A 461373-nucleotide genomic window follows, 5' to 3' on the forward strand; every position below is an offset into this window, starting at 1 on the left:
TGCAATTTCGAGTTCTTCCTCAGATGAAGCAAGCAGCTCCTTAAGCGTGCTGTCCATAATCTCATTTGTTACATTTGCAGTCAGCTTTTCCTTTAGCAAAGAAAGTTTCTTATCAGGAGTAATACTGCTTGTATTAGTAGCTTTACTGTCTGTTTCTCCACTATCTGCTGCCTTTTCTGCCTCATTGTTCACCTCTGTCACAGAATCGAAAATAGAGGTAATTAAATCAACACGGTTTTGGGCAATTTCTTTATTTACAACGTATACATCTTGCACTTGGTTTTTATTATCTTCTTTTTTCTTTTCCGTGCTTTCCGTATCTTCCACCGTTAAGGGAGAGCGAATCGTCTCGTTGGCGACAGTAAACACATCTACATTTAACTTTTCCGGTTTAACATTGCTGTACATCGAGAAAAACAATACCGCTCCAATAAGCACAAATAGCAAGATCCGAATTGCTGTTTTGTTTAGAAAACGGTTCTTATTATGTATGATTTTTTGAAGAAATCCCATTGTAACCTCCTAACTAACTGACAGATACCTCATGATTATATGTAAAAACTTAAAAATACTTATTAAACCTGATATTTATGTAAAATAATATCAGTTTTTCGCCATGTTTTCATCTTTTTTCTCGATATATCGCTTTACTAGCAGGGTTTAAGCGTAAAAATCCAGTTTTTTTAGCAAAAAATGACTAATATCCCTAGTCTGACCCCTACTTAGACGAAACAAACTATAGGCGCAAAGAAAAAGGCAAACCATGCTTATCTGATTAAGATGGTTTGCCTTTTACACTTACATTAGCTCTCTTGTGCATCGTATGCTCTTATTATTTTCCCAACAAGGGGATGTCTTACTACATCTGTTTCAGACATATAACTGAAGGTTATCCCTGAAACATTATTTAATATATGCTCTGCTGCCACTAAACCGGACTTAACACCCTTCGGCAAATCAATTTGAGTACGGTCACCAGTAATAACCATTTTTGAGCCGAATCCAAGTCTCGTTAGAAACATCTTCATTTGTGCTTGTGTCGTATTTTGGGCCTCGTCCAAAATAACAAACGCATCATCCAATGTTCGTCCCCTCATATATGCGAGCGGAGCAATTTCAATTGTATTTCTCTCAATCAAACGCTGAGTATGCTCCATTCCAAGTACATCATGCAAAGCATCATATAAAGGGCGGAGATACGGGTCGACTTTTTCCTTCAAGTCACCTGGCAAAAAACCAAGACTTTCCCCCGCTTCAACAGCAGGCCTTGTCAGGATGATTCGGTTCACCTTGCCGCTTTTAAGGGCGCTGACCGCCATTACAACAGCTAAATACGTTTTACCCGTACCAGCTGGTCCGATCCCGAAAACTAAGTCATTTTTTTTAATGGAACGGATATATTCACTTTGTCCAATTGTTTTAACCCTGATAGATTTTCCCTTAATTGTTTTCGCAATTTCTTCATCATAAAGTGCTCCAAAATACTCCAAGGTTCCTTTTCTGGCCATTTCAATTGCATAACTGACATCGCGCTGGCTAACGGAAATACCTTTCCGTATTACCTGCAAAAGTTTTTCAACAATGTCTCCAACCAATTCAATGCTGTCTGGGTTTGTAGAGGAAACATGCAAAGTTTCGCCTCTTGTAACAATTTGGCAATCTAATTCCTTTTCGAGGATTTCCAGATTGCGATCCCCTGTTCCAAGCAAGGCTACTGCCTCTTCTGGGCCATTTAATTTTACATTCATTGTCTTTAAATCTTCTGTCATTCCAAGTCTCCTTGAGTTATAGGTTGTACTTCTGCAATATTTTCAATTGTTGTGAAATCTATATTCAGTATTACTTTACCATTCTTTACCGATTGTCGCAAAATTTTTTCTTTCTTAATTTTTCCGTCTTCGCCAATTTCCTTTTGCACATCCTTACGGGCTTTTTCCTTGCCTGCTTTAATGGCTTCTTTTTCCGTATAGCTTCTCGTCACTTCTTCCTTTTCCCTGTATGTCTTATTTGTAACCTTTATTGGCAGTTCCCATTTCAAGAACTTAAGATTTTTTTCGTTGTCCTCTTTTTCATATTCCTTGTACTCTACCTTCCCAAAACCCCAAACAGGAATTTCAAAACCGCCTACTTTAAGGTAATGCTTTTGCTTTTCATTGCCATTAAAAACTTGGAAGGTACTTTCTAAAGGAATTGTCACAGTGGAGCTGTACCAGGTTTCTCCCCATATCTCCCCTCTGGCTGAGACGGTTTTTGTATCTTTATCTTTCCCATATGTTCCGGTTACTAATAATTGACCTTTTTTTACCACATCATGAACGCTGAAAACTTGGTCTCCTTCTTCAATGAAGTAATCTACAATCGTTGCTTTTTTAGCTGCGATAAGATTTTGCGGTTTTTCCTCTTCTACTTTATCAGGCTCATTCTTTTCCACTACTTGAAAGTGGTAAGTTGTCCCTTTTAACTCCACGCCAATCCAGGTGATTGCGTCAATATTATTGGTCAGTTCAGCTTGTATCTCGTCCAATTCTTTTGCGAAAAATTGAAATTCCCCAATTTTAATATCCATTTTATCCAGTTGCTTGCGGATTTGATATTCAGTTGCAGGATTAGCTCCCTTAATCTCAATGCCCCATACCATATTGGAAAGGGTGAGAACTAGTCCTAAGAATAAAAAGACACCAATCGCAAAGCCGCTGTTTTTCAGTATTCTTTTATAAAGAAAGGGAGCTCCAGCGCCACGCTGAAACTCTATTTTGATGCCACTCCCTCTTACAACCTCTCGGAACTTATGGATGCTTTTTAAGCCCATTTGAAACGTGATAGAGTGAGGGCCGTGTTTTTTAACACTCCAGACAGCAATCTTCTTTCTCAGCAGATTATTTAAAAAACGCTCCAGCCCTTTCCCTGTTGCTTTAACTGTTACAATCCCAGTAAAAAATTCTATCCAATGATTTTTCATAGCTTCCTCCCATGTTATTCGTTTATGTACATCACCTGATCTATTTTTCCTTCCAGCAGTATTTCCTCTGGCAAGATCGTCTTTATGACAAAGCCTTTGCCCTTTATTAAAAGCTGTCCCTGTTTTAAGAGCAGCCTTAGCTCTTTGTCTGAAAAAGTCAGCAAACCACGGTGGTTCTCAATATAAATATGGATTTGGCCAATCATTGTGATCCTGGGTAAGTCCATCATGACATCTTGAGGAAGCTCTAGGTTTTTAATCATCCAATTCCGTACCGTATTTCCCCATTTTTTAGCCATAAAAAAAGAACCCCCTTTCATCTCATGTGTATGAGAAAAAGGAAGGTTCTAGCACCTATTTTTTAGGAAAATTCAGCATTGCTGCTAAATATTTTTACTGTTTAATCATTTGCTTCTTGCGGGTTGCAGGATGGGGCCGTTTAGCCCTTGGAGGCCCAATAATTTCCGAAAGAATGACCGCCTCAGCAAGATTTGAACCGTTAAGCAGGTCTTTTGATTCTATTGGCAGAATCTCCTGCTGTTTGTGCTCGTGCTGGCTTCGTGCGATATTTCTTTCCATCAGCTTCAGCTTCTTTTTGAGGGCATCTCTTTCTTTTTTAATGGCATCCAATTCATTCGGCACTGGCACTGTTTCTTTTCTCACAGGTGCTTCCAATGCCTGCTCCACTCTTTTCATTACTTGCTTCTTAATATCAGGCATATTAACAGGCGCGGTTTTCTTCTTCGCCTTTTTGCCATTATCCTCCTGTTTTTCTTTCTCTTTTTGGAATAAGGAGAACAGGAAGCCTACTATCACGATAATAATTGAAATATATTCCAAGAGAGACTACTCCCTTCAGCGTGCCTTACTTTTTATCTTCATCTTTATTTTCATTATTTACTTTGCCGATTGAACCTCTCATTTCCGTATCTGCGGTAATGTTCTGCAAGTTCATATAATCCATAACACCCATATTTCCAGAACGAAGAGCGTCAGACATCGCCATTGGAACTTCTGCTTCTGCCTCGACAACCTTCGCGCGCATTTCCTGAACTTTGGCTTTCATCTCTTGTTCTTGTGCAACAGCCATTGCTCGGCGTTCTTCCGCTTTCGCTTGTGCTATCTTCTTATCAGCTTCTGCCTGTTCTGTCTGTAATTCAGCTCCGATGTTTTTGCCTATATCCACATCCGCAATATCAATCGATAAGATTTCAAACGCTGTTCCAGCATCTAGACCTTTTGACAATACAGTCTGTGAGATCATGTCTGGGTTTTCGAGGACCTTCTTATGATTATTCGATGAACCGATTGTTGAGACAATTCCTTCACCGACACGAGCTACAACTGTTTCTTCTCCAGCTCCCCCTACAAGGCGCTCAATATTTGCGCGAACAGTAATTCTAGCTTTTGCTTTTACTTCAATTCCATCCATTGCTACACCGGCAATAAATGGCGTTTCAATAACTTTCGGGTTAACACTCATCTGTACCGCTTCGAGAACGTCACGGCCAGCCAAATCGATTGCAGCACAGCGTTCAAACGAAAGCTCAATATTTGCCCTGTGTGCAGCTATCAATGCATTGACAACTCTGTCGACATTACCACCAGCCAAGTAATGGCTTTCCAATTGATTGATTGTTACATTAATTCCAGCTTTATGCGCCTTGATTAACGGATTAACAACACGGCTAGGAATTACCCTTCTCAACCTCATCCCAATCAATGTAAATATGCTGATTCTTACACCTGCTGCTAATGCTGAAATCCACAGCATAACTGGGACGAATGTCAACAGGATTCCAAGCAAGATAATTCCAATCACTACTACTGCAACCCAAAAGATTGTCGTTGCGCTTAATGCTTCCATTAATTTTCCTCCTTGTGCAGATCAATATCGGTGAATTCTCTAACGACAATTCTTGATCCTTCTGCTTTTACAATTTTAACTTTTACATCTTTTCCAATAAAGTTACCTTCACTGACCACATCAATTCGTTCGTCTCCAATAACAACCGTTCCTGAAGGACGAAGCGCAGTCATTGTTATACCTGTCTTGCCAACAAGATCATTTCTTGTTTTATTGGAAACATATCCTTCTTCCGTACTCGTAGAGTCTCTCAGCACAATTTTTTTGAAGAATTTCATTTTTCTACCAAACACCTTTACTAAAAGAATAGTGGCGATAATCGATACAGCTATCGCAATACAAATGCTAATGGCAATATGATAAGCATTCCCTCCGGCAAGAAAGATACTGCCTATAATTGCAACAATGCCCAATGTTCCAGCTATTCCGCCGACTATAAAGAACTCCAGCAGAACAAGAAGTATCCCTACAGCAAACAGAATGATTGTTTCATATCCTGCAAGCCCTGAAACAAGGTGGCCATAGAAGAACAAAAGCAGGGAAGAGATTCCCACAAAGCCAGGAACACCAAAACCTGGAGAAAACAACTCAAATATCAAACCAAGACTGCCAATTGATAACAAAATCGGAATAATGAGCGGATTTGTCACAAAGCGTGCCACTTTGTCGGCAAAGCTTTCATCCATTCTTTCGACTTTTGCATTTTCCATGCCCAGCTCACCAAGCAGTTCATCCAAATTAGAGACTGTTCCATTTGAATAATCAACGTGAAGACTTTCTGCAGCTGTCAATGTAAGAAACTCATTCTCATCATCACCGAGCTCTGGTATGGCAATCGATTTATCAGCCATAGCCATCGCATAACGAGGGTCTTTGCCCCCTTTTTCAGCGGCTCCTCTCATCGCAGACAGCCAGTATGATTGCGCTTTTTCGCCGGCAGTGTTTCCTTGTCCATCTATGATACCAGCTGCCCCGAATCTTCCGCCCTCATCCATATAAATCATATCTGTATTTAAGGCAATATAAGAGCCTGCAGAGATAGCATCCTGATTGATATATGTGACTGTCTTTATCTTTGTTTCAGAAATCGTCTTTCCGATCGCAGCAGCTGCATCAACTGCTCCCCCAGGTGTATCCATGTCAAAGATAATAACGTCTGCCTTTTTTTCTTCTGCCGTTTTGATCCCCCTGTCGATAAACTCACTCAGGCCTTTTTCCACTGTATTCTTTATTGGAATGATATAGACTAATGATTGGTCGTTAGCAAAACTGACTACAGGAAAAAAGGATAATAATAAACTAAAAAGAAAAGGCAAAATCAATATTTTTTTCCTATTCAAGTTCCTCCTCCTTTCCTGAACATCGTGGCTATAGTAAATATACGATTAACTTTTAAAAAAGTTTCATACATTTATTATTATTATAGACTTCTTCATAACTTTCCAACACAATGTAAAAAGGCTGCAGTCTGAGACTGCAGCCTTTAAAACAATTTCATTTATGAAAGGTGTTGTTGTACAAGTTTATTTACTAGTGAACCATCTGCTTTACCTTTAACCTTTGGCATTAAAGCAGCCATCACTTTTCCCATATCTTTCTTTGAAGAAGCTCCAGTTTCTGCAATTACAGAAGTAACGATTTCTGTTAACTCCTCTTCTGAAAGCTGTTCAGGCATATATATTTCAACATGCTTTAACTCCGCACGTACTTTGTCAACAAGATCTTGGCGACCTGCTTTTTCAAACTCATGGAGGGAGTCCTTGCGTTGTTTCACTTCGCGAGAAAGGACAGTTAACTCATCCTCTTCAGAAAGATCTCCGCCAATCTTAATGCTTTCATTTTGAATGGCAGCTTTCAGCATTCTGATATTAGTGAGTTTATCTTTATCTTTGTTTTTCATCGCTTGCTTCATATCATTGTTTAAGCGTTCGAGAAGACTCAATTAATACACCCTCTCTTAGAACTTACGTTTTCTTGCTGCTTCTGATTTCTTCTTACGTTTAACACTAGGCTTTTCATAGAATTCGCGCTTTCTAGCTTCCTGCAAAGTACCAGTTTTTGATACTGAACGTTTGAAGCGACGAAGAGCATCTTCAAGCGATTCGTTTTTACGAACGACGGTTTTAGACATTCTCTTTCCCTCCCTCCGAAACACAACACACTAACATCAACATGGATTCCATGTACCTTGACATTATAATATATCAAGGAAGCAAGGTCAACTGTATTTAGCCTTGTACCGAAAATTGTTTTCATTTTTTTTGTGATTTCTAAACAAGTATCCCTCATTGTCCATCCTCACACTTATATATTACCACAAAATAGAACTTTAAATCTTGTATATTTCTATCATTTTGCATTTTTAGCATGTCCATTTCCTTTCTTTCATATATTTTTTTGAAGGAGTGAACATTCATGCTTTATATTGGACTATTTATCATCATGATATTGTTATTTATTTATGGAATGACGTTGCTGCGGACAGGCCTTTTCAACCTCTCTTCCCATTCACTTAAAGCCTTATTAGAGAAGCTTACCAATAAGCCTTGGAAGGGCATGGTTGCTGCAATAATCATCACTGCTGTCCTGCAAAGCAGCTCTGCTGTTATGGTGCTGACAATCGGATTAATTGCTGCACGGGTATTGACCTTTCCTCAGTCAATCGGCATCATTCTCGGAACAAATATCGGCACGACCTTTACGACGGAATTTATCACCTATGATATTAGTGACTTTTTGCTTCCATTAGCAATAATCGGAGCTGTTTTCATACTAGTCAACAAACATAAACTAAGAAGTATCGGGTTTGTATTATTCGGGATAGCGATTGTCTTTACGGCAATGAAAGGATTTAAACATTTTGCGTCCATCATTCAAGACAACCCTTTTATGCAGACCTTCCTCGCTCATTTATCTGACCGGATTATTTTGGCTTTAGCTGTCGGAATTCTCCTGACAGCATTAATTCAGTCAAGCACCGCAACAATCGGAATTATCATGGGCTTTTTGACTGCTGATATGCTGAGTATTGAAGCCGGAATTGCAATTATGCTTGGCTCTAATATCGGCACCTGTATAACCTCCTATCTTGCATCTATCGGTGCCGAAAAGCAGGCAAAGCTTTGTGCATATGCTCATATTTGGCTTAATGTCGGCGGGGTGCTTCTGTTCTACCCGTTCATTGGCCAATTAACAGATGCTGTGGAATATATGACGAGTGCTAAGGACGTTCAGCTTGCACATGCAAGCCTTTTATTCAATGTGCTGTCCTCTATCCTTGTCCTGCCGTTTGCTGAACAGTTCGGGAAATGGATTATGAAGCTGCATAAGGTTTAGACGCAATAAAAAAAGGATGGACCCTAATGGGTACCATCCTTCTTCTTAGTAGTCGCTGTTGCTTGTTAGTCCGTTAACAATCGCAACACCAGAACTTGCGCCAATGCGAGTAGCTCCAGCAGCAATCATTTTCTCCGTATCTTCACTGCTTCTTACACCACCGGAAGCCTTAACACCGATATCTGGTCCAACTGTTTTTCTCATAAGAGCAATATCTTCAACCGTTGCTCCACCTGTTGAAAATCCAGTAGATGTTTTCACAAAGTCAGTTCCTGCTTCGACTGCTAAAACACATGCTTTTTCTTTCTCTTCATCAGTCAGCAGACTAGTTTCAATAATTACCTTTGTAAGTGCTTTGCCTTTTGCTGCATCCACTACTGCTTTAATGTCTTCTTTCACAAGGTCATAGTTCTTGTCTTTAAGTGCACCAATATTAATAACCATATCAACTTCCGTTGCTCCATTTTCAATAGCATTCGTTGTTTCAAACGCTTTTGTTGCAGAAGTAGTTGCGCCTAATGGGAAACCGATAACAGTGCACACTTTTACTTCCGTGCCTGCCAATAGCTCACTAGCATATTGAACCCAAGTTGGGTTTACGCATACTGAAGCAAAGCTGTATTGTTTTGCTTCCTCACATAATGTTTTAACCTGTTCTTTTGTTGCGTCTGCTTTCAATAAAGTGTGATCGATCATTTTTGCAATTTGGCTGCTCATCATTAATGGCTCCTTTTACATGGTATGTATGATTTTTGTCATTAGAAAAGCATCGCTTCAGATGCTTTTCCACTCTTTGAAACTGTTGTACTGCTGCTAATTATACAATCGCTTTTTCTGTTTCTGTATATTCTTCCAATAATCGGACGAATTGACCTTCGTTAACTGGATAGCCTGCTTTAGTAATTTTCACTTTTACGATTTGGCCAACCATCTCTTCTGTTGCCGGAAATACTACTTTCAGATAGTTATCTGTATAGCCGACATACAAATCGCCGTTTCCAGATTCCTTATATACTTCCTCTGGAATCACTTCCACGACTTCGCCTTCGTAATTAGAAGCATATTCTTTAGCAAGCTGGTCTGAAAGGGCAATCAGTCGATGAACTCGTTCGTTTTTCACATCTTCATCAATCTGGTCTTCCATTCTAGCTGCAGGAGTACCCGTTCTTTTTGAGTAAGGGAAAACATGAAGCTCAGAAAACTTATGCTCTTTAATGAAGTTGTAAGTTTCCATAAATTCTTCTTCTGTCTCTCCTGGGAAGCCGACAATTACATCAGATGTGACAGCGAGACCAGGAAGCGCCTCTTTAAGACGAGTGATTCTTTCTGCGAAGAACTCCATTGTATACTTTCTTCTCATTCTCTTCAATACAGTATCAGAACCGGATTGAATAGGAATATGAAGATGATTTACAATTATTTTCGAATCATTAAGAACCTCAATGACCTCGTCCGTAATTTGGCTTGCTTCAATGGAAGAGATACGAAGTCTCTTTAATCCTTTTACTTGTGATTCTAAATCACGAAGCAATCTTGCAAGATTATAGTCTTTCATATCCTCGCCGTAACCGCCTGTGTGGATACCTGTAAGAACAATCTCCTTATAGCCTGCATGTACAAGCTGTTGAGCTTGTCTGATTACTTCCTGCGGATCTCTTGAGCGCATTAAACCTCTAGCCCATGGGATGATACAGAATGTGCAGAAATTATTACAGCCCTCTTGGATTTTCAAAGATGCTCTCGTTCTGTCCGTGAAAGCTGGAACGTCTAATTCCTCATACACTCTGTTTTTCATAATATTGCCGACTGCATTAATCGGCTGGCGTTCTTCTTTATATTGCGTGATGTAATCAAGCATTTTCACACGATCCTGTGTTCCAACAACGATATCTACACCAGGAATAGCCATGATTTCTGCCGGCGATGTTTGCGCATAGCAACCAGTAACACAAATGACTGCGTCGGGATTTTTGCGAACAGCCCGTCTGATTACTTGACGACTTTTTTTGTCTCCTGTGTTTGTAACCGTACATGTATTAATGACATAAACGTCAGACATGTTCTCATAATCTACTCTTTCGTATCCTTGCTCTTTAAATAATTGCCATATAGCTTCTGTTTCATAATGATTTACTTTACAACCTAATGTGTGAAAAGCAACTGTTGGCATTATATTTCACCTCATCCATTCATTAATTCAAAATGATAGGAAACAGCGGAAAGCAAATACAATGGTGCTGTTTCCGTCCTTAATATTCTTGGTCCGAGTCCACAGGCAATAAAGCCGTTGTCTGTCAGAAGCTCGACTTCCGTATCTGTAAGGCCGCCTTCTGGGCCAAATACAGCAAGAATCGACTGCCCCTTCTTCATAGAGGAAAGCGCTCTCGCTAGATTAGCTGATTCTAAAGCCTTAGCTTCTTCCTCATAGGCAATGATTAATACATCATAATCAGCGGCCATCTTTATTAACTCTTTTGGCGAAACCGGGGCTATTACATTGGGAATCGCAGCGCGGTGTGACTGTTCTGCCGCTTCTTTTGCAATCTTGTTCCAGCGGCTGATTTTTTTATCGGACTTTTTTGCGTCCCATTTAACAATCGAGCGAGATGCAATAAAAGGGATAAACTCGTGCGCACCTAATTCTGTGCCTTTTTGGATAATCCATTCTAGCTTATCCCCTTTTGGCAGGCCGCTTACTATTGTTACCTTGACAGGGAGTTCAATGTCTTCCTCTACCCATTGTATCACCTTTGCCACTACTTCGTTTTCGGTAATATTTTCAATTTTACAGCGGGCGGTTTGCTGATTTGAATTGACACAATAGATTTCTTCATCAGGCTTCATGCGCATGACCCTTGTAATATGATGGAAGTCATCTTCTTTTATTAGGAATGTGTCCTCTACATTTTCCGCAAAATAACGTTGCAATGCATAAAACCTGCCTTTACATATAATCAGGAATAATTTGACAAAGCACTACTTAAGCATTATAAGCATGCTAAAAGAAGTTTGCAGTGTATCAAACAAACTTCTTTTTTACCTTACTTTCCTTTTTTCGCTGTGATGCTGATCCAATCTTCCATTTGAACCGTTTCAACAATTTCAAGACCTGATGCTATAATCGCTGCTTTCACTTCTTCTTTTTTCTGAAGAATGATTCCTGATGCGATAAAATAGCCATCCTGTTTTAATAAACGGTAAACATCATCCGTAAAGCGGACTATCACCTCAGCAAGGATGTTCGCCACAATGACGTCTGCCTCCTCGCTGATACCGTCAAGCAAATTATTCTGCTGAACATGAGCCGTTTCATGCACTTTGTTCAGTTTAAGATTAAGTTTTGCTGACTGAACAGCCACTTCGTCTAAATCAAGGGCAAGAACAGATTTAGCTTTAAGCATAGCTGCTGCAATGCTCAGAACACCTGAACCTGTGCCGACATCAATGACAGCATCCCCTTTTTTTACTATTCTCTCCAAAGCCTGGATACATAATACAGTCGTTGGATGTGTCCCCGTACCAAATGCCATGCCTGGATCCAATTCAATGATTAGTTCATCACTGTGAACTGGTGAATAATCTTCCCAAGTTGGCACAATAGTGAATTTCTCCGAAATCTTAACAGGATGGTAATATTTCTTCCATGCTGTTGCCCATTCTTCTTCATTCACTTCCATAATGGAAACTTTATTTAAACCAATATCAATATTAAAAAGGATCAAATTATTGATTGCCTCTTTAATTTCCTCTACCGTTTCTCCCAAAAAGCTGTTGATGGGAAGATAAGCTTTTACCAATACGCCTTCTTCTGGATAATCGTCAGGATTGAGTTGGTAGATTTCGCCAAAACGGTCTTCTCTTTCTTTAATCAAATCGAAGGGATCTTCAATTACCACCCCGCTTGCACCTGCTTCATGCAATATGTTTGAAATAGGTTCAATCGCTTCATTTGTTGTATGAATTGTGATTTCAGACCATTTCATTTTCTACCAACTCCAATCAATCTTTATTCACCTTTAAAGGCTCTTTTAACTTTTGAAAAAAAGCTTTCTTCTTCTTCCCCTTGAGGAGCATTTCCTGTTACCTCTGCAAATTCCTGCAGCAATTGTTTCTGTTTATCGGATAGTTTTGTCGGCGTAATCAAGCGGACAATAACATGCTGATCCCCTGTACCGTAGCCGCGCACATTGGCAATACCTTTACCTTTTAGACGGAATTTCGTTCCTGTCTGTGTTCCTGCCGGCACTTTCAATTTCACTTTGCCGTGCAGTGTTGGTACTTCCACTTCATCACCAAGGGCTGCTTGTGCAAACGTAATAGGCATTTCGCAGTATACGTCCTCACCATCACGCTCAAAGAACTCATGTGTTCTAACATGGAACACCACATATAAGTCCCCTGCAGGTCCGCCATTAACGCCTGGTTCCCCTTGGCCGCTGACGCGAAGCTGTTGACCGTCATCAATTCCAGCAGGAATTTTCACTTTAATCTTACGGCGTTTTTTCACTTTACCTGTTCCGCCGCATGTTCCGCATTTATGTTTAATTTCTTTACCAGTACCATTACAATGCTGACAAGTTCTTCTGTTAACAATTTTTCCGAATGGCGTATTTTGCTCCACATTCAATTGCCCTGTACCACTGCAATGTTTACATGTTACAGGTTTTGTTCCAGGCTTAGCACCTGTTCCGCTGCATGTTTCACAAGTTTCCTCACGCGGAATTTCAATTTCTGTTTCTTTTCCAAAAGCTGCTTCCTCAAAGGACAGAGTCATTGTGTACTGCAGGTCTGCTCCTTGTCTTGGTGCATTCGGATCACGTCGGCGTCCGCCGCCGCCAAAGAAACTGCTGAAAATATCTTCAAAGCCAAAGCCGCCGAAGTCTCCAGCTCCACCACCAAAGCCTTGGTTAGGATCTGTGTGGCCAAATTGATCATAATGGGCACGTTTTTGATCATCGCTAAGTACTTCATACGCTTCTTTTACTTCTTTAAACTGATCATCTGCTCCCGGGTCTTTATTAATATCCGGATGATACTTTTTTGACAGCTTACGATATGCTTTTTTGATTTCATCCTTGGAAGCCGTTTTTGCAACTCCAAGGACTTCGTAGTAATCTCGCTTATCCATTTATGATTGCCACTCCCCGATTCTTTTCACATAGATGATATTGTATCATTTTGCATTTCTAATGTACAATAGTTTATTCTAAACGATTAAAAAAAGCCTTTACTTTTATAGGTTAGAAAGGAACGCTAAAAATTAGCTCTCATAAAGAAAAAGCCAAAGCCAAGGATAACCTGACTTTGACTTTTCGAAAATTAGTGCTTATTTGTTGTCGTCATTAACCTCTTCGAATTCTGCATCAACTGCATCATCGTTTTTGCCAGCAGATTGACCTTCAGCACCTTGTGCTGCTTGTGCTTGTTTAGCTGCTTCTTCATAAAGCTTTGCAGAAAGGTTTTGAACGATTTCTTGAAGCGCATCTTTTTTCGCACGAATTTCTTCTAATTCGTTTTTCTCGATTGCTTCTTTAAGCGCATCTTTCGCTTCGTTCGCTTTTGCAACTTCGCTTTCGTCCACTTTGCCTTCCAAGTCTTTTAGTGTTTTTTCTGTTGTGAACACTAATTGGTCAGCTTCATTGCGCAATTCTACTTCTTCTTTGCGCTTTTTATCAGCTTCTGCGTTTTCTTCTGCTTCTCTAACCATTTTATCGATTTCTTCATCAGATAATCCTGTTGAAGACTTGATTGTGATAGTTTGCTCTTTGTTTGTTCCAAGATCTTTCGCACGAACATTCACAATACCGTTTTTATCGATATCGAAGCTAACTTCGATTTGTGGAATTCCACGTGGTGCTGGCGGAATGTCAGTCAATTGGAATCTACCTAATGTCTTGTTATCTGCAGACATTGGGCGCTCCCCTTGAAGAACATGAATGTCAACAGCTGTTTGGCTGTCAGCAGCAGTAGAGAACACTTGTGATTTAGATGTCGGAATTGTTGTATTGCGTTCAATAAGCTTTGTGAATACGCCGCCCATTGTCTCAATTCCCAATGAAAGTGGTGTTACGTCAAGAAGAACTACGTCTTTAACATCACCAGTGATAACTCCACCTTGAATAGCTGCACCCATTGCAACTACTTCATCAGGGTTAACGCCTTTATGCGGCTCTTTACCGATTTCTTTTTTGATTGCTTCTTGTACAGCAGGAATACGAGTAGAACCACCGACAAGAATTACTTTATCGATTTCAGAAGCGCTTAAACCAGCATCTTTCAACGCTTGACGAGTAGGACCCATCGTGCGTTCAACTAGATCAGAAGAAATTTCTTCGAATTTAGCGCGGGACAATGTTACTTCCAGGTGAAGCGGTCCAGCTTCACCAGCAGTGATGAATGGAAGCGAAATTTGTGTAGATGCTACACCAGACAGATCTTTTTTCGCTTTTTCTGCTGCGTCTTTCAAACGTTGAAGCGCCATTTTATCCTTGCTTAAGTCAATTCCGTTTTCTTTTTTGAATTGATCTACTAGATAGTCAATAATTACTTGGTCAAAGTCATCTCCGCCAAGACGGTTGTCACCAGCTGTAGATTTAACTTCGAATACGCCGTCACCCAATTCAAGGATGGAAACGTCGAAAGTACCGCCACCAAGATCGTATACTAGGATTGTTTGATCTTCATCTGTTTTGTCTAGACCATATGCAAGTGCTGCTGCAGTAGGCTCGTTAATGATACGCTCTACTTCAAGTCCAGCGATTTTACCTGCATCTTTGGTTGCTTGACGCTCAGCATCGTTGAAATAAGCAGGAACTGTGATAACAGCTTTTGTTACCTTTTCACCAAGATACTCTTCTGCATAGCCTTTCAAGTATTGAAGGATAATCGCAGAAACTTCTTGAGGTGAATAGTTTTTGCCTTCAACTTCCACTTTATAGTCTGTCCCCATATGACGTTTGATGGACATGATTGTGTTAGGGTTTGTAATAGATTGGCGCTTTGCCACTTCCCCAACTTGACGCTCTCCATTTTTAAATGCAACTACGGATGGAGCAGTGCGGTTACCTTCTGGATTCGGGATAACTTTTGGTTCTCCGCCTTCCAATACAGCAACACATGAGTTTGTTGTACCTAAATCGATTCCAATAATTTTACTCATGGAAAAATTCCCTCCAATTCATTTATGTAGACCTTACTGGCTAACCTTAACCATGGCTGGTCTGATTACTCTGTCTTTTAATTTGTAGCCTTTTTGGAACTCTTCTACTACAATATTAGGTTCTGTATCTTCCACTTCTACTTGCATTACTGCTTGATGAAGATGAGGATCAAATTCAGTTCCGACAGACTTGATTGTTTCAACACCCTCTTTTTCAAGTGCATCCAACAATCCTCTGTAAACCATTTCCATGCCTGTATATAGGCTTTTCGCTTGTTCTTCTGTTGCTTCTACCTTCAAAGCTCTCTCAAAGTTATCGATAGCTGGTAGCAAATCCAAAACTAGGCTTTGTGCTCTATATGTTTGCGCCGCTTCCATATCAAGCTTCGCTCTGCGGCGGGAATTATCAAAGTCTGCTTGCAGACGCAAATATCGGTTTGTTTCACTCTCTATTTTCGCCTCTAGCTCAGCAATTTTAGCATTTGCTGCTTCGAGATCCTCAGCAAATGAGTTTGTGTTTTGAGCATCAGCAGTTGTTTCATCTTGCTGAACTTCTTCAAAGACCGCTTCCGTATTCTCTTCAGCATTGTCCTCTTGAATCTCTTCATTCATTGTTGTTTTATCTTCTGCCAACTTGTTCACCTCCCTCAAATGAATTAAATCTTTGTAAATAGTCTTCACAGTGAACTATTATACATAATCAACTTATATAAAGCTTCCAATAACTATCATTTTTTTTAAATGGTTTCCCTACTACCGTTTATCACTGATAATAGGGAGTTACTACATATTAACTATATCCTTCGCTGCTAGTTTTGATACAGCTTTGTCAACACTTTTGTGAGATCATGCGCCATCAGATTTAGCAGGCTGACTACCCGTGAATATTCCATTCTCGTTGGTCCCAATATGGCAATGGACCCTAGCTGCTTTTCCCCTAATGCATAAGAAGCGGAAATAACACTGCAATTATCCATTGCGGTAATATTGTTTTCTGTCCCAATCTTAATGTTGATGTCTGTTGTGTTATTACGGATTAAGTCATGGATGCCTTCCTCTTTTTCAATCATATTGAGCAAATCGCGAATTTTGCTGACATCATGAAATTCCGGCTGACTCAGCATATTCGTCTTGCCGCCGAAGAAAAGCTTCTCATGTGTGTCGATTTTAACAGCATCATAGATTGAATTCAAAAACAAATCATAATGGTTAATATGACGTTTTAAGAGTGTGGCAACTTCCTTATATATTTTGTTGTGCAGCTTCTCAAGAGAGACTCCTGCGAGCCTTTCATTAAGAATATTCACAAGCTTTTCAATTTCGTTTGCATCTGTCGATTCCGGCAAATGAAACATTTTATTTTCGACATGCCCAGTATCTGTGATGATAATGGCAATGGCTGTCTGGGCATTTAATGGCACAATCTGAATTCTTTTCAGTTTGTTTTCCTTTACAGCTGGCCCCAGCACTATTGTCGTATAGTTCGTTAACTCTGAGAGTATTTTTGCTGATTTTTGGACGATGTTCTCCAACTCATAAATCTTCTCAGCAAAAACAGAATTCAGTGTTAACACCTCTTCTTTACGAAGCTTTTGCGGCAATAATAAGTGATCGACATAAAATCGATAGCCCTTTTCGCTTGGAATTCGTCCAGATGAAGAATGGGTCTTTTCCAGATATCCCGATTCCTCCAAATCCGCCATTTCATTTCTAATCGTGGCAGAGCTAAAGGATATTTCCGGTTTTTTCGACAAGCTTCTAGAACCAACCGGCTGAGCAGATGCTATAAAATCATCAATAATCACTTGCAATATCAATAATTGACGATCTGTTAACACATTCATCACCTCTGTTAGCACTCATTAGCACCGAGTGCTAATTCTACTTATAAATTATCAAATAAAAGGGGAGTGTGTCAATAATTTGGTTTTTATTTCGCAAAAGAAATTCTTTCCTAATTAAACAGACAACCTCCCCCTATTTTAGGAGGAGGTATTGTTAAAGAATTCCGATGAAAGATTGAAATACTTCATTTCCTAAAAAACGGCCATTATATGTGAGTTTTAAATTCCCATCCTCAATGGAAATTAATCCTCTTTCCAATAATTTCTCCAGTTCAGCAGCAAACAGCGTCTCAATGTCTTGCTTATACTTTTCCTTAAACACAGCGAGACTGACGCCACTGTTTTTTCTCAGCCCTAAAAACAGCTCCTCTTCCATCATTTCTGCTAAAGTAACCTGATGATTGTCGAGAAGAGGCAGACTTCCTGCAGCCAAAGGCTCCATGTATTTTTTTAATGGGCCAAAGTTAGAGCGGCGGTAGCCATTAACGTAACCATGTGCACCTGCACCAAATCCGTAATATTCTTCATTATTCCAATACGTTATGTTATGGATGCTTTCATAGCCCTCTTTTGCGAAATTACTAATTTCATACTGCTTGTAACCATGCTGTGCCATCTCCTCCATAAGCAGGCGGTACATGCTTGCTTCTGCATCTTCACCAGGTGTAAGCAGTTTGCCCTTGCGGAGAAGATTATAAAATACTGTCTTTGGCTCAATGATCAGCGAATAACCAGAAAAATGCTGGATATCTAAAGTAAAGGCCTGCTTTAAGGTAGCGGCAAAATCGTCTAATGTCTGACCTGGCAGACTGTACATTAAATCGATGCTAATATTGTCAAACCCGATCTTTTTGGCAGCCTCTACCGATGTGAAGACATCTTTAGCTCTGTGCGTTCTGCCTATCCTCTGCAATAGGTCATCATTAAATGATTGCACACCGAAGCTCAAGCGGTTGACTCCACCTTCATACAAGGCTTTCAGTTTATCTGGTGACAAGTCTCCAGGGTTTGCCTCAAATGTATATTCAGCATTTTCTGCTAAGTGCAGATTTTCACTGATAATCGCACATAACCTCTCCAGCTGCTTAGCATTAAGGCTTGTTGGTGTTCCGCCTCCGACAAAAACGGTTTTAAGCGGGGCATTATTTTTACTTGCCGTCAGCTTTATTTCCTGTTCCAGTGCATCCAAATATTCGTCCACAGGCTGGCCTTTTAAAAACACTTTATTAAAATCACAATAATGACATATATGTTCACAAAATGGGATATGGATATATGCTGCTTTAATCAATATGTCACAGTCCTTTCTCTTTGCAAAAAATAAGAAAAGAGGTTAGCACTGCTCTAAAGCTGCAGCCTAACCCCGATTTTAGCTCATTAATTATTTTTCGTCGTGTTATTGTCATCCATGCGCAGTACAGCCATGAACGCCTCTTGCGGTACTTCTACGGAACCGACTTGCTTCATCCGCTTCTTACCTTCTTTTTGCTTTTCAAGCAATTTACGTTTACGGGAAATGTCACCGCCATAACATTTTGCCAATACGTTTTTACGCATAGCTTTAATCGTTGAACGGGCAACAATCTTTTGGCCGACAGCAGCTTGGATAGGCACTTCAAACTGTTGCCGCGGAATAAGTTCCTTCAGCTTTTCAACAATGATTTTTCCTCGTTCATAAGCAAAGTCCTTATGGACAATAAAGCTTAATGCATCGACTTTTTCTGCGTTAAGGAGAATATCCATTTTTACAAGCGTCGACGTTTTATAGCCGATTAGCTCATAATCAAAGGATGCATAGCCTCTTGTATTTGATTTCAGCTGATCAAAGAAATCATATACAATTTCAGACAGCGGAATTTCATAAATTATTTTAACGCGCGTCTCGTCCATATATTGCATATCAATGAACACACCGCGTTTTAGCTGGCAAAGCTCCATGATTGCACCGACATATTCGTTTGGCGCCATCATTGTTGCTTTTACATACGGTTCTTCAATATGATCAATTTTTTGCGGATCTGGCATTGCCGATGGGTTATCCACCTTCAATTCCGTTCCGTCTGTCATAATTACATCATAAATAACACTTGGAGCTGTCGTGATTAAATCGATTTTGAACTCTCTTTCAATTCTCTCTTGAATAATTTCCATGTGCAGAAGTCCTAAGAAACCACAGCGGAAACCAAACCCTAACGCCTGCGACGTCTCTGGTTCAAATTGAAGGGCAGAATCGTTCAGCTCTAATTTTTCTAATGCTTCGCGAAGGTCATTAAATTTCGCACTGTCGATTGGATACAATCCGCAATATACCATCGGATTCAGCTTGCGGTATCCAGGCAGCGCTTCTACCGCTCCGTTCTTCGCACTTGTAATTGTGTCCCCGACACGTGTATCGCCAACGTTTTTAATTGCTGCTGTAAGGTATCCAACATCACCAACAGACAGCTGATCTGTATTGACAGCCTTTGGCGTGAATACACCGACCTCAATTACTTCAAACTCTTTGCCTGTTGCCATCATTTTAATCTTATCCCCAGGTTTAACTGTACCTTCGACCACACGAATATAAGTAACAACACCTCTATAAGCATCATAAAGGCTGTCAAAAATAAGCGCTTTAAGCGGCGCTTCCGGATCTCCTTGAGGAGCAGGAACCTTTTCAACCACTTGTTCAAGGATATCTTCAATTCCAATACCAGCTTTCGCAGAAGCTAGGACTGCTTCAGAAGCGTCTAATCCAATAACATCTTCAATTTCATTGCGGACACGTTCTGGATCTGCACTTGGCAAATCAATTTTGTTAATAACAGGAACGATCTCCAAGTCATTGTCAATTGCTAAATATACATTCGCAAGTGTTTGTGCTTCAATTCCTTGAGCAGCATCGACAACTAGCACAGCTCCTTCACAAGCTGCTAAACTGCGGGATACTTCATAGGTGAAATCGACATGTCCCGGTGTGTCAATCAAGTGCAGTGTATAAATTTCACCGTCTTTTGCTTTATATTTAAGCTGGACAGAATTCAGCTTGATTGTAATTCCGCGCTCTCTTTCTAAATCCATCGAATCAAGGAGCTGGTCCTTCATTTCACGGGCTGTCAGCGCATTTGTCTTTTCTAATATTCTATCTGCTAAGGTAGATTTTCCATGATCAATATGAGCGATGATGGAAAAATTACGGATTTTTGATTGTCTTTTAAGCATTTCTTCTCTGTTCATCTAGTTCACTCCTACAATAATCGCGCATATACACTATTTCTGATTATAGCAGTGTGATGGGTAAGATTCAATGAAATTATCTGCAAGAAAAAGCATTCATAGACACTTTGTCAGCATTCAATGGATTTTTCGCACCTGCTATTATGGCTGTTCACCGCTGTCTTGGCCCTTATTCATAAAACCGCCCACCAAATCAACCCCTTTTTGCGCAAGGGAAGAAACACCGTCAGCGACGCCCTTCCCAATCCCTGAAAGAAGATTAAAGGTTTTCATCTCCTCCATCTGCTCTTTCTTCTTTTGCAGATCATGGCTTGTTACATCCGTCCCTAGTATCGACGCCTCTAACCCGCCCTGCTCATTGCTGATTGATAGTGCACTGTTAAAGTTTTTATCTTCATATCCTTTCAAGCTTAGGATCCCCCCATTTGCCTGCTGCATGCCGAATAACACACACGCAAACATTAATAGCGCAATCCCAACTGCCCGCAAAGTAAACATCTTCACGTATTAACACCTCTTTCTAAAACGCAAGTTTAGCCGCCGTTCACACTTTCTGCTTTCCAATAGTACTCACTGAAAGCATCAGCTAACGCCTTCGATGTTCGATTTAATTCTTCAAATGTATTATCAACACCGCCGATTTCGACCAACATGCTGTTCTCTGATAAATCCTGATTAAATTTTCCGTTTGTATAAGCACCTTTTTTTAGAATGACTCCTCGAGACAGAGATTTATATTTTTTCTTTAAAATAGAGTGGAGCTCTTCAGCGAGCTGCTGATTTTTTTCAAAATTATTATTGTTTCCGCCGATGACGAAGGCGATTTTCGCATAATCTTTTCCGTCTATTGTCGTCGTTGTGTTTTTTCGTCTCTGGGAATCACGGTGCACATCTATTAGGTAGCTTAAATCCTTATTGTCAGTCATCGCCGCTGTTACTACTTCTCTTGAACCTTGATAGGATTGAGTATAAGTCCAGCCTTTTTTATCTAGCAGTTTTTGAATATCCTGTTTTTCGACTGTTGTGCCAATCCCCTTCATTTCCAGTTCTTCCTTGATGACATCCCCTAATTTTGTAATGTTAATTTTAGAATGCTGAGCTAAGTTAGGATCTGTGACTCCTTTGAGGTACGGCAAAAATGATTCTCGGTTATGGGAAAAGTATAGATAGACAATTTTCTTGTCGCCAGTTGTAGGAGCGGCCGCAGGTTTTTGTTTCTCTTGCTCTTCCAGTCTTTTAATTTCATCTGTCCGCTGCAATGCCGCTTCTTTTCCAGCCTCAATAAATGGCTGAGGAGGTGCTGATTCTAGAGGCAGGTTCGTATAATTGGTTCCATCCCCAGCTACTAGTATTTCACTGTCATATAAGGAAAAGGCGGGAAGCTCTCTTCCTAATAAACTGCGGGGATCATCCAAATTTATATTTGTTGCTAGTTTTATAAACACTTGGCTGAAGCTTGTATTTTTCTGTTCTTCTGACAGTACGGACAAAAAGTGATGATTTTCTGCACCAAGCAGAGAATAAAAGAAGCTCCCATCTATTTCGCTAGGCGATTTCTCAAGTAAGGTTGAACTCATATTCATTTCCTGCTTTACAGAAGAAATAGCAATTACTGAAATGAAAATTAAAATAAAAAGGATAAATAATACTGGCAGGATGTTCAGCGCATTAGCATTCCATATATAAACTTCTGGTTTTTTTCGTAGTGGTTTCATATTCACCTCTCCTAGCAAGTCTATTAATAACTATGTAAATGCTAGGAGAGATAGAACTAGTAATTTAAATTGGAATGCTAGATTTCTCTATTAAACGAACAAGCTTTCCTTATTAATGTGTATTAAATCCGGCATTATCTTGATTGATTGCACTGTGCAGTGCTGCATTCAGTCCGCTTGCGATGAGATTGGACATGTCTTCAATAAAAACATCGACTTCTTTCGGCGTGACCATCAAATTATGGCCAATTGGCGAAAGAACTTCATGAATAAGGCGGCGCTTCTCCTCTTCCGGCAGTGTGCCGATAATCCCTAAAAATGTTTTCCGATGGTGCTCCTCTGGTAAATCTTCGTCTGTCAGCACTCTTTTCTCCCCAAAGCTCAAACCAGCAGGCGCAAGCGCTCTTGACGGCCTGTCTCCTTCTCTAAGCTCCTTGCCAAAATGCTTCAGGATATAATCTATCGTGTCACTAGTAATGGAAACTGCATCAACTACTGTCGGAACGCCGATTGCTATTACAGGCCTGCCTAATGTATCTTCACTTAGCTCTTTCCGTTTATTTCCTACACCAGATCCAGGATGGATGCCTGTATCAGAAATTTGAATAGTAGAATTCACTCTATCAATACTTCTGGATGCAAGTGCATCTATTACGAGGACAAAGTCAGGATTTGTCTTTTCCACTACTCCTCTAATAATGTCACTTGTTTCAATTCCAGTCAGTCCCATGACTCCAGGAGAAAGTGCACTGACAGGTCTGTAGCCTTCTTCTACATTTTGCGGTTGCAATTCGAATAAATGCCTTGTAACAAGAATATTTTCGCAAACTTGCGGACCGAGTGCATCAGGGGTCACATTCCAGTTCCCTAAACCAACGACAAGACAGGAGGCATCAGCGGGAATATTGCTAGTAACAAGAAATTGAGAAAACTCTTTAGCAAACACTTTTTCTACTTCTGCTTGAAGCTTGCTATCCTGCTGGCGAATACCTTGAACTTCTAAAGTTAAGTATCTGCCTTTTTTCTTTCCAATCAGCTCCTCGCCTTTTTCCGTCACTTCCACATAAGAAACTTTTATCCCTTTTTCTTCTTTTTCTTTAATAATGACACCATCTAGTTGTGATTGATTTGGTTCTGTTTCAATAAGGGATTTCTGTGCTAGCGCCATGTCTGTTGCTTCAATGGCCAAATCTGTTCGGACGGCATACTTGCTTAAATCCAGCTGTTCACTCATACAGTTTCTCCCTTCATAGAAAGTAATATATTCTTATCATGCCCGTGCAGCAGCCAAAAAATTCATGGAGAAACAGACAGAAAAGGGAGGTTTTTTAACAGTTACAACAAAAAAATAGCTGTTAACGGTTCAAATTAAGTGGAGAGTATTGCATTATTAGAAACGGTTTGATAAAATATCATTTGTTCTTTAAGTTTTTTAGGAATGTAAAAATCGAGTTTATATATGATTCTCGATGCTTCTTTTTAGGAGGTGAACGTAAATGCCAAATATTAAATCTGCTATCAAACGCGTAAAAACTAGCAATGCTCGTAACGCTCAAAACACTACAGTGAAATCAGCAATGCGTACTGCTGTTAAAAAAGCTGAGGCTGCTATTGCTTCTGAAGATAAAAATGCTGCGAACGAAAGCTTTGCAGTAGCTGCTAGCAACCTAGACAAGGCTGCTGCTAAAGGTCTTATCCATAAAAATGCTGCTGCTCGTAAAAAATCTCGTCTAGCTAAGAGAAACAACGCGATCAACGCATAATAAGCACAAGCACAAACAAAATTGGCTATCCATTCGGTAGCCTTTTTTATTGCCGCAAATTAAAAACGCTGCCATCAAGGCAGCGTTTTTTTAGGTTTATTTAGCCTGTCCCAATTTAAATAGAATCATCTCAATAATCATTGTTTTATTCGCAGCGCCCGTCTTCATCTGGTAGTCGGCTTCAGCAAACATGCTGATACACCTTGTTAGCTCTTCATCAGTAAAGCGGTTAGCTTGGCCTGCAGCGAGCTTGACACGAAATGGGTGAACTTTTAAAACAGACGCAATTTGCTGTTGTCCGTAGCCCGTTTTCGATAGTGCTTTAACTTGATAAATAAGTCGGAATTGGTTTGTGATAATTGCTAGCATTTTTAACGGCTCTTCATTTTGTTTCAATAAATCATAATAAATTCTTAATGCCTCATCAATTCGTTTGTTAATGATTTTTTCCACAAGCGCAAAAATATTTTGTTCCAATGATTTAGAAGCGAGTTCTTCCACTATTTCCTTGGTAATCAATTTAGAATCCTGTACATACAGCGCCATCTTATCTACTTCACTTGTTAAAAGGAACAAATTTGTTCCAGCAATGCTGAGCAAAGCTTCAAGGGCATCATTGTCCAGTTCGACTTTATTGTAGGATGCTCTTTGTTTCATCCAGTTTTTTAATTCCTGTTCATTTAATTTCTTAGCTTCTAAAATTTCTGCGGTTTTTTTTAGTTCTTTCGTAATTTTCTTCCGCTCATCAAGCTTTTCATAACTGCCTGTAAAGACAACAATCGTATAAGGAGAGGGCTCCTTTAAATAAGCTTCAAGTCTCTTTACATCATGTTCCACTTTCGATTTTGTCTTTTCACTTGTTAGAAAAAACGGGTTCTGCAGAATAACAACCTTTCTGTCTCCAAAAAACGGAATTGTTTCCGCATCTTCTATTGCCAGTTCAATACTGACTTCCTCTAAGTCGTATACAGACAGGTTAAAATCTTCTTCATCAGGATTTAAAGCTGTTTGAACCAATAATGTTCTTGTTTCATTTATTAGAAATGATTCCGGCCCATACATTAAATAAACAGGCGCAAATTCTTGCCTTTTAATTTTTTTCCAAATTTCTTGCATCAAAATTCTTCTCTCCGATCATGTCCTTTTACTTGCAAGGACAGCCTGATATTACATATCAAGCATGTTTTTAGCATCTATATTATATCGTAAAGAAGCATTTCTATTTTGACAAGCGTTAAACTAAAAAGCGGACAACTGTTTTTACGAAAAGCTCCAGCCTTCTTTGAAAAACTGGGAAGATGCTTTTCAAAGAAGGCATTCGCTTTTATAACAGCTGCCCGCTTTCAATCTATAATGAACGCAGCATATTAAGGCCTAGGATACTTAACATGCTCCGGTACACTAAGGTTAGTTTTTACACTCACCTATAGCTTTATATATGAAACTCAAATCCAAAACAGGAAAATTTCCGCTTTTGCATGGTAATCGAAATGTAAGTATTGCCCTAGGGATATTCACTATTTATTGCAGCTGATTTCCTCTGTTTTGTTATATGTTATGGCTGTTGCAAAAAAAAGGTGCCTTTTTTTTGAGAAAATTTAAAAGAAATGGTTCCATTCACATCTGTTCTCCACACAGTTATCTTTTTTGCTTGTAAACGTTTAAGCACCCCCTTATCCGGATGGCCGTAACGGTTGTTTTTTCCTGCTGAGATAATGGCAATATCAGGATTCACTTCTTCCAGAAATGCTTCTGTAGTGGAGGTTTTGCTGCCATGATGGGCTACTTTAAGTACATCTGTTTCTAGATTGGATTGTGCGGCAAGGAGCATTTCCTCCCCATTTTCTTCTATATCCCCTGTAAACAGCCATGACAGCCCTCCAATTTGTGCAGAAATGACAATTGATCCATCGTTCTCACCGCTGCTGTTCACAGTATTCCTACCTGGTGCAATAATTTGAAAAACGGAATTTCCATTTGTCCAGCCATCTCCCTCTCCTACAAAAAAGACAGGAATATTTTTCTGCCTTGCCAGCTCCCATATTTCCTTTTCCTTATCATTTGGTTGGTTACTAGATTTAGGCATAAGAATCTGTTTAACTGGAATGCTCTTTATTAGCGCAACACTTCCGCCAATATGATCCATATCACCATGGGTAAGAACTAGCTTGTCAATTTTGGTAATTCCTTTGCTTTTTAAGTACGGAACTAGAGTATCTTCACCGACCTCATAACTATTCTCTCTTTCCTGCCATTCTTCTTTTTGATATTCCATTGTACCGCCTGTATCAATTATATATGTCCCCCTATTGAACGGCTCATTAATAAGAATACTATCTCCTTGTCCAACATTAATAAAAGTAACTTCCCCATATTTACTCCAAAATTCTCCTGTGTATTGAAATAAGAGCAAGCAAAAGGGGATTAAAAATGCACGTTTTCTCAAATGGGGCAATGCTTCATAAAGGCAGAAAAACACTGGTATGAAACAAAAATACAGTATCAATTCAAGATTGTTCGGTTTACCGAAAATAATCGTAATATAGGGAATGTCTGCTGTTTTTGTTACAAGCCAGTCTGACAGCTGACATATTTTGTCTATGGGGTAAAGAAAAGCTATGGTGACTTTAGGTAAAAGGAACGATAGAAAAAATACAAGGATGAAGTATGGGAGCAGAATCGAAAAAAGGGGGATATATACAAGGTTTGCAAGGAGTGACAAAGCAAGAAGCTCATAAAAATAACTCAATAGAAAGGGCAGCACAGAAAGCTCGCAAAAATAAGCAGTAAGCAGATATATTTTCACCGGCTGCTTTTCGCCTTTAAGAATAGACGTACTCAGCAATAAAAACAAGCTGACGATAAAGGACAATTGGAAGCCGATATCAGTCACAATTTTCGGAAACAGAAAAAGATAACCGAGGAACGCGATACTCAGCAAATCGATCGAGGAGTAACTCGATAGCCGCCACCTCCTCTGGAGAAGCATTAGGCTGGCAGTAGAGACCGCTCGGATAACAGAAGGACTTAAACCAGTCAAAACCGTATAGGCAGGCAATATAAGCAATATTATCGTGATGCTTCTCTCTTTCGTCATACCAACTCTCAACAGGAAATAATAACCTAATCCAATCAAAAGCAGGACATGAGAACCTGAGATGGCCAGCAAATGTACAATCCCTAATTTTTGATAGGCGTTTTGAATAGCACTTGCTATATAATCCCTGTCACCAAACAATAAAGCAATGGCAACTGGTGCCGTATTTTCGAAAAAAACGGCTTCAATCCAAGCGATTCCCTGCTCTCGTAATACTTTAATGGCAGACAGCAAATCGAAGCTAAGCTCTTTACAGGAGGTGATATCCTTCACTTGTAATACCCAATGAATGGACTGCCTTTTTAAATAAAGCTGATAATCAAACATTCCTTCATTGGCAGCTGCTGCCGGCTGCGCTAATTGCCCTGATACCACACATGTATTTCCAAGGAAAGACTGTTCCGTAACATCTAGCTTCTCTTGAAAAGTGTTTAATTGGTAATGAAGCAGCAGCTTCTCATCAGACTGATTGTCTTTTGCAACGGCTGTCCACTTGTCACCATCGATTTTAGTTGTTTCCATTATTGTCAGTGAAAAGTTTGTTTGGGTACTTTTTAAGGAGGAGAAATTATTTTTGACATCTAAATGGGCCCTGTAAAAAAAGATAGCACCTATAAAAACTAGTAATAATAATAAGGGGATTGTCCATTTCTTTACAATAATCAGGAAGAATATGAACACAATTAAAGCAAGAAGGAAGATAAGAGAGGAGAAATTCGCTAAAAGAACAGCCAGAAGTGCGGCTACGGCAAAATAGAGGATATTATTATAAAGAAAATTCATGATTATTTAGGGAGAAACTTCTTCTTTAAACAGAAGAAGTTTCTGTAGGTATGATGGAGAACAGTTCTTCTGCTTGCTTTTCTAATTCCTCGATTCCCTCGCTGTCTTCCCCGCTCTCTTTCAACTGATTCAGCAATTGCTTTACAAGCAGTTTCTTTTCCTTATGCTTCTCATCAAAAATAACCTGCTGTGCTTCTACCTTTTCAACATGCACATTTGCCTGTTGAAACAACTCTAGCGCATATGGATGATTTTTATAGTCATGAGCATAATAAACAGTTTTTATGCCAGCCTGTACAATTGCCTTACAGCATTGCAGGCACGGAAAATGCGTAACATAAATATCTGCCATGGATGTCGCCACACCGAATTTAGCGCATTGTAATATCGCATTCATTTCTGCGTGAATGGTGCGAACACAATGATGATCAATGACATAACAGCCTTCATCAATACAGTGCACGCCTCCGGCAATGCTGCCATTATAGCCCCCGGCGATAATCCGCTTATCTCTTACAATCGTTGCACCAACAGCAAGCCTTGTGCATGTGCTTCTTAAGGCAAGCAATTCGCTCTGTGCCATAAAATATTCATTCCATGATAATCTATCCATTTAATACATTCACTCCTAGTAAAAGTTTAAAAAGTATCCTTATTAGTTTATATGCAAGAAACCATGGCGTCAATTTCACCTATCATACTAGTTCACTCTTATTAAATCCAATAACTTCTCCAACGTCTTTTCTCCAATGCCGCTTATTTCCTTTAATTCCTCCTTCTCCTTAAAGCCGCCATTTTGCTCTCTGTATTCAATAATGGCTGCAGCCTTTGCTTCTCCGATCCCAGGCAATGTCATTAACTCCATGGCTGACGCCTCATTGATGTTTATCAAGCCGCCTTGCTCGTTTCCCCCACCAGCTGGAGTGTGAAGCTGCTCTTCCCCTTCTGTCGGAACGTAAACGACCATTTCATCTTTCAATCGCTCTGCAAGATTTACAGCATCACTTTCTGCATTCTCCGCGAACCCGTTTGCCCTTGCAATAATATCCATCACCCGTTCCCCAAGTTGCGCTTCATACAGACCTGGGTTATTTACAGCACCCTTTACATCGACAAAAATTTCTGTCTCATCCCCCGATTTCTCCTTATCCTCCACATCTGATACAGGCAACTCCTTTGCTGCTATTCCTAAGTTTTCTGTCTTATTGGCTGAAGTGATAAAGTGAAATACTAGCAGTGTGATAATTGCTGCACTAAGCAGCAGAACAAGTTTATGTTCTGTAATCCATTTCATTTCATTAATCCTCCTTTACAGGTATATTCTATTTGCAACTGTCATATCGTTATATGAGAAACCGCTCATTATAGGGGGGAAATAAACCGTGAAAATAGGAATGATTGGAACAGGTAATATGGGGAAGATTCTTATTGAAGCATTGCTTGACAGTAAGGCTATTTCTCCTGAAGATATGCTGATTCAAAACCGGACACTCGCAAAAGCATTTCAGATCAAAGAGGCATATCCGGCTGTCACAGTTTTAAAAACTGCCAAAAAAATTGCGGAAAGTGCTGATCTTATTTTTTTATGCGTCAAACCGCATGACATCTTTAGTGTAGCAGCAGAAATTACTCCACATATTTCATCCGATAAATGTGTTGTTTCGATTACTAGTCCTATCAACACAGAGCAGCTTGAATATATGCTGCCATGCTCTGTTGCCCGGATTATTCCGAGCATCACCAACAGGGCGCAATGTGGTGTGGCGTTATTTTCATACGGAAGCAAGTGCACACAAGAATGGAAGCAAGGATTAAATACACTGTTTAGTCACTTTTCCACTCCAATTGAGATTGAGGAGAATATTACAAGAGTTGCATCCGATATCGTAAGCTGCGGACCTGCTTTCTTCAGCTACTTGACACAGCGTTTTATAGACGGAGCTGTCGAGGAAACAGATATCGATGCGGAAACTGCCACAAAGCTAGCAAGTGAAATGTTAATTGGACTCGGTCAGCTGTTAAATAAAGGCTATTACACCTTGCCGACACTGCAGGCGAAAGTAAGTGTAAAAGGCGGAGTTACGGGAGAAGGCATCAATGTGTTAGAGAGAGAACTCGGAGATACGTTTAACCAGTTGTTTCAGGCGACACAACATAAGTTCGAAGAGGATTTAAAGATGGTGAAAAATTCGTTATTGATCAATAAACACCGATAGTTTCTTAGTTTGTATTTTCGAGATATAAAAGGATTTTCCTGCTTTTTTTTGTTTTTTTCCAGCCATGGATTTATACTTCATGGCTTCTTCACACTTAGATGTACATAAGAAAACACACCTATTAACTTTTAGGTGTGTTTTCCGCTTACTTCCGGCAATAAAAGAAGATTCTTTCCGCATCTTCCCCTAATTCTCCATCATGGAAATCTGCTGTTACCTTCAAAATAGAAAAGCCGGCATTTATTAGCCAACTGCTATATTGCTCAACAGAATAAGTCCGCTGAAAATGCAGTTCATCATAACGATCATATTTTTGGGAAGCCTCGTCAAGCTGGAAAAAAGATAAATCATGTTCCACACTGTCAGGATACTCCCCTTCATAACACAACCAGATGAGACTGACATCTTCATCATTTAGTGCGTATGTTTGGTTTTTGAACAAATGGTTCATTTTATATAAAGAATGAACATCGAACAAAAATAACCCGCCTTCATCTAAATGCTCATACACCCCTTTAAAGGTGTTTACCACTTGTTCTTCTGTTTGCAAATAGTTCAATGAGTCGCAAAATATACCGATAATATCAAATAAAGGCAGGTCTTCAAGCTCAGACATATCCTGCTCCATAAAAAACACGGAAAGTCCTTGTTCTGCAGCTTTGTTTTGGGCAACACTGAGCATATCAGAAGAGAGATCTGCTCCTGTTACCGTAAAGCCCTTTTCCGCCAGCCTGACAGACAGCTCCCCTGTTCCGCACGCTAGGTCCAGAAGCTTGCTGCCTTCAATTTGGTATTCCTCTTTTGCAGCTATCAGAATCTCAACCCACTTATCGTATGGAACGTCATCCATCAACCTGTCATATAGATAAGCGAATTTCTGATAACTCATTGTCCGATCTCGCTTTGAATATTTTCAGCCGGCGCATCGCCCCATAATCTTTCCAAGTTATAATATGTTCTTTCATCACGGTGGAACACATGGACAACAATATCCCCAAGATCTACAAGAATCCATTTTGCTTCTTGGTATCCTTCTAGTCGTTTTACAGGAACACCGATTTCTTCACATTTATCTTTAATTTCGCTGGCAATTGCTTGTACCTGCTTATCGGAATTACCGTGGCAAATCACGAAATAATCCGAAACAAGAGAGATACCTTTCATATTTAATGCCACTATATTTTCTGCTCTTTTATCATCTGCTGCTTTAACTGCAGTCAGAAGCAAATTGCGTTCATCCATTTATTCAACCTCCGTTTTCATTACAATACTATTATACATCTCGAATGTCGCAGGAAAAACCGGCTGTCTGCGGCTCATTAAAAATGCTATTGTGTTGGTTACTGATTTCAAAAAAGCCTCATCCAAGCTAATCATCGCTAATTCCCTTACTTCATCCACTCCTGGAAAAACTCTTCCCGGTTCGATATAATCAGCTAAGTAAATGATTTTTTCAAGCTTGTTCATTCCAGGTCTTCCAGAAGTATGGTACTTAATCGCATTAAGCACTGCTTCATCTTTTATGCCCGCTTCCTTTTCCACTAAATAAGCTCCAACAGGTGCATGCCACAGCTCTGAATGGAAGGAAAGCAATCGATTATCCATATTCTGCTCTAAAATGATTTGTTTCATTTCTTCTTTAGGGCGAAATTTCGCATAGTCATGAAAAATAGCGGCTAATTCTGCCTTGGCCGTATCTTCATCATACCGGTTAGCCAGCTCAATCGCTGTTCCCATAACACCCATTGTGTGTACATAACGCTGTTCCGTCAATTGTTCCTTCACTATAAGAAGCGCTTGTTCACGATTCATATAATCTATTCTCCTTAATGTATCGTTCCACTTCATCCTTAACTAGAAACGATATTGTTTCTCCCTGTAAAAGGCGGCCTCTGATTAGTTTAGAGGAAATGTTGACATCCGGTACAGCAACATAAGTGACAGGATAATTTGTATCATTACTGTAATTCGGTCTGTTCACACTTATAAATCTAACCAGTTTAAGCAATTCTTCTATCATATACCATTTTGGCAAATATTCAACCATATCTGCTCCGATAATAAAATGAAAGTCAAAATCCGGATACATCTCTTTTAATATCGTCATCGTATCAAATGTATAGGACTTGCCTTCCCTGTCCATCTCGATCGTCTGGACATGGAAACCTTCCTTGTCTTGAATAGCCAGCTCAAGCATCTTAAGACGGTCTTCATTTGATACGCTCCCTGATTTCAGTTTATGCGGAGGCTCATGATTTGGCATAAACCATATCTCATCTAAACTTTCATGATGCATGACTTCATTTGCAATGATAAGATGACCAATATGGGGAGGATCAAAAGTGCCTCCCAATATTCCAATCTTTTTTTTCAAGATTATCGCCTCTTCTAACCCATTATGATGGTAAGTTAATGGTTTTGTTCTCTTTTGATTCCTTGTAAAGAACAATTGTTGAACCGATCAGCTGAACAAGCTCAGCCCCAGTTCCTTCTGCAAGCTCACTAGCCACAACATTCTTATCTTCTTCACAGTTTTGAAGGACACTCACCTTAAGAAGCTCTCTTACCTCAAGCGCCTCTGCGATTTGTTTAATCATGTTTTCATTGACTCCGCCTTTTCCAACTTGAAAAATTGGATTCAAGTGATGTGCCATTGCACGTAGATATCTTTTTTGTTTTCCTTTTAGCATTTAATTGCCTCCTAGTTGTTTCCATACATTTTTTCTCATTCTGTCTGTGTCCGGCATAAGACCGATCCACTTCTCAAAGGCTAATGCTCCTTGATATACAAACATCTCAATTCCATTTTGAACAATCGCCCCGCGCCTACTGCCTTCTGTCAGAATCTTAGGCTCTAGAGGGTTATATATTATATCACTTATAAGAGCATTTTCTTTTATATTTTCAACATTTAACGGGGTTTCATCAACATTTGGAGACATGCCGATAGAAGTTGTCTGGATAATTAAGTCGTATTCACCAAGCTGCCTTTCTGCTTCTTCCCGTTCAAGTATTGCTGTCTTAACCGGAAACGGACAAGAGCTTTTCAAGCTTTGCGCATTTCCAACAGTCCGATTTGTGATATCAATCGTTTCTACTCCATAATGGGCCAGCGTAAAATAAATGGCTCTTGCTGCACCGCCAGCTCCTATCATCAATGTTTTTTTATCCTTAATATCAGGCATGACCTTAAGAATACCAGTAAGATATCCAGATCCGTCTGTATTATAACCAATCCATCTCCCCTGCTCGTTCACAACCGTGTTAACAGCACCAATTGCTTTACAAAGTGGGTCGAGTTCATCCAAAAAAGGGAGGATATCCGTCTTATGGGGAACGGTCACGTTAAAACCTGAGACACCGTCTTTCTTAAGCAGTTCAAGCCCTTTTTCAAGCTTTCCCTTTTCTATATGAACCCTATCATATTGGGCATCGATTTGATAGTGCTGGAACAAGTCGTTATGCATAAATGGTGACATGGAATGTTTAATTGGATCACCAATAACCGCAAACCTCTTCATATCCACTCTCTCCCGTATTTTCTCTTCTCTTTATTTAAATAAGCGACTTTCTAATCATTGCATGTACACCTTGGGGAACATGCACGGAAACTTTAATGTTTGGTTCGTTGACAGTGATCCAGCCTAAGCCAGAAAATACGATATCTGTTTTTGCTTCCCTAATAGTGAAATCATGCTTCACAAGCTTAGGAAAATGGTCCATTTCGTCTCGCTTCGGCGGTGTCAGCATTTCACCGGCATGTTTTTCATAGAGAGCATCTGCATTTTCCGTCTTTGTGCGGTGTATGTCAAGCTCATTAGAGAAATAACAAACAAATGAATTCCGATCTCCGCTTGTGAAATCAAAGCGCGCCAAACCGCCAAAAAACAAAGTTTGTCCTTCATTAAGCTGAAATACTTTTGATTTTATTTCTTTTTTCGGTGTAATGACTTTTAAGTCCCGCTTATCGATAAAATGGGCCATTTGGTGATGGTTGATAATCCCAGGAGTATCAACCAGCGCCTTGCCGTCTGCTAAAGGAATCTCGATAATATCGAGAGTTGTCCCTGGAAAATGGGATGTTGTGATAACATTTTCTTCTCCTGACACCTCTTTCAGAACAGAGTTTATAAACGTAGATTTGCCGACATTCGTACAGCCCACCACGTAAACGTCTTTTCCTTCGCGATGAGATTCAATAGCTTCCAGTACCTCTTTAATACTTTGCCCTTTTTGTGCGCTTACTAAAAAGACATCCGCAGGTCTTAACCCCAGATCTTTTGCTTCTTTTTTCATCCAGTTGATCACTTTTTGCTTGTTAACAGACTTTGGAAGTAAATCAACCTTGTTCCCTATTAATAATACTTTATTCTTTCCTGTAAATCGATGAAGTCCTGGAAGCCAGCTTCCATTAAAATCAAAGATATCAACAATCTTTACAATCAGGCTGTCGCTTCTGCCAATTTCGTTTAAAATTTTCAAGAAATCATCATCTGTTAATGATACATCCTGAACTTCATTATAATGCTTTAAGCGGAAACAGCGCTGGCAAATAACCGTCTCTTTCTGCAAAGAAGAGGCAGGTGCATACCCAAGTTCTTCTTTATTTTCTGTTTGAATGGCAACTCCGCATCCAAAGCAATGTATTCTTTCAGTCACTTATTAATCCTCCCATGTCAATTTTCCTTTTCTCCGGAACCAATTCAATATTCTTCTTTCAATTTTTCTGTTTATCCTTGTCGCAAAACCATCTGTTTGGGCAACAGGCACAACGAGAATAGTATGAAAGCCGCTGCGGTTCCCGCCAAGAACATCTGTAAGAAGCTGATCTCCTATTACGACTGCTTCTTCTTTACTTAACTTCATTTCTAAAAGCGCTCTGCGAAAGGCTTTCCCCATCGGTTTTCTGGCCGCAAAGATAAAAGGAATGTTTAAAGGATCAGAAAAAGACTTTACTCTTCCTTCCTTATTATTTGATACGATTGTAACTTTTATATTGTTTTTCTTCATATCTTCGAACCACTCTATTATCTTTGGTGTCGCCAAAGGGCGGTCCCATTCAACAAGCGTGTTGTCAAGATCTGTAATAATTCCCTTTACTCCCTTTTCTTTCAGAAGTTCTGGTGTTATTTCGAATATATTTTTGACAAACTGATCAGGCAAAAAATTATTTAACAATGATTGACACCTCTTTTATCTACTAGTTGATCAGAAATTATTTGCATTTAAGGTTTTTCACGTTGTATGTATGTCACACTGATTATTTTCCATCCGAAAAACAATTTTAATGAAAGTAATATTATACCTTTTTCTACCCGTGAAAAGAAGTTTATGTCTGTTTTTTTTTATATTCTAAAAATATTTTTCGACAAAAATCGCAAAATTCCGCATTTGTGGATAACCTTATTCACATTATACCCTTTGTTATAATAAACATCTTTATACTTACAAACAACTTAACCACAGGTTATCCACCATAGATTGTGGATAAGAGAACAGTTGTTCTAAATGTTTATTTTTGTTAAAGTTAGGTTACTAGATAATATATTCACTAACCGTTTACAGAATTTACAAAATATGGATTGGAGGTGATTTCCTGACATGCGCAAACTGTCAGATGAATTGTTGATTGAGTCATATCATAAGGCTAGGGAATTGGATTTAAGCCCTGAATTTATACGTCTCATTGAAACAGAAATCCACCGACGTTCATTAAGCAATAAGATAAAAGTTTCCTCCTAACCCGCCTATCGCGGGTTTTTTTTATTCTGTGCATTTAGCTTTTTAATTCGCCGATAAGCTCTCCCATTTTAACTTGGAAAGGTGCTTTTATATCTTCCCGAAGTTGAAATGCATCTTTTTCAAACAACAGAATAACGGTTGATCCAAAAGAAAAATAAGCAATTTCCTCACCCATATCAACCATATTTTGCTGATGACTTAAAATAATAGAGTTGATGAACATTGCTCCTACCTTAACGACCGCAACATTATGGCTACTATTTGTTTTCACTTCCGAAATTGTTCGGTAGTTTTTAGAAAGAGGATTTTTTCCGTATTTTAAGCCATATTTATTAACAGGGTATGATTTTTCTCCTGCAGTCCATTGCTTAACTATTTCTCCGGCAACAGGACTGTGAATGCGATGATAATCACTTGGGCTCAAATAGAAGATCAAATATGTACCGTCCTCATAATCTCCTATTGTGTCGTCTTTGTCCAGCATCTCTTCAATGGAGTATATCTTGCCTTTCACTGTAATTGTTTTGTCTTTTTTAATTTTGCCGATGTCTTCAATAACAGCATCAACAGGACTTATTACACCATTATGCTTGTTATGTATTGCCCTGACGCCAGATTTTAACTTTCTAACAAAAAATTCATGAAGATTCGAAAACGATTCAACACTTTCTTCCGCTTCCCCAAGGTTTATTTGGTATACTTTGGAAAAGGAAGGGATCACCTTGGTGCTGATTTTTGAATGAGCAAATTTTTTTATCAGCATAGAACTCCACCTGCTGTTAGTCAGTTCTATTAATAATCGGTAAAAAAACTGTTTCAACGAAGAATCCTCCAGTAAATTGTAAATTTTTCTTTACGAACAATCATATATTACATTAAAATTAAATATTATTATATAAAAAATAAAGTTTGTATGAAATAAATTTCATACGAGGAGTGAATGGGATGTTTCTACATGAAGTGATAGAACAAACCGCAAAAAAGCTAAAGGCACAGATTGCCAATTTCCTTACCCTGACAAATCTAGGTCTTGGCGGGTTTTCCATTATTTTCAGCTTAAAGGGCCAAATTCAGCTTAGTCTTTTATTAATATTTATCGCTGCATTAGCAGACAGGTTGGACGGAATGGCTGCACGCAAGTTCCAAATCGAATCAGAATTAGGAAAGCAGCTGGATTCTATGAGCGATATCATTTCTTTTGGAGTTGCTCCAGCATTGTTGATTTACCAGGCAGTATTGTTTGAATTTAATGCAGTCGGTTCTTTCTTTGCCGTCTTGTATATTTGCTGTGGCGCATTTCGTTTGGCGCGATTCAACATTACAGAAAACAACGGCTTTTTCACTGGTTTGCCGATTACAGCAGCTGGGTGCATCATCACCTTCTTCAGCCTGGGTATAAACTATGTTCCGCCTCAAATGTATTTGTTTCTTCTTCTGATTTTATCTGTTTTAATGATCGCTAATTTCAAATGGAGAAAAATATAAAAGGATGCCTGCAGGCATCCTTTTTCCATTTACCTAGTTAACTCCATAAATTCTTCCACATCTTCTATGCATACTTTTATGGCGCTTTCCCAAAAAGCATCATCTGTTAAATCCACATTTAAATGCTTTTTCGCAAGCTCCTCAACAGACATGCTTGCCGTGTCTTTCAATAGGGCGATATATTTCCTTTCATATCCTTTTCCTTCTTGAATGGCTTTGGCGTATATGCCAAGAGAAAATAAATAGCCGAATGTATATGGGAAGTTATAAAAAGGAACTCCTGTGATATAAAAATGCAGCTTAGAGCCCCAGAAGGACGGATGATATTCTGCCAATGCATCTCCGAAAGCTTCTTTTTGCGCATCTGTCATAAGCTCATTTAGTCTTTCCTTGCTTACAAGCCCTTTGCGTCTTTCCTCATAAAATCTGGTCTCAAAGAGAAAGCGTGCATGTATATTCATTAACAAGGCAACAGACCGCTGAATTTTATCCTCTAACAGACTGATTTTCTCTTCTTTAGTCTTAGCGTTTTTCACAGCAGCATCTGCGACAATCATCTCAGCAAGCGTAGAAGCTGTTTCTGCCACATTCATCGCATAATTGCGGTTCAGTGTATGCATATCCCTCATTGCATATGTATGGAAGCCGTGCCCCAGCTCATGTGCTAATGTGGATACGTTAGACGGCGTCCCAGAGTATGTCATAAAAATTCTTGATTGCCCGCTTTCAGGAAAGTAAGTATGGAAGCCTCCTGGTCTTTTTCCGTGTCTGTCTTCTGCTTCAATCCATGCGTTCTCAAAAGCCTTCTTAGCAAAACCAGTCATTTCCTCCCCAAACTTCTCAAAGTGATTGAGAATGAATTCTGCACCCTCCTGATAACTCATCTTTGATTCAGTCTTGCCAATCGGAGCATCAACATCATACCAAGTCAGCTTATCTATGCCGAGCATCTGGGCTTTCCTATTTAGGAATTCAACGAAAGGCTTCTTATTATTGCTGATTACCCTCCACATTGCTTCAAGCGTTTTTTCTTCCATTCTGTTATATTCAAGAGGCTCTTTGAGCACATTATCCCAATTTCTCATTTCATATGTATTTAACCGGAATCCAGCAAGATGGTTTAATGTCTTCGCCAATACAGCACCTTTCTCATCCCAGGCCTTTTCCCATTCAGCAAAAACCTTCTTGCGCACTTTTCGATCTGGATTGGAGAATTTATTCGCTGCCTGCCCTACAGACAGAAACGTTACTTCACCATTTTCTTCAAATGGGATTTGTATACTGCCCACAACTGTATCATACATTTGTCCCCAGCCGTGATAGCCGTCAATACTAAGCTTATTGATTAGCATTTCTTCTTTTTCGGAGAGCTTCTGCCTGGCATTTGTTCTTCTTTCTGTAAGAACGAAAGACAGTTCTTTCAGCTCTTCATCTTTAAGAAGAATCGCCCATTGCTTTTCCTCATATTGCGATAATTTTCCGTCAAATATGGTTAAAACATTCTGAAACTTGGCACTAAGCTCCGTTACCTTCCCCCTTAGGGCATCTGCCTCTTTATCATTCATGTTTTGCGCCTGCAGACAGCTGACGAATGCGCCTGCTTGACGGATTTTTTTGACAGTTCCTTCAAACAGGAAAATAATATGCCGCACCGTCTCCCTTTCGGCTGCTCCATCCATTGGAACATATTTACCTACAGCCCTTGCAAATTCTTCTATATTACTTCCAGTTTCATCAAGATGTTGTACAAATGCTTGCGAACTGCTTCCTCCAGGAAAAAAAACATCCAAATCCCATACATCAGAAAACGTTTTGTTTGTCAAAGTTATGCGCCCCCTTTATTACTTCTTATATTATTATAGTTTTATTATTAAAAAATTTCTATCTATTATAATAGAAGAAAGCAAAAACGATACTAACCAAAATATGTTTTCAGCAAAAAAAATCATTTGCCTAAAGGATGGCAAATGATGAATAATCACGCTTAATAGAAACAGTTGCCAAATGCCCAAATTCCCCAAAACAAAATAATGATAATAAACAGAACAATCAATAATGCATACCATGCTCCGTATCCTTGCTGTGCACCATAGCCGTATCCAGCTTGAGGCGGGTAGCCACCAGCTAAAAACGGTGCCCCTGGCACGGATTGATATGGGTAGCCGAATGCTTTCATAATGAAACCTCCCCTCCCTATTAACCTATTCGGCAGATAGCCTGGTGGGTTAGGCGCCAGTCCTATTTTTATTGATTTTCTATGCTCATAAAAAACTTGAGTCTTTATAAAAGACCCAAGCACTGTAGTTTTATGATTCTGTCAAAATGATGGTTGCATAGCCTGCATCCTTGGCTCTGTCTTCCATCGCTTCCGCATTTGCACGATTTGCAAAAGCTCCGATTTGGACTTTATACAGATTGTCCCTAAACAATACTGCTGCCTCAAGCCCATCTCGTCTTGCTTGTTCTGCTAAGCTGTCTGCATTTTCTTTATTCCTGAAGGCTCCGATTTGCACCTTATATAGATCTCCAGAACCGCCGCCGCCTGTATCTTTTTTGTTTAGGTTAAAGGCATCGGCTATGCCTTCTGCATGTCCTCTTGCCAATGTGGAAAGGAAAGAAGCGCTTTTCAGTTTATTTGCATCCGTTGCATTGTCAATAAATCCGTTTTCTGTCAAGATAGCCGGCATATTAGTTTCTCTTAGCACATGGAAATTCGCCTTTTTCTTACCGCGGTCGCTCCAGTTAGATAGGTTGATTATACGATTATGAATTGCCGTCTGGTATGTCGTTGTTGGAGCACCAACTCCAGTGTAAACATAGCTTTCAAATCCTATCCCTCCGCCTGCATTTACATGAACAGAAACAAAATAGTCAGCTCCCCATGCGTTGGCAGCATTAGATCTTTCTGAAAGGCTGACCGTTTCATCAGAGGTTCTGCTCATCCTTACTGTTACATCTTCGTATTCACTGACAAGCATATCTCTAATCATTGTCGCAATTCGCAATGTGATATCCTTCTCCTGAATTCCATTTCCCACAGCTCCTGGATCAGAGCCGCCATGGCCTGGATCAATAAATATTTTCGCCATTATAATTCACCACCTTACTATTATTATAGAAAGGCGGTGCATCATTGCTTGTACGTATGACTAATTTGTAATTAAAACAAGATCCTTTTCCATCCTGTCACTAAACAGAACGGTTTCCCTAATACTTCCGTCATCCGCTTTGTAGTACATTGATTTTCTAATGATGTTACTCTCTGAGAAGCTTATAAAAATAATTCTTTCAACTGAATCTTCCGTAAGACCATTTATATCGACAGCATCCATTTCGGCTGGATAGCTGTAATGGTTGACTGTACACAAATCAAAACGCCACACTTCATTTCCATTCATAGCGTCTGTCATTGACTTGTAATCCCCTAACTGCAACGCCTCTATATCAGCTTTATTATGAAGGTTTTTCAGTGTTGCTTTCCACTCATTATCACTGTGTTCACATGTATCCTCAATGCCTGCCTTCACGTCTTTCGCCTCCTGTAAAGGCGAGATGATGGCAGTAATTAACACGGATAAAAAAAGCAGCTGTTTCAATAGCATTTAGTCTTCATCCTCCTACTGGGTAGTTCTTACATATCCGCTTATACGCTTATTTATATTTCAAAAACATTACTATTATTATATTTTATTTACAAATTGCGAATTTTTTTCAGGAGGGAAAATCAGCTGAAGTGTAGGGCATGTACTTTTTAAAGAATATGTGTTTACGAACCAATAAATGATAATATTTTCCTTTTCATCAAACTATCCTACCATTCCTGCCACATAGTAAGAATATGTAGGAAGGACATGCATAAATATGTAAGGAAGGAGGAGAGAAAATGAAGAAACGCCTTGCAGCAATCGTTGTAATTGTTCTGCTTGCCTTTATTGCATATGTGGAGACACCTACTGCAAAGATTAATGAGGATTATGTTTATTTTTATGGTGAGACAACGGAAAGTGAACCGGCAAGCACGTCTTCGGAGGTGTATGGAGCGCCAGAATTAGAATATAAATTAGAAGATACGCAGGTAGAGGATGGATTTGTTGTAGAAACATACAGAGAATACGAGATTTATAAGAATCGTGAGGGTGAAGTTGTTAAAAATGTTCCTACTTCTAATCGGGAATATTTAAGATACAAGCAATAGAAGTTTCGTTGTGACAAAAAAGAGGGCTGCACGAAAGACAGCCCTTTGTTTAGAGGCTAATCCTGCCCCTTTCTCCGTTTTTCCTTTTCCGCCCTGTAAAATTCATGGAACATCTTCATTAGCGCTCTTTTTTCAATACGGGAAACATAGCTTCTTGAAATACCAAGCTCTTTAGCAATTTCCCTTTGGGTTTTTTCCTTTTTTAAGTCTAGCCCGAATCTGCCGACAATAACTTCTTTTTCCCGTTCATCCAACACATCGATATACTCTTTCACCTTTTCCAGCTCCATATTCAATTGAATCGTATTTACTACATCTTCGGATTCCGACTTTAATACATCGATTAAGCTGATTTCATTTCCTTCCTTATCCTGACCAATCGGATCATGCAAGGATACATCTTTTTTTGTTTTTTTCAGTGCTCTTAAATGCATAAGTATTTCGTTCTCAATACATCTTGCTGCATATGTGGCAAGCTTCGTTCCTTTCCCTTCCGAAAAGCTTTCTATTCCCTTTATCAACCCAATTGTTCCGATAGAGATTAAGTCTTCCGAATCCTCGCCTGTGTTTTCAAACTTCTTCACAATATGTGCAACAAGCCGCAAATTATGTTCTATCAACATATTCCGTGCATGTGAATCTCCCTCTGCCATCAGTCTTAAGTACTTCTTTTCATCTGATGCAGACAACGGCTGGGGAAAGGCGTTATTTTTTACATAGGACACAAGAAATAACAGTTCTTTTACTAAAAGCCCGAGTGAATAAATTATCCCAGACATATTTCCACCTCCACTTTTGCCTATACTCCATTACTATGTAAAGGTCGAGGATGTCTTGCATGTCCTCGCTCGAATATTAATAGGAAAATATCCATTAATTATGTTTACGATAATCTGCCGCAGGGTATAAAGGACATCCTAAAAAAGTATAAGCAGTCATTAAAGCGGAATTATATTTTTAGAAATAAGGTAAATTAAAAGAGGATTTTTCTTTCCTTGGCTGGAAAATAGGAATAAAATGGGCTTATGCGTTTTTTTAACAATAATTGGACAACTTTTCGATAGGAGAGGTGCAGATGGATACAAAATATTTAGACCTGCTAACAGAAAAATACGATAGTGAAGAAAAAGTAGTGACAGAAATAATAAATTTGGATGCCATTTTAAACCTGCCAAAAGGGACTGAGCATTTTGTCAGTGACCTGCATGGGGAATTCCATGCGTTCCAGCACGTCTTGAGAAACGGCTCTGGAAATGTAAAGGAAAAGATTAAAGAATTGTTTCATGAAGAGCTTTCCAAAAAAGAGATGGACGAGTTTGCTACACTTGTTTACTATCCTGAGGAAAAGCTCCAGCTTGTTATCAACTCATTCGAGTCAGACCAATTATTGTACGAATGGTATGTGGAAACGATTGAAAAGATGGTTCGCCTAGTTTCCTATGCTTCTTCCAAATATACTCGTTCTAAGGTTCGCAAGGAGCTGCCGAAGCAATTCGTGTATATTATTGAAGAGCTGCTGTATAAAAAAGACGAACTCGACAATAAAAAAGAATACTACTCAAAAATCCTCCAAAGAATCATCTCCCTTGGTCAAGCAAGCAAGCTTATTACAGGGTTAGCATATACGATTCAAAGACTGGTAGTGGACCATTTGCATGTAGTTGGCGATATATACGACAGAGGCCCTCATCCTGATAAAATTATGGAAACCTTAATGGACTATCATTCTGTTGACATTCAGTGGGGAAATCATGATGTTTTATGGATTGGTGCATTTGCCGGCTCTAAAGTATGCCTTGCCAATATTATCCGCATATGTGCACGCTATGACAACCTTGATATTATTGAAGATGCTTATGGCATTAATTTAAGACCATTGTTAAATCTTGCAGAGAAATATTATGAAGATAACCAAGCCTTCCGTCCGAAGCTGAATGCTAAAAGGGAAGAAATTGGCGAAGAGAATATCCTGCAAATCACTAAAATCCACCAGGCTATCAGCATGATACAATTTAAATTAGAGCAGCCGATTATTAAAAGAAGACCAGATTTTAAGATGGAGCACCGTCTCCTTTTAGATAAAATCGATTTCAAATCAAATACGATTGTTTTGCATGGTAATACCTATCAACTTGAAAACACTTGTTTTTCAACCATTGATCCATCTGATCCGGCAAAGCTTTTGCCTGAAGAAGAACAAGTTTTAGAAAAGCTGCTTTTTTCGATTCAACATTCTGAGAAGCTTGCAAGACATATGACTTTCTTAATGAAAAAAGGCAGCCTTTATTTAAAATACAACGGCAACTTACTGATCCATGGCTGTATTCCGTTAAATCAAGATGGCAGTATGAAAACAATGGAGCTAAACGGCAAAGAGTACAGCGGCAAAAAGCTGCTTGATGTGTTTGAGAAATACTTGCGCGAAAGTTTCTCTCATCCTGAAATAACGGATGACCTGGCAACAGATATGATTTGGTATTTATGGACAGGCGAAAATTCCTCGCTGTTTGGAAAGAAAGACATGACTACCTTTGAGCGCTATTTCATCAAGGAAAAAGCGATACATAAAGAGCAGAAAAATCCTTACTATCAGTTAAGGGAAGAAGAAGCAACTTGCAGAAGAATCCTTGAGGAATTCAACATGAATCCTGATCACGGCCATATTATCAACGGGCATACGCCTGTTGAAGAAATAAACGGAGAAAATCCGATTAAGGCTAATGGAAGGATGATTGTTATTGACGGCGGCTTTTCCAAAGCATATCAATCTAAAACAGGGATAGCAGGCTACACCCTTCTTTACAACTCATATGGCATGCAGCTAGTGGCACATAAACGTTTTATTAGCAAAGAAGATGTTCTCCAGACAGGAACAGACGTCCTTTCTGTCAAAAGAGTTGTAGACCGAGAGCTGAAGCGAAAACGAGTTATGGAAACAAACATAGGAGAGAAATTGCTCGAGCAAAGAGACGACCTCCAGCATCTTCTCGAATACAGGTACAAAGTGAGATAATTAGAAGCTCATGCATCACTATGATGCATGAGCTTTTTTCATTGAGATTTCTTGCCGATTCTTTCTAACCACCACTTAAATTCTGCCGAAAGCAACAAAATAAATATATGCATATAGCCTTCTCCTTTTAAGTTTCGTTAGGTGGAGTCTTTCTCCACCCACAGGATTGATTGACGCCTTTGCAAAATGATAATCATATTGTTCACCCTTTCTTTTTTCTTTTATTAAACATTATAAATATCGATGATGTGACATATGTTTGTCTTTCTGCTCTTCCATTAACTTTTCAATTCTTGCTTGATGCAAATGTTCCTCTGTACTTACTTTCCGCTTGCGAATAATGAGGGTAAAAAACAATAGATTCAGTGTCATTTATACCACCTCCTTCTTAGTCGTACTTTTCTTACTTAAAACATATTTCTGGGAAAATCACCTAGCAGCAATTGCTTTTGGTTGTTTTCTTCTATTAATTGCTCCATTAGCAAATCATGCATATGTTGCTCATGCGATTTTTGATTTTTTTTAATCGTTATCGACATAAATAGAATATTCAGTGTCATTTGCTCACCCCCTTTACGTTGCCATTACCATTATTTAACTAAAATGTTAATTTTTAATTAAAAAGGCGCAAAAAAACCGCAGTTAATCTAGGCTCCTGCGGCACTTTTTAAAAAAAGGCATATAAAAAACCGCAGGGACAGAATTCACCTGCGGTTGGATAGGCTATTATAATGAATTAGCTATTCCAAATTATCACTGGTTGAATTCGTGCATAAACATATTGAGTTGTCATTTTGCCTGCTGCTCCGATAAATACGTTTTGCATATCATTCAACCTCCTTTTGAAATAGTTTTTACATTGGCAATTATATCCTCGATTTCCAGTTTTGTAAACCCCTTTTTCCAGATATGGGTTTTTTATATTAAAGTTTTTGAATAATAGGTTTAATGCTTGTATTTAAAGGGCATAAAAAAAAGAGCATGATTTTCTCATCCTCTTTGTAGCATATATATTTTATTACATATCGTTATCTGTCATATCACTGATCATTTTTTTGTATTTCTTTACTTTAGCGAAAAAGAAAATAGATGTACCTAATGTTAAGACTGAAGTAATTGCCATCGCTTCATCATGCCATTTCACTTCATGAACAGCCGGAACGATAACCCCTAAATAAAAAAAGACTCCAACAGCTAGCAAAACAATGGCAAATCGTTTGTAGTCTGCCAATTTCCCCGACAAGTCCTTCAACGTTTTCTCCATTTTTATCCCTGCTTTCTACTTTTCTATAACTCTACTGTACCATAAGCATGGTCGTCTTTTCTTTAGCAATTGATAGCATGTTAGGAAAATAATAACAAGAAAAAAACTGCCTTCTATAAAAGGCAGTTTTCTTCTTATTTTAAGCCTTGTTCCAAATCCTCTAACAAGTCCTCTACGTCTTCTAAACCTACTGAAATGCGGACAAGTCCATCGGTAATGCCAAGTTCTGCTCTTCTTTCTGCTGGAATAGATGCATGCGTCATTTTTGCTGGTACAGATATTAGACTTTCCACTGCCCCAAGACTTTCTGCTAAAGTAAAATACTTTACTTTGCTAAGAAGCTTATCGGCATTTTCTGCACTGCCAACATCAAAGCTGATCATTCCGCCAAAACCTGACGCTTGTTTTTTACTGATTTCATGATTTGGGTGTGTTTCCAGTCCTGGATAGTACACTTTAGATACAGCAGGATGCTTTTCAAGGAATGCGACGATTTCGCTGGCGCTTTTTTCATGTTCCTCCATTCGAATACCTAACGTTTTCATTCCGCGGATTAACAGCCATGAATCATGCGGTCCAAGCACTCCTCCAGTGGAATTCTGAATAAAATGCAAATCTTCTCCTAGTTTCTCATTCTTAACTGCAACAAGACCTGAGACAACATCGCTATGGCCGCCTAAGTACTTTGTAGCACTGTGTAAGACGATATCTGCACCGAGTGTTAATGGTGTTTGCCAATATGGTGTGGAGAAGGTATTATCAACAATCGTTACTAATCCAAGCTCCTTCGCTGCAAAGGAAGCTGCTTGAATATCAGTGATTTTCAGCAACGGATTTGTCGGTGTTTCGATATAAAGTGCCACGGTATTTTCTTTTACTGCTTCTTTTATATTGTCGATATCGCTCGTATCAATAAAGGTAGCTTCTATTCCAAATTTATTAAGCACCTTTGTTATTACCCGAAATGTGCCACCATAAACATCATCTGTTATTAAAATATGATCGCCTTGTTTAAACAGCATTATAACCGCCGTAATAGCTGCCATTCCGGAGCTAAATGCAAATCCCCTAGTTCCGTGCTCTAAATCCTTTATAAGCTCCTCCAGGGCGTGGCGGGTAGGATTGCCTGTTCGTGAATATTCAAACCCTTTATGATTGCCTACTCCTTCTTGCTTATAAGTGCTGACTTGATAAATTGGAACATTGACAGCACCTGTATGCGGATCTCCTGGTATTCCTCCGTGAATGAGCATCGTTTTGCGTTTCATTTAAATTCCTCCTTCAAAAATCTTTTTACTAATATAGCGGTCGCTGCTGTCCGGTAGGATTACAACTATATTGGTGCCTGGTGCAGCTAGTTTCGCTTCTGCCAAGGCGGCATATAGGGCTGCCCCTGAGGAGCTTCCCACAAGCAGGCCTTCCTTAAGCGCTGCCTCATTCACCTTTAAAAAGGCATCGCTATCACTGACTGTATAAATTTTATCGAAGTAAGCTGGGTCCATATAAGGTGGCAGAAACTCCATCCCAATCCCTTCTGTTTTATGAGGGCCAGACTTCCCGCCATTTAGGATCGATCCTTCTGGCTCGACAATAACCGTTTTTATTGAATGTTTTTGTTCTTTCAAATATCGGGCGGTACCCATAAATGTCCCGCCCGTACCTGCACCTGCAATAAAAACGTCAATATTGCCTTCGAGCTGTTCCCAAATCTCCGGTCCAAGTGTCTTGTAATAGGTGTCTGGGTTTGCTTCGTTTTCGAATTGGCCTGGAATAAAGGAATCGGGAATGCTTTTTTGCAGCTCTTTCGCCTTTTCAATCGCACCAGCCATTCCTTTTGCTGTTGGGGTATGGACAATTTCTGCTCCTAATGCCTTCATAACTTGCTGTTTTTCCACGCTGAATTTTTCTGGCACACAGACGATTACTTTCACATCTTGATTTAATGCTGCAAGAGCCAAGCCGATTCCTGTATTCCCTGCAGTCGGTTCAATAACCGTTCCGCCTTTCTTCAGCTTCCCTGTCTCAAAAGCATCTTGGATCAACTTGATTCCCAGTCTGTCTTTAATACTTCCTCCTGGATTATAATACTCAAGCTTTGCAAATATACGAACTTCATTGGGCAAAGGAAAATGGGTAATCTCAACCATTGGTGTATTGCCAATAAGCTGATGCACATTGTTGTAAACTCTCATGATCATTTCCCTCCTTCTATATATCATTGCCTGTTTTGCTTCTAACTCTGTTTGCAATTTATACCGATTACCGCTTATCACAGCTATTCCTATTTGAATAGTCAGAATTAAATGCTAGAATCGGGGAAGTTCCTATTATTAGGACTCCCCGCTATAATCAGTTCATTTTTTGAACGATTCCCACTACTAAGTTCGCCGAATGGACTGCTGCCTTTTCTAAGTATTGATCAAAGGAAAGATGTGATTCTTTTCCAGCTATATCCGATAGAGAACGAATGATAACAAATGGAATTTCATGCTGATAGGCAACTTGAGCTATTGCAGCTGCTTCCATTTCTACAGCCTGTAATCCAGTGAATTTCGTCTTGATGAAGGCTGCCCTTTCCGGATCATTAATAAAGGAATCACCTGTTGTAATAAGGCCTCTGACAACAGCATACTCCCCTATTTCCTTCGCGCTTGATTCAGCTATCTGGATTAGACCATTATCTGCTGCAAAACTCGCAGGCATTTGCGGTACTTGACCGTATTCATAACCAAATATAGTCGCATCCACATCATGATGTCTCACTTCGTCTGAGATGACAACATCGCCGACATTCAAGTCAGGGTTTAATCCTCCAGCAGAGCCTGTATTGATTAAATAGTCCGGTTTGAACGTTTGCAGCAGAATAGTCGTGCTCATCGCAGCATTAACTTTGCCTATGCCTGAGCGAAGCAGCACAACATCCTTCCCAGCAAGATTACCTTCAATAAATTGAAATCCGGCAATTGTCTGCTCTTTTTTATTGTCCATTTGTTCTCTGAGTATGGCAACTTCTTCTTCCATTGCACCGATTATTGCTATTTTCATGTACTTCCCTCTTTCTAAGCTACACTTTTGTTCCTTCCATGATCCAAACAAACTCATTTAAGCGGGTGAATGCGGCAGTAAAGCCTGCTTCCTCTAACATCCTCTGTAATACGGGAATAGTGGAATAGTATTCACGAGCTAAGTCTTCAGCCAGGTTATGGAAACCACTTTTTGCAGCGGCATCTTTTGCTTTTTCATAGTCTTCTTCGGAACGAAACATCGTATCCGCAAAAACTATTTTACCAGATGAAGGCAGTAAATTACTATAAAGAGTAATTGCTTCTGCTTTTTCTTCATCTGTTAAATGATGAAAAGCATAGGTGCTCACGAAAACATCTGGCGCACTCTCTGTTGAGAAGTTAAGAAAATCTCCATCCTTCACCACTGCTTTTTCATTCAGCTTCTCCTCTGCTAATTTCCGCATAGCTTTGGAAGGCTCTATACCTGTAACAAACAATCCTTTATCTGCAAGCTTTAAAGTCAAGTTCCCAGTGCCTGGGCCAAATTCGACTACTGTGCCGTAAGCCCGGTTTGCCACTTCATCTAATATCTGTTCGTAGTTTCGGAACACTTCTTTGTATTCTATATCTTTTGTTAAACTTTCATCATAAGTGTCAGCCCATTTTTCAAAGATCTCCATAAATTCTTTACCCATTTCTCATGCCCCTTTCATAGCAAACAATTCCAATATACATACTATGAATTAGACAAGAGTCATGTTCATAATTTACCACATCCCCTATGCCTTTTTCAATAATTGTGTTGAAGACAATGTCTCCTTGTTTCATGACATATGATAAAATAGGAAAAGAGACTATTTTATTTATTGAAAGGAAGTAAAGGATGAATTTCCAGCTAGATATTATAAAGGATAAAGTAGAGTTCTTTGAAGGTGATTCTTTAAGTACTATCGAAAAAAAAATTACAGAACAAATTGAAATTAACAAAGCAATCCTGCTTGAGGTCCATTCTGTCAATCACCAAACAACACTCCAAGAAAACGGCAGACCTTATCATACGGTTATGGTTCATTTTAAAATAAAAAAATAACAAAAAAGAAACTGCTTATAAGATTATAAGCAGTTTCACTCATTTAACGTATATTTAAATCATTGATTTCCTCTACTTTTGTCGGTTTCCAGCCGCTGCCGTCCACCCACTCAATATAAACGCGATATTTTTCGCTTTTATCCTTTGTAGAAACAGTGCCGATTGATTTATTCTGATCTTTATTATTGTTCCCTAAAAACCAAACAACCATATTGCCTTCATCTATTCCTGTTCCGTATGCCAAAGCTTTTAACTGTTCATCCCAATCAACACCTGCTGAGTAGGAAGCTGTATGTTCACCTGACTGCGTTGTTCCAACAGGCTCCCATGAAGGATTCTCGATGGTTTTAATGACGTTTGAATCACTTCCGCCTTCGGTGATAATAGCCTCTCCATCTTTTTGTGTTTCCTGCTCTTCATCACTTTCAGAGTCATCTGTACTTTTTGCAGCATCATTATCTGCTTGAGCGGAAGCTTGCTCGTCTTTTGTACTCTCTGTTTGGGCAGTTTTCTTATTTTCCTGGTTATCTGTCTTATTATCACCATCACTGAAAATGGAATAAGAGACAAAAACAATTAATGCTATCACAAGAATGATTAAGGCATTAAGAATAATATTCGTTTTTTTCCTCTTTGAACGCTGTTCAGATCTGCTTCGAACATTATCGTTAGTGTCTGTGCTCAACTTGTTTCTCCTCCCTATTGTTCATACATTTGTATTTACTTTTAATTAATATCTGTATTTAAGCCAACAAAGGCTGTACATATTCTATCATGACTTTTGAATAGTGAAAAGGAAAATGGGTATTTTCTATTGAGCATGACTCTCTTCATGGTCATAAACCGCCTTTACCATATCAGCAAATAGCGGATTGACTCCTCCTTCATCTGCGAATACCTCAAGGTTGACTGCAACTAAGGCATATTTGGGTTTATCATATGGAAAATAGCCTGCAAACCACTTATTATGAAGCTGTTCCTCTCCCTTATAGATGCCAGTCTCTGCCGTACCGGATTTACCGGCAACTTCATACGGCAAGTCTTGAAACCATCTTCCTGTACCTTCTTTGTTCTCAACAACTTCTCTTAAGAGCTTCTGAAGTTCTTGTGCTGTATATGGCGAAATCGTTTCACCATCTAGCTTTTTCTGATCGAATTTCACCAATGTACTGCCATTTTTATATTCTATCTCAGAGGCCACTCTGACTGCCTGCTTTTCCCCGCCTCTGGCGATTGTAGCCATCATGTTGGCAACAGCTATTGGTGTAACCCTGACTTCATTCTGACCAATGCCTGTCAATGCTACATAATTCTTATCCTTTTTTGCATCCTCTGAAAGGAACACTCTGCCTTTTTCTTCATCTTGTATTTGCTTAAAGTCGCTTGAATGAAAAATAGTCCCTTCCCAGCCTGTCGTTGTTGTTAAAGACAGCTTCTTTGCGTAATCTTCTAAGATATTTTTGTCAATATCCTTTAACTCATTGGCAATTGTTGCGAAAGTATTATTGCAGCTGACAGCAAAGCTGTTTGTGAAATTAAGCATACCATGCTGATAAACAGGGTCTGGATCTCCATTTATTTTTTGGCTGCAGTTATAAATGGCATCATCATTATTCAATTTATTATCTATCGCAGCTGCTGCCACTACGGTTTTGAAAACAGAACCGACTATCTGCTGTTTAAGCATAAAATTATTAATACCATCTGTTTCATAAGGATTTTTATCAATAATAGGACGAGATACCATAGCGGCAACTGAATTTGTCTCTATATCTAAAAGCACAAGTCCGCCTTTTTTGATATTATGCTTGTCCACCAGCTCTTCTGCCACTTCTTGTAATTCTTTATCAATGGTCGTTTTAATATTTACAGGATAAAATGGATTGCCAGGCTCCACATATTTAACGTTCGTTCCAAACAACGGACCTCCTGTGGCATCGACATGATAGACAAGCTTAGATTCTCCATCTGGGAGAAGAAACTCATCAAAGCTTTTTTCTAGTCCCGTTAACCCGATTAATGTGTCATAAGACAGTTTTTTGTCAGGGTATCTTATTTCAAGCTCTGCTTCATTTTGACCGGTAATCCCTAACAGTTGTTCAGCTAACTCATTTTGGACCCTGAATTTTTTATTAACGGCAAATACACCGGGAATTTTCAAATTATTAATATCGGTCATTTGTTTTGCGGAAAGCTCTACCGGCTTGCTGCCACCAAGGACTACAGGCTCTTTTGCCTCCGCTATCGTTTTCGTTAAAGTATATTCAGTTGTCCCAATAATATCCGCAATTTTTCTACTGTCCCATTCCATATTTTTTAAAAACGGAAATAAAATAAGAACTGTTTTCGTTTGCTGTGTCAGCGACTCCCCATTTCTGTCCAAAAATCCCCCGCGGCCGTTATCCAGTACCATCTCCTGTGATCGTTGCTTCACACTAGCTTCCACTAAGTTAATATTATGTTTAGTAAAATGTTCTGTTTCCACAAGCTGTATCTGCACAAGTCTTGCAAGCAGCACAACAAGCATACAAATAAAAAATACACCGATAAATATTGCTCTCTTTCTCCACATAAAAAAACACCTCATCAAGAGTGTTGACGAGGTGTCCTTTTTTCAAACAATTACCGTGAAATTGTTATTTAATTGTAACGATTTCTACATTCATTTCTCCACCAGGTGTTTGAACAACTACTTTATCGCCGACTTTTTTGCCGATTAGGCTTTTTGCAATCGGTGAATCATTGGAGATTTTACCTTCGAACGGATCAGCTTCTGCACTGCCCACAATTGTGTATGTTTCTTCGTCACCATCAGGAAGCTCAATGAAAGTAACAGAACTACCTAGTGAAACAGTGTCACGATCTAATTCATCTTCTGAGATGATCTTCGCATTGCGGATCATGTTTTCAATTGTAGTGATGCGTCCTTCTACAAACGCTTGCTCTTCTTTCGCAGAATCATATTCCGAATTCTCTGATAAGTCTCCGAAGCTGCGCGCTATTTTAATACGTTCAACGACTTCTTTACGTTTAACCGTTTTTAATTGTTCTAGTTCTTGTTCCAGTTTCTCTTTACCAGCCAATGTCATTGGAAATTCTTTTTCGATAGCCAAAATGTTCACTCCTTAAAGTATCCAGCACAATCTATATATTTTGATTGTTGGTTTATGGTATGTATTAAAGTTGATGATGTAAACTCAAGCTAAATTACTAATAGGATGAGTTTAATACGTATTCCGAAAAAAAGAAAGCATTTTCTTTCAAAAAAAGAATAATTATTCCCTAAAATGCATTATTTTAGGGAAATAATAATGCCTCTAATCCTTTATATAAAAGGGGTTAAAAGGTAAAATCAAAGATTTTAAAAAACCTTCTCATTTCTCTCGTGAAAAAATAAATTACAGAGCTTATAATAACGATTTTTGCTCAAGAATCGTCTGTATCTTCGTTACCATTAAGTCGATAGCAACGTGATTTTGACCGCCTTCTGGAATGATGATATCAGCATAGCGTTTTGTCGGCTCAATAAATTGATTATGCATCGGTCTTACAACACTCACATACTGATCAATAACAGAGTCCATTGTTCTACCTCTGTCTTGAATATCCCTAACAAGCCTTCTAATAATGCGCAAATCTGCATCTGTATCCACGTACAGCTTCATGTCCATTAGATTGCGAAGTCTTTCATCCTCTAAAATAAGAATGCCTTCCACAATAATAACATCACGAGGTTCGACAAGTATTGTCTCATCTGATCTCGTATGCATGGCGTAATTATATACAGGTTTATCGATTTTTTCATACTTAAGCAATGTTTGGATATGTTCAATTAATAATTCTGTATCAAATGCCAACGGATGATCATAATTTGTTTTTAGTCTTTCTTCAAATGGAAGATGTGATTGATCTTTATAATAATAATCCTGTTCAATCATCAGGATGGAATGTCCTTGAAAATGCTCAAAAATAGCTTTGGTCACGCTTGTTTTTCCTGATCCGGAGCCACCTGCGACACCAATTACAACTGGTTTGCGCTGCATGCTTTAGAGCTCCTTTCTCATCATGTTATTTGGAAATACAGGGTGATCCACTTTAAATTTAACAATTTGCAGCGGATGGCGGGCTGCATCAAGCTCATTGCCTTTTTCATCCCATATCGTATCAATAACTGTCGTAAAATTAGATATTTCTGGACCGAAGAATTCTACTTCCTGTCCTGGTTTAAAGAAGTTGCGCTGCTGCAGCGTTACAATCTTTTCCTCTTTGTCATAATCAAGAACAAGTCCAACAAAATCAAAAGTTGTCTTTTTGCTATGATTACCAAACATTTGCTCTTTATACCCTGGCTGCCCTTCAAAGAATGCTGGTGCTGTTTCTCTGTTTGCACATTTATCCAGCTCTTTCAGCCATTCTTCGTCAATAACAAAATTATCAGGATCAGCACAGTAAGCATCAATTACTTTACGGTACACGCTGACAACTGTTGCCACGTAGTGAATAGATTTCATACGACCTTCAATTTTCAGACTGTCAATGCCCAGTTCAATCATGCGGGGAATCGATTCAATGAGCTTAAGGTCTTTAGGACTCATCGCAAAAGGTGCATCCTCTTCAGAGAAAAGCGGCTTTTCTTCTGTGTTTTCCAGTCTGTACAGATCATAATCCCAACGGCATGATTGACAGCATCCGCCTCTGTTAGAATCCCTTGCTGTCATATGATTGCTTAGTGTGCATCTTCCAGAATACGCAATACACATTGCTCCATGAATGAATGTCTCGATTTCAATATCGACTTTTTCTTTCATTTCCTGGATTTCTTCTGCACTGGTTTCACGGGCAAGCACAACTCTTTCTAAGCCCTCTTCCTTCCAGTACTGAACAGCTTTCCAGTTGGAAAGAGACTGCTGTGTGCTTAAGTGTACTTCTATTTCAGGTGCTACTCTGCGGCATGTTTCAATAATGAGCGGATCAGCAACAATAATGCCGTGAATGCCTGCTTCTTTTAATCCAAGCAGATATTCTTCCAGTCCGTCGATATTTTCATTATGCGCAAAAATATTTGTTGTTACATATATTTTCGCATCATAGTTTTTTGCAAATTCCACTCCCTCTTTCATTTCCTCGAAAGTGAAATTTCCAGCGTTAGAACGGAGTCCATATTCTTGGCCTCCGATAAAAACCGCATCAGCTCCATAAGCAACGGCTATCTTCAATTTTTCAAGATTGCCTGCAGGCGCCAAAAGCTCCGGCTTTTTGACAATGATTCTTTTACCGTCTCGAATTTCAGAGATAGGTGTTTTCACTGCTGTCATCGTCTGTACTCCTCCTAATTATTAATACACTGTTTCTTTAAAGAAAAATCCTGTGTCCAACGGTCTATTTGCCGGCTGTATCTGTTCAATTTCTGCTAGTAGATTATCCTTTTCCTCATCGTACTGATCAGGATTATTTACAAACATCGTTATTGCTCGATGATAAATGCTCGTCACTTTTTGAATATAAGCAGAATCCTTTAAAATACCGTCTATCTTAAAAGAATCGATGCCTGCTTCTATCAATTCCTGCAATTCATCAACAATGCAAATATCATTAGGACTCATAATATGTGTGCCGTTTTCGTCTTCAAAGATCGGATACTTGTTCTCTCTCTCTTTATCATGGAGGAAGTAATCCCTGTCTTTCTGTTTATCGGCCATATCTTGCTCTTTGCCCTGATGTTGGAAGTAATGCCCTAAAAGGGTGCGCTTTGATTGGAACATTGTCGTCATGCCGTGAACTTGGATTTCCAATTCGACTTCTGCATTCTCTTTCATCTCAATGATTGCATCCATGCTCAGTTCCCGTGCGAGCACCGCTCGTTTAGCACCTTTTTTCCCCCAGTAATTGCAAGTATACCAGTTAGTTCCAGTGGTTTCTGTGTTCCAATGCAGTTTCATGTCTGGGGCAACTTCACGCGCCACCATAAGAACTGCCGGATCACCAAAAATAACGCTGTCCGCATTCACATCTCTTAAGAAAGCAATATAATCATAAAGGTCATCTATTTTTTCATTGTGAAAAAGACCGTTGACAGCTACATATACCTTCTTGTTTCGTCCATGGGCACGTTCAATCGCTTTTTTTACATCATCGCGCTTAAATTCTCCTGCTAAACGCAATCCAAATTTCTGTTCACCGATCACAAAGGCATCTGCTCCGCTTTCGATCAGTGGAATAATGTCTTCAACCGTAATTGGTGTAACGAGCAATTCAGGTTTTTTCATTTTTTATCTCCTCTTTTTGCTAATTGCTAATCCATCACCAACAGGCAGTATTGCTGTATGGTAATCTGGATGCTGCATTAGCCATTGATTAAAATCCTTAATTTTTCGGACAAGCTGCCTTACATTCCGGCTGTCTATATTTTCCTCCACAACAAGCCCGTGGAATAAGATATTATCCGTAAAAATCACGCCTTCAGGGGAAAGCATCTTGGAGTATATATCAAAAAACTTCCGATATTGGCTTTTTGCAGCATCTATGAATAAGGCATCAAAAGGACCGTGCTCCTGCACAAGATTCTCCACTTCTAACGCATCACCCTTAATGAAGTGAACTTGTGAGCTTTTGTTCAATGTCTCCACATTGGATAAGGCCACATTATATCGGTCCTCATCACGCTCAATGGATACAATCTTGCATTCTGGCAAAGCGTCTGCCATCCGCAGTGCAGAATATCCTATCGCTGTCCCAATTTCGAGAATTTTTTTGGGCTGCTGCATTCTTAACAGCTGAAGCAATGTTTCAATGCCTACAAGCTCCATAATTGGGACTTCATTTTCCTCAGCATACTTTTCAATACCTAAAAAGGCTTCACTTCTATCTGGAATTAAATTCTCGATATATTTCAGCACTTGTTCTTCATTCTGCAACAGAATTCACCTCTATTTACATTTGCCAGACGTTACTGAATGTCTCTTTTTAATTGGCTAAATTTTCAGGAATGGTTTCCCTCCACCTGAAAAATGTTAGCTTCTTTTATTAAGAACCTAACTTTGCGGTGTATGCCAAATTTGTTAATTACGTATAACTTGTTCCTGTTTAAAAACACTTGTACTATTTTAACATAAAACGCTGGGGAAAGCTAATTAATCATGCTCTCCCCACATCGTTTTAATTATTTGTAATATATTTTGCCTTTAATGAGTTATGCTCATCAAGTGTGCTCGAAAAATATACAGTTCCATCACTGGATGCCAGGAAGTATAAAAAGTCGGTATCAGCTGGATGAAGCGCTGCTTCCATGGACATCGTACCTGAATTGGAGATAGGCCCTGGCGTCAACCCTTTATTTTTATACGTATTATACGGAGAATCTACTTCTAAATCCTTGTATGTGACTCTTGCTTTATGTTTGCCTTGTGCATACAGTACCGTCGGATCTGTTTGCAGCGGCATTCCTTCATCTATGCGGTTATAAAACACACTCGCAATTTTATCTCTGTCTGCCTTTTCTGTTGCTTCCTCTTCAATCAAGGATGACATAGTCAAGAATTGATGAACAGTCATATCTTCTCTTTCAATATCCTGCCTGTACTTCTCCACAACGCTTTGCGTCTTATCAAGCATGGTAGAAACAATCTCATCGAGGCTAGGGTCCTTTTTGTAGAAAGCATACGTAGCAGGGAAAAGATATCCTTCTAAAGGATACTTAATATCTTTAGCCCAAACCTCTGTTGTCAAAATGGACGGATACTTTTCCATTAATGACTGAATGAACTTTTCATCATTTAAACTTTTGAAAACTTCCTTCTCAGGCTGCTTTGTCTTATCAGCTATCACAGCTGCTATCTCGTCAAGCTGTTTACCCTCCGGTATCGTCATAGTAAATACCGGCTCCTGCATGATTCTACCAGTCTTTAAGCTTTCGATGATTTCCTGGAAAGTCATCGAGGGATTCATATGATACTCCCCTGCCATGAACTCTGATTCGTTTTTAAACTTTACATAGTATTTAAATACTCGCGCGTTTTTAACAAGTCCGCTGTCCTCTAACGTCTGAGCTATATAGGAGACACTTGAACCGATTGGAATATCAACAATGATTTCTTTTTTGCTGCCAGGGTCCACTGGTTCTAAGCTTGATTTAATATAAAAATAACTGGTTAGTGACACAGCTGCAAGTACTACAGCAAGTACGAGAATGGTTAAGCCAACGAATCTCCTGATTGTTTTTGCTTCATTTCGTCTTTCCGCTATCTTCTCAAAAAACATTTCTTTTTTATTTTTTCCTTCATTATTCCCCTCTTTTATTGACAATTATCTTTCCCTCCTAAAACCGGGTATGTATTACCTATAATAAAACCATATCTCGACTAATTATACTATATTCTAACAAAGAAAGTGAAAAAAATAGCGAATGAAGTCTATTTTACTATCGGAGAATAGTGTTTGGAAATAATATCCACAAACAAAACCCTCCATATTTATGCCATTGTCCACGACCGTTTTCAAGCATAAAAAAAAAGGGACAGCACTATTGCTGTCCCCCATCTGTTTCTTATTCTTCTTCTTCGTTAGCAAGGAATGTGTTAAGCATTTCCTCTACTAAATCCCACTCTTCATCTGTTTCGATAGGAGATAGCTCACCATCGCCAGTTTCTTCGTTCGGGATAAATGAAGATGCATGAATGTCGATTTCGTCGTCTTCACCGTCATCTTCTCCGATTGGGTAATAAAGAACATATGATTTTCCAAATTCATCTGATTCAAATGTGAACAAAATTTCGCATAATTGTTCGTTTCCTTGCTCGTCCACTACTGTAATTGTATTAGTTTCTCCGTGTTCCATTACTTTCACCTCATCATTTCTGGCTATCTAAATAGCCTTGTAATATCATAGATGCTGCCATCTTATCAATTACTTTTTTCCTTTTTTTTCTGCTGACATCTGCTTCAAGAAGGACTCTTTCAGCAGCCATCGTCGTCAGTCGCTCATCCCAAAATACAACTGGTAGACCGAATCTTTCTTCAAGAAGCTTGCCGAAATGTTGGCTTGCTTCACCGCGAAAGCCGATGCTGCCATTCATGTTTTTTGGAAGGCCAACCACTATTTTACTTACATCATGCTCAACAATCAATACTCCTAAACGGTCTAATCCGAATTCTTGTTTCTCTTCGTCGATTTTTACAGTTTCAATGCCTTGGGCTGTCCACCCAAAAGCATCACTAATTGAAACCCCTACCGTTTTTGAGCCTACATCCAAGCCCATTGTTCGCATTTCTTTAATCCTCTCGCTGCTGTTTTAAGTAGAACTTAACAAGCTCTTCAATAATCTCGTCACGCTCTAGTTTGCGCATAATATTTCGTGCATCCATATGGCGCGGGATGTATGCAGGGTCTCCTGAAAGTAGATAACCGACAATTTGATTAATTGGGTTATAGCCTTTTTCTTGAAGAGCATCATATACTTGATTCAACACTTCTTTTACGTCATGTTCATATGGTTCTTCAGGAAAATTGAATCTCATTGTTTTGTCGAATGAGCTCATTTACAACACCCCTATTTTCAGACAGATTCTGTTAATTGATACCTACATTTTACACTACTTGCCCACATTATCAAATGGATTTGATATATTCCTCAACATAGTTTAGCGCTTCTTGCAATTTTTGAGGGTCTTTTCCGCCAGCTTGAGCCATGTCCGGACGTCCTCCGCCGCCACCGCCGCAGCGTGTTGCCACTTCTTTGATGATCTTACCAGCATGGTAACCTTTGTCCATCAAGTCTTTCGTAACAGCAGCAATTAAGTTTACTTTATCTTCATTTACGCTGCCAAGAACAATGATTCCAGAATCAAGCTTTTGCTTCAAGTCATCAGCCATTGTGCGCAAGTTGTTCATGTCCACACCTTTAATGCTTGCTGTAAGAACATTAACTCCATTAACGTCTTTTACTTGGTCAACTAGGTTGCCTGCTTCAATGTTGCTTAGTTTTGCTGCAAGCGACTCGTTTTCACGCTGAAGCTGTTTCAGCTCTGCTTGAATTGTCTCAATTCTAGTGCCGACATCTTTCGGGTTTGTTTTCAGCTTGCTTGCTGCATCCTTCAAGATGTTAAGCTGATCTGTCAACTGCTGGTAAGCAGCTTGTCCTGTTACAGCTTCGATCCTTCTTGTACCTGCACCAATACCAGCTTCTGAAATTATTTTGAACAAACCGATTGTGGATGTGTTATCAACATGACACCCACCGCATAGCTCAAGGCTGTAATCGCCAACTTGAACAACACGAACAACTTTTCCGTATTTTTCGCCGAATAAAGCCATTGCTCCCATCGCTTTTGCTTCCTCGATATCTTTATAATCAATTTGAACAGCAATACTTTCCCAAATTTTTTCATTAACGATTTTTTCAATTTTTTCAAGCTCTTCTGCTGTAATTTGCCCGAAATGAGAGAAGTCAAAACGCAAACGGTCTGTTTGTACTAGAGAACCTGCTTGGTTAACATGCGTTCCAAGCACATCCTTTAATGCTTGATGAAGCAAATGTGTTGCCGTATGGTTTTTAACGATTTTTGAACGGTTGCTTCTGTCAACAGCAGCTTCCACTTCGTCATTAACTGTTATAACACCTGATTGCACGATGCCTCGGTGCAGGTTTTGTCCGTTTGGTGCTTTTTGAACATCTTGGACCAAAATAGTAACAGCTTCTGATGAAATGGTTCCAGCGTCTGCAATTTGTCCGCCGCTTTCCGCATAGAATGGTGTCTTATCCAAAATGAACTGGATTTCTTGGCCTTCTTCTGCTTTCTCTACTACCTCTCCATCTACTAGCAAAGCAGATACAACAGCAGAAGCAGTTAGAGATTGATAGCCAACGAATTCACTTTCCACTTTGATTTCCCCAAGAACACTCGATTGAACTTGCATGCTTCCCACTTCTTGACGTGCCTTACGAGCTCGGTCACGCTGGCTTTCCATTTCTTTCTCAAAGCCTTCATGGTCAATTTTCATGCCTTGCTCTTCTGCATATTCCTCTGTCAATTCTACAGGGAAACCATATGTGTCATAAAGACGGAATACATCTTCACCTGAAATAACCAAGCTGTTAGACTTCTTCGCCTTTTCCATTACTTCCCCAAGAATGGAGAGACCTTCATTCAATGTCTCATGGAAGCGCTCTTCTTCGCTCTTCATTACTTTTTGAATAAAGTCGGCTTTCTCTTTCACTGTCGGATAGTAATCAAACATGATTTCACCAACAACAGGTACTAGCTCAAACATGAACGGGCGGTGGATATTGATCTTTTTCGCATAGCGGACAGCTCTGCGCAGCAATCTTCTTAAAACATATCCTCTGCCCTCATTAGAAGGCAATGCTCCGTCACCTACTGCGAATGCAACTGTACGAATATGGTCAGCAATTACCTTAAATGCTTCATCTGTTTCCTTATCTGCACCATATTTCACATCAGCAATTTGTGCTGTTGCCGCAATAATTGGTGTAAAAAGATCTGTATCAAAATTGGTTGGAACATTTTGCACAACAGAAGCCATGCGCTCAAGTCCCATCCCTGTATCAATATTTTTCTTTGGAAGTGGTGTGTATGTTCCATCTGGATTATGGTTAAATTCAGAGAAAACAAGATTCCATACTTCTAAATAACGGTCATTTTCGCCGCCTGGATATAGTTCTGGGTCATTTAAATCATTTCCGTATTCTGGACCACGATCATAGAAAATCTCTGTATTCGGCCCACTTGGACCTTCCCCGATATCCCAAAAGTTTCCTTCTAAACGAATAATGCGGCTTTCAGGAATCCCTATTTTGTCGCGCCATAACGCATATGCTTCTTCATCCTCAGGATGCACTGTGACAGATAGTTTCTCTTTGTCAAAACCAATCCACTTGTCGTCTGTTAAAAACTCCCAAGCCCAATCAATTGCTTCCTCTTTGAAATAATCTCCAATTGAGAAGTTTCCAAGCATTTCAAAGAATGTTTGGTGCCTTGCGGTTTTTCCGACATTCTCAATATCATTTGTGCGAATTGATTTTTGTGCATTTGTAATTCGCGGATTTTCCGGGATTACACGGCCATCGAAATATTTTTTCAATGTTGCAACACCGCTGTTGATCCAAAGCAAAGAAGGATCTTCATGAGGAACTAATGATGCACTAGGTTCCACACTATGCCCTTTTTCTTGGAAAAAATCAAGGAACTTTCTTCTAATTTCTGCCCCTGTTAATACTTTCATAAAAAGTTTGCCTCCTTACTATGTATGACTCCTTAAATATTGATTAGGAGTAATAATTTTAAAGCATAAAAAAAACCCCCATCCCTGGACAGGGACGAAAGTATGCTCGTGGTACCACCCTGATTTATGGCAAAACACTGCCATTTCTCAAATCTCCTTAACGCGGATGGACGGCAGGTATTAACTGCATTCAAGAATTAGCTTTCGACTATCCTTCACTTATGTTCCTTTCAGCCACGGGAACACCTCTCTATTTAGCATACGCCTAAAGTGGACTATAATCTACTTGATTCTATCATCATTTTGTCACTATGTTCTTCTCTCGAATTATACTGATTTTTCTCTGCAATTGTCAACATGTGAATCACTTAAGAATGCTAAGGATTAGTGGTTTTTCCAAAATGAACGTGCAAATGCATGATTGCTACTTTCAAAATAGAAAGGACAGGAACTGCTACTACCATTCCGACAATACCGCCTACCTCTCCACCAAGGAGCAGGGCAAACATAATAAATAGAGGATGCATATGCAAGCTTTTCCCAACAATAAAGGGCGAAAGGATGTTACCTTCCAAAAACTGCAGCACTACAATGATGATAACAACAATGATCAGCATCTTAACAGACATTGTACTTGCAATTATAACGGCTGGAATTGCCCCTATAATGGGTCCGAAGTAAGGAATAACATTGGTAATTCCAATGATTATTCCTAATACTAGCGGGTACTTTAAATCAAAAAAATAAAAGGAAATCGATGATAGACTGCCAATGATAAAACAAACTAGCAGCTGTCCTCTTATATAGCTGCCCAAAGACTGATTTACATCCTTCAAAAATAAAACACTGCTTTCACGCCATTTGTTAGGAGTTAAAAGCAAGGCCGCTCTTTTTACTGCTTCAATATCCTTTAACATGTAAAAAGAAATAAACGGTATTAACATCATAATTACGAATGAATTAACAAAACCCATGATACCTTTAATAAGCTTTGTCAGCAATCCATCCAGCTTAACTTCAAAAGATTCAATCCCTTTATCAACCTTCGTCTGCAAATTATCAGGCCATGCCCTTGTTCGCTCTTGTATATAGTCAATCCAGCTTCTGTACTGGTTTGCAAGCTCTGGCGCATTTTCTGTCAGCTCTCTCATCTGCTCAATGAAAATCGGAATGCACTTATAAAGTCCATAGCCGACTCCTCCAAAAAAGAGGATATATATAAATGCCACAGCAAGGCCGCGATGCAGTCCCATTTCGTGGATTTTTTCAACAATCGGATGAAGCAAATAGGTAATAAATGCACCAAGGACGAAAGGAAATATCACCTTCATCAACAGCTGCAAGATTGGAGTCCAAATTGGAGATAATTTAAAAAAGATAAAAACTACAATAAACAGCAATAGTGTAAATGCTAAGCGATAATACCACTTTACTCTTATTTCCATTCTACACTCCTCCCACCCATAATTTGTGTGAAAAGGAGGTAATTTATACAAATAAAGGAGGCGAATTACACGCCTCCTGATTTCTTAACTGTATCTGCGATTGTCTTCCTCGAACAAGTCATCTAATGAACTAAGGCTTCCATCCTCTTCCACTTGATGTGTATGGATAACCCCTTTTACTAATGACAGCTCAATAAAACAGTTCCAGCAATAATACTGGCTGATTCCAATTTTCCCGATATCTTTGCTTTGGCAATTTGGACAGACTAACATCTGAAAACACCTCTAACAATAAGTTTATAGACAGCCATTTCTCAAAATGGTTGTCACTGGTGTTTCCAGTGTGTCCAATTCTTACCATAAATAAACATCTCATAGCTTTTTTTATAGGAGCCGGCTTTTTAATGCTGTTTTCTTCTCAAAAAAAACAGATGCCATTCCTTTAGAATGACATCTATAGCTTGCTTCTTTATATAAAAACAATGTGATACAAACATTTCCACTAATCGTTTATTGTGTCAGCTTTCTTGAGCTGGCATAAAATCATATGGAGTAACATTCTCCATTCCGATAAGCGGATCAATTTCCATTATCCGATCACTGTAAAACAAGGAAACATCTTCTTCTGCTGCCTCGATATCTGCATCACTTTGCGAAAAGACTTCTTTCAGCTTTTCCTGCAGGGAAGTTTGGCGGTTCAGCTCATCATTTCGGCCTACCCCTATTTCCATCGCATCCACTTCGCCAAGCAATATTAAAAATTGTTTACTTCTTGTAATGCCGGTATATATTAAGTTTCTCCGCAGCATCCTATAGTAGCTTTTTACAATCGGCATAATAACAATTGGAAATTCACTACCTTGGGACTTATGAACAGAACAGCAATAAGCATGGGTAATTTGATTTAAATCCTGCCTAGTATAAGTTGCTTCAATTCCATCGAAGGAGACAATAACCATGTCTTGTTTTTCTGTATTTTCCTTTGCATAAAAGATGGATACAATTTCTCCCATATCTCCATTATAGACATTGTTTTCTGGCTGATTAACGAGTTGCAGCACCTTATCGCCAATTCGGTATTTAACATCGCCGAACTTCAATTCCTTACGTGTTCCATCTGGATTTGGGTTCAATATTTCCTGGAGAATGACATTGAGCCGGTCTATTCCTGCAGGGCCTCTGTACATCGGTGCCAGAACTTGAATATCCATTGGCGCATAGCCCTTTTTCTTCGCGTTGAGGACAACCTTCTCAATAGCCTGTGCTATTTGTCCAGAGGCACATTTAATGAAGGACCTGTCTGTTTGCTGCTGAGTTAAATTACTTGGCAATCTGCCGTCCTTTATCTCATGAGCAAGTTCAATGATAGAAGAACCTTCACTCTGCCTGTAAATATCAGAAAGCCGGACTGTCGGAATGCAGCTTGATGCCAGCAAATCCTTCAGCACCTGGCCTGGTCCAACAGACGGAAGCTGGTCTTCATCTCCGACAAGAATGACTTGAATATTGGCTGGCAATGCTTTAAACAGCTGAAAAGCTAGCCAAATATCAACCATGGAGGTTTCATCAACAATAATGATTTTTCCTTCAAGAGGATTCTCCTCGTCCTTGTCAAAACCGCCGCTTCCGTTCCAGCCTAACAGACGATGAATGGTGACAGCAGGTAAACCAGTCGATTCTGTCATCCTTTTAGCCGCTCTTCCTGTGGGAGCCGCTAAAATAAAAGGAAAAGGTTCTTCCTTTTTGTAATCCTTCGGATCAAGGCTGCAGCCATGCAGTTCACCATAAAGCTCTACAATCCCTTTTATAACCGTGGTTTTTCCTGTCCCCGGTCCGCCTGTCAGCATAAGCATCGGCGCCATCAGTGCTGTTTGGATGGCTTCCCTTTGTGATGGTGCATATTGAACTCCAAGCCTGTCTTCCAAATTTCCGAGTGCAAGCAAAAATTCCGATTCTGGAAACTGATCTTCGTATTCCTGCTGTTCCATCACTCTTTTAATATGCCGGACAAGGCCTTTTTCTGAGTAATAAAGGGAAGGCAGGAAAATCTTCTTATCTTCGACGATGATTTTCTTTTCTTCCTGAAGCAAGACAATCTGGTCTGCAATAGCTGAAAAGTCTACTTGCTCCTGTTTATTTTCCTCGAGAAGATCCTTTACTCTGTTCAGCACATATTCTGCTTCCAGGTAGACATGTCCCTCCTGGCTGCTGCCAAGCTCGAGCACATAGAGGCAGCCTGCTTTAATTCTGTCAGGATGGCTGCCAATCAGGCCAATCTGAAAGCCTAAGTCATCTGCTTTACCAAAACCGATTCCTTCTACATCCTCTACAAGCTTATAAGGGTTGGACTGGATAACCTCCAATGTGTTTTCCTTATAAGTCTGGTAAATTTTCATGGATAGCTGCGGCCCGAAACCATACTGATTCAACGATATCATCGCCTGCTCCAGCCCTTGATTCTGCATGAGCGTATCATAAAGAAGCTTCGCCTTGTCTGGAGGAAGTTTGGGAACAGTATCAAGCAAAGATGGTTCATTCAAAATTTTAGAGATGGCATTTTCCCCTAAAGTGTCCACGATGTTCTCTGCTGTTTTCTGGCCGATTCCTTTAAATAGCTCACTAGACAGATAGGTGATAACCCCTTGTTTTGTCTGCGGCATCTCTTTTCGGAAAGAGGAGACCTGGAATTGGAGTCCAAAGCGGGGATGGTCTTTAAATTCACCAAAGAATGTATATGTATCATTTTCATGCATCTTCGGCAAATATCCTGTGACAACGGCTTCCTTATCTTCATAGCTGTCATTCGTTTCATCTACCCTTATCCTGAGCACGGTATAAAGATTATCTTCGTTGTGAAATATCGTGACAAGATGGCGCCCCTTCACATACTTACCCTGCTCCTCGAAAAGATCCAGTGAATTTTGCTCTTCCAATTTTTTCTCCCCCCTCTTTTAAATTTTTTAAAATACAATCAGCCTCCGAGAATTTGTTTTCCCATTTGAGCCAGCTGATGATCAGGCTGAATTTCCAATGCTTTGTTAAACATCTCAAGCGCTTTTTCTTCCTGTTCCTTAAATCCATATGCAACACCAAGATTATAATAAGCATCTGCATGCTCTGGGTCTAACTCAATGCAGCTTGTAAATTTCTCCATTGCTTCATCAATATATTCCCCTTGCGCAAGGCATAAACCAAGCTGGAACAATGCTTCTGCATCCTCACTGTTCAGCTCAACGGCACGCTGCAGAAAGGGAATAGCAAGAATCGATTTTTCCAACCCAATATATGTCATGCCCAGCATGAAATAGTTGTCACTCGATTCGAGTCCTTTCTCAAGTGCTGTCTCGAACATCGCTTTAGCAGACTCAAGCTCCTCCTGTTCAAAATAGACTGTTCCTGCACTATAGTAAGCTGCGGCCATATCTGGATCAATTTCTATCGCTTTTTCATAGAAGGAAACAGCTCTGCTTAAATCACCCAACGCTGACAGCACATTTCCAAAGTTAACATATGATACTGCGTTAGCAGGGTTCTTTTCAATTTCTTCCATAAACACTTTTGCTGCTTCTTCAAATTTGCCTTCTTGCATATATTTAATTCCTAATTGATTTGTCTCCACTTATAAACACACTCCGTTTCTCACTAAAAGTATAGCATATTTTAGCCTAATGGAAATCTTCCAATTCACTCTGCATTTCTTTCTTAAAAAAAAGAGAAACAGCTGCTTAATTCCAAAGGAAAAGCAGCAAGTTTCTCTTTTTTTATCAGCCTACATATGTTAATTGCTCGTTGTTGCGGTACACTTTATCTATTGTTCCGCCGCCAAGGCATTCTTCTCCTTGATAGAAGACAACTGCTTGTCCTGGCGTAACTGCACGAATTGGTTCATGGAAAGTTACTTTCACTTTCGAATCATCGAGCAGTTCCACTGTCACTTTATTATCTGGTTGACGATAGCGGAATTTAGCTGTACATTCGAATGTTTTTGGAGTTGAATCATTAGAAACCCAGCTCACATTATCAGCAATAATGCTGTCAGAGTAAAGCATATCATGATGGAACCCTTGACCTACATACAGCACATTTCTTTGCAAGTCTTTGCCGATAACGAACCAAGGATCACCGCTTCCGCCGATGCCAAGACCGTGTCTTTGCCCGATTGTATAGTACATTAAACCATCGTGTTTACCAACAACCTTGCCATCGAATGTTTCCATATTTCCTTTTTGTGCAGGCAAGTAACCGCTCAAGAACTCCTTAAAGTTCCGTTCGCCGATAAAGCAGATACCTGTGCTGTCCTTTTTCGTTGCCGTCGCTAAGTTCGCTTTAGCAGCCAGCTCCCGCACCTTTGATTTTTCCATCCCGCCAATTGGGAACATAACCTTGCTTAACTGCTCTTCTGTCAATTGGTTAAGGAAATACGTTTGATCTTTATTTTCGTCCTTGCCGCGCAGCATGCGGACTTTGCCATCTTCTCTGACAACTTGCGCATAATGCCCTGTAGCCAAATAATCTGCGCCAAGACTCATTGCATGCTCTAAAAACGCCTTGAACTTGATTTCTTTGTTGCACATAACGTCAGGGTTTGGCGTTCTTCCTGCCTTATATTCATCAAGGAAGTAAGTGAATACTTTATCCCAATATTGCTTTTCAAAATTGACCGCATAATAAGGGATACCCAGTTGATTGCAGACACGGATAACATCCTCATAGTCCTCTGTTGCTGTGCAGACGCCGAATTCGTCTGTATCATCCCAGTTTTTCATAAATATGCCGATAACGTCATAGCCTTGCTCTTTTAAAAGCAGTGCAGCAACAGAGGAATCGACTCCACCTGACATGCCGACAACTACGCGTGTATCTTTTGGTGCTTTTTCCATTTCATTCCCCCCTGTATTCCATAGTCCTATCTATTTGGAAGAATACAGTTCAAGCTAGTCAGATAAGCTTATTGCCTGTTAATCTTTGCACGATTTTAGACAGCTCAGATCCGACCTTTTTGATCTGTTCTTCTGTATTGTATAACCCGAAGCTAAATCGAATAGAGTTCTTCGTCCTTTCTGAGTTCTCGCCAAACATGCTTACGAGTACATGGGAAGGATCGATAGAGCCTGCTGTACAAGCAGAACCGCTTGAAGCAGCAATGCCTGCCAAATCTAGATTTACGAGCAGTGCCTCTACATTTGTTCCAGGAAAGCTTAAGTTTAAAACATGTGGCAGCATATTTTCAACTAATCCGTTTTGCACAAACTCAATTTTATTTTCTTCCAATGTTTGAACAAGCGTTTTTTTAAAGCTTTCATACTTTTGCTTTTTTTCCTGTCTCTCAGAAATGGCGATTTCTGCGGCCAGTTGAAAGCCTGCTACTGCTGGAACATTTTCCGTACCAGCTCTGCGCTTTCTTTCCTGTTCACCGCCAAATAAGCGTGGTGAAAGCTGAATGCCATTTTCAATATAAAGGAAACCAATTCCTTTAGGGCCATTGATTTTATGAGAAGAAACGGACAGAAGATTGATATGCTGCTTCTTCACATCAATTTCCTCCATACCGTAGGCTTGGACAGCATCTGTATGGAAAAGGGCCTGATGGTCTTTTAGGACTTCTCCTATTTCAGCAATAGGCTGGATTGCGCCAACTTCATTGTTTCCATACATAATTGTCACAAGTATAGTATCGTCTCGCAATTCCTTTTTCAACACATCAAGATCAATCACACCAAATTCATTAACAGGAAGATAGGTAACATCAAAACCTTTTTTCGCCAGCTCCTCACATGCATGCAAAACTGCGTGATGTTCAATTTCTGTTGTTATGATATGTTTCCCAAGATGTTGATAGCTTTCAGCCACTCCAAATATTGCGTGGTTATCCGCTTCTGTCCCGCCGCTTGTGATAATGATTTCCGACTCTTGCGCTCCTATGCTTGATGCAAGGCTGGCTCTGGCATTATCAATAATCTTTCGGGCCTGTCTTCCAAATGTGTGAATGCTTGAAGGATTTCCATAAATCGATTGCATCACTTCATGCATTCTTTCGATAACCTTAGGATGCATCGGCGACGTTGCCGCATGATCCACATATATATGTTCCAACTTCTTCACCTACTAAAGTTTTATTCTAAATAGCAACTATCTTATAGTAATAGGATAGGCACATTCTTTCCAATTATTTGTTTCAACGATTAAATATAGAACATGTATGAATCTGTATCATTTTCCTCTTTATGGTTCGCCAAGTCCTCAATTGTTGTGGAATCAAGCACTTCTTTAACTGCATCACGGATTTTCATCCATAGAGCTTTTTTAGCAGGCTCCTCGTTTTCAATCCCCTCAACAGGACTGATTGGTCCTTCTAAAGTGCGGATGATATCACCTGCAGTGATGTTTTTCGGGTCGTCACCAAGAACATAGCCGCCGTATGCTCCTCTGATGCTTCGGACAAATCCTGCGTTGCGGAGCGGTGCTACAAGCTGCTCTAAATAATGCTCTGACAAGTCATTTGTCTGTGCAATTGACTTAAGGGAAATCGGACCGTCTCCATGTTTTTTTGCTAATTCCATCATAATTGTTAAGCCGTAGCGGCCTTTTGTTGAGATTTTCATAAACCAGCACTCCTATTATTAGCTATTTTTTTATGTCGATGATGTGATTTTTTCACATTTGCCAGCAGCAATTCCGTCCATTTCCGGCATTGCGGAATACTGAAACCAGCGATTTTACCGATGATAACCGCATATGCGACCGTTCCCCAAAATACAGGTCCGCCCATAAGCCAGCCTGAAAACAGAACAGCCGCCTCCATGATAAACCTGGTTTTAGAAATACTTAAGCCAAGCTTTTGTGATAATACAAGCATCAAACTGTCTCTTGGCCCCGCTCCCAGGTTCGCAGAGATATAAAAGCCCATTCCATAAGCCATGATAACAAGACCAAATAAAAACATTACTTCCCTGCCAAGTAATGTGGGAGGTGTCTTAATAAATGGCATCATTAAAAATAAATCAATAAAAATACCTACTAACAGCATATTGAGAAATGCACCGATCTGCGGGATTGACTTGGAAAGGATTGCACTTACAAAAAGGACAAAAAAGCCGACAATGATCGTCCAGCTCCCAATTGTCAAACCAAGTTGGTAGTACAAGCCGATATTCAGTACATCCCACGGAGCAGAACCTAAGTCTGCTTCTATCAAAAGAACAATTCCAAATGACATGATAAGCAGGCCGACAATGAATATTACCGTTCGCCATGTAAGCTGTCTCATCTTCAATGTGGCTTCCATTCTTTATATCCACCTTTACATGTTTACAAATATCCGCAGCAAATTGAACAATATGCATTATAACATATTCCCTCTTCACGCCGCTTGCTTCAACACTAATACTTTCATTATGAATATGATATATCCTATCTATTCAATAGGATATCATATTTCTGGTCTTTTTTTTGGTTTTTAAGTGGTTGCTTACGTAAAATTTCGTATTAAAGGCTGTATTTTTGTTATTTCCATGACAAACAGGCAGCTTTTTTAAAAAGCTGCCATTGCATTAATTTTCATCTGCAGTAAACTCATTCAGTCTCATGACAGACAATGCCATAATTTTAATGCCATTTAGCAAACTATCCAGTTCAAATGACATTTTTGGATGGTGCAGGCCTGGTTTTAGGTCTGTACCTAAGCCGATCATTGTCGAATGTAGGTTTTTTAATTTTTTTGCATAAAAATGGAAGTCCTCGCCTCCTGGTGTAACTGGTGGCGGAACAAGTCCTTTTTTACCAAGCACTTCTTTAATGCTGCCTGCTACTGCTTCTTCCATCGCATTATCCTTCTGTGCTGCAGGCATCTCAGACAAGAGCTCTAACTCTACTTTAGCTCCATTTGCTTCTCCAGCGTGATAGATGCTCCTCTTTAGTTTATCGATAAGGTCATTCATTGCTTCATTCGTTTGTGCTCGCGCATCAATGCCGAATTCTGCATAATCAGGAATGATATTAAAGCTTTTCCCTCCGCCTTGAATGAAGGTCATCTTTGCTGATGCAGGTATGATAGGATTAAGCGGTATAGCGCGGATTGCCGTATTAATAGCCGTAATACTGTCTATAACATTTATTCCTAAATGATGACGGGCGGCATGTGCCTGCAAGCCAAAAACCCGCCCTTTAAATGACGCTGCTGCTCCGTGATAGATAGCTGGAGATGCTTCATTATGCCTCATTTCCTGAATCGGCCGCAAATGAAGCCCAAGTAAATAGTCCACATCATCTAATAAATTTTTATTGATAAAAGAAAGGGCACCGCCGCCTGTTTCTTCTGCAGGCTGAAAAAAACTTTTAATCATTCCTCTCGGTTGTACCCCAAGCTCTTTTAGGCATTTGAGTGTAAAGAGTACAATTGTCATATGGGCATCATGGCCGCATGAATGATTTGCCTTCCATACACCGTCGACATTTTGCCATAATGCATCTATATCTGTGCGCACACCGATAGTTGGTCCGGTCCTGTTATTGCCCCAATAGCCGACTGCTCCTGTTTGGTCCGAAAAAGTTTTATAAGGTATATCTAGCAAATCAAGCTGTTTGCATATAAAAGCTGTTGTATGATGTTCCTCCCAGCTAATCTCTGCATGTTCATGCAAATAATGATACATCGCTTTTATTTCTACTTCTTTTTTGTTCACCCAATCTATTACTCTATCCTTCACTGTTCGTCCTCCGCTCCCTGTTTACCAACCAATATACCGAATGTTCTGTGTTTTCAAATCATAGGAGCACAATCTTAGCATTGCAAGAGATTGTGCTGTATGTTGATTAATTATTTGTGAATGTCTTTTTTCCTAATAAGTATTTTTCAATCACTTGCTCGTTCAGCTCATAACCGATGCCCGGCTTTGTCGGGACTGCTATTTTTCCTGGAGCAGACATAATCACCTCAGGCTGGATAATGTCTTCCTTCCAATAGCGATCAGAAGCAGAAGTGTCACCGGCAATTGTAAAGTTCGCAAGCGAGGTTATAGCAATATTATGAGCCCTGCCGACACCAGCTTCAAGCATTCCTCCGCACCAGACAGGAACATTATAATTATCACATAAATCATGAATTTTCTTTGCTTCTGTCAAACCGCCGACGCGGCCAATTTTCAAATTGATAATTCTGCAGCTGCCCAGCTCGATTGCCTTGCGGGCATCCTCAGCTGAATGGATACTTTCATCCAGACAAATCGGAGTGCTTAGCTCCTTTTGCAGAACAGCATGGTCAATCATGTCGTCAAAGGCTAAAGGCTGTTCAATCATCATCAGCTTGAATGCATCTAATTTTTTTAAATGTGTCAAATCTTGCAGGCAATATGCTGAATTCGCATCGGCCATAAGAGGAATCCCAAATCCGAACTTCTCCCTGATTTTCGCCAATGGCTCCAAATCATAGCCTGGCTTTATTTTAACTTTTATTTTTTTATAGCCATCTGCCAAATATCTTTCGATTTTCAAGAGTAGCTCGTCTAGCGACTTCTCTATTCCAATGCTTACGCCAACATCAATGCTTTTTCTCGTCCCGCCAAGTGCATGGGCAAGGGACACTCCAATTTTTTTGCTGTAAAGATCCCAAACAGCTCCTTCTAATGCTGCTTTTGCCATATTATTTCTTCTGATTGGTGCGAATATATTAGAAACGTCGTCTGGATGGTTAATGGTGCTACTAAACAAAAGAGGAATTAAAAATTCTTCTATTATATGCACAGAAGTGCCTGTAGTTTCTTCACTGTAGCCTGGATTGGGCATAGCAACGGACTCTCCGTAGCCTACATGCCCGCCGCTGAACATTTTAATAATCAGGAAGTCCTTTTCCATTAAACTCCCGATACTTGTTACAAATGGATGCAGCAACGGCATCTTTAGATGAAGAAGCTCGATTCTTTCAATCTTCAAAACTAACTACACGTCCCTTAATCGTTAAATTCGGTAAAGCTTTATTGTTTTTTCTCGTTTTCTGTCCGGAATCCTGCCAGCCGTTCGTAAATAGCCTTAAGCTTTTTCTCTTCTCCCGCCTCAGTTGGCTGATAGTATTGCGTTCCTTTAAGCTTTTCTGGCAAATATTCTTGATTGACCCAGCCGCCGAATGTGCCGATTGGATAATCATGAGGATACACATAGCCAACATGGCCGAGCGCTTTGCTTCCAGCATAATGGCCGTCGCGGAGATGCATCGGAATATCCCCAACATGGCCACTCCTAACATCAGCGATTGCTGCATCTAGGGCCTTATAGGCTGCATTTGATTTAGAAGATAAACACATTTCTACAACAGCAACAGATAAAGGAATTCTTGCTTCAGGCAATCCAAGCCGCTCACTTGCTGTAACGGCTGCAAGTACATTATTGCCTACAGATGTTTTCGCAAGACCGACATCTTCATAGGCAATTACAAGCAGTCTTCTGTTAACAGCAACAAGATCACCTGTTTCGAGCAAATGAGCAAGATAATAAAGAGCTGCGTCAACATCGCTTCCGCGAATGCTCTTTTGCAGGCTGGAAAGAAGGTTATAGAAATGAGACCCCTTCTTATCTCCATAAACTCCGACTCTTTCAATCATTTGTGCGACTGTTTCATCTGTTACAACAAATGTATCTTCTTCTTTATCAGAGGAATAGACAATAGACTCTAAAAGGGTTAAGGATTTCCGAGCATCTCCATTCGTTCCTTGGGCAATTTTTTTTATTTGTTCATCACTTATCTTTATCGACAGGGTACCTAGACCCCGTTCTTCTTTAATAGCCCTAGTAAGTAGCTCCTCAATATCAACATCTGTCAATCTTTTAAGCTGCTTAATCTGCCCGCAGCGGCTTCTGATGGCAGGATTCACATCATGATACGGGTTTTCAGTAGTTGCACCGATTAAAACGATATCCCCTCTTTCCACATGGGGAAGCAAATAATCTTGCTGTGCTTTGTTGAAGCGGTGAATTTCGTCGAGAAACAGCAGCACTTTCCCTGTTAATCTCGCTTCATCCACGACTGCCTCCACATCCTTTTTGCCTGCTGTTGTCGCATTTAAGGCAATAAACGGCAATTTCGTCGTACCGGCAATCGCAAAGGCAATGGAGGTCTTTCCTATGCCTGGCTCCCCATATAAAAGCATGGACGGAACATGACCATTTTTAATCATTTTATATAAGCCTGTTTGTTTGCCGATTATATCCTTTTGCCCGACTACTTCATCAATGGTAGTCGGCCGCATTCGATAGGCTAGTGGTTCTCCATTCACTATATGTACACCTCTTTACTCGCACTTCTTTAAAAACTATTATATCGCAACTTACCCCATAAACGAAAAAGTTTAGATGAAACACCAAAAAGCGGATGGTTATATTCCATCCGCAAAAACCTAACTTATGCCGCAACATCTCTTTTCTTGAATACGAAAAAGGCAAGCAAGTGAAAAATCAGGAAATAAACACACAGCATTACAATTGAAAATGTTAATGTCATGCCTTCCATTAATGGAGTACCTTCAAAATACTGAGTCAAATCTGTATTAGCAAATAAAATATATTTTGCCCATTCAAACTTTGTCGACAGCATGTAGGTCACTGTGCCGCCCATAAACATTAAGAATATCGAGATTCCAACAGCAAGTGAACTGTTGCGGAATACACTCGAAATCATAAACGCCATTGTCGTAATCATCAGCAGATCGATTGAATTCAGTCCATATGTTATTAACAGATGGAGAATCATACTTTGTTCTGTCACTTTTCCGTCATGATAATTTAAATAGGGTGTGCTGCTCTCTGGGAATCCGAACAATATGGCGCCCAGCAATAAAGCAAAACCAAATAGAACCAAAATTAAACATACCCCAAACAATATTACGGACAAATACTTAGAAAACAGTATTTTGGCTCTTCCAATCGGGCGTATTAGCAACAGCTTTACCGTACCCCATGTAAACTCGTTTGCAACTATGCCAGCTGCAATGATAATGGTAAACAAGCCGGCAAAGGAGATGAGTTCTGAACTATCTGATATAAAATCCCACACAGAGTAATCCACATTTGTAGTAATATCATGCTCTAATCGATATTCATTAATGGCAATCTGTGACCTTGTATATTCAATTAAATCAGGGGAGACTGTTCCTTCATCGAGCTGTTTTTGATATTCCTTGTTTTCCATCTCTAAACCTTGGCGCCAATTTTCATTGTCAGGAACAGATAATCCATTTTCCTGATATTTCGTAATGGCTCCAATAGCGATTACACTTAGAAGCAAAAGGACAACCATTACGTGTGTGGCTGCACGCTTCCATATCTTCATCCATTCATTTTGCAACAGCTGCAGCATTACAATTCCCCCTTCTCATTTGTTACTTCTAAGAATCTGTCTTCGAGTGTCTTAGAAACTTCTTTAATTCCATAAATGGAGAAATCCTGACCCGAAAGAAGTTTTACCAATGCTGGAATCTGCTCTTTCGTTACTGGGATTTCTATGCCTGCAGCACTTTTGGACACCTCTATGCCAGGCATATACTCACGTACAACACTTAAAGCTTCGTCGCTACGGTCTATTTCCACTTCATAGAGCTTTTCTGTGTTGTTGACAAAGTCCTTCACCAATTGGACATCCACCAGTTTGCCTTGCTGGATAATACCAATCCGGTCACACATCATTTCCATTTCCGACAACAGATGGCTGGAAACTATTACGGCCATCCCTCTGTCTCTGGCGAGCATTCTTAAATGGTCGCGAATTTCTCTTATTCCTGCTGGATCTAAGCCGTTTGTCGGCTCATCCAATATTAGAACTTTTGGATCATGCAATAAGCTTTGAGCAAGTCCAAGTCTCTGTCTCATCCCAAGAGAATAGGTTTTAACCTTGTCACGTATTCTATCTGTCAGGCCGACAAGCTCAACCACCTCATTAATCTTCTCCTTGCTTACTCCTCTTGTCATCCGAGCATAATGGACTAGATTATCGTAACCTGACAGGAATTTATACATTTCTGGGTTTTCTACGATTGCACCGACATGCTGCACAGCCTTTTCAAATTCCTTGGTAATGCTTTTTCCGCTTATTAAAATATCACCGGCTGAAATGTTTATTAGGCCAACAATCATTCGAATGGTCGTTGTTTTTCCGGCACCATTTGGGCCAAGAAATCCAAACACTTCACCTGCTTCTACATTAAAGCTTAAATTATCAATGATTTTCCTGCCTTTAATCACCTTTGAAACATTTTTCAGTTCAACAATGCTTCCCATTTTATCTCCCCTTTTTTATGAATGTTTGATATTGTTCTTCATCCACTCCACAATAGACAACCCTTGCTCTTCTTTCAGCTGGTCAACATGAAAATGCGCCGCTAAATGTCCCTTATTGATAACAACAACATCATCCAAAATTGGCTCTATTTCAGCAATCTCATGTGTAGCAATAATAACTGTCTGCTTTTCAAAATCAATATAATGGAGCAACCCCTTAACGATCGAATCTCTTACCATCGGGTCTAGTCCGGAAAACGGCTCATCCAGCAACAGAACTGGAACCTGCCTGCTTAAAGAAAGAACCAGCTTCAATCTTCCTCTGTTGCCCTTTGACAACTCTTTAATTTTCTTGGCCTTATCAAGCTCCATGAAATGAAGTAGCTCCGTTGCCGTCTCAAGGTTTAAATCCTGAAACTGCGAGGCAGAAAAGCTGATCATGTCAGCAACAGTAAAACCATCGTAGAACATATCTAATTCCGTCAAATACGATACATCTGCTGCTATTTTTCGATTAACCTGTTTGCCATTTACAGTGACAGTTCCAGAGGAAGGCTGAACGAGTCCTGCAATAAGTTTTAAGGTTGTTGATTTTCCGCTGCCATTAGCACCGACTAAGCCGTAGATTTTCCCTGGCAGAAAAGAGAAATCAACATCTTCTAAAGCTGTTTCTTTGCCATACTTTTTTGTAACTTTCTCTAATTTAATCAATCTTTTCAGCCTCCTCCCCCTGCTTAAATGCAGCTTTTAGTTCTGCAATCATTTCCTCTTCTGATATTCCGAGTTCCTTCATACTCTCGACAAACCTGCCAACAAGTTCAAGCTGCAATTTTTTCTTCACTTCCTCTAGCACTTCCTTCTTTTCGGTAATGAATGTCCCTTGCCCTCTTCTCGTTTCCACGATATTCATCCTCTCCAATTCACTATAGGTTCTTTGAATTGTGTTTGGGTTCACTCCTGAATCAATGGCCATTTCCCGTACAGAAGGCAGCTTTTGGCCAACCTTTAATTCCTGTCTTGCAATCTGCCGCATAATCCGATCAACAATTTGCATATAAATCGGCCGTGATTGCTTGTAGTCATCTGCCATGCAGCTTACACCTCTACTTTCTTATCTAACAGCCAAGACGAAACCCAAAAAATAACAAGAGCTGTCAGACAATAGCCTGCTAGGACAAACACGGAAATGTCTGTTGCTTCAAAGGTAGCTTGAAAGGAATTCATACCTGTTTCCATCTGAAAAGCTCTACCTAAATTAAACATCCCTATTTCTTTTAAATCTTTAATAAAGCTGATTTTCCCAAACTGTTCTTTTAACAGTTCCCATCCATAGAAAAAGGCAATGAGGATAATCCAGCGAAATTTCTTCAACCATAGGATGGCTCCTAAACTGTGGTAGACAGTCCAATAAAAGATGACCCAGATGCTCAAGTAAAAAGAGATTAACCATATTGCCGCAGCCATAAATACAATATCAAATGCAGTAAACATTTCTTGAAATTCTGCTATCGGCAAAAGACTTAAAATGGTAATAATGGTTATAAGGACAGCGGAGCATAACGATAATATAGAACAGGCCGTAAGCTTTGACAGCAATAATTGCACACTGCTTGCTGGATTATGGAGCCACAATTGCGTTTTGCCTTCCAAATTAAGTGATGTCAGCAAAGACCCTGGTAAATAAATAACATGGGCAATAATTAAAGCAATCGAAATGGTTCCTGCCAGCATGCTAGTGCTGTAATAACCAGAAAGGAACCAGCCAGCCGCATAGGCGATTGCCATAAAAATTAATATCGTATAAAAATAGCCGATGGTTATTTTTAAGTCCTTCCTCAACAAGCCTTTAAATGCTTTCATATTCTTCCTCCAAAACTTTGTATTAGTGTACTATCTAGATAGTACACTAATACACCAATGCCTGCAATAGGTTATTTGTAAATTTAAACCAGTATTTTTACTCTAAAAAAAGATCCTAGGCCGATAGCCTAGGATCTTTCGTTTATATTAGTCATTTACACGCTTAATTTTAATGTCCCCCAGTAATTCCTTCACCACATGGCTTGCCATAATTAAACCGGCAACAGATGGAACAAAGGCATTGGAAGAAGGCGGCATTTTTGCCTTGCGAATCGGTGCATCTTCTTTCCCAACCACTTTGCGGACATCTTCTCTGATTACGATCGGGCTTTCATCTGAAAAGACTACTTTAATTCCTTTACGGATTCCCTCTTTTCGCAGACGAAGACGAATAACTTTAGCAATTGGATCTGTATGTGTTTTGCTGATATCAGCAATTTGGAAACGAGTCGGATCCATCTTATTCGCTGCACCCATACTTGAAATAATAGGAATATTTCTTTGTAAACATTCCTTCATTAAGTGAATTTTATAGGAAATAGTATCAGATGCATCCACAACATAGTCCAAGCCGTATGCAAAGATTTCCTCATAAGTTTCTTCTGTATAAAACATTTTCAGTGCGATTACTTCACAATCTGGATTGATATCTGCAATGCGCTCTTTCATGATATCAACTTTCGGACGACCGACAGTTGACAATAATGCAATCACTTGGCGATTGACGTTGGTAATATCAACATCATCCTTGTCAATCAATATTAATTTTCCGACTCCTGAACGAGCCAGAGCTTCAGCAGAAAAGGAGCCGACCCCGCCAATTCCTAGCACTGCCACCGTGCTGTTTTTTAACTTTTCTAATCCATCTGTACCGATCGCTAATTCATTTCTTGAAAACTGGTGCAACATCTATTTCTTCAACTCCATTATTAGATTTACGTTAATAGGAATTATACATATGTTTTCTAGTATTATACTCTTAAACCCTTTTGTACTATAACATAAATTATTGACAGGTTCTAGCCCTTGTCCTCAGGACTGTTGACAGGAAAAAAAGGCTGTCACTTTTAGACAGCCCTCTTTTATCAGTCATTTTTTTTCGGTGATTTAAGTGCTAGATGCAAATCATCAAGCTGGCTTTGAGAAACCTCGCCTGGTGCATCTGTCAACAGACAGCTTGCACTTGCTGTTTTCGGGAATGCGATTGTATCACGCAGGTTTGTTCTGCCAGACAGAAGCATAATCAGTCTGTCTAAGCCGATTGCAATTCCGCCATGCGGAGGTGTTCCATATTCGAATGCTTCCAGCAGGAAACCAAATTGCTCATAAGCTTCTTCTTTAGAGAAACCAAGCAGTCCGAACATTTTTTCCTGAATATCTTTTTCGAAAATACGAAGTGATCCTCCGCCAAGCTCATAACCATTCAATACAATATCATACGCTTGTGCTTTAACTGCCTTAGGATTGGAATCAAGCAGTTCGATATCTTCTCGTTTTGGCATTGTGAACGGATGGTGAGCTGCATAGAAACGGTTCTCTTCTTCATCAAATTCAAACAACGGCCAGTCTGTCACCCATAGGAAGTTGAATTTCTCTGGGTCTATTAAGTTCAACTCTTTTGCTAATTTAAGGCGAAGTGCACCTAATGAGTCTGCAACAACGCTTGCTTTATCTGCAACAAACAGCAGCAGATCACCTGGTTCAATAGCAAGTGCTGCTTCAAACGCTTTTTGCTCTTCCTCTGAGATGAATTTTGCTATCGGACCTTTTAATCCATCCTCTTCTGCCTTCAACCATGCTAAGCCTTTCGCGCCATAAACTTTCACGAATTCTGTCAAAGCATCAATATCTTTACGAGAATATTTGTCATTTGCTTGCTTCACATTAATTGCTTTTACTTGGCCGCCTGATTCAACAGCAGCTGCAAACACTTTAAAGCTGGAGTCTTTAACGATTTCAGACAGATCTGTAAGCTCCATTTCAAATCTTGTGTCTGGCTTATCCGATCCGTAGCGTGCCATTGCTTCATCATAAGGCATTCTTGGGAATGGTGAAGGAACATCGATTCCTTTCACTTCACGCATAATTGTCACCATCATGTTTTCCATCATTTTCATGATGTCTTCCTGACTTAAGAAGCTTGTTTCAATATCAAGCTGTGTAAATTCAGGCTGACGGTCTGCACGCAAGTCTTCATCACGGAAGCAGCGGGCAATTTGGTAATAGCGCTCAATTCCGCCTACCATCAGCAGCTGTTTGAAAAGCTGCGGAGACTGCGGCAATGCATAAAATTCATTTGGATGAACACGGCTTGGCACAAGATAATCCCTTGCTCCTTCAGGCGTGCTTTTTGTAAGGATTGGTGTTTCGATATCCAAGAAGCCTTCGCTGTCTAAATAATCTCTCATAATCTTTGTTACTTGATGACGCATTTTTAATGTTTCAAACATAACTGGTCTTCTGAAATCTAAATAGCGATATTTTAAGCGAACATCTTCTGCTACGTCTGTTTTATCAGAGATAGCAAACGGCGGTGTTTTTGCTTCGTTCAGAATGATAATTTCGTCTACAACAATCTCAATTTTACCTGTTTGCAGGTTTTCATTGATTGTTCCTTCCTGCCTTGCCACAACCGTTCCTTTAATATCTAGAACAAATTCATTTCTTACTTTTTCTGCAATTTCAATTGCTTCTTTATTTATTTCTGGATTAAACACGACTTGAACAATGCCAGTACGGTCACGCAAATCGATGAAAATAAGTCCTCCCAAATCACGGCGTTTTTGAACCCAGCCCTTTAAGCTGACTTTTTCGCCAATAGCCTTTTCTGTTACTTCACCACAAAAATACGTTCTTCCAAACATATTTCATCCTCCTTTTAGTTCCCTACTATTTATTTTTAATAGCTTTGAAAATCTTGCAGCGCTGCCGCTAATTCTTCCAGCTTCACTTGTTTTTGTTCACCAGTTTCCTGACTCTTCACATTAATCTTGTTTTCCTTCAGCTCATCCTCGCCTAAAATAGCGACAAATTTAGCTTGAAGGCGATCGGCAGCTTTAAATTGAGCTTTTACTTTTCTGTCCATATAATCTCTTTCAGCAGATAAGCCTGCTCTGCGCAAATCATTTAAAAGTCCGACCGTATAATCCTTTGCTTCTTCTCCCAATGCAACAAGATAACAATCGATTTTCTTCTCAACAGGCAATTCGATTCCTTCTGCTGTTAAGGCTGCAAGCAATCTTTCCAAGCTCATCGCAAACCCGATACCAGGTGCTTCCGGTCCGCCAAGCTCTTCTGTAAGCCCATTATAACGACCGCCTCCGCAAAGTGTCGTAATGGCTCCAAATCCTTCTGCCTCACTCATGATTTCAAATGCAGTGTGATTATAGTAATCCAAGCCTCTTACTAGATTTGAATCGACTACGAAAGGAATATTTAAGGCAGTTAAATATGCTTTCACTTTCTCAAAGTATTGTTTAGACTCTTCATTCAAGTAGTCTAGGATCGACGGTGCCGACTTCATTAACGGGTGATCATGATCTTTCTTACAATCCAAAATTCTCATTGGATTTTTTTCGAGACGGCTTTGGCAGTCACTGCAGAATTCGCCGATGCTTGGCTTAAAGTGGCCGATTAGTGCATCTCTGTGTGCAAGTCTGCTTTCTTTATCACCAAGACTGTTTACAACGAGCTTCAGCTTTGAAAGCCCAAGTGATTCATATACACTATAGGCAAGTGCCATTACTTCCGCATCAATCGCAGGATCCTTGCTGCCGATTGCCTCTACACCAAACTGGACGAATTGGCGAAAACGGCCTGCTTGTGGACGCTCATAACGGAACATTTGTCCTAAATAGAAAAGCTTAACTGGCTGTGATGGCAACCCGAACATTTTATTTTCTACAAAAGAACGAACGACAGAAGCAGTACCCTCTGGTCTGAGTGTCAGGCTTCTTTCTCCTCTGTCTTCAAATGTGTACATTTCCTTTGTGACAATATCTGTTGTATCTCCAACACTGCGCAAAAACAGCTCTGTATGCTCAAAGATAGGTGTTCTTATTTCGTTATATTGGAATCTGTCGCAAAGCTCTTTAATACGCGTTTCAATATATTGCCATTTTTCCACTGTGCCTGGCAGAATATCTTGCGTTCCTCTTGGAATATTTATTTGCATATTATTATCCTCCTGTATTGGCTTATGTATCGGAATTAGGGATGGGCAATTTTAAAAAATCAAACAAAAAAATCCCGCCCCTTGTATATCAAGAAATATACAAGGGACGAGATTTTGGAATCCCGTGGTGCCACCCTAATTGAAGAAATGCATCTTCCACTTTGCAGTTAACGCCTGCTAACGTTTCATACCTAGTAATGTTAAAAAACATGTTCAGAAGAAAACCTACGGAGTGTTCGTTCATTAAGTCATCATGCAGAAATGCTTCCAGCCTTTGGCATTTCCTCTCTTTTCATGTGTATCCTAACTACTTTTCTCCCTCATTGGCTTTTTTAATTTATCCCTTATTATTTTATTAATAATAATAAGAGATGAATTGATTGTCAATAGCCCTTTAATATCTCCCAACCTGCTTTTTCAGTTTTCTTGCTTCGCCTACAGATAACCCAAACTCTGAAGCAAGCTCAACAGCTGTCGAGTTAGCTTCCTTTTCGATAAAATCATGAAAGTCCACACCGAGTAATTTCGAGCTTACATCATGGGTTTTTATGCTTTTTTCACCAAATCTCATTGTTTTCACCCTTTTTTCTTGTTAATTTCTATTATTATCCCCATGAGTTAAAAAATTTTTCATCATATGTTATATTTATTGTCTAAAATTGAAAAGAAAAAGAGAAAAGTTATCAAAGGAGATTGTATCTTGAAAGAGAAATGTATTAAAATGCAACTAACTATGCTCTTTCAAGGAAGGGAGGAGAAGCTATCAAATGATAAAGAAACAGCATATATGGATAATTCCCATTATGATGCTAATGCTGATTCCTGCAATCCAAGCTAAAGCGGAAAGCAGTCTATCTGTGCAATCGACGACAGTCCTTAATATAAGAGAAGGTCCTAGCCTTGATGATTCAATTATTGGGAAAATGGAAATAGGCACAAGCTATAAAGTGCTGACTGACAATGGGGACTGGCTGGAAATCGATTTAGGAAATGGTCAAGCCGGCTGGGTGGCAGCCTACTTAGTAACAAAGTCTGAAGGTTCGAGTAATGATGCTCCCAATACGCAAACAGACAGCGTCACAGCTTCAGAAGGAACCATTTCTGAAAATGGATTAAGACTGCGCAAAGGACCTGGAACCGAGTATCAGGTTATCACAACACTCAGCAAAGATACTCCTGTCACCATTCTTTCAAATGAAGGAGACTGGGCTGAAATCCAAACAGCGCTCGGAACAGGCTGGGTTAACAGCCAATATATTATCGGCGGCGCGCAAAACACTTCAGACACAACGGACGTCTCACAAACAGACGGCCAAACTGCGATTGTAGCTGACGATGATATAAACGTTCGTGACACAGCTTCTTTGAATGGAGTAGTCATTGGCAAGCTGGCAAAAGGAACGGTAATACATATAGTAGCAGAGGATGGAGATTGGGCTAAAATCCAATTTTCAGGCAATACTGGCTGGGTGTCTAAAACCTTGCTGACTGAGGACAGCGAGGTAGAAAACATTTCTGCAAAACCAATTGATGCATCTGTTACTATTCTTCATGATGGGACAAACATTCGGAGTGAAGCATCCGTACAAGCCTCAGTCTTAAGTATTGCAAGTGAAGGGGATTCCTTTAAAGCAACAGAAGAGATTGGCGACTGGTATAAAATTGAGCTGGCAGACGGTCAAGCCGGCTATGTAGCCAGCTGGATAGTGTCAGAATCTGCTGAAAAGCAAACAGCACCTTCCTCACAAGACAGTAACAAAACAGGCGACTTAAAAGGAAAAACAATTGTCATCGATCCTGGTCATGGCGGTAAAGACAGCGGAACGATCGGAGCTGTCGGCACATTGGAAAAAACGCTGACAATCCGAACAGCCAACCTTCTTGCTGAAAAACTGCAGGCTGCTGGCAGCAATGTGGTGATGACAAGACAGAATGACTTTTTTATCTCGTTGCAGGACCGTGTCAATATGAGCAGCTTCTATAAAGCTGACGCCTTTATCAGCATCCATTATGACAGCATAAAGGACAGCAGCGTCCGAGGGATGACAAGCTATTATTACAGCTCTTCCCAAAAGGAGCTTGCCAACAGTCTGCATGAAAACATTATTGAAGCAACCCAATTAAAGGACAGAGGTGTAAGGAAGAACGATTATTTTGTTCTTAGAGAAAACACACAACCAGCAACGCTTTTAGAGCTTGGTTATTTAAGCAACCAGCAAGAAGAGGCGCTTGTTTCGTCCCAAAAATACCAGGAGACAGTTTCCGCAGCCATTTATGAAGGGCTCGAAAGCTATTTCCAATAATAAAAAGAACCGTTCCAATCGGAACGGTTCTTTTATTTGCTTTCGAGTATAAGAGTAACAGGGCCATCATTCACCAATGAGACATACATCATGGCACCGAAAACACCTGTCTCCACATGCAAGCCCTTTTCCCTCAGCATAAGATTAAATTGATCGTATAGATTTACTGCATAATCCGGTTTGGCGGCATTCATAAAGTTCGGCCGTCTCCCTTTTCGCGTATCTCCATACAGAGTAAACTGGGAAACAGACAAAATAGCGCCTTCAACCTCCATTATGCTGTGATTCATTTTCCCATCCTCATCATCAAAAATTCGCAGATGAGCAATTTTATCTACAAGCTTGGCTGCATCCTCTGCTGTGTCATCATGTGTGACGCCAACGAGGAGCATATAGCCCTTATCAATTTGTCCAACGGTTTTCCCGTCGACTTCCACTTTTGCTTCTTTCACTCTTTGCAACACAATACGCATACCGTTTCTCCTTAGTTCATGATTCTACGTACAGAATAGACATCAGGTATCTGCTTAATCCGCTCCACCACTTTATGGAGGTGATTGACATTCAGAATGAGAATAGACATCGTGATGGTTGCCATTTTATTGCGGTCAGATTTGCCTGAAACAGCAGAAATATTCGTTTGCGATTCGTTAACTGCCTGAAGAACCTCATTTAAAAGGCCTCTTCTGTCATATCCGCTTATCTCAATTTCCACATTATATTCTTTCCGATCATTCAGCGCTGTTTCCCATTCAACAGGAATCAGTCTTGCTTTTGCATCCTCGGTATCGATATTAGTACAATCTGAGCGGTGAACAGAAACGCCTCGTCCTTTTGTAATGAAGCCGACAATCTCATCGCCTGGCACTGGGTTACAGCAGCGTGACAGCCTGATTAGCAGGTTGTCAATCCCGGTTACCCGCACTCCAGAAGCACGTTTTTTCGCACTAGGAAATGACTTTAATTCAGCAACAGCATTAGATATTGTTGCAGACTGCTCCGCATCACGCTTCTTGCGCCATTTCTCTGTAAGGCGGTTGGCGACTTGAAGGGCTGTTATGCCATTGTAACCGACAGCAGCATACATATCCTCTTCACCAACAAAATTGAACTTCTCAAGCACTGTCTTAATATTATCAGGGGTAAGAATTTCCTTCAGATCAAACTCCATATTGCGGATTTCTTTCTCGACAAGCTCCTTGCCCTTTTCCACGTTCTCCTCTTTGCGCTGCTTTTTGAAGAACTGCCTGATTTTATTTTTTGCTTGTGAGGTTTGTGCAATCTTGATCCAGTCTTGGCTAGGACCATATGAATGCTTGCTTGTATGAATTTCGACGATATCGCCAGTCTTTAACTTATAATCAAGTGTAACCATCTTGCCGTTAACCTTGGCACCAATTGTTTTATTACCGATTTCCGAGTGAATTCGATAAGCAAAGTCAATCGGAACGGAGCCTGAAGGCAACTCAAATACATCGCCTTTTGGGGTAAACACAAATACCATATCGGAAAACAAATCGATTTTCAGACTTTCCATAAACTCCTCGGCATTAATACTGTCTTCCTGGAAGTCGAGAATTTCTCTAAACCATGACAGCTTCTCTTCAAAGGAGGAGCCTTCATCAACTGTTTTTCCTTCTTTATATGCCCAGTGTGCGGCAATCCCGAACTCTGCAATTCGATGCATTTCTGTTGTGCGTATTTGCACTTCCAGCGGGTCACCCTTCGGCCCAATCACTGTTGTATGCAAGGATTGGTACATATTAGCTTTAGGCATCGCGATATAGTCTTTGAAGCGTCCTGGCATCGGCTTCCAGCGTGTATGAATAATTCCAAGCACGGCATAGCAGTCTTTGATGCTGTTTACCACAATGCGCACTGCCAAAAGATCATAAATCTCGTTGAACTGCTTGTTTTGCAGCACCATCTTGCGGTAAATGCTGTATATATGCTTTGGACGTCCCGAAATGTCAGATTGAATTTTTACTTCATCCGTGCCTTCCCGTATTTCGGAAACAACTTCTTCTAAATATTGTTCACGCTCAGCGCGCTTTTTCTTCATTAAGTTAACAATTCGATAATATTGCTGTGGATTCATATAACGTAGAGCTGTATCTTCAAGCTCCCATTTAATTGTAGATATCCCTAGTCTGTGGGCTAATGGAGCGAAAATCTCAAGCGTTTCATTTGAAATGCGGCGCTGCTTCTCTGCAGGAAGATGCTTTAGCGTTCGCATGTTATGAAGTCTGTCGGCAAGCTTAATCAGTATGACTCGTATATCCTGCGCCATTGCGACAAACATTTTGCGATGGTTCTCTGCTTGTTGTTCTTCATGGGATTTGTATTTGATTTTCCCTAGTTTCGTAACGCCGTCAACGAGCATGGCCACTTCATTGCTAAAGCTGTCACTAATATCCTCTAATGTGATATCGGTATCTTCAACAACATCATGGAGAAAACCTGCAGCAACAGTAGCCGGATCCATCTGCAAATCAGCAAGAATCCCTGCCACTTGAATAGGGTGGATTATATATGGCTCCCCAGATTTTCTATATTGTTCACGATGAGCATTTTGGGCAAAATCATAGGCTTTTTGTATGAATTTTGTATGCTCTTCGTTTAAATATCCTTTAGTCTTATCGATGACTTGTTCGGCGGTTAACACTTGATCATTCGCCATGTAATCACCTTTCATATTCCGAGTGTATTATTAGAATTTATCATAAGTTCGACTATTTATCTATCCCGCTATATGTTTTTCCTTATATTGCATCATGCAATTTTTAATAGAATTAAAACAATTTTAGAATGATTATTTCTATTATTAAAAAAAAGAGAGAGAATGTAAAGAGAATCCATGTAATTTTTTTGCAAAACATTAGAATTTTTGTCGAAAACAGTCGAAAGTTCCCGATGCTTTTTTATTGCAAAAAAAAGAGCGCTATCACAGCGCTCTTCTTCGTTATTAATATTCCATCAATGTCAAAATATCATAGCCATCAAGGTTTTTGCGTCCTTCTAGGTAAGACAATTCAATCAAGAAGGCAATCCCAGCTACTACACCGCCCAATTCTTCTACAAGCTTTATTGTAGCCTCAATTGTGCCGCCTGTTGCAAGCAAGTCATCAGTAATTAGGACTCTTTGGCCAGGCTTAATTGCATCCTTATGGATTGTCAGCACATCCTTGCCGTACTCCAAGCCGTAAGAAACCTTGATTGTTTCTCTTGGCAGCTTTCCTTCTTTACGAACTGGCGCAAAGCCTACTCCTAATGAATAAGCAACAGGACAGCCGATGATAAAGCCGCGAGCTTCTGGTCCGACAACAATATCGATTTCCTTTTCTTTAGCGTACTCAACAATTTTATCTGTTGCGTATTTATATGCATCACCATTATCCATAAGTGTGGTAATATCTTTGAAACGAATGCCCGGTTTTGGCCAATCTTCCACAATTGTTACATACTGTTTTAAATCCATTCTTGCACTTCCTCCTCATTCTTAACGGATTTCTGAAGAATAAGATCAAACCAATTCTTTAACTGCTCATAAGACGAGTATATTAATTCATTTTCGAGCGAAAATTGTGCTTGTTTCTGTTGGAAAGAAGGAGACTCTGTTAAATCTCTTCTATTGCTATTCTTATTCAGCGTAATAAACCCATCCTTCATTGTAACAAAATTCAGCTCAAAAAACACCTTTGACATAAAAACAATTGTTTCTTTGCTCCAGCCTTGGCGTTTCGCAAGCTCTCCGCCATACTTTTTAAGGTCAAAGCCATTTTGCTTTGCAAGAAAAGCGTAGTACCATTTAAAGTGATCCCTTGTCGGCATCGTGCTGAAAAAGTCGCTGTCCTGCTTAAAAAAGCTTGCATATATTCGTTCAGGGGCAGTACTAGCTAACAATTGTTGAACGATATCTTTGCTATGCGGAAAGTCTGCCAGTACTAGTATGCGATTTTCGGTTTGGAAGGATGCTGCATCATCAAGATTTTCAATAATTTTATAATCAGAAATAGAATTAAGAGCCTCAGGTGTTGCCGAATCCTTGTGAAAGAAAATCCATGTTGCACTGTTCCCTGGTATGGCAGATGCGAGCTTCTCCAAATTTCTAATACCTCGGTAATCGAAAAGCTGCCAATGCTTTACAGCAATATCCTGAATAAATATTTGCGGCTTTTTTATATTATTCCATTCATTGATAGAAAGCTGTCCTAGTACAGACACCTTTGCACTTGGCGATATATGGTCATAAAGCTCGCCAATCCCAAACCCAATTCCATCAAGGCTTGTGTCTTCCTGCTGAAATTGCACCTTCAAATGATTCTGGTTAGCTCCAATCTTCCTTATAGTGCTTATCTCAACAGAATCCATCACAATCCGCGGCTTAGCATTATCGACACCAAATGGCGCAAGCAGCTGCATTTCCTCAATGGCTTGTAAATGCGCATCTTTAAGGTCAATCTCCATATCAACGGCTGTTAATGGAACTAAATCTTCAGGAACAAGCTTGTCAAAAGCGAGTTGGTTCAAGCGCTGACGAAGCTGATCCACATCCTCCAATGCAAGTGTCATCCCTGCTGCCATCGGATGTCCGCCGAAATGGGGAAGTATCTCTCTGCATGTAGACAGATTCTGGTATAAATCAAATCCGGCAATACTGCGTGCCGACCCCTTTGCAATACCTTTTTCCTGATCAAAGCCGAGAACAATGGTAGGTCTGTAAAATTTCTCGACTAGCCTTGAAGCCACAATACCGACTACTCCCGGATTCCATCCCTCTTTACCGACGATAATCACCCGGTTTTCGGCCAACGGATACAGCGTCTCAACTTGTTCAATCGCTTCCTCCGTAATTTGGTTAACGATTGCCTGCCGTTCTTTATTTATCGCTTCCATCTCTTCTGCAAGAGATGCAGCAAGGTCTGGGTCATCTGTTAAGAGCAGTTCAACGGCAGGGTCAGCACTGTCGAGCCGGCCAACAGCATTTATCCTAGGGGCAATCATAAATCCGATTGTTTCCTCATCTATCCCGCTTGCTTCTGTCTTCATCTGCTTCAGTAATGCCTGCAAGCCGATGTTAGCAGTCTGCTTCAACTTCTTGATTCCAAGTTTGGCGATAATCCGGTTTTCCCCTGTCAGTGATACAAGGTCGGCAATTGTCCCAATTGCAGCAAATTGCAGAAGATGCTCTGGGAGTTCGCCGTATAGCGCATGCGCAACTTTTAAAGCAACACCGACTCCGGCAAGCTCATGGAAAGGATACTCGCTCCCATCCAATCTTGGATGAATGATTGCTAGCGCATCTGGAAGAACTAATCCAGGCTCATGGTGGTCTGTCACGATATAGTCTATCCCTAGCTCTTTCGCCACATCTGCTTCCTTGACAGCAGCTATTCCCGTATCCACTGTAACAATCAGCTTAATGCCGATGCTTGCTGCATATCGAAATGCCCCTTCATTCGGTCCATAGCCTTCTGTAAAACGATTGGGTATATAAAATTGAACATCGGCGCCTAGATCCTCCAATGTTTTCATCATAACAGTGGTGCTTGTTACACCATCTGCGTCATAGTCGCCAAATATAAGGATTGGCTCTTGTTTATCGATGGCATGCTTTATGCGGTTTACTGCTATATCCATGCCCTTCATTAAAAATGGGTCATGAAACTCATCTATGCTGTATAAAAATGCTTTTGCCTTTTCAAGGCTATCATACCCTCTGTTTACGAGTAAACTTGCTACAAGAGGTGTGATTTTTAACTGGTCTGCAAGTATTGCAGCATTATCATTATTTTTCTTTTCTGTAATCCATCTAGATTTAGGATGAAGCATCTTATCACCTCAATCTATCATTATACAAGTATGAGTTAATCCTTTCAATGTTTGATAGTGGAAGAAACAGACTTTGATTACACACAAAAAAGCTTATGCCATTGCTGAGCATAAGCTTTTTTGTGTGTGAAATTATTTTGTTGGAGCAGCTATTGTCTCTACTGGTTCTGCCTCACCAGCTTGTACTGGTTCAAGCTCTTGCAGCCGCAATTGAAGTGACTCGTTTTCCTTAACTGCAGCCTTCCATTTTCTCTGCAACGAATAAATTTTTATCAAGCCAGCAGAGCCTATCATAAGTCCTCCCAGCAATACGGAGATTAGAATTACGAGAATGAGCGGCCATTCTCCTGTTCCAAATAAATAGTTCACTGTAACAGAATCAACATTTATCACAGCAAAAACAGCTACTATAAGTGCAAAAACAATGCCAAATAATAAGTTCCATTGGATTTTCATAAGCTACCTCCAATACTAAGTCCTTCCCTATAACTTTCCCATAATATGCAGGTATTAAACTAAAAAGACAGGTCCTTCAATCAAGGACCTGTCTTAAATCAAACTTATACTTGCGGCTCATCTGAACTTACACGTTTTTCTTTAACCGTAATCAGAACGCCTTTTTTCTTAAGCTCTTTTTTCTTCCATACAAACCATAACTGGGATGCGATAAAGATAGAAGAGTATGCACCGCCAATTAAACCAATCAATAAAGCTAATGAGAAGTTTCGGATTGACTCGCTTCCAAAAATCAACAAAGCAATTACACAGATAACAACTGTGAGAACTGTATTGAGGGAGCGTGTAAATGTTTGGCGGATACTTGTATTGATAATATCTTTGATTTCCTTCGCAGTCGTAATTCTTTTCTTTTTCACAAGGTTTTCGCGGATACGGTCGAACGTAACAATCGTGTCGTTAATAGAATACCCGACAATCGTAAGTACTGCCGCGATAAATGTAATATCAACTTCAAGCCTTGTAAAGCTGAAGATGACAATGATAAAGAATGCATCATGAAGCAGGGCGATAATAGCTGCTAATGCCATATATATTTCAAAACGGATTGTTACATAAAGTATTATCCCTAGTGATGCTAAAATGATGGCATAGAACGCATTTTTGGCCAGCTCTTTTCCGACTGTAGGTGATACGGTGCTGACATTCGGATCGGAGCCGTATTTATCATGCAGAGTCGTTTTAAGTTCTGCGACTTTGCTTTGACTCATATCCCCTTTTATGCGGATTGCAGCTCTGTCATTATTTTCACCAGAAATAGTGATATCATCTGCTGTAATGCCAAGAGCATCCATATCTGCTTGAACCGCTTCTGTTGTCAATGGTTTCTCAGAGCTTATTTCCACCCGTGAACCCGCTGCAAAGTCGATGCCAAGGTTAAGTCTAAACACAGCAATAACAATGATACCTACAACAACAAGCACGCTTGATATTCCAAAGAATACGTTTTTGTATTTTACAAAGTCAATACGGTCAAATTTCGTCGGCAATGTAAGTGTATCGTAGTTTTCGCCAATATGCTTAATATCCTTCTTATTGACACCAAACCATGACGGTCTCTTGTTGAATGCTTTGCTGTTAACAATAAGCCCAAGCAACAATCTTGTCCCATATACTGCCGTGATAAAGCTCACTAGAATACTGACAATCAGCAATGTCGCAAATCCTCTAACAGAGCTTGTACCATATGCAAATAAGATAACGGACGCAAGAATCGTTGTAAGGTTAGCATCAATAATGGTGGATATTGAGTTTTTGTTACCAGCTTGGTAAGCCGATTTCAGTGTTTTCCCTACTTTAAGTTCATCCTTAATCCGTTCATATGTGATGATATTGGCGTCAACCGCCATACCGACACCAAGTATTAGGGCGGCAATTCCCGGCAGTGTCAGTACCCCGTTAATTAAATCAATAACAAGCAGATTTAAGTATACGAATATAGACAGGGTGATGACTGCAATTAAGCCTGGCAAACGGTAGTAGAACAGCATAAACAAGAACACAAGTCCAACACCAACAATGCCGGCAAATACTGTTTCTTTAAGAGCCTGGTCACCAAACTGGGCTCCAACGCTTGTTGAATAAACCTCAGTCAGCTTAACAGGAAGAGCTCCCGCATCCAGAAGCTCAGCCAATGTCTTCGCTTCTTCAATCGTAAAGTTCCCTGTAATCGAAACGGTATCTGTGTTCAATACACTGCTTACCATTGGGTTAGACAGGAATTTAGGATCAGCTTTTGTTGCTTCTTCCGCATAGGAATCGCCTTCTTCATAATCGAGCCAGATGACAAGCGGATTTCCAAGCACTTCTGTCGTTACGTCCTTAAATTTCTCAGCACTCTTCAGCTTTAAGGAAACACTAGGTTTACCATATTCATCAAATACCTGTTCAGCTCCGCCTTGTACTAAGTCAGAACCATCCATCAGCTTTTTATCGTTAACATCACGGAACGACAGGTTCGCTTCTGTCGACAGCAATTCCCGTGCCTTATTCTGATCAGTTATGCCTGCTAGCTGTACACGGATGCGGTCCTTTCCTTCGATTTGAATGCTTGGTTCGCTGACACCGAGCACGTTGATTCGCTTATCTAAGGCTTGAGCCGTACTGTTAAGAATATCCGTATTAATCTTTTTCCCATCTATTGGTTCTACTTTATAAAGAACCTCAAAACCACCTTGGAGATCAAGACCAAGTTTAATATCCTTTAAAATATTATTTGTTGTTCCTCCCATCAATCCTGCAAAGACAACTACAATTAATAGGAAGGCAACTATTCTGCTCCGCTTTACCATTATGTATTTTTCCTCCTCGTTCTAAAAAGGCGTACATATGATTACACCTATTGACAAGCTTAAGCCATCCTGACAGCTTGACAGGACGGCAAGCACTATTCATTACAGAATTTGTTCATGAATTCTTCGTTAATTAAACATTTTCTTTCTATAATAAAACATTATGAAACAGTTTATGAGTGCTGTCAATTTGTACTAAAAATTATCGAACTTCTTCACAAAAAATTCACAAATGCTCTGTATGTAAAGGTTATTTTAGCAGCTCCTTTTTTTCCTCCTCTGAAAGCACAGAGAAATAGTCGTCTGCCTTGTAGGCTTCCACTGTGGCAAAATTCATGAAGTCTAATACTTTAACATTCATTACATCTTGAACAATTTCTGCAATCCTGTAGTCCGTTGAGGTTTTCTTCCACTTTTTCTTCGTTAAGAAGAACCATAGTTCGTTCTCATCTATAGTGTCATAGCCCAGTAGATGAAATTCCTCCAGCTTGCTCTTCAGCGCTGGCTTCACTTGATGGCGAAAATGATCATACAAATGCTCAGATGGCATCTTTCAAACAGCTCCTTTAACATGATGGTCCTTTTCCTCTTATCATAAACCTCTTACGTTTTTCATGATGAAAGGCAATAGTTCCTTTTCGATCCAATCTCTGCTTCTTTTCAAATTCCTTTATATACTTGTCATGCTTTGTCCACATGAATGCATATAGTTAATTGTATAGCATTATTCGTTATTTGAGAAGGCAGGGAAATAGAATGTCTAAGTTTTTGAAAGGCACCATTATACTGCTAGCAGCAGGACTGATCACTAGAGTTTTAGGTTTTATCAATCGCATCGTTATTGCCCGATTTATAGGGGAAGATGGAGTCGGGCTGTACATGATGGTATATCCCACACTCATTTTAGTCGTGACCATCACTCAACTTGGACTGCCTGTCGCCATTTCAAAAAACGTGGCAGAAGCATATGCGGAAGGGAATCAGCGCAAAGTCAAATCCATACTTGTCGTTTCTTTATCAACGACACTTGGACTTGCATTGGTTTTTACACCGCTTTTATATTTGCTTGCTCCATATTTGGCTGAAACATTATTTAATGACAGAAGAACACTAGTGCCAATGATGGCCATCGCACCGATTATTCCTGTCATCGCTGTCTCTTCTGTTCTAAGAGGATATTTCCAAGGGAAACAAACGATGAAGCCGGCAGCTGTTTCACAGGTAATTGAACAAGTTATCCGCATCACGTTAATAGCTGTTCTTACGAAAGCATTCTTGCCTATGGGAATTGAATATGCTGCTACAGGAGCGATGCTCGCTGGGGTTATTGGAGAATTGGCTTCTCTTCTTTACTTGCTCGCCTCTTTCAAATGGAAAAAGAGCTTTTCCCTTCGAAACAAATTCTTGCAGTATATAGTGAAAGGGAAAACCACCTTTAACGAGCTTATGCAAATTGCCCTTCCTACTACAGGAAGCAGAATGATTGGGAGTATTGCATGGTTTTTAGAGCCTATTGTGGTGGCGCAAAGCTTGGCTATCGCTGGGCTTACTGCCGTCAATGCTACGAAGCAATACGGAGTGTTAACAGGATTTGCACTGCCTCTTTTGATGCTTCCTTCGTTTTTCACACAATCACTGTCCACATCGCTTGTTCCTGCCATAAGTGAAGCCAATGCTAGCAATCAAAAGCAAACGATAGATTATTTGCTGCAGCAAGCGTTAAGGTTCACGTTCATGACAGGCGGACTTGCTGTGATTGTGCTGTATGCATTGGCAGAGCCTTTAATGACCGTCATGTATGGCAGCACAAAGGGGACAACCTTTATTTTGCTGATGGCACCATTTTTTATCTTGAACTACTATCAAGGACCGCTTCAAGCAGCACTGCAGGCGCTTAACTTGGCAAGGGCTGCGATGATAAACAGTTTTATCGGAGCAGCTGTGAAAACAGCCGTTATTCTCCTTCTTGCCAGCAGGCCGGAGTTCGGTATTTACGGGGTAGCCATTGCTTTAATAGTCGGCTTTGTTCTCACAACATTGCTTCATTTCGCTACTATAACTAAATCTATAGGATTTTCTATTTATGTAAAAGATTACGCCAAAATGCTTGCTGTCATCTTTATTTCCGGCTATGCTGGAGCATTTCTGGCTAACTTAAGCTGGATAGACAGCCTTGTGTTAATGGTGGCAGCAGATACAATTATCATTAGCTTGTTGTACCTGATTTTGCTTTTTGTTTTTAAGCTCATTAAAAAAGAAGATATTAGACGGATTCCGTGGATCGGTCCCATATTGACAGGAAAATGAGGATAGAGTCTTGACTCTGCCTCATTTTTCGTCAAAATAATCAATATAAAATTTATCATCCTGGAAACTGCAGAAGGATATCTTATCTATCTTTAGATGCCCCTGTTTCTTCAGCTCCTGCTGTAACCAGCCATGACTTTTTCCAATTTCTTTAAGACTTGCCTCTTGAATGACCCCATCGATTATTAAAGGAATGGTAACGCCTGATTTGTTCGGCTCCTTTTCGAAAACAGACAGCTTTCCAGACGTTTCTAATATCGCAAATTCAACATCAGCAACATTACGAACATCCTTCTCGCGAAGCTGCAGGAGTAAATCGTCCATATTGTAGCGCTGGGAACGCATTGCTTTTTCATCAATTTTCCCTTTATTGATAATGATGGTTGGTTTCCCGTCAATCAAATCTCTAATTTTTTTACTTTTAAGGGAAAGAGCTGCCAGACCAATCTGAATCAGAAGCAGAATAAATATTGGCAAAATAGTAGGAACAAGCTCTGTTTTAATATCTTCAATCGCTGCAACAGCAATTTCTGCAATCATAATATATACAACTAAGTCAAGAATGCTTAACTCCCCTATTTCCCGTTTACCCATCATGCGGAAAACGAGAACGATGATGGCATAAAGCAATAGAGTCCTCAGCAGAATGACAATATACTCCTCCATTATATTCCCTCCCAAAAGTATTTCTTTTCGAATAAACAACCTTTTTAGTTTCTTCTCGCCGATGATTTTTATGCGAAGTAATCAAATTCATGATTCTATTTAGGACAGTTGGCGAATATGCTTGTACTAGTATGAAACTCCAAGATTGTCTCATTAAAAAAGAAAATGGTTGAAAGGAGAGGTTCAAGATCGAAGAAAGCAAAAATGTCGGCAGTGCTGTATTATATGGCCTGATAGCGATCTTTACCCTATTTATTACAAGCAGCATTGTCTTTTCCTTGCTGCTGAGATTCACTTCCCTTCAGGAAGCATCCTTGCAATACATAATCACTGCTGTGTCGTTTATTACTTTGTTTGCAGGAGGGTTTATATCTGGTGGGAAAGGTAAGCAAAAGGGCTGGTTTCTCGGGGGGATAACAGGCTTGATTTATTTCCTGATAGTGTTCTTGTTCAGCTTTTTAGGCTTGGATCAGCTCTTTACTTTCGAGCAGTTCATTTACCATGTTTGCTATACGCTGATCGCGATGATGGGCGGCATATTAGGAGTTAATCTTTCGAAATCTTAATGGAGAATAACTTTACATTAAAAAAAGCTGGCAGCAAAACTTGCTTCCAGCTATTTGTATTATGCTTTGTCCAGGACAGTGCTGGAAGATTCCAGAACTTCACGAACTGCATTGCGGTCAAAAGTCAGACGGCTTCCGTCTGGAGACTTAAGAACAACAGTGCCTTCATCGATTGCATCGACTGTGCCATGAAGTCCGCCAATCGTGACAATCTTGTCCCCTTTTTTCAAATCACTCTGCATTTGCCTTACCGCTTTTTGACGCTTTTGCTGCGGACGGATAAGCAAAAAGTAGAATAGAACAAACATTAAAATAAATGGTAGTAGCCCCATAATGTTTTGCATTCATTTCCCCTCCTTTCAAATTCTCTATTTAAAAGTTTCTAGCATTTGGCTTATTGAAGCCGTAGCGCTCGAAAAACTCTTCTTTGAAGTCCCCCAATCGATCTTCACGAATCGCTTGTCTGACATTCTCCATTAAGTTTAACAGAAAATAGAGATTATGGTAAGATGTAAGTCTTATTCCGAAAGTTTCATCACATCTGATTAAATGACGGATGTAAGCTCGGCTGTAGTTTTTGCATGTATAGCAGTCGCATTCCGGGTCAAGCGGCCCGAAATCTCTAGCATATTTTGCGTTTTTCACTACAAGTCTGCCCTCGCTTGTCATGCATGTGCCGTTGCGGGCAATGCGTGTCGGAAGAACACAGTCAAACATATCAATCCCTCTGATTGCCCCATCTATTAAGGAATCAGGTGAACCAACACCCATTAAGTAACGCGGCTTATTATCCGGCATTAATGGTGTTGTGAACTCAAGCACTCGGTTCATAACATCCTTCGGCTCGCCGACAGAAAGGCCGCCGACTGCATAGCCTGGGAAGTCTAAAGATACAAGATCTCTTGCACTCTGTTTGCGCAGCTCTTCATATTCTCCACCTTGGATGATTCCGAACAAGCCTTGGTCCTCTGGTCTGCCATGTGCTTTCAAACAACGCTCAGCCCATCTTGATGTACGCTCTACCGATGCTTTCATATAGTCATACTCTGCAGGATATGGCGGACATTCATCAAATGCCATCATAATGTCTGAACCTAACGCATTTTGGATTTCCATCGCTTTTTCAGGTGAAAGGAACAGCTTATCTCCATTTAGGTGATTTCTAAAATGAACTCCCTCTTCCTCAATTTTGCGGAAATCACTTAATGAGAACACTTGGAAACCGCCTGAATCAGTCAAAATCGCTTTGTCCCAATTCATGAATTTGTGCAGGCCTCCCGCCTCTTTCACAATTTCATGACCAGGGCGGAGCCATAAATGATACGTATTGCTCAAGATAATATTTGCACCCATAGTCTTCAAGTCTTCTGGCGCCATCGTTTTTACTGTCGCCAATGTACCGACAGGCATAAATGTAGGAGTTTCAAAGGAACCGTGCGGAGTGTGCACGATACCAAGCCTTGCTCCTGTTTGTTTACACGTCTTAATTAATTCATAACGTATTGCAGTCAATGTAAAATCTCCTTTATTTAAAAATCCACCAATAAGAATTTGCAGCTGCTGCTTTTTAGCGGATGAACATAGCATCTCCAAAGCTGAAGAAGCGGTAGTGTTCTTTAACAGCAGTCTCATATGCATGAAGAATATGTTCCCTGCCGGCAAGTGCGCTTACTAGCATGATAAGCGTCGATTTTGGCAAATGGAAATTAGTGATCATGCCGTCAATCCCTTTGAACTCATATCCTGGGTATATAAAAATGCTTGTCCAGCCGCTGCTTTCCACAAATTGACCGTCATTTGCTGTGGCAATTGTCTCTAATGTGCGTGTGGAAGTTGTGCCGACAGACAAAATACGCCCGCCACTTTCCCGCACCTTATTTAGCAGCTTAGCGGTGCCTGCAGTAATCTGATAGAACTCTGCATGCATTTCATGTTTATCAATATCTTCCACATTCACTGGACGGAATGTGCCAAGACCAACATGCAATGTGATAAATGCAATATGAACTCCTTTTTGCTTAAGCTCCTCTAGCAGCTCCTCTGTGAAATGAAGGCCGGCAGTTGGTGCAGCAGCCGATCCTCTTTCCTTAGCATATACCGTTTGATATCTGTCTTGATCGTCCAGCGTTTCTTTTATGTATGGAGGCAGCGGCATTTCGCCAAGCTCATCGAGAATTTCGTAAAAGATTCCATCATAAACAAACTCAAGAATTCTGCCACCATGTTCAAGCTCTTCTTTACAAACAGCCCTCAGCTTACCGTCGCCAAAGGAGATAACTGTCCCCTTCTTAACACGCTTTGCAGGCTTCACTAATGTTTCCCATTGCTCTCCTTCTTGCTGTTTAAGAAGAAGGACCTCAATATGCGCACCTGTATCTTCCTTTTCTCCGTGCAGTCTTGCAGGCAATACTCTCGTGTCATTAAGAACAAGGCAATCTCCTGGGTTTATGTATTCAATAATATCCTTGAATGTACGGTGTTCTAAGCTTCCTGTTTCCTTATCTACCACCATTAGCCTGCTGCTAGTCCTATCCTTTAAAGGCACTTGTGCAATCAATTCTTCTGGCAGATGAAAATCAAATAAATCTACTTTCACTATACTTCACCTTTTCTCTTTTAAAAACTATTGTATTCAAACTGGAATCATGGCTATAATGAGCGTGCCATGATTCGTTATACTTCTTTGGTAATATTTAAATGCTCATAGGCTAAATCGGTAACGACACGGCCTCGAGGTGTCCGCTGCAGAAAACCAATCTGCAGTAAATACGGTTCATACACATCCTCAATCGTGTGCGCCTCTTCCCCGATCGTCGCTGCAATTGTCTCTAAACCGACAGGACCGCCTCTAAATTTATGAATCATACCTATTAATAATTTATGGTCAATATGGTCTAAACCTAAACGGTCGACTTGCAAAAGTTCTAAAGAATCATGGGCAAGTTTTTCCGTAATACTTCCATCACCTTTTACTTGAGCAAAGTCTCTGACCCTTCTCAGCAATCGGTTTGCAATCCTCGGTGTTCCTCTCGACCTTCGCGCGATTTCCCATGCAGCCCCGTCATGTATATCTACTTGGAGCACTTGTGCCGTACGAACGACAATACTTTTCAGCTGTTCCTCTTGATAATACTCAAGCCTGCTCAAGACGCCGAAACGGTCTCGCAGCGGCGCAGATACGGAGCCAGCTCTTGTCGTTGCACCAACTAGTGTAAACGGCGGCAGATCAAGGCGCACAGATCTTGCACTAGGCCCTTTTCCAATCACAATATCGAGGCAGTAATCTTCCATGGCTGGATAAAGTACCTCTTCGATAGCTCGGGGAAGCCGATGTATTTCATCAATAAAAAGAACATCTCCAGGCTCAAGGGCGGTGAGGATGGCGGCCAAATCACCCGGCCTTTCAATTGCCGGTCCGGCAGTCGTCCTGATATTAACGCCCATTTCATTAGCGATAATTGTTGCCAATGTTGTTTTTCCTAAGCCTGGCGGTCCATATAAAAGGACATGGTCAAGGGCTTCTTCCCTAAATTTAGCAGCTTTAATAAACACTTCCAAATTATCTTTGACTTTATCCTGACCGATATACTCTTTTAATTGAAGGGGACGCAAACTTTGTTCAAAGGAAACTTCTAATGAATCGGCTTCTCCAGATACGATGCGATCATCCAACATATTCCACTCCTCTCCTTAAAAGATATCTCCGATTACTTAAGCAGCAGCTTTAACGCCAGTTTGATATATTCGTCTGTTGTAAGCTGTTCTTTTTTCAATTGTGGTATAACTCTTTTAACCTCTCTGTCCGTGTATCCGAGCGCAGACAATGCAAGCAGTGCTTCATCAAGAAGAGACTCGCCAGCTTTTTTCTGTTCCACTTCTTCCACATTGAACAAGTCTGGAAAGAAATCCGGCATGATATCTGACAGCTTCCCTTTTAAGTCAAGAATCATTTGTCTTGCTGTCTTTTTGCCGACACCAGGAAACTTCACAAGAAATGCCTCATCCTCATTTTCAATAGCAGAAATTACTTGATCCGGCTGTCCTGAAGCCAGAATAGCAAGAGCGCCCTTTGGTCCGATACCAGAAACATTAAGCAGCTTTATAAATAATGTCTTTTCATCCTTTGACCGGAAACCATATAAGCTTATAATATCTTCTCTTACATAATGATACGTATAAACAGTGATTTTCTGGTTTGATAAGGAAGAAAAAGAGAATGGGTTCGGAGTCTTAATTTGATAACCGATTTCATTATTTTCAACCACTATGTATTCAGGTCCAATATACTCTATTTTCCCTTTAATATATTCGTACAAATCCTTTTCGCTCCCTTATTAAAGCTATAAAGACTATTTTAGCATACAATAAAGAAAAACTACCATATAAGATATTTTCGTAAAATTCCAAAAAAATAGCTTTTATAAAACACAAAAAAACCACTTTTAAAAATAATGGTTTTAAAGGCTCCTAATAAGACTTTTTAGGCAATCGAAAGTTTCCCCATTCTTTCGATTAGCCTGTTTGACTATCCATTGTTAATTTGCTTGATTGTTTGTATCAAGATTTTTAAATGTCTCAAGCACTTCCACATAGCGGTTTTTATTCTTAATCGGAATCCCATTTTGCAGATTTTTTTGCTGCTTTGATTCCAGCTTCTCCAAATCTATTTGGAAGAAGGATTGAATAATATTCGACTTATTCGGCTTACCATTATAAACGCCTAAAACGCCTTCTGCTGATACTCCGAAATAGCCATTCGCTTTAAGCAATGGAGAAATATCGTCCATTTCCTGTCTAAAGACAAATTGGTGACTATCCATATTCACCAGCTGCCAATTCTCATATTTAGACCAGAAATCTTCCATCGACCATATTGTTTCCTCTACACACTCTTCACTAACTTCCCCGTCCAAATATACTCTCTGCAACATAACAGAAAACTTCTTCGGAGACTGTGCATGAGCTCCATTTCCCCACCCGGGAGATGCAGATAATAGAATGATAAGAAGAATAGAGAACAATAAAAGGAATCTGGTTTTCATTATGAACCACCTCTTTAACTTACTAGAACAAACTTAAATTCCCTATTAGTCTCACCATATTATCTAAAAACATGCGAATAAATTTTTTACAAAATAACAAACTTTAAAAATGCTTTCTTACCTCGGTTTTCTCTAAGGTTTTTTGCAGCCCCTCCCACAGCGGGATTTTTGCTTCCCAGCCTAATAGTTCTTTTGCTTTATGAGTCGATACAGGGCAAGTGGAAACTAATGTCTCCTCTTCTCTATCATAAACCGGCTCTAACTTTCCAACCGTCTCACTTACACAAACCGCCGCTTCTTCCAAACTGTGCATAGAGTCTGCTGCAATATTTATGACCTGATTATCTCCATTAGTTAAAGCAGCTAAAATAGCATCGACAGCATCATCGATATAAAGAAAGTTTCGCAGTTCTTGTCCTGTTCCATTGATAAGGGGTGCATGTCCATCTATTGCTCTCTCGATATTTTCTGCTATATATCCGCCATTATCTATTCCATATATATCAGCGAACCTTAAAATAGAAAAGTCCAAGCCGTAAAGCTTGTGATAATGCATGACATATTTCTCTTCCACTTTTTTCGAAAGGCCTTCAAAAAGAATAGGGTCTAAAAATGAATCTTCCACAGCCACATCTGATTGATTGCCATAAACAGAGATCGTACTAGGAAAAATCACCTTTTTCACTTTAGCTTCCGCACAAGCTTCGAGTACATGCATCGTTGTGTGAATATTCTCTTCCGACTGGTCGAAGGAGTCTTTTATTTTATTTGATGTGATAGGTTCACTTTTGAAATGTAGTGCAACTTCTACCTTTTCCTTTTGTAAAATAGGTGTTAAAAGCTCCTTATCAAGCGCTGTATGATAATAAGTAATATTACTGTGGAACGGAGATGTGAACTTCCATTCACAGTTATCGGCAATTACTACATCTATCCCCTTTTTTATAAGCTTCATGATCACTTCAAATGCCATGCTATTGCTGGCTCCCCCAGTCACAAGTACCTTCACGATTTGTCCCTCCACCTTACGTTCTTCAATTGTTCTCTATAACGAATGTTTCTTTCATTATAAAGCAAACATTTCATTATGGAAAGGAAAATCTTTGTATTTTTTCATTATATCGAACAATTATAAGATTCAATTGCCTCTTTTGCCTGTAAAATGTTATTAATTAAGAACATTTATTAATAAATCTCACTTTCACAAAAAAAGCTGACTTTAAAAGAAACTTCTTTTAAAATCAGCTTTTTATTTATAAATTGCTTGTTGGATCTGCTTTTTTAATAATATTACGTTTATTCCTGTCTATCGTTTTTTCAGGAAGACGTTTGCGAATTCCTTTATTAATACTATCTATATTAAGAAAAATCCCTTTATCTGTTACAATGGATGTTTCTTTTCCCTTTATATAACTGCCTATATTTTTTCTGACATCTGCTTTAGTAGTAGTGATTGTTTTTCTGTTATTTACTTCTAATGCCACTAACACATTATCATTATAAACAACAGTTCGAACATCTTTTACATTTTTTACTTTTAAGGCAGCATTGTTAATCTTGTCTGCAAGTTCTGTATTGTAGCTTTCCTCGTTATTGCCAAGCGATGTTTGATCATTTATATTGCTCGCATTAGCACGGTTTTGCTGCCCTTCTAATCCAAAGGTGTGGTCCATTGCCTCTGTCAAAGGTCCGTCATTATCTTGATTGCCTAACACCCTTGCATTCCCTGTACTCTCCTGTTCATGTCTTTCGTTTGAGTAATAGCCTAGGGGTATATCATTTTCACTATTATTTAAATCCTGGTCCGTATTGGCGCACCCTGTCAACAGCATGAGAGACAGCGTAAATGGAGCTGCCGCTTTCATCCACTTCATCCTTCGCATACTCCCTTTCACAATTCATTTTGAGCAAATAAAGCTCAAAATTATTTTCTGCGAATCAGGAACCTTTCATGCTGTTAAGTATAGGCATTTTCGTTTAATCAAGATAGGGAAAGCTATTGAAAGCGGTCTGCTAACTTCATCATTTTTTGCACAAATTTTCTTCTTTTGGAGAATTGCTGCTCTGTAAGCTCTACTACATGGTTTCTGGCCAGCTCATTATTAAGCTTGTTTTGTCTAATAATCCTGTTCCATTCCCGCAGTACATCTGTAGGAAAAGCAAGCCCAATTAAAAAGGATCTTTCATTTAAAAATGGCTGAAGCAAGCTTATTTTTTGAAGCTGATGATGTGACCACCCAATTAGCGGCAAAATCCGATTGGCATATTGTAAATAATCCATGCTTTTAGGTCCAATACTAATAAGGTCAAAGTCAATTAAATACAGCTCTCCATTAAGGCCGCGGTGAAAGTTATGATGTGCAACATCTCCATGCAAAATCACTTTTTTTTGGTTTTTAATATTGTCTCTTTCTCTTTCCAAATGATATAGAGACCAATCTATCCAACCATTTAATTCTTGGAGAATGTCTCCTTTTAAAAATTGGGCGGCAACAGGCAAGTTTAGCTTAAACTGGTTACCTCTTTCTGACCACTTTTCAAAAATATCAAAGTCAGGCAAAATATATCGATAAGTATCGACTAGCCTTTCTGTGCAATTATAATAATGGCCCATTAACGATAAAGCCTCGTTTCTGCTGTCTTTATCCATATAGGAGAAAGGCTTAAGGCTTCCAGGTATGTATTCAATGCAGCCATATATTCGGTTATCAATAATAATAGGATCTTGTTCAAAAGAGAAGAAGCGATAGGTTGCATGAAATCCTTCATAGTGAAGCGAGTTTGTGAATGCCTCTTGGATTTTTAGTTTTTTATAGCTTGGGAACTCTTTAAGGATTAGCCAAGCATAATCTGTCACTACCAAATATACTTGTTTGCGGATGCGTTTCAAATCCTTTACTGGATAAGGCAGCTTATTTTGTAATAAAGCGAGGAGACGATAGACTGAATCATCGTCTCCTCTACTATTAATTTTCATAATCGCTGCTTTCGTCTAAATAACGAGGCATGCCAAATGGAGTTACCTCATTAATTCCATACGGATGAACTAATGGGGGCTGACCATTTCCTTGAAATGGAGGTGCAAAGATTGGCGCATTGCCGCCTGGTCCAAATATAGGAGATCCCATTACATCACGAGCTCCTGCAGTTCCGCTTGGCATTCCTTGCATCCCAGGCATTCCAGTGCCCATCTCACCCATAGTGTTTTGCATTGGCACGTTTCCTAGCGCACCTTGGGGGTATGGTGGTTCTTGCATAAAGCCACCAGGCATTGTACCTCCAAATGGATAACCTGGACCTCCTGTCATTGGTAAGCCGCCCATTTCTGGGTTGAAGCCTTGCTGCATTCCTGGCATTCCTCCGAATTGGTCTCCACCCGGCATTCCCGAAAATGGTGGCTGGCCTCCCATCATTCCTGGGTTAAAGCCTTGCTGCCCTCCTGGCATTCCTCCGAATTGGTCTCCGCCAGGCATTCCCGAAAATGGCGGCTGGCCTCCCATCATTCCTGGGTTGAAGCCTTGCTGCCCTCCTGGCATTCCTCCGAATTGGTCTCCGCCCGGCATTCCCGAAAATGGCGGCTGGCCTCCCATCATTCCTGGGTTAAAGCCTTGCTGCCCTCCTGGCATTCCTCCGAATTGGTCTCCGCCCGGCATTCCTCCAAATGGCGGCTGGCCTCCCATCATTCCTGGGTTAAAGCCTTGCTGCATTCCTGGCATTTCAGCGAATTGATCTCCGCCCGGCATTCCTCCAAATGGCGGCTGGCCTCCCATCATTCCTGGATCGAAGCCTTGTTGCATTCCTGGCATTCCTCCGAATGCCATTTCGCCACCCATTCCCATTCCTGGATTAAAGCCTTGCTGCATTCCTGCTGTACCAGGAGCGAATTGGTCACTGCCATAAACTTGACCTGGGTATGGCACAGCAGGCCCGCCACAGCCGCAATCCTCCTGATATGGAAGCTGAACCGGTGCTTGGTATGATGCTGGAGCAACATTTGCATAATCAGAAGACGATTCATGCATATCATAAGAAGAGTGCATGTGATTATGGTGCATTGGCTGAAGTCCATGTTGAAACGGCTGCTGGACTGGCATCTCTTTATGACCAGCTACTGGATTTGTGCCAATATTTGCATGTTGAAACGGTTGTGCTGCTGGTGTGAATGGCGACGCATAAGAAGATGAAGATTCTTCCCATTTATGTTTGATTCCCTGCATCGGCATCGCCCCTGGCATGCTAGCATGTTGGACAGGATAATAATCCATCGGAACTCCTTCTGGAATGCATACACCTGGCGGGAAGCCTGAACCTGGCATCATTGGCGATATTTCATAACAATATGGCTGATATGGAATAATCGGCGGACAGACCTCTGCCTTTGGTTCTTCCTTTACAGGTACAATATTTACAGGCTTTGGCGGGACAGGTTTTTCTTCAATATCCACTTCTACATCAATATTTGTCATATTCATGGAATAATAATTGTGAATATCAATTTCTGGAATAATTGGTGTAGGCATTTTTGGAGTATACGGCTTTTCCTTCGGTTTTTCTTTTTTCGGCATTTCTTTTTTAGGCTGTTCTTTTATGATTGGCTGTTCTTTTATGATTGGCTGCTCTTTCACTATCGGTTGTTCCTTTATGATTGGCTGTTCCTTTATGATTGGCTGCTCCTTCTTCATACCTGCTATTGGCGCTTCTTTTTTTATACTGCCGCCAGCAGTCGGAACTTTAACTTTCATACCGGGCATAATCATATCTGGATTACTTAGCTGGGAATTTAACATTTTCAACTCTTCAAAGTTAACGCCATACTTCTTGGCGATTTCCCAAAGAGTATCCCCCTTTTGTACGATATGGATCTTCACTATAGATTCCCTCCTATGCATATGTCCATATAGTCTATGTTGTCGCGGAAAAAGTGTTATTGTTCTTCAGAAAAATTTATGCGCTTTTCTCAGTAATTATGTGCTGTCTTTAGAAATGTTCTTTGACAGTATATTGCCGCATTATCAGTGTTTATAAGGAAAAATTGATATTGATGGCGGTCACAGCAAATAGTTTGGTAAAATAGGACAAGATACCTGAAAATATCATTTAAAATGCCTTAAAACGATATATAGCAAGCTTATATCCATTTAAGAAAGATTATGAAGGAGGAATTACATGGAAAAAATGCTTGGAGAGGAAAGAAGAAGCTTTATACTATCCTTGCTTAAAGAAAATAACCGTCCTTTTACAGGCAGCGAGCTGTCACGGCTGACAAGTGTCAGCAGACAGATTATTGTCGGAGATATTACCTTGCTGAAGGCAAAAAATGAACCGATTATCGCCACTAGTCAAGGATATTTGTATTTGCAGCAATCTAAACCAGAGCTGCATGAAAAAATCATTGCCTGCAACCACCCTCCCGAAAAAACAGAGGAAGAGTTAAATATCATAGTGGATTTTGGAGTAACAGTAAAAGATGTTAAAATCGAACATCCTGTTTACGGTGATTTAACTGCCTCCATCCTTGTGTCAAACCGGAAGGAAGTACAGCAATTTATGAAAAAGATTAAAAGCACAAATGCTGTCTATCTATCACAGCTGACGTCCGGCATTCATTTACACACATTAACAGCTCCTTCTAAAGAGGCGCTTATTGATGCCGAAACTGCATTGCGAAATGCCGGCTTCTTAATTGGACTAGAAGACTAATTTATTTAAAAAGGGAGCCCAACAATTTTGGGCTCCTTAACTTTTTGCTCCTGCATAAAACGGGTATGATCCGAGCAGCTTTACATCACAGCCAATCGCTTCTAGTTCGGACATTGCACCAGGGATGAGGACATCATCAAGCTCCCGATCAATGTCAATAATAAAGAAGTAATTGCCAAGACCAGTCTTAGTAGGTCTTGATTCAATCTTAACTAAGTTCAGCTTGCGCCATGCGAATGCAGACAAGACTTGATGCAGAGCACCAGACTCATCGGCAGGAAGGGAGACCATTAAGCTAGTTTTATAGCCAAGATGAATGCAGTCAACCGGTTGAAAGGCAGTATCCTTTTTGGAAATAATGATAAAGCGTGTATGGTTATTATCAAAATCATGGATATTCCGTTTGACTATTTCAAGTCCATATTCAACTGCAGTCAATTCATTGCCGATTGATGCAGCAGCGAGGTTGGGATTTTCCTTTATGTATTGAGCTGCGGCTGCTGTTGATGTTGTATTTTCACATCTGATTCCATTCCATTCAGCATGCAAAAACCGGTGACATTGGGCAATCGCATGGGAGTGACTGAATACAACCTCTGCATCTTTCCAACGGTCTTTAAAGTTTGGATGCACCATTAAATGCTGTTTAATTGGAACAGTAATTTCTCCTTTAATCGGAATGTCCACCTCATGAATTAAATAATCCAGCGTGATATTAACAGAGCCTTCTAATGTGTTCTCAACAGGCACAAGAGCAGCCTCTACTTCGCCTTTCATTACAGCATCCATACAATTCGGGATTGTCATATACGGAAGCTTCTCTGCATTTGGAAACATTTTATTTACTGCTATATTCGTAAATGTTGCTTTCGGTCCTAGATACCCTACTTTCAATTTCCTTCTCCTCCAACTTAAAAGCACTATTTATGTATAATTCTGAATTCTCATTGTATAAATGCATCTTTTTTCAAAAAAGAAAAAGGGAGCAGATTATGCTCCTGAGCTTAAAACTTCCACTTTCTCGACAAACTCAAGCATTCGCAGTCTTTCGAGTAATGCATCAATGGATATTTCCATTTCAGCTGTATTTAAGGAAAGGGTCACATTTGCCCGTCCCTGCAGCGGTATAGTCTGATGGATTGTCAATACATTGCATCCTCCTGATGCAACAACATTCAACAGTTTAGAAAGCGTACCTGAACGATCCTCAATATAAAAGAATAACGTAATCAGACGTTCCTTCACGACTGTATGAAAGGGGAAAATTGTATCTCTGTACTTATAAAAGGCACTTCTGCTTAAATCGACTTTTTGAACTGCATCAAAAACAGATTCTGCCTTGCCCCGTTCCAGCAATTCCTTTGCTTCCAATGTTTTCTTCATCGCCTCTGAAAGAACATCCTCACGGACAAGAAAAAAACGCTGGTCCAACTTATTCTGTTTCATTCGCTCAACCTCTCTTAAGCTAAAGGGAAACCTCCATGGGAAGATTCCCATGGAGTCAGCAAATTTAGTTTATTACATAATCTTAAAGGAAAAATTAATCAATGAACTCGAATTCATAATCCATTAATTTAACGATGTCTCCATCCTTAGCACCGCGCTGTCTTAGCTCTTCATCCACACCCATACCTCTCAACTGGCGAGCAAATCTGTTCACAGATTCATCTCTAGAGAAGTCAGTCATCTTGAACAGCTTTTCAATTCCTTCCCCAGTAAGGACAAAGCTTCCGTCAGAGTCTCTAGAAATAAAGAACTGACGCTCATCTGCTTCATGCTTATACAATACGCGGTGAACTCCAGCCTCTTCCTCGACTTCCTCAAGCGGAAATTCTGGTGTGTGCTCTAACTTATCAGCTACTGCAAACAGCAAATCACGTAAACCTGTTCTCGTTAAGGCAGATACTGGGAAGATTGGATAATCCTCTTCGAGTTTTTCCTTGAAGACCTTCAAGTTCTCTTCTGCATCCGGCATGTCCATTTTATTAGCTACAATAATTTGCGGTCTTTCTAAAAGACGCATATTGTATTCCTGGAGCTCCTTATTGATCGTAATATAATCTTCGAAAGGATCTCTGCCTTCAATTGCCGCCATGTCGACAACATGGACAATAACTCTTGTGCGCTCAATATGGCGCAAGAACTGGTGACCTAGGCCGACACCAGAGTGTGCACCTTCAATCAGTCCTGGCAAATCAGCCATAACAAAGCTTCTGCTATCTTCTGTTTCTACCATCCCTAAATTTGGGACGATTGTCGTGAAATGATAATCAGCGATTTTCGGCTTTGCTGCAGACACAACAGAAAGCAATGTTGATTTTCCGACACTTGGAAAGCCAACAAGCCCTACGTCTGCCAATACTTTAAGCTCTAATGTAACTTCACGCTCTTGTCCCGGCTCGCCGTTTTCAGAAAGCTCAGGAGCTGGATTTGACGGGCTTGCAAAGCGTGAGTTACCTCGTCCGCCGCGTCCGCCGCGGGCAATTACAGCCTGCTGGCCGTGCTTCGTCAAATCAGCAATTGTTTCTCCTGTTTCCGCATCAGCAACGACTGTGCCCGGTGGAACCTTAACAATCATATCCTTAGAGTTTTTGCCGTGCTGGTTTTTGCTCATTCCATGCTCTCCGCGGGGTGCCTTAAAGTGGCGCTTATAACGGAAATCCATCAATGTACGCAAGCCTTCTTCCACTTCAAAAATTACATCTGCGCCGTTACCGCCGTCTCCGCCAGCTGGTCCGCCTTTAGGAACATATTTCTCTCTGCGAAAGGCAACCATTCCATTTCCGCCGTCTCCGCCTTTCACGTATATCTTGACCTGATCAACAAACATTTTACAACTTCCTCCTAGTTAGGCAGTATGCCTATGAATCGAAATACAAGTAATGTAGGGAATTTTATGGATGCTGCTTTATTAGCAGCTCTATCGTTAATTCCTCATCTGAAATTTCACTGTTTTGCACGTAAAAACCATCTTGCAGCTCTTCCTGTAAAAAATGGATAAGCTGCTGTTTCTCTTCTATTATTCCGCTAAAATCAAAAAACAATCGGGTTTCCGCCAATTGGGGCTCAATTGACACAGAAAGGTGATTATCGTGATATTTTTTAATGCTGCCATCCAAAATGGAAAAAAATCGGCTTGTCCAGCCAGTCAATGCCAAGTCTTCTATGTATCGACACTTTTCATCATTCAGCACTTCGTATTCCAGACGGAATGAATAGTTTTCCCAATTGGAAGTCAGTATTTTTGTCGCAAAAGCAGGGATATCCAAATTGGACAATTTTGCTTCCTGCTGCGCTTCCAAAATAATATCATCAATAATCTCTTCCACGCGGTCTTTTTTGTTTAATGCCATATTTCCTTTAATCAATTGGATTTTATTCAGCCAATCATGGCGTACATGTCTCAAAAATTCGATTCTTTCCCAGTCTTTGTTCATTATCGTACTCCTACACGGTTATTTAGTGTCAGAAGACTTTCTCGTATGTAAGTATAACAAAAAATGAAACGACACGTAAAAATATAGCAAAAAAATGCAAATCTTTTCTTTCAGCACTTAGACAGAGAGCATAAATGCTGTCTGTCTAAGTGCTGAAATAGAATGAAAAAATAAAAGACTGACTCCAAAAGAGCCAGCCTTTTCATAAGAAACTTATGCTTCTTGTGCTACTGGGTATACGCTAACTTGTTTGCGATCACGACCAAGACGCTCAAATTTAACGATTCCGTCAACTTTTGCGAATAGTGTATCATCGCCACCACGACCAACGTTTACTCCTGGATAGATTTTTGTACCGCGTTGACGGTAAAGAATGCTTCCACCAGTTACTAATTGACCGTCTGCACGTTTAGCACCTAAACGTTTAGAAATGGAGTCACGACCGTTCTTTGTAGAACCTACCCCTTTTTTCGATGCAAAAAACTGAAGATCTAATCTTAACATTCGTTCCACCTCCTATTTAATTATATTTGATAGCAACATGCTTGCCATAATCACGTTCAATCGTTTCTAAGGAAACAACCATACCCTCTAAAAGAAGCTGAATTCTTTCTCGGGTATCTTCCGCGATATGTGCAGGTATGCTGCAGCTCAAAAATCCGCCATCTTTGCCTTGCTCAATATCAGGTGTAATGCCTGTAATGGAGATTACAGCATTAATCGCTCCAATGGAGACAGCTGAGACTCCAGCGCAGACAATATCATTCCCGTGATTAGCAAACAAGGCATGACCGCTTATCGTAAATGATTCAATCAAGCCTGAATCTGTTTTGTTAATCGTAATATCGATCATACAAACACCTTACGCGTTGATTTTTTCGATAACAACTTTAGTGTACGGTTGACGATGACCTTGCTTTTTATGATAGTTTTTCTTCGCTTTGTATTTGAAAACGATGATTTTCTTTTGACGGCCTTGTTTTTCAACTTTAGCTGTAACAGTAGCTCCTTCAACAACTGGGCTTCCTACTTTTACATTTTCTCCGCCAACGAAAAGAACACGGTCGAAAGTAACTGTCTCACCAGCTTCACTGTTTAATTTCTCAATGTAGATAGCTTGACCTTCTTCAACTTTGATTTGCTTTCCGCCTGTTTCAATAATTGCGTACATTAAACTGCACCTCCTTGTTAGACTAAGACTCGCCAATCACAGGCGCTTTGTATGAACAAAGTCTTATGTATACCTGTTCCGAGCGGTTGTAGCGTAGCGGGTGCTACAAACAACATTAAAATACTATCATGATTTTTGGATACTGTCAATCAATCGTTTTTGTTTCTAGCTCTCTATTTTTTGGGACCGATATACTTAATATGATAATGAGGAAGAGCGAAGGCTTCTTCGACCAAGTGTATATGAAGGCCGATTGCTTCTTCCAAACGCTTTAAATGGACATTGTTCTCTCCTGCAAACACGTTGATAACCTCGGCTCCTGCTTGAATCTCAACCATTTCATGGTCACTTCTTTGATATTCCCATAATTCACGCTCAAGCTTAAATGCCACACTTTCTGCACTCATGACAGAGCCTGTACCATCACAGACTGGACATTTAGTCTTAACTGCTTCCGCTAATGGAATGATTGTTTTTTTGCGGGTGATTTGTAGTATGCCAAGCTCTGTAAAGCCGACCACACGCGTTTGTCTGCTATCCTTCTGCAGCTCATTTTTGATGATTTCTTCAATTTTCTTTTGGTTTTCCTTTGGCATATCAATAAAATCTATTAAGATAATCCCTGAAAGATCCCTGATTTTCAGCTGTCTTGCCGCTTCTATTGCAGCAAAACGGTTTGCCTCAAAAGCCGTCTGCTCTAAATCATGCTTACCTTCAAATTTACCTGTATTGACATCTATAACTGTCGCTGCCTCTGTTTCATCAATAATAAGATAGGCACCTTTATCAAGCCATACAACTCTCTTCAGGGCATCTTGAATATCTTTGTCCACGTGAAAGGCAGAAAATAAACTTTCTTTATCAGCATGATAGTGGAACTTTAAGTGGGGAAATGCAGTGCTCCATGCTTTTGCTTCTTCTGGAACATCTACAAACACCTCTCCAGATTCCATCTGCTCAAAAATCCGAAACAGCTCTTTTGTAAAATCATCCTTTTCTAACAGCAATGCCGGCCTTTTTGTGCTGGCAGCTTTCTGCATTAAGCGGAGATGCTCCTGTCGTAGACTATCAACTTCTGCTGCAAGCTGGTCTTCTAGCATATCAGCAGCACTTGTTCGGAAAATGAGACCTTCTGGTGCTGATGTCAGTTTTTTGCCAATTGCCCGCATTTGCTTTTGCTTTTTGGGGTCAGCGATTTTTTTTGAAACAGCTATGTAACGTCCTTGCGGCATATAAACAAGGTTTTCCTTCTGCAGTTCAATGATGCCTGTCAGCTTCGGCCCCTTCGTACCAGTCGCATCTTTGACAACTTGAACGAGCAGCTTTTCACCCTGTTTCACATATGCGGAGATGCTCCTGCCTTTTTTATCTTCTAATGCCCTATCGTCCGCAGAATAGGAGCTGAGCTTATCCTTTTGCAAATAGCAATTTTTTTCTTCTCCAATATCGACAAATGCAGCATTCATGCCAGGTATAACCTTTGTTACGAAGCCCGCATAAATATTGCCAACAGCTGACTTTTGCTGGGGCTGCTGAATATACAATCTTTCTAGTCTAGTATCAAGGAGATAAGCAAATCGCTTTTCCCTCGTTTTCATATTCACTAACACCTTTTTCAATACATTCATCCTTTTTTCCCATGATTCTTCTATTGTACCTGAAATAGCTAGATGAAAGGAAGCAGCATAAAGAGATGTCTGGATTGTACCAGACATCTCTTTATTTACCGGTAGAGCAAATCCCCGATTTTTGCCGTAACTAGCTTTTCTGCAAAATAAGCATGAAGCACTTCATTCTCATCTAAGGAGTGACTCACCTTGCCTTTTTTCAGAATAATCGGATGCTTGCAGCCGCGATGGAACCGTTCTAGCACATGAAATACTAGCTCCTCTTCCTTCACCTCTATCGGCATTAGCTTTCTAAGTTCATTTGTCTTGCCATAATATCTCTCCAGCAGAAACCGCAAGAATATATAGCGTCTTTGCTTCCATTCATAAAAAATAGAAAACCACAGAAACAAAAGGATGATCCAGGCATTAAGATTGACGGGCATAAATAAAAGGACGCAAACTAAAAACAGCATAGTGCCTGTAAGAGATAAAAGCAGCGTCCATTTATGAGCAGCAGGAAATGACTTCTTTAAAGATAAGAACAAAAACAGGATTTTCCCTCCGTCCAAAGGCCAGATCGGCAGCAAATTAAAACAGAAAATCATCAAGTTAAATTCTAGAAAGCTGTCAAAAAGATATTCAGACATTAAGCCTTGTTCATGAAGCAAATAACCTAAACCTACCATCCATATATGCTGGATTGGACCTGCTGCTGTAACGATTGCTTCCTCCTTCAACGGTCTGTTTCCATGCTCATCCATTTCTGCCACACCGCCAAAGGGGAGCAGGGCAATCCGTTTAATTCTCCAAGAGAAGGATGCAGCCGCCATTGCGTGTCCTAGTTCATGAACTAAAATGATGAACAGCAGCAAACATAATTCATAAAAATGGGCAGTTATGACGCCTATGCCAATAACAGCCCATAAGAATGGATGTATATAAATGGATTGAAATACTCGGAGGTACTTATTCAAACTCAATCACCTGAATAGGATCGATAAAATCATTGTCTTTTTTAATCGCAAAGTAGAACAAGCCTAATGTCTCATTTGTTCCATACCCGGAAGCTAACCCAACCTTGCTCCCCTTTTTGACAGATTGATAAATATTCACATCAACTTCTTCTAAGTTTCCATACCATGACTCACTTTTGTCACTATGCTGTATAACCACGGTGTTTCCGAACCCCTCTTTCTCGCCGATAAAAGTAACTGTTCCTTCATTCAAAGCCTGAACGCTTGTGTCAATGCCTGTTTCAATTGCCACTCTCTGCCCTGTGTCAGCAAAGTCCTCTAGGATTTTCCCAGACGCCGACAAGGCATACTGCTGTAATTGTTCTTCTCCAGTTGAGTCATCCTCTGCAGTTGACGGTAAAAAAGCAAGCGGCTTTCCAAACTGATCCTCATACCAATTAGAAACAAACGCAAAATTAAACTCCTGATTCATTGCTTGTCTTATTGATGTTTCAGCTTTTTGAAAGGCAGGAGATTGATTCCTCACGACAATTGCCACTATTAAAAACAGGACAGCAGCACCGAGGATTTTTAATAAAAATAAGTCCTTCCGAAACAGCGGATGAAAATCATCCTCTTTTTTATCGTTTTCAAAATAGAAAGTATTGTGGTCGCCAGATTCCTCCTCATCATTCCAAAGAACCCTTCTCTCCACATTTTTCTGCATTCTCTCTCGTTCTTTCTTTCTCTTTTCGATTCTTCTTCGGATTTCATCTGCCCGTGAACTCACAAATCTTTCCTCCCTAACACTTGTCCTAATACTCCCATTCTATGAAAAGGCTGAACAGAGTATGACAGGACAATCATAATTTTCTTTAGCTAAAATCATGAAGTTATCTGTTAATGTTGGCATTATCACAAGCAATTTTGTTATTATTAATGTAACTGTTTATGGAATTCAATGGCTAAGGCAAGCGATTCGTAAGTGTCTTACGTCAATTTACATAATCGTTAATTAGAAGGAGGTCTTTCATGGACAATTGGATTACACACACAATGGAGGAATTTGGTTACATCGGGATACTATTACTAATAACTTTGGAAAATATCTTTCCTCCAATTCCGTCCGAAATTATTCTGACATTCGGTGGTTTCATGACAACCTATACAGATATGACAGTATTAGGAGTTGTTGCAGTCTCCACAATCGGTTCCGTGCTTGGTGCTGTTATTCTTTATTGGGTTGGAACACTATTAAACATGGAAAAGATAGAGAGTATAGTAGATAAATGGGGACATATTATAAGACTGACAAAAGAAGACGTACATAAAGCAAACGGCTGGTTTGAAAAATACGGGTATTGGACTGTCTTTTTCTGCCGTTTTATCCCGCTGATTAGAAGCTTGATTTCTTTGCCGGCAGGAATGGCAAAAATGAACTTCGCCATCTTCCTTGTGTTGACTTCCCTCGGTACACTGATATGGAACTTTGTGCTGATTCGAATCGGAGCTGCTGTAGGTGATTCATGGGAAACAATTGTCGGCTATATGGACATTTACTCGAACATCATTTATGCCATTATTGCGATTGCCATCATTGCTTTCCTATTCTTGTATATTCGCAAACGCCTTGTAAAATCATAAGAAAGCAACAGCCCCCTAAGTAATAATAGGGGGCAAGATTCATCCATTTAATTACATACTTTAGAGGAGGAATAGCATGGAGGTTTTCGCCGAATATTTAGCAAATATTGATAACCCGCAGCATCGGGAGCGCACAGAAGAAGTATTAAATTGGGTAGGAGAAAAATATCCAAATTTAGTGCCCAAAGTAGCATGGAAGCAGCCGATGTTTACGGATCATGAAACATTTATAATCGGCTTCAGCATTGCAAAGCATCATATGGCGGTAGCTCCTGAAAAGGTTGTTATCGAGCGGTTTACAAACGACATTAAAGAGTCTGGCTATGATCACACAAACCAATTAATACGCATGAAGTGGGATAGTCCAGTTGATTACTCATTGCTTGAAAAACTAATTGAATTTAATATTGCTGATAAAGCGGACTGCACAACTTTTTGGCGGAAATAATGAAACAGCTTTGAGTAAAGCTGTTTTTATTTTGCTCTTATTCGGATTCATAAAACGATAGCTTGAAGGTCATAATAATAGAATGTTTTGGAGGTGGGTTAATGGATAAAAAAGACTTTCAACAAATTTATAAAGAATATAAACACCAAGGAGAAGAACAAGCCCAATTAGAAGTTGTTGAAGAGATTAATGCGGGAGTAGAACAAATAGTAGCTGTTCGGAAGAATGACGATGATGATATTATCGCTTTTAAAACAAGCAGCGGAAGAGAATTAGATTACCTTACTGCTCTGGGTGAAGCAAAAGCAGGAAAGTTAGCTCACGTCGACGTGTTTCATAAGTATGGCAGGGATATTATACGCAGTGAACCTGATGGTATTAAGGAAAATAATTTAGATCAATTACCTTCCTTTTAACAGCTGATGATTGTAAGTTGCTATTGTCTAAATAAAAAAACTGCCGACAAACTAAGTTTGTCGGCAAGCTTATTATTTTGCGCCAAAGAACATTTTAATGCGGGCAAATACACCTTTTGATTCTTCTTCTAAGTGCTGAAGCGGTACAGTTTCCCCTAAAATTCTTCTTGCGATACTGCGGTATGCAAGGGATGATTTGCTGTTCGGATTAAGTGCGATTGGCTCGCCGCTGTTTGAAGCTTTAATGACTTCATCATCATCTGCTACTATTCCAAGCAAATCAATGGAAAGATGTGAAGTTACTTCATCGATGTCAAGCATGTCACCGCTTTTCATCATATGATTTCTAATACGGTTAATAACAAGCATCGGTCTTTCAATATGATCTTCTTTTTCTAAAAGGCCAATAACCCTGTCAGCGTCACGGACAGACGATACTTCCGGTGTTGTAACAACGATCGCTTTATCCGCACCTGCAACGGCATTTTTATAGCCTTGTTCAATCCCTGCCGGACAATCGATGATTATATAATCATAATCCTGCTTTAATTTAAGGACAAGCTCCTTCATTTGCTTTGGCTGAACTGCTGTTTTATCACTTGTTTGCGCAGCAGGAAGCAAATAAAGCAAATCATCAAATCTTTTATCTTTAACCAGCGCTTGATGAATTTTGCATCTTTCCTCCACAACATCCACCAAGTCATAAATAATTCTATTTTCCAATCCCATTACAACATCAAGATTGCGAAGACCTATATCTGTATCGATTAAACACACTCTTTTTCCTTGCAATGCAAGAGCAGTTCCTATATTAGCTGATGTGGTGGTTTTTCCGACTCCACCCTTTCCAGACGTTACAACGATAGCTTCACCCATTATTTTGTCCCCCTTCCAATTTTGTCAAATTCGGCCTTAGGTGTGTCAACACTTGTAATCTATCAATCATTATTTCACTGTTATCGACATAAGCGCATTCCATATCCCGCTTTTCACCAGCAGGATACTCATCAGGAGCACGGGTAATTAAGTTATGAATTCGCAGCTGTGTGGGCCTCATGACAGATGCTGCGACAATCGCTTTCTCATTACCATTGACACCTGCATGTGCCACACCTTTCAAGCTTCCCATAATATAAATATTGCCTCCTGCTACTACTTTCCCGCCAGGATTGACATCACCTATCAGCAGTAAATCACCTGGAACCTCCAAAACTTGCCCCGACCGGACAATGCTGGCAACGGATACAATGTCCGACTCTTCAACCATTTTTTCCGCTTCCGATTTTGTGATAATATTGCTGTTTATATCTTGGACAGAGAGATTTTTCTTCGATTGAATCGCCTCAATCAGCTCTTCTTTCTGATCCTCTGTTATGTATCTATTGCCAAGCTCTACATTAACCGTAATGTTCTGCTTTTCCCCGTGCATGTTTGAGCTTTCACGAAGCTTGCCATCAAGCTCCCTCATCATGTCTTCATAGGAACAGTTATCATGGAGATGAAGGCTTAAGCCATTTTTTGTCCCCTTAATGGTTACTAACTGCTTTCTTTTCATTTCAAGATGTTCACCTCTGCTAGAAAAAGGAATGATCCTTATTAAGTCTATCTAAAAAAATTAGTCTTGTTCCTGCTATATATTCGACAAAACATTATAAAAATCCTCTTTTATGGTGAGGAAGAATTGAAAAATAGGCATTAAATGATGGCAATACTAGAAAAATCCCTTCCCATAAAGCAAAAAAACGCTTTATGAAAAAGGGTTATTTCCGTACCATTAACATGCAATATTAATCATTGCTTTCCCCAGCATACTTTTCAAAAATACGCTTATATGGGTATGCTGCAATCACAAGAAAAATCGCGTTTAATAATAACGTTGGGACAAGGCGTAATTTAAGAAAGTCAGCAAATTCCATGCTTGTCAAATGAATAAGAAAGTTCATTTCATATACAATCAGTTCTAATATGCTGATACCCAATAAAGATATCACGGAAACCACTAGCAAATTGGCATGCAGCACCTTCATTATTTTGCTGAGCAAATAGATGGTGAATGGAAATACAAAAAAATAGATTCCAAGTACTTCCGTATACACAACATCTACTAGCAACCCAAAAACAAATGCATAGATGATGGCCAAGTTGCGGTTTGCATAAATGGAGAAAAAGAAAATAGTAATAATTAAAAAGTGCGGCACTAAAATTTTATTTGATAAAATTTCCCCAGGCAGCAGCTCGACAAAGATGCTCTCGAGGATGAACATTAACGCAATTAGACATCCGATCCGAAACTTCCTCATTTGTCTTCCTCGCCGCTCTCCCGTTTTACGACAAGAACATGTTCAATATCATAAAAATCTGCTGACGGCTCAATATAAGCCTTTTTCGCTAACCCGTATTCGTCCGATTCAACCTTGACTACTTTCCCGATTGCTAAATCAGGTGGGAATACTCCGCCAAGACCTGATGTGGAGACGATTTGTCCCTTTTTCACTTTCAGACCGTCGGGAACTTCCTCCCATGTCATAATAAGGTTTTTCGATTCTTTATCATAATCTTCAATTAATCCAAATACAGATGTTTTTTTATTTTTATCTTTTGTGTTCTCATCCTTTTGTATATAGGCAGAGATTCTGTTTGAAGGGTCTTCCGAACTTAACAGCTGGACAGTGGCTGTATTAGCACTGACAGATTTCACCTTTCCGATTAAACCTGCAGATGTGATGACAGCCATATCGGCTTCCACGCCATCGTTTTTACCTCTGTTAATCGTAATCAGTTCATTCCATTGGTAAGGGTCTCTGCTGACGATTGTTGCCTTTAGGTAACCACTGTCATTTAAAGAAGGATATTCGTCGACAATCTTCTGCAATTCTTCATTATCCTTTTGCAAACCCTGCACCTGTGCTTTTAAAACTCCATACTCTTCTATCTTTGCTTTTAATTCTTTGTTTTCTTGATATGTATCTTGCAAGTCTTTTACATTATCAATGACACCTGCCACATAGTGGACAGGCCTTGAAACTAGGGTTTGCACCCAGCCGGTCGTGTCTTTAATAAACTGTTCCGGCCAGGTAAGCTTTGAACGGCTCAAAGAAAACCCTATCAATGCCACGAGAATAATAATGCTAACAAGCAAAATAATCAATCGTTTATTCATAAAAAACTGTGGCATGACAAAACACCTCTAAAGGAATTATCGTGAATCTTTTGCTTTGTTTTTGAACAGATGGATGTGATCAAGGGCTTTTCCAGTTCCGGTTGCCACACAATCTAGTGGATCCTCTGCAATAACGACAGGCATTTTTGTCTCTTCACTGATAATCTTATCCAAGTTGCGAAGAAGCGCACCGCCTCCAGTAAGGACGATACCTCTGTCCATAATATCAGCTGCAAGTTCTGGAGGAGTTTTCTCCAATGTTACCTTCACTGCGTCCACAATTGCTGCAACTGTGTCTTTTAAGGCAATCGCAATTTCTTCTGCCGTGATTTTGATTGTTTTTGGAAGACCTGTCAGCAAGTCTCGGCCGCGGATATCCATGTTTTCCATTTCTCCCGGGCTGCCTGCACTGCCGATTTCCACTTTGATGCTTTCTGATGTTCTTTCACCGATCATCAAGTTATATGTTTTGCGGATATAATTTACAATAGCATCGTCCATTTCATCACCGGCGATACGGATTGATTGGCTTGTTACGATACCACCCAATGAAATGATTGCCACTTCGGTTGTACCTCCACCAATGTCAACAACCATGCTACCTGTCGGCTCCCATACAGGAAGGTTAGCTCCAATCGCTGCTGCAAACGGCTCTTCGATTGTATATGCATCTCGGGCTCCCGCTTGGCGTGTCGCGTCGATAACAGCCCTTTCTTCTACTGCTGTGATGCCTGAAGGCACACAAACCATCACATAAGGTTTTCCAGAGAAATACCCTTTGTTTTTTGTAGCTTGTTTAATATAGTACTTCATCATTGTAGCTGTTGTTTCGTAATCAGCAATAACTCCATCTTTCATTGGTCGAAGTGCAACCACATTTCCAGGTGTTCTTCCGATCATGTTCTTTGCATCATTTCCGACTGCAACGATGCTTTTCGTATCTGTTTGCAGTGCGACAACAGATGGCTCTCTTACAACAATCCCCTTCCCTTTTACATAAACTAATGTGTTCGCTGTTCCTAAATCAATTCCAAGGTCTCTTGTTCCAATTCCAAACATATTGTATCTCCCTTTCTGAAACTAAATGCTATTTTTTAAGCAGGTAGATTTTCTCCTTGTTATCATAATCATATATTTTTTGTCATATTCAGACATATTTAGGCAAAAAAATCATAAACAATATTATATCTTAAATATGGATAAAAGAACAGTCTCATATATATCCTTTTTCCTTTAGACTAACAAATTTATTTTCCCCAATAATGATATGATCGAGCAAATCTATCCCGATGATTTTTCCGCTTTCCGCCAGTCTCCTTGTTACCTCCACATCCTCCCTGCTTGGAGAAGGATCACCGGATGGGTGGTTATGCAGGCAAATGACCGAAGCTGCTGAACGCTTAATTGCCTCCTTATATACCTCTCTAGGATGAACGATGCTCGCATTCAAGCTGCCAATAAAAATTGTCTGCTTATGCATGACAATGTTTTTCGTATTGAGGTACAAGCAGATAAAATGCTCCTGTGACAGGAATCTCATTTCATCCATCATGTATTTGGCGGCATCCTCAGGAGAGCGTATTGTATATCTCCCATTAAAGGCAAGCTTTGAAACACGCCCGCCCAGCTCCAAAGCCGCCAAAAGCTGCAACCCTTTGGCCGTTCCGATGCCCTTAATCGCCTTTAGCTCGTCCAATGTCGCATCCTTCAAGGTTCTTAAACCATTGAAGTGATGGAGCAGTCTGTTGGCAACATCCAAAGCTGATTCTTCCTTTGAACCAGTCTGAATAAGGATGGCAATCAGTTCATTATTGGACAGGCTTTCAGCCCCTTTAAGCATAAAACGTTCCCTGGGCCGCTCCTCTTCCGGATAGTCTTTCATTAATATAGAGTCCATGCTTATATTATCCTCCTATCACCTATTCTATGAAGAGAACAGAGATGGGGGTGTTAACCTTTTTAATGAGGCATGTCAAATCCAAGGGCCCGCAGCTCGCGGATGGTCCTGGATATCGGCAGTCCAACTACCGTAAAATAATCTCCTTTGATTTCTTTCACTAAAAGTCTGCCTACTCCTTGAATGCCATAGGCACCAGCCTTATCAAACGGTTCCCCGGTGTCGAGATATGCGTTTATTTCTGCATCTGTCAATTCCCAAAACAGAACATTTGTTTTTTCAAAAAAAGCAGTATGCTTTCCATTCACCGCGATGGATACACCTGTATATACGGCGTGCTCCGCCCCGGACAATGCCTTTAAGGTCTGATACGCATCTTGTCTGGAAGCAGGTTTACCGAGAACATTCCCATTATGGTATACAATCGTATCCGCACCTAAACAATAGCTGTCTGGATTCGCCTTTGAGATAGCGTCCGCCTTTCTTCTGGCCAATTCCATCACTATTTCTCCAGGTGCAAGGGAGTTGTCAAAGCTTTCATCTGCGTCACTGCTGGAAACTTCAAAAGATATATGAAGATCTTCAAGGAGCGCTTTTCGTCGAGGAGAAGATGAGGCTAATATGAGGGTTTTCTTAATCATGATTCCACCAACCTAACATTTCATAATGGGAGATACAAACCTATCCTATCAAAGAATACATACAGATACAATTTTCAACGAGAATTTTTTAACAAATAGTAAATGAAATGTAACATGACGTAATATGTAGAAATATATCGAAAATTCCCTTTAGCTTCTCTTCCTAAATATGACGTAAACATCATGCAATTAGTTTCAGGAGAGTTGCAAATTTCGCCAAGAAAAATAAAGGAAGCATTTTGCTCCCTTTATTATTTCCCAGGTAATATAAAGTTTATGAACCAATTTCGACATAGTTTGCCAAAAAAGCTAAAAGTGACTTTTGAACAGCTTCTTGATTGGCTGCGCTGCTGTCCTGTCCGAGGGCAGCTGCACCTTTTACTCCTGATGCAAGACCTTCGGCTGCTTTCTTGATGGAAGCTTCCTTAAATTCACTTATTTTCATCTCATCAAGAATCTTTTGCTGATCACTTAGTTTTTTCGCTGTATCTTCCTGGATTGTGCCGCCAGCATATGCAGCTGTTAAAGCGTCGCTTGCAGCACCGTATATTTCTGGTGCAGCATCAAGGAACTGCTTTTCTGTTGAAGTCACCTTACCTGCTTCGCCTCCCGGAAACACCATTTCCTTGGCAAATGCAGATGCTCCGTCTGCTTCTTTTTCTGTTTTCATGCTTTTCGCATTGTCTATATCAGCAGCTATGCCTAGGTAAATCGCAAACTTCCCATCTATCGGCACCTTTTGGGCAACAATGCCTTTCTCTGTAAGTCGGTCCACCTCTTTATCTGCTCCACCCTCTGCTGTGTAAATGTTATTCTGTACAACAAAGGTGCTGATTTCTGCTTTTGTTGCCGCAACTGTGCCTGCTGCAGCTTCACCGGTATTATCCGTGCCTGCTGATTGTGCAGGTGCACTTGCATTATTGCCTGCGATTGCTGCCTTATCTGTATCGACCATTTTCAGCAGCACGAAACCAAACCCCGTCCCTAGCACAATCGCAAAGAACACAGCAAAAAAAATCGATGCAACCATTCCTTTTGATAGATTTCTTTTGCTGCCTTTTTGCTTCATCTTTGCAAGCATATTGCCCTTGCTTTTCTGGTCAGTCTGCAATTGAAATTCCTTTATGTCGTCGGATTCCTCTTCATCAGCAGCATTAGGAAGAATCCAGTCAAAGCTCTCATCTTCCAGTGCCTCGCTGCCTGCCGCCACTTCCTCTGCAGAATTTTTCGGCAGAATAGAATCCTTGTTATTTACAAAAGCATCCTGCTGTTCATCTGATTTCATTTCATTTTCTTTGTTTTGGAACGGACGGTCTTTTCCGTTGATTTTGATAGTGATCGTTTTGCGGTTCTCCGGCTTTTCTGTCACTCGTCCTACCTCCATTTACTAGTTTTGTTCATCCTATCATACTAGCAAAAAAAAATAACAAGACTTTTGTCGTCTTGTTATAGAATGATTTCGTCAAATTCAGTTTTTATTAGACATAATCAGACTCACTTTTAAGTCCTTATATTGAATCGGCTGTTCCTCGCCTTCACTTGTGCAAAGATTTCGTTTTTCCCCTTTAATGCACACCGCAATCGTTTCATTATTATTTATCGTCACATAGCTGTCGGCAGAGAGCGGGAGGGGATCATCCGTATCTGGATCATTAAATGCACTCATATAACCGTTCTCAACAAGCTCTTCGTACGTAATCCGATCATTTGCACCATGACCGCTTGTGGTAGCTTCCTTGATATAGAAGTCTGCTGCTTCCTTCATATTCCATGCATTAGCAACAAATGACTTGTCTCTCATATCATGGATTACCTTTATGACAGATGGGACTGCAATTGCCGCAAGGATACCTATAATGACAATTACTGCAAGAAGCTCTACAAGGGTCAATCCTCGTTCATTGAGTCTAGTATATAGCAATCTATTCGTTTTACTCATCTTCCTCTGTAGACACCCCAGCAAATGGGTTCTTCCTGTCTGCTGAAGCAGGGCTTTCCATTGACGGCAAGTCATTGATCAAGTCTTCCAGCTCTGGATAGTAGTAAATGGATACAGTCATTTCAAATTCGATTTTCTGGTCATTGTCTTCCACTTCCATTACTTCCTTCGTTCCAGTAATTTTTAAGGAATCAATATCCATAATCCGTTTTGAGGACTGCAGCTCTTCCAGCAATTTCTCCAGGTCGAAATAGGTGTTAGCCTCTCCTAATATATTAATGGCTGTTTTCTTAATGCCATTTGGCAACGTTGTTTCAGAGGCTGCAGCATCATTTTCTGATTCGTCACCTGCCTGTTTATTGGCATCATCAATAGCTTTATCAGCTGTTGTTAAATCTTCCTCTGTCACCGTTTCGTCTGAATCTGTACCATTCAGCTTTATTTCAATAAGATTCGTGTCGGAAATAATTTCTGCTTTTTCTATTTCCAGGAGTGCCTGTTCAAGCAGTCTTTTAACAGGAACCTGCTGCTGTAGCTGAACAGTGCTTGTTTTAGTGCTTTCTTTAGCTGCTTTAATTTTCGAATCAAGAATCGTGACCTGCTGCTCCACAAGCTGAAGCTCTGTCTCTTTTGTGTCCACCTGGTTAGATAGCGGCTGTAAGTATGCAAAATAAACATAAGCACCAGCACCTAAAATAAGCAAAGCAGAAAGCAGGAACAAAAACAGCGATCTGTTTTCACCTAATCTCATGGGGACTCCTCCCCTTCTTCATTCTTTGCTGCTGCCGTTAAACCAGCAGTTGTAAACAATATTTCATAGGAAGCATAATATCTTGGTTCAATATCGCCTTCCTTCAGTGTTTCAATAGCCTCGTCTATCTCTTCACTCACTTTGCCTTCTAATATATCCGTAGATTTGCTGTCTACCAATATCGCTTCATCGACCCAGCTGTATTGCAGAATCGAATTCAAATAATACGCAGCATCACTTTTTGTATCGAACTGTACTTTAAGCGTAACTTTTTGCTTTTCACTCACTTCCAGTTCTTGAATAAATCCTCTATTAGGCAGAATAGCTGTGAGCTGTTTCAAAAGGAAAACATTGTCCACTTTTTGTTCATTCGCCCAAGTGATGGCATTCTTCAAGTCCTTTGCAGAATCTGATTCTTGATAGTTTTTCAAGCTGGCCTCTGAAGACTTTACAATATTATTGGAAAGTACAAGGCTATCCTCAACCGAATTCAGCTTTTTCTTGTCATTGGTGTACTGCCAAAAGAACAAGCCTGCAAGCAGGGCAGCAAGAGCTGCTGCTGCAAGAACCCAAACAAGCATGGCTGTTTTCTTAGGCTCTTTTTTAGGAAGGAGGTTAATTTCTACAAGCATGACCTACACCTCTTTTAATCCTAAACCAATGTTGACATGTACGCTCGTTGGTATAGGCTCATCATTCAAACTCGGGCCAAAACCCTTCATCTGTTCTGCATTATCAAATCTTTCCTTAATTTGCTCAACAATTGCAGGCAGCCAAGGATGGTCTCCGGTAATCACTATTTTTTTTACTTGTCTATCTCCCTTGTTGAGAGTATAACGGTAAAAGCTCATTACTTTTTCTATTTCTTTATAGATATCGTCAAGGCCGTTCCAAACTTCCGCTTTATCTCCCGTAAATGTAAGTCCTTCTGATGCATTTTTCTGCACCCACTGCTCATTGTCTACTTCAATAATCAAATGGCGCATAAAAAGCGGATGATGATTTTCAAAAATGCTCACATTTACTGTCTTTAAATCCACTTCAATAATCATCACCCCGTCATTGGACGGCGAGTTGCTTGTATGGTGATAATAACGATAAAGGGCAAGTGCGGAAATATCAGCAGCTGCTGGTTTCAGCTTCACTTCATCAAGAATCTCGGACAGCTCTGCAATATTGTCTTCTGGTGCTGCAAACAGAATGATTTGTTGCTTATTTTTATCTTTTTCTGCTAACAGATGATAATCAAAAACAGGGTTTTCAAACGGCAAATGGATAGACGTCCCCAATTCCATGTATAAGTATCCTTTAATTTCATCAGGGGTTACATCTTCCGGAATGGAAATTTTTCGGATAACCACAGATGAATCAGGAACAAGGAAGCGGACTTGTTTTTTGGCAATTTTCCATTCTTGAATACACTCTTCCAATATCATGGAGAAGGTTTGCAAATCCTGGATTGCACCATCTTGAATCAAGCCTGCCGGCAAGAAACGCTCACCCCAGCTTTGGACAGATGTATCATGGCCGTGCTTTATTTCCACATAGCGGATACAATGGTCTTTCACTGTTAAGTTGACATATTTGCTTTTTCCTAAATTAAATCGTATAGCCATACCTCTGCTCCTTAAAGAAATACATTTAAATACCAATTGATTAAGTCATTGCCATAAAAATAACTCACAAGCGCACCAATCACGATAAACGGACCGAACGGAATCGGCTTGTTTTTTTTCACTTTACCTGCAGCCATGCCAATAAGGCCGCCTGCAGTTCCAAATATGGTGGAAAGGAAGAAGGTCAAAAGGACGAGCTTCATACCAAGCACCAATCCAATAACGGCAAACAGCTTTATATCTCCGCCTCCCATGCCGCCTTTTGAGACCACTGCAATCACATACAAAAGCACAAAACCGACAACTGCCCCAAGCAAGCTGTCCCACCAGGGATCCAACTGAATAAAAATTCGTTCTCCTAACAGCAAGATGCCAAAAAACAGCAGCACCTTATCTGGAATAATCATATATTCTATATCAGAAACAGTGATGATCATCAATAATGAGATGAACGTCCACGCTACAAACAGCTCTGCTTCCCAGCCAAGAATAACAGGGCATAAAACAAAAAGAACACCTGTCAAAAGCTCAAATATAGGATATAAGGGGGAAATCGATGCTTTGCAGCACCTGCATTTCCCCCTTACGAACATATAGCTTAAAACAGGTATTAATTCTAGCGGTGTTAAAGTATGCCCGCAATTCGTACAATGTGATCTTGGCCTAACAATCGATTTCTGCAATGGAACCCTGAGCCCGACAACGTTATAAAAGGAGCCTAGTGTTATTCCGTATAGGAAGATTAGTAGGTAGATCATATTCTATATCCTTAACTAGCTGGAATAGCTGTGCTATTACCGCTAGTCGCTTTTTTAGCATCATTAATTTGTTTTAGAGTAGCATTCGTTATTGTAACAGTTACATTCCCTTTATTTCCTGTACCAGTGAACGTTAATGCACCATTTGCGCCAACAGTTACACTATATGCACCTGTTCCAGTTGTTTTAAATGTATCAACATTTTGAACATATGTTCCTAATTGCTCATTTGTTAAAGTTCCTGTTTGATAATCATTTGCAGAGATATAAGTCTGTGCACTATTCAAAATCTGTACAGCATCTGCTTTAACAGCATCAAAACGAGATTTCTCAATAATATTCGCAATGCTAGGAATAGCAATCGCAGCAATAATACCTAAAATAACGATAACAGCCAAAAGCTCAATTAGCGTAAGACCCTTTTCGTTTTTAATATGTTTTTTTAATAATTGACCCATTTTTAGTTGCTCCTCTTTTAAAAAAGTTATTTATTTTGGTTGTGTACAACCTATTACTATTATACTAGATAAATAGACTCATTCATACAGTTATTTTAAGGAAAATGTCCTATATTTTTTATTGAACGTGGTTGAATATTTCAAACATCGGCACCATGATGGATGTGACGATTGTGCCGACAATTCCGGCAAGGAGCACGATCATAATCGGTTCGATTAAGGACTTCAGTCTGTCTGTGGCACTTTCGACTTCTCTTTCGTAAAAGTCAGCAACTTTTGAAAGCATCGCATCGAGTGAGCCTGTCTCTTCACCGATGGCAATCATTTGGGTCACAAGGGGCGGGAACACCCAGTGTGCTTTCATCGGTGTTGTTAATGATTGACCTTGTTCTAGTGCGCTTCTTGATTTTATAAGCACCTTTGACATCACTTCATTTTCAATGACGGTTTCGACAATCGCGATCGCCTGCAGAATCGGCACGGAACTGGAAAACAGCGAGCTTAATGTTCTTGTCATTCTTGCTAATGCTGCTTTTTGCAAAATTTTACCGAAAACAGGCAGCCGAAGCAGAAAATAATCTAAATAGTATTTTGAAGCTTTATTATTTCGTATCACAAGAATGCTGACAACAAATGCAATCATCAACAGTACAATCAGCCACCAGTATACTTGCATGAATTCACTAGCATTCAGTACAAATTGGGTGATTGCAGGCAATTCACCGCCGAAATCCTTGAACATATCAACAAATGTCGGGACGATGCTTACGAGCAAAAAGATAACGACTATAATGGCAATAATAGCAATCGCGATTGGATAAGTAAGTGCCGAAATAATCTTTTGTTTCGTGAAATGCTGCTTCTCATAATGCACTGCCAGTCTTTCCAATGTCTCGTCCATGCTGCCGCTTGCTTCACCAGCACGTATCATGTTGACAAACATGCTGGAGAACACTTTGCGATGCTTGCTGGCTGCTTGCGAGAGCGGATTTCCGTCACGCAAATCTTGTTCGACAGACAGCAATGCTTTACGAAGGCCTTTGCTTTCTGTCTGCTGTGCAAGAATAGCTGTTGCTTCCACAACAGAAATACCTGCTTTCAGCAATGTGGCAAATTGACGTAAATAAATAACAAAATCCTGCAGCTTAACCGGACTGCCTAGTGTGATTTCCTTTGTAAGCAGTGTTTCGGGAATCTCATTGATTTCCATGACTCTGATTCCTTTTTCCTTCAGCTGCAGCATGGCATCTCTTTTTGACTGTGCTGTAACAATGCCTGTTTTTTTACCTCTGCGGTCTCTTCCTTCATATTTATAACGAGCCATTGCTTTGCTCCTTCTCTTGTAAATATGGAAGTGCAGCTTCTCTTAATACAGCTCCAGCCTGGACGAGCTCCTTCACATTGCTTTCTAATGTATGCATCCCAGCTGCTCTTGATGTCTGCATGATATTTTGAATTTGATGGATCTTTTCGTTGCGGATTAAATTCGCAACAGCTGCATTATTAATTAAGATTTCTGTTGCAGACACCCTGCCCGTCTTGTCTGGTGTTGGAAACAGCCTTTGGGACACGATGCTCACAAGCACAGATGCCAGCTGAATGCGGATTTGATCCTGCTGGGACGGCGGAAACACATCAATAATCCGGTTGATTGTCGCCGGCGCACTAGACGTATGAAGCGTTCCGAGCACAAGATGGCCTGTTTCTGCTGCTGTAATTGCGGTTTGAATTGTTTCTAAATCACGCATCTCGCCGACTAGAATAACATCCGGGTCCTGTCTTAACGAAGCCCGCAGCCCATTGGCGAAATTCTTCGTATCAAAGCCGACCTCTCGCTGATCAATAATGCATTTACCATGCTTATGCAAGTATTCAATCGGATCTTCCAATGTGATAATATGCTTTCTCATCGTCTCGTTCATATAGGAAATCATCGCAGCAAGTGTTGTTGATTTACCGCTTCCTGTCGGTCCTGTAACGAGTATTAATCCTTGCGGCTTTTCACTGATTTTTTTTAAGATTGGCGGCAGCTTCAAATCATCCAAATTGGGTATAGATGTTGGCACCACCCTGATTGCAAGAGCAACACACGCTCTTTGCTTATATGTGTTAACACGAAATCTGGAAACACCTTTTAGACTGTAGGAAAAGTCCAGCTCTCCTTTTTCCGTGAACACATCCCATAACTCCTTAGGAATCATCGCTTTTGCCATCGTTTCTGTATCTGCAGGGGTTAAGCTTTCCTTGCCGTATCGTCTCAGCTCTCCGTTTATACGCATGACAGGAGGCACTCCGACTGTCAAATGGATGTCAGAAGCTTTAAGCTCAAAGCCGACCCGCAGCAAATGGTCGATATTGTTGTACATATTAGCCCCTCCTAGTCAGGGATAGCTACACGAAGCACTTCTTCTGTTGTAGTAATTCCTTGTTTAACTTTCAAAAGACCGTCATCAATTAAGAAGATTGTTTTAGCTTTAATAGCAAGCTCCCGCAGCTTCGTGAAGGACTCGCCATTCATGATGACACTTTTCATCTCATCATTGATAACTAACACCTCATGGATAGCAACACGGCCTTTATAGCCTGTCATGTTGCAGGAAGCACAGCCCTTCCCTCTTGCCACCTTCTCGATGGACAACCCTCTTTTTGCGAAAATTTCTTTCTCTCGCGCCGAAGCAGGATGAACCTCTCCACAGTCTCTGCACACTTTTCTCACAAGCCGTTGTGCGACAATTCCGCTTAAGGAGGAAGCAACTAAAAATGGCTCCACTCCCATATCAAGCAATCGTGTAATAGAGCCCAAAGAATCATTCGTATGAAGAGTGCTAAGAACAAGATGTCCTGTCAACGACGCTCTGACAGCAACCTCGGCTGTTTTCTTATCTCGTATCTCCCCGACCATGATGACATTCGGGTCTTGTCTCAGGATAGCGCGCAATCCTGCTGCAAATGTCATGCCGACATTTCCGTTTACTTGAATTTGGTTAATGCCCTCTAATTGATACTCAACAGGGTCCTCGACCGTAATGATATTAACCTCTTCACTGTTTAAGCGATTAAGTGCAGCATATAAAGTGGAAGATTTACCTGAACCAGTCGGGCCTGTTATTAAAATAATCCCTGTCGGTTTTTCAATCATGTCAACGAAGCGGCCAAGATTAACTTTATTAAAGCCAAGCTTATTAAGGTCATTTAAGGTACTCCCTAAATCAAGAAGACGCATTACAACCTTTTCACCATATACTGTCGGCAATGTTGATACACGCAAATCAATCGGATGGAAATCCAGATTAATCTTAATTCTCCCATCCTGGGGAATGCGATGCTCTGTTATATCTAAATTGGCCATGATTTTCAGCCTGGCAATCAATACACTTTGCATATGCTTTGGCAGGACCCGTTCGACACGAAGTACGCCATCAATACGGTAGCGGATAACCACCTTCGTTTCCTGCGGGTCAATATGAATATCACTTGCTTTTAATGTTGCTGCATTCGTCAATATTTGGTTAACAAGTCTTACGATTGGAGAATCTTGCTCAATCATCCCATCGCTCTGGCTTTCACCAATCTCATTCGGATCTGACAGCAATTCTTCAAAGCCTTCGTCCATATCATAATATTTATTGATTGCCCGCAGGATATCATCTTTAGAAGCAATAGCTGTTTCTATTTGAAAGCCAGTAGCCAAGCGCAAATCATCAATTGTATAGAAGTCCATTGGATCAGCCATTGCGACATACAGTTTTTCTCCATCTTTCTTGAGCGGAATAATCAACTGTCTTTTCGCTGTTTCCTTGGAAACAATCGTAAATAATTTAGGGTCAAAAGGATAGCGGTACAAGCTTACATGGGGAATGCCTAACTGCAATTCCAATACTTCAATAAGCTGCTGCTCTGTAATAAATCCCTTTTGAAGCAAACTGTCGCCAAGCCTTTGATCCGGATGCTTATCTTGCAGCGCCTGCTGCAGCTGTTCTTCTGTCAGCAAACCAGCTTCCACCAACAAATCACCAAGTCGTTTTCGAATTTGTTTCATCCTTGATCCCTCCCTTAAAATTATTTAGTGCTTTCCGCTGTTTCTTCCGTACTTGCAGCAGTCTTGTCCGCTTCTGTGCTGTCATTTGTTTTGCTATCCGTTTCCGTTGTTTCCGTATCTTTTGTATTGCTTGAGTCGTCTTCAGAAGCTTCTGTATCTGTCTTTGCTTCACTATTATCGCTATCTGTGTCTTCTGCAGCACTGTTATCAGCGTCGATTGTAACATCCTCTTCAACAAGCAGGCTGTGTGCAATGACTTTATTCACTGGTGGATAAAAGTCTTCACTGATTAGTTCTTTTTTTACAACTTCCCCGTTCTCATCCTTCGACTCTCTGTATACCTTGATCAACTGTCCGGCGGAGCCTTCTTCTACAATTCTCGTTTCATTTAAGCTCAGACTTGGATCAAACTGAAGAACTGTTTTTGGTGAAAATGTTTCTTTATCAGACAAAATCACTTTATAGTCATATAGCAAACTAGCTCCATTTAAACTTACATACAGTTTGTTATTAACCATTTGGAAGGACATAGTAAAGGTTTGTTCATTAGGATTATTGAACCGGTAATCCATTTTTTGATTCTTATTTATTCTTGCTTCATAGCCGATATCAGCAAAGTCTGGCAACGTATTGCTTGTATACCTTTCTGAAACAGTGAAGTTCGTTGGCAGGATTGCTGAATGAACAGCAGTAGCCACAATGCTTAGCACCTTATCTGAGTAAGCTTCCCCATTATTTTCGTTCATCCATTCAAGCAAAGAAATGGTTGCTTGCGGTTTAATCGTTAAAGTCGGGAATTGCTTTACCCATTTTTTCACACTGTTTTTCTGGTCGTCCGTATCCACTGTCGCCTCTGCTAATTTAGCGTTCTCTTCTTTTTTGCTTATTTTGTATTCATTCAAGTCGATTAATTGATTGCCAGATTGTAAGCTTGCTGCCATTCCTACTAAACTATCATTCAACTTAGACAAATAAAAAGCATTATCTGTCGTCAGCTCGGCTGATACAGATGTCAGGAAGCTTTCCATTTCCTGCAAGTCAAGGGACACAAGAACATTATTGTTCTCCCCTTGTTTAATGGAAGCAACAGAGTCCTTCAATTGAAATGCAAACTGGCTTAGATCAAAACTCACTGTCTTTTCTTTGAATTTCAATTGAATATTTGTGTTCTTCTCCCATTCTGTATGCTTTTCGCTTACTGCGCTTAAGGCCTCCTGTTGATTCATCCCAGAAACATCGATGCCGGCAATTGTTGTATGCTCCTCATATCCGTCATTACTCTGAAAAAAATTACTGTATGCCTTCGCCCCAAATTGAGAAAAGCTAAAAATAAAGGAAGTCGCGAACAAAATTGCGGCAAATAGCTTTGCAGCTTGGATGTTTTTCATGCAGTGTTTGCTCCTTTGTTATTAAGCTTCCACATTCATTGAAAGGTCAATTACTACACTTGGTCCTGCTAGCTGGGCATTTTCAATATCCGCTAATGTCAGAACAGTTCCTTTTGTTAGCAGTAGTTGACCTTCATTTGTGTATATATCATTAACTACTTTTTTATTCAGCAATAATTCTACTTGCTTTTCTTTTAATGCTTGCAGGCGTTCTGCTTCCTCTGCGTGATTAATGGCAGGAGCAGACAGCTCTTCTAATAATTCTTCCGTCTCCTCAGCTGTATCTAGTGCTGAAGCTTCTTCTTTTGCACCAAGCTCTCTAAGGCTGGCAGCTGTTTCTTCTTTAACAACAATGATGTCTTTTCCGTAAGTCAACACAAATTCGGCATCAATCAGCACTTCTTTGTTTTTCACATTAGCTTGAAGTGCCGTGATTGCACCGCCATTTTCGTCATCAACGACAAATTCGGAAACTTTGCCGATAAGTTCCCCTTTTCTAGTAATAACATTTGCATCGATAAGACCGATTTTTTTATTTACTAATTCACTGGCAATCGGAATTTCGTTCAAATCCATGATGGCATGGGCATTTTCAATCGTTACTGCATACTCGCCGACACCGACCACTTTTTTAAACGGAATAGCAAAATTGTTGTCCTGCCATTCTTCTTGTTCGATCGTCAAGAAATCTACCGTACCCTTTTCTGGGTTAATAATAAGTGATTGAACCTTTCCTTCCTGCTGTCCGTTTGAAATGCTAATGATTGGCAATCCTTTAATTTGTGTACTGTTTTTCATAAAATATCCTCACCTTATTCACATATTTAATTATTTAAGTAATTCTTCTCCATGAAGCTAAGCTGTTCTAAGATGATTGGTTCAAGTTGGTATTTAGTTTGCAATTGAACAAACAATGACCGCAGCTTGGAACTTTCGTTATGCTGAACATAATGCTCGATCAGTAAATTAGACAGAGCAAAGTATTCATGTAATGGCAATGTCTCTGTTAGGCATTTCAGCAGGATTGCTTCATATTCCTCTCTGCTGAGGCTGTTCTTCATCAGGTCAAGCTGCATTAACGTATTATTGATAACCTGATGCGCCACTCTGTTGTCTTTAACTGTCACTTCGTCTTCTATGACGTCGACTTCTTCCATACTTTCTTCTTTAATATTTTCTTCTTCGCTGATTTTTTCTGTGCTTAGTTCTAATAACGGTTCTTTATGGGCTAGAATGTCTGGCAGCAAATCTTCTGCTGCAGTGTCGATTTCTTCTCGTTCCAACAAGTCAGGGTTTATAACAAAATCATCCACTTCTTGTTCTTTTAAGCTCTCATCATTAGCAGCCGGTGTTACGGCATCTTGGTCATCCTCTACACTTGCCGCTGCTTGATCTGCATCTTCTAGTAAAGACATATCAAAATCAGCAAACTCGGCTGCTGTTTTGCTCTGCTTATTTTCTTGCTGTGTTTCATTTTCATCAGAGTTCATCAGCATTTCCAGCTCCTCCATATAAGAAAAGCTTTCTGCTGAATGTTCTGCTACCGCATTTTCAGTTGGCGATGTGAGAACTTCCATTGCTGGAATTTCCTCTGCATCCTCTAATTCCCCTATGATTATTTCGTCCGCAACAGCTGAATTGTTAACATCTTCTTTCGCAGAAAAATCACTTTTCATAAATTCTTCCTCGACAGAAACTGCCGGAATAATAATATCTTCCTCATCATTTGCTTTTTCAGCTGTTAAAACTGGCTCGACTTCTTTAACTTCAGCTGCTGCAGGCAGCTTTTCGCTTTTGATATCCCATGTGCTATTTCGCTGTGTCACCTGCTGAGCTGTAGCCATTTCCCAGTCATAATCTTCTTCATCCATTTCTTCCTCTGCTTCAAACATCATTTCTGGGGATTTTTTAATGAAGATATAAGTAAATATAATTAAAAATAAAAGCATTAAAAGCACTGTTTGCCACCATGCAAACAATCGCTGTGTCAATAACCCGCATACAGATGTGAGCAGTGCAGCACCAATAATCCACCATTTGCCCTTTTTCGTAAACCCTAATGGGAGAAAATACACAATTGGCACAATCAAAATTAGGGAGAAAAGAGCTAGAACATACGATATCATGGCACACCTCCTTATAACGATATCTAATTCCCTAAAAAAACGACATTTTTTTCTATTTTTCCAATACTTTAGCACTCTTTTTCGACTTTTTTAGTCAATTTACGACTAATAAATATTGTATAATAAGATTAGTAATTTTGAAAGCAGGGGAATATATGAAATTTTTTAAAGTTCTATCTAGTAATAAAGGCTTAACTTTGATTGAGGTTCTCGTTTCCCTTACTATACTCAGTCTAATTTTATTAGGTATAATGAACTTTTTTAATCAAGCTTATTCTTTTACAAACTCGAACCAAAAAAAGACTGCTGCCATTAATGTTGCTAGAAACGCTTTAACGTATATGGAACAGTCTTCAGGCAATAACTCGTTTATTGCGCTAAGAGACAGGCTGAAAAAAAATCCGGCCACAGAAGGTACATTAAGAATTTGTGATAATTCCTATCAAGTATTTTGGAATGATGAGATACAGGGCTGTGAGCCAATCACCATAAATAATGTAGCCTACAATGTTACTATTGTTCCTTCGCTGGATGAAAACAATACAGCTTATTTCATTCCCTTAACTGTTGAAGTGGCTTGGACGGTGAAGCAGCATGACTACACAACTTCAATGGAAGGGGCAATTAAAAGTGAAGATCTTAGATGAAAAAGGACTGACCTTGGTTGAGGTTCTTGCAGTGCTTGCGATAACAGCTATCGTGCTGCCTGTTATATATGGTGTCTTTCATACAGGTATTAATCTGTACAATAAGATACAAGTAGAAGGGCAGCTCCGTGATGATGCTGATTATGCGGTGTCTGTGATGATGAATTCCTTTAACAGCATTCCGTTTGATTATGTCACACAAGATGGCGACAAAATCGTCCTTGTTAATTCAGAGCAGACAGCTATTAACGAAAATGAAAAAGAGAATTCAACCTTTTACTCCTACAGTAAAGAAGAAATTGATGAAGAGAACACAGAAACACGATCGATTGAATTTGTAGAAAAAACAGTAGGTGGCAAAGAAATTCAGTCTGTTTCCATTGATGGAAATACACTGGAAGGAAACGGCGATTACAGTGCATCCACTATTAATTTAATGTGCAGTGATACCGATAGAAATGATAACAACAAATGTTTACACGGCATTATTGCAGTGGATTTCACCATTCAAAATGCCAGAATAGAACGGCCACTAACATTAGAAAGTCGATTTGGCTTTTAAGGAGTATTATATGAAGAAACTGAATGAACAAGGAAATGCCCTCCTTACAGTCCTTTTAGTGTCGATTGTATTCACGACGATTGGTCTTGCCATTGTGGCATCTTCCATCAGTGGAGCAAAACGAGTGGAAACAAGGGAATCGGACATCACCGTAACGTTTGAGAGCAAAAAGGTGCTCGAGGAAATTACATCTGAAATTGCGGCAAGGCTGAATACATTAAATTTAGATATGGTGAAAAGAACAGATGGCACTTACCGAGTAAATGCATCATTTGAAGGAAATCTGCAAAATAGAGTGCTCGTTCCCAGTCTTGACCATATCCTTGAAAATACCAATTACGATGACTCTATTAAATGTTTAAGCATACAAGACTTAAGCAATACCAACGACATTCTACCTATCCAGCCTACTTCGGCACAAAACCAATGTGAGGCTGCAACGTTGGAAAATACAAGCTCTTATTCCATTAACAGAGATGATGATTACACAAGAGTGCTGGAGATTGTGCTTGTAACGAACAACCCGAATGAAAATGAGGGAGATGTCACGCGTACGTTGAAGAAAAAGATCATTCTGTCCCCACTTCCAAGCTTCCTTAAGTATGCTGCAGGGTCAGCTTCAGAAGATGATAAAGGCGGACTTTTCTTGAATGGTTCTTCTAATATTAACGGAAATGCCTTTGCTAATTATCTGACGATATCAGATGATGCAAAATATCAAGACCGGCAAGGAGGCGCAAGAACAATACATTCTCTCCCGCCATCAGTTAATGGTGACTTCTACAGCACAGGAGCGCATATACTTCCGCTACTGAAGGAAAGCAATTTCTATCAGGAAGATGTACCTGATCTTAAGCATGATAGTCAATTTATCAATATTGAGTTTGATAAAACACTCAGAGACCGAATTAACACAATCCTTGGAAATAACAACTTAACAGCAACTGTTTCAACAACAGAGGATATAAAGTATCTTCCAAGTGTATTAAAGCAGGAAATAAGCTCTAAGGTGACTACAAATGTTACCGAAAGTGAGATTGCAAAGACAGAAACACAGCAAGTCCCTCAATCTGTGCTAGGAGACTCCCTTGAGGAGCTGGAGGGCGGTTTCACGATTGACAGTAAAACTGGTCCAATTCAATTTAATAATACAGTACAAGTTAATGGAGATGTTGTTATAAACAGCAGCAACTATCCAATTACATTTAACAAAGATCTTATCGTTAATGGTGATTTATATGTTGTCAGCAATAAGGATATATCCCTTCAAGCTGTCAAGACAGCGGGCAATCTTCATCTTATTAACTTTGACGGCAATGTCACAGTTGCGCAAGACATGGTGGCTGCCGGAAAAATCGTAATAGAGTCCAGCGCTGACAAAACGGTTAACACAGCAAACGGAGTGAAGCTGAATGGCGATATCTTCTCAGGAACAACACTCAGCATTCGCCCCCTTAATACAGAAATGGATTTAAACAGTAATATTATCAGTCTTGGTTCTTTTACAGTCAAGGGCGATGAAACAGGGGAATCTGAACAAGAAAATGACATTGTGCGCTTTAATTCTGTTGTTTATTCGAATGCAGACAGCTTTATCTCCAACGTTAATATTATTGGCCTGCCATACACAAATAATTTAGGTAACGCAACGGAAGGGCAGCTGATACTGCTTTCAAAAGACAGGCTTACGATTACAAGGATGAATGAATTTAACAATTATGCTGACATGAATGAGCCGAGCTATCCGTACTTGCCAATCGAGGAAATGAATATCAAGCCATTACAAGCATTTTTCTATACAGAAAGGGATGCAGAATTATATGGAGTAGGTTCGTTGTTTTATATTAAAGGAGGCATATTTGCCAGAGGTTCTCTTGAAATCAATGCGATCAGAGCGAACCGCTCATTTAAAGCAATCGAAAATGTTCCTGGGTCAACAGAAGGTTACATGTCCAGATTCATTGTTGATTATGACCAAGACGTATTATTGCAAGGAATAGATGCATTGCCGATAGTTGACCGCTTGCAGATTATTCCTGATGATTTTGTTATTCAATAACCATTCAAGGGTGCCCTATCTGGCACCCTTTTTAATTCTACAAAAAAAGGGATGCTTACATTTAGCATCCCTTCCTTATTACCATTTACCGTCCGTGCTGTTTCCAGAACCGCCGTTATCACCATCGTCTGTACTAGTATCCTCCACAACTTCAATCAAGGTGGATGCACTTGGACTTGTGCTATCTCTTTGTTCTTCTGCAGTTGCTGTCACATTTGAATAACCGACTTCTTTCCCTTTCAAGTAGTATTCGCCATCTTTATGAATGACTTCTACTTTATCTGGCTGATCTGCTACAACACTAATAATATCTTTGTCTGTTGCGTTGCTTGGGTTGAAGATTAAGTTATCTGTTACTGGCAGCTCTTCCCCAACCTCCACTTGGTAGGCTGGTTTCGTGAATTTAATTTCATCAAGGGCAATATACGGGTCCGTAACTGTCACCGGAATTCTTACCTCAAGATTAGAACCGTCTTTTGTCTTCACAATCAGCTCTGTTTCCCCTGCCTTATTTCCATAAATGCTGTACTTTCCATCAAGGATACTAGCTATTGATGTGTCAGCAAGTTTAATATCCAAGTCTTTGTTTGTGGCATTTTCCGGGTTAAAGGTAACAGTGAAGTCAGTCGTGCTTCCTACGATAATATTTATAGGGTTAGGCGTAACCGAAATAGATTGTACTTTATCTTGTATTGTAATTGTCTTTGTGATTTCCTGGCTGTTAGCAAAACCACCTTCAGCCTTAACGTGAATCGTATTCTTGCCTGTCTTGTCTATTATGATTGCTTCAGTTGGATTAAATTTAATCCAACCTGTTGTCTCCTTGCCATTGTCCACTTTATAGGAGTAGACAACATCATCTCCTGCAACTTTCTGGACAAGCCTTGCCTCTACCGTTTCTGATGCTGTTTCGCCACTTCCATATTTATCGCCTGTAGACTTTCCGGTCAAATCATAATCTGGCGTGAAATACAGATAGGCTTTACTGTCATCATTATACGTGATTTCTATTGCCTGATTGTTCGTCCCTTCTTTAAAAACCATATCTTTCACAGGCTTATTTTCAAGTCCATAATCTTCCTTGAAATCAGCAGTGCTTGCTATTTTCGTATTTGTTGCCTGATCTCTCTTTTCAATCGTTCCTGCAGCATCACCTGTGTATACATTCGCTGTGTTTTCTTTTAACTGTACCTTCATATTAATCATTTGCGATGATGCTGGAATCGTTGTTTGACTGCTGTATGAAAAACGAGAATCAGTAAAATATAAATTGGCGATTGGCATCGTCATATTAGTGACCGCCCAATCTACTTTCAGCGGCAAGGAAGCCGTAATTTCTGAGGGCGTAAAGCTGCCTTTTGCGTAGTTTGCCACATCACTTAATGACATCACTGCATAGTTTTTACCATTCCTTGACTCTACCTTCACATTATCCTTAGGAATAACCGTAATCCCAGCTGGCAATGGCTGTTCAATAACTAAATTCTGTAATTTGCCGCTGACAGTGCTGTTCACTAAATTAATAGGCTTTAAAGAATAATTGACATTAAAATAATTTGTTCTGTCATTAGAATTGCTAGTTTTGACTAAATTATTTAAGTCATTCACTACTTTTGACAGTGTCATAGAGGACTGGAAGCCGGCAGGTGCATCATCTTTAACAACAATCGTTGCAGAGGTTGATTTCTCCTGAAGCTTTCCATCTAGATCGGTATATTCAAGCTTAATATTATCAAAATTATATGTCCCTTTTTGACTGAATGTCAAAGGCAGTGACACATCAATCGGAGTCATAACATTTTGATTGATTGGGAACAATATGTCCTTTTTAATGATTATATTTCCTGAAGAATCCAATGTAGCATTGGCATTGTCTGCAAGTTTAACAGTATCCCCAAACTTAGCAATATTAATTTTAACAGTAGCCGTGATAGTTGGTGTGGATACCTTCTGTGATATATCTTCAAATATTTTCGCAATAGTATCTGTTGAAGCCTGCTGTGCTGTCACACCAGTCTTCTCTGATAACTTACTTAAATAGCTCATATCTACTTCACTATTTGTCCCAAAGCCGACGGAATACAGCTTAATGTTATTGGCAGCAAGTTCGTCGACCTCTTCATCAACATATGATTTAATGGCTGTTTGCACTGTTTTTAAGCTGTTGGAAACAACTGTCCCATTAGAACGGACAGCAGTCGCTGTATTATTTGTATAAACAGTGTATGTTACTGTATCCTGCACTTTTTTGTCATAGCAGAAGTACTTAGATTGACAAACTCTATCAGTAAATGTCTCTACGTTTTTAGAAGATGTCGGCTCTCCATCTGTCATAAAGATGATATACTTCTTCGCTTGGCTTGTTCCAGTTGTTAACATGCTCCTTGCTTTTTGGAAGGATTGTGTATAGTTTGTTCCGCCAACGGCAGAAAGCTCCTTCACTCGGTTGTTAATAGTCTGCAGGTTTGTTCTCACATTATCTGTCGTTGGCGTGGACACAACCGGAAAACTTACAACCTTATCTGTTTCCACATCTGTAGAAAAAGGAATAAGAGAAAACCTGTCATTTTTATTAGGATCTTGGCTAAAGAAAGCCGCCGCTTCAGCCATGGCATTTTTTGCACTCAAAAACTTATACGGGCTTTTGCCTAGCTCATCCATGGAGCCTGATTTATCAAAAACAAATGCAACATCTATTGGAGAACGATTTGCATTTGTTGCCTTCCCCTCAGGAGTTAAACGAATATCTAAACTTCCCTGTGCCGAACTGTTTGCCGGTTTAACGATAACACTTTGAGATGGTGTCACTGTAAAATTAACTGTCGGCGCTGATGCAGCCGCATTTGCTTGGAAGGGTATCAACAGCAATGACAGTATTGACAATATAATAAACTTACTGAAACGTAACGCTCTCCTCATTTCCCCACTCCGTTCTTACTACTGTTAAACTAGTATAATATCTTCATTATATCAAGGACTTTTGAACTAGGATAGTCTTTTCTGCTGGGAATATATTACGCTCTAGCCTCTTGTGTTATCGTCCTTTCCCCCTATTTTTTCAGCATGTTTCTCGTGTTACTAAATCTTTGCAAAAAAAAAAGAAACTGCTAAATCAATAGAAGTTCCTTTGCACTTTATGAGCTATTTCATATAACAAGCGACGCGATTCCTGCCTGCCCGCTTCGCCCCAACATACAGGGCTCTGTCAGCATGCCTTATCAGCGCCATTGCTTCATCAGCTTGTTCAGGAGCACATGCAAGTCCCAGTGATGCTGTGATGCTTACCTGCAATTCTTTTTGTTTTTCATCTATATTTTGTTTGATGAAAAACGGCCGGGTTTCAATCATTTTTCTTAAAAATTCTGCAAGCTCCTGTGCTTCCTCGATTTCCGTATTTTCAAGGAGAATCACAAACTCTTCTCCCCCGTATCTCGCTACCACTCCGTGTTTATCAATAAGCTTTGAGACTCTGTCTGCAAACTCTGTTAATATTTCATTTCCTGCTTGATGACCATACGTATCATTAATTGACTTAAAATGGTCAATATCAAGCATAATGACAGTTAAATTGTTAATAACATTATTGTTCATCTCTGTAAATTTTGCTGTTAAGTGCTTTTCGAAATAACGGTAATTGTATAGCTTTGTCAGCGCACAGCGCTCACTCTTTTCTTTCGTTTTTTCAAAGTATCGCGCATTATCAAGAGCAACTGCAAACTGGGTGCATAACAGATCCAATATCATCAGCTTTGTATGCGCGAATGCCTTTTTTTGCACGCTTCCTAGCAGCAAGATACCAATCACACCATTGTTTTTGATGATTGGCATGCACAGCACACTTTCAATATAATCGGGCATAAAGCCTTTGTTAAGCTCTTCCCAATCTTTGCGCCTATGATAGACAGCTGGTTTTTTTGCGGCAAGTACTCGGCCAATAATTCCCTCATTTTCCTTCAGTACATCGGAAAAAATCGGGAGCTTCTTCTGCTTCTCTACCCTGGCAATCGACTCTAGCTCATTTTTGCTGTTTACTTGATCCACATACACAACATCAACCTTCATCAATTCAAATATGCTGTCGATAAACAAATTGATTGTTTCCTTTACAAATAAGGCTTGTGACAGCTGATGTCCAATTTCGGCAATTTTTTTCAAATAGTCATTGATTGATTGGCTTGAATGATACAGTCTCAATACAACAGACAGACAGATGAAAGGAATTCCTATCAAAACGAGAGCCATTAACCCAATATCCAAGTACATAATATACAGCGCGAAGCCGACAGGATATGTAATAAGCGTAGTGAAAAACTCCCACAAAACATCCTTCGTGAGAAAATTTACTTTTCTTTTATATACTAGACGGTCAATGCAAAAAATGAAAAGCGCATTCAGAACAAAATAAATAAAAGGATAAAAAAGAATGAGCATAAAAGAGTCAAAGTGGAACAGAAGGTCCGCTCCATGGCTTCCGCCAAGACTGTAGTATATAATTCCGCTCAATACAGAAACGAGAAAGAACATTGCTGAATTCATCGGCAGCCGGAATAATGATTTTTTATCGAGACGCATCTGCAGCATTAAGGTGAACAATGCTATTTGCACAAGCACTGTCTCGATAAATAAACCAAATATCAAGAAAACGGAGATCGTTGCCCACTGCAGGAAGAAAACAGGAGTTCCATTAATCATCATTGGCATGCTTGCAACGATTGCCATAAATATTAAAAACGCAAGGACATCACCATATTCCCCCGTAATGTCTGGTGGATAGAAGTGATATGTCAGCAATAAGCCAATAGGGATAAGCACTATCCAAATTGCCCATATTATTTTTTTAGTAGATGATTTAACCAAATGCTCCACCTAATTTCTTTTCTAAAAAGATGCATTGCCTATTTGGCCTTTAACAGGCTATTATTTCATATTACGAAATTTCAAACTTTTTACCTATTAGTATTATACTATATTTTTTTATTGCAAAAATATATAAAAATTTGTAAAAAATTCTGTTACTTTCCTCCTAAATTTCGTTCTTTCCAAAAGGCAAGCACATTTGACAAGAAATACAAGGAGCCAGTGATGACCAGCAGCTCATCTTCATGAAGTCTTTCGAGTTTTTCTGTAATTAATTTTTTCCAATCATCAGTAAAGCGTTTATTTGAATGACTGCTTTCTCTAAACAGCGCTTCAGCTGCTGCTGCGCGGGGAAAGTCAAAGCTTGTGAAAGTGATGTCAGAAGCTGCTTGTCCTAACTTTTCAATCATTTTATCTGTTTTCTTATCAGATAATGCAGCAAACAAAACACTCTTCTTCTTATCTTTGTATCTTGTTTCTAAGACATCAACTAACGCCTCAACACCTTCCTGATTATGTGCACCGTCTACAAGCACATACGGGTGTTTAGAGAGAATCTCCAATCTGCCTGCCCACCGTGCTTGAAGCAATCCTGTTCTGATATCTGCTTCACTCAAGTGTAAGCTGTCTTTAAGAAGCAATGCAGCCATAACGGCAAGAGCAGCATTTTCTGCTTGATGCTCTCCTAGCATGCCAATCTGCAAATGTAGAAATTTTGTTGCTGCTGTTTTAAAGGTGAAAACCTCTCCATCTTCATTCGATTGATAATCTTCCACCACAAAATGTTTGCCTAATAAATAGTAAGAAGCGTTTTCCTCTTTAGCTCTGCGTACAATTACTTCCTCTGATTCCTGTTGCTTGACTGCAGCAATTACCGGTGTGTTCTCTTTAATAATCCCAGCTTTTTCAAACGCAATTTCGCTGTATGTTTCTCCTAAAATAGCAGTATGGTCAAGACCGATACTTGTGATGACAGATAAGAGAGGTGTAATGATATTAGTAGAATCAAAACGACCACCTAAGCCGACTTCATACAGAACAACATCTGGTTGATGGACAAATGCAAAATAATAAAGAGACATTGCTGTAATAATCTCAAATTCTGTCGGTCCGCCTAATTCGTCTTTATCCATTTCCATAACTATCGGATAAAGAATATTAGCAAGCTCCTTAATTTCTTCGTCGGCAATCGGCACGCCATTGATGCTGATTCTTTCATTAAATTGTTCAATATATGGGGAAGTAAAGGTTCCAACTGTTAACCCGGCACTTTCCATTATATTGCGCAAATAGGCAACCGTTGAGCCTTTGCCATTTGTGCCGCCCACATGAACAGCTTTAATCTTTTTCTCTGGAAAACCAAGCTTCTCCATCATGATGTTCATTCTAGTGAGCCCAGGCTTAATTCCGAGCCTAAGCCGTCCATGTATCCACTTTAATGCCTCTTCATATGTCTGGAACATAATTTCCACCTCTTCTTGGTTTATCTTTAAATAGGGAAGACGAACCCTATGTAGGATAGGGTTCGTCTTAGTTTAAAAGGGAGGTTTTAAGCATCGCCCTTAAGTTCTTTAATTCGAGCTTCTACTGTTGCTCTTTTTTGCAGATAGTCTTGCTCTTTTGCTTTTTCTTCATTGATGACTTTCTCTGGTGCTTTGCTTACAAACCCTTGATTGCTTAGCTTCTTCTGAACTCGGTCTACTTCTTTCGTCCATTTCTCAAGCTCTTTAGTAAGACGGGCAATTTCTTCCTCCATATTGATGAGGCCTTCAAGTGGCAGAATAATTTCCACACCTGTAATAACAGAAGTCATCGCTTTATCAGGAATAGCAATATCTGTTGCGATTTCCAACTCTTCTGGATTACAGAAACGCTCAATATATGCTTTGTTGTCTTCCAATGTAGCTTTGATTGTATCATCTTGTGCTTTCAAGAGGATCTTAATCTTCTTGCTCATTGGTGTATTTACTTCCGCACGGCTGTTTCTTACTGAACGGATAATTTCTACAAGCAGCTTCATATCGTTAGCAGCTTTATTATCTGTAAATGCTGGATTTACCTCCGGCCATGCTGCAGTTGTAATAGACTCACCTGCATGCGGCAAGTTCTGCCAGATTTCTTCTGTAATAAATGGCATGAAAGGATGCAACAATCTCATTGTATTATCCAATACATATGCAAGAATAGAACGTGTTGTCAGCTTAGCAGCTTCGTCTTCGCCATAAAGCGGCAGCTTCGCCATCTCGATATACCAGTCACAGAAATCATCCCAGATGAAGTTGTAAAGGATGCGTCCTACTTCACCGAATTCATAGCGGTCAGACAGACGTGTCACTGTTTCGATTGTTTCGTTAAGACGTGTTAAAATCCATTTGTCTGCAACAGATTTTTCTCCAGACAAGTCAATTTCTTCATATGTTAAGCCGTTCATGTTCATTAAAGCAAAACGGGATGCATTCCAAATCTTGTTGGCGAAATTCCAAGTCGATTCTACCTTTTCCATGCTGAAGCGTAAGTCTTGGCCTGGCGAGCTGCCTGTTGACAAGAAGTAACGCAGGGAATCAGCACCATATTGTGCGATAACATCCATCGGATCAACACCGTTACCCAATGATTTACTCATTTTTCTGCCTTGCTCGTCACGAACAAGTCCATGGATTAATACATCATTAAACGGTCTTTCGCCAGTGAACTCAAGCCCTTGGAAAATCATGCGGGAAACCCAGAAGAAAATGATGTCATAGCCAGTAACAAGTGCAGCTGTCGGATAATAACGCTTAAAGTCAGGAGCATCTGTGTCAGGCCAATCCAATGTAGAGAACGGCCATAAGGCAGAGCTGAACCAAGTGTCTAAAACATCTGTATCTTGCTCCCAGTTTTCAATGTCACTTGGAGCCTCGTGGTTTACATACACTTCGCCTGTTTCTTTATGATACCAAGCTGGAATGCGATGACCCCACCACAGCTGACGAGAAATACACCAGTCGCGGATGTTTTCCATCCAGTGTAAATAAGTGTTTTCGAAGCGGTTCGGCACAAATTGTACTTTCTCTTCTTCGTTGTTTTGCAAAGCAACAGCTGCATCTGCTAATGGCTGCATCTTAACGAACCATTGTGTGGACAAGTATGGCTCAACAACTGCGCCGCTGCGCTCAGAATGCCCAACTGAATGCATATGCTCTTCAATTTTAAACAGAACACCTTGCTCCTCAAGATCTTTAACGATTTGCTTGCGGCATTCAAAACGATCCATGCCTTCATATTTACCGGCACGTTCATTCATCGTTCCATCCTCATTCATTACAAGGATGCGTTCTAGATTATGACGGTTACCTACTTCAAAGTCATTCGGGTCATGTGCTGGTGTCATTTTAACAGCGCCAGAACCGAAGTCCATTTCTACATAATCATCTGCCACAATCGGAATTTCTCTTCCAACGATCGGCAGAATTACTGTTTTTCCGATTAAATGCTGGTATCTTTCATCCTTTGGATGTACAGCAACACCAGAATCACCAAGCATCGTTTCCGGACGAGTAGTAGCAACTTCAATATAGCCGGAGCCGTCAGCAAGCGGATATCTCATATGATAGAATGCACCTTGTACATCCTTGTAGATTACCTCAATATCTGACAGAGCCGTTTTTGTTGCCGGGTCCCAGTTAATGATATATTCACCACGGTAGATTAAACCTTTGTTATAAAGAGAAACGAATACTTCACGCACCGCTTTTGACAGCCCTTCATCAAGAGTGAAGCGTTCCCTTGAATAGTCTAATCCAAGTCCAAGCTTTGACCACTGTTCACGAATATGACTTGCATATTCTTCTTTCCACTTCCATGTCTCTTCAACAAACTTTTCTCTTCCTAGATCATATCTGCTGACATTGTTTGCACGCAGTTTTTCTTCCACCTTTGCTTGTGTGGCAATCCCTGCATGGTCCATTCCAGGCAGCCATAGAACATCATAGCCTTGCATTCTTTTCATTCTTGTTAAGATGTCTTGTAAAGTTGTATCCCAAGCATGACCTAAATGCAGCTTCCCTGTTACGTTTGGAGGCGGAATCACGATTGTATATGGCTGTTTTCCCTCATCTGACTTTGCCTCAAAAAATTTACCTTTCAGCCACCAGTCATAGCGTCCCTTTTCGATGGATTGGGGATCGTATTTAGTCGGCATTGATAACTCGTTTGTTTCCATACCCATTATCCTCCTTGTGAGAATTTTTTCAATACTTACATTTTGGCAAATAAAAAACTCCCTTCGTCATAAAAGGACGAAGGGAGTTTTTCGCGGTACCACCTTTTTTCCAATATAAAAATATTGGCTCTTTCAAAGATGATATCGGATGCTGTCCGTCTTTCACTAATAAGCTTTCCCGTTCGCAAAAGAAGCTCGAGGGCTACCTTCCAATGTGTTGAATGGAAATCTTTCAGCATGTGATTTCCTCTCTAAAAAACAACTGGCATTGTACTACTCCCTGTCATTGCCTTTTTTATTTATTTATATAGATAATACCGAATAAAAGTTATTTTCGTCAATAAGGATAACCTTATTTTTTAAAATTTATACAAACTGGCCTTAAAAGCACAGCATAGTTAATTTGCAGTACTTAACAGGTTAACCGCGCCATATATTGATAGTAAGGTTAAAAAAGGAGGTTTGTGTTCCTTGAAAAAGAAGTTTAATCCCTACACATATCCACCATGGCTTAAAGGCGTCCGCAATGCATGTGCCCGTTTTATTATACCTTTTTGCATCTTTCAGGCTGTCAGAACAATGCTTTTACCGACAACCTTTGATGTGCTGTTTTTATCTCTTTTAATCGTGCTGGCTTTGTCTATTTATCTGGAAATTATTTAAGACCCAAGATGTTAAGAATCTTGGGTCTCTTTTTGTGCTTCCTGCTGCGCTTTTTTTTCCCGCTCCATTTCGTCAATACGCATGACAATATATTCGGTATTTTTCAGCAGCCAGTATTGCTTCAATAAGCTTTGTGCATATTTGCGCTCATTCTTTTTCTTATCGCTTTTATGGTATTTTTCACATATGCGGATTACAGGTCCAGGATGTGCTAAATAGCTCAAAAAAAGCAGCATCTCATCCGACTTGAGCGGATAATAATTGAAATAAGTATAAATCCATTCTAAGCAATCATTATTCTGCTTCGGAGTGGTTTTCAGAGACCTAGCAATAAACGGAAGCAGGTCATGGCTTGGAGAGCCAAACTTGGCATTTTCAAAGTTAGTGAAATACCCATACCCTTTCTCGTCATATAAAAAATGTTCTGGCGAGATTTTCCCATGAATGATCGATACTCTTGCCTTCTCATCATCCTTTGTCTCTTCATACCATTCCTTCAGCTTCGTTTCCGAATATTTCAGCGCTTGCCTCACATCATGGTAATACATGCAGAACATCCATTGGAACGGTGACATATATTCTGTGTTTTCACACTCTTCAATATAGCCATCCAAAAATTCTTGTTCCTTTTCCAGCTCCAATAGCGTATTTTCATAATGCTCTTCCCGATCTTCCTTTTCAATTTTCACTTCCTTAGAGGATAGGACATGCAGTCTTGCGAGCTCCCTGAACATTTGCTGATGCTTCTTGAAATAATTCTCCCGCTCTTCGTTCGGAAGCCACGGCATTAAATAATAGAGCTTATGCTCATACAAGACTGCATACCTGCCATCGACTGTCGGATAAATCGGCACAATTCTGTTATATCCTTTTTGGTACAATGTCCGAACGTGCCGGATAAAATCAGAGCCTTTATGGGGATCAATCGTTTTTAGTGCAAATGTGCCTTTGCTGGAATAAATTTTCACGATTCTGCCGAACTCCTCCACAAAATGCGGCTCCACTCCGTATGGCTCTAAAATGGGTGTATATTTTTTAATCGTGTTTTTTTCACTCATATGCGCCCACACTTTCTTATTAGGAAAAAGAGATTGACTAACATCTCCTTACATGTTGATTCGGGGCCCGCTTTACCCTTTTATGTGCACCTACAAAACTTACTTTTCAGCAATTTTACCTGGGATATATAAAACTTGCCCTTCTACAACATCCTGATTGACCTCAAGGTGGTTTTCCTTCAGCAGGTTATGAACATTAACATTATAACGTTCACTTAGCTTCTCAATCGTATCTCCCTGCTGAACAATAACTACCTTTACCTTTGTATGTGTTTCTTCTTCCTTACGGGCGAAGAACTCTGTAAAGGTCAATGATTTCTTTTTCGAGAAAATTCCTTTTTTCTTCTTCGGTCCATTATCATTCTCAGAAGAGGACTCTTCAGATTCATCCTTATCGTGTTCTGAGAATTCTGCTGTTGATTCATCAAGCTTTTGCTCAGAAGATTCTGGAACAGGCTTATCGAAAACATCCTCTGCAGGGAATGTCTCTTCTGATCTAAACAAGGAAACCTTTACTTCAGGTTTATGGTCTGCAACAGGTTCAACAACAGCTGCTGGAGGCTCTTCTAATACTTCAGCCTCAGTGAATAAAGGTACATCTGTCGTCGTGTCCTCTTCCCAATCATCGTCCTTTTGCGAAGGTGCTTTGCGGACTTCCAATTCAAACGGCTCATATTCCTCCAGACCAGACTCAGCGGAAATCCGTTCTTCCTCTTCCATCAATGGACTGATTCTTTGAAACGGCTGTACTTCAATTTTAACAGGTTCTAATTCCTCTTCACTGTCCCTAAACACAGGCTCATTCTCAATCTCTTCAGCCCCAAAGTTTACATCTTCTCTGCTAGAGCCTGCAGAAAGCTCGATTTCTTCAGGCTGCTGCCTTTGTTCGTAGCCCCTTGTTAATGCTTCTAGTTCATCCTCTTGATTATTTTCCTGTTGAACAAATATCTGCTCTGCCTCTGTGCTCTCTTCTCTTGCCGGATAATGGGAAGTCCATTCATCCTCCTCAGTTTCCTCTTCTGAGGCTTGCTCTTCATTCGTTAAGCCTGCAATAGATAATTCTGCTGTAAGATTCAGACAGCTTCTTTCTGGGAAGACATAATCAAATGTTTCAATTTCAACTTCAATATCTTCGATGCTGCGAACGCGTGAGAATGGAATCGTAATGTCGACAGGGAAATGATGAAGAAACTCATTAACTCCTTCTTCCCTCTCCAAAACGGAATGAACTAACTTAGGAGCCTTAAATACCTCCTCTTCTTCTGGCTGATTTGTCTGTGTTCGATTGTATTCACCTGTCAATTCTAATGATCCTTGAATGGTAATATACTGATCGTTTTCTTGGATGGTTATATTCGGGTCTAGTGAAATAGACAGCAGATCCTCTACTTCCTGTCCTTTTTGAAACCAGACTGACTCTTCCAACGAAAACCGTAAGATAGACGAATTTTCTTGAGACAAAGCGACTCCTCCCTTCATTCCTTTCACGTATAATCACTATGTCAATTACAATTTATGAACAGAAATGCCCTTTTATGAATATTTCTTTGTATAGAAAGTCTATGAATTTAAAAACAAAAAAATCCAAAGCGCCTGCAATAGCACTTTGGATTTTTATGGATAAATTATTTCAACTTAGAAAAAGCAATTTCTGCTGCTTTTATTGTGTGGTCAATATCTTCCTCGCTTAAAGCAGTTGATAGGAACAAACCTTCAAACTGAGATGGCGGCAGGAATACACCTTGCTCGAGCATTTCATTATAAAATGCAGCAAAGTAATCTAGATTGGAAGTTTTCGCACTTTCATAATCAACTACCTCTTCGTTTGTGAAGAAGAAGCCAATCATAGAACCGGCACGATTAATTGTAAATGGAATCTCGTATTTTTCAGCCGCAGCCTTTAGGCCTGCTTCAAGCTTATCTGCTTTAAGAATGAAATCTTTATAGCTTTCAGGCGTCAATTGGGACAATGTCTCGTAGCCTGCTGTCATTGCCAGCGGATTACCTGATAATGTACCTGCTTGATAAATCGGTCCGCTTGGAGCAACTTGATTCATGATTTCTGCTTTTCCGCCGTACGCGCCAACTGGGAGTCCTCCGCCAATAACCTTGCCAAGGCAAGTAAGATCAGGCGTAATACCGAAATAGCCTTGGGCACAGCCATAGTCTACACGGAAGCCTGTCATAACCTCATCAAAAATCAGCAATGCGCCGTATTGTTCTGTTATTTCACGCAGCCCTTGCAGGAAGCCATCCTTTGGAGGCACTACGCCCATATTACCAGCTACTGGCTCTACGATGATGCCGGCGATGTCATCTCCAAAGGTTTCGAAGGCATACTTAATGCTTTCTAGGTCATTGTAGGCTACTGTAATAGTGTTTGCTGCAACTCCTTCTGGAACGCCTGGGCTGTCTGGCAAGCCTAGTGTTGCAACTCCTGAACCTGCTTTAATTAAAAGAGAGTCGCCATGGCCGTGGTAGCAGCCCTCAAACTTGATGATTTTATTTCGGCCAGTATAGCCTCTAGCCAGCCTGATTGCACTCATTGTCGCCTCAGTTCCTGAGGATACCATGCGGATGATTTCAATGCTTGGCACTCTTTCCTTAACTAGCTTAGCAAGCTCAGTCTCGATTAAAGTTGGTGCTCCAAAGCTTGTCCCCTGCTCTGCAACTTTTTTTATTCCTTCGACTACCTGATCATTGGCATGCCCTAAGATAAGGGGACCCCATGACAGAACATAGTCAATGTATTCATTGCCATCAATATCGTAAATTTTTGAGCCTTTTCCTGAGTTCATAAACACAGGATTCCGCTTCACAGATTTAAAGGCACGAACAGGGCTGTTTACCCCGCCTGGCATTAATTCGACTGCTTCTTTGTATGCTTTCTCTGACTTTTCATATGAACGCATGCTATCCCTCTTTTCTTATTGTTCTTTCAACCAGCGAGCAACATCTTTCGCAAAATAAGTCATAATTAAATCTGCACCTGCACGCTTCATGCTTACCATCATTTCCATCACGATTCTTTCTTCATCTATCCAGCCATTTTGTGCTGCAGCTTTAACCATGCTGTATTCTCCACTTACATTATAAATCACGATTGGCATTTTCAACGTGTTTTTCATATCACGGACAATATCCAAATATGGCATACCAGGCTTAACAATCATGAAATCCGCGCCTTCTTCCACATCTGATTCAGCTTCTCTCAAAGCTTCCATACGGTTAGCAGGATCCATTTGATATGCTTTGCGGTCACCAAATTGCGGAGTGCTGTCAGCTGCTTCTCTGAATGGTCCGTAGAATGCAGATGAATATTTCACTCCGTATGACATGATTGGTGTATCTAAATAACCTGCTTCATCAAGACCTTTGCGAATCGCAGCGACAAAGCCGTCCATCATATTGGAAGGAGCGATAATGTCTGCACCTGCTTCAGCCTGGCTTACAGCTGTTTTCACAAGCAACTCTAATGATTCATCATTCAAGACACGGCCGCTCTCGACAATGCCGCAATGTCCATGACTTGTATATTCACAAAGACAAGTATCCGCGATGATAACAATCTCCGGATAGTTACTCTTAATAAACCGAATTCCTTCTTGCACGATACCGTGATCATGAAATGCCTGTGTTCCGCATTCATCCTTTTCTAACGGTATTCCAAACAAAAGCACTGATTTAATACCAAGGCTTTGCACCTCGTCCATTTCCTCTTTCAAGCGGTCAATCGACAGGTTATAGATACCTGGCATTGATGAGATTTCCCGCTTAATGTTTTCACCCTCAGCAATGAAAATTGGATAAATCAAATCATCTACATGAACATGCGTTTCCCTTACTAATGCTCTCATACTTGCAGATTGACGAAGTCTGCGGTGACGTTTAAATTGTAATGACATGTTTGTTCTCCCCTATTCTGTTAAATATTGAACTAATTGCTCCAGCATGCTGTCTACTGTAAAATTGTCGGGAAAAATGTGAACATTTATTCCATTATCAGCTAGTTTTTTCTTTGTTATCGGACCTATGCATCCGATGATGCAGTCCTTTATATAATCGTAAAGGTTGTATGTATGGACTATATCCATAAAATATTCCACTGTGGATGAACTTGTAAACAAAAGCACATCCAAACTTCGCTTCTTTAAAGCCTCTACTAATAGAGTCTCGCTCTCCTTTGGAAAGTAAGTTTCATAAATGATTGCTTCCTCTGCCGCAATCCCTGCCGCACAGAGGCTTTTGTAAAGAACGTTTCTTGCTAAGCTGCCCTTTATAATAAGAACCTGTTCATTTTTTGCTACTTCCTTTGCGAATTCCTGAGCAAATGTTTCAGCAACAAACGAGGACGGAATAAAAGCAGCCTTATGGCCATATTTGGCTAATGTTTCGGCTGTTTTATCCCCAATTACCGCAATCTTATATAAAGAGTCTTTAAGCTCCATTGTTGAAAAAAAAGCGTTCACTCCATTGCTGCTTGTAAATACTAGCCAATCATAAACGCCTTCTTTAAGCTTTGCTTGCATATTACTAGCTAATGGGAGGCTGCGAAAGGCAAGTAACGGTATCTCGACAGGCGCGCCTCCCAATTGCTTAATTGTTGCAGAAAGTTCAGTAGCTTGTTTTTTCGCGCGGGGAACCAGAATGCTTTTGCCGTGCAGCGGCTTAAGCATCAATAATATTCTCTTCTTTCAGACGATCAATTAATTTCTTTGCTCCGCGCTCTGTAAGAATTTCTGCAGCCTGTTCACCGAGTTCTACAGGGTTTGTACCTGTCAGTACCTCTTTAAACACCGTTTTGCCATCTGGAGAGGTAACAAGGGCTGTCAATGTCAGCTCCTCGTTATTAACCATTGTGGCAAATCCGGCAATCGGAACTTGGCAGCCGCCATCCATTTTGTTTAAGAAGGCTCTTTCAGCATAAACTGTTTTCGTCGTTTCCTCAGATGATAGCTTGCTTAATAATTCGAGCACTTCCTTATCATCTTCTCTGCATTCAATAGATAATGCACCTTGACCTACTGCCGGCAAGCATGTTTCTGGATCAAGAAACTCTGTAACAACATCGCTTGTCCAGCCCATTCTCGCTAACCCTGCAGCTGCAAGAATAATTGCATCATATTCCTCTGTTTCCAGCTTCTTTAATCGTGTATCAATATTTCCACGAATCCATTTGATTTCCAAATCCGGTCTTACAGCTAACAGCTGGGCACCGCGTCTTAAGCTGCTTGTCCCAATAATAGCGCCTTCCTTCAAGTCCTTTAATGGAATATGGCCTTTTGAGATAAGCGCGTCGCGATGGTCCTCTCTTTCTGGAATACAGCCGATTGTAAGTCCCGGTGGCAGTACTGCAGGCATATCTTTCATGCTGTGCACTGCGATGTCAATTTCCTTATCAAGCATCGCTTGCTCAATTTCTTTGACAAACAGTCCTTTTCCGCCAACCTTTGATAACGTAACATCAAGGACGACATCACCTTTTGTAACCATTTCCTTAATTTCAAATTCATATGACGGGTCTAATCTTTTCAGTTGATTAATAACCCATTTCGTTTGTGTTATCGCTAATTTGCTTCGTCTTGAACCGACAATAATTTTTCGCATAAGTATGCCTCCAGCTTCAACTTTTAGCCGCTTTTCGTCGGCTTATGTAGCTTTATCACTTATAGTGAAACGTTGAAAAATTCCCTATTAAAAAGAAGTTAATCAACAATACTAAAAAACATGCAATATTAAAGAAAGCAATTCCTTTTCCTACTAGTTTGTGCGTTACCCTTATATATAAACAGCATCCGTAAATAAATAGGACTAAAAAGGAACCAAGAATTTTCGGATCATACCAGATAAACCCTGGCGCTTGAACACTTGCCCATTGAATTCCCAGTATCAAGGAAATCAGCAATGTAGGCACACTGAACACATTAAACAAATAGGAGAGGTTTTCTAACCTCGATAAGTCGGGAATGCGCCGCAGCCTTTTTCCCCATGCTTTCTTTTTTAAAAGATTATATTGAACACAATACAGTAAAGAAAAAATAAAAGATAATGAAAAGCCCCCGTACGCAAGCAACGCTGCCGTAATATGAATAAAAAGCAGCTCTGAAACAACTTGCTTGGCCATTTCTGTTCCCTCGCTCATCGGCGCAAACGTATGGATGGCCATAATAATAAACCCAAGTACATTTGTAAAAAAGACAATAAAGTCTATTTTCAGCAGCTTGTTAATTAAAAGCGAAAAGGAAACTAAGACCCATGTGTAGAAATACAGTCCTTCCATAATAGTCAGCACCGGAAACCGTTTTGTCTGCATCATGTAAATAAACAGAAACGAAGTCTGCAGGAGCCAAACAACGGAAAGTAACCAGAAAGCTGCTCTATTGGCTTTCTGGTTATTATGCATAAAATCAAAAAAGTATAAGAGCACAGATATTGCATAAAGAATAATCGTTAATTCATGAAGTCTTGTCAAATAAGCATCTGTCATATATGTGTTTCCCCTTTAACAATTAAGGCCTTGTGTAAAGATTGCTTCCATATACTATAATGCCAAAACTCTTATAAACAATCTAGCTTTCAGGTTGATTTTTTAACCTTGAAAGTTTGGCTGTAAAGTAGAAACTGTTTTCTTGTCTTCCTTCACAACTGTTGCTTGAGAATGGACATCCTGCTCTAAATTAAAAATTTTAACGAACAGCTCCATCGCCTTTTCCCGATCATCGGAAGAGGCAAGTTCTTTCGCATGAAGGATTGGATCCTTCAGCATTTGATTAATGATGCTTTTCGTATGTTTATTTAAGACTTTCTTATCACGGTCACTTAAATGAGGCAGCTTTCTTTCAATGCTCTTCATCGTTTCTCCCTGGATTGCCAAAGCTTTATCGCGAAGGGCAGAAATCACTGGAACGATTCCTAATAAATGAAGCCATTCATTAAACTCTACAATTTCTGTTTCAATCATAAGCATGATTTTTGCTGCTTCTTTTTGACGCTCTTGAAGGTTTGCTTCCACAATCCCTTCCAAGTCATCTATATCATATAAAAACACACTATCCAACTCTGCTAGTGCAGGGTCTAAATCACGAGGAACAGCAATATCAACCATAAATAACGGTTTACCTTTGCGAATCTTTTCCACTGTATTCATCATACTTTTCGTAATGACAAACGAGCTTGCACCAGTAGAGCTGATAAGAATGTCAGCATCAATCAATGCACATTGAAGCTCACTCAATGACTTCGCCTGACCTTCAAACCGGTCTGCAAGGCTTTGTGCCTTTTCAAAAGTGCGGTTAATGACCGTCACGTTTTTAGCTCCATTGCTGTACAGGTTCTGAATTGCCAGCTCGCCCATCTTCCCCGCACCTAATATGAGTACATTTTTGTTCTCTAAAGTTCCGAAAATCTTTTTCGCCAATTCTACAGCCGCATAGCTGACAGAAACTGCATTAGCACCGATATCTGTTTCTGTATGAGCCTTTTTCGCAAGCGTAATAGCTTGCTTGAACAACTGGTTAAAGACTGTGCCAGAAGACTGAATGGATTGGGCTTCTAGAAAACTTGCACGCACTTGCCCAAGAATTTGAGTTTCCCCTACCACCATAGAATTTAATCCGCACGCAACTTGAAAAAGATGGTTCATAGCTCCATCCTGTTCGTATACAAATATATATGGACTGAATTCTGACTGGTCAATCTCAAACCATTCAGACAAAAATTCTTTTATATAATAACGACCAGTATGCAATTGGTCGACAACAGCATAAATTTCTGTACGATTGCAAGTAGAAATGATGATATTCTCTAATATGCTTTTTTTCTTTTGCAACTGACTCATTGCTTCCCCTATTTTCGAAGAGTCAAATGTTAACCGTTCTCTAATTTCTACTGGGGCCGTTTTATAATTTAGTCCAACCACAACTATATGCATAAGTAAATGACACCCCCAAAGGATTTCAACCAAAAATCGATTCTTTATTTATAATAATTCTAAACATGTACTTATTATAACAAAAAAACACTAATTATGGGCAAGAAATATGCTTTTAATTGTGAACAAATTGTGAATTGATATGTTAACATATAGTATTATTGGCAAAGTCAGTTTTATACTATGTGTATTTACTAGTAATAGTGTATGCCAAAATCATCTATTAAAACAGCTTTTTTTATTTTTTGCTGTTCAAAAAACAGCCTATCTAATACTATCTACTCAATGTACAGTAACAAAGATATCGGTTGTATTCAAGCTTGTATTACTGGAAACGGAGGAAATATGAAATCTTATAAATTATTTACTGGTGTTGTGCTAGTTGGATTCGGATTATACTTTTTACTAAATGAATTAAATATGTCTCCATTCCCTGACTTTTATTCTTGGCCTACATTGCTAATCATCGTTGGCCTTGCCTTTTTATGTCAAGGCTTTATAGGCAAGGATCATGGCTCTATCTTGCCTGGGGTGATTTTAACAGGGTTTGGCCTTCACTTTCACCTTGTTAATAAACTGGCGATTTGGCCGGATGATACGGGAACATTTTTATTGATTATCGCGTTAGGGTTTATTCTCTTCAATCAAAGAGCAGGTTCGGGCCTGGTAAATGGTGTGCTGTTTCTACTGTTGGCAGGCTTGCTGCTTTTTTACGAAGAAATAGTGGCTTCCATTACGTTCATCCATATCGGTGAAAGTACACTGAAATTCTTTACACCGCTTTTATTCCTGCTTATTGGCGGATATTTTCTGCTTTCGAAACGGAAATAAAGCAAAACAGATAGCTAAAGCTATCTGTTTTTTTATACTTCAATAATGATCGGCAGGATCATCGGTTTTCTTTTCGTTTGATGGAAGATATACTGGCCTGCAGCTTTGCGCACTTCCTGCTTAATGGCACCCCATTGATTTTTACCTCTTGCGTCAATGCTCATGACTGCTTCTTTAATAAGGCGGTTTACCTCCCGAAGGAGATCTTCGGCATCTCGTACGTATACAAAGCCTCTTGAAATAGTATCTGGCTCTGCAATCAGCTTTTTCTCATGCTTGCTCATTGTCAGCACGATTACAAGCATTCCATCCTCAGCAAGCTGCTTGCGGTCCCGAAGTACTACCTCGCCGACATCCCCTACACCAACACCATCAACATAGGTGTTGCCAGCATGGACATTTCTTGTAAATCTTGCTTTTTTATCTTGAATGTCGACAACGTCACCATTGCCGATAATAAAAGTGTTGCCTTCCTCTACACCGACTGATTCAGCAAGGCTACGGTGCTGGTTAAGCATTCTGTATTCACCGTGTATCGGGATGAAATAGTGCGGCCTCATCAATGTCAGCATAAGCTTTAAATCTTCTTGATACCCATGTCCCGAAACATGCATGCCAGACATGCTGCCAGAACCGTAAATTACATTTGCTCCGATTGCAAAGAAGTTGTCCACAATTCGCGAAACATATCTTTCATTTCCTGGAATTGGACCGGCAGCAAAAATAACGGTATCACCGCGAAGCACTTCAACTCCCCGAAAATTTCCAGTCGATAATCTGGCAAGTGCAGCTAATGGTTCTCCCTGACTGCCTGTACAAAGTATCGCGACCTTTTCTGGAGGGAATAGTTCAATCTGGTCCTGGTCGATTAACAGACCTTCTGGAACTTGTAAGTAGCCACGAGTCATCGCAACCTCCACGACATTAAGCATGCTTCTGCCAAGAAGAGCAAGCTTGCGATTTGTATCGATTGCTGCATCCACAACTTGCTGTACCCTGTTAATATTGGAAGCAAATGTTGACAAAATCACTTTTCTTTCTGCTTTTCGGAAGGCTTCAAGAATATGGCTGCCTACTAATTGTTCAGATGGAGACAGGCCAGGCCGTTCAGCATTCGTGCTTTCAGATATAAGCAATAAAACTCCTTCTGAACCGATTTGAGCCATTTTATGTATATCTGAGTGTTCCTTATTCGCAGGGGTTAGATCGAACTTAAAGTCTCCCGTGTGCACAATATTTCCAAGTGGGGTACGAAATACGATGCCTACACAATCAGGAATACTGTGATTCACCTTGAAAAATTCGGCTTTAATTTCGTCAAATGTTAATTGTGAGCTATTAGTAATCTCAATCAATTCTGTATCCCCTGCAAGACCATGTTCCTTAAGCTTTAGTTCAATAAGGCCAAGAGTAAATTTTGTTCCATAAACAGGTACATTTAATTGTTTCAAAAAATAAGGGATGCCGCCAATATGATCCTCATGACCATGTGTGACAATAAGTGCCTTCACTTTCTCCTTATTTTCTACTAAATAACTGATATCAGGGATTATTAAATCGATTCCAAGCAGACTTTCATCAGGAAATTTGTTTCCGCAGTCAATTGCTAAGATTGTGTCCCCATATTCCAATACGTACATGTTTTTTCCAATTTCATTTAAACCGCCTAAAGCAAATATGGATATTGGTTTCTCACTTGTCACAAGTTACTCCTCCTACTAAGCCATGATTTGCTAATAGCTTTTCCTGTTTCCGCCCTTTTTATTATCCTTCTGGTGATTTTCCCTTAAATAAAAAAGCCAAATCGTTGTCCGATTTGGCTTTTTTGCATTTTAGTTTTTGGAAAGGTACTGCAGCAATGACCAGACTTTATCTTTCCCTTCTCCTGTTTCACTTGAGAAGAGGATAAGATGATCGTCTTTGCTAAGATCTAAAGTTTCCCGTGTGACTTTTAAATGCTTTTGCCATTGGGATTTAGAAATTTTGTCTGCTTTTGTTGCAATGATTACTGCCGGTATACCATAATGTTTGAGAAACTCATACATCGTGACATCATCTGCAGTTGGGGCATGTCTAATGTCTGTAATCAAGACAACTGCTTTAAGCTGCTCTCTTGTCGTAAAATATGTTTCGAGCATCTTGCCCCATGCTTCCCGCTCCTTCTTGGATACTTTTGCGTATCCGTAGCCAGGAACGTCTACAAAGTGAAGCATTTCGTTAATTAAGTAAAAATTTAATGTCTGCGTTTTCCCTGGCTTGGAGGAAATACGAGCAAGCGCCTTTCTGCCAAGCATTTTATTAATAAAGGAAGACTTTCCTACATTTGATCTGCCAGCTAACGCGAATTCAGGTAAATCTGTTTCCGGGTATTGATGTGGCTTTACTGCACTAATTACTATTTCTGCACTATTTACTTTCAAGAATTTACACTTCCGTTCAGAGCATGTTTTAACACTTCGTCCACATGAGAAACAAGAATAAAATTCAGTTCCTCTCGGACACTTTCTGGTATATCATCTAAGTCTTTCTCATTATCCTTCGGAGCAATGATGGTCGTCAAGCCTGCACGATGGGCGCTGAGTGACTTTTCCTTCAAACCGCCAATTGGCAGAACTCTGCCGCGCAACGTTACTTCCCCTGTCATGCCTACTTCTCTTTTAATCGGTCTACCAGACAGTGCGGAAACAAGAGCTGTCACCATCGTAATACCTGCGGACGGTCCATCTTTTGGCACCGCTCCTTCTGGGACGTGGATATGAATGTCATACTTCTCATGGAATTTCGAGTCAATGCCCAGCTCTTCCGCTTTAGAGCGAATATAGCTGAATGCTGCCTGTGCTGATTCCTTCATAACATCACCCAGTTTCCCTGTAAGGACAAGCTTACCTTTACCAGGAGCTAATGATACTTCTATTTGCAGCGTATCTCCGCCGACTGTCGTGTATGCAAGTCCTGTCGCAACACCAACTTGATCCTCAAGTTCTGCCTGACCATATCTAAAGATAGGCTTACCTAGAAATTCTACCACATTTTTGCTTGTTAAAATTACTTTTTTCTTTTCTTCTGATACAATCATTCTCGCTGTTTTGCGGCAAATCGTCGCGATTTGACGCTCCAAGCTTCTTACGCCTGCTTCTCGGGTATAATGGCGGACAATATTTTGAATGGCATCTTCCCTGATTTGCAGCTGTCCTTTTGTAAGTCCATGGTCTTTAATCTGTTTAAGCAGCAAATGATCTTTGGCAATATGGATTTTTTCCAGCTCTGTGTATCCGGAAATATTTATTATTTCCATACGGTCACGAAGCGGTCCTGGGATAGTTGCCAAATTATTAGCTGTTGCAATGAACATTACATTGGAAAGATCATAAGTTTCTTCAATATAATGATCGCTGAAGTTATGGTTTTGTTCTGGGTCTAGCACTTCCAGCATCGCAGAAGAAGGGTCTCCTCTAAAGTCGTTCGACATTTTATCGATTTCATCCAATAGGAATACTGGATTAATGGTTCCTGCCTTTTTCATCCCTTGAATGATGCGGCCAGGCATCGCCCCGACATATGTCCTTCTATGACCTCTAATCTCAGACTCGTCTCTGACTCCTCCGAGGGAGATGCGTACAAAGTTTCGGTTAAGAGATTTAGCAATGGAGCGTGCTAAGCTCGTTTTTCCGACTCCCGGAGGTCCTGCCAAGCAAAGGATTGGTCCTTTAAGGGAATTGGTTAAGCTTTGAACGGCCAAATATTCCAAAACCCGTTCCTTCACCTTTTCAAGACCGTAGTGATCTTGATCAAGGATTTTTTCAGCTTTTATTATATTTAAATCATCTTCTGTCGCATTGCTCCACGGTAATGCTAAGAGCCAGTCAATATAATTTCGGATAACAGAGCTTTCTGCTGATGTAGACGGAATCTTTTCATAACGGTCTAATTCTTTCAGCGCTGCAGCCTTAACATGCTCAGGCATTCCGGCCTGCTCTATCTTTTCGCTTAGTGTGCTGACTTCTCCGCTTTTTCCATCTTTATCGCCAAGCTCTTTTTGGATCGCTTTCATTTGCTCACGCAAATAGTATTCCTTTTGCGTTCTTTCCATGGATTTCTTCACACGCTGTCCTATTTTCTTTTCTAAGTTAAGGACTTCTTTTTCATTATGAATGATATCAATCACATGATTCATGCGCTCTTTATTATCTAATGTTTCCAGAATCTGCTGTTTTTCCTTCAATTTAATCGGCAAGTGGGAGGCGATAATATCAGCCATTCTTCCCGGTTCCTCCATGTCAGAAACAGTTGCATACGTTTCACTGGAAATCTTTTTGGAGATTTTTATGTATTGCTCAAAGTACTGAAGCATTGTCCGCATTAATGCCTCGTCCTCTACATCCTTAGAAGTGTTCTCTTCCATCACTTTAAGAGATGCGGCATAATAGCCGTCCTCTTCCGACAACTCCACTAATTCAGCACGCTTCAGACCTTCCACTAAGACACGAATTGTACCGTTAGGAAGCTTCAGCATTTGCTTGACCTTAGTCAGTGTTCCAACCTTGTATAAATCCTCCTCAGCAGGATCATCAATATCAATATCCTTTTGCATTGTTAGAAAAATCAGGTGGTCTTCCACCATTGCTTTTTCAAGTGCCTGCACCGACTTTTCTCTACCAACATCCAAGTGTAATACCATTGTTGGATAAACAAGTAATCCTCGAAGCGGCAGGAGGGGTACTAATGTATTCTTTTTTTCCTCCATGACGTTGCACCTCCAGCATCGCATTTCATACTTTGTACAATTCTATCCTATTTAGGAAAAAGTGTCTATTAACTAGGGTTATTATAGGAAAAAAGGAAATAGAACTCACTTGCCCTCATTATTTTTACTTAAGAATTGTAAGCATGCTTGCCGATGTTCTTGTATTCGTATTGAAATATTGCATGATTGTATAAGTTGTAAGTTACCACTCTTACTTATGTCATAATGTTATTATTTTAACAAATGGGCTGTATTATGTCTCTTTTCTGTAAAAGAATTAGCAAACCTTCTGTCGCTTACATTATAAAGCATCTTTGCCTGCTGTTAAATTAATTGGCATTTACTCATATAAAAAAAGCTCTGCACTTTTATTTGTTAGAATCAACAATTTTTAGTGCAGGGCTATTTATCAGTTATACACTTTCCTTTTTAGATATATTAATCGAAGCAGGTATTGCTTCCTCGTTATCTGGAGCTTCTTTCAGCAAAGCAAGCTCCAGCACTTGATTAAACGATGCAACCGGGATAATCGTAATACCCGAAATCTCCTTGAGAACAGATTGCATATTCTCTTCAGGGATAATGACAGTGCTGACACCGGCTTTCTGTGCTGCTTTCACTTTTGCAAACACACCGCCGACAGGCTTCACATTTCCATGGATGCTTATTTCGCCCGTCATTGCTACCTTTCTGTCAATCGGTTGTTTATAGATGGCTGAATAAATGCCTGCAGCCATTGAAATCCCTGCCGATGGACCATCTATTGGGACACCACCTGGAAAGTTGACGTGGATGTCATATTGGTCTGCTGGAACACCCATTGACCTTAGTACGGTTATGACATTTTCAATCGATCCTTTAGCCATGCTTTTCCGTCTTATTGATTTGCCTTGGCCGCCAATGCTTTCTTCTTCTACAATTCCCGTAATATTGATAGAGCCTTTATCCTTTTCTGCAGGTATAGCAGTCACTTCTATTTCAAGGAGTGCCCCCATATTTGGACCATGTACTGCCAGGCCGTTGACTATACCGACGTGGGATACATCGTTTATCTTACGCTCCATTCTTGGAGAAAGCTGGCTAGAATGGATAACCCATTCTAATTCATCGTCTTTAATGTATGTACGATCACCGCTTATCGCAAGGCCTGCTGATATTTGAATAATATTGACTGCTTCGCGCCCATTGCGTGCATATTCAGCCAATGTTTCTAAGCTTTTCTCGCTAATATCCAATCGCACTTTATCAGCGGCTTTTTTGCCGATTTTTACGACCTCGTCTGCTGTTAATTCACGGAAAAATACTTCCATACATCTGGAACGAATAGCAGGAGGAATTTCATTCGGTGTTCTTGTTGTCGCTCCAATCAGTCTAAAGTCTGCTGGAAGACCATTTTGGAAAATATCATGTATATGTGTTGGGATTTGGGTGTTTTCTTCATTGTAATACGCACTTTCAAGAAACACCTTTCTATCCTCCAGGACTTTGAGGAGCTTGTTCATTTGCGTTGGATGAAGTTCACCTATCTCATCAATAAATAGTACTCCTCCATGGGCATTCGTTACTGCACCTTGCTTAGGTTGAGGAATCCCAGCTTGTCCCATCGCTCCAGCCCCTTGGTATATTGGGTCATGAACTGATCCAATCAGCGGATCGGCAATACCTCTTTCATCAAATCTGGCAGTAGTTGCATCAAGCTCTACAAAAACAGAACTCTTTTTAAAAGGAGATTTTGAATTTCTTTTCGATTCTTCGAGCACAAGCCTCGCTGCAGCTGTCTTCCCGACTCCAGGCGGTCCATATATGATGACATGCTGCGGATTAGGACCACAAAGAGCAGCCTTCAATGCCTTGATGCCATCCTCTTGACCAACAATGTCTTCAAAGCTTGTCGGTCTAACCTTTTCCGATAACGGAGCTGTCAATGAGATAGAACGCATTTTTCTCAGTTGATCCATTTCCTTTTTTGATTCCCGATCAATTGATACTTTTTGTGTTCTTTGACTTTTTAAAAGGTTCCAAAAATACAGACCGATTATGATGCCAAAGAATAGTTGTACAAATAAAGCAATCTCTGTCCAACTCATATTATTACCTCCTGAATTATATCTTGCTGATAGGAAGTAGTATCTCCTTCCCAGAGTTGGAATAAACAAATTTTAATGGAAAAAATCACAGAATTGGTTAGATTATCTTAAAACAAACAAATAAAGGGCTGGCATCCACGGAGGATTCCAGCCCTTAAGTTACAGCTAACTGTTGTTATGCAGATGTTTTCGTTTCTTTATCAACAACTGTTCCGTCTTCTAATACAAGTTTCGGAGCAGCGTTATCCGCTACTGTTTCTTTTGTGATAATGCATTTGACGATATCTTCACGTGAAGGAAGGTCAAACATCACATCAAGCATAATGCCTTCAATGATGGAACGAAGTCCGCGGGCACCTGTTTTTCTTTCAATTGCTTTTTTCGCAATTTCCCTTAGGGCATCCTCTTCGAAGTCCAATTCAACATTATCTAGTTCAAGCATCTTTTTGTACTGTTTCACTAAAGCGTTTTTCGGCTTTGTCAGTATTTCTACAAGCGCCTCTTCATCAAGCTGTCCTAAGCTTGAGATAACAGGAAGACGCCCGATGAATTCCGGAATAAGACCAAAACGAAGCAAGTCTTCTGGAAGTACTTTTGAAAGCAAGTCTTTGTCTTCCACTTCTTCCACTTTCGTTTCTCCGCCAAACCCAATTACCTTTTGACCAAGACGTCTTTTAATGATAGGCTCGATGCCATCAAATGCACCGCCGCAGATGAAAAGGATGTTTGTTGTATCAATTTGGATAAACTCCTGATGCGGATGTTTTCTCCCACCTTGAGGCGGAACACTTGCAACAGTTCCTTCAAGGATTTTCAACAATGCCTGCTGCACACCTTCACCAGAAACATCTCTTGTAATAGACGGGTTTTCTGATTTGCGGGCCACTTTATCAATCTCATCGATATAGATGATTCCTTTTTCTGCTTTTTCCACATCATAATCAGCAGACTGGATTAGCTTTAAAAGAATGTTCTCGACATCTTCCCCAACATAACCAGCTTCTGTTAATGATGTTGCGTCAGCAATTGCGAATGGAACATTCAGAATTCTTGCCAGTGTTTGCGCCAAAAGCGTTTTACCGCTTCCTGTTGGCCCGATCATAGCAATATTACTCTTAGACAGTTCAACATCATCAATTTTGCTGTTGGAATTGATACGTTTATAGTGGTTATATACGGCTACAGATAAGGATTTCTTTGCTTGCTCCTGTCCAATAACATACTCATCAAGTATATCGCGGATTTCTGCAGGCTTCGGAACATCCTTGAACTCCACTTCTTCTTCTGTTCCAAGCTCCTCTTCCACTATCTCTGTACATAATTCAATACATTCATCACATATGTACACACCTGGTCCTGCAACAAGCTTGCGGACTTGGTCCTGTGTCTTTCCACAGAAGGAGCATTTTAATTGACCTTTTTCATCATTAAATTTAAACATGTGTTCACCCCTTAAAACTCTTATATATATGTTTTACCGCACGGATTATAAAGTTAATCATCTATTTATCTTTTTTACAACAGTTATGTATTGCATTGTACCACATTAGCGATTGTACAGGAAATGATACAGCTTGGATAAATCTATCCATGTAATCCATTGCGGTAAAACGTATGTACTTCTTTTAAGCATAACCAGAATTGCCTGCTTTAAGTCTGGAAATATGCCACTCTTTTTATATGTATAAATTCCTGTACAAGAAAAGTGAGGGAATTAAAGTCTTGTGACTTTATTATATGTTGGTTATTACTAATATAAAACTAAGGCACGATACTTCGCGCCTTAGTTATTTTTATCTACTTCTATTATGCAACAGTTTTGCTGTTTTCTACAAGGAAATCGATTGCTTTTCTGATTTTTAGATCCATTTGCAGATTCTCAACGCCGCCTAGTGCTTGTTTAATAGCATCTGTGCTCATGTTGTACATTTCTGCCATTTTATCTAGTTCAGCTGTAACTTCTTCTTCAGAAACGGAAATGTTTTCTGCATTTACGATAGCTTCTAGAGTCAAGTTAACGCGAACACGTTGTCCTGCATCTTCTTTCATTTGTTCTTTAAGTGCAGCTTCGTCTTGACCTGAGAATTGGAAGTAAAGGTCAAGGTTCATTCCTTGCATTTGCAAACGTTGTTCGAATTCGTTCATCATGCGGTCGATTTCTGTATCAACCATTGCAGATGGGATATCGATTGTAGCATTTGCAGCAGCTTTTTCCACTACAGTGTCACGAACTGCATGTTCAGCTTGATGCTTTCTGTCAGCTTCAAGGCGAGTTTTGATTTTTTCTTTAAGCTCTGCTAATGTTTCTGCTTCAGCATCTACATCTTTAGCGAACTCATCATCTAATTCTGGAAGCTCTTTTCCTTTAATTTCATGAAGAGTTACTTTGAAAGTAGCAGGTTTTCCAGCTAGCTCAGCAGCATGATACTCTTCTGGGAATGATACTTCTACTTCTTTCTTTTCTCCAGCTGCAAGACCAACTAATTGCTCTTCGAAGCCTGGGATGAATTGGCCTGAACCAAGTTCTAATGAGAAGTTTTCAGCAGTGCCGCCTTCGAAAGCAACTCCGTCTTGGAAACCTTCAAAATCGATAACAACTGTATCGCCTAATTCAGCTTTCCCATCTTCTTTAACAACTAATTCAGCTTGTTTTTCTTGCAATGCTTTGATTTCAGCATCTACATCTTCATCTGTAACATTCGTGTCAACAGCTTCTACTTCTAGGCCTTTGTAATCACCTAAAGTAACTTCTGGTTTAACAGTTACAGTTGCTTTGAAGATAAGTGTTTTTCCTTTTTCGATTTGCTCTACATCGATTTCTGGACGATCAACTGGCTCAATGCCTGTTTCATCGATTGCGTTAGCATAAGCTTCAGGCAATAGAATATCGATTGCATCTTGGTATAATGATTCAATACCGAAACGTTGTTCGAACATTCCACGAGGAATTTTCCCTTTACGGAATCCAGGAATATTAACTGTTTTTACTACTTTTTTGAATGCAAGGTCTAAACCTTCGTTTAGCTTTTCAGCATCCAATTCAATTGTTAGAACACCACGGTTCCCTTCTAATGCTTCCCATTTTGCTGACATAACTATATTTCCCTCCAACAATCTATTCTACTTTTCAATACTTCTAACAGTTGTTTAGATAGTACTTTTATTTTAATAGAGAATTTTGATACGAACATCTCCGAATAACTCGGCAGATGTCAGCTCTATATAACTAAAAGCAGGTATCTACTAATGTTATACACGCTCGCATTTTAAGAATGCAACCATTACATTATATCATACGTTCATGTTGTTTCAACATCCAAGCTACATATTAGGATAAGAAATTTCCTCTAATCTATTAATTAGCGCTTTTGCATCTTCCACTTCATCAAAAGAAACATGATAAAGAGTAGGTAAATCCTCTCCCATTTCAGCACCCATTCCATAGTACTCTTGAACGATAGAATGGTAGGCAGCTGCCCATACAGCACTCGTTTTCCCTTCAAGTGTGAACGGAAAAAGCAGGAAGAAGTGACGTTCAAGCAATGCGTTAATATTCTCGAGCATTACTGGATTCTCATGCTCAAGTTGGTCTTTTAGAACACTCTTGATGTCAACAGCTTGCTTATGGAAACGGATATCGTCCAAACTTTCAGGGACAACAGTCATCTCTCTGCCCAATTTCCTTATACATATCGGTTTGTCATACTCCTGCTCTTTCAGGATATTTAAAAGCATAGACTGGAAAAATGGGTTTGCTTCAAGATTTTCCAAGTATTCATTTATTTCATCTATGTATGGCCGTATATTTGCCTTCTCTAATTTGGCTGCAAGCAGCATCATCTCATTCTGATCATGAATGGCAGACAGTTCAAGCTTGTCTGTGCCTATGTCCTCAAATACATACTCCTCTTCAGCTGTGTCGCTTAATGCTGCCATCCTTCTGCTGAAATCGAGAAGTTTGGAGAAATGCTCCATTTTTCCGGCTGGGATATGTCCGTCCTCAAGCAGTATTTCAATAGTCGACACAATCTCATCATATTCATGGAGCTGAACAAGAATCATCATATATAGATCCAATACTTGCAGGTAATCGCCCTGCCCTTCCTCTAGCATGCTTTTCGCCATTAGTTTGGATTCCCGCAGCATGCCCAGCTCATAATAGCTTAAAACAAGCCCTGTTTTTATCTCACTGTTATCAGGATTGATTTCCATTGCCTTCTCTAAGAAGGAAACAGCCTCCTGGAAATCTCTGTCTTGAACAGCTTCCAAACCTTTTTCTAAATAACGTTGGTCCAAATCAGGGAAAAGGATGATATTGCCTTTTTTGGTCAAATCCCGTTTCTTCATGTCATAACACCCTAATTATTCTATTTTTTGCTAGTTTAGCATGGTTGCCGTTTTTATTGCAACATTGCCTAAAGATTCCAAAAAAGAAAAAGGAGCTTCCTGCGGTGTAAATACCTTGATTCTGCATGCAGCTCCATCTCTGCAATATCAAGCATCCACCGTTCGAAAACTCTTTTTCTGTTATTTCGCTAATTCAAATGTATTAATGTTGTTTTCATATGCTGTAATACTATCCTCATACTGCAAAGTAATTTGGATTTCATCCCAGCCATTAATCAGCATTTTCTTCCAGTATGGATGAATGGAAAATTTAGCGGTAAAGCCGCTTTCATCCTCTACCTGTTCTGCTTCTAAATTTATATGAAGGGTATATGGCTGATGCGCTGCCGCCTTTAACAAGTATTCTACTTCACCTGCTTCGAGCACTATAGGCAGCATGCCGTTCTTCAAGCAATTCTGATAAAAAATATCGGCAAATGACGGTGCAATTACAGCTTGGAAGCCGTAGTCATTCAACGCCCATGGAGCATGCTCCCTAGAAGATCCGCAGCCGAAGTTCTTGTTTGCAACCAAAATAGTCGCCCCTTGATTTTCAGGGAAATTCAACTCAAATTCAGGATTCGGTTCACCATTTTCCTTATAACGCCAGTCAAAGAAAGCAAAGCGTCCAAATCCAGTTTTTTCAATTCTTTTTAAGAATTGTTTAGGGATGATTTGATCTGTGTCCACATTTACACGATCCATCGCCACGGCCTTTCCGGCCAATTTCTTAAAACCGCCCATGGGACGTCCCTCCTTTTTCCTTATACAAGTTCTGCTACATTGCCTTTTCTTATATCGACAAAACGTCCATTCAACGCTGCTGCCGCTGCCATTGCCGGACTGACCAGATGTGTTCTTGCTCCTGCTCCTTGTCGTCCTTCAAAATTACGGTTAGAGGTAGATGCGCAATGCTCTCCACTTGGGACAACATCATTATTCATACTTAAGCACATACTGCAGCCTGCATCTCGCCATTCGAAGCCTGCTTCTGTAAAGATTTTATCCAGACCCTCTTCTTCTGCTTTCTTCTTTACTTGCTGTGAACCTGGTACGACTAATGCACGGACACCTGGATGCACCTTTTGACCGCTAATTACACTTGCTGCCTGACGTAGGTCTTCAATTCTAGAATTTGTGCAGGAGCCGATGAAAACATGCTGGATTGCAATATCTTTAATGTTTTGTCCTTCTTTAAGTCCCATATAGTGAAGGGCACTCTTTAAAGCACGGCGGTCTGTTTCATCTGCAAAATCATTCTCTGTCGGGATTCTGTCATCAACTTTCGCTGTCATAGACGGGTTTGTTCCCCAGCTTACCATTGGTGCGATATCACTGCCGTCTATTTCAATGACATGATCATAAACAGCATCTTCATCTGACACAATTTCCTCCCACGCTTTTACTGCCTCTTCAAAGTTTTCAGGAGCATATTTTCTGCCTCGCAAATAGCTGAATGTTGTTTCGTCCGGACAAACCAACCCAGCTCTTGCTCCGCCTTCAATGGACATATTGCAAATAGTCATTCTTTCTTCCATGCTTAAATTTCTGATAACCTCACCAGTGTATTCAATAACATGACCTGTTCCAAAGTTCACTCCATGCTTGGAAAGAACATACAAAATGACATCCTTAGCGTTAACACCTTCAGCCAATTTACCGTTCACTTCTACTTTTAGAGTTTTCGGCTTTGTTTGCCATAAAGTTTGTGTCGCCAATACATGCTCTACCTCACTTGTGCCAATTCCGAATGCTAATGCACCGAATGCACCATGTGTTGATGTATGGCTGTCACCGCAAACAATCGTTTTTCCTGGCTGTGTAAGTCCTAACTCTGGACCAATGACATGGACAATACCTTGTTCGGGACTCTCCAAGTTTGCCAAGGGAACATTAAATTCAAGGCAGTTCTTTTCCAATGTTGTCATTTGATTCAATGCTACTTCATCATCCACTTTAAAGCGATTGATTGTTGGAACATTATGGTCCATTGTAGCAAAGGTGCGATCTGGTCTGCGGACTTTGCGGTTTTTCATCCTAAGCCCTGAAAATGCCTGTGGTGATGTCACTTCATGCACTAAATGAAGATCGATGTACAGCAGATCCGGTTTTCCCTCTTCCCGATGAACAATATGCTTTTCCCAGATTTTTTCAATAATGGACTTGCCCATTATGGTCCTCCCCTTTCTTTCGACTTTTTTCTTCTATATAATATTATCCTTTGTATCTCTCCAATTTTCTTACCATTCTCTCTATTTATCTTACTTCAACTGTTTGTAGGGTTTTGATAATTTCCGCTTTTACTTGCTCCACCATTTGTGAAGTAGTAAGCAATGTAGTATCTGCAGATAGAATATCCTTCGTCCGGTAGCCTTGTGTCAGCACTTGGTCTACTGCATCTTCGATAGCCTGCGCTTCCTGCTCCATATGAAAAGACAGACGGAGCATCATTGCTGCAGACAAGATGGTTGCCAAGGGATTAGCAATATTCTGTCCAGCGATATCCGGAGCCGAACCGTGAATTGGTTCATAAAGGGATGGACCAGCTTGTGAAATACTCGCAGATGCAAGCATTCCCAATGATCCTGTCAACACACTTGCCTCATCACTTAATATATCTCCAAACATATTTTCCGTGACTACTACATCGAACTGTCTTGGATTGCTGATAAGCTGCATCGCTGCATTATCTACGAGCATATGCTCAAGCTTAATTTCAGGATATTTCGCTGCCATCTCATTCGCACACTCTCTCCAAAGTCTGCTTGACTCTAGCACGTTTGCCTTATCAACAGAGGTAACCTTTTTAGATCTAGTTTTCGCTATTTCAAATGCCTTTTCTAAAACGCGGTCAATTTCTTCTTTTGTATAAAGGAGTGTATCAACAGCTCCTGGTTCTCCGTTAATTGATCTTCTTTCACTAGGAGTACCAAAATAAATACCGCCAGTCAGTTCTCTAACCATAATTAAGTCAACATTTTCAATGACATCCTGGCGCAGCGGAGAAGCAGCTGCTAAACTCTCAAAATATTTAGTTGGTCTTAAATTAGCAAAAAGGTTCAGCGCTTTCCTGATGCGAAGCAGACCTTGTTCTGGTCTTTGGGAAACAGGGAGATTATCCCACTTCGGACCACCAACTGCTCCAAGCATAATGGCATCACTAGATTTGCAGAGGGAAATCGTTGCGTCTGACAACGGAGTTCCTTCTTGTTCAAAGGCACAGCCGCCAATATTAGCATATTCATACTCAAATGAGTGACCAAATTTTTCTTCTATTACTTGCAAGACGTCAATTGCACCTTGGATGATCTCTGGTCCGATACCATCTCCCGGCAATACAGCAATTTTCTTCTTCATTTATTGCGACCTCCTAGCCCATGGATGAACAGCCAGTGTTTGTTTTTTTGTAGAGAACGGTCCAGGGAATGAACCCTGCACCGTCTTTGTTTATGCTCAACTTAAAGCAAAACCAGTATAAATTTAGGTTTTACTTTTGGCCGCTGCCAACCACTTCTTTTTTACGTGAACTTTTTACAAACGGCATCATTGAACGAAGTTCTTTGCCGACTTTCTCAATCAAATGCTCGCTTTCTCTAGCATTAATTGCATTAAACTCTGGTCTGTTCGCTTGGTTTTCTAAGATCCAGCCTTTTGCAAACTTCCCTTCTTGGATGTCTGTCAATACAGCTTTCATTTCTTTCTTCACATCTTCTGTCACGATTCTTGGTCCTGTAACAAAATCGCCCCATTGTGCAGTATCTGAGATAGAGTATCTCATCCCAGCCATTCCATCTTCATACATAAGGTCAACAATCAATTTCAGCTCGTGTAAACACTCAAAGTATGCTAATTCAGGCTGGTAACCAGCTTCTACCAATGTTTCGAAACCAGCTTTTACTAGTGCAGTCAAACCACCGCATAATACTGCTTGCTCACCAAACAAATCTGTTTCTGTTTCTTCTTTAAATGTTGTTTCCAAAGCTCCAGCGCGCAATGATCCGATTGCTTTTGCGTAAGCTAATGCAAGCTCTCTAGCTTCACCAGTTACATCTTGGTAGATGGCAAATAATGCAGGTACTCCAGCTTCTTGTTCAAACGTTCTTCTTACTAAGTGACCTGGGCCTTTTGGCGCTACCAACAATACATCGCTGGAAGATGGCGGTACGATTTGGCTGAAATGAATATTGAAGCCGTGTGCAAACATCAATGCTTGATTTGTTAAGTTCGGTTTAATTTCTTCATTATAAACCTTTGTTTGCTGCTCATCTGGAAGCAAAATCATAACAACATCCGCTTTTGCTGTCGCTTCGCCTACTGAATATACATCAAAGCCGTCCTCTGCTGCTTTATCCCATGATTTTCCTTGTCGTAAGCCGATGATAACATTTATTCCGCTGTCCTTCATATTTAAAGCATGTGCATGGCCTTGGGATCCATATCCAATTACAGCAACTGTTTTTCCTTCAAAATATCCTAAGCTTGCATCTCCGTTATAGTACATTTTCGCCATTTTAAATTTCTCCCTTATTAGTAGATTTGTTTTTATATAAATTTAATTAAACAATAGAGTAATGGTTTCTTTGACTAGTGTTTTTCTGAGAACCACGAGGGAATGCTGTTGTTCCTGTTCTGGCAATTTCTTTAATTCCATATGGTCTTATCAACTCAATGAATGCTTCAACCTTTGATGATTCGCCGGTTATCTGGATGACAAGGCTCTCTTTGCTCACATCAATTACAGATGCCCGGAAAGGTTCAATCAAGGAGTAAAGCTCATTTCGTGTTGAAGGCGTCGCAAGCACCTTAATTAGCGCAAGCTCCCTTTCAACGATAGCCTGGTCTGTAATATCAACGACCTTTAAAATATCGACTTGTTTGTTGAGCTGTTTCGTCACCTGTTCAATGACTCCTTCACTATCAACATGCACAACACATGTGATTCTTGAGACGCCTTCCTGCTCTGTATGACCCACAGAAATACTTTCAATATTATAGTTTCTCTTCGAAAATAGATTAGTAATCCGGTTTAAAACACCTGATTTATTCAGCACTGTTAAACTGATTATTCTTTTCATGGCTTCATCCCTACCATTTCGTGTAAACCTTTGCCTGGAGCAATCATTGGATAAACATTTTCATTTGGATCAATGCGGAAGTCTAAAACAACCGGCTCCCTGTCATGAAGCACTTCATCCAATATCTTGTCAGCATCCTCCACATTCGAAATTTGATACCCTTTAATTCCATATGCTTCAGCAAGCTTAACAAAGGATGGCTGAACTGATTCTTTACTGTGAGAGAATCGTGATTCATAAAAGAACTCCTGCCATTGTCTTACCATTCCTAATGCCTGGTTATTGAAAATGATAATTTTGATTGGCAAATTCAACTCCCTAATAAGAGCCAATTCCTGACTGCACATTTGAAAGCCGCCGTCACCGCTGATTGAAAGGACTGTTGCATCCTTATCGGCAATTTGCGCGCCGATACTTGACGGCAATCCGAAGCCCATTGTTCCTAGTCCGCCTGAAGTTACCCATTTGTTAGGGTCTTTAAAGCGGTAGTACTGAGCTGCCCACATTTGATGCTGGCCAACATCTGTTGTTACAATTGCCTCGCCGTTTGTTTTCTCATGAAGAAGTTCAAGCACCTGCTGTGGTTTCAACTTGTCGGAATTTTCGTAATAATAAGGATAGTCTTTTTTCCAATTTTCAATCTTTTCTAACCAGTCTTTATGCTCGGATTGCTTACCATTTTGGCTGATCAGCTCTGTTAAAGCCTCTTTTGCATCTGCAACAACAGGTATTTTTGTCGGGATGATTTTGCCAATTTCAGCTGGATCAATATCAATATGGGCCTTGATTGCATTTGGTGCAAAATGCTGCAAGTTACCCGTTAAACGGTCATCAAATCTCGCACCGACATTTATGAGCAAGTCACACTCATATAAAGCCATGTTTGCTGCATAACAGCCATGCATTCCACCCATTCCAACAAACAAGGAATTATCAGCAGGCAGCCCTCCTAAGCCAAGCAATGTGTGAACAACCGGTATTTGCTGCTGCTCAGCATAGCTTTTTAGCTCTTCTGACGCCTTAGAAAAGATAACACCTGCGCCAGCTAGGATAACTGGTTTTTTTGCTGAACTGACAGCCTCAGTCAGCTTTCGGATTTGCAGATAATTCGGCTTTGTTGTAGGCTGATAACCCGGCAAGTCCACTTCCTGCTCCCTCGGTTCCTCGGCCACAGTTGCAGCAATGTCTTTCGGCACATCGATAAGCACTGGACCTGGTCTTCCGCTTGTTGCGATATAAAAAGCTTCCTTTACAATTTTCGGAATGTCTTCCAAGTTTCTGATTTGGCAATTATATTTTGTAATCGGTGTTGTTATCCCAAGAATATCTGCTTCTTGGAAAGCATCTGTCCCGATTACTCCTGTAGCTACCTGTCCTGTAAAAACAACGAGTGGCAACGAATCCATCATTGCATCAGCAAGGCCTGTTACTATATTTGTAGCACCAGGTCCTGATGTAGCAATCACAACACCTGGTTTTCCAGAGATACGTGCATAGCCTTCCGCTGCGTGTATTCCGCCTTGTTCATGTCTAGGAAGAACATGAAATATTTTCGAGTCATATATTTTGTCATAAATAGGAAGTACTGCTCCTCCTGGATAGCCAAAAATACATTCCACATTTTCTTTTTCCAAAGCTTGCAGCAAAAGATCTGCCCCAGTTAATGGCTTCGTTTTAGCCTTCGTCTCTTCAAAGGCGGTTTTCTGTATCATCAATATAACCTCCTTATTAAAGTGGTTCCTTTTCTCCAATGATCAAACAGCACGATTACGATGTTACAACAGCTAAAATAGACCTATATCATAAAAAAAGCCTTCACACCCCCAATGTATACTTTATAAGTAGACAAAGGGGTGAAAAGGCCATTTCAGCTTTCCACGGTACCACCCTCATTCATACATGAAACACATGTATGCACTCAATGAACAGTTCGTTCGTTTTTGGTAACGAGTGGCGTGTCACTCGGTCAGCTCTACTTCACTTTGTGTTTCAAGCTAACACTCAGAGGTGAGTTCATTTCTAATCGGCTTCACCGGTTCTCAGCAACCACCGGCTCTCTGTGGAATCCCAAAATTAGAAACTACTTATCCTCATCATCGTATTTTTCATTATCTTTTATTTAGGCTATTAGGATTTTTCTTAAACAGCATTTCAAATGGTTTCAACAAAGTTCAAAGCTGTATTTATCAGCTCCGTTTTGCTTTTGTTGAGGTTATCTTACGCCGATTTGAAACAAGAGTCAACACCCTTTTTAAGAATTGTTCGATAATTCAAACAAAAAATAATACTCAGTAAACGCTTACAATATTGATAAATAAATGATGCCTGTACTTTGGAAAATTACAAAAAATTTTTTTATTCCGAATACTTTGTTCTATTCTTACTTATTCTTACTCTTCTTAGCCTGCCATTTTTGATTATGGAGAATTCATTATAATACGATAATGAGAGTGCTGTATATTATCTTGTCAGATTTCCTAACAGGTTTTTTACAAAAGAACCGCCCCCTCGGAGGAAAGCGGTTGCAAAAATATGTGTATTCAACCTGCTGTCGGTGTAATGTCATGTATCCATGATAGCTTTATCTGCAGGATATTTTCCTTTTCATCTTTTAAGCCAATTGTCTGCTCATGCAGATTCAGCATTTCTACATTGCCTTTGCATGTCTGCAAAAGACCATTTTTATAGTAGTTAATGACTAGTTGACGATTTCTTGCCAGCTCCTTTAAGATCATTGCTTCTCCTCCTTTGCCTTATACTCCTATCTGTTTCATCTATTTTCACAAATAATTATCATAGTTAGAATTTACTATATGTATAGTATACACTAAAATTAGTAAGCGTTTGCAACTTTTTTATGAACAATTTGTGAACTTTTTTACAAAAACGATAGGGTTATATCTTCAATATATCCAATTCACCATTTCTTAACCGTTTACACTAGTTTATTTTTCCATTTTAACAATTATAGACGAAGCTCCTTTTTTAGGAAAACTAACAAATGATGTAACAAAAGCACTGCGTCATACAATATCTATCACCTCCACAGAAATTAGCAGTTTAAAGAGGAAAAGAATGCAAAGTTATATTGGAATAAGGATTTTAGAATTTCTTAAAGGATAGCTAATCAAGGAGTACTTTGCCTTGCTAATTAGTGCTTTCACTATAAAATGACAACAGTAAAAACGATGAAATAATTAAATGAGGCCATAACTCCTATTACAGCTTTCACAAGTTTTCTGGTACGTTGGCCTTATACGATCAGCAAATTAAACATGCGAATATTTTGTTGATTGCTTGAAGTGGAAAAAATAGTGTAGGAGTAGCACATGCGGTGACAGATTTCAGCTATTGCTGCAATCTTACTGATTTAAAAAGGTTGGAATCGGCGAAACTTCTATTAAAACTTCTGCAATGTTATTTTGGAGAGGAAGTCGCTGTTATTCTCCTTGCATCACCTAGCGTAAATATCCTTTTATCTTCACGTCGGCGTTGAGAAGATTAACCGGCATCCCGGATAGCAAGAAAACGTTAAATCCCTATTACAGGGTTTTTTATGCATTTTTCCTTCCTCTCATTCCTGGATAAGAAGCTGCGAGAATTGAATCCAGTTTAAAAATTCTAGGCTGTTTTCTGTGCAGACAAAAGGCTTTAATATAGTTACCCTTCACTTCCCGAACAAGAATGGTCCTTTTAGAGAAGATTTCATTGCCGCTCATATAAATAATTTCAATTTCTTTGTTTTCCTTTAACGCTCTTTCCAATTGACGATTCATCTAATAATTCACTCCCTTCTTGCATATATTATATACGAACAAACGTTCCAAATCAACCTTGATAAAGAACATTTGTTCTGGTATATTTTACTTAGAGCAAAAGGAGATGGATAACTTGATTAAAGACAAAGGAAGAATGAAATGGACTGCAATGATTACTCGGCAACTGCCGGAAAAGGAGGATACTGAGAATAGCGCAGAAACAGACGGAGGTTTCCCAGCAGACATCGACATGCTCATACATGAAGCAATGGAGTATAACTGGACGCTTGAATACAAGCTAACATTCGCTGACTCCATTCATTCGCTATATGGAACGACTGTTTTTATTGATTATCTAAAAAAAGAGCTGCGGATTAAGGATAAAGAGCATCATATTCATTTTGTGCCATTTGCTAGTCTCCTCTCAAGCAAGAGAGCGGAATAGGAGATTAGGGACATGACAGCAATACTTGATTCAGATCGAAGATTAATCAGCCAATCCGTACATCTTGCCCTTGTATTATCTGTATTGGAATATGATCGCAAAAAAATAGAGGGTACTTCTTTTAAAATCAAAAATGTTTATTTGAATCTGATTGAACATACGATGCTGAAGGTGCAAGCCGACTTGAAAGTAATCAAGGAGGATATGAAAAGGAATCAATTGAGAGTACAACGGGGCAAAAATGACGGATTTGCTACAGAATATGATTTTTACTGCAGGGGATATCATGAACTACACCGCTTTTATAATACAAACCTTAAGAATAATACACAGAAGCTGCTTATTTATTATTTGATGCGCAACAAAGAGTAAAACTTGGCTGCGCATAGTTCAGGGGTTAATATGCCGATTATACGTTTGCTTATGCAACCCCTTTGAACATACAGGTTAATCTGATTCATTTCCATTCTTCGCTTAATATCGCATAATAGTATTCATCCCACCAGTTTTCCCCTGCCGGAATGCATTTTTTAAAATATCCTTCTCTGCGCATGCCAATCTTCTCCATCACTTTAAAGGAAGCAATATTTTCTGGCTGACATGTGGCGATAATCCGATGAAGCTGCATATGTTCAAATCCGTATCCAATCATAGCCTTGGCCGCTTCTGAAGCATAGCCCTTGTTACAGTAATCAGGATGGAACACCCAGCCGATTTCATAGGTATGATCACCGAAGTACTTAAAAAAACCGAGATGACCAATCAGCTTATTTTCCACAGCTAATATGACAGGAAAATATTCAGCAGACTGACCTTGATTTTTCCGCACAAATTGTTTTGTTTTCTCTTCCGTCATCACATCTTCAGGGATATAATGCATTACATTACTGTTGGAAGTATAACGAATTACATCCTGCCAGTCATTATCGTTAAACTCGCGGATTAGCAGCCTAGATGTCTTTATTTTCATGATTCCCCCCACCATTCTCTATAACTTTTAAAAAAGCTCTTGTCTATATATTCCATCTATATCTCTTATCCCCTGTTATAAATTCACAAAAAATAATCAACAATAGATTAAAAAAATGAGTTCTAAGATAAATTTCCGCCCAATAAATAGGTTGAATCAAAAGTCACTCATGATGAAGTGATTTTTTATTTTGAATAAGCCAAGCAGTACAGCACATAATCTAAACGGGAAGGAGTGACGCAATTGGCTAAAAAAAAGGAACAGGTATTTCTTGTTGTTGTAATAGAAGGGTCTGTGATTAAAAGAATTATGATTCTCGATATAATAGTCGGTTCTGGCATTTATTATGCCTTGCAATGGATGTGTTCGAGTATAATCATCAGCATGATTGGCAGTATGGTTGGTACAGAAGGAATTAAAAAGGTGCAGAAGCAGCGAAAGAATCCTGATGTAAAGCTAGTACGAGTTTTAAAAACAGCGAAATAGACTTCGATCGCCCCCCTGAACAATATTCCTCGTTATTTATGAGGTTCCCCTTTTAAGAATCGGACATGTTTCCTTAATCCCCAGACGGCATATAGTAACCTATAACGACTGCAAGGAGATGATTAATTGTGCATTTATACTATGACTATGCATCATTTCAACAGCGTAGCAAAGAGCTCGCCGCAAAAATTGCAAAGGCAATAGATGAGGAGTATGCCGCTATTCACTGTTACAAACAATTAGAATCATTAGCACCAACTAAACGAGAAAGAAAGATAATTAACGAGATACGCAGAGACGAAATCAACCATTATAATATGTTCTCCTATATTTACACCGAGCTCACTGGTCAAAAGCACTCAGCTGCCATTACAGAAGCCTGCCCGCAAAATTATCATGCAGGAGTTAATTCTGCCTTTGTAGACGAACAAGAAGCTGTCGATTTTTATTTAGAAATCTCTGACAGCACAAATAATAATTTTATTAAAGAATCATTTAAAAGGGCAGCGATGGATGAACAAAACCATGCTGTTTGGTTTTTGTATTTCTTGACAGCCTTATCCAAAAGATAAAAAAAGCACCCGATGGATGCTTTTTTTTATGAAACTATTTTTTCACAGTTATTGGGGAAAAACTGCCGGAAACCTTCATCTTTTTATGCTTCTTATCATTTTCTAAAGTGTAAATTGACATAATTGTAATAACCAGTACAACAACACTTAAAATATAATATGTATTTTGGTAGCCGATAGTGGAGTACATACCTCCTGCCACACTGGAAAAAACCATAATGGAAATTTGCTTCGCAAAATTAAATGCTAGTAAATATACGGTAGCTGATAGTCTAATATCAAATACACCTGTTATATATTTAAAAATGGAAATTAACAATAATGGCATTTCAACAGCTGCAATTAAGCGCACAATCGATAGGGAAATAGGACCGATTGCAACAGCACTGCCAAAAATACGAATGAATGTTAATGCACCGAACAAGAGCAAACCATTTTTCGCACCAATCTTATTGATAAGAATCGGCATAAAAACCATGATGATTGCTTCAAGACCAATCTGCAGTGAAACAAGCTTGCTGAATACATTTGTTCCTTCAGCAGGTGTAGTAAAAAATTGCTTATAATAATTCGGAAACTGCTGGTCAAATACATCATACATGCATGCAGTACCGATGATGAAAAGCCCCAGCATCCAAAAGTTCCTTAGCTTAAATACAGAGAAAATGACTTCCTTCGTCAACGGCTCTGCCGCAGATTCCTTTGCTGCAAAAGATGCTGTTTTGTCGATCTTCGCCGTATACAAAAGAATACTAAGAACAATTCCTGATAAGGATGCCACCCAAAAGATGCTGAAAGGATGTGCAATGAAAAGAAGCCCTGAGACGAAGGTAGCCGTTGCTCCAGCAACAGAACCAAACAGACGAGCACGTCCATATTCAAACTTATTAGCCCTGCTAGCCCTTTCTATGTATGATTCTATTACACCAACTCCGCCATATAATACAGAACTTAAATAAACGCTGCCAAGAAGTGCACCGGCAATTATATTTAAGTCTAATAAAGAAATAAATACATAACTGAAAAACGGACCCATAAAAATGGCTGCACCTGCCACTGTAGCAAACAAATGCTTTTTGAACACAAGCTTGTCCGACAAGATTCCAAAGAACGGCTGATACAGGAGTGCAACTAATGACATGGCAGAAAACACATAGCCAGATTCTGTAGCAGATAAACCTGCCTGCTCCTCAAGCCATATTGGTAAAAATGTAAAAACAGTCGCCCAAATAAAAAAGTAAAAGAAAAAGAGTCCACCGAAGTTCCAAAAGCTCTTTTGAGTTTGTATCATTTTTTTAACACTCCCATTTTTGTAAAACTATTAAATTATATACCTTTTCATAATAAGATAGACTTACACTGTGATTGCTAACATCTAAAAGTGTTCAAGCAATGTATTATTGAGCTTTTAATTATGAAAGGGCTTACTTTCTGAAGATTATAGTACTAGTACGTACAATTGTCAAATTAAAATACATCTAGTACGTACTAATTTATTTAATTTTTATATGAATATTTTCATACATTTACCTACAAATTGCCTATGTTTAAATTTACCATTTTGTCTAGTTTTGTCGAAAGTATAGTCAAATAGAATCTATTTTAATAAAATGGTTTTTGTATTAGAGATATGAGGGGGAAAAAGTTTTGAAAAAGTTTTTTAAATTTGGTTGTTTAGGAATTATTGCACTTATTGTCCTAATTATTATCTTGGTAGTTGCATTTAGTGGTAATGACGATAATGTATCTACTAAATCAAAGTCTGGTAGTTCAGAACAGGCATCTAGCGAAGAAAATACTAAGGAGTCTAAAGTAGGAACACGCTCCAATCCAGTAAAACTAAACGAAGTTGCTACTATTGAAACTTCAACATATGATGATGAATCAAATAGCTATAATACTACAATTGATTTATCTGTCGAAAAGGTTATTCGTGGTGAAGAAGCACAGAGTCAACTAAAGAAAATGAATGAGTTTAACGAAGATGCTCCAGAAGGTTATGAATGGGTGCTTGTTGATGCTAAAGTGAAAGTAGCTGATTCTGAGACAGAGGACTATCCTTTTTCAATTGACGGCATAATGTACTTTGATTTTGTAAGTGAAAGCGGAGATATTTATAGCGGTGATATAGTAGGTACTACAGAACCTGATTTTTCTTTTGAAATGTATAAAGGAAATGAAAAACAAGGTTACATCGCTGGTCTTGTTAAAACTGGAGAAAAAGCAACTCTCCAATACGACCCAATGGTAAGCAGTTCTGTATTCTTCAATTTACAATAAATAACCAAGCAGCCCCTCTCAAACGAGAGGGGCTTTTAATCTATACTTTACTACCTCTTTAGATAGTCGTTAATCACAGAAAGGAGAAAAGAGATAACAAAATCCTAAAGCATAGTTATTATAGAAAGATTTTATAGCCTACTTTAGGATATAAATCATTAAAATTGCATAGATGCTTCATAAGAAACTTTATCTTTTTTTAAAACTAAAATCACCATAAAAAAGAAATTAGAGTTTATAACAAAAAACCACTTACGAAAGAATTCATAAGTGGTTTTTGTTAGGACGTCCCAGGAGAGATTCGAACTCCCGACCGTACGCTTAGAAGGCGTATGCTCTATCCGGCTGAGCTACTGGGACATGGCTTTGAATATTTATTTAACGTCCTCATCAGGACAATATTTATTATATGTTCTAGGCGAAATAAAGTCAACATGTTTTTGAAAGTTTTTTTCCTGAAGAGGAAAATTATCTTTTTTCCTCTTCAGGAAGTTTTTACAGTGGGAACTCTGCTGTTAATTCAGAGAGCAGCCCTGAATTAAAATCGTATACTTCTGTTTTTAATGATTTATCTTCGACTGTGAGAATGACATATGTCTTTTCCATTCTTCCTCTTGGAAGACGAAGACTGCCTGGATTGATGAAGAGGACATCTTCAATCATTTCCATGCCAAGGTAGTGGCTGTGGCCGAAGCAGGCAATTTGCGCGCCAACCTCTTTTGCTCTGTACAGCAATCTGCTGACAGATGATTTCACGCCATAGAGGTGGCCGTGAACCATTAAAAGTTTTTTTCCGTTCACTTCTTGTATTGTTTCTTCTGGATATTTTGCGTAATAATCGCAGTTTCCTTGAACTACGACATAGCCAGCGATGGCTTGGTCATCAGCTGGGAGCTCTGAGTCTCCGCAATGGAGAAACAGATCTGCTTCATCCTTATGCCTTTCCTTTAATTGCTGAAGCTCGTCCACAAGTCCATGGCTGTCACTGACGATTAGAACCTTCATTGTCCATTCCTCTCCTTAAAGAACATCTGACAGCTGTTCTTTTAGTTTTTTCAGTGCATTCGCTCTGTGGCTGATGCTGTTTTTCTTTTCTGGCGGCAATTCAGCCATTGCTTTCCCTTCTTCTTTTACAAAGAAAATTGGATCATAGCCAAAGCCGTATTCTCCTCTTTTTTCCTCTAAAATAACGCCTTCGCAAGTTCCTGTGAAGGTTTGTGTTCTGTTTTCCGGATTAGCAATAGCTAAGGTACAGCAAAAGCGTGCTGTTCGCTTTTCATGCGGAACTCCTTCTAATTCTCTTAGAACTTTATCCATATTTGCCTGGTCATTTTTCTGCTCCCCTGCATAGCGAGCAGAATAGACACCTGGTCTGCCTTCTAATGCATCAACCATCAATCCGGAATCATCGGAAATAACGACCTTTCCTAACAGCTTAGACACTGTCTCTGCCTTTAATACCGCATTTTCCTCGAATGTAGTGCCTGTTTCTTCTACATCGTCTATTTCTGGGTAATCAAGCAATGTTTTGACAGAGTAGCCTAGTGGTTCAAACATTTCCACAAATTCTTTCGCTTTGCCTCGGTTTTTTGTTGCGATAATAACTTCTTTCATTTTGCTCCCACTTCCTGCTGCGTTTTTTAATTATGTAACTCTTGATTTTTCTTCTTACATTTTACTATCAAAAAATAGGACAGTCCAATCATATATGAAAAGTTCCTACAAACTAAAAAAGGCTGCATAAGCGCAGCCTTCTTATTAGAAACTTCCAGTATTAACTTTTTCAGGACGAGACACTGGTTCTGTGAGGCTTTTTCCTTCCTCATTAACAAGGTCTTGTTCACCGTTCACCGTAATAGCGACACTTTCAATTCCTTCCTGTTCTGTCAGTGACAGCACTAAGGAATTTAACAGATCATCAGAAACAGTTTTTTCTTCTCCATCTGCGCTGTTATAAATAGACTCATTGAAGTTTAATGTAACTTTTCCATCTGTGACAACAGGGTCATCCAACAGCGCTACATCTTGCTCCATAAATGTTGCCAAAGCAGATCCTGTTCCAGGGCCTTCCGCAAGCTCCCCTACTGCAGCAGCAATATTATTTTCTTCTGAATTGCTAACACGCTTTGTTACTGGAACATAGTAGTATTCGCCAGTCTCTCCGCCAACATAGTAAACCGTAAGCGGTTTTGTGTTTGTGATGTCGGCAACATCTTTCGTATCAATATTGATTCCGTCTGCTCTTGTCAAGGTACTTTGAAGCGGGGTTTTAGCTACAGGCATTTCTTTCAATTCTTTGCCATTAACTTGCAGTTTAACGGAATCAATTGTATCAAACTGAGTTAATGTCCATGTAACGGACTGCATAATTTTTGACTCATCACTTGCTTCGTAGTCATTAAACTCTTTTGAGAAATCAACTGTAGCAACTTTATCCTTAATATTAACACTAACACTTGTGCCAGCAGGAAGCACGCCTTGGAAGCCGTTTGGCAGCATTTCTGTGACAGGACCATCCTTCACTAAATACTCAAGGCTTTCCTTCGCAACACTGTTAGTTTTAGGGATATTTAAGGTTTGCGGAACAACAAATCCATCTTTATCGACTAAATAAAGCTCGATTGGCATGGAATCAGCTGCAGTTGCTTCTTCTCCAGCCTTGGCTGCCGTTTCCTCTGCCGCATTATCCGTATATGTAGTTTCTTGCGGCGGATCGACACTCTCTTTTCCACTATCTCCACCAAAAAGGCCACAGCCAGATAGCATAACTGTTGATACGAATGCAGCAGACAAAATCGTTAGCTTTTTATTCTTAGACATCATTAATCACTCCTAAGACAGTTTGTACTAATATGTATACGAGCTATTTCTAAATTTAGACCGAGCTCTCCAAATTTTTTTTAATCCATATAAAAAAGACTAAGCATAAGCTGCCTAGTCTTTAGGAGAGTTTAATCGTCTCTACTGCTTCAATTTTCTGGTCGAGCCAATCTGATGCAATTCTTGCAAAGATATCGCTGGAACCTGTTGTATAAAACTCATGCTCGTTCTTTTCCTGGGGTGATGCCAGCTGTTCACTGTGAGCAAGAATTGTACTTACTTCCCGCGCTGTCTCAGCACCGGAGCTGATCACCTTAACCTTGTCCCCCATTTCCTCTCTTATCACTTTTTCTAAAAGAGGATAGTGTGTACAACCAAGAATCAGTGTGTCAATGTCACTGCCTTTAAAAGGAGCAAGCGTTTGTCTGACGATGCGTTTCGCTACCGGTCCATCGTACTCTCCGCTTTCCACAAGGGGAACGAATTTAGGGCATGCAAGACTTTCCGTGCGGACTTTTTTGTTTATTTGCTTAAGAGCCTTTTCATATGCTTTACTTTTCACCGTACCGATAGTTCCAATCATGCCTATATAATTGTTCCTCGTCACTTTAATCGCAGTTCTAGCTCCGGGAACAATCACACCGATGACAGGAATGGACAGCTGCTCCTTTATTTCGTCAAGGGCAACAGCTGTTGCTGTATTACAGGCAATGACAAGCATCTTTATGTTTTTTTGCAACAGAAATCTTGTCAATTCCCATGTGAATGCTTTTACTTCTTCTCCAGATCTTGGTCCATATGGACATCTTGCTGTATCACCTAAATAAATAATCTTTTCATTTGGCAGCTGCCGCATGATTTCTTTTGCAACAGTCAAACCGCCAACTCCAGAATCTATAACACCTATTGGTCTATCCAAACTTACCGCCTCATTTTTCCCGCATTTCTTGATGTAGTCTAATAAAGTTGTCTTTCAAATGTCCAACTTCTTCTAATGAGTAATTACCCAACACTTCTTGTAAATACATTTGTCTTTTTTTGATTACTTCGTCAATCAGCCTTTTTCCTTCATCTAATAAATGGATGCGCACGACACGGCGGTCATTCGGGTCTTTGACACGCTGCACCAATTCGTTCTTTTCCATCCGATCTACTAAATCAGTCGTTGTGCTGAAGGCAAGATACATTTTATTAGATAATTCGCCGATTGTCATGTCCCCATCTTCAAAAAGCCATTGCAATGCAACAAATTGAGGCGGAGTAATCGTATAATTACTTAGGATTTCCCGACCCTTCTGCTTAATGATTCCAGAAATGTATCTCATATCTTTTTCAATGATTGCTATCATATCTAAATACTCTTTTGAGTTTTTTTCTTCTACATTCATTGCTACATCTCCTATTATCTGTCCAATTTATCTATCATCCTCATTACTTAATAATAATTATAGTCTAGATTGGGCAAATCGTAAACGTATAGACTAAAATGCCTTTATATTGCTGTGACAACTAAAAAGAGGATTGAACAATACAAAATATATCTTTAAAAATGAATAATAAATAATTTTCTCTTATAGCCGAGATATCGAGTACCCTCCGCTCCACTCCGTTAAGGCCTTCAATCATTTTATCCAACAGAAAAAAACCAAACTATTATGAGCAAGTTTCATTAGAATATCGCATAATAATTCCGGATTTGTTATTTTAAGTACTTTTGACACAGCTTCTTTTTGCAACTCATTATGTATTCTTTCAGGTAAAACTTTGAAAGGTGACATAAAAAGCCGTAAGTAATCCTTCCCATTGGTAGGATTCTTTTAGTCAGCTTTTTATAAAGTCACCTTTCGTTAGCTTATAGCTCTAGTTCTCCCATTCTTAGGAGTTCTACAACAGCCTGTGAACGCCCCTTAACGCCCAGCTTCTGCATCGCATTAGAAATATGGTTGCGAACTGTTTTTTCGCTGATGAACAAATCACTCGCGATTTCCTTGGTCGTTTTGTCTTGGACCAACAGTTCAAATACTTCTCTTTCCCTTTTTGTTAATAATGGCTTGTGAGTAAATTCATTCTCCTTCAAGTAGTGTAACCCTCCTTGCCTTTGCCAGCTATGAACTATGGGATGGGTATATTTTATAGTCTGAATATATTATGTGGGGAAAAGCATTGGAGTGACTGTATATCCTTAAAATGGACGGCATTTTTTATCGTTTATACGCTTGATATACGCTTTCCCTTTAGTTCTGATTTTCCCTACAATTCGCAGGACAAGGCATTACTTTTCCAATCTATCGTGTCCTTTAATAACGGCCATTAGAATAATATGGCTGCTGCGTGCTGTAGGGATAATATCCGTGATTATAATAAGAAGTTTCATTATTTCGACTGTGCTGTGTTTGGACACATTCGTCTGTTGGTCCAATTACTATCGTTTCATTCTTTAATGGTGCAAGTATCTTTTTTAATTGGACTGGGTCGAGACAATACGTGTGAGCGAGCACTTCGACTGGTGTTTTTGTAAGGATATCAGAACCAAATATATATTCAGGGTACGGAGCGTCAAAGATGGCAAGCAGATGAGTTCTATCTTCAGAGGCTATTTCCCAATGCCACCAGCCTTGGGGTATGTTGGCTACTTGACCTGGTTTAATGGGAATATTGGATACTTTATTGGTAAATGGATTGATAAGTGAGACAACTGCAGATCCAGATATACAGTAGACAAGTTCTGCAGCGTTCTGATGGTAATGAGGTTCGACAACTTTTTTGCTGCTCAAGTAAATATCTAATAAAGAAACCTCACCGAGAGTGTTTAACACATCCCTGCCTAGTCGGTTAATATAATTATCAGCATTTCGAGTGTTTAGACGATTCCTATTAACGTCAGAAAAATAGCTGATATTAGGCTTTGTATAGTCCATATAGGAGGTTGGCATCGCATACAGTCCCCATTTCTTGTTAAAGTGCTACAACGTATTGTATGAAAAATGGCAAAAAGCGTGACACTCACCCTAATTTATAAAAAAAGAAGGATACCGTAAAAGGCACCCTCCTTCTCTATGATATGTTATCTAACGTCAGCAGGAATCGTTCAAAATATGGCTTTACGATGAAATCCTTCGCACCATGCTTTAAAGCAGCTGTAACATTCCTGCTTTGTCCCATCGCGGAACAAATAATGATTCTTGCATCACAATCAAATTCCATAATCCTTTGCAATGCTGTCATCCCATCCATACAATCCATCGTTAAATCGAGGATAAGGATGTCCGGCTTCAGCTCTTTGTATACCGATACAGCCTCACAGCCGTCAGATGCTTCCCCGATGACTTTGTATTTGCTGTTATTTAATAGATTTTTTATGTAAGTTCTCATAAATAAAGAGTCGTCTGCAATAACAACCCTGACTTCCAATGTTACCACTCCTAATTCTAACTTTGGCAAACTTAAGAAAGGAGTAATTTGTATGTATGCAGGACTTAAGATTCCTGGCAGCCCGGCTGCCATTGCTGTTGCTTTAGGCCCGTGGCTTTGCGTCTTTTACTTTCGTAAAATTTGCCAATGATTTTATCATAGCACAGTATTTTTCAACTATATAGTTGTTTTTATAAGGAAATGAAAGAACATAAACAGCTTGTTAAATGAGCAACAAAAATCCTTTCACCTAAAAAAAAACTTGGAATACAATTAGACTATATCCCAGATTTTAATATGTATACTTGATTGCCTACTACCAATACGTACAAAGTAAGGTCTATTTTTTATGAGATCCTTTCTTTTCATTACAGAATCCAACAATTCTATCTCCCAACCTTCCATTTTCTTTATTTCAAATATACCCCACAAATTAATCATTTTCTTTTTTGGTTAATTGTATGATTTATTATAATTTTTGTTCGGAATTTTACTGATATCTATAAAAATATACGTTTGCCCTATATCTCGGCATTGCAATTATAAATATAATGCCTAATTAATACATGCACAAAAAAGAGTCATTTACATAAATAGGCAGGTAACATAGTACATTGTCTTGCCCTGACACATATCATACATGGAAAACATAACTAGGAGGTTATTTGGAGATGAATAAAGAAGTATTACAGACATTAGTAGGTAAAACAATTAAAGTGGATAGGGGAGGCCCTGAGTCTCGTATCGGGAAATTATTAGGAGTTAGCGAAGACCATTTCACTCTTCTTACTGAAGCAGATGGTGTCGTTTATTATTTAACACATCACATCAAAAGCCTGACAGAGAACACAAAAAAGGGTCTTCCATTTGAACTTGAAATACCAGAATTATTCACATTTGTAACTGCTCCAACTCTTTTTGAAGTAATGGAAAGCTTAAAATACAATTGGGTAAAAATCAATCGCGGTGGCAAAGAGTCAGTTGAAGGCGTATTGGATGACATTAACCTAGAGTATATCACAATCGTTCATAATGAAGAGATTATCAGAATTGCTACATTCCACATCCACAATATCAGCTATGGACTCAAAATTGAAAAACCAAAGAAAGATGAGTCTGAGAAACAAGAAGAAAATAAGAATGATAAGAAGGAAGAAAAAACAGAAGAAAAGGGCAGTGAAAAATAATCATTATGATTAGTCGCTTCTTTTATAGAAGCGACTCTCATTTAGGAGGTGGTTCTTATGGGAGAATTCACTTTTTCCAATGCACTTGATAGACTGAAAAGATTCAAGATACGACTTTTCCTAAATAAAGATCAATATGTGGAAGGCACATTACTCGATGTAAAAGAGGATCATTTAATTCTAGAAACGAATGGAAACATCTACTATTTCGCATTAGACCAGATTCATGCTATTACAAAAAATGCAAAAGACAATAATCCATTACCTTTAGAATTTCCACTTGAGACTAAAAAAGACTTAAATGAATTATTAGAGGAATTACGTTACAGTTGGGTGACCATTACTTGCAACTCCAATCAGGTTTTTAAAGGGATGCTTAGTAAAGTGACCGACGACTTCTTAATTTTAATTAATAAGGAAGAACAAATGTATATTCTTAAAACCTCTATCATTAATATCTTTAATGGCCTGCAAGAGGATAATAGTCCTTCTTCTAATCAGGAGCAGTCGTCTAATAAAGAAGATGATTCTTCACAAATCCGTATGGAAGAAGTAGCAGAAAACAGCGAATCATCTAAGGAAACTGCTGCTGATTATGATACAGGAACAAGAAATGATGCTGACTCCGAACACAGCACAGAACCAGTTAAAAGTGAGGTCTACGATTTCAGCACAAACTCAGTTGAAGATACAGTTTCTGATTTCAACACAGATCCAGCTGAAGATGCGGTCTCTGCTTTCAACACGGAACCAGTTGCAGATACGGTCTCTGCTTTCAACACGGAACCAGCTGAAGATGCGGTCTCTGCTTTCAACACGGAACCAGCTGAAGATACGGTCTCTGCTTTCAACACGGAACCAGTTGCAGATGCGGTCTCTGCTTTCAACACGGAACCAGTTGCAGATGCGGTCTCTGCTTTCAACACGGAATCAGTTGCAGATGCGGTCTCAGTCGAATCAGACCCTATCATAAGTGGTGTTCGTGAAACAAACAACGGCTATGCTGATTTGCCACCAAGAAAGAACAAGAAACAAGATAATACACTGCATGACTTTTTGACAAATGTTCTATCACAAAAATACAAAGGAAGTGCTGACACTTTGGAAAAATCTCCTAAAGCTGAAAGTGATCAAGTTTCTCCAAAGAAAGAAGTGAAACCGACGGAGAACAATACAGCAGCAGATAGTATCTTTAAGCATCCTCTTAATCCCTTAGGCTCTTCTTTAAGAAGCAAAAAAAGCCACACTGAACAAGAAAAGAAAAAGGAAGCGGAAGTTCAGGAAGTTCCTTTAAATACTACAAATAATACAAAAACAGATGTAAAAACACAGATAATCAATGCAAAAGATCAAAAACTCGCACTGGAGAAGCAGTATTTTGCCTTAATGAAACATGCCGAATATATGTACAAGAAAATCAGAGAAGAACGACTAAAAAAATCAAAGAAATGATGGGAGTATTTTAATTACTTGCTTTTTTTAAGGAAGTGAATAGATGGATAGCATAAAAAAATTGCAAAATGAGTATGTAAAGGTTGAAATATCAGGAAAAACTGTGTTTTCCGGAGTTCTCTTGGACAACGGCCTAGATATTATCGTGATAAATGATGGCGAAAAGTACCTTTATATTCCGCTTAACCATGTCCATAATATAAAAAAATCGCTTAAAGGAGAATCGGAATTCACCATTGATACAACTGGCGGAGATTTGCCATTTCAAGATGCTAGTGAAAACATTTCATATCGCAAAATCCTAAATAATGCGAAGGGGCAGTTTATAGAATTATTTGTCACAGGAAATAAGTCCATTCATGGCTATATTACTAATATTTTGAATGATTATATTGTATTTTACTCACCAGTTTTTAAGACTATTTTCATTTCCATGCATCACATAAAATGGCTTATTCCCTATACTTCTAATTTAACACCCTATACTTTGAATAACGCAGATCTCCCCATTGTCCCCTCCACTATACCTTTAGCCCGCACTTTTGAAGAACAATTAAAAAAACATGCTGACCAATTACTTGTATTTGATTTAGGAGATGCTCCTGACAAGATTGGTTTAGTAAAAAATATTTCCAACAATATTATAGAGATAATTACAGCCGAGGGTATACCTGTTTATTGGAAGCTAGCCCATTTAAAATCGGTTCACTTACCATAATAAAGACAACTAAAAAACATCTCAGGGAAGATGTTTTTCTTTTGCCTTTCCTTTTATATTTTCTGTCTTTGATGAAAATAAAAAGGAGATGGCTTTTTTTCTCAGCCATCTCTTTTTTATTAAACACTATCACTGCCAAAAAAGCTCTTGAATGCTTCAAAGGTGGTATCTCTGTTCAATGCTGCAATGGAAGTGGTCAATGGAATTCCTTTTGGACAAGATTGAACACAGTTTTGGGAATTGCCGCAATTTGCAAGCCCTCCATCTCCCATAATTTGTTCAAGGCGCTCTGACTTATTCATCGCTCCTGTCGGATGGGCATTAAAGAGACGCACTTGGGATAATGGAGCTGGTCCAATAAAATCCGATTTGCTGTTCACATTCGGGCAAGCTTCTAAGCAAACACCGCATGTCATGCATTTAGACAGTTCATATGCCCATTGTCTTTTCTTTTCAGGCATTCTCGGTCCTGGTCCAAGATCATAAGTACCATCGATTGGAATCCATGCCTTCACCTTTTTCAAGCTGTCAAACATGCGGGTTCTGTCGACCTGCAAGTCTCTGACAACTGGGAATGTGCGCATCGGTTCCAAGCGGATCGGCTGTTCAAGCTGGTCGACTAATGCTGTGCATGACTGTCTTGGTCTTCCGTTGATGACCATCGAACAAGCTCCGCATACTTCCTCCAGGCAGTTCATATCCCAGGAAATTGGAGTTGTTTTTTCCCCTTTGCTGTTGACTGGATTTCTTCGTATTTCCATTAGGGCAGAGATAACATTCATGTTCGGTCTGTATGGCAATTTAAATTCTTCTGAATAGGGTGCTGAATCAGGATCATCTTGTCTTGTTATCAGAAATGTAACCGTACTTGCTTCCCCCATCTTATTTCACTCCTTCTTTTTGTTTCGAATAATCCCGTTTTCTAGGCGTAATTAGTGATGTATCAACATCCTCATAATGGAATTGAGGTGCTTCACTTTCTGATACGAACTTTGCCATTGTTGTCTTCAAGAAGTCTTCATCATTTCTGTCTGGATAATCAGGTTTATAGTGAGCGCCGCGGCTTTCATTACGGTTATATGCTCCAATTGTGATTACCCTTGCCAGCTGAAGCATATTTTGAAGCTGGCGTGTAAACACTGCTCCTTGATTGCTCCATTTCGCTGTATCATTAATATTGATGTTTTTATAGCGCTCCAGCAATTCCTGGATTTTGTTATCTGTATCTTGAAGTTTGTCATTATAACGAACTACTGTTACGTTATCTGTCATCCATTCCCCTAATTCCTTATGAAGCACATAGGCATTTTCCGTTCCGTCCAGCTTCATAATACTATCCCATTTTCCTTGTTCTTCTTTGACTGCTTGATCGTATAGGGTAGAGGATAGGTCTTCTGCACTTTTGCTCAAACCGTTAATGTATTTGACTGCATTCGGACCAACAACCATACCGCCGTAAATGGCAGACAGCAAGCTGTTCGCTCCTAACCGGTTTGCACCATGCTGAGAATAATCGCATTCCCCTGCAGCAAATAAGCCAGGGATGTTTGTCATTTGATCATAATCGACCCATAATCCGCCCATTGAATAATGAACTGCCGGGAATATTTTCATTGGCACTTTTCGAGGATCATCGCCCATGAATTTTTCATATATTTCAATGATACCGCCGAGTTTTATGTCAAGCTCCTTCGGATTCTTGTGGGACAAGTCCAAATACACCATATTTTCTCCGTTGATGCCAAGCTTTTGGTCTACACAAACATGGAAGATTTCCCTTGTCGCAATATCCCTTGGCACAAGATTGCCGTATGCAGGATATTTTTCTTCAAGGAAGTACCATGGTTTTCCATCTTTATAGGTCCAGACCCTTCCGCCTTCACCCCTTGCTGATTCACTCATCAGGCGGAGTTTATCATCGCCAGGAATAGCAGTTGGATGAATTTGGATGAACTCCCCGTTTGCATAGTAAGCGCCCTGTTGATAAGTGATGGCAGCGGCAGATCCTGTATTGATAACAGAGTTTGTCGATTTACCAAAGATGATACCAGGTCCGCCTGTTGCCATAATAACAGCATCACCAGGGAAAGCTTTAATCTCCATTGTTTTTAAGTCTTGCGCTCTTATACCGCGGCAGACACCTTCGTCATCAAGGACTGCTCCAAGGAATTCCCAGCCCTCATATTTAACAACTAGTCCATCTACCTCGTATCGGCGTACTTGCTCATCCAATGCATACAAAAGCTGCTGTCCAGTCGTTGCTCCAGCGAATGCTGTCCGGTGATACTGTGTTCCTCCAAAACGGCGGAAATCAAGAAGTCCTTCTGGTGTCCTGTTGAACATTACGCCCATGCGGTCCAACAAATGAATAATCCCTGGTGCAGCTTCTGCCATCGCTTTAACTGGCGGCTGGTTTGCTAAGAAATCCCCGCCGTATACAGTATCATCAAAATGCTCCCAAGGAGAATCCCCTTCCCCTTTCGTGTTTACCGCACCGTTTATGCCGCCTTGTGCACAAACAGAATGGGAACGCTTGACTGGCACAAGGGAAAACAATTCGACAGGTGTCCCAGTTTCCGCTACTTTGATTGTGGCCATTAATCCTGCTAAACCACCGCCTACAATAATGACTTTCCCTTTACTCATTTTATTCCACTCCCTTAATCTAGTGCTCTATCATTCTAGTTTCTATACAAAAGCTAACAGCGCTCGTACGCCGATTGTTGATAAGATAATGAAAATTCCAATCGTAACATATGTACTAATTCTTTGTGATTTAGGAGTAACTGTAATTCCCCAGCTGACACAGAATGACCATAACCCGTTAGAGAAATGGAATATAGTGGAGATTACACCAACTAAATAAAAGGCAAACATCCAAGGATTTCCTAAGATCTCCTCCATCATATTATAATTGACTTCTTTCCCCATTTGAGCAGCTACCCGTGTTTCCCAAACATGCCATACAATGAATATCAATGTTACAATTCCAGTAACCCTCTGGATATAAAACATCCAATTTCGGAAATATCCATATTTCTTCGTATTGTTCTTGGCTGTAAAAGCAATATAAATACCGTATACAGCGTGATAAATAATTGGTAAAAAAATCACGAAAATTTCTAAAAAGTATCGGAACGGCAAATGCTCCATAAAGGCAGCTGCCTTATTAAATGATTCCGGTCCCTTTGTAGCAAAATGATTGACAACCAAATGCTGGATCAAAAATACACCGACTGGGATAACCCCCAGTAAAGAATGTAATCTTCTGAATAGAAACTCTCGATTTTTTGCCATACTTTTCCCCCCCTAATGATGAAATAGTTCTTTTTCCTCATAAAAGCGATTACAAGATAGAAAACTTACAATTCTGTGACAATTTCATTGTACTCCCAATAAAAATCTCGGTCAAGAAAACGGATACAATTATTCCAGATTTCTTTATCCTTTTTTATTATATGATTTTGCTCTTGGAAAAATTTCTACTTTATTTTACCGCATAGAAACTTTGGCCCTAAGGGAAAAATAATAGAAGCTGATAGAGCAGATGGCAGTAAGATTAAGCCTGCTTTTTCTCCTAGCTTTTTCCTGCTTGGCTTAAAGCTTTATATGATGTGTTATTTTGCCATACAGAACTAATAAAATAGACCTGATTTTCCTGTTATTATTCCCTTATCGCTATGTTTTTTTCTAGATTTTAAAGTATACTATTAAAGCGATATATTTTTTGTCGAAATTTACGATGCATTTAATGAATTTAATAACATATATTTAATAGAATTGTAGAAAGAGGAGAGAGGCAATTGAGCGAGATTACAACAGAAGAAAGAATAACGAAAGTAGAGGAAGACTCTCTTACAGTACCTGCCTATGGATACGAATTGCTGCGTGAAATTTTAATACCTGACTTGCTTGGAAGAGATACTCCGGATATCCTTTATTGGGCTGGCAAAAGAATTGCCCGAACTTTCCCCCTTGACCACTTGGAAGGAGCAGCTGCTTTTTTTGAAAAAGCAGGCTGGGGTCAGCTTGAAATCGTGAAAGCAAATAAAAATGAGATGGAATATAGCATTACAAGTCCATTAATTGAACAAAGGCTGAAGGAAAAGGGCAAATGCACATTCCAGTTGGAAGCAGGCTACCTTGCACAGCAGCACGAACAATTAAAAGAAGTAGTTGCAGAAGCGTTTGAAGATCCAAAACGACGCGGCAAAAAAATTACTATCACTGTCCGCTGGGACAGCAAAGATCCTGTATAAAAAAAGGTCCTCTTTCTTGAGGACCTTTTTATTGTTGTTATGCATTAATAACCGGTAAATTGCTCAAATCGAACGCATCATGAAGTGTTTCGACTGCTTTCACCATATTGCTTTTCTCAATAACAGTAGACACCTTAATTTCTGATGTGCTTACCATTTTTATCACAATATCTTGTTCTGCCAGCACTTTGAACATGTCTGCAGCAACACCTGGATTGGAAATCATGCCAGAGCCGACAATAGAGACTTTCGCAAGTCCTTGCTCTGACGCAACTCTATCATAACCAAGCACTGCTTTGTTTTCTTCAAGGACCTTAACTGTTTCTCCCAAATCACTGTCCTTAATGGAGAAGGAAAGGTTCGTTCCTTTGCTTTCAGTCAAGCTTTGTATGATAATATCCACATTGATGTGATGTGAAGCCAATGTAGAAAAGATAGTGGAAAGGCTAGTTAGCGGATCTTTCAGCCCAAACACCGTTACACTCGTAATATTATCTTCAAAAGCGACTCCGCGTACTACTAAATTTTGTTCCATTGATACTTCCTCCTCGATGATAGTTCCTTCTTCTTGTTCCATGCTTGAACGGACCACAAGCGGCATTTGATAGTTTTTCGCATATTCAACTGCTCGTGGATGCAATACCCCTGCGCCAAGGTTTGCCAATTCTAGCATTTCATCATATGAAATGGACAGCAGTTTTCTTGCTTCTTTTACAAAGCGCGGATCTGTCGTATATACACCTGTAACATCCGTATAAATATCGCATTTATCTGCCTTTAACGCAGCTGCTAGAGCTACCGCAGTCGTATCAGAACCGCCGCGGCCAAGTGTTGTAATGTCTCCGCCTTCTGTGATTCCTTGGAAGCCTGCGACAATGACAACCTTGCCATCCATCAGATGTTCTTCGATTCTCTCTGTTTTTATATTTAATATGCGGGCATTGCCATGGACTGCTTCTGTCTCCATGCCTGCCTGCCAGCCTGTAAACGAAATGGCATCTATATTCTTTTCATTCAGAGCCATAGCAAGTAAACTGATTGTGATTTGTTCTCCTGTTGACAGGAGTACATCCATTTCTCGTTTGCTCGGCTTTTCTGTAATTTCACCAGCTAGTTTTACTAATGAATCCGTTGTTTTTCCCATTGCTGAAACGACGACAACGACGTCATTCCCACGATTTTTTTCTTCCATTACTCTTTCGGCAACATGTTTAATTCTTTCTGCACTACCGACAGATGTTCCGCCAAATTTTTGAACTACTAATCCCACAGCTATTCCCTACCTTCTTTTCTCTTCTTAGAAGCTCTGTTCTATCACCTTTTTTTGCAAACAAAAAAGGCAATGAGAACATCTCATTGCCGTGCAGGTAAATACATATAAATGTGCACAAACAGCGAGATAGCTCTCCAAAACAGTTCCTTGTTTTGACAGTCTTACATTTATTCAATGCAAAACCAGCAAAGGAACGATGAGTTATCCCTTCACTTCGGCGATCTTCCCTTTCATAATTCTTCAATGAAGCTCATCCTTCTCCGAATTATTACTATTGAAGCTCGCACCTCTACCTTCACTTATTAAGTTATAAGTTGCCATCATTATAGCATATGGTTTTCAGCTTAACAACGCTATTTTTTATTTTTTTGCATAAAAATACAATCAATCTTTTAATTTTTCAAGAAGCTCCTCTGCAACAGCAGCTGGAATTCCGATATTTGTGAAGTCAGTAATCGATGCCTCTTTCATCTTTTTAACAGATCCAAATGTTTTTAACAGGAGCTTACGACGTTTTTCTCCAATCCCTGCAATGTCATCAAGCATAGACTGGAAGGCATTTTTCGAGCGCACTTGACGATGAAAGGTAATCGCAAACCGATGGACTTCGTCTTGAATACGCTGCAGGAGATAGAACTCCTGGCTGTTTCGTGCCAGCGGTATAATTTCAAGCGGATTTCCGTAAAGCAGCTGGGAAGTTCTGTGCTTATCGTCTTTCGCCAAGCCTGCAACCGGAATATCGAGTGCCAGTTCATCGAGGAGAATTTCTTTGACAGCCTCAATATGACCTTTCCCTCCATCAACAAGAATCAAATCTGGCATTGGCAGTCCATCTTTTAATACGCGCTGATATCTTCTGCGCACAACCTCCCGCATCGATTCATAATCATCCGGTCCTTGAACTGACTTTATCTTATACTTCCTGTATTCCTTTTTCGCCGGTTTTCCGTCAACAAACACAATCATGGCCGAAACTGGGTTTGTTCCTTGAATATTACTGTTATCAAAGGCTTCAATTCTGTGCGGCGTGTAAATCCCCATCTGGCTTCCTAAATTCTCTACTGCTTTGATTGTGCGCTCTTCGTCTCTGTCAATTAAAGCAAATTTTTCATGAAGAGCATTTTTGGCATTTTTATTTGCCAACAATACTAGGTCCTTTTTCTGACCTCTTTGCGGTTTAATCACTTTCACACCAAGAAGCTCTTCGACCATTTCCCCTTGAATGGAATCTGGTATTAAGATTTCTCTCGGTTTGAAATGATTAGCCTTTGAATAAAATTGTCCGAAATAGGTGAGCATCTCTTCTTCCGGCTCTTGATAAATTGGGAACATGCTAACATCTCGCTCAATCAGCTTTCCTTGTCTGATGAAAAACACTTGGACACACATCCAGCCTTTGTCAACTGAATATCCAAAAACATCTCTGTCGACAAGGTCTGTCATCATCATTTTTTGCTTTTCCATCGTAGCTTCAATATTAGCAATCTGGTCTCTGTATTCTTTTGCCCGCTCAAAATCAAGCTCCTCAGCAGCAGCTGACATTTTTGCTGTGAGCTCCTTTTTTATCTCCTTATAGCCGCCATTCAGAAACTTTGTAATCTCATCAACCATCTTGCGGTATTCTTCCTGAGGCACCTCATTTACACATGGAGCAAGGCATTGTCCAAGATGATAATAAAGACATACTCTGTCTGGCAATGTAGTGCATTTACGAAGAGGATAAAGCCTGTCAAGGAGCTTTTTCGTTTCATTAGCGGCCTGTACGTTAGGGTATGGACCGAAGTATTTGCCTTTATCCTTTTTCACATTACGTGTCGTAATTAACCGGGGATGTCTTTCTGCTGTCAGCTTAATAAATGGATAACTTTTGTCGTCCTTAAGCATAATATTGTATTTCGGATCATGCTTTTTAATTAGATTAATCTCTAAGATAAGTGCTTCTATATTAGATGAAGTGATAATATATTCAAAGTCCTCTATTTCATTCACAAGCCGCAAGGTTTTCCCGTCATGCGAACCAGTGAAATAAGAGCGGACGCGGTTTTTAAGTACCTTTGCTTTCCCTACATAGATGATCGTTCCTTGTCTGTCTTTCATCAGGTAGCATCCTGGCTGGTCAGGCAAAAGCATCAGTTTGTTTTTTATTGTATCGTTCATTGCAGTCCCTCCCTGAACGCACTTGTTTATACAGAACATAAGTACTATTATATATGATAGGGCAGAAGCTCGTTTTCAGCAACTATGAGTGTGTGTAAGTTGGAGGAAGGGAATGAGGATTTTTCCAAAAGTCCAACTAAAAGCTGATTAAAGGCCAAAAAAAGAACCCTAGGAAGTCCCAGGGTTTTGTTTTTGAGTCTTAAACGTGTTTAGCCAATAGCTCAGAAAGAGCTTCTTTTGGTTGGAAACCAACAACTTTATCGACTACTTCGCCGTCTTTGAATACCAACAATGTTGGGATGCTCATTACGCCGAATTTAGAAGCTGATTCTTGGTTTTCGTCAACATCGATTTTCACGATTTTAACTTTATCACCAATTTCTGAATCCAATTCTTCCAATACTGGTGCAATCATTTTACATGGTCCGCACCAAGGTGCCCAAAAATCTGCAAGGACTACGCCTGAACCTGTTTCTTCTGAAAAGTTTTGATCTGTTGCATGTGAAATTGCCATTTATATATGCCTCCTCTTAGTGTTAAACCTGATAATATCCCAAAGTATACCACCGTTTTACTATTGATGCTAATAATTTGTTTCGTCCATCATTTTTCCCATCTGTTCCTGCATCTATTCAGTCGTTTTGCCCACTTGACTTTCGTTATTGGCTGTCTTGAGATCTCAAGCCTTTCTCTAGTAATGGCAACACATCAAAAACATTCCCGACAATTCCATAATCTGATGCTTGAAAAATCGGTGCTTCTTCATCCTTGTTAATCGCAATAATTATATCTGCTGACGTAATGCCGACTAGATGCTGGATAGCTCCTGAAATTCCACATGCGATATATATTTTTGGGGCGACTGTTTCTCCTGTCTGGCCAATTTGATTGGATGCATCACACACGCCAAGTTCAACAGCCCCTCGTGACACGCCAACTTTACCTCCTAATGTCTCGGCAAGCTGTTTGACAAGAAGATAGCCACTTTCATTTCCAACACCTCTGCCTGCTGCAGCAATTATGTTGGCATTTGCCAGTTCTTCCTTGCCGCTGCTCTTTTTCTCAAGCCGGACAAGGGAAAAGTCAGGATTGTTTACAATTGGAGATTGTATCTCTTTAATACCCTTTTTCTCCTCAAGCCTGTTATCAGCTTTCCAAGCTTTTTGCTTTATGCTTAAAATACAATGATTGTTTATCTGCACCTTGTTGATAATATTTCCAGATAAAATTTGTCTTGTTACAAACAAGCTATCTGGCCCCGTTTTTATTTCTACAATATTAGAAACTAGGGGGAGTTTAAGGGATTCGGAAAGACATGCTGCTAGTGTTTTGCCAAAGTCCGTCTGTCCTAATAACACGGCATAAGGCTGCTCTGCTTCTATGAATTGCTTTATGAGAGGAAGCAATGTATGAACATTAGGTCTGGAGAGCTTACTGTTTTTCATGAACACAACTCTGTCACAGTGATAATACATAAGATCATCAGCAATTGATTCATCATCGTCGTCGCCGACAAGCAAGACAACTATTTCGCTATCGCTGGATATTTTAGTAGCTGCCTCCATGCACTCTAATGTGACTGAATGTAATTTATCCTGTCTTTTTTCCGCAATAATCACTATTCGCTTTTTCAATTTCTCTCACTCCCGTCACTCTTGTATATGGCTTTGTATTATTTGCGCCAATTGTTTCACTTTGTCTTCCAGTTCCCCTTCCAACAGAATCTTTTTCCGATCATTTACGAAATAGCTGAAATCAACTGTTTGAATATCCTTTTGATTTTGATAGGCTACTGTCTTTTTTTCAAGAGGCTTTTGTTTAGCCTTCATGATGCTTGAGAGCTTCGGCAAACGAGGTGTATGCAGGCCTTGCGGGATTGTGAGGAGAACTGGAAATTTCCCTTTATATGTCTCTAAATCTCCATTGCTCTCCTTCGTTATGAAAACAGCCTCTTTTTCTACTTCCAGCTTTGCCGCCTTTGAAAGGAAGGGAAGTCCTAATATTGTTGCCACTCTAGGTCCAACTTGTCCTGAGCCCCCATTTGTCGAAAAGTCTCCAGCTAAGATAAGATCATACGGCAGGCTGCTTAATTGCTCAGCAATAAGCTTAGCAATTACAGCCGGCTCTAAGTCTTCGTCTGTTTTTACGAATAGGGCATTGTCTGCTCCCATCGCAAGTGCTCTTCTAAGATGTTTTTCAGCTTCCCGATGGTGAACAGTCAAGACTGTAACGCTGCCTCCGTAAGCTTCCTTTAAAAGCAGAGCTTCCTCTAATGCTGCTTCATCTGGCGGATTAACACTTTCTTTTAAATTGGTATGCTGTATCTTCCCGTTCTCAATCATAAGCTGCTGGTTTGCTTCCAGGACGATTGAAAGCAAGACGATGATATTCATCCCCATTATCTCCCTTCTTCCGTTTCCTTCTCCTTTAACTCTCTTCTCAATACTTTGCCGATCGCTGACTTTGGCAGCTCATCACGGAATTCATAAATTCTTGGCACCTTAAAGGTTGCCATCCTTGTTCGCATAAATGTATTCAGCTCATCGTCTGAAACCTGCTCTCCTTCTTTCAACACAATAAATGCCTTCACTGTTTCACCTCGGTAAGAGTCTTTCACACCGACAACTGCTGCTTCCTGAACGGCAGGATGCTCATACAGAACCTCTTCGACTTCTCGTGGATATATATTAAAGCCGCCGGCGATTATCGTATCCTTTTTCCTGTCAACAATATAGAAAAAGCCCTTTTCATCCATATAACAGAGGTCGCCTGTATACAGCCATCCGTCCTTTAGAACAAGCTCTGTCTCCTCTTGATTATTCCAATATCCCTTCATTACTTGAGGTCCTTTAACTGCCAGCTCACCAATTTCTCCAGGAGGGAGCATTTCACCCGTTTCCGGCGAGAAAACAGCAGCATCTGTACCAGGCCATGGTACACCTATGCTTCCTTTAACAATATCGTGATCCCATAAGAAGTTAACATGCGTCACTGGAGAGGCTTCTGTCAGTCCATAGCCCTCAACCAGCTTTCCGCCAGTCTTCTCTTCAAAGCGGTCGATAATCTCTTTAGGAAGCGGAGCAGAACCGCTTATAGCGGCAATGATTGAGGATAGGTCATATTTTTTAATATCTGGATGGTTCAACAAGCCGATATAAATAGTCGGCGCCCCAGGGAATACGGTAGGCTTTTGTTTATGAATCGTTTTAAGTGCAGTAATCGCATCAAATTTTGGGAGCAAGATCATTTTGTATATCTCCATGACAGACAGGACAAGCACAGTCATCATCCCATACACATGGAAAAGGGGCATAATTGCAAGGAGCCTTTCTTTGCCTTTCTCCAGCTTATACAGCCACTGGCGGCACATAGCAGTGTTGGCAACAAGGTTTTGATGTGTTAGCATAACGCCTTTCGGGAATCCTGTTGTTCCTCCTGTGTACTGGATAATCGCCAAGTCTTCCTCAAAGTTAAGGCTGTGTTCTGTAAACTCTTCTACAGGCTTTTTCCAAATTTTTTTTAACAGATGGGTAGATCCCTCATGTTTGACGGAAGGAATAATGCCATGCTCTTTTTTCTGGATATATGGATAAACGAGATTTTTGGGGAATGGGAGGAATTCACTGATAGAGGTTACAAGTATTTGCTCTATACTTGTCATTTCTTGTACATTTTTTACGCGGTTGTAAAGGATATCGAGTGTAATAATGACTTTTGCGCCAGCGTCATTGAGGATAAATTCAATTTCTCTTTCTTTATAAAGAGGGTTTACTGGAACTACAATCGCTCCGGCAAGCATAATGGCATAAAAACTGATTACAGTTTGCGGGATATTTGGCAGCATTACTGCAACCCTGTCTCCCTTATTCACTCCGATGCTTTGCAAATAAGCTGCTAGTTTAGATGATTTTTGATACGTTTGCTTAAACGTTAATTCCTTTCCCATAAAGTGAACTGCCTTATGTTTCGGATATTCTTTTGCTGCATTGCGCAGCAGCTGGGGAAGGGTTTCTGCCTTATAATAAACATTTTTCGCTGTTTCCTTTGGATAAAGTTCAAGCCAAGGTTTCTCTGTTTCCAAACCTGCTCCTCCTAACATAGTTGAGATTGTACTAGCTTATTATATGGCGGGAAGGAGCTTTAGGACATTTAAAATAAGCCTAAATTATAAAAAGGGCATTTTTAAATAACAAAAGAGACCAGTTTCCTTGAAACTGGTCTCTGAATGTAGCCAAACTTCTATAAGGTTGTAGATCTGCAGCCAGTATACTTAAAAAACTGGTCTACCCCATTAGGAGATGCCTGCACCTATTATATAGGAAAGGCCGATTGAAATAATCATAGAGATAAGACCGACCGCTCTGTTATCATTTTTTATCTCTTCATCAATCTTAAATTTCGGTGTTAAAAACTCAAAAATAAAGTATCCTATCAGCAATAGGAAGAAACCGAATATTCCCCAGGCAATCATCGTCAGCAATGAGTCATTCTGCATGATGGAATGCCTGAATACATTCGCAATCCCGAATATTTTACCGCCTGTTGCCATCGCAACAGCAACATTCCCTTTTTTTATCTCTTCCCAGTTATTATATTTTGTAACTAATTCAAATATAGATAAAAAAACAACGATGCTCAGGATAACAACACTGTAATCGCCAGCGGTGTTCACATATTCATTGCTCCAAAATGCATTCATCTGGCATCTCCTCTCTCTTGTCTTGTTTCTATTATTTCAGTTCTACAACGGTAACGCCGCTGCCGCCTTCCCCAGCCTCACCGAAGCGAATACTTTTGACGGAACGATGGTTTTTTAAGTATTCTTGCACACCTGTTCGTAGTGCTCCAGTTCCTTTGCCATGAATGATGGATACTCTTGGATAGCCTGCTAACAGACTGTCATCAATATATTTCTCAACACGCGCCAAGGCATTTTCATACCTTTCCCCTCGAAGATCTAGTTCAAGACTTACATGGAAATCTTTGCCCCTGATTGTTGCAAGTGGTTTTGTTTCCACCACTTTAGGCGCTTTAATGAACTCCATATCACGCTCTTTCACTTTCATCTTCATAATGCCGATTTGAACTTGCCACTCTTTATTAGAGACCCTTTCAATCAGCTGGCCCTTCTGGTCAAATGTCAGTACTTTTACTTCATCCCCCGGCTGGAACTCATGATTTGTTTTCACTGCTTCTTTTCGCTTAATCGCTGATTTTGGAGCAGCATCCTCAAGGCGTTTTCTTGCATCAATTAATTCATGCTCTTTAATTTCCGCCCGTTTCTCCAGCTGCATTTTCCGTAAATCTGAAATGACTGTTTCCGCTTCTTGTTTCGCATTTTCAACGATATCTGCGGCTTTCTTTTTAGCCTTTTCTTCAAGCGCCTCTTTTTTCTCGTAATATTCCATTACTTGCTTTTGCAGGTCACGATGCAGCATTTCCGCCTGCTTCAGCAAATCAGCAGCTTCCTTATGCTCGGATTCTGCAGCTCTGCGGCTTTCTTCCAGGGAAGCAATCATATTTTCAATTTTGTTCGTTTCTGCACTCACATGAGATCTCGCTGTTTCAATAACATCCTCATTTAATCCGAGTCGTTTGGAAATCTCGAACGCATTGCTCCGTCCAGGAACACCAATCAGCAGTTTATAGGTAGGACTTAATGTCTCAACATCAAACTCTACACTGGCATTAACAACACCTTCTCGATTATACCCGTATGCTTTCAACTCAGGATAATGGGTTGTGGCAATTACTCTTGCTCCTCTTTTGTTTACTTCATCCAAAATAGAAATGGCAAGTGCTGCCCCTTCTTGAGGATCTGTTCCGGCACCAAGCTCATCAAACAGGACAAGGCTGCTGCTGTTAACTTCCTTCAATATGCTTACAATATTGACCATATGAGAAGAGAATGTACTTAATGATTGTTCAATAGACTGCTCATCGCCAATATCTGCATATACAGCCTCAAACACACCCATTTCTGATTCATCAAGAGCAGGAATTTGCAAACCGGATTGAGCCATTAATGTGCATAAGCCTACTGTTTTTAATGTTACTGTTTTACCGCCTGTATTCGGTCCTGTTATAACAATAGAAGAATAAGCATCTCCTAATGCGACATCATTAGCTACAACCTCGTCAATTGGAATCAAGGGATGTCTTGCCTTGAACAAGTTTATTTTTCTTTCATTATTTATGATTGGTTTTGTTCCTTTAATGCGATGACCATATTTCGCCTTAGCAAACATAAAGTCAATTTCCTTTAATATCTCCACAATTTCCAGCAGCTCTTCTCTATGCTCTGCCACAAGAACAGTCAGCTGTGCTAGAATTCGGTCTATTTCCTGCTGCTCTTTTACGCGTATGCCTTGCAGCTCATTATTTAATGTTACAACCGATTGAGGCTCAATAAATAATGTTTGACCTGAAGCACTTTGGTCATGGATGATTCCACCATAATGTCCTCTGTATTCTTGTTTAACAGGGATAACATAACGGTCATTCCGGATTGTGATGATTGTATCTGACAGCATCTTTGCTGCATTAGCGGAACGAATCATGCTTTCTAGTTTTTCCCGCACCTTCGATTCATTTCTTCTTAATTGGTTGCGAAGAGCGCGCAATGCTTCACTCGCACTATCCATAACTGTCCCTTGTTCATCAATGGCCATTTTAATTTCTTCTTCCACTTCAGCGAGCACAACAATGCCGTCAACCAGTTCCTGTAAAATAGGGATTGGATCTTCTTGATGGAATTCCTCTGTGAATCTTTTTATTTGTCTGCTCACATGGACTGTACTTGCTACTTGGTTCAATTCAACGGGACTTAACATCCCGCCGATGGATGAACGCTTCACATGCGGGCGGATATCATGTATTCCGCTTAACGGAATGTTTCCCCTCATTCGGAAAACTTTTGCCGCTTCATCTGTTTCCTCCTGCCATTGAACCACTTCTTCATAGCTTGTGGAAGGCATCAGCTCAGAAGCCTTTATCATTCCTAATGGAGAAGAAACATGCTCTAGCAGCTGGCTTTTAATCTTGTCGAATTCTAATGTCTTCAATACTCTTTCTTGCATGGAGTTATCTCCTTTATCTTTTTAATGCAAACGTAAATTTTTCTTTCCTAGTATTATAGAAAAAATTTTTTAGCTTTTATTACTTATGACGATTCTTTAGAAAATCCAACAGTTTTTCCGTATCCCACGTATTAATTACTGTATTTTTATTTATCCAGCCTTTTTTCGCTGTAGACACACCGATGCCCATATAAGCAAGCTCCTTCGTGTGATGAGCATCTGTATTGATGACAAGATGAACACCAGCATCCTGCGCTTTCTTAATATTTTCTGCATTCAAATCTAGACGGTTTGGATTGCTGTTCAGCTCAAGTACTGTATTTGTTTCTTTGGCAAGCCTGATTAAATCGTCCATATCCACTTCATAGCCCTCTCTGATTCCGATTTTTCTTCCTGTCGGATGGGCAATGATATCGACATGCTTATTGCGCAGTGCATTCTCGAGTCTTTCCATAATCTTATGCTTAGGCTGAGAGAAGGAAGAGTGGATGGATGCGATAACGATGTCCATTTGCTCAAGAAGCTCGTCATCATAATCAAGTGTTCCGTCCGGTAAAATATCCATTTCAACACCAGCTAAAATGGTAATATCATCGTACTTTTCATTAAGCGCTTTAATAATCTGAAGCTGTTCTTGCAAACGTTCCGGTGTTAAGCCGTTCGCCACCTTTAAATAGCGGGAGTGATCTGTAATTGCCATATATTTGTAGCCGCGCTGTCTGTTTGCTTCGATCATTTCTTCGATAGAAAACGCACCATCACTCCAGGTTGTATGCATATGCAAATCACCTTTAATATCTTCAAGAGAGATGATATCCAATTCTTCTTTGAAATCTTCGACTTCCTTGCCATCTTCTCTCATTTCAGGAGGAATGAACGGCAAGCCGAAATAATGGTAGAATTCCTCTTCAGTCGAAAATGTTTCTACTTCCCCTGTTTCAGTGTCTTCCACACCATATTCGCTTATTTTTTTGCCTCGTTCCTTTGCAAGCTGCCTCATTCTGACATTGTGATCCTTGCTACCTGTGAAATGATGTAAGGTTGTTGCAAATTCCTCCGGCTTAACGAGGCGGAAATCAATGGAAACATCAAATTCCAATTCAAGCACAACACTTACCTTCGTATTGCCAGCACCAATGACTTCCTTTATGCCTGGTAGGGTCAGCAATTTGTCTTTTACGTCTGCTGGTGAATTGGTGGCAATAATAAAGTCCAAATCTTTAATCGTCTCCCGCATTCTTCTAATGCTACCTGCACGGGAAAACCTTTCAATCGCTTCTATTTTTTCTAACTCACCTTCAATGGAAAAAGCCACTCGAAGCATATAAGCAAGCGGAAGTCTATCTGGCCTTGAACCAAAGCTGTCAAGCGCCTCCAGTATTTTATCTTCTGTTTTTTTGCCAAAGCCGCTCAAGGATTGGACTTTCTTTTCCTGACACGCAAGCTTCAAGTCCTCTGCATTTTCAATGCCGAGTTCTTTGTAGAGTTTAGCAATCTTTTTGCCTCCAAGACCTGGCAGCTGAAGCAATGGTATTAACCCTTTAGGCACTTCTTCCTTTAGTTCCTTCAATACAGAGGATTCTCCTGTATGGATAAAGTCCTCTATGACAGCAGCAGTGCCCTTTCCGATGCCAGGAAACGCTGTGAAATCTTCTATTTCGTCTAATGTTTGTTCTGTTGTTTCCAACGCTTGTGCTGCTTTGCGAAATGCGGATATTTTAAAGGAGTTTTCCCCTTTTAATTCCATATATATTGCAATTTGTTCTAATTGGCGTACTACTTCTTTTTTTGTTGTCATTGTTATCACCTACATAATCCTGTCATTGATTAGTATGTTTCCCTTAATTCTGTCAAACAATAATATCATAACATGTTCTGCTATTTTTCTATAACAAGTTGCTACTATTTAAGCAAAAAGAAACCCCTCCAGCCTCATAGCCGGAAGAGTTCCTATTGCCTTTAGGAGGCTACGTATTCAAACCAAATTTCCTTGATTTTTTCCGAAAAGTATGGAGTGTTTTCGATAATACCTGCTGCTACAACCGAATTATTCAAATGTGTCTGAATGAACTCAGCAGGAAGCAATGCTGCAATATAAAGCAGGATAAACAGCACCAAATAGGTTTCAACAAAGCCTAAAATTGCTCCGGCCCAAGTGTTAAGCTGCTTCAAGACAGGAAGGCTTGCGACAAAATCGACCATGCTGCCGATGATTTGCCAGATTATTTTCACAGCAAAGAAAATCACTGCAAAAGCGACTGCACGGTAAAATACCTCTTCCAAGTTTGTGCTGCCAAAAAGTCCTTGAACGAAACTGTTCTCACTTGTATTTGTATAAGGTATCCATAAGTTTAATTTAGTTGAGAGCGGTATATAATATTTATTTGCAACAATAAATGCCACGATAAATCCTGTCAAATGAATGATCTGCAGGATAAAGCCCCGTTTCAGCCCTCTCAAGAGACCAAAAACGAGCAGAATGATGACGATTAAATCCAACATGAACTTTTTTTCAGTCCTTTTCTCTATTTAATTCATTTTCCAATTCTTCCACGCGATCTATTAGCTTAATATAGTCATTTACAATATTAACAGCTGTCAGCACTGCTAATTTATTTGTATCAAGGGATGGATTCTTCCCGTAAATCTCGCGCATTTTCTTGTCCACGATAGAGGCAACCAATCGAACATGACTGGAAGATTCTTGGCCGAGTATTACATATTCCGTTCCATATATTTTCACATTCGTACGGTTTTTTTGTGCATCTGACACTATCTTGCCTCCAATCCTTTAAGAATCCTAATCTATATCATACCATGAAGTGACTTTAAGTGGGAAGTCATTGCATGGTAAATACAGCAAGTTTTACAGCTTCTCCCGCTCTCCTCGCAAAAAAAGCTGGCCATACCGGCCAGCTTCCATCTATATTATCCTCTTAACACAGCTCCTGCTTTCTCTTTAACAGCTTCTAAAACTTTGTCATGCGACTTTGTAATCATGTCATCTGTCAATGTTTGTTCTGGATCGAAATATTTTAGAGAGTAAGCAATGGATTTTTTGCCTTCTTCCATTTTGTCTCCTTCATACAGGTCAAACACCTGTACTTCTTTCAGTAAGGAACCGCCTGCTTCAACGATAATTTTTTGGATTTCGCCAGCTGAAATTGTGGTATCAACAACAAGAGCAATATCTCTTGTTACGCTAGGGAATCTTGGAATTGTCGTGTATTGCAAGTCTGTAACTTCAGCAGCAAGCAGCTTGCTTAAATCTAATTCAAAGACATATGTTTCTTTCAAATCAAGCTCATTTTGAACTTGTGGATGCACCTGGCCAGCAAACCCGATTGATTCACCTTTGAACAAAATATCTGCTGTTCTTCCAGGATGCATGCCATCCATTGTTCCGCGCGTAAACTCGATTTCTTCAGAAACGCCAAGCTTCTGGAACAGCCCTTCAAGCACTCCCTTTAATACGAAGAAATCAACCGGTTTTTTCTCACCTTGCCAGATATGAGAAACCCATGATCCTGTAATAGCACCTGCAACATGCTCTTTTTCTTCCGGAAGCTCATTTTGTGCTGTCTCCAAGAATACAACGCCTGTTTCATAAACAGACAGGCTGTCATTTTGGCGGGCAGCATTATATTTTACTACCTCTAACAGCTGTGGAACGATGCTTTGTCTCAGCAATGCTCTTTCTTCACTCATTGGCATTGCCAGGCGGACTGGATTTCTTTTCTCTAGTGCAAATTGCTGAACTTTCTTTTCACTTGTTAATGCATAAGTGATGGCTTGATATAATCCTGCACCTTCTAAATATTTGCGGACAGCGCGACGCTTTTTCTGATATTCTGACAACGCGCCTGGGATAGCTGCACCGATAGGCAAGGTTGTTGGAATATGATCATAACCGAAAAGTCTTGCTACTTCTTCTGTTAAATCTTCTGGAATAGAAATATCATTTCTTCTAGTCGGCACTGTTACTGTGAAGCTGCCGTTTTCAACAGAAGTTTCAAATTGAAGCCTTTTGAAAATATCTGTCACTTCGCCTTCTGTTAAAGAAGTCCCTAATACATTGTTCAATTTCTCTAAAGTAATCGAAACAATTTTCGGCTCAGCTTTTAGGTTTTCTGCTGCCACTTCACCTTCCAAAACGTCTCCGCCTGCATAAATTTGAAGCAATTGCGCCGCTCTTTCAGCAGCTTGACGAACACGATTAGGATCGATTCCTTTTTCATATCTTGCGCTCGCTTCACTTCTTAAGCCTAGTGTTTTAGAGGATTTACGGATAACTCCAGCTTCGAAATAAGCAGATTCCAAAAGGACTGTTGTTGTATCGCTTTGAACCTCTGAATTTGCACCGCCCATTACACCAGCTACAGCAACTCCAGCTTCACCGTTTGTAATTAGCAAATTGTCTTCTGTCAGCGTTCTTTTTGCATCATCCAAAGTTACGATTGTTTCTCCAGCTTTTGCTCTTCTTACAAGAATTTCTTTTGAACCAAAACGATCATAGTCAAATGCATGCAGAGGCTGACCGTATTCTAACAGAATATAGTTTGTGATATCGACAACATTGTTATGTGGACGGATACCAGCAGCCATTAGTCTTCCTTGCATCCATAATGGTGATGGAGCGACTTTAACGTTTTTAATAATTTTTGCTGTGTATAGTGGTACATCCTCACTGTTTTCCACTTTTACGCTTACATAATCCGCAGCGCTTTCTGCTGTTTTTGGATAGTCAACAGCAGGAAGCTTTACGTCCTTGCCTAAAACAGCTGCAACTTCATAAGCAACTCCTAACATGCTTAAGCAATCTGATCTGTTTGGAGTCAGGCCAAGCTCAAGGACTGCATCATCTCTTTGTAAATACTCAAGTGCATCTCTGCCTACTTCCACATCACCTGGGAACACGAAAATGCCTTCTGAATAATCTTTTGCAACAACTTTTGCTTCAATGCCAAGCTCCTGCAGGGAACAAATCATTCCATTTGATTCCTCACCGCGCAGCTTCGCTTTTTTAATTTTGAAGTTCCCTGGAAGAACTGCTCCAACCTTAGCAACAGCTACTTTTTGGCCAGCATCAACATTTGGTGCTCCACAAATGATTTGAACTGGTTCGCCGTCGCCTACATCTACTAGACATTTGTTCAGTTTATCTGCATTTGGGTGCTGTTCACGCTCTAATACATGACCGATAACGACATTTTTCATGCCTTCATTTAGCACTTCCACACCTTCTACCTCAATACCGCTTCTCGTGATGCGATCAGCTAACTCCTCAGGTGTTATATCATTTAAATCTACATATTCTTGCAACCATTTATAAGAAACTAACATTTGCTATTCTCCTCCAACTCAATATTCTGGCACTGTAAACTGTTTTAAGAAACGGATATCATTTGTATAGAAATGGCGGATATCGTCAATTCCGTACTTCAGCATCGCAATACGTTCTGCACCAATTCCAAAGGCAAAACCAGAATATTTCTTCGAATCAAATCCTGCCATTTCCAGCACATTTGGATGAACCATACCTGCTCCAAGCACTTCAATCCAGCCTGTGCCTTTACATACACTGCAGCCTTTTCCTTTACAGATACTGCAAGAAATATCAACTTCTACAGAAGGCTCTGTGAATGGGAAGAAACTTGGACGAAGACGGATTTCTCTGTCATTGCCAAACATTTTCTTCGCGAACACTTCAAGTGTACCTTTAAGATCGCTCATGCGGATATTTTCATCAATGACAAGCCCTTCAATTTGCATGAATTGGTGGGAATGCGTAGCATCATCATTGTCACGGCGATACACTTTACCAGGACAGATAATTTTAACAGGACCTACGCCCTTATGCTTCTCCATCGTACGAGCTTGCACTGGTGAAGTATGTGTTCTAAGAAGCAGTTCCTCTGTAATGTAGAAAGAATCCTGCATGTCTCTTGCTGGGTGGTTTTTCGGCAAGTTCAAAGCCTCGAAATTATAATAGTCGACTTCCACTTCTGGACCTTCCTCGACTGTATAGCCCATTCCGATAAACAGATCCTCCACTTCCTCAATCACTCTCGTCAAGGAATGATGATTTCCAACCGCAACTGGGCGGCCTGGCAAAGTAACGTCAATTGTTTCTGCTGCAATTTTCTTTTGCACTTCTGCTTCTTCCAGCGTCTTTTGTTTTTCTTCAATATGGCTTGTAATTTCATCGCGGATGACATTAACTAAAGCTCCCATTTTCGGGCGTTCCTCTGCCGATAATTTGCCCATTCCCTTCAACACTTCTGTAATTGGGCCTTTTTTGCCTAAGTATGCAACTCTTATGTCATTTAACTCTTTTACGTTTTCACTGGCTGCTATTGCTGTTAAAGCTTCTGCTTGCAGTTCCTTCAATTTCGCTTCCAATCTCGTTTCCTCCTTTTAATTTTGCATGAATCGTACAAGCTTTCGTAAAACTACTGCTGCTTGAAACATAAAAAAACCCCATCCCAACAAAGGGACGAGGTTTATATATTCGCGGTACCACCCTAATTAACCTGAATTAAGCATTCAAGTTCACTTCATTTGGATAACGGCATAAATGCCGGAACATCTTTACAATTTCATTAATGAAACTGGTCCCGATGCCAACTCAGGAGGTGAACTTCATTTAAGCTGCCAGATAAAAATGCTTTCAGTCAAGGCATTTTCTCCCTAAATCAGCAGGGCTGTAAATTACTTTTCTCCATCAACGTTTATTCATCATGCAATTTGCCATTATTATAGTATATTTTCATGTTCATTTCAAATCCATTTTGCTGTAAGCTTGCAGATTAGGCGAAATGATAGATTAAAATGCCTGCAGCAACTGCTACATTTAAGGATTCACTTTTCCCGTGTATCGGAATATACAGATTTTTATCCGTTGCAGCAAGCACTTCTTTGCTTACTCCGTTTCCTTCATTGCCGACAATTAAACAATAGGAGGATTCAGGTGTTACTTCTCGATAATTGACGCCGTTTTCCAAGCTTGTACCATAAACAGGTATTTCTTTTTCCTTTAATTCTGCAATAAATTGCGGCAAGTTCTGCTTAATAATAGGCAGATGAAAATGACTGCCTTGCGCTGAGCGAACAACTTTCGGATTATATATGTCAACAGTGCCGTCGCCGACTATTACGGCATCAATTCCGGCAGCATCGGCTGTGCGGATGATTGTTCCAAGGTTACCTGGATCCTGAATCTCATCAAGAGCAATAAAGGATTTTCCTGTGGAAAGCACTTGTTCATCAGCATACTGGGTGCATAAAGCCACAATTCCTTGCGGGGTCTCAGTATCTGTTAATTGCAGAATAATTTCCTTCGTTACAATGGTTACAGGAACATCACCGTAATCCCATTTTGGCATTTCTATTTCCTCAGAAATAATCAAGTGCTTAATTGCATTTGCTTTTAGCGCTTCCTCTACTAAATGAAAGCCTTCTACAAGAAAGGTGCCTGTTTTGTCCCTTTCTTTTTTTGTCAGGCATTTTTTCCACTCTTTTATTTGAGGGTTTTTGGCAGATAATATATGTTTCAAATTGTACGTCTCCTCACTTAAGCTAACCATTCTTTCATTTTTTATTATTATAGCGTAAAGAATATACATAATAAACGTTAAATGAGTAATGATATAGTATGGGTTTGTCATATTAGGAAAAAGGAGTGTTATACATGAATTTAAATTTACGTAATGCGATTATCCATAATGTCTCTGGCAATACACAAGACGAGCTGAAGGCGACGATTGTAGATGCTATCCAAAATGGCGAAGAGAAAATGCTTCCTGGTCTCGGGGTCTTATTCGAAGTAATCTGGAAAAATTCTTCTGAGGATGAAAAGACAGAGATGCTGCAATCTTTAGAATCAGGATTGAAATAAAGAAAAATGGGGGGATGCTAATTCCTCCTTTTTTTTGCCCAAAAATTTTTATTAATAGTGAAACTTCTTTTATCGTCAATCGTATATCCATAAAGCATAACTGCAATGTTATAAACTTTGTATAGCAGGGTATAATTCAGATAGATTTATATGCTATACTACGTGTACTATACGTTTCTATTGGTTTTTTGTGCACATATACATAAAGTAATGTAACTAATAAAGAAAAAAGGTGAAGTTATCTTGACGAAGAAGAAGTTTCATTATTGGCTTTTGCAAGTATTATTAATTGTCGCAATCATTTATGTTTGCACAAAAATATCTTTTTTATTTCAGCCTGTAGCTGTACTGTTTTCTACTTTGTTTTTTCCTATTATTATCACAGGATTTTTGTACTTCCTGTTGAATCCGATTGTCAACTTCTTGCAAAAATATAAGGTACCGAAAACATTAGCTATTATTATTATTTATGTAGTAGTAATAGGTTTAATTATTTTAGCAATCGGCAGCGTTATTCCGATGATCAGCAAGCAGATTACAGAACTATTTAGCAATATACCGAACTATGCAGATCAAGCCATTAGGTTCTTCAATGACTTGAATGATACGAAACAGTATAAATGGCTGCTTAACCAGGAATATGTGACAATGAGCGACATCACAGCCAAGCTCAATGATTTTGCTCAGACAATTCCAAGCAGCATTACAAACAGCATAAGCACCATCATCAGCACAATGACAAATATTACAGTAACGATTGTCACCGTCCCATTTTTGCTGTTTTACAGCTTCAAGGACGGGAACAAATTCCCAGCAGCATTATCAAGGTTTTTCCCTGCTTCTTACCGCAAGGAAGCTACAAAAATACTAAAGGATACTGGTGAAACTTTAGCTGCTTATATTCAAGGACAAGTTATGGTTGCCCTTTTCGTTGGTACACTTGCCTTAATCGGTTACTGGATTATCGGTCTGGATTATGCTTTAGTCATGGCCTTGATTGTTGCTGTAACTAACATTATTCCATATGTCGGACCACTTATCGGCGGAGCGCCTGCTGTTATTATCGCATTGTTCACTTCACCGACTCAGGCTCTGCTCGTTATTATTGTCATCACCATTGCTCAGCAAATTGAAGGAAATATCTTGTCACCGCTTATTTTAGGCAAAAGGCTCGATACGCATCCTGCCACTATTATTGTCCTGCTTCTCGTCGCAGGAAACTTAGCAGGTATACTTGGAATGATTCTAGCGGTCCCAACATATGCTGTTGCAAAAACAATTGTTTTAAATATCAACCGATTCTTGAAAGCGCGAAAAGCGGCAATCTTAAACAATACCCCGCCGCCTCCGCCTATTGATTTACAATAGCAAAAAAAGTTTGCCCAAAATAGGGCAAACTTTTTTTATGTTTATCATTTGCATAATGTCTCGATATGGAGACGAACAGTTTGTTTCACTTCTTCACTCGTAATCACACCGAGTAAGCAATGGAAAGCAAGACCATCAATTAAGGCAAATAGACGCCTTCCTTCCGCTTCTGCAGAAAGCTCCTGCTTCGTGCTGCCGCTTACGATAAGACCTTCTACACATCTTCTTATTCCATGCTGCATTTCTTTTAACACTTCATTACGCTGCTCCACAAGCAATGGATCAGAAATCGACTTTTTCGTAAACTCAAAATAAACCTCCATTTCTTCTTGTTTCTCTTGATTTAACGGAAGCAGCTCGTACAAAATGGTGCAAACATCCTCGACTGGTTCCCCTGTCAGCGAAACGGCTGAGATTCTCTCCTTCACCCTTTCAGATGCTAAATTCATCGAGAATTGAAGCAATTCTGTTTGCGTTTTAAAGTAATAGCGGAGTGCGCCGACTGACAGGCCTGCTTCTTCTGCAATATTTCTGACAGAAGCTTTGTCCATGCCAACCTTTCTGATAACACTCCATGTTGCTTTTGCGATTTTTTCTTTTTGTAAAGTATGATTAACAATTTTAGGCATACCAATAGTATAACTCTATTGCTTTTTTAATACAACTGTGCTAATTTGTATTTAATACAGTTGTATTAAAAAAGGAGTGTTTCCATGATTGGCATCCTGATTATCATTTGCGAAATTTCTTTTTGGTTATTTGTATTGCTAGGATTGTTTAGCCGTTATGTTCTTGGAAAAAACAAGGTAGGTGCAGCATTGCTGCTTGCAACACCAATTATTGATTTACTGTTAGTTATCTTTACTATTGCAGATATAAACAAAGGCAGCGAAATAACGGTTTTCCATGGGCTGGCAGCCGTTTATCTTGGCGTCACCATCGCCTTCGGACACAGTATGATCAAGTGGATGGATGCCCATTTCAGCTACCGGTTTGCTGCAGGAGAAAAGCCTGTAAAAAAATATGGACGGGCGCATGCTAAACAAGAAATTACTGGCTGGCTCCGCCACCTTGTGGCTTTTGCAATTGGTGCTGCATTGCTTTATATGATGACAATATTTATTCCAAAAGAAGATGCAAATACCTTGCTTCGTCTTATCCAAATCTGGTCTGTCGTCCTTGGGATTGATTTCCTCATTAGTTTCAGCTATTGCCTTTGGCCAAAGAAGCAGCGTACGGATGTGTCGAAATAAAAAGAGACCATTTCTGGTCTCTTAAAAACGGTTATTTAAATGTCAATTCCTTCACAGTATCACTGTCCAGCTTTTTAATTACCTCGATTATCAGCTTAACGGCATTTTCATAATCATCACGATGAAGCATTGCTGCATGTGAATGAATATAGCGTGTCGCAATTGTAATAGACAATGCCGGTACTCCATTATGTGTAAGATGGATAGCACCAGAATCTGTTCCGCCGCCAGGCACACTGTCGAATTGATATGGAATATTATTAGCATCTGCTGTATCTGTTACTAAATCTCTTAAGCCTTTATGAGAAACCATGCTTGCATCATAAAGAATAATTTGCGGACCTTTGCCCATTTTGCTCAGCGCTTCTTTTTCTGTTACTCCCGGTGTATCTCCCGCAATACCCACATCTACACCAAAGGCAATATCAGGCTGGATTTTTTGCGCTGCTGTTCTCGCACCGCGCAGACCAACTTCCTCCTGCACTGTTCCAACACCATATACAGTATTAGGATGTTCCGTATTTTTTAAGCCTTTTAAGACATCGATGGCAATCGCACAGCCAATGCGGTTATCCCAAGCTTTAGCAAGCAGCATCTTTTCATTGTTCATTACCGTGAATTCAAAATACGGTACGACCATATCGCCAGGTTTTACTCCCCATTCAAGCACTTCTTCTTTAGAAGCAGCACCGATATCAATAAACATATCTTTAATTTCAACAGGCTTTTTCCGTGCTTCTGGAGAGAGGATATGTGGCGGCTTTGAACCGATTACGCCAGTGATATCACCTTTGCTTGTCACGATTGTTACTCGCTGTGCAAGCATTACTTGTGACCACCAGCCTCCTACTGTCTGAAAGTATAAAAAGCCTTTATCATCAATTCTTGTAATCATGAAGCCAACTTCATCCAAGTGGCCAGCTACCATGATTTTCGGTCCGCCTTCTTTGCCTGTTTTTTTAGCAATAAGACTTCCTAAATTATCAGTAGTCACTTCATCTGCATATTCTGTTATGTATTTTTTCATTACTTCCCGTGGTTCTCTTTCATTTCCCGGTATACCTTTAGCGTCTGTCAGCTCTTTAAGCATCGTCAATGTTTCATCTAGCTTCACGTTACTTCGACTCCCTTATATTAATCATTCAAATCATTCTTATTATACTAATAAATTAAAATTCTTCCTAGCAATTTGTTGGCCTTCCTATAGGGTTCTCTAATAGTATGTTGGAAATCCACTATTTTAAAAGCATAATCTGCACTTTTTTATATTTTTTTTCTTAAAATTGAAACCTTATATGTTTTCACACGTATAGAATTAGCTAAAGTTTTATCAAAAGATTTGGAGGCTTTTTATATGATGTGGCTATTGCGCTTGCTGTTATTGGCACTTATCATCTTTATCGTTTATCGCATCCTTTCATATGCTGCAAGTCCTGTACGCAGGCTTGAATTTGCCAAGAGAAGAAACAAGTTTTATATGATTGATGACAAAAAAAATATTAGAATGAACTTGGTTTTCACCTACAACGGCTTTTTATTCGAAGGGGAAAAATATGTAAATCCAAATGATCAGAAAACGGTGAGCAGTATTCTATTATGGCCTGCTGAACCATATGACACTAAACTGCTTGACGGAGATGTACACTTTCTCGAAGAAACACTGAAAGCTGTTTACCCAAATGCAAAGATAAGTTGGAAAAAGTCCTAAAATAAAAAACAAAAAGCTAAAACGAGTGTTTAGCTTTTTTTTCTTGTTTCTTATCTTTAAAAAATTCATGCCATTTTATAATAGTCATTTTCTCTCTCAATACATACACTAATACAGCTAAAGCAAACAGAATGACAATAATCATCGTCGGTGAAAACTGACTGATGAACTGGCCGAAAATCGTATAGAAAAATGCCAGCGGTATATTAGTCATTAACGAAAATTTCATATAATCCTTGAAATTCTTCGTACGTTCAAGCAAACAAAAATTCAATAAATGATAATGGATAAAAGGAATCAGCCTTAATACGGCCACCTGCCCAGTCGTTAGATTGCGATATTCTCCAAACCACTTTTTCTTCAAACCGCTAAGTCGTTGACGTGTTTTAGGCATTCTGTTGATAACAAGAAAGAAAAACAGGCAATTCACTGTCAGTCCTATGACCGAATAAATCGTACCGAATGTTACGCCAAAAAGCACTCCTCCAGCAATACATACAAGCATTGGCGGAATAAATAACACTTGCCTTAACGTATGGAAGAGAATAAACGCAATAGGTGCAAGCACCCCGCCTAATTCTACCATGACAAATAGCATTGATAATTGGTCTTCCATTCTATCACCTTCAATTGTAAGAGAATCATGCTGTTAGTAAAGTGTATAGCCAAACCTTCAAATTTATGCTAATTCCTTTAATATAAAAATAAAAGCTATTGTTTCGACAACAGCTAGCAGCGGCAATCCTACTTTAAAAGCAGCATGCTTTGTTTTATGGCGAAATTGCTTCATTCCCGCAGTCATTCCTAATGCACCGAAAAAAACGGCTATTGTCCACAAGTTTTGTTCACTTATACGATAAGCATGTCTTCTTGCTCTGTCTTTATCTATTTTCATCACAAGATACCCAGAAAGATTAATAAGAAGCCAATACAGACAAACGATTTTAATAGTCATTGCCCCTCTCCCTTTCCTTAAATCTATATAAATAAAAAGAAGGCATGAACCATGCCTTCTTTGTTAAGCTTAAAAAGCTTATTTAATGTTTTGTTTAGCAACAGTTGCTAATTCAGCAAATGCTTTTTCATCGCTTACAGCAAGCTCAGCAAGCATTTTGCGGTTTACTTCGATACCAGCAACTTTCAATCCGTGCATTAAACGGCTGTAAGAAAGACCGTTGATGCGTGCTGCTGCGTTGATACGAGTAATCCAAAGTTTGCGGAAGTCGCGTTTTTTCTGACGACGATCGCGGTATGCATACATTAGGGATTTCATAACCTGTTGGTTAGCAACTTTGTATAATGTATGTTTTGAACCGAAATAACCTTTAGCTAATTTAAGAACTTTTTTACGACGTTTGCGTGTAACTGTACCGCCTTTAACACGTGGCATATTATTTCCCTCCTATTTAGAAAAAATTACTTAATGTTGTCTAATAAATGACGAATGCGTTTGTAATCTCCTGAAGATACTAAAGAACCTTTACGAAGCTTACGTTTTTGTTTTGTAGATTTGTTAGCGAATAAATGGCTAGTGTAAGCATGTGAACGTTTTAATTTACCAGAGCCGGTTTTTTTGAAACGTTTTGCTGCTCCACGGTGAGTTTTCATTTTTGGCATTTCGTATTCCTCCTCGTTTACTTGTCGTTTTTAGGCGCTAAAGTCATGAACATGCTTCGGCCGTCCATTTTAGGATGTGATTCCACAGTGGCAACTTCTGTACAAGCTTCCGCAAAGCGAACTAGTACACGTTGACCGATTTCCTTATGTGTAATGGCACGTCCTTTAAAACGGATGGATGCCTTTACTTTATCGCCCTTTTCCAGGAACTTTATTGCATTGCGAAGCTTTGTATTAAAGTCATGCTCATCAATAGTCGGACTAAGGCGAACCTCTTTGATATTAATGATTTTTTGATTTTTACGTGCTTCTTTTTCCTTCTTTTGCTGTTCAAACTTATATTTCCCGTAGTCCATGATACGAGCTACTGGTGGTTTGGCATTTGGAGCAACAAGAACTACATCAAGATTCACACGTGTTGCAATTTCAAGAGCTTCAAATTTCGTTTTAATGCCAAGCTGTTCACCGTTTTGGTCAATAAGACGAACTTCTCGAGCACGAATACCTTCATTTAAAATCATATCTTTGCTAATAGTTAAACACCTCCAAGGTTAATTGACGAATACAACGTTCGGGTCAAGACCTTATCAAGAAAAGCTTCGCGTCCTTTTCTGTGCTAAGTACCAATTGACACTTGACTCCCCAGTTGAAATCGCAAATTTGGATTTGCATCCAAAATAAAAAGTGTGGGCGACTCAAATCACCCACACTTACGATAACCATAGTAAGACCTAAATTGTTTACGTAATACCTGTTAACTACTTGGAATCCGTGTCAATCAGGTGAGAAGCGGGTGCTTCTTCTTTTCCTCAGAACTTTATATTCAATTTACCTTAGTAACTATATCACAGTCGAAATGGATAAGTCAACGAAAGAATTATCACAACGAAAAAAATTTTATCAAAGTTCTTGCGTTATTGCAATACTTTTTGCATAATTTCCTGTTTTTTCGGTACATCACCGTTTTTTGGAAAGTACTTTTTATCTTTTTACTTCGTCCAAAAGAGCTTGCAGGAAGGAATCGAAAGGAATAGTTTCAGACTTCTGCTCTCCGTATTTACGAACATTGACTGCATTTTCTTCCACTTCCTTGTCACCTACAACAAGCATATAAGGGATTTTTTGCATTTGTGCTTCCCTGATTTTGTAACCAATTTTTTCATCACGCTCATCAAGCTCCACACGGAACCCTTGATTTTGAAGCTGCTCTTGCACTTGCTTCGCATAATCAAAATGAACAGAAGGAGATACTGGAATCACTTGAACTTGTACAGGAGCAAGCCATGTTGGGAATGCACCTTTGTATTCTTCAATCAAGAATGCGATGAATCTCTCCATTGTCGATACAACACCTCTGTGGATAACAACAGGACGGTGTTGTTTGCCGTCTTCGCCGACATATGTTAAATCAAAACGCTCTGGCAATAAGAAGTCAAGCTGAACAGTAGACAAAGTCTCGTCTTTGCCAAGAGCAGTCTTAACCTGAACGTCAAGCTTCGGTCCATAGAATGCTGCTTCTCCTTCAGCTTCGTAGTAATCCAAGCCAAGATCATCCATCGCTTCTTTCAACATGCTTTGTGCTTTGTTCCACATTTCATCATCGTCGAAATATTTCTCTGTATCCTGCGGATCACGATAAGACAAACGGAAAGAATAATCTGTCAGATTGAAGTCTTTGTAAACATCCAGCACAAGGTTTACAACGCGTTTGAATTCATCCTTAATTTGATCAGGACGGACAAAGATATGAGCATCATTCAAAGTCATCCCGCGGACACGCTGAAGTCCAGATAGGGCTCCAGACATTTCGTAGCGGTGCATTGTTCCAAGCTCGGCAATACGAATAGGAAGCTCTCTGTAGCTGTGAATATCATTTTTGTACACAACCATATGATGCGGGCAGTTCATCGGACGAAGAACTAGCTGCTCATTATCCATATCCATTACAGGGAACATATCCTCTTGGTAATGATCCCAGTGGCCGGAAGTCTTATAAAGATCAACACTACCCATGATTGGTGTATAGACATGCTGATAGCCTAATCTTTCTTCTTTATCGACAATGTATCTTTCCAAAATTCGTCTGATTGTTGCACCTTTAGGAAGCCATAACGGCAGGCCTTGTCCAACTTTTTGAGAAGTCATGAACAGATCAAGCTCTTTTCCGATTTTACGGTGATCTCTTTCCTTCGCTTCTTCCAATAGACGAAGATGCTCATTAAGATCTGCTTTCTTGAAGAAGGCAGTTCCATAAATACGCTGAAGCATTTTATTGTCACTATTGCCTCTCCAGTAAGCTCCTGCAATGTTCAATAGTTTGAATTCTTTCAGTTTACCTGTAGAAGGCACATGCACACCGCGGCAAAGGTCAATAAATTCACCTTGCTCATACAATGTAACTGTCTCATTTGCCGGAATTGCTTCAATCAGCTCCAGCTTGTACTCATCATCCATTTCTGTAAAGAGCTTAACTGCATCATCGCGGCTTACTTCTTTACGAACGATCTCCAAGTTCTCATTAATGATTTTAGACATTTCCTTTTCAATTAAAGGCAAATCTTCTGGTGTAAGTGATTTGTCCAAGTCGATATCATAATAAAAACCACCTTCAATAACAGGACCTACTCCAAGCTTTACATTACCATGCAGCCTTTTAATAGCTTGTGCCATCAAGTGGGCAGTACTGTGGCGAAGAATCTCCAATGCCTCTTCTCTCTCAGGTGTAATGATTTCAAAAGAAGCATCCTCAAGGATTGGTCTTCTTAAGTCATATAATCCACCGTTAACTTTACCGGCAAGAGCTTTTTTCTTTAGTCCAGGGCTGATGGATGCTGCGATATCTTCAGTAGTTGTGCCTGCAGCAAACTCCTTTACTGCTCCATCTGGAAATGTAATTTTTATCATTTCTGACATGATATTTCCTCCTTCGTTATACTTGTTTATCTTTTCATGTTAAAGGACCAGAACGCAAAAAAACCCGTCCCTATAGAAAGGGACGAGTTATGTTTATATAATTCGTGGTTCCACCCTAATTCCCGCTCATCCCACTATGGGCATAAACGGCTTTAGTTAAGCAGATAACGGCTGCGGTCCGCCAAACCAATAATAAGGGGGTTTCCCTGTTCCTGGCTGAAGTTTAAAGGTGGTAAGCAATTCTCATCGTGTTAGGAAGCTCCCAGCTAATGCTTCCCTCTCTTAAAACCGTACAAGAAAACTATTGTCCTTATCATAACATGTATTCGATATAGTTATTTTATGTACGTTATTATATGCTTTATGTTTTATAATTGCAAGTAGCCGCGATTCATTTTTTTCTCAATAGTTATTAGAATGTGTGCGGTGTTCCTTGAAAAAATTCCTCCTTGTCCAGAACGCTGACTCTCTCTTCAAAGATGTTCATGATAGTGCGAACGATTGGCTGCTCGCGGTCTTCTGTGTACAGGTGAATCGTTTTTGGCGCAAGGGATAGAAGCGGACCGATTGAAAATGGATCAATATAGACAGATTGATAGGCAAACATCTTGCTGTCGAGTATTTTCATTAAATCCTGCTGAGAGAGTTCCCGATATTCTGAATCATAAAATTGAATTTCTAAGTCGACAAGCACATGAATCGTCTGGACCTTAGGTTTACGTTCTGCAAGAAAGTCCCTTAACGTCTGAATGAACACTTGATACTCCTGTTCCATCTTATATTCATCAATGGCGATTTCCACATAGCCATGCAGCTTTTGGGTATAGTCCTGCAGCCGGAATGTCACAAAGCTATCGAAAGAAAAAGAAAGATTTTCTTTCAGCAGGTCACCAATGGCATGATCGAGACACTCGTGTAAATGAAGCTTGCCAAGCAGGCTTGCTAAATCCTTTCTTTCTTTTTCAAGCAGACTGTGGAGAATCTCAAGAATATGGCGCTGCTCCGCTTCATCTGTATAATAGTATTGCTCTGTCAATACTTGCCTTGCCCACTCCTCTGATTTGTAGTGAAGAATAAACTCCCCTAAAACCATTTTAAGTGTTTCGATAAACAAATTATTTTGCTCAGCACTCCAGCTGAACTTCAAGCGAAATTCCTGTTCTTCTTGAATGGAACTGATGCCCCAATTCGGATATTTATGTTTAAGATTGATCAGCCTAAGCAATTTTTCTCCATCGCCTTTTTTTTGAAAAATGACTTCAATCAATCGTAACCCCCCTTTGTGAAAAAAATCCTTGTTAGAATGTATATGGGGAAACACAAAAAAATAGAAGTGGTGACGATAATCTTCACAAGAAAAAGGCAGGCTCAAATGTTTTAAGCCTGCCTTCATAAAGGTTATTTACGCTTATTTTCGCCTCTCAGATGAACTGGTTCTGCCAAGTATCTGATTCTTTCCATTACCCGCATCGCCTTCATTTTCTCCTCTTCACCGCGCTGTGAATAAGTGAGATGGTATTCTAAACCTGCAAAATCAAAGTTCGAGCTGAATAATGTCGGCAGATTTTCTAGCATTCTAAACTGCAAAATTGGTCCTAAAACTTCATCCCGTATCCAGCTTGACATCGTCTCTGCCCCAATATCATCAAGCATCAGGACTGGTTCTCTTTTAATGCTCTCAATTTTGTCATTTAATGAGTTATCAGCAATAGAACTCTTCATTTCCCTGAATAGTTCCGGCACATACACAATCATGGAAGAAACCTGCATTTGCGAAAGCTCATTAGCAATTGCGCCAAGCATATAGGATTTTCCTACACCAAACTCACCAAAGAAATACAGACCTTTCTGCCGAATTCCAGGTTCGTATTGTTTTACGAAATTAATTGCTGCCCTAACCGCCTGGGCACGCTCTTGGCCTATGTCCAGATTGTTGAATGATGCCTTGAGAATATCCTTAGGCACATGCAAGCTCCGAATAAGCTTTTCCTTTTTCTTTTGGCTGTCTTCCATTATCTTGCGCGGGCAGACATCATATTGAATGTCAATAGCTCCTCTGTTAATTACCAGCTTCGGATGATATCCCTGCATCATGTTAATGCACTCACCTAAACTAGGACAGCTTCGGCACTCTTTGCTTTGGTTTGCATACTCATACAGCTTCATCATGCCTGTTTCCAGCATACGCGGGGTGATAGAATCCTCCTGCTCTTCTAGGAATGATTTAACATCAGGGTGATTCAGCACCTGCTCCTTCATAGCCTTATACCTCTCTTGAAAGCCGCCGTTTGCTCCAAGCTTACGAAGAGTATCATTAATGCTTTCCATATTCGTTCACCACCTATTTCCTTAAGTTTTTTATTTCCTCTTCTAATTCTTTTAGTACGTCGTTATCTACATTCTCCGTATTTGCTTTTTCCGGGGCATCCACTTTTGCATCAGCGGTTTTGTCCACTCCAAACCATTCCGGAATTTTCTCTTTCCGAATGACTTTCCTCGCTGCTTTATTATTGCTGGTTGTATTTTTTCCATTTGCCCAATCTGAATACTGCTGATGCTCTCGTTTAGCGAGCTCCATCGCAGCCTTAACAGTTTGGATTTTCTTTCTCACCCATTGGCCAGCGATTTTTTCTACGTAGCCCTTCGTCAGCTTCATATCTGTTTTCAGCATGACATAATGTATCAAAACGTTAATGACACCAGGAGGGAGCTTTTGGGAAAACATAATTTCTTCAATAATTTGAAGGTCTGCTTTTGAGGGTTCCGCTCCGCCTCCAATATCTTTCAAGAACTGCCTTGGTGAAGTATTATCGAGATAATAAAGGAATTCTTCTTCTTTTGATTTTGGGGCTTCTGTCTGTGTCTGCCACTGAACTGGCTGCGTTCTGTCCACTAACAGCGGATATTTTCCGCCATGCTGAAATTGATACCAGTCTCTTGCGGCTATTCTCAGCTCTTCTATATCAATTTCATCGTTTGGATTAATGGCACTCATCACGATATTCTTCATTTCAATCGGATTAATTCCATACAAAAAGGATAATGTTTGAATGGCTTCCTTTACCTTAGTTGTTATCGCCTTTTTGGAAAGGAAGGATTCATTCAATCCTGCAAGAAGAAGATCAAAATCAAAATCGTTGTTCTCGATTTTAATGCTTTTCTGCTCTCTTTTGCCGATAAGGATGGTTTCCTCATCTAACATCTCGCCGCCTTCCCATTCATATGTCGATCGAACGACACTGGAATGATCAGACATGAATACATCCTGAAACGCCTTCGTGACCGGCTTGTACTCTTTCTCATCAAGCTTGCGTTCTTCTGCAAAGAAGTTCTTCAGCCTGTTATATTGGGCTTTCCCTATTTTTCGAAAAAGATAAACATTTAGTATGCCATCAAGAAAAAACTGTTCAGGTGTTAATGGCGGCTGTAACTCATAAATGAAGGAGCGATTTTCTCCTTCCTTTTTCATATATGTCTTAAGAAGTCCGATTCCTTCCAGCTTTGATCTTGCAGCATATATTTCCTTCAAGCCGCAATCCATAAAGTTCATGAGGCTGTGATGGGAATGATCAGTTGACCATAGACGGTTTTCCTCTACCTCTCCCCATAAGGTCATATACAGGCCAAGACAGGATGTCCCGATAAGCGGCTGATACAAAAAGGTGATTACCTTCCGGTCATACTCACTTAATAGTCCGTTTGTCGATACTTGATATCTGTCGATTGGAAGCAAGTCCTGCCAATGCTGTGACATAACCGTCACTCCTTTGCTATTATTGCTTAAAAAGGCTGTAAAGACTTAGCAGGTTAGAGCCTAAAACAAAGTCAAAAAAGAGCCAAAGAATCCTTCAGCTCCTTTTTCATTTTCAAGTGACCGCTCGAAGTGTCACCTGTGCAGCACCGGTTTGCCTTAATTCTTTTTTATCAGCTCTTTCAGTTCCTCTATAAAAACATTTATATCTTTAAATTGACGGTAAACAGATGCAAAGCGGACATATGCCACTTCATCGACTTCCGCCAAACGATCCATGACCATTTCACCGATGTCTTCACTATTAATCTCCGAAACGGCGTTGCTTCTAAGTTCCTTTTCAATTTCTGCCGTAATGTCTTCTAGCTGCTTTAAAGCAACAGGCCTTTTTTCGCATGCCCTAATGAGACCACGCAGAATCTTGTCACGGCTGAACTCTTCTCGAGTTCCTTCTTTTTTCACAACGATCAACGGTATTTCTTCTACTTTTTCGAAAGTAGTAAAGCGGTAACCGCACTCTTCGCATTCTCTTCTTCTGCGGATTGAGCGGCTGTCATCAACAGGTCGTGAATCAAGAACACGGTTATTATTATGTTGACATGAAGGACATCTCATCTATATCAGCTCCGAATTCATTGTTCGCAATGTATTGATTCCCATTAATATTATCTTATAAAAAAGTGCCAGTTTGTACAAGTGATAGAATGAATTAATTATTTCCTGCTTAAAACTTTATGTCCATTTTTTATGGAAACAATGGAAAATGCAGCATATTTCTTCATGAAAAACTGCCCCATTAAAGCTATGGGGCATCGTAACACATTTTTTAAAGGACCTTCCAGTCATGCAAAATCTGAAGAGCTTGAGCTTGGGAATCTTCAACAGTTCCATTATTGTCGATTATTCTATCTGCCAGCACTCGCTTCTCTTCTAAAGGCATTTGCGCTGCAACTCTTAATTGTGCCTGTTCAAGGCTTAGAGCGTTTCTGTCCATCAGCCGCTGTATTTGAGTATCTTTTTCCACATAGACAAGGACTGTTTTCTCAACTGTGGCATCCAGCTTATTTTCAAACAGTAAAGGTATATCAAGAATTACTGCCGGGCTGCCTGCTTTAACGGCCTCCTCTTGCTTGGCGTTCATTCGGTTTCTTACCTCTGGATGTACAATTCCATTAAGCACAGCCCGCTGTTTTTCATCGCTGAAGACGATTTCGCCGAGCCTAGCCCGATTTAGACTGCCGTCTTCGAGCAAAATTCCAGAGCCAAAATGGGCAACGATTTCACGGTATGCCGGCTCCCCCTTTTCTACAGCTAAACGGGCTTCAACATCAGCATCAATAACGACTAAGCCCAGAGAGCTGAAATAGTTGGATATGGTGCTTTTACCGCTGGCGATGCCGCCTGTCAAGCCTATAATTAAAGTCATTTGTTCTCCTGCCTTTTATTCAATGGTTTCTTTTTTACAGCTTAAAAATACCAATAATAATTAAAATAATTCCTGGGATAAAGGAGAATTTCTCCATATAGCTTTTTTTAGACAGCATTCGTCCGCCAAACATTCCTAACGAAACAAAGGATGTACTCATAATGATGACAGCAAGTGTCAAAAAGAATGGAGAGAATCCTAGCATGGATGCTCCTATTCCTGCCCCAAATGCATCTAATGACAGCGCAAACCCAAGGACTATTGCCTCAACTCCTGTTATAGTTCCAGAGTTGTCAAAATCAGCTGACATCGGTTTTCTTAAAATGTTAATCACAATTCCCAATGACTTAATTTCAAAATTCACCAAGTTTTTTTCTGTGGTAATAATTTCTCTTTCTTTATCCGGCCGAAAAAACTGATATAAGATCCAGATTCCTAAAATAATAAGAATTCCGCCGCCGATTTGTTCGGCAAAATCAGAAGAGAACACTTGTGCAATAACATGGCCTAACAGCATCGAAAGCAGCAGTGTGAATCCAGAACAGCAGGCAATGATGAAAATGGATTTAAAAGGAATCTTCATCTTTCGTAAACCATAAGTGAACCCGACACTGAAATTATCAATACTGACAGCAAGCGCTAATAGGATAAGAGAAAGTACTTGTGACATTTTAAAAAAGCTCCTTCCTAACGGATAGTAATATACTATATGGAAGGAGCCCATCCAATGTTAATGCTAATACTGGCTGCTATTTTTGACAATGCGGACAAAAAACAGTCCCTCTGCCTCCAACAATGATTCTTTCTAATTCGGAGCCGCATTTTTTGCACGCTTCCCCTTTTCTGCCGTAAACAAAAAGTTCGAGCTGGAACATTCCGATTTGCCCTTGTGTATTAACATAAGAGCGTATCGTGCTTCCGCCTTTTTCCACCGCTTCTGACAATGTCGCTATAATTTCTCTGTACAGAGTCTCTGCTTCTAGATCATTGATCGTGCTCGCAATTCGTTCTGGATGAATGCCGCTGCGGAACAATGCCTCATCTACATAAATATTTCCGAGTCCAACGACAATCTTTTGATCAAGCAAGGCTGTTTTGATGCTTCTTGTCGTGCGTCCAAGCCTTTCCTTGAAGTTCCCGATTGTAAATTCAGAGTCAAAAGGCTCCGGACCAAGCTGGGAAAGGGGAAGGGTATGGTGCTCCTCCCCTTTTTTAAATAGATGCATCGTTCCGAATTTGCGGACATCCTTATATCGCAACTGTGAGTCGTCTTCAAAATAAAAAATTACATGTGTATGCTTGTCAACAGGATCGTCCTTTTGGAACAACCCGTACCGTCCTTCCATCCGCAAATGAGAGACAATTGTAAAATCAGTTGTTTCAATGAGAAGGAACTTGCCTCTCCGTTTAATATCTTCAATCCTTTGTCCAACAAGAGCATCGGAAAACTCCTCGACATTTTCCGGTCTTTTTATCATCTTCGCCCACGATACAGCAACCTCTTTGATTACCTTATGCTGTGTGAGCTCCTTTAACGTCCGTCTGACTGTTTCTACTTCTGGTAATTCAGGCAACTTCATTTACCTCTTTTCTATTACTTAGCATCAAACCATGTGTCACCATACGAATAGTCCACCTTCAACGGAACACTAAGTTCCACTGCGTTTTCCATCACGTCTGGCACAATTTCTTTCAGCTTTTCGATTTCATTCTTTGGTGCTTCAAAGATCAATTCATCATGCACCTGCAGCAGCAGTTTTGCTTGCAAGCCTTCTGATTCCAAACGCTTCGCCATTTCAATCATCGCTTTTTTAATAATATCTGCCGCACTGCCCTGTATTGGCGTATTCATCGCAGTTCTTTCTGCAAAGCTGCGCAAATTGAAGTTTCGGCTTGTAATATCAGGCAAGTATCTTCTTCTATGAAGCAATGTGGACACATAGCCTTGCTGCTTTGCGTCTGCCACAATCTCCTCCATATAGTTCTTAACGCCAGGATAGCTCTCCAAATATCTTTCAATAAACTTCCCAGCTTCCTTTCTCGTGATACTCAAGCTCTGTGATAAGCCGTAATCACTGATACCATAAACAATGCCAAAGTTAACTGCTTTAGCGTGTCTTCTCATATTAGAGGTTACTTCATCTGCTTCCACATGGAAAACAGACATTGCTGTTTCTGTATGGATATCATGATCCTCCCTAAAGGCCTCAATCAGCTTCTCATCATTGGCAATATGAGCAAGCACCCGAAGCTCAATTTGGCTATAGTCAGCAGCAAATATAATCCAATCCTTCTCAGAAGGAACGAATGCTTGCCTAATTTTTCTGCCTTCCTCAAGTCTGATTGGAATGTTTTGCAGATTTGGATCAATGGAGCTCAATCGGCCTGTTTGTGTCAACACCTGATTAAAGCGAGTGTGAATTTTGCCGTTGTGAACCACTTTTTGCAATCCTTCAATATATGTGGACTGAAGCTTTCCAAGCTGTCTGTATTCAAGAATTTCCTTAATCACATCATGGGAGCTCGCCAGCTGTTCTAAGACATCTGCTGAAGTGGAATAACCTGTCTTTGTCTTTTTAACGACAGGAAGACCAAGCTTTTCAAACAGGATAACCCCCAGCTGCTTAGGAGAATTGATGTTGAACGTTTCGCCAGCCAATTCATAAATACGCTCTTCAATACTTTTAAGCCTGTCATTGATTTCTGCACCCATCTTTTGAAGTCTTTCTACATCAACCTCTACTCCTGTTGATTCCATATCTGCTAGTACAAGACTAAGTGGCATTTCCAGCTCATAGAATAGTTCCTCTTGACCATTCTTCTTAAGCTCTTCTTCCATTTTGTCCTGAATGGCAGAAAGGGCAAATGTTTTGCGGACAAGATGGTCTGAAAGCATGTCTTCCTCTGGCACCTTTCGTTTAGCTCCTTTACCATAAAACGCTTCATCCGATTGAATATTCGTGAAGCCGTACTTTTTAGAAACAGACGCAACATCCTCGATGGATGCAGATGGATCTGCAAGATACGCCGCAATTAAACAGTCGAATGTGATGCCTTTCAAATGAATGCCCTTATGTCGGAGAGCTACCTCTGATCTTTTCGCGTCATACACTGTCTTCTGCTTTGACTCATCCTCTGCCCATTCCTTAAAGGCTGCTGATTCTAGGGCTGATTCAATCGGCAAATAAAATGCCCCTTTTTCATTCACTAACGAGATTCCGATAATTGGCGCATAATGATAGTTATCTTCTAACACTTCCACATACAGGACGTTCTCGTCGGCAAAAATATCTGCCGTAATCTCCTTCACATGTTCAAATTCAATTTGTTCCAGCTCTGCAGCTTCTTCCACAGGTGCATCTCCAAGCTTGTCCAAAAGAGAATTAAAGCCGAGCTCCTTGAAAAATGGGCGGAGCTTCTCTTCGTTCATGCCCGGAAATTCCAGTTCCCCTAATCCTACAGTTAACGGAGCCTCTCTTGTAATCGTGGCCAGCTCCTTGCTCATTAACGCTTGGTCTTTGAATTCCTCGAGTTTTTCTTTCAGCTTTTTACCACTGACTTGATCGATGGACTGCAGAAGATTTTCAAGTGTTTCAAATTCCTTCAACAGCTTAATCGCCGTCTTTTCTCCGACTCCTGGCACCCCAGGAATATTATCAGAACTATCACCCATTAATCCCTTCATGTCAATAATCCGGTCTGGAGTCAAGCCGTATTTTTCTTGAATATGATCAGGCGTATATGATTCAATATCTGTAATCCCTTTTCTCGTAATGTAAACAGTCGTTTTATCTGAGCTCAGTTGAGTCAAGTCTTTGTCACCTGATATAACAACAACCTCATATCCATCCTGTTCGCCTTGCAAGGAAAGTGTACCGATAATATCATCTGCTTCATAATTCTCCAGCTCATAGTGGCGGATGCCATATGACTGTAAGAGCTCCCTTATATATGGAAACTGCTCCGATAATTCAGGCGGAGTCTTTTGACGACCTCCCTTATATTCACTGAAGGTTTTATGCCGGAATGTTGTTTTGCCAGCATCAAAAGCAACGAGCATATGTGTCGGCTTTTCATCCTCCAATATTTTCATCAGCATCATTGTAAAACCGTAAACTGCATTTGTATGTACACCTTTGTCGTTGTTCAGCAGAGGCAAGGCAAAAAACGCCCTGTATGCAATGCTGTTCCCGTCAATCAGAATCAGTTTTTTCTTCAAATTCAGTTCCTCCATTCCTTATGTTCCTCTATATCAGCCGCCTTTGCTTTAACAGCAAAATAAGTAATATTATTATGGTCTAATCTCTTTTATTTTACCATGAGTAGATAAAGATTGTAAGGAATAGCCCTTGTTCATAGCCTGCTCATGCCAATCCCTTTTATAAGACAGAAAAGCATTTACTACCGTTAAAAAATAGAAAAAGTGCAGAAAACAATTCTGCACTAAAAAGATTATGTATAGATGCACCTAATTAATTGATTTTCAACGATAGGATCTCTTTTAAGTAGATTAACTCTTGTAAATGTAAGAAGCCGAAAGCGGGGTGGCTTTCGGCTTCAGCTCTTAACCTAATGGATAAGGGGGGTCTTCACTAGTATTTTAGCAAACCCTTGTAAATACTTTGCAAACCATATGTAAAAGTAATGTAAACTTGTACAATTAATATGGGAACTTTTTATGCAGCAATATGGTGAAAGTTGTTCCTTCGCCAACTTCACTATCCACCTTTATTAATCCTTTATGGAGTTCAACAAGATGCTTTACAATTGCCAATCCAAGGCCAGTTCCGCCAGAGTTCCTGCTTCTTGCTTTATCGACTCTGTAAAAGCGTTCAAAAATCCTTGGAATTTCACTTCTTTCAATACCTATTCCCGTATCTGCTACAAAAACTAATACATCCCTTTCCTTGTTTTCGACAGAAACGGAAACCTTGCCGCCGCTTGGTGTATAAGAAATCGCATTAGATATCAGATTCATAAACACTTGAATAAGACGGGCCCTGTCACCTTCAATCCAAACTTCCTCACTAGGACGCTGAAAATCAAGAATTAAATTCTTGGCATCCGCTTTATTCGCAAGAAGTTTGCTGACCTCTTCCAAAATATCCAGGATATTAATTGGCTCCTTAACTAATGAGAAGTTATGCTGCTCCAGCTTTGTTAAGTCAAGTAAGTCCTGAATAAGCGATTGCAGCCTGTCACTCTCTTTTAATATGATTTGCAAAAACTCTACTAATGCCTCTCTATTATCCATCGCCCCGTCCAATAGAGTTTCCGAAAATCCTTTAATAGAGGTGATTGGTGTCTTCAGTTCATGAGATACATTTGCGACAAAATCTTTTCTGATTTGTTCGAGTTTTTTCAACTCTGTAATGTCATGGAAGACGAGCAATATGCCCATCCACATATCATTTGTCCCGATTATAGGCACACCATAAACTTGGAAGCTTTTTTTCTCAAAATTAATAGTAAGCTGTAATTGCTTAACAACCTTATGCTCCGTCATAAAAATTTCTTCAACTAAATCAGATATTTCTCTATGTTCTATAACGTGATAGTAAAGCTTGTATAAATAATCAGATGAATTAACAGTAAATAAATCCTTGTAAGCTCTGTTTACTAGATTTATATACCCTCTGCTGTCAATCAGCAACAGCCCGCTCCCAATATTTTCAATAAGAGTTCCAAGCCGGTCCTGCTGAATCTCCTGAGCCTTAACCATCTCTTGCAGGTTTTTTGCCAGCTTATTTAAAGAGGAGCTGAGCATACCTGTCTCATCCATATTATCCTCATATGTACGTGCATGATAATTGCCTTTTGCCAAATCAACTGCTACCTTTGCAGCAGATTCGATTGGTCTCATATAGCGGAACACAAGTGTTAAACCAATAACAAAGATTAAAACAAAAGCAATGAGCAATGCAGCAAGGACATATGTATTCATCTGCTGATAGGCATCCTTCTGTGATGACAAATCAAGACCTAAAAAAAGATAGCCTTGCTTGTCCCCATTAAACTTCAGCTCTTGCCAATAATAATGGAAACTCGTATCTCCGCCAGTAAAGTCATCTTGCGGCTGGCTCGATGCTTTGCTGACGACTGAACTCAGTGATTGTAAAAATTCATCATGCGCCTTTTCTCCCTCATCAATGAGGATATTTCCTTTTGTGTCTGTTACTGTTATTTGGATATCCAAAAGCCTGCTGTATTCTGCCATCTCACTTGCATCTATATCCTCAATAGAATCAGCATTGGCCATTTGAGCTACAAGCAAACTGCTTTCCCTTTCCAGCCTCGTATCAGACGAATTTATGTAAGAAGATTTATTTAACTGGTAAATAAACAAACCCAGCACCAAAAAGACAATGGCGACGACCAGAAGTAAACTGGCCAGCAGCCTGGATTTAAATGTTTTCATTTTATTTTGGTTCCTCTAGTTTATATCCTAATCCACGAATCGTTTTAATGTAGATTGGCTTCTTCGTGTTATGCTCCATTTTTTCACGCAAATGGCTTATATGAACATCAACGATTCTTGTGTCTCCAACAAAATCGTAGTTCCAAACCGCACTTAACAGCTGATCTCTAGTTAGAACACGTCCTTTGTTTCTCGCCAAATACAGAAGCAGTTCAAATTCCTTTGGAGTAAGCTCTAAAAGTTCTTCCTTGAAATATGCTTCATAGTGGTTTGGCATGACTTTAAGCTCCCCAATTTTAAGCGTATCTCTTTCTTCCTTTTCCTGCTCTGATGATTCTGATATTAGCTGAGAGCGTCTTAATACTGCTTTAATACGGGCAATAACTTCCCTTGGGCTGAATGGTTTTGTCATATAATCATCTGCACCAAGCTCCAAGCCAAGAACCTTATCGAACTCATCATCCTTTGCAGTCAGCATAAGAATGGGTGTAAATATTCTTTGCTGCCTCAAGTTTTTGCAGACATCCATCCCGTCCATCTTCGGAAGCATCAAATCAAGGAGGATGACATCAGGATTTGACGTAACCGCAAGATTCAGCCCTTCCTCACCATCCATTGCTGTTATAACATCATAGCCCGCCTGTTGCAGGTTATATTTTAGTAGTGTTACGATAGACTGCTCATCATCAACCACAAGAACTTTCTTCTTCATAAATGCCTCCAAGTTTAAAAAATTCCCCTAAGTCCCCCAAAATTTACATGTCTATTATAGTATAAATCAGCAGCAGACGAACAACAAGCTAAGCTTGCTCTATCCTTCCTACTTCCTGCATATTTTTGGTCCGTATTGGAGAGTAGGTAAAAAAGACCCATCTAGTACTAGATGGGTCTTTTTATAATACATTTTATGTAAGCACATTAAGAACATTTTTCACGGAAATTACTGACTTGTCCAATGCTGCTTTCTCTTCTTTTGTCAGTTCAAGTTCAATTACCTGCTCGATACCGTTTCCGCCAAGTATGGTCGGAACTCCCAAGTATATATTAGAATAGCCGTATTCTCCATCAAGATAAGCAACTGCAGGCAAGACTCTTCTTTGGTTTTTGATTATCGCTTCGCACATTTCGGCAAGTGATGCTGCCGGAGCGTAATAAGCGCTTCCATTTCCGAGCAGATTAACGATTTCAGCACCGCCGTTTCTTGTTCGGTCAATAATCTCATCCAAGCGATGCTTTGGTATCAATGTTTCCAGCGGAATACCACCAGCATAGGAATAACGGATTAAAGGAACCATATCATCTCCGTGGCCGCCAAGAACAAAGCCAGTAATATCCTTAACAGATAAATTCAATTCCATTGCTACAAAGCTTCTGAATCTTGCTGAATCCAGGACACCAGATTGTCCAATGACTCTATTTTTCGCAAAGCCTGACTCCTTGTACACCGTGTATGTCATTGCATCTACCGGGTTGGAAAGGACAATGATAATGCAATCCGGCGAGTACTTGACCACTTCATTTGTGACCGACTTCATAATACTTTGATTTGTTTGCACTAAATCATCTCTGCTCATCCCAGGCTTTCTTGCGATACCCGCCGTGATAACAACTATATCCGAACCTTCTGTATCCTTATAATCTGATGTTCCTTTAATATTTGCATCAAAGCCTTGTACTGGACTCGCCTCAAACATATCAAGCGCTTTTCCCTTTGTTGGATTTTCCATCTTCGGAATATCAAGCAGCACAATATCGCCAAGCTCCTTTTGAGCCAGCAGAAATGCAGTCGTAGCACCAGTAAATCCGCCGCCAATAATGGAAATCTTTTTGCGCAAACTCATGCTAATTCCTCCTTTAAATCTTTTTTATGCAATAAAAGAGGGAAGAGGCCCCTCAACACTCTTCCCTCGAATAGACTAAGCCTTAACAGTCAAGGGCTTGATTTTAGCAGGTATTCTTTTGGAATACTTGGCAAATTCAAACGATGAGCTATTTTAGTCCATATTTTTAATTAATTCATCACCGAATTCAGAACATTTCACTTCAGTCGCTCCGTCCATTAAACGAGCGAAATCGTAAGTTACCACTTTAGAAGCGATAGTCTTTTCAACTGATGAAACAACTAACTGAGCTGCCTCATTCCAGCCTAAATGTTCAAGCAACAGTACACCTGAAAGTAGAACAGATGAAGGATTCACTTTATCTAATCCAGCATATTTTGGCGCAGTTCCATGTGTCGCTTCAAAGATAGCATGACCTGTTTCGTAGTTGATATTCGCTCCTGGAGCAATTCCAATTCCGCCTACTTGTGCTGCAAGCGCGTCAGAAATGTAGTCTCCATTCAAGTTCATTGTAGCAACTACATCGAACTCAGTTGGACGAGTCAGGATTTGCTGCAAGAAGATATCAGCAATGGAATCTTTTACGATGATCTTTCCAGCTGCTTCAGCTTCTGCCTGAGCTTTATTTGCTGCATCTGAGCCTTGCTCTTCTTTAATGCGGTCATATTGCGCCCAAGTGAACACTTTATCTCCGAATTCTTTCTCAGCTAGTTCATAGCCCCAGTTCTTAAAGGCACCTTCTGTAAATTTCATGATATTGCCTTTGTGTACAAGTGTTACAGACTTTCTGCCTTCTTTGATGGCATAGTTAATTGCAGCACGCACTAAACGGCTTGTGCCTTCTTCAGAAACTGGCTTGATTCCTAAACCGGAAGTTTCCGGGAATCTGATTTTGTTAACACCCATTTCATCTTGAAGGAATTTTAGTAGTTTAGCAGCACCTTCAGACCCTTTTTCATACTCGATTCCTGCATAGATATCTTCTGTATTTTCACGGAAGATAACCATGTCTGTATCTTGCGGTCTTTTAACAGGAGAAGGCACGCCTTCAAACCATCTAACAGGTCGCAAGCATACATAAAGGTCAAGCTCTTGACGAAGTGCTACGTTCAACGAACGAATTCCACCGCCGACAGGAGTTGTTAATGGACCTTTTATAGCAATCAAGTATTCTTGTATTTGTTCCAATGTTTCAGAAGGCAGCCATTCACCTGTTTCATTAAATGCCTTCTCTCCAGCCAACACTTCTTTCCAAACAATCTTACGATCACCGCTATATGCTTTTTCTACGGCAGCATCCAGCACTCTTGAAGCTGCAGCCCAGATGTCAGGACCGATTCCGTCACCTTCGATAAATGGTACGATTGGATTTGCTGGTACATTTAATACACCATCAACTACTGAAATTTTTTCACCTTTCATATGTATCCCTCCGTTAAAAAAGTATTTCCTGCAAAAGAAGCGTTACTCCTTTTGCAAGAATGGCTAAAGTAAGTTGCGCATATTGGCTTCGTCTAAGAAGGGCGCTCGGCACGTATGCCGCTTAATCGCACATTCCCCGCTTTAGGAGACTCCTGACTTTGCTTGTTCTATGCTGCAATAAGTATATCATAGACGCGTAAATTTAGCGTTCATGAACTGGAATGTAAACAGCTCTTTCAGGTCCTGTATAATCAGCTCTTGGCCTGATCAAGCGGTTATTTTCGTATTGCTCTAAAATATGGGCAAGCCATCCGGAAACCCTGCTCACAGCAAAAATCGGCGTGAACAAATCATGATCTATTTCCAGGCTGTGATAGACAGACGCAGAAAAGAAATCTACATTCGGAACAAGGCCTTTCTTTTCCTTCAGCAGTTCTTCAATCCTTAAGCTCATTTCAAACAGCTCTGATTGACCCGTCAATTCTGTCAGCTTCCTTGCCATTTCCTTCAAGTGCTTAGCACGCGGATCACCTTTACGGTAAACGCGGTGACCGAAGCCCATGATTTTTTCCTTCTTATCCATTTTGTCAAAAATATAAGCATCAACATTATCAACACTGCCGATTTCTGTCAGCATCTTCATGACTGCTTCGTTAGCACCGCCGTGGAGCGGTCCCTTCAATGCACCAATTGCAGATGTGATGCCTGAATATACATCAGACAATGTTGCCACACAAACCCGTGCTGTAAACGTAGAAGCATTCAGCTCATGGTCTGCATGCAGCACTAATGCTTTATTAAATGCCTCTACCGCAATGCTCTCAGGCTCTTCTCCTGTCAGCATATATAAAAAATTTGCTGCAAAGTTCAAATCTTTTCTCGGTGCAATCGGATCAAGCCCTTTTCTTAATCTTGAGAAGGCTGTAACGATAGTAGGGATTTTGGCTTGTAATCTCAATGCTTTTTGATAGTTTGTGCTTTCATCCATAAAGTCAGCATCCTTATCGTAAACACCCAGAAGGGATACTGCTGAACGGAGTACAGCCATTGGGTGCACATTTGCAAGCGGCAACAGCCTAAGCTGTTCAAGCAGCGGCGCAGGCAGCTCTGCATTATCAGCTAACTCTTGCTTTAAATCATCCAATTCTGCTTCTGTCGGCAATCTTCTGTTCCACAGTAAAAAAACTACTTCTTCAAAACTGGAGTTTTCTGCCAAAACATCAATGTCATAACCAACATACGATAATGAATCATCAATGATAGAGCTGATAGAAGAAGTGGTTGCAATTATTCCTTCTAGACCTCTTGTTACTGCCATAAACTATCTCTCCTTTTCTCCTTACTTCTCTCCAATACATCGCAAAATATAAGTCCCCATATTATTCATGAATGTAGTTACGTATATAATTACAGATTTCTTTAATGAATCTTGCCTCTACATTGAATTTTTAGATTATTCAGACTAAAATTTGATTAAGACTTGTTTGGAGCCATTTAATAAAAAATTAGGTAGCAGCTGAAAAACAGCCTCTAAAAAAAGTTCACTATTTTGTTAGATTAACTGATTATGTACCTAAAAATCAATAAAAATTGTTTTGCGGATTGATAAAACCAGATTTTGAGGGGCCTTTTTCTAACATTTCCACCATAGTATCATTTCTCTTTTCTGTTAAAATAAGACATTGTAAATGCTTACATTTTTCGTCAAAAAAATAAGGAATACCATCTTTATAATACGGGTGTTCCGTAACTACATTTTTATTATACCTAAAAATTCTCCAAATGTCTCATATTTTACACCTATAAACTATCAATATAGTAAAAAATATTACATACTTACCATGCCTTTAGTAAAATATATTCTTTTCACACCGCTAATATTCCGGATTTTTTAGCACGGCATTGGAGACAAGTTGTGACATATAAATTATTTTTCTGCTAAAACAGTAAGTAAAAAAAAGGAAGCACAGCTGCTTTCATCTGTGCCCCCTCACCACTATCTTCCGACAGCTGCTCCATCACTTCTCGGGTCAACACCGCCATAGAAAAACCCTTGCTCATCAATGAGAATTGCGTTCGCATGACCCATAATTCCAGCATAGTCATCAACTCTATTCACTGAATGGCCTAGCTTTTGCAGCTTTTCCAAAACGTCATTTGCCACCCGACCTTCGATTTTCAATTCTTGGGTTTTTTCTCCCCAAGTTCTGCCCCATACAAATCTTGGACCGCTGATTGCAGCTTGTGGGTCCATCCCGTAGTCAAGCATTCTAGTGATCATCACCGTTTGTGTTTGCGGCTGTCCTTCACCGCCTTGTGTGCCGTATAGTACATATGGCTTATCTTCTTTAAAAGCCATCGCCGGCATCAACGTATGAAAAGTCCTTTTATTTGGTTCTAATGCATTAATATGGTCTGCATCAAGGGAAAAGAAGGAGCCTCTGTTTTGCATCGTAATTCCTGTATCTCCGGCAATAATTCCTGATCCAAACTCGAAATATAAGCTTTGAATAAAGGAAACTGCATTGCCGTCTTCGTCCACAACTGCAGCATGCGCAGTATCACTGCCGACAGGCTGTGTCGGCAAATCACATGTATGGTCAAATGATATGGAGGCAGCCAATTCCTTTGCATATTCTTTGCTTAATAATTTTTCTAACGGTATATTATGCCACACAGGATCTGTTAAGTGATTGTTCCGATCCTGGAAGCTTTTTTTCACAGCCTCCACTAATAGATGGTAATATTCGTATGATTCATGTGGGATTGCTGATAAATCGAAATTTTCCAAAATATTAAGTATCATCAGACCAACAAATCCTTGCGAGTTAGGTGGTACTTGGAATATGGTATAGTCCCGATATGTGGACGAAAGAGGTTCAGTCCATTCACCTTGATGTGCAGCAAAATCCTGTTCTGTCAGCAAACCGCCCTTTTTTTGGATACTGGAAATAATTCTCTTTGCTAAATCTCCTTTATAAAAATCATCTCTTCCTTTATCCGCCAAGCTTTGAAGTGTACACCCAAGATTTTTCTGCACAAACTTGCTGAATGTATTGGGCACTTTTCCCTCAGGCAAAAATACTTTTGCCATGTCTTTATCTGACTGTAACAGTTCGATACTCTTTACCGTATTTTCATATTGGTCATTGGAAACAGGGAATCCATTTTCTGCATATTCAATAGCAGGTGCAAGCACTTCCTTGAGTGACATCCTTCCATATTCCCTTAGGACTGCATCCCAGCTGTCTACCATCCCTGGCACTGTAATAACACTTTCTATTCCGCGAAAAGGAATCGCCTCTTTGCCTTTATATTTGTCTCTCGTCACTTTTGAACCGGAACGGCCACTGCCGTTGTAGGAGCGGACCTTCTTTTTTTCTGCATGATAAGCAAGCCAAAAGGAATCACCGCCAAGACCTGTCATATGAGGATAAACAACTGCAAGGCAAGCACTCACTGCAACAGCAGCATCAAATGCGTTCCCTCCTTGTTGTAATATCCTTTCACCAGCCTGTGAAGCTAAATAATGGGGGCTGACCACCATCGATTTTGTGCCGACAATTACTTTCTTCAAATCAGCTTCTCCTCCCTTTTCAAAGTGGCGATTGATTCAATCGAATTAACATCCGCTTGTTTTTTATCTGTCGTGAACAAAAATAATACTGCACCGATAATTAGCAGCCCCCCTGATAAATAGAAGCCAAATTCAAGACTTCCTGTCTTATCTGCAAAATAGCCTGTTATATATGGTGCAAAAATAGAGGAAAGCATACCGCTGAAGTTGAAAAACCCATAAACTCTTGAATACATGGACTGTGGCGTAATATCTGCCATATAAGAAATCAATACTGGGTCTAGCGCTAATTTCCCAAGCAAACCGTACAGGCATAAACCAACGATTAAGAAGGAGTAATTTTCTGTGTAAGGAATGACAAACTGACAGATTGCCCCTGCCAGGGAAAGCCCGATAATAAGCGGTTTTCTGCTTTTAATTCGATCAGATAAATAACCGAAAAGAATTGCTCCAGGAATGGAGGCCCACGGTACTAAGGAGGAAATAATGCCTGTTTGCGAAGCCTCTATATCTCTTGCTGTCTGCAAATAGTAAGGAAGCCATGTCAGCATTCCGAAAAAGCCATATAAGGAACAGAAAATCAACACATAAACGAATATATGGTTTTTTGTAAAAATGCTTTTTAATTCTACTTTTTCTGCTCCTTGAACAGCCTGTTTTTTCTCTTTATGTGAGTTATCGCGGACAAAAATACCAATTAAGATACCGACGATTATCGTTGGGATGGCAAAGACATAAAAGGGAAACTGCCACCCTTTATTTAAAGTATAGGTAAAGTAGCTTGATGACATAAATCCAAGTGAGATACCAAAGGCCATGCCGCTGTTTATAATCGCAGAAACGAGGCCGCGGTACTTCTTCGGAGTAATGGTGGAGGAGATGCCGTATTGCGAGCCATAATAGGTGCCCTCACCTAATCCAGTAAGTGCGCGCATCAGTAGAAATATCCCAAATGTTGTAGATGCACCACTCAAATATGTTCCGATACCGAAAACGATAAAGCCGATCACTAACACTTTGACACGGCCGAACTTATCTGCCAAAAACCCTGTAGGAATTTGCATGAAGGCATATGCAGCAAAAAAGACGGTCGCCATTAATCCTAACTGCGTTTGATTTAAACTCCATTCCTCGCCGATACTGCCCATGACAGGTGATAAGATATTTCTGTCAGCATACATAAATACCCAGCCTAAAAAGAATAAAAAGATAGTGAGTACAGGACGTGTTTTTTTCATGTAATTGTCTCCTTTTACTAAAATGTTGACACAATCGTACCATGATAAAAACAAAAGGAAATGAATTCTGTCAGATAATCTGACAGTGTTTTTTTCGTTTTGAAAATAATTATCTTTAAATAATTTCATTATGTATATTTTAAAAACTCAAAATTTACTATTCGAAAGTTGGCAGCATTTACATGAAAGGATTTCTTACAATATGTAGAGGAGATACAAAAGTGAGAGGAGATAAAACAAAAGAACAATAAAGGGAACCTCAGAACGTGTTCCCTCGCCTATTTCGCTATTTAAACCACTCCATAGCCCTCATCGCCATGTATGCAATCCCTGCTCCTATTAACGGACCAACAGCAACCCCTTTAAACAAGGAAACAGCTAAAATGGTTCCTAATACAAGTGCAGTAGTGATTTGGGGATCTGATGACAGCAAGTTAACCCCGCCTTTGGCAAGCAGTGCGACTGCAATTCCAGATAAGAGGGCAATCCATGCAAAAGGAGATTTAAAAGCGGCAGAAAGATCTCGGAAACCGATTTCACCAGTTGCGATGGGTGCCAGTACAGCTATTGTAATAATGGTAACCCCCCAATTAATCCCCTTTGACTGGATGAAAGAGAAGGATTTTGCATCAAGGCCGATCACCTTTAAAATCAATAATGCTCCGACTGCGAACAGCAGAGATGTGTTTTTGGCAATAAGGGCGATAATGACAAGCAAATATAAAAATAGGTATGATTGACTAAACATATTATGTACTCCTTTCTAAAGCTAAATTACCATTTATTGACCCATCCTTTTCCTTTCCTCTATAATCAATGATATAAGCATAGATGAGCCGTTAACTGATTATACTTTATGGCTGCATTGTTTAAGTTTACATATGAAATGATAACATTTCGGAAAGACTGCTATGTATTTTCCAAAGAATGGAGGACGTCTATTGAACCTGACTTTGATTCACCGTTCACTTCGTCTGCTGTTTGTAATTGCAGTGACGGTACTAGTATTTGTTGGTTTTTTTTATTTATCAAAAATAACCTATCCCTTTATTATCGGTTTTTTGATTGCGTTCCTGATGAATCCACTTGTAAACTTCCTGCAATTTAAGTGTAGATTACCTAGGTCCTTTGCCGTAGTTTTAAGTATTATTATCATTTTATCTGTGTTTGCAGGCCTTATTACACTGTTAATCGCAGAAATTGTCACAGGTGCTGCCTATCTTGCTAATGTCGTACCACAGCATATTAATACACTGATTGAATACATAGAGAACTTTTTTACCGCCCAAATTATCCCGCTTTACAATCAGCTTGCAAGCACATTTAACAGCTTAGGTACTAACCAGCAGGATACCATTATTTCCAATATCAAAAATGTTGGAGAGCAAATCGGGACAAGTGTGGGAGCGTTTATCCAATCGTTTTTCCAAAACATCCCGATTATCTTGTCTTGGTTTCCCAATGCTGCTACTGTGATTATTTTCTCTTTATTGGCCACCTTCTTTATCAGCAAAGACTGGAATCGCCTCATACGAAAACTTTCAAAATTGCTTCCTCCGCGTTTGAGCAGAAGCGGAAAATCCGTGTTTGTCGATTTAAAGAGAGCATTGCTTGGTTTTTTGAAGGCTCAGCTTACATTAGTATCTATCACAACAGTCATCATTTTAATCGGCTTAATCATTCTTAGAGTCGATTACGCAATCACTATTGCCTTAGTAACTGGGATTGTTGATATTATCCCTTATTTAGGCACTGGGCTAGTCTTTGTTCCATGGATTATATACGAAATGATTGCCGGACAAATGCCTTTAGCTGTCGGACTGACAGTATTGTATATAGTAGTTCTTGTGCAAAGACAAATCATGGAACCAAAAATCCTTTCTTCTAGCATCGGTGTTGATCCTCTTGCAACATTAATTGCCTTATTTGTCGGCTTTAAGCTGATCGGTTTTTTAGGATTAATCATCGGTCCAGTCACACTTGTCATTATTAGCACATTGAATAAAGCTGGAGTTTTCGCTGATTTATGGAGCTTCATAAAAGGAGACGAAAAAAAGATATAACAAGCAAACAAGCGGCCTGGAATAAATCCTGGCCGCTTGTTTTTTCCTACATTCATTGTTGAATGATAATCCTATTCTTTTGCAGCAGTTTTTTCTGCATGTAGTTAAGCAGCAGCTTCTTGCAAAGCTTCCTCGTCGGTGGAAGCAACAGTAAAGCACCTGCAATATCAGACAGAAAGCCTGGCAGCAGCATAAGTATTCCTCCGAGAAGTACACAAAAACCGTTCAATATGGCATCGCCTGGAAGTCTTCCTGAATTTAATTGCTCTTGAACATTTTTTATGGCTTTTACGCCTTCCTTTTTAAGAATAAAAGCTCCCAGCGCACTGGTTACCACCACTAACAGCAAAGTCTCCGGTATGCCGATAAACCGTCCTGACAGCAGAAATGCAGCCAGTTCGACAAGCGGAAGAAACAATAATGCGATAAAAAGATTGCGCAAAATGATGCTCCTCCTTCAAAACCACTTTTCTCTATTATAGCTTTTTCTGCTTGATTAGAAAAATATTTAGTGAATGCATATTCTTCCAAACAAAACAAAACGCCAAGGGTAAAGAACCATTGGCGTTTTTATTATTAACTATTACAGCACACTTGCATGTCCGCTGTAGATTGTTCCAATACGGGAATCAACTGTAATTTCTTGTCCATCTTCGAAGATGCTAGTTGCATTTTCAACACCTACGATTACTGGGATACCAAGATTTAGTCCAACTACAGCAGCATGGCTTGTTAATCCGCCCTCTTCTGTAATCAAAGCACTGCATTTTTCCAAAGCTGGAACCATGTCACGATCTGTTCCTGTAGTTACTAAAACAGAACCTTGCTTCACTTTATCAAGTGCATCCTTCGCATTGTTAGCAACGATAACTTTACCGTAAGCTGTTTTGCGGCCGATACCTTGACCTTTTGCTAAAACGTCTCCAACAACATGAATTTTCATGATGTTTGTAGTTCCTGTTTCACCAACTGGCAGACCAGCTGTAATAACAACCGTTTCACCGTGTGTCACGATAGAGCTGTTAACACTCTCTTGTACTGCTACATCAAGCATTTCATCAGTAGACTCTGATCTCGTGCTTAGACGTGGATAAACACCCCAAACTAGAGCAAGCTGTCTTAAAATATGCGCATCATATGTCACAGCAACAATTGGAGCTTCCGGACGGAATTTAGAAATCATTCTTGCCGTTTGTCCACTTGCAGTTGGTGTGATTACTGCTTTAACATCAAGATTCAAAGCAGTGTGAGCAACAGATTGTCCAATTGAATCAGTGATGTTGTGCTCAATCTCTCTGCTGCGTTTTGAAAGGATCTCTTTATGGTTAAGAGCTGTTTCTGCTCTTGACGCGATATTATGCATTGTTTGAACAGCTTCAACAGGGTATGTTCCAGCAGCTGTTTCTCCAGAAAGCATGATAGCATCTGTACCGTCAAAAATCGCATTTGCTACATCACTTGCTTCCGCTCTTGTTGGACGCGGATTGCGCTGCATGCTGTCAAGCATTTGCGTAGCAGTAATAACCGGCTTACCTAAGATATTACATTTTTTAATCAATAATTTTTGAACCAATGGAACTTCCTCTGCAGGTATTTCCACACCTAAGTCACCGCGTGCTACCATTAAGCCGTCGGAAACTTCCAAGATTTCATCGATGTTATCGACACCTTCTTGGTTTTCGATTTTAGGAATGATATGAACATGAGAAGCGTTATTGTCTTTTAACAACTGCTTGATTTCAAGTACGTCAGATGCACGGCGAACAAATGAAGCTGCGATGAAGTCAATGCCTTGCTCCACTCCGAATAGAATGTCGTTAGCATCTTTTTCTGTGATTCCTGGAAGCTTAACAGAAACGCCAGGCACGTTAACACCTTTTTTGTTTTTCAATGTGCCTGTATTGAGGATTTTTGTATGTATTTCTCCTGCTGCTTTATCGATGCTTGTTACTTCAAGTCCAATTAAGCCATCATCCAAAAGGATTTTGCTTCCTGCTTCGACATCATCGATAAGTCCTTCGTATGTAATGGAGAATTTTTCTGTAGTACCTTCTACTTCTTTCATAGAAACAATGATGTTGTTTCCAGCTACAAGCTCAATAGCACCGTCTTTCATATTATTCGTACGAATTTCCGGGCCTTTTGTATCAAGAAGAATCGCGATGTTTTTACCAGTAACTTCAGATGCTTCACGGATGTTTTTAATACGAGCTCCATGCTCATCAAAATCACCATGAGAGAAGTTTAAACGTGCAACGTTCATACCTGCTTCCATAAGTTGTGTCAGCTTTTCAACACTTTCACTAGCAGGACCGATTGTACATACTATTTTTGTCTTACGCATTATTATTGCCTCCAATTTAAATATTTTTTATTCATGGCAGAGACTCCAAGTAGAAATAATTCTAATTCGAGTCTCCTGTTCTATCATTAGATGGACAATTCTTTTGATAGGCGATATAAGTTCTTGTCGATTGTATGTTTGCGTGATAATGCTTCAATTATATCATAATCTACCAATTGGTTCTTTTCGATACCAACTGCTCGTCCGCCTTTTCCTTCTACAAGAAGCTCGACTGCGTATGCGCCAAGTCTGCTTGCAAGCACACGGTCTGCTGCAGTTGGAGAACCTCCGCGCTGCATATGACCCAATACAGAGACGCGAGTGTCAAACCCGGTGTGCTCTTCAATTTGTCTGCCGATTTCGACACCTGAGCTTACACCTTCAGCAACAATGATAATGCTGTGTTTTTTGCCGCGTTCACTACCTTTTTTCAGACGGTCAACCACTTCTTCAATATGGAAGCCTTCTTCTGGAATAAGGATTGTTTCAGCTCCGCCAGCAAGACCTGCCCAAAGTGCAATGTCTCCAGCGTTTCTTCCCATAACTTCGACAATAAATGTACGCTCATGGGATGTTGCTGTATCGCGGATTTTGTCAATCGCATCAATAACAGTGTTCAAAGCTGTATCAAATCCGATAGTCAGCTCTGTTCCTGGAATATCGTTGTCGATTGTTCCTGGCACGCCGACACATGGATATCCTTGTTCTGTAAGCGCCTTCGCACCCATGTAGGACCCGTCTCCACCGATAACTACAAGACCATCAATACCGTGCTTTTTAAGCTGCTCAATACCTTTTTGTTGACCTTCTTTTGTTTTAAACTCTTCACAACGAGCAGAGAATAAGAATGTTCCGCCGCGGTGAATGATGTCTCCAACAGAACCAACTTCTAGTTTCTTGAAGTTTCCATTGATTAGACCTGCATATCCGCCAATTACTCCGTATACTTCCACGTTATGGAAAATAGCTTTACGCACAACTGCTCTTACTGCTGCATTCATTCCTGGCGCATCTCCGCCGCTAGTTAGTACCCCAATTCTTTTAACCATTACAATCACCTCATACAATTTAATCTACTGCTATGTAGATAAAAACATACATATACTAAATTATATAACATCTTTCTGCAATATCTGTCACAAATATTACACATAAAAAGATAATATTCCCTAAAAAATAGTAATTCCCAAGGCTTTCTTTTCCTTATTATGATAATTTAGCGTTCATTTAATTACATTTGACTATAACAATTCTAACATATCATGAAGGCTCATCTATCTCAACTTTATCTAAAAAAAAAATTAAAGACGGAATTGTCAGCAAAATCTTATTTGCTCCCTCTTTTATCTTTTCCCGAATAAGAAAGCTTAAACCCTCTAGCATGCTATTTAAGAATCTTTGATGATTCCTTTTTTGCCGACATCTGCATTTTCTCATTTTCCGATGATAATTGCTATATTTTCATTCAATATTTTTATATAAAGATTTGCACAAAAAAAAATAAAGCTTAAACAAGAAGCTTATGCTTCCCATTTAAGCTCTTTACGTTAGAATCACTCAGAGATATGTTCTCCGATGCTTTTGAATTTATTGTAACGGTGTTCAACAAGCTCACCTTCTGTCATTGCCCTCAATTCCTTAAGGGATGCAAACAACACCTGTTCAATCTCACCAGCTTGTGCTTCGACATCGTGATGTGCTCCGCCTCTTACCTCTGGAATGATCGTATCAACAATACCCAGCTCCTTCAAATCAGGTGCTGTGATTTTCATCTTTTCTGCAGCTTGCTTTGCCAGATTAGAGTCTTTCCATAGGATGCTTGCTGCACCTTCTGGAGAAATAACGGAATACGTGGAGTTCTCAAGCATATGCATATGGTTACCAACACCTAATGCCAGCGCTCCGCCACTTCCTCCTTCTCCAATTACGATGCAGATAACAGGCACTTTTAAAGAAGCCATCTCAAATAAATTTTTCGCAATAGCTTCACTTTGCCCGCGTTCTTCTGCCGCTTTTCCAGGATAAGCCCCTTTTGTATCAATAAAGCAAACAATCGGCCGTCTAAACTTATCTGCCTGTTTCATTAATCTCAATGCTTTTCTGTATCCCTCAGGATGAGGCATACCAAAGTTTCTGCGGATATTTTCCTTTGTATCCTTCCCTCTTTGGTGGCCTATAACTGTTATCGGAAGACCTTTAAATTTAGCAATACCGGCAACTATTGCTGCATCATCACCAAATGTTCTGTCACCATGCAGCTCGATAAAATCGGTGAAAAGATATGGAATATAGTCAAGAGTTGTCGGTCTGCTTGGGTGTCTTGCAATCTGCACCCTGTCCCAAGGCTTCATGTTCTCATATATATCCTTTTCCAATTTCTCCAATCGTTTTTCCAGTTTTTCAATTTCAGTAGAAAGATCAACATTTGCTTTTTTCGAGAAATCTTCAAGTTCTTTAATCTTGTTTTTCAGTTCAACGACTGGCTTGTCAAATTCTAGTTCTACCATTCTGAATCACCGCCCGCTTGATGCATTTCTAATACTAAATGGAGTTTTTCTTTCATTTCCAGTCTCGGTATAACGGCATCGAGCTGACCATGCTTTAATAAAAACTCAGATGTTTGGAAGTCTTCCGGCAGCTTTTCGCCTATCGTCTGTTCGATAATTCTTCTACCTGCGAATCCGATCAGGGCGCCTGGCTCAGCAAAGTTATAGTCTCCTAACGAAGCAAAACTTGCAGACACTCCACCTGTTGTTGGATGTGTCATCACCGTAATGTACAACCCGCCATTGTCGCTGAATTTCTTCAATGCTGTACTTGTTTTAGCCATTTGCATTAAACTGAGGACACCTTCCTGCATCCTTGCACCGCCTGATGCTGTGAAAATGATGAATGGCACAGAAAGTTCATCTGCTTTTTCTATTGCCAAAGTGATTTTCTCTCCGACAACCGATCCCATGCTTCCCATTCTAAAGGAAGAATCCATGACAGCGACTACTACTTGAAGACCATTTATTTCACCAGTGCCCGTTACAACCGCTTCATTCATATGCGTTTTTTTCTGATCGCCTGCGATTTTTTCCTCGTAGCCTGGGAAATTTAATGGATTGCCTGTTTTCATTTCCTTGTTCATCTCTGTGAACGTGCCTTCATCAAGCAAGCTGTCGAGCCTCTCATAGCCTGTCATTGGCAAGTGGAAGCCACAGTTCAGGCAAACCTTGAGGTTCTTTTGCAATTCCTTTGTATACATGATTTTTTTGCAATTGCTGCATTTTGTCATGACACCTTCTGGAACATCATGTTTAGATGATTCTGAAGGGATGGTTGCATATTTCTTTTTTTTCGATTTCGAAAATATTTCCTTTATCATCAATGTGGAAGCCTCCCCATTTTTTTGCATTTTGCGCTTTATCTAAGACCATATTTTTAATCTTAGCAGCACATTATAGTAAAAAAAAGCATACTGATACTTGCCTGACTGGCATTTTTAAAAAGTATCTAAAAATCAGGATAATAAATAAAATAATAGCTAATTTTCTTTAAAGTTGCTTTTTTTCCCTATAGTTCATGATCAGTTCTAGTTCATTTTTGCTTTTTATATTATTTAATAGCAGCAAATAGTCTTCTTTTGTCCAGTAGACATTGGAAAACCCTAAAGAATAATAATAATCCTTTAGAATAGTCCATAAACGAAACAGCAAATAGTTGTCGGCTATATGGACAATCTTGAAAAAGAAATCACTCTCACTGACCTTTTCAGACTCAACCCATTCTGTGATTTCGGCCAGCTCTTTCTCTGTCATTTTTTCCATTGCAATTTGCAAACAATTCAATTGTATAAAGTTCTTTGTTTCTAATACATCCAATTTAGCCTTTTCATCACGCAGTATAAATGTGCTGATTAACTGTACAAGACGATGTCCTTGAAAATCCCGAAGAAAAGTGCCTTCGCCTTTTTTCGTCTCAATAAGCCCTAAAAGCTCTAAAGCCCTCAGCGCCTCTCTTACAGACGACCTTCCTGCATTTAGCCTTTCGGAAAGGGTACGTTCAGAGGGAAGCCTGTCTCCAGGTTTTAAGCCATCCTGCTCAATCATTTCCCTTAATTGATTGACTATGTCCAAATAAAGCTTGGAGCTGTTAGAAGAAGACTCGTTCACCGTTCATCATCACCTGCTTCTTGTTAGCATGTCCTTAAAACTTCTGGTCATCTTTCCTTTTCCCGCCATAAAAACTTCCTGTTTCTGTAAGAAAACTCGCGAACTTAGTGGTCAGACCAGTTGACTTATTAAACAATATAACAAGATTGCAGAGTTGTAAAGTTAATCAGACAAGATTACGTGATTTGTACCAAGCAATTCTTCAAGCCTTTGAAGGCATTCCTTTACAGGATCGATGAAGAAATCTTCATTCAGCTGAATTGTCTTTCCAGATTGCACATAGTGGATAATAACAGGGGTAGCCCCTTTATAATTGTTAATGATGTCCAATAGTCTTCCTTTTATTTCATCTGTTTCATTTTCCTGGACAATCTTAATAAATAATTTATGTTTGTTTGCTTTCTGTGATTGGACGATTTCCAAAACATTTGCAGCATCTTGGATAACAAATTGTTTGTTTCCGTTCCGTTCATCAACTTTCCCTTCCATAAATACAATTTTTTCCGTTTGAATCAAGTTTTGCAGTTTTTTATAAGCTGCCGGAAAAGCGACTGCCTCCATTTCCCCGCTCTGGTCACTTATGGAAAGGAACGCCATCGGTTCCCCTTTTTTTGTTCGGATTGCTTTCCAGTCCGTTATATATACTATAGTCCTGTATTTTCCGCCTGGAGCCATCTCACCTAAATGATTAGAGCGAAGCAATTGCTTGTATTGCTCATATATGGAAACTGGGTGATTAGATAGATAGAGTCCGAGAACCTTTTTCTCTAATGAAAGCTTATCCTCTGCGTTCATCGGATCTACTTGGACATATTTCGGCTTAAAGAAGAAGCCTTCTTCACCGAACAGATCATCTTGTTCCATGCCATCTGGATGAACAAGTTGAGCATGCTGAATTGCTACATCAATGGTCGCAAGCAATGTTGCCCTGTCCTCTCCAAATTCGTCAAAGCAGCCTGCGTATATAAAGGCTTCTATGATTTTTCTGTTTACTATCTTTGGAGAGGTTCGCAAACAGAAATCAAAAAGATCCTCAAATCTTTTTTGCCTTCTCGCACGGAACACTTCTTTCAAAACAGCTGCTCCGACCCCTTTAACAGCCGCTAAGCTGTATAAAATCTCACTGCCTTCGACCATAAAGGCGAAATGACTCTTATTAATAGAAGGAGGCAAAACCTTAATACCCATTTGCTTTGATTCCTGGATATACTGCATAATTTTCCCTTCATTTCCGACTGCTGACGTCAGAAGAGATGACATGAAAAACAGCGGATAGTTCGCCTTTAAGTAGGCAAGCTGGTAGGCAATCATACTGTATGCTACTGCGTGACTCCTATTAAACCCGTAATCTGCAAATCGGACAATCAGTTCATAAATTTCATCTGCGGCCTTTTGTGTATATCCCTTTGCCAACGCACCATTTACAAAATGAACCCGTTCTGACGCTAGCACATCCCGCTGCTTTTTGCTCACTGCTCTGCGAAGCAAATCTGCTTCGCCTAGAGTAAAACCTGCCATTTTAGAAGCAATTTGCATAATCTGCTCTTGGTAAACAATTACCCCGTATGTTTTCTCTAAGATTACCTGTAAATCAGGGTGGTAATAATCAATTTCTTCTTTGCCGTGCTTCCTGTTAATATATAACGGGATGTTCTCCATTGGACCGGGACGGTAAAGGGCATTAACAGCTACTATGTCTTCAAACTCTGTTGGTTTTAGCTTTTTCAAGACATTTCTCATTCCGTCAGATTCCAACTGAAATATTCCTGTTGTTTCTCCTTGGCTCAAGAGTTCAAACACTGCTGAATCATCTAAAGGAATTTCTTTAATTGCGATTCTTCTATGTGTTTGGCGCTGAATGGTTTCCATGATAGATTGCAGCAAGGATAAATTCCTTAACCCGAGAAAATCCATCTTTAATAATCCCAGTTCCTCCAAATGCTCCATGCTGTACTGTGTTAAATAAACCTCTTCATTGCCTCCTTGAATCGGGACAATCTGTACAAGGGGCTCTTCGCTTAACACTACCCCAGCAGCATGTGTAGACGCATGTCGCGGCAGCCCTTCTATTTTGCAAGCTGTTTCAAAGATTTGTTTATTTTTCGGAGATTCCGCAATAAATGCTTGAAGCTGCTTTGATTCCCGCAGGGACTGCTCCAATGTGATTCCAAGCTTCGAGGGCACTGATTTTGAAAGCTGCTCCAACTCTTTCATCGATAACCCAAAAACCCTGCCAACATCTCTTAAGGCAGCTTTTGCTGCAAGTGTCCCAAATGTAATAATTTGTGCTACATGCAGCTCCCCATATTTGTTTTTAACATATTCAATAACCTGTTCCCGCTTGTCATCCGGGAAATCAATATCGATATCTGGCATCGTAATCCGTTCAGGATTCAAGAAGCGCTCAAACAGCAAGTCATATTTTATCGGATCAACGTCTGTAATGAACAACACATATGCAACCATCGAGCCTGCAGCAGAACCCCTTCCAGGCCCTGTTAGGATTTCGTTGTCTCTTGCATATTTCATAAAGTCCCAGACAATCAGAAAGTAATCGCTGTAGCCCATCCGGTTGATTACATCCAGTTCATAACGAAGGCGTTCCATATGTATTTTCGAAGGATTTGTATATCTAGCTTTCAGCCCTTGCTCGCATAAGTCCAGTAAATACCCGTCGGCTGTTTGTCCGGCTAAAAGAGGGTATTTTGGCAATGCAGCGACCTTCTCTCCAAGCTGGAATTCACATGCTGAAGCAACCGCCCAAGTATTCTCCAACGCCTCCGGCTCCTCGCTGAACAGCTCTACCATCTCCTGCTTGCTTTTCAAATAACGCTCTTCAGATTCCCATTCATCCTGTACTACCTCAGCTAAGGTGATGCCATGTTTAATTGCATTCAAACAGCTTTGCGCAAAACGGTCTCCCTTGCTTGTATACTTGACATCATTTACAGCAATCAGTTTTGTTGCTGAAGACTCTGCTAATTCTTTTAGCTTTTTATTCAAGGCTGTCTCTGCTTCTATCCCGTGCTTTTGTAGCGATAAATAAAAATGACCGGGAGCGAGTATGCTCTTAAATAAAGCCACTGTTTCTTTAGCGTGCTCTAGGTCTTCTGCCAGCAGAGACTGCTCTATTTCACCACTATGTCCTGGAGTAAACGCAAACAGCCCGTCAGCATAATGCTTTAGCCATCTGATTGGAATGCCTTGTTTGTTTTTAGTCTGGATGGCACTTGATAATTTTAACAGGTTTTGGAAGCCTTCCCCGTTTTTTGCCAGCAGCACTAGAGGGAAGGCCGTATCTGTGTGCTTTTCACTGATAATATCGACAGTTAAACCGATAATAGGTTTAATATTCTGCTTGATACATTCCTTATAAAAAGCTGCCGTCCCATACATAACATTGCGATCGGTCAAGGCAAGCGCACTGAATCCCCTTTCCTTCGCAGCGGAAACAAGCTGTTTAACGGACGCTGTACTCGACAGCAAGCTGTACGCGCTTGATACTTGCAGATGAACAAAAGACATATAATCACCACTCTTTTACAAAAACTTTCTACTATTATTCTTTATCGCCACAATCATTTAATTGTTCGACTATGGCAACTAATTATCCTTTTATTATAGTTCTATTGCATAAAAAAAGAAAATATGTTCTTACTTTTTCATTGTCTATACGAATTCCTTATAGCAAAGCCTAATTCATTTTAATATGGAAGTTTTTTCGTGTTTCCAAACTCCAGCAATCATAATTCCCCCAGTTTGTCCATATGTATGATTAAGAGAATAATAGGGACTGTGAGGTTGACAAGATGAACCAAGAACCATTTTTCCCGGCATTTATAGAAAGCTATTTTATTGCCCTTGGTGTTGTGCTCGGAGGTGCCCTGTTAGGCGGTTTAGCCGCATTTATGACAGGCAAGCCTCTCTTGACAGAAATAACGAAATTGTCGGATATGATTAGGATTTGGGCGATTGTTACAGCTATAGGCGGCACTTTCGATGCAATCAATACAATTGAAAAGGGTATTTATGACGCCGGAACGAAAGATCTTTTCAAACAGATACTATTGATTGTTTCTGCATTCGGCGGGGCCCATACTGGTGCAACGATCTTACGATGGATAACACAGGAGTATATTTAACATGAGGATACCACCGTTTTATAAAAATGTTTCCCTTCAGCGTTTTTTTGCTGGAATGGTGATAGGAGGCTTTATAAGCTGGTGTGTCTTTCTGTTTATGTTTGGTGTTTGGCAAGAAAGGTACAGCACTGAAATAAAAAATCAAAAAAGCACGATTGCAGACTTAGAAAAAGATAAGGAAATATGGCAGCAGGAGTTTTCCGAGCTGAATAAAAAAGCGGAGGAAAAACTGACAATACAAGGAATAGTCGTGAAAATAAACAGCAAAGACAAGGAAAAATACGATATCAAACCATTTAATGCTTTAGAAATGGAAGATGCTATTAAGGAAGATCTGCGGACAATTGTGGCTAAAGATATGGAGCTTGTATATAAAAGCCGGGCCCTGCTCAAGAAATCTATCGAAAATAAAGTGGTCGAATCAGATCAAAAGCGCTACAGATTTAAAGTCTCTGAGCTTATCATTTATACGACTGTATATGTAGAGCTGAGTGTAACCTTTGCCGATTAGCAGTATGATAAAAAACCCAAGAAATAATTCTTGGGTTTTTATTTTTTATTTACAAAGCTCATCTAAATCACGGATAACGTCTTGTGCAACATCCCAGCTAAATATACTCGCTCCAGATGCGAGGGGATGACCGCCCCCATTGTACTTTTTCGCAAGGACATTAATAATAGGACCTTTAGAGCGGAATCTGACCCTGATTTGATCGTCTTCTTCAATAAAGAACACCCATGCTGTAATACCCTTTACGCTTCCCAGTTCGCCGACAAGTAACGAAGCTTGCGAAGGAACAGCCTCAAAACGGCTTAATACCTCCTTATCAAGCTTCATATATGCTGCTCCGCTTGGAAGCATCGTAAAATTCTGCAGCACATATCCATTTAATTTAACGATATTTGGTTCAAGCTCATACATTTGATTGTACATGTCAGGCCGTGTGAAGTTGTAATTTATTAATTCTCCTGCATAGCTGAAGGTTTTTTCTGTTGTGCTTGGATATAAAAACCTGCCTGTATCTCCGACAATGCCGGCATAAAGCAGTCTTGCTCCTTCATCGTTCAGCTTCAAGCCTTGATCTTTGCCAAATAAATAAAATTCATAAATCATTTCGCTTACAGAGCTTGCCGAAGTATCGACCCAAACAATATCCCCGTATGGATCGTCATTAGGATGATGGTCAATTTTTATCAGCATACGCCCTTTTGTATATCTACTATCACATACTCTTTCTTGATTGGCAGTATCGCAAACAATAACTAAAGCATTCTCATACATGCTGTCCTCAATTACATCAAGTCTTCGTAAAAAATGAAGCGATTCTTCTTCCTTCCCTACTGTATAAACTTTTTTGGCAGGGAAAGATGTTTTGATGATTTCAGCCAAGCCTCCTTGAGATCCATATGCATCTGGATCTGGACGGACATGCCTGTGGATTATAATGGTTTCAAATTGTTTAATTGCATCTAATATGCTTTGTTTCATCTTCTATTTCTCTCCTTTCTAGTGTCTGTCAATTAACTGGCACATCATCATAGCCTTGCCGACAAGCACGCCTTGATTGAACACTTCTACATCGACTTTCCCAAATTTCCGGCCAACTTCCAGGATTTTCGGGACTATTTCAATGGTGCTGTCAATCTGAACTGGTTTTATAAAATAGATTGTTAAGTTTTCCACCACTAAATCGCCTTTTTTATGCCCTCTCAGCACTCGGTTTGCAGCTTCTGCAACAATGGTGGTGAACACTCCATAAGAAATGGTTCCTAAGTGATTTGTCATCTGCGGGGTAACTTCGCAAGTAAAGGAATTTTCTGACTTCGGTTTGCCTTTAGAAACATTGATTTGTTTTGTAATGATATCATCAATTGTTTCGCCAATCTGCGGCTGTCTCTGATTCATCTGCAGCGCTTTTAAGACATCCTGTCTGCTTATGATTCCCTGGAGCCTATTTGCTTCATCAACTACTGGAAGCAGCTCAATCCCTTCCCAAACCATAATGTGGGAGCAAGAGGCTACACTTGTTTTGCCGCCGACTGTAACAGGGCTTTTCGTCATAATCTTTTCAACTGATATTTCCTTTTGTTTACCGATAATATCTTTCGAAGTAACCATGCCTTGTACTTTCATGTTGGCATCAACAACTGGAAACCTGCCATGCATTGTCTCTTCATTATATTTCTGCCACATGGAAACAGGATCATCTGTCTTTAAATAAATCGTCTCTTCCAAAGGAGTCAGAACATCCTCTACAAGCACTATTTCCTTTTTAATCAACTGATCATAGATTGCCCTGTTGATCATGGTAGCAACAGTAAAGGAATCATAGCTTGTTAAAATAATCGGAAGCTGCAGCTCATCAGCAAGCCGCTTCACATGTTCCTCTGTATCAAATCCACCGGTAATTAAAACAGCCGCACCTGCTCTTAATACATGCTCCTGAGCCTTTATTCTGTTCCCAATGATCATTAAATTGCCTGCACCTGTATAGCGCATCATTGCATCTAGTTTCATCGCTCCAATGACAAATCGGTTTAGGGTTTTATGAAGTCCATCCCTTCCGCCAAGAACTTGTCCATCTACAATATTTACTACCTCAGCAAATGTCAGCTTTTCAATATTTTCTTTCTTTTTTCTTTCAATCCTTATCGTTCCAACCCGTTCAATCGTGCTGACATACCCTTTATTCTCAGCCTCCTTAATAGCACGATAGGCTGTTCCTTCGCTTACGCTCAGCGCCTTTGCGATTTGCCTGACGGAAATTTTTTCTCCAACGGGCAGTTCGTCGATATAATTCAGAATCTGTTCATGTTTTGTTGCCACTGTTCACCCTCCTTTTGGGTTTCATTCTCTATGTAGTCAACTCATAAACCTAATGAAAACGGGTAAGTTTAGTGAGTTTAGCTCTTTCGGTTGTCTTCTCTTTTATTATAGAATGTCCACTCGTTCGATTCAATCCAATATGTATATAACAGTGAAATTTTTATCGTCTTAATTATTAGTACAGTTTTGACCATTTAGTTATTTAATACTTGTATGACAAAGAAAAAAGAAAGTAACGAAAGAATTGTTACAAATAATTCATATATCTGTTATAGAATTAGAAGCAAAAAAAGAAGCTTGCCAAATCCCTTCTTCATTATCCACCAATGTTGCCCAATTATGCGAATGGACTCACCTGTGATTGAGAAGCTTTGACAAGCTTAAGTATTTTATTGATAGTAACGGATTTTTCTTTTCTTTTGCAGCTGCTGAAGTGTTTTTTTACTGTTCTGTTGTTTTGCTTTTGGCGTATACAGCAATGCAGTTAAGTTTCCTGCAAGCACAAAGATGGCAAATGCGAGCCAAGTAACAGAAAAGATTCCTGCCAAGCCAGCATCATACGGAGCAAGCCTTGGTACACCATAATATAAAAGAACACCACATAACAGAATGCATAATAAATACCGATTCTTCTTCATATTTTTCCTCCTTTTTTCACTTATAACCATTCTATGCGGACAAGTTTAAAAAAAGTCATTCTTCTTGAATATTTCGCATTACTAAAGGTTTACAAGCAATGGAGTTGTTGATAATCTTAAGAAGCGATAACATATATTAAGATAATGTTTAACTTTATTAAAGGAGGAATTATTCCTTGGAGAAGCAATTAAAGGAACTATCAACATGGATGGAACAAGAGGCAATCGATTTCACCTTCTTGACATCAACAGATAATATTTTTTACTTGAGCGGATTTTACAGTGATCCACATGAAAGACTACTGGCACTGATACTTTTCCCAAAAGAAGAACCGATTCTTGTATGTCCTGCAATGGAGCAAAATGATGCAAGAAATGCAGGCTGGAAGTATGACATAATCGGTTATAGTGACACGGATAATCCATGGGAAACAATTCAGGAAAAAGTCAGCAAAAAATCAGCAGCAAAACGAATTGCTGTTGAAAAAGAACATATGAATATTTCTAGATATGAAGCATTACAGCAATATTTCCCTGCCATTGAGAAATACTTGCCTGCAGAGGAAAAGCTGAATGAAGTGAGAATGGTCAAATCAGAGCATGAGCTTTCCAAAATCCGCGAAGCTTGCAAGTGGGCAGATTATGCGATTGAGGTTGGCTGCAGCGAGATTACAGAAGGCAAAACAGAAATGGAAATTTTGGCTGCCATTGAGTATGAATTGAAGAAAAAAGGCATCGGCAAAATGTCCTTCTCCACAATGGTGCTAACAGGCAAAAACGGTGCGTCACCACACGGCACTCCAGGGAATACAAAAATCAAAAAGGGAGATTTAGTTCTGTTTGATTTAGGCGTTGTTGTGGATGGCTATTGTTCCGATATTACAAGAACGGTAGCTTTCGGGGATATAAATGATGAACAGCAAAAGATATATGACACAGTATTGAAAGCCCAGCTCGCTGCTCTTGATGCATCTGTTCCTGGAGCTAAATGTATGGATGTGGACATGGCAGCACGAAATGTGATTAAGGACGCTGGTTATGGAGAGTATTTTCCACATCGCCTTGGACATGGTCTTGGTATAAGTGTTCATGAGTTCCCATCCCTCACATCAACAAATCCACTTACATTAAAAGAGGGTATGGTTTATACAATTGAGCCAGGTATATATGTGCCAAATGTAGCTGGTGTGCGAATCGAAGATGATGTGTATGTAACGAAAGATGGCGTGGAAATCCTGACGAAGTTTCCGAAAGAGCTTCAAGTAATTTCATAATGAATGAAGAAGGGGCTGACTCAAATGACCGTTTAACGGAGTTTTGAGTCAGTTTTTTTGCTTATTTCTCTTCTTGGCTGCGGATAATCAAGCTGTCAATGGCGCCGTCATTATAGGCGTCCATCACTTGTGCCGTAACTTCCAAATGACCATTTTCATCATAATCAAAGTTCGGGTTTCCCTTTATTTCCCTCATGATGGCTGTCCCCTCCTGTTTTGAAATGCTTTTTTATTTTTGCTTATTAAAGTTAATGTTATGCAATAGGAGGGTATATAATTAAATAGAAGAAATAGGAGGGTGTTAATATGGGGTTAACGTATAAGAAAATCATTGTTGCTGTCGACGGTTCGGAGCAAGGAGAAAAAGCCTTTGAAAAGGCTGTATCTATTGCAGCAGAAAATAATGCAAAGCTTATTTTAGCACATGTTATTGACACACGTTCTTTCGCTACAGTTGCAGCATTTGATCAATCTGTTGCTTCGAAAGCAGACGAATTTGCCAAAGAAATAATGGAAAAGTATACAAGGAAGGCAGCCCAAGGCGGTGTAGAAAATGTGGAGAAAGCAATTGAATTCGGATCACCAAGAGCTGTTATTCCAAGGGATATTGCCGAGAAATATGATGCCGATTTGATTATTTGCGGCGCTACTGGTTTGAATACAGTGGAACGTTTTATTATCGGCAGTGTTTCTGAGGGAATTGCCCGCAATGCGCCATGTGATGTGCTTATTGTAAGAAATGGAATATAAGAAAGAGAGAGGCATCCCAACGGATGCCTCTCTTAAATTATGCCTTCGCAAAAGAATCAAGGCATGTTTTTGCTTTTTTAATAGCTTGTTCGACTTGCTGGAATCCAGTTCCGCCTGCACTGTTTCTTCTTTGTACAGCCGTTCTTGGATTGAGCACCTCGTAAATATCTCCTTCAAACAGCGGGCTTGCAGCTTGAAGTTCATCCAGCGGCAAATCTGCCAAAAAGCATTGTTTCTGCACACAGTGCAGCACTAATTTGCCTACAACCTCATGTGCTTCTCTAAACGGCATGCCTTTGTCTGATAAATAGTCGGCCAGTTCTGTTGCATTAGAAAAGTCATTTTTTGTTGCTTGCTCCATTGCATTTGTCTGAACCTTCATCGTCTGAACCATGCCAGCAAAAATCTTCAAAGAACCTGCTACTGTTTTGACAGTATCAAACATTCCTTCTTTGTCTTCTTGCATGTCTTTATTATAAGCAAGAGGAAGTCCCTTTAAGACAGTCAGCAATCCCATTAAATTACCGTAGACTCTGCCTGTTTTTCCTCTGATTAGTTCTGCCATATCCGGATTTTTCTTCTGCGGCATGATGCTGCTTCCTGTTGAGAAGCTGTCATCCAGTTCAATAAATTTAAACTCCTGGCTTGACCAAAGAATGATTTCCTCACTGAATCTAGATAGATGCATCATTAAGATACTGCTCGAAGATAAAAACTCCAAGATAAAATCACGGTCGCTGACAGCATCCATGCTATTCTCATAAATACCTTCAAAATCCAAAAGTTCAGCAGTTCTGTAACGATCGATAGGGAAAGTTGTCCCTGCTAATGCTCCTGCACCAAGCGGCGAGACATTAATGCGGTTCAAGTTTTCCTTGTATCTCGCTTTATCTCGTTCAAACATCCAAAAATAAGCCATCAGATGATGAGCAAAGGATATAGGCTGTGCTCTTTGCAAATGTGTATACCCAGGCATAATCGTTTCGATGTTGGCTTCCGCCTTTTCGAGCAACGCACCTTGAAGCTCCTCTAAAAGAGCAATGATATTCTTTACTTGCTTGCGCAAATACAAATGCATATCTGTTGCAACCTGATCATTACGGCTTCTTCCAGTATGAAGCTTGCCGCCAACAGGACCAACCAGTTCTGTCAGTTGGCTTTCAAGATTAAGATGGATATCTTCCAATTTAACAGAGAACTCAAGCTCTTCCTTGTTTGCTTTTTCTTTTAATAGAAGCAATCCAGCTTTGATTTTTTCCGCTTCCTCTACACTTAGAATTCCTGTTTCAGAAAGCATTGCCACATGGGCAATGCTTCCGTCAATGTCTTCTAAGACTAGCTCTTGATCAAAGGAGATGGATGCGCCGAATTCGTCTACCCATTCTTCTGCAGATTTTGTAAATCTGCCTCCCCATAATTTCTTCACACTGTCACCTTCTTGCTGTTTTCCACAATGCTTTGCACTTTTGTTGGCAGCCCCCATAGTTTAATGAAGCCAACAGCAGCTGCATGATCGAATTCATCATCTGAAGTGTATGTTGCCAGCTTTTCATCATACAAGGAGTTAGGAGATTTTCTTCCTTCAACGATTGCATGACCTTTAAATAGCTTAACACGTACAGTTCCTGTCACATTCTTTTGCGTTTCTTTCAGGAATGCCTGAAGAGCATTTGTTATTGGAGAGAACCATAAGCCTTCATAAATAACTTCCGTGATTTTCTTTTCGATAACTGGCTTGAAGTGAGCAACTTCTTTTACAAGCGTAATGTCTTCGAGCTCTTTATGTGCTTGGATAAGTGTAATAGCACCAGGGCACTCATAAACCTCACGTGATTTAATCCCAACAAGGCGGTTTTCTACATGATCAATACGTCCTACTCCATGCTTACCTGCCAATTTATTCAGCTCAAGGATTAAATCAGACAATTTGTATGAAATGCCGTCAATGCTGACTGGAATACCTTCTTTAAAGTCTATTTCGATAATGTCCGGCGTATCAGGCGCATTTTCTAGACTTACTGTTAAATCATATGCATCTTCCGGCGGTGCCGCCCATGGATCTTCTAAAATTCCGCACTCATTGCTGCGTCCCCATAAGTTTTGGTCAATAGAGAATGGGCTGTCTAAGTTAATTGGAATCGGAATATTTTTCTCTTTCGCATATTCGATTTCTTCTTCACGAGACCAACCCCATTCGCGCACTGGCGCCAACACCTTTAAGTTCGGGTTAAGAGCTTGGATAGAAACCTCAAAACGCACTTGGTCATTTCCTTTTCCTGTGCATCCGTGTGCAACAGCTACTGCATTTTCTTTTTCTGCCACTTCAACAAGTTTTTTTGCAATTAACGGTCTTGAAAGTGCAGAAACTAGCGGATATTTTCCTTCATATAATGTATGTGCCTGCATCGCTATCAAAGCAAAATCCTGTGCAAATTCTTCTTTTGCATCAATTACATATGATTGAACAGCTCCAACTGTTAGAGCCTTTTCTTGAATAAATTTCAAGTCCTTACCTTCTCCAACATCAAGACAGCAAGCAACTACATCAAAACCTTGATCTTGTAGCCATTTGATTGCTACGGATGTATCTAAACCACCTGAATATGCTAATACAACTTTTGGATTCGCCATGAGCGTTTTCCTCCTATATATACGAATAATTATTCATTTATTTATATTTTTATTCAAAAACTATACTAAACACTTTAGCAACTTTTTAAGAGAATTTCAAGCTTTTATTCTATAAAAATACAAAAATATTTATATTTATAACAATGCCTCTATACATACACTCAGGACGTCTAAAAGTATTTGTTGTCACATCAGTATTTTCATTGCCGGTTATAAAAAAAAACCGTAAAAAAAAGGAGGCTCTCCTCCCTTTTATGCAAAATCTTATTCAAATGTTCCTTATTTTTTATGTAGTTCACTGATGACATGGCTGAGCTCTGGAAGTATAAGTTTCTTCATTCCAAGCATTACAGCTCCTGTTGAACCTGGCATTGCAAAGACTGCACGCTCGCCAACCGTCCCGGCAATTGCTCTTGACAGCATAGCTGCTGCTCCAATATCCTCTGTATAGCTAAGCATCCTAAAAAGCTCACCAAACCCGCTTATTTCCTTTGTTAACAATGGTGCGACTGCTTCAATTGTGACATCTCTTGGAGAAATCCCCGTTCCCCCGTTCAAAATAATTGCTTGTGCTTCTGTATTTTTCAATAGTTCTGTTTGAATTTCCTTTATTTCATCTTTGACAATCACATAATTAGCTGTATAATGGCCTGCCGCTTCCAACAATTCCATTATTGTCTTTCCGCTTTTATCATCAGCCTCTGTTCTTGTATCACTCACTGTAATTACTTTGCACTTAATATGAGTATAATTCTTATTATTATGAGTATTTATGCTCAAACCTGCTTCCTCTCCTTTATTTTCTGCTTAACTTTGCAGCTTTTCATACAGATACCGGCGCTGGTAAAACTTATAAATAAATTCTGTTATCTTTTTCGTATACTGATAATTGGCCCCCGCACCGATAAACATGCTGACAAAAGGCATTTTCTTATATGTCTTTTTACCAAATAGAAAAATAAAAAACATTTTCATTGTCTGCTGCAACATGACCTCTGCCACTTCCGAACTTGCAACGTTTTCTGTTCCTTCATAAAAATAATTGTTCGGTCGTCCCAGCTCTTCCATTAATTCTGCCCAAGCCTTGCCTTGAAGTCTTTTTGGCAGGCATGCACCATGAAGAACCTTTAATGCAGTCATTATTTCAGTAGGAGTGTTGCCTGGTGAACCAAACAAGGAAGATATTTGCTGACAAAATCTTATATTGATTGCCATCAGTCCCAAAAAGTCAGAAGCTGCCGCTGCAACACCGCCAGTTCCTGTAATACTGCCTTGAAAACAGGCATACAAACGGTGTTTCGCCATTTGCTGCTGCCCAATAAAGTGGAGTTGATCAATTGTTAAAGACTTCATATCCGTTATTTCCGTAATATTCTCATTAAATATTCTAGCGGTTGACAGCATTCGCTCATTTGCATTTTCGTGAAGGCTGGAACTTAAAAGCATCGTATATGCATGAAATAAAGAATTATCAATAACTGCATAAATATCCTGCCACTTGCTTTCTTCTATATATGACATGCTTTTTTTCACATACTTTTCATATAAACTCACCATATCATTCTTTTCATATGAAAGCAGTTCTCTCTCCCACTCAGATAGCTCCTTAAGTACTTCTTCTTCTCTAAATGTCAGCATAATACAGCTCCTTTCAAGTTACCAAAGCCTTTAGTATTTACAGTATATCATTTGGCCAGGCACTAGCATTGTATCCATACATAAAAAAAGACAATCTTTTGCAATTACAAAAGATTGTCTTTCCCTTTTAATACAGCTTACACACTTGCAATTCTTGCAACGTCGCGTGCAATCATAACTTCTTCATTTGTTGGGATTACCATAACTTTTACTGGTGAGTGAGGATAGTTAATAAATGATTCCTCACCAGAAATTTTATTTAGTGATTGATCCCAATAAACTCCCATAAATTCAAGGCCTTTCAACACTCGTGCACGAACAACTTCACTGTTTTCACCGATACCAGCTGTGAAGATGATTGCATCTACACCGTTCATGCCAGAAGCGTAAGAACCAATATATTTATGAATATGCTCAGCAAATACTGTCAATGCCAATTCAGCACGGTCATTTCCAGATTGAGCTTGTTCTGTAATATCACGAAGGTCACTTGAGAATCCGGAAATTCCTAGCAATCCGCTTTTTTTGTTCAATACTTGCAGTACTTCATCTGCAGATTGGTCTGTTTTTTCCATGATATATGGAATCAAGGCAGGGTCGATGTTACCTGAACGAGTCCCCATTGTTACACCAGCAAGCGGTGTGAAGCCCATAGAAGTATCAATTGATTTACCGCCTTCGATTGCAGCGATACTTGCTCCGTTACCTAAGTGACAAGAAATCAAACGAAGCTGGTCAATTGGACGGCCTAGCATTTCTGCAGCGCGTTGTGAAACATATTTATGGCTTGTTCCATGGAAACCGTACTTACGAATACCGTATTTTTCATAGTATTCATAAGGAAGACTGTATAGATAAGAGCTTTCAGGCATTGTTTGGTGGAAAGCAGTATCAAATACAGCAACAGCCGGCACATCTGGAAGAACGTTTTGGAATGCACGGATTCCAGTCAAGTTAGCTGGATTGTGCAGTGGAGCCAATTCAGACAGCTTGTCGATCTTCTCCATAACTTCATCTGTAATTAAAGCAGAATCAGCAAACTCTTCTCCACCATGTACAACGCGGTGTCCGATACCTTCAATTTCATCTAATGACTTAATGATTCCAAGTTCTGTCAACTTATTCAAAAGAATAGTAACTGCTACCTCGTGATCAGGAATGTCTGTCACTTCTTTGATTTTTTCACCATTAACGGAAATATTGAATACTGCCTCATTTAAACCGATTCGTTCAATAAGACCTTTTGTGATTACGTCCTCACTTGGCATTTCAAACAGCTGGAACTTAAGTGAAGAACTTCCTGCGTTGATCGCAATAATTTTTGCCATAAAGTATTTTACTCCCCTTTTATATAACAACATTTTATTGTGCTAATCTGACATTGAACAGCTTCATATAATAACCTTACTGGACAAATATCTCTCAATTTCTCATTTAAACATTGTGTCACAAACATTTCAAGTTATATTGATACAGTTCTTTGTTTTTTTCTTGTTTTTTTGTTATTTTCGTGAATTTGTCCAAAAAACAAGGAAAAACTTTTATATAATAGTGTCAGACTGTATTAGTACAAATGCTGTTTTTTTATAGAACAGGTATACGTGTACTTTTGGCGTTACGGTCTGTTTTTTACTGCTTGTTTTCTGTCAGCCATTGTTCAACCTGGCCGAGTATTTTTTCCATTGCCTGCATATTAGAGAAGCTTGGAATGCTTGCAAGGAGCACTTGTTTCGGTGCCTTTATAGTATCTCCTTTTTTCTGCAATATCAAAATGCTTTTTCCTGCCTGTTTATTTTTAAATAATGTCAATGGAAGCTGCATGATGGCTTGAATATGAACGGCATCCTTTAAATAAGCATGAAGTTTAGGTGCCTGTTCACTTTCAAATAATCCATTTGGAACCATAAAAAATCCAAATCCACCAGGTTTTAAATGATTGATGGACTGCTCGATAAAAAGATGATGGGCATAAGAATGACCGCTGTCTGCCTTAAGCTCATACTCACTTGCACCAACATCATTTGGATAGTATCCTACTGGCAGATCACTTATAACAATGTCCACTGGATCGATGAACAATTTCTCAAGACTGTCCTGATTAAAGAACTCTATTGGCTGTTCCTGAAGATTCGCATTGACATACGCAAGCTGAAGAAGTAAATCATCGATGTCTACCCCAATCGCCTCTGCTTGCTTGTCACCTTGTTGGTTAATGACAGATGTTAACAAATTGCCTGTGCCTACAGCCAAGTCTAGTAGACGCAGTTCTTTTTCTGTATAGAACTTTTGCACAAGATAACCAATAAACATTCCGATTGAATCTGGTGTCATCTGGTGATTAGGCTGTGTGTTTTCTTTCATGCCTTTTAAGATTGCCAACTGAAAGCTTTTACGGATATCCTCTTTGCTGAATGCTGAAAGCGAAATGGTCTCATAGCTTTTAGCAAGTCTTTTCTTTGCAATCTCGCTAATTTCTTCCTGCAAGATTGCTTCCTGGAAGATATTTTCTCCCGTTTCAGCTAACGCTTCTAAATAGGTACAGTGCAGTTCTTCTTGAAGCACTGTAGCTGTTTCATTAAAAATAGTAAATAATTGTTCGACAGGACTTATTTTCATGCCTCTCACCTATCTTTCCTATATGTTAAGTTAATTTTTACTAATCCCGCACAGAAAAAGCCTCGAAACTCTTTCGAGACTTTCTGCGTTATTCCCGATTACTCACAAATCACTTATTATTTTGCAGCCTTTACTGCTTCTATAGCTGCATCATAATTCGGATGATTACTCGCCTCTTCCACATATTCGGCATATGTAACAACGTCGTTTGAATCCACAACAAAAGAAGCTCGTGCAAGCAAACGCAGCTCTTCCATTACTACACCGTACGCTTTGCCGAAGGAAAGATCTTTATGGTCTGATACAGTAATGACATTTTCCAATCCGGCAGCAGCACACCATCTTCTTTGAGCGAAGGGAAGGTCTGCACTTACTGTAATTATTTCTACATTATCAAGTTTTGCAGCCTCTTCATTAAAGCGTCTCGTTTGAGCATCGCATACACCCGTGTCAATGGATGGGATGACACTGAATAAGCGTACCTTTCCTTTAGAGCTATCCAGCGTAATTTCCGTCATGTCGTTTGCCAACACTTTAAAGTCAGGAGCCTTGTCTCCAACCTTTACCTCATTGCCAATTAATGTGACGGGGTTGTTTTTGAATGTTACTGCAGGCATTAAAGTCACCCTTCCCGTAATTTTAAATATGTATATGTGTTTATCATAGCGATACACGGGTCTATTTGCAAAGAAAATGTCTGCTAAAAAAATAATAGTCTGATTCCACAGGCTAAAAAAGACTGCCTTAAAATGTGGTTTCAGACCTATTATCTATTATTAAAATTCAATATCTTCCTTCTTGCTGGCAGTTTGGCTGGAAGATTGCTGCTGCTGTCCGGAACCTGACTGGCTGTCTCCGTTTTTAGAGAACATTTGCTGAATTTTATCAACAGCTTGCGGAGCAAAATCCAATAGTTTTTCATATAGGTGTGTGCTTTCGTCAAGGTGAACCATTTTTACTCCTTGGCCATTAACAATTAAGAATGCTATTGGCGTAATAGAAACTCCGCCGCCGCTTCCGCCGCCAAATGGGTGTTTGCTTACACCATTGTCATGCAAAGAATGATCTTCAAGAGTAAATTCACTTCCACCTGCTGCAAACCCGAAACCAACCTTTGAAACAGTAAGGATTACACTGCCGTCCGGAGTTTCAACAGGGTCTCCGATAATCGTATTGACATCGATCATTTCCTTTAAGTTTTCCATTGCAGTTGTCATTAAGCCTTGTATTGGATGATCAGACATGTTTATTCCTCCATTTTCGTTATTCATTATTATTTTTGGATGGCCGGCGCTTCATTATTTGCTTTTAAATGAGGCATACCGCCCTTCCAATATTTCACTAGTTTAATTCCTGCAATCATAGCATGCCCTAAGCGAAATCGAATCATACACTTAAATAAAGTTTCTGAAGCATTGCGCTGGAATTGCGGATATATATGTATATGAGGCATATTTTGCATTTTCATATAATTGCTGATGATACCAATAATCGCACCTTTAACCGCCCAAACAGCTCCTGCTATCGCCCCTGTATGGGCAGCATCTCCCAGTCCGATAATGGAGCTCCATTCGATATCCTTTATGCGGACTTTTGACAGTAAATAGCGGAAAATGCGGTGAAAGCCTACAACATGCTGAAGCAGTTCCTTTGTGTTGGAAAAGGTATTAAGTAAATCGTCGCCTGTAAATTGGTTTGTCTTCTTATCACCTTTCTGTTCAGGTCCATCCTCTCCAACCTTCACTTTTGTTTCTTCTTTAACAACAAGAGAAGGAGAGTTATCATCTACTTTAATCAGCGGGAATTTCTTCTTGATTCTTATCAGACCAAAAAACACTCTAATTTCAATAGAGAGATCATCATTGTCTTTTGCATGGTAATATCGTATCCTTACAGTAATTTTCATCAATAAAAGCAGTAAAAACAAAAGAAGAAGGCATAGAATAATGATGCCGATGATGAATATAACTCTCACACTGTGCACATCCTTTCAGCCTTACTATTATTTGCTAATGAATAAAAAAATAAACCTGCCATAAAGGCAGGTTTCTCTTGAACTTATATGCTAACGTCTTTCGTGTACAACAGCAGTATCTGCAAATAAATCATGCAAGCCTTGTTTCTTTGGCAGAAATGCGACTAGAAGATAGAGAATAAAAATACTTGCAGATATAAATCTGCCTATCCACTCCCGGAAAATAACGGTGTCCCACGTTAATTGATCTTTCTTCAAGGGAATTACCTTCAAACCGAAAATCATTTTTCCTAACGTCTGCTTAAAATACTTTGTCATCAATACAAAATACAGGTAGAAAACGAATGCTGTCAGAATATTTACGGCAGAAAACAGGCCCGTGTTTTCCGTAGACAAGTCCATTAAGCGAAATATAGGATAAATTATAATCCGGTGTATGCTAGTAATGATAATGATATCAGCAATATACGCCCAAAACCGCATCCAAAAACCAGCATAATGATGTAAATCATTTTTCGTACTTGCCTGTTCTTCAGCATGTCCAGTGAGTTGATCGGTTCCTGTGTTTGTTATATCCATATCCATTTATCCGACCCCCTATTCTGCATACAAGTACATAAGCCGCGGTGAATTTGCATTAGTTGCGATTGTAAGAATATTGGCCAACTCACGCTCTTCTCCGCTAAGCAAACTTTTTGCTGACATGCCAAACATGGAAGCCAAGCTTCCTGAATCGCTATAGCTCACAACCATTGCATCATTCCACTTATAGTCAGCTTTCATCGCAGCAATGACATCATCCAAGTAACCAAAATCATCTATTAAATTCAAATCCTTCGCCTGTCTGCCGTCATAAATTCGGCCATCGGCAATCTCTCTGACTTTATCCTCTTTTATGCCTCTGCCTTCTGAAATAACCTTTACAAATCCATCATAGGAATTGTTAATCATCGTCTGAAGAATATCTCTTTCTTCATCTGTCATTTCTCTTGTAGAACTCATGATATCTTTATATGGACCGCTTTTGATTGTCACAAATTCAACCCCGTACTTCTCAGCAAGTCCTTCGAAATTATAACCTGACATAATAACACCTAATGATCCTGTCATCGTTTCCTGGCTGGCGTAGATTTTGTCAGCAGGTGCCGAGATATAATACCCTCCCGAAGCCGCCATTGATCCCATTGAAACATATACAGGCTTTTTAGTTTCTTCTTGTATTTCGACGATTTTGTCATGGATTTCTGCACTTTCGACAACTCCTCCGCCTGGGGAGTTCACCCTAAGAATTATCCCTTTAACATCGGAATCATCCTTCACTTTATCAAGCTTTTTCATAAAGGCTTTGTGATTGTATCCCGCAGATGAAAGGATTGATTGAGTATCTCCAGTATCCTGAATCGTCCCATCCACTTCAAGCACAGCTATTTTATTAAACTCATCTCCACTCTCCAACGTAGTTTCTGCAAATTCCTCTTCACTGCTTGCCATCAAATCGGAAAAAACACTGCTGAAATCAGTAGTTAACGCTGTCGACACAAAGCTTGTGATTATTGAAAACACAAAAATGAATCCAGCGATTCCAAGTGCCGCCCATCTTTTTTTATTCATTGCTTATGTATCCCTCCTTCTCCTTACTTTCTACGAATGACTATAATAAATGTTTCAAGATTCTTCTGTTTTATAGTCTGCTTATAAGAATAAGTTCATTCTTAACTAGCAAGAGACTCTATATGCCTTCTTAAATTTCTGCGCTTTTTTTGCCTTTTGCACTGCTTGCATGAGAAAACAGCTTTGTCTTTGATAAAGAATAAATCGATAATGCAGCCCAAATAAACAGGAAGGATAATAAATGGGTTGTTGTAAATGGTTCATCATAAACAAATACACCTAAAATAAGAGTCAAAGTTGGTGTCATATATTGGATGAATCCCAGCATGGATAGTGGTATTCGTTGAGCACCTTTAGCAAAAAATAGGAGCGGAACTGCTGTTAACACACCAGAAAGAATGACTAACAAATCCAATTGTGGTGAAACTGCCAGAAAAGCATGGTCTCCCTTAACAAATAAATAAGCAATATACATTAATGCAATTGGTGTTATAAACAATGTTTCTAATGTGAGCCCTATACTTGAATCAATTGAAATAAGCTTCTTGGCCAAACCATATAATCCAAACGTGAATGCAAGGGACAAAGCTATCCATGGAAAGCTTCCATGGGAAAAGGTTAAAATTATTACTCCAATGGCTGCTAAACCGACAGAAACATACTGAGTTTTTGTCAATTTTTCCTTCAGCACAATCATGCCAAGCAATACGCTGACTAAAGGATTAATATAATAGCCAAGACTAGTTTCAATAATTTGGTCTGCATTAACTGCCCAAATATAGATAAACCAATTGCAGCTAACTAACAAAGAAGCAACAAATAGCATCAAGCCTTGTTTTTTATTAGTTTTGAAACTGGAAAGCACTCCAATCAGTTTTTTCCATTTCTTTGTTACTGTTATTAGCAATACCATAAATACAAAAGACCATAACACTCGATTTGCGAGAATTTCGTCTGCTCCTACCCCTTGAAGATTCTTCCAATAAATCGGAAATAACCCCCAGATTAAGTAAGCGATGGCAGCATACAGCACTCCCGTTTTCATTTGGTTATCCTTCATCTTTATCTCTTCTTTCTATTTTCGAAATATTTCATATTATAATTCTATTCCAGATAATGCACAACCCGAAATTTTCCAAAAAAGAAAAAGAGATTAAGTATTCCTTAATCTCTCTCTTCTTTTTGATATACAGTTTCACTTGCAATAATAGTTTGTACAACTTGTACTTTCTGGATATCTTTAGGCTCTATTGTAAATAAATCTTGATCAAGCACCGTGAAATCTGCAAGGTATCCTTTTTCAATTACGCCTCTGTCTTTTTCATGGCAAATAGCATAGGCGCTGCCCTTTGTATACAAGCTTACTGCTTCATATACAGATAATGCTTGTTCCGGCATATAGCCTGCTCCGCTTAAATCTTCTGTATTCGTTCTCGTCACGGCAGCATAAATACCTGCAAGAGGGTCAGCGGATTCAATTGGTGCATCAGAACCGCCTGCACAATGAAGTCCGCTTTTGAGCAATGTTTTCCATGCATAACAATATTTCATATTATCCTTGCCAAGTCGGTCATACACCCATGGAAAATCTGATGTAACAAAGCTAGGCTGAATATCTAGTATAAGGGGAAGGCCTTTCATACGGTTGATTAAGTCTTCACGCAGCATGGTTGCATGAATGAGTCTGTCTCTGCCGTATCCCTTTAACGGATGCTTCTCAATCAATTGTAAAACCATATCAAAAGCGGCATCCCCAATAGCATGCACTGCTACAGGCATATTATTTTCTCTTGCCTTCTTGATTAGCTCCTCTAACTGCTCCATTGTAAAGATGCTGACACCTTGTGTGGACGGATCATCAGCATAAGGTCTGCTTAAAAATGCTGTCCTCCCGCCAAATGCGCCATCTGCAAATATTTTCATGGCGCCAAATTCTACCCAATCTCCCCCAGATTGATAAGTATTTCCGGACTTCACCATCTCATCAAAAACACGATGATGTACAAGCAAATGTGCCCTAAACAGATGCCCCTCTTCTTCTATCACTTCCTTGAAGGCTGTTTGAGTTCCCTCAAAACCGTGATAATAAAATAAATCTTCTGTATGAGCACCTGTCAAACCAAGTCTGTAAGCATCCTTGATGCCTTCACGTAATGCATTTTTAACATATTCATGACTTTTCTCAGGTATGACCTTAGTAATAAGCTCCTGCGCTTTATCCTTCAATACCCCAGTAATGGCACCTGTTTCATCTCTTTCTATTACTCCGCCAAAGGGCTCTTCTGTCTTATTTGTCACGTTTGCTAATTGTAATGCCTTTGAATTCACTGCAATGGCGTGTTTGCAGATTCTGTCCAAAACAACTGGATTATTCGGGATTGCTTTATCAAGTTCTTCTTTAGTGAGTGGAGATTTGTCATCCCAAATATTCTCATTCCAGCCTCCCCCTAAAATCCATTCACCTGCTGTTGCCTTCTTTCCTGCTTTCGTTATAAGCTGCAATGCAGCTTCTTTTGAAATACATGCGGACAGGTCGAGACGAAGCAGTCTTTCCCCATGTCCAATAAGATGCATATGACTGTCCACAAAGCCCGGCAGCATGGCAGCACCTTTTAAATGGACCTGATCCGTTATGTTGCTTCTATATTTTTTTTCAAGCGTCTGTTTATCGCCATAATCGACTATAAGCTGTCCTTCTGTATATACAGCCTCTATCATTTCGCCCTCTTGCTTCATTGTGTATATTGTTCCACCATAAAATAAAGTACCCATTCTTTTCCTCCTAAACAAATAAGCAGCTATGTATATATTTTGCATACATGCTGCTTATTCCTTCTTTGCTTATAGGGTATTTCATAAACCGAAATTTCGGTTATCCATTGTTTTTCTGTTCATTATCCCTTAGTTCCACTCTTCTTGTTTTACCAGAAGCTGTTTTAGGAAGCTCATTGATAAATTCAATCTTACGCGGATATTTATAAGGCGCAGTCATAGTCTTAACATGTGTCTGCAATTCCTTCACTAACTCATCTGTCCCTTCGATACCATCACGAAGCACAATAAATGCTTTTACGACATTTCCTCTGATAGGGTCTGGACTTGCGACAACAGCACACTCTTTTACTGCAGTATGTTTAACTAGTGCATCTTCGACTTCAAATGGCCCGATTGTATAGCCAGAGCTTATGATGATATCATCACTTCTGCCTTCAAACCAGAAATAACCGTCTGCATCCTTTTTCGCTCTGTCGCCAGTAATATAGTATTCGCCTCTGAACTGCTGTCTAGTCCGCTCCGGCTCTTTAAAGTACTCTTTAAATAAAGCAGGTGTGTCTTTATGGACAGCAATATCGCCAACTTCTCCCACTGCACATGGTTTACCATTTTCGTCGACAACTTCAACAATATTTCCAGGTGTTGGTTTGCCCATCGAACCTGGACGAAGTGGAACTCCTTTTGTAATGCCTAACAGCAGCGTATTTTCTGTTTGGCCATATCCATCTCGTACATCAAGATTGAAATGAGCTTTGAATACATCGATTACTTCTCTGTTCAGCGGCTCTCCTGCTGAAACTGCACTTCGTAAGCTAGGAAGCTTGAATGAACCGATATCTTCTACTTTAGCCATCAGGCGATACTCTGTAGGAGTACAGCATAATACATTGATTTCATAGTCTTCGAGCAGCTGTAAATATTTGCGAGGATCGAACTTGCCGTGGTAAACAAATCCGACTGCACCTGATCCTAATACGGAAAGAAGCGGACTCCAAACCCATTTCTGCCAGCCAGGTCCAGCTGTAGCCCAAACTAAGTCGCCACTTTCAATACACAGCCAGTTTGGCGCAGCTGTACGAAGGTGAGCATATGCCCAGCCATGTGTATGTACAACACCTTTTGGATTACCTGTAGTTCCAGACGTATACGAAATAAATGCTGTATCTGATTTTTTTGTTATCGTTAACTCCAACTCATCAGAAGCGTCTGCTGCTGCTTCATCTAAATATCTCCATCCATCTGCTTCTTTGCCGATAGCAAATCGTTTCAGGCTGTTGAGCTCTTCTACTTTGTTAAGCTCGTCCAAAAATGGATAATAGCTGATGACAGCTTTCACTTCACCGTGTGTAATCCTGTATTGCAGATCCTTCGCCCGAAGCATTTCTGAGCTTGGAAGGATTGTAAGCCCTAATTTCAGTGCAGCTATGTATACTTGGTACGCTTCAATCAGTCTTGGTACAATGACCAATACAACATCACCTTTTACAAGGCCCGCTTCCTTAAAAACATTGCCCATCTTATTTGCCTGCTGCATAAGTTGGCTGTATGTAATTTCTTGCTTATCTCCGCTTTCATTTTGCCAGCGCAATGCAAGCCTTTCTTTGTTTTGCGCAAACTTTTCAATCTCGGAAACGAAGTTATACATTTCCGGAGCCAATAATTCTTCCCGACCCATTTCATTTCCCCCTAGTGATTAGGTTTAAAAATACTTATGTCATTATACTACTAACTCTTTCATTTTTAAAATATTTCATTTTCGCTAAGGAGATAATTAGTGATTTATAAGCAAAAAGAGATGAGGCAAAGGCCTCATCTCTATCGCCATATTATTTTATTATTGTTGGTATCCGCCACCAAGTTGTTGTTCAGCCATTTGAACTAGACGTTTAGTGATTTCACCACCAACAGAACCGTTAGCGCGAGCAGTTGTTTCTGCACCTAAGTTAACGCCAAATTCTGAAGCGATTTCATATTTCATTTGTTGTAGAGCTTGGTCTGCACCAGGTACTACTAAGTTATTGCTGCTGTTGTTGTTTGCCATGTGTATCACCTCCTTGTTGATAATAGAATGTGTAATACACATGGACTTCATTCATTTTTTCTAATTGGTAATTGTTCACATTATTACCACTACTAGCAAATAGGTTACTTTCTGTTAAAACAAGCTGTCTAACAGACTGTTTTCTTCCTGTTTGCCAGTTAGTATAATTGTTTCTACTTTGTCGACAGCTTCCTTAATCATTGGCTCAAAGTCCACAAAACTCTCATAAAACTCCACCTTCTCTTTTTTCGGTTTTGTTTTTGGAGAAGCAGGAACAAATACTGTACAACAATCCTCATAAGGTCTGATGGAGATGTCATATGTTCCAATAGACTTAGCAATGTCGACAATATCTCCTTTATCAGATGCGACCAATGGTCTGATAATCGGTGTATTTGTAACTGCATTTATCGCATACATGCTTTCAAGGGTCTGGCTGGCAACTTGACCGAGACTTTCCCCTGTAATGATTGCTAATGCTTCTTGCCTTCTTCTGATTTCATCTGTGATTCGCAGCATTAGCCTTCTTGTCGCAGTCATTGTATAGTTTTCTGGTATTTGTTTATGAATTAACTGCTGTATCTCTGTAAAAGGTACAATGTGAAGGACAAACCGCCCATTCATGGAAGCAAGCACATTGCCAATATCGACAACCTTTTGCTTAGCTCTTTCACTAGTGAATGGAGGACTAAAGAAGTGAACCCCTTCAAGTTCAAGCCCTCTCTTCATAGACAAGTAGCCTGCAACAGGACTGTCTAACCCGCCTGATAGCATAAGAACTGCTTTTCCGCTCGCACCAGAAGGCAGTCCACCAGCACCAGCAAAGTTTTCACTCGACAAATACACTGCCTCACTTCTCACTTCGACCTGCAGTGTAATATCGGGATTTTTGACATCTACTTTTATACCAGGAATATTTTTCAAAATATGAGAACCAAAAAAATGGTTCAGTTCATTTGTGTCTAGGGAAAAGGTCTTATCAGATCTTCGCGCACTCACTTTAAACGTATTTCCATCCTTATAGATTGAAGATACAAGCTCTAATGCTGTGTCTTTCAGCAAGTCTAAATCTCGGTCGACCTTAATAGCAGGGCTGAATGACTGAATTCCAAAGATGTTCCTTAATGAATGAACGACAGCTTCTGCTTCCGTCCCATTTAAAATGACATACATACGGTCACGCTGTCCGTCAATTTTGATGTTAGGAAAACTGCTTAAAGCATCTGCAATGGAATGTCTTAATTTATCAACGAATTTTTTTCTGTTTTTTCCTTTAGTAGAAAGCTCTCCATACCGAATTAATATACGATCATACTTCATCTGTTCATTACTCCTCTTAGCCAGTTGATAGTTTCCTTTAATACAGACATTGCTTCCCGAATATCTTTTAACTCATTATCATAAGCCAAGCTGATTCGAAAAGAACTTTCTGCGATATTTTCCGGTACTCCCATAGCCAATAATGTTTTGCTGACTGTGTTTGTCTTTGATGAACACGCACTAGTAGTCGACAGAAAAATACCTTTTTCCTCGAGGGCGTGAATCAATACCTCTGCTTTGATACCACTTGCTGAGAAATTAATAATATGCGGAACACTGTTAACCGGGGAGTGGACAACAACATTATCCATGCTTTCTAACTGATCACGGATGAACTTGTTCTGTTCAAGCATTTTCCCAAACTGATTTTTGTAGTTATCAAGCTGCATTCTTAAAGCTTTCGCTGTTGCTACTGCACCTGCCACATTTTCCGTTCCGCTTCTTACATTGCGCTCCTGTCCTCCGCCGGCAAGCAATGGAGAAATATTAATTCCGTCCTTTGCAAACAGGATACCATTGCCTTTTAGTCCATGAAATTTATGTGCGGACATTGTATATAAATCTATATGATAATCTTCTAATGAAAGAGGCGTTTTTCCTATTGCCTGAACACCATCTACATGAAAATATATCTTAGGATATTCGTTCAATAACTTTCCGATTGCTTCAATCGGTTGGATTGCGCCTGTTTCATTATTAACATGCATGATAGAAACAAGTATTGTATCACTCTGTATATGTTTTTTAATATCCTCAACAGATACAATCCCATCCTCGTTAACAGGAAGGTATGTTACGGAGAAACCGTCTTGCTCCAGCTGTTCCATTACCTTCATTATCGAATCATGCTCTATGCTTGTTGTGATAATATGTTGACCTCTTGACTTAAACCTTCGAGAAATCCCTTTTAGTGCCATATTGTTTCCTTCTGTACCGCCAGAAGTAAAATAAATCTCGCTTTCCTTAACATCTAGCAACGCGGCAATTTGAGCCCTTGCTTGTATCAAAAGCTTCTCTGCTTCCATCCCTATTCGATGCAAAGAAGAAGGATTTCCAAAATAGTTTGCTGCAACTGCTGTATAGGATTCAATCACTTCCGGAAACGGCTTTGTTGTCGCACTATTATCCAAATATATCATAAGCCCCTCCTAACTAAGAACTCCAGCACTTTATGGTATCATAGTAAACATTATTTGAAAATATAATAGAGCTATGCGTTAAAAACAAAAAGATAGTTTGAATTGCACTGCAAAAAAAAGATAGCCTTGCTCGGGCTATCTTCTTTTTTCTATTTCATTTGCTTTTCCCTTAAATCGCCAATCAAAGCTTCCATTCGCTTCATACTGCCAGGTTCAATTTCCTCAACCGCCGCAGCTGCTTGCTCTAACGCTTCCTTATAACGATACTTACGGAAAAGCATTTCCGCTTCTGCAAGCGACTTTTCAGCCTTTGGATATTTACGGCGGTATCTATTACCATATTGGATGACCTTCTCAGCCAACAGAACCGTCTCAACCAGTTCTTCCGTAGCATTCACCAGCGCATGTGTAACATGCTCTGCATTTTCAACCATGCTTTGAACCGTCGGCAAATCAAGTGGCGCCTCCTGCAATACGGTTTTAAGCTTAGCCATAGCTTCCTTTGTCTCTTCTGCAAGCTCATTGTATTCTGCTGTAACACCAGGCAAATTACTGTTCGCAACCATCCGAAGAGCATTTGTCATTTGCTTTGTGAGCTCTGTCATTTTTTCATGTGCAGCTACTTCATCTTTTCTTAAGGCATGAAGCTTGTCAAAGAGGTCCTCCTGTTCTTTTGAAGCACTCTCAAGCTGCTCTTTAAGAACCTTTAGTTCCTCACTTAAAATCGTATGTGCCGCAGACTCTGTCAACAGCTTATGCTCAAGCACCTCATATTGCTTGTATAATAGCTTCAGACGTTTCTCGAGTTTGAACTGCAGCTCTAAATCTTCATCATTCAAATTATAGCTTCTCTGCAGCAAGGATACCTCTACTTGAAGGCGAGAGTTCCCTTCCCTGATTTCTTCAAGGATTGCCTTAGCAGGATCTAAGTTTTTGTTCCAGTAGTTTCTTGCAATTACTTCTTTTTCAAGCAAGTCATACAGAAGATCCAGTTTTTCCTGTACTTCTGCAATAACATTTTGCACCTGCTCTATCTTTCCTTCTACAAGCAGCTTGTTGCTTTCTTCCAGTTCCACTTCAATTTCCTTCACTTCTGTTTCAAGCTGGATATGTTCAAGAATGAAGCCTTGTTCCAGCATATCTGCATATCCATCTTTTAAATCATTCAGCTGTTCAGGAAGCTTCGTTTGGCACTCAATAAGCAACGGAGGCACATTATCAATCAAGTAGCGAATATCGCCAGTGAGCTTTTCGATTGCATGAATAATTTCCCTTGCTTCCAAATAATCGCCATTATTCGTTTTTTCTTCATACTCTTTTAGCTTTACAGTAGTTTCCTGCAGCATTTCTTCTATTTTGCTTTCTGTTTCTCCGAAAGAGTGTCTATGTGCTAGCAATGTCTTTTTGCTTTCTCGATAGGATTCCTTTAAAGCATCAATTTCAGTTCTGTTCTTTTCTTCGCTTCCAATTAAATTATTAAGCTCCTCAAGCATTGTTTCGATGCTGCTCTCCATGCTCTCCAATTTAACGCGGATTTTTTTCTGAAGCTCTTTTGCTTTTCTGAACTTATATTTATCAATCGACTCTTCTGTATCAAACAAAAGCTCTTCGAGTTCCGGCAACTGATCTGTCACGATACCATCCCAATCAGCTCTCCATTTTTCAAAGAGTTCCTCCGTTTGCCCAATCATATTAAGCTTTTTCACTTTCGAAAGCTCATTCAACACAGGCCGATTCATTATATCGATTTTCCAGCTTTCCAGCTCATCCACTGTTCCATAATATTTTCTTCTAATAAAATATCCTGCTGCAAATAGGCAGATTAAAATGCCTACTCCTCCGATTATGTAGTTCATTTGAAGCCCCCTGTTCATACACCGACCAAATTTATTTCAACATACTTTTATATGTAAAGGTTATATATTTGTATTTATGATACCATGTAAACGACAATTTTTGACTAATATTTTATTTTTTTTTAAAGAAAATTGTTATTTTCCAAGACAGTTTTTCTTTGTGTGAATTTACGTAAGGCAAACAATAGTTCTCCCCGCATCTTGCCGGCACTTACTCCCTAGTGAAATTCAGTCCGATTTCCGTCTGTTTTTAAGCATTTATAGAATATTTTAAAAAAAGCATTCCTGTATATCGGAACAATAAAGGTATAATAAATATAGCCATACTGGGAAAGGGTGAGAGTCATGTACAAAAGAGATGGTCATATTCATACACCATATTGTCCGCATGGGACAAAGGACGGATTAAAAGAATACATAAAAAGAGCTATAGACCTAGGATTTAAAGAGATAACGTTCACGGAACATGCCCCGTTACCGAAGGGGTTTGAGGATGCAGCCCCGACAAAAGACAGCAGCATGACAATGGAGCAGCTGCCTTCTTATGTCGAAGATGTCTTAGAAGTAAAGGCGGAATTCAGCAGGGAACTGATCATTAATCTTGGTCTAGAGATTGATTATATTGAAGGCTATGAGAATGGAACGATGGAGTTCTTGCTAGAGTGGGGGAAATTTTTAGATGACAGTGTATTGAGTGTGCATTTTTTAAAAAATCCACACGGAAAATATGATTGCCTTGATTACAGCCCCGAAATATTTGCTAGTATGATTGAGAAATATGGACATGTTGATTGTATCTATGAATGCTATTTCCAAACACTCTCTAAATCGATATTAGCTGATTTAGGTCCATTTAAACCGAAAAGAATCGGACATATGACGCTTGTCCATAAGTTTCAAAAGCAATTCCCTCCGGTTCAGGATTTTTCACTTGCTATAAAGGAAATACTTCATCTTGTGAAACAAAAGGAGCTTGAGCTGGATTATAATGCAGCAGGATTATTTAAGCCATTATGCGAGGAGACATACCCTCCCATTTGGGCGATAGAGGAAGCAGTGCGTCTGCAAATCCCGCTTATATATGGATCAGATGCCCACCAAGCCAAGGATTTAGGACAAGGGCAACATCTATTAATTGGGAACGGCTAAGCGCTGCGGAAAGCAAATTACTTCATCAATCCATTTATCGATTTCCTCTAGGTATTTTTTGATGAAATATGGTTCATTTAAATAAATATGAAGAACCTCTTGAATATACGATGCATTTAGAAAAGGCATAGAAAGGAAGCTTTTTAACTGAATGATGCTGTATGGAACAGATTGTTTTTTAAATTCCTTTTTTTCTATGCCACTTTCCAAAATGCTTGATAAATAATAGCGTTCCTTTACATAATAAGTAGACAATATTTCCCTGACAACTTGGGAATCAATAGATACTTCTCGGAGTACGAACCTTGTTAACTGTAAATTCTTCCATTGAAATTCAATGATTTCTTTTACGACTGTTTTCAGCTTTTCCGACATGCTGCTATAATTATGGCGGCAAACCTCCTCCAGGACAGCCATATAATTCTCAAAATAATTAGTGAAGCAATACTCAAGCAAACCATTCTTACCATTAAAGTAGTAGGAAATATTTGCAATATTTACATTGGCATGGCCTGCGATGTCTCTGATAGATGTACCATTGTAGCCTTTTCTGTTGAATAATGTAATCGCAGATTCGACTATTGCTTCCTTTGAATTTCTTTTCACCCATATCGCCTCTTTTCTCTTGCTATTCAAAGTAATATATGTTTGAATAATAATTATTTTTGTGCAGCATAAATGATAGAAGAAAAGCCTCTATATAAATTTCTTGATTATATTGGCCAATCCTTTAAAAGAAAGTCGACAAAACTTTTTCATATTCGCTCTAATCTGCTAAAATAATGAGAATAATAGAAGGAAAGTTAGGTGATTTGCTTGTTTAACGTCGAAACATACAAAGGCAATCGAGAACAGCAATACGAATTGGTAATTAAACAGCTGAAAGCTCTTCTTGAAGGCGAATCAAATACAATTGCAAACTTATCAAATGCAGCTGCTCTTTTGAATCAATTTTTGGATCGTGTCAATTGGGTAGGCTTTTATTTAACAGAGGATAATAAGGAGCTTGTACTCGGCCCGTTCCAAGGTTTGCCTGCATGTGTCCGTATTCCTTTCGGAAGAGGTGTTTGCGGAACTTCTGCCGAGAAGAAGGAGACAGTATTAGTGGAAGATGTCCATCAATTCCCGGGACATATTGCTTGTGATGCTGCTTCCCAATCAGAAATTGTCGTGCCATTGGTGAAAGAAGACGGCACATTATTAGGTGTTCTCGATATTGATTCACCTGAAAAATCCCGCTTTGATGAAACAGACAAGAAGTATTTAGAATTATTTGTTTCTGCCCTAATGGATTTTGTGAATTAATTTGTTCTAGTTCATACGAAAAACACCCCGAAACGTTTGAAGTGACCCCTAAAAGTTAGACACGGTTATTTCGTCAGGCAGCTTGTATAAAATGAGTTCGGTATTGTATCGGACTCATTTTTAATTTTGCCTTCATGCGTTTTGTGTTGTAATACGTTATGTAATTTTCAAGTTCCAATTTAAAATGTTCCATACTTTCAAATTCCTTTAAGTAGAGGAATTCCGATTTAAGAATTCCAAAGAAATTCTCCATAACTGAGTCGTCGTAACAGTTTCCTTTACGAGACATACTTTGCACAATGCCTCTTGATGCAAGTGCGTGACGATATTGTTTCATTTGATAATGCCACCCTTTATCGGAATGCATCAGTAATTGGTGTTCCTCTGGTAACTTTTCTAATGCTTTCTCCAACATTTCTGAAACAAGGGAATACGTGGGTCTATGACCAATTGTGTATGTAATTATTTCCCCATTAAATAAGTCTAAAACAGGTGATAAATAGAGCTTTTCACCAAATAATTTAAGCTCTGAAATATCGGTTACCCACTTCGTATTAGGGACTTCAACTGTAAACTTACGGTCTAAAATATTAGATGCGATTTTACCGACTGTCCCTTTATATGATTTATACTTTTTCATTCTGACTATGCACTTTAAACCAAGGGTTTTCATGATGCGTTGAACTTTTTTATGATTCACTTTTCGCCCACGATTTGCGAGTTCATCACGAATTCGTCGGTACCCATAACGACCCTCATGTTCGTTGTAAATCGCTTGAATCTCGGTTTTTAACTCGGCATCTAGATCGGGTCGATCTAATTTCTTCACTAAGTCATAGTACGTACTACGTGGAATCTGTGCAAATTTGGCAAGTGCCTTCACCGAGTATTTATGCCTTAATTCATAGATGACCTTTACTTTGTCTTTTTTGGTGATGTTTCCTTGGCTTGAACTAAGGCATTCAACTTTTTTAAATACTCGTTTTCCATTTCAAGTTGCTTAATACGTGCTTGAAGTGCTTCTGTTGACCCTTCTACTGGTGTTTGTTTTGGTTGTTTATTCGTTTCTTTTTTCATGGATGGACGCCCCTTTTTCTTTGATTGAAGGGCATCGAATCCTTTTGTTTCAAGTTGTTTGTTCCAACTTCGAAGTGTAGATGGAGTAGCTATATTAAATATAGCCGCAGTTTCGATAAAGGACGTACCATGTTCAATCATGTAATTTAGTACGTCTAGTTTAAACTGTGCTGAATAATTTGTATACCGTTTAATAAAAGCTTCTACACCGTTATACTCATATTGTTTCGCCCATTTAAGAATTGCTTTATGGTCTGTTCCAATAGTTTTAGCAATTTCATGTGAGCTTTCTTTGCCTTCTAAGTACCGTAGTGCTGCTTGTAATTTTTCCTCTGATGTATATTTTGCCATAAAAAACTGCGCCTCCCATTGTTAGATGTGTCTAACAATTGGGGCGCAGTTCACGTTTCGGGGTGTTTTCTTTTTGAAGCAAGCATTATTTTTGCAAGAATGCGTCCTGGACGATGACTCGGTCCTTCCCTGTTTCCTTAGCAATATACAGCGCTTTGTCTGCACGCTTAAAGAGTGCATGGTAATTCTCCTTCTTATGTCTCATCCAATAGGAGACCCCGCAGGAAATAGTCACAGGCGGGGCAGAGCTTTTCCTGACTTTTTCCACAAGTCTTTCTGCAATAGCAACCCCTACTTGGAGCGGAACTCTTGGCAAGTAGATTGCGAGCTCCTCACCGCCCCATCTTGCTCCAATATCTGTCGCTCGAATGTTTTCTAAGATGATATTAGCAACCTGAATAATAATTTCGTCACCGACTTGATGTCCATACGTATCATTAACTGCTTTAAAGTTATCAATATCAATGAGAATGAATGTACCTTCTGCATCCTCTACAAGGGACCTTTCTAACTTTTCATCTAAGAAGCTTCTGGAATAGAGTTTTGTTAGATGATCTGTGACGACCATCTTTTCTAGCTCTTCTCTAAGCATAGAATTAGTCAGTGCTAATGTAGAATGATGGATAAGTGATTGCAGCAGCTTAAAAGTATCAAATGAAAAATGATACGGCTTTTGATGCATCACGATAGAAAAACCTTTTAAAATGCCTGTTTGCATCATCGGCACTGCCATAATCGATTTGAAAACAGCATCCTCTTCGGCAGGCATACTGAAATCTCCTAAAAACAAAGAGTCTTTTTCTTGTTTAATCTTTTCTTTAAAATACTGGATATAACTTTCAGCAGCTTTTGAGCAGAAAAAGTCCGTGCTTCCGTTTAAGACAGTCACTGTATTTGATTCAGCAGAAAATAAAATAAATCCTACCTCTTCAGCCTCAAAGCTTGTTGATATTCGATTCGACATATATGTCATCATTTCATTAAGCCTTAGATTAGCGTTTAACCGATGGGACGCTTCATTAATAAGCTGAAGATCAGACACCAGTTTTTTCGACTGCTGATACAGCTGTGCGTTTTCAAGTGCACCACCCGCAGTATTAGCAAGCAGAGAAATGAACTCTACTTCTTTTTTAGGGAACTTAACCGAGTTTTCAGCAATTACTTGCAAAACACCGTATACCCCTTGCTTTCCTTTCAAAGGAGCATATAGTATCGAATTTCTGCCCTCTTGAAGATACTCAAACTGAATCTCACCAGTTACGTAGGCTTCCATCGCAGCAAGGTTTGAGCTGTCATATTCCAAATCCTTAATGAGCAGATCTCCATGTGTGTTATTATCATGAGACAATAACAGATAATAGCCGAGCGATGGATAGATATCCTTTAAAGTATTGATAATCGCCCGCAAAACCCCTTCTGTATTCATGGAGGAGTGGAATTTTTCGGTTACCTTGAAGAGTTTTTTATATCTTTTCTCCTCTGCAACCACTTCCAGTAAATTTTGAACCTTTATTATATAGTAACTAAATTCTTCACTTATCAGCTTATACAGACAGTCATCACCAAGTGATTTGCTTTGTTCGGATTCATTTAATCTCACAACAAAAAAATTATAAAAGCCATCTTTATTTTTTAAAGGAATTAACAAATCATATTCTTCTAATTCATCAATACCAATTGGCTTTTTGCTGACTGCTCTTGTCAGCAGCCTGTTTTTTATATCTACTGTATACGGAAGGATGGATGCTGCAACTGTTGGGTTTGTTGACGCCTCCACAGCCCATTCATCGTTCCACTCATTAGCACTATAGTAAGTCACTTCTGCAGCATGCAAAAAATTTTTAATAATATAAAGCATTTCTCGCAGAATTATTTCGTAATTAAAGCTTTTACTTTCTATATCAAAGAGATCAAAGAAACGACTTTTTAGCTTTACTATTGATTGGTGGTCAAGCATATCCATCTAATTATCACCTATTCATCTAACTATTCATTGTATTTTTCCCAATTTATCCAAAGATATTGCCGCTGTCTTCTATTTAATTTTATAATGACAAGACTTAGTGCTAGACTAAAGTTAGCAACATCCAGTCCTATATAAACAACAGATACTTTTCGCCTAATCCAAAAGTAGGAATTTTATATACTTAAATTATCGGACAATTCTTATAGTAAAGTAAAACAATTATATCACAAGGCGCTGTAATGAGAATACAAGAGCATAAAATTTTCCTGCTCCTATAAAGGTAAATTTCTACTAGCATAAAATTAATAAATCTTAGCTTGACTTTTAGGCAGTTGAAATCATATAATATTCTTTGTGTAAAATATTGCAGCATATGCAAATCACTTTGTTGCTTTATTTTGTTCCTCAAAAGCTTTTTTGATGGTGTATTGTGTAACCCTTAGCTGCTAGGGCGAAGGTACATGAAGACAAAATAAACATAAAGGCTAGTTGCATCTGTTTTTATTTTACAAAATAAAAACATGAAGGAGGAGTCATCAATGGCTCGTTATACAGGTCCAAGTTGGAAACTTTCTCGTCGTCTTGGAATTTCTTTAAGCGGTACTGGCAAAGAGTTAGATAAACGCCCTTACGCTCCAGGACAACATGGTCCAAACCAACGCAAAAAATTATCAGAATACGGTTTACAATTACAGGAAAAGCAAAAATTACGTCATATGTATGGTGTAAATGAGCGTCAATTCCGTAATTTATTCGATATTGCTGGCAAAATGAAAGGTAAACACGGTGAAAACTTCATGGCGCTTCTAGAATCTCGCCTTGATAACGTTGTTTATCGTTTAGGTCTTGCTCGTACACGTCGTCAAGCACGTCAGCTTGTTAACCACGGTCACGTTATCGTTGATGGTGGACGTGTTGATATCCCATCATACCGTCTAAAAGCAGGTCAAACAATCACATTGCGTGAAAAATCACGTAATCTTGATATTGTTAAAGAAGCAGTTGAAGTGAACAACTTCGTACCTGATTTCTTGACTTTCGATGCTGATAAATTAGAAGGTACATTCACTCGTTTACCAGAACGTTCTGAATTGCCAGCTGAAATTAACGAAGCTCTTATCGTTGAGTTCTACTCTCGTTAATAGATTTGCTAATACAGCATTATCAAACCCTAGAAACCGCGTTGTATCAACGCTTTCTGGGGTTTTTTTATTACGCTTCGTAGAATGATGTATTATCCATTATTGATTTGGGGCTTATATTGGGACTGAATTATTAGTGTGGACAGACACATCCTCTATATTTCAGTAAATAGTTTAACTTGAAAGCTAAAACCCTTCCTTTACACCATTTCTCTAATTTATTTTTCCTATCTTTAGTTGTTGTGAAAAATATCAATACTGGAACTGCATTTTTTATCAATGCATTAATTCTTTATATCGTTGTATCTTCTTTTTGTTATCGATCATATCCCTCGTTTTATCCACTTTGACTAAATGACTTGTATAATTAATAGGTACATTATTGTAACAGAAAGCTAATTTTGCCTAATAATTTTTTAGAAGTCACATTCTCCTTATTAGGTAACTTCTTGCTGTTTGTTCATTTCAAGAAATTATTAGCTTTTAAAAAAGAACATAAAAAGACCTTCACAACTTTTGTGAAGGCTTAAATCATGAATCCTTTATAAGAAAGTACAAATAATTCTGTTTAATAAAACATCTAAAAGACCCAGAAATTACTGCAATTTCTGAGGCTTTTTTGTCATCTTCTTTGATACTGCCCAATGTTTAATTCCGAAAAATACGGCTATAAGTCTAATAAGGAGCAAAGGCGTTTTAGCGATCCCCAATTTTCTCACCACTGCCTTTGCTCCTTCCCCATAAAAAAAAGACCCCCCCAGGTCTTCTGCATTCCAATTATTTTATCAAGCCTATCGCTATAGTCTCGATTAATGTCCTCACAGAAGCATTTCGTTTTCTGATGGCTTTCATCATTGTCACAAGCTTCCTTATTTCATCCTTGGACTGTTCTTCTATCAGCCACTCAACTAGCTCTGTACTTTTAATTCGAAGCGGACCACCTTTAGCAGGAACCTTAAAATCTCTTTCCCGTTTCAATACATTTCTTACATGTGCTTTGTCATAATCATATAATGTCATTAAGTTTTCTTGCAACGTTCATCTTCCTTCGATTTATTTTGTATATGTAAGCCTCAATTCAAGAAGCTGCTTCTCCTTTATGTATCATCATTTGTAAATTCATTAAATTATCTAATCTCTTACTAAGTAAAATTGTTTCTTTAGAAGTGAACCCCTTTGCCATTCCTGTTGAAATCATATTCTCTCTCAGCATTTCAATTTGTTCATTTAAATGAATACTCATATGTAAACTACCCCTTTAATAATTTCCATAGAAATTTATTCTAACAAGGGTAAACGGATACAAAAAAGGATAATCTTTCTTCAAATGTCGACAATATATAACAAATTTTGACTGAATCTACCTGTAAATTCAAGCTGTTTAGATAACATCAGTTATAAAGAACTATAAATTTCCTCCTTCAATAGTTCTTAATTCCTACTATTCTTTTTGTAAGAATATTCTTTTATTTAATTCAAGGTCTTCTGCTATATAAAATATTAAAAAAGTTACATCCTTCTTCCATCCTTAAAAATAAAGGAAGGCAGGATGCTTCTCCTACCTTCCTTTATTTGCTTATTTTTTATGACCGGTATTTTGAAGGGGAATATCTTCTCCAGCGACATTTTCCATCACGCCGTCAATAGTGCCCTCTGTATAGGTATCTGATGATTGCTCATGGGTCTCAGCAAGCCCTTTTGAGACAACATCGTTCTTTTGATAGTCTTCTGTTTCGTAGGTTTTTCCCGCTACAGGAGCATTCTGTGATTTTTTCATCGTAATTCCTCCATTTCTTCTATTTATTATTGTTGATACATGTTGTTAGAAGGATAGGAAGATGCCTTTGAATTAAGTGTTGAACAATCTGTCTGCATTGGTTTATTTGCTGCATTCCATTGATTGAGTTTTGCATCATTATCCTCCTAGAACTTCCGGCTTTGTGTTTTCTGTGATACAAAACATATTTTGCATGGATTTGAACAATCCATGCAGTCAATCGTCTGTTTACAAAAATTTACCTACTCAGAATAAAGCCTTATATGCTTGGTAAGCAAAATAAAGTCCGAAACCAATCATTGATAAAGATGACAAAACAGAAATTACATACAGCATATTAGAATGAAGCAGCCTTCTTGCAATGCCTGAAATGAGGGCCATTATGAGATCCCATAATAAAATTCCTGAGATAATAGCCAAGCTGCATAATATGAAGGACTTATTAGAAAAGCTCTCTGCTGATTTTGCCAATACAGAGCCATATATTCCAAGCCAGAAGAGAATGGTTAAAGGATTGGAAATAGACATTAAAAACCCAGAAAAAAACGACTTAAACAAAGAATTGTCCTGTTTATTCCTTTCTGTCACATTAATTTTGGCTGTATTAATCAAGCTTTCTATTCCGGTATACGTCAGTACGAAGAAACCAAACAAATACAAAAAGGTTTTCATAAATGGTGTGTTTATAAACTGACTTACTCCAAAATAAACCATCATCATATAAATGACATCAGCCGCCAATGCACCAAGCCCGAACACCCAGGCATGAAAAAAACCATTTCTGATTCCCTTGTCCAATTGTGCAGCGTTAACAGGACCAACAGGTGCCGCCAATGAAACGCCTAATAATATATAAGGAAAAAAAGTACCCATAAATCCCTCCGCATATGTATATTTACTTCTAATGTATTCAGCGGCAGGGACTTGTACCACAGAAAATTATTTTCTATTTAGAGAATAAGTCGGCACTATAAAAAAGCTTCTTGGACAAACAGTCCAAGAAGCTTTAATTTATTAATATTGAATTAAGTAGTATTTCTTTTTCCCTCTTCTAATAACGGTGAACTGTCCTTCAATACGATCCTCTTCACCTAAAACATAGTCCAAATCCTGCTTTCGCTCACCATTGACGTACACAGCACCATTTGTTATGTCCTCACGAGCTTGCCTTTTCGATGATACAATGCCAGCAGCTACTAACAGGTCAACTAGAACTGCATCACCTTCTTCATGCTTGTATGTTGGAACATCCTTAAAGCCTTGCTTAATCTCAGATGCTGTCAGGTTTTTAATGTCTCCGCTGAAAAGTGCTTCCGTAATTTTCATGGCCTGCTCTAACGCTGCTTCGCCGTGAATCATTTTTGTCATTTCTTCAGCTAGAGCTTTTTGCGCCTTTCTTAAATGAGCTTCAGCCTGTAATGATTGCTCCAATTCTTCAATTGTTTCTTTTGAAAGGAATGTAAAGAATTTCAAGTATTTAATCACATCAGCATCTGCTGTATTAATCCAGAATTGGTAGAACTCATACGGTGTAGTCTTTTCCGGATCAAGCCAAATAGCACCACTTTCTGTTTTACCAAATTTAGTTCCATCAGCTTTCGTTACAAGCGGAATCGTTAATCCGTAAGCTTTTGCACCTTCTGCACTATTTTTACGGATAAGCTCTAATCCTGTCGTAATATTTCCCCATTGGTCACTGCCGCCAATTTGCAGCTTACAGTTATGGTTTTCGTAAAGATGCAAGAAATCAAGGGCCTGTAAGATTGTGTAGGTGAATTCTGTAAAGGAAATACCTGTTTCCAATCTTGAGGAGATTGTGTCTTTTGCCAGCATGTAATTGATGCCGATATGCTTGCCGTAATCTCTTAGGAATGTAACGATATCCATCTTGCCAGCCCAGTCATAGTTATTAACCATCACCGCACCATTATCGCCACCGAAATCAAATATTTTCTCGAGCTGTTTTTGCAGACATTTAACGTTATGTCCGATTGCATCTAGTGTTTGCAGATTTCTTTCTTCGCTCTTTCCGCTCGGATCACCAATAAGACCTGTTGCTCCGCCGACAAGCACGATTGGTGTATGTCCTGCATTTTGGAAGCGTCTCAATGTCAAAAACGGCAGCAAGTGTCCGATATGCATGCTGTCTGCAGTCGGGTCCACCCCGCAGTATAAGCTGATTTTTTCGTCAGCTAAAACATCTTTTAAGCCCTCTTCATCTGTTTGCTGGTAAACGATGCCTCTCCAATGTAAATCCTCAAGTAAATTCACTATAATTCCTCCATTCGTTATTCCTTTTGATTGTTATTAACAGCGCGTGCTTTTTGTGCGGCTCTTTTTTTCTGGAACAAAAAAAAGCGTCCCTGCATGAATATGCAGGGACGCTTTTTTAGCGCGGTACCACCCTAATTGAGAAAAGAAAACTTCTCTCCACTTAAAAAAGATAACGGCTCACAACCGTCTGCTGCTACTAACCCATATGAGGATTTCCCAACAGAAGCTACGGGAGGTAATTCATCCTTTTATATATGCCATTTCACACCAACCAATGGCTCTCTTAGTATAGTGATAAAAGAACTACTTATTCCCATCAACGCAATAACGAATCAATATTAGTTTGAGTTATTTTTACCATAAAAGAACGTAGCATGTCAAATGCTTTTGCGAAAAAGGTTGGAAATTATCGAACATTGTCCATATTGCCCATTGCTTTATGCTATAATGTATGTGATTTTAGGGGGAATGATACCATATGAATGAAAGCCCGAAGTGGAAAAACTATCTCCATGGTTTCCTAAGCTTCTTCACCAATAAAAAAACCGCCAAAAGAGCTCGTATCACTTATGAAGTCTCTTGGAATATTATATTGATATTCATTATTCTACTGATAGTCGGCGGTGCTTTTGCTGGAGGAATCGGTGCAGGCTATTTTGCTTCTCTTGTTAAGGAGGAACCTATCCGCTCCTACAAGACGATGCAAAAGGACATTTATAATTATGAAGAAACGTCCGAACTGTATTTTGCCGATAACGTTTATTTAGGAAAACTGCCGACAGATTTAGAACGAGAAGAAGTGCAAATAGAGGATGTATCACCATATTTAGTGGATGCGATCGTTGCCACAGAGGACGAGAACTTCTATAAGCATGATGGTGTAGTTCCTAAAGCGATAATGAGAGCATTGGTTCAGGAAGTTTCTAACAGCTCCACACAGTCTGGAGGAAGCACCTTAACACAACAGCTTATCAAAAACCAGATTTTAACGAATGAAGTTTCCTTTGAACGAAAAGCAAAGGAAATATTACTCGCATTAAGGCTGGAGAAATTTTTCTCTAAAGAGGAGATTCTTCAAGCATACTTAAATGTGTCTACTTTCGGCAGAAATGCCTCTGGCAGAAATATTGCCGGTGTACAGTCTGCTGCAAAAGGAATCTTTGGGGTGGAAGCAAAAGATCTTACATTGCCGCAGGCAGCATTTATCGCTGGACTGCCGCAAAGTCCGTTCGGCTATACTCCGTTCACCCAAGATGGAACAGTCAAAAAGAATTTAGAACCTGGTTTGGAAAGACTGCAGACGGTTCTGACAAGAATGTACAACCAGCATAAAATTACAAAAGAAGAGTACGAAAAAGCATCTGCCTATGATATAACGAAGGATTTCGCGAGCCCTGAGGCAAGTCCGACTGAAAAATACCCTTGGGTTACTTACGAAATTGAAAATAGAGCGACCCAAATCATCGCTGAAATGCTTGCAAAAGAAGACGGCTATAATGCGAAGGATTTAGAGGAAGATGAAGTTCTGGAAGAGCAGTATTATGAGCTGGCTGATCGCCAAATCCATCAGAACGGCTATGAAATTCACAGTACAATCAATAAAAAAATGTATGATAAATTTCAGGATGTAGTAGCTAAATACCCATATTACGGTCCTGATAAACCACAAACTGTTACAAACAGCGAAACAGGAGAAAAGAAAACTATCATGGAGCCTGTAGAAACAGGTGCGGTGCTGATTGATAATAAGACTGGTGCTATTATCAGCTTTGTCGGAGGAAGAGATTATGACAGAGAAGCTACAAACCATAGCACAGCCCCAAGACCGAACGGTTCCACAATGAAGCCGCTGCTCGTATACGGTCCTGCCATTGAATTAGGAACACTTTCACCTGGAACAGTCCTTCCAGATGTGCCTTTGGCTCTGGACCCAGCAAGACCTGGGACAGTCTGGCCGAACAACTATGACTTCCAGTTTCATGGTCTTGTAACAGCAAGGGTTGCACTCGCTAAATCTTATAACGTCCCTGCGGTAAAGGCTTATGCTCAAATTCTGCCGCAAAAGCCTGCTACCTACTTAGAAAAAATGGGCTTTTCAACATTAACAGATGCCGATTATTCTAACAGAGCAACCTCTATTGGGGGAATAACAAACGGCGTCTCTGTTGAGGAAAATACGAATGCCTTTGCAACATTTGCAAATGGCGGAGAGTTCGTTGATGCTTATATGATTGATAAAATTGTTGATAAAGACGGAAAAGTTATCTATAAGCATAAAGCAGACAAAGTGAAAGTATTCAGCCCGCAAACATCTTATTTAACTATCGATATGATGCGGGATGTTATTAATCAAGGAACCGCTACGGCAGTTAAAAGCCGCTTGAAGTTCAGCTCTGACTGGGCTGGAAAAACAGGAACAACACAGGAATTTAAGGATTCCTGGTTTGTGGCTACTAACCCGAATGTTTCCTTCGGGGTATGGACAGGTTATGACACACCTAAATCACTCCAGAGTTCCGGGACGATGAGCTACAGCATGCGTAATAACTATTTATGGGCAGATTTAATGAATGCTGCTTACGATGTCGATTCGAAGCTTGTAGACCCGTCTGAAAGCTTTACAATGCCAGGCGGAATTGTCAGACGATCTGTCTGCTCCCTTTCTGGTTTGCTTGCATCAGAGGGATGTTCAAAAGCGGGACTTGTTACAACAGATTTATTTAAAGCAAATGCTGTTCCGAACAAGACAGATGACAGTATCGTTGCAGGGAAATATGTGCAGATTGGCGATACGAAATATATGGCTTTAGACTCCACACCAAGTGAATTTGCTGAAAATGGAGTTATATTAAATCCTGACTATATTGAAAAACTGTTTGGAATTACTGTAACGGATCCTAGTACCTTGATTCAAAATAACACAGCGCTGAAAAATGTCGTTGTTCCATCAAATAAAATAACGGACAACGGAAAAGCTCCAGGAGCTCCCAAAATCAGCAGCAGCGGTAACACGATCACCTGGTCAAGATCCGGGGAAAAAGATGTTATCGGCTATCGTGTGTATCAAAACGGCAAAAAGGTCGCAAGCATTAAAGCGAGTGACAGTCTCTCCTATAGAGCTGGCAGCGGGGCTTATATTGTGAAAGCAGTTGATATTGCTGGTAAAGAATCTTCTAACTCTAATAAGATAGAAGTCGGCAATAAGACAAGCGATAAAAAAGAGGAAAACTCTAAAGCGAAAGCAGATACGGCGAAAAACACAGAGAAAAAGGAAGAGAATAAAACAGAAGCTTCGAACGAGGATAAAAACAAGCAAGAACAGACAAATGATGAATCAACTGATTCAGATAAAGAAGACTCTAACGCTGCAAGTGAGGAAGAAAAAAGCGATAATACTTGATCTTGCTGCAAAAAAGACGTTCCGTTTAACGGAACGTCTTTTTTTATTTTAATACTGTTATATATTTAGCAGAAACATAGCCGGTCTTTGAGCCTGATTTCACCTTATACCATGTCCCTTGCTGTGAAAGAATGATAACTGTTTGCTTTTTCTTTAGTTTTGTCATCACTTTTGAAGAGGTGCTTGGCTTTTGTCTTACATTTAGCACTGATGCCTTAACACTGCCTTTTTTCTCTTTAGCAGGCTTTGAAATCGTTACTTTTTGTTTAATGGTTTTCTTATATCCGTCCAAGTTTGCTGCCGTGATTTCAGCAGTATAATTGCCGTTTGCTATTTTGCTGATATTCCAATCAGCAGAAATAGAGCCAGATTTCACTGCTTTATTATTGGCTAATGTGGAGATCGTCTTTCCTTTTGAGTCTTTCATTATAATGGTCGTTTTGCCAGCTTTATTAATCTTCATGGACAGCTTAACTGTATTCTTCTTGTAATCGGTATTAGCTTTAAAGCTTGAAATAACAGGTGCAACAGTATCTTTCTTTACTGTTTTGTTAGTTGATGTGTTCGAGTTACTGCTTGCATTACTATATTCCTTAACAAGAGTGGTACGGGGATAATAGAACTGTAGTATTTGTTTATAATTGTGTCCAGCCTCTGCTCTGTTTTTGGCGCCATACTGACTAAGGCCTACACCGTGACCATTTCCGCGGCCTTTAATAAAAATTATTCCGTTCTTTAATTCAGAAACATCAATTAAATAGCTTGGCATTTTGTCGATGCCAACCATCGCCCGAATCTTTGATGCTGGAACACCATTTAATTCTAGTGTTTTCTTTTCAGCAGTCTTGCCATCAGCTTTTATCAGCAGATATTCAACCTTTACAGATCCTTTAGAAACTCTCCCACCAGCTGACAATGCTTTTAAATCGAGTTCCAGCTTTGAAATTGTGGAGATTTTTATCTTGTTAACATCACTTGTATAGCCTTCTGTTTTCAACCAGGTTTTCATATTTTTCAGCACTTGCTGGTCTGCATCTGCTTCCTTCACAGATGTCCACCATGTGTCAGCCGCATCCAAATCCAGCTTGTCTGTCACCTGCTGCTGTTTTAGTTGGATTACCCAAGGGAACTTTTCCTTTGTAGATGGGTGAAAATCATACGCATCCTCTTCTACTGCAAAATAAGGAACTGCATTTCCTCCCCAAACACTGCTGTTTAGTTCTGTTTTGCCCCCATTGCTTGCAGAAAATACTGCATCTATTAACGTATTATTGTATTTCAGGACAAGCCCTTCTGTTTCCTTGACAGCTGTATCGCTGCGAGAATGACTTCCTGTAATCCCCCCATACACTTGCTTTGCAATAGTATCCACCATATTTGCATCATTTATATGTTTTAAGGCGTATGTTCTTGCTGCTACTGTTTGCGCCTTTAATGCTTCCATAGTCCACAGTGCTGGCATTTCTTGCGGAACGACACCCCTTAAATATGTTTCTATATCAATTTTATTGATTGGACGAATATACAATTTATTATTCTTCGTGTCTTTTTCTAATACAAATTGGAAGGACCCATAATAGCTGCGGCCATTTAATGCTAGAGAGCTATCTGTTTTCAATGGAGTTGCTGTGATTGTTCCATTCTCTAGAAGAACCTGTCCTTTGCTTGTAGACAGTTTTAACGCATTGTTAACAATACTCATGACAGTCTCTGTTCCTGCACTGACTTTTTTACCGTTGGAAAGGGTATATTCTCCATTAAAAACAACCGTAATGGAAGAATTATTGCCGAGATAATTGACAAGCTTCACTTCTAACATTGGGACTGTTTCCGCCTTTATTTGTGGTGAAAGGACAGAAATTACAACAGCACAAATAAGCAACATACACATTATCTTTTTCATCTATTTCCCCCTATTACCCATGACTATCTATCTATTAGTTATAAAAATAGTAAAATAACAATATAATACTTCTTCATTTTATAAATCTAAAGACATGATTACTAGGTGTAATTAATGGGAAATAAGACATGCAAAACAAAAAAAGATGGCATCTACCAAAGCCATCTTTTTTTGAAAAATTATTATTTTGTTGATCCTCTAGACTCAATACGGTGAGGCAATACAACGATGCCATCTTCCACTGTTTCTTTGTTCATATACTTAGTCAACAACCTCATTGCCACTGCGCCAATATCATAAAGCGGCTGAACAACAGTTGTTAATTGCGGTCTTACCATTAGTGTAAGCTTTGTATTGTCAGAACTGATAATTTCAAAATCGTCTGGAACCTTAAAGCCTTTATCTTCTGCACAGTGGATAACGCCGATTGCCATTTCATCTGATCCAACGAAGATAGCAGTAGGCTTTTCAGCCAATTCCATTAGTTTGTCAAATGATTCCATACCAGATTCGTATGTGTAATCTCCTTCTACAACAAGATCTTCATTAAAGGCAATGCCTGCATCCGCCAATGCTCGCTTATATCCTTCAAGCTTATGCAACTTGTTAATAGGCTCTTCTAATGAACCCAGCACTAGTGCAATAACCTTATGTCCTTTTTCTACAAAAGAAGTAACAGCATCATAAGTTGCTTGCGCATAATCAATATTTACAGAAGCAATCTTTTTGCTTGATTCAACGCTTGCTGCAAGTACAATCGGCACTGGAGACTTTTCAAATTCCTGAACATGCTCCTCTGTAATGTTACCGCCCATGAATACAATCCCGTCAACTTGTTTTCCAAGCATTGTATTCAGAAGGTGAAGCTCTTTATCTTTATTTTGATCTGAGTTGCTCAAAATAATATTATATTTGTACATTGTTGCAATATCTTCAATCCCTCTAGCAAGCTCTGCATAGAAAGTGCTTGAAATATCAGGTATAACGACACCTACAGTCGTTGTCTTTTTACTTGCTAAACCGCGCGCTACAGCATTAGGTCTGTATCCTAAACGGTCAATTACCTCAAGGACCTTCTTCCTTGTTGCAGGTTTCACATTCGGGTTTCCGTTTACAACACGGGAAACAGTAGCCATTGATACACTCGCTTCCCTAGCGACATCATATATTGTAATATTCATGTTCTACACTCCTTTTAAACGTACATTCACTATATTTATTTTACGGCAAGTAGCTAGAACCTAAACATTGTTTGTTTCAATTTAGCTAATCTTGTCTGATTATGTATTTAATCATACGATAACGTTGCAAATGCCGCAATGACAAGCTTTCATTTTTTTTCAAAAAAGCTGTTTTTTTTAATTAATTAAGGTTAGCCCTGTTGTCAGAGCGTTTTCATTTCTAAATATTCTAACATATATGAATCTAAAATGCCCGTGATACCTATTATCACTACTCATTTTATAGACATTTTCCAACAAACTTATACCTAATGAAAGAGCAAACAAAAAAGCAGATGGTATCATCCATCTGCTTTTTTCAAAAAATTATGCTCTTACGTATGGTGACTCAAGAATTGATTTGTAGAACTCATCGAATTGCGGAATATCCATTTGCTGTGCAGAATCTGACAGAGCAACTGCAGGATCCGGGTGAACCTCAGCCATAACGCCGTCTGCTCCGATTGCAAGTGCTGCTTTAGCACAAGGCAACAGCAAATCTTTTCTTCCAGTTGAGTGTGTTACATCAACAAATACAGGAAGATGTGTTTCTTGTTTTAAGATTGGTACTGCAGAGATATCAAGGGTATTTCTTGTAGCACGTTCGTATGTGCGGATACCGCGTTCACAAAGCATGATTTGGTCATTACCTTGAGAAATAATATATTCAGCTGCGTTAATGAACTCCTCAATTGTGGCAGCAAGTCCTCTTTTTAACAAAACAGGCTTCTTCACACTACCAGCTGCTTTTAATAACTCGAAGTTTTGCATGTTACGAGCACCGATTTGAATAACATCAATGTAATCCAATGCTTCTTCAATATGCTGTGGGCTTACGATTTCACTGATTACACGAAGATCGTATTCATCAGCAACACGCTTTAGGATTTTTAGACCTTCTACACCAAGACCTTGGAAATCATAAGGAGATGTTCTTGGTTTAAACGCTCCTCCACGAAGCAATGTTAAACCTTTTGCTTTTACACTTTCAGCAACTTTTGCAACTTGCTCATATGACTCAACTGAACATGGACCAAAGACGAATTTAGGTACTCCATCGCCAATTTTTGTTCCTCTAATATCAACAATTGTATCTTCCGGTTTCTTTTTACGGGAAACAAGAAGTGCTTTGCTGTCATCTTCTTGCTGCAGCTGCAGACCAGCTTTGAAGATTTGTTTGAACAAGTGGGCAATCGTTGCATTATCGAACGGCCCGTCGTTTTTAGCTAAAATATCGTCAAGCATTTTGCGTTCCCTTACAGGGTCATAACGATGTGCTCCATGTGTCACTTTTGTTTGTGCGATTTTTTGGACTAAGTTAGCTCTCTCGTTAATCTTCTCTAAAATTTCTAAGTTTAACTCATCAATTCTGTCACGAAGCATTTCCAATTCTTTATTGCTCACTATCTCCATCATCCCTTCTATCAATAATCCAAATCAGTGTTTTCTATAACCTGTTTGGACAACTGCCGATTATTCTTTATACCAACTAAAAAATATGTTACATTTCTTTTAATTGGGTTTATTATAAAACAACTTTATTCGGTTGTCACTACTTTTCTTTATTAATTAAACGCTTTTAAGCACTAAAGCGTTTTTATTCATATTTTTTCTGTAAATATAAGTTAAACAATAACATTTATTATGTACACAATAAACCCATTTTTTATCATTTTCATTAAAAGAAGGTGTATTTTTTGCAAAATAAAGAAAAATTATTTGCATTAGATATTGGTACACGATCCGTAGTTGGCATTATCATTGAAGCTGATAGTGATAATTATCATGTTTCAGATATTCTTTCCATTGAGCATAAAGAAAGAGCAATGCTAGACGGACAAATACATGATGTCCTTGCAGTAGCTAAAATCATTCAGGAAATTAAAACTAAAATGGAAGAAAAACATGGTCCTCTCCGCAAAGTCAGTGTAGCTGCAGCAGGGAGAGCACTAAAAACAGAAAAAGCTGCTTATACGGTAGAAATCGCAAGAAAACCAATGATGACTAAGCAGGATATTCTACATATGGAGCTTGCGGCCGTCCAGCAGGCACAAAGTGCGGTTGCTGAAAAAAACAGTCGCGAAAACAGTCAATTTTATTATTGTGTTGGTTATTCTGTGCTTCGTTACACACTTGATGAACAAGAAATGGGGAGCTTGATTGACCAGCAGGGAAATGTTGCAAAGGTAGAGATCATTGCTACTTTTCTGCCAAAGGTTGTCGTAGAATCATTGATTGCCGCATTGCACAGGGCAGATTTGGAAATGGAGGCTTTGACACTTGAACCGATTGCCGCCATTAATGTATTGATTCCTCCATCTATGAGAAGATTAAATGTCGCTCTTGTAGATATTGGAGCAGGAACATCCGATATTGCTATTACTGATGAAGGCACTGTTATCGCTTATGGCATGGTTCCTGTCGCTGGGGATGAAATAACAGAAGCAATCAGCGATCAATATTTATTGGATTTTCCATTAGCAGAAGCAGCAAAAAAACAGCTCTCTGAACTGGAGCAAATAACGATTACTGATATTCTTGGCTTTTCTACAGACATAAGCAGAGCAGAAGTTATCAAGCAAATATCTCCTGCATTAGATAAGCTTGCAGACGCCATTTGCCGGGAAATACTGCTCCTGAATAACCATCAGTCACCAAAGGCTGTCATGCTTGTCGGCGGAGGTAGCCAAACACCTGCACTTCAAGAAAAAATAGCAGAGCTGTTAAATTTGCCTGCGAACCGAGTTGCAATTAGAGGCATTGATGCTATTAATAACTTAACCTTTGAGGATTCGGCTATTAAAGGACCTGAGCTTGTTACACCAGCAGGCATTGCGATAGCGGCAGGTCAATCTCCTGTGCAATATAAAACTGTTTATGTGAACGAACAGCCTATCAGGCTGTTTGAAGTAAATAAGCTGACAATTGGAGACTGTCTGCTTGCCTCTGGCCTCTCCGTATCTAAACTGTACGGCAAGCCGGGAATAGCAAAAATCATTTCTTTAAATGGGCAAAAAATTACTATCCCAGGAAGCCATGGGGAAGGACCTGTCATTACAAGAGATGGGGAAATTTGTTCATTAGATGATTTAGTCGAAAACGGGCAAAGTCTGAAAGTGGTAAAAGGCAAGGATGGAGAGCAGACACAAGTACAGATTAAGAGCTTGCTAGATTCAGATACTGGCAGAAGTGTGCGCATTAATGGCAAGGATTACACAATTTGTGACAGAGTTTTCTGCAACGGGCAAGCAGCCTCTCTCGATAAATGGATAGAAGATCGTGATGTAATTGATGTAGTAACAGTCTATACCATTCAAGAGCTCTTGGAAGGTCTTGAATTATACGATATGTTGGAGGAATTGCGTCCTTTCCAAATAAAAATCAATGAAAAGGATACTGTCATTCCAGCTTTTTCCGGAAAGCTTTATCGAAACGGACTACCCTCCAAGCTAAATCACAGCTTTGATACTAACGATGAAATTATGATTGAAAAAAGGCAGATTCCAACAGTCTCAGAATTGGCGGAAAGAAGACAGGTGCTGTTTGTTCAAGTGCTCCCTGTCACCTTTAATGGAAAGAAATTGACCCTCTCCAAACAGCTAGCTCAAGTTTCAAGAAATGGGCAAGCATTAAACCTAGAGGATAAAATTTATCCTAACGAAAAAATTCAAATTGAACAGAAACCTTTTGAAGGCTTCTTATTCCAAGATTTATTTGCATATGTGCAAATAGATATGCCAAAAAGTAACCAAGGAAGCTTTGAACTGATGAAAAATGGGGAAAAAGCAACCTTTTTAACACCTATCGACAAAGGTGACGACCTTTCCATTGTCTGGAAGGTTGCTGCAACATAAAAAAAAGATGGCATGGGGAGTATCCCGTTGCCATCTTTTTTTATGCTTGTGCACTTGCTTCTTGAAGAGAGTCGACTGTAATTCCACCGTGTGATGCATTCCATACAACAGAACGGTCAGAGAACAACAAAGCTTGCGGCGATTCATGTCTAACCCCGAATGTTTCAGCAATATAGTTAGATAGCGGTCTAGCCTCCTGTACAGCCAAATAATAGGTATCGATATCTTTATTTGTATCTGCATATTGGTTATATTCGTCAAATGCTGCCGCACTAATCGGACATGTTAAACTATGCTTCACAACGAATGCTTTCTTGCTGCTGTTCAAAACCTCTTCCAATTGTTCTACTGTCTCAATTTTTTTCATGGATTTCCCTCCAGTTTTTGTCTTTACATAAAAAGGCAGCCCCATTAGCTGGGGCACCTTATTATTGGTTATATCTGCTTTCTGTTTCATCAAACGCTTTTTTTGTTTCTTCCAGTTTCTTTTGGATTTCATCATACTCGCGCTTGAAAGGGTCGTCAGTTTCCGTACCTGCAGCAGCTTCTACATTATCTGTCTGCTGTTCGTCTTTCCCTCGATTTTTTACTTTCTCCATTAAACCATTGGAATGCTTCGTTACCGTATTGCCTAAGCTGCCTGTCTTATCTTTAGCAATGCTGATATACTCAGTTCCTTTATCCTTAACTGTGCCAGAGAGCTCAATTCCTTTTTCTTTCAGAAGTCCTGCCTGCTGATTCAAATCCTGAATCAGTTCCTTACCAGGCTTTGGAGCAAGGAATAGAGCTGTCGCTGCTCCAACAATTCCGCCTACAATGGCACCTAGCAGAAAGTCTTTTCCGTTTGAGCTTTCATTTTCTACAACTGTTGTTTCGTATTCCCTTGTCATCATTACCCCTCCTAAAAAATTAATGAGCTTTTACTTTTATGTTACTCTCAGCAGCTTTGCGAGCTTTCCACTGATCTCTGATGTTAAAGAACATCTTGCTGTATTGAAGTACTTGGGCAATCTTGTCCTGATTGTGGACAAGCTTTTGCTCCACATTTTGATTGATGTTTTGAATAGAATCATTAAATCCTTTAACTGAAGTGCCAATACCTTTAACAGCATCGACAACACTGTTGAGGCTTTCTGATTTTTGCTGAATATCCTCTGCCAAAACATTTGTCTTATGCAGTAAAATGGTCGTTTCCTTCGTGACACCATCAAGCTGTCTTTCAAGGCCAACTAATGTTTTGGAGACACTATCAAGTGTGATATGTAACGATTTCAATGTTCTGGCAACATAAATTACCAAAATAGTGAAAGCAATGGCAATCAATGCAACACTGCAATATAAAATAATAATCATTTACTATACACCTCCGCTTTTTCAATGTTTTTCCCAATTTGGCGAATGCCTAAACCTTTCTTCTATTATAGTTGGAAAAACAGCCAGAAACAAATAAAACAGGTAAATTCATCCTATAACTTTTGTGTCAAAAGACTCCCCTAGTTTAGGTTATTTCAGACAATATTATTTAAGAAAAATATTTTTTAGGGTACAATAATATAGTTGACCACATAATCGGGGGTTCGACGTATCTACATACAAAGAAGAGTCGAAATTTTTTAATAATATAGGAGGCATTTTATGAAAGATCCACGTATTGAGCTGTTAGCTAAAAACTTAATTAATTACTCTATTCGATTGCAAAAAGGAGAAAAAGTACTTATTGAAAACTTCGGTTTGCAAAAGCAGCTAGTCAAAGCTCTTGTGAAGGAAGCATATGCTGCAGGCGGATACCCATTTGTTTCATTAAAGGATAATGATGTGAACAGATCATTGCTATTAGGTGCCCAAGAAGAACAATATGAAATGATGGCTGCCTTTGAAGCGAATGTAATGAGCCAAATGGATGCTTATATTGGACTTCGTGCAGGTGACAATATTAATGAACATGCAGATGTTCCTGCTGAAAAAATGAAAATCGAAGGCTCTACAATCGGAAAGAAAGTCCACAGGGAAATTCGTGTTCCGAAGACAAAATGGGTTGTGCTTCGTTACCCAAGTCCATCTATGGCCCAGCTTGCAAAAATGAGCACAGATGGATTTGAAGATTTCTACTTTAATGTCTGCAATCTAGACTATGGCAAAATGGATAAAGCAATGGATAGTCTTGTTGATCTAATGAACAAAACGGATGAAGTAAAAATTACTGGCCCTGGAACTGATTTGACTTTCTCTATTAAAGATATTCCTGCCATCAAGTGCTCTGGCCAAATGAATATACCTGACGGGGAAGTTTATACTGCTCCTGTGCGCAATTCTGTAAACGGAACGCTTACCTATAATACACCATCTCCATACCAAGGATTCACGTTTGAGCAGGTTAAGCTTACATTCAAGGATGGCAAAATCATTGAAGCAACTTCTAATGATACAGAACGCTTGAACGCAATCCTTGATACAGATGAGGGCGCAAGATTTATTGGGGAGTTTGCGATTGGGGTAAATCCATATATTCTTCATCCAATGCAGGATATTCTGTTTGACGAAAAAATTGATGGAAGCTTCCACTTCACACCAGGACAATGCTATGATGATGCATTCAATGACAATCATTCTAATATTCATTGGGATATGGTCAATATTCAAAGACCTGATTATGGCGGAGGAGAAATTTATTTCGACGGTGTGCTTATTCGTAAGGATGGAAGATTTGTTATACCTGAACTGGAGTCATTGAATCCAGAAAACCTTAAATAAAATGACAAAAAAAAGATGCTGCTTTTAGCAGCATCTTTTTTATACTATTTACACAAGCGATTTTTCATACGCCTCTTGGAATTTCTGAACATCTCCAGCACCCATAAATAGGATAACACTCTTTTCGTGTGCTTTCAGTGCTTCAATTTTTTCTTCTGAAATGACTTTGCTGCCTGGAATTTTCTCTGCCAAGTCTTCAATGCTAAGCTTGCCATGGTTTTCTCTTGCAGATCCGAATATTTCACACAAATAAGTGGAATCAGCCAAGCTTAAGCTTTCAGCAAATTCATTTAAGAAAGTTTGCGTACGTGAGAATGTGTGCGGCTGGAATACTGCCACAATCTCTCTGTCCGGATACTTCTGTCTTGCAGCTTCAACCGTCGCTTTGATTTCCGTTGGGTGATGTGCATAATCATCAATGATTACTTGATCTCCGATTTGTTTTTCAGAGAATCTGCGTTTTACACCTTCAAATGACATTAAGCGTTCCTGCACAATGCTTGCATCCAAATCTTCGTAATGACTTAAAGCAATAACAGAAAGTGCATTTAAAATATTATGGTTGCCAAATGTCGGAATTGAGAATGTATTATAGTAAGTATTTCTTACATATACTTCAAACGTCGTACCTTCTGTTGACTTTACAACATTTCTTGCTTGGAAATCATTTTCATCGTCAAATCCGTAGAACACAACAGGCACTTTTGCTTGAATTTTTTGAAGCTGTTCATCATCACCACAAGCAAAGATTCCTTTGTTCACTTGCCAAGCCATTTCCTGGAAGGCAGAAAATACATCATCAACATTCGCAAAATAATCAGGATGATCAAAATCAATATTCGTCATGATGGCATAATCTGGGAAGTAAGATAAGAAGTGTCTTCTGTACTCACATGCTTCAAATGCAAAGTACTCCGCATTCTCCGTACCTCTTCCTGTTCCATCCCCAATTAAATATGCTGTCGGCTTCGCGCCTTTTATCACATGAGCAAGCAGCCCTGTTGTGGATGTTTTACCATGGGCGCCTGTCACAGCCACACTCGTGAACTGCTTCATAAAGTCGCCTAAAAAACGATGGTAGCGGACAACTGGTAGACCCAGTGCGTTTGCTTCCACAACTTCTTCATGCGTATCAGGGAAAGCATTGCCCACAATGACATTCATTCCCGGCTGAATATTTTCCTTTGAGAAAGGAAGAATTTTAATTCCTGACTGTTCTAAAGCCACCTGTGTAAAAAATCTTTTTTCTACATCTGAACCTTGAACTTTTAATCCCATATCATGCAGGATTTGTGCAAGTGCACTCATCCCTGACCCTTTAATACCTACGAAGTGGTAAATAGTCATATAAAGAACCTCCAACTATCGTATATCTTTTACACAGTATATGAAATGAACCTATAATTTGCTCATAGCATAAATTTCGCCACTATGGGCCTCGTAAGGGATATTACCTTTTTAAAGAAAATGCTAAAACAAGGTAATATCCAATCAGGCCAGATTTAACTTTTTTTTCCTTTTTTCACTCACATTTATTCATTATACCATCTTTTATGGAGAAAAACTATGTATCAATCATATTCCCTACTGAAAGGATTTATATTAGTGATACAGACAGTTTATGAAAAATTAATGTTGTTCCGTGTCATGAAGCTGCAAAAATTCCATTTCCGTAATGAGTACATCTCTTGGTTTTGTGCCTTTTGCCTCTGAAATATACCCGTGTTTCTCCATCATGTCAATAAGTCTTGCTGCACGATTATAGCCGATTTTAAAGTTTCTTTGCAGGCTTGAAGTTGAAGCACCGCCTTGCTCAATCACAAATTCGCATGCCTCATAAAACAGCTCATCTTCCTCTTCAGACATCTGGACTTTTTTAAGAAGCTCTTCTTGCTCAAACAAGTATTCCGGTTTTCTTTCTCTTCTAGCATGTGCAACAACCTGATCAATTTCCTCATCTGAAACAAATGTCCCTTGTAAGCGGACTGGCTTTGATGTCCCGTTTTCTAAGAAAAGCATATCCCCTTTACCGAGGAGCTTTTCTGCACCGCTTATATCAATGACTGTTCTTGAGTCGATTTGAGACGATACAGAGAATGCGATTCTTGTCGGTACATTTGCCTTAATCAGTCCTGTAATAACATCAACAGACGGCCTTTGTGTCGCGATTAACAAATGGATACCGCATGCTCTTGCTTTTTGGGCAATCCTGCTGATGGCTTCCTCTACATCTGCAGGGGCCATCATCATTAAATCTGCAAGCTCATCAATAATGATAACAATGTACGGCAGCTTATCCGCATATTGTTTATGCTCCTCTGCAAGCTGGTTAAATTTAGTTATATCCCTTACACCTGCATGTGCAAGCAGCTCGTATCTCCGCTCCATCTCCTCAACGGCCCATTTTAAGGCAGCTGTTGCTGTTTTAACATCTGTTATAACAGGGCTTGCCAGATGAGGAATGTAATTATATGGAGCAAGCTCCACCATCTTAGGATCAATCAGCAATAGTTTAAGCTCTTCTGGCTTCGCCTTATACAGCAGACTTACTAACATTGTGTTAATACAAACACTTTTACCAGAACCAGTTGCTCCTGCAATTAATCCATGCGGCATTTTGCGCAAATCAGTAACAATCGGCTTACCTGAAATATCGAGACCTAACGCAACTGTCAGTGGAGACGCAGACTCTTTAAATTCATTGCTATTAAGAATCTCACTTAACAATACAGGTCTGCTTGTCCGGTTTGGAACTTCAATCCCAATCGTATGCTTGCCAGGAATCGGCGCTTCAATTCGAATATCCTTTGCAGCAAGGCTGAGCTTTAAGTCATCTGAAAGATTGGTGATCTTGCTGACTTTCACACCAGGCTCTGGCTGTACCTCATATCTTGTAACAGACGGCCCTTGTGTGACATTAACAACTCTCGCATGAACATTAAAGTTCTTAAATGTATGATTCAAGAGCTCAGTCTGTTCTTCGATCCAGCCGTCATGCTCCACATCGAAAATCGGCGGGTTTAATAAATTCTCTTCAGGAAAGACATAGTACGGCAGCTCTTCCTGCACCGCAACAGACTCAAGTGAAGCTGCTGTTTCTTCTGTCACAGGTTCTTCTTCCACATCGTTAACAGGCTCAGGCTGAGGCACTGGTTTGCTTATTGGCTGTTGTTTTCTTTTATTTTCAAGAGATTTCCGATCAGTATTTAGCATTAACACATTAAAAGGAAGAGCTTTTTTCTTGGCAGGCGGAGCTTGGTCAGCCTCGTTAGCCTGCTTATCTCCCACTTCCTGTTCCTGCTGTCCATGTTTGGCTGTCTCTTGCTCACTTGAAGAGTTTTCATCTAACCCAACAGCTTCTGAATGATTAGAAGCCTTATTTTCAGCAGCATTTAGAACAACAGGTTCCACCTCTTCTGGAACGCTTGCCACTTTTTCCATTTCAAGTAATATTGTCTGCTCTGCTGGCTGAATTGCATTTTCCTCTCGCAATTGTTCGCTTACTGGGTTGGAAATACTCAGCTCTTCTGCCTCCATGACAGGTTCTTCGGCCCTTTCGGTAACTACTGCTTCTGCCTCCATTACTTCCTCTGCCTCTAGTGCAGACTGAACTTCCGACTCAATTGTGTACGGCTCCACCTGGACAACTGATTCTTTCGCCATTTTGACAACAGCGGCTTCTTCCTCTGGTGCAGTCTGAACTTCTGTCGCTACTGTATCCGACTCCTCTGCCTGCATGAATGGTTCTTCCACCATTTCGACAACTGCTGTTATTTCTGCTTCAACCACTTCTTCCTCTAGCGCAGATTGGATTTCCGACTCAGCTGTGTACGGCTCTTCCGCCTGCATGACTGGTTTTTCCGCCATTTCGACAACTGCTGTTATTTCTGCTTCAACTTCATCTTCCTCTAGCGCAGATTGGATTTCCGACTCAGCTGTGTACGGCTCTTCCGCCTGCATGACTGGTTTTTCCGCCATTTCGACAACTGCTGTTATTTCTGCTTCAACCACTTCTTCCTCTGGCACAGGCTGAACTTCTGTCTCAACTGCATACGGCTCCTCTGCCTGCATGACAGGGTCTTCTCCATTTTCAATAACTGCTGTTATTTCTGCTTCAATCACTTCTTCCTCTAGCACCTGCTGGATTCGAGCGTCTAAAGTATCCGGCGCTTCTACCTGAAGGTTTGTTTCCTCTATCAGCTCCACAACGAAAGGCATTTCTGCTTCTGCCTCTATTGACTCCTGCATTGCTATGCTTACTTCCTGTTGTTCTTCATGAGGAATTGGTTGCTCCGCAAGCTCTAAGGTTGCAGCGGATTCGATTTGCTGTTTTTCTTCTGGGAGAAGTGCTGTCTCTGCAGCATATATTACTTCTTGTTCTTTTGCTTTGTTTCTTTCTGTTACTTCTGTAAGAAGATGTTCGGCTTTTTTCTCTATTGCTTCAGGGGTGAGTTCAGCTTTCGTTTCCTCACCACTGTTTGGGCGCACTAATGATTCTTTATCCAGCAATGAGCTCTCGATTGGCTCTTCTTTCTGCTGTGCTCGTAAGGCTGCTTGTTCCGCCTCTTTTCTTCGCATAATAGATGTCAGAAAATCGCTGCTGTCCATAACGGGACGGACCGATTTTGGTTCCATCTTTGGTTTAGCTTGAACTGCCGGCCGATTATATCCATAAATAGGAGACGGTATTTCTGTCGGTTTAAACGGCATTTTTGACTGATAGCTCTTCGGACTGCTTTCTGGTATTTCCCGTGGCTTTGTTCTGTTATGTAAGGCATCGGAGCTTGGTTTTGTTTCAGCAGGCTCCTGCCTATTTGAAACAGCAGACTTCCTTCTGCCTTGTTGAAATTCAGATCTTTCCTTACCTGCTGAACCATACTGTCTTCTTTCTAGCGGGCGCTCTTGTTTGCCTGCATTGGCTGCCCCTTGCAGGGTTCTTTCACCTGGCTTCTCAAACCTGCCTGCAGTAAATGCATTTTCTTCGGGCGGTGTTTGCCTGCCTGTAAAAGCTGGTGTGCTTTGCTTTTCCTCTTCCGGCGGTGATTGCCTTTTAGCATAGGCTGAACCACTCTGCCTTCGTTCAGCTGCGTTCTCCTGTCTGGCTGGTCTGCCGGAAATGCCTATTTCATCATCTGATATAACAGGAAAACGAAACTTCCCCTTTGGATATTGATAAATAATCTTTGAATCTACTTCTTTTTTCCACTCATTATTCCAATCGTTTTGTACATGCGGTGCTTCGCTTTTTTCTTCTGCAGCTTCAAATTGGTCCGTTTCTTCGTGGTCCTCTTTAATAAACTGCTTTATTACTTTCTTGAACCAACTCACTGTAAATCACTCTTTCCATCTTTCTCTCTACTATTTTAACAGTTTATTAATAAAATCGAGATAAAAATCGCTATTATCCCTGCTTTTTCTATTATATTTTACAAAATTTTAATTGCAAGAAGGCAAAACATTTATTCGCATCTATTATTTACCAAATATCCTATTGAAAAAAGGGCAGTTGCTTGTTAATAAGACCCTCTTAGTCTTAATCAACACGCACACTACCCTTATTGTAGATAACGAATATTACATCCTGTTTTCATTCAGGCAATATTATTAAATCAAATTGATTAAGTTTTGCATACAAAGCACTTAATATTATTGCTCTTTTTTCTTATTTTTACCTAATATAAAAACAGGCTCAAGGCTGCCGTCTTCATACAAGAAGGACAACGCAGTGATTGGCACTCTGCCGCTGGCAAAGAAACTCATCGTCATCTGTGCCAAAATATCATAACCAGTCTCATTTTCAATATCCGCTATAATTAATACGTCTTGATGAGGTACTGCAACTGCCATCGTCCCCTTCACTGTCTCGCTCATTTCCTTCAGGAAAGAGTCATTAAGGATGCGGCTAGCATCATATCCGTCATTTGTATTTAGGAAATAAAAAGTGTTGCCTGCTACAACATCTTTTTTAAGGGCCGTGCTTAAAGAGCGAGCATTAAACAAGGCTACTTCCTTAATTCTGCTATGTTTCCAGTTTTCCTTCGCCATGATTTTCTCATCAATGAGTCGATACGTATTTCCCATATCCAAGGCATAATATATTCTTGTTTCTGCTGTATGTTCATCTACTACAAAGGGTATTTCTTCATTCGTTTGAACTGGAAACGAAGTGGAACGAATAACAGGGTAAATATTTTTTTCTTTCCCCTCAAGTGTAGGGTCATCCACTAATGCTGTTAAACCATTTTCAATATAGTATACAACCTCGTCAACAGCCTTTTCCTTTTCCAGCTCCCATTTTGCAATAATTCCTGGCAGAGAAACGGTTACACCCTTTCCTGTATCCTTGCTTTCTATTCGAAGTTGATCCTTTTTAGAATCAAACGTAAATACTCTTCCTTCGGCTTTAAGCCTGTCCTGTAAGAGATTTTTCATTTTTTTGCTATCCATCTTCATTAATGCTTTTTCCCCCTTTAAGAGTGGGTAATGATCTATGCTGTTCCTATTATAATAGCAGTTGACCGTCTTTTCAAAGAATGTAGAATTTTGTTGTGCAGAAAAAAACAGCGTTTTTACAGAGACACGCTGTTTTTCATTTTTCTCTTATATGATTATAACGACTCAATAAACTGCTCAATTTCCTCTTGCGTTTTACGATCTTTGCTGACAAAACGGCCTAGCTCTTTCCCGTTTTCAAATGCGATAAAGCTTGGAATTCCAAATACATCTAACTCAATGCAAGTATCGATGAACTTATCGCGGTCAATGTGAATAAATGTATACTCACTGTATTTTTGCTCTACTTCTGGCATGAATGGTTCAATGAAGCGACAGTCTCCGCACCAGTTAGCAGAAAATAGGAAAACATGTTTATTACTGCTGTTTTTCAACTCATTAAATTCTTCTTGTGACTGTAGATCTCTCATCGTCTTAATCCCCCTGATTAAAGCTTTTTATTAATTGATACTAACAAAATCTCTGCTGTTTCACTACTATTATGCTTACTCTTTATTATGAACGTGACTTAGCATCATATTCGTATTGTCCAACCAATGATTCGATAACATGTGCAAACATTTTTTGTCTCGTAATTCTGCCGTTCGTAAATACGCCAATAGCACCTTCATGATGACGGACATTCTTTTTGTTTGCATAACGATCCATTACAGGACCAAGCTCTTCCCCTTCCAACAGAGCATCTGCCACTTCCGTGGGCAAAGGAATGCTCGCACCTCCGCCAATATAGGTTCTGCCGTCGCGAAGTACAAGGGCTCCCCAGTTGCAGACGAACAGGCCGTGTTCAGTTTGCTTTACACCGCCTTCAAGACCAATGCCAATGTCGCCTTTTCCAGCAGCTAAAGCATTTTTTGCACGATTAATTGCCCCAGTCATTGTTTCTTCATCAGAGAATGGCTGGGCACTTACCTCTGAAGAGACATCTATTTCTATGAACTCTACGTCTGTCATTGTGCTGAATCCTTCTTTAACAGCACTTGTTTTTGCTGGGTTTCTTGTTCCGATGCAAACAATCATTTCCATCCGCCTCTCTTTAAAAACCTTTTTCTTCATGGAAAAAGAGACAGTCTAATTGTCTGCCTCTTGTTACTCTCCTCATACATTTGCTTTAATTGAATCCACCATTGCTTTATCTGTCGCTTTTACAAGCTTCACAACCAGTTCCTTTGCAGCTGCATAGTCATCAATATGAATGATGGATGCACTTGTATGGATATATCGTGAGCAGATGCCGATTACAGCACTAGGCACTCCATCATTTGCTGTATGCACTCTTCCTGCATCTGTACCGCCAGGGGAGATGAAGTATTGATACGCAATATTATTGCTTTCAGCTGTATCGAGGATAAATTCTCTCATGCCTCTATGCGTTACCATTGTCCGATCGTAGATGCGAAGCAAAGCACCTTTACCTAATTGGCCAAACTGGTTTTTATCACCAGAAGTATCATTTGCAGGACTCGCGTCTAATGCATAAAAAATATCTGGCTGAATCATATTGGCAGCTGTTTGCGCGCCGCGCAAGCCAACCTCTTCTTGAACAGTTGCACCAGAATACAAAGTATTTGGCAGCACTTCTCCTTGCAGCTCCTTCAGCAGCTCAATTGCAAGACCGCAGCCATAGCGGTTATCCCAAGCCTTGGCCATAATTTTCTTTTTATTAGCCATTGGAGTAAAAGGACAAATTGGAACAATAGGCTGCCCTGGCTTGATGCCGATTGAAACAGCATCTGCTTTGTCGTCAGCACCGATATCAATAAGCATGTTTTTAATATCCATCGGTTTATTACGCTGTGCGTCATCAAGTAAATGTGGAGGAATTGAAGCTATTACACCGATAACTGGACCGTTGTCTGTCATTACCTGAACTCTCTGGGCAAGCAAGACTTGGCTCCACCAACCTCCCAGCGGCTGAAAACGCAGCATTCCGTTTTCTGTGATAGAAGTAACCATAAAGCCAACTTCATCCATATGTCCTGCAACCATTACTTTAGGACCATCAGTACTTCCTTTTTTCACACCAAAAATGCTGCCAAGATTGTCTTGAATGATTTCATCGCTGTAAAGGGCAAGCTCCTTACGCATAAAATCACGTACTTCATGCTCATTTCCTGCAACACCGCGTAGCTCAGTCAGTGTACGGAATAATTCCAATGTTTGCTCATTCATCGTATTGCTCCTCTTTTTTTAAAAATTATGTATATATTTATTTTATCGAAATATTAATTTCCTTGCCACCATTAAACATATTGCTCGCTAAATAGATTATTATTAATATAACCAAAATAGGTTTATTACTGGTTTTTTTGGTTTTATTTCACTTATCTCTAATATTTTGGCTATAATAAGAACGAAAGAAAGGAGCTAAAATCATGAACTGGAAAACGATAGTTGCAGGAGCAGCTGTAGGATTTGCAGCAAGCTATGCAGTAAAGGAAGCTGTTTCCAGAAATTATTCCCTGTCAAGTGACCGCGTTCTAAAAATAGTTAAGGCTGTTTTTAAAGAGCAAGGACCTATTACAGGCAGCTGGATCAACATGCAAAAAGAACCCTATGAAACAGCCGGTACAACACAGCTCATTTATCGCGGTGGAATCACGAGAGATAATGATGGCAAAAATGAGTCTTTCGAATTTCTAGCAGACAGCAAAACAGGAAATTTGCTTGATATATATGAGCTTTAAAGATACATAAGTCCATTGCGATACTTGCAATGGACATTTTTACTAATCCCGCTTTATTGCTTCTGTTATTTCTCCTGCTTCATTCCATTTAACACTTCGGTATAATGCATCATGATAAAATGTAAACCAGGCATTTTTGTCTGCTCCCCATTTAAACCATTTTTGTTTTTCTGATATGGATGTCATCGGGTAATCATCATATGCTGTCACCCACAGAACATTTTGATGTGCATGTGTTGGCAATAAATCTGCCATATGGATGGCTGTCTCGCCTCCGTCTTCGATAAGAAGAATAGAATGACCATCACTATGGCCTCCCGTATGAATAAGCTTTAACGGACCCATGCTCCATTCTGTTTCAAAGGTTTTGACTTGTGCTTCAATCGGCTGCCAATTTTGTTCCCAATATGTATTTCTAGAGCGGATATTCGGGTTTTTCATTTCCTGCCACTCCGTTTCTGAAGTAATGATTTCTGCATTCGGAAAAATAGACACCAATTTGTCATTTTCTAACTTAGATAGTCCGCAAGCATGATCAAAATGCATATGTGTCATCAGCACATAATCAATTTCTGTTGGAGAAACCCCTAGTGCTTGTAAATCTCTTTCAAGAAAAGATTCTTCATCAACACCATAATTGCGCATTTGCTTTTTCGTAAGCTTCCCATTTCCAATTCCTGCATCAATCAGTATTCGTTTTCCATCCCACTCAAGAAACATCGGGTCTGAAGGAAGTGTTACTTGATTTACCTCATTGCACTCATACTTTTTGGACCATAATGGCTTTGGTACAACACCAAAAATAGCACCACCATCCATTTTTGTAACACCACCATTTAGCCATGTCACCGTAATTTCACCAATCTTTAAACTGTTCATTCAAGCTAGCCTCCTAATCATTATTCTTACCAAAATTATAGTTGATTTTTCTTTAGACAACAAAAAAAGAGACTAGCTTTAGCATTAGTCTCTTTGTCTTATCATCTGAATTGGGTTTCACTGCGGTAAATTCTGCTGCCACGCTCAGAGAATTTCTCTTCATATTCAGTCATTATATTACCTTCATAATCGCTGTTATGAAGATCAAGGCTGACATACTTCAGCAGCATGCCATACTCAGAGAAGCTGCGAAGAGAATATTCAAATAACCCTTGGTTATCTGTCTTAAAGTGAATTTCACCGTTCGGGATAAGGACTTCCTCATATGACTTTAGGAAATTCTTATAAGTTAGCCTTCTCTTCTCATGTCTAGTTTTTGGCCATGGATCAGAGAAATTCAAATAAACGCGCTCTACTTCCCCTTTAAGGAAATAGTCAGTCAGCTTAGATGCATCGAGATTCATCAGCTTTAGATTCGGAATTTCCGCCTCAATCACTCTGTCTAAAGCGGAAACGATGACACTTTCTTGCAGTTCAATCCCGATATAGTTAATATCTGGATTAGCTTTTGCCATCTCTGTAATAAATCTGCCTTTTCCTGTACCTACCTCTATATGAATGGGTCCTTTAACGCTGAAAGCTTGATCCCATTTTCCTTTCCATTCCTCCGGATGCTGCACTGCATATTGGGGATATGCCAGCAGCTTGTCCTTTGCCCACGGTTTATGTCTTAATCGCATTGTGACACTCCTTCTTTACGTATATATCCATCAACAAACAATACCATTCTTGCGGCTATCATGCAATACTCTTTTCTTTTCCATAACACGCTACAATTATGTCAAAAAATACAGGGTAATTTTACAAATGCAAATATCGTATAAAGAAAAAAAAGAATTCACAACCTATTAGTGAATTCCTTTACTGGTATTTGACCATTTTTTATAAAAGAGACCTGAAGAAAGGGTGCAACTAGATGCCAATTACACATGAACATCAATTAGGTATACTAAAGGATATTTTAAACAACCATCAAGAGGACTGCTGTGGTTCTGTTTCTGAATGTGAACAACTTGAACGTCTTGTTACTTCCTTAAAGGTCAATGGCAATATCGACCAAAACATTCTTCCGATTTTAGAAGAAATAAGCCAGTACAGCCAAAGAGGAATTCAGGCAAACAATTTAAACAATCATATCCAATCCTCTCAAGAGCAGCTGTCCCAATGGGTCGATGGAATAAATGACTTTTCAGGCTAAATCCTGGTCATTTAGGAATTGTATCCACTTTTCCATCTCATGATAGCGGGATTTCTTTTTATACCATTGGATAGAATTTAGGGTTTGGGCTACCACATACCACTTCATGCGCAGCATCAGGTTGTCAGTCAGCTCAAATCCATATTTTTCAAGCCATTCTTTCCAATCTGATTTTGGGATATACCAGTGAAGAAGCATTCCTAAATCGATTGCCGGATCTGCAATCATTGCGCCATCCCAATCGATTAAATACAACTGGTTGTCTTCTGATAGCAGCCAGTTGTTATGATTTACATCACAATGGCAGACAACTTCTTCCTCCGTTTTTATCGATGGAAGATTCTGTTCTAAAAAGGCAATTGAATTCGTGATGGTTGTATTCCCCGTCAGTTCTTCATCCAGTTCTGCTTTAATAACAGCAAGGATCATATTTGGCATCAAGGTTGTTTTTCCAAGCCTTTTCAGCATTTCCAATAACGGTTTAGATGTATGGATTTTTTTCAGCAGCATCACAACCCTGTCATCTGTCATATCAGATTGGCTGAATTCCCTGCCGATAAGCCACTGCTGCGCAGTAAATACATCTCCGTTTTCAAATCTTTTTGTCCAAACAAGTTTTGGGACAATTCCTTCTGCAGACAAAACAGCTAAAAAAGGCGAAGAGTTTCTTTTCAGAAACAGCTTCTGGCCATTATTCTGGGCGAAAAAGGCCTCGCCTGTTTCCCCGCCTGCAGGGGTTATTTCCCAATCTTGTCCTAATAAATGTTCCAACATTGTTCACCTACTATATATATTGCTCCATGATTTTAGGATGAGTCATTCTTGTTTGAACCTTTTTTATCCCTTGTAGGAAGAACAAACAGATTGATTCGTTCTAACTAATAAAAAACTCTTTATTCTTAGCGTTCTACGCATTTAAGTGCAATATTAATCATCATAAATAGAAAAGGACATAGTACCCCAAAAAACATACTATGCTAATGAAAAAAATCAATGTATCAAGAATAATTTATTGTTATAAAAAAAGAGAGCTATTACAATCAGTAACTGACAACAATAGCTATCACATTAAATATTATCTCTTATTTGGTTTTTTAGTCAAGTCTATCTGCAATATAATATTATTTTTCAAAAATTAAATTTCTGCCTATTCAGTTTGTCTCTTTTCGCTTTCCAATAATTGTTATGCCAATCGGGTTTATATCGATGGTTTTTTCCACATCAGGAAGTTCATGGAGATACACTTCTTCTCCCTTTAACAGCAGCTTCCAATTTCCTTCTTCGACAGCTGCCCTTTGTGAATCGTCATCAGCGTTGATATAGATAATAAGTGTTTCCCAATCACCATAGTCTTCAATATTGTTCAGTTTGTATTCTACGAATAAAGGGGAATGTGATTGAATAGTGACATGCTTTCTAATAGCTTCAGCGCTTGTCAGCCGCAGTGCAGCGGTTGATTTGCGCAAAGATATAAGGTCTTTTATAAATTGGACATTATCAAGAAATGTATCTCTTCTATCCCAGTCAAGTCTGTTAATTTCATCAGGCGATTTATAGCTGTTTTCTACACCGTATTTCGTTCGGAAAAACTCCTGACCGCTGTGAAGAAATGGTATGCCTTGGCTGAGTAAGACGATGGATGTGGCAAGTCGATGTTTTTTACGTTTCAAGCTCATCTCCAAGTCAGGAAAGCACGCCTCAATTTTATCCCAAAGCGTATGGTTATCATGCGATTCTACATAATTGATTGTCTGATTCGGCTCTGTAAATATTCCTGCGTTTTGTTCTGCTAATCCAATGCTGCCAGAGAGAAGCTCATGCACTGCTGGCTGACTCCCATTCCCTAATGCAAAGCCTGTATGTTCCAAATCAAATGTACTTCCCTTTATTTGATCGCGGAATTGATCATTGAACTGGCCGATTCGAGGCATTTTATGTTGATTGCTAATTATCGCCTTGAGATCATCTGGTAGAGGTGTCTGCAGATTCCACCCCTCTCCAAAGGTTAAAATAGACGGATCTTTACTGTCACAAATCTCCCGAACCCCCTGCATTGTCTCTACATCCAATATGCCCATCAAATCAAAACGGAAGCCGTCAATCTGGTATTCCTCCAGCCAGAAGCGAACGGAGTCCAGAATATATCTTCTTACCATCAGACGCTCAGAGGCAATATCATTGCCTACACCTGTACCGTTAGAAGGCATTCCGTGAATGTCATAGCGGAAGAAGTAGCCTGGGAGAATCTTCTCAAACGGCGAGTCTTCTTTTTTGTACACATGGTTATAAACAACATCCATAATGACCCTTATTCCTTGCTCATGAATTGCTTGGATAAGCTGTTTTAATTCTTTAATCCTTGCGTATGGGTCAGTCGGATTTGTTGAATAACTGCCTTCAGGGACATTGAAATGTGATGGATTATAACCCCAGTTATATCGTTTAAAAACATTTAATTCATCCACTTCTTCGAAATCATGGACAGGCAGAAGTTCAAGATGAGTCACGCCGAGTTCTTTCACATACGAAAGTCCGGTCCATTCTCCAGTTGGGGTTTTCGTGTTCAGCTGGGCAGCACCTAAGTACGTCCCTTTCTTATCTGCTCCACTGTTCGGATGGATAGTAAAGTCACGGATATGGGTTTCATAAATAATGCTGTCAACAGGGGAGGCAAGTGCTGGCAGTTTAGGTTTCACCGTTTTTGTTTTTCCTAAATCAACGATGACACCCTTTTCACCATTGACGCTAACAGCAACTGCATACGGATCAACCGCTTCTCTCCACTCAAGATTAATAAGAACTAAATAAGTATAGTGAAAGCCGTCTACATCCTGCTCTACCTCAGCTGTCCACACACCCTTTTCTTGTCTTGCCATCGGGATTTCCATACGCCGCTCAGAATGTATAGGATCTTGAAGAACGAGCTTTACTTGTTGAGCTGTTGGAGCCCATAAGAAAAAATGGCTTTTCTCAGCGCTGTATTGCACACCTAACGGACCTTCATAAAAATAACGCATATCAAACTCTTTCGTTCTTATGACTGCACCAATCTGCAAATCAGTGCTGCCATTGTGGTTATCAATAATGGTATAGCTTTTGCCTGCATCCAGCAATTCAGAAGAGATGCAAGTATATTTAACATATTGCTGCATCGTTTCCTTTTTCTTAATGGTTAATGGTACAGAGTATTCTCCCTGTACTGTAAAGGCATCCGCTTCACCGCCATGATACATATAAGGCAGCAGTATAGTAATAACAGACAGCTCATCTAAATAAGCATAATAGTCCCTTTTAATAGATAGCATCATTCCCCACTCCTTCTCTTGTTACCTAAACACTATTCGTTTATGATTCCTCCTCCTCTGGAGCATCCCAATCATATCTTCGAACAGAAGTTGTTAAACAATATTGCAGCAGACTTTCTGCCGCTTTCAGCTGGATAGCCTTGATAGGTGATTGCTGGGTTCTCATCATACGGAACCACTCATCATAATTTCTTTTTTCAATAATCTTTAAATCATATGGTATCGTTGGATAATCAATATAGCCATTCCTTGTCAGGATAGCCTTTTGAATAGGCAGTGCAACATCATGCCTGTCGAGAATTCCGCGGACAATTTTTTCTGTCCTGTTTAAAGCAATCAACGGGCTTAACGTCTTTTTTTCTTTGTCATTATATTTCTTTACCCAAAATTTTTCATTTGAACCTAGGTAAACAGCGGAATCTTCCTCTTCTAGGATAGTGATGCACCACACAGCAGTTGGTGTCACCATCATGACTTCCAGATCAATAGGAGCATTTTTTAATAAGAAAACTGGTTTGTATAGCACTAAATATGTATCAGGAAATCGTTGCAAAAAATATTTCAAGTGCTCATCATAATAAAACGCCTTCTTAACAGTTGATTTTTCTGTAAGAGTAGAACTAGCCCATTTCAGCTGAAAACGAAAAAGCTGATTTAAAAATTGCAGCTTCAATTGTTCTTCTGATTGAGGCTCATTAAGAGCATTGGCTTTATAATCAAAGGAAAATATTTGCTCTTCTTTGTCTTCTTCTTTAACAGCTGCCGGAAATAAAAGGAGCTCTTCTTCCTTCGGCTTTTTATTCATCATTCCTCTGATTTTTAGAAAAAGAGATTCCTTTTCCTCTGTTATATCGTCTAAACTTTCATTATCCTCGTAGAATATTTTCATGTCTTGTGTATCAAATGCCTTTTTAACACCTTCCCATTTCTGCTTTTTTAAGCGGACATAACGGGACGGATACAGCAGTATATTTTGTTGGTAACGTGATATATAGTCTTTTAGCTTAATTAATTGTGCCAAAGCTTTTCCCCCTAAAAAAACCTGTACTTTTCTATTAAATAAATTTTTTTGTATATATTGCTTCATATTTTGGTTCTTTATTTAAATGTGTCTGAAATAAAGAAAATTGCTCTACTTGAAAGGAAGGTTTCGCATCACTGAATGGGTTTTGGGAATTCAGCATGTTCTGGCGAAATCTCTCTGTTCCTGCCCATTTCCTTGCAATCGTAATATGCGGATGATAGGGCCTAGTCTCTAAAGTAAAGCCTGCCTTTTTGCACTTAATATATATATTCTCTCTTAACTGGTGCAGCGATGGATGATTCTCCAATCCTAACCAGAAAATCCGTGGACTGTCCTGACTGCCGAATACTCCTAATTTGTCGATATTCAACGTAAAATGGTCTATATCGTAACTATCTTCATTTAGAATAGTGATAAGTTCGCTCTTTTGTTCTTCCGTTGCTGCTCCCAAAAAAGCTAAAGTAATATGGTAGTCTTGCGGATGCACCCATTTTTTAAAAGGAAATGCTTCTTTAAGCTTACCCCTTACAGCCTCTACTTCTAGCCGGACAGCTTCCGGCAAACCTATCGCAATAAAATAATGTGTATTCGTGTTCATAAAAGCATCCTTTTCTTGTTTATCCTATTAAAGGTAAATTATTTTTCTTTTATGGGCAATTATAGCTATAATACTATTAAACATTCGCAAAAAGTCCTTTTATGTAAAGAATATATTGTTATTATATATCCTTTTCCCTTGTTTTTAATCTTAATCTTCATGAATCTCACTTTAATTGAAAGAAATAGAAGACAAGGACATTCTTGTACCTTATCAGCAATCACCATCTATGTGAGATTTTATTCATATTTAGTAAAAAGAAAGTAGGAAATAACAATGAAATTGTATGGATCCGTATCTGAGCTTATTGGTGACACTCCATTAGTTCGTTTGAACTCTATTGGTGATAAAAATGGTGCTGTCATTTACGCAAAACTGGAATATTTTAATCCTAGCAGAAGTGTAAAAGACAGGGCGGCATTCAATATGATTGAAGCCGCAGAAAAGGCAGGAAAGCTTGTTCCTGGTTCCACTATAATTGAACCAACAAGCGGCAACACAGGCATCGGCTTGGCAATGAATGCAGCTGCTAAAGGCTATCGCGCCATGCTTGTTATGCCAGACACGATGACAAAGGAAAGAATCAATATTTTAAAAGCATATGGAGCTGAGGTTGTGCTGACACCAGGTGACGAAAAAATGCCTGGAAGTATAAAAAAAGCATTGGAGCTGAAGGACGAAATTCCAAACTCTTTTGTACCCATGCAATTCAGCAACAGCCATAATCCTGAAGCGCACCGGAAAACAACTGCTCCAGAAATTATTAAAGCAATGGCTGAACTGAATAAGTCTTTGGCTGCATTCGTAGCAACAGCAGGGACTGGTGGAACAATAACTGGAACTGGCGAGGTACTAAAAGAGGTATTTCCAAATATACGCGTCCATGTCGCAGAACCAGCTGGATCTCCAGTTCTGTCTGGCGGTGCTCCTGGAAAGCATAAACTTGTCGGCACAAGCCCTGGCTTTATTCCAGATATATTAAACCAGAATGTTTATGATCAAATCCACTTAGTAACAGATGAAGCTGCATATGAGTATACAAGAAGACTTGCACTTGAAGAAGGAATACTGGCAGGACCATCCTCTGGTGCAGCCTGCTATGCTGCCGTCCAAGCAGCAAAACAATTGTCCGCTGATGATGTCGTCGTCTTTATTGTATGCGATACTGGTGAGAGATACTTATCAACAGATGTATTTGCACTAGATTAAGAAGAGTCCCTCTTATAGATAGAGGGACTCTTCTCATTTTCACAGAACATATTAAACTAATTGTCCACATTCACTTTCAATTGCATCCTTAAACAGTTTCTGCAAGTTTCTCGTAACAGGACCTATTTCACCGTTGCCAACAGGCACATTGTTTATGGATATAATCGGCATCACTTCAGCTGTTGTACTCGATAGAAATACCTCATCAGCATCTATCAGGTCCTCGATTGTAAAGGCTTCTTCTACTACCTCTATTTCGTTTTCCTTACATAACTGAATGATCTTCTGTCTTGTAATTCCATTTAAAATAAATTGGTTGGCTTCATGTGTTTTCACACTGTTATCCTTCATAATCCATATATTAGAGGAGCTTCCTTCTGTAACTGTCAGTTCCCGATATTGAATGCTTTCATAGCAGCCAGCTTCCGTCGCTTTCTGCTTGGCAATCACATTGCCAAGCAAATTCAAACTCTTAATATCACATCTCGACCAGCGGATATCTTCTACCGTAATGGCTTCCACACCGTTATCAAGCTGCTCATAAGGAATACTAACCTCTTTCGTATAAGCTATATAAGTCGGAGGAGTATCTTCTGCAGGGAATGCATGGTTCCTCGAACTGGTGCCTCTTGTGACCTGCATATAGATGATTCCTGTTTCCAGTTTGTTCTTTTCTACAAGCTGTTCCATTAACAGCTTGAGTTCTTCGACAGTATACTCTATCTTGATACTCAGCTTGTCACCGCTGCCAAGCAAGCGTTCGAGATGCTCATTTGCAGTAAACAGCTTTCCATTATAAACTCTTATCACTTCATATATACCGTCACCAAACTGATAACCTCTGTCCTCAATATCAACCTTTGCTTCAGATCTATCAATAAAAGCTCCATTCATCCATACAATACTCATTTTCTCTCCCCCTTAACCATGTTAGTAATATTTATTTTGCTAGCTCATATATAGCTTGGGCATAAATTGCTGTTGCTTTAAGCAAATCCTCGATAAACATGTATTCATCCTTCTGATGAGCAATATCATCTCTGCCTGGAAACAGAGGGCCAAAGGCAACGCCATTTTCCAGAGATCTTGCGTATGTTCCGCCGCCGATTGAAATCAGTTTCGGCTCTTCACCTGTCTGTTCTAAATAAACCTTGCTTAATGTTTGAATCAGCTCAGAATCCTTGTTGACATGATGAGGCTTGGAGTCTGTAAAATTCTCAATCACAAATCCATGGCCAGCAAGCAATTTATCTAACACAGCCTTTGTCTTTTCCATTTCATTTGTGACCGGATAACGGCATGTTAATCCTATTTTGCCGCCGACTTGTTGATTATATTGCAGGATGCCTACATTCAATGTTAAGTCTCCCGTGATATCATCGTTATAAGCTACTCCTAATTTTTGACCTCTTGAGTCATCTTTGAAGTAACCGTTAACAAACTGAAAGTAATTCGCTGCCTTTTCATCAAGTGGCAAATCAGCTAGAAAGGACGCAAGCTTAAGACCGGCATTTACCCCATTATTCGGCTCCATTCCATGTGCGGAAACACCTTCAAGCTCTAATACTAGTTCACCTGCATCTACTGTATATTGACCTGTTAAATTGTCCCTGCTTAAATATTCCTGGAAGCGCTGAATGATTTCCGTCTGATCTGATAGAACATGCAGCCTCGCTTCCGCAAAATCTGGGACCATATTGTATCTTCTTCCAGAAGAAAAAGAAACTATGCCCACTTTTCCAGACTCATACTGGGCCATCTCGTCCAAAGACTGAACCATATCAAAATCAGATATTCCTTTTTCCGCATAAATGATCGGAAAATCCGCATCAGGTGCAAATCCCATCGTTGGCATTGGTTCTTCTTGGAAGTACGTTGTAACGCATCTCCAATCACTCTCTTCATCTGTTCCAATAATCATTTTAACTTCCTTTGTTAAAGGCAAATCCAATTCTTTAATTATTTTCATGGCATAATAAGCTGCCATCGTAGGACCTTTATCATCCAAGGCACCTCTTGCGAATATTTTCCCATCGCGAATTTCTGCGCTGTAAGGATCACTTGACCAGCCGTCTCCTTCTGGAACAACATCAACATGACAAAGGATTCCAATGCTTTCATCACCAGCTCCAAACTTCACATGTCCTGCTACGTTCTTAACATTCTTTTCTTCAAACCCGTCTCTTTTGCCAAGCTCCAGCATAAAGGTCAAGGCTTCTTTAACACCTTGTCCAAACGGAGCATCTTCTGTTGCATTTTCTTCATCCAGCACACTTTTTATTTGAAGTAAGCCTTGTAAATCTTGGATGAAATCATCTTTACGAATATGTACTTCTTTTAACCAATCCAGTGCTTTCACTAAACCAGCCTCCTTAACCTAATATTCCAATATGTTTTTCCTTTGCAGAATATCTTGCTTTAGCTTTATTCTTATGTTTTTTAGAATATATAAAAGTATTTTACCATAATCCCACCAATTCTTATCAATAAAAGACAAGCCCTGTATTGATTTTGTCTGTTTTTGGTTGCTTTTCTTATCATTCCCACACATAAAGGAATCATAAGACATTCAAAAATTTTCGGTTTTACGCTTCTTCCTGTAAAATATTAAAAAAAGGTTCTGAAAGGGTTGGCGTTATGGAATATATTAAGGAGCTGCGGCAAAAGGTTGGCAAGATGCCGTTAATACTCGTTGGTGCTGTTGTTATTATGGAGGATGCGGACAAAAGAGTGCTCTTGCAGGAAAGAACACATCCTCATAAAGTATGGGGGCTGCCTGGCGGTTTAATGGAATTGGCAGAGAGTACAGAAGAAACAGCTAAACGAGAGGTTTGGGAAGAAACTGGCTTGCAGGTAGAGGAGCTAAAGCTATTAAACATCTATTCTGGAAAAGAGTATTATACAGTTGCAGCAAACGGAGATCCCTTCTACTCCGTTACAGCAGCTTATTATACGAGGAAGTACAGCGGCCAAATGAAAGTTAACAAGGAAGAGGCCTTTCAACTGCAATTTTTTGATTTAGAGAAGTTGCCTGCAAATATGGTTGGCAGTCATCGGCGATTTTTGCAGGACTATTGCACCTTATAAAAAATAACAACAAGCGGCTGATGTATCAGCCGCTTGTCTCTTATTGATATATATAACTATCAAACAAATCTAAAATGTCTTGATAATTACTTTCTGTCGCATAATCATAGGCTGTATAGCCGTACGCATCTACTATGTTTATATCTGATCCATTATCAATTAAAAGCTGAATAAGCTCCATATCTGCACCTTGATAAACTGCATACATAAGCGGTGTCATTCCGTCTTCATCTTGAGAATTTGGATCTGCCCCACTATCAAGCAGCGTTTTCACTGTATCTATATCATTTTGATATGCTGCTTCATGAAGCTCCGTATAATAACCGTCATAATATAAATCTTCATCTTCTGGGTATGAAAACTCTGTTCCACCAGATTTTATGAATTCAGCAAAATCAGAATGTTGAATGAAGGATGTTATTCCAGCAACTGCAGCGCTAACTAACCCGATGAAAATAATAACACCAGCTACAAATACGGAAATACCTACCCACATGCCTCTCTTCGATTCCTTTAATGGCTTTAGGTCAATTTCATTATAAAAGGACTCAATTGCATAAACTCTTTTAGGCAAATGAGGATGTGTAGACAGCTTTTCATTGAACCATACGAAAAAGCCGCTCTCTTTTTCCAATTGCTCCATATATGCCTGTTTATTCACTTTATTGTATAAGGTTGTACCAATCCCAAGCATGGTCAAGGCATTCTTTGCTGCAGTAAATGATTGAACATAATAGGCTGCTGTTCTGTCACAGGTATATTCGCATGCACGTAAATAAGCATTTCCCAGGAAAGGAATATACAATGCCGGCAACAGGAAAAAACCGTAATGAACATGTTTACGTTTCAAATGGGTAAATTCATGAGCCATGATGAACATGACTTCTTTTTCCGCACCTCTGTCAACCATTTCAAAAATACTTGAATACAACACTACCATATTCCTGCGCACAAACTTGGTCGCAAATGCGTTAAGGATACCCTCTGATTCCAGTATATATATATCTGGGAGCTTGCTCAGCTCAAGATCTTTGGCGATACCAACCGCCTTTGCATAAAGCTCAGGAAATTGATCTTCTCCCAGTTTAACTCCATTTCTCCTAATGCCAGCCATCGAAAGTGCATGTAAAAACAGCATGACAGCAATTATTGCTGCATAGATAATAATACCAATAACCGAAAAAAGCAATAAAATAAGTGTGCCGATACTTACAAGCAGCACGAGTACAAAATAAATGTTCTCTCTAGGATGAACTAGCTGATCTTTTCTTATGTTTTCCAATCACATATCCTCCAAAAATGTTTATCGTTTTTGATTATAATGGAAAAAAAGGTGTTAATAAACATTTTTATTGTACTTCATGCAATTTGTTATCATAAAGTTAATAGTTTGTACCATATGATATGGTAAGGAAAAAACCAGGGGGTGGTATATTTATACATTAATAATCAAATATTTTGTAAATTTGAGCAAATAATGTAGAATTAAAAAGTAAATAGGGATACAATATTTATAGAAGTTCATTTTTGTTCACTATAGCCATTTGAAAAGGAGTTGTCTGTAAAGAAGAAAATTACATACGCTTGAAGAATAAATCTTCAAATAAGCTGTCGGTCGCAGGAATTTGCCAAAGGTTTGAAAAAAGGATAGGGAGTGGTTTATTGAAACCTTCAACTAACCGGATGTTAAACCGTATCAAATCCGTCTACATGTTTATTAGTAAGCGTGGAACAGTAACAACACAAGAGCTAGTGGAGGAATTTGGTATTACTCCTCGAACGATTCAAAGAGATTTGAATGTTTTAGCTTATAACGATTTGGTGAAAAGTCCAAGTCGTGGAAAATGGACAACAACTAGAAAAAAAGTGAAAATGACGTCTTAAACCGTAGATTGATTATTGATAATATACTGCATATTTACATGCAATATAAAAAAACGCCAAAATTGGTTTGGCGTTTTTTTATGCTGCATGTTTTAATTTACTTCATAATCTTGAAGAAGTTGTATCTCCTCATCAGTGAGCTCTCTGTATTCCCCAAGCTCCAATGTTTCGTCAAGCGCAAGCGGTCCCATCGAAATTCGCTTCAGATAAATGACCTTCTTTCCTACACTCTCAAACATTCTTTTAACTTGATGAAATTTGCCTTCTGAAATCGTAAGCTCAATATCAGAGGTTTCGCCAGCCTTCAAGATAACAAGGTGCCCAGGTTTGGTTACATAACCGTCATCAAGGGTAACACCTTTTTTAAAGGATTCTATATCTTCGTCTGTAACGATTCCTTTTATGACCGCAAAATATGTTTTAGGAACATGCTTTTTCGGTGAAAGCAACCGGTGCGAAAGTTTGCCGTCATTTGTAAGCAGCAATAATCCCTCTGTATCCTTATCAAGGCGGCCGACAGGAAACGGATTGTAGACAGCATCCTCAATTTCCAGCAAATCAACAACTGTCTCCTCTCGGGCATCCTCAGTCGCTGAAATAACTCCTGGCGGCTTGTTCATCATCAGATAAATAAATTCCTTATATTCCACTATCTCCCCGTTTAATGTTATGACATCTTGCTCGGGGTCGACCTGCTGTTTAGCATCTTTAATTACTTCATCATTGACCTTAACTGCCTTGCTTTTCAGCAGCGACTTTACATCTTTTCTGCTGCCATATCCTAAATTGGCAAGCAGTTTATCAATTCTCATTTTTTTCATTTATCTTGCCATCCGTTTCATCTTTATTTATGTGTCTTCTATTTAAAATGGAAGTCTTAGCTTTCTTTTAATTGATTCAGCTCTCTCTCCCAGCAACATGTAAACAAGCTTAGAGCGGTATGCAAGGTAAGCGTATATCAGCCCTCCAGCCAGCGCGACAATCCCAACCATAAGAAGAGAGGAAATTAATGATTTCGGCTCCAAGAATAACCTGAGTAGTGTGTAGATAATTTCCGTACCAACAAACATTAGGAAAGTAAAACCAACGATTAACACACTTCTACGCAGGACTAGCCTGAATGGATACTTCGCAAAAACTTTTATCACAAAGATATTAATTACTATTGCAGCAGTATATCCTAATGCTGTTGCCAAAATGGCACCTTTCGCTTCCCATCTTTCAATAAGCGGCATGTTTAAACTCAGTTTAACCAATAAACCTACTAAAAGACTTAAGACTGTAAAGCGCTGTTCGTTTATACCTTGCAAGATTGCGGCAGTAACAGCATACAGAGAAAATAGAATGGCAACTGGTGCATATAAACGCAGCACCTCTGTTCCTAAAGCTAAATCCACTGTCCCGTAAAACAGACGATATACCGGCTCAGCCAGCACGGATAATCCTATTGTTGCCGGTAATGTAATAAATAATAATATTTGAAATGCTTGATTTAAATTATGGTTTACAGACTTTTGATCTCCACTAACAAACGCTCTTGTTATCATCGGCACGAGTGTCATGGAAAAGGCAGTTGCCAAGGAAACTGGAATAATGACAATCTTATGTGTCTGATAGTTGAATGCATTCAGCTGCGTCTCTGAAATGGCACTTAAACCTGCAACAGCCATCGCACGGTTAAAGGTAATCGTATCGATAAACTGAAAGAGCGGGTTTGCTATTCCAACGAAAACAAATGGTGCTGCTGAGATAAGTATTTCCTTATACATGGAGCCTAAGGAAATGTCCGAAATTTGCTGCCTGTCTTCTAGGAGCATGGAGTTAAAATGATGTTTTCTTTTAAGCCAATAATAGATAAGTACTGCAAGTCCGCCAATCGCACCGACAAATGCTGCAAATGTCGAAATGCTGACTGCAGTTACAATATCGCCTTTGAGTACATACAACACAGCGGCAGCTCCGCCAAGCATGAAAACGATTCGTACAATCTGCTCTACTACTTGAGAAACAGCAGAAGGTCCCATTGACTCATGTCCCTGGAAGAAACCGCGAATCAAGCTCATGACAGGGACGACGATAACAGCAAAGCTTACTGCCCTAATTACAGTCGTAACATCCTTTACGCTGGAGTTAAGATCATCCTCAGGAATATTAATCTCTGCAAGAAATGGTGCGAGGAAATACATGGCAAGGAAACAGACGAATCCGGTACAGGTCATCACAACAAGCCCTGACTTAAAAAGCCGCCTGCTGACACCGTACTCTCCCATCGCATTATATTTAGAAATGAATTTGCTGACAGCAAGAGGAATACCTGCTGTTGCAATACTGATGACAATCGTATAAGCTACATATGAATATTGATAAAGGATAGTTCCTTCTTTTCCGACAATCATATTAAACGGGATTACATAGAACAATCCCAGTGCTTTTGATATCATAGTTCCGAGTGTTAGAATAAACGTACCTCTCAACAATTTTGACGACATATAATCCCTTCCTTAAATGAAGCTTAGCTGCAAACTAACATAACAAATTATTTTAACATGAAATGAATATGATACTAAGTGTAATAATGAGCATTTTTTATACACACTATTAGTAGTTTACCTTTTCTTGACTAGAAACGCTACTTTAGCTTTCAAATGAAGAAAATAGTCTATAATAATAGATCTCAATATAGGAAAAAGAAAGTAGGTTCATCTATGCAATATGAAGTAATTGTAATTGGCGGCGGTCCTTCTGGATTAATGGCAGCGATTGGTGCTGCTGAATCTGGTTCAAAGGTCCTGTTAATTGATAAAGGGGAAAAGCTTGGCCGCAAGCTTGCTATTTCAGGAGGCGGCAGATGCAATGTCACAAACAGGCTTCCTGTTGATGAAATTATTAAGCATATTCCAGGTAACGGACGTTTTCTTTACAGCGGGTTTTCGATTTTTAATAATGAAGATATTATTAATTTTTTCGAGAATTTAGGAATTGCTCTAAAGGAAGAGGATCATGGCAGAATGTTTCCTGTCTCTAACAAAGCTCAATCTGTTGTTGATGCCTTATTGCAGGAGCTCGACAGACTGAAGGTTGAAATCCGGACAAATACTCCTGTTAAAAAGGTATCCTATAATGAAGACGGCACTAAGACAATCTTTATGCAAAACGGAAAAGAGGCAGTCACGAAGTCTCTCATCATTGCTGTCGGCGGCAAATCTGTGCCCCATACAGGCTCAACTGGCGATGGATATGCTTGGGCAGAGAGTGCAGGACATACTATTACCGAGCTGTTTCCAACAGAAGTACCTGTCACTTCAAGCGAATCATTTATCAAGGAAAAAACATTACAAGGTTTGTCTTTAAGAGATGTTGCGCTGAGTGTATTAAACCAAAAAGGAAAACCTATTATCACACATAAGATGGATATGATTTTCACCCATTTTGGGATCAGCGGTCCAGCTGTATTGCGCTGCAGCCAGTTCGTCGTCAAAGAGCTGAAGAAAACCGGTTTAGCAGAAATTCCTGTTTCGATTGATTCATTTCCTGATAAAAAGGAAGAACCACTGTTCCAAGAAATAAGTAAACTCGTTAAGGACGAGCCTAAAAAAGCGGTGAAAAACATTTTAAAAGGTTTCTTAACAGAACGCTATTTACTGTTTTTACTTGAGCTTGCAGAAATTGATCCTGCAGCACAAGGAGCTACTGTCTCCCAAGATAAGCTAAAAAAATTCACCTCTCTTTGCAAAGGATTCTCTTTTAAAGTCAACGGTACAATGCCGCTTGAGAAAGCATTTGTTACAGGCGGAGGTGTCTCTATTAAAGAGATTTCTCCAAAAACAATGGAATCAAAGCTAATGCCAGGACTCTTCTTTTGTGGAGAGATATTGGACATCCATGGATATACAGGGGGATATAACATCACAAGTGCGTTTGTGACAGGAAGACTTGCTGGTGTAAATGCCGCTCTTGAAGCTAAAAATATGTTTATGTAAAAAGTTAGCTGAACGGTTTAATAGACTGTTCAGCTTTTATATATAATCATCGAGGAGAAACAATAAATCTGTTCTTCTTCCCCCTCTTGTAATGCTGCAACATTATACTTTATATCTAAAAGCTTCTTTTCATCAAGCTTCTCCAGGAACTTATTCATTTCCATTTCCAGATCTTTTTCATGCTCCTGGTCAAATAATTTAACCTTTATCATCATCCACACTCCTAAGTGATCAGAATATTCTATTAAAATAATAGCCAATTTATCGTCATTTTAGACAATATGAAAATAAAAAACCCTTCACAGCAAGCTGCGAAGGGTTTTTTAGATTAAACAGTTTCACCGTTCCAGTTAAGCATTCCACCAACCATGTTAACAACCTTGTAGCCTCGGTCTTCAAGGAAATAGCAGACGTTTTCGCTTCTTTTACCACTGCGGCATATAAAAATATATTCTTTCTCTTTTGAGAAGTAGTCTAGCTTTTCAGGAATATCATTCATGCGAATATGCTTAGCCCCTGGAATCATGCCTTCTGCTACTTCATCATCTTCCCTAACATCAACAAGCTCCAGCTTTTCCCCTTTTTTCAGCTTGTCTTCTAATTCTTCTGTTGTAATTATCTTAATATCTTCCATTTATTGTTTCCTCCATTCTACCAGTACGAATCATGTTAACTTCCACTCATTGTAATATAGAACAATTAAAAAAAAGATGCAAATCACATGCCCACTGTTTTTATATAAAAAAAGTCCAGCCACACAGTATGGCTGGACTTCTGTATTAATTAGCTACAATATTAACCAATTTTCCTGGAACAGCAATAATCTTTCTAACTGTTTTCCCGTCAATTTGCTCTTTCACTTGACTGTCTTCCATAGCGATTTGCTCTAGAGCATCTTTATTCGCATCAGCTGGAACCATCAATTTTGTTTTTACTTTACCGTTGATTTGGATAACGATTTCGATTTCATCGTCTACCAATTTTGCTTCATCATATGCTGGCCATGCTTCATATGCAATCGTACCTGATGAGCTTCCAAGTTTTTCCCACAGCTCTTCTGTAATATGAGGGCAAATTGGGGAAAGAAGCTTCACAAAGCCTTCAATATAAGCTTTTGGAATCGCATCTGCCTTATAGCACTCATTAATGAAGACCATCATTTGGGAAATAGCTGTGTTAAAGCGTAATCCTTCAAAGTCCTCTGTAACCTTCTTCACCGTTTGGTGGTAGATTTTGTCTAGACCCTTCGCTTCATCGATTTCTTGAACTTTGCTTGAAATCTCGCCATTATCATCCACAAGCAATCTCCAAATACGGTCAAGGAATCTTCTTGAACCATCAAGTCCGTTCGTTGACCAAGCTATTGCTGCATCAAGTGGTCCCATGAACATTTCATACAAGCGAAGTGTATCAGCACCATGGCTTGAGACTATTTCATCCGGATTAACTACATTACCTTTAGACTTACTCATTTTTTCATTGTTTTCACCAAGAATCATCCCTTGGTTATACAGCTTTTGGAATGGCTCTTTCGTAGGTACAACGCCTAAATCATACAATACCTTGTGCCAGAAGCGTGCGTACAATAAATGCAGAACCGCATGCTCTACACCACCGATATAAATATCAACTGGAAGCCATTCTTTCAGCTTTTCAGGGTCTGCAATAGCTTCACTGTTTTTCGGATCGATATAGCGGATATAATACCAGCTGCTGCCCGCCCATTGCGGCATTGTGTTTGTTTCACGTCTGCCTTTTTTACCTGTAATCGGATCTACTACATTAACCCACTCAGAGATGTTTGCCAAAGGCGATTCACCAGTTCCAGATGGTTTAATCTCTGCTGTATCAGGCAATGTTAGCGGCAATTCTTCCACAGGGACACCTGTCATTGTGCCATCTTCCCAGTGAATAATTGGAATTGGTTCACCCCAGTATCTTTGACGGCTGAATAACCAGTCACGAAGTCTGTAGGTTACTTTCTTCGTACCGATGCCTTTCTCTTCAAGCCATGCAATCATCTTAGTGATTGCTTCTTCTTTTTGCAGCCCATCAAGGAAGTCAGAGTTAACATGCGCTCCATCACCAGTATAGGCTTCTTCCTGTACATTTCCGCCAGCTACCACTTCTTTAATTGGCAAATCAAAAGTTTTTGCAAACTCGAAGTCTCTTTCATCATGTGCAGGAACTGCCATAATGCTTCCAGTTCCATAGCTGACAAGCACGTAGTCTGCAATCCAAATCGGCATTTTTTCGCCATTCACTGGATTAACAGCATAAGCTCCTGTGAACACACCTGTTTTTTCTTTAGCAAGGTCCGTTCTTTCCAAATCACTCTTGCTCTTAATTTTCTCTAAATATGCTTCAACTGCTTCCTTTTGCTCTGCTGTTGTGATTTTATCAACTAACGCATGCTCAGGAGCAAGTACAGCATAAGTAGCACCAAACAGTGTGTCTGGTCTTGTCGTGAACACAGTGAATGTTTCATCATGGTTATCAATTTGGAAAGTCACTTCCGCTCCTTCAGAACGTCCGATCCAGTTTCTTTGCATTTCTTTAATGCTTTCCGGCCAATCCACTTCATCCAAATCTTCAAGCAAACGGTCAGCATAAGCTGTAATCTTTAAAATCCATTGTCTCATCGGGCGTCTTTCAACAGGATGTCCGCCCCTTTCGCTCTTTCCGTCAATGACCTCTTCATTGGCAAGCACTGTTCCTAAAGCAGGGCACCAGTTAACTGCCACTTCATCAACATATGCTAAGCCTTTTTCAAATAGCTGTAAGAAAATCCATTGTGTCCATTTATAATAATCTGGATCTGTAGTGTTAATCTCTCTGTCCCAGTCATAGGAGAAGCCTAAAGAGTTGATTTGACGTCTGAATGTTTCAATATTTTTTTCTGTGAATAGTGCTGGATGGTTGCCTGTATCAAGTGCATATTGTTCTGCAGGTAATCCAAATGCATCCCAACCCATTGGATGAAGAACATTAAAATCCTGCATTCTTTTCATTCTTGAAAGAATATCAGTAGCTGTATATCCTTCTGGATGTCCTACGTGAAGGCCCGCTCCGGATGGATATGGGAACATGTCAAGTGCATAGAATTTCTTTTTCCCTTTATCTTCACTTGTTTTAAACGTTTTATTTTGTTGCCAATAGCTTTGCCATTTCTTTTCTATGTTCTGATGATTAAAGCTCATCTTATTTCCTCCTATTAGTTTTCTATTCGCAGGGTTTGTTTTCCTTAGAAAACAAAAAATCCCCTCATCCCAAATAGGGACGAGAGGAATATATGTATATCTCCCGCGGTACCACCCACAATTAGTGAATAAATCACTCGCTTCATTTATCCCTTAACGCGGTGTACGGCAAGCATTACTGTTAGTTCACACTTGCAACTCAAAGGCGAGTTCAAGATTTTTTTTGACTGGCTTGCACCATCCGCCAGCTCTCTTCAACAAAAAAGCATCTTTACTATTCCTTTTCCTAGCTGTTGCCCTATATGATGTTTATTGTATGTTATTTTCTTCACGGATGCAAGAAGTTATTAAGCAAGAACTATCTCCGCCAGCTCCTTGTTAAGCATATGCACCGTTAAGGATTTCGGTCACCGTTTGTTTGCTTCAAGTGACGCAATAAATTGCAGGAGCTTTTTATCCTGACCTTTGCCAGCAATCACAGATACACCAACAGGAACGCCGTCTACTTCTGCAAGAGGGATATTCACCTGCGGGAAGCCGGTTAACCCAGCAATGCAGCAGAGCTGGAATGTCCTGCTTCTGCGCAGTTCCAGTTCTTCCACCGACAGATTGAGCAGAGGTGCTTTTCCAGGTGATGTTGGAATGATTAAAAGGCCATCATCCTTTAGCAGTTTTTCCATATTTTCTTGAATCATACGTCTTTTCTTTATAAATGGGGACATATCAGCTTCAGCTAGTGTGCTTGCCCATTGAAATCGTTCTGCAATGCCAGGACCGAAGGATGGTTTATACTTTTCAATCCATTTTCCATGCTCCTCCCAAATCTCTCTGCCTTGCAGCATCCTGAACGTCTCTGCCCAGTCAGCAAGCCCCTCATTTGCCAATACCGTTTGCGAATGTGTTAAAGAAGCTGTCTGCCATTTTTTCAACTCCGTTAATAATGCCTCTTTTGCATTAGGTTCAATCAATTCCCATGCATCATCTGCCATCAAAATACGAGTGAAAGGCTCTCTGGAACCTTCCTCTTTAATCAATACGTTGCCAACCTTTCGTAATGTCTCTGCGTCTCTTGCCATCCAACCGACAGTATCAAAGCTTTTAGCTAACGGAATGACTCCTTCCATATCAACAATATTATGAGTTGGACGGATGCCATAGATTCCACAATAAGAAGAAGGAATTCGGACAGACCCGCCCGTATCTGTTCCGATTGCAAAATCAGTTAATTCCGCTGCTACTGCGACTGCTGATCCGCATGATGAGCCGCCAGGAATGCGCTTTGGATCTTTCGGGTTGATTGGAGTTCCATAATAAAAGTTTTCTCCATTAAGACTATACATCAGTTCATCTGTTATCGTCGTTCCTTCAAGCCTTGCGCCATTATTAAGTAACAGGCTGAGAGAGAAAGCTGTACTTGCTGCAGCAGGGTGAGTCTTGAGCCAATCTGGATTTCCTGCCGTTGACTGATGTCCTTTTATAGCAAACACATCCTTAACTGCAAAGCTTAAGCCTGATAATTCCCCTGTATTTAATGGTTCTAATACAACCTCTTTTTTTGCAAATGCCCCAAAATCCTTAACCATCTTCTCCTCATCCTTCCCGTAATTAAACTTGCAAATGTGTGACGATGTTGTAGTCCTTTATCGCCCATTTACTGTCTTTATAATGAATATTGCTTATACAAGCATTTGTTAAGTATGTATTGTCTAATGTAATTTCCTCGTTTGACAGAATTCTTAAAATGGTATGAATGACAGCACCATGAGCAACAAGGAGAACTTTTTGCTGTGGGTAGCTTTGCAGAATATCTGCCAAGCCCTGTTTCAGTCTTTCTGCCAATTCCCAGTAAGGCTCTGCATTAGGATAAAGCATATCAGGATAAAGGACCTGTCTTTCCTCCTTTGTTTTTCCTTCTGCATCCCCAAAGCTTCTTTCAATGAATTCGGCCATTTCTACTATAGGCAGGTTTAGAGACTCGTTTATAATAGCCGCAGTTTCCTTTGCCCGAATAAGAGGGCTTGTGATGATAAGATCCCAGCTAGTTTCCTTCAAATAGTCCCGGCATTGTTCTGCTTGTCTAATTCCGTTCGAGTTTAATGGAATATCGGTTCTGCCTTGAATCTTCCCTAAGGAATTCCAATCTGTCTCTCCGTGCCTTATTAAACAAATATTTGTCATGAATCTTAATTCCTTTCTATACAAGAGCATGATATTTCTACTGTAGATTAAATAGTCTAACTTTTCAATAAATTATCTGTTTTATTCGCACAGTTGTTAAAAGTAACCGTTTTAATTAACAGAAAATAACTAATTTTCCGCCTTCATGCAGATGGAGTTATTTCTATTGCAGGAGTTCTAAAATCGCATTACACTTATTGCTGGTAGCAAATTAAATGGTAAAGGAGCACCACATATGCCTAGAGCACTATGGCTTTTAGTAATTGGAATGGCTGTCAATGTCACCGGCTCTTCTTTGCTTTGGCCATTAAACAGTATATATATCCACGACCACCTCGGAAAATCTCTTACAGTTGCCGGTTTTATCTTAATGCTTAATTCTGGTGCAAGTGTAATCGGGAATTTGGTTGGCGGCGCGCTTTATGATAAATTAGGAGGCTATCTCTCCATTCTTCTGGGAATTTCGTTAACAGCTTTGTCCTTGTTAGGGCTGTCCGTCTGGAATGCTTGGGAAGCTTATTGCTTCTTCTTCACATTGTCAGGCTTTGGATCTGGGATTATTTATCCAAGCATGTATGCAATGGCGGGAAATGTCTGGCCAGAGGGAGGCAGAAAAGCGTTTAACAGCATTTATGTTGCCCAAAACGCTGGAGTTGCATTAGGTTCAGCAATTGGCGGGCTAATTGCTTCCTATTCGTTCACTTGGATTTTTATCTCTAATACATTTATGTATGTTGTATTTTTCTTTATTGCATTATTGAGCTATAAAAACATCCAAGTTCAACCAATTGTGCAAACGGCAGGAGACAATGGTATAAAAAGAAAGAAAGCACATCGAAATCCAGCTCTTTATGCCCTTACTATTCTCGGCTTCGGTTATTTGCTGTGCTGGATTTGTTATGTACAATGGCAAGCGACCATTTCTACACATACACAAGAGTTAAATATTCCGCTTGCACAATACAGTTTACTATGGGCCGTTAACGGCGGCTTAATCGTTTTTGGTCAGCCTCTCATCAGTCTGTTTACGAAGAAAATATGTTCTTCTGTAAAAATGCAGATGTTAATTGGTATTGTTATTTTTATTATTTCTTTCCTTATCGTCGGTCAAGCAGACATGTTTGCAGGGTTCTTAGCTGCCATGATCATTCTCACCGTAGGGGAAATGTTAATATGGCCAGCTGTTCCAACCATTGCAGATAAACTGGCACCAAAGGGGCGGGAAGGCTTCTTCCAAGGTATTATCAACAGTACAGCAACCGGCGGCAGAATGATAGGTCCTTTATTAGGAGGCTATCTAGTCGATGTTAATGGAATTGGCCTGCTAGTACCTGTATTAATTTTCTTACTTGTTATTGGTATGGCAGCTGCTTACTTCTATGATGCACCATTAAAAACCAGCAAGCTTAGAGTACCTAAAACAGAATAATATTAAAAGGGCGATTCATCATTAGAATCGCCCTTTTTGATGCATTACTAAGACTCTTTATGGTAAATGTAGGGCCATTTGATTTTGCTTATCCTGTATAAGCAGCCTCATTCTGTATAATTGATCCCTTTGCTGCGCGTTGGCACTATGATCCATCGTTTGCAAGTCATTAAATACATTTTCCAGCTGAAATTGTGCATCTGTATATTCTTCTATATTATAATGCTCCTGCATTTGAGCAATTTTATACTGTTCTTCTGCATAGCCTATCGCTGTATTACATCTTTCCAAAAGCTCATCCATAGAATCACGAGTTGCCAATATATAGCCCTCCCAACAAGTGTTGCTGTCTTTGAAGCAATAGTGCTTCGCTACATATTATCTGTAGTCTGCAACCTTCTTATGACTTCCTTTTCTTTACTGAATTAGCGGTTTATATAAAACTGTTTGGAGAAGCAGCAGTTACATGTTAAAATTTTTGTTATGCATTTAGATTGCATTATAAGGAGGTCATTCTTTTGAGTCAGCAAAATCCTTTTGCTTATGCAGCTGATAATAAAAGATATCATACATGGAATTATCATTTGCGAGGCGAGTTTGGACATAAAGTATTTAAAATCGCACTAGACGGAGGCTTCGATTGCCCTAACCGGGACGGCACGGTGGCACACGGCGGCTGTACTTTCTGCAGTGCTGCTGGTAGCGGTGACTTTGCAGGGAATCGTGTCGATTCATTGGAAAAGCAATTTCACGATATAAAAAACAAAATGCATGAAAAGTGGAAAGACGGCAAATATATGGCTTATTTCCAAGCATATACAAATACACATGCTCCTGTTGAAGTGCTGAGAGAAAAGTATGAAACTGTTTTGAAGCAGGAAAATGTTGTCGGCATTTCCATTGCGACAAGACCAGATTGTCTTCCTGATGATGTTGTTGAATATTTGGCAGAACTGAATGAGCGCACCTATTTATGGGTGGAGCTTGGCTTGCAGACTGTCCATGAAAAAACAGCACAGCTTATTAATAGAGCCCATGATTATCAAACATATGTGGATGGTGTTAATAAACTGAGAAAACATAATATCCGCATTTGCTCACATATCATTAACGGGCTTCCACTTGAGACGAATGAAATGATGATGGAAACAGCGAAAGAAGTGAGCAAGCTTGATGTGCAAGGAATTAAAATTCACTTGCTTCATTTGCTGAAGGGCACACCTATGGTTAAACAATATGAAAAAGGATTGCTTAAGTTTCTAACCTTTGACGAATATATTCAGCTTGTTTGCGACCAGCTGGAAATATTGCCGCCAAGTATGATCATTCATCGAATTACAGGCGATGGACCGATTGATTTAATGGTTGGACCAATGTGGAGTGTCAACAAATGGGATGTACTGAACAGCATTGATGCAGAATTGAAAAGACGTGACAGCTGGCAAGGAAAATTTTATAATGCGGAAAAGGTGACGATATGAAGCTGGAACGCATACTTCCCTTTGCAAGAACATTGTTAGAAAATGCAATCGATGAAGACGATATTGCCATTGATGCGACAATGGGAAATGGTCATGACACCTGTTTTCTGGCAAACCTTGTAGGAGAAGGCGGCAAGGTATACAGCTTCGATATTCAGGATCAGGCCCTTGAAGCAACGAAAAGCAGACTTGCAGCCCAGTCCCTTACTAATCGGGTAATTCTTACTAAAACAGGGCATGAAAATGTGGAAAAAATTATTCCTGAAAAACTGCATGGACTTGTGAAGGGTGCTATTTTCAATTTAGGCTATTTGCCTGGTGGAGATAAATCAATCGTTACAAATTCGAACACGACTATAATGGCAGTCGAACAAATATTTAACATGCTTGCACCAGAAGGAATCATTATTCTTGTCATTTATCATGGACATACTGAAGGTGCACAAGAAAGAGACGAGCTGCTTACATTCGCTGAAAACTTCAGTCAGGAAAAAGCGCATGTTTTAAAATATCAGTTCATTAACCAAAAAAACAACCCGCCTTTTATTATTGCCATTGAGAAAAGATAAATAAGAAAAAATGCCGGATAATCAGTAAGACTGATTCCCGGCATTTTTTTATTTCTTTTCGTTTAAGGAAGGGTGAAGCAGACAATACATGAGGCAATCATAAATATGTTCATTTTGAACCATATATTTTGCCAAAGTACCTTCTTTATGAAAACCTGCTCTTTCCAGCATTTTTTGAGATGAATTATTTTCAGGATACACAATCGCTGAGATTCGGTTCAATTGCAAAGCAGAAAATCCGTATGATATAACTTCAGAAATAGCCTCCATCCCATAGCCCTTTTTCCAAAAATCCGGGTGAAGCTCATAACCGATTTCAGCCCGCTTATGCTTTTGATGCCATGCATGATAGCCAATTGTCCCAATAAAAGCGCCGCTGTCCTTTTCTACCATTCCCCAGCGAATTCCTTTTTGCATGCTGTAATTCATATTGAAAATTGCCAGCAAGGAACGTGCTTCCTCAATTGTGGTAAAAGGCTCTTGCCCGTAGTGCACCGTAACGTCAGGACGACTTAATATACTATAAATCGCTTTAACATCTTTTTCTTCTATCTCTCTTAAAAGCAACCGATCTGTTTCTAGTTCAGGAAACATCTGCAACTCCCCTTGTCGGCCTACATTTATTTAGATATCGTCTTCATCATTCCTGCTGGAATCATCTTTTGAAACTTGCGGTATGCTCGTCCATTAATATAAAAGAAGTAGCCAACCGGACCGGAAGTTTTAATAATTTCCCTTGCCAGCTTTCTAATATTTTGCTGCTTATATACTTTCTCGTCAGATAAGTAGACACCGAGCAGTCCTCTGTTAATAAGTTTGTGGAACCGTTGATGAGGGAGATTTTTTGTATGTCTGTCTGCTTCTTCTACAAAATGCTTTAACCGGCTGAAAAGCTCTTCTTCATCTTTATAATAGAAGCAGAAATTTAAATCGCCGCCCTGTCTGTCTTCTTCCTGATCGATAAAGTAATCTAATAATATGTGAAGACCTTGTATATATGGAAAATAGCCGTCTCGAATATTGGAGGAATAAGCTGGCTGAAAATCCTTTCTTAATGCATAAGAAACTAAACAAAATATCCCTAATGTTGAACCGGAGCATGCAGAGAATTCATACCAATCCATTTCAGGTATTGCGTGCTTGTTCTCATCAAACCATGATTTCAATCTTGGAATTCTTTCCTCTACCATAACATGCTTATGTATTTGCAAATCGCAATAATAACGGCAAAGTTCAAGTAACTGGTCTTTAATATATTCGTAATTCTCTAGCTCTGCGAGTGTGTCCCGGCATGTCTTGGCTAAATCATACAAGTAGCCGCCGTCGTCTTGATCCTCTCGGAACCGGTAATAGTTAGTGGGTTGTGCCCCGACTGTGAGCGCATGCTCCATTGATTCATGCAGTGCAGAGAAATCCCGCGGATCTAATGAAGTGCTCCGGTCACATAGATTATCAAGATAATCGCTGATTGTTTGGTATGCCACAATAAATTTAATGGCAGTCTTATATTCATGCCTTGAAATAAGGGCCATGATTGATCCGCCTTCACAGTGGAATGTTTTGTCCTTTATGCTCGCCAAAGCCTGTCTTTGCAGCTCAGGATTTGGGATTTGCTTTGCTCTGTTCGTCCAATAGTTCAGTTCCTTGTGAACAACAGGAAAAACCTTTAAATACACTTTAGACATTAATGTTAGTGGCATGTTTGGTACAGACATTTTTAAAACCTCACTTATACAATATAACCTATCGATTTTAGCTGACTATTGATAAAATCAAGCGCATAGTCAAACACATCATCTCGTTCCGGCTCGTTAAAGATTTCATGGTAGCATTGTGGCCATTCTTTAAATCTCTTTTCTGATAATGGTACCATATTGAACCAGTTTTTTACCATTTTTTTATCTACTACTGAATCGTCTCCCCCTTGCATAAGAAGAAGAGGCAAATCCTGCATTTTGTTTACATTCGCAAAGGCTGCAGCCATTGCACTAATCAGTTCTCTATACCATCTTACAGACACTTTTGTAATATATAAGGTATCGTTGCTATCTATTTCCCTAATTTCTGCATTTCTAGTCGCCATTTCGATTGTTAAGCCTGTATTCATGCGCAGTCTAGGCGCAGCTTTGTTCAAAAGGATTGAAATGGCGCTCAACAGCTTCGGCGGATATTTTTTTAACCCAAGACATGGCGATGAGAGAATAAGACCAGCAAGCTTAAGATTCTCCTGTTGCAGCAGACGAATAGATGCCAAGCCTCCTAAGCTGTGTGCAATCAAAAAAACCGGCAATTCAAATTGGTAGGCTGCTTGAATCCAGTCTTTAACTTCAATTGTATACTCACTGAAAGAGTCGATATGCCCCCTGCTTGACCGTGTTGTCATGCCTTGGCCTGGAAGATCCCCCATCACGACATGAAAACCAGATAAGCGAAACATTTCAATTAGCCAACCGTAACGGCGATGATGCTCCATAGCACCATGAACAATCACGACGACTGCTTTAGCCTCTCCTTCCGCTTCCCATTTCCACATAAAAAATCTCCCCCATTCGACTTATCACAGTATTGCTTCTTCTATTATGTAACACGTAAATGCACTTTGACAAATTTTTAAATTAAATTACGGCGATTGTTCCTGATTATTTAAGGAAAATTAAAGGTTGCCGCAGTACTCTATATTTGATAAAACACATATTTAATACAAAAAATCGGTTTTTATATTATGCACTAACGGGAAAAAAATATTAAAAAATAACCAAATGCAGCCTCTTTAGGCGTGAAAGGTATCTTCAAGTCAAGAAAGTTCATTTCTTACTATTTATTTTCTCAAAATTTATCCGATAAATACTTATATAAGAAATAGGTGATGAAAATGAATACAAACGAAATAATACTATACTCTGTCCTTGCTCTATTCTTCGTATTATTCCTTGTAGTTCAAAAAAGGCTTACTAAAATTGTAAAAGGACTGCTCTTTTCCTTAATAGCCATATTAGTTGGCATCAGCTTTTATGTATTAAATTTAGACGGTTCTAAGAATTTTGCGCTTGCAAAAGAGCGGGTAGAGGAAATAGCTGTTACAGCTAAAGAAAATGTAGAAAAATTAAGTTCAAAAGTAACTATAAAAGAATCTGTGTTATTGGAAGCAACTGCAATGAATCAACTGCCAGAGCTTCCGAGAGGCTGTGAAGTGACGGCTCTTGCGATGCTTTTGCAATATGCAGGTGTAGATGTAGATAAGATGACACTTGCAGAAGAAATTACTAAAAATACTACAGCATATGAAGTCGTTAACGGTACTATTTATTATGGCAATCCTAATGATGGGTTTGTCGGAGATATGTATTCCCTTGAAGGTCCGGGGCTTGGTGTTTATCATAAGCCGATTGCTGAGCTAGCGGAAAAATATCTTCCAGGAGCAATCGTTGATTTTACTGGCTCTGATTTCGATTCGGTAAAAGAACAGCTTTCAGATGGCCGTCCAGTTTGGGTTATTACTAATTCAAAATTCCAAGAGCTTTCTGATGATAATTTCCGCACATGGGTAACTCCAAGCGGTACAATCGATATCACATATTCCGAGCATTCCGTCCTGATAACTGGCTATGACGAAGATTATGTTTACTTTAATGATCCATTGACAGGTGAACAAAATAAAAAAGCACCCATCGATGATTTTATTGCATCGTGGGTGCAGATGGGAAGCCAAGCAATAACTTACAGCAACTAACTTCCCTACTCCATTAATTAAACAAGTGTTTTTTCTTTTAAATATTCCTTTTCGAAGGAATATTTTTTTTCGATATAAACACTATGCCAAACCATAAACATCAATACAGTCCAAATTTTGCGGCTGTTGTCAGCTTTACCTTGGCAATGGTCTTCCAATAGCTGCAATACAACAGATTTGTTCAGCAAATGGTCTGTATCGCTTTCTTTAATGATTGTTTTTGCCCATTCGTTCATCTCATCTTTTAACCAGTGACGAATTGGCACAGGGAAGCCTAGTTTTTTGCGTGTTAATACATGCTCAGGCACAAAGCTTTCCGCTGCTTTTCTTAAAATATACTTTGTAGTTCCATTTGCAGTCTTTAAGCTAGACGGTATTTTAGAAGCTACTTCAAACACAGCTTTATCTAAGAAAGGTACACGCAATTCTAGAGAGTGAGCCATTGTCATTTTGTCTGCTTTCAGCAAAATATCTCCTCTCATCCATGTGTGGATGTCAATAAACTGCATGCGGTCAACTGGATCATAACCTTTGCTTTCTTCATAAAGAGGTTTTGTAATATCTGTATGATCAATATTTTTGTTGTAGATGGACAGCAACTGTGCTTTTTCACTTTCACTGAACATCTTAGCATTTCCGATATATCTTTGTTCCATCGGTGTCACACCGCGTTCAATAAAGCTCTTTCCTTTAACACCTTCAGGAAGAATCGCTGCAATAGCACGCAACAGGGACTTACCAATTTTAGGAATTTTATTAAATACTTCCAATGACTGCGGCTCACGGTAAATATTGTATCCGCCAAACAGTTCATCTGCACCTTCGCCTGAAAGAACAACTGTAACATGTTTTCTAGCTTCTTGTGCAACAAAGTATAAAGGCACACATGCTGGATCAGCAAGCGGATCATCCATATGCCACATAATTTTCGGAATTTCATTCATATATTCCTGTGGTGTAATGATGCGGCTGATGTTTTCTAAACCAAGCTTATCCGCTGTTTCCTTCGCTACGTCAATTTCACTGAAACCATTATGCTCAAACCCGACAGAGAATGTTTTAATTCCAGGATGGAATTCTTTCGCAATACTAGCAATAATCGATGAATCAATTCCGCCGGAAAGGAAAGAACCAACAGGAACATCGCTTCGCATATGCATTTTTACACTGTCAAACAGCACATCTTTAATTTCTTTAACGAACTCTGATTCCGTTTTGTTCACAGGCTGGAAAGATGCTCTCCAATAGCGTTTAATATCCATTGGCTCACCAAGTTTTTTCGTGAAGTAATGACCTGGCTCAAGCTTGTTGATGCCTTCTGACATTGTATTAGTCTCAGGAACAAACTGGTAAGTCATATAATGCTGAAGAGACTCATAGTTTAATACATCGCTTTCTAATGCCATTGCAATACTCTTTTTCTCTGATGCAAAGTAAGTCTTTTCACCATCATCAAAATAGAAGAAAGGCTTGATTCCAAATGGATCACGAGCACCATACAATGTTTTTTCCTGCTTGTCCCAAATAACAAATGCAAACATGCCGCGAAGTTTTTCAACAGCCTTTTCTTTTTCATGGCTGTAAAGGGCAATGATTACTTCTGTATCTGAGTTAGTTTGGAACGTTAAGCCTGCCTTCACTAGCTCTTCTCTGATTTCCAAATAGTTATAAACTTCTCCGTTGAAGATGATCCAATAACGTTCATTTTCATATGTTAACGGCTGATGCCCAGACTCGATATCAATAATACTCAATCTTCTGAAGCCGAATTGGATATGTTCATCATAGAAGTATCCTTCATCATCCGGTCCACGGTGTGTAATAATTCTATTCATATTCGCAAATTGTTCTTTTTGCGCCTCTTGGAAGTTTTGCTCTTTTTCATGTATACAGCCTACAAAACCACACATACTGCTCACCTACTCCATTCTTCTCCTGTTACTAAGGAGACCTAAATTACTGTTAGTATAAACTTTTACTGTTAATCTTTAAATGTAATCCGAGCTATTTTAAAACATTATTATGTCCTATTAGCAAATATTGACTACCATTTATATTTTACATTAATCCATTATAGACGAAAGTCTTGATAATTTTAAGAGCTAAAAACAAGTAAAATTTTCTACTGACTTATTAGACGGAAAAAGAAAGAAGGAGTTACACTTTATTACCGTGCAACTCCTTCTTTTATTTTCCAGCGACAGCTGTTTTTAATACATCTGATTTATCTGTACGTTCCCAAGGCAAATCTAGGTCATTACGTCCAAAATGTCCGTATGCTGCTGTTTGCTTATAAATTGGGCGACGCAAGTCCAGCATTTTAATAATTCCTGCTGGGCGAAGGTCGAAGTTTTCGCGGACAGCGTCTACCAGAACTTCTTCTGATACAGTGCCTGTATTAAATGTGTCAATAGAAATGGAAACTGGCTGAGCAACACCGATTGCATATGCAAGCTGCACTTCAACCTTGTCTGCTAATCCTGCTGCCACGATGTTTTTCGCTACATAGCGTGCTGCATATGCTGCAGAGCGGTCTACTTTAGTTGGATCCTTCCCAGAGAAAGCTCCGCCGCCATGTCTTGCATAACCGCCATATGTATCTACGATAATCTTTCTTCCTGTCAATCCTGCATCACCTTGTGGTCCGCCAATAACGAAACGGCCAGTTGGATTAATGAAATACTTCGTATTTTCATCAATTAATTCTGCTGGAACAACTGGATTAATTACATATTCCTTAATATTGCGTTGAATTTGCTCTAATGTCACTTCAGGGTGATGCTGTGTGCTGATAACAATTGTATCAATTCTTACAGGTTTATCATTTTCATCATATTCAACAGTAACTTGCGTTTTGCCGTCCGGACGCAAATATGGCAAGATTTCCTCTTTACGCACTTCAGCCAGTCTTCTAGAAAGCTTATGAGCTAAAGAGATTGGCAAAGGCATAAGCTCTTTTGTCTCATTGCATGCAAAGCCGAACATTAATCCTTGGTCCCCTGCACCGATCGCTTCTATTTCTTCATCTGACATTGTTCCTTCACGTGCTTCAAGGGCTTGGTCCACACCAAGAGCGATATCAGCAGACTGCTCATCAATAGAAGTAAGCACTGCGCTCGTTTCTGCATCGAAACCATATTTTGCACGAGTGTAGCCAATTTCCTTAACTGTTTCTCTTACAATTTTCGGTATATCCACATATGTAGATGTAGTTATTTCCCCTGCAACTAAAACTAATCCTGTTGTTACAGATGTTTCTGCTGCAACACGGGCATTTGCATCTTTTGCTAGAATAGCGTCTAAAATCGCATCTGAAATTTGGTCACAGATTTTATCCGGATGACCTTCCGTTACCGATTCAGAAGTAAACAAGCGACGTTTTGATGACATCTGATTTCCTCCTTATTATAAGGCAAGCACTCTTGCCCTCTAAATTGATACGGTACTCATTCCCTAGATAGTATGAAGTAAACAAGGCGTTTTTATCCGAGAAGTGTTATCCTTTGGCAAAAAACACTTGCTCAAAAACACACATGAAAAATATACATTTTTTTAAAAGATAATGGACCAGATTGCATACAAAAAACCTTTTCAATAGTGAAAAGGCTCCAAGCAAAATTGATTCGCACCTTTCACTCTTATCGTTCAAGGATATTTCCTTGCTACAGGTTAGCACCTTTCCTAAGAGAATGTCTGCTCCATCCATCAATTAAATGGATGTTTCAGCCTATTTTCTTCACATAGTAGGTTGCTGGGTTTCATCGGGCCAGTCCCTCCACCAGCTCAGGATAAGAGAGTATCCGTTCAAGATTTCATAATAGCTCAAACTTTTAATTACTGTCAATATATTTATCTTTAATTAGTCGAATTTAATGCAATCAATTTGTATGTTATTTTCGTTTTTCCATCAGACCACTCCAGTTTTTCAATGGAAGCAGTTCCGATAAGTTCTCCTTTAATGGTCTTTCTGACTTCTAAAGGAATATGCAGGGGATATAAACGATATGCTTCTTTTTCGAGTTGAAACCAATTTTCCTCAAGGCGCAATTCATTTCCTTTGGTGACAATCATTGTATTTAATTCTAAGGGCATTCCCATTTTTCGTTCTCCCTCCTTCTTATCCTTACTTATATTCTACCAGCTTTTCACTGTGTTTTTTCATCCAACTGCATAAATTTTCTACAACCTTCCGATTGACTTTAGGAGGGAAATAGTGAGTGAATTCTGGAAAGTACCATGTTTCAACGGTTTTCCCTTGCTTTAGAAGCCCCTCTTCCAGCTTTTTGCTGTGTTCAATTGACACATTTGTATCCTGCATTCCATGAATAATTAAAGTAGGTGCGCAAATCTTGTCCAAATAATGAAGAGGCGTTCGCTCTTGAAACCGTTCCGGATATTTTGCCGGTGTGCCGCCAATGACTCTTTTCATCATTCTCCGCAAATCCTTCCTTTCTTCATATGTCAGCACCATATCAGAAACACCGCCCCATGTGACAATAGAAGCAACAGGACAATAAATGCCAACAAACAAAGCCATAACACCGCCTCTTGAAAAACCAAAAACATGGACTCTTTTAACGCTCGGGTAATTTTTCAGCAGATGAAAAGCAGCAATTCCATCTTCCCGATCTTCTCCAGCGAAATCTTCATTTCCTTCTCCACCTTGATTGCCCCGGTAAAATGGTGCAAACACAATAAAGCCCTCTGCAGCGAATTGAACAATTCTGCCTGGTCTAACCTTGCCAACATTTTTTATTCCGCCTCGTAAATACAAAAATCCGTCTGAAATGTCTTTCTGTTTAGGTACAGCAAGTAATCCTTTTACTTTCAAACCATTTACAGCATATGTAACGATATACAAGTCAATTGAAGGATTTGGGGAGGGGAATCTGATTTGCTCCAATATCTCTCCATTCATGCGAATCCCACCTTTTTATTTTTTTGTATAATACCCCAAATTTTCTCCTGATAATTGTTCCATCATTCTTTTTATACAATAATCAATCGTCCTATCTTTCATAATATAGCTGAAAGATTTATGAAAACGGACATCTAATATATCTCCGTTATAGATTCTTGGCCCTTCTGTTTCTAAATAATTATCTCTATGCTGCAGGGAAGAGATATGTGCAAAATAGACTGCTTTAACAAACTTAGAATCTTTTTCATGGACCTCATACTCTGCAATCCAAGTAAGCTTGCCGACAATTCCGCCTGTTTCTTCCATCACTTCCCGTCTGCATGCTTCCATTAGTGTTTCCTTGTCTTCGACTTTGCCTCCTGGAAATTCAATGCCTCTCGTTTTGTGCTTTGTCATCAGCCATTTTCCATCCCATAAACAAATGACTAAAACATGTTTTGCAGGAAGAGAAAATGCATTTTTCTCAAATGATAAATTCACTTTTAGTCCATTATTGTCATAGAATGTTTTCATCATTGCCTCACATTCATTAGTAATCATTTTTCTAGTCCTACTGGAATATCTTTCAATTGATAGGGTATGTAACCATTATAAAGAATAGGGGTATAATAATGAAACTGAAAGCTTTAATTAAGTTGTGGCGAAAATAGACATTCTCCGATATTATAGTAAGTATAATTAATAAAGCGGTTACATTAATACACACCGATATACCATTTGGAGGGAATGGATCATGAAATTAGTCGATGAATTATATAATTTATATAAGAATAAACTAACTGGTGATGAGGAAGATATTGATATGCTAGCATTCGCCTTTTTAGAGGAAATGTCTAGAGAAGATCTTCTTCATATCATCCAAGAGCTAAATGAGCAAGAGCTGTATGACTTGATGGGCTTATATTTAATTGAAAGCCTTAAAGGCAAATTTGCCAAAGATGATTATCGTCAGCAAGGTCATACATTGTTTTCGCCAAGAAACCTGCACTAATTCACTCTGCAAAAAAAGACAAGTTCCAAGCGGACTTGTCTTTTCCTTTTTAACCTTCATTCTCTACCTGCAGGAAATCTATTTAGAGCTTTAGCTCATTGGTCATGGATTTGTCCTTTATCAAGTTTTAAATAACCTCTATTAAGTACTTTTACCATCTGGATGTTTCGTTTAATATTGTTTGTTGGAGGGAAGATTATATGGGAACAAAATAGTTTTCAACATCAATCATTTTCACCTATAATGATACAGAAATCTTCAGTACTACCATTTTTTGAACCTTTTGTTGCTCTCGACCTTTGGCGTGAAGTGGTTGCAGATGATACACAAAAGAAATATTTAAAAGACAAAGGTTGAAAGGGATTGTTCTATGCACGTATACACTATTTTATTAAGTACAATCATTTTACTTAACATTATCTTCGCTTTCCTAGTCATTTTCTTTGAAAGAAAAGATCCCATCGCCACTTGGGCATGGCTCATGGTTTTGACCTTTATCCCAATACTAGGATTTATTTTATACCTTCTTATTGGTCAAAATTTGCGAAATAGGAAAATGTTCCAATGGGATGAGCGAAAAAAGCTTGGAATCGAACAAGTCTTGGCGTCTCAATTATTGCAAATCAGTTCAAATCAGCTGCGCACTACAAATGAAGTTATTAGAAATAATCAAGATCTTATTTATATGAATTTATTCAATAATGATGCTGTTTTGACAGAAAATAACGCAGTCGATATTTATACAGACGGCAAGGAAAAGTTCGACCAATTATTAAAAGATATTATGGCAGCTAAAAAATCAATCCATCTGCAATATTATATCTTTAAAAATGATGGGATAGGTTCCAAACTGATTGCAGCCTTAACTGAGAAGGCAAAGGAAGGGCTGGAAGTAAGGCTCTTGTATGATGAGCTTGGCTCGAGAACTTTACAAAAGCGCGCTTTTAAGGAATTAAAAGCTGCCGGTGGGCAAGTTGCCGTCTTTTTCCCAAGCAAGTTTCATTTAATTAATTTACGGATGAATTACCGTAATCATCGAAAGCTTGCCATTATCGACGGGCATATCGGCTATATTGGAGGCTTTAATGTTGGGGATGAATATTTAGGATTGAATCCTAAATTCGGCTACTGGCGTGACACGCATCTTCGTATTGTCGGCACAGCCATTTATGCTATTCAGACAAGGTTTATTCTTGACTGGAACCAAGCGGCCGCACACCATGAAATTCATTACTCTCCAGATTATTTTCCTGGTAAGCTTGACGAAATTATCGGGAATATCGGGATGCAGATTGTCTCAAGCGGTCCAAACTCTGAGTGGGAGCAAATCAAAAATGGCTATATTAAAATGATTACAGCTGCTAAGGATTCGGTTTTTATTCAAACACCTTACTTTATTCCTGACGCGAGCTTGCTTGATACTTTAAGAATTGCAGCCCTATCAGGGATAGATGTTAAAATTATGATACCAAACAAGCCTGACCATATGTTTGTTTATTGGGCGACATATTCCTATATTGGTGAAATGCTAAAAGCAGGAGCAAAGGTATATATATATGAAAATGGTTTTATTCACGCCAAGACATTGCTTGTTGACCGGAAAATCAGCTCTGTAGGTACTGCTAATATTGATATGAGAAGCTTCCGTCTGAACTTTGAGGTAAATGCATTTATATATAGTGAGGAAATAGCGAATTCACTGACTGACGGCTTTATGGAGGATATGAAGCTATGCACTCCCCTTTCATTAGACAGCTATTCAAAAAGATCATTATGGATTAAATTTAAGGAATCATTCTCTCGATTATTAAGTCCACTGTTATAAAAAAGAGGTGCTAGATAGCACCTCTTTTGCTTTGCTTATGCGAAAACTTGCTTCAAGTCTTCTTTGCTTTGCTTTAACCAGAACTGCATAAGCTTTTTTGCTCCCTCAAGATCATGAAGCTTCGCTTGGCCGCATTGTGTTTCATTTGCAGCAGGAATTTCTGTGATTTCAACTGCTGTTTTCATTGTATCTTCAAGCAAATCGATAACTTCTTCCACAGTCGGCTCACCGCTGACAACTAAGTAATAGCCAGTTTGGCAGCCCATTGGGGAAATATCAATAATATCAAAATGATTATATTTTTCTACATGTGCACGAAGATTAAATGCTAATAAATGCTCTAATGTATGAATCACATCAGGCTTCATTGCCTGTTTGTTCGGCTGGCAGAAACGGATATCATATTTATTAACAACCCCGTCACTTCCTACTTTGTGGACACCACAGTGTCTAACATACGGAGCTTTTACGGCATTATGATCTAGTTCAAAGCTTTCAACTGAAGGCATTCATGTCATCCCCTTTTTTTTCGTTACCTCATTATAACGTAAAACCCGAGTATTTTCATCAACTTAATTATATTATATTTTTCCAGTTTAAGAATGTTCGTAAAATGGAGTGCTGTCATTTTCTTCTCTTTAACAGTCATGCTATACTGACTTCAAGTAAGCATTAGAAATTAGGAGTGCAAAATATAAATGATAAGCAAACTGTTCATCTTACTAATCCGGTTTTATCAAAAGGCCATTTCACCACTTACTCCGCCCTCCTGCCGCTTCTATCCTACCTGTTCCTCTTATGGTTTAGAGGCTATCAGAAAGCATGGTGCATGGAAGGGCGGATATTTAACAATAAGGCGCATTCTCAAGTGCCATCCATTTCATCCAGGCGGCATTGATCCGGTCCCGGAAGAATGGCCGCACAAAAAGGATCATTCCCCTAATTAAGCTTTATAGCCATCGACTACAAGGTCAAGCTTTCCTGTTTTAGGATCAATTACTAAGCCGTGAACAGGAACATTTGGTGGAAGAAGGGGATGATTCTTCACCATCTTAACACTATGTGACACACTTTCTTCAACAGAACTAAAGCCTGTTAGCCATTTATCCAAATCCATGCCGGAGTTTTCTAATGTGCTGATAGTATCCTCAGAAATTCCTCTATCCTTCATTTTATCAAGCATAGAGTCATAATTTAAGGCACTCATTCCACAATCATGATGTCCGATAATCATTACTTCATCTGCCTTTAATTCATAGACAGCTACAAGAATGCTTCGCATGATACTTCCGAAAGGATGTACTACTACTGCCCCAGCATTTTTTACAAGCTTTACATCACCGTTAGAAATATTCAAAGCATGTGGCAGAAGCTCAAGCAGTCTTGTATCCATACAAGTAAGAATAACCATTTTTTTATTTGGGAATTTCGTTGTTATGTAACGCTCGTATTTGTTTTCTGCTACAAATTGTTCGTTGAAAGTTAAAATTTCATTTAATAATGTCATTATCCTTATCTCCTATCTTATCTACTCTTTTTTTTACTATATCCATCTATTATATAGTAAGTAAAAAATCTTTTGAAGACAACTCCTAATAACTAAAAGCCTGTATCTATCCATTCTTACATAATTGCGCCAATTCCTGAAAATACTAACAGCAGTATTCGGAATACAAAAGGAAAGGATAGATATTAATGGATCATCTAGTTACTGCTCGAAGCATGTTCGGGATGACGATGGGGTTTCACATCATCTTCGCAACAATCGGGGTCGGACTGCCTTTAATGATGTTAGTGGCAGAAATTCTTTATCAAAGAAAGAAGGACCTTGATTATGTCATCATGGCGAAAAGATGGACAAAGACATTTGGGATTTTGCTTGGTGTCGGTATTCCCACAGGGACGATTGCCGGCCTTCAGCTTTCCTTGTTATGGCCAGGCTTCATGAAAGTGATTGGAGAGGTAATGGCACTCCCTTTTCAGATAGAAATCTATGCTTTCTTCATAGAGGCATTATTTATGTCCATCTATGTGTATGCAGCCGAAAGGATTCCACCATGGGCCAGAATCAGCAGTCTTATTCTTGTTGCAATTGGTGCCCTTGCATCTGCCATCCTTATTACAAATGTACATGCCTTTGAAGGAACACCGCAAGGATTTCGCATGGAAGACGGACAAATTACAGACGTAGATCCATGGAAGGCTTTCTTCAATCCTACCTTTTTTGTATCCGCAGGACATGTAGCGATGAGTGCTTATACAACAGGAGCCTTTGTTGTCGCAGCTGTTTCTGCATTTAAGATGTTAAAACAGCCATTCGGCTCGCGCATCTTTCAGTTCCATCAGAAAGCATTGATTTTAAGTATTTCAGTCGGTGCTGTCTTTTCCTTATTGACTGCCTTAAATGGACATGAGTCTGCTCAAAAACTGTATGAATATCAGCCGGAAAAGCTCGCTGCTGCTGAAGGGCTCTTTGAAACACAGTCTCATGCACCTCTCGCCATTGGCGGTTTCACAGACAAGGAGAATAGAGAAATAACCGGTGCGATTGAAATACCATGGGCACTTAGCTTTTTAGCAGGAAACAGCTTTGATACGGTTGTCACAGGCTTAAATGACTTTCCTGAGGAATATTGGCCGCCGCTTTATGTTCATACACTATTCAATGCCATGGTGGGGATAGGCTCCTTTCTAATTCTCCTTTCCTTCGCTTCATTGGCATGGAAATTCCTTTTGAAAAAGGAGCGTTTTCCTAAATTTATTATGTGGATCTTTGTAGCTTCTGGTCCTCTCGCTATTGCTAGCATAGAATTCGGCTGGATTTTTGCTTGTACAGGCCGTCAGCCTTGGACTATTTACAGGCAGTTATCAACGGCAGATTCGGTAACTACAAGCGGCAACCTTCCATTGCTGTTTTTCTCTTTTATGATTGTTTATATCATTTTAGGGGTTACGGTGGCTTTAGTACTTATCTATTACTTCCGCAAAAACACAGTACTGAAGGACTTAAATGCTGCAAAGGAAAAAGAGATCCCGCTGTTTGGATCTAACAGTTAAGGAGTGTTAGCAACATGACAGATTCATTACTGGCGATTACTGTACTGTGGGGATTTGTATTCATATACGCCATTATGGCAACGATGGACTTTGGTGCAGGCTTCTGGTCGATGGTTTACATCAACAGGGAAAAAACGCGAGCAACAAATATTGCAAACCGTTATCTTTCTCCAACATGGGAAGTAACGAATACTTTTGTTGTTGCCATCGTTGTTGCAGTTTACAGCTTATTTCCAAAAGCTGCTTATACTTTAGGAACGGTTCTGCTTATACCAGGAAGCATCATTCTTCTGCTTTTGGCAATCAGAAGTGCCTTCCTTGTTTTTTCAAATATTGTGGAAGAATACCGCAAGCCGCTAACGTATATTTCAGGCATTACTGGAATGCTGATTCCAGGTATTTTACTCAGTGTCCTTCCAATCACCCATGGAGGATTTGTTGTATTTCAAGATGGCAAGCAAAGCCTTGATCTCGTCGGATTGTTCTCTAGTCCTAACGAATATGCCTTTTTCGGCTTTGCATTAAGCAGCACACTTTTTCTATCTTCGTTGCTTCTGGCAGATTATTCAAATGTTTCGAATGAACCTGAGGCCTATCGGCTATACAGGAGGGATGCAATTATTCTCGGTCCTATTTCTTTATTGATGGCAGTATTTATCATGCTCACATTAAAGCAGGATGCCAATTGGATTTATGTAAAAATGATGGATGATTTATATTTGCTTCTCCTTTCTCTTTTCTTCTTTATACTTGGGGGAGCAGGTCTTTTCCTTCCCTCACGAAAAAATAAAGACATAAAGGGAATGCCCAGGCTCGCTATAGTATCCATTACTATTCAATATTTAATGGCTAGCTATGTTTACGGTAAAGCGCATCTTCCATATATCGTTTATCCTGAAGTAACAATCACATCGTCCTTTACTAGTCCTAGCTCATTTCATGCGATATTCGCAACTTATATTGCAGCTTTCATTATTCTGTTTCCTGGTTTTTATTTCTTTTGGAAATTGTTTATGCATGATAAAAAATACTTACAGCAAAAGGCGACTAAAAAATAGGACATCACTGCTACAAGTATAAAATTTTCGTTTCTGCTTCATACTAAGTATAGGAAGAGGGCTACCCAATTCCTGTAAATCATAAGCCAACTAAGGAGAGTGTTTCTATTGGCAAAAGATGTACTTTGTGAAGTAAGAAATTGTACTTTTTGGGAAAGCGGAAATTTATGTGGAGCCGATCAAATTTATGTAGTAAGCCATGTAGGTGAACATGCTGATAACAGCAGAGAAACAGATTGTAAAACATTTCAGCCTACAGAATAACGCAAAAAAAGAGAGGACTTTGCCTCTCTTTTTTGTTTACTTGGAATATAACTTCTTCTCTGGTCTGTCTGGAGCAACCAATTCTTCATCAAGATGCTTGCCATAAAGAATAATATCCCTGATTATTTTGGCACCAAGCATGCTGTACACTGTGCCATTTCCCCCATATCCTAAACAATAGAAGATACCATCCTTGCTTGGGTGCTTGCCGATAAATGGTCTGCCGTCTGCAGATTCGCCAAAGGTAGCTCCATAAACATAGTCAACATCCATTACATATTCAGGGAAATGCTCCTTTATTTTCTCCAGCAGTCTTTCTCCATATTTCTTTAATACTTTAGCATCTTGCGGAGCTTCCATTGGATCTTCATCAAGACCGCCTGCTACAATCCTGCCATCATATGTAGTCCGCATATAAAAATACGGTCGTTTCGTCTCCCATATCATGCACTGTCCTTCCCAGCCAGCAAAGTTTTCAAGTCTGCTTGTTGCGATTGCGAAGGAACGATTTAATTCAGCTCCAAGCCGGTCCGTATGAAGTGCGGCTTCATACCCTGTTGAATAAATAATTTTTTTCGCGTGAATGATTGCTCCGCTGTCAGCTTTAATTTGCCAATATCCATCTATAAAGCCTTGCTCCTGTACATTAGTTTGTTCATATACACGGACATTTTGCTTTAAAGCTGCCTCTTTAATAAGCTGAATAACAAGCCTCTGAGGATTAACCTCTGCATCTCCTTCTGTAAGAATAGCAGCAGGCTTTGAGAAGCCGAAGCGCCCCTTCATTTGATTATCATCTAAATATTCAACAGGAAAACCGTGTTTTTTCAACATCGCATACTCTGTTTTCAACTTATCTGCATCTGTTTGACTGCTTGCATAATATAAACTTTTTCTTTCTTTGAATTGAACATCTTCTGTTAGAGAACTGGCAATGTCTTTTAAATCTTTCATTGCCTCAAAACACAGTTCGTAAAATCTTACTGCTTTTTCCTCTCCGATTGTTTGAGCAAATTCATGGAGCATCATATCGTTGGAGTATTGTAGAAGTCCTGTATTTGCTGCAGAACTTCCATGCCCTATTTTCCTTTTATCTGCAAGTACAATCTCTAAATCTTCATTTGCTAAGATATTCGCTGCTATAGCTCCAGACATTCCACCGCCAATGATAAGTACATCACAAAAAACATCCTCCTCCAAACGAGGATAGGAAGGAATATCTTTTAATGTATGTGGCCAATACAGCTCTCCATGATATAAATCAAGCCCCATGACAAAGCCCCCTAAAATATATTAGTCTTGGCTATTACAGCCACTCTCTTAATGTTTTTCTGACAATTTTTTTTGAGGCATTCCTCGGAAGCGCTTCTATGAAACGAATTTCTTTCGGTAGCTTATAGGAAGCTAATTTCCTTCTGCATTCTTCCAACACATAACTTTCAGTCAAGTCCGTTCCTTCCTCACATACAATAAAGGCTGCGGGAACTTGTCCCCATTTTTGGTTATCCATTCCGACAACCCCAGCTTCTTTAATTCCTTCTATAGAGGAAATTACCGATTCTAATTCTGCTGGATAAATATTCTCTCCGCCAGAAATAATCAGGTCTGAACGGCGATCAAGTACATACAGGAAGCCTTCTGTATCTTTATACCCTATATCGCCAGTGTGAAACCAGCCATCAGCTGAATGAGCTCCTTTATTCAAATATCCTTTAGACACATTAGGACCATATACAACAATTTCGCCAGCTTCTCCAGCTCCTAATTCATTTCCATCATCATCGACGATTTTCAACTGAGCAGGAAACAAAGGCTTGCCTGCAGAGCCAATCTTCCTTGCAGCATCTTGAGGCGGTAATGTTACAATTTGGGAAGAGGTTTCAGTCATGCCATAAGAGTAATACACTGGAATTCCCTTTTTCATACAGCTTGAAATTAACTCAATAGATGCCGGCCCACCTCCAAGAAGCATGTAACGGAAATACTCTGGAAACGGGCTCGTTGCTGCCTTTTCTATTTTTTGGAGCATTGCTGTCACAACAGACATAATTGTTATTTTTTCCTTCTGCAAATCAGTCAGAACTTGCTGTTCATCAAAAGACTCGTGCAGGACAATTTTCATTCCATATAGCAGACTTCTTATTAATATAGAGTATCCGCTAATATGGAAGATAGGCACAGTACAAAGCCAAACATCCTTTTCGGTCATCCCCGCATTTAACACATTGCCGACAGCGCTCCACCAATGATTTCCGTATGTTTGGATAACACCTTTAGGAAAGCCTGTCGTCCCAGAGGTATACATGATGGTACATGTATCTGCTAAATTTACTGTTTCCTGAACAACAGGCTGCTGAAATGGACCATTTTCCAGCTCTTGATTAAATATCACATTTAAAGAAGGTAATGCACAGACCAATTCCTCTGTCTTTGTATGAAAATCATTGTCTGCAATAAGAGAATGAGATTTGGAGTCTTTGATTTGATACAGCAGTTCATTTGCTGTAAGGCGATTGTTTAAGAGCACGGCTCTTGCTCCCAGCAAATGAAGAGAAAGAAGAGCGATTACAGTGCGAAGATCGTTTTTCACTAAAAAAGCGACATAGTCCCCTTTCGTAATCCCTTTTGCAGTTAATACTCCTGCTGTGTAATATGCTTTTTCATACAGCTCCTGAAAGGTCAATGAAGTATTTTTGTAGACAATTGCCTCTTTGTCAGGTGTTAAAGAAGCTCGGTTCTTCAGGAAATTAGGAAGCAATTCTTCCATATGATTCTCTCCTTTTTAGTTAACAGCATTTGTTTTTTGTAATCAAAACAGGGTGACCCCCATCTTCTCCACTAATAGAGTGGAAAAGATGCTAGAAGTCACCCTTTTTTGGTTTATCCCGTTATTTGAAAATCAAGGAAAACGTGGGAATTGGCCAAAGTCAGGCTTGCGTTTTTCCTTAAAGGAATCGCGTCCTTCTTTTGCTTCATCCGTTGTGTAGTATAGAAGCGTTGCATCTCCAGCAAATTGCTGAATCCCTGCAAGTCCGTCTGTGTCTGCGTTAAACGCCGCTTTCAAGAAACGTAAAGCAGTCGGGCTCTTTTCTAGGATTTCCTCACACCATTTGATTGTCTCTTCTTCCACTTGCTCCAATGGAACAACAGTGTTTACAAGCCCCATATCCAATGCTTCCTGAGCATTGTATTGTCTGCATAAGAACCAGATTTCTTTTGCTTTTTTGTGTCCGACAATGCGAGCTAAATAGCCAGAACCATAACCTGCGTCAAAGCTTCCTACGTTTGGTCCAGTTTGTCCAAATACAGCATTGTCTGCTGCGATTGTTAAATCACAGACTACATGCAGTACATGGCCGCCACCGATTGCATAGCCTTTAACCATTGCGATAACCGGTTTAGGAATTACACGAATTAATCTTTGCAGGTCCAGAACATTCAAACGAGGAATCTGGTCTTCTCCCACATAGCCGCCATGTCCTCTTACTTTTTGGTCTCCGCCTGAGCAGAAAGCTTTTTCTCCTGCACCTGTCAAGATAATAACACCAACACTGCTGTCATCTCTTGCTCTTGCAAAAGCATCAATTAATTCATTTACCGTTTTTGGTGTAAAGGCATTATGTACATGCGGGCGATTAATCGTAATTTTCGCAATGCCATTGTATGTTTCATAGATAATTTCATCGTAATTGCGCACAGCAACCCATTCTACTGCCATTTATATTTCCTCCTTTTATTTTGCCGAACTTTTATGAAGTCCTCAACTGCTGTTCGACAAAAACTCACTTACTATTGTACCAAAAATTTCAGGTTTCTCCACATGAATTGCATGCCCTGCATCATCCACGTTAATCCACTCGAAGTTTTCGTTTTGTTTTTGCATCTCACTAGCGATCCTGCAAAACTTTTCATCCAGCTTTCCTGTTAACAGCAACGTTGGACACTTCAGCTTTCCTAACCTTTCCCACCAGGAAGGCTGAGAGCCGGTCCCCATTTGTTCAAGGCTGTTGGCAAGACCTACTGGATTATTCATAAGCCTTTGGCTTCTAATTTTTTCTTTTACGTCCTTGCTTAAACGAGTCTGTGTGGCAAATAGGGGAATATTTTCCCATTTGTTCACAAACTTGTTAACTCCTTCTTTTAAAATATAGTTTCCTAATTGCTCATCCATTATCCGTCTTTCTCTTCTTTCCTCTTCTGTTTTCAGACCAGGTGTCGCACTTTCCAGCACTAAATTTCTGACCATGTCAGGATAGATGAATGCAAATGTTAGGGCAAGCCGCCCACCCATGGAATATCCTAAAAGATTTGTTGAATCAACTTCTAACGTTTCAAGTAGCTTTTTGATTGCTTTAGCAGCATATTCTATCTTGTAAGGCTGCTGTTCATCAGGTGATGCAGTTTGGCCATGTCCAATAATGTCCATCATGATAATCTGGTGGTTCTTTTCAAAAACAGGGATAAACTGCTGCCAAGTACTAGAATCCCCTGTAAAGCCATGCAGCAGCAATAATGGCTCACCTGAACCGTAAACTTCTACATGGTAGGAGATATTATCGACAACTATATTCATTTGCCTTCATCTCTCAAAAAATGTTGTATTTCCTGGGAAACTTTCGCCATAATCTGACGATGCTCCTTCAAGTTTTCGTCTCTATTTGTCTTTATTTCAAATAATCGGATGCTAAAATTCGACTCTGCATCCGTACATAAAGCTCGTAAGTGATCCCAATTCTCCACAACACTGTATTGTCCACCGTACAAGTTAATAAGATGTTCAAAATTTAAATCTAACGGTGTTCCAAATAATAGTTCAAAATGCTTTGGATGCTGAGCTTGGGGCAAGAAGGAGAATATTCCTCCACCGTTATTGTTAATGAGTATTATCGTAATCGGCACGTCAAATTGCTTTGCTGCAATAAGACCATTCATGTCATGGAAGAAAGTTAAATCCCCCAGCACTAAATACAACGGCTTTCTTTTGGCTGCTCCCACACCAAGAGCTGTAGACACAGTACCATCAATTCCATTAGCCCCTCTGTTCGCATAAATAGAAATATTCTTTGCTTGTTTATGAAAGAATGTATCCAAATCTCTGATAGGCATACTGTTGCCTACAAACAATACAGAATTGTCAGGGATAAGATCTGCTAACAAATGAAATAGCTTCGCTTCACTTAGTTCAGTTATATCTGCTACCTGACTTATTTCTTGTTTTGTTTTCTCATTGAGACTGGTCCAAAGCTGTCTGTGGTTTCCCTTACTGTGCTCGACATGTTCAATCAGTTTCCTGCAGAATGTTGTTTCATCACAATAAACCATTTCAGCTGTCAGCTGATTAGGATCTCTGAAACCAGCACCGCCGTCGACTACTATTTGCAGAGCTTCTAATTCCCTCATATATATAGTAAGGGGCTTGCTGACAGGCATGCTTCCAAAACGAATGATAACCTCAGGAACTAATGCTTGCTTTACATCCTCGTTCCGTAAAAAAACATCATATGTGTCGACAATCAGATTATCGGGATCCTCCATGGATCGAAGCTGTGATAATGGATCAGCGAGGATAGGGAAATCGAGTGCTTTTGCTAACTCCAATATTGCCTCCGAAAAATTCCCATCGTTCATTTCTCCGCAAACAATAATTCCTTTAGAAAAGCCTGTAAGCCTTGCTGCAAGTCCTTTTACATATTCATCTGAAACAGTTAGTTCCCCATTAATGATTTGTAAATATGGATCATCCGCTTCATACTTCTCTAACTGATTAAAATCTGGGATGAGCGGTTCGCGAAATGGAAGGTTCAAATGGACTGGACCTTTAGGTTCCTTTGTTGCTGCGGCAACAGCCCTTGCACTGACGGTTTTAACATAACGCAGCATTTCTGGAGCTGCATCAGGCGGAGACATTTCTATAAACCATTTTACTTGGTTTCCATACAAGTTTATTTGATCTATTGCCTGAGGTGCACCGACATCCCTCAGCTCATGAGGTCTGTCCGCCGTTAAGACAATCAGCGGTATTCTTGAGATTTTTGCCTCCACAATAGCAGGAAAATAGTTTGCAGCCGCCGTACCGGAAGTGCAAACTAAAACAGTGGGCTCCTTTAAGGCTTTTGCCATCCCTAAAGCATAAAAAGCAGCAGACCGTTCATCCACATGAACATGGACATTTACATGAGTATGCTCAGCCATTAACAAAGCAATCGGCGTTGAACGAGAACCGGGACTAATAACAGCATTTTTAATCCCGTTTCGGACCAGCTCATTTACGAATGACTGTAAATAAGCAGTTAAGTTTTCTTGATGGTTCATCCTAACTTACCTCCTAGTGCAGAAAGCATCGGTTTGAATTTTATTGCCGTTTCCTTGAACTCTGATTCCGCATCAGAATCTTTTACTACACCGCAACCCGCAAACAATGAAGCTTCCTTGTTTTGAATAAGAGCAGAGCGGATACTCACGGCAAACTCGCCATTACCTTGATAATCCATCCAGCCTATTGGAGCTCCGTAAAGCCCTCTATCCAAAAATTCCGCCTCGCGGATTTTTTCAATAGCCTGCTTTTGCGGATAACCGCCTAATGCAGGTGTCGGATGTAATAATTCTATAAGTGAAAATATAGAAGCTGAATTTTTTAAACTTCCTGTAACTGGAGTAAATAAATGTTGAATATCTCTCATCTTTATGAGGCTAGGCTCTGCTGGGATATCAAAAGTGCTGCACACCTTTTCCATCGCCCCTTTTATCATTTGCACAACATAATCATGCTCCATCCTGTTTTTCGGGTCATTCAGCAGTTCTAAGCCGAGTGCTTCATCTTCTTCTGCACTGCTTCCTCTTGCAATAGATCCTGCTAAGCATACGGAAAAGACTTGTTTACCTGATTTTTTGACAAGTCTTTCTGGTGAAGCACCGATAAAACAATCTTCCCCTGATTCTAATGCAAACACATAGCTGTTTTTTTGTCTGTTCAATAAATTTTGGAGGACAGATTCAACGGAAATTACCTTTTCAAAACTTAAGCGGCTTTCCCTTGCCAGTACAACCTTTTTTAACGATTGTCCCAGTTCCTGAACTACCTCTTCTACCATCTTCTTCCATTCAATACCATTAATTTCTGTACAGTCGAGCAGCTTATTTGTCAGTGTTTCGCTTGAGAAAGATTCATTGCTTTTTGGCATTTTCTGTAAACATGCTTTCAGTCTCTCATTTACTTGATCAGAATCTCCGAACTGGTTAACTGTAAGGTATTGCTCGCCATCTATTTCACTAAACATGATGGATGGCAAGTAAAAATGCGCGTTTTGAAAGTTTTCCCACAAATCTGTCCGTTCCTTCAAAGGATCAAACGCAAAACCGCCGAACAGAACCGGGCCAACCCCTGCAGTGTTAAATGGATTATTTATTTCACTGTTCTCAAGTAGCTCATGCCATTTTTTTTCAATCACTTCATAAGTATGCTCTTGCTTGCTGGATTGAATTGTTTTGCAAATGCCAATTCCAGCGTATATGGAAGTACCATCAGGGCTTTTCCAAAAAAATCGTTTTCCTTTATATTTATTATTCTGAGCATAAAAAGATAAAAAATCCCTTCTCTGCTCTAACTTAATCACCTTGCTTCTTAAAATAGAAGTGGACGCTTTTACTGCACTGCCTTCTAACAGAAGTCCTTTACTTTCTTTCATTACCTTGTAAATCCCCCTATAAGATCAGCCATTCCATATTGGTTTATAGCTCTGACCTTGAACTGAACTGCGATAATATCTATTCATATGCTCACAAATGTTCAATTTGACTTATTTTAAGATACACCTCCATTTCCTATTATGTCAATGATGTTATCCTATATTTCCGAATCCTGGTTTGTTATATTTGGATAGCTAAATAACTACTTCTTTTATGTTTATTATTCTTTACACAATGGAGCACTTTTACTTACATGTTTTAAGTGGGCTTAAGGCGGGAACGGTACAGTATGGACATTGGGACATGCATAAATTAATTACTTAAGGATGTGAGATCATGCTTACAAAAGAACAATTAGCATCGTTACAAAAGCAATTGGAAGATAGAAAAGAACAATTAACAAATAGATTAGATGGTAAAGAGGAAGAAACAATGCAAGACTCTGTCGGAGAGTTATCGACATATGACAATCATCCGGCCGATATGGGAACAGAATTATTTGAACGAGGCCGTGACCTAGCGTTAGAAGAGCATGACCAAGCTGAGCTAGATAATATTAATTCTGCTTTAAAAGCGATCCAAGATGGAACATATGGTATTTGTGAAGTTTCCGGAAAAGAGATTCCATATGAACGGTTGGAAGCAATGCCTACTGCCACAACATTAATTGAATACAGTGACCGGGAGTTAAATATGGACCGGCCTGTGGAGGAAGACATATTAGAGCCTGCACACGGCAATGTTTTCCGACACAGTGATACTGCTGAAATCCGTGACTATCAAGATAGCTTTCAAGAAGTTGCCCGTTACGGAACATCCGAAACCCCTGCAGACTTAAAAGGTGATTATGAAGATTATGACAGCCTTTATTCTGACAATGAACAAAACGGCGGCTTTCCAGAAGACTATGAATCCTTTACGGCAAGTAATATAACTGCCCAAAAGCGCGAAGTTTACCGTTCAGATGAAGAGAAGGAGTATGAAGATACCCTCAATGATGCTGGAACAGACGCTCCATTTGGTGATGTTCCCTACAAAAATAGAGACAGTTATACAGATGATAAGAACTAAAAAAAAAGCGATTGTCAGCTAGCTAAGTGACAATCGCCCTTCCCCTTATTTTAAGGCTTTAATATTCCAAATTTCAGCCGCATATTCTTTAATTGTGCGGTCACTCGAAAAATGTCCCGCTTTTGCAATGTTGACTGTACATTTCTCCAGCCATTGCTGTTTATTCTTATAAGCTTTGTCTACCTCATCTTGAATACAGGCATAGGAATGAAAATCTTTTAGCAGGAAGTACTGGTCATTCTCCGTTAATAAGGAGTCGACAATTGGTTCAAATTCATTGAGATTTGTTGATAAATGGCCATTCTTCAGCTGGTCAACAACTTGATGAATTCGCTTATCATGATGATAATATTCAGCCGACTTGTATCCTCCATTTTTATATAATTCTAGCACTTGGTCTGCATTCATGCCGAATATAAAAATATTGTCATCGCCAACTAAATCCCTCATCTCAATATTAGCACCATCAAGTGTTCCAACAGTCAAAGCTCCGTTTATCATAAATTTCATATTTCCGGTACCAGATGCCTCTTTGCTTGCAGTAGAAATCTGTTCACTTACATCTGCAGCAGGAAAAATATGCTCTGCAAGGGAAACACGGTAATTCTCTAAAAACACAACCTTTATCTTGTCTTCAATTGCTTTATCTTGATTGATTTTATCGGCGACTGAATTGATGAGCTTGATGATTTTCTTCGCATAATAATAGCCTGGTGAAGCCTTCGCGCCAAATACAAATGTCCTAGGAGTAATAGGTAAGGATGGATTCTCTTTAATGCGGTTATATAGATGCATGATATGCAGGACATTCAATAACTGCCGCTTGTATGCATGCAGTCTTTTTACTTGAATATCAAAAATAGATTGCGGGTCAACTATAATTCCATTATTCTCCTTGATGATACGTGCTAATTTCCGTTTATTTTCCTGTTTTACTGCGTCAAGCTGCTCTAAAAAAACAGAGTCGTGCTTGTATTCTAACAGCTTCTCAAGGCTCGAAGGGGTTTGAACCCACTCTGTACCGATTGTATCACTGATAAGATCTGCAAGCTTAGGATTGGATTTAATCAGCCAGCGTCTATGGGTTATTCCATTTGTTTTATTGTTGAATTTTTCAGGGAAGATTTGATAGAAAGCAGCCATTTCCCTCTTTTTCAAAATCTCTGTATGAATTTCTGCCACGCCATTAACACTATGGCTTCCTACTAAAGCTAAGTGCGCCATCTTAACCATACCATGGGCGATGATAGCCATATTCTCAATCCGGCCGAAATCTCCTGGATATAGCTCCCATAGCTGTTTGCAAAAACGTTCATTTATCTCATCAATAATCATATAGATTCTAGGCAACAAAGGCTGAAAAATAGAAATCGGCCATTTTTCCAATGCCTCAGAAAGGGTTGTATGATTTGTATAGGAAATAGCTCCTGTTGTTATGGTCCAAGCCTCTTCCCAGCTAAGCCCTTCTTTATCAAGCAATATCCTCATTAATTCCGGGATTGCCAATACAGGATGTGTATCATTTATATGGATGCTTACATGCTCATGAAACTCTTTTATGTCTTTATATTGCTGTTTGTAATCCTTGATGATAGACTGCAGGCTCGAAGAAACTAAAAAATATTGCTGTTTCAAGCGCAATATTTTACCTTCATCATATGCATCATCAGGATAAAGAAACTCTGAAATCGCTTCTGTTTCTCTTTTGTATTTCATGATGTCCCCAACATCCTTAGCGAGCAGTGACGCAGGCTCTGCATTCCATAGCCTCAGCGTATTAACGGTACTGCTGCTATAACCGATAACAGGGATATCGTGAGGGACAGCCGTTACAGTTTCAGCATTTAAATGCCGAAACTGCAGTCTTCCATCCTTTTCAAACGAATCAATATTGCCCCAAAAGGAAATATCTACAGCTAGATCCTCTTTCCGGACTTCCCAAACCTGCCCTTGCTTTAACCATTGCTCTGGCAGTTCTAATTGATATCCATCGACAATTCTCTGCTCAAATAATCCATGCTTGTAACGGATTCCAAAGCCGTGGCCGGGAAGATTCAAGGTTGCCAATGAATCTAGGAAGCATGCAGCAAGCCTTCCCAGCCCTCCATTGCCAAGACCTGCATCACATTCAATTTCTTCTACGTCTAGCAGGTCGATTCCTAATTCAGAAAGCCCCTCTTCCACTACTTTATCAATTCCTAAGTTAATTAAATTATGGTGCAGTAATCTGCCCAATAAGAATTCTATTGATAAGTAATACACTTGTTTTCCTTTATTTCTGCGGTAAAGCTCATTTGTATTAATCCAATCTCCGCTAACATACTCCCTGATCATATGTCCTAATGTCTGGAAGTGATCGCTGCTGGTACAATCTTCAAACGGTTTGCCGTAAGTCATCTCAAGCTTTTGCAAAAAATAAGTCTTAAAATTTTCTTTGTTAGAAAACATGTGTTTCACTCCTTGAGATAAGCTCAGCATATAGTTGGTTATATTTAAATGCTGACTGTGCCCAGCTATTGTCCATTGTCATTGCATTTTTGACAATAGTGCTCCATACGTCTTTGTCATGATAGAATTGTAGGGCTCTTCGGATAGTATAGAGCATGTCGTGAGCATTGAAGTTAGTGAAACTAAAACCATTTCCGCTATTAGTAAGTTCATTGTATGAAAACACTGTGTCATTTAATCCCCCTGTCTCCCTGACAATTGGGATATTCCCGTACTGCAATGCAATCAGCTGGCCTAGCCCACATGGTTCAAACTTGGATGGCATAAGGAACAGGTCTGCACCGGCATATATCTTATGTGCCAAGCTTTCATCAAAACCAATATATGCTTTGCATTTATCGGGATATTTGAACTCCATTTCTCTAAAGAAATTCTCAAATTCAGCATCTCCTGTGCCCAGCACAAGAAATTGCACATCCTCCTCCATGATTTCATGGAAGACATGCCGTACTAACTCAAGCCCTTTTTGGCTGGTCAGCCTCGTTATCATTGATATCATTGGAATGGACGCATCCTCTTTTAATCCAAACAGCTTTTGGACTTCAAGTTTATTTTGGACCTTTCCACTAATATTTGTATTCGAGTATTTTTGAATAATGACATCATCTGTTGCAGGATTGTATACTTCTTCGTCTATTCCATTGATGATACCATTTAAGTCACTCTGCCTTAAATGTAAAAGCTGGTTGAGCTTTTCTCCGTAATAGTCTGTTTGTATTTCATTCATATAGGTTGGGCTGACAGTTGTTATTTTGTCAGAAGCAATTAAGGCGGCCTTCATAAAGTTGACATTTCCATAAAACTCTAGCTGATCTGTTGTAAAGTAATCATCATTTAAGTTCAGCATATCTCCAAGGGCCCCTCTTGGCATAATCCCTTGGAACTGAAGATTATGTATAGTAAATACTGTCTTAATCTGACTGTATTCTCGTCTCCATTTATAATCCACATTCAGCAGGAACGGAATCATTGCCGTATGCCAATCATGACAATGGATAATATCTGGATAATAAGATAGATAGGAGAGGCTTTCTAAGACAGCCCTGTTAAAGAATGAGAACCTTTCTCCATCATCGAAATAGCCGTATAGCCCCGGCCTTTTAAAGTAGTATTCATTGTCTATAAAATAAAAAGTGATGCCGTCTTGCTCGAGCTTTTCGATGCCGCAGTATTGATTTCTCCACCCTACCTGCACACGGAAGTCCATTACCTTCTCCAAGTCTTTTAGTAACTTCTCGGGAATGTCCCGATACTTTGGCATAATGATCGTTACCTCTGTTCCTTGTTTCACAAGCTCTTTCGGAAGAGAACCGGCAACATCAGCCAGTCCTCCAGATTTGATAAATGGTACACATTCTGATACTGCAAACATTACTTTCACGAATTCATCAACGCTCCTTGCACTGTCCCTTTTCTAACGACAAATGGTGTATTTTTGCTGCCTGTCATAACCGTTTCATTTCCTACCATAACATCTTTATCTAAAATTACATTTTCTAATACACAATCATCCCCAATAGAGCATTTTTGCATGATGATGCAGTTTTTAAGGCGTGAACCTTTGCCAATTTTCACAGCCCTAGAAATAATGCTGTTTTCTACATCTCCTTCAATAATGCAGCCATTAGCGATCATTGAGTTTTTCACTTCTCCTGTACTCGTATAGCGGGTAGGTGGTTCATCCTTCACCTTTGTAAAGATTGGCCTTTCCTTAATGAAAAGCTGATTCCACGTTTCTGCACGCAATATTTCTTTACTTACTTCAAAATAAGCAGAAATAGAGTCGATTTTTTCCGCATAACCGTTGAATTCATAGTGGCAGATTTTATATTCATGATTGAGGTCAAGCATGACATCCTTCATGCATGTATAGCCTGTAATATCTCTTGTTAAGATTAAGTCTATTAATAGAGATTTCTTGATTAAATATATTTCTAATGAATCTCCATTGTTGGTGATTTCAGTGATATCACAGCCAGAGGTAAGATGGCGTATTAGGACGGGGTTAAAGTCCATGTTAAAAACAGTAAAGCAATTTGCTACTAAAGCATATTCCTGTTTGCTTCGATAAAAATAATCCATATTTGCGGCAAACTGATTAAAAGATCCTATTCCTTCACTATCTCCATCCGTAATGGATGCTGGAAAGAAAAATAATCCGTCTCTTTTTCTGTCTAAGTCCCAATTTTTCCCGGACCCAAGATGATCCATTAATGATCGGTATTGGTACTTTGGAAAGATAGCGACACTGCCTATTCCTGAATTAACCATATTAGAAAGGACGAAATCAATAAGCCTATATCTCCCTCCAATTGGTAAGGCAGCAAGTGTCCTATGTGAAATTAATTCCTCCAAATCATGTTGATATGTTGTAGCATCAATTACCCCTAGCATTGTTCTTAACACTAAAAACCCCTCCCTAGTCTCTGTTGTTAATCAGGATATAAACGCACTAACCATTTCTTCTGTTACGAGCACAACGTCGTTATTACCTTCTTTTGGCTTAATAACCATTCCATCCGGTATCTCGATATCTGACGGAACGATTGCCTTTTCGATATAAGTATTTTCGCCAATCCGAGCATCGGGCATAATAACAGAGCTTCGGACGATTGAACCTGTTCCTACATTTACACCTTGAAAAACAATGGATTTTTCAATATTGCCACTAATCGTGCAGCCTTCATTTATTAATGACTCTTTAACTATTGCATCACTAGAAATATATTGGGGCGGATGGTTAGGATTAACTGTGTAAATTCTCCAATTATAATCTGATATATTCAGTTCACTAGAATTATCTAACAAGTCCATATTGGCTTCCCACAAGCTTTGGACTGTACCAACATCCTTCCAATAGCCTTTGAATGGGTAAGCGACTACCTTCCGTTTCTTCTCAATCAGCATCGGTATAATATCTTTTCCGAAGTCATGGGTTGAATGGCTGTTTTTATCATCCTCTTCCAGCAATTCCTTCAGCACTTTCCACTTAAAGATGTAAATGCCCATGGAAGCGAGATTGTTCTTCGGCTTTTTTGGTTTTTCTTCAAACTCAATGATATCCATCTCTTCATTCGTGTTCATGATACCGAACCTGCTTGCCTCACTCCATGGCACCTCTATAACAGAAATAGAAGCATCTGCCTGCTTCTGAATATGATAGTCTAACATCCATTCATAATTCATCTTGTATATGTGGTCACCTGAAAGAATCAGCACATATTCTGGATCATATTGAGAGAGATAATTTTGATTTTGGTAAATGGCACTGGCTGTGCCTGTATACCATTTCACCTCTGATGATTCGCTGTATGGAGGCAGCACAGTGACACCTCCATTTACCCTATCCAAATCCCAGGCACTGCCAATTCCGATATAGGAATTTAACACAAGAGGTTGATATTGTGTCAGCACACCTACTGTTTCAATTCCTGAATTGGAGCAATTACTCAAAGTAAAATCAATAATACGATACTTACCTCCGAATGGAATGGCTGGCTTTGCCAGCTTTTTTGTCAAAGAGTAAAGTCTACTTCCCTTTCCTCCCGCTAATAGCATTGCGACGCACCGTTTCTTTCCCATTCTCTTTTCTCCCCTTCCGATGTTGAACAGGCCGTAATATGATGATGCTAAAAGCTGGAATCGTCACTGGAACGGAATATGGCTTTCCGTGGAACGAAGTCTCATTGGCCTTTATCATTTTTTTATTTATATAGTTGGCTCCTCCAAACCTCTCATCATCGCTGTTCAATATCTCTCTATAGCTGCCAGCCTTTGGTACGCCAATTAAATAATTCTCATAAGTTTGATAAGTAAAGTTGCAGATAACTACTAGGAAATCGTCCTCCTTTTCTCCTTGTCTAATAAAGGAGAAAACAGATTGTTCATGGTTGTTAGCATCAATCCAATCAAATCCTTCGTGGAGATGATCCAATTCATACAGGGGTTTAGAGCGTTTATACAGCTTCAGCACTTCTTTGAAAAATACATTTGCCTTTTCATGCATTTCATAATCCATCAGCATCCAATCAAGCTGTTCTTTATCCTTCCACTCTGAAAACTGTGCAAGCTCCGCTCCCATAAATAATAGTTTCTTTCCTGGGTGTGTCATCATATATCCGATTAATAAACGGAACTGAGCAAATTTTTGCCAATAATCACCAGGCATTTTATTTAGGAGCGATTTTTTTCCATGAACAACTTCATCATGGGAAAGAGGTAAAGCAAAATTCTCCGAAAAAGCATAGAGCAAAGAAAAAGTAATTTTATTGTGCTCATGTTTTCTATTGGATGAGTCTGTTTCCATATATGACAGTAAATCATTCATCCAACCCATATTCCATTTATAATGAAATCCTAGACCTCCATAATGTACTGGAGCAGTAACTTGGGGTAGATCGCTTGAATCCTCTGCAAACATCAGAACGGTAGAATCATATTGACAGACGGTTGTGTTTAGCTTTCTTAAGAATTCAACTCCAAATGGGTTAAGCGAATTCTCGCCAGAGTTTGGCCAGTAAATAATATTAGAAACTGCATCAACCCTAAAACCATCAACATGAAAATAATCCATCCAAAAGATCGCGTTGGAAATTAAAAAGCTATGTACTTCCATTCTTCCTAAATCAAAGTTTGCTGTTCCCCATACAAGATTTTCCCTGTCATTAGCATTCGGGTAGTCAAATTGGCTGGAGCCGTCAAATTGATATAAGCCATGAGCATCCTTGCAAAAATGTCCTGGAGCCCAATCTAACAGAACTCCCAGCCCATTCTGATGACATTGATCCACAAAATACATAAAATCCTTCGGCTCGCCAAATCTGCTCGTCGCAGAGTAATACCCAGTGCCTTGATATCCCCAGGAAATATCTAAAGGATGTTCTACTATTGGCAGTATTTCTATATGGGTAAATCCAAGCTCGATTACATAAGGGATAAGCTCATCTGCTAATTCTCGGTATGTATAAAGAGATCCGTCTTCTTTCAGTTTCCAAGATCCTAGATGTACTTCATAAATAGAAACCGGCTCTTTCAAAAAATTTTTTTTCTTCTTTCTTTGAATCCATCTTGCATCATTCCATTTGTAACCTTCCAATGAATAGACGATGGATGCGGTGTTCGGCCTCACTTCCGAATAAAAGGCAAAAGGATCAGCCTTCAAGTGCTTCCTCCCATCCTGACCAGTGATTTCATACTTATATAAAGCTCCGGTCAAATCTTTGGAAATACTGATATGCCATATTCCTTCTTTATTTATTCTTTGAAGGTCATACTGTTCACCTTGCCAATTATTGAAATCTCCTACTAAACGAACAGTCTTAGCATTCGGTGCCCACACACAAAATACCGTACAAATTTCTCCGTTCTCTTCCTTTACATGAGATCCAAACAATTGATAGCTTTCAAATAGATTGCCTTCATGAAATAAATGCTGCTGAAATTCAGTTGGGAATACTGTCTCCACATTCATCCTACTTTCTATGACTATTGATTTGATTCGACTGCAAAAAAAATATAATTTGTACAAACCGTTTTCCCTTTTTTGCTAGTTTTAAAACTATATGATTAAAAAGGGGAAGCAATTCGAAAAAGGATAAAATTATTCATTTAAATGTAATATTCTATTAACATTAATCTAAATCCTTTTTAAGTTTTTTTAAAATTTTATGACAATAAATAACTTTTTATGTTTGCTCTCCGAAAAATAGCAGTGGATTTTTATAACATAGTTTACATTCATTTAAGAAAGGATATTAAAGTAAGAAATAAAGGAGGGATTTGCTGATGAGTAAAAGCGAAGAAGAATATCTTTTAGAACAAAATCAAAAAGATCCTAGTCCCTATTTTGATGCACCAGACAAGAAGATTCTAGCCGCAGATATTTTCCGAGGTCCTCATACAGGAATGTTCTCTGATTTTGACCTGAATAATCCTGGTCAAAAGCTGATGACAGACAGGGACAAGCTTGAGGAAGATATAAAGAAGGGTAACTTTTAGCACTAAATAGCTTATGTCTATCTATGCTGATATAAGCCTAGACTTTTATAAAATATAGTCTATCTTTTTGAGTTATCCACAGGCATAAGCTAAAAAAAACAATAGAAAGAGCTGTTGGCAATATACCAACAGCTCTTTCTATTGTAAGTATGACCCATACGGGAATCGAACCCGTGTTACCGCCGTGAAAGGGCGGTGTCTTAACCGCTTGACCAATGGGCCGTCTGGCGGAGAAGGAGGGATTTGAACCCTCGCGCCGCTTACGCGACCTACACCCTTAGCAGGGGCGCCTCTTCAGCCTCTTGAGTACTTCCCCAAAAAAATGGCTCCGCAGGTAGGATTCGAACCTACGACCGCTCGGTTAACAGCCGAGTGCTCTACCACTGAGCTACTGCGGAACAATAATATGGTGGGCCTAAATGGACTCGAACCATCGACCTCACGCTTATCAGGCGTGCGCTCTAACCAGCTGAGCTATAGGCCCATATATTGGAGCGGGTGATGAGAATCGAACTCACGACATCAGCTTGGAAGGCTGAGGTTTTACCATTAAACTACACCCGCGTTATTAAATTTAAAATATGGGGCGACTGATGGGAATCGAACCCACGAATGTCGGAGCCACAATCCGATGCGTTAACCACTTCGCCACAACCGCCATCATGTTAATCTATTATAATCATGATATTAATGGTGGCTCAGGACGGAATCGAACCGCCGACACAAGGATTTTCAGTCCTTTGCTCTACCGACTGAGCTACTGAGCCTTTATACTTTTTTTGAAAAATGGCGGTCCGGACGGGACTCGAACCCGCGACCTCCTGCGTGACAGGCAGGCATTCTAACCAACTGAACTACCGGACCAGATTGCGGGGACAGGATTTGAACCTGCGACCTTCGGGTTATGAGCCCGACGAGCTACCAGACTGCTCCACCCCGCGATAATAATATTCAAATACTTCAAAAATGGAGGAGGAAAGGGGATTCGAACCCCTGCGCGGTTTGACCCGCCTGTCGGTTTTCAAGACCGATCCCTTCAGCCGGACTTGGGTATTCCTCCTCGATATGATGGTGGACCTTGTAGGACTCGAACCTACGACCGGACGGTTATGAGCCGTCTGCTCTAACCAACTGAGCTAAAGGTCCAAACAAGTTCCTAAATAATATGGTAGCGGCAGAGGGGATCGAACCCCCGACCTCACGGGTATGAACCGTACGCTCTAGCCAGCTGAGCTACGCCGCCATTATTCAGTATTAATTAAAATTGGTGGAGCCTAGCGGGATCGAACCGCTGACCTCCTGCGTGCAAGGCAGGCGCTCTCCCAGCTGAGCTAAGGCCCCAATTTTTATGGAGTAACATACATGGTCGGGAAGACAGGATTCGAACCTGCGACCCCTTGGTCCCAAACCAAGTGCTCTACCAAGCTGAGCTACTTCCCGTATATGGCGCGCCCGAAAGGAGTCGAACCCATAACCTTCTGATCCGTAGTCAGACGCTCTATCCAATTGAGCTACGGGCGCTAATTTTTAAAGTAACAATGGTGCCGAGGACCGGAATCGAACCGGTACGGTAGTCACCTACCGCAGGATTTTAAGTCCTGTGCGTCTGCCAGTTCCGCCACCCCGGCATTGTTTTTTAAAAATGGAGCGGAAGACGAGGTTCGAACTCGCGACCCCCACCTTGGCAAGGTGGTGTTCTACCACTGAACTACTTCCGCTTGTGTATTAAATTAAATGGTGCGGGTGAAGGGAGTCGAACCCCCACGCCTTGCGGCGCTAGATCCTAAGTCTAGTGCGTCTGCCAATTCCGCCACACCCGCGTAAATGGTGAGTCATGCAGGATTCGAACCTGCGACCCTCTGATTAAAAGTCAGATGCTCTACCAACTGAGCTAATGACTCATCTCGTTTTACAAAGAATGGTGCCGACGAGAGGACTTGAACCCCCAACCTACTGATTACAAGTCAGTTGCTCTACCAATTGAGCTACATCGGCGTGTTATGGTGGAGGATGACGGGATCGAACCGCCGACCCTCTGCTTGTAAGGCAGATGCTCTCCCAGCTGAGCTAATCCTCCATTGTATGCCTGGCGACGTCCTACTCTCACAGGAGGAGAACCTCCAACTACCATCGGCGCTGAGAAGCTTAACTTCCGTGTTCGGTATGGGAACGGGTGTGACCTTCTCGCTATCGTCACCAGACTTTTTTTAAAGACAAGTATTATTATAACCTATCTAATTAGTTTTTGCAACACTTTTTTCAAAGTTTTTTTCAGAGAATTTATTCCCTGAAAACTAGATTATGTTGTAAGAAGAAAGAATGAGTAATCATTCATGTCCAGCTACAGAAGCCAAATCGTACGGCTGTTTCACTCACTCGTGCACAGTCTTGCGACTGCTTCTCGCGCGCTCCAACATCCTATCGATATAAGCTGTTCTTTTAGCTTTTCGTTTTAGTTAAGTCCTCGATCTATTAGTATTTGTCAGCTCCACGTGTCACCACGCTTCCACCTCAAACCTATCAACCTGATCATCTTTCAGGGATCTTACTAGCTTACGCTATGGGAAATCTCATCTTGAGGGGGGCTTCATGCTTAGATGCTTTCAGCACTTATCCCTTCCGCACATAGCTACCCAGCTATGCCTTTGGCAAGACAACTGGTACACCAGCGGTGCGTCCATCCCGGTCCTCTCGTACTAAGGACAGCTCCTCTCAAATTTCCTACGCCCACGACGGATAGGGACCGAACTGTCTCACGACGTTCTGAACCCAGCTCGCGTACCGCTTTAATGGGCGAACAGCCCAACCCTTGGGACCGACTACAGCCCCAGGATGCGATGAGCCGACATCGAGGTGCCAAACCTCCCCGTCGATGTGGACTCTTGGGGGAGATAAGCCTGTTATCCCCGGGGTAGCTTTTATCCGTTGAGCGATGGCCCTTCCATGCGGAACCACCGGATCACTAAGCCCGACTTTCGTCCCTGCTCGACTTGTAGGTCTCGCAGTCAAGCTCCCTTGTGCCTTTACACTCTACGAATGATTTCCAACCATTCTGAGGGAACCTTTGGGCGCCTCCGTTACTTTTTAGGAGGCGACCGCCCCAGTCAAACTGCCCACCTGACACTGTCTCCCACCCCGATAAGGGGTGCGGGTTAGAATGTCAATACAGCCAGGGTAGTATCCCACCAATGCCTCCACCGAAGCTGGCGCTCCGGCTTCCAAGGCTCCTACCTATCCTGTACAAGCTGTACCAAAATTCAATATCAGGCTACAGTAAAGCTCCACGGGGTCTTTCCGTCCTGTCGCGGGTAACCTGCATCTTCACAGGTACTATAATTTCACCGAGTCTCTCGTTGAGACAGTGCCCAGATCGTTACACCTTTCGTGCGGGTCGGAACTTACCCGACAAGGAATTTCGCTACCTTAGGACCGTTATAGTTACGGCCGCCGTTTACTGGGGCTTCAATTCAGAGCTTCGCGCGAACGCTAACCCCTCCTCTTAACCTTCCAGCACCGGGCAGGTGTCAGCCCCTATACTTCGCCTTACGGCTTCGCAGAGACCTGTGTTTTTGCTAAACAGTCGCCTGGGCCTATTCACTGCGGCTCTCTCGGGCTTGCACCCAAAAGAGCACCCCTTCTCCCGAAGTTACGGGGTCATTTTGCCGAGTTCCTTAACGAGAGTTCTCTCGCTCACCTTAGGATTCTCTCCTCGCCTACCTGTGTCGGTTTGCGGTACGGGCACCTTGAATCTCGCTAGAGGCTTTTCTTGGCAGTGTGGAATCAGGAACTTCGGTACTATATTTCCCTCGCCGTCACAGCTCCGCCTTCACGGTAATGGGATTTGCCTCATTACCAGCCTAACTGCTTGGACGTGCTAATCCAACAGCACGCTTACCCTATCCTCCTGCGTCCCCCCATCGCTCAAACGATTCATAAGGTGGTACAGGAATATCAACCTGTTGTCCATCGCCTACGCTCTTCAGCCTCGGCTTAGGTCCCGACTAACCCTGAGTGGACGAGCCTTCCTCAGGAAACCTTAGGCATTCGGTGGATGAGATTCTCACTCATCTTTCGCTACTCATACCGGCATTCTCACTTCTAAGCGCTCCACCAGTCCTTACGGTCTAGCTTCAACGCCCTTAGAACGCTCTCCTACCACTGACATCGTAGATGTCAATCCACAGCTTCGGTGATACGTTTAGCCCCGGTACATTTTCGGCGCAGAGTCACTCGACCAGTGAGCTATTACGCACTCTTTAAATGGTGGCTGCTTCTAAGCCAACATCCTGGTTGTCTAAGCAACTCCACATCCTTTTCCACTTAACGTATACTTTGGGACCTTAGCTGGTGGTCTGGGCTGTTTCCCTCTTGACTACGGATCTTATCACTCGCAGTCTGACTCCCAAGGATAAGTATTTGGCATTCGGAGTTTGTCTGAATTCGGTAACCCGATGGGGGCCCCTAGTCCAAACAGTGCTCTACCTCCAATACTCTTACCTTGAGGCTAGCCCTAAAGCTATTTCGGAGAGAACCAGCTATCTCCAAGTTCGATTGGAATTTCTCCGCTACCCACACCTCATCCCCGCACTTTTCAACGTGCGTGGGTTCGGGCCTCCATCCAGTGTTACCTGGACTTCACCCTGGACATGGGTAGATCACCTGGTTTCGGGTCTACGACCACATACTATTACGCCCTATTCAGACTCGCTTTCGCTGCGGCTCCGTCTCTTCAACTTAACCTCGCATGTAATCGTAACTCGCCGGTTCATTCTACAAAAGGCACGCTATCACCCATTAATGGGCTCTAACTACTTGTAGGCACACGGTTTCAGGATCTATTTCACTCCCCTTCCGGGGTGCTTTTCACCTTTCCCTCACGGTACTGGTTCACTATCGGTCACTAGGGAGTATTTAGCCTTGGGAGATGGTCCTCCCTGCTTCCGACGGGATTTCACGTGTCCCGCCGTACTCAGGATCCACTCAGGAGGGAACGAAGTTTCGACTACAGGGTTTTTACCTTCTATGACTGGCCTTTCCAGACCTATTCATCTACCCCGTTCCTTTGTAACTCCATGTAGAGTGTCCTACAACCCCAAGAGGCAAGCCTCTTGGTTTGGGCTAATCCCGTTTCGCTCGCCGCTACTCAGGGAATCGCGTTTGCTTTCTCTTCCTCCGGGTACTTAGATGTTTCAGTTCCCCGGGTCTGCCTTCTGTTACTCTATGTATTCAAGTAACGATACTATCCCATTACGGATAGTGGGTTCCCCCATTCGGAAATCTCCGGATCAAAGCTTACTTACAGCTCCCCGAAGCATATCGGTGTTAGTACCGTCCTTCATCGGCTCCTAGTGCCAAGGCATCCACCGTGCGCCCTTTCTAACTTAACTTATTCGGCTAAAGATAAACTTCGCATCTCTTCGTCAGCTCCCTCACTCCGCTCCTCACGTACTGTCGTACGCTCCGGTGCTCGTTTAGTCGCTTCCTCGACCTGCTCGTTTCTCTTTACCCTAAAATTCTACTAATAATAGAGAATCTAAGATGGCGATTACTCGGTTTCTTTCTTGGTTCTTACTATTCATAATCTAGTTTTCAAGGAACAAATTCGGCTAATGATGTTAATCATTACCCTGATGTTTTGAGGAATTGCTCCCTCAAAACTGAACAACAAAATCATCAACAATCTGTGAATGGAACGAATTCCATTTTTCCTTAGAAAGGAGGTGATCCAGCCGCACCTTCCGATACGGCTACCTTGTTACGACTTCACCCCAATCATCTATCCCACCTTAGGCGGCTGGCTCCTAAAAGGTTACCCCACCGACTTCGGGTGTTACAAACTCTCGTGGTGTGACGGGCGGTGTGTACAAGGCCCGGGAACGTATTCACCGCGGCATGCTGATCCGCGATTACTAGCGATTCCAGCTTCATGTAGGCGAGTTGCAGCCTACAATCCGAACTGAGAATGGTTTTATGGGATTGGCTCGACCTCGCGGTTTTGCTGCCCTTTGTACCATCCATTGTAGCACGTGTGTAGCCCAGGTCATAAGGGGCATGATGATTTGACGTCATCCCCACCTTCCTCCGGTTTGTCACCGGCAGTCACCTTAGAGTGCCCAACTAAATGCTGGCAACTAAGATCAAGGGTTGCGCTCGTTGCGGGACTTAACCCAACATCTCACGACACGAGCTGACGACAACCATGCACCACCTGTCATCCTGTCCCCCGAAGGGGAACGTCCTATCTCTAGGATTGTCAGGAGATGTCAAGACCTGGTAAGGTTCTTCGCGTTGCTTCGAATTAAACCACATGCTCCACCGCTTGTGCGGGCCCCCGTCAATTCCTTTGAGTTTCAGCCTTGCGGCCGTACTCCCCAGGCGGAGTGCTTAATGCGTTTGCTGCAGCACTAAAGGGCGGAAACCCTCTAACACTTAGCACTCATCGTTTACGGCGTGGACTACCAGGGTATCTAATCCTGTTTGCTCCCCACGCTTTCGCGCCTCAGCGTCAGTTACAGACCAAAGAGTCGCCTTCGCCACTGGTGTTCCTCCACATCTCTACGCATTTCACCGCTACACGTGGAATTCCACTCTTCTCTTCTGCACTCAAGTCCCCCAGTTTCCAATGACCCTCCACGGTTGAGCCGTGGGCTTTCACATCAGACTTAAAGGACCGCCTGCGCGCGCTTTACGCCCAATAATTCCGGACAACGCTTGCCACCTACGTATTACCGCGGCTGCTGGCACGTAGTTAGCCGTGGCTTTCTGGTTAGGTACCGTCAAGGTACGAGCAGTTACTCTCGTACTTGTTCTTCCCTAACAACAGAGTTTTACGATCCGAAAACCTTCATCACTCACGCGGCGTTGCTCCGTCAGACTTTCGTCCATTGCGGAAGATTCCCTACTGCTGCCTCCCGTAGGAGTCTGGGCCGTGTCTCAGTCCCAGTGTGGCCGATCACCCTCTCAGGTCGGCTACGCATCGTCGCCTTGGTGAGCCGTTACCTCACCAACTAGCTAATGCGCCGCGGGCCCATCTGTAAGTGACAGCGTAAACCGTCTTTCAGCTTTTCTACATGAGTAGAAAAGGATTATCCGGTATTAGCTCCGGTTTCCCGAAGTTATCCCAGTCTTACAGGCAGGTTGCCCACGTGTTACTCACCCGTCCGCCGCTAACTTAAAAAGCAAGCTTTTTAAGTCCGCTCGACTTGCATGTATTAGGCACGCCGCCAGCGTTCGTCCTGAGCCAGGATCAAACTCTCCGATAAAGAGTAAGATTAGCTCATTTGCTAAACTCTAGCTTTTTGTTGCTTTGTTTTCATCTTTATAACGCAAGTTATAAAAACGATTATTGTTGACGTTTTGTTTGTTCAGTTTTCAAAGAGCAATCTGTTTCATTTAATCGCTTGCTTCAGAAGCGACTTTATCAATTTACCATGAAAGCAATCTTAATGTCAACAACTTTTTAGAACTTTTTTATTTCATCTAAAATCCCTTGTTGAGGACGAGAAATAATATACCATGTATATTTTTAATTAGCAATACATTTTTTAAGTTTTTATTCGTAAGAAAACCAAATTTTATCCCAGGCTCTAGTTCCTTCCTATATCTTAAAATAAACACACCATTTGTTCAGTTATTTTTAATAATAAGAAATACTAATTAAAAAATGCCGATATAATGATTGCAAAAACAGGTTACATATATGAAGATAAAGAAAATTATCCTCCGTCTCCATTACATATGATAATCGGAAACCTCATGTTTTCAACCTCTTAATAATGGTTATATACGCTACAAAATAGAGAGAAAGGAAAATCCACTAAAAAACTTAAGTATCAATTGTGTTTTATTGATAAAAAATACAAGCGGACTAAAAACATAAATAAAAGAGCTTTAAGCCACATAATTATATAACAACCAGATTACAGGAGGTATTATGCTTATCGACATCGACTTCTTAGTTAAATTAGGGATTTCAACAGGACTTGGCTTGATTATCGGTTTAGAAAGAGAAATAAAAAGGAAGCCTGTTGGCTTAAAGACAAGTCTTGTTATCAGTATTGTGAGCTGCCTGCTCACTATTGTTTCTATAGAGGCAGCATATAAGTTTCCCGGGAGCGAGTTTGTAAATATTACAATGGACCCCCTTCGCCTTCCTGCACAAATTGTTTCCGGCATCGGCTTTTTAGGAGCTGGGGTAATATTGAGAAGAGGGAATGACAGTATCTCCGGGCTGACGACAGCAGCACTAATTTGGGGTGCCGGTGGAATTGGAATTGCAGTTGGGGCCGGTTATTACATAGAAGCTATCGCAGGTGTAACCCTTTTATTAGTGAGCGTAAAGTTTGTTCCTTTCCTTATGAGCCTTATCGGTCCTAGACAGCTAAGAGAAAAAGAAATAAAAGTTAAGCTCAAAGCAACGGAAAAGGAAGATGTTGCAACTATTATTGCAGCCATAAGAGAATTGAAAGCAGGCATTAAAAACCTGCGCATAAAAGACTTAGAAACCGGTGAACATTCTATCAACTTAATTTTAATAGTTGATCAAAAAAGAGAGTTAACAGAATTCTATAAAGAAATTTCCGGTATTAATGGCGTCAGGGAAATTGAAATAGAAAGCTTAAATTGATTATATTGACCAAATGGGTGGAGAGGTATCTCCATCCATTTATTGTTTTTTAGTTTAGTTATTGCAATATTTCTGAAAATATGTATAATATAATTTATCATCAACCAAACGGGGGCTTAGCTCAGCTGGGAGAGCGCTTGCATGGCATGCAAGAGGTCGTCGGTTCGATCCCGATAGTCTCCACCAACATACATAAATTCAGAAGACATTTGTCATCAATGGCAAATGTCTTTTTTACGTTCTTTTCCCTCTCATTTTAAATCGATATATTTTTCTTCCAAACCTTTCCTTGTATAATATTTTTATATCGAAAAATTCTAAAAAATACAGTGTAAAAAAAAATTATATTTTGTCGGATTTTATGGATTATTTGTCGCACATTCTGTATAATCATGCTTATTGAATTTTTTCAATAAGTTAAAGGAGGTTTTTCATTTTGGGTAAAGCATTAATTATTGGTGCTGGCGGTGTAGCAAGTGTTGTTGCACATAAATGCTGTCAAGTACCTGATGTATTCGAAGAGATTTGTATTGCAAGCAGAACACTTTCAAAATGTGAAGCGCTTAAAAATAAATTAGACGGCGGCAAAACGAAGGTTTCTATTGCCCAAGTCGATGCAGATAAAACAGAAGAAGTAATTGAGTTGATCAACAGCTTCAAGCCAGATGTAGTTATTAACGTGGCATTGCCATACCAAGACTTAACAATCATGGATGCATGTCTTGCAACTGGTGTTCACTACCTTGATACAGCTAACTATGAGCCGCCAGAAACAGCTAAGTTTGAGTATAAATGGCAGTGGGATTATAAGCAAAAATTCGAAGAAGCTGGACTAACAGCACTATTAGGCAGCGGTTTTGATCCAGGTGTTACTGGTGTATTTACTGCTTATGCACAAAAACATCATTTCGATGAAATCCACTATATCGATATCGTGGATGCTAATGGTGGAGATCATGGTTATCCGTTCGCGACTAACTTCAACCCTGAAATTAATATTCGCGAAATCACTGCAAACGGCCGCTATTTCGAAAATGGCGAGTGGGTAGAAACTGCACCTCTTTCTGAAAAGAGAGAGTATGACTTGGCAGAAATCGGACCTAAAAACATCTATCTTCTATACCATGAAGAATTAGAGTCTTTAGCTGTAAACATTAAAGGTGTGAAAAGAATCAGATTCTGGATGACATTCTCTGACAATTACTTGAACCACCTAAAAGTTCTTGAAAATGTTGGTATGACATCTATCGAGCCTATTAATTATGAAGGCAAAGAGATCATTCCGTTGCAGTTCTTGAAAGAATTGCTTCCAGATCCTGCTTCACTTGGACCTAGAACTAAAGGTAAAACAAATATTGGCTGCATTATCCAAGGTATTAAAGACGGCAAGCCAAAAACATATTATGTATACAATGTATGTGACCACCAAGAATGTTACAGAGAGGTTGGCTCACAAGCAATTTCATATACAACAGGTGTTCCGGCGATGATCGGTGCTATGCTTATCATTAAAGGACAATGGAAAAAGCCAGGCGTATACAATGTGGAAGAATTCGATCCAGATCCATTCATGGATGCATTGAACAAACACGGATTGCCATGGCAGGAGAACTTCACTCCAACTCTTATAGATTGAGAGGAAAGCAATGAAAAACATTGAATTTGATAAAGTACCATCTCCTAGTTATGTAGTGGACGAGCGTCTGCTTAAGAAAAACTTGGAGACATTGAACTATGTTCAGGAAAGAACTGGTGCTAAGATTCTTCTTGCATTAAAAGGATTTTCTATGCATTCTGTATTTCCACTTGTTTCAAAGTACCTTACAGGAGTAACTTCAAGCTCTTTGTTTGAAGCTAGATTAGGTTTTGAAAAGATGGGAAAAGAAGTTCATTCATATGCACCAGCATATGTGGACAGCGAGTTCGATGAACTGATGTTATACACGGACCATATTGTCTTCAATTCTTTTGCACAATGGGACCGTTTTAAAGATAAAGTAAGAAATGCTGACAAAAAAATTGATGTCGGAATTCGTATTAATCCAGAGTACTCTGAGATTGAAACAGAACTTTATAATCCTTGTGCACCGTACTCTAGATTCGGTGTTACATTGGATAACTTCGATGCTGATCGGCTTGATGAAATCGATGGCCTTCACTTCCATACAATGTGTGAGCAAAACTCTGACACTTTAAAGAGAACCCTTAAAGTAGTTGATGAGAAGTTTGGCGAACATATTAAAAAGGTTAAGTGGCTGAACCTAGGCGGCGGTCATCATATTACAAGACCAGATTATGATATCGAAACATTGATTGAATGCATTCTGTATTTGAAAGAGAAATATGATGTTGAGGTCTATCTAGAGCCTGGTGAAGCAATTGCTCTAAATACAGGTTATCTGGTAAGTACAGTTCTTGATGTTATGAAAAACGGAATGGACTTGGCTATTCTTGATACATCAGCTACTTGCCATATGCCTGATGTTCTGGAAATGCCATACAGACCTAATATCATCGGTGCTGGTATGCCTGGTGAATATGAATACACATACAGACTAGGTGGAATGACTTGCCTATCTGGAGATGTCATCGGTGACTACTCCTTTAAAGAGCCATTAAAGCCTGGCGATAAAATTGTTTTCTGTGATATGGCTCATTATACAATGGTAAAAAATCATATGTTTAATGGTGTAAATCTCCCTTCTATCGTATCTTACAATGACGAAGAAGGCATTAAAGTCGTAAGACAATTTAAGTTTGAGGATTACAGCAACCGCCTTTCATAAGAAATGAATCCCTTCTCTAAATTAGAGAAGGGGTTTTTTCATGCATATTCCTTCCTGAAAAGGGTAAGTGGAAAAGGATAATAGTTAAAACTAGTAGGAAATAGGGGTGACAGGAAATGAAGCGTATGGAAAACAAAGTAGCTGTCATAACAGGGGGGGCTTCTGGTATTGGTAAGGCCTCTGCCATTCGTTTAGCAAGAGAAGGAGCAAAAATCAGCATACTCGATATGAATCAAGAAAGAGGCATCACGGCCACAAACGAGATTGCAGAGCTAGGCGGCGAGGCAATCTTCTTTCAAGTCGATATAACTGATGAAGAGCAAGTGGCAAACGCAATGGAAGAAACCTTTAATAAATGGGGAGAAATTACTACCCTTCTTGCAAATGCTGGGATTGTCGGAACATTGTCTCCAATCGAGGATTTTTCCACAAAAGATTGGGCTAATACAATTAATAACAATGTCGTCGGAACATTCGAGACTGTTAAGCAGGCAATTCCTTATATGAAAAATAACGGAGGAACCATTACTGTTATTAGCTCTGTTAGTGGTAACCGCCGATTTGCTCAAAAAGGTTTTTCCGCTTACAGTACATCCAAGGCAGCAATTGCAGCATTTGCTAAAATGGCTGCAATTGAGTTGGCACCATATAAAATTCGGGTAAATGCCATTTGTCCAGGTACTATTGATACGAATATTTTTGAATCCATTAAAGAATCCAATCATCCTGATGAGATACAGTTTCCATTTGGCATTCCGGAAGAGGCAATCCCGCTAAAGTCAGATGCAGGCAAACCAGAAGAAGTAGCAAATCTATTCCTGTTCTTAGCATCTGATGAAGCCTCTCATCTGACAGGAACTGAAATTTATGTCGATGGTGCAGAAACATTAATAAAAGGATAGCAGGAGGAGAATAACATGCCTTACAACGATGTGAAAGATCTGCCAGAATCAGTACGCAATAACCTGCCTTTTCATGCTCAGGAAATTTTTAAAGAAGCGTTCAATGCTTCCTTAGATGAATATAAAAAAGAAGAAACAGCGTTTAAAGTTGCTTGGAGTGCTGTTAAGAACAAGTACCATAAAGATAAAGCTGGAAATTGGACAGCCAAGGATTAAAAAAAGACATCAGCCTGTCTGCTGATGTCTTTTAAGCAATGCTTAACCGTTTGTAAGTTTCCCTTCTGTTGATACTTGCCATTCGAATCCATATTTATCCTCGAGTTGTCCATACAAAGGGCTCCAAAATGTTTCTTGCAGGGGCATTTTTACTTTGCCGCCTTCTTGTAAGGCAGCAAATACTTTCTTTGTGTCCTCAATATTTTCCAAAATGATTGCGGTAGTAACATTCGTGCCTATTGTGTATGGCATTCCTGGAAATGTGTCAGAAAGCATTAAGTCCGTATCGCCTACCTTCAGCTGTGCATTTAACACACGGTCTTTAGCTTCTTCTGGAATTGGCATTTCAGGATTTGGAGGCATGTCACCAAAAAGCTGCATACTTATTACCTCAGCATTTAGTGCATTTTTATAAAATTCCACTGCTTCATTACCATTCCCATTAAAAACGAAATAAGGGTACATTGATTTAATCATGATCCCACTCCTTCTTCCCTGAATATTCACTAATATTCTCTTTCATTTAGCAAATTCCTTCTGATTATACAAAAAACAAATTTGACCTCTAAAAGATTAGAGGTCAAAAGGAATGCTTATTGATAGCCGTTTTCACGATTTGCAGCTTCGTCTTTTACTTCTTCTCTGAATGCATCGATTGATTCTTCTCTTCTTTTGTTTTTAGCTTCTATGTTAGCTCTTTCTTCTGAGGAAGCAAATGCCATTGTCTCTTCAGACTTATCAATATTATCTAATGTATTTTCAATCATATCTTGTAGTTTCTCTACATTATCTGCTCTGTTATCTGGATTTGGACGATTATTTGTCATGTCATTTCCTCCTGTAATTTAAAATACTATAGTATTTTGTTTATTTCTTGGTTTTTTATACACAGGAGAAATATGTTATTCCAATACTTTAACATAGATAAAAAGAGGAAAAACATAAATGTCTTTCCTATTTTTATCAGCTTATAATAGGAAGGGTAATCATCACACATGTTCCCCAGCCTTCCTTGCTTTTCACGGACATTTGCCCGTTATTTTCCTGCAAGAGTCGATTACACACCGTTAAACCGATACCGTTGCCTTTTTCTTTACTTGTATAATACGGTTCCCATATTTGACTGAGAAGCTCTTTGTTGATGCCTTCTCCATTATCTATTATTCGGATGCGAACCATATCAGATTTACTATCAATGATCATCTTGACTTTCCCGCTTCCACCATGGATAGCTTCCAGACTATTTTTTAATACATTGATGATTACCTGCTTGAAATGCGATTTCTCCATAGATATAAACGCATTTTTTTCTTGTCTGTTTACTACAATAATTTCCTTATTCTGTTCAATAGCCAATGCCTGGAACAAAAGCTTAATATTTTGCAATTCGACACTCGGAAGAATGGTTAATAATTCAGCTCTTACAGCTGCTTTAGCTTCAGGCTTGCCAAGAATAAGTAATTCCTTTAATACCTGATTAATTCGGTCTATTTCTTCCAGAAGAATATCTTCAAAGCCAGTTTTATCACTTTTTTCTTTTAAAAGCTGGATAAAGCCTCTTATTGTCGTTAATGGGTTTCTGATTTCATGAGCAACACTTGCAGCCATTTCTCCAACAACCTTCAGCTTTTCAGAAGAGATGATCAACTGTTCGCTTCTCTTTTGCTCTGTTATATCCATTCCAAAATAAATAGTGCGTTTATTTTCGTTATTATAATAAAGTTCTTTCCTGTCCCACAGTATATAATGAACCTTCCCATTAACATCAATGTAATTTTGTGGCTTTACTGTTTCCATACTGATTTCTTGCAAAATAGTCGAAATTGATTCGCCTAGCAAATCAATTTCGGTCTTTTTCAATAACTTGCATAATGAATCATTTATTTTAATGATTGTATTTCCATCTATTACTAGAAGATAATTCGGGTTTATATTCATAATTGTTTCAAGCTGTTCACTCTGCTTCCGCAATTCTCCGTTCATTGCATTTATCTTGAATGATTGCATTTGAAAAAAGCCAATAAATAATATAATTGCAGCAAAAATAGAATTGAAACTAGAGTAATATAACGGAATAAAAGCAAAACCGCTTAAGTTGCCGTTAATGAATATAAGAAGGGCAGCCGCTACCAACTTTATATAGAATCTTTTATCACCAATGTCACGAACCTTTGTCGTAATAAACAGCAACAGAAATGTATTAAGATAGCCGATAACTATGTTTAGCATGAATAGCAGATTACCTACGCCATACACCGGCAGCAAGTGTGATGGTGCTAACAGCTTAGCATCTTTCCATGTATATGACACAATCCCAAAGTCAGTAAAGTTAACAATATAGACAACTAACGTATAGAGAATAAAAAAAGTCAGAATTCCTTTATTTAAAAGCCATCTGTATTTTTTCAACTCCCTATTTTTCCACACTAAGTAATAGGAGAAATAGTACATTATTGGCATAATAAAAATAGAGCCGCCCCTAAAAAAGCGAAACAGACTATCTATCCATTTGAGGGGAAGTACATTTTCTGCATACAGTGTTGCAACATCCATTTGCCAAAAAGATAACATCCCCAAAAATAGGGATAGGGTTACAGCAAGTCTCGTTTTTGAAAAAAACAGGACAGTCAGGGAAATGATGAGTGGTATCATCGCTACCATCATCAATAAAATAAATTCCATCTTAAATCCCTCCTGTCCGATACCGCCTGATGTATATTCATATGATTACATTTAAATAGCAATACTGCTGTAATCAAGGATGTAGTATTTGTTATCATGATGAGTGGTGTTTCCCCAATATAAGTTTTCTTCTTATTTTACTATGAAATGTCTCTTTTGAGTAAAAAGTCTCGTTTTTTTTCTGAAAGAAAAAAAGCAATATGGCTTTAAGATTACCTTTAGCCATGTTGCTTTTTAATCAGTTCCAGCTGTTAGTTAATGCAACTTTACCTATTGCCTTTCCTGCTTCCAAATATTCATGTGCCTTGTCTGCTTCTGTAAAGGAGAATTCCTCTTCATCCACAAGCGGATTAAGCTCCCCGTTCGCCACAATCTCGGCAATTTTTTGAAGGATAGCTCCATGCTCCTTCCTTGATGATTCATCTATTATTTTCAACAGCATAAACGTAACATGCAAGGATAGACCTTTGGCGTGCATCGGTGAAAGGTCATGTGTTGATCTTGCAGCAATGGCAAGAACTGTACCATGTATGGCTGCTGCTTGGAATGATTTATCTAAATTCGTTCCGCCAACCGTGTCAAAAACAGTTTGAAATCCGTTGCCTTGTGTATATTTTTCAACATACTCACTAATAGATTCTTCCTTGTAGTTAATTACTGTATCTGCTCCTAATGATTTTGCTATTTTTGCTTTTTCATTTGAGGAAACAGTTGTATAAACCTCTGCTCCCTTCCATTTTGCTAGCTGAATGGCAACATGACCAACACCGCCTGTTCCACCATGAATCAACACTTTTTGTCCCGCAGATATATTCCCTTTTTCAAAAAGGGCATCCCAAGCGGTAATGCTTACTAATGGCAAAACAGCAGCTTGCTTCATGGTGATGTTTTTTGGTTTATGTGCTAATAACCGGGCGTCTGCGAGCATATATTCAGCTAACGCACCACCTGTTCCTTTAAAGCCGCCAGCACAGCCAAATACTTCATCTCCTGCTTTAAAGTTGTCAACACCCTCTCCTACTTCCTCTATAACACCTGCTACATCGCCATGAAGAACTGCTGGTAGCTCCGCGGAAGCGGCAGGAACTGCTCCTGCTCTAATTTTTACATCAATAGGATTTACACTTGATGCCATTACTTTAATAAGTACATAACCTTTTTTAATAGTGGGTCTATCCATTTCTGATTCACGGAATACAGACGCATCACCATATGAATGAACTAGCATTGCTTTCAACATCATCTCTCCTCTCCATTATCTATTATTTTACAGAAAACAGGCATAATCTGCATTGGTTTTAATTTCACCAAAAAAGGTTATTAGAAAAATAACTTGCTAGCTGCATTATTTCTTATGTATTAAAACAGAACAACCATACAGGAGGAGTTATTATGAGTGACATGTCAAATAAGGTAGCAATAATTACAGGTGCGGCATCAGGGATTGGCCATGCAGCCGCTATCTCTCTAGTTAAAAGTGGAGTTAAAGTAGCATTGCTCGATTTAATTCCTGAAAACTTAGAATCTGTTGATAAGGAAATAAAAGAACTTGGCGGAGAAGCAATCATTTTAGAAGCAAATATTTCTGATGCCTGTTCCATGAGTACAGCATTTGATTATGTCATTAAAAAATGGGGTAAGCTTGATATTGTTTTTGCTAATGCAGGAATTAACGGGAAGGTCTCCCCAATTGAACATCTCTCTCCAGAGGATTGGGACATGACTATGGAAACCAATCTTAAAGGAACCTTCCTTACATTAAAATATGCTGTTCCTCATATGAAACAAAATGGCGGAAGTATTATTATTACTAGCAGCATTAACGGCAACCGAACTTATTCAAGCTTTGGTATGTCAGCATATAGTACTTCTAAAGCTGGTCAGGTTGCCTTTGGCAAAATGGCAGCATTGGAGCTGGCTAAATATAAAATAAGAGTAAATATCATTTGCCCTGGTGCAATTGATACAAATATTGAAGAAAACACGTTCCGAGAGGAAGAAAAATTAAAGGAAATTGCCATACCGGTAGAATATCCTGAAGGAAGTCAGCCGCTTGCACAAAAGTCAGGTGAGCCAAAACAGGTAGCTGATTTAGTTCAGTTCCTGAGCTCAGATGCCTCCAGCCATATCACTGGAACAGAAATTTATATTGATGGCGCTGAATCACTGCTTTAATAAACAAAGGCTAAAGGGGTTACTCCTTTAGCCTTTGTTATTTTCTAGCAAGCAAGTGAGTAAGTATTTAAAACGAATTGTGCTACAATACACCTTATAAACTTACGGGAGGTAATAGATAATGAATCAGGTAATAGAGACTTTAAAACAGCATCGTTCTTATCGAAAATACGAAAACAAACCAGTTCCTAAAGAAATGGTTGAGGCTATTTTGGATTCAGCGCAAGCTGCCCCTTCATGGGCGAATGGACAGCAGGTTACTGTTATACTGGTAGAGGATACAGCAAGGAAGGAAAGATTAGCAGAGCTTTGCGGAAATCAGCAGCATATTAAGGAAGCACCAATATTTTTAGTATTCTGCATGGATTTCTACCGGACAGAGCTTGCAGCCAACCTGGAAAACACTGCTTTTGGTGCTGCTGATCAATCAGACTTGCTTCTTGTTGGAGCAACAGATGCTGGAATTGCCTTGGCAAATGCGATAACAGCTGCTGAATCCTTAGGGTTAGGGACTGTTCCTATTGGCGGAATAAGAAGAAATGCACCAGAAGTTGTTGAGTATTTACAGCTTCCTAAATATGTATTGCCTATCTCTGGTTTAAGTATTGGCTTCCCAGCTGAAGATCCTGGTGTTAAACCACGACTTCCTAAAGAAAGCTATGTTCATAAGGAAACTTATAACAGTGATCAAATCGGTTCATTAAAAGAATATAACGATATTTTTAAGCAATACTTGCAAGAACGGGGCAGTGAACAAGCTAACTGGACAAACAGGGTGGCAAACTTTTATAAGCAGCCCTATTACCCAAGTCTAGGACCATTACTGAAAAAACAAGGCTTTACTGCGAAAGATCTGAGCGAATGAAAAAAAACATCCTCCCTTAAATTTCGGAGGATGTTTTTTTGGCTACTGGCCAAGCTTTGGGAAGGTAATTTCAAATTTTGTCCCTTTTTCCAGCTCACTGTCAACCTTAATAGTGCCTGAATGCTTTTCTATAATCCACTTAGCAATAGACAAGCCTAATCCAGTGCCTTCCATATCTGTCCTTGATTGCTCCACTTGATAAAACCGGTTGAAGACTTTTGGTATATCTTGTTTTGGGATGCCAATTCCGTTATCTTTCACCTCTAATTCAACAGTGTGAGTTTTAGCTGTGGCATTTATTGCAATCGTGCCTCCCTCACCTGTGAATTTCATGCTGTTATCCACTAGGATGACAAGCAGTTGGTGAATACGTTCCTTGTCACCGATCAGCTTGATAGGTGACCTTGTATCAGTATAAATTCTTTTTCCTTGAAACTCTGCGATATCGGCATACTGGTCAATCACTTCCTGGATGAGGAGATTCAAGGCAAATTCTTGCTTCGATATTTCCATTTGATTTGAGTCGCTTCTGGCAAGTGTCAGCAAATTTGTGACGAGCTTGTTCAATCGTCGTGTTTCCTTTGAAATGACTGAAATATCTATAGCCTTTTCTTGAATGGTGGCATCAGGCTCTTGGAAGAGCAGGTCTGTTCTTGTTTGGATGACTGCTAAAGGTGTTCTCAGCTCATGGGAGGCATCTGATACGAATTGCTGCTGAGATTCCCATGATTTTTGAATCGGTACAAGAGCTCTTCCAGCAAGGAAATAACCAGCCATTATGGCGAAGATGCTTCCTGCCAGCACACCTACTGTCATAATAATAATCAATCGGTTCAGCATTGATTTTTCTGGATCAATGCTGCGGATAAATTGAATTATTTCCTTTGATCCATCCTCCATTGTTACTTTAACAGCAATCGTGTTATAACTGTAGCCGCTGACTGTCTGCTTCTCTACAATCTTATCGTATTGCTCTGGATAGAAATTCTCGAATTCACTCGCATAATTCATGATGTCTTGGGAAATAACATCAATTTCCTTATCGTCTGTCCACTTAATAACAGAGATTTGCCGGGGCGGCTCTTGCATTGGTCCCCTTCCATCTCTTTGTTCAAAATGGCTGATCGTTTCCGCCGTTTCTTCCAAGGACTGATTAATATCCTTATATATTTGCTTTTCGGTATAATGATAAATCATCACACCGAGGACTACCATTAATAAGATAAATACAAGCGAGTTAAGGAAGGTTAGTTTAATTCTTGTTTTCTGGAACATTATTTATCCCCTTATACTCTTTTTAAAATATAGCCAACACCTCGGACTGTTTGAATATCTTTATGATAGGCGAATTCTTCTAATTTTTTACGCAGTTGGTGGATGAACACTTCCACAATTGCAATCGTCGTATCAGAATCGAATCCCCATATCCGATCAAATATTTGTTCCTTCGTGAGGATTTTCCCAGTATTTTGAATTAAATACTCAAGCAGCTCATATTGTTTGACTGTTAACTTGATTGGCATTCCTTTAACAAGCACATCATTTTCCTTGCCTGTCAGCACGATTTCTTCATACTTAAGCCCTTCATCAATATCTAATGCCCCGCTCCTTCTCAAGAGAGCCTTGATTCTTGCTTCAAGCTCAGGAGCCTGGAAAGGCTTTACTAAATAATCGTCGCCGCCAAATTCCAGCCCTTTTACCCGATCCTCAAGTGAATCCTTTGCTGTTAAGAATAAAACAGGTGTATTGACTTTTTCTTTACGCAAGGTTTGAACAATGTCAAAACCGTTAATATAAGGAAGCATGACATCGAGCACGATCAAATCATAGATATTTTGCTGTGCATAAAACAAGCCGTCTTCTCCATTATCTGCTGTATCAACAGAATACTCCTTCTCCAATATCCCCTTTATGGATTCTAATAAAGGTTTATTATCCTCCACAACTAGTATCTTCATTGTTTCAATCTCCTTTGGCTTTTAAATCTGACAATTGCTTGATTCATTAGCATTATTAAAACATAAGCCTCTATATAAATAAATACTCTCACGAATGTTTTTGTGCCAGCTTGAAAGAGAAGCGATTCGCATCTGCGGACCGCTTCTTTTCTACCATACTATTTTTGTTGATACTCGTACAAGGTTTGCCCCATGCCTCTCATATTAGATAAATCAGTAGCAGAGCTGTCAGTAGTGCTAGTATCAGATGAATACTCGCTGCTAGGTACCTCAACACAGTTTTCTTGAATCCACTCTGTCACTTCACTATTGCCGCCCATTCCTTGACCAGATACTAAGAAATACTTGATTTCTCCTGCTTCAGCCATCTCCTCCAGCTCATCTACTGTCGGTGCCGGATCTGATCCGCCAAAGCCGCCCATTGCCATTACTGCATAGTCTGTGTTCAGCATAATAGAATATGCCGATTGGGCTCTTTGTACTGCCAAGAAGAATTTTTCGCCATTGTAATTGTCTTCAAGATACGACATTAAGCCAGAATCGATACTGTCCATATCGCCCCCGCCGCCTGGTCCGCCTGTAAAACCACTGCTGGCATTATTCTCAGAAGCTCCCGGGAAACCAGTTGGAGCCTCATTAGAATCACTTGGCATTTCATTTGGAATGGAACCTTGCTCCATATTACCACCATCGAAGGCACGCATGCCTCCACCTCCGCCGCCTGGTCCGCCCATTCCACTTGTCGGACCTGCAGTTGGTGTAGATTCATTGCCAGTCTTTGTAATCGTTATAGCAGTCCAATAAATCGGCAGTACTAATAATGCCAATATGCTGATAACTGCTATTGTCTCCTTTATGGATGCACTTGATTTGCCTGCTATTAACAGCATAAACAGTACAACCCCTAAAATAATAGCAACCCACATCCATACAATGGATACAGAAGAGCTGTTCTGATAGACAATCAGCGCTTCAAAGAAGAAAGTAATTAATATTCCAACAGGCAGCAGCCAGCTCTCCCAGCCATTCTCTTCTTTATAAAAGTTCCATAATGTCGTAAAACCGATACCGACAAGTGCGGCAATTGCAGGCCCCATCATACTTAAATAATAATGATGGTAAAATAGCGCGATGCTGAAGAAAACAAACATAGGTGCTAGCCAGAAAAACCAAAATGCTGCAAAATGGTGCTGTATTGTATACTTTCTCGTCTTTAAGAAAGACAAGACTAAACCAATAATGGCAAAGACCACGAATGGCAGCAGCCAGCTAATTTGTCCAGACAGCTCGCTTTGGAATAATCGCAGCGGGCCTGCTTCACCAGTGTTAAACATGCCAGATTGGCTGGAGCTGCCTCCATCTCCTTGCTGTCCACCATTAGGCATAGTAGTAGGAGCTTCCTCACTAGTATTGCTGGAATCTGAAGCACTAGTACTAGTTTCATCAGTCGAAGTCTGAGTCTGCGGTGCTTGAGCATTCCCTCCGCCTCCCATGCCAGAATCTTGACCAGTTAATCTTGATAAGCCATTATAGCCAAAAGCAAGCTCTAGTACAGAGTTCGTTTCACTTCCGCCCATATACGGCCTTTCACTTTTTGGGGTCAAATCAACTGCAAGTGCCCATGACAAGGAGATAACAACTAGCAAAACAGTGGATGCTGCTAAGTGCATCAGCTTTTTCCAGATTTTCAATTCTCTCGTTGCAAAGAAATAATAGAAAGCAAATGCCGGCAACACCATATATGCCTGCAGCATTTTCACATTAAAGCCGACGCCCACAAGAGCAAAGCTTAATAATAGCCAGCCAAGCTTCTGCTTTTCGACTGCTTTCATCAATGCCCATGCTGCTATCATCAGTGTAACAATCAAGATACTGTCTACATTATTAGTTCTGACAACTGCTACAAAAATTGGCGAGCAAGCTAAAACCAAACTGGCAATCAGTGCTGCCGGTCTGCCGAATTTCGGCTTAATCATGATATATAACAACCAGACAGAAACGACACCAGCAAGTGCCTCTGGCAAAAGAAGCACAAAATCATTGAAGCCGAAGATCTTAGCAAAAATCGCTTGAATCCATAAAGCTACTGGAGGTTTATCAACGGTTATAAATCCAGCAGGATCAAAGGAAACAAAGAAAAAGTTATGGAAGCTAGTCAACATGCTTTTCACAGCTACAGAATAATACGAATTCGTGCCAGCATTCTGCAAATTATAGAAATTTAAACCGGCCGAAAACAGCAATATAGCTATTAAAAGGATGTCGACTCTTCCTTTAGTACAATTTTTCATATCTTACTCCATTCTTATAATAATTTTTTTATAAATTAATTTGTGTTTGCCTTCGTAAAAACGAGCATCTTCGTTCCAATAAAGTTGAAGATTGTTCCTATCGCTGTTACTAAAAATTTGCTCAACAGCAAATTTAAGCCCTGCTTTGTATATAAAAAATCGAGCAATATCAATGTTAACGATAATGTGGCAGCATTGACCGCAAGGAAACGAATAAACTCCTTCATGCTTGCCTTATCTTTTTGTTTAAATGTCCATGTTCTGTTTACAAAGTAACTGTTTAATAGTCCACATGAATAGGAAAGTATTTGCGATAGAAGATAATTTGCTCCAACGCTAGTCAAAAGCGCATAAACAACAAAGTCAATGATTGTATTTAACGAACCAACAATTCCAAACTTAAAAAAAACAAGCCACTTCCTAGTCATTTCATCACATATGATTTCGCCGCTGATTCATGCTGGTAAATGTCTTTCACAATATAAAGCGGTCTGTCTTTTGCTTCGTCATAAATACGGCCGATATATTCACCGATTACACCAAGCATCATAAGCGTAATTCCACTAAAGAATAGCTGAATGACAATAATAGAAGACCAGCCAGTAACAGTAGTTGTTGTAAACAGTTTTTGATAAAGCACAATCAGCATGTAAACAAATCCAATCACCGACAAGGAAGCACCTAAATAATTGGCCAGCTTTAATGGTTTATAAGAGAAAGACGTTATTCCGTCCAAAGATAATTTAAGCATTCTTTTTAAAGGATATTTTGTTTCACCAGCAAATCTCTCATCTCTTTCATATTCAACAGCACTCTGTTTAAAGCCAACCCAACTGACAAGCCCTCTGACAAAGCGGTTTTTTTCATGAATATTCTTCATTTGATTACACACCTTGCGGTCAATTAATCGGAAATCTCCTGTATCAATCGGTATTTCAATTTCTGTCATTGCCCTTAATGTCCTGTAAAAGGCCGAGGCTGTCTGTTTCTTAAAAAAGGTCTCTCCTTTTCTGGCAGTACGCTTCGCATAGACGACATCATAGCCTTCTTTCCATTTTTGAATCATTTCTAGAATAAGCTCAGGAGGATCCTGAAGATCTGCATCAATTATGACAATAGCATCTCCTAACGCATAATCCATTCCAGCAGTTATGGCGATTTGGTGGCCGAAGTTTCTGGAGAAATCAACGATTTTAATCCTGTTGTCCTGCTCACTTAAATTCAATAATATTTCGACAGACCGGTCTCTGCTTCCGTCATTGATAAACAATAGCTCATAATTTCCATCTGCATTCTTCATCACTGTCTTAATCCGCTCATACGTATGTTCAATGACTTCCTCCTCATTAAACACGGGAATTACAATCGAATATTTTACTTTCTCGTTCGTCATGAAAATCACTCATCCTTTCTAGTAGCTCGTGACGTTTCGTTCGTCACTTCCGAATGGAATAGCCTGATTTTAGCGAACAATTCTTAATTAATCCTTAACTTATTAACAATATTTAGAAATACAAAAAAGGCTCTATGCATGCTGTTTTGCATGCATAGAGCCTTACTTTTCTAAATAACCTCAGGTAAGATAAAATAATTTCTTAATTTACTGTCGACATGTGCTTGCCAATGGTCTAAAGAAACACCAAGCTCATTAAGGAGCTTATAAGCATTCACCCATGCGCTCATTTCTGCGTTTACTCTGTACGACCAATCATTTAACCATTTATCATAATCTAAATCGCCATTCACATAATCCATTACATGGCCAATCTCGTGTGCAAGTGCATATGTATTCTCCAATGTAATTAAGAATGGAACTGTAATATACATATTAGCATTAAAGCTGATTTTCTTGTCCGCGTCATAAACGACCTTACAGCCGAGCTGTTCTGCCTTCGAAACTACTTCCATGAATTTATCTATTGTAATCATGTATTTAATCATATCCCCTTTTTTGTAAGCTATCTAAAAACGTATATGTCTATATTATCGGTTTTATAAGTGCTGATTAGTATTACCAAACTTTTCCTCGGCAAAAAATCCGACAAAAATGTTTATATGAAGTGAAATCGGCTATATAACCAATGTACAATTTAATAACTAAAATTTCTAAGGAGTGATAATCATGGCAAACAACAACAAAATGAGTCGAGAAGAAGCAGGTAAAAAAGGTGGACAAGCAACTTCTAAAAATCACGATAAGGAATTTTACCAAGAAATTGGACAAAAAGGCGGAGAAGCCACTTCCAAGAATCATGATAAGGAATTCTATCAAGAAATCGGGAAAAAGGGCGGAGAAGCTACTTCTGATAATCATGATAAAGAATTCTATCAAGAAATCGGGAAAAAAGGCGGAGAAGCTACTTCCGATAATCATGATAAAGAATTCTATCAAGAAATCGGCAAAAAAGGCGGAGAAGCCACTTCCGAAAATCATGATAAAGAATTTTACCAAGAAATTGGCCGTAAAGGCGGCAACTCCACTAACAATAACAACAACTAATATTAAAAGTATATCAAATTTAAAAAGAAGAAGAAACCCAAATGCCCAATCGCATTTGGGTTTCTTCTTTATACGGGATAAACCGTTTTATGATCTGCAGTTACTTGCACTTTGTCGGAATCTACTATTTTGATGCTGGCATCTGAAGAATAATACCAAGTTTTTTCGTTTTTTCCAACGATAAATAAATTTAATTCCTCTTTGAAGGCAATCAAGTTCTCAAGCTCTTCTTTATTTGCAGCTGCCGTAATGACCCAGTTATCCCCTTGGGGCAGAACCGAGTAATCCTCTGTCTGCAGAAACAGCCTGCTGCCAATAGCATGTCTGATCATCAGCATCTTATTCCCCTCCCGGCAAATCAATCAGCATAAAGAAACAGTCTTTTGAAGCTGCTAACTGTAACTCAGAAACATCCGTGATACGGGCTGATTCTTGTTTTCCAAGCAGATGTTCATTGTTAAGAAGAACTCTGCCTTCTATCACATACACTAGAATTCTCCTGCCATCTTCCTGGCTGAACTCAAGACTTTTCCCCTGCTCAAGCTTTGATAAATAAATCGTCGCATCTTGATGAATCATCGCCACACCTTCACTTGCTGTTGGAGCAACTACTGGCAATAAGTTATTAGATAATTTACTCACATCATATATTACATCTTCATAGGAAGGAGGCAGCTGTTTCGTCTCAGGAAAGAACCAAAGCTGCAGAAATCTGCCTGGTTCTGTTGTGGATGGATTCACTTCAGAATGAAGAATTCCTGTTCCAGCCGTCATGCGCTGCACCTGTCCAAATTCGATAACTCCACTGTTTCCTAAGCTGTCCTCATGTTTCAATTGTCCATCAATGGCGATAGAAACAACCTCAGCCTCTCTGTGCGGATGGATACCGAACCCTTTATCCGGCTGAATGGTATCATCATTTAATACACGCATAGGGCCAAAATTAACATTCTCCGGGTCGTAATAATTACCAAAGGAAAAGCTGAAATGACTTTCTACCCAGTCATTGCTTGCAGAATGACCATCTGCTTTCGTAAATATTTTAATCATCCTTAACACCTCTTTATTTTATTGTGTTAAACCAAGCAGCTGCAGCATCAACTTCTGTTCGCGTCAATTGATGGCCATAATTCTCCCAATGAACCGTAACATTTGCTCCTGCTCCTTCTAAAAGAGTTGTCAGTTCCTCTGATTCACTTCGAGGGCAGATTGGGTCATTTGTGCCCGCTGAAATAAAGACAGGCACATCAGTAAGTTCAGGCAATGCGATACCTCTTAACGGCACCATCGGGTGATGCAAAATCGCTCCCTTCAAGCCTTTGGCGTAATGAAACAAAATGCTTGCTGCGATATTTGCACCATTTGAATAACCTATTGCAATAATATTGCGACGATCAAAGCCGTACTGTTCTGCGCTGCTGTCTAAAAAGTCATGCAGCTCCTTTGTACGCTCCTTTAGGTCTTCAATATCAAAAACGCCTTCAGCTAGTCGGCGGAAGAACCGAGGCATTCCGTTCTCCAACACATTCCCTCGTACACTGAGCACAGATGATTGTGGACTAATCAGCTCTGCCAGTGGCAATAAATCATTCTCCGTTCCTCCAGTTCCATGCAATAGTAATAAGGTTGGCAACTGTTCATTTGTTCCTTTTTTAAAAATATGCTTCATCTTCGTCTCCTAGTCATGAGGCTTAATAAGCCCTGCTTTATTTTGGTCTGTTGATTGTAAACATTTCACCCAGCTTGCTATAATCATTTCCCGCAAGCCTGCTGACAGGCTTTAAAAGCTTCGGATCGATTCTTCCATTTTCATATAATTGATCTTCAATATGGAAGCAAACAGCACGGCCCAGTATTAAATCGCAAGTAGGTATCCCATTATCATCCTTAATCTCTACAATTCCCTCTAATTTACACTCAATCCGGACTTTCGCTTCCTTAATTCCAGGCACTGAAATAACAGAACTTTCAGCAACCGACAGTCCAGCAAGTTCTATCTCACTTTCGTCCGGCGGAAGATTTGCAGCAGTTTCATTAATTGCTGCAATATTATCCTCGTCACAAACATGGATGACAAATTCGCTGTACTCCTTAATATTTTTAGCTGTATCTTTTTCATTACCGCCATTTCTTTGAACTGCAACAGATAAGATTGGAGGATTGGAAGATACGATATTAAAGAAGCTGAACGGTGCACCATTAATAACACCGCCGCTTCCTTTAGAAGTAACAAACGCGATTGGTCTCGGAATAATGCTGCCGATAAAGAACTTATACACCTCTTTCGCAGAAAGCGTGCTTGGATCAATTGTTAACATGCTATTCCTCCATTCATGGCAAACTTCGCCGGTAAAATTTTTATACAAGCTATTTTATCTTGAATTCGAGATAATCATACTATTATTAATTACTGTCTGTCAAGAATGAGTCCTTGCTTCTAGTAAAAATAAAGAAAATTACTCTATTTTTTCCTATTATAGTTTGCTATCATTAATTTGTATAATTTTTACTCTGTTTCCATTAGAAAAACTACTCATTTAGACCTAATTTAATAACTTTTACCTATTACAATTAAACTATATTTTAGATAAAATAAGGTATAATCTTAGAGTCTAGCAAATTAGCTTCTATTGTAAAAAGAGAGAGGGAAATAGTGTGGGTATATTAAATGAAGGAGAGTTTATTGAAACAGTATATTTTAAAGGCTTGCAGCTTTCATTAATTGCAGCAGGTGACGGAACGGAAGTTATTCACCATAAACTGCAGCCAGGTTCTAGCTGGGCGATGGGTCCAGAAGAGGGCTGGGAAGGACTGGAGTATTTTTTTATTGTTTCTGGCAAACTAGTATATCAAAGAGATGAAGTATCTATCGAGCTTATACCCGGACAGTCCTTTTTTGAGAGCCCAATCAAGGAATATACTATTTTCCATGCTAAAGAAGAAACAGAGTTTATTTATGTGACAAGTCAGCCAGTGTTTCACCACTATAGCCAACTTTCTAAAGACTTATTAGAGCTGACTATTTCTATAGAAGAAAAAGACGGGTACACAAGAGATCATTGTGAGAGAATTAAGGACTATTCGATGCTCGTTGGTGAAGTGCTTGATCTTAACACAAAACAAATTGCCCGCCTAAACCTTGCTTCCTTTTTTCATGATCTTGGCAAAGTTAAAGTACCTTTAAATATATTGCAAAAACCTAGTAAACTCACAGATGATGAATGGGAAATCATGAAACTACATACAACTTTTGGTCGTGAGCTGTTAGAAGAAACGAGAATTCCATTACTAGGCGAAATAGGTTTAATAGTTGAACAGCATCATGAAAGGTATGACGGTAAAGGATATCCTAAGGGTTTAAAGGGTGACGAAATTACAGTTGAAGCAGCTATAATTGCTGTCGTTGACTCCTTTGATGCAATGACAACAGATAGGGTCTATAAAAAAGGCAAATCAAAAAAGGCAGCCTTTGAGGAAATTCTAAAAAACAGAGGTACAATGTATCATCCACAAGTAGTTGATGCTTTTATAGCATTACAAGATAAAATAGAAAACTATTAACATGAGGGAGAGACTATTATGAAAAAACTAGTTTGGAGCTTATTGGCTGTCATTTTAATCGTTTCCTTGCAAGTAAAGCCTGCAGAAGCAGCTTATTTGCCAGAATACGATAAATATGTAGAAGTAACCTATGATCAAGCAAGACAAATTGCTGACTTATTAGGGATGAAGAATATTCCTCTTGGTGAACAAACTGCTAAGATTACTTTTGATGTTCAGGAAAAGGTTATTGCTAAAATCGAAAAAATTATCGGTAAAGAAATTGACCATTATTATATCTGGCTAACTGTAGATGGACAACCTGTACTTGGAATTGATCCGCCTATAATACTGGCTTAATCAGAAACAAAAAGGACTTCGGAAACCCCGAAGCCCTTTTTTATTTATTTCTAAACAAAATGATAAATTAGCTTAACCCATCCAAAAAAGGAAATCCACAGTGGTACGCTCAATAAGATGCCCCATTTCAATCCATTAAAAAAATTCGCTTGTTCTTCCATGCCATCCACCCCTTATCAGTAAGTGAGACCAGAGTTAATGATTAGCTTATATCCATTATATACGAAAACGCTTTCATTATGTCTGTATTTATTATTAATATGACCCATTTTTTTATTAAATAAACATCTTTACCTACTTGAAACTTGTAATGGTGCTTCTTACCAAATATATCGTCCTAGCGATTTCTGTTATTTATAGGACTATATACTTATTATTTAAAAACTTTTATTTTTTCTATTCTTTTAAATGAGGGGTCTGAATTAATAACTAATATTTTTTATTTTTTAATGGTTTGTTCATTATTTATTCATAATTACCAAGTAGAATAAATTTATGTTAAGAGTTTCCCCTCTTAAAATATATTTTTTTGGTCCGGCTATTTAAGCCGGATCTTTTTTTGTTTGCAGACAAGAAAAAAACGAACATCGTTAACATGTTCGTTTCTCTATAGAGTCATTTCGTTGCTTCAATTGTTGTATATGAAAAACTGCTGAAGTCGAATAAGCCTTTATCTGTTAATTTCAATGTAGGAATGACAGATAATGATAGGAAGGATAATGTCAGGAATGGATTAAAGTTGCTTGATCCTCCTAATTGCTTCACTTGTTCATTAAGTGTGTTCATTTGGTCATACAGTGTTTCATAGCTTTGGTCTGAGATAAGGCCAGCTATCGGCAATGGCAAGGCTGCGATTAATTGTCCTTCTGCTACTGCTGTTATGCCTCCATTAATATTTTTCAACTCTTCTATCGCAAGCTGGATATCTTCATCATTTGTTCCAACTGCGACAATATTGTGAGAATCATGGGATATGGTTGTTGCAATCGCTCCTTTTTTGAAACCAAATCCCTTTACAATGCCCCGCCCAATATTGCCAGTCCGATGATGTCTCTCCACAACAACCAGTTTTAGCAAATCCTGCTCGACAGATGGCTGAAAAATACCATTTTCCACACTAACCTTTTCTATCAAATGCTCTGTTACAATGCTGTTAGGAATAATGCCAATAACATTGCAAATATCTGATTGGAGCGGCAATTGTAGCTCACTAGTATTAAATGGAGCATAATTCAAGCCAGGCAGGCTGGTATCTTCATAGCCTTGTTTCTTAAACTGCTCTGTTTTCAGCTTGCCGTTTTCCACAATACACTTGCCTTCTTTATATACATGCTCTATCGTAAGCTCCTCCAGGCTGTCTACAATCAGGAAGTCTGCCTTATAGCCTGGTGACACTGCACCGATTCTATCTTGCTTATAACATTCAGCCGTATTAATCGTAGCCATTTGAATGGCTGTGATTGGGTCCAGTCCTTCTTTTATTGCTAAACGAATACAATGGTCAACACTGCCCTCATGCAAAAGATCGTCAATCAGCTTATCATCTGTTACAAAAAGACATCTGCGTGCATTTCTTTCTGTCACAACAGGCAGCAATGCTTTTAAGTCTTTAGCAACTGTTCCTTCCCTAATCATTAAATAAAGACCTAAATCCAGTCTGTCTTTCCCTTCCTGCTCTGTTGTAGCTTCATGATCATTGCGAATTCCTGCAGCACTGTAAACATTTAGGCTCTCACGCTCAATGCCGGCAGCATGGCCATCTATTACCCCGTTATTCTCTTTTGTCAGAATAAGCTTTTTGACCATATCTGCACTGGTGTTTTGGACAGACGGAAAGTCCATTACCTCTGCTAGGCCTAAAACACGCTCATGTTTAAAAAAAGGAGCCAGATCATCAGCGTACAGTGCTGCACCATTACTGTCATTCGGCACGGCTGGCACACAGGAGGGCAGCATGACACGAATATCAAGTGGCAATCCTTCCGACTGGTCAAGCATGTATTGAATTCCCTTTGTCCCGGCAACATTCGCTATTTCATGTGGGTCAGTTATCGCTGTTGTAACACCATGGAGCATGAGGACCTTTGCAAATTCCTGCGGTGCGAGCATGCTGCTTTCAATATGAACATGACCGTCTATCAGTCCAGGAATGATGAATTTTCCTTTTGCATCTATTGTTTGCTTTCCTTCATACTGGCCTATCCCGGCAATAGTATCATCAGATACAGCTAGATCGCCCTTCATCAGTTCTCCAGTAAACACATTGACTATAGATGCATGCTTAATAACTAAGTCTGCCTTTTCTCGTTTTGCTGCTATTCTCAATCTTTTTTCAAATTTGCTGCTCATGTGCATTTTCCCCCTTATTTCTTTTTGGTAGTTTCACTTTGCTAAATTTTTGCAAATGCTTTTGTACGTTAAGTTCCATAATTAAAATGATTTACGGGAAATATATAGAAATCGTATGGAAGAGTAAATGCACGAAGATTTAGTTCCAATCAAGCAAATGGAGAATTGGCATTTCATGCCTTTTTGAAATTATTTTTACTATTGTATTATAGTTCGCAACAAGATTCAATTTCTTTTTGAAGTGCCCCTGCACAAAAATATAATTTCATATTGTTATATTTTTTAACATTTTACGATTCATATAAAATAAATTATGGTATTATATTTACGAAAAGATAATAATAAAGGTTTTTCCAATTACATAGTGTCTAATTACGAAAGGAGAAATAAAGATGATCTATAAAGAACTCATCATCGCGATGGGCCGGTCTGGATTATTAGGATTTGGAGGTGGTCCTTCTGTTATACCGCTTATTCGCTATGAAGCAGTAAATAAATTCAAGTGGCTTGATAATGAAGAGTTTGGGGAAATATTGGCGATTGCTAATACTTTGCCTGGACCAATCGCTACAAAAATGGCCGCCTATTTAGGCTACCGCCAAAAAGGTATTTCAGGAGCTATCGTTTCTGTGCTCGCCCATATTCTGCCGACATGCCTGGCAATGGTTGTGCTAATTTCCTTTATTAACGTTGTCAGCCATTCTGCTGTCATCACAAGCATGGTGTCTGCTGTTATTCCTGTTATTGCAGTAATGCTTGGCATGATGGCCTATGAGTTTGCAGAAAAAGCAGTCAAAGGCTTAGGTATCTATGTTGGTGCAGCACTAACACTGTTATGTCTGTTCCTGCTTCAATACATTTCCCTTCACCCAGCTATTGTTGTATTAATCTTCTTGATTTACGGAGCATTTCATTTCAATCTTAAAGATCGTATTCTACATAAAAAAGAAAGAGGCATGTAAACATGGTATTAATCAGCATCTTTTTAAGCTTTTTGTTATCAAATATATTTGGATATGGCGGCGGTCCTGCCTCTATTCCACTCATGTATGAAGAGATTGTTAACCGGTACAATTGGCTGTCAAATGCGGAGTTTTCCAATATGCTCGCACTTGGAAACGCCCTGCCTGGTCCAATCGCAACAAAAATTGCTGCTTATGTCGGGTTTGGCATCGGTGGCTGGTGGGGCTTTATTGCTGCACTGGCAGCGACGGTCATTCCATCTGCTGCAGCGCTCATTTTCCTTGCCAATGTGATGAGCAAGCACCGCGATTCGAAAATAGTGAAAGGGATGACACTGTTGGTTCAGCCTGTTATTGCCGCATTGATGATAATCCTTACTTTTGAAATGCTGCAAGACTCCTATATTTCATTAGGCTGGATTCAAACAGCAGCAATCGCTGTAATCGCATTTGCCTTACTGCAAAAATTCAAAGTTCACCCAGCTTTTGTAATCATTCTTGCCTTCCTTTATGGTGGTCTTGTTGTTCCACATCTAAACAGTTAAAAGGAGAAAGGAACATATTTTATGACAAATGGACATGATCTTGCACCTAGCAAACTAGATCAGATTGATCATTTAATCTTGTCTTTATTGCATGATAACGGCAGGATTTCCTACACCGATATCGGCAAAGAAGTCGGGATCTCAAGGGTAGCTGTACAGATGCGGATTAATGCAATGATCGAAAATGGCATTATTGAAAAGTTCACGGCTGTAATAAATCCAGAAAAAATCGGCAAAACAGTTTCTGCTTTCTTCAATATTGATGTAGAACCGAAGCATCTCGAAGAAGTAGCCAAACTATTAGCAGACAATGCTGCTGTAGGCAGTCTCTATCATATGACTGGCCCCAGTAAACTGCATATGCACGGATTATTTGCTGATAATCAGGAAATGGAGCTATTCCTTACAGACAAGCTATATGCTATCGAAGGTGTCGTCAGCGTAGATTGCCAAATATTAATTAAAAGATACAAGAGCAGAATGGGAATGAAGCTGTAGCTTGCAGATTATCTCCATACAAAAAAGCAGGGATACATTCTCCCTGCTTTTATTTTTTTTCCTCATTTAAATTAAGAAAATCCCAAACCTCAGCCCAGCTATGAACCCTGTCATAAGAAAGATCTTTATTGTATGATTGATCTTTTACTAACAAGTGAACTCCTGTTTGTGCCAGTGTGTTTAGCACCGCTGGCTTATCATCCATATAGAAATCAAGGTCCAGGCTTGAAATAACATCGATTTTTTCATGATCAGCCATACCGCAGAAGAACTGCTCATCCTTAACTGGAAAGCCTTTAGTCTTCATCCATTCCTTCGTCCGTTCTGCAAATTCCTTATTACGTGCGGTAATATAATACACTTCATGTCCGCTATTTGTCAGCCTTTGCAGAAATTCAACTGCATTCGGATATGGCGGGCAATCTGTGAAATAAATTTCTTCGCTTAAAGTGGTCCACATGTTCTTCCCTTCATCAGCATTAAGGCCAAAGGGCTCATGTATTTCCACGGTCTTCAGTGCATGAAAATAATCGAGATGCACTTCCTTTTGCAGTTTCTTATTATATAAATGAAAGGCATGCTCTCTTAAATTTATTAATGTATCATCAATGTCAAAACCGAACTTCATCTATTGCATCCTTCCAATTAATTACTAACGCCAATTGCCGTTGCTTTTGGAAAATGATCCTTAAAAGTAGATTCTCTGTAAAGCTGTTCTGCTTGGACTTTTTCTACCTCTGTTTTCCGAATTGCTTCGTAGGTCTCTAATAGCGCTGGTGATTTGTGATAGAGTAAAATTTGTTTCAGCACTTCTGCAAGTTTTTCTGCATCCTTTAAGGAACTGTTGAGTCCAAATGCGCCGGTTGGGCTCATTGTGTGGGCTGCATCGCCTAAGAGCACTGCATTATTATTGATCCACGTGCTGCTTTTAGAGCTTTCCACCTTCAACAGGACAAAATCCTTCCATGCCTTAATATGAGTGCGGACAGTTTCCTCCAACTCAGGAAAAGCAGACAGAAGATTGTCGATAAAGTGCTCAAATGATCCTTTCCGGATTTTTGAGAAGCTTCCCTCCTCAATATTCCAGCCGATCTGAATATAACCTCCATATTGGGTAAACAGAGCAACCTGACTGCCGTTAACAAGAGCCATTTTAATCGCTGGCTCCCAGCCAGATGGAGCCGGAATTTTTGCCCACAGCAAATCATAACCATGCTTGATCGCTTCAACAGGAAAGCGCCCCTGCTTTCTTATCGTTGAAAACCTGCCGTCAGCACCGACAATTATCTTGCTGTTCACTTTTGTTTCTATGCCATTAATCCAGGCGACGACGCCTGAATACTCTCCTGTTTCAGTCTGAATGAGCTCTTTCACAACACTGTCCATTTCCAGCCTGAAGGCAGCCTCTTTCGATGATTCCTCCAACAGCAGCTTCAATAAATGCTTTTGCGGAACATGAATGCCAGTATGGCCTGTTTCTGAATGGGGAAGTATTCTTTTAACCACTTTGCCGTCTGCAATATAATCAACATGAGTCATGCAGAGTATGCCTTTTTCCTTCAGCTTAGCAAAAAGACCTGCGTCTATGAGGACTTGTTCTCCTTCCTCATTTAAATGCTCTCCACGAAATTCTTTATCTACATCATGATGCCGCTCCAGCAGGATTGTGGAAACCCCGGCCTTGCTAAGCAAATAAGCAAGCATTGCACCGCCGGGACCTGCACCAACAATACAAACTTCTGCATTCAGAACTGTCATTTCCCCATCCTCTTCCCTTAAACTTTAGCAGGATATGCGTAGACTTTTAAGTCTTCGCCTACCTTCTCCACTGTTTCAAACCTTAGCTGAACAGCTTCATCTATCGTATCTACATCCTCGCCTCTAAATGGTGTAAAAGAAGATTTTCCACCTAAGATTTTCGGCGCAATATAAACAATGTATTTTTGAATAAGTCTCTCTCTCATAAAGCTGGCATTTACTTCACTGCCGCCTTCGAGCAGAATATCTGTTACTCCTGCTTCATACAGCCTTTTCAATGCAGCTTGAAGGTCCATTTTCCCGTTTGTATATGGAACTTGAATAATTTGAACGCCCTTCTGTTTTAAACCTTCAGCCTTCTTGTCATCCTCGGCAAGACCAGTCAAAATAATCGTTTGTGCCTCAGAGCAATCTGCCACATTTGCATCGAGCGGTGTTCGCAGCTTGCTATCCAAAATAATCCTGATTGGATTTTTAGATGGTTGGTCTAATCGAGTCGTTAATTTCGGATTATCTGCTAATACTGTACCTACTCCAACTAGGATAGCATCTACCTCATTGCGAAGGTAATGCACTTCCTTCCGAGCCTCTTCCCCTGTAATCCATTGGCTGTGCCCTGTATAGGCAGCGATTTTTCCGTCTAAAGTCATCGCAACCTTTGATACAACAAATGGAGTTTGAGTAATCATATTATGCATAAAACGCTCATTGAGTTTTTTTGCTTCTTCCTCAAGCACACCAACTTCTACTTCGATCCCCGCTTCTTTTATGATGCCAATCCCCTTACCAGCAACATGAGGATTCGGATCTTGAGCTGCCACTACAACTCTTTTCACTCCAGAATCTTTGACTAAATTCGCACATGGCGGTGTTTTTCCATAGTGGGAGCAAGGCTCCAGCGTAACATATAGTGTAGCCCCTTTAGCATGTTCTCCTGCCATATTAAATGCATGTACCTCTGCATGCGGTTCTCCAGCCTTTCTGTGCAAACCGGAGCCTACTATGACGCCATCCTTCACTAATACCGCACCAACTACTGGGTTTGGATTTGTTTTTCCCTTCGCTGTTTCTGCAAGGTCCAATGCCATTTTCATAAAATCATGATCATTTCTCATCATCGTTTACTCCTCAAATTGTCACAATCTCTTCTTGCAATGGTATATGTCCAGATTTCTGCACTTTCGTGTCCAAATACTTCTCGTTAAACGCTGATCTGTCTCCCCATAACGGAACATTCTCACTTGCAGTTAATCCAATCTTCTTCAATGCTTCCAGCTTTTTAGGATTGTTCGTAATTAGTTTAACAGGCTTTGTGCGCAATGCTTGCAGGACACTGATCGGCTCTTCATAGCTTCTTGTGTCATCAGCAAAATCAAGAGCATGGTTTGCCTCTACTGTATCCAATCCTTCCTGCTGCAGCAAATAAGCTAATGACTTTGTGAACAGACCAATTCCTCTGCCTTCATGGTTGGCAAGGTAAAAGAGGGCACCACTGCCGTGTTCAACAATCATCTTCATTGACTGATGCAGCTGGAATCCGCAGTCACAGCGCTTGCTACCGAAAATATCACCTGTATGACAAATGCTGTGCATGCGGATAAGCGTATCTTCTGTCTGCTCAAAATCGCCATATACTAAGACTGATGATTGCTGCAAGTCTGCAAGATGCATCGAAGGCAAGCTGTTTAACAGCTCCTCTTTTGACTGCTGCTCTTCTATTGGCAGCCATGTGTACCATTGGAAAGTTACAACTTGATCTTCAAGCTGAACAGGCAGCTTGACTGGCCCGACAAGGCATATTTTTTTATCTTCCTTAAACGGAATCATTTTCATTTTATCTTGAAGAAGATCAATCACTTCTTTTTTCATATTTAAGTCTCCTTTAAATTTCATCTATCTTAATTTGTTCCAATCAAATATTTTTATCAAACCACTTACTATATGTAAGTAAGTATATATATATAAGAAAATAGCGTCAAGTAATTAATTTACCCATTTTTCTTTAGCATTTCCTTACATGAGCAATAAGTGATAATTATTATCATATCGGAAGATAGGTATTTGTACAAATAACTAATTTTACTGGTTCCCAAGACAAATTATTAGCTTTTTTTTTACATATTTTAAGTTGTGTGGTTTAATAGTAAAATCTCTATAAGAGTTTATTTCGCTAAAAAATAACTATTTTCAACTCTTCCTTATAAAAAAATAGGAGGCGCTTCCATTGAAAGAGAAAGAAAAAAAGATCATAGACTCTGCGCTGAAACTTTTCGCGCAAAAAGGATATTCCTCCACTTCCATTCAAGAAATAGCAAATGATTGCGGCATATCTAAAGGTGCTTTCTATATATATTTCAAGTCAAAGGATTCTTTATTATTTGCCATTCTTGATTATTATTACAAGGAATTAGTACAGCTTTTTGACAGCATTAGGCTAGAAGACATCACTGCAAAAGAAAAGCTGGTCGAACAGACAGCAGCTTTTTTTGAACATGCTTTGAAGCATAAGGATTTCATTATTATGCAAACCCGTGAGCAGGCGATTCCCCTTAATGATTCCATCAAGCATTTAATTATGCAGATGCAAACAGATATCAGAGAGTTTTCTCTAGCATATCTGCTCGAATTATATGGAGAAAAAACGAGCCGCTTTCATTTAGATTTGCAAATCATGTACGAAGGGTTACTGCAGTCCTTCTTAAGACTTCTTCTTCATGATCAGATTGACAGGAATGCTAAAGATGTTTCCGAATATTTATGGAGAAGAATGGACTCCATTGCAGCAGGTATTATGGAAGAGAAGCCAATATTCACTGAAGCGAATCTTTACAAATTAATGCATAAGCCAAAAATCGATTTTATGGCAGATGCTACAGAAAAATCCCTGGATATCCTTAATCAAATTCGCAAGCTTACAGAAAGCTATCCTAACAAGGAAACGATTGAAGTTACCCTTGATGTTCTAGAGTCAGAAATCAAAACAGATGCCCCAAGAAGTCCAATTATTCAAGGAATGCTTTCCAATCTTGAAGGACATGAAGAATTGCAGGACTGGATTGAAAAAATTAAAAGGCATTATCAAATAACCTCACATAAGTGAACATATAAAAATCTTTCATTTCATTATGAAAGGTTTTTTATATGTCCATAATGGTTTTATACACATGATGATGAGGTGAAATATATTGCCGAATACCGTACTAACCGCTTTTCTGCGCCTGCCTATCAGTGTGAGGATTTTGTCAATCGCAGCAAGTATTATCCTATTTTTTGGATTAATCATCACCATAGTGGAGCCAAAAACCTTTCCGACTTTTTTTGAGGGGGTTTGGTGGGCTATTATCACAGCCTCCACTGTTGGTTATGGTGATTACGCTCCAAGCACCATTGTAGGAAGAATTGCCGGCATGCTGCTCATATTGACTGGTGCAGGGTTTTTATCGACTTATTTAGTAACTTTGGCAACAGCAGCAGTCGCCAGACAAAATGCCTTTATAGAAGGGAAATCAACTTTTAGAGGACAGAGTCATATCGTGATTATCGGCTGGAATGAGCGTTCGAAGGCATTGATTAATACGATCATCAAGGATGGGAAGAGATCACTCCTCACTCTTATTGATGAATCGCTCCCAAAAAACCCGCTGCCAGAATCGCTTCATTTTATCCAAGGCAATCCAAATATTGATGAAACACTCCTGCGGGCAAATATCTCACAGGCTAACAAGGTAATCATCACCTCTGACCAAAGCAAAGATGAAATGAACGCCGATATGAATTCGATTTTGACACTGCTTGCAATAAAAGGACTGAATCCAGAGGTTCCTTGCATCATTGAGATATTGACTGCTGAGCAAGTGACTAATGCACACAGAGCAGGTGCAGATGAGATTATTCAAACCAATCGCCTGTCGAGCTTTGTCATGCACAGCAGTCTCAATTCGCAAGAAACAATGATTGCCTTTCTCGATTTACTGGGGAACTTCAAGGACAAGAGATTGCAAATTGTTTCTTTGGGCGAATGGACAAACGACGAGCAGCTGAATTTTGCTGCCCTCAGTTCGTATCTTCTTTTAGAGGACAAACTCTTGTTAGGAGTTAAAAGAGGCAGCCAATCCTACATTAAACCTGGTGCCTCCTTTATAGTAGAAGAAAAGGATGAGCTGATCTTGATTGCCGGCTCATAAATGCATGAAAAAACAGCGCTTGCCATATTTAGCGCTGTTTTTTTGTTTATTAATATTAGTTGTTTAAATAGGTTTTACATGCTTCCATACATTGCAAGCAAACTTCAGCACAATACTGACAATGCTTATGGTCATGTTTTTGGCATTCCTGTGCACAATCCTCACAAACTTGCATACAGATTTTAGCAAGTTCTTTAGCATATGGAGATTGACGGATAATAGCCTGTTCTAGATATCCACAGAATTCCAAGCATTCTCGGTCTGTTCGTATGCAGTCTATCATCATGCTTGATTTATCTTCAGCGAGACATTCATTCAGGCAATGATTGCAGACTATCATACATTCTTGCAATGCCCTTACTAATGTTTGTTCTTGTTCTACTAGCATAGTATCCCTCCTTAACACTTATGTAACCTAGTAGTTATTTATCCTTAAATCTCCTCCTAAAAACATGAAATGATAGATTTATAAAATGAGAAAGGGCAATCCATTTCGGATTGCCCTTTTTTACTCTTATTTCAAACGGCTTTCAAGTTCCGCTTTTTTCTCTTCAAAACCTGGTTTACCAAGCAATGCAAACATGTTAACTTTATAAGCTTCTACTCCCGGCTGATCGAATGGATTTACACCAAGAAGGTATCCGCTGATAGCGCAAGCTTTTTCGAAGAAATACACTAAGTAACCGAAAGTATATTCATCCATTTCAGGAATTGTCACAATCAGATTCGGCACACCGCCGTCTGTATGTGCAAGAAGCGTACCTTCAAATGCTTTGTTGTTTACGAAGTCAACTGTTTTGCCAGCAAGATAGTTCAAGCCGTCAAGGTCGTTTTCTTCTGCTTCAATTGTTAATTCATGACGAGGCTTGTCCACTTTAACAACTGTTTCGAAAATATCGCGACGTCCTTCTTGAACATATTGCCCTAATGAGTGCAAGTCAGTTGAGAAGTTAGCGGAAGATGGATAAATACCTTTTTGGTCTTTTCCTTCGCTCTCGCCGAAAAGCTGCTTCCACCATTCAGAGAAGTATTGAAGTCCTGGCTCATAGTTGATAAGCATTTCGATTGTTTTGCCTTTATTGTAAAGCACGTTGCGAACTGCAGCATATTGGTATGCAGCATTTTCACTAAGTTCAGATGAGCTGAAGTCTTCACGAGCAGCTGCTGCACCTTTCATCATTGCTTCAATGTCTGCACCGCTTACAGCGATTGGAAGCAAGCCTACTGCTGTAAGAACAGAGTAACGACCGCCGACATCATCAGGAATAACAAAAGTTTCAAAGCCTTCTTCAGTAGCAAGTGTTTTTAGTGCACCGCGCGCTTTATCAGTTGTTGCATAAATTCTTGATTTAGCTTCTTCTGCTCCGTATTTTTGTTCCAAAAGCTTGCGGAAAATACGGAATGCGATAGCAGGCTCTGTTGTTGTGCCTGATTTAGAGATAACATTGATTGAGAAATCTTTGTCACCTAAGAAATCGATAACATCGCTCATATATGTTGAGCTGATGTCTTTACCGATAAAGATGATTTGCGGAGTTTTTCTTTTATCCTTAGACAAAGCATTGTGGAAGCTGTGGTTCAGCATCTCGATTGCTGCACGTGCTCCAAGATAAGATCCGCCGATTCCGATAACAAGCAATACTTCAGAATCGTTTTGGATTTTTTGTGATGCTTTTAAGATACGGGAAAATTCTTCTTTATCGTAATCAACAGGAAGATCAATCCAGCCTAAAAAGTCGCTTCCAGCTCCTGTTTTTTCATGTAGGGAATGATGAGCCACTTTAACTGCATCAGATAGGTATGTAATTTCATGTTCTCCAAAAAAGCTTAATGCCTTTGAGTAATCAAAACGAACGTGTGTCATGAATGATCCTCCATTATATTTATTTTTGTATCCTCTTTCACTTTATCGAAAGTGTCCAAACTAATCAAGAATGAGATTGTTTTGAAAGCGGATACAACTTGAGTTTTTTTCGGTTATTCTTCTTTTAGTCACTATTACCTACTAAGTCCCAGCTATTAACATAGCTGGGACTTAGTAATTTTTTTATAATAAGCTCTGCTTACAAGGAAGCTTTGTAAATGGAGCGAACATCATCCGCCTTCAATAAATTGAAGCGTCCGAATTCTCCTCTTGCCATTGCTCTGTCCACCATCAGCTCAAGCTTGCTGTCATCAATATCATAGTCTGCCAGCCTTGAAGGTGCTCCGATGCTGTTCCAGAATTCTCTAAGCTTCTCAATGCCTTCCAATCCAGCTTCTTCATCTGTTTTACCTTCTGGATCAACCCCAAATACCCGAACAGCAAGCTGCTTGAATCTTGAAGGTTTTACACTTAAGTTATGCTTCATCCAGTTAGGGAATAGAATAGCAAGTCCCCCTCCGTGCGGAATGTCATAAACTGCTGATACAGCATGCTCAATATTGTGAGTTGCCCAGTCTCCCTGGTAGCCCATGTTAAGCATTCCGTTTAATGCCATTGTACCGGAGTACAGGATTGTGGAACGATATTCATAATTCTCTAAGTCGTTAACAAGTTTTGGACCTGTTTCCATTACTGTCTTAAGCAAGGACTCACACATATAGTCTTGGAATTGTGTATTTTCTTCCAAATGGAAATAATGCTCAAGTACATGAGACATCATGTCTACAATTCCATAAATTGTCTGATTTTTAGGTACTGTGTATGTATTCTCTGGATCGAGGATAGAGAAAACAGGGAATGTAAGCGGGCTTCCCCAGCCGTATTTTTCTTGCGTTTCCCAATTAGTAATAACAGAGCCTGAATTCATTTCAGAGCCTGTAGCTGCTAATGTTAATACAGTTCCAAATGGTACAGCATCACTTGGTATTGCTTTTCTTGTTACGATATCCCAAGGATCACCGTCATATTTTGCTCCGACAGAAATTGCTTTCGTGCAATCGATGACACTTCCTCCACCTACTGCTAAAAGGAAATCAATTCCCTCTGTCTTACAGATATCCACACCTCTTTGAACTGTAGTTAAGCGAGGGTTTGGTTCAACTCCTGAAAGTTCAAACACTTCTTTATTATTTTCTTTTAAAAGCTCAATAACTTGATCGTATAAACCGCTGCGTTTAATACTACCTCCACCATATACAAGAAGGACTTTATTTCCGTATGGAGCCAGTTGATCTGCAAGCTGGGATAGTTGGCCTTTCCCAAAGATCAGTTTTGTCGGGTTATAGAATGTAAAATTATTCATGTTCCCTTTTCCTCCTATTATAAATATTAATGCTCCTTTTGCTTCCCAATACTAGAAACCAGCAGGAGGACACTATTTATTATTTACTAAAGTAATTCGAAAATCAAAAGATAAGAACTGGATTTTTTTATAGTTGCTTACCAAACTTTATAATGCCCCAAAAAAGGAAAAAATGCAGACAAAGAAATGCATAAATATATTCTCTTTGCATCATGATAATAGGGAATCCAATACAAGGAGGAAACAATCATGAGTGGTATTCAAAGAACAGCTTTAGTGTTAACGATTATTGGAGCAATAAATTGGGGACTAATTGGATTTTTTCAATTTGATTTAGTAGCAGCAATCTTTGGCGGTCAAGAATCAGCATTATCCAGAATCATTTACGGATTAGTTGGGATTGCCGGTTTGATTAACTTAGGATTGTTGTTTAAACCAAGTGCCGAAGTTTCTCGTGAACCTGAACCAAGATCTGCTAAATAAGATTTTTCAATAAAAAAAGCAGGATGCTTATGGCATCCTGCTTCTTTTATTATTTCTTAATTAGGTCATTGCGGTTAGACTGGTCAATCCACTCTTGCAATTTGTCTTTAAGCGTATTGAAACCTTGGCTGCTGTCTGCATCTACTTTAACTGGTGCAGCTTGGCGTTTAGCACGAGGCTTTTTAGCTTTTTCAGCATCAGCAGGTGCTGCTGGCGCTTCTTCTGTAGCGCGGATAGACAAGCCGATTTTTCCAGCATTATCATCAACAGAAAGAACCTTAACTTTTACTTCGTCGCCTACTTTAAGAAATTCATTAATATCTTTAACATAGCCGTGTGTTACTTCTGAAATATGAACAAGGCCTTGCAAGTTTTCGTCTAAAGAAACGAAAGCGCCGTATGGCTGAATGCCTGTTACCTTTCCTGTAATTATGCTTCCAACTTCGATTTTATCTGACATGAGAACACTCCTAGTTTTTATATTCATTTTTCCTTTAATATGCATTATAAAATTATATCACAAAACAGACCTTAATACAAAAGTATTTATTATTATCTCTGAATTGTGCTTTGTCAGTTAAAGTTTTTGCAAATTTTTTAAATAAATGCTGACTGATTTTTTCCAAACGAAAGGACCGTTTTAAAAACGGTCCTTGTTACTTACTGTATCTTTCTGTAAAAGCCTTCATTCTCTTTAAAGCTTCTTGCAGCTGTTCTAAGGAAGATGCATAAGAACAGCGGATATGGCCTTCCCCGCTCTCGCCAAACACATTTCCCGGCACAACCGCTACCTTTTCTTCCATCAGCAGCTTTTCAGCGAATTGTTCTGATGTCAGCCCAGTTGATGTAATATCAGGGAATGCATAAAAAGCTCCACCTGGAATATGACAAGTCAGCCCCATTTCGTTTAATGACTGTACAACGAAATTACGTCTTCTTCGATAGCTCTTCTTCATTTCCTCGACATCGTTGCTGCCTGATCTCAACGCTTCAAGTCCGGCAAATTGCGCCATTGTCGGAGCACACATTAAGCTGTATTGATGGATTTTAAGCATAGCCTGCGTCAATTCTTCCGGTGCGCAAACAAAACCAAGTCTCCAGCCCGTCATCGCGAACCCTTTTGAGAATCCGGATATGAGCAATGTTCTCTCCCACATGCCGTTTAGGGCGCTCATACTTGTATATTCCTCGTCATAGCACAGCTCTGCATATATCTCATCAGAAATTATAAGCAGGTCATGCTTCTTAGCAACGTCTGCGATTGCTGCTAATTCTGCTGCAGACAATAGGGAGCCTGTCGGATTGCTCGGGGAGCATATCATGATTGCTTTTGTCTTATCTGTAATCACTTCCTCCAGCTGCTCTGGCAGAACCTTGAACTCATGTTCTTTTAACGTCTGAACAGGTACCGGCACACCGCCTGCAAGTGTAACTAGCGGTGCATACGCAACAAAACAAGGTTCAAGCACGATCACTTCCTCATCTGGATTTAGAATCGCCCGCAACGCAATATCAATCGCCTGGCTCGCACCAACTGTTACAATAATCTCTGAATTCGGATTATAAGCGACCTGGAATCTTCTGTTCATGTAAGACGATATTTCCTCGCGCAGCTCAAGCATTCCTGGATTTGCCGTATAGGAAGTATAGCCTTGCTCTAAGGAAAGAATAGCAGCTTCCCTTGCTGACCATGATGTAACAAAGTCAGGTTCACCGACTCCAAGTGAGATGACCCCTTCCATATTGGAAGCCAAATCAAAAAATCGTCTTATCCCGGAAGGCTTCATTTCTGCTACTTTGTCGGCGATATAGCTTTTCGTTTGATTCATCACGGTGACACCACTATCCTTTTATCATCATTATTCGGTTCAAAAATTGTTCCATCATGTTTATACTGCTTTAGAATAAAATGGGTTGTTGTGGAAAGAACAGAATCCAAAGTGGACAGCTTTTCCGAAACAAATCTTGCCACATCATTCATCGATTTCCCTTCAATAATCACAGACAGATCATATGTCCCTGACATTAAATACAGCGATTTCACTTCTTGGAAACGATAAATTCTTTGGGCTACTTCATCAAATCCAACTCCCCGTTTTGGAGTTACTTTAACATCAATCATTGCTGTAACGCCTTCATGTCCTTCAACCTTTGACCAGTCAACAATACTTGTATAGCGGACAACTACTTTCAAATCTTCAAGCTTTGCGACAATTTCTTTCGTTGTCTGAAGGTCCTCTTCAATCATTTTAGCTATGTCTTCATCTGTAATACGGGCGTTTTTTTCTAAAATTTCTGCCACTTCAATTTCTTTTTCCGTCAACTTCATCTTTATCCCTCCAGATTATACAGTACTTTTTTATTGCAAATTACAGGGAGCAAGAGCCGTTATCTTTTGTTAACAGCAGCTTTGTCGATATAGAAAGACACTCATCCATTGGTATGAATTCCTCAAAAGAAAACTCATAAATTTTTTGGATTTCTGCTGCAAGCTCTTCCCTATTGTCCAGCTCATGGACGGCATAGACGCAATCGGCTATTTCCGTATCATAATTCCCTTCCCCAAGCTTGAAGGGATCCCATTCATTCAGCAGTTTTACAAGCTCTAGATTAACTTCTTGATTGTTCATACTTTCACCTTTTTACTCCTATTTTGCTGTCCATATTCTATCACAAAATATACGCAGTTAACACGATAACAGCTAAAAAGGGCTATTTTTTTGCGGTCCTAATTTTTACGATACAGAGAACCAATAGGTCAATTTATTTACTCTATACATTTTATTGCAGATTCATTGACAAAATAGAAATCGAGGAATATCCTAAAGGAAAGTTGCGCAAAGGAAACATTTTATCACTTAGGAAAAATCAACAGAAATCAGGTGAACATATGGATAAAAGTAAAGAGGCTTCTCACGCAGGTTCTGTATTACATGGTCCTGGAGGGCTAAGAAAGTTCCTGCCGTTTCTTGGTCCTGCCTTTATTGCTGCAATTGCTTATATCGATCCAGGAAATTTCGCAACAAACATAGCTGCAGGTTCTCAATATGGTTATTTATTATTATGGGTTATCTTGTTTTCAAATATTATGGCCTTAATTATTCAGTCACTGTCTGCAAAATTAGGGATTGCTACAGGAAAAAATCTAGCTGAGGTCGCCCGGGAGGAATTTCCTAAGCCTGTCAGCATCGGTTTATGGATTCAAGGTGAAATAGTTATCATTGCTACCGATTTAGCTGAATTTATTGGTGCTGCACTCGGCATTTACTTACTGTTTGGCATTCCGATGCTTGAATCAAGCATTATCGCTGCAATCGGCAGCTTTGCCATACTGGAGCTGCAAAGACGAGGCTACAGATCGCTTGAGGCTGGGATAACAGCAATGCTGTTTATAGTTGTCTTATCCTTTATTGTGCAAATGTTCTTCGCAAAACCAGAGCTCCATTCTGTGCTGCACGGTTTGTTTACACCACAATTCCAAGGAACAGACAGTGTACTGCTTGCAGCTGGAATACTCGGAGCAACGGTTATGCCCCACGCGATTTATCTGCACTCTGCCTTAACGCAAAAACGGATTGTCGGTACAACAGAAAAAGAGAAGAAAATGATTTTCCGCTTTGAGTTTTTTGATATCCTTATTGCCATGCTGATTGCAGGATTTATTAATGCGGCTATGCTTATTGTCGCAAGTGCCTTATTCCATGCAAATGGCTTTATCGTAAATGACTTGGATGTTGCCTTTCAGCATTTCGAGCAGCTTGTAAGTCCAGCTTCAGCTATTCTGTTCGGTCTCGGCCTTTTGATTGCCGGCCTGTCCAGCTCGTCTGTTGGTACTATGTCCGGAGATGTCATTATGCAAGGCTTCATTCAATTTCGAATTCCCATCTATGTCAGAAGGCTGATTACGATTATTCCGCCCATTATTATTATTGCATCAGGAGTAAATCCTACATCAGCATTAGTATTAAGCCAGGTTATTCTTTCATTTGGAATTGGCTTCGCATTAATCCCGTTAATTATGTTTACAAGCAGCAAACGGATTATGGGCAGCCTGCAAAACTCGAAAGCAATTACGATTATCTCTTGGCTGATCGCAGCAGTTATTGTCCTTTTAAATCTTTTTTTACTGTACGATACTTTCTTCTAATAAAAGAAAAGAAGCATGCAAACCAACTGGTTTCATGCTTCTTTTTGCTATCTTTTGACTTCGCCGCAATAAACTCGTTCCCCCGAATTACCTGCCGGCTGTGTCATTCCATCATCTGCCTGGTCAGTGATGACAATGGATGTTCCTTTCGGTTTAAATAATGAATTCTTGCCGTCCCTTAATGTGACTTGCGGTGCCAACAGCTCAGCTTTGACAGTTCCGTCATCCTCAACAATTAGATTGGGAAGGTCTCCTGCATGAGCTCCTTTTGGATGGAGCAGACCATGCTCCTTATCCTCAGGATTAAAGTGATTTCCTGCACTTTGAAATGTAGGAGCCTCACATTTTCCTACCTCATGTATGTGTAGGCCATGTACTCCAGGTGTCAACCCCTTTAAGTTGACTGTAAGCATCACTCCTGCAGACTGCTCCTCCAAATTAATACTGCCTAAAGAATCGCCGACATCATTGAACATTTCCACATCTACCTTTGTTGCTTCTCCTTCCGCACAGCCTGCCATTAAAAGAAGCAATGCTAACATAGGCATGATTTTTTTCATTTACGAACTCCTCCAATACCGATAATAGGAGTATTATTTGTAGAATTGTTTAAATTATGCTGTTTCCCTGTTTCTAACATAGTGATTTATTATGGTACTATTTAAGAAAGAATGTTTTTGGAGGCGAATGATGTGGAAGAGCTAACAATTGGCACAAAGGTTACTGCCATATACAAAACAGGCAAATATATCGGCGAAATTACAGATATACGCAGCAACAGCTACTTAGTGAGGGTATTAGCTGTTCTTAAGCACCCTATGCAAGGTGATTTACATAATCCGAAGCAGGCAGAAAATGTCTTTTTTCATGAGCGAAAAGCCCTCTCATACAGAGAACAGATGAATACTCCCAAACCGATGGTAAAGCCATATGAGGAGGAGACTCCAGAATACGGGACATCCCTTTTGCAGGCTGTCTCGAAAATGAAGGATGAACTGAGTAAAGACAATTCCCCATTTGCAGCAAGGAGCTTAAGCAATCTTGACATACTGGAGCAGGAGTACCGCCGGGCAATTACAAAAGCTTAATTTTTTTCGGGATTTCTTCCTTATATGGGAGGAATCCTTTTTAGGCAAAAAAATAAAAGGGTGGCAACTAGTAGAACAAGCTTAGCTGTCAATCCTTTTTTCATGCAAATTTATTATAAAACTTAGATAGATCAATTAAATCGCCAATCGTTGTCGTTTCCGTCTTTCCTAAATACCTTTTGTCCTTTTCAACAAACTTAAATATGTCATAGGTTGTCAGCGCATCATCTAAGGCGCGGTGATGTCTTCCTGTCCCTTCGCTCCCGTATTCCCGCACTGCTTTCCATAATCCTGTCTGATTTTGGTCTCCGAAAAACCGCTTATATTCCATCGACAAATCTATTTCACTGCAAGCAAGAGGAAATGACGCACCTGCCATAGTGCAATTATTCCTGAGCACCTTCATGTCCATATTACCCCATGTTACAACTGTATTTGAGAAACCGCTGCCCATCTCCTTGATTTTATCGAGCAAACCGTGAAATGGAATTCCGTTATCGACTTGTTCCTGATGTATGTGCAGGAAGGATTTGCATCGCTCTGAAAGAATGGGAAACTTGCTTGGAGCCACATAGGCAGAAAAGGTTTCTCTTATCTTGTCATTAACGACGGCGACGATGCCCACTTCAATTATTTCAGGTTGAAAACCTTTATACTTAGCATTTTTTTCTGGCATGGTAAACTCAAAATCTATAAATAAATATTGTTGCTGCTTCTCCATTTTTTCACCTTCTTTCTCTAAGTAAATCTCCGATCCATCTATCCTAAAAACCTTTTCTTATATTATAACAGAATATTCGCGAAGCTTTAAAATTTTCTATTTATTTTTTTGTTTACTATTATGGTAATATTTTGCCCTTTTTTTCAGCAAAATACTTCATGCATATTTATAAAAAATCCTTTATGCTTTTATTAACGGATTTTAAGTAATGAGGGAAAATTAATGCGAAAAAAACTTGGGGTTTCCTTTATAGTAATAATGCTAATTGCTTTAGTAGCTGTTCTTTATTTTACAGCAGCAGAAAAAAAGAAATATGTCAGCTTCCATCAATTTTTGGACGACAATATACCAGTCTCTTCCATGACACTCGCTCAATCTAGCTACATTTTGGATAATAGTGGAAGAAGTATATCAGAAATCAGCCCGCAAGCAGGGATACGAAAAAACTTGATAAATGAAGAAATCCCCCAATATGTGAAAGATTTGTTCATCTTATCAGAGGATCAGCATTTTTATGAACATGCTGGCTTTGATCTGCCGGCAATCGGGAGGGCTCTCTTGACCAATGCTGAATCAGATACTATTGAACAAGGCGGGAGTACTATTACCCAGCAGTTAGCCCGGAATATGTTTCAATCTTACGATAAAACCTACAATCGAAAACTAAAAGAGCTTCTATACGCTTATGAGCTTGAAAGAAAGTGGTCAAAAGCAGAAATTCTTACTCAATATATTAATGCCGTTTATTTTGCCAATAATATGTATGGCATTGAAGCAGCAGCGAATTATTACTTCAGCAGCAAATTGAGTGACTTGTCCAAAGCAGAACTGTCTTTTTTGGCAAGCATCCCTAATAATCCAACTATATATGATCCGCTTAAACATTTTGAGCAAACAAAAAAGAGACAAGAACGGTTAATATCCTTAATGGAAAAAGAGGGTAAAATATCCAGCAGTGAAGCTAAAAAGATGACAAATGAAAAAATAACACTTCACGTGCAAAAGAAAACAGATTTTTATCCAGACTATGTCTCATATGTGGAGGATGAATTACGAGCACTCGTTTCTGAAGAAAAAGGTTATGCTAAAAAAATAACAAAAGCAAATGACAAGGAAAAGGAAATTCTCAGCAAAGAGCTGGATGCTGAAGTTCAGAAGCTCCTTGAAAGTGGCGTTATTATTCATACAGGAATGGACCGCAGCTTGCAGGAGAAAGCGGTAAAAGCAGTGAAAAGCTCCCTGATAACAACAGATGTAGAAGCAGCAGCAGTTGTCATCGATCACAAGAGCCATACAATAGGCGCACTTGTTGGCGGGAAGAACTATAAAAAATATGAGTTTAACCGGAGCTATCAAGCATATCGCCAGCCTGGTTCTGCTATCAAGCCGCTTCTTGTGTATGGACCTTATCTGCAGGAAACAGGTAAAGGAGTTAAATCCACCGTTAATGCGGATGCTTTTTGCAAAGACGGTTATTGCCCGCAAAATTACAGTGGTCAAGACTATGGAAATGTCACATTAGATCAAGCTTTTATTCATTCCTATAATACACCTGCTGTCAGGCTTGCAGATAGTATTGGACTAAAAACTGCTTTCAGCTATTTAGCTCATTTTCCTTTTAAAAAGGTGACAGAAGAGGATGTTCATCTGTCCTCCGCTATCGGTGGATTCACAGTTGGTATGTCTCCGCTTGAGATGACGAATGCTTATACTGTCTTTGGAAATAACGGCAGCTTTAAAAGCTCACATGCCATCACGTCCGTAACAGATGCTGACGGCAATCTGCTTTATGAATGGAAGGAAGCAGAGGAAACGGTCTGGAATAAAGCGACGAATGACAAGATGAGAACCTTGCTAAAACACACAGTGACATCCGGAACAGCAAAGAAGGCAAATTTTCAAGCTCCTTATCTGGGAGGAAAAACTGGTACTACAAATGATTATAAAGATTATTGGATGGTCGGTTTATCTAATGATTTAACTGTTGGTGTTTGGGTCGGAAAGGATGCCCCAACCAATTTGAAAAGCATTGAAAGCAATGCTCCCCATCTTTCTATTTGGAAAAAGATATTGATACCATAAAAAAGCACCTGTTCAAAAAATGGACAGGTGCTTTTTTAGATTGGCAAGCTGCCAATAATAGCGTTATATAGCTTGATACATAATAACAGAAATCCTGTAATCATGACAGCCCATGTTAATACTTGAAAGAAAATATAAAAAATGATTCCGCTAAAATTCAGACTGCCGCTTGCAGAGTTAACGAAATAAACAAAGTAAACAAGTGTCGTCACGACAAAGATAGCAAGAAGAATAATATAGCTGTATACACCGAACAAGGAGAGAATACTGCCGCAAAAATAAATGAAGCTTCCTTTCCTTGTTTTGATTAAGCTGTCCCCTTTTGAATCAATGGAAAAAAACAATAACGATAACCCATTTAAAGTGTCTGCAATCAGTTTAAGTGCAGATAACGCCATAAAAATAAACACGCAAAAAAACAGCAGCAATGCAAGCCTAATCCCTGTCTCTGAGAAAAATTCCAACAAACCCTCATACATCCCCAGCCTTTTAAAAAGGTCAATCACTGTTGACTGGATGCGGATTGCAAAAGATAAGCTAAAAAAACTGATAGAAAAAAGCGGAAAGTAACTAGTCAGATATGTATTCATCTAATTCCTTTAATAACTCCTTATGCTAAACATTGGTAATAAAGATATAGCTCTTATTGTATTAGGAAATGCCTTATTAAGCAAAAATCCATCTTTCTAAAAGCTTACTCCTCTCTATTTTTTCCTTACATATTGGTTAATACACAAAGTATGAACAATTTTAATGAAGCTTTAAAAACAATATGTACCAATCCAATACAGGGCTTAATAAAGGGGGTTTAAGCACATACTATTATTGTCCTACAAGAAGGGGCAAATTATAACTGGGGTGAAGCTAAATGGAAAATATTCGTGAAGGTTTAATTCCGACTGTTTTAGGTACTGCAGTAACTACAGCTGGCCTTGTAATGAAGCAGAACCGCAAAATCGACTCTATGGTTTCCAATACGGTGTTTGGCTTTGGCTTAGCACATATTGTATTAGGAGCGATTGATTTAGTGGAGCACCGCAACAAGTAATGAATTTATGCATTAGCGCGAAGCGGCTTTTCGTTTCGCCTAGTGCTTTTTTTATTACGCCAAAGGACATAAAAGTGCCTAAAGTGTACATATGAAAAACTGGATAGGAATACGATAAAGTAGCCACTAACAGAAACCGATTGGAGTGAATAATATGTTAAGACCTTCTCATCGTGTTTATCCTTATCAGCCAATTCCCATTCACCCATATTTGCATTATCCTTATCCCATTCGTCAGCTTCCGGAAGTAAAGCCAGATCAGTTTGTTAAAAGTGCGCAAAGCAGCATGGCCCTGTTAACAGATGCAAATACACTTATAACAAGATTCCAATCAAGAGATTATGCAAGAAGAGTTATGCAAGCAGCTCAAGCCTCCAATTCCAGCGCTGTAAATGAATTACTTCGCACAAGCGGAATAAAAAACCTCCCAAAAATTAAATATAATCCGGATGGAATCACACTTGATTTTGACAATAAGAATGCTCCTCCATGCTGTTATTTAACATTGAAGCTGCGCTGGAGTGAATAATAAAAAAAAACTCCCGCATACAAATAATGCGGGAAAATACTTTTAATAATAAGGGTATGGGCCGTACGGAGCTGGACCATATGGAACCGGTCCATAAGGGACTGGCGGTCCATAAAAATAAGGTCTTGGTCTAACTAGCGCACCTCCGACTGCTCCTCCTACTAATCCACCTATTAATCCACCAACTAATGGTGCTCCAAAGAAAATTCTTGAATCTTGAGGACGATATCTATATCCATACATATGCACGCATTGCCTCCTCTTCTTTATTTGTAGCAGTATACTCTATTACATATGCATCTGTCCCTCTTTTGGACTGGGCAGCCGCCTTCCCTGTAAAAATTCTCCCTTAATAGGCTTGGGGATTATCATTATTTTTCGCACCTTTCACCCACTGCTTGTTTATACTATAGGGAAAAAACTTGAACTACAGGAGGCAAGGGCATAGAGATGAATGAGTTGTTTGATCTAACAGGCAAAACAGCTATTGTAACAGGCGGGGGACGAGGGTTAGGCAAAGAGATGGCCGCTGCATTAGGCGAAGCAGGTGCCAACATTGTTATTTGCTCAAGAAAGCTAAGCAACAGCAGTGAAACAGTCGAGTTTCTTAAAGAAAAAGGTATACAGGCATTGGCACTTTCTTGTGATGTTTCCAATCAAAAGGATATCGATCAGGTTATCGCAAAAACTGAAGAACAGTTTGGCTCCATAGACATTCTTGTTAACAACAGCGGCACTTCCTGGATAGCACCTACATTAGATTATCCGGAAGATAAATGGGACAAAGTGATGGATGTAAATGTTAAAGGAACCTTTATGTTTTCCCAAGCTGCTGCCAAAAAAATGCTGCAGCAAAAAAGCGGAAAAATTATCAACATCTCCTCTGTTACAGCTAACTTCGGCACACACCCTCTTTTCTTAGATGCAATTGCCTATAATACGAGCAAAGGTGCGATTATAACTCTAACTAAAGAACTAGCAGTAAAACTAGCTCCGTATAATATCCAAGTCAATGCAATTGCTCCGGGCTTTTTCCCAACAAAAATCACTTCTGTATTAGAGAAACATGAAAAACAGCTATTGATGAAGATTCCAGCACATAGAGTCGGCGACTCCAGTGACTTAAAAGGGTTGACACTATTATTGGCAGGCATAGGTTCGGACTATATAACAGGACAGACTATTGCCATAGATGGCGGTTTGTCATCCATGCTCTAAGCTTTGCAAGGGTGTGACAAATCTGATATTTGAAAAAGAAAGGATGTTAACAAATGGGTCAGGTTACATTAGATGTATATGATTTACTCAAAAAGGGAGGAACCTTCCTTCAGTTTAAAATTAACAATATGATTCAAAATCAGCTCAACCATTATTCATTAATCAATGTTGCAAAAACACAAACAAATGCCCTTACAAAAAAGATAAAAAAACTTCAACAATATACAGAACAAACAGCTGCTGTTTTAAATTTTCCTACTAAGACAGACCTGTCTAATGCCACACAGCTTATCCTGCAATCAGAAGAAAAAATCGACAATATTGACGACCAGCTTTATCAAATTACAAAAATGCTTCATGAAATGAAAGAGCTTGTCGCAAAGATTGCATTAAGCAATCATGAATCAATGGATGCTCCACTTTCTGCAAGCTTAAGTGAAGAAATTGCCAAACAAGAAGAGGAGATTGCCACACTTCAACAAGAGATGCTGCAAGTTAAACAAAAAATGGCCGAACAAAAAGAGCAGCTGATTATAACGGAAACACCTTCTGTTGATCCTTACAAGGTGAACTGATATGGTTTTAAAACGATTCTCTCATTTTTTGGATGCACTTTCGGAGGATGAAATACCTGTCGGCCTCTCTGAGAAATATCCAATCTGGAAGAAAAACAAAGCAACCCTCTGGTATTATCCTTCTAAACATAGAAAGTTTAAAGAACCGATTTTCTTGATATATTCTGTCGTTAACAAAGCATATATTTTAGATTTAGCTCCATCACTCAGTCTGATTGAGGCATTTACAAATGCCGGATATGACACCTATTTAATTGACTTTGGCACTCCAGGTTTCGAAGATCGCAATACTACAATTGATGACTATATTACGAAGTATATTGAAAAAGCATACACAAGAGCACTGCGCCATGCTTGCACAAACGAGATGACAGTTATTGGCTTTTGCCTTGGAGGGACATTGGCAACCGTTTTTGCAGCTATTACCGATCAAAAAATAAAAAACCTTATTTTAGCTGTATCTCCGATTGACTTCTGCCAATTTCCTATCTTTGACAAATGGCAGAAAGCCTTGCGCGACGAGGAAGTGAAAGTAGATGATTTTATTGATACCATTGGAATGGTACCGCCTGATTTCATTAAATACGGAACAAGGCTTATCGTTGCTCCTGTATCATACAGTCACTATCTGGCATTATTAAACCGCAGTGATGATCCAAAATACCGGGAAAAATGGCTGCGGATGAACAAATGGACGCTTGATCATATCCCGCTCCCTGGCAAAGCCTTTAACCAGCTCATGAACGACTATGTCCGCGATAACAAGATTGTTGAAGGCGGTTTAGAAGTTAACGGAATTCCTGTTGATTTTCGGAATATTACTTGCAACCTGCTTGTTTTTTCAACCAAATATGATCCCCTTGTTCCGAGTGAATTGTGCGAGCCGATCATGGATCTTGTGGGAAGTGAAGACAAGACATTCATCCTGTTTGAAGGCGGGCATGCATCGTTAGTTGCCAATAAATCTATGCCTTTCCCAATGGAGGATTGGCTACTCAACCATTGCACTCCAGTTGATGATGATTGTTAAAATGCTAAAAAGCTGCATCCCTTTGGATGCAGCTCTTTTAATATTTTTTATCCCTCTTGATTAAATCTTTCAATCAATAGCGCTAATGTTCTTGTCATAACACCTGTTGCTCCTGCTTTCTGCAGTTCTGAGCTGTTATTTGTATAAGAAGTACCGGCAATATCAAGATGTACCCATGGTGTTCCTTCTGCAAACTCACCAATAAAAGCACCTGCCACAATGGCATGTCCTTCTCGTCCAGGAGAATTGTTCAAATCAGCAACCGGGCTGTTTCTGACTCTTTTCTTATGGCTTTCAAATATAGGCAGTCTCCAAATAGGCTCTCCTGCTTCATAAGATGCTTCTAGCACTTGTTCAAACAGAGCTTCATCATTTGTCATTGCACCAGTTGTTTCCATACCTAGTGCAACAATCACACCGCCAGTTAATGTTGCTACATCCACTAAATAACCTGCACCGTGTTGCTTCGCATATGTGACAGCATCAGCAAGCACGAGACGGCCCTCTGCGTCTGTATTTAATACTTCAATAGTTTTGCCGCTCATCGAAGTGATAACGTCATCTGGCTTAAAAGCAGAACCGCTGATCATATTATCTGTTGAAGCAATGACAGCAACTACATTTTGTTCTGGCTTAAGCTCTCCAATGATTTCCATTGCGCCAAGAACAGCAGCCGCACCGCCCATATCTGTTTTCATGCCGACAATCCCGTCCTTCGGCTTGATAGAATAACCGCCCGTATCAAAGGTGACTCCTTTTCCTACAAGACCGATTACATCTGTCCATTCTTCTTTGCCCTGATACTTAAGGACAATCATTTTTGGCGGTTCGGTCGAGCCTTGATTCACTGCAAGAATAGCTCCCATTCCAAGCTTGAGCATATCCTCCTTCTCCAGAATCTCAACCTCAAAGCTGTATTTTTCTCCAAGCTGCTTTGCATACTCAGCCATATCAGTAGCTGTCAGCATGTTACCAGGCAGGTTGACAAGTGTTCTCGCAGAGTTAGTTCCCTTTCCGTATGTATAGCCTACAATTGCAGCAGCACGTACTTCTTCTTCGTCTGTTGCGCTGTAGAGAATTACTTCCTCAATCTTTTTCTCTGGCTCATTGGATTTTTGCTTATAGCCTTCAAACTCGTATGTAGACAATGCTAATGCTTCTGCTAATGCATGGGAATTGTCAAGAGCATCTAGAGTTTCCGTCACAAAGGATTCTACAAAAACGGCTGCTTGCTGATACTTAGCTTTAGAAAGCTCTTGAAATACAGCTCCATAAATTTCCTGCACTTCATGGAAGGTAAGCTCCTTTTGTTTTCCTAACCCAGCAAAAACAATTCTTTTTGCGCCAATTTTACCGAATGTATGCACAATATGTATGTGTTTTTTCTTTGCAGACAGATCGTTTTCCTTCAGCAGATTAGTTAATTCTCCTCCAAAGACTTCATCAAGCTCTGCTAATTTACCTTCCAGTTTAATAGACTTTTCAAACAATCCAATTACTATACATTCTAATTTATCTGTAAAGTTCCATTCTTGTTTAAAGTTAAACATATATTTTTCTTCCTCCATTCTGTTGCTGCTTCTTTTCTATTATAGCGGACTGCGAGATATTTCGTATAGCTAATTAATTTTCTTCCCAAGATAATATTGCTTTTTAAGTAGAACTCCAGTAATTTGGTTATGTTATAATAAGAGAAAGCAATATCTTTCAATTAACACTATTTCCATAATTATTGACTTTTATTATTGGATTGGAAGGACTTGCTTTTCAAAAAGATTTAATTTGCTGCAATACGGGTAGTGTTTTATTTTAGAGAGAATACATAACCTTGAGGTGATTTTTTTGGATCTGCTTATCAATTTTCCTTTTTTAGCAAGTCTTGCAGCAATTTTCTTCGCTCAGTTTGTTAAGGTCCCAATTACTTTTTTTGTTACAAAAAAAATTGACTGGTCCTTGCTTACAAGCACAGGAGGCATGCCAAGTTCTCATTCAGCTGCAGTAACAGCACTCTCAACAGGCGTTGCCTTAGAAACTGGCGCTGATTCCCCGATTTTCGCCGTGTCAGCTATCTTTGCGATCATTACTATGTTCGATGCAACTGGTGTTAGACGGCAGGCTGGGGAACAAGCAATAGTGCTGAATCAGCTGGTGGATGATTTCAATAAATTTGTAGATGATGCTAAGGGCTGGCAGCAAAAGCCTGAACAGCAAAAGAGAAAGCAGTTGAAAGAGCTCCTCGGACATAAGCCGATTGAGGTTTTCTTTGGAGGACTTACCGGGATAGCTTTAACACTCATTCTCGATTTAATTTTTCACTAAAAAAAGTTCCACGGAGAAATCTCCTGTGGAACTTTTTTTTATTTGCTTTCTGCACTTGTGTATTGCTGGCGGAAAACCTGCATAGATTTCGCTTCATTAAACGCTGTTAATGTTTTCTCTGTCAGTTTCCCTTTGCCCATTTCCACTATGTATACGTCTACTGTTTTCTTGCCCCATTGGCTATATACGTCGTCTACTGTTTCATAGTATAAATCAAGCTTATTCCCTTTGATGGCAGAGCCAGTGTCTGCAACAACTCCAAATCCATAGCCTGGGATAAATAGCACGGTCCCGATTGGGAATACACTTATATCTGCAGCAATCGTGCTGTATAAATCACGCTTCACCTTTACACCAGAATAGGTGATGCCAAATGACGGATGACTAGGGTTTTTTCCTGTTGATTCAAAGCCAGCCGTATAACCAGTAGCCACAACTTGTTTCTTTGGATATTGGGACCAATCTCTTTCTTCAAGCAAAGGCGGATTGCCTGTTACCTCTGTACTAGAAGATATTTGTGTGCTTGCTGCAAAAGCTTCCTTCAAATTCTTAATTCCAAATCCAATCTTTTTAAATGTATGATCTAAATAAGAATCATCCTCTGTTTCATTACTGTCTGAAAGATGGAATGAGCTCGCTTGTACTCCTGAAATGGATTGAAATGTTGTTAGTAGTGCTGCAATGAAAAGTAAGGTCATTCCGACCCTTCTAAAAATTTTTTTACTTGTCATATTTTTCAACTCCTCCAAAACTATTCATTTCCCAAAATGGAAACAATTATTCACAAATAGTTTAAAAGAGAAGCCATTTACCTAGTAAATTAACAAAAATTGCTATAAAATCCCGGTTTTTCACTAGTATAATTTGGTTAACAGCCGCCTATTTATCTTTTTCTGCACTCTTTTTTAGGTATTTTACATATTTTAAGAGGAGATTTAAAAGAGAAAAAAACTGCCTCTTCCATTCGGAAAAGGCAGTTTTTGTTTAGCACTCTTCAGGCGTACCTGCGTTAACTGCTGTGCGGAAAGAGGAACCGCATCCGCAAGATGCGATGGCGTTCGGGTTGTCGATTGTGAAACCGCCGCCCATTAAAGATTGTTTATAATCAATTTTTGTGCCTTTTAAGATGGCTGTGTCATTCTTATCAACAAGCACTTGAATACCGTGCTGCTCTGTTACATAATCATTTTCTTCTTTTTCAGGTGCAAAGCCCATCCCGTAAGAAAGTCCGCTGCAGCCTCCTCCTCTGATTGCAACCCTAAGATAAGAGCCTTCCTCTTCGTTGTCTTTCATCATTTCTTTAATTTGTAATGCTGCCGCATCTGTAATATGAAGTACTTCTTCTGTCATAATAAATCCTCCCTTTCTGATGTTTCTTCTTCCTTATATTATATACCTCGCGACAAAACTACTCAACTTGTGCAACTCACCAAATATATACCAATTAATTGCAGAAGCATGACAACTGTTATTTGATAATATTATTAATTTTTTAAATAATCGTTACTTTAATAGGTAATTATCCTTAATGTTATGTATAATAGTAGTATAAATTAACTAAATTATTTTTGGAGAGGTATGAGAAAATGACCACCATTGAACCTCTTTATGATAAAAATTGTCTATGTCCATTATGTACCACCTCTTTTACAACAAAGAAGCTGCGTTCCCGATTTATTAAAGCAAAAGGGTTTGATTCTGACTTTTTTCCATACTATGAAGAACATAATCCGCTTCTTTATTATGTCAATGTCTGTCCTGCATGCGGTTTTGCGTTCGCAGATCAAGCAGAGGTCCGTTTAAATGAAGCAGAAAAAGCAATCTTAACAGAAAAGATTTCAAGCCAATGGAATCCGCAAAACTTTGGAGAAAGCAGAACGATAAGAGACAGTGTAAAAACATATAAACTTGCTGCATATGCTGGGATTCTAAGACATGAGAAGCATATTTTGATAGCTGGTTTATACATAAGACTGGCATGGCTTTATCGAATGCTGGAGGACGTAAACGAGGAAACTCGCTTCATGAAGCTGGCGTTATCTGAATACGAGCTGTCTTATTCAACCGGAGACTTCAGAGGAACTCAAGTTTCTGAAATAAAGACACTATATTTAGCAGGTGAGCTTTGCAGAAGAACAACAAAAACAGAACAAGCTGTTAAGTATTTCTCAAAAGTAATCGAACAGCAAAGCAAAACGATTGAAAAAAATATTATCAGTCTCGCAAAAGATGGCTGGCTAAAAATCAGAGAGCTGCAAAAAGCTTAAAAGCAGGCGAGTTTCGCCTGCTTTGTCTGTGTTCCTTCTATTTAAAACATCGGATTTTCTTCTATATGCTTGTACACATTCTGAACAAGCTCTTCAGGTGTTTCACCTGTCACCATTTCTCCGTCTACAAGGGCAAATAAAGATTCCCCGCACTGTCCGCACATGCCTAAACAGCCATAATCTATTACATCCAGTTTATCATCCTGCTCTAATTGGAGCTTTGCCGGTTCTGCCCCGGATGCTAGATTGCTTAAACAAAATTCAATAATCGGTTTAAACAATATAATCACCTCTTCAATAACACATATACTAACTTTTTTTATTTTATTTATCAAGCTTAACAGTATGTTTGTTATTTCTTCTTCAATTAAGAATAAACCGCCTAATCCTCATAATATACTTAAAAATAGTTAAGGATAAAATGCTTCGAAAAAGTTGTATATATTAACAACCTTTGTTCAAATACAATATGAATGTCCTTTTTAGGGAGGTTTTATGAAAAAACTAATTATACTTGGAGGCGGCTATGGCGGCATGATGCTGTTGTCCCGCCTGATTTCTAATCTGCCATATAACATAATGGTTATCCTTATTGATAGAGCCCCTTACCATTTTTTAAAGACAGAATACTATGCTCTAGCCGCAGGCACCGTCACAGATGAGCATATTAGGATTCCCTTTCCTAAACATCCCCAAGTTTCCATTCTAAATGCAGAAGTAGCAAGTATTGATTTACCATCACATAAAGTGAATCTCGTAAATGGAGAAAGCATCGTTTACGATGATTTAGTTATTGGCTTAGGCTGCGAGGATAACTATCATGGCATAACAGGAGCCGATAAGTTTACACACAGCATTCAAACGAGAAGCCGCTCACAGATGACTTACTCAGAGCTTAATCTATTGGCGGAGGAATCAAGGGTTGCTATCATCGGCGGAGGCTTAAGCGGGGTGGAGCTCGCCTCTGAAATTGCGGAGAGCCGCCAAGATTTGCATGTTACCTTGTTTGACCGGGGAGATACAATCCTTTCATCATATCCTTCGAAGGTAAGCGATTATGTGGAGAAGTGGTTTGGAGAACGAAATGTGGAAATAATCAAAAATTCCACTATTACCTTAATTGAAGAGAATACGGTATACAATAATGGAGAGCCTTATCCCTTTGACTGCATTGTTTGGACTGCTGGCGTCAAGCCGAACAAAATAGTTCTCGATCTTGCGGCAGACAAAGATAAAAAAGGGCGAATACTTCTCACCGATCATCATCACTTGCCTGATGATGACAAAGTATTTGTAGTTGGAGACTGCGCGAGTCTTGGCCTGCCACCGAGCGCCCAGCTCGCAGAAAAACAGGCTGTGCAAATAGCTGCCGTTTTGATTGCCCGTTGGAAAGGAGAGAGACTTCCTTCCTTTCCAACGCTGAAACTGAAAGGGGTGCTGGGCTCACTTGGAAAAAAGCATGGATTTGGGCTTATTGCCAACACTGCATTGACTGGCCGTATTCCGAGAATTTTAAAGCACGGGGTATTATGGAAAGATAAAAATAAAAAAAAAAGTTACTTCATTCAGCCCAAAAATCGCGGCTGAAGTGATGAGGCTTTGAGCCTTTTGAGGCTGACGAGACAACATCTCTTCAGCCTGTTTTCTTTGGATTATTGTGCGCTATTGTATCCGTACCTTTCAAACTCCTCATAAATCCGTTTCAGCTTCGGATTGCCTTCACCAATTATTTCATCGTCAATTACGACAACTGGATAGAATAAATCTTCTTCAATGACCCTTTTACAAAAGGCGTTTTTATCCTCATCATAATTAGCTTCAAAGATATCATAATAATGAATCTTGAAATCTTGATCAGGGAATTTCCTTTTAAGAGCAGCCTGCAGCCACTCATATGTATCCTTTGAAGAAGGGAGATTCACACAGCTCGCACAAATTTGTTCTGCACCGTAAATGCTTATTTCTAATTCTCTTTTCATTTTTCTTCCTCTCTTTCCTGTTTAATTCACTCATTGAAGTGTTGACATTATTGTCTCAGGAAGAGACAATGCAATATGAAATAATGTTTAGGTGTTTTCATGTTTCTAGAATAGATTTTTCTCTTTAATGTGATTATAATAAATTATAGGAAAGGAGTCGATATGAATGGCAGAATTAGAAATGAGAGAACAAGTACAGGAAGTACTAGATAAATTACGCCCATTCCTTCTTAGAGATGGTGGGGATTGTGAATTGGTAGATGTGGAAGACGGCATCGTAAAATTGCGTTTGCTTGGAGCTTGCGGAAGCTGCCCAAGTTCGACAATCACGCTAAAAGCTGGTATTGAGCGCGCTCTTTTGGAAGAAGTTCCAGGGGTATATGAAGTAGAGCAAGTATTCTAATACAAACTTTAATAGCTAAAAAGGGCAGCCAATGGCTGCCCTTTTTATATATTGCTGTATGCTTTCCCTTTTACTTCCACACCATTCTTATCAATTTGCACGGGAAGATAATTCATATCAGGCAAAAGCTCCTTCAGTCCAGCGGCAACCGCTTCTGTCTTCCCTGTTTCAATGAAACATAAGACTGTTGGACCTGCACCGCTTAAGGCGACACCGTATGCCCCTAATTTCTGAGCATGCTGTTCTATTATCTCCAGATGCGGGACAAGCTCCTTTCGATACGGCTGATGATATTTGTCCAGCGCCATCATCTTGCCGGCAAGCTTGTTGTTGCCTGTCAGCAATGCGGCCACAAGAAGATTGGAAACAGCACCTGCTGCAACTGCTTCTGCAAATGGCATCGATTTAGGGAGCACATCTCTTGCTGATTTCGTAAGAAGCTCTTCATTCGGTATAACCGCCAGCAATTCCAATTCTACTGAATGGATTACTTCCACATCTGCCTCGCTTCCAAGCTGACATCCAACCACAAGGCCGCCAAATATGCTTGCACCGACATTATCCGGATGCCCTTCCATATTGGTTGCGATGGTAAATTTCTCTTCCTCTGTCAATTGAAGCTCACCTAAGGAATCGGCAAGCTCTATTGCAGCAACAATTGCCGACGCACTAGAACCGAGACCTCTAGCCAGCGGAATTTCGCTTGAAACGCTTACCCTGCAAGGCGGCAATTCTTTATTGTAGCTTTTGGCTACTTGTATAGCTGTTGCGATGATAAAGTTGCTTTCATCTGACGGAAAAGTCTTCAATTTTTCTGAGAGCGGTATTACCTCCCATTTTTCTGCTGGAGAAGCTTCCACAATCAAATATAGGCTCAGAGCCATGCCAAGGCTGTCAAATCCCGGTCCAAGATTTGCCGTACTTGCTGGAACCTTGATTTGAAGCATCTCACTTTCCATCATATATGAACGACTCCCTTAATATGAGCCGCCACTGCCTTCTCATCGTTCGGCAGAACAACAGGCTTAATTGGACTTACATCTATAGCTGTGTTCGGATCTTTTAAGCCATTTCCTGTCAGTACAGCAACGATCTTGCTGCCTTTAGCAATCTTACCGCTTTGCAAATGCTTGTAAACTCCAGCGATAGAAGCACAAGAACCAGGTTCTGCAAATACGCCTTCTTTAGCTGCAATCGTACGGTAAGCAGCGATGATTTCTTCATCTGTTACTTCATCAATAATACCTTCTGATTCCTGCTGGGCTTGTACAGCCAGCTTCCAGCTCGCCGGATTTCCAATGCGAATTGCTGTTGCGATTGTTTCCGGATTTTCAAACACACGATTATGGACGATTGCTGCTGCTCCTGCTGCTTCAAATCCATGAATCTTTGGCAGTCCTGTTTGTTTTGCTTCGTTATATTCCTTAAAGCCTTTCCAGTAGGCGCTAATATTGCCTGCATTTCCGACTGGAATTGCCAAGATATCAGGTGCTGTGCCAAGCTGGTCACAAACTTCAAATGCAGCTGTTTTCTGGCCTTCTAATCTGTATGGATTGACAGAATTCACTAGCGCAACTGGTTCTGTTTCGCTGATTTTCCGAACCATTTGCAATGCTTGGTCAAAGTTTCCTTCAATCGATATAATCTCAGCACCGTACATAACAGCTTGAGCTAGTTTACCCATCGCAATTTTACCTTCTGGAATTACAACGATACAGCGCATGCCTGCACGAGCTGCATATGCTGCAGCTGCAGCCGATGTATTTCCAGTAGAGGCGCAAATAACAGTGGAATTGCCTTCCTCCTTAGCTTTAGCGACAGCCATCACCATGCCTCTGTCTTTAAATGAACCAGTCGGGTTTGTACCTTCTGTTTTTACATACAGCTCTACTCCCCATTCCTCTGAAAGCTGTTCAAGCTTTATTAAAGGAGTGTTACCCTCATTTAAAGTCAGACTTGGTGTGTTATCGTTAATTGGCAAATAATTTTTATATTCTTCAAGCAGGCCTTTCCATCTCATTACTTAGTTCCTCCTTCTACACGGTAAGAGCTTTTTACTGTACGGACAGATGATAAGTCTCTTAATTGAATTAGTATATTTTCATAGTTTAACAAGGATGCATGATGCGTAATTAAGACTATTTCTGCCATGCCTTTTTCTTTTACAGGCAATTGCAGAATCTTTTCAAAGCTCACACCATTTTTGGAGAAGATTGATGTAATTTCAGCAAATACACCTACTGCATCTTCTACTTGCAGACGAAGGAAGTATTTGGAGTACATTTCGTCCGGTTTCTTCAAGTTCTTTTTAAATTGTGGTGTAATAGCGGTTTTTCCGTTTACACCCAATCTCATGTTTTTTAGGACATTCACTAAATCAGAAACGACTGCAGTTGCTGTCGGCATGCTGCCGGCACCAGGCCCGTAAAACATCGTTTCTCCTACTGCTTCACCGTATACATAAACAGCATTAAATTCATTGTTGACTGCCGCTAGCGGGTGACTGTCAATTAAGAAGGCTGGCTGAACGCTCACTTCTACTTTTCCGTCCTGTCTATGGGCAAAACCAATCAATTTCATCGTATAGCCAAGCTGCTTGCCATACTGAATGTCTTCTTCCGTGACCTGAGTAATCCCCTCAACCTTCACATCTTCAAGGCTGATGTTCATAGAAAAGCCTAATGTAGCCAATATCGTCATTTTCCGAGCTGCATCAAGACCTTCCACGTCAGATGTCGGATCGCTTTCGGCGAATCCGAGTCGTTGTGCTTCTTCCAAGACTTCGTCGTACGCTTTTCCTTGCTTAGTCATTTTTGTCAAAATAAAGTTTGTCGTTCCATTCACGATTCCCATCAGTTTCGTAATGTGGTCTGATGCTAGGCCATCGACAAGTCCTCGAATGATAGGAATCCCGCCAGCAACGCTTGCTTCGTAGAATAAATCACAATTATTTTCTGAGGCAACTTGTAAGAGGCGCGCCCCGTAAACAGCCATTAAATCCTTGTTAGCTGTTACAACGTGCTTGCGATTTTTAAGGGCTTGGAGCAGCCTTTCTTTTGTCTCCTCTACGCCGCCCATCACTTCAATAATCACATCTATTTCTGGATCATTCAGAATCTCATCTGGATTTGTTGTTAACATGTCAGTTGCAATGGATACATCCCGGTCTTTATCTATATTTTTTACAAGTATCTTTTTTACTTTGACGGGACAGCCGATTTGGTGCATGATTTTATCTTGGTGATTTTCTATGATTTTTACAACACCTGTGCCGACAGTGCCCAATCCAAGCAGTCCAATTGATATTGTCTCCAATTTGCTATTCCCCCTAAGATGTTCTCTTTAAAAAAACAACTGTCTTTGTATAGTAGACATTATAGTGTTAGATCTGATTTTTTACAAGAGGTGAATTATATATTCTTTGAAAATTTATTCAACTCTTATTTTTGTCATTTTACTGTTTTTTCTATTATAAAGTAATTTGTAAGAAAAAGGGGAACTATTTTGGACAAGAATACCCGGCTAGAAAGCGAGCCGGGGAAAGGGTAATTGTATAAAAAGGAAGGTTAATAAAGCCAGCTTAATGTGGGGATTTTTGATTTTTTGACAGGTGCTTCAACCATCTCAAAAAAAACGCGCAGGAACTCCTCTGAATCCTTTGACTGATTTAAATATTTCTTTAATTGATCCTCTAAATAATGCCGTTGTGCCTCACTTGAGCTTGAATAATAATTTTCGACACACTCCACAAAATGAAGAGGAAACAGCAATCTCGCATAGATCAGCCTCCAGGAAAACGGGCTTAATGGTGCAATGCTTTGATAGTCATTGTAAAAATTTCGAACATCCCGATAATAGGTTTTAATATTAAGAAAATATCTTTCTCTTGTCCATTCTGCTAAATCTCTGCCGCAATGATCGAATACCCAATCAAATGGATTCTTTACATAATACTCTCCCATCCATGTTGATTTCATGAAACGGTTATGGCAAATCGTCCCGCTGTCAATCGGTGAAGGTTCATCATCAAGCTCTGTATCGACCAAATACTGAATCGCATTTTCAGAAACTCCCATATAATATGGAAATGCCTCGAGAAACAGTTTATCAAATTCGCTTTCAGGTTCCTGGTACATCTTTGTATTCCAAAAGGCCTCCATCTGGTCAATCCTCTTTTCCCACAAACCTTTCCATTGTCCCATTCGCGAAATTTTCTCGACACCAAATTGGACCGATCTGCCCCGATAATGAAACTTTCCTAATTTCCTTCCTAATTGCTTTGATTGAAAAGGCTGAACATGCTCATTCAGCATAATACAGTACGCCTGTCCTTCCACCTCTTCTCTAATATTGCCATCCTTTGATTCCAGAAATGTCCCAACTCTGTAATCACCCAAATTTGTCATATGATTTACAAGCTCATGAAGCTCTAATATCTCTTCATCCTCTTTGTTGTCTACTGGTATAAGCGTATACAGCTTGCCATCCTTTCTGCAGGCTTCATAGTGACCAAACCTCATTTCATCTGTGACCTCTACGCCATAATGACTGTGTAAGATTTTCCGAATCATCATACTCCTCCTTTTCAAAGAACGAATCTGCAAAACACCTTATAAGAAAATATATGTCGTTAAGTGATAATCTTGAGTTTTTTCTTTTATAACCTGTTGCTAAAGAAATTTTCAGTAAAGAATGACACATACCTTTATAGAAGTCCTACATATACTAACAAGTATACAGCTATTATCACAGCCTGCCTTTTACGCAATGCTCGGTAAAGCGTACAGCCAATATTGGCATAGTAAGCAATGATGACCACTGTGTTTAGATAGTGAATACAATTAGAAAAGGTGATAATATGTCAGATATTACAGAAAAAACAGCGAGAAAATGGCTTCACGAGCGCGGAGTTACCATAGAAGATATTGGAGAACTAGTTTATTTATTACAGGAAAAATATCACGAGAATTTAGAAATGGCTGAATGTATCCATAATGTAGAGCGTGTATTGTCCAAAAGGGAAGTACAAAATGCCTTGTTAACTGGCATACAATTAGATGTGCTTGCAGAAAAGAAAATGCTCGAGGCACCGCTTCAAGCCATTATCGAAAGTGATGAAAGTCTTTACGGCGTTGACGAAGTACTGAGCTTTTCCATCGTAAATGTATATGGCTCAATCGGCTTTACTAATTACGGATATGTAGATAAATTAAAACCTGGCATCCTTAAGAAGCTTAATGATAAATCGACAGGGAAATGTCATACTTTTTTAGATGATATAGTTGGTGCTATTGCTGCGGCAGCATCAAGCAGGCTGGCACATAGTGTCAGGGGTGAAAAATAGATGAAAATAAAAAAGGAAGAACACACTAAGTGCTTCTTCCTTTTTTGTTATTCCCACTCAGAAAGACTGTTAACGGAATATGTAGGTTTTTGCTCATAAGTGGCTAAATGCTCTGCTGTTGTGACACCAGAATGAACTAACAATGTATCAATTCCTGCATTTACCCCAGCTAATATATCGGTATGATAATTATCGCCTACCATAATAGCCTCATTCTTATTTACGCCAAGCAGTTTCAATGCTTGTTCCACGATGATTGCCTCTGGCTTGCCCATATTAAGTGGGGCTGTGTTTGTTGAAACTGTTATGACTGATGTAAGGGCACCGTTTCCAGGAAGAAGTCCCCTCTCCGTCGGCAAAGCTGTATCACCGTTTGTGATAATGTATTTAGCTCCGCTGCGGACAGCAAGACATGCCTGCGCCAGCTTTTCATACGTGATTTGCTGGTCCATGCCTGCTACTACATAATCAGCCTCTTCATGGTTAGCCAGTATTTGAATGTCTTTTTCTGTAAGTGCATGGCGCAAGCCTTCTTCACCTATCATATAAACACTTGCTGATTTGTTCTGTTCGTATATATATCCAGCTGCAGCCATAGCGGAAGTAAACACTTCCTCTTTTTTTGCAGGTATGTGGAAATCTCTTAACTTTTGGGCTACTTGCTCTGGTGTTTTTGTCGAGTTGTTCGTCACATATAAATATGGGATACCAAGGGCAATTAAGCGTTTGACAAATTCAGCCGCTTCTTGAATTACTTCTGTCCCTTTATACATAGTCCCATCTAGATCGATTAAGTATCCTTTATAGTTTTTCATGAATATAAAAGCCCTTTCTATTCCATTTATCATGCTAGTTTTTGAAGGCAGTAACTGGACCGAGTTCATTAATCAAGTAGTTTTTAACAGATAACGAGAAGGATTCAACAGAAGGTATTCCCTTCTCCAATGCTTCCCTGACAATCTCATGAGAGATATTCGTATAATCATGCACCAGTGTTTTTCTCAAACCTAGCAGCTCTTTAATTTCACCTGCAACGCTAACTGAAAGTACTTTTTCGTCAGTAAGAATTTCCATAATATCCTCATAGCTGCCTGGATCTCGCATGATAAAACCGTCAATCATACTGTTGCCGACATCAAGCATTGCCTCAATCATCATATGTGCAAGTCTTTCTAATGCCAATTTCTCAAGTTTGGATTCAAACGAATCCTGTTCTTTAAACATCTGAACCAATTGCTGTAAATATTGTAATTGCTGCCCGATTTTTTCCCGATCCACAAAATACATTTGAATGCCTCCTTCAATTTTTTTTAGTATAGACAAAACCTCACACAATCGTTTGCAGATTATTGCTTAAGCTTGTCGGCCTCGCATAAAAATAGCCTTGTGCCAAATCAACCTTATTTCTTGAGAGAACAAGCGCTTCTTCCGCACTTTCAATCCCTTCTGCTACAACTATTGAACCTACTTCCTTAGCTATTAGCAGCAAGCCTTTAAGCATCGATTCTTTGACAGAATTTTTGTCAATATTCTGGATGACAGAACGGTCTATTTTAATGATATCAGGCATGATTTCACTTATCGAGTTCAAGCTTGCATAGCCTGCTCCTGTATCATCTATAGCCACTCTGAATCCAATTAGGCGCAAAAGCTTCAAGTTAGAAATGAAGTATTCTAATCCCTCAATTGAATCCCGTTCTGTCACCTCAATGGTAATCCTGTTTGGAGATATCTCTTTATATTTGTTCATCAGCTTTTTCAAGTCTTTCACAAAATGCTGATTACCTAATGTTAACGGTGTAAAATTAATAAAAATATCGAACTTCCAGGTAGTTAATTTTATTTGTTCAAGCGCTTTTTCCAATACGACCATTTCAAGGTCATAAAGATGGTTGGTTTGCCGTGCAACAGAAAACAGTTGGAGGGGATTTTCAAGCGATGTGCCGACAGGTCCTCTTGTCAGCATTTCACATGCTTTAACCTTATTTGTTTCCACATCCAATATCGGCTGTGCTAACAAGCTAATATCTTTATTTGCTACAATTTTCCCTAACGCAAATGACATTTCATTAAATTCGGACGTTAAGCCTTTTTGGGCCATTGATAAAGCCTGCTGATAAGCAAGATAAATAGCATCCCTTAATTGGTCGATTTGCCTGTCAATAAATATATAGCCTGTGCAAAAAATCGGCTGTACCGACTGCTGCAGAGATCTCCAAACTTTTGTTTGCAGCTTTTCCAATATTAACTGAATCGTAAAATCTATGTTAGGAACAGTGTCCATCTTGTGATCAATCTTCAAGAATAAGGCAATTCCATCCTGATAATAGGCACGGACTGCTGCAATTTGGTCAGAAGGTATTTCTTCTCTAATAACGGTATGGAATGCTTCTCTCACTTGCTCCCATAATCTTTGGGATGCTGCGCTGTCCATTTCCCGTTTTAAGATGGCCAAGTTATGGATGGAAAAGACAATTACAGCCACTTCATTTCCTTTATGAAGGGCCGCACTTACGTTTTGCTCCACAGGATCCCTCAAAATAAATTGAGGAGGATAATATTTTAATTTACTGGCAGGAAAAATAATCTTCCCCCAGTTCGTTAAGCTTTTTATTTTGTTGACATACACATGGACCATCTCTTCATTTCCTCTCATACAGCAAACCTGATAAGTAATAGCAAAACAGCTCTAAAAAAAACATTTATTTTTATTAGTAAACGTTTTCCTTATTTATGAAGAAGTGCTGCAAAAAGAGTCAGCACTGTACTTACATTATTGTTTTTTTATTTTCTTAACGACAAAATAAGGACATCCGAAATTGCAATATTCATACAAATATTCTGTTAACGTACTGATTTTTGTATCAAAGCTGGATTTCTGATTTTGGTCATCAAAAAATCCTCTGAGTCTAAGCTGACCATAGCCCCAATCACCGACAATATAATCATACTTTGTTAAAATATCACTGTATCTTCCTTTAAATGCCTCCTCATTGAAGCCCTCTTTTCGTTCTTCAATAAGTTCATAACAATGATTATTTATGCAAACCAAAACCTTCACCCCACTTTTTTGAAGCTTCCTTTTTCATATGTATATATGTATGACTTTATATGTAATCCTAAATAAGTCCTATTTAAGATAAACGTGCATATAACCTAATAGGTACTATATCTCACCATTTCATTATAACCCGACAATAGACAATTTACATAGTGCTGGCAAGGAAAAATTATAATAATTATGACAAGAAATAGGAAAGGCCCTCCATTTATAACTGATTATTCAGGAAAAACAAAAACAGAGTAAACTATGCTTCCTAAATAGCAGCAAGATTTACTCTGTTCCTTTACATTATGCTTCTTTCTTTTGTCCTGAAAGCATTTGGTTTTTCTTTGCCTCACTGACTTGTTCATCCGCATGATACGAAGAACGGACAAGCGGACCTGCTTCACAGTGACTGAAGCCTTTGCTTAAAGCAATTTTCTTTAGTTCCTTAAATTCATCTGGATGATAATACTTTTGTACTTTAAGATGCTTTGCTGTTGGCTGCAAGTATTGTCCTATTGTCATGATATCAACGTTGTTTGCTCGCAAATCATCCATCGTTTGAATGATTTCTTCCTTCGTTTCCCCTAATCCAATCATCAAGCTTGATTTTGTAGGAATCTCAGGATACATTTCTTTTGCTCTTCTCAAAAACTCAAGCGATCTTTGATATTTAGCACGTGCACGTACTCTTGGCGTCAGGCGCTCTACTGTCTCAATATTATGGTTCATAATATCAGGCTTCGCATCCATTAATTGGCGCAGATTCTCCTCTATTCCTCCCATATCAGACGGAAGGACCTCTATGCTAGTAAATGGATTTTTCCTGCGGATTGCCCGTACCGTTTCAGCAAAAACAGCTGCACCGCCATCCTTCAAATCGTCTCTTGCGACAGCTGTGATAACAACGTGCTTTAAGTTCATACTAAAAACAGAATCAGCAACTCTTTCCGGCTCTTGCCAGTCAAGCTCTGTCGGCAAGCCTGTTTTAACTGCACAGAATCGGCATGCTCTTGTACAAATATCTCCTAAAATCATGAAGGTAGCTGTTCGTCTCACAGCCCAGCATTCATGAATATTCGGACATCTTGCTTCTTCACATACTGTATGCAGCTTTTTTTCTCGCATCATTTTTTTTAAACCAGTGTAGTTTTCATTCGTGTTAAGTTTGATTTTCAGCCATTCAGGTTTTCGTTGGTATTCGTCTTTTCTTTCTGCCATTTCGATTCATCTCCTAGTGATCTTTTTAGAACTCGTATCTTCTAGTCCTCTCTTTTCTTTGTATTTCGAAAAAAGAGACAACTGTTTGTAAACAAGTGTCGCCAGAAGCTTAAAAATGCTGCAAAGCTCAGCTATACTACAACACATGTCACAATGATTTAGATGTATCTTATACACAAATACTAGGCTTGTTATTGTTCCAATGTCACTTTAACATAACCAAATCTCACCTACAAGCTGGTTATTACCATTTATTGATATTCATTTATTTTGCTGGTTGCACACAAAATAAAACGACTAGTTTTAGGAAGGAGGGATTTGATGCGAAAAATATGTTTCTTAGCTGTCTTGCTTGCATTTTTGGCGCCTAATATTGTATCTCATGCAGCGGAAAATAAATCCTCTGCTGATGATACATATTATAAAAGGATGGAGCTGTATGAAAAGATTGAAGCGGTAACACAGCTGCCATGGTATTATATAGCTGCAGTTGACCAATATGAACGAAATATACGAGCTTCACGTAGGGATCTTCCTAAAGCGACCGGCTTGACCGGCATCTATTTCCCAAAAGAAACATGGGCTGGCATCATAAATCCAGACAGTGATGATACAAATCCTAAAAGCATTGCTTTTTTCGGAGGACTTGGTGTCGATGGCAATGGGGATGGAAAAGCAGACTCTTTAAATGACGAGGATGTGCTATTTACATTTGCCAATCATATTCTTAAATTTGGCGTTGATGAAGATAACTTCCGAATTGGACTTTGGGATTATTACAAACGAGATAAAACAGTAAGCATTATTATGGGTAAAGCTGCCATTTACCGGCATTTCGGCCGCTTAAACCTCGACGATCATGCATTTCCAGTTCCGTTAAGAAGTAATTACAGTTATCGGAGTACTTGGGGAGATGCACGAGGATGGGGCGGAAAACGAATACATGAGGGAACAGATATTTTTGCCGACTACAGTGTTCCTGTTAGGGCAACATCTTATGGCATCATAGAAATGAAGGGCTGGAACAGATATGGCGGCTGGAGAATTGGAATCCGCGATATCAATAACAATTATCATTATTTTGCCCATCTAAGCGGTTTTGCGAAGGATGTGCATAATGGCATGATTGTCGAACCGGGAATGCTTATCGGCGGTGTCGGCAGTTCAGGCTATGGACCTCCAGGAACTTCTGGAAAGTTCCCGCCTCATTTGCACTATGGCATGTATAAGGATAACGGCAAGACAGAATGGTCTTACGACCCGTTCTCCCATTTAAAAGTGTGGGAAAGGCAAGAAAGAATTAAATTAAAAGCAAAAAAATAGAATATTGGCTCATGTGTCCCGCTGCTTTTAAAAGGACCTTGAGCCAATATTCATTCTTTATTATCTGCCGGTAATTCTACAGCAGGAATACTGCTCCCGCTTCCATTATAAAACTCAGGCACATCTCCTTCAAATCCTGCCATCGCAATTAATATATCTTGTTTGACAGTCGTCAGCTCTGTTGCAAACGGGATAATAATTTGAATGTCTACCTTTAACTCCACGAATGCTTTTACTACAACATAATTAATGCCGACATTCTCTGTCTCTGTCTTTAAATCTGATTTAACACTGCCGACAACATTAAATTTAATTGGTACATCAGGACCAAGATTTGCGAGCAGTGCATTATTTGTTGCTTGGCCGATCGGGACATTATAAACTATTCCTTCATCTCTTGCAGTTAAATCTTTATCTAATTTAATATCCGTTAACTCTGCTGCTGCAGGAATATCGCCCTTTTCCATCCTGTTTATGTTGTCCTGTACTAAGCTCGTAATTTCTTGTTGTTTTTTTACAACTTGTGCCGTATTGAATACAAAATTATTGCCATCTATCATTAAATTATTCTCTTCTTCTCCTGTCTCGCTTTTAAGTGCATCATTAATCACCAAAGTTGCCAGCTTCTTTGTCTGTGACTGTGCATAATAGGCCAGCGTAGGCTTTAAGCCATTATTGATAATCCAGAGGCTCAATATGGTGGAGAAGATAAAAAACACTGCTGTAATTACAAGAGTCTGCTGAAAGGTCAACGGTTTTTTCCGAGTCATCCTTTGACGAAAATAAAATTTCCGCAAAAAAATATCCCTCCTTCCCATGCTAATGTATATGCAGAAAGAGGGACATGTAGAAGGCTAAACCACATGTGAATATTCGATATTTTGCTTACCCTAAAGCCTCACAATCAATAATTGTAATTGCAAGGTTTTCCTTTAAATCAAGATCATATGGTTGTATTGCTGTTCCATTCTTTTCAATAACGCGGATGACAGGACGTTCATTAAATCCTTTGTTCTGCCTTGAAACAATGCCTTTTTCACCGCTGCTTAACATAACACTTACTCCATTTGGGTAAAGAATGATGGCATTGCGGAATGCTTCGACAATTTTCGCGTCAAAGAGTGTATCGATCCCTGTATACAGCACTTCCAACGCCTCATGCGGAAGCATTGCCTGTCTGTAAACACGATTGGAAGTTATCGCATCAAAAACATCTGCAACAGCAATGACCTTGCCGAACAGATGAATTTCTTCCCCTGTAATTCCTCTCGGATAGCCTGATCCATTCAGTCTTTCATGATGTTGATAAGCACAGTGCGCTACAATTAAAGGCATATTATGGACTTTCCTAAGCATATCAAATCCAGCATTTGCATGCTTTTTAATTTCCGTAAATTCATCTAACGTCAGCTTTCCAGGTTTGAGCAAAATCTCCAATGGAATATCCATCTTGCCGACATCATGCAGAATCGCACCAAGACCGAGAGTCTCGAGCTGCTTCCTTGGCAGCTTTAACTCCATTCCTAACGCTAAAGAATAAAGAGTGACATTCAAGCTATGTGAAAAAATATAATTGTCATACAAAAACACATCGCTCATAATAGAAAACAGTTCTTGATGTCCTTTTAGTTCCTCAAGGACTTTGTCAATAAGCTGCTTAAAAGCAGGAGCTGATTTTTCCATGATGAAGGATTTTTCCTTACTGCTGGAACCCTTCAGTTCCTTAAAGCTTGTTTCAATTGTCTGCATTGCCTCTCTCTTTAACCGATCAGAGATCGGAGCAACCGGATAGATATCATCGGTTAATTTATCATCTATATATAAATAAGCAACGCCTAACTGCACTAATCGATCTATTAATTGTTTATCAAGCCTCACGCCGTTGTTGACGAGAATATTTCCCTGTTCATTATGTATTGGTTTCGCTAATATTGCTCCTTCTGAAAGGTATTTTGTTCTTACTAATCTCATTCCATACTAGCTCCTATTGTCAACTTGATATAAGAAAATATGTGCCATGATTACATAAAAGACATAAAAAGGAGGGAATGGTTTTCCCATCCTTTTAGATTTAATAAAAAGCTTGCACAATCTGCTACACCATCTTTAGTAATGCTTCCTTACCTATCATACCCTTATGAATACCAAGGTTTTCTGCTTCATAAGTTATCGATTCCAGCGGGGCATCAAGCAGCTGCTCGATTGTCTTTACACCGACAGCCCTCCCGGCAATTACTTTTCGATCCTTTAATTTTTCATTTAATAAACCAACATCCAATGCTCCGCACATGATATACCCTTTATCATTTTTTACTACAAGCAGGTTTGTCTTGGGCAGCTGGACGCTTACTGCTATGAATGTCTGCTCCTCTATCACAATAGGATAAACTTCCACCATGACATGTCACCCCTCTCTTTTTCCTTATATACTATTCAGCGAAAGAAAGAGGCGTGTATTACAAGAAGTCCATTTTTAACAGCTAAACGGCCATTCTCTGCAAAGCTTCTGCCAAAATATTTCTCATAAACTCAGGCAAAAAATACTGTTTTTCTGGTGCGCGATATATAGATGGAAAGAAATCGCCGAATGTGAACATATCCGGTATTGCTACAATATATTCTGCTTTCGGGTCAAGTTCTTTGCCGCCTATCCAATAGGTAATAACTTCACCATTGGTTTTTGTCTGTACACCCCTTGAAATCATTTTGCCCATTAATGTTCCTCTAAACCCTAGTCCTTTTACATGAAGGGTTTCCCATGAAGGCTGCTTCATATCTGTGAGTACTTCTTTCAATTCTGCTCCTGACAAAGTAACATTACAAGGATTGATAGGATGTGGACAGATGCTTAAAAGGTCAAAATAGCTGACCGGGCCCTTGTTTAGATCGTCAAGAATCAAACCTTCATTAAGGATAGCTATATCTGCATTACACCATGCAAGCACTGCCTCACATAAAAGGCCCGCTGTTTCCTGTTTCGTAAGCTGCTTAGACAGTGAGATCACTTCCTCAGAAAGTGCTTTTTTGCCTTCTAAATAAAGATTCTCAATATATTCCGCTTCGTTTTCTGCTGGAGGCAGCTTGCTTGTTTCATATACCTCTGCCTGTTTTGCCAGCACTTTTTTTGCATGAGGATCATATTTTATTTCAATATGTCCAGCAAATTGTCCATATTTACCAGCAGCTCCTAACAGGCTGTTATTAATGAGTTTTCCTTGATGAAAGATATGGTGTGTATGTGCTCCTAAAATTATATCAATTTCCGGATAGTTTTCAGCCATCTGCTCGTCATCATTAATTCCTAAATGCGACAAGACGATAATGATGTCTGTTTTATCTTTTAACAAACCCAGCTGTTCCTCTAAAGCCTGAAAAGGAAGTGTCAGCTTCCAGTCAAGCAATTCATATAAAGTGTGAAAATAGGCAGTCAAACCAATAACACCGATGCGTGTCCCTTTATTCGTTTCATATATCTTATGTGGGATGCACCAATCTGGCCTACTCCCATTTTTATGAAAGAGATTGGCTACAATCACATCGTAGGAAGCATCTTGATAAAGTTGATCTAGTGCATGATAGGGCAGTGTGATTCCTTCATTATTACCGATTGTTACTGCATCGAACTGTTCTATCTCCAGCAGTGTAGCATTCGCTTTTCCTTGTGTTGCCTCAGTGTATGGATGAGATAAATCTAAATGGTCACCAATATCAAATAAGAAAACAGAATCGCCTGCTTCAGTATGCCAGTTTTTTCTTTTTTGGAAAAGCTCCTTGATTCTAGGCCAGTTCTCAAAATGACTGTGCAAATCATTAGTATGATATATATGGATATTTTCCATTGTTTCGCCTGCCTATCGTATTAAAAGATTCTAGAACTAAGATGTTAAAACAAATCCAGTTGTCTAGGTGCAAGATTTCTATATTCAATGCCAAGTATTTTCATTAACTGCAGTGCATTGTCTGCAGCATCCCCGCCAGAATTATTGTTGAAAAGAACATAAACATGTTCACATTGCTTCTGTAATCGTTTAATATTCTCTGCCCATTCCTCTAATTCCTTCTGATTATATCTGTAAAGATACCGAACCTCTCTCCAGTTTGGATTGTTTTTTTGTGCCCAGCCGTAGTAGTTCCTGCCATGGAAACGGATAAGCACCTTATCGGTTCGGACAGTTTCTAGGATAGCAGGAATGGATCCTGGCATTACCTGGGGTTCATCACAGATGCTATGAATCCAATTTTCTTCCTGCATAAAGGCAAGTGTTTGCTCTCTAAATTTCTCATCAAACCATGATTGATGTCGAAATTCTAGTGCACAAGGAATGTCCTTCATCTTCGCTTTGCATACCCTTAAATAATCCACATGCGCCTTTGTGCAGTCAAACCATGGAGGAAATTGGAAAAGCACCATACTCAGCTTATTATTTTCAATATATGGTGAAATAGATTCAATAAACGCATCAAACATTTCTTCCTTCGTTGCAAATGGAAGCTCTCCTCTTTGATGGCCAGTCATGCCCTGATATGCCTTTACAATAAATTGAAAAGCCTCTGGTGTTGTAGCTGTCCATCTTTGCGCATTCTTTATTGGCTGTATAGCATAAAAAGAAGAGTCTACTTCAACTGTCGGGAAATAGCTTGCATATTCCTGCAGTTTATTTCGCGGAGAAACATGGGAGCCATACAAAGAATCATGGTCGCCCCATCCAGTTAAACCAATCTGAATCAAATGACCACCTCTACTAACATTATGTACGAAAACGGTAAAAGTTCCTAGAGCTAATGACCTATTTACCGCTTTTAATTTTCTGTTTATACAGGTTTCTAATATTATTATCTTAACATACCCAATCGTAACTTTGCTTTTTATAAAAAAAATTCGTATCTAAACTAGATACGAATTTTTTTACATTAACCGATGGAGCCTTCCATTTCAAACTTGATTAGGCGGTTCATCTCAACGGCATATTCCATTGGTAGCTCTTTAGTGAATGGCTCAATGAAGCCCATTACGATCATTTCAGTAGCTTCCTCTTCTGAGATACCTCTGCTCATCAAGTAGAATAACTGCTCTTCTGAAACTTTAGAAACCTTCGCTTCATGCTCAAGTGAAATATTATCATTTAATATTTCATTGTAAGGGATAGTATCTGATGTAGATTTATTATCCATTATTAATGTGTCACACTCGATATTAGCACGTGCTCCGTCTGCTTTACGGCCAAAGTGTACAATACCGCGGTATGTTACTTTTCCGCCTTGTTTCGAAATAGATTTTGAAACAATTGTTGACGAAGTGTTTGGTGCTAAGTGAATCATTTTTGCACCAGCATCTTGGTGCTGACCTTTACCTGCAAGTGCGATAGACAATGTCATTCCTCTTGCTCCTTCACCTTTCAAGATGACAGCAGGATATTTCATTGTCAATTTACTTCCGATGTTACCGTCAATCCATTCCATTGTAGCATTTGCATCACATACAGCTCTTTTTGTAACAAGGTTGTATACGTTGTTTGCCCAGTTTTGGATTGTAGTATAACGGCAATAAGCATCTTTTTTGATGATTATTTCTACTACTGCACTGTGAAGAGAGTTTGTTGTATATACAGGAGCTGTACAGCCCTCTACATAATGAACATGTGCCCCTTCATCAACGATGATCAATGTTCTTTCGAATTGACCCATATTTTCTGAGTTAATACGGAAATACGCTTGCAGCGGCGTATCTACTTTGATTCCTTTTGGTACATAGATGAAGGAACCACCAGACCATACAGCTGAATTCAATGCAGCAAACTTATTGTCAGTTGGAGGAATTACAGTTGCCCAGTGCTCACGGAAGATATCTTCATTTTCTTTCAATGCTGAGTCTGTATCCTTAAAGACAATTCCCATATTCTCCAAGTCTTCTTGCATGTTGTGGTAAACAACTTCAGATTCATACTGAGCAGAAACACCTGCAAGATATTTCTGTTCCGCTTCTGGAATACCAAGCTTATCGAAAGTTTGCTTGATTTCTTCTGGAACTTCATCCCAGGAACGTTCTGTCTTTTCAGATGGTTTTACGTAATAAGTGATTTCATCAAAATTCAATGAAGCCAAATCTCCGCCCCATTGAGGCATTGGCATATTGTAGAAATGCTCTAGAGACTTCAAGCGGAAGTCAAGCATCCACTGCGGCTCTTCCTTCATTTTTGAAATTTCTTCAACGATTTCTTTCGTTAATCCACGCTTAGAACGAAAGATGGAAACGTCTTTGTCTGAAAATCCATATTTATAATCCCCAATATCGGGTGCTTTTTTTGCCATTTCGTTTTCCTCCATTCTAATGCAACTCCTAAGATGGGACTAAAAAGACTGCAATTAGTTAAGACCTTCGTTGAAGCCCTTTTCCATCGCTTTCCATGCCAGTGTTGCACATTTAATCCTAGCCGGGAATTTGCAGACGCCCTGAAGCGCTTCAATATCCCCTAAATCTATATCTTCACTATAGTCTTTTCCCTGCATCATTTCGGAGAAAGTATTAGAAAGCTCAAATGCTTCTTCTACTTTTTTTCCTTTAATCGCTTGTGTCATCATTGAAGCTGATGACATGCTGATGGAACAGCCTTCTCCATCAAACTTTGCGTCTTTAACAATGCCGTCCTCCACTTGCAGTGTCAGCAGGATTCGGTCACCGCATGTCGGATTATTCATGTTAACCGTCAGACTGCCTTCTAAAATCCCTTTATTCCGGGGATTTTTATAGTGATCCATAATGACACTTCTGTAAAGTGTATCTAAATTATTAAAAGACATCGCTGAAATACTCCTTTGTTTTAACAATTCCGTCAACAAACTTATCAATATCATCTTCGGAATTATAGAGGTAGAAGCTCGCCCTTGCTGTTGCAGAAACGTTCAGCCATTTCATCAACGGCTGTGCACAGTGGTGGCCTGCCCTTACAGCAATACCTTCTGCATCAAGCACTGTCGCCACATCATGAGGATGGACATCCTCAATATTAAATGTAATGACACCTGCTCTGTTTTCGGCACTTTTTGGACCGTATATTGTCAGACCCTCTACTGTAGACATTCTCTCCATTGCGTATGCAGCAAGTTTATGCTCATGCTCTGTAATATTATCAAGACCAATCTCTTCTAAAAAGTCAATTGCTGCTCCTAGACCAATAGCGCCAGCAATGATTGGCGTGCCTGCTTCAAACTTCCATGGAAGCTCCTTCCATGATGATTCATACAAGCCGACAAAATCAATCATCTCGCCGCCAAATTCGATTGGTTCCATGTTCTCAAGCAAATGCTTTTTGCCATATAAAACACCGATCCCTGTCGGACCGCACATCTTATGGCCAGAGAAGCCGAGAAAGTCACAGTCAATATCTTGAACATCCACCTTTAAGTGAGGAGCAGCTTGAGCAGCATCTACGACAAGCACAGCACCATGCTTGTGAGCAATTGCCCCTATTTCCTTCACTGGGTTGATGATGCCAAGAACATTGGACACATATGTCACAGAAACAAGCTTAGTTGAATCTGTAATTGTTTCCTCCACGTCGGCTAAGCTGATCGTGCCATCCGCTTGAAGTGGCAAGTACTTCAGAACAGCTCCTGTTCTTTTGGCCACTTGCTGCCATGGAATGATATTACTGTGATGCTCCATCGGAGAGATGACAATTTCGTCACCCTCCTTTAGGTTTTCCATCGCATAACTTTGTGCAACCGTATTAAGGGCAGTAGTCGTACCTCTCGTGAAAATAATTTCCTCTGTAGATGTCGCATTGATAAAGTTCTTGACCTTTTCTCTTGCTCCTTCATAACCATCAGTAGCTCTTGTCCCAAGTGTATGGACACCACGATGGACGTTGGAATTATATTCTCTGTAATACTTTTCTAATGCTTCAATTACTTGCACCGGCTTTTGCGAGGTTGCAGCACTGTCTAAATACACCAAAGGATGACCGTTGACTTCTTGGTTTAATATTGGGAAGTATGGACGAACATCTTTGATATTCATTATTTTACTTTCCTTTCAATTACCTCAACCAATTGCTTTTTAACCCCTTCAATTGGAAGCTGTTCCACTACAGGAGCCAAGAAGCCATGAATAACAAGTCTTTCTGCCTCATGTTTTGGAATACCGCGGCTCATCAAGTAGTAAAGCTGCAATGGATCTACTCTTCCGACAGAAGCAGCATGCCCTGCTGTTACATCATCTTCATCAATAAGCAGGATCGGGTTTGCATCACCACGAGCCTTCTCACTTAGCATAAGGACACGTGATTCTTGCTCGGCATTAGCTTTTGTAGCACCATGCTCGATTTTTCCGATACCGTTGAAGATAGAAGAAGCACTATCCTTCATAACACCATGTTTTAAGATATAGCCTTCTGAGCTTTTACCGAAGTGTACAACCTTCGTTGTAAAGTTTTGCTTTTGCTCACCGCGGCCAACAACAACTGATTTCGTATCACCAAATGAACCATCGCCCATTAGGTTTGTTGTGTTTTCACTGATTGTGTTTCCATCGTTCATGAAGCCTAATGCCCATTCAATCTTCGCATCACGATTAGCTACTCCACGTCTGTTAACATATGTTGTAACACCTGTTGCCAAGTTGTCTACAGCACCGTATTGCACTCTTGAATTAGCATTTGCTACAACCTCTGTAATGATGTTGAAAACTGCTTCTTTCGGCTCTGCAACAGAAAGATAGTTTTCCACATAAACAACAGAGCTATTATCTTCTGCCACAACCAATACATGGTTAAACAAGTTTGTTTCCTCATCATCATGAAGGAAGATTGATTGAATCGGTTCTTCAACCACGACATTTTTCGGAATATACAGGAATACTCCGCCGTTCATCAATGCTGCATGCAAGGCAGTTAATTTATGCTCATCAATCTTCACTGCATCCTTCATGAAATATTTTTGCAACAGGTCACCGTGTTCTCTAGCTGCTGTGAAAATATCTGTAAAGATTACGCCTTTTTCCTTAAGCTCGTTAGAAACAGCTATAAAAGTAGGGCGGTTGTTGCGTTGTATATAAAGAGTTTTATTGTTTTCCAGGTCGATCAATGCTTTTGCTTCTTCTGGAAGGTCGTTTACACTGTCGAAGTCCTGGCTGCTCACGATATGTTTATCTATTTGAGTGAAGTTCCAGTTCTTGATGTTTGTTTTGTCCGGCTTTGGCATCGGCAAGTCTTCAGCCAATTCCAATGCTTTCACACGCAATTCTGTTAACCAAGCTGGTTCACCCATATCTTTTGAAAAGGAAGTGATGTATTCCTGATCAAATGGTAATTTAATTTCCGTTGTCATGGTCGGGTCCTCCTAACTATTACGCTTCTTGTTCAACTGTTTCGTCTTCAATGCCAAGCTCTTGCTTAATCCAATCGTAACCTTCTGCTTCAAGGCGTGCAGCTAGTTCAGGTCCGCCAGACTTAACGATGCGGCCTTGCATCATAACATGGACAAAATCAGGTGTAATGTAGTTCAATAATCTTTGGTAATGCGTAATAATTAAGCAACCGAAGTCTTCGCCGCGCATTTGGTTGATACCTTTAGAAACGACTTTCAATGCATCGATATCCAAACCAGAATCGATTTCATCCAAGATTGCAATTTTCGGCTCAAGCATCATCAATTGAAGAATCTCATTACGTTTCTTTTCACCGCCAGAGAAACCTTCATTCAAATATCTTTGTGCCATATCTTGATCCATTTCCAAGAATTCCATATTGCTGTCCATTTTACGGATGAATTTCATCAATGAAATTTCGTTTCCTTCTCCTAATCTGCTGTTTAGGGCAGAACGCAAGAAGTCAGCATTTGTGACACCGCTGATTTCACTTGGGTATTGCATTGCCAAGAAAAGGCCAGCACGGGCGCGTTCGTCTACTTCCATTTCCAATACATCTTCGTCATCAAGCTGAACACTTCCGCTTGTTACTTCATACTTAGGATGTCCCATGATTGCAGAAGAAAGAGTTGATTTACCTGTACCATTTGGTCCCATGATTGCATGGATTTCTCCGCCTTTAACCTCAAGGTTTAAACCCTTGATAATTTCTTTCTCATCAATTGCTACATGTAAGTCATTAATTACTAATTTAGATTGACCCATTATTTAATACCTCCACAGTAAAAGAAGTTTTGTTCACAAAATTGTCGAAACTTCATTATCAATTTATTATCATTCTAATCTTATAACAAATAAAATCTAATGGCAACCTTTGTAGCCCCAAACTTATTTGTTCATTACACATAATAATACCAAATATTATGTATTTTTTAAAATATGGCGATTTTTTCATTTTGCTGTAGTACACTAGAGGGAATTATTGTAATTTTTTCACTGTCAAACTTGAGTAGTAAAAACAATTTCCTTCCTTATTATATATTCCAAAAAAACACATCATGAAGAAGGAGCCGGAAGACGCTTAACGCTAACCCCCGGCTCCTTACTTCCTGCGTATCTTCATGCTTATTGCTGGATTGATGTAAATTCTGCCATTGCTTCTTGCACCAATGTAACAGCCTGACTCATAACAGCTCCGCCTCCGAAAGCAGCAGTGACACCAATTGCTTCGAGGATTTCTGCTTCTGTAGCGCCTTGGTCGATGCAGCCTTTTACGTGATAGATAATGCAGTATTCATCTTGAGAATACAAGCTAATTCCTAATGCGATAAGCTGCTTTTCCTTTTGCGATAAATGTCCTTCTTGGAAGCATTTCTCCGTATATGCATTAAATAATTCAGCAAGCTCAGGCATTTTTTTCGTAAATGTTCCTAATCCTTCTTTATAGTGGTGAATTGCATTTCCTATTGAACCATGTGTTTGCATATCCATCAATCATAGCCTCCATTTTTCAAAAGTTAGCACTAAATTGCAATGTGAATCGCAAACTTAGTATTGATAAATGAAGTAATTCTTATTCCTTAAAATAAAGAAACGCTCTTTAGAGATAAGAGCGTTTCTGCGTATTATTCAGATACAGGGATAACTGCACCTTTATATTCTTCGTTGATGAAATCTTGAATTTCTTTAGATTGTAATACTTCAACAAGTGTTTTAATTTCTTCTTTATTTTCGTCTTCTTTGCGAACTGTGATGATGTTTGCATATGGAGACTCGCTGCCTTCAATTTCAATGGAATCTTCAACTGGGTTTAGGCCAGTGTCCAATGCATAGTTAGCATTGATTACAACAGCGTCACCTTCGTTGTTGTTGAAGATTTGCGGCAACAATGATGGCTCATAATCAGGTTTGAATTTAATATTTTTTGGGTTTTCTGCAATATCGTCAACCGTTGCGCTTACTTTATCTACGCCATCTTTAAGCTTGATTAAACCGCCTTTTTCCAATAGTGAAAGCACACGGCCTTGTTCTGCCACAGAGTTAGAGAAAATTACTGTTCCGCCATCTGGAAGTTCATCTAAGCTTTTGTATTTTTTAGAGTAAACAGCCATAGGTTCAATGTGGATTGCTCCAGCGCTGACAAAGTCATAGCCGTTTTCTTTAATTTGATTTTCAAGGTAAGGAATATGCTGGAAATAGTTTGCATCTAATTCTTTAGATTCTAAAGCTTTGTTTGGCAAGATATAGTCTTGGAATACTTCAATTTTTAAGTCAATACCTTTGTCAGCCAGGATTGGTTTTGCTTTTTCCAAAATTTCAGCATGCGGAACGTTTGAAGCTCCAACTACTAATTCTTTTTTATCGTCGCTGCCTGATGATGAATCTTCATCTTTAGATGAACCGCAAGCCGCTAAAGCCAACACTAAAGCTAGTGCAAATAGTAATGATAATAATTTCTTCATGCGTTTTACCCCTCTTTTTGTTTTTTTATTTATCTTGCATGATTTCCGCCCACATATACAGCAGGAAAGAAAATCAAGAAAATAACATTATCTTTTATCAATTTTCGATGTGATTATGTCACCAATAAATTGGATGACGAACACGATAATCAAGATGATAATTGTCGCAATCAAAGTTACATCAGATCTGCTTCGCTGGAACCCTTCCAGATAAGCAAGATTTCCTAATCCGCCTGCACCGATAACACCTGCCATTGCAGTAGAACCAACAAGGGCAATGGCCGTTACAGTAATCCCGGAAACTAATGCTGGCAATGATTCTGGGATTAAGACCTTTGCGATAATTGTCATCGGTTTTGCTCCCATAGCCTTAGCTGCTTCAATTACACCCTTGTCCACTTCTCTCAAACCAATTTCAACAAGTCTTGCATAGAATGGTGCTGCGCCGATAATCAATGCTGGCAGGGCAGCATCTGCTCCTATCATGCTGCCGACTAGCAGCTTAGTGAATGGAATAAGCAAAACGATTAAAATGATGAACGGAATAGAGCGAAAAATATTAACGATAGCACTGATGATTTTATTGATGACCACATTGCTCCACATATTCCCTTTCGCTGTCAAAAACAATGTAATCCCTAAAACTAACCCTAATACAAATGTGATAACGATTGAGTATCCAGTCATGTAGAGCGTTTCTACTGTTGCTGTCCACATTTTCTCCCAATCTACATTCGGAAATAATTGTGTCATCCTTCAATCACCTCCACACTAATTTCTTGTGATTGAAGAAATTGCAGTGCTTTGCCAACTTCTTCTTCTTGACCATCCAAATGGATATACAATGTTCCGTATGAACCATTTTGAGTTGGTGAAATTTTTCCTTGAATGATGTTTACTGTTATTTCAAATGAACGAATCAGCTGTGTAATAATCGGCTTTTCTGCGCTTTCGCCAACAAATCCAAGCATGATGATTTTGCCTGTTGAATAGTTCGCAACAAGATGCTCGATAGTATCTTTAGCATCATCCGGCTCGATTACTTGCTGTACAAATCTTTTTGTGATGTTTTGTTCCGGCTGCTTGAACACATCGATGACAGGTCCTGTTTCTACCACTCGGCCGCCTTCCATCACTGCGACACGATG

At 39.6% G+C, this 461373-nt stretch carries 442 protein-coding genes, 23 tRNA genes, 3 rRNA genes, 3 riboswitches and 8 other annotated features (2 of these 479 only partly in view); of the genes, 93 read left to right on the forward strand and 375 right to left on the reverse strand.

The features are described from left to right. From L8T27_RS13540 to rpsU, 9 genes are all read right to left on the reverse strand, one after another. Nucleotides 1-513: the start of an HD family phosphohydrolase gene (locus L8T27_RS13540; protein ID WP_237941720.1), read on the reverse strand. Its footprint begins 1641 nt before the window's first position; the window shows 513 of its 2154 coding nt (coding positions 1-513); the start codon lies at nt 511-513; the stop codon falls past the left edge of the window. A gap of 290 nt (nt 514-803) precedes the next feature. Beyond that, nucleotides 804-1769, reverse strand: coding sequence for a PhoH family protein (locus L8T27_RS13545; RefSeq protein WP_233313116.1), 966 nt, complete (start codon nt 1767-1769; stop codon nt 804-806). After that, on the reverse strand, nt 1766-2959 hold the full coding sequence (yqfD, locus tag L8T27_RS13550) for a sporulation protein YqfD (protein ID WP_237941721.1): 1194 nt from the start codon (nt 2957-2959) through the stop codon (nt 1766-1768). Before yqfD ends, L8T27_RS13545 begins: the two co-directional genes overlap by 4 nt. A 14-nt stretch (nt 2960-2973) precedes the next feature. Then, complete coding sequence (yqfC, locus tag L8T27_RS13555) at nt 2974-3258, reverse strand: sporulation protein YqfC (RefSeq protein WP_233313114.1); 285 nt, start codon at nt 3256-3258, stop codon at nt 2974-2976. Nucleotides 3259-3352: 94 nt separating this feature from the next. After that, entirely contained in the window at nt 3353-3799 is a 447-nt protein-coding gene (locus L8T27_RS13560; RefSeq protein WP_233313113.1) for a hypothetical protein, read from the reverse strand. 25 nt (nt 3800-3824) lie between these two features. Next, entirely contained in the window at nt 3825-4826 is a 1002-nt protein-coding gene (floA, locus tag L8T27_RS13565) for a flotillin-like protein FloA (protein ID WP_233313112.1), read from the reverse strand. Continuing rightward, nucleotides 4826-6166 (reverse strand): NfeD family protein, encoded by a 1341-nt coding sequence (locus L8T27_RS13570; protein WP_237941722.1) that lies wholly within the window; start codon nt 6164-6166, stop codon nt 4826-4828. The genes floA and L8T27_RS13570 overlap by 1 nt, the downstream gene beginning before the upstream one ends. Before the next feature lie 158 nt (nt 6167-6324). After that, nucleotides 6325-6768: a GatB/YqeY domain-containing protein gene (locus L8T27_RS13575; RefSeq protein ID WP_233313110.1), complete on the reverse strand. Its 444-nt coding sequence runs from the start codon at nt 6766-6768 to the stop codon at nt 6325-6327. 15 nt (nt 6769-6783) lie between these two features. Further along, nucleotides 6784-6957, reverse strand: a complete 174-nt coding sequence (gene rpsU / locus L8T27_RS13580; protein ID WP_003152957.1) for a 30S ribosomal protein S21 — start codon at nt 6955-6957, stop codon at nt 6784-6786. A gap of 284 nt (nt 6958-7241) precedes the next feature. On the opposite strand from rpsU, the gene L8T27_RS13585 reads away from it, so the two are divergent. Then, nucleotides 7242-8162, forward strand: coding sequence for a Na/Pi symporter (locus tag L8T27_RS13585; protein ID WP_233313109.1), 921 nt, complete (start codon nt 7242-7244; stop codon nt 8160-8162). Nucleotides 8163-8207: 45 nt separating this feature from the next. On the opposite strand, the gene deoC is transcribed toward L8T27_RS13585, so the two are convergent. The 13 genes from deoC to gpr form a co-directional block, all read right to left on the reverse strand. Beyond that, nucleotides 8208-8879, reverse strand: coding sequence for a deoxyribose-phosphate aldolase (deoC, locus tag L8T27_RS13590; protein WP_233314702.1), 672 nt, complete (start codon nt 8877-8879; stop codon nt 8208-8210). A gap of 100 nt (nt 8880-8979) precedes the next feature. Then, nucleotides 8980-10332 carry a tRNA (N(6)-L-threonylcarbamoyladenosine(37)-C(2))-methylthiotransferase MtaB gene (mtaB, locus tag L8T27_RS13595; RefSeq protein ID WP_233313108.1) on the reverse strand — a complete coding sequence of 451 codons (1353 nt, stop codon included), beginning with the start codon at nt 10330-10332 and terminating at the stop codon, nt 8980-8982. An 11-nt stretch (nt 10333-10343) separates the two neighbouring features. Next, complete coding sequence (locus tag L8T27_RS13600) at nt 10344-11090, reverse strand: 16S rRNA (uracil(1498)-N(3))-methyltransferase (protein WP_233313107.1); 747 nt, start codon at nt 11088-11090, stop codon at nt 10344-10346. A 113-nt stretch (nt 11091-11203) separates the two neighbouring features. Next, nucleotides 11204-12145, reverse strand: coding sequence for a 50S ribosomal protein L11 methyltransferase (gene prmA, locus L8T27_RS13605; protein ID WP_233313106.1), 942 nt, complete (start codon nt 12143-12145; stop codon nt 11204-11206). A gap of 23 nt (nt 12146-12168) precedes the next feature. Beyond that, entirely contained in the window at nt 12169-13290 is a 1122-nt protein-coding gene (gene dnaJ / locus L8T27_RS13610) for a molecular chaperone DnaJ (RefSeq protein ID WP_233313105.1), read from the reverse strand. 198 nt (nt 13291-13488) lie between these two features. Further along, on the reverse strand, nt 13489-15321 hold the full coding sequence (dnaK, locus tag L8T27_RS13615; protein ID WP_233313104.1) for a molecular chaperone DnaK: 1833 nt from the start codon (nt 15319-15321) through the stop codon (nt 13489-13491). A 33-nt stretch (nt 15322-15354) separates the two neighbouring features. After that, nucleotides 15355-15954 carry a nucleotide exchange factor GrpE gene (grpE, locus tag L8T27_RS13620; RefSeq protein ID WP_396953785.1) on the reverse strand — a complete coding sequence of 200 codons (600 nt, stop codon included), beginning with the start codon at nt 15952-15954 and terminating at the stop codon, nt 15355-15357. A gap of 176 nt (nt 15955-16130) precedes the next feature. Further along, nucleotides 16131-17159, reverse strand: coding sequence for a heat-inducible transcriptional repressor HrcA (gene hrcA / locus L8T27_RS13625; protein WP_233313103.1), 1029 nt, complete (start codon nt 17157-17159; stop codon nt 16131-16133). A gap of 160 nt (nt 17160-17319) precedes the next feature. After that, nucleotides 17320-18456 carry a radical SAM family heme chaperone HemW gene (gene hemW / locus L8T27_RS13630; protein ID WP_233313102.1) on the reverse strand — a complete coding sequence of 379 codons (1137 nt, stop codon included), beginning with the start codon at nt 18454-18456 and terminating at the stop codon, nt 17320-17322. Between the two features lie 86 nt (nt 18457-18542). Continuing rightward, nucleotides 18543-20384: a translation elongation factor 4 gene (gene lepA, locus L8T27_RS13635; RefSeq protein ID WP_237941723.1), complete on the reverse strand. Its 1842-nt coding sequence runs from the start codon at nt 20382-20384 to the stop codon at nt 18543-18545. A gap of 141 nt (nt 20385-20525) precedes the next feature. Further along, nucleotides 20526-20882 (reverse strand): DUF3679 domain-containing protein, encoded by a 357-nt coding sequence (locus tag L8T27_RS13640; RefSeq protein WP_233314700.1) that lies wholly within the window; start codon nt 20880-20882, stop codon nt 20526-20528. Between the two features lie 35 nt (nt 20883-20917). Beyond that, nucleotides 20918-22099 carry a stage II sporulation protein P gene (gene spoIIP / locus L8T27_RS13645; RefSeq protein ID WP_237941724.1) on the reverse strand — a complete coding sequence of 394 codons (1182 nt, stop codon included), beginning with the start codon at nt 22097-22099 and terminating at the stop codon, nt 20918-20920. Between the two features lie 112 nt (nt 22100-22211). Beyond that, on the reverse strand, nt 22212-23333 hold the full coding sequence (gene gpr, locus L8T27_RS13650; protein WP_233313099.1) for a GPR endopeptidase: 1122 nt from the start codon (nt 23331-23333) through the stop codon (nt 22212-22214). A gap of 262 nt (nt 23334-23595) precedes the next feature. Between gpr and rpsT the strand changes: the two genes are divergently transcribed. Further along, nucleotides 23596-23862: a 30S ribosomal protein S20 gene (rpsT, locus tag L8T27_RS13655; protein ID WP_233313098.1), complete on the forward strand. Its 267-nt coding sequence runs from the start codon at nt 23596-23598 to the stop codon at nt 23860-23862. Nucleotides 23863-23958: 96 nt separating this feature from the next. Here the strand turns inward: rpsT and holA are convergent, their stop codons facing one another. From holA to L8T27_RS13675, 4 genes are all read right to left on the reverse strand, one after another. Then, nucleotides 23959-24978 (reverse strand): DNA polymerase III subunit delta, encoded by a 1020-nt coding sequence (holA, locus tag L8T27_RS13660; protein ID WP_282581438.1) that lies wholly within the window; start codon nt 24976-24978, stop codon nt 23959-23961. 439 nt (nt 24979-25417) lie between these two features. Then, complete coding sequence (locus L8T27_RS13665) at nt 25418-27742, reverse strand: DNA internalization-related competence protein ComEC/Rec2 (protein WP_237941725.1); 2325 nt, start codon at nt 27740-27742, stop codon at nt 25418-25420. 25 nt (nt 27743-27767) lie between these two features. Continuing rightward, on the reverse strand, nt 27768-28355 hold the full coding sequence (locus L8T27_RS13670; RefSeq protein ID WP_233313095.1) for a ComE operon protein 2: 588 nt from the start codon (nt 28353-28355) through the stop codon (nt 27768-27770). Between the two features lie 87 nt (nt 28356-28442). After that, nucleotides 28443-29036: a helix-hairpin-helix domain-containing protein gene (locus tag L8T27_RS13675; protein ID WP_237941726.1), complete on the reverse strand. Its 594-nt coding sequence runs from the start codon at nt 29034-29036 to the stop codon at nt 28443-28445. An 88-nt stretch (nt 29037-29124) separates the two neighbouring features. Here L8T27_RS13675 and comER point away from each other — a divergent pair, with 88 nt between their 5' ends. After that, nucleotides 29125-29958, forward strand: a complete 834-nt coding sequence (comER, locus tag L8T27_RS13680) for a late competence protein ComER (protein ID WP_233313093.1) — start codon at nt 29125-29127, stop codon at nt 29956-29958. 145 nt (nt 29959-30103) lie between these two features. On the opposite strand, the gene L8T27_RS13685 is transcribed toward comER, so the two are convergent. Genes L8T27_RS13685 through L8T27_RS13720 form a run of 8 tightly spaced genes read right to left on the reverse strand, consistent with a single transcriptional unit; the run spans nt 30104 to nt 35136 of the window. Beyond that, nucleotides 30104-30847, reverse strand: coding sequence for a class I SAM-dependent DNA methyltransferase (locus L8T27_RS13685; RefSeq protein ID WP_233313092.1), 744 nt, complete (start codon nt 30845-30847; stop codon nt 30104-30106). Then, the gene (gene rsfS / locus L8T27_RS13690; protein WP_233313091.1) at nt 30844-31200 is read right to left on the reverse strand and encodes a ribosome silencing factor; all 357 of its coding nucleotides are present in this window, start codon (nt 31198-31200) and stop codon (nt 30844-30846) included. The genes L8T27_RS13685 and rsfS overlap by 4 nt, the downstream gene beginning before the upstream one ends. Beyond that, complete coding sequence (gene yqeK / locus L8T27_RS13695) at nt 31201-31770, reverse strand: bis(5'-nucleosyl)-tetraphosphatase (symmetrical) YqeK (RefSeq protein WP_233313090.1); 570 nt, start codon at nt 31768-31770, stop codon at nt 31201-31203. Further along, on the reverse strand, nt 31760-32332 hold the full coding sequence (locus tag L8T27_RS13700) for a nicotinate-nucleotide adenylyltransferase (protein ID WP_233313089.1): 573 nt from the start codon (nt 32330-32332) through the stop codon (nt 31760-31762). The genes yqeK and L8T27_RS13700 overlap by 11 nt, the downstream gene beginning before the upstream one ends. Before the next feature lie 22 nt (nt 32333-32354). Then, nucleotides 32355-32648, reverse strand: a complete 294-nt coding sequence (gene yhbY / locus L8T27_RS13705) for a ribosome assembly RNA-binding protein YhbY (RefSeq protein ID WP_233313088.1) — start codon at nt 32646-32648, stop codon at nt 32355-32357. Then, complete coding sequence (gene aroE, locus L8T27_RS13710) at nt 32649-33479, reverse strand: shikimate dehydrogenase (RefSeq protein ID WP_233313087.1); 831 nt, start codon at nt 33477-33479, stop codon at nt 32649-32651. Between the two features lie 34 nt (nt 33480-33513). Beyond that, the gene (gene yqeH / locus L8T27_RS13715) at nt 33514-34617 is read right to left on the reverse strand and encodes a ribosome biogenesis GTPase YqeH (RefSeq protein ID WP_237941727.1); all 1104 of its coding nucleotides are present in this window, start codon (nt 34615-34617) and stop codon (nt 33514-33516) included. 3 nt (nt 34618-34620) lie between these two features. After that, nucleotides 34621-35136, reverse strand: a complete 516-nt coding sequence (locus L8T27_RS13720; RefSeq protein ID WP_233313085.1) for a YqeG family HAD IIIA-type phosphatase — start codon at nt 35134-35136, stop codon at nt 34621-34623. A 423-nt stretch (nt 35137-35559) separates the two neighbouring features. On the opposite strand from L8T27_RS13720, the gene L8T27_RS13725 reads away from it, so the two are divergent. After that, entirely contained in the window at nt 35560-35700 is a 141-nt protein-coding gene (locus tag L8T27_RS13725) for a sporulation histidine kinase inhibitor Sda (RefSeq protein ID WP_233313084.1), read from the forward strand. A gap of 34 nt (nt 35701-35734) precedes the next feature. On the opposite strand, the gene L8T27_RS13730 is transcribed toward L8T27_RS13725, so the two are convergent. Next, the gene (locus L8T27_RS13730; RefSeq protein WP_237941728.1) at nt 35735-36520 is read right to left on the reverse strand and encodes a phosphatidylserine decarboxylase; all 786 of its coding nucleotides are present in this window, start codon (nt 36518-36520) and stop codon (nt 35735-35737) included. A gap of 125 nt (nt 36521-36645) precedes the next feature. Between L8T27_RS13730 and pssA the strand changes: the two genes are divergently transcribed. Beyond that, on the forward strand, nt 36646-37185 hold the full coding sequence (gene pssA, locus L8T27_RS13735) for a CDP-diacylglycerol--serine O-phosphatidyltransferase (RefSeq protein WP_233313083.1): 540 nt from the start codon (nt 36646-36648) through the stop codon (nt 37183-37185). A gap of 29 nt (nt 37186-37214) precedes the next feature. Here pssA and L8T27_RS13740 read toward each other — a convergent pair whose 3' ends face one another. From L8T27_RS13740 to L8T27_RS13755, 4 genes are all read right to left on the reverse strand, one after another. Further along, complete coding sequence (locus tag L8T27_RS13740; RefSeq protein WP_233313082.1) at nt 37215-39008, reverse strand: M3 family oligoendopeptidase; 1794 nt, start codon at nt 39006-39008, stop codon at nt 37215-37217. A 161-nt stretch (nt 39009-39169) separates the two neighbouring features. Further along, a complete protein-coding gene (locus tag L8T27_RS13745; RefSeq protein WP_237941729.1) occupies nt 39170-39361 on the reverse strand; it encodes a sporulation protein YjcZ in 192 nt (63 codons plus the stop codon). A gap of 130 nt (nt 39362-39491) precedes the next feature. Next, complete coding sequence (locus L8T27_RS13750; RefSeq protein ID WP_233313080.1) at nt 39492-40274, reverse strand: N-acetylmuramoyl-L-alanine amidase; 783 nt, start codon at nt 40272-40274, stop codon at nt 39492-39494. Nucleotides 40275-40334: 60 nt separating this feature from the next. Then, nucleotides 40335-40787, reverse strand: coding sequence for a hypothetical protein (locus L8T27_RS13755; RefSeq protein WP_237941730.1), 453 nt, complete (start codon nt 40785-40787; stop codon nt 40335-40337). A gap of 281 nt (nt 40788-41068) precedes the next feature. On the opposite strand from L8T27_RS13755, the gene L8T27_RS13760 reads away from it, so the two are divergent. Next, nucleotides 41069-41380, forward strand: a complete 312-nt coding sequence (locus L8T27_RS13760) for a hypothetical protein (RefSeq protein WP_233313078.1) — start codon at nt 41069-41071, stop codon at nt 41378-41380. Nucleotides 41381-41436: 56 nt separating this feature from the next. Here L8T27_RS13760 and sigK read toward each other — a convergent pair whose 3' ends face one another. Next, nucleotides 41437-42159, reverse strand: coding sequence for an RNA polymerase sporulation sigma factor SigK (gene sigK / locus L8T27_RS13765; protein ID WP_233313077.1), 723 nt, complete (start codon nt 42157-42159; stop codon nt 41437-41439). Between the two features lie 296 nt (nt 42160-42455). On the opposite strand from sigK, the gene L8T27_RS13770 reads away from it, so the two are divergent. Beyond that, nucleotides 42456-44393, forward strand: coding sequence for a fructose-1,6-bisphosphatase (locus L8T27_RS13770; protein WP_237941731.1), 1938 nt, complete (start codon nt 42456-42458; stop codon nt 44391-44393). A gap of 231 nt (nt 44394-44624) precedes the next feature. Here L8T27_RS13770 and L8T27_RS13775 read toward each other — a convergent pair whose 3' ends face one another. The 7 genes from L8T27_RS13775 to L8T27_RS13805 form a co-directional block, all read right to left on the reverse strand. Beyond that, nucleotides 44625-44765 (reverse strand): YrzI family small protein, encoded by a 141-nt coding sequence (locus L8T27_RS13775; RefSeq protein ID WP_233313075.1) that lies wholly within the window; start codon nt 44763-44765, stop codon nt 44625-44627. 35 nt (nt 44766-44800) lie between these two features. After that, nucleotides 44801-44953 carry a YrzI family small protein gene (locus tag L8T27_RS13780; protein WP_233313074.1) on the reverse strand — a complete coding sequence of 51 codons (153 nt, stop codon included), beginning with the start codon at nt 44951-44953 and terminating at the stop codon, nt 44801-44803. A 458-nt stretch (nt 44954-45411) separates the two neighbouring features. Continuing rightward, nucleotides 45412-45657 carry a YrhC family protein gene (locus L8T27_RS13785; RefSeq protein ID WP_233313073.1) on the reverse strand — a complete coding sequence of 82 codons (246 nt, stop codon included), beginning with the start codon at nt 45655-45657 and terminating at the stop codon, nt 45412-45414. Between the two features lie 134 nt (nt 45658-45791). Continuing rightward, entirely contained in the window at nt 45792-46925 is a 1134-nt protein-coding gene (locus L8T27_RS13790; RefSeq protein WP_237941732.1) for a bifunctional cystathionine gamma-lyase/homocysteine desulfhydrase, read from the reverse strand. Then, complete coding sequence (locus L8T27_RS13795) at nt 46926-47849, reverse strand: PLP-dependent cysteine synthase family protein (protein ID WP_233313071.1); 924 nt, start codon at nt 47847-47849, stop codon at nt 46926-46928. It lies immediately after the preceding gene. Nucleotides 47850-48006: 157 nt separating this feature from the next. Beyond that, on the reverse strand, nt 48007-48702 hold the full coding sequence (mtnN, locus tag L8T27_RS13800; protein ID WP_233313070.1) for a 5'-methylthioadenosine/S-adenosylhomocysteine nucleosidase: 696 nt from the start codon (nt 48700-48702) through the stop codon (nt 48007-48009). A 19-nt stretch (nt 48703-48721) separates the two neighbouring features. Continuing rightward, on the reverse strand, nt 48722-49357 hold the full coding sequence (locus L8T27_RS13805) for a class I SAM-dependent DNA methyltransferase (protein WP_233313069.1): 636 nt from the start codon (nt 49355-49357) through the stop codon (nt 48722-48724). 188 nt (nt 49358-49545) lie between these two features. On the opposite strand from L8T27_RS13805, the gene L8T27_RS13810 reads away from it, so the two are divergent. After that, nucleotides 49546-49752 (forward strand): DUF2536 family protein, encoded by a 207-nt coding sequence (locus L8T27_RS13810; RefSeq protein ID WP_233313068.1) that lies wholly within the window; start codon nt 49546-49548, stop codon nt 49750-49752. Nucleotides 49753-49795: 43 nt separating this feature from the next. Here L8T27_RS13810 and L8T27_RS13815 read toward each other — a convergent pair whose 3' ends face one another. From L8T27_RS13815 to L8T27_RS13970, 32 genes are all read right to left on the reverse strand, one after another. Further along, nucleotides 49796-50437 carry a YrrS family protein gene (locus L8T27_RS13815; RefSeq protein WP_233313067.1) on the reverse strand — a complete coding sequence of 214 codons (642 nt, stop codon included), beginning with the start codon at nt 50435-50437 and terminating at the stop codon, nt 49796-49798. A 126-nt stretch (nt 50438-50563) separates the two neighbouring features. Next, on the reverse strand, nt 50564-52324 hold the full coding sequence (locus L8T27_RS13820; RefSeq protein ID WP_237941733.1) for a peptidoglycan D,D-transpeptidase FtsI family protein: 1761 nt from the start codon (nt 52322-52324) through the stop codon (nt 50564-50566). A gap of 64 nt (nt 52325-52388) precedes the next feature. Continuing rightward, a complete protein-coding gene (gene greA / locus L8T27_RS13825) occupies nt 52389-52865 on the reverse strand; it encodes a transcription elongation factor GreA (RefSeq protein WP_233313065.1) in 477 nt (158 codons plus the stop codon). 294 nt (nt 52866-53159) lie between these two features. Further along, complete coding sequence (gene udk / locus L8T27_RS13830; RefSeq protein ID WP_233313064.1) at nt 53160-53795, reverse strand: uridine kinase; 636 nt, start codon at nt 53793-53795, stop codon at nt 53160-53162. A 3-nt stretch (nt 53796-53798) separates the two neighbouring features. Beyond that, the gene (locus tag L8T27_RS13835) at nt 53799-55067 is read right to left on the reverse strand and encodes a peptidase U32 family protein (protein WP_233313063.1); all 1269 of its coding nucleotides are present in this window, start codon (nt 55065-55067) and stop codon (nt 53799-53801) included. 21 nt (nt 55068-55088) lie between these two features. After that, entirely contained in the window at nt 55089-56018 is a 930-nt protein-coding gene (locus tag L8T27_RS13840; RefSeq protein WP_237941734.1) for a peptidase U32 family protein, read from the reverse strand. Between the two features lie 3 nt (nt 56019-56021). Then, complete coding sequence (locus L8T27_RS13845) at nt 56022-56666, reverse strand: O-methyltransferase (protein ID WP_233313061.1); 645 nt, start codon at nt 56664-56666, stop codon at nt 56022-56024. A gap of 241 nt (nt 56667-56907) precedes the next feature. Beyond that, complete coding sequence (gene mltG, locus L8T27_RS13850) at nt 56908-58008, reverse strand: endolytic transglycosylase MltG (RefSeq protein WP_237942327.1); 1101 nt, start codon at nt 58006-58008, stop codon at nt 56908-56910. Nucleotides 58009-58294: 286 nt separating this feature from the next. Then, entirely contained in the window at nt 58295-58585 is a 291-nt protein-coding gene (locus L8T27_RS13855) for a DUF1292 domain-containing protein (RefSeq protein WP_233313060.1), read from the reverse strand. 13 nt (nt 58586-58598) lie between these two features. Continuing rightward, the gene (gene ruvX / locus L8T27_RS13860; RefSeq protein WP_233313059.1) at nt 58599-59015 is read right to left on the reverse strand and encodes a Holliday junction resolvase RuvX; all 417 of its coding nucleotides are present in this window, start codon (nt 59013-59015) and stop codon (nt 58599-58601) included. Nucleotides 59016-59019: 4 nt separating this feature from the next. Next, nucleotides 59020-59286 carry an IreB family regulatory phosphoprotein gene (locus L8T27_RS13865; protein WP_127737353.1) on the reverse strand — a complete coding sequence of 89 codons (267 nt, stop codon included), beginning with the start codon at nt 59284-59286 and terminating at the stop codon, nt 59020-59022. 70 nt (nt 59287-59356) lie between these two features. Further along, nucleotides 59357-61990: an alanine--tRNA ligase gene (alaS, locus tag L8T27_RS13870; RefSeq protein ID WP_233313058.1), complete on the reverse strand. Its 2634-nt coding sequence runs from the start codon at nt 61988-61990 to the stop codon at nt 59357-59359. A gap of 377 nt (nt 61991-62367) precedes the next feature. Next, on the reverse strand, nt 62368-63435 hold the full coding sequence (locus L8T27_RS13875) for an AI-2E family transporter (protein WP_233313057.1): 1068 nt from the start codon (nt 63433-63435) through the stop codon (nt 62368-62370). A gap of 84 nt (nt 63436-63519) precedes the next feature. Beyond that, on the reverse strand, nt 63520-63708 hold the full coding sequence (locus L8T27_RS13880; protein ID WP_233313056.1) for a hypothetical protein: 189 nt from the start codon (nt 63706-63708) through the stop codon (nt 63520-63522). Nucleotides 63709-63953: 245 nt separating this feature from the next. Beyond that, complete coding sequence (gene recD2 / locus L8T27_RS13885; RefSeq protein ID WP_237941735.1) at nt 63954-66368, reverse strand: SF1B family DNA helicase RecD2; 2415 nt, start codon at nt 66366-66368, stop codon at nt 63954-63956. A gap of 38 nt (nt 66369-66406) precedes the next feature. Then, nucleotides 66407-67054 (reverse strand): tetratricopeptide repeat protein, encoded by a 648-nt coding sequence (locus L8T27_RS13890; RefSeq protein ID WP_237941736.1) that lies wholly within the window; start codon nt 67052-67054, stop codon nt 66407-66409. 145 nt (nt 67055-67199) lie between these two features. Further along, nucleotides 67200-68315 (reverse strand): tRNA 2-thiouridine(34) synthase MnmA, encoded by a 1116-nt coding sequence (gene mnmA, locus L8T27_RS13895; RefSeq protein ID WP_233313053.1) that lies wholly within the window; start codon nt 68313-68315, stop codon nt 67200-67202. 58 nt (nt 68316-68373) lie between these two features. Next, nucleotides 68374-69528, reverse strand: a complete 1155-nt coding sequence (locus tag L8T27_RS13900; RefSeq protein WP_233313052.1) for a cysteine desulfurase family protein — start codon at nt 69526-69528, stop codon at nt 68374-68376. Nucleotides 69529-69617: 89 nt separating this feature from the next. After that, the gene (gene cymR, locus L8T27_RS13905; protein WP_233313051.1) at nt 69618-70037 is read right to left on the reverse strand and encodes a cysteine metabolism transcriptional regulator CymR; all 420 of its coding nucleotides are present in this window, start codon (nt 70035-70037) and stop codon (nt 69618-69620) included. Then, nucleotides 70034-70720 (reverse strand): YczE/YyaS/YitT family protein, encoded by a 687-nt coding sequence (locus L8T27_RS13910; protein ID WP_237941737.1) that lies wholly within the window; start codon nt 70718-70720, stop codon nt 70034-70036. The genes cymR and L8T27_RS13910 overlap by 4 nt, the downstream gene beginning before the upstream one ends. A 265-nt stretch (nt 70721-70985) precedes the next feature. Beyond that, entirely contained in the window at nt 70986-72140 is a 1155-nt protein-coding gene (locus tag L8T27_RS13915; RefSeq protein ID WP_233313049.1) for a M20 peptidase aminoacylase family protein, read from the reverse strand. A gap of 106 nt (nt 72141-72246) precedes the next feature. Beyond that, on the reverse strand, nt 72247-73362 hold the full coding sequence (gene menC, locus L8T27_RS13920) for an o-succinylbenzoate synthase (RefSeq protein WP_237941738.1): 1116 nt from the start codon (nt 73360-73362) through the stop codon (nt 72247-72249). A gap of 41 nt (nt 73363-73403) precedes the next feature. Beyond that, on the reverse strand, nt 73404-74699 hold the full coding sequence (locus L8T27_RS13925; RefSeq protein WP_237941739.1) for a replication-associated recombination protein A: 1296 nt from the start codon (nt 74697-74699) through the stop codon (nt 73404-73406). A gap of 125 nt (nt 74700-74824) precedes the next feature. Further along, nucleotides 74825-75778, reverse strand: coding sequence for an ABC transporter permease (locus L8T27_RS13930; protein WP_237941740.1), 954 nt, complete (start codon nt 75776-75778; stop codon nt 74825-74827). Further along, nucleotides 75778-76695 carry an ABC transporter ATP-binding protein gene (locus tag L8T27_RS13935; RefSeq protein WP_233313045.1) on the reverse strand — a complete coding sequence of 306 codons (918 nt, stop codon included), beginning with the start codon at nt 76693-76695 and terminating at the stop codon, nt 75778-75780. The genes L8T27_RS13930 and L8T27_RS13935 overlap by 1 nt, the downstream gene beginning before the upstream one ends. Nucleotides 76696-76710: 15 nt before the next feature. Beyond that, the gene (locus L8T27_RS13940; RefSeq protein ID WP_233313044.1) at nt 76711-77406 is read right to left on the reverse strand and encodes an ABC transporter ATP-binding protein; all 696 of its coding nucleotides are present in this window, start codon (nt 77404-77406) and stop codon (nt 76711-76713) included. Then, entirely contained in the window at nt 77399-77785 is a 387-nt protein-coding gene (locus tag L8T27_RS13945; protein ID WP_233313043.1) for a GntR family transcriptional regulator, read from the reverse strand. Before L8T27_RS13945 ends, L8T27_RS13940 begins: the two co-directional genes overlap by 8 nt. Nucleotides 77786-77790: 5 nt before the next feature. Beyond that, nucleotides 77791-78555, reverse strand: coding sequence for a hypothetical protein (locus L8T27_RS13950; protein WP_233313042.1), 765 nt, complete (start codon nt 78553-78555; stop codon nt 77791-77793). A gap of 147 nt (nt 78556-78702) precedes the next feature. Next, complete coding sequence (locus L8T27_RS13955; protein WP_233313041.1) at nt 78703-79464, reverse strand: tRNA threonylcarbamoyladenosine dehydratase; 762 nt, start codon at nt 79462-79464, stop codon at nt 78703-78705. 176 nt (nt 79465-79640) lie between these two features. Beyond that, complete coding sequence (gene aspS, locus L8T27_RS13960; protein WP_237941741.1) at nt 79641-81419, reverse strand: aspartate--tRNA ligase; 1779 nt, start codon at nt 81417-81419, stop codon at nt 79641-79643. A gap of 35 nt (nt 81420-81454) precedes the next feature. Then, nucleotides 81455-82729 carry a histidine--tRNA ligase gene (gene hisS, locus L8T27_RS13965; protein ID WP_237941742.1) on the reverse strand — a complete coding sequence of 425 codons (1275 nt, stop codon included), beginning with the start codon at nt 82727-82729 and terminating at the stop codon, nt 81455-81457. A gap of 99 nt (nt 82730-82828) precedes the next feature. Continuing rightward, nucleotides 82829-83062, reverse strand: a binding site (T-box leader). Between the two features lie 61 nt (nt 83063-83123). After that, on the reverse strand, nt 83124-83300 hold the full coding sequence (locus L8T27_RS13970) for a hypothetical protein (RefSeq protein WP_233313038.1): 177 nt from the start codon (nt 83298-83300) through the stop codon (nt 83124-83126). A gap of 196 nt (nt 83301-83496) precedes the next feature. Here L8T27_RS13970 and L8T27_RS13975 point away from each other — a divergent pair, with 196 nt between their 5' ends. After that, nucleotides 83497-85032, forward strand: a complete 1536-nt coding sequence (locus L8T27_RS13975) for an N-acetylmuramoyl-L-alanine amidase family protein (RefSeq protein WP_237941743.1) — start codon at nt 83497-83499, stop codon at nt 85030-85032. 32 nt (nt 85033-85064) lie between these two features. On the opposite strand, the gene dtd is transcribed toward L8T27_RS13975, so the two are convergent. From dtd to L8T27_RS14010, 7 genes are all read right to left on the reverse strand, one after another. Continuing rightward, nucleotides 85065-85505: a D-aminoacyl-tRNA deacylase gene (gene dtd / locus L8T27_RS13980; protein WP_237941744.1), complete on the reverse strand. Its 441-nt coding sequence runs from the start codon at nt 85503-85505 to the stop codon at nt 85065-85067. A gap of 11 nt (nt 85506-85516) precedes the next feature. Beyond that, entirely contained in the window at nt 85517-87712 is a 2196-nt protein-coding gene (locus tag L8T27_RS13985; RefSeq protein WP_233313035.1) for a RelA/SpoT family protein, read from the reverse strand. Between the two features lie 285 nt (nt 87713-87997). Further along, complete coding sequence (locus L8T27_RS13990) at nt 87998-88510, reverse strand: adenine phosphoribosyltransferase (protein WP_233313034.1); 513 nt, start codon at nt 88508-88510, stop codon at nt 87998-88000. After that, nucleotides 88501-90864 carry a single-stranded-DNA-specific exonuclease RecJ gene (gene recJ, locus L8T27_RS13995; protein WP_233313033.1) on the reverse strand — a complete coding sequence of 788 codons (2364 nt, stop codon included), beginning with the start codon at nt 90862-90864 and terminating at the stop codon, nt 88501-88503. The genes L8T27_RS13990 and recJ overlap by 10 nt, the downstream gene beginning before the upstream one ends. 132 nt (nt 90865-90996) lie before the next feature. Continuing rightward, nucleotides 90997-91320, reverse strand: coding sequence for a LapA family protein (locus tag L8T27_RS14000; RefSeq protein ID WP_237941745.1), 324 nt, complete (start codon nt 91318-91320; stop codon nt 90997-90999). A 104-nt stretch (nt 91321-91424) separates the two neighbouring features. Continuing rightward, nucleotides 91425-93671: a protein translocase subunit SecDF gene (gene secDF, locus L8T27_RS14005; protein ID WP_237941746.1), complete on the reverse strand. Its 2247-nt coding sequence runs from the start codon at nt 93669-93671 to the stop codon at nt 91425-91427. A 250-nt stretch (nt 93672-93921) separates the two neighbouring features. After that, nucleotides 93922-94221, reverse strand: a complete 300-nt coding sequence (locus tag L8T27_RS14010; RefSeq protein WP_233313030.1) for a post-transcriptional regulator — start codon at nt 94219-94221, stop codon at nt 93922-93924. 206 nt (nt 94222-94427) lie between these two features. Here L8T27_RS14010 and spoVB point away from each other — a divergent pair, with 206 nt between their 5' ends. Beyond that, nucleotides 94428-95978 (forward strand): stage V sporulation protein B, encoded by a 1551-nt coding sequence (spoVB, locus tag L8T27_RS14015; RefSeq protein ID WP_237941747.1) that lies wholly within the window; start codon nt 94428-94430, stop codon nt 95976-95978. 21 nt (nt 95979-95999) lie between these two features. Here spoVB and L8T27_RS14020 read toward each other — a convergent pair whose 3' ends face one another. Further along, complete coding sequence (locus L8T27_RS14020) at nt 96000-96644, reverse strand: DUF421 domain-containing protein (RefSeq protein WP_233313028.1); 645 nt, start codon at nt 96642-96644, stop codon at nt 96000-96002. A 188-nt stretch (nt 96645-96832) separates the two neighbouring features. On the opposite strand from L8T27_RS14020, the gene L8T27_RS14025 reads away from it, so the two are divergent. Beyond that, nucleotides 96833-97210, forward strand: coding sequence for a TIGR04086 family membrane protein (locus L8T27_RS14025; protein ID WP_233314698.1), 378 nt, complete (start codon nt 96833-96835; stop codon nt 97208-97210). A gap of 59 nt (nt 97211-97269) precedes the next feature. On the opposite strand, the gene yajC is transcribed toward L8T27_RS14025, so the two are convergent. From yajC to safA, 10 genes are all read right to left on the reverse strand, one after another. Then, complete coding sequence (gene yajC, locus L8T27_RS14030; protein WP_233313027.1) at nt 97270-97554, reverse strand: preprotein translocase subunit YajC; 285 nt, start codon at nt 97552-97554, stop codon at nt 97270-97272. Between the two features lie 28 nt (nt 97555-97582). Continuing rightward, nucleotides 97583-98722, reverse strand: coding sequence for a tRNA guanosine(34) transglycosylase Tgt (gene tgt, locus L8T27_RS14035; RefSeq protein WP_233313026.1), 1140 nt, complete (start codon nt 98720-98722; stop codon nt 97583-97585). 55 nt (nt 98723-98777) lie between these two features. Beyond that, complete coding sequence (gene queA / locus L8T27_RS14040) at nt 98778-99806, reverse strand: tRNA preQ1(34) S-adenosylmethionine ribosyltransferase-isomerase QueA (RefSeq protein ID WP_233313025.1); 1029 nt, start codon at nt 99804-99806, stop codon at nt 98778-98780. A gap of 77 nt (nt 99807-99883) precedes the next feature. Next, a complete protein-coding gene (gene ruvB, locus L8T27_RS14045) occupies nt 99884-100882 on the reverse strand; it encodes a Holliday junction branch migration DNA helicase RuvB (RefSeq protein WP_233314697.1) in 999 nt (332 codons plus the stop codon). A gap of 35 nt (nt 100883-100917) precedes the next feature. Then, a complete protein-coding gene (gene ruvA, locus L8T27_RS14050; RefSeq protein WP_233313024.1) occupies nt 100918-101526 on the reverse strand; it encodes a Holliday junction branch migration protein RuvA in 609 nt (202 codons plus the stop codon). Between the two features lie 219 nt (nt 101527-101745). After that, nucleotides 101746-102252: an intercompartmental signaling factor BofC gene (locus tag L8T27_RS14055; RefSeq protein WP_233313023.1), complete on the reverse strand. Its 507-nt coding sequence runs from the start codon at nt 102250-102252 to the stop codon at nt 101746-101748. A gap of 103 nt (nt 102253-102355) precedes the next feature. Further along, nucleotides 102356-103261: an NAD-dependent epimerase/dehydratase family protein gene (locus L8T27_RS14060; RefSeq protein WP_237941748.1), complete on the reverse strand. Its 906-nt coding sequence runs from the start codon at nt 103259-103261 to the stop codon at nt 102356-102358. Nucleotides 103262-103505: 244 nt separating this feature from the next. After that, nucleotides 103506-104126: a YhcN/YlaJ family sporulation lipoprotein gene (locus L8T27_RS14065; RefSeq protein WP_237941749.1), complete on the reverse strand. Its 621-nt coding sequence runs from the start codon at nt 104124-104126 to the stop codon at nt 103506-103508. Nucleotides 104127-104248: 122 nt separating this feature from the next. Then, nucleotides 104249-105229, reverse strand: coding sequence for a phosphotransferase (locus L8T27_RS14070; protein WP_233313020.1), 981 nt, complete (start codon nt 105227-105229; stop codon nt 104249-104251). Continuing rightward, nucleotides 105219-107120 (reverse strand): SafA/ExsA family spore coat assembly protein, encoded by a 1902-nt coding sequence (safA, locus tag L8T27_RS14075; RefSeq protein ID WP_237941750.1) that lies wholly within the window; start codon nt 107118-107120, stop codon nt 105219-105221. Before safA ends, L8T27_RS14070 begins: the two co-directional genes overlap by 11 nt. 298 nt (nt 107121-107418) lie before the next feature. On the opposite strand from safA, the gene L8T27_RS14080 reads away from it, so the two are divergent. Further along, nucleotides 107419-107952, forward strand: a complete 534-nt coding sequence (locus L8T27_RS14080; protein ID WP_233313018.1) for a transcription repressor NadR — start codon at nt 107419-107421, stop codon at nt 107950-107952. Between the two features lie 36 nt (nt 107953-107988). Here L8T27_RS14080 and pheA read toward each other — a convergent pair whose 3' ends face one another. The 10 genes from pheA to L8T27_RS14130 form a co-directional block, all read right to left on the reverse strand. Continuing rightward, nucleotides 107989-108846 carry a prephenate dehydratase gene (gene pheA, locus L8T27_RS14085; protein WP_237941751.1) on the reverse strand — a complete coding sequence of 286 codons (858 nt, stop codon included), beginning with the start codon at nt 108844-108846 and terminating at the stop codon, nt 107989-107991. Between the two features lie 96 nt (nt 108847-108942). Next, complete coding sequence (locus tag L8T27_RS14090; RefSeq protein WP_127737300.1) at nt 108943-109398, reverse strand: ACT domain-containing protein; 456 nt, start codon at nt 109396-109398, stop codon at nt 108943-108945. A 94-nt stretch (nt 109399-109492) separates the two neighbouring features. After that, the gene (gene obgE, locus L8T27_RS14095; protein ID WP_233313016.1) at nt 109493-110782 is read right to left on the reverse strand and encodes a GTPase ObgE; all 1290 of its coding nucleotides are present in this window, start codon (nt 110780-110782) and stop codon (nt 109493-109495) included. A 64-nt stretch (nt 110783-110846) separates the two neighbouring features. Continuing rightward, nucleotides 110847-111389, reverse strand: coding sequence for a Spo0B C-terminal domain-containing protein (locus L8T27_RS14100; RefSeq protein ID WP_233313015.1), 543 nt, complete (start codon nt 111387-111389; stop codon nt 110847-110849). A 213-nt stretch (nt 111390-111602) separates the two neighbouring features. Continuing rightward, entirely contained in the window at nt 111603-111893 is a 291-nt protein-coding gene (gene rpmA, locus L8T27_RS14105; RefSeq protein ID WP_016201696.1) for a 50S ribosomal protein L27, read from the reverse strand. Between the two features lie 16 nt (nt 111894-111909). Next, nucleotides 111910-112242 carry a ribosomal-processing cysteine protease Prp gene (locus L8T27_RS14110; RefSeq protein WP_233313014.1) on the reverse strand — a complete coding sequence of 111 codons (333 nt, stop codon included), beginning with the start codon at nt 112240-112242 and terminating at the stop codon, nt 111910-111912. Nucleotides 112243-112251: 9 nt separating this feature from the next. Further along, nucleotides 112252-112560: a 50S ribosomal protein L21 gene (gene rplU / locus L8T27_RS14115; RefSeq protein ID WP_127737291.1), complete on the reverse strand. Its 309-nt coding sequence runs from the start codon at nt 112558-112560 to the stop codon at nt 112252-112254. Nucleotides 112561-112575: 15 nt separating this feature from the next. After that, nucleotides 112576-112658: a sequence feature (ribosomal protein L21 leader region), on the reverse strand. A 75-nt stretch (nt 112659-112733) separates the two neighbouring features. Further along, nucleotides 112734-114275, reverse strand: a complete 1542-nt coding sequence (locus L8T27_RS14120; protein WP_237941752.1) for an Rne/Rng family ribonuclease — start codon at nt 114273-114275, stop codon at nt 112734-112736. 8 nt (nt 114276-114283) lie between these two features. Continuing rightward, a complete protein-coding gene (locus L8T27_RS14125) occupies nt 114284-115144 on the reverse strand; it encodes a M50 family metallopeptidase (protein WP_237941753.1) in 861 nt (286 codons plus the stop codon). Beyond that, complete coding sequence (locus L8T27_RS14130; RefSeq protein ID WP_233313011.1) at nt 115137-115913, reverse strand: M23 family metallopeptidase; 777 nt, start codon at nt 115911-115913, stop codon at nt 115137-115139. Before L8T27_RS14130 ends, L8T27_RS14125 begins: the two co-directional genes overlap by 8 nt. A gap of 242 nt (nt 115914-116155) precedes the next feature. On the opposite strand from L8T27_RS14130, the gene L8T27_RS14135 reads away from it, so the two are divergent. The 3 genes from L8T27_RS14135 to L8T27_RS14145 all read left to right on the forward strand — a co-directional run bounded on the left by L8T27_RS14135 (nt 116156) and on the right by L8T27_RS14145 (nt 117631). After that, nucleotides 116156-116767, forward strand: coding sequence for a DedA family protein (locus tag L8T27_RS14135; protein ID WP_233313010.1), 612 nt, complete (start codon nt 116156-116158; stop codon nt 116765-116767). Between the two features lie 76 nt (nt 116768-116843). Beyond that, nucleotides 116844-117215: an iron chaperone gene (locus L8T27_RS14140; protein ID WP_233313009.1), complete on the forward strand. Its 372-nt coding sequence runs from the start codon at nt 116844-116846 to the stop codon at nt 117213-117215. 101 nt (nt 117216-117316) lie between these two features. Further along, nucleotides 117317-117631, forward strand: a complete 315-nt coding sequence (locus L8T27_RS14145; RefSeq protein WP_237941754.1) for a DUF3892 domain-containing protein — start codon at nt 117317-117319, stop codon at nt 117629-117631. Nucleotides 117632-117703: 72 nt separating this feature from the next. Here the strand turns inward: L8T27_RS14145 and minD are convergent, their stop codons facing one another. The 20 genes from minD to L8T27_RS14245 all read right to left on the reverse strand — a co-directional run bounded on the left by minD (nt 117704) and on the right by L8T27_RS14245 (nt 136404). Beyond that, nucleotides 117704-118507 carry a septum site-determining protein MinD gene (gene minD / locus L8T27_RS14150; RefSeq protein ID WP_233313007.1) on the reverse strand — a complete coding sequence of 268 codons (804 nt, stop codon included), beginning with the start codon at nt 118505-118507 and terminating at the stop codon, nt 117704-117706. Beyond that, nucleotides 118500-119186 (reverse strand): septum site-determining protein MinC, encoded by a 687-nt coding sequence (minC, locus tag L8T27_RS14155; RefSeq protein WP_233313006.1) that lies wholly within the window; start codon nt 119184-119186, stop codon nt 118500-118502. The genes minD and minC overlap by 8 nt, the downstream gene beginning before the upstream one ends. A 232-nt stretch (nt 119187-119418) precedes the next feature. Continuing rightward, the gene (gene mreD, locus L8T27_RS14160) at nt 119419-119931 is read right to left on the reverse strand and encodes a rod shape-determining protein MreD (protein WP_233313005.1); all 513 of its coding nucleotides are present in this window, start codon (nt 119929-119931) and stop codon (nt 119419-119421) included. After that, entirely contained in the window at nt 119928-120806 is an 879-nt protein-coding gene (gene mreC, locus L8T27_RS14165; protein ID WP_233313004.1) for a rod shape-determining protein MreC, read from the reverse strand. Before mreC ends, mreD begins: the two co-directional genes overlap by 4 nt. Nucleotides 120807-120827: 21 nt before the next feature. Next, on the reverse strand, nt 120828-121850 hold the full coding sequence (locus L8T27_RS14170) for a rod shape-determining protein (RefSeq protein ID WP_233313003.1): 1023 nt from the start codon (nt 121848-121850) through the stop codon (nt 120828-120830). Between the two features lie 154 nt (nt 121851-122004). Further along, nucleotides 122005-122688, reverse strand: a complete 684-nt coding sequence (gene radC, locus L8T27_RS14175; protein WP_237941755.1) for a RadC family protein — start codon at nt 122686-122688, stop codon at nt 122005-122007. Between the two features lie 62 nt (nt 122689-122750). Next, entirely contained in the window at nt 122751-123329 is a 579-nt protein-coding gene (locus tag L8T27_RS14180; RefSeq protein WP_233318412.1) for a Maf family protein, read from the reverse strand. A 274-nt stretch (nt 123330-123603) separates the two neighbouring features. Then, the gene (locus tag L8T27_RS14185) at nt 123604-124698 is read right to left on the reverse strand and encodes a hypothetical protein (RefSeq protein WP_237941756.1); all 1095 of its coding nucleotides are present in this window, start codon (nt 124696-124698) and stop codon (nt 123604-123606) included. A gap of 99 nt (nt 124699-124797) precedes the next feature. Next, the gene (locus tag L8T27_RS14190; RefSeq protein WP_233318408.1) at nt 124798-125268 is read right to left on the reverse strand and encodes a type II secretion system protein; all 471 of its coding nucleotides are present in this window, start codon (nt 125266-125268) and stop codon (nt 124798-124800) included. Beyond that, complete coding sequence (locus tag L8T27_RS14195; protein WP_233318407.1) at nt 125261-126019, reverse strand: pilus assembly protein PilO; 759 nt, start codon at nt 126017-126019, stop codon at nt 125261-125263. Before L8T27_RS14195 ends, L8T27_RS14190 begins: the two co-directional genes overlap by 8 nt. Further along, nucleotides 126016-126651 (reverse strand): fimbrial assembly protein, encoded by a 636-nt coding sequence (locus L8T27_RS14200; protein WP_233318404.1) that lies wholly within the window; start codon nt 126649-126651, stop codon nt 126016-126018. Before L8T27_RS14200 ends, L8T27_RS14195 begins: the two co-directional genes overlap by 4 nt. A gap of 3 nt (nt 126652-126654) precedes the next feature. Beyond that, nucleotides 126655-127635 (reverse strand): type IV pilus biogenesis protein PilM, encoded by a 981-nt coding sequence (pilM, locus tag L8T27_RS14205; protein ID WP_237941757.1) that lies wholly within the window; start codon nt 127633-127635, stop codon nt 126655-126657. Between the two features lie 11 nt (nt 127636-127646). After that, complete coding sequence (locus tag L8T27_RS14210; protein WP_233318400.1) at nt 127647-128393, reverse strand: prepilin peptidase; 747 nt, start codon at nt 128391-128393, stop codon at nt 127647-127649. A gap of 11 nt (nt 128394-128404) precedes the next feature. Continuing rightward, a complete protein-coding gene (locus tag L8T27_RS14215; protein ID WP_237941758.1) occupies nt 128405-128851 on the reverse strand; it encodes a prepilin-type N-terminal cleavage/methylation domain-containing protein in 447 nt (148 codons plus the stop codon). Nucleotides 128852-128969: 118 nt separating this feature from the next. Further along, nucleotides 128970-130175 (reverse strand): type II secretion system F family protein, encoded by a 1206-nt coding sequence (locus L8T27_RS14220; protein ID WP_237941759.1) that lies wholly within the window; start codon nt 130173-130175, stop codon nt 128970-128972. Further along, nucleotides 130162-131217 carry a type IV pilus twitching motility protein PilT gene (locus L8T27_RS14225; RefSeq protein WP_233318394.1) on the reverse strand — a complete coding sequence of 352 codons (1056 nt, stop codon included), beginning with the start codon at nt 131215-131217 and terminating at the stop codon, nt 130162-130164. The genes L8T27_RS14220 and L8T27_RS14225 overlap by 14 nt, the downstream gene beginning before the upstream one ends. A gap of 11 nt (nt 131218-131228) precedes the next feature. Then, on the reverse strand, nt 131229-132890 hold the full coding sequence (locus L8T27_RS14230; RefSeq protein WP_237941760.1) for a GspE/PulE family protein: 1662 nt from the start codon (nt 132888-132890) through the stop codon (nt 131229-131231). A 20-nt stretch (nt 132891-132910) separates the two neighbouring features. Further along, nucleotides 132911-134278 carry a G5 domain-containing protein gene (locus tag L8T27_RS14235; protein WP_237941761.1) on the reverse strand — a complete coding sequence of 456 codons (1368 nt, stop codon included), beginning with the start codon at nt 134276-134278 and terminating at the stop codon, nt 132911-132913. A 21-nt stretch (nt 134279-134299) separates the two neighbouring features. Continuing rightward, nucleotides 134300-135076, reverse strand: a complete 777-nt coding sequence (locus L8T27_RS14240) for a PRC-barrel domain-containing protein (RefSeq protein WP_237941762.1) — start codon at nt 135074-135076, stop codon at nt 134300-134302. Nucleotides 135077-135102: 26 nt separating this feature from the next. Next, nucleotides 135103-136404 (reverse strand): hypothetical protein, encoded by a 1302-nt coding sequence (locus L8T27_RS14245; RefSeq protein ID WP_237941763.1) that lies wholly within the window; start codon nt 136402-136404, stop codon nt 135103-135105. Nucleotides 136405-136559: 155 nt separating this feature from the next. On the opposite strand from L8T27_RS14245, the gene L8T27_RS14250 reads away from it, so the two are divergent. From L8T27_RS14250 to L8T27_RS14260, 3 genes are read left to right on the forward strand one after another with little or no spacing between them, the layout of a single operon-like run. Next, complete coding sequence (locus tag L8T27_RS14250) at nt 136560-137051, forward strand: type IV pilus modification PilV family protein (RefSeq protein ID WP_237941764.1); 492 nt, start codon at nt 136560-136562, stop codon at nt 137049-137051. Then, nucleotides 137035-137613 (forward strand): prepilin-type N-terminal cleavage/methylation domain-containing protein, encoded by a 579-nt coding sequence (locus L8T27_RS14255; RefSeq protein ID WP_233318376.1) that lies wholly within the window; start codon nt 137035-137037, stop codon nt 137611-137613. Before L8T27_RS14250 ends, L8T27_RS14255 begins: the two co-directional genes overlap by 17 nt. Nucleotides 137614-137623: 10 nt before the next feature. Beyond that, complete coding sequence (locus L8T27_RS14260) at nt 137624-139672, forward strand: FapA family protein (RefSeq protein WP_237941765.1); 2049 nt, start codon at nt 137624-137626, stop codon at nt 139670-139672. A gap of 78 nt (nt 139673-139750) precedes the next feature. Here the strand turns inward: L8T27_RS14260 and L8T27_RS14265 are convergent, their stop codons facing one another. From L8T27_RS14265 to L8T27_RS14280, 4 genes are all read right to left on the reverse strand, one after another. Continuing rightward, nucleotides 139751-142591, reverse strand: coding sequence for a vWA domain-containing protein (locus tag L8T27_RS14265; protein ID WP_248574447.1), 2841 nt, complete (start codon nt 142589-142591; stop codon nt 139751-139753). A 222-nt stretch (nt 142592-142813) separates the two neighbouring features. Next, a complete protein-coding gene (locus tag L8T27_RS14270; protein WP_237941767.1) occupies nt 142814-144529 on the reverse strand; it encodes a sensor domain-containing diguanylate cyclase in 1716 nt (571 codons plus the stop codon). Nucleotides 144530-144684: 155 nt separating this feature from the next. Further along, nucleotides 144685-145992, reverse strand: coding sequence for a bifunctional folylpolyglutamate synthase/dihydrofolate synthase (locus tag L8T27_RS14275; RefSeq protein ID WP_237941768.1), 1308 nt, complete (start codon nt 145990-145992; stop codon nt 144685-144687). A gap of 86 nt (nt 145993-146078) precedes the next feature. Beyond that, entirely contained in the window at nt 146079-148730 is a 2652-nt protein-coding gene (locus L8T27_RS14280; RefSeq protein WP_237941769.1) for a valine--tRNA ligase, read from the reverse strand. 69 nt (nt 148731-148799) lie between these two features. Further along, nucleotides 148800-149026: a binding site (T-box leader), on the reverse strand. A gap of 175 nt (nt 149027-149201) precedes the next feature. Here L8T27_RS14280 and L8T27_RS14285 point away from each other — a divergent pair. Beyond that, complete coding sequence (locus L8T27_RS14285; protein ID WP_233318357.1) at nt 149202-149393, forward strand: hypothetical protein; 192 nt, start codon at nt 149202-149204, stop codon at nt 149391-149393. 11 nt (nt 149394-149404) lie between these two features. Here the strand turns inward: L8T27_RS14285 and ysxE are convergent, their stop codons facing one another. From ysxE to hemA, 8 genes are all read right to left on the reverse strand, one after another. After that, entirely contained in the window at nt 149405-150451 is a 1047-nt protein-coding gene (gene ysxE / locus L8T27_RS14290) for a spore coat protein YsxE (protein ID WP_233318356.1), read from the reverse strand. Nucleotides 150452-150550: 99 nt separating this feature from the next. After that, nucleotides 150551-151912 carry a stage VI sporulation protein D gene (spoVID, locus tag L8T27_RS14295; RefSeq protein ID WP_237941770.1) on the reverse strand — a complete coding sequence of 454 codons (1362 nt, stop codon included), beginning with the start codon at nt 151910-151912 and terminating at the stop codon, nt 150551-150553. Between the two features lie 164 nt (nt 151913-152076). Continuing rightward, nucleotides 152077-153363: a glutamate-1-semialdehyde 2,1-aminomutase gene (hemL, locus tag L8T27_RS14300; RefSeq protein WP_233318344.1), complete on the reverse strand. Its 1287-nt coding sequence runs from the start codon at nt 153361-153363 to the stop codon at nt 152077-152079. 15 nt (nt 153364-153378) lie between these two features. Then, nucleotides 153379-154356 carry a porphobilinogen synthase gene (hemB, locus tag L8T27_RS14305; RefSeq protein ID WP_233318341.1) on the reverse strand — a complete coding sequence of 326 codons (978 nt, stop codon included), beginning with the start codon at nt 154354-154356 and terminating at the stop codon, nt 153379-153381. Nucleotides 154357-154368: 12 nt separating this feature from the next. Then, the gene (locus L8T27_RS14310) at nt 154369-155127 is read right to left on the reverse strand and encodes a uroporphyrinogen-III synthase (protein ID WP_237942329.1); all 759 of its coding nucleotides are present in this window, start codon (nt 155125-155127) and stop codon (nt 154369-154371) included. Beyond that, entirely contained in the window at nt 155120-156058 is a 939-nt protein-coding gene (hemC, locus tag L8T27_RS14315; protein ID WP_233318339.1) for a hydroxymethylbilane synthase, read from the reverse strand. The genes L8T27_RS14310 and hemC overlap by 8 nt, the downstream gene beginning before the upstream one ends. A gap of 55 nt (nt 156059-156113) precedes the next feature. Further along, a complete protein-coding gene (locus tag L8T27_RS14320; protein WP_233318338.1) occupies nt 156114-156938 on the reverse strand; it encodes a cytochrome C assembly family protein in 825 nt (274 codons plus the stop codon). Nucleotides 156939-157040: 102 nt separating this feature from the next. Beyond that, nucleotides 157041-158381, reverse strand: coding sequence for a glutamyl-tRNA reductase (hemA, locus tag L8T27_RS14325; protein ID WP_237941771.1), 1341 nt, complete (start codon nt 158379-158381; stop codon nt 157041-157043). Between the two features lie 345 nt (nt 158382-158726). Between hemA and L8T27_RS14330 the strand changes: the two genes are divergently transcribed. Continuing rightward, nucleotides 158727-159212, forward strand: a complete 486-nt coding sequence (locus tag L8T27_RS14330) for a LiaI-LiaF-like domain-containing protein (RefSeq protein ID WP_233318334.1) — start codon at nt 158727-158729, stop codon at nt 159210-159212. A gap of 32 nt (nt 159213-159244) precedes the next feature. On the opposite strand, the gene L8T27_RS14335 is transcribed toward L8T27_RS14330, so the two are convergent. The 15 genes from L8T27_RS14335 to L8T27_RS14405 all read right to left on the reverse strand — a co-directional run bounded on the left by L8T27_RS14335 (nt 159245) and on the right by L8T27_RS14405 (nt 179280). Beyond that, nucleotides 159245-160852, reverse strand: coding sequence for a ribonuclease J (locus tag L8T27_RS14335; protein WP_233318418.1), 1608 nt, complete (start codon nt 160850-160852; stop codon nt 159245-159247). Nucleotides 160853-161044: 192 nt separating this feature from the next. Next, the gene (yihA, locus tag L8T27_RS14340) at nt 161045-161632 is read right to left on the reverse strand and encodes a ribosome biogenesis GTP-binding protein YihA/YsxC (RefSeq protein WP_233318331.1); all 588 of its coding nucleotides are present in this window, start codon (nt 161630-161632) and stop codon (nt 161045-161047) included. Then, entirely contained in the window at nt 161629-163956 is a 2328-nt protein-coding gene (gene lon, locus L8T27_RS14345) for an endopeptidase La (protein WP_233318329.1), read from the reverse strand. The genes yihA and lon overlap by 4 nt, the downstream gene beginning before the upstream one ends. Before the next feature lie 413 nt (nt 163957-164369). After that, the gene (lonB, locus tag L8T27_RS14350; protein ID WP_233318327.1) at nt 164370-166043 is read right to left on the reverse strand and encodes an ATP-dependent protease LonB; all 1674 of its coding nucleotides are present in this window, start codon (nt 166041-166043) and stop codon (nt 164370-164372) included. Between the two features lie 175 nt (nt 166044-166218). After that, complete coding sequence (clpX, locus tag L8T27_RS14355; protein WP_233318325.1) at nt 166219-167484, reverse strand: ATP-dependent protease ATP-binding subunit ClpX; 1266 nt, start codon at nt 167482-167484, stop codon at nt 166219-166221. A 365-nt stretch (nt 167485-167849) separates the two neighbouring features. Next, a complete protein-coding gene (gene tig, locus L8T27_RS14360; RefSeq protein ID WP_233318323.1) occupies nt 167850-169136 on the reverse strand; it encodes a trigger factor in 1287 nt (428 codons plus the stop codon). Between the two features lie 228 nt (nt 169137-169364). Further along, on the reverse strand, nt 169365-170390 hold the full coding sequence (locus L8T27_RS14365; RefSeq protein ID WP_237941772.1) for a tetratricopeptide repeat protein: 1026 nt from the start codon (nt 170388-170390) through the stop codon (nt 169365-169367). A 180-nt stretch (nt 170391-170570) separates the two neighbouring features. After that, the gene (gene leuD, locus L8T27_RS14370; protein ID WP_233318319.1) at nt 170571-171173 is read right to left on the reverse strand and encodes a 3-isopropylmalate dehydratase small subunit; all 603 of its coding nucleotides are present in this window, start codon (nt 171171-171173) and stop codon (nt 170571-170573) included. Nucleotides 171174-171193: 20 nt separating this feature from the next. Continuing rightward, nucleotides 171194-172600 (reverse strand): 3-isopropylmalate dehydratase large subunit, encoded by a 1407-nt coding sequence (gene leuC / locus L8T27_RS14375; protein WP_233318317.1) that lies wholly within the window; start codon nt 172598-172600, stop codon nt 171194-171196. 85 nt (nt 172601-172685) lie between these two features. After that, entirely contained in the window at nt 172686-173786 is a 1101-nt protein-coding gene (gene leuB / locus L8T27_RS14380) for a 3-isopropylmalate dehydrogenase (protein ID WP_237941773.1), read from the reverse strand. Nucleotides 173787-173916: 130 nt separating this feature from the next. Beyond that, the gene (gene ilvC / locus L8T27_RS14385; protein ID WP_237941774.1) at nt 173917-174939 is read right to left on the reverse strand and encodes a ketol-acid reductoisomerase; all 1023 of its coding nucleotides are present in this window, start codon (nt 174937-174939) and stop codon (nt 173917-173919) included. Nucleotides 174940-174985: 46 nt separating this feature from the next. Continuing rightward, nucleotides 174986-175504: an acetolactate synthase small subunit gene (gene ilvN / locus L8T27_RS14390; RefSeq protein WP_233318311.1), complete on the reverse strand. Its 519-nt coding sequence runs from the start codon at nt 175502-175504 to the stop codon at nt 174986-174988. Then, nucleotides 175501-177216 (reverse strand): acetolactate synthase large subunit, encoded by a 1716-nt coding sequence (gene ilvB, locus L8T27_RS14395; RefSeq protein ID WP_233318302.1) that lies wholly within the window; start codon nt 177214-177216, stop codon nt 175501-175503. Before ilvB ends, ilvN begins: the two co-directional genes overlap by 4 nt. A 134-nt stretch (nt 177217-177350) precedes the next feature. Beyond that, nucleotides 177351-177610 (reverse strand) — a binding site (T-box leader). Nucleotides 177611-178044: 434 nt separating this feature from the next. Next, on the reverse strand, nt 178045-178239 hold the full coding sequence (locus L8T27_RS14400) for a YolD-like family protein (RefSeq protein ID WP_233318300.1): 195 nt from the start codon (nt 178237-178239) through the stop codon (nt 178045-178047). 819 nt (nt 178240-179058) lie between these two features. Further along, nucleotides 179059-179280, reverse strand: a complete 222-nt coding sequence (locus tag L8T27_RS14405) for a WYL domain-containing protein (protein WP_233318299.1) — start codon at nt 179278-179280, stop codon at nt 179059-179061. Between the two features lie 115 nt (nt 179281-179395). Between L8T27_RS14405 and L8T27_RS14410 the strand changes: the two genes are divergently transcribed. After that, nucleotides 179396-179707, forward strand: coding sequence for a YolD-like family protein (locus L8T27_RS14410; protein WP_233318297.1), 312 nt, complete (start codon nt 179396-179398; stop codon nt 179705-179707). Nucleotides 179708-179719: 12 nt separating this feature from the next. Next, on the forward strand, nt 179720-180079 hold the full coding sequence (locus L8T27_RS14415; RefSeq protein WP_237941775.1) for a YhjD family protein: 360 nt from the start codon (nt 179720-179722) through the stop codon (nt 180077-180079). Between the two features lie 85 nt (nt 180080-180164). Here the strand turns inward: L8T27_RS14415 and L8T27_RS14420 are convergent, their stop codons facing one another. Beyond that, nucleotides 180165-180677: a GNAT family N-acetyltransferase gene (locus L8T27_RS14420; protein WP_237941776.1), complete on the reverse strand. Its 513-nt coding sequence runs from the start codon at nt 180675-180677 to the stop codon at nt 180165-180167. 243 nt (nt 180678-180920) lie between these two features. Between L8T27_RS14420 and L8T27_RS14425 the strand changes: the two genes are divergently transcribed. Beyond that, the gene (locus L8T27_RS14425; RefSeq protein ID WP_233318290.1) at nt 180921-181163 is read left to right on the forward strand and encodes a hypothetical protein; all 243 of its coding nucleotides are present in this window, start codon (nt 180921-180923) and stop codon (nt 181161-181163) included. Between the two features lie 128 nt (nt 181164-181291). Further along, nucleotides 181292-181735, forward strand: coding sequence for a ferritin-like domain-containing protein (locus tag L8T27_RS14430; protein ID WP_237941777.1), 444 nt, complete (start codon nt 181292-181294; stop codon nt 181733-181735). A 34-nt stretch (nt 181736-181769) separates the two neighbouring features. On the opposite strand, the gene L8T27_RS14435 is transcribed toward L8T27_RS14430, so the two are convergent. Continuing rightward, a complete protein-coding gene (locus L8T27_RS14435) occupies nt 181770-183026 on the reverse strand; it encodes an oligosaccharide MFS transporter (protein WP_237941778.1) in 1257 nt (418 codons plus the stop codon). Between the two features lie 356 nt (nt 183027-183382). On the opposite strand from L8T27_RS14435, the gene L8T27_RS14440 reads away from it, so the two are divergent. Further along, a complete protein-coding gene (locus L8T27_RS14440; protein ID WP_237941779.1) occupies nt 183383-184015 on the forward strand; it encodes a hypothetical protein in 633 nt (210 codons plus the stop codon). Between the two features lie 286 nt (nt 184016-184301). Here the strand turns inward: L8T27_RS14440 and L8T27_RS14445 are convergent. The 9 genes from L8T27_RS14445 to L8T27_RS14485 all read right to left on the reverse strand — a co-directional run bounded on the left by L8T27_RS14445 (nt 184302) and on the right by L8T27_RS14485 (nt 190246). After that, a tRNA-Arg gene (locus L8T27_RS14445) sits at nt 184302-184375 on the reverse strand. 135 nt (nt 184376-184510) lie between these two features. After that, a complete protein-coding gene (locus tag L8T27_RS14450) occupies nt 184511-185020 on the reverse strand; it encodes a metallophosphoesterase family protein (protein WP_237941780.1) in 510 nt (169 codons plus the stop codon). A 15-nt stretch (nt 185021-185035) separates the two neighbouring features. Further along, nucleotides 185036-185629 carry an XTP/dITP diphosphatase gene (locus L8T27_RS14455; RefSeq protein ID WP_233318281.1) on the reverse strand — a complete coding sequence of 198 codons (594 nt, stop codon included), beginning with the start codon at nt 185627-185629 and terminating at the stop codon, nt 185036-185038. A gap of 144 nt (nt 185630-185773) precedes the next feature. Further along, complete coding sequence (locus L8T27_RS14460; protein WP_237942331.1) at nt 185774-186835, reverse strand: GerMN domain-containing protein; 1062 nt, start codon at nt 186833-186835, stop codon at nt 185774-185776. A gap of 121 nt (nt 186836-186956) precedes the next feature. After that, nucleotides 186957-187754 carry a glutamate racemase gene (gene racE / locus L8T27_RS14465; protein ID WP_233318279.1) on the reverse strand — a complete coding sequence of 266 codons (798 nt, stop codon included), beginning with the start codon at nt 187752-187754 and terminating at the stop codon, nt 186957-186959. A 10-nt stretch (nt 187755-187764) separates the two neighbouring features. Further along, complete coding sequence (locus L8T27_RS14470) at nt 187765-188223, reverse strand: MarR family winged helix-turn-helix transcriptional regulator (protein ID WP_233318277.1); 459 nt, start codon at nt 188221-188223, stop codon at nt 187765-187767. Nucleotides 188224-188687: 464 nt separating this feature from the next. Beyond that, nucleotides 188688-188912 (reverse strand): spore germination transcription factor GerE, encoded by a 225-nt coding sequence (gene gerE / locus L8T27_RS14475; RefSeq protein WP_016201768.1) that lies wholly within the window; start codon nt 188910-188912, stop codon nt 188688-188690. 220 nt (nt 188913-189132) lie between these two features. Further along, nucleotides 189133-189768: a cupin domain-containing protein gene (locus tag L8T27_RS14480; protein ID WP_233318275.1), complete on the reverse strand. Its 636-nt coding sequence runs from the start codon at nt 189766-189768 to the stop codon at nt 189133-189135. A 121-nt stretch (nt 189769-189889) separates the two neighbouring features. Continuing rightward, nucleotides 189890-190246 (reverse strand): response regulator, encoded by a 357-nt coding sequence (locus L8T27_RS14485; RefSeq protein WP_233318273.1) that lies wholly within the window; start codon nt 190244-190246, stop codon nt 189890-189892. Nucleotides 190247-190319: 73 nt separating this feature from the next. Continuing rightward, a riboswitch (cyclic di-GMP riboswitch) is annotated at nt 190320-190402 on the reverse strand. A gap of 515 nt (nt 190403-190917) precedes the next feature. On the opposite strand from L8T27_RS14485, the gene L8T27_RS14490 reads away from it, so the two are divergent. From L8T27_RS14490 to L8T27_RS14500, 3 genes are read left to right on the forward strand one after another with little or no spacing between them, the layout of a single operon-like run. After that, nucleotides 190918-191433, forward strand: a complete 516-nt coding sequence (locus L8T27_RS14490; protein ID WP_233318271.1) for a hypothetical protein — start codon at nt 190918-190920, stop codon at nt 191431-191433. Nucleotides 191434-191490: 57 nt separating this feature from the next. Then, nucleotides 191491-192885 (forward strand): hypothetical protein, encoded by a 1395-nt coding sequence (locus L8T27_RS14495; RefSeq protein ID WP_237941781.1) that lies wholly within the window; start codon nt 191491-191493, stop codon nt 192883-192885. A 43-nt stretch (nt 192886-192928) separates the two neighbouring features. Next, nucleotides 192929-193603: a DUF2642 domain-containing protein gene (locus L8T27_RS14500; RefSeq protein ID WP_233317553.1), complete on the forward strand. Its 675-nt coding sequence runs from the start codon at nt 192929-192931 to the stop codon at nt 193601-193603. A 119-nt stretch (nt 193604-193722) separates the two neighbouring features. On the opposite strand, the gene sdhB is transcribed toward L8T27_RS14500, so the two are convergent. Genes sdhB through L8T27_RS14515 form a run of 3 tightly spaced genes read right to left on the reverse strand, consistent with a single transcriptional unit; the run spans nt 193723 to nt 196900 of the window. After that, nucleotides 193723-194484 carry a succinate dehydrogenase iron-sulfur subunit gene (gene sdhB, locus L8T27_RS14505; protein WP_233317551.1) on the reverse strand — a complete coding sequence of 254 codons (762 nt, stop codon included), beginning with the start codon at nt 194482-194484 and terminating at the stop codon, nt 193723-193725. A gap of 1 nt (nt 194485) precedes the next feature. Next, nucleotides 194486-196249, reverse strand: coding sequence for a succinate dehydrogenase flavoprotein subunit (gene sdhA / locus L8T27_RS14510; protein ID WP_233317549.1), 1764 nt, complete (start codon nt 196247-196249; stop codon nt 194486-194488). A gap of 42 nt (nt 196250-196291) precedes the next feature. Continuing rightward, nucleotides 196292-196900, reverse strand: a complete 609-nt coding sequence (locus L8T27_RS14515) for a succinate dehydrogenase cytochrome b558 subunit (RefSeq protein ID WP_233317547.1) — start codon at nt 196898-196900, stop codon at nt 196292-196294. 506 nt (nt 196901-197406) lie between these two features. On the opposite strand from L8T27_RS14515, the gene L8T27_RS14520 reads away from it, so the two are divergent. After that, complete coding sequence (locus L8T27_RS14520; protein ID WP_233317545.1) at nt 197407-197862, forward strand: YslB family protein; 456 nt, start codon at nt 197407-197409, stop codon at nt 197860-197862. Nucleotides 197863-197899: 37 nt separating this feature from the next. Here L8T27_RS14520 and L8T27_RS14525 read toward each other — a convergent pair whose 3' ends face one another. From L8T27_RS14525 to L8T27_RS14590, 14 genes are all read right to left on the reverse strand, one after another. Next, a complete protein-coding gene (locus L8T27_RS14525) occupies nt 197900-199132 on the reverse strand; it encodes an aspartate kinase (RefSeq protein ID WP_233317543.1) in 1233 nt (410 codons plus the stop codon). 122 nt (nt 199133-199254) lie between these two features. After that, nucleotides 199255-199435: riboswitch (Lysine riboswitch) on the reverse strand. A gap of 84 nt (nt 199436-199519) precedes the next feature. Continuing rightward, on the reverse strand, nt 199520-201292 hold the full coding sequence (gene uvrC / locus L8T27_RS14530) for an excinuclease ABC subunit UvrC (RefSeq protein WP_237941782.1): 1773 nt from the start codon (nt 201290-201292) through the stop codon (nt 199520-199522). A gap of 199 nt (nt 201293-201491) precedes the next feature. Further along, the gene (trxA, locus tag L8T27_RS14535) at nt 201492-201806 is read right to left on the reverse strand and encodes a thioredoxin (RefSeq protein ID WP_144456514.1); all 315 of its coding nucleotides are present in this window, start codon (nt 201804-201806) and stop codon (nt 201492-201494) included. 145 nt (nt 201807-201951) lie between these two features. After that, nucleotides 201952-202926, reverse strand: coding sequence for an electron transfer flavoprotein subunit alpha/FixB family protein (locus tag L8T27_RS14540; RefSeq protein WP_237941783.1), 975 nt, complete (start codon nt 202924-202926; stop codon nt 201952-201954). 15 nt (nt 202927-202941) lie between these two features. Next, the gene (locus tag L8T27_RS14545) at nt 202942-203685 is read right to left on the reverse strand and encodes an electron transfer flavoprotein subunit beta/FixA family protein (protein ID WP_248574448.1); all 744 of its coding nucleotides are present in this window, start codon (nt 203683-203685) and stop codon (nt 202942-202944) included. 5 nt (nt 203686-203690) lie between these two features. Next, nucleotides 203691-205373, reverse strand: a complete 1683-nt coding sequence (locus L8T27_RS14550) for a long-chain-fatty-acid--CoA ligase (RefSeq protein ID WP_237941785.1) — start codon at nt 205371-205373, stop codon at nt 203691-203693. A 210-nt stretch (nt 205374-205583) separates the two neighbouring features. After that, nucleotides 205584-205991: a DUF350 domain-containing protein gene (locus L8T27_RS14555; protein WP_233317532.1), complete on the reverse strand. Its 408-nt coding sequence runs from the start codon at nt 205989-205991 to the stop codon at nt 205584-205586. 31 nt (nt 205992-206022) lie between these two features. Then, a complete protein-coding gene (locus L8T27_RS14560) occupies nt 206023-208371 on the reverse strand; it encodes an endonuclease MutS2 (protein WP_233317530.1) in 2349 nt (782 codons plus the stop codon). 79 nt (nt 208372-208450) lie between these two features. Beyond that, the gene (gene polX / locus L8T27_RS14565; protein ID WP_237941786.1) at nt 208451-210169 is read right to left on the reverse strand and encodes a DNA polymerase/3'-5' exonuclease PolX; all 1719 of its coding nucleotides are present in this window, start codon (nt 210167-210169) and stop codon (nt 208451-208453) included. Between the two features lie 161 nt (nt 210170-210330). Continuing rightward, nucleotides 210331-210873 carry a CvpA family protein gene (locus L8T27_RS14570; protein WP_233317518.1) on the reverse strand — a complete coding sequence of 181 codons (543 nt, stop codon included), beginning with the start codon at nt 210871-210873 and terminating at the stop codon, nt 210331-210333. A gap of 10 nt (nt 210874-210883) precedes the next feature. Beyond that, nucleotides 210884-211144, reverse strand: coding sequence for a cell division protein ZapA (gene zapA / locus L8T27_RS14575; RefSeq protein WP_233317516.1), 261 nt, complete (start codon nt 211142-211144; stop codon nt 210884-210886). Between the two features lie 155 nt (nt 211145-211299). Further along, nucleotides 211300-213714: a phenylalanine--tRNA ligase subunit beta gene (pheT, locus tag L8T27_RS14580; protein ID WP_237941787.1), complete on the reverse strand. Its 2415-nt coding sequence runs from the start codon at nt 213712-213714 to the stop codon at nt 211300-211302. Between the two features lie 18 nt (nt 213715-213732). Continuing rightward, a complete protein-coding gene (pheS, locus tag L8T27_RS14585) occupies nt 213733-214773 on the reverse strand; it encodes a phenylalanine--tRNA ligase subunit alpha (protein WP_233317512.1) in 1041 nt (346 codons plus the stop codon). Nucleotides 214774-214860: 87 nt separating this feature from the next. Next, nucleotides 214861-215108, reverse strand: a binding site (T-box leader). 72 nt (nt 215109-215180) lie between these two features. Beyond that, nucleotides 215181-215927 carry a TrmH family RNA methyltransferase gene (locus L8T27_RS14590; protein WP_233317510.1) on the reverse strand — a complete coding sequence of 249 codons (747 nt, stop codon included), beginning with the start codon at nt 215925-215927 and terminating at the stop codon, nt 215181-215183. A gap of 134 nt (nt 215928-216061) precedes the next feature. Between L8T27_RS14590 and sspI the strand changes: the two genes are divergently transcribed. Together sspI and L8T27_RS14600 are read left to right on the forward strand one after the other, a co-directional pair. Beyond that, the gene (gene sspI, locus L8T27_RS14595) at nt 216062-216268 is read left to right on the forward strand and encodes a small acid-soluble spore protein SspI (RefSeq protein WP_233317507.1); all 207 of its coding nucleotides are present in this window, start codon (nt 216062-216064) and stop codon (nt 216266-216268) included. Between the two features lie 243 nt (nt 216269-216511). Continuing rightward, the gene (locus L8T27_RS14600) at nt 216512-217636 is read left to right on the forward strand and encodes an AI-2E family transporter (RefSeq protein ID WP_237941788.1); all 1125 of its coding nucleotides are present in this window, start codon (nt 216512-216514) and stop codon (nt 217634-217636) included. A 44-nt stretch (nt 217637-217680) separates the two neighbouring features. Here the strand turns inward: L8T27_RS14600 and L8T27_RS14605 are convergent, their stop codons facing one another. Continuing rightward, nucleotides 217681-218265 carry a TetR/AcrR family transcriptional regulator gene (locus L8T27_RS14605; RefSeq protein WP_237941789.1) on the reverse strand — a complete coding sequence of 195 codons (585 nt, stop codon included), beginning with the start codon at nt 218263-218265 and terminating at the stop codon, nt 217681-217683. Between the two features lie 84 nt (nt 218266-218349). Here L8T27_RS14605 and L8T27_RS14610 point away from each other — a divergent pair, with 84 nt between their 5' ends. After that, the gene (locus L8T27_RS14610; RefSeq protein ID WP_237941790.1) at nt 218350-218889 is read left to right on the forward strand and encodes a hypothetical protein; all 540 of its coding nucleotides are present in this window, start codon (nt 218350-218352) and stop codon (nt 218887-218889) included. 31 nt (nt 218890-218920) lie between these two features. Here L8T27_RS14610 and L8T27_RS14615 read toward each other — a convergent pair whose 3' ends face one another. Beyond that, nucleotides 218921-219979, reverse strand: a complete 1059-nt coding sequence (locus L8T27_RS14615; RefSeq protein WP_233317564.1) for a M42 family metallopeptidase — start codon at nt 219977-219979, stop codon at nt 218921-218923. 264 nt (nt 219980-220243) lie between these two features. On the opposite strand from L8T27_RS14615, the gene L8T27_RS14620 reads away from it, so the two are divergent. Next, the gene (locus L8T27_RS14620) at nt 220244-220597 is read left to right on the forward strand and encodes a sigma-w pathway protein ysdB (RefSeq protein WP_233317492.1); all 354 of its coding nucleotides are present in this window, start codon (nt 220244-220246) and stop codon (nt 220595-220597) included. A gap of 16 nt (nt 220598-220613) precedes the next feature. On the opposite strand, the gene L8T27_RS14625 is transcribed toward L8T27_RS14620, so the two are convergent. The 22 genes from L8T27_RS14625 to L8T27_RS14730 form a co-directional block, all read right to left on the reverse strand. Next, nucleotides 220614-221213, reverse strand: a complete 600-nt coding sequence (locus L8T27_RS14625; RefSeq protein WP_233317490.1) for a TVP38/TMEM64 family protein — start codon at nt 221211-221213, stop codon at nt 220614-220616. Between the two features lie 63 nt (nt 221214-221276). Then, the gene (locus L8T27_RS14630) at nt 221277-221552 is read right to left on the reverse strand and encodes a DUF1294 domain-containing protein (RefSeq protein WP_233317488.1); all 276 of its coding nucleotides are present in this window, start codon (nt 221550-221552) and stop codon (nt 221277-221279) included. Between the two features lie 78 nt (nt 221553-221630). Then, complete coding sequence (gene rplT, locus L8T27_RS14635) at nt 221631-221987, reverse strand: 50S ribosomal protein L20 (protein ID WP_127737091.1); 357 nt, start codon at nt 221985-221987, stop codon at nt 221631-221633. 26 nt (nt 221988-222013) lie between these two features. Then, nucleotides 222014-222214 (reverse strand): 50S ribosomal protein L35, encoded by a 201-nt coding sequence (rpmI, locus tag L8T27_RS14640; RefSeq protein ID WP_101175729.1) that lies wholly within the window; start codon nt 222212-222214, stop codon nt 222014-222016. 17 nt (nt 222215-222231) lie between these two features. Then, entirely contained in the window at nt 222232-222735 is a 504-nt protein-coding gene (gene infC / locus L8T27_RS14645; protein ID WP_233317485.1) for a translation initiation factor IF-3, read from the reverse strand. Between the two features lie 151 nt (nt 222736-222886). Further along, nucleotides 222887-223025: a sequence feature (ribosomal protein L20 leader region), on the reverse strand. 170 nt (nt 223026-223195) lie between these two features. Then, nucleotides 223196-225127, reverse strand: coding sequence for a threonine--tRNA ligase (gene thrS, locus L8T27_RS14650; protein WP_237941791.1), 1932 nt, complete (start codon nt 225125-225127; stop codon nt 223196-223198). A gap of 412 nt (nt 225128-225539) precedes the next feature. Beyond that, nucleotides 225540-226394 carry a putative sporulation protein YtxC gene (gene ytxC / locus L8T27_RS14655; RefSeq protein WP_237941792.1) on the reverse strand — a complete coding sequence of 285 codons (855 nt, stop codon included), beginning with the start codon at nt 226392-226394 and terminating at the stop codon, nt 225540-225542. A gap of 131 nt (nt 226395-226525) precedes the next feature. Continuing rightward, nucleotides 226526-227455, reverse strand: coding sequence for a primosomal protein DnaI (dnaI, locus tag L8T27_RS14660; protein ID WP_233317480.1), 930 nt, complete (start codon nt 227453-227455; stop codon nt 226526-226528). A gap of 13 nt (nt 227456-227468) precedes the next feature. Further along, nucleotides 227469-228881: a replication initiation and membrane attachment family protein gene (locus L8T27_RS14665; protein WP_233317477.1), complete on the reverse strand. Its 1413-nt coding sequence runs from the start codon at nt 228879-228881 to the stop codon at nt 227469-227471. Nucleotides 228882-229037: 156 nt separating this feature from the next. Next, a complete protein-coding gene (gene nrdR, locus L8T27_RS14670) occupies nt 229038-229493 on the reverse strand; it encodes a transcriptional regulator NrdR (RefSeq protein WP_233317475.1) in 456 nt (151 codons plus the stop codon). Between the two features lie 211 nt (nt 229494-229704). Further along, nucleotides 229705-230304, reverse strand: coding sequence for a dephospho-CoA kinase (coaE, locus tag L8T27_RS14675; protein WP_233317465.1), 600 nt, complete (start codon nt 230302-230304; stop codon nt 229705-229707). 34 nt (nt 230305-230338) lie between these two features. Continuing rightward, nucleotides 230339-230974: a sporulation membrane protein YtaF gene (gene ytaF, locus L8T27_RS14680; RefSeq protein ID WP_233317463.1), complete on the reverse strand. Its 636-nt coding sequence runs from the start codon at nt 230972-230974 to the stop codon at nt 230339-230341. A 79-nt stretch (nt 230975-231053) separates the two neighbouring features. After that, nucleotides 231054-231878 carry a DNA-formamidopyrimidine glycosylase gene (gene mutM / locus L8T27_RS14685; protein ID WP_233317461.1) on the reverse strand — a complete coding sequence of 275 codons (825 nt, stop codon included), beginning with the start codon at nt 231876-231878 and terminating at the stop codon, nt 231054-231056. A gap of 20 nt (nt 231879-231898) precedes the next feature. Continuing rightward, nucleotides 231899-234523 carry a DNA polymerase I gene (polA, locus tag L8T27_RS14690; protein WP_233317458.1) on the reverse strand — a complete coding sequence of 875 codons (2625 nt, stop codon included), beginning with the start codon at nt 234521-234523 and terminating at the stop codon, nt 231899-231901. A 441-nt stretch (nt 234524-234964) separates the two neighbouring features. Further along, on the reverse strand, nt 234965-236722 hold the full coding sequence (gene pnpS, locus L8T27_RS14695; RefSeq protein ID WP_233317456.1) for a two-component system histidine kinase PnpS: 1758 nt from the start codon (nt 236720-236722) through the stop codon (nt 234965-234967). A gap of 1 nt (nt 236723) precedes the next feature. Beyond that, nucleotides 236724-237434: a response regulator transcription factor gene (locus L8T27_RS14700; RefSeq protein ID WP_233317454.1), complete on the reverse strand. Its 711-nt coding sequence runs from the start codon at nt 237432-237434 to the stop codon at nt 236724-236726. 193 nt (nt 237435-237627) lie between these two features. After that, nucleotides 237628-238563, reverse strand: coding sequence for a malate dehydrogenase (mdh, locus tag L8T27_RS14705; RefSeq protein WP_233317452.1), 936 nt, complete (start codon nt 238561-238563; stop codon nt 237628-237630). A gap of 153 nt (nt 238564-238716) precedes the next feature. Further along, nucleotides 238717-239985 (reverse strand): NADP-dependent isocitrate dehydrogenase, encoded by a 1269-nt coding sequence (gene icd / locus L8T27_RS14710; RefSeq protein WP_233317450.1) that lies wholly within the window; start codon nt 239983-239985, stop codon nt 238717-238719. A 202-nt stretch (nt 239986-240187) separates the two neighbouring features. Next, on the reverse strand, nt 240188-241303 hold the full coding sequence (gene citZ / locus L8T27_RS14715; protein WP_233317447.1) for a citrate synthase: 1116 nt from the start codon (nt 241301-241303) through the stop codon (nt 240188-240190). Nucleotides 241304-241981: 678 nt separating this feature from the next. After that, nucleotides 241982-243562 (reverse strand): gamma-glutamyltransferase, encoded by a 1581-nt coding sequence (gene ggt, locus L8T27_RS14720; RefSeq protein ID WP_237941793.1) that lies wholly within the window; start codon nt 243560-243562, stop codon nt 241982-241984. Further along, nucleotides 243559-244800: an MFS transporter gene (locus tag L8T27_RS14725; RefSeq protein ID WP_233317443.1), complete on the reverse strand. Its 1242-nt coding sequence runs from the start codon at nt 244798-244800 to the stop codon at nt 243559-243561. The genes ggt and L8T27_RS14725 overlap by 4 nt, the downstream gene beginning before the upstream one ends. A gap of 286 nt (nt 244801-245086) precedes the next feature. Then, nucleotides 245087-245548, reverse strand: coding sequence for a DUF441 domain-containing protein (locus L8T27_RS14730; protein WP_233317441.1), 462 nt, complete (start codon nt 245546-245548; stop codon nt 245087-245089). Nucleotides 245549-245741: 193 nt separating this feature from the next. On the opposite strand from L8T27_RS14730, the gene ytvI reads away from it, so the two are divergent. Beyond that, on the forward strand, nt 245742-246863 hold the full coding sequence (gene ytvI, locus L8T27_RS14735) for a sporulation integral membrane protein YtvI (protein ID WP_233317439.1): 1122 nt from the start codon (nt 245742-245744) through the stop codon (nt 246861-246863). Nucleotides 246864-246915: 52 nt separating this feature from the next. Here the strand turns inward: ytvI and L8T27_RS14740 are convergent, their stop codons facing one another. The 7 genes from L8T27_RS14740 to dnaE form a co-directional block, all read right to left on the reverse strand. Continuing rightward, nucleotides 246916-247305: an FxsA family protein gene (locus L8T27_RS14740; RefSeq protein WP_233317437.1), complete on the reverse strand. Its 390-nt coding sequence runs from the start codon at nt 247303-247305 to the stop codon at nt 246916-246918. Between the two features lie 141 nt (nt 247306-247446). Continuing rightward, a complete protein-coding gene (pyk, locus tag L8T27_RS14745) occupies nt 247447-249207 on the reverse strand; it encodes a pyruvate kinase (RefSeq protein ID WP_237941794.1) in 1761 nt (586 codons plus the stop codon). An 86-nt stretch (nt 249208-249293) separates the two neighbouring features. Further along, nucleotides 249294-250256, reverse strand: coding sequence for a 6-phosphofructokinase (gene pfkA / locus L8T27_RS14750; protein WP_233317432.1), 963 nt, complete (start codon nt 250254-250256; stop codon nt 249294-249296). A 504-nt stretch (nt 250257-250760) separates the two neighbouring features. After that, nucleotides 250761-251714 carry an acetyl-CoA carboxylase carboxyl transferase subunit alpha gene (gene accA / locus L8T27_RS14755; protein ID WP_233317429.1) on the reverse strand — a complete coding sequence of 318 codons (954 nt, stop codon included), beginning with the start codon at nt 251712-251714 and terminating at the stop codon, nt 250761-250763. Beyond that, complete coding sequence (accD, locus tag L8T27_RS14760) at nt 251708-252577, reverse strand: acetyl-CoA carboxylase, carboxyltransferase subunit beta (RefSeq protein WP_237942333.1); 870 nt, start codon at nt 252575-252577, stop codon at nt 251708-251710. Before accD ends, accA begins: the two co-directional genes overlap by 7 nt. Before the next feature lie 169 nt (nt 252578-252746). Beyond that, on the reverse strand, nt 252747-253364 hold the full coding sequence (locus L8T27_RS14765; protein WP_237941795.1) for a FadR/GntR family transcriptional regulator: 618 nt from the start codon (nt 253362-253364) through the stop codon (nt 252747-252749). 162 nt (nt 253365-253526) lie between these two features. After that, nucleotides 253527-256889, reverse strand: coding sequence for a DNA polymerase III subunit alpha (gene dnaE, locus L8T27_RS14770; protein WP_237941796.1), 3363 nt, complete (start codon nt 256887-256889; stop codon nt 253527-253529). Nucleotides 256890-257173: 284 nt separating this feature from the next. Between dnaE and ytrH the strand changes: the two genes are divergently transcribed. Together ytrH and ytrI are read left to right on the forward strand one after the other, a co-directional pair. Further along, nucleotides 257174-257506, forward strand: coding sequence for a sporulation membrane protein YtrH (gene ytrH / locus L8T27_RS14775; protein ID WP_233317424.1), 333 nt, complete (start codon nt 257174-257176; stop codon nt 257504-257506). A gap of 1 nt (nt 257507) precedes the next feature. Next, nucleotides 257508-258017 carry a sporulation membrane protein YtrI gene (ytrI, locus tag L8T27_RS14780; RefSeq protein ID WP_233317423.1) on the forward strand — a complete coding sequence of 170 codons (510 nt, stop codon included), beginning with the start codon at nt 257508-257510 and terminating at the stop codon, nt 258015-258017. Between the two features lie 45 nt (nt 258018-258062). On the opposite strand, the gene L8T27_RS14785 is transcribed toward ytrI, so the two are convergent. From L8T27_RS14785 to L8T27_RS14795, 3 genes are all read right to left on the reverse strand, one after another. Then, complete coding sequence (locus L8T27_RS14785; protein WP_233317422.1) at nt 258063-258995, reverse strand: DHH family phosphoesterase; 933 nt, start codon at nt 258993-258995, stop codon at nt 258063-258065. A gap of 18 nt (nt 258996-259013) precedes the next feature. Then, the gene (locus L8T27_RS14790) at nt 259014-260333 is read right to left on the reverse strand and encodes a DRTGG domain-containing protein (RefSeq protein WP_233317421.1); all 1320 of its coding nucleotides are present in this window, start codon (nt 260331-260333) and stop codon (nt 259014-259016) included. A 389-nt stretch (nt 260334-260722) separates the two neighbouring features. Continuing rightward, a complete protein-coding gene (locus tag L8T27_RS14795; protein ID WP_233317420.1) occupies nt 260723-260971 on the reverse strand; it encodes a hypothetical protein in 249 nt (82 codons plus the stop codon). Nucleotides 260972-261147: 176 nt separating this feature from the next. Here L8T27_RS14795 and L8T27_RS14800 point away from each other — a divergent pair, with 176 nt between their 5' ends. After that, a complete protein-coding gene (locus L8T27_RS14800; protein ID WP_237941797.1) occupies nt 261148-262245 on the forward strand; it encodes a M24 family metallopeptidase in 1098 nt (365 codons plus the stop codon). A 61-nt stretch (nt 262246-262306) separates the two neighbouring features. On the opposite strand, the gene L8T27_RS28720 is transcribed toward L8T27_RS14800, so the two are convergent. After that, a complete protein-coding gene (locus tag L8T27_RS28720; protein WP_267913463.1) occupies nt 262307-262441 on the reverse strand; it encodes a hypothetical protein in 135 nt (44 codons plus the stop codon). 110 nt (nt 262442-262551) lie between these two features. Here L8T27_RS28720 and L8T27_RS14805 point away from each other — a divergent pair, with 110 nt between their 5' ends. After that, a complete protein-coding gene (locus L8T27_RS14805) occupies nt 262552-262995 on the forward strand; it encodes a universal stress protein (protein ID WP_233317418.1) in 444 nt (147 codons plus the stop codon). A gap of 37 nt (nt 262996-263032) precedes the next feature. Here the strand turns inward: L8T27_RS14805 and argH are convergent, their stop codons facing one another. The 18 genes from argH to ezrA all read right to left on the reverse strand — a co-directional run bounded on the left by argH (nt 263033) and on the right by ezrA (nt 282597). Beyond that, the gene (argH, locus tag L8T27_RS14810; protein ID WP_233317417.1) at nt 263033-264421 is read right to left on the reverse strand and encodes an argininosuccinate lyase; all 1389 of its coding nucleotides are present in this window, start codon (nt 264419-264421) and stop codon (nt 263033-263035) included. Then, entirely contained in the window at nt 264418-265626 is a 1209-nt protein-coding gene (locus L8T27_RS14815) for an argininosuccinate synthase (RefSeq protein ID WP_233317416.1), read from the reverse strand. The genes argH and L8T27_RS14815 overlap by 4 nt, the downstream gene beginning before the upstream one ends. Before the next feature lie 279 nt (nt 265627-265905). Then, nucleotides 265906-266406 (reverse strand): MogA/MoaB family molybdenum cofactor biosynthesis protein, encoded by a 501-nt coding sequence (locus tag L8T27_RS14820; protein ID WP_237941798.1) that lies wholly within the window; start codon nt 266404-266406, stop codon nt 265906-265908. A 27-nt stretch (nt 266407-266433) separates the two neighbouring features. Further along, nucleotides 266434-267264, reverse strand: coding sequence for an EcsC family protein (locus L8T27_RS14825; protein ID WP_233317414.1), 831 nt, complete (start codon nt 267262-267264; stop codon nt 266434-266436). A gap of 137 nt (nt 267265-267401) precedes the next feature. Continuing rightward, complete coding sequence (locus L8T27_RS14830) at nt 267402-268592, reverse strand: acetate kinase (RefSeq protein WP_233317413.1); 1191 nt, start codon at nt 268590-268592, stop codon at nt 267402-267404. 301 nt (nt 268593-268893) lie between these two features. Further along, nucleotides 268894-269880: a class I SAM-dependent methyltransferase gene (locus L8T27_RS14835; protein WP_233317412.1), complete on the reverse strand. Its 987-nt coding sequence runs from the start codon at nt 269878-269880 to the stop codon at nt 268894-268896. A gap of 116 nt (nt 269881-269996) precedes the next feature. Continuing rightward, nucleotides 269997-270497: a thiol peroxidase gene (tpx, locus tag L8T27_RS14840; RefSeq protein WP_237941799.1), complete on the reverse strand. Its 501-nt coding sequence runs from the start codon at nt 270495-270497 to the stop codon at nt 269997-269999. A gap of 159 nt (nt 270498-270656) precedes the next feature. Beyond that, entirely contained in the window at nt 270657-271124 is a 468-nt protein-coding gene (gene ytfJ / locus L8T27_RS14845; RefSeq protein ID WP_233317410.1) for a GerW family sporulation protein, read from the reverse strand. Between the two features lie 29 nt (nt 271125-271153). Continuing rightward, nucleotides 271154-271855 (reverse strand): DUF2953 domain-containing protein, encoded by a 702-nt coding sequence (locus L8T27_RS14850; RefSeq protein WP_233317409.1) that lies wholly within the window; start codon nt 271853-271855, stop codon nt 271154-271156. 90 nt (nt 271856-271945) lie between these two features. Continuing rightward, nucleotides 271946-272434: an RDD family protein gene (locus tag L8T27_RS14855; RefSeq protein WP_233317559.1), complete on the reverse strand. Its 489-nt coding sequence runs from the start codon at nt 272432-272434 to the stop codon at nt 271946-271948. Nucleotides 272435-272452: 18 nt separating this feature from the next. Beyond that, entirely contained in the window at nt 272453-273466 is a 1014-nt protein-coding gene (gene sppA / locus L8T27_RS14860; protein ID WP_237941800.1) for a signal peptide peptidase SppA, read from the reverse strand. 130 nt (nt 273467-273596) lie between these two features. Beyond that, nucleotides 273597-274526, reverse strand: coding sequence for an EamA family transporter RarD (gene rarD / locus L8T27_RS14865; protein ID WP_233317407.1), 930 nt, complete (start codon nt 274524-274526; stop codon nt 273597-273599). Between the two features lie 104 nt (nt 274527-274630). Then, the gene (locus L8T27_RS14870; protein WP_237941801.1) at nt 274631-276238 is read right to left on the reverse strand and encodes an amidohydrolase; all 1608 of its coding nucleotides are present in this window, start codon (nt 276236-276238) and stop codon (nt 274631-274633) included. A gap of 100 nt (nt 276239-276338) precedes the next feature. Next, nucleotides 276339-277916 (reverse strand): acyl-CoA synthetase MbcS, encoded by a 1578-nt coding sequence (gene mbcS / locus L8T27_RS14875; protein ID WP_237941802.1) that lies wholly within the window; start codon nt 277914-277916, stop codon nt 276339-276341. Nucleotides 277917-278075: 159 nt separating this feature from the next. Continuing rightward, a complete protein-coding gene (locus tag L8T27_RS14880; protein ID WP_233317404.1) occupies nt 278076-278282 on the reverse strand; it encodes an alpha/beta-type small acid-soluble spore protein in 207 nt (68 codons plus the stop codon). A gap of 114 nt (nt 278283-278396) precedes the next feature. Then, nucleotides 278397-279602, reverse strand: coding sequence for a tRNA uracil 4-sulfurtransferase ThiI (thiI, locus tag L8T27_RS14885; protein WP_233317403.1), 1206 nt, complete (start codon nt 279600-279602; stop codon nt 278397-278399). Beyond that, nucleotides 279599-280741 (reverse strand): cysteine desulfurase family protein, encoded by a 1143-nt coding sequence (locus L8T27_RS14890; RefSeq protein WP_237941803.1) that lies wholly within the window; start codon nt 280739-280741, stop codon nt 279599-279601. Before L8T27_RS14890 ends, thiI begins: the two co-directional genes overlap by 4 nt. Before the next feature lie 149 nt (nt 280742-280890). After that, complete coding sequence (gene ezrA, locus L8T27_RS14895; RefSeq protein WP_233317401.1) at nt 280891-282597, reverse strand: septation ring formation regulator EzrA; 1707 nt, start codon at nt 282595-282597, stop codon at nt 280891-280893. Between the two features lie 345 nt (nt 282598-282942). Between ezrA and hisJ the strand changes: the two genes are divergently transcribed. Next, nucleotides 282943-283746, forward strand: coding sequence for a histidinol-phosphatase HisJ (gene hisJ / locus L8T27_RS14900; RefSeq protein ID WP_233317400.1), 804 nt, complete (start codon nt 282943-282945; stop codon nt 283744-283746). Here the strand turns inward: hisJ and refZ are convergent. After that, nucleotides 283729-284352 carry a forespore capture DNA-binding protein RefZ gene (gene refZ, locus L8T27_RS14905; protein ID WP_237941804.1) on the reverse strand — a complete coding sequence of 208 codons (624 nt, stop codon included), beginning with the start codon at nt 284350-284352 and terminating at the stop codon, nt 283729-283731. The two genes, hisJ and refZ, sit on opposite strands and share 18 nt — an antisense overlap. 210 nt (nt 284353-284562) lie before the next feature. Here refZ and L8T27_RS14910 point away from each other — a divergent pair, with 210 nt between their 5' ends. Further along, entirely contained in the window at nt 284563-285051 is a 489-nt protein-coding gene (locus L8T27_RS14910) for a GAF domain-containing protein (protein WP_233317398.1), read from the forward strand. A gap of 73 nt (nt 285052-285124) precedes the next feature. Here the strand turns inward: L8T27_RS14910 and L8T27_RS14915 are convergent. Continuing rightward, nucleotides 285125-286479, reverse strand: a protein-coding gene (locus tag L8T27_RS14915) for an IS3 family transposase (RefSeq protein WP_237941805.1) whose coding sequence is annotated in 2 segments (ribosomal slippage) — nt 285125-286026 and nt 286026-286479 — 1356 coding nt in all. Because the reading frame shifts where the segments join, the coding sequence is not laid out codon by codon here. Between the two features lie 85 nt (nt 286480-286564). Next, nucleotides 286565-288442 carry a sensor domain-containing diguanylate cyclase gene (locus tag L8T27_RS14920; protein WP_233317716.1) on the reverse strand — a complete coding sequence of 626 codons (1878 nt, stop codon included), beginning with the start codon at nt 288440-288442 and terminating at the stop codon, nt 286565-286567. A 542-nt stretch (nt 288443-288984) separates the two neighbouring features. On the opposite strand from L8T27_RS14920, the gene rpsD reads away from it, so the two are divergent. Further along, a complete protein-coding gene (gene rpsD, locus L8T27_RS14925) occupies nt 288985-289587 on the forward strand; it encodes a 30S ribosomal protein S4 (protein WP_127736987.1) in 603 nt (200 codons plus the stop codon). A gap of 777 nt (nt 289588-290364) precedes the next feature. Here rpsD and L8T27_RS14930 read toward each other — a convergent pair. From L8T27_RS14930 to tyrS, 5 genes are all read right to left on the reverse strand, one after another. Continuing rightward, nucleotides 290365-290622: a hypothetical protein gene (locus L8T27_RS14930; RefSeq protein WP_237941806.1), complete on the reverse strand. Its 258-nt coding sequence runs from the start codon at nt 290620-290622 to the stop codon at nt 290365-290367. 43 nt (nt 290623-290665) lie between these two features. Next, the gene (locus L8T27_RS14935) at nt 290666-290830 is read right to left on the reverse strand and encodes an aspartyl-phosphate phosphatase Spo0E family protein (protein ID WP_233317712.1); all 165 of its coding nucleotides are present in this window, start codon (nt 290828-290830) and stop codon (nt 290666-290668) included. Nucleotides 290831-291163: 333 nt separating this feature from the next. Continuing rightward, complete coding sequence (locus tag L8T27_RS14940) at nt 291164-291364, reverse strand: YozQ family protein (RefSeq protein ID WP_237941807.1); 201 nt, start codon at nt 291362-291364, stop codon at nt 291164-291166. A 246-nt stretch (nt 291365-291610) separates the two neighbouring features. Further along, nucleotides 291611-292237: a LysE family transporter gene (locus L8T27_RS14945; RefSeq protein ID WP_233317708.1), complete on the reverse strand. Its 627-nt coding sequence runs from the start codon at nt 292235-292237 to the stop codon at nt 291611-291613. Between the two features lie 141 nt (nt 292238-292378). Then, nucleotides 292379-293635, reverse strand: coding sequence for a tyrosine--tRNA ligase (gene tyrS / locus L8T27_RS14950; protein ID WP_237941808.1), 1257 nt, complete (start codon nt 293633-293635; stop codon nt 292379-292381). Between the two features lie 103 nt (nt 293636-293738). Next, nucleotides 293739-293967: a binding site (T-box leader), on the reverse strand. A gap of 149 nt (nt 293968-294116) precedes the next feature. Between tyrS and L8T27_RS14955 the strand changes: the two genes are divergently transcribed. Continuing rightward, nucleotides 294117-297038 (forward strand): transglycosylase domain-containing protein, encoded by a 2922-nt coding sequence (locus tag L8T27_RS14955; protein ID WP_237941809.1) that lies wholly within the window; start codon nt 294117-294119, stop codon nt 297036-297038. Nucleotides 297039-297081: 43 nt separating this feature from the next. On the opposite strand, the gene L8T27_RS14960 is transcribed toward L8T27_RS14955, so the two are convergent. From L8T27_RS14960 to L8T27_RS14970, 3 genes are all read right to left on the reverse strand, one after another. Next, nucleotides 297082-298941: a SpoIID/LytB domain-containing protein gene (locus L8T27_RS14960; RefSeq protein WP_233317702.1), complete on the reverse strand. Its 1860-nt coding sequence runs from the start codon at nt 298939-298941 to the stop codon at nt 297082-297084. 182 nt (nt 298942-299123) lie between these two features. Further along, a complete protein-coding gene (ccpA, locus tag L8T27_RS14965) occupies nt 299124-300122 on the reverse strand; it encodes a catabolite control protein A (protein WP_233317700.1) in 999 nt (332 codons plus the stop codon). Nucleotides 300123-300488: 366 nt separating this feature from the next. After that, on the reverse strand, nt 300489-301565 hold the full coding sequence (locus L8T27_RS14970) for a bifunctional 3-deoxy-7-phosphoheptulonate synthase/chorismate mutase (protein WP_233317698.1): 1077 nt from the start codon (nt 301563-301565) through the stop codon (nt 300489-300491). 293 nt (nt 301566-301858) lie between these two features. Here L8T27_RS14970 and pilM (L8T27_RS14975) point away from each other — a divergent pair, with 293 nt between their 5' ends. Beyond that, nucleotides 301859-304015: a cell division protein FtsA gene (gene pilM / locus L8T27_RS14975; RefSeq protein ID WP_237941810.1), complete on the forward strand. Its 2157-nt coding sequence runs from the start codon at nt 301859-301861 to the stop codon at nt 304013-304015. A gap of 40 nt (nt 304016-304055) precedes the next feature. On the opposite strand, the gene ytxJ is transcribed toward pilM (L8T27_RS14975), so the two are convergent. The 3 genes from ytxJ to L8T27_RS14990 all read right to left on the reverse strand — a co-directional run bounded on the left by ytxJ (nt 304056) and on the right by L8T27_RS14990 (nt 305368). Next, entirely contained in the window at nt 304056-304382 is a 327-nt protein-coding gene (gene ytxJ, locus L8T27_RS14980) for a bacillithiol system redox-active protein YtxJ (RefSeq protein ID WP_233317694.1), read from the reverse strand. Nucleotides 304383-304443: 61 nt separating this feature from the next. Beyond that, nucleotides 304444-304908 (reverse strand): YtxH domain-containing protein, encoded by a 465-nt coding sequence (locus L8T27_RS14985; RefSeq protein WP_237941811.1) that lies wholly within the window; start codon nt 304906-304908, stop codon nt 304444-304446. 16 nt (nt 304909-304924) lie between these two features. Further along, the gene (locus L8T27_RS14990; protein ID WP_233317691.1) at nt 304925-305368 is read right to left on the reverse strand and encodes a DUF948 domain-containing protein; all 444 of its coding nucleotides are present in this window, start codon (nt 305366-305368) and stop codon (nt 304925-304927) included. A gap of 282 nt (nt 305369-305650) precedes the next feature. Here L8T27_RS14990 and L8T27_RS14995 point away from each other — a divergent pair, with 282 nt between their 5' ends. Beyond that, nucleotides 305651-306766 carry an aminopeptidase gene (locus L8T27_RS14995; protein WP_237941812.1) on the forward strand — a complete coding sequence of 372 codons (1116 nt, stop codon included), beginning with the start codon at nt 305651-305653 and terminating at the stop codon, nt 306764-306766. 48 nt (nt 306767-306814) lie between these two features. Here the strand turns inward: L8T27_RS14995 and murC are convergent, their stop codons facing one another. The 6 genes from murC to L8T27_RS15025 all read right to left on the reverse strand — a co-directional run bounded on the left by murC (nt 306815) and on the right by L8T27_RS15025 (nt 315448). Continuing rightward, nucleotides 306815-308113, reverse strand: a complete 1299-nt coding sequence (murC, locus tag L8T27_RS15000; RefSeq protein WP_233317687.1) for a UDP-N-acetylmuramate--L-alanine ligase — start codon at nt 308111-308113, stop codon at nt 306815-306817. Between the two features lie 282 nt (nt 308114-308395). Then, nucleotides 308396-312094, reverse strand: coding sequence for a DNA translocase FtsK (locus L8T27_RS15005; protein ID WP_237941813.1), 3699 nt, complete (start codon nt 312092-312094; stop codon nt 308396-308398). Between the two features lie 318 nt (nt 312095-312412). Beyond that, nucleotides 312413-313213: a DUF1444 domain-containing protein gene (locus tag L8T27_RS15010; protein ID WP_233317729.1), complete on the reverse strand. Its 801-nt coding sequence runs from the start codon at nt 313211-313213 to the stop codon at nt 312413-312415. A 161-nt stretch (nt 313214-313374) separates the two neighbouring features. Then, nucleotides 313375-313689 (reverse strand): thioredoxin family protein, encoded by a 315-nt coding sequence (locus L8T27_RS15015; RefSeq protein WP_233317682.1) that lies wholly within the window; start codon nt 313687-313689, stop codon nt 313375-313377. Between the two features lie 85 nt (nt 313690-313774). Then, nucleotides 313775-314296 carry a DUF84 family protein gene (locus tag L8T27_RS15020; protein WP_233317680.1) on the reverse strand — a complete coding sequence of 174 codons (522 nt, stop codon included), beginning with the start codon at nt 314294-314296 and terminating at the stop codon, nt 313775-313777. Between the two features lie 78 nt (nt 314297-314374). Beyond that, nucleotides 314375-315448, reverse strand: coding sequence for a M42 family metallopeptidase (locus tag L8T27_RS15025; RefSeq protein WP_233317678.1), 1074 nt, complete (start codon nt 315446-315448; stop codon nt 314375-314377). A gap of 203 nt (nt 315449-315651) precedes the next feature. Between L8T27_RS15025 and L8T27_RS15030 the strand changes: the two genes are divergently transcribed. Continuing rightward, nucleotides 315652-315963 (forward strand): PepSY domain-containing protein, encoded by a 312-nt coding sequence (locus tag L8T27_RS15030; RefSeq protein ID WP_233317677.1) that lies wholly within the window; start codon nt 315652-315654, stop codon nt 315961-315963. Nucleotides 315964-316005: 42 nt separating this feature from the next. On the opposite strand, the gene L8T27_RS15035 is transcribed toward L8T27_RS15030, so the two are convergent. Beyond that, on the reverse strand, nt 316006-316842 hold the full coding sequence (locus tag L8T27_RS15035) for a YtnP family quorum-quenching lactonase (RefSeq protein WP_237941814.1): 837 nt from the start codon (nt 316840-316842) through the stop codon (nt 316006-316008). A gap of 101 nt (nt 316843-316943) precedes the next feature. Further along, complete coding sequence (gene trmB / locus L8T27_RS15040) at nt 316944-317582, reverse strand: tRNA (guanosine(46)-N7)-methyltransferase TrmB (protein WP_233317656.1); 639 nt, start codon at nt 317580-317582, stop codon at nt 316944-316946. A 236-nt stretch (nt 317583-317818) separates the two neighbouring features. Between trmB and L8T27_RS15045 the strand changes: the two genes are divergently transcribed. Further along, nucleotides 317819-318100, forward strand: a complete 282-nt coding sequence (locus L8T27_RS15045) for a YtzH-like family protein (RefSeq protein ID WP_233317654.1) — start codon at nt 317819-317821, stop codon at nt 318098-318100. On the opposite strand, the gene L8T27_RS15050 is transcribed toward L8T27_RS15045, so the two are convergent. The 4 genes from L8T27_RS15050 to thpR all read right to left on the reverse strand — a co-directional run bounded on the left by L8T27_RS15050 (nt 318092) and on the right by thpR (nt 323027). Continuing rightward, nucleotides 318092-318871, reverse strand: a complete 780-nt coding sequence (locus tag L8T27_RS15050; RefSeq protein ID WP_233317727.1) for a phosphotransferase family protein — start codon at nt 318869-318871, stop codon at nt 318092-318094. The genes L8T27_RS15045 and L8T27_RS15050 overlap by 9 nt on opposite strands. Before the next feature lie 380 nt (nt 318872-319251). Next, on the reverse strand, nt 319252-321405 hold the full coding sequence (gene pulA, locus L8T27_RS15055; RefSeq protein ID WP_442780530.1) for a type I pullulanase: 2154 nt from the start codon (nt 321403-321405) through the stop codon (nt 319252-319254). A gap of 40 nt (nt 321406-321445) precedes the next feature. Further along, the gene (locus tag L8T27_RS15060; RefSeq protein ID WP_233317651.1) at nt 321446-322426 is read right to left on the reverse strand and encodes an NERD domain-containing protein; all 981 of its coding nucleotides are present in this window, start codon (nt 322424-322426) and stop codon (nt 321446-321448) included. A 34-nt stretch (nt 322427-322460) separates the two neighbouring features. Then, nucleotides 322461-323027, reverse strand: a complete 567-nt coding sequence (thpR, locus tag L8T27_RS15065) for an RNA 2',3'-cyclic phosphodiesterase (RefSeq protein ID WP_233317649.1) — start codon at nt 323025-323027, stop codon at nt 322461-322463. Between the two features lie 276 nt (nt 323028-323303). On the opposite strand from thpR, the gene cysK reads away from it, so the two are divergent. Then, nucleotides 323304-324236 carry a cysteine synthase A gene (gene cysK, locus L8T27_RS15070; protein ID WP_237941815.1) on the forward strand — a complete coding sequence of 311 codons (933 nt, stop codon included), beginning with the start codon at nt 323304-323306 and terminating at the stop codon, nt 324234-324236. Nucleotides 324237-324287: 51 nt separating this feature from the next. Here the strand turns inward: cysK and dat are convergent, their stop codons facing one another. Then, on the reverse strand, nt 324288-325145 hold the full coding sequence (gene dat / locus L8T27_RS15075; protein ID WP_233317645.1) for a D-amino-acid transaminase: 858 nt from the start codon (nt 325143-325145) through the stop codon (nt 324288-324290). A gap of 31 nt (nt 325146-325176) precedes the next feature. Continuing rightward, nucleotides 325177-326595, reverse strand: coding sequence for a dipeptidase PepV (gene pepV / locus L8T27_RS15080; protein WP_233317643.1), 1419 nt, complete (start codon nt 326593-326595; stop codon nt 325177-325179). A 278-nt stretch (nt 326596-326873) separates the two neighbouring features. On the opposite strand from pepV, the gene L8T27_RS15085 reads away from it, so the two are divergent. After that, nucleotides 326874-327323, forward strand: coding sequence for an NUDIX hydrolase (locus L8T27_RS15085; protein ID WP_233317641.1), 450 nt, complete (start codon nt 326874-326876; stop codon nt 327321-327323). Between the two features lie 40 nt (nt 327324-327363). On the opposite strand, the gene L8T27_RS15090 is transcribed toward L8T27_RS15085, so the two are convergent. Further along, nucleotides 327364-328605, reverse strand: coding sequence for a M48 family metallopeptidase (locus L8T27_RS15090; RefSeq protein WP_233317638.1), 1242 nt, complete (start codon nt 328603-328605; stop codon nt 327364-327366). A gap of 380 nt (nt 328606-328985) precedes the next feature. Here L8T27_RS15090 and L8T27_RS15095 point away from each other — a divergent pair, with 380 nt between their 5' ends. Beyond that, nucleotides 328986-329207, forward strand: coding sequence for a DeoR family transcriptional regulator (locus L8T27_RS15095; RefSeq protein WP_127736905.1), 222 nt, complete (start codon nt 328986-328988; stop codon nt 329205-329207). 92 nt (nt 329208-329299) lie between these two features. On the opposite strand, the gene L8T27_RS15100 is transcribed toward L8T27_RS15095, so the two are convergent. Together L8T27_RS15100 and L8T27_RS15105 are read right to left on the reverse strand one after the other, a co-directional pair. Next, a complete protein-coding gene (locus tag L8T27_RS15100) occupies nt 329300-330019 on the reverse strand; it encodes a pseudouridine synthase (protein WP_233317725.1) in 720 nt (239 codons plus the stop codon). A gap of 51 nt (nt 330020-330070) precedes the next feature. Further along, nucleotides 330071-331696, reverse strand: a complete 1626-nt coding sequence (locus tag L8T27_RS15105; RefSeq protein WP_233317636.1) for a putative polysaccharide biosynthesis protein — start codon at nt 331694-331696, stop codon at nt 330071-330073. 216 nt (nt 331697-331912) lie between these two features. On the opposite strand from L8T27_RS15105, the gene L8T27_RS15110 reads away from it, so the two are divergent. Continuing rightward, nucleotides 331913-333187 (forward strand): BaiN/RdsA family NAD(P)/FAD-dependent oxidoreductase, encoded by a 1275-nt coding sequence (locus L8T27_RS15110; protein WP_233317633.1) that lies wholly within the window; start codon nt 331913-331915, stop codon nt 333185-333187. Between the two features lie 29 nt (nt 333188-333216). On the opposite strand, the gene L8T27_RS15115 is transcribed toward L8T27_RS15110, so the two are convergent. The 5 genes from L8T27_RS15115 to L8T27_RS15135 all read right to left on the reverse strand — a co-directional run bounded on the left by L8T27_RS15115 (nt 333217) and on the right by L8T27_RS15135 (nt 338565). Continuing rightward, nucleotides 333217-333399, reverse strand: a complete 183-nt coding sequence (locus L8T27_RS15115; RefSeq protein WP_233317723.1) for a sporulation protein Cse60 — start codon at nt 333397-333399, stop codon at nt 333217-333219. Between the two features lie 116 nt (nt 333400-333515). Beyond that, nucleotides 333516-333821 carry a rhodanese-like domain-containing protein gene (locus L8T27_RS15120; RefSeq protein WP_233317631.1) on the reverse strand — a complete coding sequence of 102 codons (306 nt, stop codon included), beginning with the start codon at nt 333819-333821 and terminating at the stop codon, nt 333516-333518. Nucleotides 333822-333966: 145 nt separating this feature from the next. After that, nucleotides 333967-336387 (reverse strand): leucine--tRNA ligase, encoded by a 2421-nt coding sequence (leuS, locus tag L8T27_RS15125; RefSeq protein ID WP_237941816.1) that lies wholly within the window; start codon nt 336385-336387, stop codon nt 333967-333969. A 72-nt stretch (nt 336388-336459) separates the two neighbouring features. Beyond that, nucleotides 336460-336684: a binding site (T-box leader), on the reverse strand. Nucleotides 336685-336794: 110 nt separating this feature from the next. Beyond that, on the reverse strand, nt 336795-337970 hold the full coding sequence (locus tag L8T27_RS15130; RefSeq protein ID WP_233317627.1) for an amidase: 1176 nt from the start codon (nt 337968-337970) through the stop codon (nt 336795-336797). A gap of 22 nt (nt 337971-337992) precedes the next feature. After that, a complete protein-coding gene (locus L8T27_RS15135) occupies nt 337993-338565 on the reverse strand; it encodes a histidine phosphatase family protein (protein WP_237941817.1) in 573 nt (190 codons plus the stop codon). 235 nt (nt 338566-338800) lie between these two features. Here L8T27_RS15135 and L8T27_RS15140 point away from each other — a divergent pair, with 235 nt between their 5' ends. Next, on the forward strand, nt 338801-339994 hold the full coding sequence (locus L8T27_RS15140; protein ID WP_237941818.1) for an MDR family MFS transporter: 1194 nt from the start codon (nt 338801-338803) through the stop codon (nt 339992-339994). A 57-nt stretch (nt 339995-340051) separates the two neighbouring features. On the opposite strand, the gene L8T27_RS15145 is transcribed toward L8T27_RS15140, so the two are convergent. Next, on the reverse strand, nt 340052-340315 hold the full coding sequence (locus tag L8T27_RS15145) for a YtzC family protein (protein WP_233317621.1): 264 nt from the start codon (nt 340313-340315) through the stop codon (nt 340052-340054). 197 nt (nt 340316-340512) lie between these two features. On the opposite strand from L8T27_RS15145, the gene mnmL reads away from it, so the two are divergent. Both mnmL and mnmM read left to right on the forward strand, forming a co-directional pair. Continuing rightward, complete coding sequence (mnmL, locus tag L8T27_RS15150) at nt 340513-341475, forward strand: tRNA modification radical SAM protein MnmL/YtqA (protein WP_233317619.1); 963 nt, start codon at nt 340513-340515, stop codon at nt 341473-341475. Beyond that, entirely contained in the window at nt 341472-342044 is a 573-nt protein-coding gene (mnmM, locus tag L8T27_RS15155; protein ID WP_233317617.1) for a tRNA 5-(aminomethyl)-2-thiouridylate-methyltransferase MnmM, read from the forward strand. The genes mnmL and mnmM overlap by 4 nt, the downstream gene beginning before the upstream one ends. A gap of 48 nt (nt 342045-342092) precedes the next feature. On the opposite strand, the gene L8T27_RS15160 is transcribed toward mnmM, so the two are convergent. From L8T27_RS15160 to L8T27_RS15170, 3 genes are read right to left on the reverse strand one after another with little or no spacing between them, the layout of a single operon-like run. Then, entirely contained in the window at nt 342093-342638 is a 546-nt protein-coding gene (locus L8T27_RS15160) for a GNAT family N-acetyltransferase (RefSeq protein WP_233317615.1), read from the reverse strand. A 26-nt stretch (nt 342639-342664) separates the two neighbouring features. Next, nucleotides 342665-343759 (reverse strand): tetraprenyl-beta-curcumene synthase family protein, encoded by a 1095-nt coding sequence (locus L8T27_RS15165; RefSeq protein WP_233317614.1) that lies wholly within the window; start codon nt 343757-343759, stop codon nt 342665-342667. 14 nt (nt 343760-343773) lie between these two features. Next, a complete protein-coding gene (locus L8T27_RS15170) occupies nt 343774-344577 on the reverse strand; it encodes an alpha/beta hydrolase (protein ID WP_233317613.1) in 804 nt (267 codons plus the stop codon). Between the two features lie 339 nt (nt 344578-344916). Here L8T27_RS15170 and L8T27_RS15175 point away from each other — a divergent pair, with 339 nt between their 5' ends. After that, complete coding sequence (locus tag L8T27_RS15175) at nt 344917-345774, forward strand: C39 family peptidase (protein ID WP_233317611.1); 858 nt, start codon at nt 344917-344919, stop codon at nt 345772-345774. A gap of 17 nt (nt 345775-345791) precedes the next feature. On the opposite strand, the gene asnB is transcribed toward L8T27_RS15175, so the two are convergent. From asnB to ytkD, 5 genes are all read right to left on the reverse strand, one after another. Further along, nucleotides 345792-347684 (reverse strand): asparagine synthase (glutamine-hydrolyzing), encoded by a 1893-nt coding sequence (gene asnB, locus L8T27_RS15180; RefSeq protein ID WP_233317722.1) that lies wholly within the window; start codon nt 347682-347684, stop codon nt 345792-345794. A 277-nt stretch (nt 347685-347961) separates the two neighbouring features. Further along, nucleotides 347962-349164 carry a methionine adenosyltransferase gene (gene metK, locus L8T27_RS15185; RefSeq protein WP_233317609.1) on the reverse strand — a complete coding sequence of 401 codons (1203 nt, stop codon included), beginning with the start codon at nt 349162-349164 and terminating at the stop codon, nt 347962-347964. Nucleotides 349165-349409: 245 nt separating this feature from the next. Further along, a riboswitch (SAM riboswitch) is annotated at nt 349410-349569 on the reverse strand. A 60-nt stretch (nt 349570-349629) separates the two neighbouring features. Continuing rightward, a complete protein-coding gene (locus L8T27_RS15190; RefSeq protein ID WP_233317607.1) occupies nt 349630-349872 on the reverse strand; it encodes a DUF2584 domain-containing protein in 243 nt (80 codons plus the stop codon). 25 nt (nt 349873-349897) lie between these two features. Further along, a complete protein-coding gene (locus L8T27_RS15195) occupies nt 349898-350692 on the reverse strand; it encodes an alpha/beta hydrolase family protein (protein WP_237941819.1) in 795 nt (264 codons plus the stop codon). Nucleotides 350693-350707: 15 nt separating this feature from the next. After that, entirely contained in the window at nt 350708-351235 is a 528-nt protein-coding gene (ytkD, locus tag L8T27_RS15200; RefSeq protein WP_233317604.1) for an RNA deprotection pyrophosphohydrolase, read from the reverse strand. A 193-nt stretch (nt 351236-351428) separates the two neighbouring features. Between ytkD and L8T27_RS15205 the strand changes: the two genes are divergently transcribed. Together L8T27_RS15205 and cls are read left to right on the forward strand one after the other, a co-directional pair. Then, complete coding sequence (locus L8T27_RS15205; protein WP_233317602.1) at nt 351429-351686, forward strand: DUF6154 family protein; 258 nt, start codon at nt 351429-351431, stop codon at nt 351684-351686. 370 nt (nt 351687-352056) lie between these two features. Further along, on the forward strand, nt 352057-353511 hold the full coding sequence (gene cls / locus L8T27_RS15210) for a cardiolipin synthase (protein WP_233317600.1): 1455 nt from the start codon (nt 352057-352059) through the stop codon (nt 353509-353511). Nucleotides 353512-353546: 35 nt separating this feature from the next. Here cls and L8T27_RS15215 read toward each other — a convergent pair whose 3' ends face one another. After that, a complete protein-coding gene (locus tag L8T27_RS15215) occupies nt 353547-354020 on the reverse strand; it encodes an S-ribosylhomocysteine lyase (RefSeq protein WP_233317599.1) in 474 nt (157 codons plus the stop codon). A gap of 189 nt (nt 354021-354209) precedes the next feature. Here L8T27_RS15215 and yidD point away from each other — a divergent pair, with 189 nt between their 5' ends. After that, the gene (gene yidD / locus L8T27_RS15220) at nt 354210-354458 is read left to right on the forward strand and encodes a membrane protein insertion efficiency factor YidD (protein WP_245399887.1); all 249 of its coding nucleotides are present in this window, start codon (nt 354210-354212) and stop codon (nt 354456-354458) included. On the opposite strand, the gene L8T27_RS15225 is transcribed toward yidD, so the two are convergent. Next, a complete protein-coding gene (locus tag L8T27_RS15225; protein ID WP_233317598.1) occupies nt 354455-355018 on the reverse strand; it encodes a beta-class carbonic anhydrase in 564 nt (187 codons plus the stop codon). The genes yidD and L8T27_RS15225 overlap by 4 nt on opposite strands. Nucleotides 355019-355206: 188 nt before the next feature. Here L8T27_RS15225 and L8T27_RS15230 point away from each other — a divergent pair, with 188 nt between their 5' ends. The 3 genes from L8T27_RS15230 to L8T27_RS15240 all read left to right on the forward strand — a co-directional run bounded on the left by L8T27_RS15230 (nt 355207) and on the right by L8T27_RS15240 (nt 357890). Next, nucleotides 355207-356568 (forward strand): cytochrome ubiquinol oxidase subunit I, encoded by a 1362-nt coding sequence (locus L8T27_RS15230; RefSeq protein WP_233317596.1) that lies wholly within the window; start codon nt 355207-355209, stop codon nt 356566-356568. A 14-nt stretch (nt 356569-356582) separates the two neighbouring features. Next, nucleotides 356583-357626 carry a cytochrome d ubiquinol oxidase subunit II gene (locus L8T27_RS15235; protein WP_233317595.1) on the forward strand — a complete coding sequence of 348 codons (1044 nt, stop codon included), beginning with the start codon at nt 356583-356585 and terminating at the stop codon, nt 357624-357626. 108 nt (nt 357627-357734) lie between these two features. Beyond that, nucleotides 357735-357890 carry a DUF1540 domain-containing protein gene (locus L8T27_RS15240; RefSeq protein WP_233317593.1) on the forward strand — a complete coding sequence of 52 codons (156 nt, stop codon included), beginning with the start codon at nt 357735-357737 and terminating at the stop codon, nt 357888-357890. Between the two features lie 36 nt (nt 357891-357926). Here the strand turns inward: L8T27_RS15240 and L8T27_RS15245 are convergent, their stop codons facing one another. From L8T27_RS15245 to L8T27_RS15270, 6 genes are all read right to left on the reverse strand, one after another. Then, on the reverse strand, nt 357927-359162 hold the full coding sequence (locus tag L8T27_RS15245) for an NAD(P)/FAD-dependent oxidoreductase (protein ID WP_237941820.1): 1236 nt from the start codon (nt 359160-359162) through the stop codon (nt 357927-357929). A gap of 34 nt (nt 359163-359196) precedes the next feature. Next, nucleotides 359197-360657, reverse strand: coding sequence for an o-succinylbenzoate--CoA ligase (locus L8T27_RS15250; RefSeq protein WP_237941821.1), 1461 nt, complete (start codon nt 360655-360657; stop codon nt 359197-359199). Nucleotides 360658-360789: 132 nt separating this feature from the next. Beyond that, the gene (gene menB / locus L8T27_RS15255) at nt 360790-361608 is read right to left on the reverse strand and encodes a 1,4-dihydroxy-2-naphthoyl-CoA synthase (protein ID WP_127736786.1); all 819 of its coding nucleotides are present in this window, start codon (nt 361606-361608) and stop codon (nt 360790-360792) included. A gap of 42 nt (nt 361609-361650) precedes the next feature. Then, nucleotides 361651-362463: a 2-succinyl-6-hydroxy-2,4-cyclohexadiene-1-carboxylate synthase gene (menH, locus tag L8T27_RS15260; RefSeq protein WP_237941822.1), complete on the reverse strand. Its 813-nt coding sequence runs from the start codon at nt 362461-362463 to the stop codon at nt 361651-361653. Continuing rightward, nucleotides 362460-364202, reverse strand: coding sequence for a 2-succinyl-5-enolpyruvyl-6-hydroxy-3-cyclohexene-1-carboxylic-acid synthase (menD, locus tag L8T27_RS15265; RefSeq protein ID WP_237941823.1), 1743 nt, complete (start codon nt 364200-364202; stop codon nt 362460-362462). The genes menH and menD overlap by 4 nt, the downstream gene beginning before the upstream one ends. Further along, a complete protein-coding gene (locus tag L8T27_RS15270) occupies nt 364199-365575 on the reverse strand; it encodes an isochorismate synthase (protein WP_237941824.1) in 1377 nt (458 codons plus the stop codon). Before L8T27_RS15270 ends, menD begins: the two co-directional genes overlap by 4 nt. Nucleotides 365576-365912: 337 nt before the next feature. Between L8T27_RS15270 and L8T27_RS15275 the strand changes: the two genes are divergently transcribed. Beyond that, on the forward strand, nt 365913-366647 hold the full coding sequence (locus L8T27_RS15275) for a TraR/DksA C4-type zinc finger protein (RefSeq protein ID WP_237941825.1): 735 nt from the start codon (nt 365913-365915) through the stop codon (nt 366645-366647). Between the two features lie 45 nt (nt 366648-366692). On the opposite strand, the gene L8T27_RS15280 is transcribed toward L8T27_RS15275, so the two are convergent. Genes L8T27_RS15280 through glgB form a run of 5 tightly spaced genes read right to left on the reverse strand, consistent with a single transcriptional unit; the run spans nt 366693 to nt 374625 of the window. Continuing rightward, complete coding sequence (locus tag L8T27_RS15280) at nt 366693-369095, reverse strand: glycogen/starch/alpha-glucan phosphorylase (protein WP_237941826.1); 2403 nt, start codon at nt 369093-369095, stop codon at nt 366693-366695. After that, on the reverse strand, nt 369085-370536 hold the full coding sequence (gene glgA, locus L8T27_RS15285; RefSeq protein ID WP_233317576.1) for a glycogen synthase GlgA: 1452 nt from the start codon (nt 370534-370536) through the stop codon (nt 369085-369087). Before glgA ends, L8T27_RS15280 begins: the two co-directional genes overlap by 11 nt. Beyond that, complete coding sequence (locus tag L8T27_RS15290) at nt 370533-371561, reverse strand: GlgC family sugar phosphate nucleotidyltransferase (RefSeq protein WP_233317574.1); 1029 nt, start codon at nt 371559-371561, stop codon at nt 370533-370535. Before L8T27_RS15290 ends, glgA begins: the two co-directional genes overlap by 4 nt. Before the next feature lie 30 nt (nt 371562-371591). Next, a complete protein-coding gene (locus tag L8T27_RS15295) occupies nt 371592-372737 on the reverse strand; it encodes a glucose-1-phosphate adenylyltransferase (RefSeq protein WP_233317572.1) in 1146 nt (381 codons plus the stop codon). Beyond that, complete coding sequence (gene glgB / locus L8T27_RS15300) at nt 372685-374625, reverse strand: 1,4-alpha-glucan branching protein GlgB (protein WP_237941827.1); 1941 nt, start codon at nt 374623-374625, stop codon at nt 372685-372687. Before glgB ends, L8T27_RS15295 begins: the two co-directional genes overlap by 53 nt. 314 nt (nt 374626-374939) lie before the next feature. On the opposite strand from glgB, the gene L8T27_RS15305 reads away from it, so the two are divergent. Beyond that, nucleotides 374940-375152 carry a hypothetical protein gene (locus L8T27_RS15305; RefSeq protein WP_233317568.1) on the forward strand — a complete coding sequence of 71 codons (213 nt, stop codon included), beginning with the start codon at nt 374940-374942 and terminating at the stop codon, nt 375150-375152. A 150-nt stretch (nt 375153-375302) separates the two neighbouring features. Here L8T27_RS15305 and L8T27_RS15310 read toward each other — a convergent pair. From L8T27_RS15310 to L8T27_RS15425, 24 genes are all read right to left on the reverse strand, one after another. Further along, a tRNA-Glu gene (locus L8T27_RS15310) sits at nt 375303-375374 on the reverse strand. 3 nt (nt 375375-375377) lie between these two features. After that, nucleotides 375378-375468: transfer RNA gene (locus L8T27_RS15315), tRNA-Ser, on the reverse strand. A gap of 7 nt (nt 375469-375475) precedes the next feature. Then, nucleotides 375476-375550, reverse strand: a tRNA-Asn gene (locus L8T27_RS15320). Between the two features lie 9 nt (nt 375551-375559). Then, a tRNA-Ile gene (locus tag L8T27_RS15325) sits at nt 375560-375636 on the reverse strand. 6 nt (nt 375637-375642) lie between these two features. Beyond that, nucleotides 375643-375716: transfer RNA gene (locus L8T27_RS15330), tRNA-Gly, on the reverse strand. Between the two features lie 18 nt (nt 375717-375734). Then, nucleotides 375735-375810, reverse strand: a tRNA-His gene (locus tag L8T27_RS15335). Between the two features lie 33 nt (nt 375811-375843). After that, nucleotides 375844-375919 (reverse strand) — tRNA-Phe (locus L8T27_RS15340). 20 nt (nt 375920-375939) lie between these two features. After that, nucleotides 375940-376016: transfer RNA gene (locus L8T27_RS15345), tRNA-Asp, on the reverse strand. A 3-nt stretch (nt 376017-376019) separates the two neighbouring features. Further along, nucleotides 376020-376093, reverse strand: a tRNA-Met gene (locus L8T27_RS15350). A gap of 26 nt (nt 376094-376119) precedes the next feature. Next, nucleotides 376120-376212, reverse strand: a tRNA-Ser gene (locus tag L8T27_RS15355). Between the two features lie 9 nt (nt 376213-376221). Further along, nucleotides 376222-376298 (reverse strand) — tRNA-Ile (locus L8T27_RS15360). A gap of 20 nt (nt 376299-376318) precedes the next feature. Then, a tRNA-Met gene (locus tag L8T27_RS15365) sits at nt 376319-376395 on the reverse strand. Between the two features lie 22 nt (nt 376396-376417). Next, nucleotides 376418-376493 (reverse strand) — tRNA-Ala (locus L8T27_RS15370). 22 nt (nt 376494-376515) lie between these two features. Beyond that, nucleotides 376516-376592: transfer RNA gene (locus L8T27_RS15375), tRNA-Pro, on the reverse strand. Nucleotides 376593-376596: 4 nt separating this feature from the next. After that, nucleotides 376597-376673: transfer RNA gene (locus L8T27_RS15380), tRNA-Arg, on the reverse strand. 18 nt (nt 376674-376691) lie between these two features. Next, nucleotides 376692-376780, reverse strand: a tRNA-Leu gene (locus tag L8T27_RS15385). A gap of 15 nt (nt 376781-376795) precedes the next feature. Next, nucleotides 376796-376870 (reverse strand) — tRNA-Gly (locus tag L8T27_RS15390). A gap of 17 nt (nt 376871-376887) precedes the next feature. Continuing rightward, nucleotides 376888-376972: transfer RNA gene (locus L8T27_RS15395), tRNA-Leu, on the reverse strand. Between the two features lie 5 nt (nt 376973-376977). Then, a tRNA-Lys gene (locus tag L8T27_RS15400) sits at nt 376978-377053 on the reverse strand. Between the two features lie 18 nt (nt 377054-377071). After that, nucleotides 377072-377147 (reverse strand) — tRNA-Thr (locus L8T27_RS15405). 6 nt (nt 377148-377153) lie between these two features. Further along, nucleotides 377154-377229, reverse strand: a tRNA-Val gene (locus L8T27_RS15410). Nucleotides 377230-377236: 7 nt separating this feature from the next. After that, a 5S ribosomal RNA gene (rrf, locus tag L8T27_RS15415) occupies nt 377237-377353 on the reverse strand. Between the two features lie 251 nt (nt 377354-377604). Further along, nucleotides 377605-380539 (reverse strand): 23S ribosomal RNA (locus L8T27_RS15420). 326 nt (nt 380540-380865) lie between these two features. After that, nucleotides 380866-382414 (reverse strand): 16S ribosomal RNA (locus L8T27_RS15425). The 16S, 23S and 5S rRNA genes sit together here with 21 tRNA genes alongside, the layout of an rRNA operon. A 671-nt stretch (nt 382415-383085) precedes the next feature. Here L8T27_RS15425 and L8T27_RS15430 point away from each other — a divergent pair. From L8T27_RS15430 to L8T27_RS15455, 6 genes are all read left to right on the forward strand, one after another. Continuing rightward, entirely contained in the window at nt 383086-383778 is a 693-nt protein-coding gene (locus L8T27_RS15430; protein ID WP_233316424.1) for an MgtC/SapB family protein, read from the forward strand. A gap of 110 nt (nt 383779-383888) precedes the next feature. Continuing rightward, nucleotides 383889-383964 (forward strand) — tRNA-Ala (locus L8T27_RS15435). Between the two features lie 250 nt (nt 383965-384214). Then, complete coding sequence (locus L8T27_RS15440) at nt 384215-385414, forward strand: saccharopine dehydrogenase family protein (protein ID WP_233316425.1); 1200 nt, start codon at nt 384215-384217, stop codon at nt 385412-385414. A gap of 10 nt (nt 385415-385424) precedes the next feature. Then, nucleotides 385425-386564, forward strand: a complete 1140-nt coding sequence (nspC, locus tag L8T27_RS15445; protein WP_233316426.1) for a carboxynorspermidine decarboxylase — start codon at nt 385425-385427, stop codon at nt 386562-386564. Between the two features lie 116 nt (nt 386565-386680). Beyond that, nucleotides 386681-387466 carry an SDR family NAD(P)-dependent oxidoreductase gene (locus L8T27_RS15450; protein ID WP_233316427.1) on the forward strand — a complete coding sequence of 262 codons (786 nt, stop codon included), beginning with the start codon at nt 386681-386683 and terminating at the stop codon, nt 387464-387466. A gap of 15 nt (nt 387467-387481) precedes the next feature. Next, nucleotides 387482-387682, forward strand: coding sequence for a ChaB family protein (locus L8T27_RS15455; RefSeq protein ID WP_237941828.1), 201 nt, complete (start codon nt 387482-387484; stop codon nt 387680-387682). A 42-nt stretch (nt 387683-387724) separates the two neighbouring features. On the opposite strand, the gene L8T27_RS15460 is transcribed toward L8T27_RS15455, so the two are convergent. From L8T27_RS15460 to L8T27_RS15475, 4 genes are all read right to left on the reverse strand, one after another. Continuing rightward, nucleotides 387725-388159 (reverse strand): VOC family protein, encoded by a 435-nt coding sequence (locus L8T27_RS15460; RefSeq protein ID WP_233316429.1) that lies wholly within the window; start codon nt 388157-388159, stop codon nt 387725-387727. Between the two features lie 116 nt (nt 388160-388275). Then, nucleotides 388276-388509, reverse strand: a complete 234-nt coding sequence (gene tlp / locus L8T27_RS15465) for a small acid-soluble spore protein Tlp (RefSeq protein WP_237941829.1) — start codon at nt 388507-388509, stop codon at nt 388276-388278. A 136-nt stretch (nt 388510-388645) separates the two neighbouring features. Further along, nucleotides 388646-390364 carry an ATP-binding protein gene (locus tag L8T27_RS15470; RefSeq protein ID WP_237941830.1) on the reverse strand — a complete coding sequence of 573 codons (1719 nt, stop codon included), beginning with the start codon at nt 390362-390364 and terminating at the stop codon, nt 388646-388648. 238 nt (nt 390365-390602) lie between these two features. Next, entirely contained in the window at nt 390603-391601 is a 999-nt protein-coding gene (locus L8T27_RS15475) for a zinc-dependent alcohol dehydrogenase family protein (RefSeq protein ID WP_233316621.1), read from the reverse strand. Between the two features lie 155 nt (nt 391602-391756). Here L8T27_RS15475 and L8T27_RS15480 point away from each other — a divergent pair, with 155 nt between their 5' ends. Both L8T27_RS15480 and L8T27_RS15485 read left to right on the forward strand, forming a co-directional pair. Continuing rightward, complete coding sequence (locus L8T27_RS15480) at nt 391757-392539, forward strand: SDR family oxidoreductase (protein WP_233316432.1); 783 nt, start codon at nt 391757-391759, stop codon at nt 392537-392539. A gap of 121 nt (nt 392540-392660) precedes the next feature. Then, on the forward strand, nt 392661-393404 hold the full coding sequence (locus L8T27_RS15485) for an NADPH-dependent oxidoreductase (protein WP_233316433.1): 744 nt from the start codon (nt 392661-392663) through the stop codon (nt 393402-393404). A gap of 42 nt (nt 393405-393446) precedes the next feature. On the opposite strand, the gene L8T27_RS15490 is transcribed toward L8T27_RS15485, so the two are convergent. The 6 genes from L8T27_RS15490 to L8T27_RS15515 form a co-directional block, all read right to left on the reverse strand. Beyond that, a complete protein-coding gene (locus L8T27_RS15490) occupies nt 393447-394679 on the reverse strand; it encodes a sensor histidine kinase (RefSeq protein ID WP_233316434.1) in 1233 nt (410 codons plus the stop codon). Between the two features lie 11 nt (nt 394680-394690). Then, entirely contained in the window at nt 394691-395362 is a 672-nt protein-coding gene (locus L8T27_RS15495; protein ID WP_233316435.1) for a response regulator transcription factor, read from the reverse strand. 158 nt (nt 395363-395520) lie between these two features. Continuing rightward, a complete protein-coding gene (locus L8T27_RS15500) occupies nt 395521-397653 on the reverse strand; it encodes a glycosyltransferase family 39 protein (RefSeq protein ID WP_237941831.1) in 2133 nt (710 codons plus the stop codon). A 35-nt stretch (nt 397654-397688) separates the two neighbouring features. Continuing rightward, nucleotides 397689-398081, reverse strand: coding sequence for a GtrA family protein (locus tag L8T27_RS15505; RefSeq protein ID WP_233316437.1), 393 nt, complete (start codon nt 398079-398081; stop codon nt 397689-397691). Next, nucleotides 398078-399046, reverse strand: coding sequence for a glycosyltransferase family 2 protein (locus tag L8T27_RS15510; RefSeq protein WP_237941832.1), 969 nt, complete (start codon nt 399044-399046; stop codon nt 398078-398080). The genes L8T27_RS15505 and L8T27_RS15510 overlap by 4 nt, the downstream gene beginning before the upstream one ends. Nucleotides 399047-399216: 170 nt before the next feature. Then, entirely contained in the window at nt 399217-399582 is a 366-nt protein-coding gene (locus L8T27_RS15515; RefSeq protein ID WP_233316439.1) for a type III secretion system effector protein, read from the reverse strand. 193 nt (nt 399583-399775) lie between these two features. On the opposite strand from L8T27_RS15515, the gene gsiB reads away from it, so the two are divergent. After that, complete coding sequence (gsiB, locus tag L8T27_RS15520; RefSeq protein ID WP_237941833.1) at nt 399776-400153, forward strand: KGG domain-containing protein; 378 nt, start codon at nt 399776-399778, stop codon at nt 400151-400153. A 68-nt stretch (nt 400154-400221) separates the two neighbouring features. Here gsiB and L8T27_RS15525 read toward each other — a convergent pair whose 3' ends face one another. The 4 genes from L8T27_RS15525 to L8T27_RS15540 are packed head-to-tail and all read right to left on the reverse strand — an operon-like array spanning nt 400222 to nt 402471. Then, nucleotides 400222-400491: a hypothetical protein gene (locus L8T27_RS15525; RefSeq protein WP_233316441.1), complete on the reverse strand. Its 270-nt coding sequence runs from the start codon at nt 400489-400491 to the stop codon at nt 400222-400224. 1 nt (nt 400492) lies between these two features. Continuing rightward, complete coding sequence (locus L8T27_RS15530) at nt 400493-401203, reverse strand: pirin family protein (RefSeq protein WP_233316442.1); 711 nt, start codon at nt 401201-401203, stop codon at nt 400493-400495. A 13-nt stretch (nt 401204-401216) separates the two neighbouring features. Beyond that, a complete protein-coding gene (locus L8T27_RS15535; RefSeq protein ID WP_237941834.1) occupies nt 401217-401822 on the reverse strand; it encodes an alpha/beta hydrolase in 606 nt (201 codons plus the stop codon). A gap of 37 nt (nt 401823-401859) precedes the next feature. Further along, on the reverse strand, nt 401860-402471 hold the full coding sequence (locus L8T27_RS15540; protein ID WP_237941835.1) for a flavin reductase family protein: 612 nt from the start codon (nt 402469-402471) through the stop codon (nt 401860-401862). A 337-nt stretch (nt 402472-402808) separates the two neighbouring features. On the opposite strand from L8T27_RS15540, the gene L8T27_RS15545 reads away from it, so the two are divergent. Beyond that, nucleotides 402809-403714, forward strand: a complete 906-nt coding sequence (locus L8T27_RS15545; RefSeq protein WP_237941836.1) for an HD-GYP domain-containing protein — start codon at nt 402809-402811, stop codon at nt 403712-403714. Between the two features lie 18 nt (nt 403715-403732). Further along, on the forward strand, nt 403733-404053 hold the full coding sequence (locus tag L8T27_RS15550; protein WP_233316446.1) for an 8-amino-7-oxononanoate synthase: 321 nt from the start codon (nt 403733-403735) through the stop codon (nt 404051-404053). 615 nt (nt 404054-404668) lie between these two features. Here the strand turns inward: L8T27_RS15550 and ade are convergent. Further along, nucleotides 404669-406402: an adenine deaminase gene (ade, locus tag L8T27_RS15555; RefSeq protein ID WP_285109584.1), complete on the reverse strand. Its 1734-nt coding sequence runs from the start codon at nt 406400-406402 to the stop codon at nt 404669-404671. A 392-nt stretch (nt 406403-406794) separates the two neighbouring features. Here ade and chrB point away from each other — a divergent pair, with 392 nt between their 5' ends. From chrB to chrS, 3 genes are read left to right on the forward strand one after another with little or no spacing between them, the layout of a single operon-like run. Further along, the gene (gene chrB / locus L8T27_RS15560) at nt 406795-407364 is read left to right on the forward strand and encodes a chromate efflux transporter ChrB (RefSeq protein ID WP_233316448.1); all 570 of its coding nucleotides are present in this window, start codon (nt 406795-406797) and stop codon (nt 407362-407364) included. A gap of 2 nt (nt 407365-407366) precedes the next feature. After that, nucleotides 407367-407909, forward strand: a complete 543-nt coding sequence (gene chrA, locus L8T27_RS15565; protein ID WP_233316449.1) for a chromate efflux transporter ChrA — start codon at nt 407367-407369, stop codon at nt 407907-407909. Between the two features lie 21 nt (nt 407910-407930). Beyond that, a complete protein-coding gene (gene chrS / locus L8T27_RS15570) occupies nt 407931-408407 on the forward strand; it encodes a chromate efflux transcriptional regulator ChrS (RefSeq protein ID WP_233316450.1) in 477 nt (158 codons plus the stop codon). 49 nt (nt 408408-408456) lie between these two features. Here chrS and L8T27_RS15575 read toward each other — a convergent pair whose 3' ends face one another. The 4 genes from L8T27_RS15575 to L8T27_RS15590 are packed head-to-tail and all read right to left on the reverse strand — an operon-like array spanning nt 408457 to nt 412034. Next, entirely contained in the window at nt 408457-409035 is a 579-nt protein-coding gene (locus L8T27_RS15575) for a 5' nucleotidase, NT5C type (protein ID WP_237941838.1), read from the reverse strand. Between the two features lie 17 nt (nt 409036-409052). Next, nucleotides 409053-410165: an FAD-dependent monooxygenase gene (locus tag L8T27_RS15580; protein ID WP_237941839.1), complete on the reverse strand. Its 1113-nt coding sequence runs from the start codon at nt 410163-410165 to the stop codon at nt 409053-409055. 17 nt (nt 410166-410182) lie between these two features. Continuing rightward, nucleotides 410183-411280, reverse strand: coding sequence for a bifunctional diaminohydroxyphosphoribosylaminopyrimidine deaminase/5-amino-6-(5-phosphoribosylamino)uracil reductase RibD (gene ribD / locus L8T27_RS15585; RefSeq protein ID WP_233316622.1), 1098 nt, complete (start codon nt 411278-411280; stop codon nt 410183-410185). 13 nt (nt 411281-411293) lie between these two features. Beyond that, complete coding sequence (locus tag L8T27_RS15590; protein ID WP_233316453.1) at nt 411294-412034, reverse strand: GTP cyclohydrolase II; 741 nt, start codon at nt 412032-412034, stop codon at nt 411294-411296. 355 nt (nt 412035-412389) lie between these two features. Here L8T27_RS15590 and L8T27_RS15595 point away from each other — a divergent pair, with 355 nt between their 5' ends. Next, nucleotides 412390-413265, forward strand: coding sequence for a TetR/AcrR family transcriptional regulator (locus L8T27_RS15595; RefSeq protein ID WP_233316454.1), 876 nt, complete (start codon nt 412390-412392; stop codon nt 413263-413265). Nucleotides 413266-413350: 85 nt separating this feature from the next. Continuing rightward, entirely contained in the window at nt 413351-414349 is a 999-nt protein-coding gene (locus L8T27_RS15600; RefSeq protein WP_237941840.1) for an ion channel, read from the forward strand. Nucleotides 414350-414404: 55 nt separating this feature from the next. On the opposite strand, the gene L8T27_RS15605 is transcribed toward L8T27_RS15600, so the two are convergent. From L8T27_RS15605 to L8T27_RS15615, 3 genes are all read right to left on the reverse strand, one after another. Continuing rightward, nucleotides 414405-414737: a four-helix bundle copper-binding protein gene (locus tag L8T27_RS15605; protein ID WP_233316456.1), complete on the reverse strand. Its 333-nt coding sequence runs from the start codon at nt 414735-414737 to the stop codon at nt 414405-414407. A 126-nt stretch (nt 414738-414863) separates the two neighbouring features. Beyond that, entirely contained in the window at nt 414864-416213 is a 1350-nt protein-coding gene (locus L8T27_RS15610) for a glucose-6-phosphate isomerase (protein ID WP_233316457.1), read from the reverse strand. A 199-nt stretch (nt 416214-416412) separates the two neighbouring features. Next, a complete protein-coding gene (locus L8T27_RS15615; RefSeq protein ID WP_237941841.1) occupies nt 416413-417576 on the reverse strand; it encodes an iron-containing alcohol dehydrogenase in 1164 nt (387 codons plus the stop codon). A gap of 249 nt (nt 417577-417825) precedes the next feature. Between L8T27_RS15615 and L8T27_RS15620 the strand changes: the two genes are divergently transcribed. Further along, on the forward strand, nt 417826-418059 hold the full coding sequence (locus tag L8T27_RS15620; RefSeq protein ID WP_233316459.1) for a DUF378 domain-containing protein: 234 nt from the start codon (nt 417826-417828) through the stop codon (nt 418057-418059). A 49-nt stretch (nt 418060-418108) separates the two neighbouring features. On the opposite strand, the gene yugI is transcribed toward L8T27_RS15620, so the two are convergent. The 4 genes from yugI to L8T27_RS15640 all read right to left on the reverse strand — a co-directional run bounded on the left by yugI (nt 418109) and on the right by L8T27_RS15640 (nt 420689). Next, nucleotides 418109-418519, reverse strand: coding sequence for a S1 domain-containing post-transcriptional regulator GSP13 (gene yugI / locus L8T27_RS15625; protein ID WP_233316460.1), 411 nt, complete (start codon nt 418517-418519; stop codon nt 418109-418111). A gap of 196 nt (nt 418520-418715) precedes the next feature. Then, nucleotides 418716-419888 (reverse strand): aminotransferase, encoded by a 1173-nt coding sequence (locus tag L8T27_RS15630; protein ID WP_233316461.1) that lies wholly within the window; start codon nt 419886-419888, stop codon nt 418716-418718. Next, the gene (locus tag L8T27_RS15635; RefSeq protein WP_233316462.1) at nt 419888-420388 is read right to left on the reverse strand and encodes an Lrp/AsnC family transcriptional regulator; all 501 of its coding nucleotides are present in this window, start codon (nt 420386-420388) and stop codon (nt 419888-419890) included. Before L8T27_RS15635 ends, L8T27_RS15630 begins: the two co-directional genes overlap by 1 nt. A 40-nt stretch (nt 420389-420428) precedes the next feature. Then, the gene (locus L8T27_RS15640) at nt 420429-420689 is read right to left on the reverse strand and encodes a DUF1871 family protein (protein ID WP_233316463.1); all 261 of its coding nucleotides are present in this window, start codon (nt 420687-420689) and stop codon (nt 420429-420431) included. A 260-nt stretch (nt 420690-420949) separates the two neighbouring features. Between L8T27_RS15640 and L8T27_RS15645 the strand changes: the two genes are divergently transcribed. Further along, complete coding sequence (locus L8T27_RS15645) at nt 420950-422206, forward strand: Nramp family divalent metal transporter (RefSeq protein WP_267913430.1); 1257 nt, start codon at nt 420950-420952, stop codon at nt 422204-422206. A 47-nt stretch (nt 422207-422253) separates the two neighbouring features. Here the strand turns inward: L8T27_RS15645 and L8T27_RS15650 are convergent, their stop codons facing one another. Continuing rightward, a complete protein-coding gene (locus L8T27_RS15650; RefSeq protein ID WP_233316464.1) occupies nt 422254-422766 on the reverse strand; it encodes a superoxide dismutase family protein in 513 nt (170 codons plus the stop codon). A 132-nt stretch (nt 422767-422898) separates the two neighbouring features. On the opposite strand from L8T27_RS15650, the gene kapB reads away from it, so the two are divergent. Beyond that, a complete protein-coding gene (gene kapB, locus L8T27_RS15655; RefSeq protein ID WP_233316465.1) occupies nt 422899-423294 on the forward strand; it encodes a kinase-associated lipoprotein KapB in 396 nt (131 codons plus the stop codon). A 100-nt stretch (nt 423295-423394) separates the two neighbouring features. On the opposite strand, the gene kapD is transcribed toward kapB, so the two are convergent. Then, nucleotides 423395-424015, reverse strand: coding sequence for a 3'-5' exonuclease KapD (gene kapD, locus L8T27_RS15660; protein WP_233316466.1), 621 nt, complete (start codon nt 424013-424015; stop codon nt 423395-423397). A gap of 222 nt (nt 424016-424237) precedes the next feature. On the opposite strand from kapD, the gene L8T27_RS15665 reads away from it, so the two are divergent. Next, entirely contained in the window at nt 424238-426097 is a 1860-nt protein-coding gene (locus L8T27_RS15665) for a transglycosylase domain-containing protein (RefSeq protein ID WP_237941842.1), read from the forward strand. Between the two features lie 35 nt (nt 426098-426132). Here L8T27_RS15665 and L8T27_RS15670 read toward each other — a convergent pair whose 3' ends face one another. Beyond that, on the reverse strand, nt 426133-426687 hold the full coding sequence (locus tag L8T27_RS15670) for a DUF5366 family protein (RefSeq protein WP_233316468.1): 555 nt from the start codon (nt 426685-426687) through the stop codon (nt 426133-426135). 278 nt (nt 426688-426965) lie between these two features. On the opposite strand from L8T27_RS15670, the gene L8T27_RS15675 reads away from it, so the two are divergent. Next, nucleotides 426966-427145, forward strand: coding sequence for an asparagine synthase (locus tag L8T27_RS15675; RefSeq protein WP_233316469.1), 180 nt, complete (start codon nt 426966-426968; stop codon nt 427143-427145). Nucleotides 427146-427299: 154 nt separating this feature from the next. Continuing rightward, nucleotides 427300-427674 carry a YuzC family spore coat inner layer protein gene (locus tag L8T27_RS15680; protein WP_233316470.1) on the forward strand — a complete coding sequence of 125 codons (375 nt, stop codon included), beginning with the start codon at nt 427300-427302 and terminating at the stop codon, nt 427672-427674. Nucleotides 427675-427716: 42 nt separating this feature from the next. On the opposite strand, the gene L8T27_RS15685 is transcribed toward L8T27_RS15680, so the two are convergent. Then, nucleotides 427717-427917, reverse strand: coding sequence for a hypothetical protein (locus L8T27_RS15685; RefSeq protein ID WP_233316471.1), 201 nt, complete (start codon nt 427915-427917; stop codon nt 427717-427719). Nucleotides 427918-428118: 201 nt separating this feature from the next. Between L8T27_RS15685 and L8T27_RS15690 the strand changes: the two genes are divergently transcribed. Genes L8T27_RS15690 through L8T27_RS15700 form a run of 3 tightly spaced genes read left to right on the forward strand, consistent with a single transcriptional unit; the run spans nt 428119 to nt 430497 of the window. Continuing rightward, nucleotides 428119-428892, forward strand: coding sequence for an SDR family oxidoreductase (locus tag L8T27_RS15690; protein WP_237942335.1), 774 nt, complete (start codon nt 428119-428121; stop codon nt 428890-428892). 53 nt (nt 428893-428945) lie between these two features. Beyond that, nucleotides 428946-429467: a hypothetical protein gene (locus L8T27_RS15695; RefSeq protein ID WP_233316472.1), complete on the forward strand. Its 522-nt coding sequence runs from the start codon at nt 428946-428948 to the stop codon at nt 429465-429467. 1 nt (nt 429468) lies between these two features. After that, a complete protein-coding gene (locus L8T27_RS15700) occupies nt 429469-430497 on the forward strand; it encodes an alpha/beta fold hydrolase (protein WP_237941843.1) in 1029 nt (342 codons plus the stop codon). A gap of 47 nt (nt 430498-430544) precedes the next feature. On the opposite strand, the gene L8T27_RS15705 is transcribed toward L8T27_RS15700, so the two are convergent. After that, nucleotides 430545-432047, reverse strand: a complete 1503-nt coding sequence (locus L8T27_RS15705; protein WP_237941844.1) for a leucyl aminopeptidase — start codon at nt 432045-432047, stop codon at nt 430545-430547. A gap of 292 nt (nt 432048-432339) precedes the next feature. Between L8T27_RS15705 and L8T27_RS15710 the strand changes: the two genes are divergently transcribed. Then, nucleotides 432340-432816: a divergent PAP2 family protein gene (locus L8T27_RS15710; protein ID WP_233316475.1), complete on the forward strand. Its 477-nt coding sequence runs from the start codon at nt 432340-432342 to the stop codon at nt 432814-432816. A 38-nt stretch (nt 432817-432854) separates the two neighbouring features. Here the strand turns inward: L8T27_RS15710 and L8T27_RS15715 are convergent, their stop codons facing one another. Next, the gene (locus tag L8T27_RS15715; protein ID WP_233316476.1) at nt 432855-433547 is read right to left on the reverse strand and encodes a 3D domain-containing protein; all 693 of its coding nucleotides are present in this window, start codon (nt 433545-433547) and stop codon (nt 432855-432857) included. A gap of 253 nt (nt 433548-433800) precedes the next feature. Next, nucleotides 433801-434166, reverse strand: a complete 366-nt coding sequence (locus tag L8T27_RS15720; RefSeq protein WP_233316477.1) for a HesB/IscA family protein — start codon at nt 434164-434166, stop codon at nt 433801-433803. A 236-nt stretch (nt 434167-434402) separates the two neighbouring features. Here L8T27_RS15720 and L8T27_RS15725 point away from each other — a divergent pair, with 236 nt between their 5' ends. Further along, nucleotides 434403-435083 (forward strand): DUF2225 domain-containing protein, encoded by a 681-nt coding sequence (locus L8T27_RS15725; RefSeq protein ID WP_237941845.1) that lies wholly within the window; start codon nt 434403-434405, stop codon nt 435081-435083. Between the two features lie 41 nt (nt 435084-435124). Here L8T27_RS15725 and L8T27_RS15730 read toward each other — a convergent pair whose 3' ends face one another. Next, on the reverse strand, nt 435125-435364 hold the full coding sequence (locus L8T27_RS15730; RefSeq protein WP_233316479.1) for a YuzB family protein: 240 nt from the start codon (nt 435362-435364) through the stop codon (nt 435125-435127). A 214-nt stretch (nt 435365-435578) separates the two neighbouring features. On the opposite strand from L8T27_RS15730, the gene L8T27_RS15735 reads away from it, so the two are divergent. Beyond that, on the forward strand, nt 435579-436670 hold the full coding sequence (locus L8T27_RS15735) for an NAD(P)/FAD-dependent oxidoreductase (protein ID WP_237941846.1): 1092 nt from the start codon (nt 435579-435581) through the stop codon (nt 436668-436670). 65 nt (nt 436671-436735) lie between these two features. Here the strand turns inward: L8T27_RS15735 and L8T27_RS15740 are convergent, their stop codons facing one another. Then, a complete protein-coding gene (locus L8T27_RS15740; protein WP_233316481.1) occupies nt 436736-437062 on the reverse strand; it encodes a YuzD family protein in 327 nt (108 codons plus the stop codon). 166 nt (nt 437063-437228) lie between these two features. On the opposite strand from L8T27_RS15740, the gene L8T27_RS15745 reads away from it, so the two are divergent. Beyond that, nucleotides 437229-437465: a NifU family protein gene (locus tag L8T27_RS15745; RefSeq protein ID WP_233316482.1), complete on the forward strand. Its 237-nt coding sequence runs from the start codon at nt 437229-437231 to the stop codon at nt 437463-437465. A gap of 44 nt (nt 437466-437509) precedes the next feature. On the opposite strand, the gene thrB is transcribed toward L8T27_RS15745, so the two are convergent. From thrB to yutH, 4 genes are all read right to left on the reverse strand, one after another. Beyond that, nucleotides 437510-438427 carry a homoserine kinase gene (gene thrB, locus L8T27_RS15750; protein ID WP_233316483.1) on the reverse strand — a complete coding sequence of 306 codons (918 nt, stop codon included), beginning with the start codon at nt 438425-438427 and terminating at the stop codon, nt 437510-437512. Next, the gene (gene thrC / locus L8T27_RS15755) at nt 438424-439485 is read right to left on the reverse strand and encodes a threonine synthase (RefSeq protein WP_233316484.1); all 1062 of its coding nucleotides are present in this window, start codon (nt 439483-439485) and stop codon (nt 438424-438426) included. Before thrC ends, thrB begins: the two co-directional genes overlap by 4 nt. Next, nucleotides 439485-440780: a homoserine dehydrogenase gene (locus tag L8T27_RS15760; RefSeq protein ID WP_233316485.1), complete on the reverse strand. Its 1296-nt coding sequence runs from the start codon at nt 440778-440780 to the stop codon at nt 439485-439487. Before L8T27_RS15760 ends, thrC begins: the two co-directional genes overlap by 1 nt. Before the next feature lie 251 nt (nt 440781-441031). Then, a complete protein-coding gene (gene yutH, locus L8T27_RS15765) occupies nt 441032-442039 on the reverse strand; it encodes a spore coat putative kinase YutH (protein ID WP_311315875.1) in 1008 nt (335 codons plus the stop codon). A 284-nt stretch (nt 442040-442323) separates the two neighbouring features. On the opposite strand from yutH, the gene L8T27_RS15770 reads away from it, so the two are divergent. Further along, nucleotides 442324-442809 (forward strand): phosphatidylglycerophosphatase A family protein, encoded by a 486-nt coding sequence (locus tag L8T27_RS15770; protein ID WP_233316486.1) that lies wholly within the window; start codon nt 442324-442326, stop codon nt 442807-442809. 47 nt (nt 442810-442856) lie between these two features. On the opposite strand, the gene L8T27_RS15775 is transcribed toward L8T27_RS15770, so the two are convergent. The 5 genes from L8T27_RS15775 to lipA form a co-directional block, all read right to left on the reverse strand. Further along, nucleotides 442857-443624, reverse strand: coding sequence for a TIGR01457 family HAD-type hydrolase (locus L8T27_RS15775; protein ID WP_233316487.1), 768 nt, complete (start codon nt 443622-443624; stop codon nt 442857-442859). Between the two features lie 34 nt (nt 443625-443658). Continuing rightward, on the reverse strand, nt 443659-444096 hold the full coding sequence (gene hepT, locus L8T27_RS15780) for a type VII toxin-antitoxin system HepT family RNase toxin (RefSeq protein ID WP_233316488.1): 438 nt from the start codon (nt 444094-444096) through the stop codon (nt 443659-443661). A 40-nt stretch (nt 444097-444136) separates the two neighbouring features. Next, nucleotides 444137-445336 carry an EAL domain-containing protein gene (locus L8T27_RS15785; RefSeq protein ID WP_248574449.1) on the reverse strand — a complete coding sequence of 400 codons (1200 nt, stop codon included), beginning with the start codon at nt 445334-445336 and terminating at the stop codon, nt 444137-444139. Between the two features lie 246 nt (nt 445337-445582). Beyond that, nucleotides 445583-445861 (reverse strand): YutD family protein, encoded by a 279-nt coding sequence (locus L8T27_RS15790; protein WP_233316490.1) that lies wholly within the window; start codon nt 445859-445861, stop codon nt 445583-445585. A 300-nt stretch (nt 445862-446161) separates the two neighbouring features. Next, entirely contained in the window at nt 446162-447076 is a 915-nt protein-coding gene (lipA, locus tag L8T27_RS15795; RefSeq protein WP_237941848.1) for a lipoyl synthase, read from the reverse strand. Between the two features lie 321 nt (nt 447077-447397). Here lipA and L8T27_RS15800 point away from each other — a divergent pair, with 321 nt between their 5' ends. Next, nucleotides 447398-448399 (forward strand): M23 family metallopeptidase, encoded by a 1002-nt coding sequence (locus L8T27_RS15800; RefSeq protein WP_233316492.1) that lies wholly within the window; start codon nt 447398-447400, stop codon nt 448397-448399. Between the two features lie 50 nt (nt 448400-448449). On the opposite strand, the gene yunB is transcribed toward L8T27_RS15800, so the two are convergent. The 14 genes from yunB to L8T27_RS15870 all read right to left on the reverse strand — a co-directional run. Further along, nucleotides 448450-449196: a sporulation protein YunB gene (gene yunB, locus L8T27_RS15805; RefSeq protein ID WP_233316493.1), complete on the reverse strand. Its 747-nt coding sequence runs from the start codon at nt 449194-449196 to the stop codon at nt 448450-448452. A gap of 88 nt (nt 449197-449284) precedes the next feature. Continuing rightward, entirely contained in the window at nt 449285-450370 is a 1086-nt protein-coding gene (locus L8T27_RS15810; RefSeq protein WP_237941849.1) for an HD-GYP domain-containing protein, read from the reverse strand. Nucleotides 450371-450494: 124 nt separating this feature from the next. Then, a complete protein-coding gene (locus L8T27_RS15815; protein WP_233316495.1) occupies nt 450495-450797 on the reverse strand; it encodes a YunC family protein in 303 nt (100 codons plus the stop codon). A gap of 82 nt (nt 450798-450879) precedes the next feature. Next, nucleotides 450880-452238 (reverse strand): bifunctional metallophosphatase/5'-nucleotidase, encoded by a 1359-nt coding sequence (locus L8T27_RS15820; protein ID WP_237941850.1) that lies wholly within the window; start codon nt 452236-452238, stop codon nt 450880-450882. A gap of 44 nt (nt 452239-452282) precedes the next feature. Further along, entirely contained in the window at nt 452283-453128 is an 846-nt protein-coding gene (locus L8T27_RS15825; protein ID WP_233316497.1) for a DUF72 domain-containing protein, read from the reverse strand. Nucleotides 453129-453310: 182 nt separating this feature from the next. Further along, nucleotides 453311-454708, reverse strand: coding sequence for a Fe-S cluster assembly protein SufB (gene sufB, locus L8T27_RS15830; protein WP_233316498.1), 1398 nt, complete (start codon nt 454706-454708; stop codon nt 453311-453313). 54 nt (nt 454709-454762) lie between these two features. Next, nucleotides 454763-455197 carry a Fe-S cluster assembly sulfur transfer protein SufU gene (gene sufU, locus L8T27_RS15835; protein WP_233316499.1) on the reverse strand — a complete coding sequence of 145 codons (435 nt, stop codon included), beginning with the start codon at nt 455195-455197 and terminating at the stop codon, nt 454763-454765. Beyond that, nucleotides 455187-456416, reverse strand: a complete 1230-nt coding sequence (locus L8T27_RS15840) for a cysteine desulfurase (RefSeq protein ID WP_233316500.1) — start codon at nt 456414-456416, stop codon at nt 455187-455189. Before L8T27_RS15840 ends, sufU begins: the two co-directional genes overlap by 11 nt. Continuing rightward, nucleotides 456416-457723, reverse strand: coding sequence for a Fe-S cluster assembly protein SufD (gene sufD, locus L8T27_RS15845; protein WP_233316501.1), 1308 nt, complete (start codon nt 457721-457723; stop codon nt 456416-456418). Before sufD ends, L8T27_RS15840 begins: the two co-directional genes overlap by 1 nt. 19 nt (nt 457724-457742) lie before the next feature. After that, on the reverse strand, nt 457743-458528 hold the full coding sequence (gene sufC / locus L8T27_RS15850; RefSeq protein ID WP_233316502.1) for a Fe-S cluster assembly ATPase SufC: 786 nt from the start codon (nt 458526-458528) through the stop codon (nt 457743-457745). Between the two features lie 360 nt (nt 458529-458888). Continuing rightward, on the reverse strand, nt 458889-459254 hold the full coding sequence (locus tag L8T27_RS15855; protein WP_233316625.1) for a carboxymuconolactone decarboxylase family protein: 366 nt from the start codon (nt 459252-459254) through the stop codon (nt 458889-458891). A gap of 134 nt (nt 459255-459388) precedes the next feature. Next, nucleotides 459389-460225 carry a methionine ABC transporter substrate-binding lipoprotein MetQ gene (metQ, locus tag L8T27_RS15860; protein ID WP_237941851.1) on the reverse strand — a complete coding sequence of 279 codons (837 nt, stop codon included), beginning with the start codon at nt 460223-460225 and terminating at the stop codon, nt 459389-459391. A gap of 87 nt (nt 460226-460312) precedes the next feature. Next, nucleotides 460313-460978, reverse strand: a complete 666-nt coding sequence (locus L8T27_RS15865; protein WP_233316504.1) for a methionine ABC transporter permease — start codon at nt 460976-460978, stop codon at nt 460313-460315. Continuing rightward, nucleotides 460975-461373: the end of a methionine ABC transporter ATP-binding protein gene (locus L8T27_RS15870; protein WP_233316505.1), read on the reverse strand. Its footprint extends 624 nt past the window's final position; 399 of the gene's 1023 nt are visible here — the last part of the coding sequence; its start codon lies beyond the right edge, outside the window — the gene reads right to left on this strand; it ends in the stop codon at nt 460975-460977. The genes L8T27_RS15865 and L8T27_RS15870 overlap by 4 nt, the downstream gene beginning before the upstream one ends.

This window comes from Niallia sp. Man26 (assembly GCF_022049065.2).
Classification (GTDB): domain Bacteria; phylum Bacillota; class Bacilli; order Bacillales; family Cytobacillaceae; genus Niallia.

Excerpts from the sequence above, each read along its gene's own strand:
- L8T27_RS15620 (WP_233316459.1), top strand. The coding sequence starts at position 417,826 with ATGAGTGGTATTCAAAGAACAGCTTTAGTGTTAACGATTATTGGAGCA.
- minD (WP_233313007.1), bottom strand. The coding sequence starts at position 118,507 with ATGGGTGAAGCTATCGTTGTAACGTCTGGAAAGGGTGGAGTCGGAAAA.
- glgB (WP_237941827.1), bottom strand. The coding sequence starts at position 374,625 with ATGAATGTGGAGACAGTATTCCCAACTGAATTTCAGCAGCATTTATTT.
- spoVB (WP_237941747.1), top strand. The coding sequence starts at position 94,428 with ATGTCTAAGTTTTTGAAAGGCACCATTATACTGCTAGCAGCAGGACTG.
- L8T27_RS15715 (WP_233316476.1), bottom strand. The coding sequence starts at position 433,547 with ATGACAAGTAAAAAAATTTTTAGAAGGGTCGGAATGACCTTACTTTTC.
- L8T27_RS15495 (WP_233316435.1), bottom strand. The coding sequence starts at position 395,362 with ATGAAGATACTAGTTGTGGAGGATAATAAACCTTTATTAGAATCCATA.
- L8T27_RS14815 (WP_233317416.1), bottom strand. The coding sequence starts at position 265,626 with ATGGCGAATCCAAAAGTTGTATTAGCATATTCAGGTGGTTTAGATACA.
- ytxJ (WP_233317694.1), bottom strand. The coding sequence starts at position 304,382 with ATGAAAAAAATTGAGACAGTAGAACAATTGGAAGAGGTTTTGAACAGC.
- L8T27_RS13840 (WP_237941734.1), bottom strand. The coding sequence starts at position 56,018 with ATGAAAAAACCTGAATTGCTCGTTACACCAATTACGGTTGAAGACATT.
- L8T27_RS15810 (WP_237941849.1), bottom strand. The coding sequence starts at position 450,370 with ATGAGATTAGTAAGAACAAAATACCTTTCAGAAGGAGCAATATTAGCG.
- L8T27_RS14080 (WP_233313018.1), top strand. The coding sequence starts at position 107,419 with ATGGAAAAAATGCTTGGAGAGGAAAGAAGAAGCTTTATACTATCCTTG.
- hemB (WP_233318341.1), bottom strand. The coding sequence starts at position 154,356 with ATGTCATTACAATTTAAACGTCACCGCAGACTTCGTCAATCTGCAAGT.
- L8T27_RS13835 (WP_233313063.1), bottom strand. The coding sequence starts at position 55,067 with ATGACAGCAGTGAAAACACCTATCTCTGAAATTCGAGACGGTAAAAGA.
- hisS (WP_237941742.1), bottom strand. The coding sequence starts at position 82,729 with ATGCAAATAAATATTCCAAGAGGAACGCAAGATATTCTGCCAGGCACA.
- L8T27_RS15490 (WP_233316434.1), bottom strand. The coding sequence starts at position 394,679 with ATGTTCCAGAAAACAAGAATTAAACTAACCTTCCTTAACTCGCTTGTA.
- clpX (WP_233318325.1), bottom strand. The coding sequence starts at position 167,484 with ATGTTTAAATTTAATGATGAAAAAGGTCAATTAAAATGCTCCTTCTGT.
- L8T27_RS14275 (WP_237941768.1), bottom strand. The coding sequence starts at position 145,992 with ATGTTCCAGACATATGAAGAGGCATTAAAGTGGATACATGGACGGCTT.
- murC (WP_233317687.1), bottom strand. The coding sequence starts at position 308,113 with ATGACTATTTACCACTTCGTAGGTATTAAAGGGTCAGGGATGAGTGCA.
- L8T27_RS14960 (WP_233317702.1), bottom strand. The coding sequence starts at position 298,941 with ATGAAAAAGATAATGTGTATGTTGCTTATTTGTGCTGTTGTAATTTCT.
- L8T27_RS13990 (WP_233313034.1), bottom strand. The coding sequence starts at position 88,510 with ATGGATTTAAAACAGTATGTAACAATTGTGGAAGATTGGCCAAAACCG.
- L8T27_RS15485 (WP_233316433.1), top strand. The coding sequence starts at position 392,661 with ATGAATCAGGTAATAGAGACTTTAAAACAGCATCGTTCTTATCGAAAA.
- L8T27_RS15650 (WP_233316464.1), bottom strand. The coding sequence starts at position 422,766 with ATGAAAAAAATCATGCCTATGTTAGCATTGCTTCTTTTAATGGCAGGC.
- menH (WP_237941822.1), bottom strand. The coding sequence starts at position 362,463 with ATGAATATAGTTGTCGATAATATCTCCTACCATGTAGAAGTTTACGGT.
- L8T27_RS14260 (WP_237941765.1), top strand. The coding sequence starts at position 137,624 with ATGAAGAAACTGAATGAACAAGGAAATGCCCTCCTTACAGTCCTTTTA.
- mtaB (WP_233313108.1), bottom strand. The coding sequence starts at position 10,332 with ATGCCAACAGTTGCTTTTCACACATTAGGTTGTAAAGTAAATCATTAT.
- dnaK (WP_233313104.1), bottom strand. The coding sequence starts at position 15,321 with ATGAGTAAAATTATTGGAATCGATTTAGGTACAACAAACTCATGTGTT.
- spoIIP (WP_237941724.1), bottom strand. The coding sequence starts at position 22,099 with ATGAAACCACTACGAAAAAAACCAGAAGTTTATATATGGAATGCTAAT.
- L8T27_RS14940 (WP_237941807.1), bottom strand. The coding sequence starts at position 291,364 with ATGAAAAAATCACAGAATGCTCCTGTAGCGGGAAAAACCTACGAAACA.
- L8T27_RS14215 (WP_237941758.1), bottom strand. The coding sequence starts at position 128,851 with ATGGGTCAATTATTAAAAAAACATATTAAAAACGAAAAGGGTCTTACG.
- ytrH (WP_233317424.1), top strand. The coding sequence starts at position 257,174 with ATGAACCAAGAACCATTTTTCCCGGCATTTATAGAAAGCTATTTTATT.
- L8T27_RS14830 (WP_233317413.1), bottom strand. The coding sequence starts at position 268,592 with ATGGCAAAAATTATTGCGATCAACGCAGGAAGTTCTTCACTTAAGTTC.
- deoC (WP_233314702.1), bottom strand. The coding sequence starts at position 8,879 with ATGAGCAGCCAAATTGCAAAAATGATCGATCACACTTTATTGAAAGCA.
- ytfJ (WP_233317410.1), bottom strand. The coding sequence starts at position 271,124 with ATGTCTGATCATCCAATACAAGGCTTAATGACAACTGCAATGGAAAAC.
- hemL (WP_233318344.1), bottom strand. The coding sequence starts at position 153,363 with ATGCGTTCATATGAAAAGTCAGAGAAAGCATACAAAGAAGCAGTCGAA.
- L8T27_RS15575 (WP_237941838.1), bottom strand. The coding sequence starts at position 409,035 with ATGAAGTTCGGTTTTGACATTGATGATACATTAATAAATTTAAGAGAG.
- L8T27_RS28720 (WP_267913463.1), bottom strand. The coding sequence starts at position 262,441 with ATGAGGGAAATAAAGGGAAACCCGAACTTTGATTATGATGAAAATGGT.
- L8T27_RS15815 (WP_233316495.1), bottom strand. The coding sequence starts at position 450,797 with ATGGTGGAAGTTTATCCTATTGTGATAGAGGAGCAGACATTCATAGCA.
- L8T27_RS13880 (WP_233313056.1), bottom strand. The coding sequence starts at position 63,708 with ATGTTAGTCTGTCCAAATTGCCAAAGCAAAGATATCGGGAAAATTGGA.
- pfkA (WP_233317432.1), bottom strand. The coding sequence starts at position 250,256 with ATGGTTAAAAGAATTGGGGTACTAACTAGCGGCGGAGATGCGCCAGGA.
- L8T27_RS14365 (WP_237941772.1), bottom strand. The coding sequence starts at position 170,390 with ATGAAGAAACGGGATTTGACCAAAAAAGGCAATATCATCCTTTTCCCT.
- L8T27_RS15820 (WP_237941850.1), bottom strand. The coding sequence starts at position 452,238 with ATGGAAAATATCCATATATATCATACTAATGATTTGCACAGTCATTTT.
- L8T27_RS14145 (WP_237941754.1), top strand. The coding sequence starts at position 117,317 with ATGGATAAAAAAGACTTTCAACAAATTTATAAAGAATATAAACACCAA.
- asnB (WP_233317722.1), bottom strand. The coding sequence starts at position 347,684 with ATGTGTGGTTTTGTAGGCTGTATACATGAAAAAGAGCAAAACTTCCAA.
- sufU (WP_233316499.1), bottom strand. The coding sequence starts at position 455,197 with ATGTCTTTTAATAATTTAGATACACTTTACAGAAGTGTCATTATGGAT.
- L8T27_RS15610 (WP_233316457.1), bottom strand. The coding sequence starts at position 416,213 with ATGACACACGTTCGTTTTGATTACTCAAAGGCATTAAGCTTTTTTGGA.
- dnaE (WP_237941796.1), bottom strand. The coding sequence starts at position 256,889 with ATGTCTTTTGTTCATCTGCAAGTATCAAGCGCGTACAGCTTGCTGTCG.
- L8T27_RS13545 (WP_233313116.1), bottom strand. The coding sequence starts at position 1,769 with ATGACAGAAGATTTAAAGACAATGAATGTAAAATTAAATGGCCCAGAA.
- thrS (WP_237941791.1), bottom strand. The coding sequence starts at position 225,127 with ATGTCAGAAATGATAAAAATTACATTTCCAGATGGAGCAGTAAAGGAG.
- L8T27_RS14665 (WP_233317477.1), bottom strand. The coding sequence starts at position 228,881 with ATGTCACAGCATTGGCAGGACTTGCTTCCAATCGACAGATATCAAGTA.
- infC (WP_233317485.1), bottom strand. The coding sequence starts at position 222,735 with ATGATTTTAAATGAAGGTATTCGTGCTCGAGAAGTTCGTCTTATTGAC.
- L8T27_RS14220 (WP_237941759.1), bottom strand. The coding sequence starts at position 130,175 with ATGGCTCGTTATAAATATGAAGGAAGAGACCGCAGAGGTAAAAAAACA.
- L8T27_RS14825 (WP_233317414.1), bottom strand. The coding sequence starts at position 267,264 with ATGCTGACATTTAGAGAAGAAGAAGTACTTAAGGAGCTATCTGAGTGG.
- yajC (WP_233313027.1), bottom strand. The coding sequence starts at position 97,554 with ATGCAAAACATTATGGGGCTACTACCATTTATTTTAATGTTTGTTCTA.
- tig (WP_233318323.1), bottom strand. The coding sequence starts at position 169,136 with ATGTCAGCAAAATGGGAAGCATTAGAAGGGAACCGTGGTGTTCTAACA.
- hemA (WP_237941771.1), bottom strand. The coding sequence starts at position 158,381 with ATGCATATAGTTGTGGTTGGACTAAATTATAAAACGGCCCCAGTAGAA.
- nrdR (WP_233317475.1), bottom strand. The coding sequence starts at position 229,493 with ATGAGATGTCCTTCATGTCAACATAATAATAACCGTGTTCTTGATTCA.
- L8T27_RS15105 (WP_233317636.1), bottom strand. The coding sequence starts at position 331,696 with ATGTCGTCAAAATTGTTGAGAGGTACGTTTATTCTAACACTCGGAACT.
- L8T27_RS14460 (WP_237942331.1), bottom strand. The coding sequence starts at position 186,835 with ATGTCTAAGAATAAAAAGCTAACGATTTTGTCTGCTGCATTCGTATCA.
- dnaI (WP_233317480.1), bottom strand. The coding sequence starts at position 227,455 with ATGGAAAGCATTAATGATACTCTTCGTAAGCTTGGAGCAAACGGCGGC.
- rpsT (WP_233313098.1), top strand. The coding sequence starts at position 23,596 with ATGCCAAATATTAAATCTGCTATCAAACGCGTAAAAACTAGCAATGCT.
- L8T27_RS14140 (WP_233313009.1), top strand. The coding sequence starts at position 116,844 with ATGGAGGTTTTCGCCGAATATTTAGCAAATATTGATAACCCGCAGCAT.
- L8T27_RS15085 (WP_233317641.1), top strand. The coding sequence starts at position 326,874 with ATGGAATATATTAAGGAGCTGCGGCAAAAGGTTGGCAAGATGCCGTTA.
- L8T27_RS15855 (WP_233316625.1), bottom strand. The coding sequence starts at position 459,254 with ATGGATATGCAAACACATGGTTCAATAGGAAATGCAATTCACCACTAT.
- L8T27_RS13755 (WP_237941730.1), bottom strand. The coding sequence starts at position 40,787 with ATGCTATTGAAACAGCTGCTTTTTTTATCCGTGTTAATTACTGCCATC.
- rsfS (WP_233313091.1), bottom strand. The coding sequence starts at position 31,200 with ATGGATGAACGCAATTTGCTTCTGACTGCAGTTAAAGCAGCAGATGAT.
- citZ (WP_233317447.1), bottom strand. The coding sequence starts at position 241,303 with ATGGCAGTAACAAGAGGTCTAGAAGGAATAATTGCAACCACTTCTTCT.
- L8T27_RS13770 (WP_237941731.1), top strand. The coding sequence starts at position 42,456 with ATGGATACAAAATATTTAGACCTGCTAACAGAAAAATACGATAGTGAA.
- L8T27_RS14335 (WP_233318418.1), bottom strand. The coding sequence starts at position 160,852 with ATGTACGTATTGGAATATGGGGACACAATCTTAGCAATTGACTGCGGA.
- dat (WP_233317645.1), bottom strand. The coding sequence starts at position 325,145 with ATGAGTATTGTATGGATGAATGGAGCTTTTATTGATAGATCTGAAGCA.
- L8T27_RS15135 (WP_237941817.1), bottom strand. The coding sequence starts at position 338,565 with ATGACAAATATTTGTTTAATAAGGCACGGAGAGACAGATTGGAATTCC.
- L8T27_RS15775 (WP_233316487.1), bottom strand. The coding sequence starts at position 443,624 with ATGAAAAACTATAAAGGATACTTAATCGATCTAGATGGGACTATGTAT.
- L8T27_RS15695 (WP_233316472.1), top strand. The coding sequence starts at position 428,946 with ATGGGTCAGGTTACATTAGATGTATATGATTTACTCAAAAAGGGAGGA.
- mnmM (WP_233317617.1), top strand. The coding sequence starts at position 341,472 with ATGAAGCTGGAACGCATACTTCCCTTTGCAAGAACATTGTTAGAAAAT.
- yutH (WP_311315875.1), bottom strand. The coding sequence starts at position 442,039 with ATGATGATTCGGAAAATCTTACACAGTCATTATGGCGTAGAGGTCACA.
- pnpS (WP_233317456.1), bottom strand. The coding sequence starts at position 236,722 with ATGAAAACATTTAAATCCAGGCTGCTGGCCAGTTTACTTCTGGTCGTC.
- L8T27_RS14455 (WP_233318281.1), bottom strand. The coding sequence starts at position 185,629 with ATGAAAGAAGTTATTATCGCAACAAAAAACCGAGGCAAAGCGAAAGAA.
- L8T27_RS15160 (WP_233317615.1), bottom strand. The coding sequence starts at position 342,638 with ATGTTTCCTGAACTAGAAACAGATCGGTTGCTTTTAAGAGAGATAGAA.
- L8T27_RS13640 (WP_233314700.1), bottom strand. The coding sequence starts at position 20,882 with ATGTTTACTTTGCGGGCAGTTGGGATTGCGCTATTAATGTTTGCGTGT.
- L8T27_RS15580 (WP_237941839.1), bottom strand. The coding sequence starts at position 410,165 with ATGACAGTTCTGAATGCAGAAGTTTGTATTGTTGGTGCAGGTCCCGGC.
- L8T27_RS15140 (WP_237941818.1), top strand. The coding sequence starts at position 338,801 with ATGCCTAGAGCACTATGGCTTTTAGTAATTGGAATGGCTGTCAATGTC.
- L8T27_RS14480 (WP_233318275.1), bottom strand. The coding sequence starts at position 189,768 with ATGCCAACCTCCTATATGGACTATACAAAGCCTAATATCAGCTATTTT.
- pssA (WP_233313083.1), top strand. The coding sequence starts at position 36,646 with ATGTTTCTACATGAAGTGATAGAACAAACCGCAAAAAAGCTAAAGGCA.
- L8T27_RS14990 (WP_233317691.1), bottom strand. The coding sequence starts at position 305,368 with ATGATTATTATTTTATATTGCAGTGTTGCATTGATTGCCATTGCTTTC.
- L8T27_RS14725 (WP_233317443.1), bottom strand. The coding sequence starts at position 244,800 with ATGAAAAAAACACGTCCTGTACTCACTATCTTTTTATTCTTTTTAGGC.
- L8T27_RS15745 (WP_233316482.1), top strand. The coding sequence starts at position 437,229 with ATGGCAGAATTAGAAATGAGAGAACAAGTACAGGAAGTACTAGATAAA.
- L8T27_RS14245 (WP_237941763.1), bottom strand. The coding sequence starts at position 136,404 with ATGATATCGTATGTTCTAGCTCTTTTCTCCCTAATTTTGATTGTGCCA.
- mreD (WP_233313005.1), bottom strand. The coding sequence starts at position 119,931 with ATGAGGAAGTTTCGGATCGGATGTCTAATTGCGTTAATGTTCATCCTC.
- yhbY (WP_233313088.1), bottom strand. The coding sequence starts at position 32,648 with ATGCTAAAAGGAAAACAAAAAAGATATCTACGTGCAATGGCACATCAC.
- L8T27_RS14055 (WP_233313023.1), bottom strand. The coding sequence starts at position 102,252 with ATGAAAACCAGATTCCTTTTATTGTTCTCTATTCTTCTTATCATTCTA.
- L8T27_RS14330 (WP_233318334.1), top strand. The coding sequence starts at position 158,727 with ATGAAATCTTATAAATTATTTACTGGTGTTGTGCTAGTTGGATTCGGA.
- L8T27_RS14920 (WP_233317716.1), bottom strand. The coding sequence starts at position 288,442 with ATGGATATGCTTGACCACCAATCAATAGTAAAGCTAAAAAGTCGTTTC.
- L8T27_RS14400 (WP_233318300.1), bottom strand. The coding sequence starts at position 178,239 with ATGATCTTAAAGGAGCTGGCAAGAAATCGTCAACTAGTCATTAACTAC.
- dtd (WP_237941744.1), bottom strand. The coding sequence starts at position 85,505 with ATGCGTATTGTGTTGCAAAGAGTGAAAGAAGCAAAAGTGGAAGTCGAC.
- L8T27_RS13935 (WP_233313045.1), bottom strand. The coding sequence starts at position 76,695 with ATGGGAAGCATTGTTGAACTGAAAAATGTTTCAAAGGTGATTAAAGGC.
- L8T27_RS15025 (WP_233317678.1), bottom strand. The coding sequence starts at position 315,448 with ATGAATGAGCAAACATTGGAATTATTCCGTACACTGACTGAGCTACGC.
- L8T27_RS14000 (WP_237941745.1), bottom strand. The coding sequence starts at position 91,320 with ATGAAAATCCAATGGAACTTATTATTTGGCATTGTTTTTGCACTTATA.
- pheT (WP_237941787.1), bottom strand. The coding sequence starts at position 213,714 with ATGTTAGTTTCTTATAAATGGTTGCAAGAATATGTAGATTTAAATGAT.
- L8T27_RS14120 (WP_237941752.1), bottom strand. The coding sequence starts at position 114,275 with ATGTCTGGTACAATCCAGACATCTCTTTATGCTGCTTCCTTTCATCTA.
- L8T27_RS15615 (WP_237941841.1), bottom strand. The coding sequence starts at position 417,576 with ATGAATAATTTTACATTCTATAACCCGACAAAACTGATCTTTGGGAAA.
- L8T27_RS15045 (WP_233317654.1), top strand. The coding sequence starts at position 317,819 with ATGCCAATTACACATGAACATCAATTAGGTATACTAAAGGATATTTTA.
- L8T27_RS15645 (WP_267913430.1), top strand. The coding sequence starts at position 420,950 with ATGGATAAAAGTAAAGAGGCTTCTCACGCAGGTTCTGTATTACATGGT.
- L8T27_RS14265 (WP_248574447.1), bottom strand. The coding sequence starts at position 142,591 with ATGAGGAGAGCGTTACGTTTCAGTAAGTTTATTATATTGTCAATACTG.
- L8T27_RS14935 (WP_233317712.1), bottom strand. The coding sequence starts at position 290,830 with ATGAGTATTCATTTAAATGAACAAATTGAAATGCTGAGAGAGAATATG.
- L8T27_RS15740 (WP_233316481.1), bottom strand. The coding sequence starts at position 437,062 with ATGAAAAGAGAATTAGAAATAAGCATTTACGGTGCAGAACAAATTTGT.
- accD (WP_237942333.1), bottom strand. The coding sequence starts at position 252,577 with ATGATAAAGGAAATATTTTCGAAATCGAAAAAAAAGAAATATGCAACC.
- ade (WP_285109584.1), bottom strand. The coding sequence starts at position 406,402 with ATGAGCAGCAAATTTGAAAAAAGATTGAGAATAGCAGCAAAACGAGAA.
- L8T27_RS15530 (WP_233316442.1), bottom strand. The coding sequence starts at position 401,203 with ATGATTAAAATATTTACGAAAGCAGATGGTCATTCTGCAAGCAATGAC.
- rplT (WP_127737091.1), bottom strand. The coding sequence starts at position 221,987 with ATGCCACGTGTTAAAGGCGGTACAGTTACACGCAAACGTCGTAAAAAA.
- L8T27_RS14855 (WP_233317559.1), bottom strand. The coding sequence starts at position 272,434 with ATGGATATAACAAACACAGGAACCGATCAACTCACTGGACATGCTGAA.
- yqeK (WP_233313090.1), bottom strand. The coding sequence starts at position 31,770 with ATGAATCGTGAACAAGCGCTTCTTATAGTGAAGGAACAATTGACGGAA.
- L8T27_RS14235 (WP_237941761.1), bottom strand. The coding sequence starts at position 134,278 with ATGAAAAACATCCAAGCTGCAAAGCTATTTGCCGCAATTTTGTTCGCG.
- L8T27_RS15800 (WP_233316492.1), top strand. The coding sequence starts at position 447,398 with ATGCGAAAAATATGTTTCTTAGCTGTCTTGCTTGCATTTTTGGCGCCT.
- pilM (WP_237941757.1), bottom strand. The coding sequence starts at position 127,635 with ATGGCTATACGATTTAATTTAGGAAAAAGCAAATATGTCAACTTAACA.
- cysK (WP_237941815.1), top strand. The coding sequence starts at position 323,304 with ATGAAATTGTATGGATCCGTATCTGAGCTTATTGGTGACACTCCATTA.
- L8T27_RS15635 (WP_233316462.1), bottom strand. The coding sequence starts at position 420,388 with ATGAAGTTGACGGAAAAAGAAATTGAAGTGGCAGAAATTTTAGAAAAA.
- cls (WP_233317600.1), top strand. The coding sequence starts at position 352,057 with ATGCACGTATACACTATTTTATTAAGTACAATCATTTTACTTAACATT.
- L8T27_RS14450 (WP_237941780.1), bottom strand. The coding sequence starts at position 185,020 with ATGAAGGTTCTAATCGTCAGTGACAGCCATGGACTTGTGGACGAGCTT.
- L8T27_RS14700 (WP_233317454.1), bottom strand. The coding sequence starts at position 237,434 with ATGAAGAAGAAAGTTCTTGTGGTTGATGATGAGCAGTCTATCGTAACA.
- L8T27_RS15540 (WP_237941835.1), bottom strand. The coding sequence starts at position 402,471 with ATGTTAACAATTGATCCAAGCACGCTTTCTGCGAAAGAGGTGTATAAG.
- L8T27_RS15605 (WP_233316456.1), bottom strand. The coding sequence starts at position 414,737 with ATGCTAGTAGAACAAGAACAAACATTAGTAAGGGCATTGCAAGAATGT.
- L8T27_RS13955 (WP_233313041.1), bottom strand. The coding sequence starts at position 79,464 with ATGTTGCACCAGTTTTCAAGAAATGAATTAGCGATCGGTACAGATGGA.
- L8T27_RS15500 (WP_237941831.1), bottom strand. The coding sequence starts at position 397,653 with ATGAAAAATTGTACTAAAGGAAGAGTCGACATCCTTTTAATAGCTATA.
- L8T27_RS13970 (WP_233313038.1), bottom strand. The coding sequence starts at position 83,300 with ATGAGATTTGGTGAAAAAAGCATAAAAACCCATGATGTAAGCTCGAAA.
- L8T27_RS13775 (WP_233313075.1), bottom strand. The coding sequence starts at position 44,765 with ATGACACTGAATCTATTGTTTTTTACCCTCATTATTCGCAAGCGGAAA.
- L8T27_RS14070 (WP_233313020.1), bottom strand. The coding sequence starts at position 105,229 with ATGAAAATTAATAGTAGAGGAGACGATGATTCAGTCTATCGTCTCCTC.
- chrA (WP_233316449.1), top strand. The coding sequence starts at position 407,367 with ATGGTATTAATCAGCATCTTTTTAAGCTTTTTGTTATCAAATATATTT.
- L8T27_RS15480 (WP_233316432.1), top strand. The coding sequence starts at position 391,757 with ATGAGTGACATGTCAAATAAGGTAGCAATAATTACAGGTGCGGCATCA.
- L8T27_RS14280 (WP_237941769.1), bottom strand. The coding sequence starts at position 148,730 with ATGGAAACAAACGAGTTATCAATGCCGACTAAATACGATCCCCAATCC.
- dnaJ (WP_233313105.1), bottom strand. The coding sequence starts at position 13,290 with ATGGATAAGCGAGATTACTACGAAGTCCTTGGAGTTGCAAAAACGGCT.
- rpsU (WP_003152957.1), bottom strand. The coding sequence starts at position 6,957 with ATGTCTAAAACCGTCGTTCGTAAAAACGAATCGCTTGAAGATGCTCTT.
- L8T27_RS14880 (WP_233317404.1), bottom strand. The coding sequence starts at position 278,282 with ATGGCAAACAACAACAGCAGCAATAACTTAGTAGTACCTGGTGCAGAC.
- L8T27_RS14985 (WP_237941811.1), bottom strand. The coding sequence starts at position 304,908 with ATGATGACAAGGGAATACGAAACAACAGTTGTAGAAAATGAAAGCTCA.
- L8T27_RS15175 (WP_233317611.1), top strand. The coding sequence starts at position 344,917 with ATGAATACAAACGAAATAATACTATACTCTGTCCTTGCTCTATTCTTC.
- L8T27_RS15550 (WP_233316446.1), top strand. The coding sequence starts at position 403,733 with ATGAAAAAACTAGTTTGGAGCTTATTGGCTGTCATTTTAATCGTTTCC.
- L8T27_RS15165 (WP_233317614.1), bottom strand. The coding sequence starts at position 343,759 with ATGTCTGTACCAAACATGCCACTAACATTAATGTCTAAAGTGTATTTA.
- L8T27_RS13805 (WP_233313069.1), bottom strand. The coding sequence starts at position 49,357 with ATGGGTAAAGAATTTATGGAGATCTTTGAAAAATGGGCTGACACTTAT.
- accA (WP_233317429.1), bottom strand. The coding sequence starts at position 251,714 with ATGGTAGAACTAGAATTTGACAAGCCAGTCGTTGAACTGAAAAACAAG.
- L8T27_RS13865 (WP_127737353.1), bottom strand. The coding sequence starts at position 59,286 with ATGAGCTCATTCGACAAAACAATGAGATTCAATTTTCCTGAAGAACCA.
- L8T27_RS14570 (WP_233317518.1), bottom strand. The coding sequence starts at position 210,873 with ATGTTGGATTTAATCGTCATCATTCTGCTCGTTTTTGGTCTCTTGAGA.
- chrS (WP_233316450.1), top strand. The coding sequence starts at position 407,931 with ATGACAAATGGACATGATCTTGCACCTAGCAAACTAGATCAGATTGAT.
- L8T27_RS14210 (WP_233318400.1), bottom strand. The coding sequence starts at position 128,393 with ATGATCTACCTACTAATCTTCCTATACGGAATAACACTAGGCTCCTTT.
- sdhB (WP_233317551.1), bottom strand. The coding sequence starts at position 194,484 with ATGGGGGAAGCAAGTACGGTTACATTTCTGATAACAAGACAAGATGAT.
- prmA (WP_233313106.1), bottom strand. The coding sequence starts at position 12,145 with ATGAAATGGTCTGAAATCACAATTCATACAACAAATGAAGCGATTGAA.
- L8T27_RS14135 (WP_233313010.1), top strand. The coding sequence starts at position 116,156 with ATGGACAATTGGATTACACACACAATGGAGGAATTTGGTTACATCGGG.
- L8T27_RS14560 (WP_233317530.1), bottom strand. The coding sequence starts at position 208,371 with ATGCAAGAAAGAGTATTGAAGACATTAGAATTCGACAAGATTAAAAGC.
- L8T27_RS14435 (WP_237941778.1), bottom strand. The coding sequence starts at position 183,026 with ATGATACAAACTCAAAAGAGCTTTTGGAACTTCGGTGGACTCTTTTTC.
- L8T27_RS15170 (WP_233317613.1), bottom strand. The coding sequence starts at position 344,577 with ATGTGGAAATGGGAAGCGGAAGGAGAGGCTAAAGCAGTCGTCGTGATT.
- thpR (WP_233317649.1), bottom strand. The coding sequence starts at position 323,027 with ATGAACACGAATACACATTATTTTATTGCGATAGGTTTGCCGGAAGCT.
- L8T27_RS15280 (WP_237941826.1), bottom strand. The coding sequence starts at position 369,095 with ATGTTTTCTAACAAAGAAAATTTTAAGACTTATTTTTTGCAAAAGCTT.
- L8T27_RS15430 (WP_233316424.1), top strand. The coding sequence starts at position 383,086 with ATGCTTATCGACATCGACTTCTTAGTTAAATTAGGGATTTCAACAGGA.
- sigK (WP_233313077.1), bottom strand. The coding sequence starts at position 42,159 with ATGTCTGGGATAATTTATTCACTCGGGCTTTTAGTAAAAGAACTGTTA.
- L8T27_RS13795 (WP_233313071.1), bottom strand. The coding sequence starts at position 47,849 with ATGAGAGTTTACAACAATGTGCATCAGCTTATTGGCAATACACCAATG.
- L8T27_RS14730 (WP_233317441.1), bottom strand. The coding sequence starts at position 245,548 with ATGTTTAGTCAATCATACCTATTTTTATATTTGCTTGTCATTATCGCC.
- L8T27_RS14805 (WP_233317418.1), top strand. The coding sequence starts at position 262,552 with ATGGGGTTAACGTATAAGAAAATCATTGTTGCTGTCGACGGTTCGGAG.
- L8T27_RS13785 (WP_233313073.1), bottom strand. The coding sequence starts at position 45,657 with ATGGAGAAAACGTTGAAGGACTTGTCGGGGAAATTGGCAGACTACAAA.
- trmB (WP_233317656.1), bottom strand. The coding sequence starts at position 317,582 with ATGCGATTAAGACATAAACCGTGGGCAAAGGACAAGCTGCTGGCATAT.
- L8T27_RS14100 (WP_233313015.1), bottom strand. The coding sequence starts at position 111,389 with ATGAACAAAGACTGGGAAAGAATCGAATTTTTGAGACATGTACGCCAT.
- L8T27_RS13810 (WP_233313068.1), top strand. The coding sequence starts at position 49,546 with ATGAATTTCCAGCTAGATATTATAAAGGATAAAGTAGAGTTCTTTGAA.
- lepA (WP_237941723.1), bottom strand. The coding sequence starts at position 20,384 with ATGAACAGAGAAGAAATGCTTAAAAGACAATCAAAAATCCGTAATTTT.
- L8T27_RS14625 (WP_233317490.1), bottom strand. The coding sequence starts at position 221,213 with ATGGAAGACCAATTATCAATGCTATTTGTCATGGTAGAATTAGGCGGG.
- L8T27_RS15120 (WP_233317631.1), bottom strand. The coding sequence starts at position 333,821 with ATGGAAGATATTAAGATAATTACAACAGAAGAATTAGAAGACAAGCTG.
- ytaF (WP_233317463.1), bottom strand. The coding sequence starts at position 230,974 with ATGTCACAAGTACTTTCTCTTATCCTATTAGCGCTTGCTGTCAGTATT.
- L8T27_RS15115 (WP_233317723.1), bottom strand. The coding sequence starts at position 333,399 with ATGATAAAGGTTAAATTATTTGACCAGGAGCATGAAAAAGATCTGGAA.
- L8T27_RS15295 (WP_233317572.1), bottom strand. The coding sequence starts at position 372,737 with ATGGGAAAGAAACGGTGCGTCGCAATGCTATTAGCGGGAGGAAAGGGA.
- L8T27_RS15275 (WP_237941825.1), top strand. The coding sequence starts at position 365,913 with ATGCTTACAAAAGAACAATTAGCATCGTTACAAAAGCAATTGGAAGAT.
- L8T27_RS14545 (WP_248574448.1), bottom strand. The coding sequence starts at position 203,685 with ATGAATATCATCGTCTTGCTTTCAATCGTCCTGGAAGCAAACCAGCAG.
- L8T27_RS13790 (WP_237941732.1), bottom strand. The coding sequence starts at position 46,925 with ATGAAACGCAAAACGATGCTCATTCACGGAGGAATACCAGGAGATCCG.
- L8T27_RS13820 (WP_237941733.1), bottom strand. The coding sequence starts at position 52,324 with ATGTGGAGAAAGAGAGCAATATTTATCGGTGTATTTTTTATTTGTATG.
- metQ (WP_237941851.1), bottom strand. The coding sequence starts at position 460,225 with ATGAAGAAATTATTATCATTACTATTTGCACTAGCTTTAGTGTTGGCT.
- obgE (WP_233313016.1), bottom strand. The coding sequence starts at position 110,782 with ATGTTTGTTGATCAGGTCAAGATATACGTGAAAGGCGGAGACGGCGGA.
- L8T27_RS14310 (WP_237942329.1), bottom strand. The coding sequence starts at position 155,127 with ATGCTTAAGCCGCTGCACGGCAAAAGCATTCTGGTTCCCCGCGCGAAA.
- L8T27_RS15630 (WP_233316461.1), bottom strand. The coding sequence starts at position 419,888 with ATGAATCAAACGAAAAGCTATATCGCCGACAAAGTAGCAGAAATGAAG.
- L8T27_RS15640 (WP_233316463.1), bottom strand. The coding sequence starts at position 420,689 with ATGAACAATCAAGAAGTTAATCTAGAGCTTGTAAAACTGCTGAATGAA.
- L8T27_RS13725 (WP_233313084.1), top strand. The coding sequence starts at position 35,560 with ATGCGCAAACTGTCAGATGAATTGTTGATTGAGTCATATCATAAGGCT.
- L8T27_RS15515 (WP_233316439.1), bottom strand. The coding sequence starts at position 399,582 with ATGATTACAATAGATAAATTCATGGAAGTAGTTTCGAAGGCAGAACAG.
- L8T27_RS14110 (WP_233313014.1), bottom strand. The coding sequence starts at position 112,242 with ATGATCGATATTACGATTAACAAAACAGATTCAGGCTTGATTGAATCA.
- sspI (WP_233317507.1), top strand. The coding sequence starts at position 216,062 with ATGAATTTAAATTTACGTAATGCGATTATCCATAATGTCTCTGGCAAT.
- mtnN (WP_233313070.1), bottom strand. The coding sequence starts at position 48,702 with ATGAAAATAGCAATAATCGGTGCAATGGAAGAAGAAGTTGCCATACTC.
- L8T27_RS14795 (WP_233317420.1), bottom strand. The coding sequence starts at position 260,971 with ATGAAGAAGAATCGGTATTTATTATGCATTCTGTTATGTGGTGTTCTT.
- L8T27_RS13985 (WP_233313035.1), bottom strand. The coding sequence starts at position 87,712 with ATGGCGAATGATCAAGTGTTAACCGCCGAACAAGTCATCGATAAGACT.
- gsiB (WP_237941833.1), top strand. The coding sequence starts at position 399,776 with ATGGCAAACAACAACAAAATGAGTCGAGAAGAAGCAGGTAAAAAAGGT.
- yqfC (WP_233313114.1), bottom strand. The coding sequence starts at position 3,258 with ATGGCTAAAAAATGGGGAAATACGGTACGGAATTGGATGATTAAAAAC.
- L8T27_RS15110 (WP_233317633.1), top strand. The coding sequence starts at position 331,913 with ATGCAATATGAAGTAATTGTAATTGGCGGCGGTCCTTCTGGATTAATG.
- L8T27_RS13780 (WP_233313074.1), bottom strand. The coding sequence starts at position 44,953 with ATGACACTGAATATTCTATTTATGTCGATAACGATTAAAAAAAATCAA.
- pyk (WP_237941794.1), bottom strand. The coding sequence starts at position 249,207 with ATGCGTAAGACAAAAATAGTATGTACAATCGGTCCTGCTAGTGAAAGT.
- L8T27_RS13945 (WP_233313043.1), bottom strand. The coding sequence starts at position 77,785 with ATGGCAGATGACTACAAGCAATCACGGCCGATTTATATGCAAATTGTT.
- L8T27_RS13585 (WP_233313109.1), top strand. The coding sequence starts at position 7,242 with ATGCTTTATATTGGACTATTTATCATCATGATATTGTTATTTATTTAT.
- trxA (WP_144456514.1), bottom strand. The coding sequence starts at position 201,806 with ATGGCAATTTCACATGCAACAGATCAAAACTTTTCAGAAGAAACAGGT.
- coaE (WP_233317465.1), bottom strand. The coding sequence starts at position 230,304 with ATGACTTTAATTATAGGCTTGACAGGCGGCATCGCCAGCGGTAAAAGC.
- L8T27_RS13760 (WP_233313078.1), top strand. The coding sequence starts at position 41,069 with ATGAAGAAACGCCTTGCAGCAATCGTTGTAATTGTTCTGCTTGCCTTT.
- L8T27_RS15100 (WP_233317725.1), bottom strand. The coding sequence starts at position 330,019 with ATGAGAATTGATAAACTGCTTGCCAATTTAGGATATGGCAGCAGAAAA.
- L8T27_RS15705 (WP_237941844.1), bottom strand. The coding sequence starts at position 432,047 with ATGTTTAACTTTAAACAAGAATGGAACTTTACAGATAAATTAGAATGT.
- yidD (WP_245399887.1), top strand. The coding sequence starts at position 354,210 with ATGATAAGCAAACTGTTCATCTTACTAATCCGGTTTTATCAAAAGGCC.
- L8T27_RS15505 (WP_233316437.1), bottom strand. The coding sequence starts at position 398,081 with ATGACTAGGAAGTGGCTTGTTTTTTTTAAGTTTGGAATTGTTGGTTCG.
- L8T27_RS15735 (WP_237941846.1), top strand. The coding sequence starts at position 435,579 with ATGAAAAAACTAATTATACTTGGAGGCGGCTATGGCGGCATGATGCTG.
- thrB (WP_233316483.1), bottom strand. The coding sequence starts at position 438,427 with ATGATGGAAAGTGAGATGCTTCAAATCAAGGTTCCAGCAAGTACGGCA.
- ilvN (WP_233318311.1), bottom strand. The coding sequence starts at position 175,504 with ATGAAAAGAATAATCAGTTTAACAGTGCTGAATAAATCAGGTGTTTTA.
- aroE (WP_233313087.1), bottom strand. The coding sequence starts at position 33,479 with ATGAAGAGGTTTGCGGTTATTGGTGATCCAATTAAACATTCCATGTCA.
- L8T27_RS15235 (WP_233317595.1), top strand. The coding sequence starts at position 356,583 with ATGACAGATTCATTACTGGCGATTACTGTACTGTGGGGATTTGTATTC.
- chrB (WP_233316448.1), top strand. The coding sequence starts at position 406,795 with ATGATCTATAAAGAACTCATCATCGCGATGGGCCGGTCTGGATTATTA.
- ezrA (WP_233317401.1), bottom strand. The coding sequence starts at position 282,597 with ATGAACTACATAATCGGAGGAGTAGGCATTTTAATCTGCCTATTTGCA.
- ytrI (WP_233317423.1), top strand. The coding sequence starts at position 257,508 with ATGAGGATACCACCGTTTTATAAAAATGTTTCCCTTCAGCGTTTTTTT.
- ytkD (WP_233317604.1), bottom strand. The coding sequence starts at position 351,235 with ATGATTACTAATGAATGTGAGGCAATGATGAAAACATTCTATGACAAT.
- L8T27_RS14835 (WP_233317412.1), bottom strand. The coding sequence starts at position 269,880 with ATGAAAATAAGTCCTGTCGAACAATTATTTACTATTTTTAATGAAACA.
- L8T27_RS14230 (WP_237941760.1), bottom strand. The coding sequence starts at position 132,890 with ATGAAACAAATTCGAAAACGACTTGGTGATTTGTTGGTGGAAGCTGGT.
- L8T27_RS15195 (WP_237941819.1), bottom strand. The coding sequence starts at position 350,692 with ATGAATGGAGAGATATTGGAGCAAATCAGATTCCCCTCCCCAAATCCT.
- L8T27_RS14785 (WP_233317422.1), bottom strand. The coding sequence starts at position 258,995 with ATGAAACAAAGCATATTAGATGCAATTAAACAATTTGAAACCATTATA.
- L8T27_RS13950 (WP_233313042.1), bottom strand. The coding sequence starts at position 78,555 with ATGAAAGCATTTAAAGGCTTGTTGAGGAAGGACTTAAAAATAACCATC.
- L8T27_RS14870 (WP_237941801.1), bottom strand. The coding sequence starts at position 276,238 with ATGGGTACTTTATTTTATGGTGGAACAATATACACAATGAAGCAAGAG.
- L8T27_RS13930 (WP_237941740.1), bottom strand. The coding sequence starts at position 75,778 with ATGCTGCAGCTGTTGCAAAATGAATGGATGAAGATATGGAAGCGTGCA.
- sppA (WP_237941800.1), bottom strand. The coding sequence starts at position 273,466 with ATGAATAAAAAAAGATGGGCGGCACTTGGAATCGCTGGATTCATTTTT.
- ilvC (WP_237941774.1), bottom strand. The coding sequence starts at position 174,939 with ATGGCGAAAATGTACTATAACGGAGATGCAAGCTTAGGATATTTTGAA.
- icd (WP_233317450.1), bottom strand. The coding sequence starts at position 239,985 with ATGAAAGGTGAAAAAATTTCAGTAGTTGATGGTGTATTAAATGTACCA.
- alaS (WP_233313058.1), bottom strand. The coding sequence starts at position 61,990 with ATGAAAGTATTAACAGGGGCAGAAATTAGAAGAAAGTTCCTTGATTTT.
- L8T27_RS14250 (WP_237941764.1), top strand. The coding sequence starts at position 136,560 with ATGAAATTTTTTAAAGTTCTATCTAGTAATAAAGGCTTAACTTTGATT.
- sdhA (WP_233317549.1), bottom strand. The coding sequence starts at position 196,249 with ATGAGTAAAGGGAAAGTCATTATTGTAGGCGGTGGTTTAGCAGGATTA.
- L8T27_RS15250 (WP_237941821.1), bottom strand. The coding sequence starts at position 360,657 with ATGGAAGAATTGCTTCCTAATTTCCTGAAGAACCGAGCTTCTTTAACA.
- L8T27_RS15305 (WP_233317568.1), top strand. The coding sequence starts at position 374,940 with ATGAGTAAAAGCGAAGAAGAATATCTTTTAGAACAAAATCAAAAAGAT.
- L8T27_RS14500 (WP_233317553.1), top strand. The coding sequence starts at position 192,929 with ATGGATAGCATAAAAAAATTGCAAAATGAGTATGTAAAGGTTGAAATA.
- L8T27_RS15720 (WP_233316477.1), bottom strand. The coding sequence starts at position 434,166 with ATGACAGAAGAAGTACTTCATATTACAGATGCGGCAGCATTACAAATT.
- L8T27_RS15665 (WP_237941842.1), top strand. The coding sequence starts at position 424,238 with ATGCGAAAAAAACTTGGGGTTTCCTTTATAGTAATAATGCTAATTGCT.
- L8T27_RS15225 (WP_233317598.1), bottom strand. The coding sequence starts at position 355,018 with ATGACATTATTAAATGAAATTTTAACTTTCAACGAACAATTTGTAGCA.
- L8T27_RS14200 (WP_233318404.1), bottom strand. The coding sequence starts at position 126,651 with ATGCTTGTAGAAATTAACCTCCTTCCTAAAAAAGAGCCTAAGAAAACA.
- L8T27_RS14170 (WP_233313003.1), bottom strand. The coding sequence starts at position 121,850 with ATGTTTGGAATTGGAACAAGAGACCTTGGAATTGATTTAGGAACAGCG.
- L8T27_RS14020 (WP_233313028.1), bottom strand. The coding sequence starts at position 96,644 with ATGGAGGAGTATATTGTCATTCTGCTGAGGACTCTATTGCTTTATGCC.
- mdh (WP_233317452.1), bottom strand. The coding sequence starts at position 238,563 with ATGAGTTTGCGCAAAAAGATTTCCATTATTGGCGGCGGATTTACTGGT.
- sufB (WP_233316498.1), bottom strand. The coding sequence starts at position 454,708 with ATGGCAAAAAAAGCACCCGATATTGGGGATTATAAATATGGATTTTCA.
- L8T27_RS14065 (WP_237941749.1), bottom strand. The coding sequence starts at position 104,126 with ATGAAGTGGATGAAAGCGGCAGCTCCATTTACGCTGTCTCTCATGCTG.
- thiI (WP_233317403.1), bottom strand. The coding sequence starts at position 279,602 with ATGAAGTATGATCGTATATTAATTCGGTATGGAGAGCTTTCTACTAAA.
- lon (WP_233318329.1), bottom strand. The coding sequence starts at position 163,956 with ATGGAGGAAAAAAAGAATACATTAGTACCCCTCCTGCCGCTTCGAGGA.
- L8T27_RS14195 (WP_233318407.1), bottom strand. The coding sequence starts at position 126,019 with ATGAGATTAGGTGAAAACAGATCGCTGTTTTTGTTCCTGCTTTCTGCT.
- L8T27_RS14620 (WP_233317492.1), top strand. The coding sequence starts at position 220,244 with ATGATGTGGCTATTGCGCTTGCTGTTATTGGCACTTATCATCTTTATC.
- L8T27_RS15010 (WP_233317729.1), bottom strand. The coding sequence starts at position 313,213 with ATGGATAGCAAAAAAATGAAAAATCTCTTACAGGACAGGCTTAAAGCC.
- L8T27_RS15510 (WP_237941832.1), bottom strand. The coding sequence starts at position 399,046 with ATGACGAACGAGAAAGTAAAATATTCGATTGTAATTCCCGTGTTTAAT.
- recJ (WP_233313033.1), bottom strand. The coding sequence starts at position 90,864 with ATGCTTCATCCTAAATCTAGATGGATTACAGAAAAGAAAAATAATGAT.
- hemC (WP_233318339.1), bottom strand. The coding sequence starts at position 156,058 with ATGCGAAAAATTATTGTCGGTTCAAGACGAAGCAAATTAGCGATAACA.
- L8T27_RS15700 (WP_237941843.1), top strand. The coding sequence starts at position 429,469 with ATGGTTTTAAAACGATTCTCTCATTTTTTGGATGCACTTTCGGAGGAT.
- mbcS (WP_237941802.1), bottom strand. The coding sequence starts at position 277,916 with ATGGGTCGGGAAGAATTATTGGCTCCGGAAATGTATAACTTCGTTTCC.
- L8T27_RS14945 (WP_233317708.1), bottom strand. The coding sequence starts at position 292,237 with ATGGGTACTTTTTTTCCTTATATATTATTAGGCGTTTCATTGGCGGCA.
- L8T27_RS14420 (WP_237941776.1), bottom strand. The coding sequence starts at position 180,677 with ATGAAAATAAAGACATCTAGGCTGCTAATCCGCGAGTTTAACGATAAT.
- hisJ (WP_233317400.1), top strand. The coding sequence starts at position 282,943 with ATGTACAAAAGAGATGGTCATATTCATACACCATATTGTCCGCATGGG.
- L8T27_RS15015 (WP_233317682.1), bottom strand. The coding sequence starts at position 313,689 with ATGAGAGATCTACAGTCACAAGAAGAATTTAATGAGTTGAAAAACAGC.
- lonB (WP_233318327.1), bottom strand. The coding sequence starts at position 166,043 with ATGAGTTGGACAGAGATTGCTTTATTTGTACAACTATTCTTTGGCATC.
- yqfD (WP_237941721.1), bottom strand. The coding sequence starts at position 2,959 with ATGAAAAATCATTGGATAGAATTTTTTACTGGGATTGTAACAGTTAAA.
- L8T27_RS14180 (WP_233318412.1), bottom strand. The coding sequence starts at position 123,329 with ATGATTAAGAAAACCCTCATATTAGCCTCATCTTCTCCTCGACGAAAA.
- ysxE (WP_233318356.1), bottom strand. The coding sequence starts at position 150,451 with ATGAGTGAAAAAAACACGATTAAAAAATATACACCCATTTTAGAGCCA.
- menB (WP_127736786.1), bottom strand. The coding sequence starts at position 361,608 with ATGGCAGTAGAATGGGTTGCTGTGCGCAATTACGATGAAATTATCTAT.
- menD (WP_237941823.1), bottom strand. The coding sequence starts at position 364,202 with ATGAACCATCAAGAAAACTTAACTGCTTATTTACAGTCATTCGTAAAT.
- L8T27_RS15725 (WP_237941845.1), top strand. The coding sequence starts at position 434,403 with ATGACCACCATTGAACCTCTTTATGATAAAAATTGTCTATGTCCATTA.
- L8T27_RS14615 (WP_233317564.1), bottom strand. The coding sequence starts at position 219,979 with ATGCTTAAAGAGCTGACAGACGCTAAAGGTATACCGGGAAATGAAAGA.
- leuD (WP_233318319.1), bottom strand. The coding sequence starts at position 171,173 with ATGGGCGGTTTTAAGAAATTGGCCGGAAAGGCCGTGGCGATGGATCGT.
- pulA (WP_442780530.1), bottom strand. The coding sequence starts at position 321,405 with ATGCTATCTATTAAAAGGGACTATTATGCTTATTTAGATGAGCTGTCT.
- L8T27_RS14405 (WP_233318299.1), bottom strand. The coding sequence starts at position 179,280 with ATGAATCGTCAATTGGAAAGAGCGTTAAAGGAAAACAAAGAAATTGAA.
- L8T27_RS15470 (WP_237941830.1), bottom strand. The coding sequence starts at position 390,364 with ATGGAATTTATTTTATTGATGATGGTAGCGATGATACCACTCATCATT.
- ribD (WP_233316622.1), bottom strand. The coding sequence starts at position 411,280 with ATGAGAAATGATCATGATTTTATGAAAATGGCATTGGACCTTGCAGAA.
- L8T27_RS13685 (WP_233313092.1), bottom strand. The coding sequence starts at position 30,847 with ATGAGTTATCAGAAATTCGCTTATCTATATGACAGGTTGATGGATGAC.
- rpsD (WP_127736987.1), top strand. The coding sequence starts at position 288,985 with ATGGCTCGTTATACAGGTCCAAGTTGGAAACTTTCTCGTCGTCTTGGA.
- L8T27_RS15035 (WP_237941814.1), bottom strand. The coding sequence starts at position 316,842 with ATGAACAGTTTAAAGATTGGTGAAATTACGGTGACATGGCTAAATGGT.
- L8T27_RS14555 (WP_233317532.1), bottom strand. The coding sequence starts at position 205,991 with ATGAATGCATTTTGGAGCAATGAATATGTGAACACCGCTGGCGATTAC.
- floA (WP_233313112.1), bottom strand. The coding sequence starts at position 4,826 with ATGGAAGCATTAAGCGCAACGACAATCTTTTGGGTTGCAGTAGTAGTG.
- L8T27_RS13910 (WP_237941737.1), bottom strand. The coding sequence starts at position 70,720 with ATGGAAGCCACATTGAAGATGAGACAGCTTACATGGCGAACGGTAATA.
- mnmA (WP_233313053.1), bottom strand. The coding sequence starts at position 68,315 with ATGGAAAAAGCACCAAAAGATACACGCGTAGTTGTCGGCATGTCAGGT.
- kapD (WP_233316466.1), bottom strand. The coding sequence starts at position 424,015 with ATGGAGAAGCAGCAACAATATTTATTTATAGATTTTGAGTTTACCATG.
- L8T27_RS15245 (WP_237941820.1), bottom strand. The coding sequence starts at position 359,162 with ATGGGGCTTGATTTATATCATGGAGAGCTGTATTGGCCACATACATTA.
- L8T27_RS15030 (WP_233317677.1), top strand. The coding sequence starts at position 315,652 with ATGAACTGGAAAACGATAGTTGCAGGAGCAGCTGTAGGATTTGCAGCA.
- L8T27_RS14010 (WP_233313030.1), bottom strand. The coding sequence starts at position 94,221 with ATGCCATCTGAGCATTTGTATGATCATTTTCGCCATCAAGTGAAGCCA.
- L8T27_RS15680 (WP_233316470.1), top strand. The coding sequence starts at position 427,300 with ATGTTAAGACCTTCTCATCGTGTTTATCCTTATCAGCCAATTCCCATT.
- L8T27_RS14415 (WP_237941775.1), top strand. The coding sequence starts at position 179,720 with ATGACAGCAATACTTGATTCAGATCGAAGATTAATCAGCCAATCCGTA.
- L8T27_RS14995 (WP_237941812.1), top strand. The coding sequence starts at position 305,651 with ATGAAAGATCCACGTATTGAGCTGTTAGCTAAAAACTTAATTAATTAC.
- L8T27_RS14515 (WP_233317547.1), bottom strand. The coding sequence starts at position 196,900 with ATGGCAAAAAATCGAGAGTTTCTATTCAGAAGATTACATTCTTTACTG.
- L8T27_RS13670 (WP_233313095.1), bottom strand. The coding sequence starts at position 28,355 with ATGGATAGATTATCATGGAATGAATATTTTATGGCACAGAGCGAATTG.
- L8T27_RS15020 (WP_233317680.1), bottom strand. The coding sequence starts at position 314,296 with ATGATTGTTTGCATCGGAACAAGAAACCCAGCAAAAACAAGTGCTGTT.
- L8T27_RS15865 (WP_233316504.1), bottom strand. The coding sequence starts at position 460,978 with ATGACACAATTATTTCCGAATGTAGATTGGGAGAAAATGTGGACAGCA.
- L8T27_RS15770 (WP_233316486.1), top strand. The coding sequence starts at position 442,324 with ATGTCAGATATTACAGAAAAAACAGCGAGAAAATGGCTTCACGAGCGC.
- L8T27_RS13975 (WP_237941743.1), top strand. The coding sequence starts at position 83,497 with ATGATAAAGAAACAGCATATATGGATAATTCCCATTATGATGCTAATG.
- L8T27_RS15215 (WP_233317599.1), bottom strand. The coding sequence starts at position 354,020 with ATGCCTTCAGTTGAAAGCTTTGAACTAGATCATAATGCCGTAAAAGCT.
- polX (WP_237941786.1), bottom strand. The coding sequence starts at position 210,169 with ATGACAACAAAAAAAGAAGTAGTACGCCAATTAGAACAAATTGCAATA.
- L8T27_RS14320 (WP_233318338.1), bottom strand. The coding sequence starts at position 156,938 with ATGACAGATGCTTATTTGACAAGACTTCATGAATTAACGATTATTCTT.
- leuB (WP_237941773.1), bottom strand. The coding sequence starts at position 173,786 with ATGAAGAAGAAAATTGCTGTATTGCCGGGAGATGGTATCGGACCAGAG.
- cymR (WP_233313051.1), bottom strand. The coding sequence starts at position 70,037 with ATGAAAATCTCAACAAAAGGCCGCTACGGCTTAACAATTATGATGGAA.
- L8T27_RS13745 (WP_237941729.1), bottom strand. The coding sequence starts at position 39,361 with ATGAAAGCATTCGGCTACCCATATCAATCCGTGCCAGGGGCACCGTTT.
- L8T27_RS14190 (WP_233318408.1), bottom strand. The coding sequence starts at position 125,268 with ATGAGTAAAACGAATAGATTGCTATATACTAGACTCAATGAACGAGGA.
- mltG (WP_237942327.1), bottom strand. The coding sequence starts at position 58,008 with ATGTTTTTTGAGAAGATAGCGGAAAGACGAAATGAAGCAAAAACAATC.
- radC (WP_237941755.1), bottom strand. The coding sequence starts at position 122,688 with ATGGACTCTATATTAATGAAAGACTATCCGGAAGAGGAGCGGCCCAGG.
- L8T27_RS15670 (WP_233316468.1), bottom strand. The coding sequence starts at position 426,687 with ATGAATACATATCTGACTAGTTACTTTCCGCTTTTTTCTATCAGTTTT.
- nspC (WP_233316426.1), top strand. The coding sequence starts at position 385,425 with ATGAAAAACATTGAATTTGATAAAGTACCATCTCCTAGTTATGTAGTG.
- sufD (WP_233316501.1), bottom strand. The coding sequence starts at position 457,723 with ATGACAACGGAAATTAAATTACCATTTGATCAGGAATACATCACTTCC.
- L8T27_RS13855 (WP_233313060.1), bottom strand. The coding sequence starts at position 58,585 with ATGGAACACGGAGAAACTAATACAATTACAGTAGTGGACGAGCAAGGA.
- tlp (WP_237941829.1), bottom strand. The coding sequence starts at position 388,509 with ATGACAAATAATCGTCCAAATCCAGATAACAGAGCAGATAATGTAGAG.
- L8T27_RS14630 (WP_233317488.1), bottom strand. The coding sequence starts at position 221,552 with ATGACTATTAAAATCGTTTGTCTGTATTGGCTTCTTATTAATCTTTCT.
- L8T27_RS15685 (WP_233316471.1), bottom strand. The coding sequence starts at position 427,917 with ATGTATGGATATAGATATCGTCCTCAAGATTCAAGAATTTTCTTTGGA.
- holA (WP_282581438.1), bottom strand. The coding sequence starts at position 24,978 with ATGCAAGAAATTTGGAAAAAAATTAAAAGGCAAGAATTTGCGCCTGTT.
- L8T27_RS15130 (WP_233317627.1), bottom strand. The coding sequence starts at position 337,970 with ATGGTTAAGGATTTTGGGGCATTTGCAAAAAAAGAGGTTGTATTAGAA.
- L8T27_RS15525 (WP_233316441.1), bottom strand. The coding sequence starts at position 400,491 with ATGCTGATGATCAGACATGCTATTGGCAGCAGGCTGTTTCTGCAGACA.
- ilvB (WP_233318302.1), bottom strand. The coding sequence starts at position 177,216 with ATGATACAGAAAACCGCCTTTGAAGAGACGAAGGCTAAAACGAAGCCA.
- secDF (WP_237941746.1), bottom strand. The coding sequence starts at position 93,671 with ATGGTAAAGCGGAGCAGAATAGTTGCCTTCCTATTAATTGTAGTTGTC.
- L8T27_RS14225 (WP_233318394.1), bottom strand. The coding sequence starts at position 131,217 with ATGTACAACAATATCGACCATTTGCTGCGGGTCGGCTTTGAGCTTAAA.
- rpmA (WP_016201696.1), bottom strand. The coding sequence starts at position 111,893 with ATGTTAAGATTAGATCTTCAGTTTTTTGCATCGAAAAAAGGGGTAGGT.
- L8T27_RS15460 (WP_233316429.1), bottom strand. The coding sequence starts at position 388,159 with ATGATTAAATCAATGTACCCTTATTTCGTTTTTAATGGGAATGGTAAT.
- L8T27_RS14470 (WP_233318277.1), bottom strand. The coding sequence starts at position 188,223 with ATGAATGTAGAAGAAAAAAACTCAAAAGAGTATTTAGATATGATAGCA.
- L8T27_RS15590 (WP_233316453.1), bottom strand. The coding sequence starts at position 412,034 with ATGAAAAAAGAAGTGATTGATCTTCTTCAAGATAAAATGAAAATGATT.
- L8T27_RS14090 (WP_127737300.1), bottom strand. The coding sequence starts at position 109,398 with ATGAAACAGAATAAGTTGGACCAGCGTTTTTTTCTTGTCCGTGAGGAT.
- L8T27_RS15675 (WP_233316469.1), top strand. The coding sequence starts at position 426,966 with ATGGAAAATATTCGTGAAGGTTTAATTCCGACTGTTTTAGGTACTGCA.
- yugI (WP_233316460.1), bottom strand. The coding sequence starts at position 418,519 with ATGTCAGATAAAATCGAAGTTGGAAGCATAATTACAGGAAAGGTAACA.
- thrC (WP_233316484.1), bottom strand. The coding sequence starts at position 439,485 with ATGAGATGGAAAGGCCTGCTTGAAGAATATAAAAATTATTTGCCAATT.
- rplU (WP_127737291.1), bottom strand. The coding sequence starts at position 112,560 with ATGTACGCAATTATTGAAACAGGCGGAAAGCAAATCAAAGTTGAAGAA.
- tpx (WP_237941799.1), bottom strand. The coding sequence starts at position 270,497 with ATGCCTGCAGTAACATTCAAAAACAACCCCGTCACATTAATTGGCAAT.
- L8T27_RS15205 (WP_233317602.1), top strand. The coding sequence starts at position 351,429 with ATGAAATTAGTCGATGAATTATATAATTTATATAAGAATAAACTAACT.
- hepT (WP_233316488.1), bottom strand. The coding sequence starts at position 444,096 with ATGTATTTTGTGGATCGGGAAAAAATCGGGCAGCAATTACAATATTTA.
- metK (WP_233317609.1), bottom strand. The coding sequence starts at position 349,164 with ATGTCATCAAAACGTCGCTTGTTTACTTCTGAATCGGTAACGGAAGGT.
- aspS (WP_237941741.1), bottom strand. The coding sequence starts at position 81,419 with ATGTTTGGAAGAACGTATTTTTGTGGTGAAGTAACAGAAAAGGCTATT.
- L8T27_RS14890 (WP_237941803.1), bottom strand. The coding sequence starts at position 280,741 with ATGATATATTTGGATAATAGTGCGACAACAAAGCCGTTTCCGGAAGTG.
- leuC (WP_233318317.1), bottom strand. The coding sequence starts at position 172,600 with ATGGGCAAGTCCATTATTGAAAAAATCTGGGAAAAGCATATTGTTCAT.
- L8T27_RS15190 (WP_233317607.1), bottom strand. The coding sequence starts at position 349,872 with ATGGGAATGCCCTTAGAATTAAATACAATGATTGTCACCAAAGGAAAT.
- udk (WP_233313064.1), bottom strand. The coding sequence starts at position 53,795 with ATGCAGCGCAAACCAGTTGTAATTGGTGTCGCAGGTGGCTCCGGATCA.
- L8T27_RS15840 (WP_233316500.1), bottom strand. The coding sequence starts at position 456,416 with ATGAATATCAAAGATGTTCGTCCATACTTCCCAATATTAAACCAAGAA.
- L8T27_RS14610 (WP_237941790.1), top strand. The coding sequence starts at position 218,350 with ATGATTGGCATCCTGATTATCATTTGCGAAATTTCTTTTTGGTTATTT.
- gpr (WP_233313099.1), bottom strand. The coding sequence starts at position 23,333 with ATGAGTGAACAGCTGGATTTAAGCAAGTATGCCGTCCGAACAGATTTG.
- uvrC (WP_237941782.1), bottom strand. The coding sequence starts at position 201,292 with ATGAACGATACAATAAAAAACAAACTGATGCTTTTGCCTGACCAGCCA.
- rpmI (WP_101175729.1), bottom strand. The coding sequence starts at position 222,214 with ATGCCAAAAATGAAAACTCACCGTGGAGCAGCAAAACGTTTCAAAAAA.
- L8T27_RS14490 (WP_233318271.1), top strand. The coding sequence starts at position 190,918 with ATGAATAAAGAAGTATTACAGACATTAGTAGGTAAAACAATTAAAGTG.
- mreC (WP_233313004.1), bottom strand. The coding sequence starts at position 120,806 with ATGCCACAGTTTTTTATGAATAAACGATTGATTATTTTGCTTGTTAGC.
- L8T27_RS14495 (WP_237941781.1), top strand. The coding sequence starts at position 191,491 with ATGGGAGAATTCACTTTTTCCAATGCACTTGATAGACTGAAAAGATTC.
- lipA (WP_237941848.1), bottom strand. The coding sequence starts at position 447,076 with ATGGCAGAAAGAAAAGACGAATACCAACGAAAACCTGAATGGCTGAAA.
- L8T27_RS13750 (WP_233313080.1), bottom strand. The coding sequence starts at position 40,274 with ATGGCGAAAATATTTATTGATCCAGGCCATGGCGGCTCTGATCCAGGA.
- L8T27_RS15450 (WP_233316427.1), top strand. The coding sequence starts at position 386,681 with ATGAAGCGTATGGAAAACAAAGTAGCTGTCATAACAGGGGGGGCTTCT.
- L8T27_RS14955 (WP_237941809.1), top strand. The coding sequence starts at position 294,117 with ATGAATGAAAGCCCGAAGTGGAAAAACTATCTCCATGGTTTCCTAAGC.
- L8T27_RS14605 (WP_237941789.1), bottom strand. The coding sequence starts at position 218,265 with ATGCCTAAAATTGTTAATCATACTTTACAAAAAGAAAAAATCGCAAAA.
- L8T27_RS13875 (WP_233313057.1), bottom strand. The coding sequence starts at position 63,435 with ATGGAAATAAGAGTAAAGTGGTATTATCGCTTAGCATTTACACTATTG.
- ruvX (WP_233313059.1), bottom strand. The coding sequence starts at position 59,015 with ATGCGAACAATGGGCTTGGATGTAGGCTCAAAAACGGTAGGGGTTTCA.
- rarD (WP_233317407.1), bottom strand. The coding sequence starts at position 274,526 with ATGAAGGATAACCAAATGAAAACGGGAGTGCTGTATGCTGCCATCGCT.
- L8T27_RS13675 (WP_237941726.1), bottom strand. The coding sequence starts at position 29,036 with ATGAAATGGATTACAGAACATAAACTTGTTCTGCTGCTTAGTGCAGCA.
- L8T27_RS15455 (WP_237941828.1), top strand. The coding sequence starts at position 387,482 with ATGCCTTACAACGATGTGAAAGATCTGCCAGAATCAGTACGCAATAAC.
- L8T27_RS15535 (WP_237941834.1), bottom strand. The coding sequence starts at position 401,822 with ATGAAGCATATTTTTAAAAAAGGAACAAATGAACAGTTGCCAACCTTA.
- leuS (WP_237941816.1), bottom strand. The coding sequence starts at position 336,387 with ATGAGCTTTAATCATCAGAACATAGAAAAGAAATGGCAAAGCTATTGG.
- ccpA (WP_233317700.1), bottom strand. The coding sequence starts at position 300,122 with ATGAATATTACAATATATGATGTCGCTAGGGAAGCGAGTGTATCAATG.
- L8T27_RS15270 (WP_237941824.1), bottom strand. The coding sequence starts at position 365,575 with ATGAAAGAAAGTAAAGGACTTCTGTTAGAAGGCAGTGCAGTAAAAGCG.
- L8T27_RS14240 (WP_237941762.1), bottom strand. The coding sequence starts at position 135,076 with ATGAAAAACAGTACACAAATTAAAGGATTGCCAATCATTAGCATTTCA.
- L8T27_RS13665 (WP_237941725.1), bottom strand. The coding sequence starts at position 27,742 with ATGAATTTTCTTTATAATAATATCCTCTATTTTGCCGTAGCCGCACTT.
- minC (WP_233313006.1), bottom strand. The coding sequence starts at position 119,186 with ATGAAAAGAAAGCAGTTAGTAACCATTAAGGGGACAAAAAATGGCTTA.
- sufC (WP_233316502.1), bottom strand. The coding sequence starts at position 458,528 with ATGGGTCAATCTAAATTAGTAATTAATGACTTACATGTAGCAATTGAT.
- L8T27_RS15230 (WP_233317596.1), top strand. The coding sequence starts at position 355,207 with ATGGATCATCTAGTTACTGCTCGAAGCATGTTCGGGATGACGATGGGG.